Annotated in this window: 445 protein-coding genes, 6 tRNA genes and 4 pseudogenes (2 of these 455 running past the window's edge); 207 read left to right on the top strand and 248 right to left on the bottom strand. The window is 67.3% G+C overall.

Annotated features, from left to right (window positions below; all coding sequences use genetic code 11):
- The 8 genes from QFZ47_RS19115 to QFZ47_RS19080 form a co-directional block, all read left to right on the top strand.
- On the top strand, positions 1-2107 hold the 3' portion of the coding sequence (locus QFZ47_RS19115) for an NADP-dependent malic enzyme (protein WP_307657115.1). 197 nt of this gene lie to the left of the window's left edge; the window shows 2107 of its 2304 coding nt (coding positions 198-2304); the start codon falls outside the window, past its left edge; its stop codon occupies positions 2105-2107.
- Between the two features lie 220 nt (positions 2108-2327).
- Positions 2328-2942, top strand: a complete 615-nt coding sequence (locus QFZ47_RS19110; protein WP_370880593.1) for a TRAP transporter small permease — start codon at positions 2328-2330, stop codon at positions 2940-2942.
- Complete coding sequence (locus QFZ47_RS19105; protein WP_307657114.1) at positions 2943-4208, top strand: TRAP transporter large permease; 1266 nt, start codon at positions 2943-2945, stop codon at positions 4206-4208. It abuts the gene before it with no gap.
- A 44-nt stretch (positions 4209-4252) separates the two neighbouring features.
- Positions 4253-5254 carry a TRAP transporter substrate-binding protein gene (locus QFZ47_RS19100; protein WP_307657113.1) on the top strand — a complete coding sequence of 334 codons (1002 nt, stop codon included), beginning with the start codon at positions 4253-4255 and terminating at the stop codon, positions 5252-5254.
- Between the two features lie 107 nt (positions 5255-5361).
- Positions 5362-6396 carry an ABC transporter substrate-binding protein gene (locus QFZ47_RS19095; RefSeq protein ID WP_307657112.1) on the top strand — a complete coding sequence of 345 codons (1035 nt, stop codon included), beginning with the start codon at positions 5362-5364 and terminating at the stop codon, positions 6394-6396.
- Positions 6396-7253, top strand: coding sequence for an ABC transporter ATP-binding protein (locus tag QFZ47_RS19090; protein ID WP_307657111.1), 858 nt, complete (start codon positions 6396-6398; stop codon positions 7251-7253). Before QFZ47_RS19095 ends, QFZ47_RS19090 begins: the two co-directional genes overlap by 1 nt.
- Before the next feature lie 12 nt (positions 7254-7265).
- On the top strand, positions 7266-8036 hold the full coding sequence (locus QFZ47_RS19085; protein WP_307657110.1) for an ABC transporter permease: 771 nt from the start codon (positions 7266-7268) through the stop codon (positions 8034-8036).
- 10 nt (positions 8037-8046) lie between these two features.
- A complete protein-coding gene (locus tag QFZ47_RS19080; protein WP_307657109.1) occupies positions 8047-8523 on the top strand; it encodes a nucleoside deaminase in 477 nt (158 codons plus the stop codon).
- Here the strand turns inward: QFZ47_RS19080 and QFZ47_RS19075 are convergent.
- From QFZ47_RS19075 to QFZ47_RS19060, 4 genes are all read right to left on the bottom strand, one after another.
- Positions 8520-8744, bottom strand: coding sequence for an oxidoreductase-like domain-containing protein (locus tag QFZ47_RS19075; RefSeq protein ID WP_307657108.1), 225 nt, complete (start codon positions 8742-8744; stop codon positions 8520-8522). The two genes, QFZ47_RS19080 and QFZ47_RS19075, sit on opposite strands and share 4 nt — an antisense overlap.
- 42 nt (positions 8745-8786) lie before the next feature.
- Entirely contained in the window at positions 8787-9683 is an 897-nt protein-coding gene (gene lpxO, locus QFZ47_RS19070) for a lipid A hydroxylase LpxO (protein ID WP_307657107.1), read from the bottom strand.
- Between the two features lie 105 nt (positions 9684-9788).
- A complete protein-coding gene (locus tag QFZ47_RS19065; RefSeq protein ID WP_307657106.1) occupies positions 9789-10187 on the bottom strand; it encodes an OsmC family protein in 399 nt (132 codons plus the stop codon).
- Between the two features lie 55 nt (positions 10188-10242).
- A complete protein-coding gene (locus tag QFZ47_RS19060; protein WP_307657105.1) occupies positions 10243-10710 on the bottom strand; it encodes an Lrp/AsnC ligand binding domain-containing protein in 468 nt (155 codons plus the stop codon).
- Between the two features lie 128 nt (positions 10711-10838).
- On the opposite strand from QFZ47_RS19060, the gene QFZ47_RS19055 reads away from it, so the two are divergent.
- Positions 10839-12140 (top strand): D-amino acid dehydrogenase, encoded by a 1302-nt coding sequence (locus QFZ47_RS19055; protein WP_307657104.1) that lies wholly within the window; start codon positions 10839-10841, stop codon positions 12138-12140.
- Between the two features lie 17 nt (positions 12141-12157).
- Here the strand turns inward: QFZ47_RS19055 and QFZ47_RS19050 are convergent, their stop codons facing one another.
- Positions 12158-13240, bottom strand: a complete 1083-nt coding sequence (locus tag QFZ47_RS19050; RefSeq protein ID WP_307657103.1) for an aromatic ring-hydroxylating dioxygenase subunit alpha — start codon at positions 13238-13240, stop codon at positions 12158-12160.
- Positions 13241-13536: 296 nt separating this feature from the next.
- Here QFZ47_RS19050 and QFZ47_RS19045 point away from each other — a divergent pair, with 296 nt between their 5' ends.
- The 3 genes from QFZ47_RS19045 (at position 13537) to QFZ47_RS19035 (ending at position 16050) form a co-directional block, all read left to right on the top strand.
- A complete protein-coding gene (locus QFZ47_RS19045) occupies positions 13537-14565 on the top strand; it encodes an ABC transporter substrate-binding protein (RefSeq protein WP_307657102.1) in 1029 nt (342 codons plus the stop codon).
- Entirely contained in the window at positions 14562-15086 is a 525-nt protein-coding gene (locus QFZ47_RS19040) for a nucleoside deaminase (RefSeq protein ID WP_307657101.1), read from the top strand. The genes QFZ47_RS19045 and QFZ47_RS19040 overlap by 4 nt, the downstream gene beginning before the upstream one ends.
- 133 nt (positions 15087-15219) lie before the next feature.
- Positions 15220-16050: an urease accessory protein UreD gene (locus tag QFZ47_RS19035; RefSeq protein WP_307657100.1), complete on the top strand. Its 831-nt coding sequence runs from the start codon at positions 15220-15222 to the stop codon at positions 16048-16050.
- Positions 16051-16059: 9 nt separating this feature from the next.
- Here QFZ47_RS19035 and QFZ47_RS19030 read toward each other — a convergent pair whose 3' ends face one another.
- Positions 16060-16947, bottom strand: coding sequence for a LysR family transcriptional regulator (locus tag QFZ47_RS19030; RefSeq protein WP_307657099.1), 888 nt, complete (start codon positions 16945-16947; stop codon positions 16060-16062).
- 43 nt (positions 16948-16990) lie between these two features.
- Between QFZ47_RS19030 and QFZ47_RS19025 the strand changes: the two genes are divergently transcribed.
- A complete protein-coding gene (locus QFZ47_RS19025; RefSeq protein ID WP_307657098.1) occupies positions 16991-17944 on the top strand; it encodes an NAD(P)-dependent oxidoreductase in 954 nt (317 codons plus the stop codon).
- A gap of 2 nt (positions 17945-17946) precedes the next feature.
- Complete coding sequence (locus QFZ47_RS19020; protein ID WP_307658971.1) at positions 17947-18876, top strand: DMT family transporter; 930 nt, start codon at positions 17947-17949, stop codon at positions 18874-18876.
- A 17-nt stretch (positions 18877-18893) separates the two neighbouring features.
- Here QFZ47_RS19020 and QFZ47_RS19015 read toward each other — a convergent pair whose 3' ends face one another.
- Positions 18894-19766 (bottom strand): LysR substrate-binding domain-containing protein, encoded by an 873-nt coding sequence (locus tag QFZ47_RS19015; protein ID WP_307657097.1) that lies wholly within the window; start codon positions 19764-19766, stop codon positions 18894-18896.
- Positions 19767-19874: 108 nt separating this feature from the next.
- Here QFZ47_RS19015 and QFZ47_RS19010 point away from each other — a divergent pair, with 108 nt between their 5' ends.
- From QFZ47_RS19010 to metC, 4 genes are all read left to right on the top strand, one after another.
- Positions 19875-20465, top strand: a complete 591-nt coding sequence (locus QFZ47_RS19010) for a mercaptosuccinate dioxygenase (RefSeq protein ID WP_307657096.1) — start codon at positions 19875-19877, stop codon at positions 20463-20465.
- An 86-nt stretch (positions 20466-20551) separates the two neighbouring features.
- Positions 20552-22138, top strand: coding sequence for a rhodanese-like domain-containing protein (locus tag QFZ47_RS19005; RefSeq protein WP_307657095.1), 1587 nt, complete (start codon positions 20552-20554; stop codon positions 22136-22138).
- Positions 22139-22198: 60 nt separating this feature from the next.
- Positions 22199-23209 carry a Bug family tripartite tricarboxylate transporter substrate binding protein gene (locus QFZ47_RS19000; RefSeq protein ID WP_307657094.1) on the top strand — a complete coding sequence of 337 codons (1011 nt, stop codon included), beginning with the start codon at positions 22199-22201 and terminating at the stop codon, positions 23207-23209.
- A gap of 35 nt (positions 23210-23244) precedes the next feature.
- Positions 23245-24447: a cystathionine beta-lyase gene (metC, locus tag QFZ47_RS18995; RefSeq protein WP_307657093.1), complete on the top strand. Its 1203-nt coding sequence runs from the start codon at positions 23245-23247 to the stop codon at positions 24445-24447.
- A gap of 16 nt (positions 24448-24463) precedes the next feature.
- Here the strand turns inward: metC and QFZ47_RS18990 are convergent, their stop codons facing one another.
- The 9 genes from QFZ47_RS18990 to QFZ47_RS18950 all read right to left on the bottom strand — a co-directional run bounded on the left by QFZ47_RS18990 (position 24464) and on the right by QFZ47_RS18950 (position 32593).
- Complete coding sequence (locus QFZ47_RS18990; RefSeq protein ID WP_307657092.1) at positions 24464-25300, bottom strand: alpha/beta hydrolase; 837 nt, start codon at positions 25298-25300, stop codon at positions 24464-24466.
- 14 nt (positions 25301-25314) lie between these two features.
- Positions 25315-25647 carry a DUF1161 domain-containing protein gene (locus QFZ47_RS18985; protein ID WP_307657091.1) on the bottom strand — a complete coding sequence of 111 codons (333 nt, stop codon included), beginning with the start codon at positions 25645-25647 and terminating at the stop codon, positions 25315-25317.
- A gap of 50 nt (positions 25648-25697) precedes the next feature.
- Positions 25698-26186, bottom strand: coding sequence for a sel1 repeat family protein (locus tag QFZ47_RS18980; RefSeq protein ID WP_307657090.1), 489 nt, complete (start codon positions 26184-26186; stop codon positions 25698-25700).
- Positions 26187-26305: 119 nt separating this feature from the next.
- Positions 26306-28465, bottom strand: a complete 2160-nt coding sequence (locus tag QFZ47_RS18975) for a TonB-dependent receptor (RefSeq protein ID WP_307657089.1) — start codon at positions 28463-28465, stop codon at positions 26306-26308.
- A 226-nt stretch (positions 28466-28691) separates the two neighbouring features.
- Positions 28692-28898 (bottom strand): YbdD/YjiX family protein, encoded by a 207-nt coding sequence (locus tag QFZ47_RS18970; RefSeq protein ID WP_307657088.1) that lies wholly within the window; start codon positions 28896-28898, stop codon positions 28692-28694.
- A gap of 10 nt (positions 28899-28908) precedes the next feature.
- The gene (locus tag QFZ47_RS18965) at positions 28909-30975 is read right to left on the bottom strand and encodes a carbon starvation CstA family protein (RefSeq protein ID WP_307657087.1); all 2067 of its coding nucleotides are present in this window, start codon (positions 30973-30975) and stop codon (positions 28909-28911) included.
- Positions 30976-31102: 127 nt separating this feature from the next.
- Positions 31103-31510: a hypothetical protein gene (locus QFZ47_RS18960; protein WP_307657086.1), complete on the bottom strand. Its 408-nt coding sequence runs from the start codon at positions 31508-31510 to the stop codon at positions 31103-31105.
- 132 nt (positions 31511-31642) lie between these two features.
- Positions 31643-32161 carry a C40 family peptidase gene (locus tag QFZ47_RS18955; RefSeq protein WP_307657085.1) on the bottom strand — a complete coding sequence of 173 codons (519 nt, stop codon included), beginning with the start codon at positions 32159-32161 and terminating at the stop codon, positions 31643-31645.
- Positions 32162-32170: 9 nt separating this feature from the next.
- A complete protein-coding gene (locus QFZ47_RS18950; RefSeq protein ID WP_307657084.1) occupies positions 32171-32593 on the bottom strand; it encodes a DUF1801 domain-containing protein in 423 nt (140 codons plus the stop codon).
- A gap of 26 nt (positions 32594-32619) precedes the next feature.
- Here QFZ47_RS18950 and QFZ47_RS18945 point away from each other — a divergent pair, with 26 nt between their 5' ends.
- From QFZ47_RS18945 to QFZ47_RS18935, 3 genes are read left to right on the top strand one after another with little or no spacing between them, the layout of a single operon-like run.
- The gene (locus QFZ47_RS18945; protein WP_307657083.1) at positions 32620-33180 is read left to right on the top strand and encodes a hypothetical protein; all 561 of its coding nucleotides are present in this window, start codon (positions 32620-32622) and stop codon (positions 33178-33180) included.
- A complete protein-coding gene (locus QFZ47_RS18940; protein ID WP_307657082.1) occupies positions 33177-34370 on the top strand; it encodes a PrsW family intramembrane metalloprotease in 1194 nt (397 codons plus the stop codon). Before QFZ47_RS18945 ends, QFZ47_RS18940 begins: the two co-directional genes overlap by 4 nt.
- A gap of 45 nt (positions 34371-34415) precedes the next feature.
- A complete protein-coding gene (locus QFZ47_RS18935) occupies positions 34416-35204 on the top strand; it encodes an extensin-like domain-containing protein (protein ID WP_307657081.1) in 789 nt (262 codons plus the stop codon).
- Positions 35205-35256: 52 nt separating this feature from the next.
- On the opposite strand, the gene QFZ47_RS18930 is transcribed toward QFZ47_RS18935, so the two are convergent.
- Both QFZ47_RS18930 and QFZ47_RS18925 read right to left on the bottom strand, forming a co-directional pair.
- Positions 35257-35652: a hypothetical protein gene (locus QFZ47_RS18930; RefSeq protein WP_307657080.1), complete on the bottom strand. Its 396-nt coding sequence runs from the start codon at positions 35650-35652 to the stop codon at positions 35257-35259.
- Positions 35652-36203 carry a type VI secretion system amidase effector protein Tae4 gene (locus QFZ47_RS18925; protein ID WP_307657079.1) on the bottom strand — a complete coding sequence of 184 codons (552 nt, stop codon included), beginning with the start codon at positions 36201-36203 and terminating at the stop codon, positions 35652-35654. Before QFZ47_RS18925 ends, QFZ47_RS18930 begins: the two co-directional genes overlap by 1 nt.
- A gap of 351 nt (positions 36204-36554) precedes the next feature.
- On the opposite strand from QFZ47_RS18925, the gene QFZ47_RS18920 reads away from it, so the two are divergent.
- Entirely contained in the window at positions 36555-38114 is a 1560-nt protein-coding gene (locus QFZ47_RS18920; RefSeq protein WP_307657078.1) for a serine hydrolase domain-containing protein, read from the top strand.
- A 2-nt stretch (positions 38115-38116) separates the two neighbouring features.
- On the opposite strand, the gene QFZ47_RS18915 is transcribed toward QFZ47_RS18920, so the two are convergent.
- The 3 genes from QFZ47_RS18915 to QFZ47_RS18905 all read right to left on the bottom strand — a co-directional run bounded on the left by QFZ47_RS18915 (position 38117) and on the right by QFZ47_RS18905 (position 40810).
- Positions 38117-38737 (bottom strand): DUF938 domain-containing protein, encoded by a 621-nt coding sequence (locus QFZ47_RS18915; protein WP_307657077.1) that lies wholly within the window; start codon positions 38735-38737, stop codon positions 38117-38119.
- 61 nt (positions 38738-38798) lie between these two features.
- The gene (locus QFZ47_RS18910; RefSeq protein ID WP_307657076.1) at positions 38799-39443 is read right to left on the bottom strand and encodes a response regulator transcription factor; all 645 of its coding nucleotides are present in this window, start codon (positions 39441-39443) and stop codon (positions 38799-38801) included.
- A complete protein-coding gene (locus QFZ47_RS18905; protein WP_307657075.1) occupies positions 39440-40810 on the bottom strand; it encodes a cache domain-containing protein in 1371 nt (456 codons plus the stop codon). The genes QFZ47_RS18910 and QFZ47_RS18905 overlap by 4 nt, the downstream gene beginning before the upstream one ends.
- A gap of 84 nt (positions 40811-40894) precedes the next feature.
- On the opposite strand from QFZ47_RS18905, the gene QFZ47_RS18900 reads away from it, so the two are divergent.
- Positions 40895-41317, top strand: coding sequence for a hypothetical protein (locus QFZ47_RS18900; RefSeq protein ID WP_307657074.1), 423 nt, complete (start codon positions 40895-40897; stop codon positions 41315-41317).
- A 25-nt stretch (positions 41318-41342) separates the two neighbouring features.
- On the opposite strand, the gene QFZ47_RS18895 is transcribed toward QFZ47_RS18900, so the two are convergent.
- The 8 genes from QFZ47_RS18895 to QFZ47_RS18860 all read right to left on the bottom strand — a co-directional run bounded on the left by QFZ47_RS18895 (position 41343) and on the right by QFZ47_RS18860 (position 50314).
- Entirely contained in the window at positions 41343-42281 is a 939-nt protein-coding gene (locus tag QFZ47_RS18895; protein WP_307657073.1) for a VTT domain-containing protein, read from the bottom strand.
- 40 nt (positions 42282-42321) lie between these two features.
- Positions 42322-43332, bottom strand: coding sequence for an aldo/keto reductase (locus QFZ47_RS18890; RefSeq protein WP_307657072.1), 1011 nt, complete (start codon positions 43330-43332; stop codon positions 42322-42324).
- 68 nt (positions 43333-43400) lie between these two features.
- A complete protein-coding gene (locus QFZ47_RS18885) occupies positions 43401-44942 on the bottom strand; it encodes an alkaline phosphatase D family protein (RefSeq protein WP_307657071.1) in 1542 nt (513 codons plus the stop codon).
- Complete coding sequence (locus QFZ47_RS18880) at positions 44939-45718, bottom strand: glycerophosphodiester phosphodiesterase family protein (protein WP_307657070.1); 780 nt, start codon at positions 45716-45718, stop codon at positions 44939-44941. The genes QFZ47_RS18885 and QFZ47_RS18880 overlap by 4 nt, the downstream gene beginning before the upstream one ends.
- A 10-nt stretch (positions 45719-45728) precedes the next feature.
- The gene (locus tag QFZ47_RS18875) at positions 45729-46649 is read right to left on the bottom strand and encodes an ABC transporter permease subunit (protein WP_307657069.1); all 921 of its coding nucleotides are present in this window, start codon (positions 46647-46649) and stop codon (positions 45729-45731) included.
- Between the two features lie 24 nt (positions 46650-46673).
- Positions 46674-47585 (bottom strand): ABC transporter permease subunit, encoded by a 912-nt coding sequence (locus QFZ47_RS18870; RefSeq protein WP_307657068.1) that lies wholly within the window; start codon positions 47583-47585, stop codon positions 46674-46676.
- A 22-nt stretch (positions 47586-47607) separates the two neighbouring features.
- Complete coding sequence (locus QFZ47_RS18865; RefSeq protein WP_307657067.1) at positions 47608-48936, bottom strand: extracellular solute-binding protein; 1329 nt, start codon at positions 48934-48936, stop codon at positions 47608-47610.
- A gap of 25 nt (positions 48937-48961) precedes the next feature.
- Positions 48962-50314, bottom strand: a complete 1353-nt coding sequence (locus QFZ47_RS18860) for a sn-glycerol-1-phosphate dehydrogenase (RefSeq protein ID WP_307657066.1) — start codon at positions 50312-50314, stop codon at positions 48962-48964.
- Positions 50315-50453: 139 nt separating this feature from the next.
- On the opposite strand from QFZ47_RS18860, the gene QFZ47_RS18855 reads away from it, so the two are divergent.
- Positions 50454-51416, top strand: a complete 963-nt coding sequence (locus QFZ47_RS18855; RefSeq protein ID WP_307657065.1) for a sugar-binding transcriptional regulator — start codon at positions 50454-50456, stop codon at positions 51414-51416.
- Between the two features lie 11 nt (positions 51417-51427).
- Here the strand turns inward: QFZ47_RS18855 and QFZ47_RS18850 are convergent, their stop codons facing one another.
- From QFZ47_RS18850 to urtA, 6 genes are all read right to left on the bottom strand, one after another.
- Positions 51428-52687 carry an MFS transporter gene (locus tag QFZ47_RS18850; protein WP_307657064.1) on the bottom strand — a complete coding sequence of 420 codons (1260 nt, stop codon included), beginning with the start codon at positions 52685-52687 and terminating at the stop codon, positions 51428-51430.
- A 129-nt stretch (positions 52688-52816) separates the two neighbouring features.
- Positions 52817-53509 carry an urea ABC transporter ATP-binding subunit UrtE gene (urtE, locus tag QFZ47_RS18845; protein WP_307657063.1) on the bottom strand — a complete coding sequence of 231 codons (693 nt, stop codon included), beginning with the start codon at positions 53507-53509 and terminating at the stop codon, positions 52817-52819.
- Positions 53510-53836: 327 nt separating this feature from the next.
- Positions 53837-54715 carry an urea ABC transporter ATP-binding protein UrtD gene (gene urtD / locus QFZ47_RS18840; RefSeq protein ID WP_307657062.1) on the bottom strand — a complete coding sequence of 293 codons (879 nt, stop codon included), beginning with the start codon at positions 54713-54715 and terminating at the stop codon, positions 53837-53839.
- Complete coding sequence (gene urtC, locus QFZ47_RS18835; RefSeq protein ID WP_307657061.1) at positions 54712-55935, bottom strand: urea ABC transporter permease subunit UrtC; 1224 nt, start codon at positions 55933-55935, stop codon at positions 54712-54714. The genes urtD and urtC overlap by 4 nt, the downstream gene beginning before the upstream one ends.
- Positions 55932-57479 carry an urea ABC transporter permease subunit UrtB gene (gene urtB, locus QFZ47_RS18830; RefSeq protein WP_307657060.1) on the bottom strand — a complete coding sequence of 516 codons (1548 nt, stop codon included), beginning with the start codon at positions 57477-57479 and terminating at the stop codon, positions 55932-55934. Before urtB ends, urtC begins: the two co-directional genes overlap by 4 nt.
- A 183-nt stretch (positions 57480-57662) precedes the next feature.
- On the bottom strand, positions 57663-58931 hold the full coding sequence (gene urtA / locus QFZ47_RS18825; protein WP_307657059.1) for an urea ABC transporter substrate-binding protein: 1269 nt from the start codon (positions 58929-58931) through the stop codon (positions 57663-57665).
- A 245-nt stretch (positions 58932-59176) separates the two neighbouring features.
- On the opposite strand from urtA, the gene QFZ47_RS18820 reads away from it, so the two are divergent.
- Complete coding sequence (locus tag QFZ47_RS18820; RefSeq protein ID WP_307657058.1) at positions 59177-59806, top strand: nucleotidyltransferase domain-containing protein; 630 nt, start codon at positions 59177-59179, stop codon at positions 59804-59806.
- Entirely contained in the window at positions 59790-60209 is a 420-nt protein-coding gene (locus tag QFZ47_RS18815) for a hypothetical protein (RefSeq protein WP_307658970.1), read from the top strand. Before QFZ47_RS18820 ends, QFZ47_RS18815 begins: the two co-directional genes overlap by 17 nt.
- On the opposite strand, the gene QFZ47_RS18810 is transcribed toward QFZ47_RS18815, so the two are convergent.
- Positions 60201-61670 (bottom strand): MFS transporter, encoded by a 1470-nt coding sequence (locus QFZ47_RS18810; RefSeq protein WP_307657057.1) that lies wholly within the window; start codon positions 61668-61670, stop codon positions 60201-60203. The genes QFZ47_RS18815 and QFZ47_RS18810 overlap by 9 nt on opposite strands.
- A 63-nt stretch (positions 61671-61733) precedes the next feature.
- On the bottom strand, positions 61734-62120 hold the full coding sequence (locus QFZ47_RS18805) for a hypothetical protein (protein WP_307657056.1): 387 nt from the start codon (positions 62118-62120) through the stop codon (positions 61734-61736).
- A 127-nt stretch (positions 62121-62247) separates the two neighbouring features.
- On the opposite strand from QFZ47_RS18805, the gene QFZ47_RS18800 reads away from it, so the two are divergent.
- Entirely contained in the window at positions 62248-63174 is a 927-nt protein-coding gene (locus tag QFZ47_RS18800; RefSeq protein ID WP_307657055.1) for an AraC family transcriptional regulator, read from the top strand.
- Here the strand turns inward: QFZ47_RS18800 and QFZ47_RS18795 are convergent.
- On the bottom strand, positions 63171-64238 hold the full coding sequence (locus QFZ47_RS18795; protein WP_307657054.1) for an extracellular catalytic domain type 1 short-chain-length polyhydroxyalkanoate depolymerase: 1068 nt from the start codon (positions 64236-64238) through the stop codon (positions 63171-63173). The genes QFZ47_RS18800 and QFZ47_RS18795 overlap by 4 nt on opposite strands.
- A 41-nt stretch (positions 64239-64279) precedes the next feature.
- On the bottom strand, positions 64280-65197 hold the full coding sequence (gene ppk2, locus QFZ47_RS18790; RefSeq protein ID WP_370880642.1) for a polyphosphate kinase 2: 918 nt from the start codon (positions 65195-65197) through the stop codon (positions 64280-64282).
- A gap of 152 nt (positions 65198-65349) precedes the next feature.
- Here ppk2 and QFZ47_RS18785 point away from each other — a divergent pair, with 152 nt between their 5' ends.
- The 7 genes from QFZ47_RS18785 (at position 65350) to QFZ47_RS18755 (ending at position 71704) form a co-directional block, all read left to right on the top strand.
- Positions 65350-66387 (top strand): transporter, encoded by a 1038-nt coding sequence (locus QFZ47_RS18785; protein ID WP_307657052.1) that lies wholly within the window; start codon positions 65350-65352, stop codon positions 66385-66387.
- 97 nt (positions 66388-66484) lie between these two features.
- Positions 66485-67342, top strand: a complete 858-nt coding sequence (locus QFZ47_RS18780) for a 3',5'-nucleoside bisphosphate phosphatase (RefSeq protein WP_307657051.1) — start codon at positions 66485-66487, stop codon at positions 67340-67342.
- Positions 67339-68316, top strand: coding sequence for a DMT family transporter (locus QFZ47_RS18775; RefSeq protein ID WP_307657050.1), 978 nt, complete (start codon positions 67339-67341; stop codon positions 68314-68316). Before QFZ47_RS18780 ends, QFZ47_RS18775 begins: the two co-directional genes overlap by 4 nt.
- A gap of 15 nt (positions 68317-68331) precedes the next feature.
- On the top strand, positions 68332-68967 hold the full coding sequence (locus QFZ47_RS18770) for an L-threonylcarbamoyladenylate synthase (protein ID WP_021008697.1): 636 nt from the start codon (positions 68332-68334) through the stop codon (positions 68965-68967).
- A 43-nt stretch (positions 68968-69010) separates the two neighbouring features.
- Positions 69011-69682: a site-2 protease family protein gene (locus tag QFZ47_RS18765; protein WP_307657049.1), complete on the top strand. Its 672-nt coding sequence runs from the start codon at positions 69011-69013 to the stop codon at positions 69680-69682.
- A 15-nt stretch (positions 69683-69697) separates the two neighbouring features.
- Entirely contained in the window at positions 69698-71029 is a 1332-nt protein-coding gene (locus tag QFZ47_RS18760) for a tryptophan--tRNA ligase (protein ID WP_307657048.1), read from the top strand.
- 72 nt (positions 71030-71101) lie between these two features.
- Complete coding sequence (locus tag QFZ47_RS18755; RefSeq protein WP_215247930.1) at positions 71102-71704, top strand: response regulator transcription factor; 603 nt, start codon at positions 71102-71104, stop codon at positions 71702-71704.
- Between the two features lie 238 nt (positions 71705-71942).
- Here the strand turns inward: QFZ47_RS18755 and shkS are convergent, their stop codons facing one another.
- The 3 genes from shkS to serS form a co-directional block, all read right to left on the bottom strand.
- Positions 71943-73358: a surface-behavior sensor histidine kinase ShkS gene (shkS, locus tag QFZ47_RS18750; RefSeq protein ID WP_307657046.1), complete on the bottom strand. Its 1416-nt coding sequence runs from the start codon at positions 73356-73358 to the stop codon at positions 71943-71945.
- Positions 73359-73588: 230 nt separating this feature from the next.
- Positions 73589-73678: transfer RNA gene (locus QFZ47_RS18745), tRNA-Ser, on the bottom strand.
- 59 nt (positions 73679-73737) lie between these two features.
- A complete protein-coding gene (gene serS, locus QFZ47_RS18740) occupies positions 73738-75069 on the bottom strand; it encodes a serine--tRNA ligase (RefSeq protein WP_307657045.1) in 1332 nt (443 codons plus the stop codon).
- A gap of 61 nt (positions 75070-75130) precedes the next feature.
- On the opposite strand from serS, the gene QFZ47_RS18735 reads away from it, so the two are divergent.
- Positions 75131-75532 (top strand): VOC family protein, encoded by a 402-nt coding sequence (locus QFZ47_RS18735; RefSeq protein WP_307657044.1) that lies wholly within the window; start codon positions 75131-75133, stop codon positions 75530-75532.
- Between the two features lie 16 nt (positions 75533-75548).
- Here QFZ47_RS18735 and QFZ47_RS18730 read toward each other — a convergent pair whose 3' ends face one another.
- From QFZ47_RS18730 to QFZ47_RS18720, 3 genes are all read right to left on the bottom strand, one after another.
- Entirely contained in the window at positions 75549-76511 is a 963-nt protein-coding gene (locus QFZ47_RS18730; protein ID WP_307657043.1) for a threonine/serine dehydratase, read from the bottom strand.
- Entirely contained in the window at positions 76508-77476 is a 969-nt protein-coding gene (gene ispH, locus QFZ47_RS18725) for a 4-hydroxy-3-methylbut-2-enyl diphosphate reductase (RefSeq protein ID WP_307657042.1), read from the bottom strand. The genes QFZ47_RS18730 and ispH overlap by 4 nt, the downstream gene beginning before the upstream one ends.
- An 82-nt stretch (positions 77477-77558) precedes the next feature.
- Positions 77559-78002 carry an FKBP-type peptidyl-prolyl cis-trans isomerase gene (locus tag QFZ47_RS18720; protein WP_307657041.1) on the bottom strand — a complete coding sequence of 148 codons (444 nt, stop codon included), beginning with the start codon at positions 78000-78002 and terminating at the stop codon, positions 77559-77561.
- A gap of 109 nt (positions 78003-78111) precedes the next feature.
- On the opposite strand from QFZ47_RS18720, the gene radC reads away from it, so the two are divergent.
- Complete coding sequence (gene radC / locus QFZ47_RS18715; protein ID WP_047786458.1) at positions 78112-78789, top strand: RadC family protein; 678 nt, start codon at positions 78112-78114, stop codon at positions 78787-78789.
- Entirely contained in the window at positions 78789-79445 is a 657-nt protein-coding gene (locus tag QFZ47_RS18710; protein WP_307657040.1) for a Smr/MutS family protein, read from the top strand. Before radC ends, QFZ47_RS18710 begins: the two co-directional genes overlap by 1 nt.
- A 13-nt stretch (positions 79446-79458) precedes the next feature.
- Here the strand turns inward: QFZ47_RS18710 and QFZ47_RS18705 are convergent, their stop codons facing one another.
- From QFZ47_RS18705 to fabV, 3 genes are read right to left on the bottom strand one after another with little or no spacing between them, the layout of a single operon-like run.
- Positions 79459-80682, bottom strand: a complete 1224-nt coding sequence (locus QFZ47_RS18705) for an NAD(P)/FAD-dependent oxidoreductase (protein ID WP_307657039.1) — start codon at positions 80680-80682, stop codon at positions 79459-79461.
- Between the two features lie 35 nt (positions 80683-80717).
- Positions 80718-81137 carry a group II truncated hemoglobin gene (locus QFZ47_RS18700; protein ID WP_307657038.1) on the bottom strand — a complete coding sequence of 140 codons (420 nt, stop codon included), beginning with the start codon at positions 81135-81137 and terminating at the stop codon, positions 80718-80720.
- Positions 81138-81163: 26 nt separating this feature from the next.
- On the bottom strand, positions 81164-82360 hold the full coding sequence (gene fabV / locus QFZ47_RS18695) for an enoyl-ACP reductase FabV (RefSeq protein ID WP_307657037.1): 1197 nt from the start codon (positions 82358-82360) through the stop codon (positions 81164-81166).
- A gap of 188 nt (positions 82361-82548) precedes the next feature.
- On the opposite strand from fabV, the gene QFZ47_RS18690 reads away from it, so the two are divergent.
- The 5 genes from QFZ47_RS18690 (at position 82549) to QFZ47_RS18670 (ending at position 86728) form a co-directional block, all read left to right on the top strand.
- Positions 82549-83376 (top strand): ABC transporter substrate-binding protein, encoded by an 828-nt coding sequence (locus tag QFZ47_RS18690; protein WP_307657036.1) that lies wholly within the window; start codon positions 82549-82551, stop codon positions 83374-83376.
- Between the two features lie 159 nt (positions 83377-83535).
- Positions 83536-84231 (top strand): amino acid ABC transporter permease, encoded by a 696-nt coding sequence (locus tag QFZ47_RS18685; protein ID WP_307657035.1) that lies wholly within the window; start codon positions 83536-83538, stop codon positions 84229-84231.
- 13 nt (positions 84232-84244) lie between these two features.
- Positions 84245-84967: an amino acid ABC transporter permease gene (locus QFZ47_RS18680; protein WP_307657034.1), complete on the top strand. Its 723-nt coding sequence runs from the start codon at positions 84245-84247 to the stop codon at positions 84965-84967.
- Complete coding sequence (locus tag QFZ47_RS18675; RefSeq protein WP_307657033.1) at positions 84964-85707, top strand: amino acid ABC transporter ATP-binding protein; 744 nt, start codon at positions 84964-84966, stop codon at positions 85705-85707. The genes QFZ47_RS18680 and QFZ47_RS18675 overlap by 4 nt, the downstream gene beginning before the upstream one ends.
- 1 nt (position 85708) lies before the next feature.
- Positions 85709-86728 (top strand): isopenicillin N synthase family dioxygenase, encoded by a 1020-nt coding sequence (locus QFZ47_RS18670; protein ID WP_307657032.1) that lies wholly within the window; start codon positions 85709-85711, stop codon positions 86726-86728.
- Between the two features lie 7 nt (positions 86729-86735).
- Here QFZ47_RS18670 and QFZ47_RS18665 read toward each other — a convergent pair whose 3' ends face one another.
- Positions 86736-87410: an HAD family hydrolase gene (locus QFZ47_RS18665; protein ID WP_307657031.1), complete on the bottom strand. Its 675-nt coding sequence runs from the start codon at positions 87408-87410 to the stop codon at positions 86736-86738.
- Between the two features lie 74 nt (positions 87411-87484).
- Between QFZ47_RS18665 and QFZ47_RS18660 the strand changes: the two genes are divergently transcribed.
- Positions 87485-88135 carry a hypothetical protein gene (locus tag QFZ47_RS18660; RefSeq protein WP_307657030.1) on the top strand — a complete coding sequence of 217 codons (651 nt, stop codon included), beginning with the start codon at positions 87485-87487 and terminating at the stop codon, positions 88133-88135.
- A 6-nt stretch (positions 88136-88141) separates the two neighbouring features.
- On the opposite strand, the gene QFZ47_RS18655 is transcribed toward QFZ47_RS18660, so the two are convergent.
- Complete coding sequence (locus QFZ47_RS18655; RefSeq protein ID WP_307657029.1) at positions 88142-89482, bottom strand: MFS transporter; 1341 nt, start codon at positions 89480-89482, stop codon at positions 88142-88144.
- Positions 89483-89659: 177 nt separating this feature from the next.
- Between QFZ47_RS18655 and cyoA the strand changes: the two genes are divergently transcribed.
- Genes cyoA through trhA form a run of 8 tightly spaced genes read left to right on the top strand, consistent with a single transcriptional unit; the run spans position 89660 to position 97191 of the window.
- The gene (gene cyoA, locus QFZ47_RS18650) at positions 89660-90691 is read left to right on the top strand and encodes a ubiquinol oxidase subunit II (RefSeq protein ID WP_307657028.1); all 1032 of its coding nucleotides are present in this window, start codon (positions 89660-89662) and stop codon (positions 90689-90691) included.
- A complete protein-coding gene (gene cyoB, locus QFZ47_RS18645) occupies positions 90688-92700 on the top strand; it encodes a cytochrome o ubiquinol oxidase subunit I (RefSeq protein ID WP_370880592.1) in 2013 nt (670 codons plus the stop codon). The genes cyoA and cyoB overlap by 4 nt, the downstream gene beginning before the upstream one ends.
- Positions 92693-93358: a cytochrome o ubiquinol oxidase subunit III gene (cyoC, locus tag QFZ47_RS18640; RefSeq protein WP_307657026.1), complete on the top strand. Its 666-nt coding sequence runs from the start codon at positions 92693-92695 to the stop codon at positions 93356-93358. The genes cyoB and cyoC overlap by 8 nt, the downstream gene beginning before the upstream one ends.
- Positions 93355-93759, top strand: a complete 405-nt coding sequence (gene cyoD, locus QFZ47_RS18635; RefSeq protein ID WP_307657025.1) for a cytochrome o ubiquinol oxidase subunit IV — start codon at positions 93355-93357, stop codon at positions 93757-93759. The genes cyoC and cyoD overlap by 4 nt, the downstream gene beginning before the upstream one ends.
- A complete protein-coding gene (locus QFZ47_RS18630; RefSeq protein ID WP_307657024.1) occupies positions 93756-94613 on the top strand; it encodes an SURF1 family protein in 858 nt (285 codons plus the stop codon). Before cyoD ends, QFZ47_RS18630 begins: the two co-directional genes overlap by 4 nt.
- On the top strand, positions 94597-96000 hold the full coding sequence (locus QFZ47_RS18625; RefSeq protein WP_307657023.1) for an ATP-binding protein: 1404 nt from the start codon (positions 94597-94599) through the stop codon (positions 95998-96000). The genes QFZ47_RS18630 and QFZ47_RS18625 overlap by 17 nt, the downstream gene beginning before the upstream one ends.
- Positions 95978-96526, top strand: coding sequence for a response regulator transcription factor (locus tag QFZ47_RS18620; RefSeq protein WP_307657022.1), 549 nt, complete (start codon positions 95978-95980; stop codon positions 96524-96526). Before QFZ47_RS18625 ends, QFZ47_RS18620 begins: the two co-directional genes overlap by 23 nt.
- 2 nt (positions 96527-96528) lie before the next feature.
- A complete protein-coding gene (trhA, locus tag QFZ47_RS18615; RefSeq protein WP_307657021.1) occupies positions 96529-97191 on the top strand; it encodes a PAQR family membrane homeostasis protein TrhA in 663 nt (220 codons plus the stop codon).
- 329 nt (positions 97192-97520) lie between these two features.
- On the opposite strand, the gene QFZ47_RS18610 is transcribed toward trhA, so the two are convergent.
- Together QFZ47_RS18610 and QFZ47_RS18605 are read right to left on the bottom strand one after the other, a co-directional pair.
- Entirely contained in the window at positions 97521-97745 is a 225-nt protein-coding gene (locus QFZ47_RS18610) for a SlyX family protein (protein WP_307657020.1), read from the bottom strand.
- A 66-nt stretch (positions 97746-97811) separates the two neighbouring features.
- Positions 97812-99274 (bottom strand): annotated as a pseudogene (locus QFZ47_RS18605) (MFS transporter).
- A gap of 169 nt (positions 99275-99443) precedes the next feature.
- Between QFZ47_RS18605 and QFZ47_RS18600 the strand changes: the two are divergent.
- Positions 99444-100340, top strand: a complete 897-nt coding sequence (locus QFZ47_RS18600) for a LysR family transcriptional regulator (RefSeq protein ID WP_307657019.1) — start codon at positions 99444-99446, stop codon at positions 100338-100340.
- Between the two features lie 58 nt (positions 100341-100398).
- Here the strand turns inward: QFZ47_RS18600 and QFZ47_RS18595 are convergent, their stop codons facing one another.
- From QFZ47_RS18595 to apbC, 20 genes are all read right to left on the bottom strand, one after another.
- Positions 100399-102915 carry an ABC transporter permease gene (locus tag QFZ47_RS18595; protein WP_307657018.1) on the bottom strand — a complete coding sequence of 839 codons (2517 nt, stop codon included), beginning with the start codon at positions 102913-102915 and terminating at the stop codon, positions 100399-100401.
- A gap of 65 nt (positions 102916-102980) precedes the next feature.
- Positions 102981-103853 carry a formate dehydrogenase accessory sulfurtransferase FdhD gene (locus QFZ47_RS18590; protein ID WP_307657017.1) on the bottom strand — a complete coding sequence of 291 codons (873 nt, stop codon included), beginning with the start codon at positions 103851-103853 and terminating at the stop codon, positions 102981-102983.
- Positions 103850-104263: a hypothetical protein gene (locus QFZ47_RS18585; RefSeq protein ID WP_307657016.1), complete on the bottom strand. Its 414-nt coding sequence runs from the start codon at positions 104261-104263 to the stop codon at positions 103850-103852. The genes QFZ47_RS18590 and QFZ47_RS18585 overlap by 4 nt, the downstream gene beginning before the upstream one ends.
- Positions 104260-105474 (bottom strand): formate dehydrogenase subunit gamma, encoded by a 1215-nt coding sequence (locus QFZ47_RS18580; protein ID WP_307657015.1) that lies wholly within the window; start codon positions 105472-105474, stop codon positions 104260-104262. Before QFZ47_RS18580 ends, QFZ47_RS18585 begins: the two co-directional genes overlap by 4 nt.
- A gap of 11 nt (positions 105475-105485) precedes the next feature.
- On the bottom strand, positions 105486-105743 hold the full coding sequence (locus QFZ47_RS18575; RefSeq protein ID WP_307657014.1) for a hypothetical protein: 258 nt from the start codon (positions 105741-105743) through the stop codon (positions 105486-105488).
- Positions 105740-106363, bottom strand: coding sequence for a formate dehydrogenase FDH3 subunit beta (gene fdh3B, locus QFZ47_RS18570; RefSeq protein ID WP_093015025.1), 624 nt, complete (start codon positions 106361-106363; stop codon positions 105740-105742). The genes QFZ47_RS18575 and fdh3B overlap by 4 nt, the downstream gene beginning before the upstream one ends.
- 9 nt (positions 106364-106372) lie before the next feature.
- Positions 106373-109363: a formate dehydrogenase subunit alpha gene (locus tag QFZ47_RS18565; protein WP_307657013.1), complete on the bottom strand. Its 2991-nt coding sequence runs from the start codon at positions 109361-109363 to the stop codon at positions 106373-106375.
- Between the two features lie 15 nt (positions 109364-109378).
- The gene (locus QFZ47_RS18560) at positions 109379-109609 is read right to left on the bottom strand and encodes a formate dehydrogenase (protein WP_307657012.1); all 231 of its coding nucleotides are present in this window, start codon (positions 109607-109609) and stop codon (positions 109379-109381) included.
- Between the two features lie 113 nt (positions 109610-109722).
- On the bottom strand, positions 109723-110340 hold the full coding sequence (locus QFZ47_RS18555) for a TorD/DmsD family molecular chaperone (protein WP_307657011.1): 618 nt from the start codon (positions 110338-110340) through the stop codon (positions 109723-109725).
- Positions 110337-112475 (bottom strand): 4Fe-4S dicluster domain-containing protein, encoded by a 2139-nt coding sequence (locus tag QFZ47_RS18550; protein ID WP_307657010.1) that lies wholly within the window; start codon positions 112473-112475, stop codon positions 110337-110339. Before QFZ47_RS18550 ends, QFZ47_RS18555 begins: the two co-directional genes overlap by 4 nt.
- The gene (locus QFZ47_RS18545) at positions 112399-113055 is read right to left on the bottom strand and encodes a DUF3306 domain-containing protein (RefSeq protein ID WP_307657009.1); all 657 of its coding nucleotides are present in this window, start codon (positions 113053-113055) and stop codon (positions 112399-112401) included. The genes QFZ47_RS18550 and QFZ47_RS18545 overlap by 77 nt, the downstream gene beginning before the upstream one ends.
- Positions 113048-113593: a DUF3305 domain-containing protein gene (locus QFZ47_RS18540; protein ID WP_307657008.1), complete on the bottom strand. Its 546-nt coding sequence runs from the start codon at positions 113591-113593 to the stop codon at positions 113048-113050. Before QFZ47_RS18540 ends, QFZ47_RS18545 begins: the two co-directional genes overlap by 8 nt.
- A gap of 43 nt (positions 113594-113636) precedes the next feature.
- Positions 113637-114422, bottom strand: a complete 786-nt coding sequence (locus QFZ47_RS18535; RefSeq protein WP_307657007.1) for an ABC transporter ATP-binding protein — start codon at positions 114420-114422, stop codon at positions 113637-113639.
- On the bottom strand, positions 114419-115168 hold the full coding sequence (gene modA / locus QFZ47_RS18530; protein ID WP_307657006.1) for a molybdate ABC transporter substrate-binding protein: 750 nt from the start codon (positions 115166-115168) through the stop codon (positions 114419-114421). Before modA ends, QFZ47_RS18535 begins: the two co-directional genes overlap by 4 nt.
- 29 nt (positions 115169-115197) lie before the next feature.
- The gene (modB, locus tag QFZ47_RS18525; protein WP_307657005.1) at positions 115198-115881 is read right to left on the bottom strand and encodes a molybdate ABC transporter permease subunit; all 684 of its coding nucleotides are present in this window, start codon (positions 115879-115881) and stop codon (positions 115198-115200) included.
- Between the two features lie 111 nt (positions 115882-115992).
- The gene (locus tag QFZ47_RS18520; RefSeq protein WP_021008748.1) at positions 115993-116340 is read right to left on the bottom strand and encodes a winged helix-turn-helix domain-containing protein; all 348 of its coding nucleotides are present in this window, start codon (positions 116338-116340) and stop codon (positions 115993-115995) included.
- 83 nt (positions 116341-116423) lie between these two features.
- Positions 116424-119297, bottom strand: coding sequence for a formate dehydrogenase subunit alpha (fdhF, locus tag QFZ47_RS18515; RefSeq protein ID WP_307657004.1), 2874 nt, complete (start codon positions 119295-119297; stop codon positions 116424-116426).
- 61 nt (positions 119298-119358) lie between these two features.
- Positions 119359-121104 carry an NAD(P)H-dependent oxidoreductase subunit E gene (locus QFZ47_RS18510; RefSeq protein WP_307658969.1) on the bottom strand — a complete coding sequence of 582 codons (1746 nt, stop codon included), beginning with the start codon at positions 121102-121104 and terminating at the stop codon, positions 119359-119361.
- Positions 121105-121362: 258 nt separating this feature from the next.
- Entirely contained in the window at positions 121363-122307 is a 945-nt protein-coding gene (locus QFZ47_RS18505; protein ID WP_307657003.1) for a LysR substrate-binding domain-containing protein, read from the bottom strand.
- 14 nt (positions 122308-122321) lie between these two features.
- A complete protein-coding gene (gene apbC, locus QFZ47_RS18500; RefSeq protein ID WP_307657002.1) occupies positions 122322-123413 on the bottom strand; it encodes an iron-sulfur cluster carrier protein ApbC in 1092 nt (363 codons plus the stop codon).
- 102 nt (positions 123414-123515) lie between these two features.
- Here apbC and QFZ47_RS18495 point away from each other — a divergent pair, with 102 nt between their 5' ends.
- Positions 123516-124709 carry a patatin-like phospholipase family protein gene (locus tag QFZ47_RS18495; protein WP_307657001.1) on the top strand — a complete coding sequence of 398 codons (1194 nt, stop codon included), beginning with the start codon at positions 123516-123518 and terminating at the stop codon, positions 124707-124709.
- 32 nt (positions 124710-124741) lie between these two features.
- Here QFZ47_RS18495 and QFZ47_RS18490 read toward each other — a convergent pair whose 3' ends face one another.
- The 4 genes from QFZ47_RS18490 to QFZ47_RS18475 all read right to left on the bottom strand — a co-directional run bounded on the left by QFZ47_RS18490 (position 124742) and on the right by QFZ47_RS18475 (position 127622).
- Positions 124742-125053, bottom strand: coding sequence for a hypothetical protein (locus QFZ47_RS18490; protein WP_307657000.1), 312 nt, complete (start codon positions 125051-125053; stop codon positions 124742-124744).
- Between the two features lie 62 nt (positions 125054-125115).
- Positions 125116-125805, bottom strand: coding sequence for a YceH family protein (locus tag QFZ47_RS18485; protein ID WP_307656999.1), 690 nt, complete (start codon positions 125803-125805; stop codon positions 125116-125118).
- Positions 125806-125848: 43 nt separating this feature from the next.
- The gene (locus QFZ47_RS18480; RefSeq protein WP_307656998.1) at positions 125849-126562 is read right to left on the bottom strand and encodes a phosphodiester glycosidase family protein; all 714 of its coding nucleotides are present in this window, start codon (positions 126560-126562) and stop codon (positions 125849-125851) included.
- A 28-nt stretch (positions 126563-126590) separates the two neighbouring features.
- Positions 126591-127622 (bottom strand): isocitrate/isopropylmalate dehydrogenase family protein, encoded by a 1032-nt coding sequence (locus QFZ47_RS18475; protein WP_307656997.1) that lies wholly within the window; start codon positions 127620-127622, stop codon positions 126591-126593.
- Positions 127623-127879: 257 nt separating this feature from the next.
- On the opposite strand from QFZ47_RS18475, the gene metG reads away from it, so the two are divergent.
- The gene (gene metG, locus QFZ47_RS18470; protein ID WP_307656996.1) at positions 127880-129976 is read left to right on the top strand and encodes a methionine--tRNA ligase; all 2097 of its coding nucleotides are present in this window, start codon (positions 127880-127882) and stop codon (positions 129974-129976) included.
- Positions 129977-130042: 66 nt separating this feature from the next.
- Here the strand turns inward: metG and QFZ47_RS18465 are convergent, their stop codons facing one another.
- Entirely contained in the window at positions 130043-130369 is a 327-nt protein-coding gene (locus tag QFZ47_RS18465) for a type II toxin-antitoxin system RelE/ParE family toxin (RefSeq protein WP_307656995.1), read from the bottom strand.
- Positions 130366-130635 carry a ribbon-helix-helix domain-containing protein gene (locus tag QFZ47_RS18460; RefSeq protein ID WP_307656994.1) on the bottom strand — a complete coding sequence of 90 codons (270 nt, stop codon included), beginning with the start codon at positions 130633-130635 and terminating at the stop codon, positions 130366-130368. The genes QFZ47_RS18465 and QFZ47_RS18460 overlap by 4 nt, the downstream gene beginning before the upstream one ends.
- 130 nt (positions 130636-130765) lie before the next feature.
- Here QFZ47_RS18460 and QFZ47_RS18455 point away from each other — a divergent pair, with 130 nt between their 5' ends.
- The 3 genes from QFZ47_RS18455 (at position 130766) to QFZ47_RS18445 (ending at position 133553) form a co-directional block, all read left to right on the top strand.
- Positions 130766-131521 (top strand): enoyl-CoA hydratase/isomerase family protein, encoded by a 756-nt coding sequence (locus QFZ47_RS18455; protein WP_307656993.1) that lies wholly within the window; start codon positions 130766-130768, stop codon positions 131519-131521.
- A gap of 25 nt (positions 131522-131546) precedes the next feature.
- Positions 131547-131771 carry a hypothetical protein gene (locus tag QFZ47_RS18450; RefSeq protein WP_307656992.1) on the top strand — a complete coding sequence of 75 codons (225 nt, stop codon included), beginning with the start codon at positions 131547-131549 and terminating at the stop codon, positions 131769-131771.
- Positions 131772-131876: 105 nt separating this feature from the next.
- Positions 131877-133553: a SulP family inorganic anion transporter gene (locus QFZ47_RS18445; protein ID WP_307656991.1), complete on the top strand. Its 1677-nt coding sequence runs from the start codon at positions 131877-131879 to the stop codon at positions 133551-133553.
- Positions 133554-133817: 264 nt separating this feature from the next.
- Here QFZ47_RS18445 and QFZ47_RS18440 read toward each other — a convergent pair whose 3' ends face one another.
- Positions 133818-134324 (bottom strand): outer membrane protein assembly factor BamE, encoded by a 507-nt coding sequence (locus QFZ47_RS18440; protein WP_307656990.1) that lies wholly within the window; start codon positions 134322-134324, stop codon positions 133818-133820.
- A 39-nt stretch (positions 134325-134363) separates the two neighbouring features.
- On the opposite strand from QFZ47_RS18440, the gene QFZ47_RS18435 reads away from it, so the two are divergent.
- From QFZ47_RS18435 to QFZ47_RS18405, 7 genes are all read left to right on the top strand, one after another.
- Positions 134364-134570: a DUF3460 family protein gene (locus tag QFZ47_RS18435; protein ID WP_307656989.1), complete on the top strand. Its 207-nt coding sequence runs from the start codon at positions 134364-134366 to the stop codon at positions 134568-134570.
- A gap of 70 nt (positions 134571-134640) precedes the next feature.
- Positions 134641-135477 (top strand): segregation and condensation protein A, encoded by an 837-nt coding sequence (locus tag QFZ47_RS18430; RefSeq protein ID WP_307656988.1) that lies wholly within the window; start codon positions 134641-134643, stop codon positions 135475-135477.
- A 27-nt stretch (positions 135478-135504) separates the two neighbouring features.
- Positions 135505-137076: an L-aspartate oxidase gene (nadB, locus tag QFZ47_RS18425; RefSeq protein ID WP_307656987.1), complete on the top strand. Its 1572-nt coding sequence runs from the start codon at positions 135505-135507 to the stop codon at positions 137074-137076.
- Positions 137077-137150: 74 nt separating this feature from the next.
- Positions 137151-138044: a 3-methyl-2-oxobutanoate hydroxymethyltransferase gene (panB, locus tag QFZ47_RS18420; protein ID WP_307656986.1), complete on the top strand. Its 894-nt coding sequence runs from the start codon at positions 137151-137153 to the stop codon at positions 138042-138044.
- Between the two features lie 15 nt (positions 138045-138059).
- Positions 138060-138899, top strand: a complete 840-nt coding sequence (panC, locus tag QFZ47_RS18415; protein ID WP_307656985.1) for a pantoate--beta-alanine ligase — start codon at positions 138060-138062, stop codon at positions 138897-138899.
- Complete coding sequence (gene queE / locus QFZ47_RS18410) at positions 138896-139534, top strand: 7-carboxy-7-deazaguanine synthase (RefSeq protein WP_307656984.1); 639 nt, start codon at positions 138896-138898, stop codon at positions 139532-139534. Before panC ends, queE begins: the two co-directional genes overlap by 4 nt.
- A 10-nt stretch (positions 139535-139544) precedes the next feature.
- Positions 139545-139907, top strand: a complete 363-nt coding sequence (locus tag QFZ47_RS18405; RefSeq protein ID WP_307656983.1) for a 6-carboxytetrahydropterin synthase — start codon at positions 139545-139547, stop codon at positions 139905-139907.
- A 124-nt stretch (positions 139908-140031) separates the two neighbouring features.
- Here QFZ47_RS18405 and nadA read toward each other — a convergent pair whose 3' ends face one another.
- From nadA to QFZ47_RS18375, 6 genes are all read right to left on the bottom strand, one after another.
- Positions 140032-141150, bottom strand: coding sequence for a quinolinate synthase NadA (nadA, locus tag QFZ47_RS18400; protein ID WP_307656982.1), 1119 nt, complete (start codon positions 141148-141150; stop codon positions 140032-140034).
- A 7-nt stretch (positions 141151-141157) separates the two neighbouring features.
- The gene (gene nadC / locus QFZ47_RS18395) at positions 141158-142036 is read right to left on the bottom strand and encodes a carboxylating nicotinate-nucleotide diphosphorylase (protein WP_307656981.1); all 879 of its coding nucleotides are present in this window, start codon (positions 142034-142036) and stop codon (positions 141158-141160) included.
- Between the two features lie 32 nt (positions 142037-142068).
- Positions 142069-143079, bottom strand: a complete 1011-nt coding sequence (locus QFZ47_RS18390; protein WP_307656980.1) for an NAD(P)H-dependent glycerol-3-phosphate dehydrogenase — start codon at positions 143077-143079, stop codon at positions 142069-142071.
- A 24-nt stretch (positions 143080-143103) separates the two neighbouring features.
- Positions 143104-143568 carry a protein-export chaperone SecB gene (secB, locus tag QFZ47_RS18385; RefSeq protein ID WP_015866874.1) on the bottom strand — a complete coding sequence of 155 codons (465 nt, stop codon included), beginning with the start codon at positions 143566-143568 and terminating at the stop codon, positions 143104-143106.
- 128 nt (positions 143569-143696) lie between these two features.
- On the bottom strand, positions 143697-143957 hold the full coding sequence (gene grxC / locus QFZ47_RS18380; protein ID WP_307656979.1) for a glutaredoxin 3: 261 nt from the start codon (positions 143955-143957) through the stop codon (positions 143697-143699).
- Positions 143958-143977: 20 nt separating this feature from the next.
- Positions 143978-144361: a rhodanese-like domain-containing protein gene (locus tag QFZ47_RS18375; protein ID WP_370880641.1), complete on the bottom strand. Its 384-nt coding sequence runs from the start codon at positions 144359-144361 to the stop codon at positions 143978-143980.
- Positions 144362-144467: 106 nt separating this feature from the next.
- Here QFZ47_RS18375 and gpmA point away from each other — a divergent pair, with 106 nt between their 5' ends.
- The 3 genes from gpmA (at position 144468) to QFZ47_RS18360 (ending at position 147563) form a co-directional block, all read left to right on the top strand.
- On the top strand, positions 144468-145211 hold the full coding sequence (gene gpmA / locus QFZ47_RS18370; protein ID WP_307656978.1) for a 2,3-diphosphoglycerate-dependent phosphoglycerate mutase: 744 nt from the start codon (positions 144468-144470) through the stop codon (positions 145209-145211).
- A 110-nt stretch (positions 145212-145321) separates the two neighbouring features.
- On the top strand, positions 145322-146764 hold the full coding sequence (locus QFZ47_RS18365) for a S41 family peptidase (protein ID WP_307658967.1): 1443 nt from the start codon (positions 145322-145324) through the stop codon (positions 146762-146764).
- A 40-nt stretch (positions 146765-146804) separates the two neighbouring features.
- Complete coding sequence (locus tag QFZ47_RS18360) at positions 146805-147563, top strand: HesA/MoeB/ThiF family protein (protein WP_307656977.1); 759 nt, start codon at positions 146805-146807, stop codon at positions 147561-147563.
- A gap of 15 nt (positions 147564-147578) precedes the next feature.
- Here the strand turns inward: QFZ47_RS18360 and QFZ47_RS18355 are convergent, their stop codons facing one another.
- The gene (locus tag QFZ47_RS18355; protein WP_307656976.1) at positions 147579-149588 is read right to left on the bottom strand and encodes an AsmA family protein; all 2010 of its coding nucleotides are present in this window, start codon (positions 149586-149588) and stop codon (positions 147579-147581) included.
- Positions 149589-149822: 234 nt separating this feature from the next.
- Between QFZ47_RS18355 and QFZ47_RS18350 the strand changes: the two genes are divergently transcribed.
- Positions 149823-150236 carry a response regulator gene (locus QFZ47_RS18350; RefSeq protein ID WP_015866881.1) on the top strand — a complete coding sequence of 138 codons (414 nt, stop codon included), beginning with the start codon at positions 149823-149825 and terminating at the stop codon, positions 150234-150236.
- 52 nt (positions 150237-150288) lie between these two features.
- On the opposite strand, the gene QFZ47_RS18345 is transcribed toward QFZ47_RS18350, so the two are convergent.
- Positions 150289-150921 carry a response regulator gene (locus QFZ47_RS18345; protein ID WP_007837167.1) on the bottom strand — a complete coding sequence of 211 codons (633 nt, stop codon included), beginning with the start codon at positions 150919-150921 and terminating at the stop codon, positions 150289-150291.
- A 107-nt stretch (positions 150922-151028) separates the two neighbouring features.
- Between QFZ47_RS18345 and QFZ47_RS18340 the strand changes: the two genes are divergently transcribed.
- From QFZ47_RS18340 to QFZ47_RS18315, 6 genes are all read left to right on the top strand, one after another.
- A complete protein-coding gene (locus QFZ47_RS18340; protein WP_370880591.1) occupies positions 151029-152372 on the top strand; it encodes a CHASE3 domain-containing protein in 1344 nt (447 codons plus the stop codon).
- A 192-nt stretch (positions 152373-152564) separates the two neighbouring features.
- A complete protein-coding gene (locus QFZ47_RS18335; RefSeq protein WP_015866884.1) occupies positions 152565-152729 on the top strand; it encodes a DUF1328 domain-containing protein in 165 nt (54 codons plus the stop codon).
- Between the two features lie 153 nt (positions 152730-152882).
- A complete protein-coding gene (locus tag QFZ47_RS18330; protein ID WP_307656975.1) occupies positions 152883-153158 on the top strand; it encodes a hypothetical protein in 276 nt (91 codons plus the stop codon).
- Positions 153159-153205: 47 nt separating this feature from the next.
- Entirely contained in the window at positions 153206-153589 is a 384-nt protein-coding gene (locus tag QFZ47_RS18325; RefSeq protein WP_307656974.1) for a phage holin family protein, read from the top strand.
- Positions 153576-154067 carry a hypothetical protein gene (locus QFZ47_RS18320; protein WP_307656973.1) on the top strand — a complete coding sequence of 164 codons (492 nt, stop codon included), beginning with the start codon at positions 153576-153578 and terminating at the stop codon, positions 154065-154067. Before QFZ47_RS18325 ends, QFZ47_RS18320 begins: the two co-directional genes overlap by 14 nt.
- Positions 154064-154624, top strand: coding sequence for a ferritin-like domain-containing protein (locus QFZ47_RS18315; protein WP_307656972.1), 561 nt, complete (start codon positions 154064-154066; stop codon positions 154622-154624). The genes QFZ47_RS18320 and QFZ47_RS18315 overlap by 4 nt, the downstream gene beginning before the upstream one ends.
- Positions 154625-154717: 93 nt before the next feature.
- Here QFZ47_RS18315 and QFZ47_RS18310 read toward each other — a convergent pair whose 3' ends face one another.
- The 19 genes from QFZ47_RS18310 to serA form a co-directional block, all read right to left on the bottom strand.
- Positions 154718-155218: a BON domain-containing protein gene (locus QFZ47_RS18310; RefSeq protein WP_307656971.1), complete on the bottom strand. Its 501-nt coding sequence runs from the start codon at positions 155216-155218 to the stop codon at positions 154718-154720.
- Positions 155219-155349: 131 nt separating this feature from the next.
- The gene (locus tag QFZ47_RS18305) at positions 155350-156186 is read right to left on the bottom strand and encodes a DUF429 domain-containing protein (protein WP_307656970.1); all 837 of its coding nucleotides are present in this window, start codon (positions 156184-156186) and stop codon (positions 155350-155352) included.
- Between the two features lie 2 nt (positions 156187-156188).
- Positions 156189-157070, bottom strand: a complete 882-nt coding sequence (locus QFZ47_RS18300; RefSeq protein ID WP_307656969.1) for a DMT family transporter — start codon at positions 157068-157070, stop codon at positions 156189-156191.
- 17 nt (positions 157071-157087) lie between these two features.
- Entirely contained in the window at positions 157088-157510 is a 423-nt protein-coding gene (locus tag QFZ47_RS18295; protein WP_307656968.1) for a BLUF domain-containing protein, read from the bottom strand.
- Between the two features lie 2 nt (positions 157511-157512).
- Positions 157513-158244, bottom strand: a complete 732-nt coding sequence (gene folE, locus QFZ47_RS18290) for a GTP cyclohydrolase I (protein ID WP_021008797.1) — start codon at positions 158242-158244, stop codon at positions 157513-157515.
- A 64-nt stretch (positions 158245-158308) separates the two neighbouring features.
- The gene (locus QFZ47_RS18285) at positions 158309-159061 is read right to left on the bottom strand and encodes an endonuclease/exonuclease/phosphatase family protein (protein WP_307656967.1); all 753 of its coding nucleotides are present in this window, start codon (positions 159059-159061) and stop codon (positions 158309-158311) included.
- On the bottom strand, positions 159058-159531 hold the full coding sequence (nudB, locus tag QFZ47_RS18280; protein WP_307656966.1) for a dihydroneopterin triphosphate diphosphatase: 474 nt from the start codon (positions 159529-159531) through the stop codon (positions 159058-159060). Before nudB ends, QFZ47_RS18285 begins: the two co-directional genes overlap by 4 nt.
- Before the next feature lie 6 nt (positions 159532-159537).
- A complete protein-coding gene (gene aspS / locus QFZ47_RS18275; protein WP_307656965.1) occupies positions 159538-161343 on the bottom strand; it encodes an aspartate--tRNA ligase in 1806 nt (601 codons plus the stop codon).
- 31 nt (positions 161344-161374) lie between these two features.
- Entirely contained in the window at positions 161375-161995 is a 621-nt protein-coding gene (locus QFZ47_RS18270) for a DUF502 domain-containing protein (protein ID WP_307656964.1), read from the bottom strand.
- Positions 161996-162006: 11 nt separating this feature from the next.
- Positions 162007-162351, bottom strand: a complete 345-nt coding sequence (locus QFZ47_RS18265; RefSeq protein ID WP_307656963.1) for an FmdB family zinc ribbon protein — start codon at positions 162349-162351, stop codon at positions 162007-162009.
- A 186-nt stretch (positions 162352-162537) separates the two neighbouring features.
- On the bottom strand, positions 162538-163977 hold the full coding sequence (locus QFZ47_RS18260) for a high affinity choline transporter 1 (RefSeq protein ID WP_307656962.1): 1440 nt from the start codon (positions 163975-163977) through the stop codon (positions 162538-162540).
- A gap of 12 nt (positions 163978-163989) precedes the next feature.
- Entirely contained in the window at positions 163990-165555 is a 1566-nt protein-coding gene (gene ubiB / locus QFZ47_RS18255) for a ubiquinone biosynthesis regulatory protein kinase UbiB (RefSeq protein ID WP_307656961.1), read from the bottom strand.
- Complete coding sequence (locus QFZ47_RS18250; protein WP_307656960.1) at positions 165552-166124, bottom strand: ubiquinone biosynthesis accessory factor UbiJ; 573 nt, start codon at positions 166122-166124, stop codon at positions 165552-165554. The genes ubiB and QFZ47_RS18250 overlap by 4 nt, the downstream gene beginning before the upstream one ends.
- A gap of 49 nt (positions 166125-166173) precedes the next feature.
- Complete coding sequence (locus QFZ47_RS18245; RefSeq protein WP_307656959.1) at positions 166174-167202, bottom strand: Tim44 domain-containing protein; 1029 nt, start codon at positions 167200-167202, stop codon at positions 166174-166176.
- A gap of 34 nt (positions 167203-167236) precedes the next feature.
- Entirely contained in the window at positions 167237-167968 is a 732-nt protein-coding gene (ubiE, locus tag QFZ47_RS18240) for a bifunctional demethylmenaquinone methyltransferase/2-methoxy-6-polyprenyl-1,4-benzoquinol methylase UbiE (protein WP_307656958.1), read from the bottom strand.
- A gap of 155 nt (positions 167969-168123) precedes the next feature.
- The gene (locus QFZ47_RS18235; protein WP_021008808.1) at positions 168124-168537 is read right to left on the bottom strand and encodes a gamma-butyrobetaine hydroxylase family protein; all 414 of its coding nucleotides are present in this window, start codon (positions 168535-168537) and stop codon (positions 168124-168126) included.
- A complete protein-coding gene (locus QFZ47_RS18230; protein ID WP_307656957.1) occupies positions 168537-168974 on the bottom strand; it encodes an HIT family protein in 438 nt (145 codons plus the stop codon). Before QFZ47_RS18230 ends, QFZ47_RS18235 begins: the two co-directional genes overlap by 1 nt.
- Positions 168971-172861: a DUF3683 domain-containing protein gene (locus tag QFZ47_RS18225; RefSeq protein WP_307656956.1), complete on the bottom strand. Its 3891-nt coding sequence runs from the start codon at positions 172859-172861 to the stop codon at positions 168971-168973. Before QFZ47_RS18225 ends, QFZ47_RS18230 begins: the two co-directional genes overlap by 4 nt.
- A 376-nt stretch (positions 172862-173237) precedes the next feature.
- The gene (serA, locus tag QFZ47_RS18220) at positions 173238-174470 is read right to left on the bottom strand and encodes a phosphoglycerate dehydrogenase (RefSeq protein ID WP_307656955.1); all 1233 of its coding nucleotides are present in this window, start codon (positions 174468-174470) and stop codon (positions 173238-173240) included.
- A 227-nt stretch (positions 174471-174697) separates the two neighbouring features.
- Between serA and ugpB the strand changes: the two genes are divergently transcribed.
- From ugpB to QFZ47_RS18165, 11 genes are all read left to right on the top strand, one after another.
- Complete coding sequence (gene ugpB, locus QFZ47_RS18215; RefSeq protein ID WP_307656954.1) at positions 174698-176008, top strand: sn-glycerol-3-phosphate ABC transporter substrate-binding protein UgpB; 1311 nt, start codon at positions 174698-174700, stop codon at positions 176006-176008.
- Between the two features lie 99 nt (positions 176009-176107).
- Positions 176108-176989 carry a sn-glycerol-3-phosphate ABC transporter permease UgpA gene (gene ugpA / locus QFZ47_RS18210; protein ID WP_307656953.1) on the top strand — a complete coding sequence of 294 codons (882 nt, stop codon included), beginning with the start codon at positions 176108-176110 and terminating at the stop codon, positions 176987-176989.
- Positions 176990-177022: 33 nt separating this feature from the next.
- Positions 177023-177874 carry a sn-glycerol-3-phosphate ABC transporter permease UgpE gene (gene ugpE, locus QFZ47_RS18205; protein WP_307656952.1) on the top strand — a complete coding sequence of 284 codons (852 nt, stop codon included), beginning with the start codon at positions 177023-177025 and terminating at the stop codon, positions 177872-177874.
- A gap of 3 nt (positions 177875-177877) precedes the next feature.
- Positions 177878-178885: a sn-glycerol-3-phosphate import ATP-binding protein UgpC gene (locus QFZ47_RS18200; RefSeq protein ID WP_307656951.1), complete on the top strand. Its 1008-nt coding sequence runs from the start codon at positions 177878-177880 to the stop codon at positions 178883-178885.
- A gap of 3 nt (positions 178886-178888) precedes the next feature.
- Positions 178889-179635: a glycerophosphodiester phosphodiesterase gene (gene ugpQ, locus QFZ47_RS18195; RefSeq protein WP_307656950.1), complete on the top strand. Its 747-nt coding sequence runs from the start codon at positions 178889-178891 to the stop codon at positions 179633-179635.
- 70 nt (positions 179636-179705) lie between these two features.
- Positions 179706-182153: a DUF3772 domain-containing protein gene (locus QFZ47_RS18190; protein WP_370880590.1), complete on the top strand. Its 2448-nt coding sequence runs from the start codon at positions 179706-179708 to the stop codon at positions 182151-182153.
- Between the two features lie 125 nt (positions 182154-182278).
- On the top strand, positions 182279-183424 hold the full coding sequence (flhB, locus tag QFZ47_RS18185) for a flagellar biosynthesis protein FlhB (RefSeq protein ID WP_307656948.1): 1146 nt from the start codon (positions 182279-182281) through the stop codon (positions 183422-183424).
- On the top strand, positions 183421-185514 hold the full coding sequence (gene flhA, locus QFZ47_RS18180) for a flagellar biosynthesis protein FlhA (protein WP_307656947.1): 2094 nt from the start codon (positions 183421-183423) through the stop codon (positions 185512-185514). Before flhB ends, flhA begins: the two co-directional genes overlap by 4 nt.
- On the top strand, positions 185511-187832 hold the full coding sequence (gene flhF, locus QFZ47_RS18175) for a flagellar biosynthesis GTPase FlhF (RefSeq protein ID WP_307656946.1): 2322 nt from the start codon (positions 185511-185513) through the stop codon (positions 187830-187832). Before flhA ends, flhF begins: the two co-directional genes overlap by 4 nt.
- Positions 187829-188728: a MinD/ParA family ATP-binding protein gene (locus tag QFZ47_RS18170; RefSeq protein ID WP_307656945.1), complete on the top strand. Its 900-nt coding sequence runs from the start codon at positions 187829-187831 to the stop codon at positions 188726-188728. Before flhF ends, QFZ47_RS18170 begins: the two co-directional genes overlap by 4 nt.
- Positions 188703-189437 carry an RNA polymerase sigma factor FliA gene (locus tag QFZ47_RS18165; protein WP_307656944.1) on the top strand — a complete coding sequence of 245 codons (735 nt, stop codon included), beginning with the start codon at positions 188703-188705 and terminating at the stop codon, positions 189435-189437. The genes QFZ47_RS18170 and QFZ47_RS18165 overlap by 26 nt, the downstream gene beginning before the upstream one ends.
- Before the next feature lie 471 nt (positions 189438-189908).
- Here QFZ47_RS18165 and QFZ47_RS18160 read toward each other — a convergent pair whose 3' ends face one another.
- The 24 genes from QFZ47_RS18160 to fliE form a co-directional block, all read right to left on the bottom strand.
- Positions 189909-190361: a VOC family protein gene (locus QFZ47_RS18160; protein ID WP_307656943.1), complete on the bottom strand. Its 453-nt coding sequence runs from the start codon at positions 190359-190361 to the stop codon at positions 189909-189911.
- A 164-nt stretch (positions 190362-190525) separates the two neighbouring features.
- On the bottom strand, positions 190526-191185 hold the full coding sequence (locus QFZ47_RS18155) for a glutathione S-transferase family protein (protein ID WP_307656942.1): 660 nt from the start codon (positions 191183-191185) through the stop codon (positions 190526-190528).
- Positions 191186-191217: 32 nt separating this feature from the next.
- Complete coding sequence (locus QFZ47_RS18150; RefSeq protein WP_307656941.1) at positions 191218-191691, bottom strand: GFA family protein; 474 nt, start codon at positions 191689-191691, stop codon at positions 191218-191220.
- A gap of 91 nt (positions 191692-191782) precedes the next feature.
- The gene (locus QFZ47_RS18145; RefSeq protein ID WP_307656940.1) at positions 191783-192175 is read right to left on the bottom strand and encodes a hypothetical protein; all 393 of its coding nucleotides are present in this window, start codon (positions 192173-192175) and stop codon (positions 191783-191785) included.
- Positions 192172-192462 (bottom strand): type II toxin-antitoxin system Phd/YefM family antitoxin, encoded by a 291-nt coding sequence (locus QFZ47_RS18140; RefSeq protein ID WP_307656939.1) that lies wholly within the window; start codon positions 192460-192462, stop codon positions 192172-192174. The genes QFZ47_RS18145 and QFZ47_RS18140 overlap by 4 nt, the downstream gene beginning before the upstream one ends.
- A 67-nt stretch (positions 192463-192529) precedes the next feature.
- The gene (cheZ, locus tag QFZ47_RS18135; protein WP_307656938.1) at positions 192530-193186 is read right to left on the bottom strand and encodes a protein phosphatase CheZ; all 657 of its coding nucleotides are present in this window, start codon (positions 193184-193186) and stop codon (positions 192530-192532) included.
- Position 193187: 1 nt separating this feature from the next.
- A complete protein-coding gene (gene cheY / locus QFZ47_RS18130) occupies positions 193188-193583 on the bottom strand; it encodes a chemotaxis response regulator CheY (protein ID WP_307658965.1) in 396 nt (131 codons plus the stop codon).
- Positions 193584-193613: 30 nt separating this feature from the next.
- A complete protein-coding gene (locus QFZ47_RS18125) occupies positions 193614-194696 on the bottom strand; it encodes a protein-glutamate methylesterase/protein-glutamine glutaminase (RefSeq protein ID WP_307656937.1) in 1083 nt (360 codons plus the stop codon).
- The gene (cheD, locus tag QFZ47_RS18120) at positions 194693-195346 is read right to left on the bottom strand and encodes a chemoreceptor glutamine deamidase CheD (protein WP_307656936.1); all 654 of its coding nucleotides are present in this window, start codon (positions 195344-195346) and stop codon (positions 194693-194695) included. Before cheD ends, QFZ47_RS18125 begins: the two co-directional genes overlap by 4 nt.
- 61 nt (positions 195347-195407) lie before the next feature.
- Positions 195408-196229, bottom strand: coding sequence for a CheR family methyltransferase (locus QFZ47_RS18115; RefSeq protein ID WP_307656935.1), 822 nt, complete (start codon positions 196227-196229; stop codon positions 195408-195410).
- A gap of 13 nt (positions 196230-196242) precedes the next feature.
- Entirely contained in the window at positions 196243-197556 is a 1314-nt protein-coding gene (locus QFZ47_RS18110; protein ID WP_307656934.1) for an EAL and HDOD domain-containing protein, read from the bottom strand.
- Between the two features lie 27 nt (positions 197557-197583).
- Entirely contained in the window at positions 197584-199611 is a 2028-nt protein-coding gene (gene cheA / locus QFZ47_RS18105) for a chemotaxis protein CheA (protein WP_307656933.1), read from the bottom strand.
- A 42-nt stretch (positions 199612-199653) separates the two neighbouring features.
- Entirely contained in the window at positions 199654-200598 is a 945-nt protein-coding gene (gene motB, locus QFZ47_RS18100; RefSeq protein ID WP_307656932.1) for a flagellar motor protein MotB, read from the bottom strand.
- Between the two features lie 18 nt (positions 200599-200616).
- A complete protein-coding gene (gene motA, locus QFZ47_RS18095) occupies positions 200617-201477 on the bottom strand; it encodes a flagellar motor stator protein MotA (protein WP_307656931.1) in 861 nt (286 codons plus the stop codon).
- Between the two features lie 63 nt (positions 201478-201540).
- The gene (gene flhC, locus QFZ47_RS18090) at positions 201541-202146 is read right to left on the bottom strand and encodes a flagellar transcriptional regulator FlhC (RefSeq protein WP_307656930.1); all 606 of its coding nucleotides are present in this window, start codon (positions 202144-202146) and stop codon (positions 201541-201543) included.
- Positions 202143-202481, bottom strand: coding sequence for a flagellar transcriptional regulator FlhD (gene flhD, locus QFZ47_RS18085; protein WP_307656929.1), 339 nt, complete (start codon positions 202479-202481; stop codon positions 202143-202145). The genes flhC and flhD overlap by 4 nt, the downstream gene beginning before the upstream one ends.
- A gap of 200 nt (positions 202482-202681) precedes the next feature.
- Entirely contained in the window at positions 202682-202978 is a 297-nt protein-coding gene (locus QFZ47_RS18080; RefSeq protein ID WP_307656928.1) for an EscU/YscU/HrcU family type III secretion system export apparatus switch protein, read from the bottom strand.
- Positions 202975-204198 (bottom strand): flagellar hook-length control protein FliK, encoded by a 1224-nt coding sequence (fliK, locus tag QFZ47_RS18075; RefSeq protein WP_307656927.1) that lies wholly within the window; start codon positions 204196-204198, stop codon positions 202975-202977. Before fliK ends, QFZ47_RS18080 begins: the two co-directional genes overlap by 4 nt.
- Positions 204199-204222: 24 nt before the next feature.
- On the bottom strand, positions 204223-204552 hold the full coding sequence (locus QFZ47_RS18070; protein ID WP_307656926.1) for a flagellar protein FliT: 330 nt from the start codon (positions 204550-204552) through the stop codon (positions 204223-204225).
- A 28-nt stretch (positions 204553-204580) separates the two neighbouring features.
- The gene (fliS, locus tag QFZ47_RS18065; RefSeq protein ID WP_307656925.1) at positions 204581-205003 is read right to left on the bottom strand and encodes a flagellar export chaperone FliS; all 423 of its coding nucleotides are present in this window, start codon (positions 205001-205003) and stop codon (positions 204581-204583) included.
- Positions 205004-205025: 22 nt separating this feature from the next.
- Positions 205026-206474 (bottom strand): flagellar filament capping protein FliD, encoded by a 1449-nt coding sequence (gene fliD, locus QFZ47_RS18060; protein ID WP_307656924.1) that lies wholly within the window; start codon positions 206472-206474, stop codon positions 205026-205028.
- Positions 206475-206516: 42 nt separating this feature from the next.
- The gene (locus tag QFZ47_RS18055) at positions 206517-206864 is read right to left on the bottom strand and encodes a flagellar protein FlaG (protein ID WP_307656923.1); all 348 of its coding nucleotides are present in this window, start codon (positions 206862-206864) and stop codon (positions 206517-206519) included.
- A gap of 124 nt (positions 206865-206988) precedes the next feature.
- Entirely contained in the window at positions 206989-208227 is a 1239-nt protein-coding gene (locus QFZ47_RS18050; protein WP_307656922.1) for a FliC/FljB family flagellin, read from the bottom strand.
- A 166-nt stretch (positions 208228-208393) separates the two neighbouring features.
- The gene (gene fliE, locus QFZ47_RS18045) at positions 208394-208711 is read right to left on the bottom strand and encodes a flagellar hook-basal body complex protein FliE (RefSeq protein WP_047787620.1); all 318 of its coding nucleotides are present in this window, start codon (positions 208709-208711) and stop codon (positions 208394-208396) included.
- 293 nt (positions 208712-209004) lie between these two features.
- On the opposite strand from fliE, the gene fliF reads away from it, so the two are divergent.
- From fliF to fliR, 13 genes are all read left to right on the top strand, one after another.
- Positions 209005-210687 carry a flagellar basal-body MS-ring/collar protein FliF gene (fliF, locus tag QFZ47_RS18040; RefSeq protein WP_307656921.1) on the top strand — a complete coding sequence of 561 codons (1683 nt, stop codon included), beginning with the start codon at positions 209005-209007 and terminating at the stop codon, positions 210685-210687.
- Entirely contained in the window at positions 210684-211679 is a 996-nt protein-coding gene (gene fliG, locus QFZ47_RS18035) for a flagellar motor switch protein FliG (RefSeq protein WP_307656920.1), read from the top strand. Before fliF ends, fliG begins: the two co-directional genes overlap by 4 nt.
- Positions 211666-212376 (top strand): flagellar assembly protein FliH, encoded by a 711-nt coding sequence (gene fliH, locus QFZ47_RS18030; protein WP_307656919.1) that lies wholly within the window; start codon positions 211666-211668, stop codon positions 212374-212376. Before fliG ends, fliH begins: the two co-directional genes overlap by 14 nt.
- Positions 212377-212380: 4 nt before the next feature.
- Positions 212381-213817: a flagellar protein export ATPase FliI gene (fliI, locus tag QFZ47_RS18025; protein ID WP_307656918.1), complete on the top strand. Its 1437-nt coding sequence runs from the start codon at positions 212381-212383 to the stop codon at positions 213815-213817.
- 26 nt (positions 213818-213843) lie between these two features.
- Complete coding sequence (gene fliJ / locus QFZ47_RS18020; protein WP_307656917.1) at positions 213844-214299, top strand: flagellar export protein FliJ; 456 nt, start codon at positions 213844-213846, stop codon at positions 214297-214299.
- A 16-nt stretch (positions 214300-214315) separates the two neighbouring features.
- A complete protein-coding gene (locus QFZ47_RS18015; RefSeq protein ID WP_307656916.1) occupies positions 214316-215686 on the top strand; it encodes a flagellar hook-length control protein FliK in 1371 nt (456 codons plus the stop codon).
- Positions 215687-215793: 107 nt separating this feature from the next.
- Positions 215794-216291 (top strand): flagellar basal body-associated protein FliL, encoded by a 498-nt coding sequence (gene fliL, locus QFZ47_RS18010; protein ID WP_307656915.1) that lies wholly within the window; start codon positions 215794-215796, stop codon positions 216289-216291.
- 21 nt (positions 216292-216312) lie between these two features.
- Positions 216313-217320 (top strand): flagellar motor switch protein FliM, encoded by a 1008-nt coding sequence (gene fliM, locus QFZ47_RS18005; protein ID WP_307656914.1) that lies wholly within the window; start codon positions 216313-216315, stop codon positions 217318-217320.
- Positions 217313-217768 carry a flagellar motor switch protein FliN gene (gene fliN, locus QFZ47_RS18000; protein WP_307656913.1) on the top strand — a complete coding sequence of 152 codons (456 nt, stop codon included), beginning with the start codon at positions 217313-217315 and terminating at the stop codon, positions 217766-217768. The genes fliM and fliN overlap by 8 nt, the downstream gene beginning before the upstream one ends.
- Positions 217765-218253, top strand: coding sequence for a flagellar biosynthetic protein FliO (gene fliO, locus QFZ47_RS17995; RefSeq protein WP_307656912.1), 489 nt, complete (start codon positions 217765-217767; stop codon positions 218251-218253). The genes fliN and fliO overlap by 4 nt, the downstream gene beginning before the upstream one ends.
- Positions 218250-219011 carry a flagellar type III secretion system pore protein FliP gene (gene fliP, locus QFZ47_RS17990; RefSeq protein WP_370880589.1) on the top strand — a complete coding sequence of 254 codons (762 nt, stop codon included), beginning with the start codon at positions 218250-218252 and terminating at the stop codon, positions 219009-219011. Before fliO ends, fliP begins: the two co-directional genes overlap by 4 nt.
- Before the next feature lie 9 nt (positions 219012-219020).
- On the top strand, positions 219021-219290 hold the full coding sequence (gene fliQ, locus QFZ47_RS17985; protein ID WP_015866953.1) for a flagellar biosynthesis protein FliQ: 270 nt from the start codon (positions 219021-219023) through the stop codon (positions 219288-219290).
- 398 nt (positions 219291-219688) lie between these two features.
- A complete protein-coding gene (fliR, locus tag QFZ47_RS17980) occupies positions 219689-220483 on the top strand; it encodes a flagellar biosynthetic protein FliR (protein ID WP_307658963.1) in 795 nt (264 codons plus the stop codon).
- A gap of 9 nt (positions 220484-220492) precedes the next feature.
- Here fliR and flgL read toward each other — a convergent pair whose 3' ends face one another.
- The 19 genes from flgL to flgB form a co-directional block, all read right to left on the bottom strand.
- Positions 220493-221704 carry a flagellar hook-associated protein FlgL gene (gene flgL, locus QFZ47_RS17975; RefSeq protein ID WP_307656911.1) on the bottom strand — a complete coding sequence of 404 codons (1212 nt, stop codon included), beginning with the start codon at positions 221702-221704 and terminating at the stop codon, positions 220493-220495.
- A 36-nt stretch (positions 221705-221740) separates the two neighbouring features.
- Complete coding sequence (gene flgK, locus QFZ47_RS17970; protein ID WP_307656910.1) at positions 221741-223699, bottom strand: flagellar hook-associated protein FlgK; 1959 nt, start codon at positions 223697-223699, stop codon at positions 221741-221743.
- A 123-nt stretch (positions 223700-223822) separates the two neighbouring features.
- On the bottom strand, positions 223823-225373 hold the full coding sequence (locus QFZ47_RS17965) for a methyl-accepting chemotaxis protein (protein WP_307656909.1): 1551 nt from the start codon (positions 225371-225373) through the stop codon (positions 223823-223825).
- 54 nt (positions 225374-225427) lie between these two features.
- The gene (locus QFZ47_RS17960; RefSeq protein WP_307656908.1) at positions 225428-227470 is read right to left on the bottom strand and encodes a methyl-accepting chemotaxis protein; all 2043 of its coding nucleotides are present in this window, start codon (positions 227468-227470) and stop codon (positions 225428-225430) included.
- Between the two features lie 18 nt (positions 227471-227488).
- Positions 227489-229210: a methyl-accepting chemotaxis protein gene (locus tag QFZ47_RS17955; RefSeq protein ID WP_307656907.1), complete on the bottom strand. Its 1722-nt coding sequence runs from the start codon at positions 229208-229210 to the stop codon at positions 227489-227491.
- A 21-nt stretch (positions 229211-229231) separates the two neighbouring features.
- Positions 229232-230962: a methyl-accepting chemotaxis protein gene (locus QFZ47_RS17950; protein WP_307658962.1), complete on the bottom strand. Its 1731-nt coding sequence runs from the start codon at positions 230960-230962 to the stop codon at positions 229232-229234.
- A gap of 104 nt (positions 230963-231066) precedes the next feature.
- Positions 231067-231582: a chemotaxis protein CheW gene (locus QFZ47_RS17945; RefSeq protein WP_307656906.1), complete on the bottom strand. Its 516-nt coding sequence runs from the start codon at positions 231580-231582 to the stop codon at positions 231067-231069.
- 21 nt (positions 231583-231603) lie between these two features.
- Positions 231604-233325, bottom strand: a complete 1722-nt coding sequence (locus QFZ47_RS17940; RefSeq protein WP_307656905.1) for a methyl-accepting chemotaxis protein — start codon at positions 233323-233325, stop codon at positions 231604-231606.
- Positions 233326-233411: 86 nt separating this feature from the next.
- Positions 233412-235121 (bottom strand): methyl-accepting chemotaxis protein, encoded by a 1710-nt coding sequence (locus tag QFZ47_RS17935; RefSeq protein WP_307656904.1) that lies wholly within the window; start codon positions 235119-235121, stop codon positions 233412-233414.
- Positions 235122-235145: 24 nt separating this feature from the next.
- Positions 235146-235652 carry a chemotaxis protein CheW gene (locus QFZ47_RS17930; protein WP_370880588.1) on the bottom strand — a complete coding sequence of 169 codons (507 nt, stop codon included), beginning with the start codon at positions 235650-235652 and terminating at the stop codon, positions 235146-235148.
- 13 nt (positions 235653-235665) lie between these two features.
- Entirely contained in the window at positions 235666-236637 is a 972-nt protein-coding gene (gene flgJ / locus QFZ47_RS17925) for a flagellar assembly peptidoglycan hydrolase FlgJ (RefSeq protein WP_307656901.1), read from the bottom strand.
- Positions 236638-236645: 8 nt separating this feature from the next.
- A complete protein-coding gene (locus QFZ47_RS17920; RefSeq protein ID WP_307656900.1) occupies positions 236646-237761 on the bottom strand; it encodes a flagellar basal body P-ring protein FlgI in 1116 nt (371 codons plus the stop codon).
- Between the two features lie 4 nt (positions 237762-237765).
- Positions 237766-238476 carry a flagellar basal body L-ring protein FlgH gene (locus QFZ47_RS17915; protein WP_370880587.1) on the bottom strand — a complete coding sequence of 237 codons (711 nt, stop codon included), beginning with the start codon at positions 238474-238476 and terminating at the stop codon, positions 237766-237768.
- Positions 238473-239255, bottom strand: a complete 783-nt coding sequence (flgG, locus tag QFZ47_RS17910; protein WP_307656898.1) for a flagellar basal-body rod protein FlgG — start codon at positions 239253-239255, stop codon at positions 238473-238475. Before flgG ends, QFZ47_RS17915 begins: the two co-directional genes overlap by 4 nt.
- A gap of 37 nt (positions 239256-239292) precedes the next feature.
- Positions 239293-240039, bottom strand: coding sequence for a flagellar basal body rod protein FlgF (locus tag QFZ47_RS17905; RefSeq protein WP_307656897.1), 747 nt, complete (start codon positions 240037-240039; stop codon positions 239293-239295).
- Positions 240040-240046: 7 nt separating this feature from the next.
- On the bottom strand, positions 240047-241261 hold the full coding sequence (gene flgE, locus QFZ47_RS17900) for a flagellar hook protein FlgE (protein WP_307656896.1): 1215 nt from the start codon (positions 241259-241261) through the stop codon (positions 240047-240049).
- 89 nt (positions 241262-241350) lie between these two features.
- The gene (locus tag QFZ47_RS17895) at positions 241351-242037 is read right to left on the bottom strand and encodes a flagellar hook assembly protein FlgD (protein WP_307656895.1); all 687 of its coding nucleotides are present in this window, start codon (positions 242035-242037) and stop codon (positions 241351-241353) included.
- A gap of 23 nt (positions 242038-242060) precedes the next feature.
- Positions 242061-242477 carry a flagellar basal body rod protein FlgC gene (gene flgC / locus QFZ47_RS17890; protein WP_215249619.1) on the bottom strand — a complete coding sequence of 139 codons (417 nt, stop codon included), beginning with the start codon at positions 242475-242477 and terminating at the stop codon, positions 242061-242063.
- A 13-nt stretch (positions 242478-242490) separates the two neighbouring features.
- Positions 242491-242898, bottom strand: coding sequence for a flagellar basal body rod protein FlgB (gene flgB / locus QFZ47_RS17885; protein WP_307656894.1), 408 nt, complete (start codon positions 242896-242898; stop codon positions 242491-242493).
- Between the two features lie 163 nt (positions 242899-243061).
- On the opposite strand from flgB, the gene flgA reads away from it, so the two are divergent.
- From flgA to QFZ47_RS17870, 3 genes are all read left to right on the top strand, one after another.
- Entirely contained in the window at positions 243062-243778 is a 717-nt protein-coding gene (gene flgA / locus QFZ47_RS17880) for a flagellar basal body P-ring formation chaperone FlgA (protein WP_307656893.1), read from the top strand.
- Between the two features lie 82 nt (positions 243779-243860).
- Positions 243861-244157, top strand: a complete 297-nt coding sequence (flgM, locus tag QFZ47_RS17875; RefSeq protein ID WP_307656892.1) for a flagellar biosynthesis anti-sigma factor FlgM — start codon at positions 243861-243863, stop codon at positions 244155-244157.
- A gap of 5 nt (positions 244158-244162) precedes the next feature.
- A complete protein-coding gene (locus QFZ47_RS17870; RefSeq protein WP_307656891.1) occupies positions 244163-244612 on the top strand; it encodes a flagella synthesis protein FlgN in 450 nt (149 codons plus the stop codon).
- Between the two features lie 16 nt (positions 244613-244628).
- Here QFZ47_RS17870 and QFZ47_RS17865 read toward each other — a convergent pair whose 3' ends face one another.
- The gene (locus tag QFZ47_RS17865) at positions 244629-245396 is read right to left on the bottom strand and encodes a Crp/Fnr family transcriptional regulator (RefSeq protein WP_307656890.1); all 768 of its coding nucleotides are present in this window, start codon (positions 245394-245396) and stop codon (positions 244629-244631) included.
- 161 nt (positions 245397-245557) lie between these two features.
- Positions 245558-245833, bottom strand: a complete 276-nt coding sequence (locus tag QFZ47_RS17860) for a hypothetical protein (RefSeq protein WP_307656889.1) — start codon at positions 245831-245833, stop codon at positions 245558-245560.
- Positions 245834-245961: 128 nt separating this feature from the next.
- On the opposite strand from QFZ47_RS17860, the gene hemA reads away from it, so the two are divergent.
- The 6 genes from hemA to paeA all read left to right on the top strand — a co-directional run bounded on the left by hemA (position 245962) and on the right by paeA (position 251502).
- On the top strand, positions 245962-247233 hold the full coding sequence (gene hemA / locus QFZ47_RS17855) for a glutamyl-tRNA reductase (RefSeq protein WP_307656888.1): 1272 nt from the start codon (positions 245962-245964) through the stop codon (positions 247231-247233).
- 101 nt (positions 247234-247334) lie between these two features.
- The gene (gene prfA / locus QFZ47_RS17850) at positions 247335-248423 is read left to right on the top strand and encodes a peptide chain release factor 1 (protein WP_307656887.1); all 1089 of its coding nucleotides are present in this window, start codon (positions 247335-247337) and stop codon (positions 248421-248423) included.
- A gap of 2 nt (positions 248424-248425) precedes the next feature.
- A complete protein-coding gene (gene prmC, locus QFZ47_RS17845) occupies positions 248426-249274 on the top strand; it encodes a peptide chain release factor N(5)-glutamine methyltransferase (RefSeq protein ID WP_307656886.1) in 849 nt (282 codons plus the stop codon).
- 29 nt (positions 249275-249303) lie between these two features.
- A complete protein-coding gene (gene grxD, locus QFZ47_RS17840; protein ID WP_307656885.1) occupies positions 249304-249633 on the top strand; it encodes a Grx4 family monothiol glutaredoxin in 330 nt (109 codons plus the stop codon).
- Between the two features lie 14 nt (positions 249634-249647).
- A complete protein-coding gene (locus QFZ47_RS17835; protein WP_307656884.1) occupies positions 249648-250148 on the top strand; it encodes a cupin domain-containing protein in 501 nt (166 codons plus the stop codon).
- A 70-nt stretch (positions 250149-250218) separates the two neighbouring features.
- Positions 250219-251502 (top strand): polyamine export protein PaeA, encoded by a 1284-nt coding sequence (gene paeA / locus QFZ47_RS17830; RefSeq protein WP_307656883.1) that lies wholly within the window; start codon positions 250219-250221, stop codon positions 251500-251502.
- Positions 251503-251720: 218 nt separating this feature from the next.
- Here the strand turns inward: paeA and QFZ47_RS17825 are convergent, their stop codons facing one another.
- The gene (locus tag QFZ47_RS17825; protein WP_307656882.1) at positions 251721-252395 is read right to left on the bottom strand and encodes a lytic transglycosylase domain-containing protein; all 675 of its coding nucleotides are present in this window, start codon (positions 252393-252395) and stop codon (positions 251721-251723) included.
- Positions 252392-254137 carry a proline--tRNA ligase gene (locus QFZ47_RS17820; RefSeq protein ID WP_307656881.1) on the bottom strand — a complete coding sequence of 582 codons (1746 nt, stop codon included), beginning with the start codon at positions 254135-254137 and terminating at the stop codon, positions 252392-252394. Before QFZ47_RS17820 ends, QFZ47_RS17825 begins: the two co-directional genes overlap by 4 nt.
- 145 nt (positions 254138-254282) lie before the next feature.
- Between QFZ47_RS17820 and QFZ47_RS17815 the strand changes: the two genes are divergently transcribed.
- Entirely contained in the window at positions 254283-254951 is a 669-nt protein-coding gene (locus QFZ47_RS17815) for an RNA pyrophosphohydrolase (protein ID WP_307658961.1), read from the top strand.
- Positions 254952-254964: 13 nt separating this feature from the next.
- A complete protein-coding gene (locus QFZ47_RS17810; RefSeq protein WP_307656880.1) occupies positions 254965-255498 on the top strand; it encodes a CNP1-like family protein in 534 nt (177 codons plus the stop codon).
- Between the two features lie 61 nt (positions 255499-255559).
- Here QFZ47_RS17810 and proB read toward each other — a convergent pair whose 3' ends face one another.
- The 4 genes from proB to rplU form a co-directional block, all read right to left on the bottom strand.
- Complete coding sequence (gene proB, locus QFZ47_RS17805; RefSeq protein WP_307656879.1) at positions 255560-256699, bottom strand: glutamate 5-kinase; 1140 nt, start codon at positions 256697-256699, stop codon at positions 255560-255562.
- A 43-nt stretch (positions 256700-256742) separates the two neighbouring features.
- Entirely contained in the window at positions 256743-257822 is a 1080-nt protein-coding gene (gene cgtA, locus QFZ47_RS17800) for an Obg family GTPase CgtA (protein ID WP_307656878.1), read from the bottom strand.
- A 70-nt stretch (positions 257823-257892) separates the two neighbouring features.
- On the bottom strand, positions 257893-258153 hold the full coding sequence (gene rpmA / locus QFZ47_RS17795) for a 50S ribosomal protein L27 (RefSeq protein WP_307656877.1): 261 nt from the start codon (positions 258151-258153) through the stop codon (positions 257893-257895).
- Positions 258154-258165: 12 nt separating this feature from the next.
- Entirely contained in the window at positions 258166-258477 is a 312-nt protein-coding gene (gene rplU / locus QFZ47_RS17790) for a 50S ribosomal protein L21 (protein ID WP_015866992.1), read from the bottom strand.
- Between the two features lie 190 nt (positions 258478-258667).
- On the opposite strand from rplU, the gene QFZ47_RS17785 reads away from it, so the two are divergent.
- From QFZ47_RS17785 to QFZ47_RS17740, 10 genes are all read left to right on the top strand, one after another.
- The gene (locus tag QFZ47_RS17785; protein WP_307656876.1) at positions 258668-259660 is read left to right on the top strand and encodes a polyprenyl synthetase family protein; all 993 of its coding nucleotides are present in this window, start codon (positions 258668-258670) and stop codon (positions 259658-259660) included.
- Positions 259661-259710: 50 nt separating this feature from the next.
- A tRNA-Pro gene (locus QFZ47_RS17780) sits at positions 259711-259787 on the top strand.
- Positions 259788-259900: 113 nt separating this feature from the next.
- Positions 259901-261634, top strand: coding sequence for a type IV-A pilus assembly ATPase PilB (gene pilB, locus QFZ47_RS17775; protein ID WP_307656875.1), 1734 nt, complete (start codon positions 259901-259903; stop codon positions 261632-261634).
- Between the two features lie 26 nt (positions 261635-261660).
- Positions 261661-262890 (top strand): type II secretion system F family protein, encoded by a 1230-nt coding sequence (locus tag QFZ47_RS17770; RefSeq protein WP_307656874.1) that lies wholly within the window; start codon positions 261661-261663, stop codon positions 262888-262890.
- Positions 262890-263855, top strand: coding sequence for a prepilin peptidase (locus QFZ47_RS17765; protein WP_307656873.1), 966 nt, complete (start codon positions 262890-262892; stop codon positions 263853-263855). The genes QFZ47_RS17770 and QFZ47_RS17765 overlap by 1 nt, the downstream gene beginning before the upstream one ends.
- A gap of 10 nt (positions 263856-263865) precedes the next feature.
- Positions 263866-264471: a dephospho-CoA kinase gene (gene coaE / locus QFZ47_RS17760; protein WP_307656872.1), complete on the top strand. Its 606-nt coding sequence runs from the start codon at positions 263866-263868 to the stop codon at positions 264469-264471.
- A gap of 78 nt (positions 264472-264549) precedes the next feature.
- The gene (locus QFZ47_RS17755) at positions 264550-266043 is read left to right on the top strand and encodes an MBOAT family O-acyltransferase (RefSeq protein ID WP_307656871.1); all 1494 of its coding nucleotides are present in this window, start codon (positions 264550-264552) and stop codon (positions 266041-266043) included.
- A 6-nt stretch (positions 266044-266049) separates the two neighbouring features.
- The gene (locus tag QFZ47_RS17750; RefSeq protein ID WP_307656870.1) at positions 266050-267069 is read left to right on the top strand and encodes an alginate O-acetyltransferase AlgX-related protein; all 1020 of its coding nucleotides are present in this window, start codon (positions 266050-266052) and stop codon (positions 267067-267069) included.
- Positions 267070-267105: 36 nt separating this feature from the next.
- A complete protein-coding gene (zapD, locus tag QFZ47_RS17745) occupies positions 267106-267861 on the top strand; it encodes a cell division protein ZapD (RefSeq protein WP_307656869.1) in 756 nt (251 codons plus the stop codon).
- Positions 267862-267872: 11 nt separating this feature from the next.
- On the top strand, positions 267873-268091 hold the full coding sequence (locus QFZ47_RS17740; RefSeq protein WP_307656868.1) for a DNA gyrase inhibitor YacG: 219 nt from the start codon (positions 267873-267875) through the stop codon (positions 268089-268091).
- A gap of 17 nt (positions 268092-268108) precedes the next feature.
- Here the strand turns inward: QFZ47_RS17740 and QFZ47_RS17735 are convergent, their stop codons facing one another.
- The 5 genes from QFZ47_RS17735 to secA all read right to left on the bottom strand — a co-directional run bounded on the left by QFZ47_RS17735 (position 268109) and on the right by secA (position 275495).
- Positions 268109-270061, bottom strand: a complete 1953-nt coding sequence (locus QFZ47_RS17735) for an acyltransferase family protein (protein WP_307656867.1) — start codon at positions 270059-270061, stop codon at positions 268109-268111.
- Between the two features lie 61 nt (positions 270062-270122).
- On the bottom strand, positions 270123-270575 hold the full coding sequence (locus tag QFZ47_RS17730) for a (deoxy)nucleoside triphosphate pyrophosphohydrolase (RefSeq protein WP_307656866.1): 453 nt from the start codon (positions 270573-270575) through the stop codon (positions 270123-270125).
- Complete coding sequence (locus QFZ47_RS17725) at positions 270572-271447, bottom strand: ATP-binding protein (protein ID WP_307656865.1); 876 nt, start codon at positions 271445-271447, stop codon at positions 270572-270574. Before QFZ47_RS17725 ends, QFZ47_RS17730 begins: the two co-directional genes overlap by 4 nt.
- Positions 271444-272673, bottom strand: a complete 1230-nt coding sequence (argJ, locus tag QFZ47_RS17720) for a bifunctional glutamate N-acetyltransferase/amino-acid acetyltransferase ArgJ (RefSeq protein WP_307656864.1) — start codon at positions 272671-272673, stop codon at positions 271444-271446. Before argJ ends, QFZ47_RS17725 begins: the two co-directional genes overlap by 4 nt.
- A 29-nt stretch (positions 272674-272702) precedes the next feature.
- Positions 272703-275495 carry a preprotein translocase subunit SecA gene (gene secA / locus QFZ47_RS17715; protein ID WP_307656863.1) on the bottom strand — a complete coding sequence of 931 codons (2793 nt, stop codon included), beginning with the start codon at positions 275493-275495 and terminating at the stop codon, positions 272703-272705.
- Positions 275496-275689: 194 nt separating this feature from the next.
- On the opposite strand from secA, the gene QFZ47_RS17710 reads away from it, so the two are divergent.
- Complete coding sequence (locus QFZ47_RS17710) at positions 275690-275998, top strand: hypothetical protein (RefSeq protein WP_307656862.1); 309 nt, start codon at positions 275690-275692, stop codon at positions 275996-275998.
- 51 nt (positions 275999-276049) lie between these two features.
- Here QFZ47_RS17710 and QFZ47_RS17705 read toward each other — a convergent pair whose 3' ends face one another.
- Together QFZ47_RS17705 and QFZ47_RS17700 are read right to left on the bottom strand one after the other, a co-directional pair.
- Positions 276050-277033, bottom strand: a complete 984-nt coding sequence (locus QFZ47_RS17705; RefSeq protein ID WP_307656861.1) for a Bug family tripartite tricarboxylate transporter substrate binding protein — start codon at positions 277031-277033, stop codon at positions 276050-276052.
- A gap of 31 nt (positions 277034-277064) precedes the next feature.
- On the bottom strand, positions 277065-278276 hold the full coding sequence (locus QFZ47_RS17700; protein WP_370880586.1) for a pyridoxal-phosphate dependent enzyme: 1212 nt from the start codon (positions 278274-278276) through the stop codon (positions 277065-277067).
- Between the two features lie 99 nt (positions 278277-278375).
- Between QFZ47_RS17700 and QFZ47_RS17695 the strand changes: the two genes are divergently transcribed.
- Complete coding sequence (locus QFZ47_RS17695; RefSeq protein ID WP_307656859.1) at positions 278376-279299, top strand: LysR substrate-binding domain-containing protein; 924 nt, start codon at positions 278376-278378, stop codon at positions 279297-279299.
- 15 nt (positions 279300-279314) lie between these two features.
- On the opposite strand, the gene QFZ47_RS17690 is transcribed toward QFZ47_RS17695, so the two are convergent.
- The 3 genes from QFZ47_RS17690 to QFZ47_RS17680 all read right to left on the bottom strand — a co-directional run bounded on the left by QFZ47_RS17690 (position 279315) and on the right by QFZ47_RS17680 (position 284831).
- Positions 279315-279965, bottom strand: coding sequence for a PA4824 family protein (locus QFZ47_RS17690; protein WP_307656858.1), 651 nt, complete (start codon positions 279963-279965; stop codon positions 279315-279317).
- Positions 279966-280100: 135 nt separating this feature from the next.
- Positions 280101-281189 (bottom strand): response regulator transcription factor, encoded by a 1089-nt coding sequence (locus QFZ47_RS17685; RefSeq protein ID WP_307656857.1) that lies wholly within the window; start codon positions 281187-281189, stop codon positions 280101-280103.
- A 12-nt stretch (positions 281190-281201) separates the two neighbouring features.
- Positions 281202-284831, bottom strand: a complete 3630-nt coding sequence (locus tag QFZ47_RS17680; protein ID WP_307656856.1) for a hybrid sensor histidine kinase/response regulator — start codon at positions 284829-284831, stop codon at positions 281202-281204.
- A 105-nt stretch (positions 284832-284936) separates the two neighbouring features.
- Between QFZ47_RS17680 and QFZ47_RS17675 the strand changes: the two genes are divergently transcribed.
- The 9 genes from QFZ47_RS17675 to QFZ47_RS17635 all read left to right on the top strand — a co-directional run bounded on the left by QFZ47_RS17675 (position 284937) and on the right by QFZ47_RS17635 (position 293149).
- Complete coding sequence (locus QFZ47_RS17675; RefSeq protein ID WP_018906796.1) at positions 284937-285239, top strand: urease subunit gamma; 303 nt, start codon at positions 284937-284939, stop codon at positions 285237-285239.
- A 33-nt stretch (positions 285240-285272) separates the two neighbouring features.
- Positions 285273-285878 carry a HupE/UreJ family protein gene (locus QFZ47_RS17670; protein WP_307656855.1) on the top strand — a complete coding sequence of 202 codons (606 nt, stop codon included), beginning with the start codon at positions 285273-285275 and terminating at the stop codon, positions 285876-285878.
- A gap of 14 nt (positions 285879-285892) precedes the next feature.
- Positions 285893-286201, top strand: a complete 309-nt coding sequence (locus QFZ47_RS17665) for an urease subunit beta (RefSeq protein ID WP_307656854.1) — start codon at positions 285893-285895, stop codon at positions 286199-286201.
- Between the two features lie 3 nt (positions 286202-286204).
- Positions 286205-287947, top strand: coding sequence for an urease subunit alpha (ureC, locus tag QFZ47_RS17660; RefSeq protein ID WP_307656853.1), 1743 nt, complete (start codon positions 286205-286207; stop codon positions 287945-287947).
- A 113-nt stretch (positions 287948-288060) separates the two neighbouring features.
- Entirely contained in the window at positions 288061-288654 is a 594-nt protein-coding gene (gene ureE, locus QFZ47_RS17655) for an urease accessory protein UreE (protein ID WP_307656852.1), read from the top strand.
- Positions 288655-288896: 242 nt separating this feature from the next.
- Entirely contained in the window at positions 288897-289568 is a 672-nt protein-coding gene (locus QFZ47_RS17650) for an urease accessory protein UreF (protein ID WP_307656851.1), read from the top strand.
- Between the two features lie 18 nt (positions 289569-289586).
- Positions 289587-290237, top strand: a complete 651-nt coding sequence (gene ureG / locus QFZ47_RS17645; protein ID WP_307656850.1) for an urease accessory protein UreG — start codon at positions 289587-289589, stop codon at positions 290235-290237.
- 269 nt (positions 290238-290506) lie between these two features.
- The gene (locus QFZ47_RS17640; RefSeq protein WP_307656849.1) at positions 290507-290953 is read left to right on the top strand and encodes a universal stress protein; all 447 of its coding nucleotides are present in this window, start codon (positions 290507-290509) and stop codon (positions 290951-290953) included.
- Positions 290954-291142: 189 nt separating this feature from the next.
- Entirely contained in the window at positions 291143-293149 is a 2007-nt protein-coding gene (locus QFZ47_RS17635; protein WP_307656848.1) for an AsmA family protein, read from the top strand.
- A 70-nt stretch (positions 293150-293219) separates the two neighbouring features.
- On the opposite strand, the gene QFZ47_RS17630 is transcribed toward QFZ47_RS17635, so the two are convergent.
- On the bottom strand, positions 293220-293627 hold the full coding sequence (locus QFZ47_RS17630; protein WP_307656846.1) for a hypothetical protein: 408 nt from the start codon (positions 293625-293627) through the stop codon (positions 293220-293222).
- Positions 293628-294096: 469 nt separating this feature from the next.
- Here QFZ47_RS17630 and QFZ47_RS17625 point away from each other — a divergent pair, with 469 nt between their 5' ends.
- On the top strand, positions 294097-294378 hold the full coding sequence (locus QFZ47_RS17625) for an HU family DNA-binding protein (protein WP_015867040.1): 282 nt from the start codon (positions 294097-294099) through the stop codon (positions 294376-294378).
- A gap of 16 nt (positions 294379-294394) precedes the next feature.
- Here QFZ47_RS17625 and QFZ47_RS17620 read toward each other — a convergent pair whose 3' ends face one another.
- The 14 genes from QFZ47_RS17620 to QFZ47_RS17555 form a co-directional block, all read right to left on the bottom strand.
- Positions 294395-297802 (bottom strand): efflux transporter outer membrane subunit, encoded by a 3408-nt coding sequence (locus QFZ47_RS17620; RefSeq protein WP_307656845.1) that lies wholly within the window; start codon positions 297800-297802, stop codon positions 294395-294397.
- Positions 297790-299136 (bottom strand): hypothetical protein, encoded by a 1347-nt coding sequence (locus tag QFZ47_RS17615; protein WP_307656844.1) that lies wholly within the window; start codon positions 299134-299136, stop codon positions 297790-297792. The genes QFZ47_RS17620 and QFZ47_RS17615 overlap by 13 nt, the downstream gene beginning before the upstream one ends.
- Positions 299137-299179: 43 nt before the next feature.
- Positions 299180-300418 (bottom strand): HlyD family secretion protein, encoded by a 1239-nt coding sequence (locus QFZ47_RS17610; protein ID WP_307656843.1) that lies wholly within the window; start codon positions 300416-300418, stop codon positions 299180-299182.
- A 514-nt stretch (positions 300419-300932) separates the two neighbouring features.
- Entirely contained in the window at positions 300933-301874 is a 942-nt protein-coding gene (locus QFZ47_RS17605) for a class I SAM-dependent methyltransferase (RefSeq protein ID WP_307656842.1), read from the bottom strand.
- A 137-nt stretch (positions 301875-302011) separates the two neighbouring features.
- Entirely contained in the window at positions 302012-302770 is a 759-nt protein-coding gene (locus QFZ47_RS17600) for an enoyl-CoA hydratase (RefSeq protein WP_307656841.1), read from the bottom strand.
- The gene (locus QFZ47_RS17595) at positions 302767-303948 is read right to left on the bottom strand and encodes a CaiB/BaiF CoA transferase family protein (RefSeq protein WP_307656840.1); all 1182 of its coding nucleotides are present in this window, start codon (positions 303946-303948) and stop codon (positions 302767-302769) included. The genes QFZ47_RS17600 and QFZ47_RS17595 overlap by 4 nt, the downstream gene beginning before the upstream one ends.
- Before the next feature lies 1 nt (position 303949).
- A complete protein-coding gene (locus tag QFZ47_RS17590; protein ID WP_307658960.1) occupies positions 303950-304927 on the bottom strand; it encodes a Bug family tripartite tricarboxylate transporter substrate binding protein in 978 nt (325 codons plus the stop codon).
- Positions 304928-305059: 132 nt separating this feature from the next.
- Positions 305060-305953: a LysR family transcriptional regulator gene (locus tag QFZ47_RS17585; protein ID WP_307656839.1), complete on the bottom strand. Its 894-nt coding sequence runs from the start codon at positions 305951-305953 to the stop codon at positions 305060-305062.
- Between the two features lie 392 nt (positions 305954-306345).
- Positions 306346-306430: transfer RNA gene (locus tag QFZ47_RS17580), tRNA-Ser, on the bottom strand.
- Positions 306431-306462: 32 nt separating this feature from the next.
- On the bottom strand, positions 306463-307722 hold the full coding sequence (gene hemW / locus QFZ47_RS17575; RefSeq protein WP_307656838.1) for a radical SAM family heme chaperone HemW: 1260 nt from the start codon (positions 307720-307722) through the stop codon (positions 306463-306465).
- Positions 307723-307725: 3 nt separating this feature from the next.
- On the bottom strand, positions 307726-308325 hold the full coding sequence (locus QFZ47_RS17570) for a non-canonical purine NTP pyrophosphatase (RefSeq protein ID WP_307656837.1): 600 nt from the start codon (positions 308323-308325) through the stop codon (positions 307726-307728).
- 21 nt (positions 308326-308346) lie between these two features.
- A complete protein-coding gene (rph, locus tag QFZ47_RS17565; RefSeq protein ID WP_307656836.1) occupies positions 308347-309078 on the bottom strand; it encodes a ribonuclease PH in 732 nt (243 codons plus the stop codon).
- 61 nt (positions 309079-309139) lie between these two features.
- Positions 309140-310054, bottom strand: a complete 915-nt coding sequence (locus QFZ47_RS17560) for a PP2C family protein-serine/threonine phosphatase (RefSeq protein ID WP_215249241.1) — start codon at positions 310052-310054, stop codon at positions 309140-309142.
- Positions 310051-311058, bottom strand: a complete 1008-nt coding sequence (locus tag QFZ47_RS17555; RefSeq protein ID WP_307656835.1) for a serine/threonine protein kinase — start codon at positions 311056-311058, stop codon at positions 310051-310053. Before QFZ47_RS17555 ends, QFZ47_RS17560 begins: the two co-directional genes overlap by 4 nt.
- Before the next feature lie 91 nt (positions 311059-311149).
- On the opposite strand from QFZ47_RS17555, the gene QFZ47_RS17550 reads away from it, so the two are divergent.
- The 4 genes from QFZ47_RS17550 to QFZ47_RS17535 all read left to right on the top strand — a co-directional run bounded on the left by QFZ47_RS17550 (position 311150) and on the right by QFZ47_RS17535 (position 315284).
- On the top strand, positions 311150-312064 hold the full coding sequence (locus QFZ47_RS17550) for a YicC/YloC family endoribonuclease (protein WP_307656834.1): 915 nt from the start codon (positions 311150-311152) through the stop codon (positions 312062-312064).
- A gap of 8 nt (positions 312065-312072) precedes the next feature.
- Positions 312073-312693, top strand: coding sequence for a guanylate kinase (gene gmk / locus QFZ47_RS17545; RefSeq protein WP_307656833.1), 621 nt, complete (start codon positions 312073-312075; stop codon positions 312691-312693).
- A gap of 31 nt (positions 312694-312724) precedes the next feature.
- Positions 312725-312928 carry a DNA-directed RNA polymerase subunit omega gene (gene rpoZ, locus QFZ47_RS17540; RefSeq protein ID WP_021009011.1) on the top strand — a complete coding sequence of 68 codons (204 nt, stop codon included), beginning with the start codon at positions 312725-312727 and terminating at the stop codon, positions 312926-312928.
- Between the two features lie 100 nt (positions 312929-313028).
- Positions 313029-315284: a RelA/SpoT family protein gene (locus tag QFZ47_RS17535; RefSeq protein ID WP_307656832.1), complete on the top strand. Its 2256-nt coding sequence runs from the start codon at positions 313029-313031 to the stop codon at positions 315282-315284.
- A 16-nt stretch (positions 315285-315300) separates the two neighbouring features.
- Here QFZ47_RS17535 and greB read toward each other — a convergent pair whose 3' ends face one another.
- From greB to hrcA, 5 genes are all read right to left on the bottom strand, one after another.
- Complete coding sequence (gene greB, locus QFZ47_RS17530) at positions 315301-315879, bottom strand: transcription elongation factor GreB (protein ID WP_307656831.1); 579 nt, start codon at positions 315877-315879, stop codon at positions 315301-315303.
- A gap of 51 nt (positions 315880-315930) precedes the next feature.
- Entirely contained in the window at positions 315931-316377 is a 447-nt protein-coding gene (locus QFZ47_RS17525; RefSeq protein WP_307656830.1) for a hypothetical protein, read from the bottom strand.
- Between the two features lie 186 nt (positions 316378-316563).
- Positions 316564-316640: transfer RNA gene (locus QFZ47_RS17520), tRNA-Arg, on the bottom strand.
- A 64-nt stretch (positions 316641-316704) separates the two neighbouring features.
- Positions 316705-316781, bottom strand: a tRNA-Ile gene (locus tag QFZ47_RS17515).
- A 33-nt stretch (positions 316782-316814) separates the two neighbouring features.
- Positions 316815-317822 carry a heat-inducible transcriptional repressor HrcA gene (gene hrcA / locus QFZ47_RS17510; protein WP_307656829.1) on the bottom strand — a complete coding sequence of 336 codons (1008 nt, stop codon included), beginning with the start codon at positions 317820-317822 and terminating at the stop codon, positions 316815-316817.
- Between the two features lie 28 nt (positions 317823-317850).
- On the opposite strand from hrcA, the gene QFZ47_RS17505 reads away from it, so the two are divergent.
- Genes QFZ47_RS17505 through rapZ form a run of 3 tightly spaced genes read left to right on the top strand, consistent with a single transcriptional unit; the run spans position 317851 to position 321321 of the window.
- Entirely contained in the window at positions 317851-318762 is a 912-nt protein-coding gene (locus QFZ47_RS17505; protein ID WP_307656828.1) for an NAD kinase, read from the top strand.
- A 1-nt stretch (position 318763) separates the two neighbouring features.
- Positions 318764-320443 carry a DNA repair protein RecN gene (gene recN, locus QFZ47_RS17500; RefSeq protein ID WP_307656827.1) on the top strand — a complete coding sequence of 560 codons (1680 nt, stop codon included), beginning with the start codon at positions 318764-318766 and terminating at the stop codon, positions 320441-320443.
- Positions 320443-321321 (top strand): RNase adapter RapZ, encoded by an 879-nt coding sequence (rapZ, locus tag QFZ47_RS17495; protein WP_307656826.1) that lies wholly within the window; start codon positions 320443-320445, stop codon positions 321319-321321. The genes recN and rapZ overlap by 1 nt, the downstream gene beginning before the upstream one ends.
- A gap of 18 nt (positions 321322-321339) precedes the next feature.
- Here rapZ and mutY read toward each other — a convergent pair whose 3' ends face one another.
- The 3 genes from mutY to mutM all read right to left on the bottom strand — a co-directional run bounded on the left by mutY (position 321340) and on the right by mutM (position 325275).
- The gene (gene mutY, locus QFZ47_RS17490; RefSeq protein ID WP_307656825.1) at positions 321340-322401 is read right to left on the bottom strand and encodes an A/G-specific adenine glycosylase; all 1062 of its coding nucleotides are present in this window, start codon (positions 322399-322401) and stop codon (positions 321340-321342) included.
- 7 nt (positions 322402-322408) lie between these two features.
- The gene (locus QFZ47_RS17485) at positions 322409-324373 is read right to left on the bottom strand and encodes a dynamin family protein (protein WP_307656824.1); all 1965 of its coding nucleotides are present in this window, start codon (positions 324371-324373) and stop codon (positions 322409-322411) included.
- 89 nt (positions 324374-324462) lie between these two features.
- A complete protein-coding gene (gene mutM / locus QFZ47_RS17480; protein ID WP_307656823.1) occupies positions 324463-325275 on the bottom strand; it encodes a bifunctional DNA-formamidopyrimidine glycosylase/DNA-(apurinic or apyrimidinic site) lyase in 813 nt (270 codons plus the stop codon).
- Positions 325276-325346: 71 nt separating this feature from the next.
- Here mutM and QFZ47_RS17475 point away from each other — a divergent pair, with 71 nt between their 5' ends.
- From QFZ47_RS17475 to QFZ47_RS17440, 8 genes are all read left to right on the top strand, one after another.
- The gene (locus QFZ47_RS17475) at positions 325347-327194 is read left to right on the top strand and encodes a tetratricopeptide repeat protein (RefSeq protein WP_307656822.1); all 1848 of its coding nucleotides are present in this window, start codon (positions 325347-325349) and stop codon (positions 327192-327194) included.
- A gap of 2 nt (positions 327195-327196) precedes the next feature.
- Positions 327197-327715 carry a lipoprotein insertase outer membrane protein LolB gene (locus QFZ47_RS17470; RefSeq protein WP_307658959.1) on the top strand — a complete coding sequence of 173 codons (519 nt, stop codon included), beginning with the start codon at positions 327197-327199 and terminating at the stop codon, positions 327713-327715.
- A complete protein-coding gene (gene ispE, locus QFZ47_RS17465; RefSeq protein WP_307656821.1) occupies positions 327712-328602 on the top strand; it encodes a 4-(cytidine 5'-diphospho)-2-C-methyl-D-erythritol kinase in 891 nt (296 codons plus the stop codon). Before QFZ47_RS17470 ends, ispE begins: the two co-directional genes overlap by 4 nt.
- Before the next feature lie 66 nt (positions 328603-328668).
- A tRNA-Gln gene (locus tag QFZ47_RS17460) sits at positions 328669-328745 on the top strand.
- A 139-nt stretch (positions 328746-328884) separates the two neighbouring features.
- Positions 328885-329856, top strand: coding sequence for a ribose-phosphate pyrophosphokinase (locus QFZ47_RS17455; protein WP_145740342.1), 972 nt, complete (start codon positions 328885-328887; stop codon positions 329854-329856).
- 97 nt (positions 329857-329953) lie between these two features.
- Positions 329954-330628, top strand: a complete 675-nt coding sequence (locus QFZ47_RS17450; protein WP_307656820.1) for a 50S ribosomal protein L25/general stress protein Ctc — start codon at positions 329954-329956, stop codon at positions 330626-330628.
- Positions 330629-330704: 76 nt separating this feature from the next.
- The gene (gene pth, locus QFZ47_RS17445; protein WP_307656819.1) at positions 330705-331337 is read left to right on the top strand and encodes an aminoacyl-tRNA hydrolase; all 633 of its coding nucleotides are present in this window, start codon (positions 330705-330707) and stop codon (positions 331335-331337) included.
- A gap of 101 nt (positions 331338-331438) precedes the next feature.
- Positions 331439-331888, top strand: a complete 450-nt coding sequence (locus tag QFZ47_RS17440; RefSeq protein WP_307658958.1) for a hypothetical protein — start codon at positions 331439-331441, stop codon at positions 331886-331888.
- On the opposite strand, the gene QFZ47_RS17435 is transcribed toward QFZ47_RS17440, so the two are convergent.
- Complete coding sequence (locus QFZ47_RS17435; RefSeq protein WP_307656818.1) at positions 331874-332170, bottom strand: YfhL family 4Fe-4S dicluster ferredoxin; 297 nt, start codon at positions 332168-332170, stop codon at positions 331874-331876. The genes QFZ47_RS17440 and QFZ47_RS17435 overlap by 15 nt on opposite strands.
- Positions 332171-332233: 63 nt before the next feature.
- On the opposite strand from QFZ47_RS17435, the gene QFZ47_RS17430 reads away from it, so the two are divergent.
- The 7 genes from QFZ47_RS17430 to QFZ47_RS17400 all read left to right on the top strand — a co-directional run bounded on the left by QFZ47_RS17430 (position 332234) and on the right by QFZ47_RS17400 (position 340607).
- Entirely contained in the window at positions 332234-333184 is a 951-nt protein-coding gene (locus tag QFZ47_RS17430) for an ABC transporter permease (protein ID WP_307656817.1), read from the top strand.
- Positions 333181-334056: an ABC transporter permease gene (locus QFZ47_RS17425; protein WP_307656816.1), complete on the top strand. Its 876-nt coding sequence runs from the start codon at positions 333181-333183 to the stop codon at positions 334054-334056. Before QFZ47_RS17430 ends, QFZ47_RS17425 begins: the two co-directional genes overlap by 4 nt.
- Positions 334057-334061: 5 nt before the next feature.
- Entirely contained in the window at positions 334062-335051 is a 990-nt protein-coding gene (locus tag QFZ47_RS17420) for an ABC transporter ATP-binding protein (RefSeq protein ID WP_307656815.1), read from the top strand.
- Complete coding sequence (locus QFZ47_RS17415; RefSeq protein ID WP_307656814.1) at positions 335048-335878, top strand: ATP-binding cassette domain-containing protein; 831 nt, start codon at positions 335048-335050, stop codon at positions 335876-335878. Before QFZ47_RS17420 ends, QFZ47_RS17415 begins: the two co-directional genes overlap by 4 nt.
- 133 nt (positions 335879-336011) lie before the next feature.
- Positions 336012-337505: an ABC transporter substrate-binding protein gene (locus QFZ47_RS17410; protein ID WP_307656813.1), complete on the top strand. Its 1494-nt coding sequence runs from the start codon at positions 336012-336014 to the stop codon at positions 337503-337505.
- 202 nt (positions 337506-337707) lie between these two features.
- Positions 337708-339195, top strand: a complete 1488-nt coding sequence (locus QFZ47_RS17405; RefSeq protein WP_307656812.1) for an ABC transporter substrate-binding protein — start codon at positions 337708-337710, stop codon at positions 339193-339195.
- Positions 339192-340607 carry an amidase gene (locus QFZ47_RS17400; RefSeq protein ID WP_307656811.1) on the top strand — a complete coding sequence of 472 codons (1416 nt, stop codon included), beginning with the start codon at positions 339192-339194 and terminating at the stop codon, positions 340605-340607. Before QFZ47_RS17405 ends, QFZ47_RS17400 begins: the two co-directional genes overlap by 4 nt.
- 320 nt (positions 340608-340927) lie before the next feature.
- Here the strand turns inward: QFZ47_RS17400 and QFZ47_RS17395 are convergent, their stop codons facing one another.
- Positions 340928-341557: a YitT family protein gene (locus QFZ47_RS17395; protein ID WP_307656810.1), complete on the bottom strand. Its 630-nt coding sequence runs from the start codon at positions 341555-341557 to the stop codon at positions 340928-340930.
- Positions 341558-341594: 37 nt separating this feature from the next.
- Positions 341595-342464: a LysR family transcriptional regulator gene (locus QFZ47_RS17390; protein WP_307656809.1), complete on the bottom strand. Its 870-nt coding sequence runs from the start codon at positions 342462-342464 to the stop codon at positions 341595-341597.
- A 114-nt stretch (positions 342465-342578) separates the two neighbouring features.
- Here QFZ47_RS17390 and QFZ47_RS17385 point away from each other — a divergent pair, with 114 nt between their 5' ends.
- Together QFZ47_RS17385 and QFZ47_RS17380 are read left to right on the top strand one after the other, a co-directional pair.
- Complete coding sequence (locus QFZ47_RS17385) at positions 342579-342977, top strand: tautomerase family protein (RefSeq protein WP_307656808.1); 399 nt, start codon at positions 342579-342581, stop codon at positions 342975-342977.
- A 30-nt stretch (positions 342978-343007) separates the two neighbouring features.
- Positions 343008-344387, top strand: coding sequence for a tetratricopeptide repeat protein (locus tag QFZ47_RS17380; protein ID WP_307656807.1), 1380 nt, complete (start codon positions 343008-343010; stop codon positions 344385-344387).
- Positions 344388-344417: 30 nt separating this feature from the next.
- On the opposite strand, the gene QFZ47_RS17375 is transcribed toward QFZ47_RS17380, so the two are convergent.
- Positions 344418-345110, bottom strand: coding sequence for a histidine phosphatase family protein (locus QFZ47_RS17375; RefSeq protein WP_307656806.1), 693 nt, complete (start codon positions 345108-345110; stop codon positions 344418-344420).
- 127 nt (positions 345111-345237) lie between these two features.
- On the opposite strand from QFZ47_RS17375, the gene QFZ47_RS17370 reads away from it, so the two are divergent.
- Entirely contained in the window at positions 345238-345939 is a 702-nt protein-coding gene (locus QFZ47_RS17370; RefSeq protein ID WP_307656805.1) for an alpha/beta fold hydrolase, read from the top strand.
- Here QFZ47_RS17370 and pcp read toward each other — a convergent pair.
- The 7 genes from pcp to QFZ47_RS17335 form a co-directional block, all read right to left on the bottom strand.
- Positions 345927-346586, bottom strand: a complete 660-nt coding sequence (gene pcp, locus QFZ47_RS17365; RefSeq protein ID WP_307656804.1) for a pyroglutamyl-peptidase I — start codon at positions 346584-346586, stop codon at positions 345927-345929. The two genes, QFZ47_RS17370 and pcp, sit on opposite strands and share 13 nt — an antisense overlap.
- Positions 346587-346603: 17 nt before the next feature.
- The gene (pxpA, locus tag QFZ47_RS17360) at positions 346604-347344 is read right to left on the bottom strand and encodes a 5-oxoprolinase subunit PxpA (RefSeq protein WP_307656803.1); all 741 of its coding nucleotides are present in this window, start codon (positions 347342-347344) and stop codon (positions 346604-346606) included.
- 70 nt (positions 347345-347414) lie between these two features.
- Positions 347415-348413, bottom strand: coding sequence for a 5-oxoprolinase subunit C family protein (locus QFZ47_RS17355; protein ID WP_307656802.1), 999 nt, complete (start codon positions 348411-348413; stop codon positions 347415-347417).
- A complete protein-coding gene (gene pxpB, locus QFZ47_RS17350) occupies positions 348410-349057 on the bottom strand; it encodes a 5-oxoprolinase subunit PxpB (protein ID WP_307658957.1) in 648 nt (215 codons plus the stop codon). Before pxpB ends, QFZ47_RS17355 begins: the two co-directional genes overlap by 4 nt.
- Before the next feature lie 10 nt (positions 349058-349067).
- On the bottom strand, positions 349068-349571 hold the full coding sequence (gene coaD / locus QFZ47_RS17345) for a pantetheine-phosphate adenylyltransferase (RefSeq protein ID WP_015867138.1): 504 nt from the start codon (positions 349569-349571) through the stop codon (positions 349068-349070).
- A gap of 42 nt (positions 349572-349613) precedes the next feature.
- A complete protein-coding gene (locus tag QFZ47_RS17340) occupies positions 349614-350282 on the bottom strand; it encodes an RsmD family RNA methyltransferase (RefSeq protein WP_307656801.1) in 669 nt (222 codons plus the stop codon).
- A gap of 30 nt (positions 350283-350312) precedes the next feature.
- The gene (locus QFZ47_RS17335) at positions 350313-350948 is read right to left on the bottom strand and encodes a LysE/ArgO family amino acid transporter (RefSeq protein ID WP_307656800.1); all 636 of its coding nucleotides are present in this window, start codon (positions 350946-350948) and stop codon (positions 350313-350315) included.
- Between the two features lie 82 nt (positions 350949-351030).
- On the opposite strand from QFZ47_RS17335, the gene QFZ47_RS17330 reads away from it, so the two are divergent.
- On the top strand, positions 351031-351948 hold the full coding sequence (locus tag QFZ47_RS17330; protein WP_307656799.1) for a LysR family transcriptional regulator ArgP: 918 nt from the start codon (positions 351031-351033) through the stop codon (positions 351946-351948).
- 12 nt (positions 351949-351960) lie between these two features.
- Here QFZ47_RS17330 and QFZ47_RS17325 read toward each other — a convergent pair whose 3' ends face one another.
- Both QFZ47_RS17325 and QFZ47_RS17320 read right to left on the bottom strand, forming a co-directional pair.
- Positions 351961-353307, bottom strand: coding sequence for a M16 family metallopeptidase (locus QFZ47_RS17325; RefSeq protein WP_307656798.1), 1347 nt, complete (start codon positions 353305-353307; stop codon positions 351961-351963).
- A gap of 13 nt (positions 353308-353320) precedes the next feature.
- A complete protein-coding gene (locus QFZ47_RS17320) occupies positions 353321-354787 on the bottom strand; it encodes a M16 family metallopeptidase (protein ID WP_307656797.1) in 1467 nt (488 codons plus the stop codon).
- A 29-nt stretch (positions 354788-354816) separates the two neighbouring features.
- Here QFZ47_RS17320 and ftsY point away from each other — a divergent pair, with 29 nt between their 5' ends.
- Positions 354817-356091, top strand: coding sequence for a signal recognition particle-docking protein FtsY (gene ftsY / locus QFZ47_RS17315; protein ID WP_307656796.1), 1275 nt, complete (start codon positions 354817-354819; stop codon positions 356089-356091).
- A gap of 37 nt (positions 356092-356128) precedes the next feature.
- Here the strand turns inward: ftsY and QFZ47_RS17310 are convergent, their stop codons facing one another.
- The 3 genes from QFZ47_RS17310 to QFZ47_RS17300 form a co-directional block, all read right to left on the bottom strand.
- Positions 356129-357160, bottom strand: a complete 1032-nt coding sequence (locus QFZ47_RS17310) for a hypothetical protein (protein ID WP_307656795.1) — start codon at positions 357158-357160, stop codon at positions 356129-356131.
- Between the two features lie 81 nt (positions 357161-357241).
- Complete coding sequence (locus tag QFZ47_RS17305; RefSeq protein WP_307658956.1) at positions 357242-359017, bottom strand: ATP-binding response regulator; 1776 nt, start codon at positions 359015-359017, stop codon at positions 357242-357244.
- 11 nt (positions 359018-359028) lie between these two features.
- The gene (locus QFZ47_RS17300) at positions 359029-359742 is read right to left on the bottom strand and encodes a response regulator transcription factor (RefSeq protein WP_307656794.1); all 714 of its coding nucleotides are present in this window, start codon (positions 359740-359742) and stop codon (positions 359029-359031) included.
- Positions 359743-359916: 174 nt separating this feature from the next.
- Here QFZ47_RS17300 and QFZ47_RS17295 point away from each other — a divergent pair, with 174 nt between their 5' ends.
- Both QFZ47_RS17295 and rpoH read left to right on the top strand, forming a co-directional pair.
- Positions 359917-360381, top strand: coding sequence for an Mpo1 family 2-hydroxy fatty acid dioxygenase (locus QFZ47_RS17295; RefSeq protein ID WP_307656793.1), 465 nt, complete (start codon positions 359917-359919; stop codon positions 360379-360381).
- Between the two features lie 146 nt (positions 360382-360527).
- Positions 360528-361469, top strand: coding sequence for an RNA polymerase sigma factor RpoH (gene rpoH / locus QFZ47_RS17290; RefSeq protein ID WP_307656792.1), 942 nt, complete (start codon positions 360528-360530; stop codon positions 361467-361469).
- Between the two features lie 44 nt (positions 361470-361513).
- Here rpoH and QFZ47_RS17285 read toward each other — a convergent pair whose 3' ends face one another.
- The 6 genes from QFZ47_RS17285 to QFZ47_RS17260 are packed head-to-tail and all read right to left on the bottom strand — an operon-like array spanning position 361514 to position 366605.
- Entirely contained in the window at positions 361514-362353 is an 840-nt protein-coding gene (locus tag QFZ47_RS17285) for a DNA alkylation repair protein (protein WP_307656791.1), read from the bottom strand.
- A gap of 8 nt (positions 362354-362361) precedes the next feature.
- Entirely contained in the window at positions 362362-362979 is a 618-nt protein-coding gene (locus tag QFZ47_RS17280) for an SCO family protein (RefSeq protein WP_307656790.1), read from the bottom strand.
- A 28-nt stretch (positions 362980-363007) separates the two neighbouring features.
- Positions 363008-363913 carry a heme o synthase gene (gene cyoE / locus QFZ47_RS17275; protein ID WP_307656789.1) on the bottom strand — a complete coding sequence of 302 codons (906 nt, stop codon included), beginning with the start codon at positions 363911-363913 and terminating at the stop codon, positions 363008-363010.
- Positions 363910-365121 (bottom strand): COX15/CtaA family protein, encoded by a 1212-nt coding sequence (locus QFZ47_RS17270; RefSeq protein ID WP_307656788.1) that lies wholly within the window; start codon positions 365119-365121, stop codon positions 363910-363912. Before QFZ47_RS17270 ends, cyoE begins: the two co-directional genes overlap by 4 nt.
- A gap of 7 nt (positions 365122-365128) precedes the next feature.
- Positions 365129-365812 (bottom strand): redox-active disulfide-containing membrane protein, encoded by a 684-nt coding sequence (locus QFZ47_RS17265; protein ID WP_307656787.1) that lies wholly within the window; start codon positions 365810-365812, stop codon positions 365129-365131.
- Positions 365796-366605 carry an SURF1 family protein gene (locus QFZ47_RS17260; RefSeq protein ID WP_307656786.1) on the bottom strand — a complete coding sequence of 270 codons (810 nt, stop codon included), beginning with the start codon at positions 366603-366605 and terminating at the stop codon, positions 365796-365798. Before QFZ47_RS17260 ends, QFZ47_RS17265 begins: the two co-directional genes overlap by 17 nt.
- 36 nt (positions 366606-366641) lie before the next feature.
- Between QFZ47_RS17260 and QFZ47_RS17255 the strand changes: the two genes are divergently transcribed.
- The gene (locus QFZ47_RS17255) at positions 366642-366863 is read left to right on the top strand and encodes a twin transmembrane helix small protein (protein ID WP_015867156.1); all 222 of its coding nucleotides are present in this window, start codon (positions 366642-366644) and stop codon (positions 366861-366863) included.
- Between the two features lie 74 nt (positions 366864-366937).
- Here the strand turns inward: QFZ47_RS17255 and QFZ47_RS17250 are convergent, their stop codons facing one another.
- The 8 genes from QFZ47_RS17250 to QFZ47_RS17215 form a co-directional block, all read right to left on the bottom strand.
- Positions 366938-367819, bottom strand: a complete 882-nt coding sequence (locus QFZ47_RS17250; protein WP_307656785.1) for a cytochrome c oxidase subunit 3 — start codon at positions 367817-367819, stop codon at positions 366938-366940.
- A 61-nt stretch (positions 367820-367880) separates the two neighbouring features.
- A complete protein-coding gene (locus QFZ47_RS17245) occupies positions 367881-368090 on the bottom strand; it encodes a DUF2970 domain-containing protein (RefSeq protein WP_307656784.1) in 210 nt (69 codons plus the stop codon).
- Positions 368087-368713, bottom strand: coding sequence for a cytochrome c oxidase assembly protein (locus tag QFZ47_RS17240; RefSeq protein WP_307656783.1), 627 nt, complete (start codon positions 368711-368713; stop codon positions 368087-368089). The genes QFZ47_RS17245 and QFZ47_RS17240 overlap by 4 nt, the downstream gene beginning before the upstream one ends.
- 25 nt (positions 368714-368738) lie before the next feature.
- Positions 368739-368864 (bottom strand): cytochrome oxidase small assembly protein, encoded by a 126-nt coding sequence (locus QFZ47_RS17235; protein ID WP_370880585.1) that lies wholly within the window; start codon positions 368862-368864, stop codon positions 368739-368741.
- A gap of 23 nt (positions 368865-368887) precedes the next feature.
- Positions 368888-370519: a cytochrome c oxidase subunit I gene (gene ctaD / locus QFZ47_RS17230; RefSeq protein WP_307656782.1), complete on the bottom strand. Its 1632-nt coding sequence runs from the start codon at positions 370517-370519 to the stop codon at positions 368888-368890.
- Between the two features lie 46 nt (positions 370520-370565).
- A complete protein-coding gene (gene coxB, locus QFZ47_RS17225) occupies positions 370566-371744 on the bottom strand; it encodes a cytochrome c oxidase subunit II (protein WP_307656781.1) in 1179 nt (392 codons plus the stop codon).
- Between the two features lie 60 nt (positions 371745-371804).
- Positions 371805-372281 (bottom strand): DUF2244 domain-containing protein, encoded by a 477-nt coding sequence (locus QFZ47_RS17220; RefSeq protein ID WP_307658954.1) that lies wholly within the window; start codon positions 372279-372281, stop codon positions 371805-371807.
- Positions 372282-372449: 168 nt separating this feature from the next.
- Positions 372450-373364 carry a class I SAM-dependent methyltransferase gene (locus tag QFZ47_RS17215; RefSeq protein ID WP_307656780.1) on the bottom strand — a complete coding sequence of 305 codons (915 nt, stop codon included), beginning with the start codon at positions 373362-373364 and terminating at the stop codon, positions 372450-372452.
- A 23-nt stretch (positions 373365-373387) separates the two neighbouring features.
- Between QFZ47_RS17215 and QFZ47_RS17210 the strand changes: the two genes are divergently transcribed.
- Positions 373388-374104, top strand: coding sequence for a ComF family protein (locus tag QFZ47_RS17210; protein WP_307656779.1), 717 nt, complete (start codon positions 373388-373390; stop codon positions 374102-374104).
- Positions 374105-374126: 22 nt separating this feature from the next.
- Positions 374127-374588 carry a tRNA (uridine(34)/cytosine(34)/5-carboxymethylaminomethyluridine(34)-2'-O)-methyltransferase TrmL gene (gene trmL, locus QFZ47_RS17205; protein ID WP_307656778.1) on the top strand — a complete coding sequence of 154 codons (462 nt, stop codon included), beginning with the start codon at positions 374127-374129 and terminating at the stop codon, positions 374586-374588.
- A 7-nt stretch (positions 374589-374595) separates the two neighbouring features.
- Here the strand turns inward: trmL and QFZ47_RS17200 are convergent, their stop codons facing one another.
- Together QFZ47_RS17200 and QFZ47_RS17195 are read right to left on the bottom strand one after the other, a co-directional pair.
- A complete protein-coding gene (locus tag QFZ47_RS17200) occupies positions 374596-375066 on the bottom strand; it encodes a MaoC family dehydratase (RefSeq protein WP_307656777.1) in 471 nt (156 codons plus the stop codon).
- A gap of 52 nt (positions 375067-375118) precedes the next feature.
- The gene (locus QFZ47_RS17195) at positions 375119-375739 is read right to left on the bottom strand and encodes a nucleotide-binding protein (RefSeq protein WP_307656776.1); all 621 of its coding nucleotides are present in this window, start codon (positions 375737-375739) and stop codon (positions 375119-375121) included.
- A gap of 92 nt (positions 375740-375831) precedes the next feature.
- Between QFZ47_RS17195 and kefF the strand changes: the two genes are divergently transcribed.
- On the top strand, positions 375832-376527 hold the full coding sequence (kefF, locus tag QFZ47_RS17190; protein ID WP_307656775.1) for a glutathione-regulated potassium-efflux system oxidoreductase KefF: 696 nt from the start codon (positions 375832-375834) through the stop codon (positions 376525-376527).
- A 2-nt stretch (positions 376528-376529) separates the two neighbouring features.
- Complete coding sequence (gene kefC / locus QFZ47_RS17185; RefSeq protein ID WP_307656774.1) at positions 376530-378395, top strand: glutathione-regulated potassium-efflux system protein KefC; 1866 nt, start codon at positions 376530-376532, stop codon at positions 378393-378395.
- Here the strand turns inward: kefC and QFZ47_RS17180 are convergent, their stop codons facing one another.
- The gene (locus QFZ47_RS17180) at positions 378396-379262 is read right to left on the bottom strand and encodes an amidohydrolase family protein (RefSeq protein WP_307656773.1); all 867 of its coding nucleotides are present in this window, start codon (positions 379260-379262) and stop codon (positions 378396-378398) included.
- A 104-nt stretch (positions 379263-379366) separates the two neighbouring features.
- Between QFZ47_RS17180 and QFZ47_RS17175 the strand changes: the two genes are divergently transcribed.
- From QFZ47_RS17175 to QFZ47_RS17150, 6 genes are read left to right on the top strand one after another with little or no spacing between them, the layout of a single operon-like run.
- Entirely contained in the window at positions 379367-380140 is a 774-nt protein-coding gene (locus QFZ47_RS17175) for a crotonase/enoyl-CoA hydratase family protein (protein WP_307656772.1), read from the top strand.
- A complete protein-coding gene (locus QFZ47_RS17170) occupies positions 380137-381990 on the top strand; it encodes a feruloyl-CoA synthase (RefSeq protein WP_307656771.1) in 1854 nt (617 codons plus the stop codon). The genes QFZ47_RS17175 and QFZ47_RS17170 overlap by 4 nt, the downstream gene beginning before the upstream one ends.
- Before the next feature lie 22 nt (positions 381991-382012).
- Entirely contained in the window at positions 382013-382798 is a 786-nt protein-coding gene (locus tag QFZ47_RS17165) for an SDR family NAD(P)-dependent oxidoreductase (RefSeq protein WP_307656770.1), read from the top strand.
- Positions 382799-382843: 45 nt separating this feature from the next.
- A complete protein-coding gene (locus QFZ47_RS17160) occupies positions 382844-383833 on the top strand; it encodes a Bug family tripartite tricarboxylate transporter substrate binding protein (RefSeq protein WP_307656769.1) in 990 nt (329 codons plus the stop codon).
- Positions 383834-383840: 7 nt separating this feature from the next.
- Complete coding sequence (locus QFZ47_RS17155) at positions 383841-385604, top strand: acyl-CoA dehydrogenase family protein (protein WP_307656768.1); 1764 nt, start codon at positions 383841-383843, stop codon at positions 385602-385604.
- A gap of 38 nt (positions 385605-385642) precedes the next feature.
- Complete coding sequence (locus QFZ47_RS17150) at positions 385643-386134, top strand: MarR family winged helix-turn-helix transcriptional regulator (protein WP_307656767.1); 492 nt, start codon at positions 385643-385645, stop codon at positions 386132-386134.
- 6 nt (positions 386135-386140) lie between these two features.
- On the opposite strand, the gene QFZ47_RS17145 is transcribed toward QFZ47_RS17150, so the two are convergent.
- Positions 386141-386803 (bottom strand): TetR/AcrR family transcriptional regulator, encoded by a 663-nt coding sequence (locus QFZ47_RS17145; RefSeq protein ID WP_307656766.1) that lies wholly within the window; start codon positions 386801-386803, stop codon positions 386141-386143.
- 128 nt (positions 386804-386931) lie between these two features.
- Between QFZ47_RS17145 and QFZ47_RS17140 the strand changes: the two genes are divergently transcribed.
- From QFZ47_RS17140 to QFZ47_RS17130, 3 genes are all read left to right on the top strand, one after another.
- Positions 386932-387369 (top strand): VOC family protein, encoded by a 438-nt coding sequence (locus tag QFZ47_RS17140; RefSeq protein ID WP_307656765.1) that lies wholly within the window; start codon positions 386932-386934, stop codon positions 387367-387369.
- Between the two features lie 97 nt (positions 387370-387466).
- Complete coding sequence (locus QFZ47_RS17135; protein WP_307656764.1) at positions 387467-388960, top strand: DHA2 family efflux MFS transporter permease subunit; 1494 nt, start codon at positions 387467-387469, stop codon at positions 388958-388960.
- Between the two features lie 64 nt (positions 388961-389024).
- Positions 389025-389384 carry a DUF1428 domain-containing protein gene (locus tag QFZ47_RS17130; RefSeq protein ID WP_307656763.1) on the top strand — a complete coding sequence of 120 codons (360 nt, stop codon included), beginning with the start codon at positions 389025-389027 and terminating at the stop codon, positions 389382-389384.
- 8 nt (positions 389385-389392) lie between these two features.
- Here QFZ47_RS17130 and QFZ47_RS17125 read toward each other — a convergent pair whose 3' ends face one another.
- Positions 389393-390151, bottom strand: a complete 759-nt coding sequence (locus QFZ47_RS17125; protein ID WP_307656762.1) for a sulfite exporter TauE/SafE family protein — start codon at positions 390149-390151, stop codon at positions 389393-389395.
- A gap of 235 nt (positions 390152-390386) precedes the next feature.
- Between QFZ47_RS17125 and QFZ47_RS17120 the strand changes: the two genes are divergently transcribed.
- The gene (locus QFZ47_RS17120) at positions 390387-390863 is read left to right on the top strand and encodes a DoxX family protein (protein WP_307656761.1); all 477 of its coding nucleotides are present in this window, start codon (positions 390387-390389) and stop codon (positions 390861-390863) included.
- Positions 390864-390875: 12 nt separating this feature from the next.
- On the opposite strand, the gene QFZ47_RS17115 is transcribed toward QFZ47_RS17120, so the two are convergent.
- The 3 genes from QFZ47_RS17115 to QFZ47_RS17105 form a co-directional block, all read right to left on the bottom strand.
- Positions 390876-391619, bottom strand: a complete 744-nt coding sequence (locus QFZ47_RS17115) for a Crp/Fnr family transcriptional regulator (RefSeq protein WP_307656760.1) — start codon at positions 391617-391619, stop codon at positions 390876-390878.
- Positions 391620-391737: 118 nt separating this feature from the next.
- A complete protein-coding gene (locus QFZ47_RS17110) occupies positions 391738-391998 on the bottom strand; it encodes a hypothetical protein (protein WP_307656759.1) in 261 nt (86 codons plus the stop codon).
- A 174-nt stretch (positions 391999-392172) separates the two neighbouring features.
- Complete coding sequence (locus QFZ47_RS17105) at positions 392173-392325, bottom strand: hypothetical protein (protein ID WP_307656758.1); 153 nt, start codon at positions 392323-392325, stop codon at positions 392173-392175.
- A gap of 254 nt (positions 392326-392579) precedes the next feature.
- Here QFZ47_RS17105 and QFZ47_RS17100 point away from each other — a divergent pair.
- The 5 genes and pseudogenes from QFZ47_RS17100 to QFZ47_RS17080 form a co-directional block, all read left to right on the top strand.
- Positions 392580-393449 (top strand): annotated as a pseudogene (locus tag QFZ47_RS17100) (adenylate/guanylate cyclase domain-containing protein); the annotation flags it as partial.
- A gap of 97 nt (positions 393450-393546) precedes the next feature.
- Positions 393547-393885 carry a VOC family protein gene (locus QFZ47_RS17095; protein WP_307656757.1) on the top strand — a complete coding sequence of 113 codons (339 nt, stop codon included), beginning with the start codon at positions 393547-393549 and terminating at the stop codon, positions 393883-393885.
- A 23-nt stretch (positions 393886-393908) separates the two neighbouring features.
- Positions 393909-394745 (top strand): alpha/beta hydrolase, encoded by an 837-nt coding sequence (locus QFZ47_RS17090; protein WP_307656756.1) that lies wholly within the window; start codon positions 393909-393911, stop codon positions 394743-394745.
- Complete coding sequence (lhpI, locus tag QFZ47_RS17085; protein WP_307656755.1) at positions 394742-395689, top strand: bifunctional Delta(1)-pyrroline-2-carboxylate/Delta(1)-piperideine-2-carboxylate reductase; 948 nt, start codon at positions 394742-394744, stop codon at positions 395687-395689. Before QFZ47_RS17090 ends, lhpI begins: the two co-directional genes overlap by 4 nt.
- A 141-nt stretch (positions 395690-395830) precedes the next feature.
- Complete coding sequence (locus QFZ47_RS17080; RefSeq protein WP_307656754.1) at positions 395831-396082, top strand: hypothetical protein; 252 nt, start codon at positions 395831-395833, stop codon at positions 396080-396082.
- Between the two features lie 46 nt (positions 396083-396128).
- Here QFZ47_RS17080 and QFZ47_RS17075 read toward each other — a convergent pair whose 3' ends face one another.
- From QFZ47_RS17075 to QFZ47_RS17065, 3 genes are read right to left on the bottom strand one after another with little or no spacing between them, the layout of a single operon-like run.
- A complete protein-coding gene (locus QFZ47_RS17075; protein WP_307656753.1) occupies positions 396129-397919 on the bottom strand; it encodes a cytochrome c biogenesis protein DipZ in 1791 nt (596 codons plus the stop codon).
- Positions 397920-397940: 21 nt separating this feature from the next.
- The gene (locus QFZ47_RS17070) at positions 397941-399317 is read right to left on the bottom strand and encodes an ATP-binding protein (protein WP_307656752.1); all 1377 of its coding nucleotides are present in this window, start codon (positions 399315-399317) and stop codon (positions 397941-397943) included.
- A gap of 47 nt (positions 399318-399364) precedes the next feature.
- The gene (locus tag QFZ47_RS17065) at positions 399365-399784 is read right to left on the bottom strand and encodes an organic hydroperoxide resistance protein (protein WP_307656751.1); all 420 of its coding nucleotides are present in this window, start codon (positions 399782-399784) and stop codon (positions 399365-399367) included.
- A gap of 199 nt (positions 399785-399983) precedes the next feature.
- On the opposite strand from QFZ47_RS17065, the gene QFZ47_RS17060 reads away from it, so the two are divergent.
- A complete protein-coding gene (locus tag QFZ47_RS17060) occupies positions 399984-400724 on the top strand; it encodes a response regulator (RefSeq protein WP_307656750.1) in 741 nt (246 codons plus the stop codon).
- An 87-nt stretch (positions 400725-400811) separates the two neighbouring features.
- On the opposite strand, the gene QFZ47_RS17055 is transcribed toward QFZ47_RS17060, so the two are convergent.
- Positions 400812-401384 carry a thioredoxin family protein gene (locus QFZ47_RS17055; protein WP_307656749.1) on the bottom strand — a complete coding sequence of 191 codons (573 nt, stop codon included), beginning with the start codon at positions 401382-401384 and terminating at the stop codon, positions 400812-400814.
- Between the two features lie 202 nt (positions 401385-401586).
- On the opposite strand from QFZ47_RS17055, the gene QFZ47_RS17050 reads away from it, so the two are divergent.
- Positions 401587-401838, top strand: a complete 252-nt coding sequence (locus QFZ47_RS17050) for a hypothetical protein (protein ID WP_307656748.1) — start codon at positions 401587-401589, stop codon at positions 401836-401838.
- Here the strand turns inward: QFZ47_RS17050 and soxR are convergent.
- Genes soxR through QFZ47_RS17025 form a run of 5 tightly spaced genes read right to left on the bottom strand, consistent with a single transcriptional unit; the run spans position 401819 to position 405925 of the window.
- Positions 401819-402301, bottom strand: a complete 483-nt coding sequence (gene soxR / locus QFZ47_RS17045; RefSeq protein ID WP_307656747.1) for a redox-sensitive transcriptional activator SoxR — start codon at positions 402299-402301, stop codon at positions 401819-401821. The genes QFZ47_RS17050 and soxR overlap by 20 nt on opposite strands.
- Before the next feature lie 57 nt (positions 402302-402358).
- A complete protein-coding gene (locus tag QFZ47_RS17040) occupies positions 402359-403336 on the bottom strand; it encodes a Bug family tripartite tricarboxylate transporter substrate binding protein (protein ID WP_307656746.1) in 978 nt (325 codons plus the stop codon).
- Positions 403336-404541 carry a 3-oxoadipyl-CoA thiolase gene (gene pcaF, locus QFZ47_RS17035; RefSeq protein WP_307656745.1) on the bottom strand — a complete coding sequence of 402 codons (1206 nt, stop codon included), beginning with the start codon at positions 404539-404541 and terminating at the stop codon, positions 403336-403338. Before pcaF ends, QFZ47_RS17040 begins: the two co-directional genes overlap by 1 nt.
- A 32-nt stretch (positions 404542-404573) precedes the next feature.
- Positions 404574-405227: a 3-oxoacid CoA-transferase subunit B gene (locus QFZ47_RS17030; RefSeq protein WP_307656744.1), complete on the bottom strand. Its 654-nt coding sequence runs from the start codon at positions 405225-405227 to the stop codon at positions 404574-404576.
- The gene (locus tag QFZ47_RS17025) at positions 405224-405925 is read right to left on the bottom strand and encodes a 3-oxoacid CoA-transferase subunit A (protein WP_307656743.1); all 702 of its coding nucleotides are present in this window, start codon (positions 405923-405925) and stop codon (positions 405224-405226) included. The genes QFZ47_RS17030 and QFZ47_RS17025 overlap by 4 nt, the downstream gene beginning before the upstream one ends.
- Positions 405926-406082: 157 nt before the next feature.
- Here QFZ47_RS17025 and QFZ47_RS17020 point away from each other — a divergent pair, with 157 nt between their 5' ends.
- Entirely contained in the window at positions 406083-406868 is a 786-nt protein-coding gene (locus tag QFZ47_RS17020; protein ID WP_307656742.1) for an IclR family transcriptional regulator domain-containing protein, read from the top strand.
- A gap of 100 nt (positions 406869-406968) precedes the next feature.
- Here QFZ47_RS17020 and QFZ47_RS17015 read toward each other — a convergent pair whose 3' ends face one another.
- Both QFZ47_RS17015 and QFZ47_RS17010 read right to left on the bottom strand, forming a co-directional pair.
- Positions 406969-407985: a Bug family tripartite tricarboxylate transporter substrate binding protein gene (locus tag QFZ47_RS17015; RefSeq protein WP_307656741.1), complete on the bottom strand. Its 1017-nt coding sequence runs from the start codon at positions 407983-407985 to the stop codon at positions 406969-406971.
- A gap of 138 nt (positions 407986-408123) precedes the next feature.
- Positions 408124-408846, bottom strand: coding sequence for a response regulator transcription factor (locus tag QFZ47_RS17010; protein ID WP_307656740.1), 723 nt, complete (start codon positions 408844-408846; stop codon positions 408124-408126).
- 361 nt (positions 408847-409207) lie between these two features.
- On the opposite strand from QFZ47_RS17010, the gene QFZ47_RS17005 reads away from it, so the two are divergent.
- The 16 genes and pseudogenes from QFZ47_RS17005 (at position 409208) to QFZ47_RS16930 (ending at position 425837) form a co-directional block, all read left to right on the top strand.
- Complete coding sequence (locus QFZ47_RS17005; RefSeq protein WP_307656739.1) at positions 409208-410389, top strand: tetratricopeptide repeat protein; 1182 nt, start codon at positions 409208-409210, stop codon at positions 410387-410389.
- Positions 410389-411799: pseudogene (locus QFZ47_RS17000) on the top strand (L,D-transpeptidase family protein). The gene QFZ47_RS17005 and the pseudogene QFZ47_RS17000 overlap by 1 nt, the downstream one beginning before the upstream one ends.
- A gap of 419 nt (positions 411800-412218) precedes the next feature.
- Entirely contained in the window at positions 412219-412407 is a 189-nt protein-coding gene (locus QFZ47_RS16995) for a Flp family type IVb pilin (RefSeq protein ID WP_307656737.1), read from the top strand.
- 16 nt (positions 412408-412423) lie between these two features.
- Entirely contained in the window at positions 412424-412924 is a 501-nt protein-coding gene (locus QFZ47_RS16990) for an A24 family peptidase (protein WP_307656736.1), read from the top strand.
- 65 nt (positions 412925-412989) lie between these two features.
- Positions 412990-413979, top strand: a complete 990-nt coding sequence (gene cpaB / locus QFZ47_RS16985) for a Flp pilus assembly protein CpaB (RefSeq protein WP_307656735.1) — start codon at positions 412990-412992, stop codon at positions 413977-413979.
- A 49-nt stretch (positions 413980-414028) separates the two neighbouring features.
- On the top strand, positions 414029-415396 hold the full coding sequence (locus tag QFZ47_RS16980) for a type II and III secretion system protein family protein (protein ID WP_307656734.1): 1368 nt from the start codon (positions 414029-414031) through the stop codon (positions 415394-415396).
- Positions 415397-415431: 35 nt separating this feature from the next.
- Complete coding sequence (locus QFZ47_RS16975) at positions 415432-416715, top strand: CpaE/TadZ family protein (RefSeq protein ID WP_307656733.1); 1284 nt, start codon at positions 415432-415434, stop codon at positions 416713-416715.
- Positions 416716-416726: 11 nt separating this feature from the next.
- Complete coding sequence (locus tag QFZ47_RS16970) at positions 416727-418043, top strand: TadA family conjugal transfer-associated ATPase (protein WP_307656732.1); 1317 nt, start codon at positions 416727-416729, stop codon at positions 418041-418043.
- On the top strand, positions 418036-419016 hold the full coding sequence (locus QFZ47_RS16965; RefSeq protein WP_307656731.1) for a type II secretion system F family protein: 981 nt from the start codon (positions 418036-418038) through the stop codon (positions 419014-419016). Before QFZ47_RS16970 ends, QFZ47_RS16965 begins: the two co-directional genes overlap by 8 nt.
- Entirely contained in the window at positions 419013-419978 is a 966-nt protein-coding gene (locus tag QFZ47_RS16960; protein WP_307656730.1) for a type II secretion system F family protein, read from the top strand. Before QFZ47_RS16965 ends, QFZ47_RS16960 begins: the two co-directional genes overlap by 4 nt.
- Positions 419975-420910, top strand: a complete 936-nt coding sequence (locus QFZ47_RS16955; protein WP_307656729.1) for a tetratricopeptide repeat protein — start codon at positions 419975-419977, stop codon at positions 420908-420910. The genes QFZ47_RS16960 and QFZ47_RS16955 overlap by 4 nt, the downstream gene beginning before the upstream one ends.
- On the top strand, positions 420907-421380 hold the full coding sequence (locus tag QFZ47_RS16950) for a DUF3613 domain-containing protein (RefSeq protein WP_307656728.1): 474 nt from the start codon (positions 420907-420909) through the stop codon (positions 421378-421380). The genes QFZ47_RS16955 and QFZ47_RS16950 overlap by 4 nt, the downstream gene beginning before the upstream one ends.
- 36 nt (positions 421381-421416) lie before the next feature.
- A complete protein-coding gene (locus QFZ47_RS16945) occupies positions 421417-421902 on the top strand; it encodes a TadE/TadG family type IV pilus assembly protein (protein ID WP_307656727.1) in 486 nt (161 codons plus the stop codon).
- Positions 421903-421931: 29 nt separating this feature from the next.
- Complete coding sequence (locus QFZ47_RS16940; RefSeq protein ID WP_307656726.1) at positions 421932-422393, top strand: TadE family protein; 462 nt, start codon at positions 421932-421934, stop codon at positions 422391-422393.
- A gap of 54 nt (positions 422394-422447) precedes the next feature.
- Positions 422448-424388 (top strand): TadG family pilus assembly protein, encoded by a 1941-nt coding sequence (locus tag QFZ47_RS16935; protein ID WP_307656725.1) that lies wholly within the window; start codon positions 422448-422450, stop codon positions 424386-424388.
- Between the two features lie 18 nt (positions 424389-424406).
- Positions 424407-425837, top strand: coding sequence for a sigma 54-interacting transcriptional regulator (locus QFZ47_RS16930; protein WP_307656724.1), 1431 nt, complete (start codon positions 424407-424409; stop codon positions 425835-425837).
- Between the two features lie 18 nt (positions 425838-425855).
- On the opposite strand, the gene QFZ47_RS16925 is transcribed toward QFZ47_RS16930, so the two are convergent.
- The 7 genes from QFZ47_RS16925 to QFZ47_RS16895 form a co-directional block, all read right to left on the bottom strand.
- Positions 425856-427409 (bottom strand): TolC family protein, encoded by a 1554-nt coding sequence (locus QFZ47_RS16925; protein WP_307656723.1) that lies wholly within the window; start codon positions 427407-427409, stop codon positions 425856-425858.
- Entirely contained in the window at positions 427406-428710 is a 1305-nt protein-coding gene (locus tag QFZ47_RS16920) for an HlyD family type I secretion periplasmic adaptor subunit (protein WP_307656722.1), read from the bottom strand. The genes QFZ47_RS16925 and QFZ47_RS16920 overlap by 4 nt, the downstream gene beginning before the upstream one ends.
- 50 nt (positions 428711-428760) lie before the next feature.
- The gene (locus QFZ47_RS16915; protein WP_307656721.1) at positions 428761-430605 is read right to left on the bottom strand and encodes a peptidase domain-containing ABC transporter; all 1845 of its coding nucleotides are present in this window, start codon (positions 430603-430605) and stop codon (positions 428761-428763) included.
- A gap of 80 nt (positions 430606-430685) precedes the next feature.
- Positions 430686-430880 carry a hypothetical protein gene (locus QFZ47_RS16910; protein WP_307656720.1) on the bottom strand — a complete coding sequence of 65 codons (195 nt, stop codon included), beginning with the start codon at positions 430878-430880 and terminating at the stop codon, positions 430686-430688.
- Entirely contained in the window at positions 430877-433948 is a 3072-nt protein-coding gene (locus QFZ47_RS16905) for a glutamate ligase domain-containing protein (RefSeq protein WP_307656719.1), read from the bottom strand. The genes QFZ47_RS16910 and QFZ47_RS16905 overlap by 4 nt, the downstream gene beginning before the upstream one ends.
- Positions 433949-434026: 78 nt before the next feature.
- On the bottom strand, positions 434027-434527 hold the full coding sequence (gene pal / locus QFZ47_RS16900) for a peptidoglycan-associated lipoprotein Pal (protein WP_307656718.1): 501 nt from the start codon (positions 434525-434527) through the stop codon (positions 434027-434029).
- Positions 434528-434607: 80 nt separating this feature from the next.
- Positions 434608-437784, bottom strand: a complete 3177-nt coding sequence (locus QFZ47_RS16895; RefSeq protein ID WP_307656717.1) for a hypothetical protein — start codon at positions 437782-437784, stop codon at positions 434608-434610.
- Positions 437785-438071: 287 nt separating this feature from the next.
- On the opposite strand from QFZ47_RS16895, the gene QFZ47_RS16890 reads away from it, so the two are divergent.
- Positions 438072-438503: a DUF1841 family protein gene (locus tag QFZ47_RS16890; protein ID WP_307656716.1), complete on the top strand. Its 432-nt coding sequence runs from the start codon at positions 438072-438074 to the stop codon at positions 438501-438503.
- Positions 438504-438608: 105 nt separating this feature from the next.
- Here QFZ47_RS16890 and QFZ47_RS16885 read toward each other — a convergent pair whose 3' ends face one another.
- The gene (locus tag QFZ47_RS16885) at positions 438609-439607 is read right to left on the bottom strand and encodes a LysR substrate-binding domain-containing protein (protein WP_307656715.1); all 999 of its coding nucleotides are present in this window, start codon (positions 439605-439607) and stop codon (positions 438609-438611) included.
- 109 nt (positions 439608-439716) lie between these two features.
- On the opposite strand from QFZ47_RS16885, the gene pcaH reads away from it, so the two are divergent.
- Together pcaH and pcaG are read left to right on the top strand one after the other, a co-directional pair.
- Complete coding sequence (gene pcaH / locus QFZ47_RS16880; protein ID WP_307656714.1) at positions 439717-440442, top strand: protocatechuate 3,4-dioxygenase subunit beta; 726 nt, start codon at positions 439717-439719, stop codon at positions 440440-440442.
- Between the two features lie 20 nt (positions 440443-440462).
- Complete coding sequence (gene pcaG / locus QFZ47_RS16875; RefSeq protein WP_307656713.1) at positions 440463-441071, top strand: protocatechuate 3,4-dioxygenase subunit alpha; 609 nt, start codon at positions 440463-440465, stop codon at positions 441069-441071.
- Positions 441072-441146: 75 nt separating this feature from the next.
- On the opposite strand, the gene QFZ47_RS16870 is transcribed toward pcaG, so the two are convergent.
- The gene (locus tag QFZ47_RS16870) at positions 441147-441839 is read right to left on the bottom strand and encodes a c-type cytochrome (protein ID WP_307656712.1); all 693 of its coding nucleotides are present in this window, start codon (positions 441837-441839) and stop codon (positions 441147-441149) included.
- 162 nt (positions 441840-442001) lie between these two features.
- Here QFZ47_RS16870 and QFZ47_RS16865 point away from each other — a divergent pair, with 162 nt between their 5' ends.
- The 5 genes and pseudogenes from QFZ47_RS16865 to QFZ47_RS16845 all read left to right on the top strand — a co-directional run.
- The gene (locus tag QFZ47_RS16865; RefSeq protein WP_307656711.1) at positions 442002-442856 is read left to right on the top strand and encodes an AAA family ATPase; all 855 of its coding nucleotides are present in this window, start codon (positions 442002-442004) and stop codon (positions 442854-442856) included.
- Positions 442853-443104, top strand: coding sequence for a hypothetical protein (locus QFZ47_RS16860; RefSeq protein ID WP_307656710.1), 252 nt, complete (start codon positions 442853-442855; stop codon positions 443102-443104). Before QFZ47_RS16865 ends, QFZ47_RS16860 begins: the two co-directional genes overlap by 4 nt.
- A 24-nt stretch (positions 443105-443128) precedes the next feature.
- Positions 443129-443725: a GNAT family N-acetyltransferase gene (locus QFZ47_RS16855; protein ID WP_307656708.1), complete on the top strand. Its 597-nt coding sequence runs from the start codon at positions 443129-443131 to the stop codon at positions 443723-443725.
- Between the two features lie 24 nt (positions 443726-443749).
- Positions 443750-444937, top strand: a complete 1188-nt coding sequence (locus tag QFZ47_RS16850) for a vWA domain-containing protein (protein WP_124960216.1) — start codon at positions 443750-443752, stop codon at positions 444935-444937.
- A gap of 73 nt (positions 444938-445010) precedes the next feature.
- A pseudogene (locus QFZ47_RS16845) lies at positions 445011-445434 on the top strand (autotransporter assembly complex protein TamA) (it continues 1509 nt past the right edge of the window).

Raw genomic sequence — 445434 nt, 5'->3', positions numbered from 1 at the left:
ATTCACCGCGCGCGGCAACCTGGTGGGCGTGGTCACCAACGGCACCGCGGTGCTGGGCCTGGGCAATATCGGCCCGCTGGCCGCCAAGCCGGTGATGGAAGGCAAGGGCTGCCTGTTCAAGAAATTTGCCGGCATCGACGTGTTCGACATCGAACTGGCCGAAAACGACCCCGACAAGCTGGTCGACATCATCGCGGCGCTGGAGCCCACGCTGGGCGGCATCAACCTCGAGGACATCAAGGCGCCCGAGTGCTTCTACATCGAGAAGAAGCTGCGCGAACGCATGAACATCCCGGTGTTCCATGACGACCAGCACGGCACGGCCATCATCTCGGCCGCGGCGCTCATCAACGGGCTCGAGCTGGTCGGCAAGAAGATCGAAGAGGTGAAGATCGCCGTCTCCGGCGCCGGCGCGGCCGCCATTGCCTGCCTCGACGTGATGGTGGGCCTGGGCGCCAAGCCCGCCAACATCCACGCCTGCGATTCCAAGGGCCTGATCTACATGGGCCGCGCGGGCGGCTTCGACGAATCCAAGGCACGCTACGCCCAGAAAGACACCGGCGCCCGCACCCTGGCCGACGTGGTGAAGGACGCCGATGTGTTCCTCGGCTGCTCGGCCCCCGGCGTGATGAGCGCCGACATGGTGAAGACCATGGCCGGCCAGCCGATCATCCTGGCGCTGGCCAACCCCGAGCCCGAGATCCGGCCCGAACTCGCCAAGGCGGTGCGGCCCGACTGCATCATCGCCACCGGCCGCTCGGACTACCCGAACCAGGTCAACAACGTGCTGTGCTTCCCGTACATCTTCCGCGGGGCGCTCGACTGCGGCGCCAGCAAGATCACGGAAGAAATGAAGCTGGCCTGCGTGCGCGAGATCGCCGAACTCACCAAGGCCGACATCAGCGAAGAGGTGGCCACGGCCTATGCCGGGCAGGAGCTGTCCTTCGGGCCCGACTACATCATTCCCAAGCCCTTCGACTCGCGGCTCATCCTGCGCATTGCGCCGGCCGTGGCCAAGGCGGCCGCCGCCTCCGGCGTGGCCGCGCGCCCGATCGAGGACATGGATGCCTACCGCCAGCACCTGACGCGCTTCGTCTACCAGACCAGCATGTTCATGCGGCCGGTGTTCAGCGCCGCCAAGATCGCCGCGTCCAAGCGCGTGGCCTACGCCGAGGGCGAGGACGAACGCGTGCTGCGCGCCGCCCAATGGGCCATCGACGAAGGCCTGGCCCAGCCCATCCTGGTGGGGCGCCCGGCCGTGATCGAGGCGCGCATCCAGAAGGCCGGCCTGCACATCCGCGCAGGCACCGACTTCGAGATCGTCAATCCCGAGGACGATCCGCGCTTTCGCACCTACTGGGAGAGCTTCCACAAGATCATGGGCCGCCGCGGCGTCACGCCCGAGGCTGCCAAGACCATGGTGCGCCGCTCCAACACCACCATCGCCGCGCTGATGATGCACCTGGGCGATGCCGACGCGATGATCTGCGGCCTGGTCGGGCGCTTCGACGTGCACCTGGAGCACATCCGCAACCTGATCGGCCTGAAGCGCGGCGCGCCGGGCTTCGCGACGCTGAACGCGCTCACGCTCGAAAAGCGCACGGTGTTCATCACCGACACCAACGTGAACGAAGACCCGAGCGCCGAGATGCTGGCGAACATTGCGCTGATGGCGGCCGAAGAGGTGCGCCGCTTCGGGCTGCCGCCGAAAGTGGCCTTTCTCTCGCACTCGAACTACGGCACCTCCAGCCGCGGCTCGGCGCGCAAGATGCGGCTCGCGCGCGACCTGTTCGCACAGATGGCGCCCGACATCGAATGCGACGGCGAGATGCACGGCGACGCGGCGCTGTCGGAAGAGGTGCGCCGCACCGCGCTGCCCGAAAGCACGCTTACCGGCGAGGCCAACCTGCTGGTGTGCCCCAACCTCGACTCGGCCCACATCCTCTACAACGTGCTGAAGATGACGGGCGCCAACGGCATCACGGTCGGCCCGATCCTTTTGGGAGCCGCGGGCTCGGCGCATGTGCTCACGCCGTCGTCGACCGTGCGGCGCGTGGTCAACATGACGGCGCTGGCGGTGGCGAATGCGACGACCGCGCTGAAGTAGGCCGCGCCCGCTTTCTCCTCTGAACCGTCGCCCCGCTGCAGCACGCAGCGGGGCGTTTTTCATTGCTGGCCGGCCGGTGCGCGCACCGTTTTCGCCCGCCCATCATCTTTTCGGCTGGCATGCAATCTGCTAATACCCTGATCGGATATTTTAAATATCTTATTAATATATTTACCGATTCATCGCCCCAGCTCTTCGTCAACCCTCTTCGATTTCTTACATGGAAGATCACGCCTTGGAACGCGGGGGCTTGTCCCGCCGGATGCTCGATGCGTCCGACTTCGTGCTGCGCTGCGAGCGCCGCCTGCTCTCGGGCCTGATGGGCCTGCTCATCGCGCTGGTGCTGCTGAACGTGGTCACGCGCTATGGCGGCTTTCCGCTCTACTGGGTCGACGAGGCTTCCGTCTACTGCGTGGTGTGGCTCACCTTCATCGGTGCCTCGGCCATGACACGGCTGCGGCTGGACTTTGCAGTGACGTTGCTCACCGACAAGCTCGGCGAGAAGGCCGCTCGCGTTGCCAAGGCCAGCGCCTCGGGCGGCGTGCTGCTGCTGGGCCTCGCGCTGCTGGCGATGTGCTGGCTCTACATGGACCCGGTGGGCATCGTGCGCTACGGTTTCGATGCCAAGGAGTACGCGGCCGAATCCTTCAACTTTCTCTACACCGAACGCACGCAGACGCTGAACTGGCCAACCTGGGCGATCCAGCTCATCCTGCCGGTCTTCTCGCTCACCCTCAGCCTGCATGCGCTGTCGAACCTCATCGAAGACCTCGGCCTGCAGCCCAGGCGCACGCACACCGAGTTCCATGTCACCAACGCAGACGCGGTGAACTGAATGCTGACCTCCCTTTTCTTCCTCGCGATCATGCTGGTGGGCGTGCCAATCGGCGCCTGCCTGTGCCTCTCGGGCATCGTCTATATCCTCAACTCGGGCGACACGGTGCTGTTCCAGTCGTTCCCGGTGCAGATGTTCGGCGGCGTCGACAGCTACAGCCTGATCGCGATTCCGCTGTTCATCCTGATCGGCGAGATCATGAATGGCGGCGGCATCACGAAGCGGCTGGTCGACCTGGCGCTGGCCTTCATCGGCTCGGTGAAGGGCGGCCTCGCCTACGTGAACATCCTGGCCAACATGCTGGTGTCGTCGATCATCGGCTCGGCCACCGCGCAGGTGGCGATCATGAGCCAGATCATGGTGCCCGAGATGGAGAAGCAGGGCTACGACAAGACCTTTGCGGCCGGCATCACGGTGTATGGCGGCATGCTGGGGCCGATCATTCCGCCTTCGGTGATGTTCGTGGTGTACAGCGTGCTCGCGCAGGTGGCGGTGGGCGACATGCTCATTGCGGGCATCATTCCGGGCGTGATCCTCACGGTGCTGTTCTTCATCGTGATCGCGTGCATGGGTTTCTTCTACAACTATCCGCGCACCGAGAAGCGCACCCTCCGGCAGCGCCTGCACACGGTGCTCACGGCCTGCCCGACGCTGCTGATTCCCATCGTGATCGTCGGCTCGATCCTCGGCGGCTTTGCCAACCCGACCGAGGCCGCCGCCGTGGGCGCGGTGGCCGCGGTGCTGGTGGGGCGCTACGTCACCAAGGAATTCCGCTTTGCGACGATTCCGCAGATCCTGCTGAAGTCGGCGATCTACTCGGCCGTGGTGCTGTTCCTGGTGGCCGCGGCTGCCGTGTTCTCGTGGCTGCTGATCTACGGCAAGGTGCCGCAGGCCACGGCCGCCTGGATCCAGACCGTGGCCAAGGACCCGATCGCGTTCCTGCTGCTGGTGAACCTGATCCTGCTGGTGATCGGCACCGTGATCGACGGCATTCCGGGGCTGATCATGACGGTGCCGATCCTGCTGCCCATTGCCACCGAGATCTATGGCATCGACCCGCGCCACTTCGGCGTGGTGGTGGTGATCAACCTCGTGCTCGGGCTGATGACGCCGCCCGTGGGGCTGAGCTTCTTCGTGGCCTCCGCCGTGACCGGCGCCAAGCCCGGAAAGATGTTCATCGTCACCCTGCCGTTCTTCCTGATCTGCTGCGCCGCGCTGGTGCTGCTGTCGCTGTTCCCGAGCCTGTCGCTCGCCTTGCTCAAGTAGACCGGGCAGGCGCCCCTTTTCCCTTCACTCAACCGGAGCCTCGCATGTCCCTCTCCCGCCGCCAATTCGTCGTCCAGGCTGCAGCCGGCACCGCCGCCGCGTCGTCCGCCCTCTTCGGCACCGTGTCGCACGCGGCGGCTGCCAAGGAATTCCGCCTCGGCCTCATCACGCCGGCCGGCCACTCGTGGAACCGTGCGGCGGTGAGCTTCGGCGAAGCGCTCAAGAAGGCCACCGACGGCCGCCTGAGCGCCACGGTGTTCCATTCGGGCCAGTTGGGCAACGAGTCGGCCATGATGCAGCAGCTGCAGTCCGGCGCGCTCGACATGGGCTGGATCCAGGCCGCCGAACTCGGCTCGCGCGTGGCGAGCGTGGCGGCCATCAACGCGCCCTACCTCGTGCGCTCGACCACCAACGTGGCCTCGCTGGTGCGCACACCCGCGGCGCTCAAGCTGCTCGACGTGCTGCCGCGCGAGACCGGCACCATCGGCCTCGGCTGGGGCATCACCGGCATGCGCGTGGTGTTCGCGACCAAGCCCATTTCCACGCCCACCGACCTCAAGGGCATGAAGCTGCGCATCAACCCCACGCCGGTGTACCGCGACTTCTATCAACTGCTGGGTGCCGCACCCACGCCGATCCCCACCCCGGGTGTGTTCGACGCCATGGCCAACGGCCAGGTCGACGGGCTCGAAGCGGACATCGAGTTCTCATGGAACCAGCGCTTCGACCGCGTGGCCAAGACAATGCTGCCGATGAACGCGCTCTTCATGCCCTTTGCGCCGCTGGTGTCGGGCCGCATCTGGCAGACGCTCGACGGCAAGGACAAGGCGCTCATCACCGACCTGGTCAAGCAGTCGCTGGACGCGCAGATCCGGGACATCGTGACCACCGAGCTCGGCCTGATCGACAAGTTCAAGGCCAGCGGCATCGCCATCAAGAACGACGCCGGCTACAACCCCGCGCCGATCATCGCGGAGTTCGACAAGATCTGGCTGCCCAAGGCGCCGCAGATCGCGGAGCTGCGCAAGATCGGCGCGGCGCTCTGAGCCCACGGGCATTGCACCGCTCCGGTTCTGCGGAAGGGTTCGCACCAATCGCGTGCGGGCACCGTTTTTGCTTGAATGCAGAAGCATTCACCTACAACGGATCCCGCATGAACAAGCGCCAACTGCTCCAGTCCTTTCTCGCGGCCTCGGCCCTCTGCTTCGGCCTGTCCCCGGCCCTTGCGCAGAGCACGACGCCGATCAAGTTCCAGCTCGACTGGCGCTTCGAAGGACCGGCCGCGCTGTTCCTGCACCCGGCCGCCAAGGGCTACTTCAAGGCCGCGGGCCTGGACGTGACCATCGACGCGGGCAACGGCTCGGGCGGCACCGTCACGCGCGTGGCCTCGGGCGCCTACGAGATGGGCTTTGCCGACCTTGCCGCGCTGATGGAATTCCACGCCAACAACCCCGACAGCCCGAACAAGCCGGTGGCGGTGATGATGGTCTACAACAACACGCCGGCCTCGGTCATGGCGCTCAAGAAGAGCGGCATCGCCAAGCCGGCCGACCTGGCCGGCAAGAAGCTCGGCGCGCCGGTGTTCGACGCGGGCCGCCGCGCGTTCCCGATCTTCGCCAAGGCCAACAACATCGGCGCGGTCAACTGGACCGCCATGGACCCGACGCTGCGCGAAACCATGCTGATCCGCGGCGACATCGACGCCATCACCGGCTTCACCTTCACCTCGCTGCTGAACCTGGAGGCGCGCGGCGCCAAGGCGGCCGACATCGTCGTGCTGCCCTACCCCGACTACGGCGTGAAGCTCTACGGCAACGTGATCATCGCCTCGCCCAAGCTCATCAAGGAGAACCCGGAAGCGGTGAAGAAATTCCTCTCGGCCTTTGCCAAGGGCGCGAAGGAGGTCATCGCCAACCCGGCCGTGGCCATCGAATCGGTCAAGGCGCGCGACGGCATCATCGACAGCAAGCTCGAAACCCGCCGCCTGCAGCTGGCCATCGACACCGTGATCAACAGCCCCGACGCGCGCGCCGAAGGCTTCGGCACGGTCAACGCGGGCCGCATGTCGCTGATGGCCTCGCAGGTGTCGGACGCGTTCAACACCAAGACCCGCGTGAGCCCCGACGCCGTGTGGACCGCCGCGCTGCTGCCGCCCGCGGCCGAACTCAATGGCGTTCTGCGCAAGTGATGGCGGAGGCACCAGGCGCGGCCGCTGCTCCTTTCGTCGACTTCCAGGACGTCTGGCTCGCCTACAACGAAGAGCTGCTGCGCGAGAACCACTTCGCGGTCGAAGCCATCGACCTGAAGGTCAAGCGCGGGGAGTTCATCGCCATCGTCGGGCCCTCGGGCTGCGGCAAGTCGACCTTCATGAAGCTCGCCACGGGGCTCAAGATGCCGTCGATGGGCAAGATCCGCATCGACGGTGCGCCCGTGACCGGGCCGCTCAAGATCTCGGGCATGGCCTTTCAAGCGCCTTCATTGCTGCCGTGGCGCACCACGGTCGACAACGTGCTGCTGCCGCTGGAAATCGTCGAGCCCTACCGCTCGAACTTCAAAGCGAAGCGCAAGGAGTACGCCGAGCGCGCGCGCAAGCTGCTGCAGAAGGTCGGGCTTGCGGGCTACGAAGACAAGTTTCCGTGGCAGCTCTCGGGTGGCATGCAGCAGCGAGCGAGCATTTGCCGCGCGCTCATCCACGAGCCCAAGATGCTGCTGCTCGACGAGCCCTTCGGCGCGCTCGATGCCTTCACGCGCGAGGAGCTCTGGTGCATCCTGCGCGACCTCTGGACCGAGCAGCAGTTCAACGTCATCCTGGTGACGCACGACCTGCGCGAATCGGTGTTCCTGGCCGACACGGTGTACGTGATGAGCAAGAGCCCGGGCCGTTTCGTGGTCAAGCGCGAGATCGAGCTGCCGCGCCCGCGCGAACTCGAGATCACCTACACCAAGGAGTTCACCGACATCGTGCTGGAACTGCGCGGGCACATCGGCGCCATCCGCAACACGGGCATCGGCGCGGCACAAGCAGCCGCTGCCGTGTCTCACTGAGGACCGGGCGCCATGAAGAACACCAAGCAAATCGAACGCTGGTCGCCCTGGCTGCTGCTCGTGGCCGTGCTCCTGCTGTGGCAGGTGATCTGCGCGGGCTTCGGCGTGTCGGACTTCATCTTTCCGAGCCCGCTGCGCATCTGGACGCAGTTCTGGGAGTTCAAGGAAATCATCGCGGGCCACGCCTGGCGCACCTTCTGGGTCACGATGGCGGGTTTCGGCCTGGCCATTGTGGTGGGGGTGCTGATGGGCTTCGTGATCGGGAGCTCGCGCATCGCATATGCGGCGATCTATCCGCTCATGACGGCCTTCAATGCGCTGCCCAAGGCGGCCTTCGTGCCAATCCTCGTGGTGTGGTTCGGCATCGGCGCGGGGCCGGCAATCCTCACGGCTTTTTTGATCAGCTTCTTCCCGATCATGGTCAACATCGCCACCGGCCTTGCCACGCTGGAGCCCGAGCTCGAGGACGTGCTGCGCGTGCTCGGCGCAAAGCGCTGGGACGTGCTCATGAAGATCGGCCTGCCGCGCTCCATGCCCTATTTCTTCGGCTCGCTCAAGGTGGCGATCACGCTGGCCTTCGTCGGCACCACGGTGAGCGAGATGACGGCTGCCAACGAAGGCATCGGCTACCTGCTCATTTCGGCCGGCTCGGCCATGCAGATGGGCCTGGCCTTCGCAGGCCTGATGGTGGTCGGGGCGATGGCCATGCTGATGTACGAACTCTTCAGCGTGATCGAGAAGCACACGACCGGCTGGGCGCACCGCGGATCACAAAACCAATGAGGCGCGGCGCATGACACGCGACCAGATCATTCGCGCGCTGCGGCGCGCCGACGAGGTCGCGCGCCGCGCCATGGCGATGGGCCGCCATCCCTTCGGCGCCGTGCTCGTCGCGCCCGACGGCGAAACCATCCTGGCCGAGCAGGGCAACATCGACACGGTGAACCACGCCGAAGCCACGCTGGCACGCCATGCCGCGCAGAACTGGCCGGCCGACTACCTGTGGCAGTGCACGCTGGTGACCACCTTCGAGCCCTGTGCGATGTGCGCGGGAACGAGCTACTGGGCGAACATCGGCCGCATCGTCTACGGCGCCGAAGAAAGCGCCCTGCTCGCGCTCACGGGCGACCACCCCGAGAACCCCACGCTGAGCCTGCCCTGCCGTGAAGTGTTCGCGCGCGGACAGAAGAATGTCGAGGTGATCGGCCCCGTGCCCGAGATGGCGGAAGAAATGATCGCCACCCATCGCGGCTTCTGGGAATCGCGCTAGTCCAGCAGCAGCGCGGCCTCGTCGCGCCAGTAGGCCACGGCGGCCAGCCAGCCTTCCCACACGCAGCCATTGCAGCCGCGTCCGCAGCAGGTGGTGGGCTCGGGCGGCGGCATGCGCAAGGCGAGCCGCTGCGCAGCGGCTTCTGACTGAACGGCCGCGATCAGCGCCTGGGCACTGGCAAGGTCGACCGGAACGGGCAAGTCTTTGTCTGCGAAGGACATAGGCTGGCAGCGGTGGCCAGGCACCGCGCGGCAGGCTTGCGCCTACCAGAAGATCCAGAGTGCAAGGCCGCCGAAGATCGACCACTTCACAAGGTAGTACGCCCGCTTGTCCCAGGCCTTGAGCCGCTTGCCGATCACGCGGATCTGGTAGATGTACTTGAACGCGCGGTTGATGCCGCCCGTCTTGTCGCCGGCCTCGTTGGGCGAGCTGGCCGCGGCGAGCAGGTTCTTCGCGAACCAGCGGTTCACGGCGCTGGCCCAGCGGTACTTCAGCGGACGCTCGATGTCGCAGAAAAGGATCACGCGGTCGTGGTCGGTCGTGTTCTCGGCGTAGTGGATGTAGGTTTCGTCGAACACCACGGCCTCGCCGTCGCGCCAGTGGTAGCGCTGGCCGTCCACGTCGATGTAGCAGCCCTCCACGCCGGGCGTCCACAGGCCCAGGTGGTAGCGCAGCGAACCCGCGAACGGGTCGCGGTGGCGCACCAGGCGGCTGCCCGGCGGCAGCTCGGCGAACATGGCCGCCTTGATGGTGCCGATGCCCCTGAGCAGCTCGGTGGTGCGCGGGCACAGGATGGCGGCCGAGGGATGGGCCTCGTCATACCACTTCAGGTAGAAGCGCTTCCAGCCGCTCTTGAAGAAGGAGTTGAAGCCCACGTCGTTGAACTGGCTCGAGGCCTTGATGCTGCCGCCGTTGCGCATGGCAAGCGCCTCTTCGCGGATGACCTGCCAGTTCTCTTCCAGCACGCGCATCTCGGGAAACTGCGCGGGCGACAGGTATGGCGTGCTCGGCACCTTCGAGAAGATGTACATGAAGGCGTTCAACGGCGCCAGGAAGGTCGAGTGGTCAGACAGCTGTCTGAAGAAACGATGCCGGACCTGGCCGCGGAAGTGAACGTAGAGCGCGCTGAGCGCGAAGATGGCAAGAATGACCCACTTCATTGTTGAAAGTGTCCTGTAGACGGCGCGGGGGGGGAGCCGGGTAGTGTAGTTCGTCGCCCCAAATTGGACCTGACCAGGCCATTTGGCCGCTTCCCCGGGGCGGTTTCAGGCCCAGCCGGTCTCGATCTCGGTCTTCACCTCGGTCATCAGCCGGTGCACCGGGCACTTGCCGGCCACGCGCAGCAGTTCGTCGCGCTGCGCCTCGGTCAGCTCGCCGGTCACGCGCAGGCTTGACTTCAGCCGGTAGACGCCCTTGCGCTCCTCGCTGTCGTCGCGGTCGACGATCACCTCGATGTCTTCCACCGGCATGCCCTTGCGGCGCGCGTAGATCAGCACCGTGAGCGCCTTGCAGGCGGCCAGCGACGCGTCGTACAGGTCATGGGGTTCCGGCCCCGCATCGCTGCCGCCGCCGGCCGGCGAGGCATCGATGGGAATCTCGTGGTTGCGGATCTTGAGAATGTGGCGCGTGCCCGTGATGCCGTCGCGCCGGACCGTGATGCTCATGCCGATGTCCTTGAGGGGTGTGAATGCCGGGCGCGATGGTAGCCGGCAACCCTGCTCAGCGGTCGACCGCGAGCATCAGCGTTTCCTTGATCTCCTCCATCACCACGTAGCTGTGCGATTCCGCCGCCACGGGCAGCTTCTTGAGGATGTCGCCCAAGAGGTGCCGGTACTCGCTCATGCCGCTCAGGCGCGCCTTCACCAGGTAATCAAAGCTGCCCGAAACAAGATGGCATTCGAGCACCTCAGGCATGTGCAGCAACTCCTTGCGCACCTTGTCGAACACCTCGCCCGACTTGGCCGAGAGCTTGATCTCCACGAACACCAGCAGCGTCTTGCCCAGCGCCTCGGGCGACACATGCGCGTGGTAGCCGCTGATGACGCCGTCGCGCTCCATGCGCTTCACGCGCTCGGCGCAAGGGGACGCCGACAGGCCGATGCGCTCCGCAAGCTCGGTCATGGAAATGCGGCCCTGGCGCTGCAGCAGGTCGAGGATCTTGCGGTCGATGCGGTCGAGTTCGGACATTTCACTTCGCACGGGACATGAAGCGTTTCTTTACAGTGGATTTCACTGAGAAACAAACAAAAACAATGGAATTCACTGCATTGTGCGCTTTAGATTTCGTGTATCCACCTTCATTCGCGTAAATACCCATGAAAGTCATCGTTCTCGGCGGCGGCGTGATCGGCACCACCACGGCCTACTACCTCGCGCGCTCCGGCGCCGACGTGACGCTGCTCGACCGGCAGGCCGGCCCTGCCGAGGAAACCAGCTTCGGCAATGCCGGCCAGGTGTCGCCGGGCTATTCGACGCCATGGGCCGCGCCCGGCATTCCGCTGAAGGCCATCAAGTGGATGTTCCAGAAGCACGCGCCGCTGTCGATCCGCCCCGACGGCACGCTGTTCCAGCTGCGCTGGATGGCGGCCATGCTGCGCAACTGCTCGCCCGAGCGCTACGCGGTCAACAAGGAACGCATGATGCGCGTGGCCGAATACAGCCGCGGCTGCCTGCAGCAGCTGCGCGCGGAAACCGGCCTGCGCTACGAGCACCGAACCGGCGGCACGCTGCAGCTGTTCCGTACGCAAGCGCAGCTCGACGCGGTGCAGCGCGACATCGCGGTGCTCGACGAATGCGGCGTGCCCTACGAACTGCTCGACCGCGATGCGCTCGCGCGCGTCGAACCCGCGCTGGCCGGCGCGCGCGACCGGCTCACGGGCGGCCTGCGCCTGCCGAACGACGAGACCGGCGACTGCCACCTGTTCACCCGCGGCCTGGCCGATATCGCACGCGGCATGGGCGTGGACTTCCGCTTCGGCCAGTCGGTCGAAGGGCTCGAGATGGCGGGCGACCGCATCACGGGCGTGCGCACCAGCGCGGGCAAGATCCTCACGGCCGACCGCTACGTGATGGCCTTCGGCAGCTATTCGCGCGCCGCCATCGCATCGCTGGGACTCGACATTCCGGTGTACCCCGTCAAGGGCTACTCGCTCACCGTGCCGCTGATCGACGAGACGCTGGCACCGCAATCGACCGTGCTCGACGAGACCTACAAGGTGGCCGTCACGCGTTTCGACAAGCGCATCCGCGTGGGCGGCATGGCCGAGCTCGGCGGCTTCGACCTGCGCTTGAACCCGCACCGCCGCGCCACGCTCGAAAAAGTGGTGAGCGACCTGTTCCCGGGCGGCGACCTGCCGCGCGCCACCTTCTGGACCGGCCTGCGCCCGATGACACCCGACAGCACGCCCATCGTCGGCGCCACGCGCTATGCGAACCTGTTCCTCAACACCGGCCACGGCACGCTCGGCTGGACCATGGCCTGCGGCTCGGGCAAGCTCATCTCCGACCTCGTGACCGGCCAGCGCCCGGAGATCCGCACCGACGGCCTGGCGATGGACCGCTACGAACAGGGCTCATCGCGCGCAGCGCGCCCGAACCCGGCAACGGCACACGCTTGATGTGAGGCAGCGGCCGCTCAGGCGGCCTTCGCGATCGGGACGACTGCGCTGTTCATGCCGCGGTAGACCTCCACCTCGCCGTGCTTCGCCAGCAGTTGCATCAGGTGCTTGCGGATCAGCATGCCGGGCCGGTCCGATTCCATCGAATACTCGACGCCGCGCCGACGCGTATCGACCAGCGCATCAGGATCGGTCGATTCGAGGATGTCCTTGTCCTCGCGCGTGACGGCCTCGTCGAAGTCGATCAGCATCTGCGCGGTGCAATCGGCCTCGGTGTCGTTGCGGAACAGCCATTGGCACAGCTGCATGCGGCCGTCGTCGATGGGCGTGAAGCAGTTGATGATGATGTGGCGCACGCCGCTCGGGTATTCGATGTCGAGCCGGCGCGAGAACGGCAGGAAGTAGGCGTTGCGCATGTGGCGCGTGGTGATCGCATCGGTCACGCCGCTGATGGCGTGGAACTTCACGGGGTTGGCGGCCTCGATCACCGTCTCGGCGTAGAAGCCCGAATCGTTTTCCACCAGTTCGTACTTGCTCGGCGTCGGGCTCGCGGCCACGCCGAAGGTGGCGCGGTGCACGAAGCTGAAGTGCGAATTGTCGAACGAGTTCTCGAGCGCGCGCATCGGGCTGGTCTGCCACTCTTCATAGAACTGGAAGATGATGCGGTAGCCCGGGTCGCCGAACTCCGGAATGTCCGGAATGTCGGCGATGGGCTCTTCGAGCGCCACCCATGCGTAGCCATAGCGCGCAGTGCAGCGGTAGGCGGTGGTGCGGTATTCCGGCGAGATCTTGCGCTCGGCCTCGTACTGCGGAATGCGGATCACCTGCCCGCTGCGGTCGTAGGTCCAGCCGTGATAGCCGCACTGGATGGCGCCCTGTGCGCAGGCCTGGCCTTCGGCATCGACGCACCAGCCCTTCGACAGCCTGGCGGTGCGGTGGCAGCAGCGGTCGCGCAGCGCGGCGGGCTGGCCATCGGCATCGATGAAGAGAACGATGTCTTCACCCAGCAGCCTGAAGGGCTTCGGGCCGTTGGCCAGTTCGGTGAGCGGCATGACGGCATGCCAGAACTTGCGGAAGACGGGTTGTAGCGTGACGAGCATGCGTGGACTCCTTCTGTTGTTGCGCGTGGGTACGAACGAACCTGAAAGAGCAATTTCCTGCCGCAAGGGCTGAACGCTTCTACTCTGCGCCATCTGCCATGCAAATTGCGCGCCCGCATTGTGGCTTGGGTCGGCCATGCATTCAAGCCCTGGCATGGCTCGTGCATCGACTCGCGCAAGAGTAGAAGCGTTCAGCAGCGCACGCACCACCCTTGTGCGCCCGCCCGGAAATTGCTCTTGAAGTGCCTTCCGCCGTGCGCGGAGGGATTCAAGACCCGAGGATTCCGAGGCCCCACATGCAACGTCGATTCTTTCTTGCGGCCAGTGCCGCCACCCTTGCTGCTCCGGCCGTCTTCGCCCAGGGCGGCGGCAAGCCGACCCCGCTCAAGTTCACGCTCGACTTCCGCATCAACGGCCAGACCGCGCCGTTCTTCCTCGCGCACAGCAAGGGCTACTACAGGGATGAAGGCCTCGACGTGGCCATCGACACCGGCGCCGGCTCGGTCGCCTCCATCACGCGCATCGCGAGCGGCGTCTACCAGATGGGGCTGGGCGACATCAGCTCGCTGGTCGAGTTCAATGCGCAGAACGCCGGCACCCCGATGGTGCAGGCCGTGTACCAGTACTACAACCGCGCGCCCTTCGTGATCATCGGCCGCAAGGACCGCGGCGTCACGGCCGACTTCAGGAGCCTCGCGGGCAAGAAGGTGGCCGCGGCGGCGGTCGAATCGACCCGCCGCGCATGGCCGATGGTGGCGCGCAAGCAGGGCATGCGCAGCGACGCCTTCCAGTGGCAGACCACCGACTTCAGCGCGCGCGACAACGTGATGGTGCGCGGCGACGTCGATGCCGCCACCTACTTTCACGACTCCGCCATTTCGCTCTTCGCGCGCATGAAGCCGGAGGAACTGTCGGTCCTCAAATATGCGGACGCGGGCGTCAACCTGTATGGCAACGCCATCCTCGCGAGCAGCAACCTGATCGCGCAGAACCCCAGGCTCGTTGCAGCCTTCCTGCGCGCCACCAACCGCGCCATCGCCGAGACCTTTGCGAACCCCGCGCCCAGCATTGCGGCCATGCGCCAGCGCGAACCCATGCTGGACGAAAGGATGGAGCTTGAACGCTGGGGTGTCACGGCGCAATATGTGGGTGCCGCCGACACGCGCGGCCATGGCCTCGGCGACATCCACAAGCTCACGCTCGAGCAGCAGGTCGACGAGGTCGCCGACGTATTCGGCCTCAAGATCAAGCCCTCGTCCGACGCCATCTTCAACACCTCGATGCTGCCATCGCGCAGCGAACGCATGATTCCCACCAAGGCATGAACTTCAGCAACAGCAACTCCATACTCCCCGAAGAAACCACGCTCGACGAACGCGACGGACGCTACCTGCGCAAGGCCATCGTCTGGTCGCATGCGGCGCGCCGCCGCGGCAACCGCCCCTTCGGATCGGTCATCGTCTCGGCCGCCGGCGAAGTGCTGGCCGAAGCCGGCAACAGCAACGCCGAGACCGGCGACTGCACCGCGCATGCGGAGGTGAACGCGCTGCGCGCACTCGCGGGGCGCGGCCTCACGCGCGAAGAGCTCGCGGGCGCAACCATCTACGCATCGGGCGAGCCCTGCGTGATGTGCGCGGGCGCGATCTTCTGGTCGAACATCGGCCGCGTGGTGTACGGCATCGACGCCGAGCGGCTGCGCGTGTTCCGCGGCGAGCGGCAGGACCAGCGCGATGTGGAACTGTCGTGCCGCGACGTGTTCCGCGCTTCTGCGCATCCGATCGAATGCATCGGGCCCGCGCTCCTCGATGAAGCGAGCGCCGCGCATGACGGCGCCTGGGGGAGCTAGGCTCTCCCCCAGTCTTCGCGCACTTCGTGTCGCTACGCCAACCCCCTTCCGGGGGCAACACCAGAGGCCCGGCAAAGCCGGTTCCTCGGTGTTCCTGGCAAAGAGACAAGTCCGGGGCGAATAGACTCGTTGGATGTCTTGGCATGCCCATCTTCATCTCGACTACCGGCAGGAAGCCGCCCGCAGCGTTGCGCGCTTTCAGCATCACGGGCCGCTGCGCATCCTGCAGAGCCTCTATCCCGAAGGAGATGCGATCTGCCATAACGTGCTGGTGCATCCGCCGGGCGGGCTGGTGGGCGGCGACACGCTGGACATCGACATCGAGGCGGCGCACGGGAGCCATGGTCTGATCACCACGCCGGGCGCTTCGCGCTTCTACCGTTCCGAAGGCGAACTGGCGCTGCAGCGCACGCGCATACGGCTTGCCAAGGGCGCGCGGCTCGAGTGGCTGCCGCTGGAGGCCATCTGCTACAGCGGATGCCGCGCAGAGAACCGGCTCACCATCGAGGCCGAGCCCGGTGCCGAGATGATCGGCTGGGACGTGACGGCCCTCGGCCTGCCGAACGCCAACCAGCCGTTCGAGCGCGGCACCTACCTGCAGCACATCGAAGTGCCGGGCGTCTGGCTGGAGCGCGGTCGCATCGATGCAGCGGACCATCGGCTGCTGCAGAGTCCGCTGGGCTTTGGCGGGCATCGCTGCATCGCATCGATCTTCTTCGTGTCGGGCACCCCGGCCACGCGGGCGCGGCGCGAGGCGCTGCTTGCGCTGGCTCGTGCGGCCATCGATGCGCACGGGCTGCAGGAGAGCGCCGGCGCAACCAGCCCGCATGCGGAGATCGTGGTGCTGCGCGTGCTCGCGCCGGTAGTCGAACCCGCGATGCAGTTGCTGCGGCAGGTGTGGCAGGCGTGGCGCGCGGAGTTGTGGCGGTTGCCGGCGAGCTTGCCGCGCATCTGGGCGACTTAGCGCCAGGCGCTACACCGCCGGTGCTCCCTGTGGCGCGCCGTAGCTTTCCAGCAGGACGGCCGACAGCGCGAGTATCTTGGTCTGAGGGGCTTCCTTGAGCCACACCAACCTTGTCTTGGCGCGGCCGAATTTCGAATTCAGCCTGTGGACGCTCAGGCGATCGCGCTCTGCGTAGCTGTCGAGCACGCTGTGCGGCACCAGCGCGATGCCCATGCCCACAGCGACACAGCCAAGAATCAGGTGGTAGGAACCGGCCTCCACGATTCGGCCGGGCGCGACGCGGCCGCGCAGGAACCAGTCCTCGAGTCTCTTGCGATGCGGGCAGCCTGGATGAAAGGCAAGGATCGTCTTCGACGGCAGGTCCTTCGGCGACGAAATGCGTGCGTGCCTGGCTTCCGCGACGATCACGAGTTCCTCGTCATAGATCTCGATGGATTCCAGCCGAGGGTCGGAGACGGGGTCTGCGATGAGCGCCGCATCCAGTTCCGAGCCGAGAACCTGTTTGATCAGGTCGAGGGGATCGCCTGAGAACAGTTCCAACGCCACCTCCGGGTAACGCTCGTGGAAGCGGCCGAGCGGCTCGGGCAGGCGGGCTGCGGCCGTGCTTTCCATCGCCCCGAGGCGCAGCACACCGGTGGGCCGATCCGACTTGATGGCGTTGGTCGCTTCCTTGGCCAGGTCGAGCATGCGGTCGGCGTAGCCGACAAGTATCTTGCCTTGGGGTGTGAGTTGCATTCGGCGCCCTTCGCGCAAGAACAACTGGACGTCCAGCTTTTCTTCCAGAACCTTGATGCGAGCCGTCACGCTCGACTGTGCTCGATGCAGGACTTCCGCCGCCCGCACCACACCGCCGGCCTGGACCACGGTCCGAAAAATCTGCAGATCCGAGAACTCCATGCATCGCCTTCCCTGAACTGTTCGTTCTGTATTTGTCGTTTCTTTGCCAGGCACATTCTCTTTAGAGTTCCTTGCAACTTCAACAAGGCAATGGTTCCTGAATCAGGAATACCAGCAGATCATCATGAAAATCGGGCTTATCGGTGTTGGCGTCATGGGAGAACCCATGGCGAAGAATCTCAGGAAGGCCGGGCACAGTGTCACGGTCTACAGCCGAACACCCGCTCGCTGCGACGTACTGCGCCCCTTGGGCATCGAGGTCGCCGACACGCCGGGCCAGGTCTTCGAGGCGTCGGAAACCGTCATCCTCATGGTGCCGAGCCATCTGGAGGTGGACCAGGTTCTGGATCGTTCCTCTCAAGGTGCGATCGCCGCGCCCGTGAAGGGCCGGACCATCGTGCTGATGGCCACCGTGGCACCGGCGTACTCGACGGCGCTTGGCACGAGCCTCGCGGCCGCGGGCGCCCGCTACATCGAAGCGCCGGTTTCGGGCTCCAGGCAACCCGCCGAGACGGCGCAGCTCGTGATCCTGGCGTCGGCCGCCGAGCAGCAGTACATCGACGACGTCCAGCCACTGTTCGACGCGATCGGAAAGAAGACCGTTCGTTGCGGTCCGGTTCCCATGGCCATGCGCATGAAGCTGGCCAATCAGCTCCTGCTGATTGCCTGCTTCGAGGCGATTTCCGAAGCGACGCACTTCGCTGCCGGCATCGGCCTCGACGTGCAGCAATTTCTCGACATGGCACAGGCCGGTCCGCTGGCCAACGACGTGCTGCGCTCGAAAGCCGCCAAGCTCGTGTCGAATGACTTTGCCCAGCAGGCGCCGATCCGCCACGTCGCCAAGGACATCGGGCTGGTGTGCGACGAGGCAGAGCAACGCGGCGTGTGGCTTCCGATTGCCACGGCCAACCGTTCGCTGTTCGCGGAAGCCATGCGGGCCGGGCAATCGCAGGACGACGCCATCGGCATCATCAAGATCCTGCGCAGGGGCAGGTAGCCATGTCTGCAACTCCTTTCATCGCGCCAGGTGCGCCCGCCGGGCGGCACTCGTTGACCGTAGGCATGCTGTGCGGCCTTGCGGTCGCCTTGATCTGGTCGAGCTGGTCCGTGGCCACGCGGTTTGCAGTGACCACCACCCTGGGGCCGCATGACGTGACGTTCCTGCGCTTCGGTGTTTCGGCCCTGCTCCTGTGGCCCATCCTGGCTCGAAAGGGCTTCGGCATTGCACAGATCGGCATCGTGCGGCTGCTGGTGATGGTGCTGGGCGCGGGCGCGCCTTTCATGATGCTCGGCTCGGTGGGTATGCGGTTCGCGCCCGCATCGCATGTCGCCACGCTCATGATCGGAACGATGCCGATCTGGGTGGCGGTGTTGTCCGGCGTTCTGTTCGGCGAAAAGTTCACTCGCCGGCAACTCGGAGGCATGGCGGTCGTCGTCGCCGGCGTGCTGTGCATCGGCGGCTACGCCCTCCTTGCCAACCGTGCGGCCGGGGAGTGGCGAGGCGATCTGCTGTTCCTGCTTGCAGGCCTGTGCTTTGCAGGCTTCACCATCGCCCAGCGCCGCTCCGGCATCAGCCCATGGCACGCAACGGCGCTGGTGAACGTGTGCTCCGCCGTGCTGTTCGCACCGGTCTACTTCTTCTGGTTCACCCCGAACATCTTCACTGCGCCGCCGGCAGCCGTCGGGTTCCAGGTGATCGCGCAAGGCATTCTGGTCGCGATCCTCGGGATGTACTTCTACACCGAGGCCGTGCGCCGGCTCGGCGCGCCCAGGGCTGCCATTTTTGGTGCCCTCGCGCCGGCGCTTGCTGCATTGATCGGCGCGCTGTTTCTCAAGGAAATCCCCGCCTGGCTCACCATGGCGGGTATTGCCCTGGTGATGGGCGGAGTCGCACTGGTGGTGACGGGAGGGCGCGCAAGACTGAAGTAAGCGATGCGTCGAACGCTTCAGATCGGCAAGTCGGTCCGCGGCAGCCGCAGGTGCTTCTTCAAGGTTTCGAACACCTGCCGCGTGACCGGATTCACCACGTGGCTGCGCACATACAGGTAGTAGGCCAGGTCGGGCAGGCGCGGCATGCCGTCGCCCGCACCGAGCACGCGCAGGCCCGCATCGAGCTGCTCCACGCCGCGCGCCGTCACGCCCAGGCCGGCGCGCAGCGCGGCCTTGATGCCGATCAGGCTCGACGAGGTGTAGCGCGGCGTCCAGGCCACGCCCGCGGCGTCGAGCGCCTCGTGGCCGATGCGGCGGAAGATGCTGGGGCCGTCGGCCATGATCAGCGGCACCGGCTTGGCCGGGTCGTGCACGTAGCTGGCCGCGCAGAGCCACACGGTCGGCGAATTGCGCAGCACCACGCCATCGAACTGCGGGTCGGCGCGGTTCGAGATGATCATGTCGACCTCGCCGCTCTTGAGCGAGGTCATGAGGTAGGGGCTGCGGCCGATGTGGATGTCCAGCTGCAGCAGCGGCGAGGTGCGCGCCACCTCGGTCAGCAGCAGCGGCAGCATGGTCTCGGCCACATCGTGCGGCGCGCCGATGCGCAGGTTGCCTTCGAGCTCGCCCTGCCGCAGGCTGCGCAGCGCCTCGTCATTGAGCGCGAGCAGGTGGTGCGCATAGGTCAGGAGCCGCTCGCCATGTTCGGTGAGGCGTTTCTGCCGGCCTTGCCTGGCGAACAGCGGATGGCCCACCTGCTCTTCGAGCCGCTGCATCTGCTGCGTGATGGCCGACTGCGTGCGCCCCAGGTGCACCGCCGCCGCGGCAAAGCTGTGGTGGCTGACGACGGCCGCGAAGGAGCGCAGCAATTCAAGATCGAGCGTGGACATACATTAATTTTATTGATGTATTTCTTGCGCCGGGAGGATTGTCGGGCCACGCCCGCGTCACTACAGTGAATGCACACCAAGACAAGCATCCCCACTGGAGAACCCTGCATGAGCACCCTGTCCGACCAACGCCGCGAGGCGGTCGCCGCGTCCATTGCCCGCATGAAGAAAGCCATTGGCGGCGCTGAACCCACCCGCGAAAAGCTCCGTGCGGTGCTCGATGCGCTGCAAGGGCTGGCTGAGCGCACCGACTACTGGGGTGCCGCCGACTTTCCGGCGCCCGAGGCCGGCGAGCACCAATCCCGCTACCTGATTGCCGAAGACCCGGACCAGAGCTACGCGCTCTACCTCAACGTGATGCGGCCGGGCAAGAAGATCGTGCCGCACAACCACACCACCTGGGCCTGCATTGCCGCGGTGGAAGGCACCGAGCACAACCGCGTGTACGAGCGGCGCGACGACGGCTCGGTGCCCGGCGTGGGCAAGCTCGAGGAAACCGCGCTGGTGGTGGTTGCGCCCGGCAAGGGCATTGCGCTGATGCCCGAGGACATCCACTCGGTGGAGATCCAGGGCGACCAGGTCATTCGGCACCTGCACATGTACGGCCGCGCGCTCGAAACACTGAACCAGCGCACCGCGTACGACCTCGAGGCCGGCACATACCAGACGATGGGCATCGGCGTGCAGACGCGCCGCTAGGACCTCTTCCAACCTCGTCTTCTTTCATGCGGGCCGTGCCGAGCGCGGCTTCGCAGGACCGCGTTCGTTCCAACGGCTTGCTTCCCATGACCTCTTTCATCGATCCGACGACCCTCAAATCCTGGCTGCACGACGGCGGCGAGATCGCGCTGCTCGACGTGCGCGAGCATGGCCAGTACGGCGAGGCGCACCTCTTCTATGGCATTCCGCTGCCCTTCAGCCGGCTCGAACTCGATGCGCCGCGCCTCGTGCCGCGCCGCAGCGTGCGCGTGGTGGCGTATGACGGCGGCGACAGCGACGTGGCCGAGCGCGCCGCCCGCCGCCTTGCCATGCTGGACTACACCGACGTGCATGTGCTGCAGGGCGGCACCCGCGCCTGGAAGGCCGCGGGCCATGCGCTCTTCGCGGGCGTCAACCTGCCTTCGAAGACCTTCGGCGAGCTGGCCGAAGAGGCCTATCACACGCCTCGCGTGAGCGCCGACCAGCTGGCCGAGATGCTGGCGCGCAAGGAGAACGTGATAGTGCTCGACGGCCGGCCGGTGAGCGAGTTCCACAAGATGAACATCCCCACGGCCACCTGCTGCCCCAACGGCGAACTCGCCTACCGCGTGCGCCGGCTGGTGCCCGACACCACCACGCCGATCGTCGTCAATTGCGCAGGCCGCACGCGCAGCATCATCGGCGCGCAGACGCTCATCAACCTGGGCCTCCCCAACCCGGTCTATGCGCTGGAGAACGGCACGCAGGGCTGGTACCTGAACGACCACGCGCTGGAGCACGGCGGCACGCGGCGCTATGCGGACGACAGCGGCAATACCGACCTGCGCCCGGCCGCCAAGGCGCTGGCCGAGCGCTTCGGCGTGCCCACGGTGAATGCGCAGACCGTTCAGCAGTGGGCCGGCGATGCCAGCCGCAGCCTGTTTCTCTGCGACGTGCGCACGCCCGAGGAATTCGCGGTCCGCACATTGCCCGGCGCACAGCACACGCCCGGCGGGCAGTTGATGCAGGCCGGCGACCAGTACTTCGGCGTGCGCGGCGCGCGGCTCGTGCTGTTCGACAACGATGGCGTGCGCGCGCCCACCACTGCGCACTGGCTGCGGCAGATGGGCCACGATGCGAGCGTGCTCGAAGGCGGGCTCGCGAGCGGGCTGTCGCTCGCGCCCGCCGCTGCGCCGTCCGCACCCGCGCTGGCCGGCATCGATGCGCAGGCCCTCGCGGCGCGCATCGAGCGCAACGAAGTGGCGCTGGTCGACCTGCGCCCGAGCATGCAGTTCCGCGCCGGCCACATTCCAGAGGCGCGCTGGTCGATACGCCCGCGCCTGGCCGACGACGTGAAGAACGAAACGCGCCAGCTCGTGCTGGTGGCCGACGACGCTTCGCTCGCGGCCTGGACCGCGGCGTCCGAACTGGCCGGACTCTCGCCCGCGCCGCTGCTGCTCGAAGGCGGCATGGCCGCATGGCGCGGCGCCGGCCTGCCGGCGCAGGCCACGCCCGCCCTGCCCGCCGATGCGGACTGCATCGACTACCTGTTCTTCGTGCACGACCGCCATGACGGCAACAAGGAAGCGGCGCGCCGCTACCTCGCCTGGGAGACCGGCCTGGTCGCGCAGCTCGACGCGCAGGAGCGCTCGGCCTTCAGGCTGCCCGCCGCTTCCGCCGCGCGGCACCCGTAGTTCGGCTTTCTCTTTTTTCGTTCGTTCGTCGTTGTCAGTTCCTATTCCAGGAGTTCCGTCATGTCGTCTGCCTTTCGCATTCCGAGCCTTGCCCGCCTTTCCATCGCTGCCGCATGGCTGGCGGCCATGGCCCTGCAGCCTGCCTCGGCCCAGCCGCTGCCGGCGCGCAACGGTTTTCCTTCGCAGTCGGTGAAGTTCGTCTCGCCCTTTCCACCGGGCGGCGGCAACGACGCCACGGCCCGGCTGGTGACCACGCGGCTGCCGGAAATCATGGGCCAGGCCGCGGTGGTGGACAACCGTGGCGGCGCGGGCGGCAACATCGGCGCCAGGTCGGTGGCCGAGGCCAAGCCTGACGGCTACACGGTGCTCACATCGCAGGTGTCGATCATGGCGGTGAACCCTTCGCTCTACTCGGCGCCCGGCTTCGATCCGATCAAGAACTTCGTGCCGATCACGCAGATCAACGCGGCGCCGCTCGCGCTGGTGGTGGAAGCCAATTCGCCCTACAAGACCTTTGCCGACCTGGCCACGCGCGCCAAGGCCAGCCCCGGCAAGCTCACCTATGCCACGCCGGGCAACGGCACGCTCTCGCATCTGGTCGGCGTGGTGCTGCAAAAGGACAGCGGCGTGGACATGACGCACGTGCCCTACAAGGGCGCCGGCCCCGCGCTCACCGACCTGCTCGGCGGGCAGGTCGACGTGCTCGTGACTTCGACCTCCTCGGTCGCGGGCATGGTGCAGAACGGCAAGCTGCGCGTGCTGGCCGTCACCAGCCCGCGCCGCATCGGCGTGTTCGCCAAGGTGCCCACGCTCGAGGAGCTGGGCTACGCCAATGCCCGCTTCGAAGACTGGTACGGCTTCTTCGCGCCGGCCGGCACGCCGCCCGAGCGCGTGGCCTACCTGAACGAAGCCATCGTGCGGACGCTGCGCCTGCCCGAAGTGACCAAGCTCGTGAACGATGGCGGCAGCGAAGTGGTGGCCAACACGCCCGAAGCCTTTGCGGCGCAGCTGCGCCAGGACATCGAGCGCTGGTCGCGCATCGTCAAGCTTTCGGGCGCGAAGGCGGATTGACGCACCATAGAGGCCCGCGCTCGCTGGAACACACCATGTCCGATTCGTCCAAAGACACCGCAGGCCATTCCCTCGACACCCGGCTCGCCCACACCGGCAAGGCGCCGGCCTACTTCGGCGGCTCGCCTGTCAACACGCCGCTGGTGCGCGCGAGCACCGTGCTGTTCGACAGCGTGGCCGCCATGCGCGAGACGCGCGCGCGGCGCGGCGAAGAGCGCGCCTTCAGCTACGGTGCACGCGGCACGCCCACCACCTTCGCGCTCGAAGACGCGGTGAGCGAACTCGAAGGCACCCACCGCACGCGCCTCTTTCCCACCGGCCTTGCCGCCATCGGCATGGTGCTGCTGTCGTACCTGAAGCCCGGCGACCACGTGCTGATGTCGGACAGCGTGTACGAGCCGGCGCGCAAGCTGGTGCATTCCTTCCTCGATCCCTACGGCATCCGCTGCACCTTCTTTGCCGCGGACGGCAGTGGCGTGGAGCAACTGTTCGAGCCGAACACGCGGCTCGTGTATGCCGAGTGCCCCGGTTCGCTGGTCTATGAGATGTGCGACCTGCCCCGTCTGGCCGAACTGGCCCATGCGCGCGGCGCGCTCGTTGCCGCGGACAACACCTGGGGTTCGGGCGTTCAATACCGGCCGCTCGCGCTGGGCGCCGACATCTCGCTGATGGCCGCCACCAAGTACCTCTCGGGCCACTCGGATGTGATGATGGGCACCGTTGCCACCACGCGCGAAGCCTGGCAGCCGCTCAACGAACGCTGCGACGCCTTCGGCATGACGGTGAGCCCCGACGATGCGTGGCTGGTGCTGCGCGGCATGCGCACGCTGTCGGCGCGGCTGCAGATGCACGAGCGGCATGCAATGGAGGTGGCGCACTGGCTGGAGGCACAGCCCGAAGTGGCGGCCGTGTTCTGCCCCGCGCTGCCGCAGCATCCGGGCCACGAACTCTGGCTGCGCGACTGCCGCGGCACCAACGGTCTCGTCTCGTTCGAGCTGCAGCCGGTCATCGAGAACGCCGCGGTCGAGCGCTTCGTCGATGCACTGTCGCTGTTCGGCCGAGGCTCGTCATGGGGCGGCTATGAAAGCTTGGTGGCCTGGGCCGACATGCGCGCGGCCCGCAGCGTGACCGACTGGAACCAGCGCGGCGCGGTCATCCGGCTGCACGTGGGGCTCGAGGCGCCTTCGGATCTGCTGCACGATCTCGGGTGCGGGTTTGCCGCCCTGGCTGCCGGCTGAAGGCGTATCCAGGGGCTCAGGCTGCGACCGGTTCAGGAAGGATGGCCGTCAACGCAAAATCGACCAGATAGAGCCACGTCGCCTCGATCCCCATGATGCTCTGGTGGTCCGAGCCGGACACGGTCTGCACGCTCACGGGCGTCGGCCAGGCCGCGATGAGCTTTTGCGAGCGTTCGGGCAGCACCACGTCATCGCGCTCGGCCAGCAGCACCTGGGTCTTGGCGGCCACCTCCTTGCAGTGCGTGAGCGAGTCGAACCGGTGCCGCAGCAGCAGTGCCAGCGGCACCAGCGGAAAGCGCTTCTTTGCCACTTCGAGCATTGAGTCGTAGGGCGTGACCAGCTGGAGGCTGGCGAAGTCCTGCTGCGCCACCAGCTGGATGGCCACGCCCGTGCCCAGGCTGCGGCCGACCACATGCAGGCGCGCCTGCGGAAAGGCCTTGCGCAGGTGATTGGCAAACTGGATCGCGTCCGCCACGGAGGCGATCTCGGAGGGATGGCCCTGCGAATCGGCCATGCCCCGGTAGTTGACCGCGGCAAATCCGAAGCCCTCCGGCAGCCAGTGCAGCGCCTGCGCGGTGGCGCGAACGTCCTCGCCCCGGCCGGCAAAATAGATGAACAGGTCCTGCAGCGCGTCTTCGCCCTGCGGGTGATAGACATAGCCGCGCACCATGCCGCCCGGAACAGTGTGGGAGTAGGTGGAGAAGTCGTCGGACAGATGGACGACCGGAAGCTTTCTGGCGTTGAACAGGATGTGTCCCTGCCGCGCGGCCAGGAGCGTCCAGTACGCTGCAATGCCGCCAATGGCCGCGGCCGAGGCCGAGAGTGCAATGCGAAAGGCTTTGGATGATGACAAGGCTTGGCTCCTGCCTACTTCTTGCAATCGCCGCCGACGGACACCGTGCCGTCCTTGCACTCCGTCAATATCTCTTCGTCGGCCGGGCCTGCGCTCGGGCGCGCCGGGGCGGCGTCGGCCGGGGGCCCGCCTTCGCGCTGGTAGACGATTTTCTTGCTGCCGAGATCGCAGCTGCCCACCACCTGTCCTTGGGCCTCTGCATTGGCATCGACGGTGGTGACAGTGAAACGTGTCACGCCGGACGCGGCGATCTTTGCTTCGATCTGGGTGCGCAGGGCTTCGCAGTTCTCGGCGCCGTGGGCGGCGCCCGCAAAAGCTAGCGCCATGGAAATCAACCAGGGTTTCATGATGAGTCGGCCTCGCAGCGGAGGGTTTGGCAAACGAAGAGTCTAGCCCCTCATCGCCCGAGGAAGCATCCTCGCGCACGCTGCGGTAACCAGGCGTCACGGCCGCCGGAATGCGGGCTCAGTCGCAGGCGTTCCTGCCGGCCGGAGATTGACGCAGCCTGTTGAGGAAAGTGAGCTGGACCCTGGCCGTATCGCTGCCCTGCGACGCGGCGCGAAGCATCCACCGGCGGGCCTCGCAGCGGTCGGCCTCGACTGCGGAGCCATAGAGCGTCGACCCGGCCCAGCAGCACCATGCCCAGCATCTCCTGCGCCGCGGCGCTGTCTTCGGCAGCGGCTTGCCGAAGCTGCTCGAGCATCGAGGGGTAGTCGCGGGCGGTCTGTGCTTCCAGCGCCAACTGAAAGCGCTGCTCGGCATGCAGGACAACGCTCTCGTCCGGCGGCTGCGCCGCGCAGAGCGCCGCCATCAGGCACAGCGCGCCCGCCAAGCCGATGCGCCAGCGCAGCGACCAGCTTGCGATCTGATTCAATTCGGATGCCATCGATGTTCTCCACCATTGCGTTGCGTGGAGGCCATCGTGGCAGCAAGCGCCGGCCGCAAGAAGCCGGAATTCGCGCAGGCAGGCTCAGCCGGCGCCTGAGCCTTCTGGCCCGGCCGTGCTCAGAACTTCGCGGTCAGCGCCACCTGCAGTTCGCGTCCCGGCCCGGGCATGATCAGGTTGTCGACGCTGCCGTGCGCGGACACGTAGTACTTCCGGCCCGTGATGTTCTTCAGGTTGACCGAGAGTTCGTAGCGCGCGGTCCTGTAGCTCGCGGCCAGGTCGGCCGTGACATACGAAGGCAGCGTCACCAGGTTGCTGAGCGAGGCATAGCGGGCGGCCACGTAGTTCACGCCGCCGCCCGCGCTCAGGCCATGGCCCAGGTCCTTCATGAGCCACACGAAGGCCGAGTGCCGCGGCGTGAGCGGCGCCACCTTGCCCTGCACCGGCATCGCGGCGCCGACCGGCAACTGCAGCGAACTCACGGTGGCCAGCGACTTGACCATGCGGCCGTCCAGGTAGGCATAGCCCGCGCTGACCTCCCAGCGCCCCGGCAGCTTGCCGGCCAGCGCCAGCTCCATGCCGTTGGTGCGCTGCGTGCCCACGTTGATCTGCCGCGCCGGGTTGGCCGGGTCGGTGTTCTTGATGCCCGAGCGCTCCAGATTGAAGGCCGCCGCCGTGAGGTTGAGCGCGCCGTCCAGGAAGTCGAGCTTGGCGCCGATCTCCTTGTTGACGGTGATCTCGGGATCGTTGGCGGCGTTGTTGGCCGACAGCGCGAAGGTCTCGCCCGAAGGCTGGAACGAGCGGCTGTACGACACGTAGTAAGACTGTGCTTCGGTCGGCTGCCAGACCAAGCCCGCGCGCGGGCTGAACTTGCGGTCGGTGCGCGAGATCGACGCCAGCGTGCGCTCGAAGGAGGTCTCCTGGCGGAAGTCGTCGTAGCGTCCACCGACGAGCGCCTTCCATTGCGGCGCCAGCGTGATCTGGTCCTGCGCATAGAGCGCGGCCGTCTTGAAGGTGGTGTTGCTCGGAATCGCGCCGCTGGCCAGGTAGCTTGCGAGCGGAATGGGCGGCGGCGCGGAGACCGGGTTCAGGATGCTCACGCGCTCGAAGCCGGTAGCGGAAGACACGGAGTACAGGCGCTTGTCCTGCTTGCCCAGCTCGGCGCCGACCAGCCATTCCTGCCTGAAGCCGCCAAGTTCGTTGCGCCATGTCAGGTCGGTCTGGTTGAACCAGCCGCTCTCGTCGCGGTCGACGAAGCCGCGGGTGCGGCCCACGGTCATGCGCACGGGGTCGGTGGTGCCGCTGGGCAGGGTGTTGAAGCGGTCGAGCTTGTAGCTGTAGTAGCGCGTGGTGTTGCGCAGGCTCAGCGTGTCGCTGAAGCGGTGGTTGAGCGTGGCGGTGAAGGACTGCACGCGCGTGGTGGTGGTGTCGTCGCGCTTCGCGAAAGCCGAGCCGTAGTAGGTGCCGATGGGCACGTTCACCGGGCGGCCGTTGAGCGCCGGAACGCCGAAGTCGGTCAGGCGCTGGTCGTAGGCGTTGGTGTACTGCAGCAGCAGGTCGGTCTGCGGGCTGAACTTCATGGCCAGCGAGGGCGCGACGCTGTAGCGGTCGATGAACTGCTGGTCGCGATAGCTGCCTGATTTTTCGCGCGCCACGTTGAGGCGGAAAGCCATGTTCTCGCCAATGGGCTGGTTGAGATCGGCCGTGAGCCGCTTGAAGTCGTGAGTGCCCAGGCCGAGCGAAACCTCGCCGAAGGGGCGTTCGAAGATCGGCTTCTTCGTCACGCGGTTGACCAGCCCGCCCGACGACCCGCGGCCGTACAGCACGGCGGCGGGGCCCTTGAGCACCTCGATGCGCTCCGTGTCCGACAGGTCGCGGAAGTAGAGCGCGTCGTCGCGCACGCCGTCCACGAACCAGTCGGCGATGGCGGTGAATCCGCGGATCACCACCTGGTCGCGCTGGCCATCGCCGGCGTTGAAGGAAACGCCGGGCGCATTGCGCAGCGCGTCCTGCATGGAGGTTGCGCCCTGGTCGCGCAGCAGCTGCGCGGGCAACACGTTGACCGCCTGGGGAACGTCGCGCAGCGGCGCGCTGCCCTTGGTGGCCGTGCTGCCGACCGACGGGGCGTAGCCGGGCTCCTGCTCGGAGGTGACGGTGATCTCCTGGAGCGTGCTGGCGGAGGTCTGGGCCTGGGCCCCGCAATGCAGCGCGGCAAGGGTGGCGAGGAAGAGCGGCGTGCGGCGAAGGCGAAGACGCGCGGCATGCGGGCGAACGGACATGGAGAATTTCCTCAGGCGATTTTTTTGAATCGCGAAGCGCCATGCAACTGCTCCATCGATCGGATGGAGAAACCGCATGCGCCCTGCCTGGAGAAAGTCTGGGTTGGGTGCCTTTGCCCGGTTCACGCCGGCGCGTGGCCGGGTTCCTGCAACAAAAGTTCGCTTCGCGCGAACCGCGGAATTGTAAACAAAGCCGCGTGGTTTGCGCGCGGCGCCGCTGTCCTCTTCAGCAGCAGCGCCCCTTGCCCCCGCCGTAGCGCGCCTCGAGCCGCTCGCGAAAGAAGGCCTCGTAGCTCATCGGCGGCTGGTCTGGATGCGTGGCCGCCATGTGAGTCAGGTAGGCGTCGTAGTCGGGCAGCCCGACCATGAGCCGCAGCGACTGCTTGAGCGAGCGGGCGAAGTAGCGCCCGGCTTCCGGCAATGCGAGAGCCATGGCGCCCTGCTCAGCGGGCCGCCGAGGTGGCGAGCGGTTCGAACGGCGTCTCCTGCGCGGTCGGGCGATGGGCCGCGCGCGCCGCGAGGCAGGCCTTGATGCTGTAGACCAGCACGCTCAGCACCACGAACATGAAGAGCGCGCACAGCGCGGCGTCGAGCCGGTCGTTGAAGATGATGCGCGACATGGCTTCGGGCGTCTTGGCCGGCGCCACCAGCACGCCGTTGGCCAGGCCTTCGGTGTAGCGGGCCGCATGCGAGAGGAAGCCGATCTTCGGATCGGGCGAGAAGATCTTCTGCCAGCCGGCCGTGAGCGTGCACGCCAAAAGCCATGCGGCCGGCGCAATGGCCACCCAGGCATAGCGCTCGCGCTTCATGCGGAACAGCACCACCACGCCCAGCAGCAGCGCCACTGCGGCCAGCATCTGGTTGGAGATGCCGAAGAGCGGCCACAGCGTGTTGATGCCGCCCAGCGGATCGACCACGCCCTGGTACAGGAAGTAGCCCCAGGCCGCCACGCACAGCGCCGTGGCAAACAGGTTGGCCGGCAGCGAATCGGTGCGCTTGAGCGCGGGCACGAAGCTGCCCAGCAGGTCCTGCAGCATGAAGCGGCCCGCACGGGTGCCGGCGTCCACGGCCGTCAGGATGAAGAGCGCCTCGAACAGGATCGCGAAGTGGTACCAGAAGGCCATCATGGCCTGCCCGCCGATCACCTGGTGGAGGATGTGGGCCATGCCCACGGCCAGCGTCGGCGCACCGCCCGCGCGGCCGAGGATGGTGCTTTCGCCCACGTCCTTTGCAGTCTGCACCAGCATCTCCGGCGTGACCACGAAGCCCCAGCTCGAGATGGTCTGCGCCGCCTGTTGTGCGGTGCTGCCCACCAGCGCGGCCGGGCTGTTCATTGCAAAGTAGATGCCGGGCTCGATGCACGACGCCGCCACCAGCGCCATCACCGCCACGAAGGATTCGGCCAGCATGCCGCCATAGCCGATGAAGCGCGCATGGCGCTCGTTGTCGAGCATCTTGGGCGTGGTGCCCGAGGAGATCAGCGCATGGAAGCCCGACACCGCGCCGCAGGCGATGGTGATGAACAGGAACGGGAACATGCTGCCCGCCCACACCGGCCCGCCGCCCTGCGCAAACTGCGTGAGCGCAGGCATCTGCAGCGTCGGCATGACGAACACGATACCGATGGCCAGCGCGATGATGGTGCCGATCTTCAGGAAGGTCGACAGGTAGTCGCGCGGCGCCAGCAGCAGCCACACCGGCAGGCTCGCGGCCACGAAGCCGTAGCCCACCAGCATCCAGGTGAGCGCCTTGCCGTCGAAGGTGAAGAGCGGCGCCCATGCGGGGTTCTGGCTCACGGCCTGGCCGCCGAAGATGGCGAGCATCAACAGCACGAAGCCGATCAGCGACACCTCGCCGATGCGCCCCGGCCGGATGAAGCGCAGGTACACGCCCATGAACAGTGCCACCGGAATGGTGGCCGCCACCGTGAAGGTTCCCCACGGCGATTCGGCCAGCGCCTTCACCACGATCAGCGCCAGCACCGCGAGGATGATGATCATGATCATGAAGGTGCCGAACAGCGCGATCATGCCGGGCACCGTGCCCATCTCCTGCTTGACGAGGTCGCCGAGCGAGCGGCCGTCGCGCCGGGTGGAGATGAACAGGATGATGAAGTCCTGCACCGCACCCGCGAACACCACGCCCGCCAGCACCCACAGCAGCCCGGGCAGGTAGCCCATCTGCGCGGCGAGCACCGGGCCCACCAGCGGGCCGGCGCCCGCAATGGCCGCGAAGTGATGGCCGAACAGCACGTTCTTGTCGGTTGGCACGTAGTCCAGGCCGTCGTTGTGGCGGTGCGCCGGCGTCTTGCGGTTGCCGTCGAGCCCCAGCACCTTCTCGGCGATGAACAGGCTGTAGTAGCGGTAGGCGATCAGGTAGGTGCAGATCGCGGCGGTCACCACCCAGAGGGCGTTGACGCTTTCACCGCGCGCAAGGGCCACGGTGCCGAGCGCGAATGCGCCGACCACGGCCACGACGAGCCACACCAGATGGCGGCGGATGCTGTGCATGGGAATGTCTCCTGGGAATGAACCCGGGAGTTTTGCCGCAGGGGCGCGCGGGCGCATCCGTCGGACCGCGCGGCCCGCGTGCGTGGCTTTGCGTAATGGAAAACCCTGCCAGGGTCTGTTGGCAGGCCTATCGCACCGTCGACATCACCGTCGCGCGGCAGCGGGGCTGGTCGCGCGGTGCCAGCAGGTTGCAGTTGTCCAGCGCGCGCTGCTGCATGTCGCTGAGCCTCGGCTGTTCGCCCGGGGGCGGGCCGTCCCACTGGCGATAGGCCGGCGGCGGAGGCGGTTGTTCGGCCCAGCGCTCGCGGCGTTCGTATTCGCGCCGCTGCTCGCGTTCGTAGGCGCGCTGCTCGCGGCGGTCATAGCGTTGCTCGCGGTCGCGCTGGATGCGCCACATGCAGGTGTTGAAGTCGACGCCGGAGCGGCCGCTGGCGCAGTAGCGGCGGTCGTTCTCGTACGAGTCGGGATCACGCTGCGCAAGGGCCGGAAGCGTGGTGGCAAGGCCCAGAATGGCCAGGACGATGAGTTTTTTCATGGGGACCTCTCCGAGGTTCGGTGACACCGGCACAGCATGCCACACCGATCAGACCGCCCCAAGGCAGGCATCCCTGTAGACCAATGACTACGCTGATCCGTTGAGTTGGATTGAGTGGCGCTTTTCAAGCGCCTAAAGGCGACGCGCCTGCATCGGCTGGCGCGACCAGTAGATGCCGTCCAGCCGGTCGAGCCGCACCTCGCCGCCCGTCGATGGCGCATGCACGAACTGCCCCGCTCCCACATAGATGCCCGCATGCGACGGCGTCGACGCGCCGAAGAGCACCAGGTCGCCCGAGCGGAGCTCGGACGTGGGCACCGGGCGGCCGAAGCCGGCCATGCGCACCACCGTGCGCGGCGTGGCCTGGCCCGCGCTGTTCCTGTAAACGTAGCCGATGAGTCCGCTGCAATCGAAGCCGCCCTCGGGCGTGTTGCCGCCATAGCGGTACGGCGTGCCGACGAGGCCCAGCGCGTGGATGGCGACGTTGCTCGACTGCTCGGCCGTCAGCACGGGAGGCCCGTAGGCGGTCACGGGCTGCGGTGCCCGCGGGCCCGCGCAGCCCAGCACCAGCAGGCAGGCGCCGATCGGTAGCAGCCGAAGAAGCAGCAGCGGCATGCGGGGACGTGGCGTGGGCGCGGATGCGTCGGGCATGTGGTTGCGTCAGGACTTGGCCGTCTTCTTCGCAGCCTTCGGCTTGCCGGCACCGTTGAGCGCCACCGCCTGGCGCACGAGCGCCTTGAAGGCAGCCTCGTCGACGGCTCCGCCTTCGTGGATGTCGATCGCGCGGCGCATGTTGCCGTCGAGGCTCGCGTTGAAGAGACGGGCCGGATCCGGCAGGGACGCGCCCTTGGCGAAGGTGAGCTTCACCTTGTCCTTGTAGGACTCGCCGGTGCAGATGATGCCGCCGTGCGACCAGACCGGCGTGCCCATCCACTTCCACTCCTCGACGACGTCCGGATCGGCCTGCTGGATGAGCTTGCGCATCCGGCCCAGCGTTTCGCCGCGCCAGCCGCCGAGCTCGGCAATTCTTTTCGAGATGAGCTCCGATGCCGGCTGGTCGTGGCTCGCGTCCGACTTTTTCATGTTTTTCAGTATGGCACGATCAACGCATGCCCGAGCCATCCCGCCGCATACCGTACCGCACCTGGCCAGGCGCGCTCGCGGTGCTCCTTGCCATTGCCGCCTACGTGGGCGGCCTGACGTTCTGGGACAGCCGCACGCCCGGCAGCCGGCCGCTGGCCGCGGGGGAAACGGTGGCCGTCGGCCATGCCAGGTTCGTTCCCGCCAGCGGATGGGAGATGGACGTGTCGCGCTCCCGCGCCGGCCAGTCGTTGATGCTGTTCAAGGGCGGCCACAAGTTCCTGGTGACCACGCGTGCATGGGCGGGCGGACCCGACGGTCCGCTGATGCGGCAGCAAAGGCTCATGGAGCGCGGCCAGCGCCTGAGCATCGATGGCGACGTGTCCGACTTCGTCACCTCGTGGGGCCTGCAGGGCAAGACCTTTGCGTACTACGGATCGAAGCTGGCCGGCCGCTTCTGGCAGGTGGTCGACCTCCAGCGCCGATCGCTCGTGCAGATCGATTGCTACGGCGCCAGCGAGGGCCTGAACGAAGCGATGGCCGATGCCCGGCGCATGCTGGAATCGATGGACCTGGAGGCACCGCAGTGACACCGCCCGCCTTCGAAGGCCAGCAAGACCGCGGCGACTGGCCGATCGGCACCGATTCGTTCTTCCAGCCGCAGCGCGCGGCCTTCTGGCTGCTGGCGGCGCTGATCGTCAACGGCCTGTTCTACACCGCCGGCATGTTCTCGACGGGGTTCCGCGTGGTCCCCGTCACGGCCCTGCTGGGCATTCTGGTGTGGTGCATCTACACGCTGGTTTTTCTTCTGGTCTTTCGCGCGCTGGACCTGCTCGAGCAGCACCCGCCGGAAGCTTTCGTGCTGGCCTTTGCGTGGGGCGGGCTCGGGGCCGTCTACTTCGCCGCGCCCGCGAACATCGCGATTCAAAGCCTGTGCGCCAAGCTGGTGTCACCGGATTTCGTGGCGCTCTGGGGGCCGGCCATCGCGGGCCCGATCACCGAGGAGTTCCTGAAGATTGCCGGCGTCATCCTGCTGGTGCTGGTGGCGCGCAACCAGTTCCAGACTTATCTGTCGGTGCTGATCGTCGGTGCCATGGCGGGACTGGGTTTTCAGGTGGTCGAGAACCTGACCTACACCGTCAACGCCTCCATGCACTTTCCGCTCGAGAACCAGGTGTCTCCGGTGCTCATCAACCTGCTGACGCGCGGGCTGCTGAGCGGGCTGTGGAGCCACGCGGCCTACACGACGATCGCGTCCTTCGGCGTCGCCTGGTTCCTGCTGCATCCGGAGCGCCCGATGGCGGCGAGGATCGCCTGCGCCGTGCTGTGCTTCGCGCTCGCGTGGGCGATGCATTTCATCTGGAACTCGCCGTGGCTCGAAGACCTCTTCGACGGCGGCTACGGCGACATGGCGGTGCTGCTCGCCGTCAAGGGCATTCCCGCGATGGTTGCGGCCGGCCTCTTCTGGCGGGTTGCCGCGCGCGAGAACGGCGCCTACCTGCATGCGCTGGCGGCCTACTTCGTGCCCGAGCGCGAGCTGATCCGCGACGACGAGTGGATCCGCCTGGGCGCGCCTTTGCTGCGCTACAGGATTCGCCGGGAGATGGGCTGGACCTTCGGCCTGCGGGCAAGGCGCCTGAAGACGCAGCTGCAGCGCGAGCAGCTTCGCCTGATCCGCAAGGCAATGACTTATGGACGCGGAGCGCAGACACTGCGGCACGAAGTGGCGATAAGGCGCGTGCGGGCCGAGCTGGATCCGCTCATCGCAACGCGGCCCTGAAGAAGATCTCAGACATGGCGCCCTGTCTGGCATTGCATCGAGGCCATGGCATTGGATCCTTCTGAGCATCCGGTGAAGCCCACGCCGTCGCGCCGCAAGCGCTGGCTGCTCGGCACTGCCGCGGTGTGCGCCACGCTCGCCGTGGGTGCGTGGGCCGTGGCGACCGGCACCGTCGAGATTCCCGAGCGCTTCAACCCGTGGGCGCCGCTCGACGTCGCGGCGCCGCCCGATTGGCTGACCGGCTTCAAGCTCTCGCGGGCCCGCCGCGAACCGGCGCGCTGCCTTGCGGCGCTGGCGCAAACCGGCATGCAGTACGACCTGCTGCCCGACCGCGTCACCGGCCCGGGTTGCGGTTTCGAGAACGCCGTCAGGCTGCGCTCGGCCGGCGTGCGCCTGGGCACCGCGCCTTCGCTGAGCTGCCCGATGGCGCTGTCCTTCTTCATGTGGGAGCGGCACGCGCTGCAGCCGGCCGCCAGGCAGCGCTTTGGCCAGCCGGTAGCGGCCATCGAGCACCTCGGCAGCTATGCCTGCCGCAACGTGAACCGTGGCGAAGGCGCCGTGCCGGGCGCTTCGCGCAGCCGGCACGCAACGGCCGATGCGCTGGACGTCGCCGGCCTGACGCTGGCCGACGGCCGCCGCATCACGGTGCTGCAAGCCTGGCCCCGCGACGGTGCCGCCGGCGCTGCGGACCCGGACGATCCGGCGGCGTTGCTGCTGCGCGATGCGCACCGTGGCGCCTGCCGTTTCTTCAATGGGGTGCTGGGCCCCGACTACAACGCCGCGCACAGCGACCACTTCCACTTGGAGACCGGCGGGTACGAGATGTGCCGCTAGCTGGCACACCAAGGATGCGGCGCCAATGCGCCAGCATCTTGAAGCGTGGGCACTACGCAGTGGTTTCGCTCTTCTTGCGTGCCACCAACGCTGCGAGACCTGCACTGACGATGGTCCAGGCTCCAATTCCAACAGCCATCGCGTTCTCGGGCTTCATCGGTAATTGAATCGGAACGATGCCGAAGACAACGCTGGCGGCTGCAATGGCAGCAAGCATTCCAAGCGCCCGACGTGGACTCGTCGCGGCGACGCCGCCGACCCAACCACCCAACGCGGCAGAGGCCGCACCGCCCATGAGGACATACACGCGCAGCATCCGAGCGGCTTCATCCTCGCCGTGATGCCCAATCCCTGTACCTGGAAACGCGAGTGAAAAGAGGATTGGCAGGCCCAGAAACAAAGCGACGCCGAGCAAAGCCCCGCACAGAGTGAAGATCGGACGCTTCATCAGCTGATCGGCCAGAAGACAACTCGACGTGACGCGTGCAGATCAGAGTAGAGGTATCCGTTGCCGCTCCACGGTGATCGAAAGGTATCAATGCCGAGGGAGAAGCGAAGGAACGTCGTCCACGATGGTGACAGTCGATTCCGATCCCACAGATCGATGTGATCTCCAGTGGGAAGCTTGGCCTCAGCGGTGCGCAACCAGTAGTCCTCGAAATAGATGATGCCCGTACGACCAGAAAGACTCTTGTCGAAGCTGTTTCCCTGATGTGTTTCCGCATCTGGACAGCCAGCGAATGGACGATGCATCAGCCAGTTGGCCAACTCGGTCGCGCGCAGCACCATTCCGTTTCCGGAAGGCCCAAATTCGCAACGTGGTCCAGGAAATGTCTTGAAACTGACACCAGACTTTTCCAAAGCAATGCCGACCCGTATTGCGCATTGATCGTCATACGCCTTCTTTCCCGTGCGAGGGTTCACGCAAGGGTCATCACTCGGGTAGTTCTTCCATATCGCTTCGAACGATATCGGCTTTGCCATTTCGGGAAGTGGCATCTGTTTTTTCCTTCCTGTGCTTATCTATGCTTATCTAGCTTGGTCCAGCGAACTGACCATCGACTACCGTGAGTCCGCCGCATCTTATCGACTCAAGCTCATGCTGCCAGCCACCCAAAAGGCTACGTCCACACAGACTGTCTCCTCTGACCGTGAACTATTGCTGCGTTCTGCAGGCAAACACGATGCCGGGACTCTTCGACCATCGAATCGAAGGGTGAGAACCTTGGAGCTACATCGCGTGCGCCTCACCTGAAAGCGCTAGGCGCCCCCACGGGATTCACCCACAATCCCGCCGGTGTCGAAGGTTGCGTACCGCAGTCGACCATCGCGACGACCCAAGGACCGCCAATGAAGCACTCGATCCGCCGTTCCCTCACCACAACTGCCGCGGCCCTGGGCCTGGCAACTGCATTGGCCTCCTGCGGTGGCGGCGGGGGTGGAGGTGGCGGAGGGGTCGGCATTGGCGCTCCGTTGCCGCCCACCACGGCGCAGTTGCCGGAACGCGAGGCGCTCATTGCCCGCGCGCGGGCCCTCGAGCTCAACACGCCCTACGTGCCGCCGCCCGGCAACGTGCTGGAGCACCACACCTCCGGCTATGCCAAGACGATGTGCTCGGCAGTGTTCATCACCGGCATCGACCCCGACGTTGCCGCTGAAAGCCTCGGCTACTTCGTGGGCCCCTATGACCAGCGAAAGAACGTCGGCAAGCCCGTGGTCGACCGCGTGAAGAAAGAGGTTCGCATCTCGATTCCCAACGGCCCGACGCTGGTGGCGCGCCACTTCGGTTCGCAGGGCTGCGTCACATTGCCGGCCGGCCGGGACGATGTTCTCTTCACGCCCGTCGAAGCCAGGAGCACGCTGCCCGACCCCGCGACCCAACCGTGGCCGATGGGCGACGTGCTGCCGGGCGATCCGCCGCCAGCCGAAGTCGACATGGCCAAGGTGAACCAGGCCGTCGATGCCGCGTTCGGCGTGCCGGAGGCCTACACATCTGCCTTCGTGGTCACGCACAAGGGCCGCATCGTCGCCGAGCGCTACATGAACGGCATCGGCGCGGCGACGCCGCTCGAATCATGGTCGATGGGCAAGAGCGTCGTGGCCACGATGATGGGGGTGCTCATCAAGCAGGGCGTGTACAAGCTCGACCAGCCAGCGCCCATTCCCGAGTGGCAAGGCACCGGCGATGCGCGGCAGCAGATCAGGATCTCCGACATCCTGCAGATGTCGAGCGGCCTGCGCATCAAGGCGCCGGACGATCCGGACTTCGACCCCAACGGCACCTACCCCGATCACGTCTACTACTACACGGGCCGCATCAACGCCTTCAACTACGCCGCCACCCGGCCGCAGCAATGGCCGCCCGGCGCGGTGGGCCGCTACCGCAACACCGATCCGGTGCTGGCCAACTACCTGGTGCGGCTCGCGGTGGAAAAGCGCGGCGAGGAGTACCTCTCGTTTCCGCAGCGCGCGCTCTTCGACAAGATCGGCATCCGCTCGATGGTGATCGAGACCGACCCCTACGGCAACTTTCTCACCCAGGGCTACGACTTCATGTCGGCGCGCGACTGGGCGCGCCTGGGCAATCTCTATCTGCAGGACGGCATGTGGAATGGCGAGCGCATTCTTCCCGAGGGCTTCGTCAAATTCGTGAGCAGCGTGGCACCGGCCTGGGCCGCGGACAAGCGCCCGATCTACGGCGGCTTCTTCTGGATCAACGGAATGAGCTCGCTGGCGATGCCGGCGTCGGCCTACTACATGCTCGGCGCCGGCGGCCAGTTCGTGCTGGTGATTCCGTCGCATGATCTCATCGTGGTGCGGATCGGGCATTCCAAAGGAGAACGGTTCGCGGCCTCGACGCTGAACCAGGCGCTGGTGCTGCTGACGACTGCGGTGCCCCGCGTGCGCTGACCTCAGCGGCCGAAGACCAGCAGCAGGTTGTTCGCGGGCATCGCATGCCGCTCGCGCAACACAAGCCCTGAGTGGCTTGCCTCGGCCACCACATCCTCCAGGCGGCGTATGCCCCATGCTGGATTGCGGGCGCGCAGGTCTTCGTCGAACGCCAGGTTGCTCGGCGCCGCTGCGGCTTCTTCTTCGAAGTAGGGCCCGTAGGTGATCAGCAATCCGTCGGCAAGCAGATGCCGCGCGGCTCCCTGCATCAGCGCGGCGCATGCGGCCCAGGGCGCGATGTGCAGCATGTTGGCGCAGTAGATCGCATCGAACTTTTCTTCCGCAGCGAACGCCGGTCCCTGCGACGGCCATCGAGGCGACATCACGTCGAGCAGCAGCGGCGCACAAAGATTGGGGAGTGCGGCTTCTGCGACTCGGCCTGCAAGCGCCGGGAGCATGCGTGCATCGGCGTCGGTCGGCTGCCAGATCCATTGGGGCATTGCTGCGGCGAACCACGCGGCATGCTGGCCGGTGCCGGATGCGATCTCCAGCGCGGTGCCGCCTTCGCCGAGGATGCGGGTCAATGCCTCGAGAATGGGCTGCTTGTTGCGCTCGGCGGCGGGGCTGTGGGGAAGGTCGGACATGCGAACAGGGTCTGGATGATTGTGATGGGTTGGGACAAGAGCTTTGGCAAGGCAGTGCAACTCAGCCCTGCCCGAACTCCCGCGCATGCTCCACCGCATACTTGATGAGTTCCGCCTGCCCTTCGATGCCCAGCCGCCTTTTGATGCTCTGCCGGTGCGCCTCCACCGTGCGCACGCTCAGGCCCAGGTCGCGCGCAATCTGCTTGCTCGATTCGCCGCGGCCCAGCGCGGTAAGGATCTCGCTTTCGCGCGGCGTGAGCAGCGGCCTGGGCGCCTGGTTGCGGAACAGCTTCTTCGAGACGGCCGGGCTCAGGAAGGTGCCGCCACCTGACACGGCCTCTATGGCTGCGACGATCTCGGCCGCGGGCGCGTCCTTCAGCACATAGCCGCGCGCGCCCACCTGCAGGGCCTTCTGCACGTATTCGGGGTTGTCGTACATGCTGAGCATCACCACGTGCGGCGCGGGCTGATGGCGCTGCAGCACCAGCGCGGCCAGGTCGATGCCGTTCATGTCCTTCATGCCGACGTCCATCAGCAGCAGATCGGGCTTGAGCGACTCGATGAGCGCCAGCGCCTCGGCTGCGCTGCCCGCTTCGCCGACGATCTCCAGGTTGGGCATGGCGCCCAGCCGCGCGCGCAGGCCATCGCGCACCAGCGGATGGTCGTCGACGAGAAAGAGGCGGATCGGGGCGGCGTCTTTCTTCATGCCGGTTCAGGCCTCGCGCTGCGCGCCGGCACTTCGGCCACGATGGTTGTTCCGCCTTCACCGGACTGCACGTTCAGCCGTCCGCCGATCGACTCCATGCGCTCGCGCATGTTGCGCAGGCCGATGCCGCGCCGTGCATCGAGCTGCATCGCCTCCACGTCGAAGCCGGTGCCGTCGTCGCCGATCGCAAGCCGCACGCCTTCCTCGTCGGAGAAGCCCAGCGCGATGTGCACGCGGTGCGCCTGGGCATGCTTGCGCACGTTGGTGAGCGCCTCCTGCGTGACACGGAAAAGCGCGGTCTTGGCCTCCTGCGAGAGTTCGAAGGCCTCGCCCTCGATCATGATCGACGCATCGATGGCGCCCTCTTCGGCGAATTCGTCGCCCAGGCGTTCGAGCGCGGCAGGCAGGCCGAGCGTGTCGAGCAGGGCCGGCCGCAGGCGATGTGAGATGCGGCGCACCTCGACGAGCGAATCATTGAGCCTTTGCAGCGCCTTGCTCAATGCGGGCGGCGCGGGCTGGCGCTCGCGGTCCAGCGCGTCCACCGCGGATTCGATCAGCAGCTTGGCCGACACCAGCGTCTGGCTGGTGCCGTCGTGCAACTCGCGCGCGAGGTGGCCGCGCTCTTCTTCCTGCGACTGCACCACGCGCCGCGCCAGCAGCCGCAGCTTGGCCTCGGCCGTGCGGTGCTCGCTGAGGTTGAGCAGCAGCCCGGTGGCGCTCACCACGGCCAGGCACAGCGCTGCAATGCCGGCAATCCAGAGCAGCGTGGTGGTGACGTTGGCGCTCATCTGGCGGTCGAGCGCCTGCATGGTGGTTTCGATGTCGTCCAGGTACAGGCCGGTGCCGACCATCCAGTTCCAGCGCGGCAGCGCCGTCACGTAGCCGAGCTTGGGCGCCATCTGCTCGCTGGAGGGCTTGCGCCATTCGTATTCGACGTAGCCGCCGCCCGCACGCGCGCCCGCGATCAGGTCCTGGATGGTGAAGCGCCCGCGGGAGTCGCGCATGTCCCAGAGGTTCTGGCCCACGAGCTCGGGCTGGCGCGAATGCATGAGCGAGCGGCCCTGCATGTCGTAGACGAAGAAGTAGCCGTCGTCGCCGTAGTCGAGCGCAGCCAGTCGGCGCAGGGCTTCGCTGCGGGTTTCCTCGTCGTCCCGGCCCGCGTCGTACAGCGGCCGCACGATGCTCACGGCAAGGTCCACATAGCTGCGCAGTTCGCTGCGCCGCTGGTCCATGTGGCTTTTTTCGATGAGTGCACGCTCGCGCTGCGCCAGGTCATGCTCCTGGTGGCGCACGGCCAGGGCCACCAGCACCAGCGCAACCAGCAGCGGTGCAACGGCCAATGCGACGATCTTGGTGCGGAGGTTCATCGGGGGGCAAGACTACCACCGGGCGGGGCCGCGAACCTTAAGATCGCGAGGGCACCGGGGACGCAACACACGGGAGCAGATCGCATGCAGAACCGCAGGGTGGCCGTACTGGCCTTTCTTGCCCTGGTTGGCACCGGCACGGCCATCGCCGGCGCACCCTTCACGGCAGTGTTCAGCGGCACGGGGCGCGCATGTTCGGGCGGGCTGTACGTTCGAACGCAGACCATCGAATGGAATTCGAGCTTCAGCATCTGCAAGCCCACCCGCTACAGCGTGCTGGAGAAAGACCTTGCCGCGGACCATGGCCGCATCACCTTTCGCCTCGATGCCCGCAGCCGGCAGTGTCGCTACGAGGTGATCGAGGCGGAGCAGATCAGCACCTATGGCTGGAGCGTGCAGGGCTACCAGTCGCTCGAGGCTTACCAGAAGCGCGCCCTGCCCGGCTGGCGCCATTCGCCTCGCGATGAACGAATGGTCTTGTCCTGCCCGATGGTCCGGCTGGACTGATCGTCAGGTCCGTCGTCAAACGGCCTCAGTGCAGGCTGGTCGGCCGGCCCGAGGCCACCCAGGCGTCGAGCCCGCCCGTCAGCGGCAGCGCGCGCCGCGCACCGCGCGCCAGCAGCACCCGCGCGGCCAGGGCGGCCGACACCTCGTTGGGGCAGTTGCAATAGAGGACCACGTCGCGCCCGCCGACGAGCGGCAGTTCCGGATGCCGCTGCTGCAGCGCCTTGAGCGTGTACGCCAGCGCCCCGGGAATGCGGCGCGGATCGACCTGCACGCCGGCCTCCCCGCGCACGTCGATCACCAGCGGCGGCGCCTCGCTCGCGAGCAGTTCGTGCAGTTCGTCCACGCTGATGCGCGGCATGCCGGTGAGCCGCATGAAGGCACGCCGACGCCAGTAGCGCACCGCCAGCAGCACGGCCAGCACCACCACCAGCGCCAGGGTGGCGATACCGCCGGCCTGGGCCAGCATGGCCAACACCTCCTGGATCTGGTCGCGAAAGGCCCAGCCCAGCCCGAGGAAGACGCCGGTCCAGACCAGCGCGGCACCAATGTCGAAGCCGATGAAGCGCCACACCGACATGCCCAGCGCACCGGCCATCGGCGGCGCAACCACCGACACGCCCGGCACGAACTTGGCGGCCACCAGAGAGAGGCCGCCCCATCGGCCGATGAGCGACTCGCCGCGCCGCACGCATGAATCGGGCGACAGCGAGATGCGGCACAGAAGGCGCATGAAGCGGTAGCCGAAGCGGCGCCCGGCATAGAACCAGGCGCCGTCGCCGAGCACGTTGGCCAGCACCGCCGCCACCACCACGCCCGCCACCGAGACATTGCCGGCCGCCAGCAGCGCACCCGACACCACCAGCACCGCGGCCGCGGGCACCGGCAGTCCGAGGCGCGCGGCAAAGCTCGCCGCGAAGACGATCGCGATCGCGTTCTGCACCAGCAGCGACATCAGCTGAGCCATGGCGGCCGCGCGAGTTTTGGGGGGTTCACTCCTTGGCTGCCTACCTGGGCGCGTCGCCCTTGCGGTATTCGGCCGTCAGCTCGTCGAGCTTCTGCTTCAGCGCCGGGTCCAGCTTGTAGTCGGCCGCGGCCAGCGTGGCGTCGAGCTGCTCGGGCCGGCTGGCGCCGAGCAGCGGCGCGGTGATGCGCGGATTGGCCATGACCCAGGCCACCGCCAGCGTGGCCAGCGGTACGCCGGCTTCGTCGGCCAGCTTGTGCAGCTGCGTCACGGTGTTGAAGCTGCGCTCGTTCCAGTAGCGGTCCTGGTACATGCCGCCGGCCGTGCCGAGCGTGAAGCGGGTGTTCTGCTCGGGCGTGGCGCCGGGCTTGTACTTGCCGGTCAAGAGGCCGCCGGCCAGCGGGTTGTAGGGAATCACGCCCAGGCCTTCTTCGCCCGTGAGCGGCAGCAGCTCGCGTTCGATTTCGCGGAACAGCAGGCTGTAGCGCGGCTGCACCGACACAAAGCGCGTGAGCTTGTGCAGCTCGGCCTTGCCGAGCGCGCGGGCCAGCCGGTAGGCCAGGAAGTTGGACACGCCGATGTAGCGCGCGCGGCCCGACTTGACGATGACGTCGAGCGCCTCCAGGCTCTCTTCGAGCGGCGTCTCGCGGTCGTCGCTGTGCAGCTGGTACAGGTCGACATGGTCAGTCTGCAGCCGCTTCAAGGAGGCATCGATGGCATCGAGCAGGTGCTTGCGCGAGGCGCCCTGGTCCCAGCTGTTGGGGCCGACCTTGCCGACGGCCTTGGTGGCGACCACGAAGCGGCGGCGGCCCGCGGGGCCTTGCTTCTGCAGCCAGCGGCCGATGATTTCCTCGGTGCGGCCGGTGGTTTCGACAGTGCCACCGAGCGGGTACACGTCGGCGGTATCGAGAAAGTTGATGCCGCCCTCGGCGGCCTTGTCGAGGATGCGGTGCGACACGGCCTCGTCGGTCTGCAGGCCGAAGGTCATGGTGCCGAGCGCAAGGCGCGAGACGGTGAGGCCGGTGCGGCCGAGTCGGGTGGTCGGAATGCTCATGGGGGTGTCGCTCCGGACGATGGAAAGGCGACGGCCATCATAGTCACGACGGCGCAAGGCTGCAGCGCTCAGGTGCTTTCAAGATGCACGCCGGGCGCGCCGCGCTCCACCGCAAAGCGCGCCATCGGCGCGACGGCGGCGTCTGCGGCCTTTTCGTCGTCCACGGCGCGGAACTCGACCGTGCAGCCGCGCGCGTCGAGCGCCATGTGCGCATAGCCGCGCTTGTCGCCGCGGCCGTAGCGCAGGTGGTCGTTCTTGGCGAGCATGTGGGCCACGTTGGCGGCGCTGGGGCCTTCGGAGGTGATGGCGCCGCCGACGAACTCGGTCGCCACCGCCGGGCCTTGCGGCTCGCGTCGCAGGTCGGCGGCCCAGAAGGCATGCACGTCGCCGCTGATGACCAGCGCGTCGCCGCCGCGCGCCTTGTTCGCGGCCAGGCCGTCGAGCAGGCGCGCGCGCGAGGCGGCATAGCCGTCCCAGCCGTCCATCCAGTAGCCGTGCTCGGGGCCACGCTTGCGGTCGGCCTCGGCCAGCAGCGTGGGCTGGGCGATCACGGTCCACCGGGCCGGTGGCGCGGCCAGTTCGTTCGCGAGCCAGGCCTCCTGCTTCGCGCCGAGGAAGCTGCGCTCCGGCGCCAACCGGTCGGCGCAGTCGGCCAAGGGCGAGGCGCTGCGGCCCGCAAGGCAGGCGTGGTGCGAGCGGTACTGCCGCCCATCGAGCAGGAACACGTCGAGCATGCGGCCGAAGCGATGGCGGCCGTAGATGGTGGCCGCGGCACCGGTCGGCCGCATGCTGGCGGGCACGGGCATGTGCTCGTACCACGCCTGGTAGGCCGCGGCGCGGATCGCAAGGAACTGCGCGGGATCGATGCTGCGCGGCGAGACGTCGTCGGTGTAGTCGTTGGCCACCTCGTGGTCGTCCCAGGTCACGAGCCAGGGGAACGCGGCGTGCGCGGCCTGCAGGTGCGGGTCGGTCTTGTAGAGCGCATAGCGGTCGCGGAACTCGCCGAGCTGCGTGGGGATGCCGCCCTGGTGGTGGCGCACATGGCGCGAGCCCCAGGAGCTTTCGTAGATGTAGTCGCCCAGGTGCACGACGAAGTCGAAAGGCTGCATGGCCATGTCGCGGTAGGCCGCGTAGTAGCCCTGCTCGTACTGCTGGCACGACGCGAAGGCAAAGCGCAGCGGCTGCGTCGCGGCATCGGTTTCGGCCGGCGCGGTGCGGGTGCGGCCGGCAGGGCTGCGCGCGCCATCGGCCGTGAAGCGGTACCAGTACGGCCGGCCGGGTGCGAGGCCCTGCACCTCGACGTGCACCGAATGCGCGAGCGCCGCAACGGCCGTTGCCCTGCCCTTTGCCGCGATGCGTGCAAAGCCCTCGTCATGTGCCACTTCCCACTGCACGTCGACCGAGGCCTCGCCCATGCCGCCGCCCTGCAGCGGATCGGGCGCCAGCCGGGTCCACAGCACCATGCCGTCGGGCCTGGGGCTGCCGGATGCCACGCCCAGCGTGAACGGAAACTCGCGCGAGGCCTGCTGTGCGTGAAGCCGGAGGAACGGCTGGCCCAGCGATGCGGCGGCCACTCCGCCGAGCAGCAGGCGGCGGCGCGAGACCTTCATGTCCTTGCGCGCGCGGCCAGCGCCAGGTCGGGTCGGTCGGTGGTGATCTGGCGCATGGGCATGGTGAGCCATTGTGCAATTTCATCGGGCTCGTTGATCACCCAGGCACCCAGCCGTTCGCTGCCGAGCGCGGCCAGGCACTGCGGCCAGGTGGCGGCCAGCAATTTTTTCTCGACCGCGACGATGCAGCCCGGCAGCGCCGCGTAGCGCGCCAGCGCCCGCGTGATGCCGCCGAGCATTTCAGCCGAGCGATGGTCGAGCGAAGCCAGCACGCGCCCGCGCGGCCAATGCGCGAGCACCTGCGCCAGCACCTCGGGCACGAAGCAGGTCAGGATGCTGCGCTCGGCCACGCCCGCATCGTGCAGCGCCTGCACCGTGCGCGCGATGGCGCCGGGCGGCAGTTCGCCGGCGGCGTCGGACTTGATCTCGACATGCAGTTCCATGCGGGTGGGCGCGAAGAGCTTCAGCACTTCGGCCAGCGAGGGTACGCATTCGTCGGTTTCATCGCCACGCTGTTGCTCCTGCACCCCCTGCCCCCTGCGCAGGCGCATGGCCAGCACCTCGGCCGCGTCATGGTCGCGCACCGGGCCCGCGCCTTCGGTGGTGCGGTCGAGCAGCGGATCGTGGATGACCACGGCCTTGCCGTCGCGCGTTTCCTGCACGTCGAACTCGACCGCGTCGGCGCCCAGCGCGATCAGGCGGCGAAAGCCGCTCATGCTGTTCTCCGGCCAGAGGTTCCGCGCGCCGCGGTGTCCCACGATGATCATTGCTGCCATGTCCTTTGCCTTATTTGCTGCTGTCCATCAGCCCCTTGACGAACGAACGCTGCAGCGCCACCACCACGACGATGGGCGGCAGCATCGTGAGGAGCGCGGCGCTCATCGCCACGTTCCAGGCCGGCTGCGAATCGGCGCGCGGTATCAGGTGCTTGAGGCCGATCACCGCGGTGGCCATGTCCTTGTCGGTGGTGAAGAGCAGCGGCCAGAGATACTGGTTCCAGCCGTACAGAAAGAGAATGATTGCCAGCGCCGCGATGTTGGAGCGCGACAGCGGCAAAAGGATCGACCAGAAGAACTGCATCGGCGAAGCGCCGTCGAGCCGGGACGCCTCGCACAGCTCGTCGGGCACGGTGAGGAAGAACTGGCGGAACAGGAAAGTGGCCGAAGCCGAGGCAATCAGCGGCAAGATCAGGCCCGGGTAGGTGTCGACCATGTTCCATTGCAGCTGGATGTCGACCGTGTGGCCGGTGACGGCATTCCACGCCGACGAAAGGTGCAGCGCCTCCACCACCCACTGCAGCGGCAGCGCCGCATTCGCCACCGATTCGTAGGTGGGCGAAATGCGCACCTCGATCGGCAGCATCAGCGACACGAAGATGAGCCAGAACGCCGTCATGCGAAAGCGGAAGCGGAAGTAGGTGATGGCAAAGGCCGACAGCAGAGACACCGCGATCTTGCCCACGGTGATGCCCGCCGCCACGACAAACGAATTGAAGAACAGCCGGCCGAAGTTGGCCTGCGTCCACGCGGTGCGCAGGTTCTGCACGAACTGGTCGCCGGGCAGCCACGGCAGCGGCACCTGCTGCACTTCTGCAATGGTGAGCGAGCCCGCGACGAAGGCCAGGTAGAGCGGCACGCAGACGAAGGCCACGCCCACCAGCAAAATGGCGTGGCAGATGCCGTCGAGAACGGGAGCGCGTTCAACCATGCGATGAATCCTTTGCGCCGTGCGTCATACGTCGTAGCTCACGCGCCGCTCCACATAGCGGAACTGCAGCAGCGTCATCAAGAGCGCGAAGATCATCAGGATGACCGATTGCGCCGCCGACGAGCCGAGGTCGAGGTTGATGAAGCCGTCGACATACACCTTGAACACCAGCACGTTGGTCGCACCGGCCGGTCCGCCCTGCGTGACCGCATCGACGATGGCAAAGATCTCGAAGAAGCCGTAGACGAAGTTCATCACGGCCAAGAAGAACATCGTGGGCATGAGCAGCGGCAGCCCGATGGTGAAGAAGCGCCGAAGCGGCCCTGCGCCGTCGACCGCTGCCGCTTCGAGCAATGAAGAAGGCACGGCCAGCAGGCCGGCAAGCAGAAATATGTAGTCGTAGCACACGTGCTTCCACGAAGCGGCCAGGATGACCAGGATCATCGCGTCCGAGCCCACGCGGTTCGGGTCCCACGCGAGGCCGATCGCATGCAGCACCTGTGCGAGCGGGCCGACCGCCGGGTTGAAGAGAAAGGCCCAGAGGATGCCCGCGATGACCGGTGCAATGGCATAGGGCAGCAGGATGATCGCCTTGTAGATGCCGCGGCCGCGAATCACCCGGTCGCTCGCAAAGGCCAGCACCAGCGCCACCGCAATGGTCAGCAGGTTCTGCAGGAGGGTGAACACCACCGTGACCTGCACCGACTCGTGGTACGTGGCGCTTTGCAGCAGCTGCGCGAAGTTGTCGAAGCCGACGAAGTGCACCGTGTTGCCGAACGGATCGGACAGGAAGAAAGCCTGCCCGAGCGCGCGGAACGACGGAATGAAAAAGAAGAACAGCAGGATCGCGAGCTGCGGCAACAAGAGCAGCACGGGCAGGCGCACGTCCTTGAAGTGCGCGCGCTTCAGGCCCGCTTCGATTGCCGCTGCTGCCATGGATGCTGCCTCGCGCCGCGCTTCAGTAGCGGCCCTTGTTGAGCTTCTCGTACTGCCGCAGGATCTCGTTGCCGCGCTTGACGGCATCGTCCATGGCCACCTGTGGCGTCTTCTTGCCGGCCACCACGTTCTGGAACTCGTCGCGCTGCGCCATCATGGTCTGCGTGAAGTTGCCGAAGTGAAAGCCCGTGGAGTTGGCCGTGGGCGTGCCGCGCGTGAGCTGCAGGATCGCGATCTCGCGCGTTGCATGGTCCTTGTAGTAGCCCTGCGACTTGGCCAGCTGGTAGGCCTTGTTGGTCAGCGGCACATAGCCCGTGGCCTTGACCCACCAGAACTGCGTCTCGGGCTTGGCGAGGTAGTCGAGGAAGGCGGCCACGGCCTCGTACTCGGCGGGCTTCTGGCCCTTCATGACCCACAGCGACGCGCCGCCGATGGTGCTGTTCCTGGGCTGCTTGCCATCCTCCCACGGCAGGTAGGTGGCGCTCCAGTCGATCTTGGACTCCCGTTCGATGCCGCTGTGCGCGGCGGTCGAGGCAAAGTAGGTGGAGCACTTGCCCGATGTGAAGAGCTGCTCGGGGCTCAGGCCCTGGCCGGCGATCTGCATCACGTCGTCGTCGATCCATTTCTTGATGCGTGCGACCTGCGAGACGACCGATGTCTTGTTGTAGACGAACTCGGTGTCCAGCCCCTGGTAGCCGTTGGCCTTGGTGGCATAGGGCAGGTCGTTGATGGCGCTGTAGTTCTCGAGCAGGCTCCAGTGGTAGTCGCCCGCGAGCACCGAGCCGCAGGCCGAGATGCCCTTCTGCTTGATGGCGTAGAGCTGCTTCTCCAGCTCCTGCCAGGTCTCGGCGGGCTTGGCGAAGCCGGCCTTCTCGAAGTGCGCCTTGTTGTACCAGAGGATGGGCGAAGACGAGTTGAAGGGCATGGTCATCAGCTTGCCCTTGTAGCTATAGAAGCCGGCCACGGGCTTCACGAAATCGGCCCAGTCGACCTTGTAGCCGCGCTGGTCGAGCAGGTCCTGCACCGGCATCGTCGCGTCCGACAGCAGCATGGTCATGAAGCCGCGCTCGTAGATCTGCACGAGCGCCGGCGCACGCTTGGCGCGGTAGGCGGCGATGGTGCCGTTGATGACCTCGTCGTAGTTGCCCTTGTAGACGGCCGACACGGCGTACTTCTGCTGCGAGGCGTTGAAGTTCTTCACGAGTTCATCGACCCGCTCGCCGAGTGCGCCGCCCATGGCATGCCACCACTGGATCTGCACGGGCTCGGCCGCGGCCGGCGCGGCACCGGCCAGCCAGAGCGCGGAGGAAAAGGCCAGCGTGGCCAGGGCGTTGCGTCGGTTGAAGTTCATCGCTGTCTCCTGTGGATCGTTGGGGTCAGGCAGCCCAGAAGCCGCCGGGGCTGAAGAGATCGCTGATCGCGGCATCGAGCCAGCCGATGTCGTCGAGCAGGTCGAGCAATGTGTAGCGCCGCCGGATGAGGCGTGCGCGGCGGTAGTCGGCGGCGAGGCGCGCGCCCGCGATGCCGAGGTCGCGCGGGTGCGCGGCGGCGCCGAGGGTGCGCAGGCGCTGCTGCATGTCGTTGGCGCCGATGAGCTGGCTGGCAAGTTGGCCGCGCAGCACGGGCCAGACGCCTGCGAAGCCCTCGATGCGCGCGCGGCGGCCGCCAGCCGCGCGCTTGGCCGTCATCTCGCCGCGTGCGGCGGTGCGGAATTCTTCGCGGTCGAATGCGGCGTCGATCTCGCGCGAGAGTGCGGCGTCGTCGTAGCCATCCTCTGCCTGCCCGGCGGCCGATGCGAGCGCGGTGTCGGGCCGGGCCAGCAGCCATTCGTACAGCGCCAGCATGGCGACGCAGCCAACGCCCACGCAGGCGCCGTGCGCGGCGGGCTCGCCGCCGGCCTGCAGGTTCTCCATCTCCCACAGGTGGGAGAACTGGTGGTCGCTGCCGCTGGCCGGGCGCGAGTTGCCGTGGGCCTGCATGGCGAAGCCGCTGACCAGGAGGCCGGCCATCAGGTCGCCCATGGCTTCAGGCTCGCGCGCGGCGAGCCGGCCGGGTGCGCCGAGCCATCCGCGCAGGTGCGCCTGCACCATGTCGAAGGGCCGGCGGCTCAAGGGCTCGATGCCGAGCGCATCGGCCAGCAGCCAGTCGGCACCGGCCACGGTCTTGCCGGCAAGATCGCCGTAGCCCCAGGCCGTCATGCGCGCGGGCGCCGCGCCGAGCACGTCGAGGTCGGCCAGCACTGCCACGGGCGGCGGGCAGGCCAGCGTGCGCTTGAAGCCGTCTTCGTCGAGCAGCGCCGCGCCGGAGGCGGCGTAGCCGTCCATCGAGGCCGCGGTGGCGAAACAGACATACGGCTTGCCAGCGAGCATTGCCGCATGCTTGACGAGGTCGTTGACAACACCGGAACCCACGGCCAACGGCACCAGGTCGTGCACGGCGAGCTTGCGCGCGATGGTGGCCGAGGCCGCCACGCGCGGCTTGAGCCGGGGGCGCGCGGGCAGCATCAGGGGCGGCGCAAGCGCGATGCCCTGCGCCTCCAGCAGCGCCTGCGCCGCCTGGCCCGCGATGTCCCACGTGGTGTCGTCGGCCACGATCATCCAGCGCGCACCGGGCGCCGCGCGCCGCAGGACGCCGGGCAGCGCATGCGCCGCGGCACGCTCGACAACCACCTCTTTCGTGACCTCGGCGTCGCGCAATGCGGCTTTCAGCAAGGATGTGTTGTCGCTCATGTCTCCAGGGGATCAGGGCGCCGATAGGGCTGCAATGAACAAGTGTATATTCTGAAATTCATTTGTTTCAAGCCGGTGACTACCCGAGGTTTTGGGCGGCGCGGGCAGAATCCGGGGATAACAACAGCGGAGCGTTCGGATGGCTGACGAAGATCAGGTGGCGGTGCGCGTGGCCTGGCTCTACTACATGGAGGGGCTCACGCAGGACGGCATCGCCACGAGGCTCGGCCTCACGCGGCTGCGCGTGAACCGCCTGCTGGGCGAGGCGCGCGAAAGCGGGCTCGTCAGCATCAAGATCAACTCGCGGCACGAGAGCTGCCTGCGGCTCGAGGAAGAGCTGCGCGAGGCGTGCGGCCTGCGCGAGGCGGTGATCATCCCCACGCCCGAGAGCCCCGATCTCATTCCGGTGCTGCTGGGCCGCACGGCCGGCGAATACCTGTCGAAGCATCTCGAGACGCACCGCGTGCGCGGCCTCGGCGTGGGCTGGGGCGCCACGCTGCGCGAAGCGATCCGCCACGTCGCGCCGGGGCAGTGGCCCAACCTGCACGTGAACTCCATGATGGGCGGCTTGACGCGCGGCCTGGAGATCAACACCTTCGAAACGGCCAGCGCACTGGCCGCGCGGCTGGGCGCGCAATGCAGCTACCTGGCGGCGCCCCTGTACGCGGGCAGCGCCAGGTCGCGCGACACCATCGTTTCACAAGATGTCTTCAAGGAAGCGTTCGGCCAGATCGCGGCCAACGACGTCGCGCTGCTGAGCGTGGGCGACCTGAGCACGCGCTCGCTGCTGGTGCGCTACGGCCTGCCCAAGGATGTGCCCGTGGCCGGGCTGCGGCAGGCCAAGGCGGTGGGCGACATCATCGGCCAGTTCCTCGACCGCCACGGCAAGCCGGTGAAGCATGCGCTGAACCTGCGCGTAGTCGCGCCCTCGCTCGAAGAGCTGGCGCGCATTCCCACGGTGATCGTCGCCTCGGGCGGCGAGAACAAGGCGCCGATCATTGCAGCGGTGCTGCGCGCAAAGCTGCTGTCGGTGCTGATCTGCGACGAGCAGACCGCGCGCACGGCGCTCAAGCTCTATCGGGCGCTGGCCGCGCAAGCCTGAAGAAGGCCCGGCTAGCCGGCGGAGCCCTCGCAGGCCACATTGTTCGGCCGGGCGCTCGCCCGTGCACTCATCAGCGCCCAGGCGAACACGCCCACGCCTGCCAGCGCGAGCAGCGCACCCACCCACCCGGTCGAGGTCCAGCCCAGCCCGGCCGCAATGGCCACGCCGCCGAGCCAGGCGCCCAGCGCATTGGCCATGTTGAAGGCGGAATGGTTGAGCGCGGCAGCGAGCGTCTGCGCGTCGCCGGCCACGTCCATCAGGCGGATCTGCAGCGCCGGGCCGATGGCCACGGTGGTGCCGATGAGAAACACGTTGATCGCCGCGGTGACCACGTGATGCGCGGCGAACGAGAACATCGCGAGCACCAATGCCGCATACACCAGCAGGCCGCCGATGGTGCGCATCAGCGACTTGTCGGCCAGGCGCGAGCCGACGAGGTTGCCGGTGACCATGCCGAGGCCGAACAGCGCAAGCACGAAGGGCACGCCACCCAGCGGCAGGCCGGCCACTTCGATGAGCGTGGGCTTGATGTAGCTGAACACCGAGAACATGCCGCCGAATCCGATGGCGCCGATGCCGAGCGTGAACCACACCTGCTTGCGCCTGAGCGCGCCGAGCTCGCGCCAGGGACTGGCACCCGCGGGGGCGGCCAGGTCGGGGATGTCGCGCCGCAGCAGCGCCACGGCCACCAGCGCGATGAGTCCGACGAACACGAACGCCGCGCGCCAGCCGAACAGCTGGCCGAGCCATGCCGCGATCGGCACGCCGACCAGCGTGGCGCCGGTGAGCCCCAGCATCACGAGGCCCACGGCGCGCGCGCGGCGCCCGGGCGGCGCGAGCGTGGCCGCCACGAGCGCGGCAACGCCGAAGTAGGTGCCGTGCGGCAGCCCGGTCGCAAAGCGCAGCAGGTTAAGCGACATGTAGCCCGGCGCCATCGCGCTGGCGAAGTTGCCGGCGGCAAACACGGCCATGAGGGCGATCAGCAAAGCGCGTCGGCGCCAGCCTGCGGCGAGCACTGCGAGCACGGGCGCGCCGATGACCACGCCGAGCGCATAGGCGCTGATGACGTGGCCGGCTTGCGGAATGCTGACGGCGATGTCGCTCGCGACCTCGGGCAGCAGCCCCATGATCACGAATTCGCCGGTGCCGATGGCAAAGCCGCCGACGCCGAGCGCGAGCACGGCGCGCAGGAAGTTGACGGGCGCGGCAGCGGGAGATGAAACGGAAATGTCGGTGTCCGCGCTGTCCAGTGCGGGTGGGGAGGCGTTCAAGGCCAGGCTCCTGGGAGGGTGCCCGGCGGCGACGGGCAGGAGCCAATTTTAGGGTAAACCCTGAATTTCTGCCGATACGGCGATGCTGCGGGGCTGATACCGGCATGCCGGCGGGTGACCGGCCGGCTGTCAGATCGCGACGAGCTGGCGCACGCCCTGGGCTTCCATGTCCTTGCCGAGGCCGCGCGCAATGACCTCGCCGCGCTCCATCACGAGGTAGTCGTCGGCCAGTTCCTGGGCGAAGTCGTAGTACTGCTCGCACAGCACGATGGCCATGTCGCCGCGGTCGGCCAGCATGCGGATGACGCGGCCGATGTCCTTGATGATGCTGGGCTGGATGCCTTCTGTCGGCTCGTCGAGGATCAGCAGCTTGGGCTTGGGCGCCAGCACGCGCGCGATCGCAAGCTGCTGCTGCTGCCCGCCGGAGAGATCGCCGCCTCTTCGGTTGATCATCTGCTTGAGCACGGGGAACAGGTCGAACAATTCCGACGGGATGGGCGTGCTGCCGCTCTTGTAGGCGAGGCCCATGCGCAGGTTTTCTTCCACGGTGAGCCTGGCGAAGATTTCGCGGCCTTGAGGGACGAAGCCGATGCCTGCCCTTGCCCTTTCATAAGGGGTGGCCTTGTGGATCGGCTTGCCTTCGAGCTCGATGCTGCCGCTCCTGATGGGGACCAGGCCCATCAGCGACTTGAGCAATGTCGTCTTGCCTACGCCGTTGCGGCCCAGCAATACCGTGACCTTGCCGAGTTTCGCCTCGAAGCTCAGGTCGCGGAGGATGTGGGAGCCGCCGTAGTACTGGTGGATGTTCTTGACTGTCAGCATTTTTTGGACGCCTTCCTTTGTCTTTAGTGGAAGCGCCCGGTATGCGGCACGGCGCGGTCGGCCCCACTGTGCCGGCCCTTCGGGCTGCCCTGCGGTGCTCGCGTTTCGCGGGGTCTCGCAGAACTCGCTTCGCTCAAACAGCTGCGAGCCCTGATCCGCAAAACGCTGCGCTCCTCGGCGGCACAGAGGGGCCGTCCACACCGCGCCGCATGCCGGGCGCTGGTTGTGGTTTTGATGCCGCCTGCCCTCACCCCGGCCCTCTCCCGGAGGGAGAGGGAGGGAGTCAAGGGCACAGCCTCCATCGCCGTACCCCGAAGAACGACAACATCAACGCCCAAGGTAAACCTCGATCACACGCTCGTCAGCTTGCACTTCGTCGAGCGTGCCTTGTGCCAACACAGACCCGTCGCACAAGACAGTGACGATCTCGGAAATGGTGCGGATGAAGCTCATGTCGTGCTCCACCACCATCAGCGAGTGCTTGCCCTTGAGCGTAAGGAACAACTCGGCGGTGCGCGCTGTTTCCTCGTCGGTCATGCCGGCCACGGGCTCGTCGAGCAGCAGCAGCTTCGGGTCCTGCATCAGCAGCATGCCGATCTCGAGCCACTGCTTCTGGCCATGGCTCAGGTTGCCGGCCAGGCGCGACACGCTGTCGGCCAGGTGAATGGTCTGCAGCACTTCGGCGAGCCGGTCGCTCTGCGCCGAGTCGAGCCTGAACAGCATCGAGGCGCGAACGCCCTTGTTGGTCTTGAGCGCGAGTTCAAGGTTCTCGAACACGGTGAGATGCTCGAACACCGTCGGCTTCTGGAACTTGCGGCCGATGCCCAGCTGGGCGATGTCGGCCTCGCGATGGCGCAGCAGGTCGATGGTGCTGCCGAAGAACACCGTGCCCTCGTCGGGCCGCGTCTTGCCGGTGATGATGTCCATCATCGTCGTCTTGCCCGCGCCGTTCGGGCCGATGATGCAGCGCAGCTCACCCGGCGCAATGTCGAGCGAGAGCTTGTTGATGGCCTTGAAGCCGTCGAAGCTCACGCTCACGTCTTCGAGGTAGAGGATGCGGCCGTGCGTCACGTCCACCTCGCCCGGCGTGGCGATGCGGCCGAAGTCCGCGGCGCGGCCGCCCGACTCGGTGCTGCTGCTCACATAGGGAACGCCGTGGGCGCGCGCCGCGCGCTCCGCGCCAGCTTCCATCAGGTCGGGCGTCATGCGCGCGCTCCCTTCGCTTCGGCCACCAGCGGCGCGTGCAGCGCCTCCGGCTCCACGCCTTGCGCGGCGGCCATGGCACGCTGTGCTTCTGCACGGCCGGCGCTCACGCCGGCCGGCGCCTTCTCCCTCGAGAGCCACTTGCGCACCAGGCCCACGATGCCGTTCGGCAGGAACAGCGTGACAGCAATGAACAAGGCCCCCAGGAAGTACAGCCAGTACTCGGGGTAGGCCACCGTGAGCCAGCTCTTCGCGCCGTTGACGATGAAGGCGCCGATGATCGGACCGATCAGCGTGGCGCGCCCGCCCACCGCAGCCCAGATCGCAATCTCGATGGAATTGGCCGCGCTCATCTCGCCCGGGTTGATGATGCCCACCTGCGGCACGTACAGCGCACCGGCCACGCCGCACATCACAGCCGAGATGACCCAGATCGTGAGCTTGTACGGCAGCGGGTTGTAGCCCGAGAACATCACGCGCGTTTCGGCGTCGCGGATGGCCTGCAGCACGCGGCCGAACTTGCTGCCGATGAGCCACCTGGCAAACAGGAAGAAGCCCAGCAGCGTGAGGCCGGTGAGCGCGAACAGCGTCATGCGCATTTCCTGCGTGGCGATCGGAATACCCAGGATGCGCTTGAAATCGGTGAAGCCGTTGTTGCCGCCGAAGCCGGTCTCGTTGCGGAAGAACAGCAGCATGGCCGCGAAGGTCATGGCCTGCGTGATGATCGAGAAATACACGCCCTTGATGCGCGAGCGGAAGGCGAAGAAGCCGAACACGAAGGCAATCAGGCCCGGCACCGCGACGATCAGCACCAGCGTCGCAATGAAGCTGTCGCTGAAGGTCCAGTGCCAGGGCAGCGTCTTCCAGTCGAGGAACACCATGAAGTCCGGCAGGTCGCTCTTGTAGTTGCCGTCGCGGCCGATCTGGCGCATCAGGTACATGCCCATCATGTAGCCGCCGAGCGCGAAGAAGAGGCCATGGCCCAGCGAGAGGATGCCGGTGTAGCCCCAGATCAGGTCCATGGCCAGCGCGCAGATCGCGTAGCACATGATCTTGCCGACCAGCGCCACCGCGTAGTCGCTCATGTGCAGCGGGCTGCCGGCCGGCACCACGATGTTGAGCACCGGCGCCACCGCGCACACCACGATCAGCGCGACGAAGAAGGCTGTCCAGCCCTTGCCGCTCAGCAGCGGACCTTTGGTTGGCAACACAACCTTGCTCATGCCTCTGCGCTCCGGCCCTTCATGGCAAAGATGCCCTGAGGCCGCTTCTGGATGAAGATGATGATGAAAACCAGCACCGCGATCTTCGCGAGCACCGCGCCCGCCCAGCCTTCGATGAACTTGTTGAGAATGCCCAGCCCCATGGCCGCATACACGGTGCCCGCGAGCTGGCCCACGCCGCCCATCACCACCACCATGAAGCTGTCGACGATGTAGCTCTGGCCGAGGTCGGGGCCCACGTTGCCGATCTGGCTCAGCGCGCAGCCCGCGAGGCCCGCGATGCCGGAGCCGAGCGCGAAGGCGTAGGTGTCGACGCGCGCCGTGTTCACGCCCATGCACGAAGCAATCGGGCGGTTCTGCGTGACGCCGCGCACGAACAGGCCAAGGCGCGTGCGGCCGATCAGCCAGCCCATCGCGAGCAGCACGAGCACCGCGAAGATGACGATGCAGATGCGGTTCCACGGCAGCGTGACGTTGCTCAGCATGGTGAAGCCGCCGCTCATCCAGCCGGGGTTTTCCACGCCGACGTTCTGCGCGCCGAACAGCGAGCGCACGAGCTGCTGCAGCATCAGGCTGATGCCCCAGGTGGCCAGCAGCGTTTCGAGCGGCCGGCCGTAGAGGAAGCGGATCACGCCGCGCTCGAGCACCGCGCCCACCAGCGCGGAACTCAAAAACGCCACCGGAATCGCCGCCACCAGGTACCAGCCGAACGCCGCCTCGGGCATGTAGCGCTGGAAGATGCCCTGCATCACGTAGGTGGCGTAGGCGCCGATCATCATCAGCTCGCCGTGCGCCATGTTGATGACGCCCATCAGCCCGTAGGTGATGGCCAGGCCCAACGCGGCCAGCAGCAGCACCGAGCCCAGGCTGATGCCGCTGAACACCGCGTTGATGCGGTCGCCCCACACCAGCGAGCCGTCGATGCTGGCAATGGAGGCGACGATGGCCGCCTTGACGTCGGCCTCGGTCTCGTCGGCCAGGCGCTGGTTGAGCAGCAGCTTGGTGTCGGGGCTGCTGTTGGCGCCAAGCTCCTTGGCGGCGGCAAGGCGCTTGGCCTTGTCGGCGCTGGTGAGCATGCTGGCGGCGCGCACCAGCTGGAGCTGCGCCTTGATGCCCGGGTTGGTCTCGGCGGCCAGCGCCTTCTCGACCATTGGAACGCGCGATTCGTCGGGCTCCTTGAAGAGCGCCTGCGCGGCTTCGGCGCGCACCGCGTCGTCCTTGCTCGTGAGCTTGAGCGCGGCCTGCGCGGCATCGAGCGCGCCGCGCATGAGGTTGTTGTTGACCACGTCCTCGGCCGTGTCGGGCACCTTCAGCTCGGCGCCGGTCACGGGGTCGTAGCCCTTGTCATTCTTCATCACGAAGACCTTGTCTTCGGTGTACTTGACCGCGTCTTCGGACATGGCCTGGATGAAGGCGGCGGTCTTCTCGTCGGCCGTGAGCACGGCCTGGTTGAGCGCGGTGATGCGGGATTCGGATTCGCCGGAGGCGATGGCGCGGGCTTCGTCGGCGGTCAGCGCGTGGACGGCCGTTGCCATGAACAGCATGGCGGCGAGTGCACAGTGAAGGGATCGTCGAAGCATCTTGAGAATGGAAGTTGGTAAGGCTCCCTCCCCTTCCGGGGGAGGGTTGGGGTGGGGGCACGCGGCGCCCGTTCAGGCGCAGTGACCAGTTCGACCGCCGCTTGCCCCCACCCCTGCCCTCCCCCGAAAGGGGAGGGAGAAACACGCTTACAGCGACTTGCCAGCCGGCTGATCCGGCTTCTTGTCGTTGCCTTCGATGTACGGACTCCAAGGCTTGGCCTTCACCGGGCCCGGCGTCTTCCACACCACGCCGAACTGGCCGTCGGCCTTGATCTCGCCGATGAACACGCTCTTGTGCAGGTGATGGTTCTTCTCGTCCATCTTCGAGACGATGCCCGAGGGAGCCGTGAAGGTCTGGCCGGCCATCGCTGCGATCACCTTGTCGGTGTCGGTGCTCTTGGCCTTCTCGACCGCCTGCTTCCACATGTGGATGCCGATCCAGGTGGCTTCCATCGGATCGTTGGTGAGCGGCTTGTCCTTGTGGCCGGCGATGTTCTTGGCCTTGGCGTAGTCGCTCCACTGCTTGATGAACGCCGTGTTGGTCGGGTTCTTGATCGACATGAAGTAGTTCCATGCAGCGAGGTGGCCGACCAGCGGCTTGGTGTCCACGCCGCGCAGTTCTTCCTCGCCCACCGAGAAGGCCACCACCGGCACGTCCTTGGCCTTGAGGCCGGCGTTGCCGAGTTCCTTGTAGAACGGCACGTTGGAGTCGCCGTTGATGGTCGACACCACTGCGGTCTTGCCGCCGGCCGAGAACTTCTTGATGTCGGCGACGATGGTCTGGTAGTCGCTGTGGCCGAAGGGGGTGTACTTCTCGTCGATGTCGGTGTCCTTCACGCCCTTGCTCTTGAGGTAGGCGCGCAGGATCTTGTTGGTGGTGCGGGGGTACACGTAGTCGGTGCCCAGCAGCACCCAGCGCTTGGCACCGCCGCCTTCCTTGCTCATCAGGTAGTCGACCGCTGGAATGGCTTGCTGGTTGGGCGCAGCGCCCGTGTAAAACACGTTCTTGCTGAGTTCTTCGCCTTCGTACTGCACCGGATAGAACAGCAGGCCGTTCATTTCCTCGACCACCGGCAGCACCGACTTGCGCGACACCGAGGTCCAGCAGCCGAAGATCACCGACACCTTGTCCTGGCCGAGCAGCTGCTTGGTTTTTTCAGCGAACAGCGGCCAGTTGGAAGCCGGGTCGACCACCACGGGCTCGAGCTGCTTGCCCAGCACGCCGCCCTTCTTGTTGATGTCGTCGATGGCCATCAGCACCGTGTCTTTCAACACGGTTTCCGAGATGGCCATCGTGCCCGACAGCGAGTGCAGCACGCCGACCTTGATGGTGTCGGCGGCAAAGGCCGGCGCAGCGGAGATGCTGGCCAGGGCGACAGCGGCGGTGAGCGCCTTGAGGGTGAAACGACGTTGCATGTGGACTCCTGCTCCGGGGTGGTTGAAACCTGGTCGCCGGGGACGGGCCGGACGATGGAGGGGAGTCTGCGGATTCGCCCGCCCGCGAGAAATACGCCGGGTGGCGTACACGGAGGTACTCAGGGCGGCCGGCCGGGATTGCAGCGAACCGCGTACTTTCTTGCGTTCATGGCCGTTTTGCTTCTTGCCACTTCGGCCAGATCGGCTTGCATCAAAAGCCCATTTTGGGTTTTATAATACCCAAAATGGGTAAGTCCACACCTTCACCAGGAACGCACGTCGAAAAGCCCGCCAGCCTGGGGGATGCCCTTTTCACGACCACTCAACAGCGCGTGCTCGGTTACCTCTTCGGCCAACCGGACCGCAGTTTCTTTTCAAGCGAATTGATCAAGCTTACCGGCGCGGGGTCCGGCGCCGTGCAACGTGAACTCAAGCAACTGACCGACAGCGGCCTGCTCGTCACCTCGCGCGTCGGCAATCAGAAGCACTACCAGGCGAATGCTGCGGCCCCGATCTACGATGAATTGAGCGGCATCGTTCGCAAGACCTTCGGACTTGCGGGCCCGCTGCGCGACGCGTTGGAACCCTTTGCGGAAAAGATCGAGGCAGCCTTCGTGTTCGGCTCGGTCGCCAAAAAAAGCGACACCGCAGCGAGCGACATCGATCTGCTTCTGATCAGTGAAGAACTTGCGTATTCGGATCTTTTTCTTGCGCTCGACGCAGCCTCTGCGCGCCTTGGCCGTACAGTGAATCCGACCATGTTCACAAGAAAAGAACTGATGCGAAAACGCAAGGAAGGCGAGTCTTTCGTGAGCCGCGTCCTGGAGCAACCCAAGCTTTGGATCATCGGTGACGCGGATGCCCTCGCCACTTGAAAACCTCTGCGGCCCTACGAAGCCACTCTCCGCCGAACCGCCGGACGCCCGCGAATTCGCGGGGTTGATGCGTTCCGGCCTGGCCCGGCTGGAAGATGCGCAGGTGGCCCGGCTGTCGCTCGAAAGCCGGTTCGATCTGGTCTACAACGCAGCACACGCGATGTGCCTCGCGGCGCTTCGCTGGCACGGCTATCGATCGAGCAATCGCTTCATCGTCTTTCAGGTACTGCCGCATACATTGGGACTGGGGCCTGAGGTGTGGCGCGTGTTGGCCAAAGGCCATGAGATACGGAATCTTGGCGAATACGAAGGCGACATGAATGTCGATGAACGCATCGTCCGTGATTTGATCGCCGCATCCAAGCATGTAGCCTCGAAGCTCTCCGCACTCCCGTCACTCTGAACCTTCACCTGATGCTGCCTCGCCCCTTCGATGCAGTACGGCCACAGTCAGTGCAGAGATGGTCAAGTAAGCCAGGGCCGCGCCGAATGCCCCCGCATAAGCCGGCGCCTCCGACAAACTGCCCAGCCGCCCGTAGAACAGGATACCGATCAGCGCCACCCCCAGCGCGTTGCCCGCCTGCTGCACCATCGACAGCACGCCCGAGGCCACGCCTGCATGCTGCGCAGGCAGCCCGGCCAGCACGGTCGACACCAGCGGTGCCATCACCATGCCGAGGCCGGCGCCCTGCAGGGCCAGCAGCGGCACCATCCACGCCACCACATGCGCATGGCCCGGCCACCCCGCAACGTTGACAAGCTGCAGCGCATGCCCCGCGGCCAGCACGAGGGCGCCGAGCGCAATGGGCGGCCTGCCGCCGAAGCGGCGTGCAAGCCGCGCCCCGGCCATTGAGGTGGCGAAGAAGCCGATGGCCAGCGCGGTGAAGACCAGGCCCGAGCCGAGCGGATCCAGCGCAAGGCCCTGCTGCAGATAAAGCGCAAGCACGAAGTAGAACGAGGCATTGCCGATGTAGAAGGCCAACGTGGTGAAAAGCCCCGTGACGAAGCGGCTGTTGGCCAGCAACGCCGGCGCCACCAGCGGCGCGCCGCCGCGTGCCGCGAGCCTTTGCTGCTGGCGCGCGAACACGGCCCACAACGGCACTGCGGCCGCAAGGCACAGCCAGCTCCACAGCGGCCAGCCCTGCTCGCGGCCCTCGACCAGCGGCAGCACCACGGCCACGGAGCTGGCCGCCACCAGCAGCATGCCGGCCAGGTCGAGCCGGCTGTTGCCGCTGTTGTTCGCCAGCGGGGGAATCACGCGCGGCGCAAGCACCAGCGCCAGCAGGCCGATCGGCAGGTTGATCAGGAAGCAACTGCGCCAGCCGAGTCCGGCCAGGTCGGCATGGATCAGCAACCCGCCCACCAGCTGGCCAAGCGTGGCGCCCAGGCCCAGCGTGAGCCCGTAGGCCGCAAAGGCGCGCGCACGGCTGTCGCCGGTGTAGGCCAGGCCGATCATCGCCAGCACCTGCGGCTGCAGCAGCGCACCGGCCAGGCCCTGCAGCACGCGGGCTGCCACCAGCAGCTCGGCATTGGGCGCCAGGCCGCAGGCAGCGGACGCCAGCGTGAACAGCAGCAGGCCCAGCATGAACATGCGGCGCCGGCCGAACATGTCGCCGAGCCGCCCGCCGGTCACCAGCCCCGCGGCCGTGGCCAGGCCGTAGCCCGCCACCACCATCTGCAAGGTGCCGGCGGAGGCGTGCAGCTCGCGCTGCATCGAGGGCAGCGCCACGTTGACGATGAAGAAGTCCAGCACCACCAGGAAGGTGCCGCTGAGCATGACCCAGAGGCCGAGAGTGCCGGCGCCGCGGCTGGCGGCGGAACCGAGCGGGGCTGCCGGAGCAGCGATGTTGGATGACTGCGACATGATGGCTTCGAGTGTTGGGTTGGGGCGGCGCCACGGCAATGACCTCGGAGGTCATCGCCGGGCTCAGGCAGCGGGCGTCGGCAGGATGAACTGGTAGTCCACCGCGATGCGGCCGTCCTCGGCGAGCAGGAGAAACTCCAGGCCGAGCGCGGCGATGGGCCCGCCGGCGGCCGGAACCATGTGCCAATGGAACATCACCGTGCCGTGCAGGAACTGCGCATCGCCCGCGGCCACAAAACGAAAGCCGCCGCCCTGCACGTTCTTTTCATGCGAGCCGATGACGCGCTGCTCCAAGGCCTCGTAGCCCTTCACCTGCAGGGTGCGCACGTAGTGCTCGCCTTCGGGCACCCACAGCCGGGCGATGGCGGCCCGGCGCGCTGCGGCGTCCGTCTCGTTCCAGGCGGCGACGTAGCGATCGGCGAGTTCGGCAAAAGAGATGCTGGTGGTCATGATGGGGAGTCCTTGCTGGCTTCGCGAAGCGGAAGCGCGAAACCGCAGTTTCCGGCATCAAGGGTGGACAGTGAATGCCCGTAAAGCCGACAATCTTGTCCATTCGTCCACCGCCACAGGAGCTTCCATGGACCCACTCGATGACGTGTTCGCCGCCATGCGCGTACGCAGCGCGCTCTATGCGCGGCTCGAGGCGCGCGCGCCGTGGGGCGTGAGCCTGGCTGGCGGAGAGAGCGCCCGCTTCGGCTTGGTGGTGCGCGGCAGCTGCCTGCTCGAAGTGCCGGGCGTGGCGCAGCCTGTGGCCCTGGCCGCGGGCGACTGCTATGTGCTGGCGCATGGCACGCCCTATGTGTTGCGCGACCATCCGGACACGCCCACGGTCAGTTGTGCCTCGGTGGTGCGCGACCGCATCGGCGGCGTGGTCGAACTGGGCGGCACCGGCACCGCGGCCTCGGTGATCTGCGGCTGGTTCCATTTCGACCAGCGCGCGGCCCGGCCGCTGCTCGACCTGCTGCCGGTGCTGCTGCACGTGAAGATGGAAGAGGCGCGCGCCATCGCGCTGCAGGGCACGCTGCAGCTGCTGGCGATGGAAACGGGTGAGCCGGGCCTGGGCTCGGGCCTGCTCGTGAGCCGGCTGGCCGACATCGTGTTCGTGCAGGCGGTGCGCGCGCACGCCGCCACGCAAGGCCAGGCGCAGGCGGGCTGGCTGGGCGCGCTGGCCGACACGCGCATCGGCGCCGCGCTGCGCGCCATGCACAAGGACATGGCACGCGACTGGACGGTGGAGACGCTGGCCTCGGCCGCCAGCCTGTCGCGCTCGGCATTCGCGCAGCGCTTCCGCGAAAAGGTGGGGCAGGCGCCGCTCGACTACCTGACGCACTGGCGCATGTTCAGGGCCGGCAACATGCTCGGCCAGGGCCATGCGGCCGTCGGCGCGATTGCAGGCGCGGTGGGCTACGAATCGGAAGCCGCCTTCAGCAAGGCCTTCAAGCGCCGGATGGGCATGGCACCGGGCGCATGGCGTGCCGCGGCGCGCAGCGGCGCTGCCGCCTAGGCGTTCGCTGGAAGGCCCGCCTTGGTGCTGGCCGCGCGCCTGAACTGCGCCGCCGCAAAGGCCCAGACCATGCGCGTGGCATCGGGCCCGGCCGGGTCGCTGAAAAGCGTAGCGGCAGTGCCGCCGCTCCAGGCATGCCCGAGTCCTGCGATCTCGCACAGCACGACCAGCGTGCGGCCCTTGCGCCGGAACTCGGTCAGCCGCATGGCGTGCCGCTTGCCGCGCTGAAGCGTGCGCGCGGGCCCCGGCTTGGCGCCCACGGCCGTGGCCCACACGGCCGCGCTGCTGATGGCATTGCTCGGTGCCACCACGGCATCGGCTTCGCCATGGATCACCAGCATCGGCGGCAAGCTCGCGAACACGGCGGCTGCGCCCATGGCCTTGCCGACCGCGGTGGTCGGCATCGGCGGCGTGTGCTGCCCGCGCATCGCGCCCAGGGCCGTGGCCGAGGATTTCGCGGCGCCCGGCGCCACCCCCGAATGCATGACCACGGCGCGAAAGCGCGCCGGATAGCGCGTGGCCAGCAGCGCCGCCATGCTGGCCCCGGCCGACAGGCCCGCCAGCGCGATGCGTTCACGATCCACGGGATAGAGCATCGAGGCCTGGTCGATGGCCGCCATCAAGGTGGCGGCCTCGGCGTCGGCCTTGCCGGATCGCCGCTCATACCAGTTCCAGCAGCCTTGGGGATGGGCCAGCCTGTCCTGCTCCAGGTAGAGCACCAGGAAGCGCTGGCGCACGGCAAGCGCGTTCATGCGCGTGCTGGCCGCAAAGTCGCGCCCGGTCTGGCCGCAGCCGTGCAGCATGACCATGAGCGGCAGTTTCTCGCCGGGCGCCAGCTTGAGATCGGCCGGGCGGAACAGGTGATAGCCGCGCGCGCCGCCGGGGCCCAGCGCCATGCCGCCGAGCCAGTCGCCCTTGCCCGGCGGCGGCTTGAGCCGCTTGGCGGTTGCGCGCTGCATCCGGCCCGTCACGCGCTTGCTGTTGCCGAGCGTGATCTTGGTAAGGGCCTTCAGGTTGCGCTCATACGCGCGGGCGAACAGGGAAGCGGTGGAACGGCGGGCCATGGCGCAGTGTGACGCAAAGCACCGGCGGTCCAAAAAAGGCCCTAGTAGATCTCCGGCACGACCATGCTGGCCGGCACCGGCTGGCGCAGATAGTCGGCATGGCGTTCGCGCGCGGGCAGTTCCACCGGCGGATGCGGCACCTCCTGGTAGGGCAGCTGGCCCAGCAGGTGGCTGATGCAGTTCAGGCGCGCCTTCTTCTTGTCGACCGCCTGCACCACCCACCATGGCGCCTCCGCAATGTGGGTGCGCTCCAGCATGATTTCCTTCGCCTTGGTGTATTCCTCCCAGCGGCGGCGGCTTTCGAGATCCATGGGGCTGAGCTTCCACTGCTTGAGCGGATCGTGGATGCGGCCGAGAAAGCGCATGTGCTGCTCGTCGTCGGTGATGGAGAACCAGTACTTGATGAGCTTGATGCCCGAGCGCACCAGCATCTTCTCGAACTCCGGCACGGTGCGAAAGAATTCCTCGTACTCGTCGTCGGTGCAGAAGCCCATCACGCGCTCCACGCCGGCGCGGTTGTACCAGCTGCGGTCGAACAGCACCATCTCGCCGGCGGCCGGCAGGTGCGCGGCATAGCGCTGGAAGTACCACTGCGTGCGTTCGCGGTCGTTGGGCGCGGGCAGCGCGGCCACGCGGGCCACGCGCGGATTCAGGCGCTGGGTGATGCGCTTGATGACGCCGCCCTTGCCCGCCGCGTCGCGGCCCTCGAAAAGAATGACCACCTTCTGCTTGCTGTGCTGCACCCAGTCCTGCAGCTTCACGAGCTCGCCCTGCAGCCGGAACAGTTCCTTGAAGTAGGCCTGGCGTGCGGCCTTGTCGCCCGAATGCGCGGCGGGGTCGAGGCCGTCGATGTTGCGGTCTTCGATCTCCAGCTCGAGCTCCTCGTCATAGCTGTCGATCAAGTCGCGGGCGATGCGTTGCATCAGGTCTTCGTGGTCTGGAAGTGCGCTCGTCAGCATCATGGGAGGAAAAGAGGAACGGAGTGGAACGAAGCATGCTGCCCGCCGCACATGACCGTTGCGTGACGGCCTGCGGGTTGCCGACACGAAGTTGTCACATAGGGCGAACACCATCCGGGGCACACCCCTCCGTTTTCCTGATTCAACGCACCTTGCCGGCACTCCACGACCTGGCCGCCAATTCATACGGCGGCGACGAAGCCGGACTGATCTGCGGCTATCTCTTCGACGCCATGGCGCCCGAGCCCGTGCGGGCGATCGGCTCGGCGCAGGCTGCGGCATGGCTCGGTGAACAGGGCAGCAACGCAATCTCGAGCAGTGCCTACGCGTGGTTGCACTTCAACCTGAGCCACGCCCAGGCGGAACGCTGGCTGCTGCGCCATGCAGGGCTCTCCGACACCTTCTACGAAACGCTGCACGAGGGCCTGCCCTCCACGCGCATCGAGCGCGCCGACGATTCGCTGATCGCGGTCATCAACGACGTGCACTTCGAGTTCAGCTTCGAGCCGTCGGACATCTCCACGCTCTGGATCAGCGTGGGGCCGCGCCTCGTGGTCACGGCGCGCACCAAGCCGCTGCGCTCGGTCGACGCGCTGCGAACGGCGGTCAAGGCCGGCGACGCGCCCCGCTCGAGCACCGAGTTGCTCGAACACCTGCTGCGCGCGCAGGCCGACGTGCTGGTGAAGATCGTGCGCGGCGTCACTTCGCGCATCGACCGCATCGAGGACGAGCTTCTGGCCGGCCGGCTCGACCACAAGCGCGCCCGGCTCGGCGTGCTGCGCCGGCTGCTGGTGCGGCTGCAGCGCCTGCTGGCGCCCGAACCCGCCGCCCTCTTCCGCCTGCTGCAGGGGCCGCCGGCCTGGATGGTGGAGCCCGACGCGCAGGAACTGCGCGGCGGGGCCGAGGAGTTCTCGGTGGTGCTGCGCGACATGCAGGCGCTGCAGGAGCGCATCAAGCTGCTGCAAGAGGAAATTGCCGCCAACGTGAACGAGGACAACAACCGCAGCCTGTTCGTGCTGACGGTGGTGACCGTGCTCGCGCTGCCGATCAACATCCTGGCGGGCCTGTTCGGCATGAACGTGGGCGGCATTCCGCTGGCCGAGGACAGGCACGGGTTCTGGATCGTGGTGGCGATCGTCGCGAGCTTCACCGCGGTGGCCGCGTGGGCGGCTTTTCGCAAGAAGCGCTGAGCCGCATCGGCCGTCGCAGTAATGCTATTTATTTAATAGCATCCACAATAGCATCCATGCGCCCGCATCGATGTTCCAGACCCCATAGAATGCAAATGTGTCCTCCATCCTCAATGCCGATCTGCACTGCCATTCCGTGGTTTCCGACGGCACATTGACGCCCGAAGAATTGGCCGCGCGCGCCGCCGCCAACGGGGTCGAACTCTGGGCGCTCACCGACCATGACGAGGTCGGCGGCCAGCACCGCGCGGCCGCCGCGGCGCGCGCCAACGGCATCCGCTATCTCACCGGCACCGAAATCTCGGTGACCTTCGCCAACGAAACCGTGCACATCGTCGGCCTGGGCTTCGACCCCGACGATGCCGCGATGACGCAGGGCCTCTACGACACGCGCGGTGGCCGCGGCAAGCGCGCGCAGGAAATGTCCGAGGGGCTGGCCAAGGTCGGCATCCAGGGCGCGTATGAAGGCGCGCTCAAGTTCGTCGGCAACCCCGAACTGATCTCGCGCACCCACTTCGCGCGCTTCCTGGTCGAGCAGGGCCACTGCCGCGACACCTCCGAGGTGTTCCGCAAGTACCTGACCGAAGGCAAGCCCGGCTACGTGCCGCACCGCTGGGCCTCGCTCAAGGATGCAGTGCACTGGATCACGGCCGCCAAGGGCATGGCGGTCATCGCGCATCCGGGGCGCTACAAGTTCACCGCGAACGAGGAATATGCGCTGTTCCTCGAATTCAAGGCGCATGGCGGGCAGGCGATCGAGGTCGTCACCGGCAGCCACACGACAGCCGAATACGTCGAGTACGCCGACAAGGCGCTCGAGTTCGATTTCGCCGCCTCGCGCGGCAGCGATTTCCACAGCCCTGACGAAAGCCATTGCGATCTCGGCAAGCTGCCACCGTTGCCCGGTGCGCTCACGCCGGTGTGGGAACTGCTCAGCCACCGCATCCAGCAGTGAGCCAGAGCCCCGGGTCCGGCAGCGACGGCGCTGCATCGGCGGCACTGGCGAGTGCCCGCGCCGCGGCGCGTCAGACGCGCGACCTCGAATCCGAACGCATCCTCTCGGGCATCGGCATGGTGCTGGTGGCGGTGGCCTGCTTTGCCACGCTCGACACCGCCACCAAGACCTCCACCGCCGCCGTGCCCATTCTCATGGGCGTGTGGTTCCGCTATGCCTTCCAGGCCGTGGCCACCACCGCGGTGCTGCTGCCGCGGCACGGCACTGCCCTGCTGCGCACGCAGCACCCGCGCTACCAGCTGCTGCGCGGCGCATTGCTGCTGGTGTCGAGCACGCTGGCCTTCCTGAGCCTGCGCTACATGCCGCTGGCCGAGTTCACGTCCATCGTGCTCATTGCGCCGCTCGTCATCACCCTGCTTGCAGCCACCACGCTCAAGGAGCAGGTCTCCGTGCTGCGCTGGGTGCTGGTGGCCGGCGGCTTCGCCGGCACGCTGGTCATCCTGCGGCCGGGCGGCGATGCGTTCAGCTGGGCCGTGCTGCTGCCGATCGGGCTGGTGCTGACCAACGCGTGGTTCCAGGTGCTCACGAGCAGGCTCGCGCAGACCGAGAATCCGCTCACGATGCATTTCTATACCGGCTGGGTGGGCGCGCTGATCGCCTCGCTGGCGCTGCCCTTCGCGTGGACGGCCCTGCCCTCGTGGCACTGGTGGGCCTTGCTGTGCCTCATGGGATTCATGGGCACGGTGGGACACTTCATTCTCATCCTGGCCTACCAGCGCGCACCGGCATCCACGCTCACCCCGTACCTCTATGCGCAGATCGCCTTTGCGATGCTCGGCGGCTGGCTTGTCTTTTCGCACGTACCCGACCGCTTTTCGCTCATCGGCATGGCAATGATCGCGGTCTGCGGCGCGGCCGGCGCCTGGCTCACGGTGCGCGAGCGGCGCGTGCCGATCGAGCCGGCCGAATCCTGATCAGGAGTCTTTTTCATGGCCCAGTATTTCGAAGTCCATCCCGAGAACCCGCAGCAGCGCCTGCTGAAGCAGGCCGCCGCGCTGCTGCAGCGCGGAGAGATCGTGGCTGTGCCCACCGACTCGAGCTACGCATTGGCCTGCCACCTCGACGACAAGGACGCGGTCGACCAGCTGCGCCGCATCCGCCAGGTCGACGAGAAGCACCATCTCACGCTGCTGTGCCGCGACCTCAGCGAGCTGGCCAACTACGCGCGCGTCGACAACAAGCAGTACCGGCTGCTGAAGGCCGCCACGCCGGGGCCCTACACCTTCCTGCTCGAGGCCACCAAGGAAGTGCCGCGGCGCGTGAGCCATCCGCAGCGCAAGACCATCGGCCTGCGCGTGCCCGACCACAAGGTGCTGCTCGAACTGCTGATGCTGCACGGCGCGCCGCTCCTGGCCACCACCTTGATCGCGCCCGGCGAAACCGAAGCGCTGAACGATGCGCAGACCATCCGCGAGCGTTTCGAAAAGCAGATCGGCGCCGTCATCGACGCCGGCGCCTGCCCTTCGCAACCCACCACCGTGGTGGACCTCACGCCCATGGGCACGGGCGACGATCCGGTGGTGGTGCGGCAGGGCCGCGGCGCGCTGGCGGTGCTTGGCCTCTGACGAGCGGCACCGCGACTTTCACTCCGTCTGACACAATCGCCCAGTGGATATTTCCAACCTGATACAGACCGTACTTATTTACGCTTTGCCCGTGGTCTTCGCGATCACGGTGCACGAGGCGGCGCACGGCTATGTGGCGCGCCATTTCGGCGACAACACCGCCGAGGTCATGGGCCGCGTCACGCTCAATCCGTTCAAGCACATCGACCCCATCGGGACCATCCTGATGCCGCTGATGCTGTACTTCGCAACCGGCGGGGCCTTTTTGTTCGGCTATGCCAAGCCGGTGCCGGTGAACTTCGGGCGGCTGCGCCATCCGAAGCGCGACATGATCTGGGTGGCTCTGGCAGGCCCTGCGTCCAACTTCGTGCAGGCCATTGTCTGGGCGCTGGTGCTCGTGGGGCTCGTCGCGGCCGGCATCGATGAAACCTTTTTCATCAAGATGGCGCAGGGCGGCGTGCTGGTCAACCTCGTGATGTGGGCCTTCAATCTCTTTCCGCTGCCTCCGCTCGACGGCGGCCGCGTGCTCGCAGGCCTGCTTCCCAACGGAGCCGCGCAGAATTTCCTGGCGCGCATCGAGCCTTTCGGTTTCTTCATCGTGATGGGCCTGGTGCTCGCGGGCATCGTCAGCACCTTCTGGCTGCGTCCGCTGATGGACGTCGGCTACACGGCCATCAACCTGCTCATCTCACCGCTCACGGCTTTGCTGCGTTAAGTTCTTCCTCCTCCCATGGCTTCGTCTTCTTCCGCTCCCCTGCGCGTCTTGACCGGCATCACGCCGTCGGGCACGCCGCACCTCGGCAACTACGTCGGCTCGATCCGCCATTCGGTTCGGCAGAGCGTCGCGCCGGGCGTCGAGAGCTTTTTCTTCCTGGCCGACTACCACGCGCTCATCAAGGTGCAGGAGCCGGCGCTGATCCAGCGCTCCACGCTCGAGATCGCCGCCAGCTGGCTGGCCTGCGGGCTCGACCCCGAGCGCGTCACCTTCTACCGCCAGTCCGACATCGTCGAGATTCCCGAGCTGACGTGGTTCCTCACCTGCGTGACCGGCAAGGGCGTGCTCAACCGCGCCCATGCCTACAAGGCACAGCTCGACAAGAACATCGCCAAGGGCGAAGACCCTGATGCCGACGTGACGGCGGGCCTTTTCATGTACCCGGTGCTGATGGGCGCCGACATCCTGTTGTTCAACGCGCACAAGGTGCCCGTGGGGCGCGACCAGGTGCAGCACATCGAAATGGCGCGCGACATGGCGCAGCGCTTCAACCACCAGTACGGCGAGCACTTCACGCTGCCCGAAGCCGAGATCGACGATGCCGTCGCCACCCTGCCCGGCCTCGACGGCCGCAAGATGAGCAAGAGCTACGGCAACACGATTGCGATGTTCGCGCCGCGCGCGCAGCTGCAAAAGCAGATCGCCAGCATCGTGACCGACTCGCGCGCGCCCGGCGAACCCAAGGACACCGAAGGCTCGGCGCTGTTCCAGATCTACCAGGCCTTTGCGACCGGCGAGGAAACCGAGGCGCTGCGCAAGGCCTATGCCGAAGGCATCGGCTGGGGCGACGCGAAGCAGATGCTGTTCGAGCGCATCGACCACGAAGTGGCGCCGCTGCGCGCGCGCTACGAAGCGCTGATGAACGACCCGGCCGAGATCGAGCGCATCCTGCTCGTCGGCGCCGAAAAGGCCCGCAAGCTCGCGCGCCCCTTCATGGCCGAGCTGCGCCACGCGGTGGGGCTGCGCAATCTTGCGGCAGGGCGCGACAAGGGCGGTGCGCGCAAGGCGGCCAAGGTCGCCAAGCCAAGCTTCAAGCAATACCGCGAGCGCGACGGGCTGTTCTATTTCAAGCTGCTCGACGCGCACGGCGCCGCCTTGCTGCAGAGCCGCGGATTCGCTTCGCCGCAGGAAGCCGGCCGCGCCATCGCCGCCCTGCAGCAGCAGCGCGGCGCGGCACTGGCCGCGCTTGCCGAACAGCTCGAGCCGGCCGGCCCGGAAGAATTGCGCGCCGCGAAAGAGGCGCTGGAATCACTGGCGGAAACAACAACCTCTACCAATGGAAGTTGATCCGGCAATATCCATCGGCTTACCCGCCGAGGACAGAGAAGAGAAGACGGTGCGATCACTAAGGAAGAAAACATGAGCATTTATGTCATCGACGACCACCCCCTGATGCGCGACGCGATCGTGATGGTGTTGCGGCGTCTGCGACCGGCCGAAAACATCGTCGAGCTCGAGCGCCTCGACAAGCTCGCGAGTTCGGTTCAGCAGCGCGGCGCGCCAACGCTTTTCTGCCTTGACCTGAAGCTGCCCGACACCAATGGCGTCTCGGGCGTGGTCGCTGTCAAGCAGGTCTATCCCAACGTGCCGATCGCCGTCTATTCGGCGGCACCGGCCGGGGACATGGAAGACGCCTGCATCGAGGCCGGCGCCGACACCTACATCGAGAAATCGGCCAGCTCGGCCGAACTGGCCGCTGCGCTGCGCGGCCTGCTCATGGCAGGTTCGGAAGAGGCGGACGAGCCGGCGCTGGCCAGCAACAGCAAGCTGTCGAAGCGCCAGACGCAGCTGATCGCCATGCTCGACAAGGGCATGAGCAACCGCGACATCGCCACCGACCTGGAGATCAGCGAACACACGGTGAAGGTGCACCTGTGGCGCCTGTTCCGCCGCCTGGGCGTGAAGAGCCGCACGCAGGCGCTGCACTACGCGCGCACCAACGGGCTGCTTTCCGGTAACTGAGCCCACCCCCGAAGCGGCTCACTTCGTGTAGCCGCCTCCCCCTCAAGGGGGCAACACCAGTGGCCCGGCAAAGCCGGTTCCACGGTGGCACTTGGCTCACCCCCAGTCTTCGCGCACTTCGTGTCGCTACGCCAACCCCCTACCGGGGGCAACACCAGCGGCCCGGCAAAGCCGGTTCCGCGGTGTTCCTGGAAGAATTGAACCGCGCCTTGTGCGCGGTTTTTTTTTGGCCGCTGGCTTAGCCGCCGGAGGCGCTGACGCGGGCTTGGGCCACGGCTTCATCGGCATCGTGCAGGGCGACGCGGAACACGCTGCCGCTGCCCAGGCGGGAGCGCACGCTGACGGGATGGCCCAGCACATGCGAGAGCCGGGCGACGATGGCCAGGCCCAGGCCGAAGCCGTCGGAGGTGCCGGCGTGGTCGGCCACCTTGTAGAACTCCAGGAACACGTCGCGCAGGTGCTCGGGCGCGATGCCGATGCCGGTGTCCCACACCTCCACGCGCAGGCCGTCGCGGCTTTGCCGCGAGGCCAGCAGCACGCCGCCGTCGGTGGTGTACTTGATTGCGTTGGCAAGCAGGTTGCCGATCATGCGGCGCACGCGGATCGGGTCGGTCAGGAAGCTGCCTTCGGTTACGTGCACGCGAAAATCGAGGCCCCGACTTTCGGCCACCGGGCGGTATTGCAGTTCGAGGTCATGCAGCAGTTCGGCCACGTCCACGCGCTCGATGTGCAGCCGCACCTGGCCCGAATCGATGCGCGCCAGGTCGAACATCGAATCGAACAGCGCATTCACCGCATGCGTGGCGCGAACGATCTTGGGTGCAAGCTCCAGCACCAGTTCCGGTTCGTTGCGCAGCCAGTCGGCATACAGCGACAGGGCCAGCACAGGCTGGCGCATGTCGTGCGCGGCACTCGCGAGAAAGCGGTTCTTCATGGCCACGGCCGCCACCGCGGCTTGGCGCTGCTGCGTGAGCGACTTGATCAGGATGTGGTTGTGGAACAGCAGCTCGAGGCTGTTGCGCGCCGTCTCGTGGATGTGGCGGCCGGCGCGCAGCAGCAGGAACCAGTGCAGGATCGGCAGGATCGGCATCAGGAAGCCGTACTGGAAATGAGGCTCCGCGATGTTGATGCTCACGAGCCGGATCAGGACCGCCCCGAGCATCGTGATGAACAGCGTGTTGACGTAGCGCTTGAGCAGTGGCGGATGCAGCGCCAGCCCGTTGAGCGGAACGGTTCCGACGCCGGCCACGATGAGCCAGCTCATGAACTGGTTGACCTGCGGCGTGCGCTCGAAGAACAGCAGGATCGACAGGCCCCAGACGACCGCACTGGTGCTCCAGACGAAGCCGTAGCGCTCGGTGAACTGCTGCTGCGCCGCCGCGCTCCTGCCGGCATAGCGCACCGCATAGACCCTGGCGCCCCAGGCGCGGCAGGCCGTGGCAATGAGGCCCGCGGCGAGCCAGGTCAGCAGTTCCCACCGGGGCACATAGCTCCAGTTCAGGCCGACCATCGCCGGCATCAGTGCCGCAGAGACCAGGTAAGACCCGCGCGCCGAGCGCATCAGGCTGCGGATCAGCTCGCCGCGCACCCAGGATTCAGCTTCGTCGGCCGAAGCCGGGACCGGTGTCACGCTCGCGATCGACGGATTGGCCATGTGGCGCGGAGCCTTTTGTTCATTCGACTACGGAAAAATCCCGGCATGCGGGGGCATGGGGACGTGCGATCTTAACGGGCCGATACAGTTGCTTCGAAGCTCGGCACGGCACTCGTCTGCAGTGGCCGGGAAAACGCAAGAAGCACGGAAACGAAAGGCCCCGGTTTCGCGCCTACCGACGGCCGGGCCGTGGAAGAGGCAAAAAAATAGCCCCTTTGCGGGGCCATTCTTGGAGGAGAGGGAGGGATTCGAACCCTCGGTACTATCGCTAGTACGCCTGATTTCGAGTCAGGTACATTCGACCACTCTGCCACCTCTCCGGTGCTGTCGAGCCTGCGATTATAGCAGACAAAAACGAGGCTTCTGAAGCCCAGGCCGCTCAACCGCGCAGCAGTTCCAGCCCGCCGAGGTAGGGCCGCAGCGCGGCGGGCACGTTGATCGAGCCGTCTTCGTTCTGGTGGTTTTCCAGCACCGCGACCAGCGTGCGGCCGACCGCCAGGCCCGAGCCGTTGAGCGTATGGACGAGTTCGTTCTTGCCCTGCGCATTCTTGAACCGGGCCTGCAGGCGGCGCGCCTGGAAGGCTTCGCAGTTGGAGACCGAGCTGATTTCGCGATACGTGTTCTGCGCCGGCAGCCAGACTTCGAGGTCGTAGGTCTTGGTGGCGCCAAAGCCCATGTCGCCGGTGCACAGCAGCACCACGCGGTACGGGAGCTCCAGCGCCTGCAGCACGGCTTCGGCATGGCCGGTCATCTGTTCGAGCGCGTCGTAGCTCGTGTCGGGATGGACGATCTGCACCATCTCGACCTTGTCGAACTGGTGCTGGCGGATCATGCCGCGCGTGTCGCGGCCGGCGCTGCCGGCTTCCGAGCGGAAGCACGGCGTGTGGGCCGTGAGCTTGATCGGCAGTTGCGCCTCGGCCACCACCTCGTCGCGCACGAAGTTGGTCAGCGGCACTTCGCTGGTCGGGATCAGGTAGAGCGCCGAATGGTCGGGCGCGGGCTCGCCGTCCTGGCCGCCCTTCTTGGCGGCGAACAGGTCGCCCTCGAACTTGGGCAGCTGGCCGGTGCCGCTGAGCGTGGCGGCGTTGACGATGTAGGGCACGTAGCACTCGGCGTAGCCGTGCTTTTCGGTCTGGGTGTCGAGCATGAACTGCGCGAGCGCGCGGTGCAGCCGGGCAATCGGCCCCTTCATGACGGTGAAGCGCGAGCCTGCGAGCTTGGCGCCCATCTCGAAATCGAGCCCCAGCGGCGCGCCCAGGTCGACGTGGTCCTTGGCGGCAAAGGGCAGCGGCGCGGCGTCCGCGCCGGCGCCGCCCTGCGGGCTCCATCGGCGCATTTCGACGTTGCCGGCTTCGTCCTCGCCGACCGGCACGCTGGCGTGCGGCAGGTTGGGCACGGCCAGCAGCAGCGCCTGAAGTTCGGGCTGGATTTCTTCGAGGCGTTTGGACTGCGATTCCTGCTCGGCCTTCAGCGCGTTGACTTCGGCCATCAGCGCATCGACCGATTCGCCCTTGGCCTTGAGCGGGCCGATCTGCTTGTTCAGCGTGTTGCGCCGGGCCTGGATCTCCTCGGTGCGAGTTTGCAGCGTCTTGCGTTCGGCCTCGAGCGCCGTGAACGCCGACACGTCGAGGTAGGGCTGGTTCTTCTTGCGTTTTTCGAGGCCGGCCACAGCGGAGGCCAGGTCTTTGCGGAGCAGGGTGATGTCAAGCATAGGGGGATTTTAGGTGGGCGTAGCATCTCGCTCCCCACACTTCCATCGAAGGGAAAAAGCGATGCAAGCCTATCTGACTTTCAACGGCAACGCGGCCGAGGCACTGACCTTCTACGCCAAGGCGCTGGGCGGCAAGGTCGTCTTCAGCATGAGCTTTGGCGAAAGCCCCATGGGCGCCGAAACGCCCGCCGCGTACAAGGACAAGATCATGCACGCCGCGCTGGAAGCCCGCGGCCACAAGCTGATGGCCTCCGACACGCCGCCCGGCATGCCGTTCGAGGGCTATAAGGGCTTCTCGCTCTCGGTGCAGGGCAACAGCGTGGACGAAGGAAAGAAGCTCTTCGACGCGCTGGCCGAGGGCGGCGAGGTCACGATGCCGTACGGCCCGCAGTTCTGGGCCGCCGGCTTCGGCATGCTGAAGGACAAGTTCGGCGTGCCGTGGATGGTCAATTGCGAGAAATAAGGCGGCCGCCTCGCCCTCAGGCCACAGTGGCCGGATCGACATTCGCGCCGCAGACGATCAGGCAGACCTTCTCGCCTTCGCGCGGCACGTAGGCGCCGGTCTGCAATGCCGCCAGCGGCAGCGCGGCGGCCGGCTCGACGGCGAGCTTCATTTCCTTCCACAGCCACTGCTGCGCTGTGCGGATGGATTCGTCGGACAGCAGCAGCGCGTCCTGCACGTATTTCTGGGTGATGTCCCAGGAAATGGCGCCGATGCGGCGCGCGCCGAGCGAATCGGCGGCAATGCCGCCCACAGCTACATCGACCGGCTCGCCGGCTTCGCGGGCGCGGTACAGCGTGGGGGCCTTTTCCGGCTCGAGCGCCACCACGCGGGCGCGCTTCTCGAACCAGCCGGCGAGCCCGCCGATCAGCCCGCCGCCGCCCACGCTCACAAGCACGGAATCGGGCAGGCCGCCCTGCGCCTCGATCTCCTGGCCGAGCGTGCCCGCACCGGCCACGACTTCGGGCTGGTCGTAGGCATGGGTCAGCAGCGCGCCGGTTTCCTTCTGCCGCGCAAGGCAGGCCGCCAGCGCATCGGGATAAAGCTCGCCGACCACCACCACTTCGGCGCCGAGCGCCCTCAGGCGGGCGCGCTTGGCTTCGGGCGAGACGCCGGGCAGGAACACCTGGCAGCGCACGCCCAGCGCCTTGGCCGCCGCTGCGGTGGCAATGCCCGCGTTGCCGCCCGAGGCCACGATCACGCCGCTTTCGGGAATGTCGTTGGCCAGCAGGCGGTTCATCATGCCGCGCGCCTTGAAGCTGCCGCTCACCTGCATGTGCTCGAGCTTGAGCCACACCTCCGCGCCCGGCGCCGCCAGGCCGAAGGCGGAGGCCGGCAGCTTCCAGAGCGAGGTCTGGCGCAGGAAGCCGCCGGCGCGTTCGCGCAGCCTGCGGGAGGCGCTCTCTGTTTCGGAGCGCCAGTGGGTGTTTTCGTTGTTCAAGAGATGTGTCCCGGAGGAGGAATGTCGTCGAGCTTGAGGCCCTTGGGGAGCGGAAACTTGATGGTTTCCTCGATGCCGTCCATCTTGCGGACCGACACGGCGCCCAGCGCCCTCACGCGGTCGATCACTTCGCGCACCAGGATCTCGGGGGCGGAGGCGCCGGCCGTGAGGCCGACCCGGCCCTTGCCCTCGAACCATTCAGGCTTGAGCTCGTCGGCCGAATCGACCATGTAGCTTTCGGTGCCCAGCCGCTCTGCCAGTTCGCGCAGCCGGTTGCTGTTGGAGCTGGTGGGGCTGCCGACCACGATCACAAGGTCGACCTGCGGGCTCATGATCTTCACCGCGTCCTGGCGGTTCTGCGTGGCATAGCAGATGTCCTGCTGCTTGGGCTCGCGCACCTTCGGAAAGCGCGCGCGCACGGCTGCCGCGATCTCGGCCGCGTCGTCCACGCTGAGCGTGGTCTGCGTGACCACGGCAAGCTTCTCGGTCTGCGCGGGCGACACCTTTGCGACGTCTCCCACGTCCTCCACCAGGTGGATGCCGCTCGAGAGCTGGCCCATGGTGCCTTCGACCTCGGGATGCCCCTTGTGGCCGATCATGATGAACTCGTAGCCTTCCTTGGCGAGCTTGGCGACCTCGACGTGCACCTTGGTCACCAGCGGGCAGGTGGCATCGAAGACGTCGAAGCCGCGGTCGCGCGCCTCCTGCTGCACCGCCTTGCTCACGCCATGCGCGCTGAACACCAGCGTGGCACCGGGCGGCACGTCGGACAGTTCCTCGATGAAGATCGCGCCCTTGGCCTTGAGCTCGTTGACCACGTAGGTGTTGTGCACGATCTCGTGGCGCACGTAGATCGGCGCGCCGAACTTGGCGATGGCGCGCTCGACGATCTCGATCGCGCGGTCCACGCCGGCGCAGAAGCCGCGCGGCTCGGCGAGGATGACTTCCTCGATGTTCGGGTTCATCGTGCCTCCTGCCGGACCGTCCCAAGGGAGGCACGCGCCCCCTCGGGGGGCGGCGATACGCGAAGCGATGAGCGTGGGGGCGTCATAGCACCCCGATCAACCGGACCTCGAAGGTCACGGGCTGCCCGGCCAGCGGATGGTTGAAGTCGAAGCGCACCGCGGTCTCGTTCGATTCGATCACCGCGCCCGCGTAGCTGCCCGTGCCGTCGGGCGTGGGGAACTGCACCACGTCGCCGGCCGCGTATTGCTCGTCGGGGTCGCCCATCTGCGCGAGCAGCTTCCTGGCCACCCATTGCTGCATCTCGGGATTGCGCTCGCCGAAGGCCTCGCCGGCGGGCAGCTCGAAGGTGGCATGGGTGCCCTCTTCCAGGCCCATGAGCCGCTGCTCCATGGCGGGCGAGAGCTCGCCGGTGCCCAGCGACAGGGTCGCGGGCTTGTCGGCGAAAGTGTTGATGATGTCGCCCGCCGGACCGGCCAACCGGTAATGCAGGGTCAGGAACGAGCCGGAAGTCACAACGTGGGACATGGGTGCAGCGGAGGTAGGCAAAGACAAGGTGGGTGTCCCGATAAACTGGACTGCATTTTAAGGAGCCGGGGCTTCCACCCGCTCTTTCAAGGTTTCACCCAGGTTTTCGATGGCATTCAAGGATCTCCCCGCCCACGCCCGCCCGCGCGAAAAGCTCATCGCGCGGGGCGCCGCCGCACTGGCCGACGCCGAGTTGCTGGCGCTGCTGCTGCGCACGGGCGTGGCGGGAAAAAACGTGCTCCAACTGGCCCAGGAGCTCCTCGACCATTTCGGGGGCCTTTCGGGCCTGCTGCAGACCGGCGCCGAGGATCTGAAGGTGATCAAGGGCATGGGCGGCGATGCCAAGCGCGCCGAGCTCATTGCCGTGCTCGAGCTGGCGCGCCGCGCCATGGCCGAGCGCCTGAAGGAGCGCACGGTGTTCGACTCGCCCGGGACGGTCAAGCAGTACCTGCAGCTGCACATCGGATCGCGCCCCTACGAAGTGTTCGCGGTGCTGTTTCTCGATGCGCAGCACCGGCTGATCGTGCTCGAAGAGCTGTTTCGCGGAACGCTCACCCAGACCAGCGTCTACCCGCGCGAAGTGGTCACGCGTGCGCTGCACCACCAGGCCGCGGCCGTGGTGCTGTCGCACAACCATCCGAGCGGCAGCATCGAACCTTCGCGGGCCGACGAGTCACTCACCCAGACGCTCAGGGCCGCGCTTTCGCTGATCGACGTGCGCGTGCTCGACCATGTGATCGTCAGCGCCGGCCAGAGCTTTTCGATGGCCGAGAAAGGACTGCTCTGATGGCCTCCCGCAACCCGCCCATCAAGAACCTGGCCGATCTGAAGCAGGTGCAGCGCACGCTGGCCGAGACCCGCGAGCGTGAAGCGGCGGCGGCAGCCGCCAAGGCCGTGGCGGAGCGCAGGCGCGCCGCCGAAAAAGACCTGTTCGCGCGCGCCATCGGTGCGACCGAGCCGCTGCGCCGCAAGGCTGCGGTGCCGCTCGCGCCCGAGCCGCCGGCTCCCATTCCGGTGCAGCACCAGCTCGACGAGCAGCGCGTGCTGCGCGAGTCGCTGTCCGACGAGTTCGATGTGACCACCCTGCTCGACGTCGACGACGCCATGAGCTTTCGCCGCCCCGGCATCGGCACCGACGTGACCGCGCGGCTGCGCAAGGGCGACTGGAGCATCCAGGCGCAGGTCGACCTGCACGGCCTGCGCAGCGACGAGGCGCGCGAGGCGCTCGGCGGCTTCATCCGCACCGCCTACAAGCAGGGGCTGCGCTGCGTGCGCGTGGTGCACGGCAAGGGCCTGGGCTCGCCCGGCAAGCAGCCGGTGCTCAAGACCAAGGCGCAGCGCTGGCTGATCCAGAAGAACGAGGTGATCGCCTTCGTGCAGGCCAAGCCGGCCGAGGGCGGGGCCGGCGCACTGGTGGTTCTGCTGGCGCCGGCGCGGCGCTGACTGCGGCAGGCCGCTAGGACAAGTGGTTCTTCAGCGGTATCGAGGCATCCGCCATCGCCGCCGCATCGGGGCTGCGCCCCGCTTCGAGCAGCTTGCGGCTCATCATGTGATCGACCGGCGCATTGACCGATTCGACGCACACCAGCTGCCCGTCGACATAGTGGAACAGCGAGAACGCCTCGGGCTTGGGGCCGGCGCGGCGCACGCTGGCGAGCCCCGGGGTGCCTTCGGCCGGCATCAAGCCCACCATCTGCAGGCGCATGCTGCCCTGGTCGGACCAGAACCATGGCACCGCGTCGTGCGGGCGCGGCGCGCCGGTCAGCGTGGCCACGGCCGTGCGCGCCTGGTCGTTGGCGTTCTGCACCGATTCGAGCCGCAGCGCGCGGCCCGCGCGGCGATCGGGAAAGCGCGTGCAGTCGCCCACCGCAAGCACGTCGGCCGCGCTGGTCTGCATGTGGCCATCGACCACGATGCCGTCGGCGCACTCGATGCCCGCGGCCTGCGCCAGTGCGGTCTCCGGCACGGCGCCGATGCCGAGCAGCAGCAGGTCCACCGGCTGCTTCACGCCATCGACCTGGATCGACAGCAGCCGGTCGCCCTCGACCTCGAAGGCGCCCGTGCGCGCACCAAGCACGATGTCGATGCCCGCCGCACGATGCGTCGCAAGCACATGCGCCGATAGCTCGGGCGACACCGCGCGGCCCAGCAGCCGCGGCGCACTCTCGATCACCTGCACGCTCTTGCCGAGCGCCTTGGCGGTGGCCGCCACTTCGAGTCCGATGAAGCCGCCGCCCAGCACCGTGACCTGCTGCGCATCGGCCAGCCGCGAGCGCAGGCGATGCGCCTCGTCCGCGGCGCGCAGGCTTGCGACGTTCTCGAGCCCCGGCTTCAGGTCGGGCATCTGGCGCGCGCGCGTGCCAGTGGCCAGCACCAGCCGCTCCCACGGCAGGATCGCGCCCGAACGCAAGGTGACGGTGTGCGCCTCGCGGTCGATGGCCACGGCCGCATCGCCCAGATGCAGCGTGATGCCCGCTTCGCGGTACCAGTCGGCGGCCTTGTGCGGCTGCGTGGTCTCCTCGGCGCTCCTGAGAAAGGCCTTCGACAGCGGCGGCCGGTGGTACGGCTCGCAAGCCTCCTCGCAGACCAGGTGCACGCGTGCGCCCTGCCCGGCTTCAGCCAGCCCCGCACAAAGCTGGGCCGCGGCGTGGCCGCCGCCGATGATGACGATGGAATTCATTGAAGAGGATCTTTCGGAGTCGTTGTCTGTTCTATTTATTCGCCGCGGTTTCTCATCCAGTCTGCTGTCTGGAAGAAAGAGTCGCGCAAGCGTGCGCGCAATCCCTCGGGCACGCCGGTCTCGCCCATGGCCTGGTCCATGCAGGCCAGCCACTGGTCGCGCTCCTTGATGCCGATGCTGTGGCCGCCGATGCTCTGCGGCAGATGCCGCGCGCGCAGCATCGGGTGGCCGAAGCGGTCGGTGTAGTGCTGCGGCCCACCGAGCCAGCCGCACAGGAACCAGAAGAGGCGCTGGCGTGCGTTGTCGAGGCTCGGGCCGTGCACCGCGCGCAGCTGCGCATAGGCCGGTTCGAGCTCCATCAGGTCGTAGAAGCGATCGACCAGCGCCTGCACCTTGGGTTCGCCGCCGATCCATTCGAAGGGAGTGTCGGCGGGAGGCTTTTCGTGAATCTGCATGGCGGGAGTATCCCTCTGCGCGCCTGTCAGGCCTGCACGAGGTTCGGAATGTCCACGTCGGGATTCACGTCGGCCTCGTAGTCCACGCCGTCGACCGCAAAGCCGAAGAGGCGCAGGAACTCGCTCTTGTAGCCCGCGAAATCCGTGAGTTCGTGGAGGTTCTCGCTCGTGACCCGCGGCCAGAGCGCCATCACACGCGCCTGCACACCGGGATCGAGCTCCTTGTAGTCCGCACGCAGGCGCCCCTCCTCGTCGATATGCGGCGCGCTGCCATAGAGGCTGTCGGCATAGAGCCCGTAGACCTGCTCGATGCAGCCTTCGTGCGAGCCCTCGGCCTTCATCACCTTGAACAGCAGCGACAGGTACAGCGGCATCATCGGAATGGCCGAACTCGCCTGCGTGACGACAGCCTTCAGCACCGAGACGCGCGCGTCTCCGCCCTTGGCGGCCAGGCCGGCGCGGATGCCGAGCACCTTGTGGTCGAGGTCCTTCTTGGCGGCGCCGATGGAGCCGTTCCAGTAGATGTCGTGCGTGATCCGCTCGCCCAGGTAGGTGAAGGCGGTGGTCTTCGCGCCATCGGCCAGCACGCCGGCGGCCTGCAGCGCGTCGATCCACATCTGCCAGTCTTCGCCGCCCATCACCGCCACGGTGTCGTCGATCTCTTTCTGCGTGGCGGGCTCGAGCACGGTGTCCTTGACGACCTCGTTGTCGGTGTCGAGGCCGCGCAGGCTCACGGCCTTGCCGATGGGCTTGAGCGTCGAGTTGAAGACCTCTCCGGTCTTCGGATGCGTGCGCCGCGGCGCGGCCAGGCTGTAGACGACGAGGTCGACTTGGCCCAGGTCTTCGCGGATCGCATCGATGGCCTTCTGCTTCACGTCGTCCGAGAAGCCGTCGCCGTTGATGCTCTTGGCGTAGAGGCCCTCCTGCGCCGCCGCGCGGTGGAAGGCCGCCGAGTTGTACCAGCCGGGCGAGCCGGGCTTGCTTTCACTGCCGGGCCGCTCGAAGAAGACACCGAGCGTATCGGCGCCGCAGCCAAAGGCCGCGGTGATGCGCGCGGACAGGCCGTAGCCGGTCGATGCGCCGATGACCAGCACCTTCTTGGGTCCGCCAGCGATCTTTCCCCTCGCCTTGACGTAGCCGATCTGCTGCCTGACGTTGGCCTCGCAGCCCGCAGGGTGGGCGGTGACGCAGATGAAGCCACGCACGCGCGGTTTGATGATCATGGGGAACTCGCTGAAGATGGATGCCGCGGGGGCCGGGGGCGCAGGTTTTCGCGCCGCGAATTTAACCCAGGCCATGCCAGGGCCGATCCGGCAAGGCCATATGCATATGTCGATTGAGGATTTAATAATCGCGGGTTTTGTTGATAGGGTCCAGCCCTTCGTCTTTTTCATCCGGAGTGAGAACAACCATGCGCCACACCCTGCTCACCGCGGCCCTCGCCGCCTCCACCCTGCTGACGGGCATCGCCGCCCATGCCGATCAGCTCGCCGACATCAAGAAGAAGGGCGAACTCGTGGTCGGCGTGCTCGGCACCGACGAGCCCGCGACCTTCATCGATCCGAAGACGCGGCAGATCGTCGGCTACGAAGTCGACCTGGTGAACGCCATCGCGAAGAAGATCGGCGTGAAGCCAGTGCTCAAGCAGATCGCGGTGGCCGCGCGCATTCCCGAGCTGCAGCAGGGCCATGTGGACCTGGTGGCGGCCGGCCTCACGCACAACAAGGAACGCGAGGCGCAGATCGACTTCTCGCTGACCACTTTCGTGACGGGCCAGAAGGCCATCGTGAAGAAGGACAGCGGCATCACCGACGTGCCGCAGCTTGCCGGCAAGAAGGTGCTGACCATCCGCGGCGGCACGCAGGAGCCCAACATCCGCAAGGCCGTGCCCACGGCCGAGGTCGTGACCTTCGACACCAGCCAACAAGCCTTCCAGGCGCTGCAGCAGGGCAAGGGCGTGGGCTACGTGGACGACGAGGCTGCGCTGCTGCGCAGCTACGCCAAGCTCGGCCCGCAGAAGGCGCAGTACGTGGTGCTCAAGCAGAACCTGAGCACCGAGGCGCTGGCCATCGGCATCAAGAAGGGTGAGAGCGGCCTCAAGGCCGTGGTGGACGACACGCTGCGCGAACTCGAGAAGTCGGGCGAGGCGCAGAAGATCTTCGTGAAATGGTACGGGCCGAACACGGCTTCGGGCTTCCAGACGCGCGACTTCAAGCTCGAGAGCGACAAGATCGACTGATCCGGCGTTTCTCCTTCCCCCGCTGGGGGAAGGCCGGGATGGGGGCAAGCGGCGTTTGCACAGGCTGCGACGCATCGATCGCCGCCGTGCCCCCATCCCAACCCTCCCCCGGAAGGGGAGGGAGCCAAGCCCCCCGCGGCGGTGATACTGTCGCCCCCCATGCCCCTGTTCGACTACTCGTTGCTGCTGACCGGCAAGTACCACGACATGCTGGTCGCGGGCCTGTGGCTGTCGCTGCAGCTGCTCGCGGCCTCGCTCGTGCTGGCGCTGCCGATCGCGCTGGTGGTGGCGCTGCTGCGTCTTTCGCCGCTCGCGCCGCTGCGCTGGCTGGGCTTTGCTTACGTGGAATCGATCCGCAACATCCCGTTGCTCGCGCACATGCTGTTCTGGTACTTCGGCGCGCCAGAGCTGCTGCCCGAAGGGATCAAGCAATGGCTCTATGCGGGGCACATCGAGGCCTACAGCGCCATCATTGCGCTTTCGCTCTACACGGCCGCGTTCATGGCGGAAGACATTCGCAGCGGCATCCGCGCGATTCCGACGGTGCAGTTCGAGGCCGGCCGTGCGCTGGGCTTCGGCTTCCTGGGCACGATGCGCCGCGTGGTGCTGCCGCAGGCGCTGCGCGTGACGGTGCCGCCGCTCATCTCGCAGACGCTGAGCCTGTGGAAGAACACCTCGATCGCCACCGTGATCGGCGTGGCCGAGCTGATGTACCAGGCCGGGCAGGTCGAGAGCGCCACCTTCCGCAGCTTCGAGTCGTTCGCATTCGCGAGCGCGGCGTACCTGTCGGTGTCGCTCGCGATCACGGGGCTGGCCACCTGGTATCACCACCGCTTTCCGGTAAGAACCATCTAGAGCCGTCGACCAGATGCTGGAAATCATCAACGACTACTGGGTCTACTTCCTCATCGGGCAGTACCCGAACGGGCCGCTGGGCGGTCTCGTGCTGACGCTGCTGCTCGCCTCCTGCGGGCTGGTGCTCGCATTGCCGCTGGGCATCGTGCTTGGCCTGGCGCGCGTGAGCCCGTGGCGCTGGCTGCGCTGGCCAGTGACAGGCTTCGTCTTCGTGGTGCGCGGCCTCCCCTTGCTGATGGTGATCTTCTGGGCCTATTTCTTCCTGCCGAGCGTGACGGGCGTGAAGACCGACCAGTTCACCACCATGCTGATCGCACTCGTGGTGTTCGATGCGGCCTACCTGGCCGAGATCGTGCGCGCCGGCATCCAGGGCCTGCCGCGCGGCCAGATGGAAACCGCCCGCGCGCTGGGCCTGGACTATGGCCGCGCGATGCGCCTCGTGGTGCTGCCGCAGGCGCTGCGCAGCATGCTGCCCTCGCTGGTGAACCAGTTCGTCTCGACCATCAAGGAAACCTCGCTCGGCTACATCATCGGGCTGGCCGAGGTGTCGTTCATCGCGACGCAGATCAACACGCAGGTGTTCACCAAGCCCGCGCAGATCTACCTGATCCTGGGCCTGACCTACTTCATCCTGTGCTTCGGCCTGTCGCGCTTCGCCTACTGGCTCGAACGCCGGCTCGCGCGGCGCGGCATCTCTGTGGCCAATTCCGCTTCGGCTCCTAAGGTATCCGCATGATCGAACTGCAGAACGTCAACAAGTGGTACGGCAGCTACCAGGCATTGGTCGACATCGACGAGACCATCCGCAAGGGCGAAGTGGTCGTGGTGTGCGGCCCTTCGGGCTCGGGCAAGTCGACGCTGATCCGCACCCTGAACCGGCTGGAGCCGATCCAGTCGGGCCGCATCCTCATCGAAGGCAAGGACATCCATGCGCCGGGCACCGACGTGAACGCGTTCCGCTCGCGCATCGGCTTCGTGTTCCAGCAGTTCAACCTGTTCCCGCACCTCACGGTGCTGCAGAACTGCACGATGGCGCCAATGCAGCTGCGCGGCCTCTCGCGCAAGGAGGCCGACGAGCGCGCGATGGCCTTGCTGCAGCGCGTGGGCTTGGCCAGCAAGGCGAATGCGTGGCCGAGCGAACTGTCGGGCGGCCAGCAGCAGCGCGTAGCGATCGCGCGCGCACTCGCCATGCAGCCGCCGCTGATGCTGTTCGACGAGCCCACCAGCGCGCTCGATCCCGAGATGGTGGGCGAGGTGCTGCTGGTGATGCGCGACCTGACGCGCGACGGCATGACCATGGTCTGCGTGACGCACGAGATGGGCTTTGCGCGCGAGGTGGCCGACCGCGTGCTCTTCATGGACGAGGGCAAGGTGCTCGAACGCGCGACGCCCGACGACTTCTTCAACCGGCCGCGGCATCCGCGTGCGCAGCAGTTTCTTTCGGACATCCGCTCGCCGTTCGCGCGCGACGTGTGACATGCTCCTCACGACCATGACCGACACGCAGAAGCTTCCCGTGATCGACGTCGCGGCGCTCGTGGCCGGCGCGCCCGGGCGCGACGATGTGGCCGCGCAGATCGGCGCCGCCTGCCGCGCGCACGGCTTCTTCTATGTCACCAGTCACGGCGTCGACGCGGCGCTGGTGCAGCGGCTCGAAGATCTGAGCCGTCGATTCTTCGAACTGCCCACAGAGACAAAGATGCAATGGCGCATGGCCCTGGGCGGGCGCGCCTGGCGCGGCTACTTTCCGCTCGGCGGCGAACTCACCTCGGGCCGGCCCGACTGGAAGGAAGGCCTTTACCTTGGCACCGAGCTGCCCGCGTCGCATCCGCGGGTGCAGGCGAAGACGCCGGTGCACGGTCCGAACCTGTTTCCCGACCTGCCGGGTTTTCGCGAAACCATCCTCGACTACATGGCCGCCGTCACGCAGCTGGGCCACCGGTTGATGGAAGGCATTGCGCTGAGCCTCGGCCTGCCGGCGGCGTATTTTGCCGAGCGCTACACGGCCGACCCGCTGATCCTGTTCCGGCTCTTCAACTACCCCTCGCAGCCCGTGCCCGAAGGGCTCGACGTGCAATGGGGCGTGGGCGAGCACACCGACTACGGCCTGCTCACCATCCTGCACCAGGACGACGTGGGCGGCCTCGCCGTGCACACGCCCGGTGGCTGGATCGACGCGCCGCCGATTCCGGGCTCCTTCGTCTGCAACATCGGCGACATGCTCGACCGCATGACCGGGGGGCTCTACAAGTCGACACCGCACCGCGTGAAGCGCAACACCTCGGGGCGCGACCGGCTCTCGTTCCCGCTATTCTTCGATCCGGACTTCGAAGCGCGCGTGCAGCCCATCGAGGGCCTGGCGGGTGCCCAGGCGCGCGACGACAGCGCCGAGCGCTGGGACCGCGCCAACGTGCACGCCTTCAACGGCCGCTACGGCGACTACCTGCTCGCCAAGGTGTCGAAGGTGTTTCCGCAGCTGCGCGACGAAGTGCTCTGAACCCGAACTACGCGAGCGGCACGGGAAACCAGCGCGGCACATGCGCCATGGCATCGTGCAGCGAATCGAGCACATGCAGCGCCTGCTCGACGATCGCGGTGGGCGGGTGCTTGAGATCGGGAACGATCACCACCCGCAGGCCCGCCGCCAGCGCAGCCTTGGCGCCGTTCTCGCTGTCCTCGAAGGCCACGCATTCCGCCGGATCGACGCCGAGGCGCGAGGCCGCAAGCAGGTAGAGCGCCGGATCGGGCTTGGCGCGCGCCACCTCGTCGCCGCCCGCAAAGGCCTCGAAATGATGGAGCACGTCGAGGCTGCCGAGGCAGGCCTGGATCTGCCCGCTGGTCGACGACGACGCCACGGCACAGCGCGTTCCGCGCTGCCGCAGCGCGCCCAGGAATTCGGCCGCGCCGGGCTTGATGGGAAACAGCGGAAGGCCGTCCGCGCGCTGCAGCTGCAGCCGCTTGCGGACGTGCGCGATGGCGTGCCGATAGGCCTCGGGCCCGCCGAGCAGCGTGCCCAGAATCACCTCGGACTCTGCAGTAGCCAGGCCCACTACCTGCAGGTAGTGGCTCTGTGAAAGCTCGATGTCGAGCGTTCGGGCCGCTTCGATCCAGGCGGCCATGATGGGCCGTTCCGAATCGATGAGCAGCCCGTCCATGTCGAAGATGGCGGCGGCGAACATGAGGCAATCCTAAGCCAGCGTGATCGAAGCGGCCCTGCGGTGACAATCGATGGCTCCCGAAATCTGACGCACTGATGCCACTCGAACACTACCTGCTCCTGTCCCTCGCGGACCATCAGCCGACGACATCGGCATCGGAGCCGCACGGCGGATCGCATGCCCGCGATGTGCGCTGCCTGAATTCCGCCGGCCGATGGGCGGTGCGCGGCACCGCCCGTTCGCCCCTTCTTGTCTGGCATCCCGCGCAGGCACCGGTGGCCCAGGCAGCCGCCGAGCGGGCGTCCGAGGCCCGCGGCCGGCCGGTCGGGCTTCTGTCGCGCGCAGACTCCACCTGGGTGGAAGGGCGCGAGATTCAAGTGTTCACCGACGCTCTCGAACCGGCGCTTCACGGGCACGCAGCACAAAGCGAAGGCAAGACCCGCCGCTTGCGCACCGAGGCCGAAAAGCTCGCAGCGTTTTGTGTTGTTGTCCGTGCGGCGTCGAGCGCAGCGGACCATGCGTCGTTTGCGGAGGTCAGCCGGGCAGCATCGAAGGCGCTGAGCGCCAGGTTCGGCGGCGGCTCGATCACGTCGGCCTTTGCCTGGCTGGCCGGACGTGCGGGGCAGGAGGCACTGGAAAGCGTTATTTCGGCCGAGATCGAGTTGCCCGGCCCGCTGTCGATTCACCAGGTCATCGAGGCGGTCGAGCTGGCGCAAAAGGCGGAACGCCTCCGCGGAGAAGGCTGAGACCCTTCAGTCGCGCACCAGCGCCCGGTTGAGCCCCAGCGCCGCCAGCGTGCCGACCGCACCGGACAGCAGATAGACGCTCACATAGGCCAGCCCGAAATTCGCCGACAGCCCCAGCGCCACCAGCGGTGCGAAGGCGGCGCCGATGAGCCACGCCAGGTCGGCCGTGAGCGCGGCGCCGGTGTAGCGGTACTTGGGTTCGAAGTTCGAGGTCACCGCGCCGGCCGCCTGGCCGTATGACAGGCCCAGCAGCACGAAGCCCAGCAGAATGAAGATGTCCTGCCCGACGCGGCCGCCGTCGAGCAGCGTGGGCGCGAAGCCGCTGAACACCGCGATCATCGCGGCCAGGCCGCCCAGCGTGAAGCGGCGACCCACCCGGTCGGCAATCAGGCCCGAGGCCACGATGCCGCCGGCGCAAAGCACCGCGCCGATCATCTGCACCACCAGGAACTCGGTGATCGATTGGTCGGAGTACAGCGTGATCCACGACAGCGGGAACACCGTGATCAGGTGGAACAGCGCATAGCTGGCCAGCGCGGCGAACGCGCCGATCAGCAGGTTGGCGCCCTGCGAGCGGGTCAGCTCGACCACGCTGGTGGGCTGCAGCTCGCGCTCTTCGAGCAGGCGGGAATACTCTTCGGTCGCCACCAGCCGCAGCCGCGCGAACAGCGCCACCACATTGATCGCGAAGGCCACGTAGAAGGTGTAGCGCCAGCCCCAGTCGAGGAAGTCCTTGATCGGCAGGTTGGCGTAAAGGTAGGCGAACAGCGCACTCGCCACGAAGAAGCCGAGCGGCGCGCCCAGCTGGCCCAGCATGGCGTACCAGCCGCGGCGGTTCTGCGGCGCATTGAGCGCCAGCAGCGACGGCAGGCCGTCCCACGAGCCGCCGAGCGCCAGGCCCTGGGCAAAGCGGAACACCGACAGCAGCACGATCGATGTGAATCCGATGCTCGCGTAGCCCGGCAGGAAGGCAATGCCCGCGGTGGAGGTTCCCAGCACGAACAGCGCAATCGTGAGCTTGGCTTCTCGCCCGAACCGTCGCTGGATGGCCATTGAAATGACAGTTCCGAACGGCCGCGCAATGAACGCGAACGAAAAAACCACGAAGGCGTAGAGGGTTCCTTCGAGGCGCGCCTCGAATGGAAAGAACACCGCCGGAAACACCAGCACCGAGGCAATGCCGTAGACGAAGAAGTCGAAATATTCCGACGCCCGGCCAATGATCACGCCAACGGCGATCTCGCCCGGTGCGATGTGTGAATGCTCGTCGCCCTGCCGGGCGTCGCTTCCGGACGTGTTCGGCACAGGCTGTGCGCCTTGCGGACTGATGCTGGACGTCGTCGTCATTGCGTTTTTTAATTCGGGTGTCACCGACAGTGACAAAGGTAGACCATTGAACAGAGGTTCCAAGCGTCTCACCGAATGAGGATTCCCGCCATAGGACAAAACGTCCAATAGGCGGCGGAGGCCTTTGGTCGTAGATTGTGGAGTCTTTGCGCAGCCCACGCACTTCTTTCTTTCGGCATGCCCACCCTCAAATCTCTTCGCCGATGGCCCCTGTTGCTTCCGCTTGCCTTGCTGGCAGGCTGCAACACGGTGCTCATGAACCCTTCCGGCGACATCGCCAATCAGCAGGGACGCCTCATCGTCGTCTCCACCGTGCTGATGCTGATCATCATCATTCCGGTGATCGCGCTGACCGTCTTCTTCGCGTGGCGCTATCGCCAGTCGAACAAGGAGGCCGACTACAGCCCCGACTGGGACCACTCCACCCAGCTCGAACTCGCGATCTGGGCCGCGCCGCTCTTGATCATCATCGCGCTCGGCGCCATCACCTGGATCAGCACCCACACGCTCGATCCGTACCGCCCGCTGAGCCGGCTCGACGCCGAGCGCGCGATCCCGGCCGAGGCCAAGCCGCTGGTGGTTGAAGTGGTGGCGCTCGACTGGAAATGGCTCTTCATCTACCCCGAGCAGGGCATTGCCACGGTGAACGAAATGGCCGCGCCGGTCGACCGGCCGATCACTTTCAAGATCACGGCCACCTCGGTGATGAACTCCTTCTTCATTCCCGCGCTGGCCGGCCAGATCTACGCCATGCCGGGCATGGAAACCAAGCTGCACGCGGTCATCAACAAGCCGGGCGAGTTCGAGGGCTTCTCGGCCAACTACAGCGGCGCGGGCTTCTCGGGCATGCGCTTCAAGTTCCATGGCCTGAGCGGTGACGGCTTCGAAGAGTGGGTGAAAAAGGCCAAGGCCGGCCAGAACGGCGAGCTCACCCGCGAAACCTACCTGAAGCTCGAAGCGCCGAGCGAGCGCGACCCGGTGCGCCACTACGCCGCCGTGGCCCCCGACCTGTACGACGCCATCCTCAACCGTTGCGTCGACCGCAACAAGATGTGCATGAAGCAAATGATGGCCATTGACGCCGAGGGCGGCCTGGGCAAGCCCGGCGCCTTCAACGTCGCCACCAAGCCAGCCTGGCAGCCCGACAACATCAACATCAATTCGCCGGCCCGCAAGTACGTCACGGCGATGTGCACCACCGAAGAATGACGATGCCCGAGAACCTTGACCTGACGAAGCTCGTCTTCGGCCGCCTCACCTGGGAGGCGATTCCGCTCCACGAGCCGATCCTGCTCGCAACCTTTGCGGCGGTGGTGCTGGGCGGCGTTGCCGTCCTGGGCGCGCTCACCTACTTCAGGTTGTGGGGCATGCTGTGGCGCGACTGGATCACCAGCATCGACCACAAGAAGATCGGCATCATGTACATCATGCTGGGCCTGGTGATGCTGCTGCGCGGCTTTGCCGACGCCATCATGATGCGTGCCCAGCAGGCCGTCGCCTTCGGCGACAACATGGGCTACCTGCCGCCGCACCACTACGACCAGATCTTCACCGCCCACGGCGTGATCATGATCTTCTTCGTGGCCATGCCGCTGGTCACGGGCCTGATGAACTTCGTGGTGCCGCTGCAGATCGGCGCGCGCGACGTGGCCTTTCCGTTCCTGAACAACTTCAGCTTCTGGATGACCACCTTCGGCGCCGGGCTGGTGATGGCGTCGCTGTTCGTCGGCGAATTCGCCAAGACCGGCTGGCTGGCCTACCCGCCGCTGTCGGGCATTCTCTTCAGCCCCGACGTGGGGGTCGACTACTACATCTGGTCATTGCAGATCGCGGGGGTCGGAACCCTGCTCTCGGGCGTCAACCTGCTGGCCACCATCGTGAAGATGCGCGCGCCCGGCATGACGATGATGAAGATGCCGGTGTTCACCTGGACCTCGCTGTGCACCAACGTGCTGATCGTGGCCGCCTTCCCGGTGCTCACGGCCGTGCTCGCGCTGCTGTCGCTCGACCGCTACGTCGGCACCAACTTCTTCACGAACGACCTCGGCGGCAACGCCATGATGTACGTGAACCTGATCTGGATCTGGGGCCATCCCGAGGTGTACATCCTGATCCTGCCGGCCTTCGGCATCTTCTCCGAGGTGGTCTCCACCTTCAGCGGCAAGCGCCTCTTCGGCTACGCCTCGATGGTGTACGCCACGGTGGTGATCACGATCCTGTCGTACCTCGTGTGGCTGCACCACTTCTTCACCATGGGCTCCGGCGCCAGCGTGAATTCGTTCTTCGGCATCACGACGATGATCATCTCGATCCCCACGGGCGCGAAGATCTTCAACTGGCTCTTCACCATGTACCGGGGCCGCATCCGCTTCGAGCTGCCCATGATGTGGACCATCGGCTTCATGATCACCTTCGTGATCGGCGGCATGACGGGCGTGCTGCTCGCGGTGCCTCCGGCCGACTTCGTGCTGCACAACAGCCTGTTCCTGATCGCCCACTTCCACAACGTGATCATCGGCGGCGTGCTGTTCGGCATGCTGGCGGGCATCACCTACTGGTTCCCGAAGGCCTTCGGCTACAAGCTCGATCCGTTCTGGGGCAAGTGCTCGTTCTGGTTCTGGCTGGTGGGCTTCTGGGTCGCGTTCATGCCGCTGTACGTGCTGGGCCTGATGGGCGTCACGCGCCGCATGAGCCACTTCCAGGACACGTCACTGCAGATCTGGTTCCAGGTCGCCGCCTTCGGGGCCGTGCTGATCGCGCTGGGCATCGCCTCGTTCCTGATCCAGCTGGTGGTGAGCTACATCCGCCGCGATTCGCTGCGCGACACCACCGGCGACCCGTGGAACGGCCGCACGCTCGAATGGTCGACCTCATCGCCGCCGCCGGCCTACAACTTCGCGTTCACGCCGCGCATCCACGACAACGACGCCTGGACCGACATGAAGAAGCGCGGCTACGAGCGCCCGCTCGATGGCTTCACGCCCATCCACATGCCCAAGAACACCGCCGCCGGCTTCATCATCGCGGCACTGGCTGCGATCTGCGGCTTCGCGCTGATCTGGCACATGTGGCTGGTGGCGGGCGTGGGCTTCGTCTCCATGCTGGCGGCCGTGATCATCCATACCTTCAACTACAAGCGCGACTATCACATTCCCGCGGAAGAAGTCGTTCGCACCGAAGACGCCCGCACGCGACTCCTGGCAGCAGCCCATGTCTGATACCACCGCCCTCCAAACCCCCGCGGGCGTGCACGCCCACAGCGATCAGACGGGCAAGCCGCCCGTGTTCGAACTGTTCCACGTCGGCAACGACCACCATCCCGAAAACGGCACGCTGCTGGGCTTCTGGCTCTACCTGATGAGCGACTGCCTGGTCTTCGCCTGCCTGTTCGCGGTGTATGGCGTGCTGGGCCGCAGCTACGCGGCCGGCCCTTCGGGCGCCGACCTGTTCGACCTGCCGCTGGTGGCGGTCAACACCTCGCTGCTGCTGTTCTCGTCGATCACCTATGGCTTCGCCGTGCTCGAGATGCAGAAGAAGCGCATGGGCGGCACGCTGGCCTGGCTGGTCGTCACCGGCCTGCTGGGCGCGGGCTTCATCGGCCTCGAACTCTACGAGTTCGCGCATCTGATCCACGAAGGCGCGGGTCCGCAGCGCAGCGCCTTCCTGTCGTCGTTCTTCGCGCTGGTGGGCACTCACGGCCTGCACGTGACCTTCGGCATCGTCTGGCTCATCGTGCTGATGATCCAGCTGCCCAAGCACGGCTTCACCGCCGCCAACCGCCGCCGCCTGATGTGCCTGTCGATGTTCTGGCACTTCCTGGACGTGGTGTGGATCGGCGTCTTCACTTTTGTCTACCTGATGGGATCGATGGCATGAGCAACGCCCACACCGACACCGCCGCGCACGGTCATGGCGCCCACGACGACCATCACGACGACGGCCCCGTCAGCCACAGCACCTTCAAGGGCTACATGACCGGCTTCGTGCTGGCCGTGATCCTGACCGCGATTCCGTTCTGGCTCGTGATGGGCAAGGTGCTCGCCAGCACGCACACCACCTCGCTCGTCATCCTCGGCTTTGCCGCGGTGCAGATCGTGGTCCACATGATCTACTTCCTGCACATGGACGCCAAGTCCGAGAGCGGATGGAACATGCTGGCGCTGATCTTCACGATCGTGCTCGTCGTGATCACGCTGGCCGGCTCGCTCTGGGTCATGTACCACATGAACACCAACATGATGCCGATGTCGGTGCACGACATGAAGAACATGCCTTGACGCTCCCGCCGCCAGACCCCAGCGCCCACCACGCCCCGGCCAGCCGCCAGCGCAGCGCGGCGGCCCGGGTGGCTCTGGCGGTCTGTGCGGCCCTGGCCTTTGCCGGCTTCTTCGCGCTCGGCACCTGGCAGGTCGAGCGCAGGGCCTGGAAGCTCGATCTCGTCGCCCGCGTCGAACAGCGGGTGCATGCCCCGGCCACCGATGCTCCGGGGCGCGATCGCTGGCCGCGCGTGAACGCGGTCGACGACGAATACCGGCATCTGCGCATTACCGGTACCTTCCTCCACGACAAGGAGACCCTGGTGCAGGCCAGCACGCGGCTCGGCGCCGGCTTCTGGGTGCTGACGCCGCTGCAGGCTGCGGACGGCACCGTCGTGCTGGTCAACCGGGGCTTCGTGCCGCCCGAAGCGCGCGACCGCGCCACCCGCGCGGCCACCGAGCCCACGGGCGAAACCGCGGTGACCGGCCTGCTGCGCATCACCGAGCCCAAGGGCGGCTTCCTGCGCAACAACGAGCCGGCCGGCGAACGCTGGTTCTCGCGCGACGTGCAGGCCATTGCCGCGGCGCGGGGGCTGGACAATGTGGCACCGTACTTCGTCGATGCCGAGGCGCTCCCCTCTTCTTCATCCGCCGCGGCGCCTGCCTGGCCGGCCGCCGGTCTCACGGTCATTGCCTTTCCCAACAGCCACCTGGTCTACGCGATCACCTGGTACGGCCTCGCGCTGATGGTCCTGGGCGCGGCCTGGTACGCCTGGCGCGACGGGCGCAGGCGCGCCCGCGCTGCCGACGGCGGCAGCGGCGAAAATACCGCCCATGCCGACGCCACCTCCCGCCCCGATGCCCGCCGCGACTGAGCCTCTCGCGGTGGCAGGCGAACTGCACCCGCCGCGCGCGGGCGTCGCGAGCCTGGACAACGCCACCGGCCACAAGAACATGCAGCAGCTGATCCAGCTGCGCTGGTTCGCGGTGGTCGGGCAGGTCGCGACCATCCTGCTCGTGCACTACGGCTTCGGCATCCGGCTGCCGCTGGACCACATGCTGCAGGTGCTGACCTGCCTCGCGCTCTTCAACGGGGTGAGCCTGCTGCGCTCGCGCAGCCCGCGCCGCGTGACCAACGGCGAGCTCTTTCTCGCGCTGCTGGTCGACGTGGCCACGCTCACCGCCCAGCTCTACCTGAGCGGCGGCGCCACCAACCCCTTCGTGTTCCTGTACCTGCTGCAGGTCATCCTGGGCGCGGTGCTGCTCAAGGCCTGGTCGACCTGGACCATCGTGGTCGTCACCAGCGTCTGCTTTGCGGGGCTGGCGCTTTTCTCGCGCCCGCTCGCGCTGCCGCTCGACCACGACCGCGGCCTGTGGAGCCCCTACGTGCAGGGCATGCTGATCTGCTTTGCGCTCAACGCGGCGCTGCTGGTGGTGTTCATCACGCGCATCAGCCGCAACCTGCGCGCACGCGATGCACGGCTGGCCGACCTGCGCCAGCGCGCGTCGGAAGAGGAGCACATCGTGCGCATGGGCCTGCTCGCCTCGGGTGCCGCGCATGAGCTGGGCACGCCGCTGGCCACCTTGGCCGTGATCCTCGGCGACTGGCGCCGGCTGCCGCATTTCAGCTCCGACCCCGAGCTGCTGACCGAGGTGGCCGAGATGGAGCTGCAGATCCAGCGCTGCAAGAGCATCGTGAGCGGCATCCTGCTGTCGGCCGGCGAGGCGCGCGGCGAGTCGTCGGAAGAAACCACCGTGAGCACCTTCCTCGACGAGCTGGTCGAGGAATGGCGCACCACGCGTCCGGTGGAAGATTTCGACTACCAGAACCGCTTTGGCCAGGACCTGCCCATGGTCTCCGACTCGGCCCTGAAGCAGATGATCTGCAACGTGCTCGACAATGCCCTGGAAGCCTCGCCGCATTGGCTGCGCTTCGAAGTGGCGCACGATGCGGATGCGCTGACCCTCACGGTCACCGATGCGGGCCCAGGCTTCCTGCCGGCCATCCTGAAGGAGTTCGGCAAGCCCTACCAGTCGAGCAAGGGGCGCCCGGGCGGCGGGCTCGGGCTGTTCCTGGTGGTCAACGTGGCGCGCACGCTGGGCGGCCGGGTGGCGGTGCACAACCGGCCCGAGGGCGGTGCCATCGTGGCCATCACGCTGCCGCTTGCGGCCGTCGTGCTAGAAGAAGAAGAAGACGAAGAGACCGAAGTCATCGACACTGCCATCGAAACGGAAGCCCATGACCGAAACCGCCGAAGCTGAACGCCAGTTGCTGATCGTCGAGGACGACGCGGCCTTCGCGCGCACGCTCGGCAAGTCGTTCGAGCGCCGCGGCTATGCGGTCACGCAGGCGAGCAATGCCGAAGAGGTCGAAACGCTGCTGCAGGCCCAGTCGCCCGGCTATGCGGTGGTCGACCTGAAGCTCAACGGCGAGGCCTCGGGCCTGGCCTGCGTGCAGATGCTGCACCGGCACAACCCGAAGATGCTGATCGTGGTGCTCACGGGCTTTGCCAGCATTGCCACGGCCGTGGAGGCCATCAAGCTCGGTGCCTGCCACTACCTGGCCAAGCCCTCGAACACCGACGACATCGAGGCCGCCTTCGGCCGCGCCGCCGGCACCACCGAGGTCGAGCTGACCAACCGCTCGACCTCGATCAAGACGCTCGAATGGGAGCGCATCCACGAGATGCTGGCGGAGACCGGCTTCAACATTTCCGAGACCGCGCGGCGACTGGGCATGCACCGGCGCACGTTGGCGCGCAAGCTCGGCAAGCAGCAGGTGAAATAAACATGAACCTCGACAAGCCGGCGTCCGCGGTCCGCAGCCAGACCACGATGGAAGAGATCTTCAATGCGCTGAGCCATGGCCTCGGCCTGCTGCTGGCCATTGCCTCGCTGCCCATCCTGATCTACAGCGCCTCGCAGCGGGGCCAGGCCGCGAGCGTGGTCGGCGCCTCGCTCTTTGCGGGCACGGCCATCGTGCTGTACCTGATCTCCACGCTGTACCACGCGCTGCCGATGGGCCGGGCCAAGGCCTGGTTCAACCGGCTCGACCACGCGGCCATTTATCTCTTCATCGCGGGCAGCTACATGCCCTTCCTGTTCGGCGTGCTGCGCGGGCCGTGGGGCTGGACGCTGTTCGGCTGCATCTGCGCCGCGGCGGCGCTGGGCGTGGGCGCCAAGCTGTTCAACCGGCTGCGGCATCCGCTGTGGTCGACCGGGCTCTATGTGGCGATGGGCTGGATGGCGTTGATGGCGGCGGTGCCGCTGTACGAACGCATGTCACCGGCGGGCCTGGGCTGGCTCGTGGCCGGCGGGCTGTTCTACACCGCAGGTGCGGTGGTCTTCCTGTTCGACAACAAGGTGCGCTTTGCGCATTCGGTGTGGCACCTGTTCGTGCTGGCGGGCAGCACCTGCCACTTCTTTGCGGTGCTCTGGCATTCGCACGGCTGAATCTTGTTGGAGTGAACTGAACGGCGCTCTCGTTCTTGGCGCTGTTGTTCGGGGCGCTGTTGTTCAGGGCGCGTGCACAGGACACCGGGTACTCCCCTCCGCGAATGTCCTCCGGCCTGCGGCCTCCCCCTTGATTTCGCTGCGGGGAGCACCCGATGCCCTGTGCACCTGGGCACACTCGTGGTGTACCGCCGATCAACGACCGCTCTGCATAACGATCCCGCTGATGGGGTGCCTTGCGCAGCGAAATCAAGGGGGAGGCCGCAGGCCGGAGGACATTCGCGGAGCAAGGTACCCCGTCGGCGGGAGCGCGCCCTGGAACAAGGCTCTCAATAATGCGGCGGCAGATCGTCGCGCAAGTTGCGCGCCGCCCCATCCTGCCCCGCGTTCTGGCTCTGCTGCTTGAGCTGCGTGACCTGCAGGATCAGGCTGTCGATCTGCTGCTGTTGGCGGTAGATCGTCATGTTGAGTTGTTCCAGCAGGTCTTCGGCATAGCTCGACTTGATCTCGAGTTCGGTCAGGCGCTCTGCGAGCTCGTTCGGTGGATAGTCCATGCCGCTATTGGACAGGAAGATCCACCATGTTTTTGTGACGCCCCGCTCCGCGCCTGACCCTGCCGTTCAACAGGCCGACGACTCCAAAGCCACCGCGCCCGCTTCAGCGTGCGTCTCCCCGCGCAGGAACACGAACACCACCAGCGCCGTCAGCACAGTGACGCCGGCCAGCACGCACAGCAGCGTGCCAAAGGCCGCGCCGTAGGCCTGCAACAGCGCCGCGCGGTCCACGCCCGGCGACAGTGCAAGGGCCTGCGACAGGTCGCCCGTCGTCACCCGCTGCGCCGCCTGCTGCGATGTCGCGGCGGGATGCGCCGGCAAGCGGCCGAGTTGCCATGCGACCAGCGCCGTGAGCCCGGCGCCGACCAGCGCGAGCGCAATGCCCTCGCCCGCCACCCGCACCGTGTTGAAAATGCCCGACGCCATGCCCGCGCGCTCGCGCGGCACCACGCTCACCGCGAGCCCGTCCATCAGGCCCCAGGGCAATCCGATGCCCGCACCGATCAGCAGCAGCGGCCACACGATGACGTGCAGCGGCGTGCCCGGCGCGCAGCGGCTGAGCCAGAACAGCCCCGCCGCGCACACCAGCAGGCCCACGGCCGAGATCGCGCCTGCCGAGAACCGGTGCGCGAGCGAGGCCGCGAGCGTCGGCACCACGAGGATCGGCCCCGAGAGCGCGAACATGAAGCTGCCCGCCTCCAGCGCGCTGCGCCCCTCCAGCCCGATGAAGCGGATCGGCAACAGAACCAGCAGCACCACGAAGCCATAGGCCGGCGCTGCGGCCAGCAACTGCACGCCCACGAAGCGCGGAAAGCGGAACAGCGAGAGATCGAGCATCGGATGCACCACGCGCCGCTCGATGGCGATAAAAGCCGCGCCCGTCAGCACGGCGCCCGCCAGCGCGGCGATCACCCACGGGCTGCCCCAGCCGCTGCCGGGCGCCTGCAGCACGCCGAGCGTCAGCAGGCTCAGCGCGCCGGTGAACGTGACCGTGCCCGGCATGTCCAGCCCCATCGCGTCCGGGTTGCGCGACTCGCGCATGCTCGGCGCCGCAATGCACAGCGCAGCGAGGCTGATCGCGCCGGGGGTCAGCATCACCGACTGCCAGCCGAAGGATTCGGCGAGCCAGCCCGAGAGAATGGCGCCGCACGACAGCCCCACGCCGAACGAAGTACCGATCAGGCTGAACGCCCGCGTGCGCGCCGCGCCGTCGAACACCTGCGCCAGCGCCGCCGTGCCCGCCGCGAAGGCGGCGGCCGACCCCAGCCCCTGCAACGCACGTGCGAGATCGAAGGCAACGATGCCGGGCGCGAGCGTCAGCAGCGAACTGCTGAGCGCAACCACCGCCAGCCCCAGCAGAAAGACACGCTTGCGGCCATAGGCGTCGGCCAGGGCGCCCGCCGCCATCAGCGTGGCGCCGAAGCTCAGCATGAAGGCGTTGGTCACCCAGTTGAGTTGCACCGGGCTGCCGCCCAGCGCATCGCGGATCGCGGGCAGCACACCGCCGGGCCGGTGAAGCTCAGCGGCATGCCCAGCGCCGCCAGGCAGACAGCGGCCAGCAGCCAGTTCTTGTGGGAAGACGAAGTCATCGAAGGCTTTCACGCAGAAGGAGAACGAAGGCATAGAAGATAGAAAGGAATCAATGGAATGAGAATGGCACCTTTGATCCTCACACTCCCAACCCCAGGTTGCCAATCCATGGACAGCTTCAGTGGACTCGAATCCTTCGTGCGGGCCGCCGACCTGCTGAGCTTTGCCAAGGCCGGCCGGCTGCTGGGCATCTCGGCTTCGGCCGTGGGCAAGAACGTTGCACGGCTCGAGCAGCAGCTGGGCCTGCGGCTTTTCCATCGCACCACGCGGCATGTGCGGCTGACCGAGGAAGGCGCGATGTTCCACGAGCGCTGCCGCCGCATCCTCGACGAGCTCGACGATGCGCGCGCGATGATGCAGGACGCCGCGGCGGCCCCGCGCGGCCGCCTGCGCGTGAGCCTGCCGACCATCGGCTACCGCTTCCTGCTGCCGATGCTGCCGGCCTTCAAGGCGCGCTATCCCGAGATCGAACTCGACCTCGACTTCAACGACCGGCTGGTCGACGTGATCGCCGAAGGCGTGGACGTGGCGATCCGCAGCGGTGAGCTGATCGACTCGCAGCTCGTGGCGCGCCGGCTCGGTCCGTTCTGTTTCGTGCTCGTCGCATCTCCGGGCTATCTTGCGCGCCACGGCGTGCCGCAAATGCCGGCCGACCTCGCCCAGCACAGCTGCCTGCGCTACAAGTTCGTGACCGGCGGGAAGATCGAGGAGTGGGACCTGCCGGGCTTGCCCGCGCAGCTGCCGCCCGGCCTGCTCTGCAACAACATGGAAGCCATGCTCGGCGCGGCGGTGGCCGGCCTCGGCGTGGCCTATATGCCAGACTTTCTCGCGCGCGATTCGCTCTGCCGCGGCGAACTGCAGCGCGTGCTCGAAACGCACCTGGTGCGCCAGGGGCAGTTCTCGGCGCTGTGGCCGTCGAGCCGGCAGCTGTCGCCGAAGGTGCGGGCTTTCGTGGACTTCGCGAGCGAGCACATGTTCAGGGAAGACTTGCCGCCGGCTCGCTGATCACGCCAGCCGGCGCCCCGACGCTCTCCGCCCTGCCCGCCCTTGCCGGAAGAAAAATCTATTCCGCCGCGCGCCGCAGCGTCTCGACCACCGGCCTGCGCAGCACGTCACGCAAGCCCCACCAGCCTGCGGCCAGCGCCAGCACCGCGCCCGCGAGCGCACCGGCGATCGGCACCAGGGGCGACGCCGTCCAGGTGAAGTCGAACACGTAGCGCGCGAGGCCCCAGCCGATGGCCGACGCCACGATGCTCGCGAGGAAGCCCGCCAGCAGGCCCACGCCCGCGAGCTCGGCCCGCTGCACCTGGCGCAGCAGGCTGGCCCGTGCGCCCACCGCGCGCATCACCGCGAACTCGCGCGCGCGCTCCTCGCGCGTGGCGGTGACCGCGGCGAACAGCACCACCAGCCCCGCCGCGAGCGTGAAGCCGAACAGGAACTCGACCGCACGGATCACCTGGTCGAGCACGCGCTGCACCTGGTTGATGGTGGCGCTCATGTCGACGTTGGTCACGTTGGGGTAGCTGCGCACCAGCGCGTTGTCGAAGCCCCGCGTCTCGGGCGCGCGGAAGGCGCCCATGTAGGTCACCGGCACGTCGGGCAACGCGGCCACGGTGTACATCACGAAGAAGTTCGCATGCATCGAGCCCCAGTCGACCTTGCGCAGCGATGTGATGCGCGCATCGTTCTGCATGCCGCCGATGTCGAAGCGCAGCACATCGCCGAGCTTGAGGCCGAGCGTTTCGGCCAGGCCTTCTTCCACGCTCACTTCGCCCGGCGCATCGGGCTTCCACGCCCCCGCCACGATGCTGTTGTGTGCCGGCGCCGCCACGCTGTTGCTGAGGTTGAACTCGCGGTCCACCAGGCGCTTGGCGCGGTCTTCAACGTAGTCGTCGGGCGACACCGGCTTGTCGTTGACGGCCACCAGGCGGCCGCGGATCATCGGATACCAGTCGAACTTGTTCACGCCGGCATCGCGCAGCGATTTCTGGAACGCCGTGCTCTGGTCGGGCATGACGTTGATCACGAAGCGGTTCGGCGCATCGGGCGGCGTGGCCTTGCGCCAGCTCGCGACCAGGTCGGTGCGCAGCAGCACCAGCAGCACCAGCGCGAGCAGGCCGACGGCCAGCGCGCTGACCTGCACCACTGCGTAGGCCGGCCGCGCCGAGATCTGGCGCGTGGCCAGCACCAGCCAGCGCGGCGCGGTGGTTTCATTGACGCTGCGGCGCAGCACCTTCACCGCGAGCCAGCTCAGGAGAGCAAACACGGCCACAGCGCCCGCGAAGCCGCCCACCGCGATCAGGCCCAGCTTCAGGTCGCTGCTGGCCGCGATCAGCAAGGCCGCGAAGCCCGCCACGCCAATGCCCAGCACCGCGAGCGACGCGGGCTTGAGCCCGCCGACGTCGCGCCGGATCACCCGCAGCGGCGGCACCCTGGCCAGCTGCAGCACCGGCGGCAGGCCGAAGGCGAACAGCAGCGTGAGCCCCATGCCCAGGCCGAAGGCCACGGGCCACAGGGTGGCCGCGGGCAGCGCCGCTTCCACCAGCCCCGCGAGCAGCACCACGAACACGTAATGCACGCCGAAGCCGATCGCCACGCCGAGGCTGCTGGCCACGAGGCCGACGACGGCAAATTCGAACGAGTAGGCCAGCGCGATGGTGCGCTGGCTCTGGCCGAGCACGCGCAGCATGGCGCAGTCGTCGAGATGGCTGGCCGCGAAGCCGCGCGCGGCCAGTGCCACCGCCACGGCCGACAGCAGCGCCGCGAGCAGCGCGACCAGGCTCAGGAATTTCTCGGCGCGGTCCAGCGTCTGGCGCATTTCGGGGCGCCCGCCCTCGAAGGAGTCGAGCCGCACGCCGCGCAGCTCGCCCTTCTTGATCGCGGCCTCGGCCCAGTCGGAAAAGCGCTTGACGGCCGCGTTCTCGCCCGCCACGGCATAGCGGTAGCCGACACGGCTCGCAGGCTGCACGAGGCCGGTGCGCGGCACATCGGCCTGGTTGAGCATCACGCGCGGCGCAAAACTCATGAAGCCCGCGCCCCGGTCGGGTTCGAGCGTGATCACGCGGCCGATGCGAAGGCCGGTGTCGCCAAGAAGAAGCGTGTCCCCCGCCTTGAGCGCCAGCGAGTCGAGCAGCGAGGCATCGACCCAGACCTCGCCCGCCGGCGGAATGTCGCGCGTGAGGGTGCCGGGAACATCGGGGGCGCTCGCAGTCTGCAGATTGCCGCGCAACGGATAGCCCGCGGCCACGGCCTTCAGGGCCACCAGCTTGCTGGCGCCGCCCTGGGCATCGCTGGCCCGTGCCATGGTCGGAAAGCCGTAGGTGCCGGAGCCCTGAAGCCCGAAGGCGCGGGCCTGCGCGACGAAGGCTTCGGGCGTGGGGTTGTCGCTCACGACCACCGCGTCGCCGCCGAGCAGTTGCCGCGCATCGCGCTGCAGGCCTCCCTTCAGCCGATCGGCAAAGAAGCCGACCGCCGTGAGCGCGGCCACGGCCAGCACCACGGCAACGATCAAGAGGCGCAGTTCGCCGGCACGCAGATCGCGCCAGAGGGTGCGCCAGCCAAGGCGGAAAGAGGCATTCATGGGCGAGACGATAGCCGACGCGGGTGCGCCAGCGCCTTTTCAGGGGCTTAGCGCCGGCAGGGTGACTATGCCGGGCTGCGGCGCGCGAGTTCCGGCTGCAGCACCAGCCGCTCCACGCCCGCGTAGCAGACGAAGTGCCGGTTGGTCGCGCGGCCGATCGCGCACAGGCCCACGCGCGTTGCCACCTCGTGGCCCATCTGCGTGATGCCGCTGCGCGAGACCACGATGGGCACGCCCATCTGTGCCGACTTGATCACCATTTCGCTCGTGAGCCGGCCGGTGGTGTAGAACACGCGGTCGCCTGCCAGCGCATCCGGCGGCTGCATGGCGCACCAGCCCGCGATGGTGTCTATGGCGTTGTGGCGGCCCACATCCTCCACGAAGCAATGCATCGTGACCTCCGTGCCGCCGGGCTCGAGCGTGAACAGCGCGCAGCCGTGCACCGACCCGGCCGACTTGTAGGTGCTCTCCTGGAGCCGGATCGCGTTGACCAGCGCATAGAGCTGCGCCTGCGTCATGCGCGTGGGCGGCAGCTCGAGGCTGTCGATGTCGGCCATCAGGTCGCCGAACACGCTGCCCTGGCCGCAGCCGGTGGTCACCACTTTTTTTGCGGTGCGCTCCTCGATGCGGTCGATGCCCGCGTGCGTCTTGACCGCGGCGGCACCGACCTCCCAATCGACCGTGACCGATTCGACGTCGCTGGCCGCTTCGATCAGGCGCTGGTTCAGCAGGTAGCCCAGCACCAGCAGCTCCGGCTGGGCGCCGAGCGTCATCAGCGTGACGAGTTCGCGCCGGTCCACATACACCGTGAGATCGCGCTCGGCGGGAATGGAAACGGTCCCGCGCGCGCCATGCTCATCGACCACCTCGACCTCGCGCGTCAGCGCGGCGCGGGCCTGGGTGAGACGTGGGAGCGGCAACGACAGCGGCGTCGTCACTGCGCCTTCGGCGTGGGATTGGTGGTGGCGGCAGGCTGCGTGGTGCTCGGAGGCGATGCGGCCGTGGTGGCCGGCGAATGCGCACCCGAAGCCTCGATCGGCTTGGCCTCCGCTGGCGGCGTGAAAGCGAAGGGGCCGGGATCGGCGCAGGGCGGCGTGGCGGGCGCGGCCGGCACCGGCTTGCCGGCCGCCGTGGCGCTCGCGCGGTACTTGGCCGCGACGCGGTCCTGCGCCTGGCACAGCTTGAAGGCATCGACCTTGCCGCTCCAGGCGGTCTTGGCAGCGGTCTCGGCGGCCTTGGCCTTGGCCTCGGGGGTGGCGGGCGGCGGTGGCAGCTTGGCCCATGCCGCGGGCGCGGCCAGCGCGAGCACCAGCAGCGATGCGGAAATGAGATTCAACGGCAGCTTCATGAGGGCGTTCCTTCGGCGGGTCTCACGGGCCGCGCGGCGGGTGCGGCCGAATCGGCGGGCACCGTGCGCTGCGCAGGGATCTTGCCCGCGGCGATGTCGTCGTACCAGAGTTCGTGGTGCTCCCTGGCCCAGGTCTCGTCGACGTAGCCGGTGCGCATGGCCTTGAGGGCGCCCGTCATGCCGAGCGTGCCGATGTAGATGTGGCCCATGATCATCGCCATCATCAGCAAGGTTGCGATGCCGTGGACCATGTGCGCCACCTGCATCTCGCCGCGCGTGTAGACGAAGCCCGGCAGCAGCTTGTCCAGGAAGAGCCCCGAGCCGATGACGAACAGGCCGAGAAACAGCACGCCGCCCCAGAAGACCAGCTTCTCGCCCGCATTGAAGCGGTGCGACGGCACTTCCTTGCCGCCGAAGAGGCCGCCGAAGCGCGCGAGCCATTGGAGGTCGCTGGCACGCGGAAGGTTGTCGCGGATGAAGGTGAAGACCATGAACACCGTCGTCACCACGAACAGCGGCCCGACAAAGTTGTGGACGTTCTTGAGCGCGTAGGCAATCCAGCCGAAGAGCGCAGCACCCATCCACGGCATCAGGAAGAACTTGCCGAAAGCCATCACGATGCCGGAGAGCGCAAGGGTGACGAAGGCGGTGGCATTCGACCAGTGCGTTGCCCGCTCGAAGGGCGTGAAGCGTTCGATCTTGCGGCCGGTTTCCTGGCCATGCAGGCGAATGGGGCCGCGCGTGAAATAGAAGATGGCCAGTGCCAGCAGCACGACGAACAGCAGCGCGGCGCCGTAGGGAATGATCCAGTCGTTGCGCACCTGGCGCCAGGCCTCGCCGGCATTGGTGAAGCGCGATCCCGGGTACTGCACGAACGGCTGGATCAGGTTGCCGGCCTCGGGCGCCTCGCTTTTCGGCAGGCTGCTGTAGCCGGTCACGCCCTGCCCCACCTGGCGCCACATCGGCGCGTTGTTGCCGGGCTGCACCTTCATGCGCTCGCCATTGGTCTGGTTCGCGTAGTTGGGGTCGGCGCTGGCTTCGGGCTTGACCTCGAAGATGTTCTGGCCGCGGATGCCGCCCGCGGCGGGCTCCGGCGCGGCCGTGGCTGCGGGAGGTGCAGCTGTCGTTCCAGGGGCGGCCGGCGGCTGCGCCTGCGCGAAGGCCGAGCCCAGCGCGGCACAAAGAACCAGAGCGGTCAGCACTTGCTTCATGGGCGCTCCGTTCAGTTCTCTTTGTTGTATTCGTTCTGCCCGTTCTGCGCGCGGGTCTTGAGCTGCTGCTGCCAGGCGGTCTTGTCACCGACCTTCCAGCCGGGCGCGGTGAACACCGTGCCGGCGTTCTCCTTCGTGCCCGTGCCGCTCCAGGGCACGGCGTCGTGCTTGACGCCCTGCGCATTGGTCTGCGGCTTCTCGCCGCAGGCCGCGAGGCACGTTGCGACCAGCGCAACGCCCGCGAAGACGAGGCCCTGGCGGCGCTTCACTTCTGCACTCCACCGGCCGGCGGCGTGCCCGCCTGCTGCGAGCCGTAGGCGGTGCCCCAGCCCCAGACTTCGGCGCCCTTGCCGCGCTGGACCACGCGGGTGCGGAAGATGTCGGCCACCACGTCGCCGTCGCCGGCCAAGAGCGCCTTGGTCGAGCACATCTCGGCGCAGGCCGGAAGCTTGCCTTCGGCGAGCCGGTTGCGGCCGTACTTCTCGAACTCGGCTTCGGAGCCGTTGGCCTCGGGGCCGCCGGCGCAGAAAGTGCACTTGTCCATCTTGCCGCGCACGCCGAAGGTGCCTTGCGACGGAAACTGCGGCGCGCCGAAGGGGCAGGCGTACGAGCAGTAGCCGCAGCCGATGCACACGTCCTTGTCGTGCAGCACCACGCCTTCTTCGGTGCGGTAGAAGCACTGCACCGGGCACACGGCCATGCAGGGCGCGTCGGAACAGTGCATGCAGGCCACCGAGATCGACTTCTCGCCCGGCACCCCGTCGTTCAGCGTGACCACGCGGCGGCGGTTCACGCCCCAGGGCACTTCGTTCTCGTTCTTGCAGGCCGTGACGCAGCCGTTGCACTCGATGCAACGCTCGGCGTCACAGACAAATTTCATTCGTGCCATTGCTTTACCTTATGCCTTTTCCACGTTGCAGACCGTGGTCTTGGTTTCCTGCATCATGGTCACGCTGTCGTAACCGTAGGTGGTGCCGGTGTTGATGGCCTCGCCGCGCACCACGGGGGCCGCGCCTGCCGGGTAGTAGCCGAGCATGTCGACGCCCTGCCAATGGCCCGAGAAGTGGAACGGCATGAACACCGTGTCGGGCCCCACGCGCTCGGTCACCAGGGCCTGCACGTTGAGCTTGGCGCCGGTGGGCGTGTGCACCCAGGCGCGCTCGCCGTTGCGAATGCCCTTCTCGGCCGCCACCTTGGGGTTGATCTCGATGAACATCTCCTGCTGCAGCTCGGCGAGCCAGGGGTTCGAGCGGGTTTCCTCGCCGCCGCCCTCGTATTCGACCAGCCGGCCCGAGGTCATCACGTACGGGAATTTCTCGTGCACCTTGTCGGCGATGTTCTTCTGCTGCACGCTCTTGTAGAGCGTGGGCAGGCGCCAGAACGCCATCTTGTCATCGTGCGTCGGGTACTTGGCCATCAGGTCGGGCCGGTTGCCGTAGAGCGGCTCGCGGTGCTGCGGGATCGCGTCGGGGAAGTTCCAGACCACCGCGCGCGCCTTGGCATTGCCGAAGGGGTGGCAGCCGTGGTTCTTCATGAACACGCGGATCATGCCGCCCGAGCTGTCGGTCTTCCAGTTCTTGCCCTCGGCCTTCGGCTTCTCGGCCTCGGTGAGCTCGTCCCACCAGCCCAGCTTCTTGAGCAGCACGTGGTCGAGTTCGGGGTAGCCGGTAGTGATGTCGGCGCCGAGCGAATGCGAGCCGTCTTCCGCCAGCAGGTTCTTGCCGTCGCGCTCCACGCCGAAGTTCGCGCGGAAATTGCCGCCGCCTTCCATCACGTGCTTGGACGTGTCGTACAGGTTGGGCGAGCCCGGGTGCTTGAGCTCGGGCGTGCCGTAGCAGGGCCACGGCAGGCCGAAGTAGTCGCCCGTGATGTCGTAGCCGTTGACCTTGTCCTTCACGCCGGCCTTCGCCTTGAGCGTGCGCACGTCGAAGGCGTCCATGTTGCGCATGTGCGCCTGCAGCCGCTCGGGGCTCTGGCCGGTGTAGCCGACGGCCCAGCAGGTCTTGTTGATCTCGCGCAGGATGTCGTCGGGCAGGGGCTCGTCCATGCCCTTGACCTTCTGCATCTTGTAGTTCTTGCTGAGTTCCTTGCCGAAGCCCAGGCGGTCGGCGAACTGCTGCATGATCATGTGGTCGCTGCGGCTCTCCCACAGCGGATCGATCACCTTCTCGCGCCATTGGAGCGAGCGGTTCGACGCCGTGACGGAGCCGCTGGTCTCGAACTGCGTGCACGCGGGCAGCAGGTAGACGGCGCGGTTCTTGTTGAGATCGTCGGGGTTGCCGGGCATGGCCGCCATGGCAGCGGTGGCCGAAGGATAGGGATCGACCACCACGAGCAGGTCGAGCTTGTCCATGGCGCGCTTCATCTCGAGGCCGCGCGTCTGCGAGTTGGGCGCATGGCCCCAATAGAACACGCCGCGCAGGTTCGAGTCCTGGTCGATCAGCTCGTTCTTCTCGAGCACGCCGTCGATCCAGCGCGACACGGTGATGCCGGGCTTGCTCATCATCGCGGGCGACGCGAAGCGGCCCTTGATCCACTCGAAGTCGACGCCCCAGGTGGCGGCGAAGTGCTTCCAGGAACCTTCGACCAGGCCGTAGTAGCCGGGCAGCGAATCGGGGTTCGGGCCCACGTCGGTGGCGCCCTGCACGTTGTCATGGCCGCGGAAGATGTTGGTGCCGCCGCCCGACTTGCCCACGTTGCCGAGCGCGAGCTGCAGGATGCACGAGGCCCGCACGATCGCGTTGCCGATGGTGTGCTGCGTCTGGCCCATGCACCACACGACGGTGCCGGGGCGGTTCTCGTTGAGCCAGGTCGCCACCTTGAGCACCTGCGCCTCTTTCACGCCGCAGGCCTCCTCGACCTTGTCGGGCGTCCACTTGGCCAGCACTTCTTCGCGCACCTTGTCCATGCCGAAGACGCGATCGTTGATGTACTGCTTGTCTTCCCAGCCGTTCTTGAAGATGTGGTGCAGGATGCCGAAGAGAAAGGCGATGTCGGAGCCCGAGCGGATGCGCACGTATTCGTCGGCCTTGGCCGCGGTGCGCGTGAAGCGCGGATCGACTACGATCATCTTGCAGCCATGCTCCTTGGCGTGGAGCATGTGCAGCATGCTGACCGGATGGGCCTCCGCGGCGTTGGAGCCGATGTACATCGCCACCTTGGCGCCGCGCATGTCGTTGTACGAATTGGTCATGGCGCCGTAGCCCCATGTGTTCGCCACGCCCGCGACCGTGGTCGAGTGGCAGATGCGCGCCTGGTGGTCGCAGTTGTTGCTGCCCCAGAAGCTCACGAACTTGCGCAGCAGGTAGGACTGCTCGTTGCTGTGCTTGGACGAGCCGATCCAGTAGACCGAATCGGGTCCGCTGGCCTGGCGCAGTTCCTTGAGCTTGGCGGTGATCTCGTTGAGCGCGGTGTCCCAGCTGATGCGCTCGTATTTGCCGTTGACCAGCTTCATCGGATAGCGCAGCCGGTATTCGCCATGGCCGTGCTCGCGCAGCGCGGCGCCCTTGGCGCAATGCGCGCCCAGGTTGATCGGCGAATCGAACACCGGCTCCTGGCGCACCCAGACGCCGTTTTCGACGACCGCATCGGAGGCGCAGCCGACCGAGCAGTGGGAGCACACAGTGCGCTTGATCTCGACCTTGCCGGCGCCCACCGCGGCGGGCCGTGCGTCGCCGGCCGCCTCGGCCTTGCGCATCAGCGTGAGCTGGCCCGCGGCCAGGCCCACGCCCACGCCGAGCCCGGAGCGCCGCAGGAAGGCGCGCCGGTCCATGGTGGGCAGCGCGCCCGAAAGGCCGCGCCGCAGGCTGTGAATGAAGGGGGAGGACGACTCGCGCTCCCCTGGCCGCGAGACATGGTTCGCGGGGGCTGTTTTCTTGGTCAGCAACATCTTGGACCTTCCGCTTCAGGCCGAAGCGGTCTTGTAATAGCGCTTGACGTGTTCGCTCAGCGAGTAGCCGCCGCCTTTTTCAGGCGCGGGCTTCGCCGCGGGCGCAACGGCCTCGACGGCCGCTGGGGCCGGGGCGACCTTGGGAAGCACCGAAACCGCGGCAACCGCTGCACCGGCGCTGGCGGCACCTAGAAAGAAACCTCGACGCGAGGCCGGCTTGGTGCCGGCCGCTTGGCTGTCCTGCATGTGATCTCCAGGAGTGGCTGGGGGCAAATCAGATGTGAGCTGATCTTCGTACATCTGGATACTAGTCTAGACCCTTGGTTCCGACAATCGAGCTTTCCCTGTGAAAAGGTCAATCAGCCGAGCATGTCGAAGCCTTGGACCTCGATTTCGGCGAAAGCGCAAGTAAAACCGGCCAGCGACGCATAGAAATGCGCCTTCGGGTGCTGCGCCACCGCATTGCAGAGCGCCGGCAGCCACGGCTGCAGGTGGGTGGCGAAAAAAGCCTGCTGCTGCGCGAGGTTGGCCACGGCCGCGTCGTCGCCGGCAATAAGGTAGCGCATGACCTCGAACAGGCAGGCGACATGGTCTTCGCTCTCGGACACGGCCTCGCCGCGCGCGAGCCCCAGCCGCGCCAGGTCGGTGCGCAACTGCGCGAGCGGCTTGTCGTTGAGGAAGCCGCTCAGGTAGTGCGAGCCGAACAGGTAGATCTCGGGCTTGCCCATGCCGCCGAAGAGCGCGTCGTACTCGGCATGCACGGCGGCCGCGTCGGTGCCGCGCGCCGCGCCAACCAGCTGCCGCCAGGGCTCCTCGAGGAACGCACCGGCCGCGGGCGCCTCGGTCGGCGCCACGCTGAAGGCACCGAGCAGGTCGGCATCGGGCGCCGCGTACCAGAGGCGCGCGAGCAGGCCGTAGACCTCGGCGCGCGCAATTTCCTCGTCGAGGGCCGAGGTCGTCACCGGAAACTGGCTCATAGCTGCGTGATCTTCATTTCGTTCTGCGCGCTGTACAGGTCGATCACCCGGCAGTCGCTGCACATCTTCAGGCGCTCGAGCGCCTCTCCCTGGAACATGGCGTGGCCCGCGAGCTTGCCGAGCATCGCCTCGATGGCCTTCTGCGTTCCGAAGGGCTTGCTGCAGCGGATGCAGGCCCAGGGCTTGGCCTCGTTGAGCACCACGGGCTGCTTGCGCTCGGGCGCGGCCAGGAGCCGCGGCACGAGCGCGATCGCGTTCTCGGGGCAAGTGGTTTCGCACAGCCCGCACTGCACGCAGTTCTTCTCGATGAAGCGCAGCTGCGGCGCGTTCTGGTTGTCTTGCAAGGCGCTGGCGGGGCAGGCGCTGACGCAGGCCAGGCACAGCGTGCAGCTGTCTTTGTTCACCGTGACCGCGCCGAAGGGGGAACCGGCGGGCAGTGGAATTGCAAGGGGTGGGACAGCATCGTTCGATGGCGCCGAAAGCGCGGGCGCCTGCGCCATCAGGTGGTCGAGCGTCATCTCGAGCGTGCCGCGCTTCTCGGCGCCCACGGCAAAGCGCGCCGCGGTGGCGGGCACGCGCTGGCGCGTGGCGCGCAGGCCGGCCAGGGCCGCATCGAGCGCGGCCGGCGAGCCGGCCTCGATCAGGTGGAAATGCGTGCCGGTGTAGCCCAGGCCCGCGAGCAGCGCCTGCGCGACGGCCATCTGCTCCTTCAGCGCATCGAGGTACTGCGGCGCCTCCTCGCCGGTGGACAGCACGGCCACCTGCGAGGCACCGAAGGCCACGGCGCTGAGCCACAGGTCGATGCCGGTGCTCGCGACATGCATCAGCGCCACCGGCAGCACATGCGCGGGCACGCCGCCAAGGCCGTCGGGCTTGCCGCGCCCCAGCTGGGCCGCGCGGCCGAGTTGTTCGACAAGCGCCTGCCCGCCTTCTTCGTTGTGCAGCAGCACCGTGGCGTCGCGGCCGCCGGCGCCAAGATAGGTGGCCAGCAGCGTGCGCAGCTTGCGGCCCTGGTCGGGCGTGCGCGGATAGGTGTAGCCCAGCGCGCCGGTCGGGCACACGGTGGTGCAGGCGCCGCAGCCCACGCAGAGCTGCGGATTGACGACGATGCGCTGGCGCTCCTTGTCGCTCGAGATGGCATGCGCCGAGCAGACCTCGACGCAGGCGTTGCAGCCCACCACCTCGTTGCGGCTGTGGGCGCAGAGCTTCTGCTTGTAGTCGAAGAATTTCGGCTTCTCGAACTCGCCCACCAGCTCGCGCAGGCGCAGCAGGGTCGAAAGACCTTCGGCATGCGCGAGCCCGCCCGCCAGGTGGAAATAGCCTTGCGGCGGCGCATGCCAGTCGATCAGCGCGTTCGCGCCGAGGTCGAGCACCAGGTCGAACCCGGCATCGAGCGTTTCGGGCGCCCGGCCAAAGTGGATGGCGCCGGCCACGCTGCAGGCCTTTTCGCAGTCGCGGTGCGAAGTGCACTTGGCCAGGTCGATCTGGTAGTCGAGCCCGATCGCCTGCTCGGGGCAGGCGCCGAGGCAGGCGTTGCAGCGCGTGCACAGGTCGAGGTCGATGGGGTTGTCGCGCGTCCACCGCAGCGAGAAGGCGCCGAGCCATCCCGTGAGCGATGCGATGCGTCCCGCCATCACGGGCCAGCGCCGTTCCTGCGCGCCGCCGGTGGCGCCCGGGCCGGTGGAAAAAATCGAGACCTGCAGCGAATCGGCCACCAGCGCCGCGGCCTTCTCGGCCTGGTCGAGCGGGCCGACGATCAGCAGCCGGCCCTGGCTCGCGTAGCTCACCGTCGAGACCGGATCAGGCTCGGGCAGATGGGCCACGGCCAGCAGCGCGGCGATCTTGGGGCTGGCGCTCTTGGCGTCGCGGCTCCAGCCGCCGGTTTCGCGGATGTTCACGAAGCGGATCGGCGAGGTCGCGCCTTCGGTCTGTTCGGCCAGCTCGGTGAACAGCCGGCGCTCCTGCGTGCAGGCCACCACCACGTCGTCGCCCGAGCGGATGGCGCGCTGGAAAGCCGGTGCCTCGCGGCGGCACAGGGTGGAGTGAAGGGGCAGCGACTCAGCCAGCGCCGCGCCGAGCGTCTTCGGCTCGAGCGGCATCGTCTGGTTGCAGTCGCAGATCAGCGTGGTGGTCATCGGTCTTCTGGCTTGCTGGTTGCGCATTTGCAACCTGCTGGCTGGGGAGGAATTCCTCCGGAGGCTCGGACTGTGCCACGTCCGGCGGTGCGGCGCCGTGCGGGGTTTCCGCGGGGGCGGCGGGTTCCTGCTGTTGCGCCTCGGCTTCTTCCTCGTGCTCGAACAGCCTGAGGAACTTGGCGCTGGCCATCTGGCGCAGCACGCTGTCGGGGATGGGCGTCGATTTGGAATAGTCGTCGACGTAGGTGTCCAAGCCGTCCATCACATTGAACTGCGGGTCGGCAAAGAGCTTTCTGAACGCGGTGTTTTTCACCTCGGGCGCAACGTTCCTGGCCATGAAGGGCCGGAAGTCGGACTCGGGCGTGAGCGCTTCTGCTTCAGCGAGCGTGGGTGGGGGTATTTCCCCTTGCCCTTCGGCGGGAAGGCCGGCCGCGGGGCTCGGCGCCGCGGACAGCGGCGTTGCGGTTTCGATGCGCGCACCGCCCGCCTCTGCCATCTCTTGCACGGCGGGAGCAGGCGGCACCTCTTCGCGCGCTTCCTTCTTGCGCCGCGACCAGCGGTCGAAGAAATTCTCAGACATCGCCCGCTCCGCGCCCGCGCTTCTTCTCGGTCGACACGCTGGCCGCATTGCCGAAGCGGTCGACCAGCGGACGGAAACTCTCGGGCCGCTTGCGGCGCTTGGGCTCGATCACGTAGTGCACCTGCACGAAACCGCGCATCCACTCGATCACCTCGTCGGGCGCAGGCACCTGCTCCACCGTTTCCTGCGCATCGAGCCAGCGGCCGGCCTCGTTGTAGCTGAGGCTCACCACCACTGGCCGCGCGATCGGCTCGCCGGCGACGGTGGGTTCTTCCTCCATGCGCCACAGCACGAACCAGCAGGGCGCGGGCGTGGTGGCGTTCAGGTGGTAGCCCTCCACGTCGTCGCGGAACAGCTCGGTCTTGAAACCCGGATGCAGCCAGCGCTGCGCGCCCTCGTTCGCTTCGAGCAGGCGCGGCTCGGTGCCGAAACCGGGCTGGTCGGGGCCGACGCTTTCGAGAATCCAGCGCCAGGATTGCCAACGGCTGTCGACGCGCTCGCGGCGCATCACGACGGCAACATCGATGGAAGGATTCATGCGGCGATCGTAGCGCTGCCGGATGCCGCTTTCGCGCCGAGGGTCATCCTGCGTCCTGCAGCAGCAGGGCGCGCAGCTTGCGGTGCAGCGGCGTGGCCTCGGCAGCCGGCACGCCGCCCGCCTCGCGCAGCGCGAAATCGCGGCTCTGCGCGTTGTGCAGGTCGATCTCGCGCACCACCTGGCCGTGGTTGTAGACGAAGGCCACGTCGGCCAGCGCCAGCACGTCCTCGATGTCGTGCGTGATCATCAGCACCGGAATGCCCCATTGGCGGCGCACCTGCGCGAGTTCCTGGCGCAATTCGCTGCGCAGCATGGGGTTGAGCGCGGCAAAGGGTTCGTCGAGCAGCAGCACCTGCGGCTGGCAGGCCAGCGCGCGCGCCAGCGCCACGCGCTGCTGCTGGCCGCCAGAGAGCTTCTGCGGCCGGCTGTCGGCCAGCGCCGCCAGGCCGAAGCCTTCGAGCAGCGACTGCACCATCCCGGCCTCGCGCGGCGGCAGCCGGCGCCGGTGCCAGGCGGTCAGGCCGAAGGCCACGTTCTCGCGCACCGACAGGTGCGGAAACAGCGCGTAGTTCTGGAACAGGTAGCCGATGCGCCGCGCCGGCGCGGGCACGTCGATGCCGCGGGCGGAATCGTAGAGCGTGCGGCCGTCGAGCCGCACATGGCCCGCGGAAGGATGCAGCAGCCCCGCGATGGCCTGCAAGGTGAGCGTCTTGCCCGCACCCGAGGGGCCGTAGAGCGCGGCAAACGGCACGTCGGTCGCGAATCGCGCCGCCAGGTCGAAGCGGCGGGTGCCGTCGGTGACCGTGAGCTTCAGGTCGACGTCGATCATGGCTTGCCGAAACCGTGGCGCGCGAGCATCTCGCGCGCGGCATCGCTGGAAAGAAAGGCCACGAAATCGCCGGCCAGCGCCTTCTGCCGGCTTTCGGCGACCACCGCGATCGGGTAGCTCACCGGCATGGTGGTCGTTGGCGCGAAGGCGACCCGGACCTTCTCGCTCATCACGGCCGCATCGGTGCGGTAGACGAAACCGGCCTCGACCTCGCCGCGGGCCACGTAGTCCAGCACCTGGCGCACGCTGTCGGCCTGCACGAACTTGGGCTCGAGCACGGTCCAGAGCCCTACCCCTTCCAGCACTTGCCGCGTGTAGCGGCCGACCGGCACGGTGGCGGTCTTGCCGACGGCGATTTTCCGGACGCCCGCGCCGGCAAGGTCCTGCAGCGACTTGATGCCGACCGCATCCTTGGCCGGTTCGATCAGCACCAGGGCATTGCTCGCGAAGTTCCGGCGCGTGGCCGCATCGACGAGCTTCTGCTCGGCGGCGCGGCCCATCGTCTCCTGGTCGGCGCTCGCGAACACGTCGACCGGCGCGCCCTGCGCGATCTGCTGCAGCAGCACGCCCGACGCCGCGAAATTGAAGCGCACCGTGGCGCCCGGCTTCGCGGCCTCGAATTTCGGGCCGAGCTCCTTGAACGCGTCCGTCAGGCTGGCGGCCGCGGACACCGTGATCTGCTGCGCCGCTGCGACCAGCGGCAGCGCCACGGCCAGGACAAGGGACAGGAGACGGAACGGACGCATGCTGGTTTTTCAGATTGGGGGTGAGGCGGTCAGCGCAGCGAGAAAAACCGGTTCGACAGCACCAGCACGGTGACCGACAACAGCGAGGTCACCACCACCAGCAGCAGCGCCAGATCGTCGTGGCCGGCCTGCACCGCGTCGTAGATGGCCATCGACAGGGTCTGGGTCTGCTGCGGAATGGAGCCCGCCACCATCAGCGAGGCGCCGAACTCGCCCATGGCGCGCGCGAACGCGAGCAGCGTGCCTGCCAGGATGCCGGGCCAGGCCAGCGGCAGCGTGACGCGCAAAAAAACCGAGAACGGCGACTGGCGCAGCGTGCTGGCGGCGGCTTCGAGCGAGCGGTCGACCCCCGCGAAGGCGGCGCTGGCCGACTTCAGCACCAGCGGCAGCGCCACCACGGCAGACGCGACGACGGCGCCATGCCAGCTGAAGATGATGGAGTAGTCGAAATGCTCGCGCAGCCAGCTGCCGAGCGGACTGTGGCGCCCCGCCGCCACCAGTATGGCGTAGCCGATGACCGTGGGCGGCAGCACCAGCGGCAGCATGAACACCGCCTCGAGCACCGTGTGGCCCGGAAAACGCTTGCGCGCGAACACCCAGCCCAGCGCCACGCCGGCGATGAGCGCCAGCAGGGTCGCGACCGCGGCCACCTTGAGCGACAGCACCAGCGGGAACCAGTCGGCCGAGGCGAGGAGGGAGTTCGTCGTATTCATGAAGATACAACGCAATTGTTGCACGAACGGACACTCCCCCTGAAAGGGCGTCCGTGGCGGGTGCGGGAGGATGGCGCCGATATCCCTTCGGATACAGCGCGGGAAAAAGGATCAGGGCGCCAGCAGGCGCGTCAGTGCGCGCACGTCGGCCGCCGTGGCCAGGCGCGCGGCGTTCTCGATGGCGCGGTAGTGCTTGACGATTTCCTCGCCCACCGGCGTGAGCGCGGTGCCGCCGCCGCGCGAGCCGCCGGCCGCGGTGTTCACGGCCGGGGAACTCAGGGCGTGGTTCATTTCATCGATCAGCATCCAGGCGCGCCGGTACGACATGCCCAGCTGGCGCGCCGCGGCCGAGATCGAGCCGGTTTCCGCCACCGCCTCCAGCACGGCGATCTTGCCGGGGCCGATGGCGATGCTGTCGTCCCTGTAGATGCGCAGGCGGAACTGGACTCTGGTTTTCATGCCGGTGGTGATGCGAGGGAGCGGTGCGGGAGCTTGGTGCCAAGGTTAAACCATGGCCCCCGCCCTCGCCGCCCTGCCCGCCCTCAGTCCACCGCCGCGGGCACGCCCGACCCGGTGCCGTAGCCGGCCGCCGCCATCGGCTGGCCGCCGCGCGCAATGCGCACCGCGCAGTACTTGAACTCCGGAATCTTGCCGAGCGGATCGAGCGCGGCATTGGTCATCAGGTTGGCCGCCGCCTCGTAGTACGCGAAGGGGACGAACACCGCGCCGCTGGGCGTGCCGTCGTCGCGCCGCACGTGGATGGCCACCTCGCCGCGCCGCGACTGCACGGTGATCACGTCGCCGGCCTCGAGCCCCAGCTTCTGCAGGTCGGACTGGTTCATCGAAGCGGTGGCCATCGGCTCCAGCGCATCGAGCACGGAGGCGCGGCGCGTCATGCTGCCGGTGTGCCAGTGCTCGAGCTGGCGGCCGGTGATGAGCACGAAGGGGTACTCGGCATCGGGCCGCTCGTCGGCCGGAATGATGTCGGCGGGCACCAGCTTCACGCGCCCGTCGGCGGTCGGGAAGTCGTCGATGAACACGGTCGGCTGGCCCGGGTCGTCCTCGCTCAGGCAGGGGTAGGTCACGCTCGAATCGCGCTGCAGCCGCTCCCAGCTGATGCCGCTGATCACCGCATGCATGGCCTGGCGCATTTCCTCGTAGACCGCGGCCACGCCCGATTCCTCGCCCTCGTAGTTCCACTGCAGGCCCATGCCGCTGGCGATCTGCTGGATGATCCAGAGATCGGGCCGCGCATCGCCCGGCGGGTTGAGCGCGCGCTTGCCGAGCTGCACCATGCGGTCGGTGTTGCTCACCGTGCCGGTCTTCTCGGGCCAGGCGCTCGCGGGCAGCACCACGTCGGCGAGCCACGCGGTCTCGGTCATGAAGATGTCCTGCACCACCAGGTGCTCCAGGCTCGCGAGCGCATGGCGCGCATGGTTCAGGTCGGGGTCGCTCATGGCCGGGTTCTCGCCCATGATGTACATGCCGCGCACCTTGTGCGGATCGCTGTCGGGCGCGAGCGCCTTGTGCATGATCTCGACCACGGTGTAGCCCGGCGTCGCGTCGAGCGGCGTGCCCCAGAAGTTCTCGAACCAGGCATGCACCGCCGGATTGTCGACGCGCTGGTAGTTGGGAAACATCATCGGGATCAGGCCCGCGTCGCTCGCGCCCTGCACGTTGTTCTGTCCGCGCAGCGGATGCAGGCCCGAGCCGGGCTTGCCGATCTGCCCCGTAACCGTGGCCAGCGCAATGAGGCAGCGCGCGTTGTCGGTGCCGTGCACGTGCTGGCTGATGCCCATGCCCCAGAGGATCATCGCGCCCTTGGCGCTGGCAAAGGCGCGCGCCACTTCGCGCAGCGTTTCCGCCGGCACGCCGCAGATGGGCGCCATCGCCTCGGGGCTGTAGCCCTTGACGTTCTCGCGCAGCGCGTCGTAGTTGCTGGCGCGCGTGCGCACGAACTCCTGGTCGACCAGGCCTTCGTCGATCACGGCGTGGATCAGCGCGTTGAGCATGGCGACGTCGGTGTCGGCCTTGAACTGCAGCGTGCGCCAGGCATGGCGGCTGATGTCGGTGCGGCGCGGGTCGGCCAGCACGATCTTGGCGCCGCGCTGGGCGGCGTTCTTCATCCAGGTGGCGGCCACCGGATGGTTGGCCGTGGGGTTGGAGCCGATGACGAAGATCAGCCCCGCATGCTCCACGTCGTTGACCTGGTTGCTCACTGCGCCCGAGCCCACGCCTTCGAGCAGCGCCGCCACGCTGGAGGCGTGGCACAGCCGCGTGCAGTGGTCGATGTTGTTGCTGCCGAAGCCCGTGCGCACGAGCTTCTGGAACAGGTAGGCCTCTTCGTTGCTGCCCTTGGCCGAGCCGAAGCCCGCGAGCGACTTGGCGCCGTAGGTGTCGCGCAGCTGCGAGAGCTTGCCGCTGGTGAGCGCCAGCGCTTCTTCCCAGGTGGCTTCGCGGAAATACTCGCTCCAGTCGCCAGGCCGCGGCGCATCGCCGAAGTCCTTCGGCATGCCGGGCTTGCGGATCAGCGGCTTGGTCAGGCGCTGCGGGTGGTGCGCGTAGTCGAAGCCGAAGCGGCCCTTCACGCACAGGCGGTTGTGGTTGGCCGGACCGTCGCGGCCGTCGACGCTGACGATCTTTTCGTCCTTCACGTTGTAGGTCACGAGGCAGCCCACGCCGCAGAACGGGCAGACCGAATCGACCTTGCGGTCGACCTGCTGCGAGCCCATGTGGCTCTTGGGCATCAGCGCGCCGGTCGGGCAGGCCTGCACGCATTCGCCGCAGGCCACGCAGGTGCTGTCGCCCATCGGGTCGTCGAGGTCGAACACGATCTTGCTGTCGCCACCGCGCATGGCGTAGCCGATGACATCGTTGACCTGCTCTTCGCGGCAGGCGCGCACGCAGCGGTTGCACTGGATGCAGGCGTCGAGGTTGACGGCCATCGCGGGGTGCGAGATGTCGGCCTTCGGCTGCTCGCGGCGCAGCGCCTTGAGTTCGGGCCGCACCGCGATGTCGAGCTTCTTCGCCCAGGCGCTGAGTTCGCCGTGCTGCTGGGTCGCGTCGTCGCCGATCCATTTGTAGCCGTTGTCGGGCATGTCGGACAGCAGCATCTCGACCACCATCTTCTGGCTCTTGAGGGCGCGCTCGCTGGTGGCCTGCACCTCCATGCCGGCCGTCACGTTGCGGCAGCAGCTGGGTGCCAGCGTGCGCTCGCCCTTCACCTCGACCACGCAGGCGCGGCAGTTGCCGTCGGGGCGGTAGCCGTCCTTGAAGCACAGGTGGGGAATGTCGACGCCGTGGCGCTCGGCAGCCTTGAAGATGGTCTCGCCGTCGAAGGCCTGGATGGGCTGGCCGTCGAGCGTGAATTCGATGGTTTGCGGCATCAGCTCCGCAAGTTTCGTGGGAGCGTTCATTGGAATACCTTCGTGCTTCGCACTGCGGTGCGAGCTTGCTTGGGGCGGCCCGGCGCGGCGCTCATGCCACCTCCTCGGGGAAGTATTGCTGGATGCAGCGAATCGGGTTGGGGGCCGCCTGGCCGAGCCCGCAGATGGAGGCGTCGCCCATGACCTGCGCGAGGTCTTCGAGCGTGGCGTTGTCCCACACGGGCGCGTGCATCAGCGCCGCGGCCTTGGCGGTACCGACGCGGCACGGCGTGCACTGGCCGCAGCTCTCGTGCTCGAAGAAGCGCATCACGTTGAGCGCGGCGTCGCGCGCGCGGTCGTGCTGGCTCAGCACCATCACGGCGGCCGAGCCGATGAAGCAGCCGTAGGGCTGCAGCGTGTCGAAGTCGAGCGGGATGTCGTTCATGCGCGCCGGCAGGATGCCGCCCGACGCGCCGCCGGGCAGGTAGGCATAGAGCGAGTGGCCGTCGAGCATGCCGCCGCAGTATTCGCCGATGAGTTCCTGCACCGTGATGCCCGCGGGCGCGAGCTTGACGCCCGGGTGCTTCACGCGGCCGCTCACGCTGAAGCTGCGCAGGCCCTTGCGGCCGTGGCGGCCGAAGCCGCTGAACCAGGCGGCGCCCTTCTCGACGATGTCGCGCACCCAGTAGAGGGTTTCGAAGTTGTGCTCCAGCGTCGGGCGGCCGAACAGGCCCACTTGCGCGATGTACGGCGGGCGCATGCGTGGCTCGCCGCGCTTGCCCTCGATGCTTTCGATCATGGCCGACTCTTCGCCGCAGATGTAGGCGCCCGCGCCGCGCCGCAGCTCGATGCGCGGCAGCGCGCAGGGCGGATCGGCCTGCAGCCGGGCCAGCTCGGTTTCGAGCAGCGCGCGGCAGTCGTGGTATTCGTCGCGCAGGTAGATGTAGCACTGCTCGATGCCGACGATCTGCGCCGCCACCAGCAGGCCTTCGAGAAAGCGGTGCGGATCGCGCTCAAGATACGTGCGGTCCTTGAAGGTGCCGGGCTCGCCCTCGTCGATGTTCACGGCCATGAGCCGGGGCGCGGGCTGGTCGCGCACGATGCGCCACTTGCGCCCGGCCGGAAAGCCCGCGCCGCCCAGGCCGCGCAGGCCCGAGTCTTCCATGGTCTTGATGATGGCCTCGGCGTCCTGCTCGCCGTTGACGAGCGCGGCGGCGAGCGCATAGCCGCCGTGCGCGCGGTAGGTGGCGTAGTCGGTGAAGGCCGGCATGCGCTCGACCGCGCCGGGCAGCGGCGAGATGCTTTTCTGCGCGAACGCGGCAGCGTCGAAATAGGCGACCGAAGCTTCGTCCGGCACGGATTTCAGGGCTTGCAGCACCTTGTCTTCCGTCGCAAGCGGCACGGCCTGCTGGTCGACCACCACCGCGGGCGCCTGCTCGCAGCGGCCGACGCAGGGCGCGGCGATCACGCGCACATCGCTGCCTTCGGCGCCGAGCAGCGCAGGCAGCCGCGCCAGCAGATCCTTGGCGCCCGCCAGTTCGCAGGCCAGGCCGTCGCACACGCGCACGGTCAGGCCCGGGACGGCCTCGTCGCCGCGCACCACCTCGAAGTGGTGATAGAAGGTCGCGACCTCGTAGACCTCGGCCATCGGGATGTTCATTTCGCGCGCCAGTGCCACCAGGTGGCGGTCGTGCAAGCAGCGGAAGGCGTCGTTGAGCTTGTGCAGGTGCTCGATGAGCAGGTCGCGCCGGTGGCCCTCGGCCGGACGCGCACCGATCAGCGTGCGCACTTCGACGAGCGCCGCCTCCTCAGGCTGGCGGCCCTTGAGCTTGCTCTTGCGGCGGATGCGCTCGCGCATCTCGTCGGCGGTGGCGAGCGGCACGATGGTGTGCGTTGGAGTCGCCGTGGTTGTCTCGCGGGTCGTGGCTGGGTGGTTGTTCACTGCCTGGGCCTTTTTTTCGATGTCTCGGAAATGCCCCCATCAATGCTTGAAGGCTGACCGAGTGTGTGGGGCCGCCCCGGGCGCGTCAAATTCGATCGGCGCATCGATCGATTCAATAACTAAATGGCCGGCACGGGGTCGAAACACGGGCCGATGGCCCGCTTCGCCGGCCGGTTATTCGCCGAGCGCGCCGCTGTGCAGCCGCACCTGCTCGCGCCACGCCGGCGTTTGCAGGAACACCAGCGCGGCATCGAGCGCGCGCGAGGGGCGCACGCCGGTCTGGGTCATGAAGCCCAGCGGGGTCTTGACCTCGGGCCCCACCAGCGGCAGCGCCTCCAGCTCGCGGTAGCTGCGCACGGCCGCGACCATCGACCCCGGCAGCACGCTGCTGACGGTGCCCGCGAGCACGGCCAATGCAAGGGTAAGTACCGAGTTGGTTTCGATGGCCGGCTCCAGCGCGATGCCGGCGTCGCGCAGCGCCTGGTCGATGATGGAGCGGTTGTGCATGTCGGGCGTGAGCAGGCACAGCGGCAGCTTGCCGGCCTCAGCCCACGACACCGGCCGGCCGATGCGCAGCCGGTCGGCCGATGGCTTGGCCGCGCGCCGCAGCAGAAAGTAGTGCTCCACGCTCTGCGGCCATGCCGTGAGCTTGATGCCCGGCAAATGCATGCGCTCGGTGTAGCCGAGCGCCAGGTCGACCGAGAGGCTTTCGAGCCCCGTTTCCAGGTCTTGCGAGCTCATCGACAGCACCGCCGGCACGATGCCCGGGTGCAGCTCGTGCAGCATCGCGGCAAAGCGCGACAGCATCGGAATGGCGGTGGGCACCGCCGCCATGCGCAGCCGCCCGCGCGGATGGCCTTCTTCGCTGCGCAGCTCCTGCTGCAGCACCTCGTTGTCGCGCAGCATGCGCTGCGCCGTGGCCAGCACCCGTTCGCCTTCGTGCGTGAGGCCCACGTACGCGCGCGCCCGCTTGACGATGACCACGCCGAACTCGCTTTCGAGCGAGCGCAGCGCATTCGACAGCGCCGGCTGCGTGATGTGGCAGGCCTGCGCCGCGCGTCCGAAATGCTTGTGCTCGCTGAGCGCAACGAGATAGCGCATCGACGCGAGAAGATTCACGGGCGCGCCGCCGATCAGGTGTTCTTGCTGATCGAAATTGTGGGGAACTTCGCCGAGAAGTCCTTGGCCTTCTCGGCAATACCCACGGCCACTTGCCGCGCAACGGCCTTGTAGATGCCGGCCACTTCGCCATCGGGGTCGGCCACCACGGTCGGCTTGCCGCTGTCGGCCTGCAGGCGGATGTTGATGTCCAGCGGCAGCGCGCCCAGGTACTCCATCTGGTACTGCTCGGCCATCTTCTTGCCGCCTTCGGAGCCGAAGATGTGCTCCACGTGGCCGCAGTTGGAGCAGATGTGCACCGCCATGTTTTCCACGATGCCCAGGATCGGCACGCCGACCTTCTCGAACATCTTGATGCCCTTCTTGGCATCGAGCAGCGCGATGTCCTGCGGCGTGGTGACGATCACCGCGCCGGTCATCGGCACCCGCTGGCTGAGCGTGAGCTGGATGTCGCCGGTGCCGGGCGGCATGTCGACGATCAGGTAGTCGAGGTCTTTCCAGTTGGTCTGGCGCAGCAGCTGCTCCAGCGCCTGGGTGGCCATGGGGCCGCGCCAGATCATGGCTTCGTCCTGGTCGACCAGGAAGCCGATCGACATGACCTGCACGCCGTGGTTTTCGAGCGGCTCCATGGTTTTGCCGTCCTCGCTCTCGGGCCGGCCCTCGATGCCCAGCATCATCGGCTGGCTCGGGCCGTAGATGTCGGCGTCCAGCAGCCCGACGGCCGCGCCTTCGGACGCCAGCGCCAGCGCCAGGTTGGCCGCCGTGGTGCTCTTGCCCACGCCGCCCTTGCCCGAGGCCACCGCGATGATGTTCTTGACGTTGGGCATCAGCTGCACGCCGCGCTGCACCGCATGGCTGATGACCTTGGTCGTGATGTTGACCGAGACGTTGCTCACGCCCGGCGCCGTCTTTGCGGCCGCCACCAGCGCCTTGCGCATGGCCGCGTGCTGGCTCTTGGCCGGATAGCCGAGCTCGAGGTCGAAGGACACGTCGCCCTCCGATATCTGCAGGTTCTTGAGCGACCGGGTCGCCACGAAATTCTTGCCGGTGTTGGGATCTGCGACGGCCTTGAGCGCGTCCATGATCCCTTCTGGGGTGAGTGCCATTGATCTAACTCCTGAATGGCGGGTAGTCTAGTGGGTCTCATGGCTCGCCCCCGGGTGCGCACGCTTCGCCTTTCCCCCACCGGGGACAACAACACCCATCCAATGCCAGAGACGCCCCCCGCCACCGGTCTCCTGCTTACCGGCGGCGGCGCCCGGGCCGCCTACCAGGTCGGCGTGCTGGAGGCCATTGCCGAGATCCGGCGCGTGGCGGGCTTTGGCGGCCAGCGCAATCCCTTCGAAGTGATCACGGGCACCTCGGCCGGCGCCATCAACGCGGCCGCGCTGGCCTGCGGCGCCGACGACTTCGAAGGGGCCGTCGAGCGCATCGCGCAGGTCTGGCGCGATTTTCACGCCGGGCAGGTCTACCGCGCCGATTCACTCTCGGTCATCGGCAGCGGCACGCGCTGGCGCATGCTGCTCGGGCTCGGGCGCTTTGCCGCCAACTGGATGCGCATCAAGCCGCGCTCGCTGCTCGACAACGCGCCGCTGGCCGACCTGCTGGCGCGGATGGTGCCGCTCGAGCGCCTGCCGCAGCTCATGCAGGAAGGCCATCTGCAGGCGCTGGCCGTGACCGCATCGAGCTACAGCTCGGGCGAGCACGTCACCTTCTTCGAGGCCGCGGTGCCAATGGAGCCCTGGGTGCGCTCGCAGCGGCTGTCGGTGCGCGACCGCATCAGCCATGCGCACCTGCTGGCCTCGTCGGCCATTCCCTTCGTGTTTCCGGCCACGGCGCTGCCGATGCAGGGGCACACCGAGTATTTCGGCGACGGCTCGATGCGCCAGTCGGCGCCGATTGCGGCGGCGATCCACCTCGGCGCCCGGCGCATCCTGGTGATCGGCGCGGGCCGCATGCACGAACCGCGCGAGGCCGACGCGCCCAACACCTACAGCGGCTACCCCACCATGGCGCAGATCGCGGGCCATGCGCTGTCGAGCATCTTTCTCGACGCGCTGGCGGTGGACATCGAGCGCCTGCGGCGCATCAACCACACGCTCGGCCTCATTCCGGAGGAAGCGCGCAGGTCGAGCTCGCTGCGTCCACTCGACCTGCTGGTGATCGCGCCGTCGGAGCGTCTCGACGTGATCGCGGCACGCCACGTCGACGCGCTGCCCGGCGCGGTGCGCCATCTGCTGGGCGGCTCCAAGGTTGCAGCCGACGTGAAGGGCGGCGCGCTCGCGAGCTACCTGCTGTTCGAGGCCGGCTACACGCGCGAGTTGATGGCGCTCGGGCGGGCCGACACGATGCGCCAGCAGGGCGAGGTGCTGCGGTTCTTCGGGTGGGATGCGGTTGTTTGAAGCAGATCAGCGCGCACTGCTGCCGTCTGCGGCTAATTGAGTCCGAAGAGCACGAAGATACCCGCAAGAAACCAGTTCGCCGTCTTCGCATGGGCCACACTTTCCTTCGAGATCGGCACCAGCTTCGCGCGCTTCCACGCCCGCAGATTGCAGGCAATGGCAAGCACCAGCCCGCTGAAGAAAAGCAAAAAGGAATGCAGGCCGAGCGCACCGATCAGCGACGCCACGACAATCACCACACCCGTCGCCCAGATGCCGTTCGAAGTGCTTGCCAGTACATGGCTGAGGCCGCCGCAGGCTTCGCAGGTGGCAGGGGCGCCGCGGCTCGACCAGCGCTTGGCCATCTCGCCGACACCCGGCTTGCGGCAGCTCGGACACGTGTGCTTCATGACAAATGGATCGTCCGCTAACCCGCTTCGGAAATCCCGAGCTCCGAACACACCCGCCCCACCAGCGCCTTCAGTGATGCGAGTTCGGCCTCGAGCCGTGCCACATTGGCCTTGAGCGCGGCCACCTCGCCGAGCGACGCGTCGTGCGATGCATACGCACCATCGGCCGACCCGCCGCCCGCCCCGGCAAGCTCTTCCGCCGGCGCGCCGCTCAAAAGATGGGCCCAGCGGCTTTCGCGCGCGCCCGGCAGGCGCGCGAGCTTGGCTACCAGCGCGCCGGCCGGGCGCTCGGCGAGTTCGTCGAGAAAGCCCTCGACCGAAGAGATGTCGGCGAAGTTGTGCATGCGGTCGCAGGCAATGCGCAGCTCGCCCGCCGTTTGCGGGCCGCGCAGCATCAGCACCGTGAGCAGGATGACCGACTGCGACGGAATGCGCAGCACCCGGTCGATGTTGTGCTCGTAGCGAAACGCCCGGCCACCGCTGGTTTCGGCCAGCAGGCTGTAGCCCTTGAGGCTGTCGATGGCGGCCTGCACCTGGGCTTCGCTCAGTTCGAGCACCGGGTTGCGGCTGGTCTTCTGGTTGCAGCCGGAGACCAGCGAATTGAGCGTCAGCGGATAGCTGTCGGGCACGGTGCGCTGCTTCTCGGCCAGCACGCCGAGCACGCGGGTTTCGACGAGCGAAAGAATGGGAAGGGCTTGGGTGGTCATGACTCGAAGATCGTGGATGGAAACGCGGTGGCCAGAGGCCGGTTCACGGCACCGCCACGCCGAGTATCGGGCCCAGCTCCCTGGTGAAGTCGCTGCGCCGCAGCGCGAGCGAATGCAGTGCCGACACGGTGCCGTCGAGATAGAGCGCGTCGCGGACATGCAGCACGTCGCGAAAGTAGAGCGCGAATTCGTAAAAGTTCACCGGCTGCTCGCTGATCACGAAGATCGCCGTGTGGCCCGATACGCCCACGCCGTTGCGGATCTTCCGTGAGTCCGAGTCCGGAATGAAAGCGGGATGCACCACGCCGCGGCGCAGCAGCAGCGGCCCCGACTGCGTAGCGAGCCGAACGCCGTTGGACAGCGCCGGATACTCCGACGACTCCACCACGCGCGGCCTCCCCGCGCGAGACACCAGGAACACGCCGTTGGGCTTGAGGAAGAAGTTGCCCGCGTCCGTCGACAGGTTGAGCGGCGAAACTTCGCGCCCCTCCTGCACCAGCAGGCCCACCGGGGAAAAGTCGGCGTGGTACATGCCGGCATTCATCGCGAACACAAGCTGCCGGTTGCGTGCGGCGAGCCAGGCTTCGAGGCGGTCGAGGCGCTTGAACTCGACGCCCGCGTCGTCGCGCAGGAACAGCTCGAGCCGTTCCTTGCGCAGGTCGAACTTCACCACCGTGTAGCGCGGGCCGGCGGCTGCGGATGCCAGGCTGGCCGCGCCGGCCACGCACAAGGCCAGCAGGAGCAGCAGCTTTCTCATGGAACCCCGCAGCCGCGGCGCACCTGCCTCAGCCGTTCTGGATGCGGCTGACCAGCGCCTTGGTGAAGGCCGCCGTGCCGGCGCTGCCGCCCAGGTCGCCGGTGCGCACCTTGTCGATGTTGAGCGTGTCGTCGATGGCCTTGCGCAGGCGCGTGGCCATCTCGGGCAGCCTGACGTGCTCGAGCATCAGCGCGGCGGCCAGCAGCAGTGCCGTGGGGTTGGCGATGCCCTTGCCGGCGATGTCGGGCGCCGAGCCGTGCACGGCCTCGAATATCGCCGCATCGGCGCCGATATTGGCGCCGGGCGCCATGCCCAGGCCGCCCACCAGCCCGGCCACCAGGTCGGACAGGATGTCGCCGAACAGGTTGGTCGTCACCAGCATGTCGAACTGCCACGGATTGAGCACCAGCTTCATCGCGCAGGCGTCCACGATGATGGTGTCGAGTTCGAACTTGCCCTTGTACTTTTCTTCGTAGAGCCGCAGGCCCGTCTCGAGGAACAGGCCGGTCAGCACCTTCATGATGTTGGCCTTGTGCACCAGCGTGACCTTTTTGCGGCCGGCGGCAATGGCGGTCTCGAAAGCGTATTCGAGCAGGCGCAGGCACCCCTGGCGCGTATTGATGCCGGTGGCCATGCCGACGGCGTGCGGGTCGCCGTCGATGCGCACATAGTGCTCGTGGCCGATGTACAGGCCCTCGAGGTTCTCGCGCACGACCATCAGGTCGATCTTGTCGAAGCGGCCGCCCGGGATGATGGTGCGCGCGGGGCGCAAGTTGGCGTAGAGCTGGAACTCCTCGCGCAGCCGCACGTTCGACGAGCGGTAGCCGCCGCCCGAGGGCGTCTCGAGCGGGCCCTTGAGGGCCAGGCGGGTGCGGCGGATGCTCTCCAGCGTGGCCTGCGGCAGCGGATCGCCCGAGGCCTGGACGCCGCCGAGGCCGGCAATCTGGCGGTCCCACTCGAAGGGCGCCTTCAGCGCGTCGAGCGCGGCCAGGGTGGCGTCGACGATCTCGGGGCCGATGCCATCGCCGGGAATCAGGGTTGCGGGAATGGGGGTGGTCATCGGAAACTCGCTTTCTGTATATCCATCTTGTATATCTCTTCGCCATATCAGGAGAGAGCGTCGGCGAAACGCGCGGCATGGAGCATACGTCGCGCCGGAGACACCCCGGCGCCTTTCGGGTCACTGGGTCCGCCCGGCGCGGCAAAACCGCCGATGCAGGCGCCAGGATCAACGGCGTTCGGCATGGTGCGATGCTGCCACCTAAAATGCCCGGTTCCCGCAAGTTCGTTCGCCACTCCCCGAAAGCGCCCTCCCCGATGTCCGCCCCGCGCAAGCTCTTCGTCACCACCGCCCTGCCGTATGCCAACGGCAAGTTCCATATCGGCCACATGATGGAATACATCCAGGCCGACATCTGGGTGCGGAACCAGCGAATGAATGGCGCCGAGGTCAACTTCGTCTGCGCCGACGACGCGCACGGCGCGGCCATCACCATCGCGGCCGACAAGGCCGGCGTAACGCCGCAGGCCTTCGTGGCCGAGATCGCCGCGGGCCGCAAGCCCTACCTCGACGGCTACTACATCTCGTTCGACAACTGGCACTCGACCGACGCGCCCGAAAACCACCAGCTCGCGCAGGACATCTACCGCGACCTGCGCGCCAACGGCCTGATCGAAACCAAGAGCGTCGAGCAGTTCTACGACCCGGCCAAGGGCATGTTCCTGGCCGACCGCTTCATCAAGGGCGAATGCCCCAACTGCCATTCGAAGGACCAGTACGGCGACAACTGCGAAGTGTGCGGCGCCGTCTATGCGCCCACCGAGCTGATCAACCCCTACTCGGCGCTGTCGGGCGCCAAGCCCGAGCTGCGCAGCTCCGACCACTTCTTCTTCAAGCTCTCGGACCCGCGCTGCGAGGCCTACCTGAAGGAATGGACTGCGGCGCCCGGCCACGTTCAATCCGAGGTGCAGAACAAGATCCGCGAGTGGCTCTACAAGGACGACGAAGGCAAGGGCGGCCTCGGCGACTGGGACATCAGCCGGGACGCGCCCTACTTCGGCATCGAGATTCCCGATGCGCCGGGCAAGTACTTCTACGTGTGGCTCGACGCGCCCGTGGGCTACCTGGCCTCGCTCAAGAACCTGCTCGACAAGCGCTGCATCGAACTGGGCGGCGACGGCATCTCGTACACCGAGTACATGGCCGACCCGGACCTGGAGCAGGTGCACTTCATCGGCAAGGACATCATCACCTTCCACACGCTGTTCTGGCCCGCGATGCTGCACTTCAGCGGCCGCAAGGCGCCCGATGCGGTGTACGTGCACGGCCACCTCACGGTCAGCGGCGAGAAGATGAGCAAGAGCCGCGGCACCGGCATCGACCCGCTCAAGTACCTGTCGATCGGCCTGGACCCCGAGTGGCTGCGCTACTACATCGCGGCCAAGCTCAACGGCCGCAACGAGGACATCGACTTCAACCCCGAGGACTTCGTCGCGCGCGTCAACAGCGACCTCGTGGGCAAGTACATCAACATTGCAAGCCGCGCGGCGGGCTTCATCGGCAAGCGCTTCGGCGGCCAGCTGGGCGAAGTGTCGGCCGATGGCGACGCACTGCTGTTCGCGCTGCGCGACGCCGCGCCGCAGCTGCATTCGCTCTACGACGGCCGCGACTACGCCCGCGCGCTGCGCGAAGTGATGGCGCTGGCCGACAAGGTGAACGAGTACGTCGACCAGAACAAGCCCTGGGAGCTGGCCAAGAAGGAAGGCCAGGAGCCGCGGCTGCACGACGTGTGCACGGTATGCATCGAGGCCTTCCGCCTGCTCACGCTGTACCTGAAGCCGGTGCTGCCGGCGCTGGCCGCCAATGTCGAAGCCTTCCTCAGGATCGAGCCGCTCACGTGGGCCGACGCCGCGCAGTCGCTGCCGGCGGGCCATGCCATCGGCGAATACAAGCACCTGATGCAGCGGGCCGACGCCAAGACGGTCGACAAGCTGTTCGATGCGCCCGAGCCGGCATCGGCCGCCGCTGCGGAAACGGCGACCGATGCCTTGCCGGGCGGCGAGGCCATTGCGCCCGCCATCACCATCGACGACTTCGCGAAGATCGACCTGCGCATCGCCAAGATCGTGGCCTGCGAGAAGGTCGAGGGCTCGACCAAGCTGCTGCGCCTGACGCTCGACGCGGGCGAAGGCAAGACCCGCAACGTGTTCAGCGGCATCGCCTCGGCCTACCAGCCCGAGCAGCTCGTGGGCAAGCTCACCGTGCTGGTCGCCAACCTGGCGCCACGCAAGATGAAGTTCGGCATCAGCGAAGGCATGGTGCTGGCCGCGAGCCATGGCGACGAAAAGGCCCACCCCGGCATCCACGTGCTCGAGCCCTGGCCGGGCGCGACGCCGGGCATGCGGGTGCGCTGAAGCTGAAGCAGCAGGAGAAAGAAACTCGGCCGGGACTGAACAAGAGCAGGAAATGCCTCCAACAGCTCAATGCTCCAAGTCGTCCTTGCCGTCGTCCTCCAGGGTGGTTTCGTAGTCTTGGCCGCCGTAGAACACGCCGATGATCAATACCTGCTCCGCATCGACAGCAAAGGCGATCACGGCGCGTTTCTTGTAATTGGTGATGCGCAGGCCGGGCCGGACGTCATCGCGCATCGTGCCCCGGTGAGGAAAGGTGCACAGGCTCTCGCAGTAGCTCACGATAGCCTCGGTGTACCGCGCTGCAATGTCGGGTGAGGCCGCAGCGGCGATGTAGCGGTACAGAGCTGCAAGCTGTTCCTCGGCCTCGGGAGCGAAAACGACGCGATAGTTCATCGCGCCTTGGCATGTTCGGCGGCGAGGCGGGCGCGTATCTGGTCGACAGTGGCAGCGCGGGACGGATCGGCTTTCAGTGCATCGTAGGCTGGGCCTACCTGGCGGTGCAGCCAGCTTTCGACGGCGCGATCTCGCGCCAGAAGAGCGCGCAGGCCGTCCCGGATGACTTCGCTTTCGGTGGCGTACTCGCCAGTGCGCACCTTCGCCTTCACCACGTCGGCCATTTCGTTGGGCAGGGTGATGCTCAGTTGCTGCGTCGTTCGCATGATGAACCTCCAGTCTTGGCAATAGGATTGAATCCTATCAAAATGAAAAAACCTTGTGCACGTCCGAACTGACCTGCTGAACCGCGGTTTCTCGAATATCTTCCCCGACAGGCCTTCATTTGGTACATCAATGCTTCCTACCCTCCAGATCGACGGCCACGTCGCCTATCTCACGCTGCGCCGTCCGCAGGCCGCCAACAAGCTGACGCCGGAGGACCTGCCCGCGCTCGTTCGCCATGTGGAGACGGTGAACGGCTCGTCCGGCGTGCTGGTGCTGGTCCTTCGCTCGGAGGGAAAGTACTTCTGCAGTGGCTACGACATCTCGGAGGTTGCCGCCAGCAGCCAGACCGAGGGCCGCAGCTTCGGCGAGATGGTCGATGCGCTGGAAAGCTGCCGCGCCGTCACGATCGCGGCAGTACACGGCGGCGTCTTCGGCGGCGCTACGGACCTGGTGCTGGCCTGCGACTTCCGCGTGGGCGTGCGGTCCGCCGAGATGTTCATGCCCGCGGCCCGGCTCGGGCTGCACTACTACCAGAGCGGCATGGAGCGCTATGTCTCGCGCCTCGGGCTGGACACGGCCAAGCGGCTCTTCCTGACCGCCGAGAAGCTCGACGGGCCGGCCATGCGCGAATGCGGATTCCTCACGCACCTGGTGGACGATGCAGCGGCGCTCGATGCGGAGGTGCTGCGCCTGCGCACCACACTGGCCGGCATGGCGCCGCTCGCGCTTCTGGGCATGAAGAAGCACCTGAACCAGATCGCGCGCGGCACGGCCGATGCCGCCTCGATCCAGCGCGAGGTGCAGCGCACCGTCGCATCCGAAGACCTGGCCGAGGGCGGCCGCGCATGGCGCGAGAAGCGCCCGCCGGTCTTCAAGGGCCGCTGAGCGCGGCCGGGTGCAAAATCCGCGCATGCAAAGCCATCGCTCCCGCTTCCGACCTTTCGTTCTCGCAGCGCTCGGCCTCGCGGGTGCCCTGCTGCTGGGCGGCTGTGCCGTGGTCAGCGTGGCCGGCACTGTGGTGAGCGTGGGCGCCGGCGCGGTCGGCCTCGCGGCCGATGCGGCCATCGGCACCGCGCGCATCACCGGCAAGGCCGTGGGCGCGGCCGCCGACGCGGTGATTCCCGACAGCGACTGAGCCAGCGGCGCCCGGCGGGCGCGCCTTGTGGGCCGTGGCACAGGCGGTGAAACAGACCTGCAAGCCTTCCTGCGCACGCAGCGCCCGGGTCACAATGGGCGCCACATGCAGTCACCGCTGAACATCACCCGCTTTCGCCCGCGCCTTCTGGACGCCATGGCGAGCTACAGCCGGGAGCGCTTCTTCAAGGACCTGGGGGCCGGCGCCACGGTGGGCATCGTGGCGCTGCCGCTGGCCATGGCCTTTGCCATCGCCTCCGGGCTCAAGCCGGAGGCCGGCATCTGGACGGCGATCATCGCGGGCTTCCTGATCTCGCTGCTGGGCGGCTCGGCGGTGCAGATCGGCGGGCCGGCCGGCGCGTTCATCGTGATCGTCTACGGCATCGTCGAGCGCTATGGCGTGGCGAACCTGCTGATTTCCACCGCCTGCGCCGGCGTGCTGCTGTTCGCGGCGGGGCTGTTCGGGCTCGGCCGGCTGGTGCGCTTCGTGCCGCTGTCGATCGTGGTCGGGTTCACCAATGGTATTGCGGTGCTCATTCTTCTGTCGCAGCTCAAGGACCTGCTCGGGCTGACGGTCGCCAAGATGCCGGCGGACGTGTTCTCGCAGCTGCATGCCATGGCGCTGCAGATCGGCACCTTCAACCCCTATGCCTTCGCGCTGGGGCTGGCATGCCTGGCCGGCCTGGTGATCTGGCCGCTGCTGCTGAGCGATGAATCGAAGCTGGGCCTCGCGGTGCAGCGCCTGGCGGGGCGCGTTGCGCGCACGCGCGCGGTGCAGGCGGGTGCGCGCATGCCCGGGCCCATCGTCGCGCTGGTCACGCTCACGCTGGTGTCGTGGGGCTTCAATCTGCCGGTGGAAACCATCGGCACGCGCTTCGGCGGGATTCCCGAAGGCCTGCCGGGCTTTGCGCTGCCCGACTTTTCATGGGAAACGGTCAAGCAGCTGGTCACGCCAACGCTCACCATCGCGCTGCTGGGCGCGATCGAGTCGCTGCTGTGCGCGCGCGTGTCCGACCAGCTCAGCGGCCAGCCGCGCCACGACCCGAACCAGGAGCTGATGGCACAGGGCATCGCCAATGTGGTGACGCCCTTCTTCGGCGGCATGCCGGCCACCGGCACCATCGCGCGCACCGTGACCAACATCCGCTCGGGCGGCAGTTCGCCCATCGCGGGCATCGTGCATGCGCTCACGGTGATGGTGGTGGTGCTGCTGGCGGCCCCGCTCGCGCGCCACGTGCCGCTTGCGGTGCTCGCGGGCATCCTGATCTTCGTGGGCCTGAACATGGGCGAATGGCGCGAGTTCACGCCGGGGCAGCTGCGGCACTTCAGCCGCCACTACCGGCTGCTGATGCTCGGCACCTTCTTCCTCACGGTCGTGTTCGACCTGACGGTGGCGGTGCAGGCAGGCATCGTGCTGGCGTGCGCGCTCTTCATCCGGCGCATGAGCGAGCTTTTCAGCGTCGAACTGGTCACGATGCAGCCGCCGGTGCTCACCTACCGGCTCTACGGCGCGCTGTTCTTCGGGGCGGCGGCCAAGCTGGACGAGGCCGTCAACGCGGCCGAGAGCGCGCCGCGCGGCATGACGGTGGTGCTCGACGCCACGCACCTCATCTACCTGGACGCAACGGGCGTCGACGCGCTGCGGCAGCTGCACCGCGCGGTGCTGGCACGCGGCGGGCTGCTGCGCCTGGAATCGCTGCAACCGCAACCGCTCGAGGTGATCGTGCGGTCGGGGTTTGCCGATGAGCTGACAAGCGGCCAGCCGGGCGCCGTGGAAGCTTAGGGCCTGTTCACACTACTAACGAAGATCGCGTTGTTCGGCAAAGGGGCTGGCTGCAAGGCGCCCGTGCGCAGCAAGGCTTGCGCCTTGCAAGCGCGGGCAACGCCGCAGACGGCCCCTTTGCCGAACAACCCGAAGGGAAGGCATGCCAAAGCGGCCAACTCCGCGTTGCACTCCTTGCGTGTGCCGACGCACACGCGACGTCGTGCGCCTTGATTTGTCCGCTTTGGCATGCCTTCGCGACTCCGTTAGTAGTGTGAACAGGCCCTAGTTCGCCTCGGCGCCCCGGTCGGGCGAAGACCCGCTGCGCACCACGCGCTGGTCGTCGTTCAGCGTGGCGGTGAACACCATCGGCGAATTCGGCGGCTGGACCCAGCGCCACTCCCATTCGGTCTCGCGCTTGAGCGCATAGGGCGTGAGCTTGGCGGGCTTGCCAAGCAGCTTGCGCAGGTCTTCCATCATCATCCCGGGCTGCACCCTGGCGAAGTTCTCGGGCGTGAGCACTTGGCGCAGCGCGCTCATCTTGCCGTCGGCGCCGATGGTGATCATGTAGTTCTTCTGGCCCTGCGGCTGGCGGTTGTATTCGAAGATGCGGCCGCCGCCCGGGGCGTCCCAGATGTTCTCGGGCTCGCCGAATTTCGTGCGCACATCGGCTTGCGTTGCCACGCCTTCTTCCAGTTCGGCGATGCGCTGGTTGTCGCAGCCCGAAAGCCCGACAACCCCCGCCAACAACGCCGTTGCCACGCCGATCCGCCACCGTTGCCGCTGCTTCATTCCATCCCCGGTAAAATTCGCGCCACAAAGGTCCAGTCTATGTCCATCTTCAGCCGCCCCCACTACACCTCCGAGATCACCAATTTCATCGAGGAGATGAAAGAAAAGAAGCCGACGCTGGAAGCCGAACAGCGTGCCGGCCGCGCCCTGCTCTGGGACAAGCACCTCGACCGCAGCCTGCTCGAGGAGTACAGCGAGGCCAACGTACCGCAGCAACCGTACGTCTACCAGACCCAAGTCAAGTAATGGTGCCAAGCCGGCATCCATCGTTCGCTCTCGTCGCGCCTGCAGCTATTGAAATGATAGCAAGCACCCGATGAAGGGCAACGAGGACAACGACACGCTCGTGGCCGGCATGCCCGAAGTGGTCGACCAGGTCGCGCTCGCCAGGCTCTATGGCGAGCCGTTGTTCGCGATGCCGAAGGACCTGTACATCCCGCCGGAGGCACTGCAGGTCTTTCTGGAGGCCTTCGAGGGCCCGCTGGACCTGCTGCTCTACCTGATCCGCAAGCAGAACTTCAACATCCTCGACATCCCGATGGCGGGGCTCACGCGGCAGTACCTGAGCTACGTCGACGAGATCCGCCAGACAAACCTCGAACTCGCGGCCGAGTATTTGCTGATGGCCGCGATGCTGATCGAGATCAAGTCGCGCATGCTGCTGCCGCCCAAGAAGGTGGCTGACGGCGAAGAGGCCGAAGACCCGCGCGCCGAGCTCGTGCGCCGCCTGATGGAGTACGAGCAGACCAAGCTGCAGGCCGCCGCCATCAGCGCGCTGCCGACCTACGGGCGCGACTTCTGGAAGGGGCAGGTCTACATCGAGCAGTCGCTCAAGCCGCGCTTTCCCGACGTGAACGTGATCGAGCTGCGCGACGCGTGGGCCGACATCATGAAGCGCGCCAAGCTCGTGCAGCACCACAAGATTTCGCGCGAAGAGCTCAACGTGCGCGAGCACATGAGCATCGTGCTGCGCCACCTGCAGGGGCAGCGCTTCGTCGAGTTCGAGAAGCTGTTCGACGTGTCGCGCGGCGCACCGGTGCTGATCGTCACCTTCATCGCGATGCTCGAACTGGCGAAGGAAACGCTGATCGACATCACACAGGCCGAAGCTTTCGCGCCGATCTACGTGCGGCTGGCCTACTCGCCGGCCTGACCCGCTCCCCAGCTCGAGAATTCCGCCGTGCACGACTTCGACGTCCTCATCGTCGGCAGCGGCCTCGCCGGCCTCTCCGCCGCGCTGCACCTGGCGCCCACGCACCGCGTGGCCGTGCTGACCAAGCGCGCCTTGAACGAGGGCTCCAGCGCCTGGGCGCAGGGCGGGATCGCCGCGGTGCTGGCCGCGGGCGACAGCTTCGACGCCCATGTCCAGGACACGCTGATTGCCGGCGCCGGCCTCTGCGACCCCGAGGCCACGCGCTTCGTCGTCGAGGGCGCGCCGCAGGCCATCGGCTGGCTGTGCGAACTCGGCGTGCCGTTCTCGGAGGAAGGCGATGGCCTGCACCTCACGCGCGAAGGCGGCCACAGCCAGCGCCGCATCGTGCACGTGACCGACGCCACCGGCGCGGCCGTGCAGCAGACGCTGATCGAGCGCGTGCGCCGCACACCCAGCATCACGCTCTTCGAGCACCACACGCTGGTCGACCTGGTCACCGGCACCAGGCTCGGCCTGGGCGACCCGGCCTGCGTGGGCCTCTATGCGCTGGACGACGAAACCGATGAAGTGCTGGCCTTCCGCGCGCCGCACACCATCCTGGCCACCGGCGGCGCGGGCAAGGTGTACCTCTACACCACCAACCCCGACACCGCCACCGGCGACGGCATTGCCGCCGCGTGGCGCGCGGGCTGCCGGGTGTCGAACATGGAATTCATCCAGTTCCACCCGACCTGCCTGTTCCATCCGCATGCCAAGTCGTTCCTGATCAGCGAGGCGGTGCGCGGCGAAGGCGGCTTGCTCAAGTTGCCGGATGGAACGCGCTTCATGCCCCGGCACGACGAGCGCGCCGAACTCGCGCCGCGCGACGTGGTGGCGCGCGCCATCGACTTCGAGATGAAGAAGCACGGGCTGGATTGCGTGTACCTGGACATCTCGCACCAGCCGGCGGCGTTTCTCCAGGAACACTTCCCCAACATCCTGGCGCGCTGCGCGGAGCTGGGCATCGACATCACGCGCGAGCCGATTCCCGTGGTGCCGGCCGCGCACTACACCTGCGGCGGCGTGCTGAGCGACCTTGCCGGGCGCACCGACGTGCCCGGCCTCTATGCCATCGGCGAAACGGCCTGCACCGGCCTGCATGGCGCCAACCGCCTCGCGAGCAATTCGCTGGTCGAGTGCATGGTGTTCGCGCGCGCCGCAGCCGCTGACATCGCCGCGGCACCGGCGCGCGAGCGCGCCGTGCTGCCGGCCTGGGACGACAGCCGCGTCACCGATGCGGACGAAGCCGTGGTCATCTCCCACAACTGGGACGAGCTGCGCCGCTTCATGTGGGACTACGTCGGCATCGTGCGCACCAACAAGCGCCTGGAGCGCGCGAGCCACCGCATCGCGCTGCTGCAGGCCGAGATCCAGGAGTTCTACGCGAACTTCCACGTCACGCGCGACCTGCTCGAACTGCGCAACCTGGTGCAGGTGGCCGAGCTGATCGTGCGCTCCGCACAGGCCCGCCACGAAAGCCGTGGCCTGCATTTCAGCCGCGACTATCCTTCGCTCGCCGAGCCGGCCGCACCCACGGTGCTGGTGCCGCCGGCGGGCTGACGCCCACCCGTTTCGCTTCTTTTTCTTCACTCAAGGATGCCCGGCCACCGACGCCCGCAGGGAGAAACCCAACCATGTCGAACACCATGACCCCACAGCCAGAATCCGCACCAGCCTCGCCCTACGGCACGCTGCCGCCCGCTTCGACGCCCGCCTCGCGCAAGCCCGTGAGCCTGCCGCGGCTGGCCGACATGCACGCGCGCGGCGAGAAGATCACCATGCTCACCGCCTACGACGCCACCTTCGCGGCCATGGCCGATGCGGCCGGCATCGATTGCCTTTTGGTCGGCGATTCGCTCGGCATGGTCTGCCAGGGCCTCGGCAGCACAGTGGGCGTGAGCCTGGACGCCATGCGCTACCACACCGACAGCGTCTCGCGCGGCCTGCGCCGCGTGCAGGGCACGGCCTGGCTGATTGCCGACCTGCCCTTCGGCAGCTACCAGGAATCGCGCGAGCAGGCATTGCGCAGCGCCACGGTGCTGATGCAGGCCGGCGCGCACATGGTCAAGCTCGAGGGCGGCGGCTGGACCACCGAGACGGTGCGCTTCCTGGTCGAGCGCGGCATTCCGGTGTGCGCGCACCTGGGTCTGACGCCGCAGACCGTGCATGCGCTCGGCGGCTACCGCGTGCAGGGCAAGGGCGATGCCGGCGCGCTCCTCAAGCAGCAGGCGCATGCGCTGCAGGACGCGGGCGCCACCATGCTGGTGCTCGAGATGGTGCCGGCCGCGCTGGCCGCAGAGCTCACGGCCGAGCTGGCGCACTGCGCCACCATCGGCATCGGTGCCGGCAAGGGCACCGCCGGCCAGGTGCTGGTGTTGCACGACATGCTGGGCATCAACCTCGGAAAGATGCCGAAGTTCGTGCGCAACTTCATGGCCGATGCTTCGAGCATCGGCGAGGCGCTCCAAGCCTATGTGCGCGCCGTGAAGGACGGCAGCTTCCCCGACGATCAACTCCACGCCTGGTAACAAGGAACCGAGACCATGTACATCGCACACACCATCGCCGAGCTGCGCGACCATCTGGCCGCCTTCAAGCGCCCCGCCTTCGTCCCCACCATGGGCAACCTGCACGACGGCCACCTGGCGCTCGTGAAGCAGGCCAAGCCGCTGGGCGATGTCACGGTGGCGAGCATCTTCGTGAACCGCCTGCAGTTTTTGCCGCACGAGGATTTCGACACCTACCCGCGCACCTGGGACAGCGATTGCGAGAAGCTGCGCACGGCCGGCTGCGACGTGCTCTTTGCGCCCGACGAAAAGGCGCTCTACCCCGAGCCGCAGACCTGCAAGGTGCACCCGGATCCGGCGCTCGCCGACATCCTCGAAGGCCACTTCCGTCCGGGTTTCTTCGTCGGTGTGTGCACGGTGGTGATGAAGCTCTTCCAGTGCGTGCAGCCGCGCGTGGCGGTGTTCGGCAAGAAGGACTACCAGCAGCTCATGATGATCCGCCACGTGGTGCGGCAGTTCGCGCTGCCGATCGAGATCGTGGGCGGCGAGACTTTCCGCGCGGAGGACGGGCTCGCGCTCTCGTCGCGCAACGGCTACCTGAGCGAGGCCGAGCGGACCGAAGCCGTGCAGCTCTCCAAGGCGCTGAAGGCGATGGCCGAGGCCGTGCGCGCGGGCGAACGCGATTTGGCCGCGATCGAAGCGCGGGCAATGCAGGCGCTGGCGCAGCGCGGCTGGCAACCGGACTATCTTGTGCTGCGGCGCCGCTCCGATCTGCAGGCGCCCTCGGCTGGCGAGCCGCTCGTGGCGCTGGCCGCGGCGCGGCTGGGCGGCACGCGGCTGATCGACAACCTCGAAATCGACGCAATGCCCTCATGACCTACAGCGTCAAGGAAATCTTCTACACCCTGCAGGGCGAAGGCGGCCAAGCCGGCATGCCGGCCGTGTTCTGCCGCTTCGCGGGCTGCAACCTGTGGAGCGGCCGCGAGGAAGATCGCGCCACGGCCGTCTGCCGCTTCTGCGACACCGATTTCGTGGGCACCGACGGCACGCTGGGCGGCAAGTTCAAGAACGCCGGGCTGCTGGCCGACACCATCGCCGCGCAATGGCCGGCCGGCGATGCCGAGCACCGGCTGGTGGTGCTGACCGGCGGCGAGCCGCTGCTGCAGGTGGACGCCGCACTGGTCGACGCGCTGCACGCGCGGCGCTTCCGCATCGCGGTCGAGAGCAACGGCACCGTGCTGGCACCCGAAGGCATCGACTGGCTCTGCATCAGCCCCAAGGCCGGCGCGCCCTGGGTGCAGCAGCGCGGGCAGGAACTCAAGCTGGTGTGGCCGCAGGGCGGGTTCGACCTCGACGCAATGGCACGCACGGGCGAGTTCACGCACCGCTTCCTGCAGCCCATGGACGGGCCCGACCGCATCGCCAATACCGAGCTGTGCATTGCCGAATGCATGCGCCATCCCGCGTGGCGCCTCAGCGTGCAGACCCACAAGATCACCGGCATCAGGTAGACGAACCGTCATGCGATTCACCATCAGCCAACGCTTTTTCTTCGACGCCGCGCACACGCTCAAGCGCGAGATCGAAGCCGTAGGCAGCCGCCGCATCCACGGCCATACCTACCACGCCGAAGTCTGGCTCGCGGGCCAGCGCGATCCCGTCACAGGCATGGTCGTCGACCTGGGATTGCTGCGCCGCCGGCTCGACGAGGTACGCGAGCAGCTCGACCACCATTTGCTCGACGACGTGGCAGGGCTGCATCCGCCGACGCTCGAGAACCTCTGCCTGTTCATCGCGGACGCGCTGCCCGAATTCCGGCCCATGCTCGCGCGGGTGCGGGTGTGGCGCGAGGCGCTGGGGGACAGCTGTACCTTGGAGTTCTGAATCTTGCTCCCTCTCCCCTTGGGGAGAGGGTTGGGGTGAGGGTGAGCGGCAATGAAGGCCGCGCGATATGGTGAGTCCGCTGCCCTCACCCTGGCCCTCTCCCGGAGGGAGAGGGGACAAGATCTCAGGCCGCGCCGATGCCGGCAACCAGGCTGCCGGGCGCCTGCCCGTTCTTCAGCCCGGCCGTGAACGCCAGCATCCGGTCGATCGGCACCCGCGCACGCAGCCCCAGCGCCGGATCGATGTGGACTTCGCCCGCGCCGGTTTCCAGCGCATTCGCCAGTTCCACCAGCCCGTTCATCGCCATCCACGGGCAATGCGCGCAGCTCTTGCAGGTGCCGCCGTTGCCGGCCGTGGGGGCCTCGATGAAGGTCTTGCCGGGGTTCAGCGTGCGCAGCTTGTGCAGCATGCCGGTGTCGGTGGCCACGATGAATTCGCTCGCATCCATGCGCTGCGCCGCATTCAGGATGGCGGAGGTCGAGCCGACTGCATCCGCCAGCGCAATCACGTCGGCCGGCGACTCCGGATGCACCAGCACCTTCGCCTTCGGATGCTCTTTCATGAGCAGTTCGAGCTCCAGCGACTTGAACTCGTCGTGCACGATGCAGGCGCCGTTCCAGCTCACCATGTCGGCACCGGTCTGGCGCTGGATGTAGTCGCCCAGGTGGCGGTCCGGCGCCCAGAGGATCTTGCGGCCCTGCGCGTGCAGCGCACTCACCACGTCGAGTGCGCAACTGGAAGTGACGAGCCAGTCGGCACGCGCCTTCACGGCCGCGCTGGTGTTGGCGTAGACCACCACGGTGCGGTCGGGATGCCGGTCGCAGAAGGCGCTGAACTCATATACCGGGCAGCCCAGGTCGAGCGAGCAGTTCGCATCGAGATCGGGCATCAGCACGCGTTTCTCGGGCGAGAGGATCTTGGCGGTCTCGCCCATGAAGCGCACGCCCGACACCACCAGCGTCTGCGCGGCATGCTCGCGGCCGAAGCGCGCCATCTCGAGCGAATCGCTCACGATGCCACCGGTTTCCTCGGCCAGGTCCTGCAGGTCGGGGTGCACGTAGAAGTGCGACACCATCACGGCATTGCGCTCCTGCAGCAGACGGCGGATGCGTTCCTTCAGCGCAACGCGCTGATCCGGCGCAGGCTCGGCGGGCACGCGCGCCCAGGCGTGGCGCGTGTCGCAGACGGCGCCCGCCCTGGCGGCGGGTTGCTCGTAGTCGACATCGATGACCGGGGACGGCATGGTGGGCTCAGCTTTCCTGGAAACGCATGGAGTAGTCGATCGCCTTGACGTCCTTCGTCAACGCTCCGATGGAAATCCGGTCGACACCGGTTTCGGCCAAGGCGCGCAGGCCTTCCAGCGTGACGCCGCCCGATATTTCCAGGATCGCCTTGCCGCCTTCGCCGGCCGCGTCGTTGACGCGCACCGCCTCGCGCAGCGTGGGCAGGTCCATGTTGTCGAGCAGCACCATGCACGCGCCCGCCTCCAGCGCCTCCTGCAGCTGCGCAAGCGTTTCGACTTCGACCTCGACGAAGGCCGCGCGCTGCGCCACCGGTGCCACGGCACGCAGCGCCGCGGCCACGCCGCCGGCCGCGGCGATGTGGTTTTCCTTGATGAGCACCGCGTCGTAGAGGCCGATGCGGTGGTTCACGCCGCCGCCCGTGCGCACCGCGTACTTCTGCGCGAGGCGCAGGCCCGGCAGGGTCTTGCGGGTGTCGACGATGCGCGCGCGCGTGCCCTTGACGGCATCGGCATACAGGGCCGTCTTGGTGGCCACCGCGCTCAGCAGCTGCAGGAAATTGAGCGCGGTGCGCTCGGCCGTCAGCAGCGCGCGCGCCGTGCCCTCGATCTCGAGCACGGTCTGGTCGGCCGCGCAGCGCTCGCCCTCGCCGCACAGCCAGCGGGTGCGGGCCTGCGGATCGAGCTGCCGCACGGTGGCCTCGACCCAGGGCGCGCCGCAGAGCACGGCCGACTCGCGCGCCAGCACACGGGCGTGGGCGCGGCGGCCGGGGTCGACCAGCGAGGCGGTCAGGTCGCCATCGGCCACGTCTTCCTGCAGGGCACGGGCGGCGTCGGCCTGGGCCAGCGCGGCCACGGCCGGCGCCGAAAAATCAAAGCGAAGGCTCATGGCTGTCTTGTCTCTTCAGTCTTGTGGGGATCCTACGGTCGAACCGACTCGGGCACCGGATCGCGGCCGGTCAGCGAGGCGACGGCCTCCTGCGGGCTCAGCCGGCCGTCGAGCAGCGCGACCACGCCTTCGGCGATGGGCATTTCCACGCCCAGGCCGCGCGCGCGCTGCACCACGGTGCGTGCGCAATAGACACCTTCGGCGACATGGCCCAGCGAAGCCACGGCCTGCGCCAGCGTTCGGCCCTGCGCCAGCAGCAGGCCCACCTTGCGGTTGCGGGAAAGGTCGCCGGTGGCCGTCAGCACCAGGTCGCCCAGGCCGGAAAGGCCCATGAAGGTCTCGGCACGCGCACCGAGCGCCAGTCCGAAGCGCGTCATTTCGGCCAGGCCCCGCGTGATGAGCGCCGCACGCGCATTGAGCCCCAGCGCCAGGCCGTCGCACAGCCCGGTGGCAATGGCCAGCACGTTCTTGACGGCGCCGCCGACTTCCACGCCCACGATGTCGTCGTTGGCGTAGACGCGCAGGGCCGGCCCGTGGAATGCCTCGACCAGCGCGTCGCGCACCGCGGCGTGCGGGCTCGCGGCCACCAGCGCCGTCGGGCGGCCTTCGGCGACTTCCTGCGCAAAGCTAGGACCGCTGAGAACACCCGCCATCAGCTCAGGCGCGACCTGTCCCCAGATTTCGTGGGCCAGCAGGCCATACGAAGCGGGAGAAGCATCGAGCGCCGGTTCGACCCCCTTGCACAGCCATGCCACCGGCGCGGTCGTGCCGCGCAAGGCGATGAGCTGCTGGCGCAGGGCGGCCATGGGCGTGGCCACGATGACGAGTTCGGCGCCCGCCTGCGCCTGGCGCAGGTCGCCGGCGCGCACCGTGAGTGCCGGCGGCAGCGCCAGGCCGGGCAGATAGCGGACGTTTTCGCGCGCCTTGGAGATCGCATCCGCCTGGGCCGCATCGCGCGCCCAGAGCGTGACCTCGTGGCGGCCCGCCGCGTTGACAGCCAGCGCCGTGCCCCAGGCACCGGCGCCATGAACGCAGATCTTCATCGGCGTTGCGGCGCTGTGCCGGGTTTACTGCGTGACGATCGGCGAGGGCTGGCCGGCGGCCTGCGCCTGCTGCTGCTCGTACATCGCCTGGAAGTTGATTTCCGCCAGGTGCACGGGCGGGAAGCCGCCGCGCTGGATCACGTCGGCCACGTTGCCGCGCAGGTACGGATAGACGATCTGCGGGCAGGCGATGCCGAGGATCGGGCCCATCTGGTCTTCGGGCAGGTTGCGGATCTCGAAGATGCCGGCCTGCTTGGCTTCGACCAGGAACACGGTCTTGTCCTGGATCTTGGTCTGCACGGTGGCCGACACGGTGATCTCGAAGATGCCTTCAGCCACCGGCTGGGCGTCCACGCCAAGCTGGATGTCGACCGTGGGCTGCTCCTGCTCGAGCAGGATGGCGGGCGAATTGGGCTGTTCGAGCGACAGGTCCTTGAGGTAGACGCGCTGGATCTGAAAAACGGGATCTTGGGCTTGCTGGTCGGCCATGGCTGAACTTTCGAGGATCAAAACAATGCCCGCCGGGGAGAGGTTCCCGCAGCGGGCTGCAGATGAATGAGGAGGCGATTATCGCCCCGCGGCCGGACCACTTCCGTGACGCCCGGCTGCTTTGTGCATCAGGCGGCTTGCAGCAGGGGCATCAGGCCGCCGCGGCTGTCCAGCGCCACCAGGTCGTCGCAGCCGCCCACATGGGTGTCGCCGATGAAGATCTGCGGCACCGTGCGGCGCTGGGTGATCTCCATCATGGTGCTGCGGGCCACGGGATCGCTGTCGATGCGAATTTCCTCGATCTCCTCGACTCCCTTGGACTTGAGGATCTGCTTGGCGCGAACGCAGTACGGGCAGAAGGCGGTGGTGTACATCTTGACGGCTTGCATACGCTCTACCTTGGGAAGACTTAAGCTTTTTCAACCGGCAGGTTAGCGTCTTTCCAGGCCTTGAGGCCGCCGGAAACGGCTTGGGCCTGCTCGTAGCCGAGTTTCTTGGCCATGGCGACGGCACGCTGGGCGCGCGCGCCGGTGGCGCACACCAGCAGAAGCGGCACGCTCTTGTTCTTGACCGCACCGGTCAGCTTTTCTTCCAACTGGTTCAGGGGAACGTTCTTGGCGCCGATCATGTGGCCGGTGGCGAACTCTTCGGGTTCGCGCACGTCGACCAGCACCGCGCGTTCGCGGTTGATGAGCTGCACCGCCCCCTGGGCCGTGAGCGTGCCGCCGCCGGCGCCGCGCACGAGCGGCCAGGCCAGCATGCCACCCGAGCTGAGTGCGATCAGGATCAGCATCCAGTTCGCGGTGACGAATTCGATCAATTTCACGGGGGGTTCCTTGGATGGCAAACCCGGGATTTTAGAATGCTGGTTTTCCCAAGCGCTCCCAAAGGCCTCCCACATGCACAAACTGGTACTGATCCGCCATGGCGAATCGACCTGGAACCTCGAAAACCGCTTCACCGGATGGACCGACGTCGACCTGACCGAAACCGGCGTGGAGCAGGCCAAGCAGGCCGGCCGGCTGCTCAAGGCCGAAGGCTACGACTTCGATGTGGCCTACACCAGCGTGCTCAAGCGCGCCACCCGCACGCTCTGGCACACCCTGGACGAACTCGACCGCACCTGGCTGCCGGTGGTGCATTCGTGGCGCCTGAACGAGCGCCACTACGGCGGCCTGCAGGGGCTCAACAAGGCCGAAACCGCCAAGAAGTACGGTGACGAGCAGGTGCTGGTCTGGCGCCGCAGCTACAGCACCCCGCCACCGCCGCTGGAAGCCGACGACCCGCGCAGCGAACGCAGCGACGTGCGCTACGCAAAACTCTCGCCCGAGCAGATTCCGCTGACCGAATGCCTGAAGGACACGGTGGCGCGCGTGCTGCCGTTCTGGAACGAATCGATGGCGCCGGCCATCCGCGCCGGGCGCCGCCTGGTGGTGGCGGCGCACGGCAACTCGATCCGGGCGCTGGTCAAGTACCTCGACGGCATTTCCGACGACGCCATCGTCGGCCTGAACATTCCGAACGGCATTCCGCTGGTCTACGAGCTCGACGACGAGCTCAAGCCGCTGCGGCACTACTACCTCGGCGACGCCGCGGCCGCCGAAAAGGCCGCCGCAGCGGTGGCCTCGCAGGGCAAGGGCTGAATAAGAAGAAAGAAAGCCCCTCGGCGGAGCTCCCCCGTGGAACCCCGGCAGGCAATTTGCTTCCAAGCTGTGTATATTGGCTGGACAGCCGACAAGGACAATCACTCATGATGGGCCAGAAATTGAAGATTACCGGCTGGGTCGCCGCCGGCGCCGTTGCCGGCGTCCTGACCACCGTCTCGTTGCAGACGGTCGCACGCGGCTCGCTCGCGCCGCTCCCGCTGGAGGAATTGCAGCAGCTCGCCGCTGTGTTCGGCATGGTCAAGAGCGACTATGTCGAGCCGGTCGACGAGAAAAAGCTCATTTCCGATGCCATTTCGGGGATGGTGGCCGGGCTCGATCCGCATTCCCAGTACTTCGACAAGAAGTCCTTCAAGGAATTCAGGGAAGGCACCACCGGCCGCTTCGTCGGTGTGGGTATCGAGATTTCCCAGGAAGACGGCCTCATCAAGGTGGTGTCGCCGATCGAGGGCTCGCCGGCCTTCCGCGCGGGCCTCAAGCCCAACGACCTGATCACCAAGATCGACGACACGGCCGTGCGCGGCCTGTCGCTCAACGAGGCCGTCAAGCGCATGCGCGGCGAGGCCAACACCAAGGTGCTGCTGACCATCTTCCGCAAGGACGAAAGCCGCACCTTCCCGGTCACGATCACGCGCGAGGAAATCCGTACCCAGTCGGTGCGCGGCAAGGTCATGGAGCCGGGCTACGGCTGGATCCGGCTGTCGCAGTTCCAGGAACGCACGGTCGACGATTTCGTGAAGAAGGTCGAGGACATCTACAAGGAAGAGCCCAACCTCAAGGGCCTGGTGCTCGACCTGCGCAACGACCCGGGCGGCCTGCTCGATGCGGCCGTCGCCATTTCGGCGGCCTTCCTGCCCGAGAACGTCACTGTGGTGTCGACCGACGGCCAATTGGCCGAGAGCAAATCCGTCTACAAGGCGGCGCCCGAGTTCTATCAGCGCCGCTCCGGCAGCGATCCGCTGCGCAACCTGCCCGCGGCCCTCAAGAACGTGCCGCTGGTGGTGCTGGTGAACGAAGGCTCGGCCTCGGCCAGCGAAATCGTGGCCGGCGCGCTGCAGGACCACAAGCGCGCCACCGTCATGGGCAGCCAGACCTTCGGCAAGGGCTCGGTGCAGACGGTGCGCCCGCTCGGACCGGACACGGGCCTCAAGATCACCACGGCGCGCTACTACACGCCAAGCGGCACTTCGATCCAGGCCAAGGGCATCGTGCCCAACGTGCTGATCGACGAAAGCGCCGAGGGCAGCCCCTTCGCCGCCCTGCGCATGCGCGAGGCCGATCTCGAAAAGCACCTGGCCAGCGGCCAAGGCCCCGAAGCCAAGGACCCGGAACGCGAAAAGGCCCGCGACGAAGCCCGCAAGCGCCTCGAGGAAGAAGCCAAGAAGCCGCCGCAGGACCGCAAGGTGCCTGAATTCGGCACCGACAAGGACTTTCCGCTGGTGCAGGCGCTCAACCGCCTCAAGGGCCAGCCGGTGCTGGTCAGCAAGACGCAGGTCATTGTCGAGAACAAGGACGAGAAGAAGGAAAACTGAAGCCGCGCCGCTACCAAGGTAGGACGGGGCCGAGGCGCGCATGGACGATCATGACCTGCTGCGCTATTCGCGCCACATTCTTCTCGAGGAGTTCGGCATCGACGGGCAGGCGCGCGTCGGTGCCGGCCGCGTGCTGATCATCGGCGCAGGCGGCCTGGGCTCTCCGGTGGCGCTGTATCTCGCGGCCGCCGGCGTCGGGCACATCGCGCTGGTGGACGACGACGAGGTCGATCTCACCAACCTGCAGCGCCAGGTCGCCCATACCAACGCCCGCGTGGGCCGGCTCAAGGTCGAATCGGCCGCCGAGGCCATGCGCGACATCAACCCTGACATCGCCATCGAGACGCACGCCCTCCGCGCCGACGAGGCGCTGCTCTCGCGCCTGGTCGCGCAAGCGGATGTGGTGGTCGACTGCTGCGACAACTTTGCCACCCGCCACGCGGTCAACCGCGCCTGCGTGGCGCATGGCAAGCCGCTGGTGGCGGGCGCCGCCATCCGCTTCGACGGCCAGTTGAGCGTGTACGACACGCGCGACGAAGCCTCGCCCTGCTATGCCTGCATCTTTCCGCCCGACGCGGCCTTCGAGGAAACGCTCTGCGCGGTGCTCGGCGTGTTCGGCCCGGTGGTCGGCACCATCGGCACGCTGCAGGCCAGCGAAGCGCTGAAGCTGCTCGCCGGCATCGGACCGTCGCTGGCGGGAAAACTCCTGATGTTCGACGGGCGGCGCACCGCATTCGATACGCTGCAGATTGCGCGCGATCCGCACTGCAGCGTCTGCGCGCAGCGCACGCGCGCCTGAGCGGGCGCCTGCGGCTCAGCGCGCCCTCGCGCCCTTGGCCTTGGCGGCGCCAGCGGCCGCCGGACCGGCGCTGGGCTTGTTGGCCTGCCCCAGCACGCTCTTGCAATCGGAGTCCTCGCCCGGACCGCTTTCGACGGTCGCGGCCAGTGCCAGGAGCGGATTGACGGCACCCAGCGCCAGCGCGGCCAGGCCACGCTGGGCCAGCGGAACCACCTTCAGGCCGCCTCTCGGTGCGCCGAAGGTGCCGCTCACCACCAGCGGCGTGCGGACCGACAAAATGCTCTTGCTCTTGGGCTCCGGGTAGACCACGAAGTCGAGGCCCTCGGTGGCCAGGTTGGCCTGCCCGGTGGCGGTGAACACGGCATTGGTCGTGTCCAGCATCAGCGTGCGACCCGTCATCAGCCCCTTGTTCACGTCGAACGCCAGCGCCGCGCAGCGCAGTTCGACGTTGCGGTCGCCGCGCAGCAGGAACTTGATGATGTCGCCGCCCACCAGTGTCGCGAACACAGGCAGCAGGTTGCCGAACTGGCCGCGCCCCGCCATGACCGCCACGTCGCCCGACGCGCCCCCGAGCCAGTTGGCCACGGTGCTGCCCGGGCCCGACAGGTTGATGCGCCCGTCCAGCCGCCCCACGCTATTGCCCGTGGTTTCGAGCTTGGGGAAAACTCGCGCCAGCTGCATCGCGCGCACGTCGAGCGAGGCCCGGATGTCTGCCGGATTCTTCGAGGCATCGATGCGGATCGCGCCGCTCATCCTCCCGCCGGCCATGCCGAGGTCGAGGGGATCGAGCGTCAGCACGCCGTCGGCCAGCTTGACCTGCACGCTGCCGCGATCGAGCGGGATGTCGCGTACGTTCCGGATGCGGTCCGCCGTGTACTTCACATCGGCGTTCATCGCATGCACGCGCTCGAAGTCGAGAGGGGCCGCGGGCAGCACCTTGCCGCCGGGGCGCCTGGCCTGGGTGATGGTCGGCGGCGGCGCCACGCCTTCCACCGCCCGGGCCGAGCGTTCGGTGGGCCGCAGGCCGATCAGCGGGCCCAGGTCATCCATGTCCATCAGCCGGGAGCGCAACTCGCCCGCGAGGTGCGGCACCTGGCCGGCCTTGTCGAAACGCATGTCGCCGGCAATGTCGGAAAGGCCGAGCCGGCCCTTGAGTCCCGCCACCTCCCACAGCTTGCCGCGCTTGCGCAGATCGCCGCTCAGGGCATAGGGCGAGGTCTCCGGCAGTGCGATGCCCAGCAACGGGAACAGGGCGCCCAGCGTCTGGCCCTTGAGATCGAACTTCGCCTCGATGCCGTCGAGGTCAGCCAAGTCGGTCACCGTGCCAGTGGCCTTCAGCCGCGTGTGGCCGGCCGCGCCATCGATCTCCATCGGGAACGGCGGCTGGCCGGCCGCCTTGAGCTGCAGCACGTTGCCGGTGCGGCCCTCGGCCGTCAGCGGCTGGCCCTTGTAGCGGCCCTTGATGCGATAGCTCAGGGGCAGTGTGCCGCGGCTGGTGTCATAGCTCACGTCCGCATGCAGGTCGACCCCCAGGTGCATGGCCAGGAAATCGACCGCGCCGCCGTCGATCTCCATCAGGCCGATGACGGGCACGGTACCGGGATCGGAGGTGTCCTTGCCAAGCGCCCACGTGCGGCGCCCGTCCGGCTCCATCTGCAGGCCCAGGGTGGGCGACGAAAGCGCGAGCCGCGGAATCACGACCCTCTGCGTGATGAGGGGCCACAGCCGGATGTCGAATTCGGCGCGCTCGGCCTTGACCAGGTAGGGATCGCGGGCCCACGGCGGATTGGCAAATTCGATGCCGTCGGCCTTGACGGTGGCTCCGCGCAGGCCGATGCCCACATCGAGCCGGCGCGTGATCTCGAACTTGCGCCCGGTCTTCTCGCTGACGTAACGATTGACGGGCCCGCGCAAGGTATCCCACGGAAAGAACACCAGCAGCACCGCCAGTGCGGCAAGCAGCAGCACGAAAGCCGCAAGCAGCTTGAGCCAGAGCGGCCGGTTGCGAAGGACGTTCGGTGCCATGCCACTGGATATATCCGCCGCGTCGCATCGCGGGTCGGCAATGGACCGCAAAAACCGTGAGGCGTTGCCTACGGAACGGCCTCGCCAGCACCTTCGTCGGAACCCGCCTACAACACCCTTCCTCCGAACCTTGCATGATGCTCGTCGGCGGCGCCTCAAATTTCCGGTGTGCAGGCATTCGCCAGCAGGGGGCGTCGAAGGCACCTGCCAATGTCAGAGGAAGCGCGGTTCGGCATGGAGACAAGATTGCAGACCTACATCGTCGAAGACAACCTCACGATCCGTGAAAACCTCATTGGCACCCTGGAAGAACTTACCTGCACGACGGTGGTCGGCTTTGCCGAAACCGAAGCCCATGCGAGGCAGTGGCTGCACGATCACAGCGAGGAGTGGGACCTGGCGGTGGTCGATCTCTTCCTCAAGCAAGGCAGCGGCCTGGGCGTGCTCCAGGCCTGCACTTCGCGCAGGGCGAACCAGAAAGTGGTGGTGCTCAGCAACTATGCAACGCCCGACATCCGGCGGCGATGCGCCGAGTTCGGGGTGGATGCGGTGTTCGACAAGTCGAACGAGATCGACGCCCTGGTCGATTTCTGCATCCTGGAGGCGGTGGCTCACCGCCCCACCAGCGGCACCGGCGGCACCGGCTGAAGAACAGGCCGCACCCGGGCGCGTCTTCTCCAGCGGCGGCCGGTTGCTGCCGTCAATCGATCAGCTTGTTCTTCAGTGCGTAGTACGTGAGGTCGCTGTTGGAGGACAGGTTCATCTTCTCCATCAGGCGCGTGCGGTAGGTGCTGACGGTCTTCACCGACAGCGACAGCGTCTTGGCGATGTCGCCAGCGGTCTCGCCCTTGGCAAGCTTCAGGAACACCTGGAATTCTCTTTCCGACAGCTGCTCGTGCGGTGCCGCGTCGTCCTTGCGGTCGAGTTGGCGCGCCAGCAATTCCGCGACGGCCGGCGTGATGTAGCGGCGGCCCAGAGAGATGGTGCGGATCGCGTTGACGATCTCGATCGGATCGCACTCCTTGTTGAGGTAGCCGCTCGCGCCCTGGCGGATGAGATTCATCGCGTAGTGCTCTTCAGGGTAGCCGCTCAGGATGAGGATGCCCACGTCCGGCGCCTTGGCGCGGATCATGGCGAGCGCGTCGATGCCGCTCTGCCCCGGCATGGAAAGGTCCATCACCAGCACGTCGAGTTCCGTGGTGCGCACGAGCTCGATGGCCTCGCGTCCGCTGGCGGCTTCGCCGGCCACGCGCAAATCCACGTGTTCCGAGAAGAACTGCCTCAGGCCCGATCGCACGATGGCGTGGTCGTCCACAATTCCAATTTTGATCATCTGTTACTTTCTTCGTTGTGTCGCGTCCGTGGAAGCCGCGGCATGCCGGTCCCCTACTTGTTGTCAATTATTCACGAACTTGTGTTGAAAGCACCTTCGAAAGTTTCATGCATTGGTTAGCCCTTCCAAAAATGGCCGTGAGCCTGCTGCTCGCGGCGCTGGCCGCGCTGGCCCTCGTTGGAATCAACGAGGCCGGATACCGCCAGTCGAGCCGCGCCCTGGCAGACATCGACGCGGCGCTGAAGGTGCGCGGTACGCTCAACCAGATCCTGCAGAACATGCTCGACGCCGAAACCGGCCAGCGAGGCTACCTCCTGACCGGCGAAGCCAGCTACCGGCAACCCTACGACACGGCGGTCAGGCAGGTCGACGGCCATCTTGCGGCGTTGGGCCAACTGTACGCCGAACGCCCGGTCGAGCGCACGCGGCTGGCGGAGCTTTCGAAGCATGTGCTGCGCAAGATCGCCGAAATGGACATGAGCGTGCGGCTGCGGCAGGACGGCAAGGAGGAGGCCTGGAAATTCGTCATCACGACGGACGTGGGGCGCGAGGAAATGGATTCCATTCGCAAGACCGCCGGCGAATTGGCGGACATCAGCAACGAAACCCTGCACCAAAGCCAGATCCAGGTGATGAAGTCGCTGCGGCTGGCGCGCATCGGTACCGCCATTGTGGCGCTTGCCGCGTTCCTTGCCTTCTTCCTGTACCTGCGGCAGGCGCATGCGCTGCGCTCCATCGGAGAGCGCCAGCAGGAAACACTGCAGCGCGAACGCAACGCGCTCGAAGACGAAGTGCGCGAACGCACCGCATCGCTGGCCGAACTGGCCACCCACCTGCAGGATGTGCGCGAAACCGAGCGCGGCTATCTCGCGCGGGAGCTGCATGACGAGCTCGGCTCGCTGCTGACCGCCGCCAAGCTCGACGTGGCCCGCCTCAAGTCGAGGCTGCTGGAAGCGCCCGACGCCACCCAGCGGCTGCAGCACCTGACCGAGCTGCTCAACAGCGGCATCGCGCTCAAGCGCCGCATCATCGAAGACCTGCGGCCGTCGTCGCTGTCGAACCTCGGGCTGGTCGCATCGCTCGAGATTCTCGGGCGCGAGTTCGCCGAGCGCTCGGGCATCCAGATCCAGATGGCGCTCGAACCGGTGGCCATGGACGAGTCGCGCCAGCTCACGATCTACCGCATGGTGCAGGAGAGCCTGACCAACATCGGCAAGTACGCCGAGGCCAGCGAAGCGACGATCGTCCTGAAGAACTACGAGAACCACGCGGTCGTGGAAGTGGCCGACAACGGAAAGGGCTTCGACCCCCAGCGCATCCGTCCGTTGACGCATGGCCTCGCGGGCATGCGCCACCGGGTCGAGGCGGCCCGCGGCAAGCTCACGATCACGTCGACGCCGGGCCGGGGAACTCGCGTGAGCGCCATGCTGCCCAGCGCGAAGCCCCACTGACCTCTTGCCGGCACCCCCTTCGGTATTTCTGCACGGATCGGCGCGCAAGGAACTCGGCCATCTCCTACGCTCCCCGCGCCCAGCCGCTGACAGCTCCTCGCGGGGGGCCCCACTTAAGGTTGGCGACGTGCCGTTCATTTCGTCTTGAACGAGCAATTTCAAAACAACGAGCGAAGCCTCGAAGGAGTCCACATGTTGTATTACGCAGTGGTGTTTCTGGTCATCGCGCTGATTGCCGCCGTGTTCGGTTTCGGCGGCATTGCAGCCAGCGCGGTAGGGATCGCCAAGATCCTTTTCGTGATCTTCGCCGTGCTTGCCATCGCCAGTTTCCTGGCCGGCTTGCTACGACGCAAGTAGCGTAGGTACGATCCACAGGCTCCCGCAATTCACCTCCCCGGAAAGGAAAATTCATGAACACGACCAAGACTCCCTCGCAAGTTGCCGACGAGGCCCGCCAGACCGCCAACGATGCGGTTGAAACGACCCGGGCCTATGCACAGAACGCGGTGAATGCGGCTGGCGAGAAGGTCCGCGAATTGCGCCGCGACGCGGAACCCCGCGGTCGAACAACTGGCGGCACGCGTACAGCAGGCGGTGCAGCGCGGCCTCGATGCGGCCTCGACCACGAGCGCACGTGCACAGCGCCGGCTGGAACAGGCGGCCGACGTCACCGGACGCTACATCTCCGACCAGCCCGTGCGCTCGGTGCTGATTGCAGCCGCGGCCGGCGCCGCAATCACGGCCCTCATCGTGCTGGCCAGCCGCAACCGCCGGGACGACTATTGATCTGATCCGCTGAAGACACGCACGCAGTTCCACCGGTTCCGCGCACCATGCTTCATCCGATTTTTTCCACGGTGCTCGGGCATCCGGAACTCATCGCCGACCACGCCGCCAACTACGCGGCACTGGTAAGACAGGAGGCCTCGGAAGCGGGGCGCGGCATCGTTGCCCGCATCGTGGCCGGCGTGCTGGCGGCGGCCAGTGCCATGCTGGCCCTGGGGCTCATCGGCGTGGCCGTGCTCATGGGCGTGCTCCATGGCAGCTTCCACTGGGTGCTGGTGGCCGTGCCCGGCGTTGCCCTGGCGGTCGCCGGAATCTGCGCCTGGATGGCGGCGCGGCCGTTCCCGGGCTATGGATTCGACGATTTGCGCGCCCAGGTCGATGCCGACCTGAGGGCATTGCACGAGGCAGGAGCTCGCCATGAACACAGATGAGCGCAGTTTCCTGACGCCGCAGGAGCGGCTTGCCATCTCGCGCCGTGCACTCGTCAGGCAACTGAACGGCGAAGACGAGCCCGAGAGCAGCGGCAACCGCGGCAGTCGCAGCGCAGCGCAGGAACATCCGGCAGGAATGCACGCCGGCGGTGAAGCGGCAGACCGGGAATCTTCCATGCGCGGCCGCAATCAGTGGGCATCGATGGCGCGCAGCATGACCGAGCGCTGGTGGCGCCGCCATCCAGCGCATGCGATGGGCCAGCTCGCCCGCCCCCTGCTCGAACACTACGCCCGCAAGGAACCGGCCAAGCTCATGGCGCTGGCAGCGGCCACGGGGGCGGTGATCGTGCTGACCAAGCCGTGGCGCCTGCTTTCCTTCACGGCGGTGCTGGCGGCTGTGCTCAAGACATCCGACGTGGCTGACGTCGTCAACACGTTGATGCGGAAAAACACCAGCCCACGAAAGGACTCTCCATGAATGCCAATGCTTCCACCGCCACGGGCGCGACAAAACATCAGCGCCTGGTGCTCGACGAACAAGCCATCGGCGCTGCCGCCAGGAGCCTCGACGAAGGCGCGGTCACGCCAAGCTACGGCCCCTGGCGCGACGATGTCCTCAAGCTGCTGAACGACGCGCTGGCCACCGAACTGGTCTGCGTGCTGCGCTACAAGCGCCACTATTTCACCGCCAACGGCGTGTCGTCGCCGAAGATCGCCGAAGAATTCCTGGTGCACGCCAACCAGGAGTCGGCCCATGCCGACCGCATCGCGGAACGCATCGTGCAACTGGGCGGAGAACCGGACTTTGCGCCGACGCACCTGCTCGATCGCAGCCATGCGAGCTACGACGAGTCCACCGAGCTGCAGGCCATGGTGCGCGCCAATCTCGTGGCCGAGCGCATCGCCGTGGAAACGTATCGGCAGATGATCGCGCTGATCGGCGACAAGGACCCGACCACCCGGCGCATGCTGGAAGACATTCTTTCCGACGAGGAAGAGCACGCGGACGAACTCAAGGATTGGCTCGGCCACTGAGCGGTATCGGGGCCTGTGCGCGGCCGGTCACCCAGCAAAAAGCCCGGGCGGACCGGGCTTTTTCTTTTTCTCGAGGGAGAACGAAGGAAGCGGTCAGCCCCTGACCTCGAGCTGGTTGTTCACCGAGGTCACGCCCTGCACGCCCTTGGCGATTTCCTCGGCACGTGCCTTGGCAGCGGCTGTGGGTGCGGGCCCCTTGAGGCTCACGACGCCGCCCTTAGTGTCGACGTCGATCTTGATCGCGCTCAGGTCCGGGTCCTTCGCCAGGCCCGCGGACACCGATGCGGTGATCGCGGCATCGTCCACCGTGGCGCTCACGGCCGCACCGGCGTTCTTTGCGGCGTCCTTCACCTCGGCGGCGGTGCCGGAGGCGTCGATCTTCGCCTTCGCGTCCTTGAGGGCCTCCGCGGTCTTGGCGGCCGCCGTGTCGGCCGCCTTCCCGGTCTTTTCGATGGCGCTGTCGAGCTTCTCGCCCGCCGTGCGGTTGCCTGCGTTGTCGCACGCGGCGAGGGTCAGCGCGGCGCCGGCCAGCAGCACGGCGAACCATGCGCGCGAAGACGGCATGGCGATGATTGTTTGACGAATATTGTTCATTTGGAATCCTCCGGTCGCTCGCAGGGAGCAGGAAAAGGCGTGGCCCGACAGGGACCACCACGTTTCACTCTAGCTTTAGGACCGCGCAGGCAGGGATGGCCGGCGGCGCGAAACCCTGTAGGACGGAAGGGTCAAGCCGTGACGATCCAGCCTTCGAGCGGATCGAACTGCTCCGGCAAGCCGTAGCCCGGGCCGGGTGTGGAAGCGCGCTGCGCGCTCCAGGCGGCCTGCACGAGGCAGAGCACCGCGTCGATGTGGTCGCCGCGGGCGTCGCCCAGCAGCTCGACGCGCTGGGCGCCACTGAGGGCCAGCCGCAAGCCGAGCCGCGTGGTGCCCGCTTCCAGCGCCGCAAGCAGGTCGGTCCGTGCCGCCAGCCGCTCGGGTGTCTGCTTCGCGGACTCGTCACTCTTGTAGCTGCGGCGCCCGATCAGCTCGCGCGCCAGCAGCCCCGGATAGGCCTCCAGCGCAACGCGGCTGCCGTTGCTGCCGATGTGCAGCCCCGGTAGGCTCGCGCCCGCGTCCAGCAGCGGCGGCACGCCCGCATGAAGCATGAAGGCCACGGGCGGGTTGACCCATTTCATCGACGTGCTGGACCCGGCAGGCCCGTCGGTCGCCCGATGCGCGAACTTCCCGCCGACCGGGCGGGCGGCACAGAAGGCCGCGAAGGTGGCGCGGATCTCGGCGCGGCTCAGGTCCGCATAGTGCGTCATGAGCGCATTCCACTCCCTGGGCCATTGCAGATGCTCCACCAGTTCGCGCGGAAGCCCGAACGGAAAGTCGAAGCCGCCGATCCACGCGGGTTCGCTGCGCAGCCATTCGGCCCAGGCATCGAGCGCCGTGAAGCGCAGCAGATCCCCCAGCACCAGCTCGCCCGCATCGCCGATGTGGCCACCGGCCACGACGATCGGCTTTCGCGCCGTGGGTGCGCAAGAGAAATCGCAGCCGAAGAGCAGCGCCGGGTTCTTCATCCTCACCCCAGCGCGAGCGCCACCACGCCGGCCGCGATGAAGGCGGCGCCCAGCAGCCGCAGCAGGCGGTCGCCCTCGCGCAGCAGGTGGCCACCGATCAGCGCGGCGAACAGCATCGAGACCTCGCGCGCCGGCGCGACGTGGGAAATGGGCGCCTGCTGCACCGCATAGAGCACGAGCACGTAGGAAACCGGGCTGATCGCCGCCACCAGCAACGCGTACTTCCACTGCGCGCGCCACATCCGCGCGGTGGCGGCGCGGTCGTGCAGCGCCGCAGGCAGCAGCAGGCCCACGCGCACGAAGTTGCTGAAGTAGTCGAGCAGGATCGGCGACATCGCCAGGAACTTCACCGCATAGCTGTCGGCCACCGTGTAGGCCGCGATGAAGGCGCCGGTCAGCACGCCGTAGCGGATGCCCTTGTGCACCCGCGCGCGCTGGACGGGGTCATGCTTTTTGCGCCAGAGGCCCGGACCGCCCGCCACCAGGAACACGCCGAGCACCACGCCCGCGATGCCCGCCACGCCCATCAGGCTGATGCGCTCGCCCAGGAACAGGATCGCGACCAGCGACGACAGCAGCGGACCCGAGCCGCGCGCCAGCGGATAGACCACCGTGAGATCGGACTTGCGGTAGCCGCGCAGCAGGATGACGTAGTAGAAGACGTGCAGCACGCCGCTCAGCGCGATGAAGCCCCACTCCCGCAGGCCCCAGTCCGGCACCACGCGCCAGCCCAGCGTGATGCCCACCGGCGCCCAGACGACGGCCATGAAAACGCCGCTCTGAAACGCGAAGCGCGCATCGCCGTTCGCCTTCTTGGCGGCGATGTTCCAGCTGGCATGAATGATCCCGGCCAGCAGGATCAGCGCGAAGGCGGAGAGTGGCACCCCGGAAGAAACGGGGCTTAGTGGCGCCCGACGATGGCGGCGGTGGCCATCAATTCTTCGAGCAGCGCGAGCGAGACCTTGCCCGACACCGCGTACGGATTGAGCTCGGGCTTTTCCGAATACTTGAGCAGGGTCGAGGCATTGAGCTTGGAGAGGTTGACCTGCCCCATGGTCCAGCCGCCGAAGCGGCGCTCGGAAATTTCTTCGTAGTGCAGCAGCACCACGTCCTTGTGGCGGGCATCGCGCTGGATGTGGCCGTAGAGCTCGCTGATGGCCATGCGTCCGCCTTCGATGGCCTGCAGGAAGGTGCCCGCACCGTAGCAAAGAATGCCGGTGATGCCGCAGGCCGTGTTGTGCGTGCGCGATTGCGCGAGGATGGCCTCGACGGCCTCGGGGCTGGTGTCGACGGCGCGGCTGGCGTAGAGAAGGCGGACCAGCATGTTCAGCTCCTTCGTGGCAGCAGGGAAAGGAATTCGCGGCGCAGGCTCGGGTCCTTCAGGAACACGCCGCGCATGACGGAGTTGATCATCTTGCTGTCCATTTCCTTCACGCCGCGCCAGGCCATGCAGAAATGCTCGGCTTCCATCACGAGCGCCAGGCCGTCGGGCTGCGTCTTTTCCTGGATCAGGTCGGCCAGCTGCACCACCGCCTCTTCCTGGATCTGCGGACGGCCCATCACCCATTCGGCAAGGCGTGCGTACTTCGACAGGCCGATGACGTTGGTGTGCTCGTTGGGCATGATGCCGATCCACAGCTTGCCGATGATCGGGCAGAAGTGGTGCGAGCAGGCGCTGCGCACGGTGATCGGGCCGACGATCATCAGCTCGTTCAGGTGCTCGGCGTTGGGGAATTCGGTGAGCGAAGGCGGCGCCACGTAGCGGCCCTTGAACACTTCGTTCAGGTACATCTTGGCCACGCGGCGCGCGGTGTTGCCGGTGTTGTGATCGTTCTCGAGGTCGATCACCAGGCTTTCGAGCACGCCCTTCATCTTGACCTCGACCTCGTCGAGCAGCGACTCGAGTTCGCCGGGTTCGATGAACTCGGCGATGTTGTCGTTGGCGTTGAAGCGCTTGCGCGCGGCGGTCAGGCGCTCGCGGATCTTCACCGAGACGGGCGTGCCCTCATCGTCGTTGTTGCCATCAGGGCGCGGTTCCACGTCGGTTTTCCTCAGCATCCGCGCATGGTATCAGCGAACGCATTTTGCCAGCGCCCGGCGGGGAACACCGCGCAAGCGCAATTCATGCCAGCGCAAAATCGGCCACCAGCGGCAGGTGGTCGGACATGCGTGCCCAGATGGGCCCGCGCGGCACCGAACAGGCCACCGGTTCGAGCTCGCGCCCATAGACGAAATCGAGCTGCGCCACCGGCAGGCGCGACGGGTAGGTGAGGGTTCGCGGCCCGCGCAGGTCGCTGGCGTCGCGCAGGCCCATGGCGTTCATGGCGTAGCGCATGCGCGCGCCCCAGTCGTTGAAGTCGCCGGCCACGACCACCGCCTCGCCGGCCGGCACCTCGAGGTCGATGAACTCTCGCAGCCTGGCAACCTGGCGCACGCGGCTGCCCTTGATGAGCCCCAGGTGGACCACGATGGCATGCACCGGGCGGCCCTCCACTTCGATCACCACATGCAGCAGGCCGCGCTGCTCGAAGCGGTGATCGGAAATGTCCTGGTGGCCGGTGCGGATCACCGGCCAGCGGGTCAAGAGCGCATTGCCGTGCTCGCCGTGGCGCGTGATGGCATTGGTTTCGTAGACGGCGGTGTAGCCCTCGGGCGCAAGGAAGTCGGCCTGCGGAAGCTCGGGCCAGCGCTCGAAACGCAGCGCGGCCTGCCGGTTCATCTTGCGCACTTCCTGCAGGCAGACGATGTCGGCGTCGAGCTGCTCGATGGCATGGCCCAGGTTGTGGATCTCCAGGCGCCGGGCCAGCCCGATGCCCTGCACACCCTTGTGGATGTTGTAGGTGGCCACCCGGAGGTTGTATGCCGGCAGGTTCATCGCACAAATTCTGGCAGCAACAGAATGGCTTCGGCGTTGGACGGGGAAAAGCACGCTTCGGCCGCCACGCGGTAGGGCAGCCACTTCCAGTGGGTGTGCTCGCGGGGCGCCAGCGTGGGCACCAGGCGCTCGGGCACGCACAGGCCGAACAGGTGCTCGGTGTTGTGCGTCACGCCGGGCGCATAGCGCGAGCGCCAGCGCGGATAGATTTCGTAGACGTTGCGCAGCTGCCAGTCGACCAGCCGCGATGCGAGCGGGCTGCCCTCGCCGCACTGGATGCCGGTTTCCTCGGCCACCTCGCGCGCCGCGGTGAGCGCCAATGGCTCGTCGGCCGCGTCCTTGCTGCCGGTGACCGATTGCCAGAACTCGTCGGCATCGGCGCGGCGGATCAGCAGCACCTCGAGCGCCGGCGTGTGGATGACGACCAGCACCGACTCCGGAATCTTCCAGGGCCGGGCGCTGGCGGTCATGGGCGTTCAGGCGGGTTGCTGTGTGTTGCGCAGCCGGATGTGCAGTTCGCGCAGCTGCTTCTCGTCGACCGGGCTCGGCGCCTGCGTGAGCAGGTCTTGCGCGCGCTGGGTCTTGGGGAAGGCGATCACGTCGCGGATCGACTCGGCGCCGGTCATCAGCATGACCAGGCGGTCCAGGCCGATGGCGATGCCGCCGTGCGGCGGTGCGCCGTACTGCAGCGCGTCGAGCAAAAAGCCGAACTTGAGCTGCGCGTCCTCGGCACTGATCTTGAGCGCGCGGAACACCTTGCTCTGCACTTCCTCGCGGTGGATACGCACCGAACCGCCGCCCATTTCGATGCCGTTGAGCACCATGTCGTAGGCCTTGGCAATGCACTTCTCGGGCGCGGTGTCCATGAGGTCTTCATGGCCGTCCTTGGGCGCGGTGAACGGATGGTGCACGGCGCTCCAGCGCTGGCCTTCCTCGTCGAATTCGAACATCGGGAAGTCGACCACCCACAGCGGCGCCCAGCGGTCGTCGAACAGGCCCGCCTTCTTGCCGAAGGCGCTGTGGCCGATCTTCACGCGCAGCGCGCCGATCGCGTCGTTGACGACCTTTTCCTTGTCGGCGCCGAAGAACAGGATGTCGCCGTTGCGAGCGCCCGTGCGGGCGATGATCTCGGCCAGCGAGGCATCGTCGAGGTTCTTGACGATCGGGCTTTGCAGGCCCTCGCGGCCAGCCGCGGCGTCGTTGACCTTGATGTAGGCCAGGCCCTTGGCGCCGTAGATCTTGACGAACTCCTGGTAGGCGTCGATCTCGCCGCGCGAGAGCCCGCCCTCGGCGCCACCGCCCGGCACGCGCAGCGCAACCACACGGCCGCCCTGCATGGTGGCGGCGTTCGAGAACACCTTGAATTCGACGCGCTTCATGAGCTCGGTGAGCTCGGTGAATTCGAGCTTCACGCGCAGGTCGGGCTTGTCCGAGCCGTACTTGAACATCGCGTCGCCATACGTCATGGTCGGGAACACCGGCAGCTCGATGCCCGCGGCGTTGCGGAACACGGTGCGGATCATGCCCTCGAACATCTCGCGGATTTCTTCTTCGGGGAGGAACGAGGTTTCGATGTCGATCTGCGTGAACTCGGGCTGGCGGTCGGCGCGCAGGTCTTCGTCGCGGAAGCACTTCACGATCTGGTAATAGCGGTCGTAGCCGGCCACCATCAGGAGCTGCTTGAAGAGCTGGGGCGACTGCGGCAGCGCGAAGAAGCTGCCGTCGTGCACGCGGCTGGGCACGAGGTAGTCGCGCGCGCCTTCGGGCGTGGACTTGCCGAGCATCGGGGTCTCGATGTCGATGAAGCCGTTGGCGTCGAGGAACTTGCGCGTTTCCATCGTCACCTTGTAGCGCAGCATCATGTTGCGCTGCATGGCCGGGCGGCGCAGGTCGAGCACGCGGTGCGTGAGGCGGGTGGTTTCCGACAGGTTGTCGTCGTCCAGCAGGAACGGCGGGGTGACCGAGGGGTTGAGCACCTTGAGCTCATGGCACAGCACTTCGATCTTGCCGCTCTTGAGCTGGTCGTTGGTGGTGCCTTCGGGGCGGGCGCGCACCAGGCCGGTGATCTGCACGCAGAACTCGTTGCGCAGGTTTTCGGCCACGGCAAAGGTGGAGGCGCGATCGGGGTCGCACACCACCTGCACGTAGCCTTCGCGGTCGCGCACGTCGACGAAGATCACGCCGCCATGGTCGCGGCGGCGGTTGACCCAGCCGCACAGGGTGACGGTTTGGCCCATCAGGGCATCGGTCACAAGACCGCAATAGTGAGTACGCATGGCCATATCTTGAATTCCGGCGCCGCGAAGGCGCGTTTTACTTGTTCGCGATGGACGAAGGGCCGCCGGGAACGACCACCCCCATCGAGACGATGTACTTGAGCGCTTCGTCCACGCTCATCTTGAGTTCGATGCAGTCGCTGCGCTTGAGCATCACGAAATAGCCGCCCGTGGGATTGGGCGTGGTCGGCACGTAGACGCTGAGGTAGTCGCCGCCGCCCAGGTGCTCGACCACGTCGCCGCCGGGCATGCCGGTCACGAAGGCGATGGTCCAGACGCCTTCACGCGGCCACTGCACCAGCACGGCCGTGCGGAAGGCGTTGCCGTTCTCGGAGAACAGCGTGTCGGACACCTGCTTGACGCTGGAGTAGATCGAGCGCACGACCGGAATGCGCCGCACCACGGCGTCGCCCCATCCGAGCAGGCGCTTGCCCACGAAATTGCTTGCAATGGCGCCCACGCCCAGCAGGATGGCCAGCGTGAGCAGCACGCCGAGCCCGCGCACGTTGTTGTCGTACAGCCATTTCTGCCAGACCGAAGGCAGCACCCAGAGCGTCTGGTCCAGCGTGTCGATGATCCATTTCAGCACCGCCAGGGTGATGAACAGCGGAACGATCACCAGCAAGCCGGAGAACAGCCATTTGCGCAGGGCGAGCATGGGAGGTGTTCTCAGGCGCTCTTGGCGGCAGGGACAGGCGCTGGGGCTGGCGCCGGAGCGGGGCTGGGGGCCGCAGCGGCGCTGGAAGCGTCCGCGGGCTTGGCGGACGGCGCGGCGGCGGCGTCGCCGTTGGCTGCCGGGGCCGCCGTGGCAGGCTCGGCCTTCTTGCCGCTGCCCTCGCGGAAATCGGTCACGTACCAGCCGGAACCCTTGAGCTGGAACCCGGCGGCGGTGACTTGCTTCTCGAATGCACTCGCGCCGCAGGCCGGACACACCGAGAGCGGTGCATCGGACATTTTCTGCAGGGCGTCCTTGGCAAAGCCGCAGGCGCTGCACTTGTAGGCGTAGATGGGCATTGGAATTGAGGTGAAAAGCGGCGCAAGAACGAAACACGGGCCGCTAGCAAAGCCTTCGATTATAAGGGCCCCCCGCGCGCCTGAGCCCGCATGGCCAGGCCAGTGCACCCGCGGAACCGGCTCCGCCTGGCCGCCGGGTACGCCCCCCAGTGGGGGGAGGCGCCGAAGGCGCTTCGGGGGGCGTTTCTAGGCCGCCAGCAGCCGGTGCGGCGTGCGGGTGTTGGCCACCCACTGCGGCGCCAGCGATCCGGCGACCATGCCCGCGAAAGAGGCGAGCACGCCGGCCAGCTGGGCCGGAAACTCGCTGCCCCAAGGCATGGCCAGGAACAGCAGCCAGACACCGATGCCCAGCAAAATGGAGGCGACGGCACCCTGCGTGGTGGCGCGGCGCCAGTACAGCCCGCACACCAGCGGCACGAAGGCGCCGACCAGCGGCACCTGGTAGGCGCCAGACACCAGTTCGTAGATGGGCGTGCCCTGCATGCGGATGGCATAGGCCAGCACGGCCGCGCTGAAGACCAGCACGGTGATGCGCATGGTCATGAGGTTCTGGCGGTCGGTGCCCGCGGGCCGGAACTGGCGCCAGATGTTCTCGGTGAAAGTGACGCTCGGCGCCAGCAGGGTGGCCGACGCGGTCGACTTGATGGCCGACAGCAGCGCACCGAAGAACAGCACCTGCATCACGAAGGGCATCTTCTCGAGCACCAGCATCGGCAGCACCTTCTGCGGATCTTCCTTCAGCAGCGTGGAGGTCTGCTCCGGCATGATGAGGAGCGCGCTCGCCACCAGGAACATGGGCACGAAGGCGAACAGGATGTACGCCACCCCGCCGATCACCGGGCCGCGTGTGGCGGCCTTGGCGCTGTTGGCCGACATGACGCGCTGGAACACGTCCTGCTGCGGAATGGAGCCCAGCATCATCGTGATGGCCGCGGCAAAGAAGAACACCATGTCGTGCCAGCGGGGCTCGGGCCAGAACTTGAAGAGTTCCTTGCTGAGCGCGAAGGCCACCACCTTGTCGGCACCGCCGGCCATGTTGCCGGCGAACACGGCGATGATGGCCAGTCCCGAGACCAGGATGATCATCTGGATGAAGTCGGTCACGGCCACCGACCACATGCCGCCGAACAGCGTGTAGGCCAGGATCGAGACCACCCCGATCACCATGCCCACCGGGATGGAAATGGTGCCGGCGGAGAGCACATTGAACACCAGCCCCAGCGCCGTGACCTGCGCCGACACCCAGCCCAGGTAGCTCAGCATGATGATGAGCGAGCAGGCCACCTCGACGCCGCGGCCGTAGCGCTCGCGGTAGTAGTCGCTGATGGTCAGGAGCGTCATGCGATAGAGCTTGCCCGCGAAGAACAGGCCCACCAGGATCAGGCAGGTGCCGGCGCCGAACGGGTCTTCGATCACGCCGTGCAGGCCGCCTTCGATGAACTTGGCCGGAATGCCAAGCACCGTTTCGGACCCGAACCAGGTCGCGAAGGTGGTCGTCACGATCATGTAGAGCGGCAGGTGCCGCCCGGCAATGGCGAAGTCGGTGGTGTTTTTCACCCGCTTGGCGGCGTAGAGGCCGATCGCGATGGTGACCAGCAGATAAACGACAACCAGCGTCAGCAGCACGGGGAGACTCCTCTAGAACAATTTCACGCGCACCAGCAATTGCATGGCGAGCAACCCCAATACAAATCCTATGCCACCGTAGATGATGGTCTGCAACAGCCTGTTGGTGCGCTTTTGCGCGGCCAGCAGTTCCAGCAACTCGCGGCGGTGGTCGGCGGGCCGATTTTCAAGGAAATCGTGCAGCAGGCGCGGCAATTGGGGCAACAATTTTGCGTAGCGCGGGGCTTCGGCCTTGAGCTGCTGGAACAGCTTCTTCGGCCCGATCTGGTCGACCATCCACTTCTCGAGGAAGGGCTTGGCGGTGTGCCAGAGGTCGAGTTCCGGATCGAGCTGGCGGCCCAGCCCCTCGATGTTGAGCAGCGTCTTCTGCAGCAGCACCAGCTGCGGCTGGATCTCGACATGGAAGCGGCGCGAGGTCTGGAACAGCCGCATCAGCACCATGCCGAGCGAGATTTCCCTCAGCGGCCGGTCGAAGTACGGCTCGCAGACGGTGCGGATGGCGCCCTCCAGCTCGTCGATGCGCGTGCCTTCGGGCACCCAGCCGCTCTCCAGGTGCAGCTCGGCCACGCGCTTGTAGTCGCGCCGGAAGAAGGCCACGAAGTTCTGCGCCAGGTACTCCTTGTCGGACTCGGTCAGCGTGCCGATGATCCCGAAGTCGAGCGAGATGTAGCGCCCGAAGGTCTCCGGCGCGAGGCTCACCTGGATGTTGCCCGGGTGCATGTCGGCATGGAAGAAGCCGTCGCGGAACACCTGGGTGAAGAAGATCGTGACGCCGTCGCGCGCCAGCTTGGGAATGTCGACGCCGGCCGCGCGCAGGCGGTCGAGCTGGGCAATGGGCACGCCGTTCATGCGCTCCATCACGATCACCTCGGGGTGGCAGAAGTCCCAGAACATCTCGGGAATCAGCACCAGGTCGAGCGAGGCCATGTTGCGGCGCAGCTGGGCGGCGTTGGCCGCCTCGCGCACCAGGTCGAGCTCGTCGTGCAGGTACTTGTCGAACTCGCCGACCACCTCGCGCGGCTTCAGGCGCTTGCCGTCGGGCGAGAGCTTCTCGACCCAGCCGGCCATCATGGCCATGAGCGCCAGGTCTTTCTCGATCACGCCGCGCATGCTGGGGCGCAGCACCTTCACCGCGACCTCGCGCACATCGCGCTCGTCGGTTCGGATGGTTGCAAAGTGGACCTGGGCGATCGACGCGCTGGCGATCGGCGTCTCGTCGAACTGCACGAACACGTCGCCCACCGGGCGGCGGAAGGCGCGCTCGATGGTCGCAATGGCCACCGCCGAGGGGAACGGCGGCACGCGGTCCTGCAGGAAGGCGAGCTCGTCGGCAATGTCGGGCGGCAACAGGTCGCGCCGGGTCGACAGCACCTGGCCGAACTTGACGAAGATCGGGCCCAGGCGTTCGAGCGCCTCGCGCAGGCGCTGGCCGCGCGGTGCGTCGAGGTTGCGGCCGATGGAAACGACGCGCGCCACCACGCGCAGCCAGGGTTTCTGGAAGCTCGTGAGCACGAGCTCGTCCAGGCCGTAGCGCAGCGCGACCCAGACGATGACTAGTCCGCGGTAGAAGCGCCTCATTCGGCCGTGCTCGCCGAGCCAGCCGCCGTGCCGCCGGCCTGCTCGGGCTTGCGGCCGCCGACGAACTGGCGCAGTGCCTCCACGACCCGGCGCGCGCCATTGGAAACGGTGTGCGCCGGCACATCGCCGATCAGGCGGGCGAGATCGTCCTCGACGTCCCAACGCACATGGTCGACCAGCCAGTTGACCTCGGCCGCGAGCTGCACGTCGCCGATGATCTGCACCGAAGGCTTGCCGCCGCGCAGCGTGGCGCGCGCCAGCTCGAAGGGGGATGCGTCCGTGACGGTGAGCGTGAGCTCGGGCACCGAGCCAGCGGGCGCGAGATCGAGCAGGCCGGCCGGCGTGGCCACCAGTTCCATCGTCACGAAGCGCCACTGAAAGCGCACCACCCGCCCCTGCTGCCTGAGCAGCCGCTGCTGGGCCTCGGGCTCCTGCTGCAGCACATGATTCAGGAACAGCACCGCACGATGCTGGATCTCGTGCACCGCCCAGGCGGGCGGCTGCAGACGCTCGCCGATGCGATTGAACAGATCGTCGAGAAAAGAAAATGGGGACGATGGTGTAGCCATGTCCCCATTATCGGTTCTGCAGGCGGCCTCCCGGCCGCCCGGAATGCGTTTACTGCAGTGCCTGCACGCCCGCCACCAGCCAGCCGCTGGTGCCGCTGGTGGGCTTGGTCATGTTCCAGACTTCGCGGAACGGGCCCGGGCCGGCGGAAGCATCTTCGCGGATCATGCCGGAGAACTCCACGCTCGCCAGGTAGGCGTCGGCCAGTTCCTCGATGCCCAGCAGCTTGGCGTCGAGCATCACGACTTCGGTCTTGTTCGAGGCGCCGCCGGTGTGGCTTGCGCGGTCGGCCAGCTGGCTGCGGATTTCCTCGACCATGCTGTCGGTCATCATGGAACGCAGCATGCTGACGTCGGCGCGGTCCCATGCGTCCTGCAGGGTCACGAAGTTGCGCTTGGCGGCGCCGAGGAAGCCGTCCACGTCGAATCCGGCCGGGATGCCCCAGGTCTGCGCGCCAGAGAGCGCGGAGCCGATCATGCTGCCGCCGGCCGCCGCGCCTGCCGCGGAAAGGCTGCTGCCATGCCGGTCGTCGGTGGGCGCGGGCGTGGTGGCGTCGAAGGCGCTTGCGTTGCGCTCCCAGGGCCGTGCCGAAGCGTCGTTGCCGACGTTGGCGGGGCTGTACTGCGCGGGGGCGCTGGCATTTGCCGGGTTGCCGGCACCTTCGAAGGCGAAACCGCCCGGGCGTGCGGCGCCCGACGATGCGGCCGAGCGCGCCTTGAACATGCGCCAGGCAAACAGGCCGGCCATCACAAGCAGGCCGATCAACAGGATGTTCGCGAAGCCGGCGCCAAGGCCCAGCGAATGGGCGAGCCAGGCCAGGCCCAGGCCGGCGGCAAGGCCACCGAGCATGGCGCCCCACGGGCGCTTCGGCGCCGCGGCGGCGGGTGCCGGCGTTGCGGGCTTGGGCGCTGCGTTGGTGGCGCTTTGTTGCGTGGGTGCGGTGGGCGATGCGGATTCGCGCTGTGTCACGTTGGACGACTGGCGGCCGACCGACTTGCCGCCGCCGATGCGGGCTGCATCGGCCTGAACGCTGACCAGGGCCAGCAAGCAAGCCAGGAACAAAGAACTCAAACTTTTCATGTCGTCTCCTCTTTTGCGCGAAGAATTCGCGTCATCAACATTTGATTCCAACATGAAGGGCAACCACGCCACCCGTCATGTTGTGATAGTCCACATGCCCGAAACCGCCCTCTTTCATGAGGGTCTTGAGTTCGTCCTGCGCGGGATGCATGCGGATGGATTCGGCCAGGTAGCGGTAGCTCGCGTCGTCGCCCGCCACCAGCTTGCCCAGGCGCGGCAGAACGTTGAACGAATACCAGTCGTAGACCTTGGCCAGCGGCTTGGCGACCTTCGAGAATTCGAGCACCAGCAGCTTGCCGCGCGGCTTGAGCACGCGGTTCATTTCCTTCAGCGCGGCGTCCTTGTGCGTCATGTTGCGCAGGCCGAAGGCGACGGTCACGACATCGAAGTGCTCGGAAGGGAACGGCAGCTTCTCGGCGTCGCACACCAGCGTGGGCAGCGCCACGCCGGCATCGAGCAGGCGGTCGCGGCCGGTGCGCAGCATGGCTTCGTTGATGTCGGTGTGCACCACCTGGCCGCTGGCGCCCACCTTCTTCGAGAAAGCCAGCGCGAGGTCGCCGGTGCCGCCCGCGATGTCGAGCACGCGCGAGCCCTCGCCCACGTTGGCCACCATCACGGTGTAGGCCTTCCAGGCGCGGTGCAGCCCCATCGACATCAGGTCGTTCATGAGGTCGTAACGCGTGGCGACGGAATCGAAGACGCCGCGGACACGTTGCGCTTTCTCGCTTTCGTCGACTTTTTCGAAGCCGAAGTGGGTGGTGCTCATGCGCCTGATATTAGGCCGGAAGCACACACCTCAAGAAGGCGACCCTGCGGAGACGGCGGGCTTTGTTGCTTTTTCTTCAAATAGCGAGCCGCGGCAAGGCGCGCCGCGCCTGCGTGCGCGGCTATTTTTTTCAGCAGCGAATGGGGTCGGGCGGGTCAGTGGCTGCTGCAGGCGGAGCCGCCCTTGTCGATCATCGGCGCATCGCGGTCGACGCCCGCGGCGGCAAGCCGGCGCTCGTACTCGGCCCAGAGCCCGGCCTGGTTGGCGCCGAGTTCGTACAGCAGGTTCCACGAGAAGATGCCGGTGTCGTGGCCGTCGCTGAAGACCGGCTGCACGGCGTAGTTGCCCACCGGCTTCAGGTCGACCAGTTCGACCTCGCGCTTGCCGGTCTGCAGCACTTCCTGCCCCGGGCCGTGGCCCTGCACCTCGGCCGACGGCGAATAGATGCGCATCAGCTCGAACGGAATGCGGAAGGTCGCGCCATCCGAGAATCCGACCTCGAGCACGCGCGACTGGCCGTGCACGGTGATCGATTGCGGCGTCGGTGCGCCGGCTTGCAAACCTGCCATCAGAAGCTCCTTGTGCCCAAGCGGGCCATCATCGCACTCTCGAGCGCGGGCAGGCGGGCGGCCACCGCGGCATCACGGACCGCATCCGTTTCGCGCTGCACCGGCGCCCAGACGGAACCCGGAAAATGCGTGTCGTCGGCAAAGCGCGCGATCACGTGCCAATGCAGGTGCGGCACCATGTTGCCGAGCGCCGCGAGGTTGATCTTGGCCGGCGCCAGATGCTCGCGCAGGCACTGCTCGACCACCGTCACGGCCTCCATGCACAGCACGCGGTCGGCCGCGTCCAGGTCTGAAAATTCCGCCGCATGCTCGCGCCAGATCACGCGGTAGAAGGCCGGGAAGCCGGCCTCTTCCGCATGGATGACGCGAAGCTTCGCGCCCTCGAACACGACGCGGCCGCCGGGGCCTTCGCAGAACGGACAGCCTTGCACCTTCATACCAATACCCGCTCGATCCCGCCATGATTGGCGGCGGCCACGTATTCCGGCATCCAGTCCTTGCCGAGGATCTTGTTGGCCATCTCGACCACGATGTAGTCGGCTTCGAGCAGGCCGTTGTTCAGGTCGTTGCCGTAGCGCGAGAGGCCCTGCAGGCAGCTCGGGCAGCTGGTGAGGATCTTCACGTTGTCCTTGGCGCCGACCTGGCCGCTCTCGCGCAGCGCAGCCTCGCCCTTCTTGAGCTCTTCTTCCTTGCGGAAGCGGATCTGCGTCGAGATGTCGGGCCGCGACACGCCCAGCGTGCCCGATTCGCCGCAGCAGCGGTCGTTCTTGAGCACGTTGTCGCCGACCAGCGCCTTCACGGTCTTCATCGGGTCCTGCAGCTTCATCGGGCTGTGGCAGGGGTCGTGGTAGAGGTAGCCGCCGCCGCCTGCCCCATTTTCCAGGTTCGCCAGCGTGATGCCCTTTTCGAGCAGGTACTCGTGGATGTCGATGATGCGGCAGCCCGGAAAGATCTTGTCGAACTGGTAGCCCTGCAGCTGGTCGTAGCAGGTGCCGCAGCTCACCACCACGGTCTTGATGTCGAGGTAGTTGAGCGTGTTGGCCACGCGGTGGAACAGCACGCGGTTGTCGGTGATCATCTTCTCGGCCTTGTCGAACTGGCCGCTGCCGCGCTGCGGATAGCCGCAGCAGAGATAACCGGGCGGCAGCACCGTCTGCACGCCCGCATGCCAGAGCATGGCCTGCGTGGCCAAGCCGACTTGCGAGAACAGCCGCTCCGATCCGCAGCCCGGAAAGTAGAACACCGCCTCGGTTTCCGACGTGGTCGTCTTCGGGTCGCGGATGATCGGCACGTAGTCGGCATCCTCGATGTCGAGCAGCGCGCGCGCGGTCTTCTTCGGCAGGTTGCCCGGCATCTTCTTGTTGATGAAGTGGATCACCTGCTCCTTGACCGGCGCCGGGCCGAGGGTGGCGGGCGGCGCGGCGGTCTGCTTCCTGGCAAGCCCGCGCAGCAGGTCGTTGGCCAGGCGCTGGGCCTTGAAGCCGATGCCCACCATGCCCGCGCGCACCGCCTTGATGGTCTGCGGGTTGGTCGCGTTGAGGAAGAACATCGCGGCCGCGTTGCCGGGGCGGAAGCTCTTCTGCCCCATCTTGCGCAGCAGGTTGCGCATGTTCATCGACACGTCGCCGAAGTCGATCTTCACCGGGCACGGCGTGAGGCACTTGTGGCACACCGTGCAGTGGTCGGCCACGTCCTCGAACTCTTCCCAGTGCTTGATGCTGATGCCGCGCCGGGTCTGTTCTTCGTAGAGGAAGGCCTCGACCAGCAGCGAGGTTGCCAGGATCTTGTTGCGCGGGCTGTACAGCAGGTTGGCGCGGGGCACGTGGGTGGCGCACACCGGCTTGCACTTGCCGCAGCGCAGGCAGTCCTTCACGCTGTCGGCAATGGCGCCGATGTCGCTCTGCTGCATGATGAGCGACTCGTGCCCCATGAGGCCGAAGCTCGGCGTGTAGGCGTTGGTCAGGTCGGCATGCGGCAGCGCGGTTGCGCCAGCGGGCGCGCGCAGCAGCTTGCCCTTGTTGAAGCGGCCTTCGGGGTCGACGCGCTGCTTGTAGTCCATGAAGGGCTTGAGCTCTTCGTCGCTCAGGAATTCGAGCTTGGTGATGCCGATGCCGTGCTCGCCCGAGATCACGCCGTCGAGGCTGCGCGCCAGCGCCATGATGCGCACCACCGCGGCATGCGCGGTCTGCAGCATGTCGTAGTTGTCGCTGTTGACGGGGATGTTGGTGTGCACGTTGCCGTCGCCCGCGTGCATGTGCAGCGCAACCCACACGCGGCCCTTGAGCACCTGCTGGTGGATGGCCGTGCACTCGGCCAGGATCGGTGCGAATTCGCCGCCCGAAAAGATTTCCTGCAGCGGCTGGCGCAGCTGGGTCTTCCAGCTCGCGCGCAGGGTGTGGTCCTGCAGCTGCGGGAACAGCGGGTCGACATCGCGCAGCCATTCGGCCCAGAGCGCACGCACGCCCTGCACCAGCGCCACGGCCTGCGCCACACGGTCTTCGAGCAGCTCGGCCGACGGGATGTCGTTGGCGTCGTCGGACTTGCCGAGCGGCAGGTTGCCGCGCGCGAAGAACGCTTCCAGCGCATCGGCGAACGCCAGCTTGTTCTGCAGAGACAGTTCGATGTTGATGCGCTCGATGCCGTCGGTGTACTCGGCCATGCGCGGCAGCGGAATCACCACGTCTTCGTTGATCTTGAAGGCGTTGGTGTGTTTGCTGATGGCGGCGGTGCGCTTGCGGTCGAGCCAGAATTTCTTGCGCGCCTCGGGGCTGATGGCGATGAAGCCTTCGCCGCTGCGCGAGTTGGCGATGCGCACCACTTCCGAGGTGACGCGCGCCACCGCATCGGCATCGTCGCCCGCGATGTCGCCGAACAGCACCATCTTCGGCAGGCCGCCGTGCTTCTTCGATTTGGTGGCGTAGCCCACGGCCTTCAGGTAGCGGTCGTCCAGGTGCTCGAGGCCCGCGAGCAGCACACCCGAGCGCTTCTGCTCGGCGAACATGAAGTCCTTGATCTCGACGATGCTGGGCACCGCGTCCTTGGCGTTGCCGAAGAACTCGAGGCACACGGTGCGCGTGTGCGCCGGCATGCGGTGCACCACCCAGCGGCAGCTGGTGATGAGGCCGTCGCAGCCCTCTTTCTGGATGCCGGGCAGGCCCGAGAGGAACTTGTCGGTCACGTCCTTGCCGAGGCCTTCCTTGCGGAAAGTGCGGCCGGGGATCTCCAGGCGCTCGGTGCGCAGTTTGGTCTTGCCGTCGGCGGCGTAGTACTGCAGCTCGAACACGGCGCTTTCGGCGTCGTGGATCTTGCCAAGGTTGTGGCCGATGCGCGTGACTTCGAGCCATTCGGCCTGCGGCGTGACCATGCGCCACGAAGCCAGGTTGTCGAGCGCCGTGCCCCAGAGAACGGCCTTCTTGCCGCCCGCGTTCATGGCGACGTTGCCGCCCACGCACGAGGCCTCGGCCGAGGTGGGGTCGACCGCGAACACGAAGCCCGCGCGCTCGGCGGCGTCGGCCACGCGCTGGGTGACGACACCCGCTTCGGTCCAGATGGTGGGCACGGGCTGGTCGAGGCCGGGCAGCGCCATGTGCTCGACCTCGGTCATGGCCTCGAGCTTCTCGGTGTTGATGACCACGCTCTTCCACGTGAGCGGAATGGCGCCGCCGGTGTAGCCGGTGCCGCCGCCGCGCGGGATGATGGTGAGCCCCAGCTCGATGCAGCCCTTGACCAGCAGCGCCATCTCGGCCTCGGTGTCGGGGCACAGCACCACGAAGGGATATTCGACGCGCCAGTCGGTGGCGTCGGTGACGTGCGAGACGCGCGAGAGGCCATCGAACTTGATGTTGTCCTTGGCCGTGAGGCGGCCCAGCACGCGCGTGGCCTTGCGGCGCAGGGCGGCCACGTCGCGAAAGGCGGTGTCGAAGGCTGCCACCGCATCGCCGACGAGCCCCGTGAGTTCGCCCACGAGCTGGTCGCGCGGCAGGTCGCTGTCGGGGGTGCGGCGTTTCTGGACTTCGGCCAGGCGGTGCCGGAGGGCGTCGACCAGCTGGCCGCGGCGGCGCGGGTTGTCGAGCAGGTCGTCGACTAGGTAGGGGTTGCGCTGGACCACCCAGATGTCGCCGAGCACTTCGTAGAGCATGCGGGCTGATCGGCCGGTGCGGCGTTCGGCCCGCAGGGTCTGGAGCAGTTCCCAGCCGCGCTCGCCCAACAGGCGGATCACGATCTCGCGATCGGAAAAGCTGGTGTAGTTATAGGGGATCTCGCGCAGTCGTACAGGCTCTGCGGCCTGCGACAACAGCGTAGTCAACGCGGTCGGAGCATTCATCGGGGGTGGCACCTCGGCCAGGCGCTGCGCGCCCATATAGCCGGGGGTGGGGATTTTAGGGCAGGGCTCGGGGTCTTGCCTTGGGCGGGTGGCGTTCCCCTATTGAGAGGCGCCCGGCAGGCGGTGCGGCGCAGTCGGCCCCACTGTGCCGGCCCTTCGGGCTCCCCTGCGGTGCTCGACTCGGACGGGGTCCCGCTCGAACTCGCTTCGCTCAGACAATCGCGGGCCCTGATCCGCCCGAGTCTGCGCTCCTCGGCGGCACAGAGGGGCCGACTGCGCCGCACCGCCTGCCGGGCGCCTGTCGTGGCGTGGATGCCGTCGGCCCTCACCCCAGCCCTCTCCCGGAGGGAGAGGGAGCAAAACCGAGACGGTCGGTTCAGAACAGCACGCGGCTGCGGATCGTCCCGTTGACCTTGGCCAGTTTCTCCAGCGCCAGGTCGGAGTACGCCGCATCGATGTCCGTCACCACGTAGCCGATCTTCTCGTTGGTCTGCAGGAACTGCGAGGAGATGTTGATGTTGTTGTCCGAGAAGATCTTGTTGATCTCCGACAGCACGCCGGGCACGTTGCGGTGGATGTGCAGCAGCCGGTGCTTGCCGGGGTGGGCTGGTAGCGCCACCTCGGGAAAATTGACCGACGAGGTCGAGGTTCCGTTGTCGCTGTACTTGACCAGCTTTTCCGCCACTTCGAGCCCGATGTTGGCCTGCGCCTCCATCGTCGAGCCGCCGATGTGGGGCGTGAGGATGACGTTGTCGAGCCCGCGCAGCGGCGACTGGAATTCGTCCTTGTTGGTGCGCGGCTCGACCGGGAACACGTCGATGGCGGCGCCCAGCAGCTTCTTCTGCTTCAGCGCCTCGGCCAGCGGCTCGATGGCGACCACCGTGCCGCGCGAGGCGTTGATCAGGATCGCGCCCGGCTTCATGGCGGCGATTTCGGCCGCGCCGATCATCCACTGCGTGGCCTGTGTCTCGGGCACGTGCAGGGTCACGATGTCGCTCTGGGCCAGCAGCTGGTGCAACTCGCGCACCTGGTGCGCATTGCCCAGCGGCAGCTTGGTCACCACGTCGTAGAAAGCCACCTTCATGCCCAGCGCCTCGGCCAGCACCGACAGCTGCGCGCCGATGGAGCCGTAGCCCACGATGCCCAGCGTCTTGCCGCGGATCTCGAATGCGTTCTCGGCCGACTTGAGCCAGCCGCCGCGGTGCGCGACGGCGCTTTTTTCAGGCACGCCGCGCAACAGCAGGATGGCCTCGGCCAGCACCAGCTCGGCCACCGAACGGGTGTTGGAATACGGCGCGTTGAACACCGCCACGCCGTGTTCGCGCGCGGACTCCAGGTCGACCTGGTTGGTGCCGATGCAGAAGCACCCCGCGGCCACCAGCTTCTGGGCGGCCGCGAAGACCTCGGCCGTCAATTGCGTGCGCGAGCGGATGCCCAGGAAGTGGACGTCGGCGATCCTGGCCTTGAGTTCGGCGTCGGGGAGCGCCCCCGGCAGCGACTCGATGTTGGTGTAGCCCGCACCGCGCAGCACCTCCACGGCCGAAGGATGGATGCCTTCGAGCAAAAGGAACTTGATCCTGCTTTTTTCGAGGGAGGTTTTGCTGCTCATGGCGTACTCGCTGAGGCCCCGGCCACGGCGACGGGCTAGGCCGAAAAAGGGGGAGGTCGATGCTAGCATGCTGCGCCGCAGCATGAAGGCGCACACCCTGTGGGAAGCCCTGCGCCAAAGGGGTTTTCCCGATTGGAACTTGGCAACAGTCCGTGCGCCAATGTGACGCGGCCGTGTCATCCACATGGCCTAGCATCCGCGCTTTCATTTTCCCATCAGGAGTCTTCATGCGATTCAAGACGCTCGCGCTGGCATCGGCGCTGGCCGCCACGCTGTTCAATGTGGCACAGGCTCAGACCGAGATCCAGTGGTGGCATTCCATGACCGCTGTCAATAACGAGTGGGTCAACGACCTGGCCAAGCAGTTCAACGAGAGCCAGAAGGAATACAAGGTCGTGCCGACCTACAAGGGCACGTACGACGAATCGATGACGGCCTCCATCGCGGCTTACCGCTCCGGCAACGCACCGCACATCCTGCAGGTGTTCGAAGTGGGCACCGCCACCATGATGGCCAGCAAGGGCGCCATCGTGCCGGTGGGCCAGGTCATGAAGGACGCGGGCGAGAAGTTCGACCCTGCCGCCTACATTCCCGCCGTGGCCGGCTACTACACCGCGCCCAACGGCCAGATGCTGAGCTTCCCGCTGAACAGCTCGACGACGGTGTTCTATGTCAACAAGGACGCCTTCAAGGCCGCGGGCATCGACACCGACAAGCTGCCCTCGACCTGGCCCGAGGTGGCAGCCGCCGCGGCAAAGCTCAAGGCGAGCGGCCACAAGTGTCCGTTCACCACCGCCTGGCAGGGCTGGACGCAGCTCGAGAGCTTCTCGGCCTGGCACAACGTCGAATTCGCGACCAAGAGCAACGGCCTGGCCGGGCTCGATGCGCGCATGAAGATCAATTCGCCGCTGCACGTGCGCCACATCGAGAACCTGGCCAACATGGCCAAGCAGGGCCTGTTCATCTACAAGGGCCGCGGCAATGTGCCGGAAGCCTCGTTCGTTTCGGGCGAGTGCGCGATGATCAACACCTCGTCCGGCTTCTACGGCAACGTCGCCAAGAACGCCAAGTTCGCCTACGCGGTCTCTCCCCTGCCCTACTACCCGGACGTGCCCGGCGCACCGCAGAACACCGTGATCGGCGGCGCCAGCCTCTGGGTCATGTCGGGCAAGAAGCCGGCCGAGTACAAGGGCGTGGCCAAGTTCTTCAGCTTCATCTCGACGCCTGAAGTGCAGTCGGCCAGCCACAAGCGCACGGGCTATCTGCCCGTGACCATGGCGTCCTACAAGCTCACCGAGGATTCGGGCTTCTACAAGCAGAACCCCGGCACCGACGTGGCCGTGACGCAGATGGTGCGCAAGGTCACCGACAAGAGCCGCGGCATCCGCCTGGGCAACTACGTGCAGATCCGCGCCATCGAGGACGAAGAACTCGAACAGGTCTGGAGCGGCAAGAAGACCGCCAAGGAAGCGCTCGATTCGATCGTGCAGCGCGGCAACGAACAGCTGGAACGCTTCCAAAAGGCTAACAAAAGCTAACGATTGACGGCCGGACCCGCCGGTCCGGCTAATATCGCCCGCCCCCCGTTCGCTCGTGCAGAAGAGCGGGCCGGGCGGGATTTTTTATGCAGAGGGTTCATGGAAAAACGCGTTTTCTTTCGCTCGGGCTGGCTGCCCTGGCTGCTGCTGACGCCGCAAATGGCGGTGATCCTCGTGTTTTTCTTCTGGCCGGCGGGGCAGGCTCTGCTGCAGTCGCTGCAGCAGCAGGACGCCTTCGGCACGTCGGTGGAGTTTGTCGGGCTCGACAACTTCCGCCAGATATTCAGCGACCCGAGCTATGTGGAGTCGTTCAAGACCACCGCCCTGTTCTCGGTGCTGGTGGCGGGCATCGGCATCACGCTGTCGCTGGCGCTCGCGGTGTTTGCCGACCGCATCACGCGCGGCGGCACCTTCTACAAGACCATGCTGATCCTGCCCTACGCGGTGGCGCCCGCCGTGGCGGCCGTGCTCTGGGTCTTCATGTTCTCGCCCTCGCTGGGCGTGGTGGCCTATGCGCTCGGCAAGATCGGCATCGACTGGAACCACCTGCTGGACTCCGGCCACGCCATGACGCTGATCGTGATGGCCTCGGTGTGGAAGCAGATCTCCTACAACTTCCTGTTCTTCCTGGCCGGCCTGCAGTCGATTCCCAAGTCGCTCATCGAGGCCGCGGCCATCGACGGCGCGCGCCCGTGGCGCCGCTTCTGGACCGTGCAGTTTCCGCTGCTCTCGCCCACCACCTTCTTCCTGCTGGTGATCAACGTGGTCTATGCCTTCTTCGACACCTTCGCGATCGTCGATGCGGCCACGCAGGGCGGGCCGGGCAAGGACACGGCCATCCTGGTCTACAAGGTGTATTACGACGGCTTCAAGGCCATGGACCTGGGCGGCTCGGCGGCGCAGTCGGTGGTGCTGATGGTGATCGTGGTGGCGCTCACCGTGATCCAGTTCCGCTACGTGGAAAAGAAGGTTCAATACTGATGAAGCAAGACAAGAATTTCGCGGGGGCGTCCCATGGTTGAGAAACGCGGCACCCACGGCGTCCTGGCCCATGTGGTGATGATCCTGGGCGTGTTCATCGTCGCCTTTCCGCTCTACCTGGCGTTCGTGGCGTCCACGCACACGGCACAGGAGATCGTGCAGGCGCCGATGCCGCTCCTGCCCGGCACCAACATGTGGGACAGCTACAAGGGCGCGCTCTTCGGGCGCGAAACCAGCGCCGGTTCCAATGCGCCCGTGGCCCACATGATGTGGGTGAGCCTGGTGTCGGCGCTGGTGATCTCCATCGGCAAGATCTCCATCTCGCTGCTGTCGGCCTTTGCCATCGTCTACTTCCGGTTCCCGTTCAAGAAGATCTGCTTCTGGGCCATCTTCGTGACGCTGATGCTGCCGGTGGAGGTGCGCATCCTGCCCACCTACAAGGTGCTGTCCGACCTGAACATGCTGAACACCTACGCGGGCCTCACGGTGCCGCTGATCGCGTCGGCCACGGCCACCTTCCTGTTCCGCCAGTTCTTCCTGACGGTGCCCGACGAGCTCACCGAGGCCTCGCGCATGGACGGCGCAAGCCCCATGCGCTTCTTCTTCGACGTGCTGCTGCCGCTGTCGAAGACATCGATTGCGGCGCTGTTCGTGATCCAGTTCATCTACGGCTGGAACCAGTACCTCTGGCCGCTGCTCGCCACCACCGGCGAGGACATGTATCCGGTGGTGGTCGGCATCAAGCGAATGATTGCCGGCGGCGACAGCCAGAACGAATGGAACGTGGTGATGGCCACCGCCATCCTCGCCATGCTGCCGCCCGCGCTGGTGGTGGTGCTGATGCAAAAGTGGTTCGTCAAGGGCCTTGTGGATACAGAGAAATAAAGAATGGCTGCACTTTCCCTACGCAATGTCATCAAGCGCTACGGCCACGGGCCGAAAGCCAACCAGGTCATCCACGGCGTGAGCGCCGAGATCGCCGACCATGAATTCATCGTGATCGTCGGGCCTTCGGGCTGCGGCAAGTCCACCCTGCTGCGCATGGTGGCAGGCCTCGAGGAAATCTCGGCCGGCGAAATCTCCATTGGCGGGCGCGTGGTGAACAACCTCGAGCCCTCCGAGCGCGACATCGCCATGGTGTTCCAGAACTACGCGCTCTATCCGCACATGAGCGTGTTCAAGAACATGGCCTACGGCCTGAAGATCGCCAAGGTGCCGGTGCCCGAGATCAAGACCCGCGTCGACAAGGCGGCCAAGATCCTCGAGCTGGGCCACCTGCTCGAGCGCAAGCCGCGCGAGCTCTCGGGCGGCCAGCGCCAGCGCGTGGCCATGGGCCGCGCCATCGTGCGCCAGCCGCAGGTGTTTTTGTTCGACGAGCCGCTGTCCAACCTCGACGCCAAGCTGCGCGCGCAGACCCGCATCGAGATCCAGAAGCTGCACCGCGAGCTCGGCATCACCTCGCTGTTCGTCACGCACGACCAGGTCGAAGCCATGACGCTGGCGCAGCGCATCATCGTGATGAACGGCGGCGTGATGGACCAGTTCGCAACGCCCGAAGAGGTCTACAACCGGCCTGCCACCACCTTCGTTGCGAGCTTCATCGGCTCGCCGCCGATGAACCTGCTGCAGCACGCGCCCGGCGTGCGGCCGGGCCAGATCCTCGGCATCCGCCCGGAGCACCTGACGCTGGACGAAAGCGGCTGGTCGGTGCAGGTCGAGTCGGTCGAGCTGCTGGGCGCCGAGCGGCTGGTGTATGGCCGCATCGGCGAGGAGCAGATCATCATGCGCACCGACGAAAGCGACCATCCGCCGGTCGCGGGCGACACGGTGAAGATCGCGGCGCGCGAAGACAAGCTGCACTGGTTCGACGCCGGCTCCGGCAAGCGGGCCGACTGAGCGATGCCGGCGTTGCAACCCTGGCCCTATCCGCGCTGGATCGCGCACCGCGGCGCCGGCAGGCTGGCGCCCGAGAACACGCTCGCGGCCTTTCGCCTCGGCGCAGCGCACGGCTACCGCATGTTCGAGTGCGACGCCAAGCTCAGCGCCGATGGCGTGGCCTTTCTGATGCACGACGCCACACTGGAGCGCACCACCAACGGCCGCGGCATCGGCGGCGCGCAGCCCTGGAGCGCGCTCGCGCAGCTCGACGCCGGCGGCTGGCATTCGCGCGCCTTCGCGGGCGAGCCGCTCGCCACGCTCGAGAACCTCGCGCGCTTCTGCCTGGCCAACGGCCACCTGCTCAACATCGAGATCAAGCCCACGCCGGGCACCGAGCGCGAAACCGGCGAAGCGGTGGCCCGGCTGGCGGCCCGGCTGTGGCGGGGCGCGGCCATTGCGCCGCTGCTCACCTCGTTCCAGGTGGAATCGCTGGCCGGAGCCAGGGCGGTGCAGCCCGAGCTGCCGCGCGGGCTCCTGCTCGATACGCTGCGGGACGGCTGGCTTGCCGCGGCCACCGGCCTGAAGTGCGCCGCGGTGGTCTGCAACCACGCGCTCTGGGACACCGCCACGGTGGCGCAGGTGCAAGGCGCGGGCATGCGCGCGCTGAGCTACACCGTGAACGACGAATGGGCCGCGCAGCGGCTCATCGACCTGGGCACCGACGGCATCATCACCGACCGGGTCGACCTGTTCAGCCCGGCCGGCTGACCGCTCCTTGCCGAGGCGGCCCGACACACGCTGTCACGCGCCGCGCCGCGGGCCGCAAATGGCGCCTTCTATGATGGCGTCCATGCGTTCGCTCCCCCGTCTGATGGCCTTTGTCCTGGCTGCCCTGCTGCTGTGCGGCGCCGCGGCGGCGCAGCCGGGCAACAGCACCACCGCGATCGCCGCTGCCGCGGCGCCGGCGCCCGAACCCACGGTGGCCGAGCTGCGCGAGCAGCTCACGAAGATCACCGCCGAAGCCGATTCCACCGAGAACACGCGCCAGCTGCTGGCGCAGATCAACGACATCGGCACGCAGGCCGACAAGTTCGTGGCCGCGCGCACCGGCGAGCTGGCCGACTTGAACGCCCGCCTCGGCGAGCTCGGCAATCCGCCGGCCGCGGGCGCCACCGAAGACCCCGACATCACGCGCCAGCGCGCCCGCCTCACGAAGGAGCGCAACGCGCTGGACGCCGACATCCGGCTGGCACGGCTGCTGTCCATCGACGTGCGGCAGCGCGGCGCCGAACTGGTGACCCAGCGCCGCGCGCTTTTCGAGGCGCAGATCACCGAACGCGCACCCTCCCCGCTCACCGGCGAGTTCTGGCGCGATCTGCAGGAGGCCTGGCCGAGCGACTTGGCGCGCCTGCGGGCCATGGCCTCCGACCTGCGCGACGGCCTGGCGCAGGCCATGCAGCAGGGGCCCCGGATGGCGGTGCTGGGGGCGCTGCTGCTGGCGGTGCTGCTCGCGGTGCTCGGCACCTGGGTGGCCGAGCATCTGCTGACGCGGATCGCCGCGCGGCTGCTGCCCGCAGGCCGGCTGCGGCGTTCGCTGCTGGTGATTGCCATCGTGGCGAGCCATGTGGTGCTGGTGGCCGCGGCGGCGCACGGCTTCGTGTGGGTGCTCGAGGAATACGCCACCTGGGAGCCGCAGGCGCGCAAGGCGATGCGTTCGATGGCGCAGGCGCTGGTGTTCATGGCCTTCGTGATCGGACTGGGCCGCGGGCTGCTGGCCACCGGCCGGCCGTCGTGGCGGCTGCCGCCGATTCCCGATGCCATGGCCAGCCGGCTGGCCGCGCTGCCGTGGCTGGTTGCGCTGGTGGCGGCGCTGGCCTGGGCGCCGGTGGAGATCAATGCGCTGGTGGAAGCGAGCTTTGCGGCCGTTGTTGCCACGCACGTGCTCACGGCGCTGGTGCTCACCGCCCTGGTCGGCGCGGTGCTCCATCGGCTGAGGCCGCTGCGCGCCGACGCGCCGGAGTCCGGCCTGCCCGAGCGGCCGATGTGGGTCGGCCTGCTGGTGGCCTGCATCGGCCTGTTGATGGTGGCCATCTGGGTGCTGGTGGCCGTGGGCTACGTGGCGCTCGCGAGCTTCCTGGCCTCGCAGCTCACCTGGAGCGGCATCGTCGCGGCCGCCTTCTACGTGCTGTTCAAGTTTGCCGACGACGTCTTCATGGCCGGCGTGTCGTCGCGCAGCAGCTTCGGCCAGCGCCTGCAGAAGAGCTTCGGCCTGGCGCCGCAGACGCTCGACCAGGCCGCCACCGTGCTCTCCGGGCTGAGCCGGGTGGCGCTGTTCTTCTACATGCTGATCGCGCTCGCGGCGCCGCTGGGCACCGGGCCGAGCGAAGTGTTCCAGCGCAGCGGCAAGTTCGGCACCGGCGTGAAGGTGGGCGAGTTCCAGCTGGTACCGGGCGCCATCCTGAGCGCCGTGGCCGTGGCGGTGGTCGGCTTCATCGTGCTCAGGGTCTTCAAGCGCTGGCTCGCGCGCAGCTACCTGCCCAGCACGCAGTTCGAGCCGGGCATGCAGAGTTCGATCATCACGCTGCTCGGCTACGTGGGCGGCATCCTGGTGATCGCGTTCTCGCTGTCGGCGCTGGGCATCGGCGTCGAGCGCATCGCGTGGGTGGCCAGCGCGCTGTCGGTGGGCATCGGCTTCGGTCTGCAGGCCATCGTGCAGAACTTCATCTCGGGCCTGATCCTCCTGGCCGAGCAGCCGGTGAAGGTGGGCGACTGGGTGGTGCTGGGCACCACCGAGGGCGACGTGCGGCGCATCAACGTGCGCGCCACGGAAATCCAGGTTGCAGACCGCTCGACGGTGATCGTGCCGAACTCCGAATTCATCACGAAGACCGTGCGCAACATGACGCTGGCCAACGCGGAAGGCCGGGTGCTGATCCGGCTGCCGATGCCGCTGACCACCAACGCGCAGCGCGTGCGCGAGCTCATCCTGGAGGCATGCCGCGCGCACGAGAGCGTGCTGGAAACGCCGGCGCCTTCGCTCACGCTCGAAGGCATCGAGGGCGGCCTGCTCATGTTCCAGGCCATTGCCTATGTGCCGAGTCCGCGCCTGGCGGGCAGCGTGCGCAGCGACCTGCTGTTCACCATCCTCGAGCGCCTGGACGCGGAGCAGCTGCCGCTGATGCCGTATGCGGCTGCACCTGCACCTGCACCTGCACCAATGCCTGCGCCCGCGCCCGCGCCGGATGCCGTGGACGGCGCCGGCCCGGCGGCCGCCACCCCAGTCTAGGCGTCGCACCGATCGTCCAAGCAGCGGGGAAATGCCCGCGCTGATCGATCAATTGTCCGGAGGCTCCCAAACGAACAATCAGCCATGAGCAGGCGTGCTGTCGCCAACGCTCGCCCGGAGCATCAATGGCTGAAGAAAGCGACCTCGAAAAAACCGAACCCGCCTCACCGCAGCGCCTCGAAAAGGCGCGCGAGGAAGGGGACGTGGCCCGGTCGCGCGAACTGGCGACCTTCGTGCTGCTGGGCACCGCCGTTGCCGGCCTGTGGCTCACCGCGGACTCGCTCGGCGCCACGCTGCGCGGCGCGCTGGCCCAGGGCCTGCACTTCGACCGCGCCACGGCGTTCGATCCTTCCCACATGCTGGCGCGCGCCGGTCTCATCGGCCAGCAGGCGCTGCTCGCGCTCGCGCCGCTGTTCGGCATGATGCTGGTCGCCGCCGTGGCGGCGCCGCTGATGCTCGGCGGCTGGCTGCTCTCGGCCAAGGCCCTCGCGCCCAAGTTCAGCAAGCTCGATCCGGTCGCCGGCGTCGGCCGCATGTTTTCCGCGCAGGCCCTGTCGGAGCTGTTCAAGGCGCTGGCCAAGTCGCTGCTGATCGGCGGCGTGGCCTGGCTGGTGATCATGGGCAACGTGGACGAGGTCTCGGCGCTGATGGCGCAGTCGGAGCGCACCGCGCTGCCGCAGATGATCGTGCTGGTGGCGCACAACTGCGCACTGATTGCCTCCGCGCTGTTCCTGGTGGCGCTGGTGGACGTTCCCTACCAGCTGTGGAGCTACCACCGCAAGCTGCGCATGTCGCGCGAAGACCTGCGCCAGGAGCACAAGGAGAGCGAAGGCGATCCGCACGTCAAGGCGCAGATCCGCCGCCAGCAGCAGCAGATGGCGCGCCGGCGGATGATGTCCGAGGTGCCGAAGGCCGACATCGTGGTGACCAACCCCACGCACTTCGCGGTGGCGCTCAAGTATGTGGACCAGGACATGCGCGCGCCGCGCGTGGTGGCCAAGGGAAGCGACCTGATGGCCGAGCGCATCCGCGAGATCGCGCGCGAGAACAAGGTTCCGATCCTGGAGGCGCCGCCGCTCACGCGCGCGCTGTTCAAGCACACCCGGCTCGGCGACGAGATCCCGGCCGGCCTCTACACCGCGGTGGCCGAGGTATTGGCCTGGGTCTACCAGCTCAAGCGCTGGCACAGCGAAGGCGGCGATGCGCCGCGCACGCCGGCCGACCTGCCGATCCCCGAATCGCTCGAATACTCGCCGAAGGCCGCCGCATGAACGCCATGGCCACCCTGACGCGCCTGCAGGCGCAGCTGTTCTCCGGCACCCAGTGGAAGGGGCTCGCGGGCCCCATCCTGATCGTGCTGATCCTGAGCATGATGGTGCTGCCGCTGCCGCCCTTCCTGCTCGACCTGCTGTTCACCTTCAACATCGCGATGTCGGTGATGGTGCTGCTGGTGAGCATGTACACCATGAAGGCGCTGGACTTCGCGGCCTTCCCAGCCGTGCTGCTGTTCTCCACGCTGCTGCGCCTGTCGCTCAACGTGGCTTCCACGCGCGTGGTGCTGATGCACGGCCACACCGGGCCGGATGCGGCGGGCAAGGTGATCGAGGCCTTCGGCCACTTCCTGGTGGGCGGCAACTTCGCGGTGGGCGTGATGGTGTTCATCATCCTGGTGCTGATCAACTTCATGGTGATCACCAAGGGCGCGGGGCGCATCGCCGAGGTCGGCGCGCGCTTCATGCTCGATGCGATGCCCGGCAAGCAGATGGCGATCGACGCCGACCTGAACGCCGGCCTGATCGGCGAGGACGTGGCGCGCAAGCGCCGCCAGGAAGTCGCGCAGGAAGCCGACTTCTACGGTTCGATGGACGGCGCCAGCAAATTCGTGCGCGGCGACGCGATTGCCGGCCTGCTGATCATGGTGATCAACATCATCGGCGGCCTGGTGGTCGGCATGCTCCAGCACGGGCTGGACTTCGGCACCGCCGGCACGACCTACACGCTGCTGGCCATCGGCGACGGCCTGGTGGCGCAGATTCCGGCGCTGGTGATCTCGACCGCCGCGGGCGTGATCGTCTCGCGCGTCACCACCGACGAAGACGTGGGCCGGCAGTTGACCGGCCAGCTGTTCTCCAATCCGCAGGTGCTGTTTCTCACGGCCGGCCTCATCGGCCTGATGGGGATGATTCCCGGCATGCCGAACCTGGCCTTCCTGCTGATCGCGGGCAGCCTGGCGTGGCTGGGCCGGCGCATGCTCAAGCGCACGCCGCAGGCCACGGCCGAGCAGGCCGCCGCGGCCCAGGCCGCAACGATGCCATCGGCCGAAGCGGCCGAGGCGACATGGGACGACGTGGCGCTGGTCGACCCGCTCGGCATGGAGGTCGGCTACCGGCTGATCCCGCTGGTGGACCAGACCCAGAACGGCGAACTGCTGGGCCGCATCAAGAGCATCCGCAAGAAGGTGGCCCAGGAGATCGGCTTCCTGGCGCCGGTGGTCCATATCCGCGACAACCTGGAGATCCCGCCCAACACCTACGTGATCAGCCTCAAGGGTGTCGAGATCGGCCGCGGCGAGGCCTTCCCCAACCAGTGGATGGCCATCAACCCCGGCCAGGTGAGCGGCACCCTGCCCGGCACGCCGACGCAGGACCCGGCGTTCCACCTGCCCGCCGTGTGGATCGACGCCAGCCTGCGCCAGGAAGCGCAGGTGCTCGGCTACACGGTGGTCGATGCATGCACGGTCATGGCCACGCACCTGAACCACCTGATCCAGACCCACGCCGCCGAGTTGCTGGGCCGCCAGGAAGTGCAGCAGCTGCTCGACCAGATCGGCAAGACCGCGCCCAAGCTCACGGAGGACCTGGTGCCCAAGATCATCTCGCTGAGCACGCTGCACAAGGTGCTGCAGAACCTGCTCGACGAAGAGGTGCCGATCCGCGACATGCGCACCATCCTCGACGTGATGGCCGAGCACGCGCCCACCGTCAAGGACGCGGCCGAGCTCACCTCGCTCACGCGCCTGGCGCTCGGCCGCGCGATCACGCAGCAGCTGTTCCCGGGCGATTCCGAACTGCAGGTGATCGGCCTGGACGGCGCGCTCGACGGCGTGCTGCAGCAGGCGCTCGCCAACAACAACGGCATCGAGCCGGGCCTGGCCAACAGCCTCATGCAGCAGACCCGCGCGGCCATCGCGCGCCAGGAGCAGCTGGGCCTGGCGCCGGTGCTGGTGGTCCAGCATTCGCTGCGCGTGCTGCTCTCGCGCTTCCTGCGCCGCAGCTTCCGCCAGCTCAAGGTTCTCTCGCATGCGGAGATTCCTGACACCCGCCACATCAAGATCACCGCCACCATCGGAGGAAGAGTTTGAACATCCCGACAGACGTCCGCACCAGCGCGCGCAAGTTCGTCGCGCCCACCAGCCGGGAAGCGCTGCGCCTGGCGCGCCAGGCGCTCGGCGACGAAGCCATCGTGCTGACCAACCGCGCGACCGCCGACGGCGTGGAGATCGTCGCCATGGTGCAGGAAGACGTGGAAGAAGTGCGTGCGAGCGCAGCCGCTGCGCCGCAGGCCTTGCCGGCGGCTGCAGCCGTTCCTGCGCCCGTTTCCGCTGCGGCTCCGCTCGCGGCAGACAGCGTGCTCGGCGAACTCCATTCGATGCGCTGCATGATCGAGGAACAGCTGGCCGGCGTGGCCTGGAACGAGAAGCAGCGGCGCGACCCGATGCGCGGCCGCCTGCTGCGCACCCTGCTCGGCGCCGGCTTCAGCGCCCGCCTCTCGAAGGCCATGCTGGAGCACCTGCCCACGGGCCAGAGCTATGCCCAGGGCATGGCCTTCGTGCGCTCGGAACTGATCCGCACGCTGCCGGTGCACGAGGACGAGGACGCACTGCTCGCGCAGGGCGGCGTCTACGCGCTGATGGGGCCCACCGGCGTCGGCAAGACCACCACCACGGCCAAGCTCGCGGCGCGCTGCGTGATGCGCTTCGGCGCCGACAAGCTGGCACTGGTCACCACCGACAGCTACCGCATCGGCGCCTACGAGCAGCTGCGCATCTACGGCCAGATCCTCAATGTGCCGGTCTACGCCGTGAAGGACGCGGCCGACCTGCACCTGGTGCTGCAGGACCTGCGCGACAAGCACATGGTGCTGATCGATACCGTGGGCATGAGCCAGCGCGACCGTGCCGTGTCCGACCAGATCGCGATGCTCTGCAGCAGCCAGCGGCCCGTGAAGCGGCTGCTGCTGCTCAACGCCACGAGCCACGGCGACACGCTCAACGAAGTGGTGCACGCCTACCGGCATGGCAGCGGCAGCGATCTCGCGGGCTGCATCTTCACCAAGGTCGACGAGGCCACGCATCCGGGCGCGCTGATCGACACCGTGATCCGCCACCGCCTGCCGGTGCACTATGTCTCGAGCGGCCAGAAGGTGCCCGAGAACCTGATGCGGGCCGACCGCGCCCAGCTGGTGGACAGCGCGTTCCAGGCCAACAGCCGCAGCGCGCTGTTCGTTCCCGGCGAAGGCGACCTGCAGGACGGGTCGGCGAATGCCGAGGCTTCCGCGGCCCATGCGGAGGCCGAACGCCAGCGGCTGCAATACCGGCAGCTGATCCGCGCCATGGCGCACGACGCGCAGGAGGTGGCCGCCGCGGCGTCGGCACTCGCGGCCGCACCGCTCGGCTTCGAGCAGGCGCGCGCGCTCTGGCGGCAGGCCGCCGACGAGGACGTCGGCCACAAGGCGGTGCTGCAGGCGCTCATGGCGCATGCCGCGAGCGAAGTCGCCGCCAGCTGCGACACCCATGTGCTGGCGCTCAGCGGCCAGGTCGGGCTCAAGTCCGACGAAGGCAGCGACGCCTACCAATGCCAGGGCAGCCTGCTCCTGTCCGACCGCGGCGGACTGCCGCTCGCGGCGCCCAACCAGTGGCTCTCCACCGCCGCGACCCGCAACGCCACCGACCCCACGCGCAAGCCGGGCGTGCGGCAGGTGCAGTGGCTGCGCCAGCAGGACTTCGGCAAGGCCGTGGTGCACATGCTGCCCCGGCTGCCCGCGGCCGAGCTCATGCTGCAGTGGCAGGTGCAGCGCCAGCAATGGATGGCGCGTGCGCCGGGCTCCACGGCGGTGAGCGACGCGCGCACCGGCGAGTACGCCACGCTGACCGGCCTGGACTTCAGTTTCGACGATCCGCGCGCCGTGGTCTTCAAGGGCCGCGCCGCGCTGCAATCGGTGGCCCAGGCCCAGGTGACACTGCGCACCGATGGCGGCCCGCCCGGCCTGCGCTGCGTGGTGACGCGCGTGACCGATGCGCGCAGCCACAAGGTCCTGGCGCAGAGTTACGCGCTCACCAACATCGGCCGCGACATCCCGCTGCAGCGGCTCGCGCAATGGCAGTGCTGGGCCGCCGAGGCCGAGCCCTGCCTGCGCCTGCTGCGCCAGGGCCTCGGCGTGCTGGGCGGGCTCGGCGAGGCGGGCGATCCGCACATGATGAAGCGCCTGCTCATTGCAGGCCAGGTGACCACCACCGTGTGGCGCCTGCTGCAGGCCGACGGCGACTGGGCTGTGCGCACCCGCGCGCTGCTGGCGCAGCTCACCGGAAGGCCGGCACGCAACGGCCGTCCGGTTTCGGGCAACGTGCTTTATGCCGGCGTGGGCAAGCTGTTCTTCCTGCTGGAGGCGCTGGACACGTGAGCAAGCTGGTGTCGGATCAAGCCGATGGGCTGCGGCGGCTGCTCGCGCAGTCGCCTTCGCGCATCATCGCGATCGCAAGCATGGGCAACCGGCCGGGCGCCACCACGGCGGCAATGAACCTGGGTGCCGCGCTGGCCCACATGGGCAAGGACGTGCTGCTGCTCGACGAACACCAGCCGGGGCCGGATTCGGCTTGCGCGGCGTGGGCCGCCGACCCGCTCGGAACGCTGGCGGACGTCGTCTCCCAGCGGCTGACCTGCGAAGGCGCCGCCGCGCGCACCGAGTGCGGCGTCCATGTGCTGCCGGCACCGCCGGGCGGCCAGCCCGACCACACCGATCCGCGCCTGCTGTGGGATGGCGACGTCATCCTGGTCGACGCGGCGCTCGACAGCGTCGGCAGCCTGTCGCCGCTGGCACGGCTGGCGGACGAACTGGTGGTGGTGCTGCAGCCCCACCCGGCCTCCATCACCGCCACCTATTCGGGCATCAAGCGGCTGCACTACGCGCATGCGCTCAGGCAGCTTCGCCTCTTGGTCAACAACGTCGCCGATCCCGAGGCGGCGCGCCAGACCATGGCCAACCTGGTCGACACCGGCAGCCGCTACCTGGCGGTCTCGATGCAGCCGGCCGGCTGGGTGCGGGCCGACCCGCACCTGCCCGATGCCAGGCGCCTCGCCCGGACCGTGGTGGAGGCCTTCCCGGCCAGCGCCGCGGCGGTGGATTTCCGCGTCATCGCCGCTGCCGTCGCGCAGTGGCCGTGGCGTCCGGCGGCGCGGCCGCAGGACGCCAGGACGGCGCACTGGCCCGAGGCGCTGGCGCCGGAGCCAGCAGCAGCAGCACAAGAGGAAGAAACGGAAGAAAGGGACGGCCGTGTACACCGCGCAGGGAACCATTGAGAAGTCCCACCTGCTGAAGCAGCACCAGCCGATGGTGCGCCGCATGGCGCTCCAGATGCTGGCCAAGCTGCCCGCCAGCGTGGAACTCGACGACCTGATCCAGGCCGGCATGATCGGCTTGCTGGATGCATCCACGCGCTACCAGGACAACCGCGGCGCGCAGTTCGAAACCTTTGCCAGCCAGCGCATCCGCGGCGCCATGCTCGACGAACTGCGCGCGAGCGACTGGGGCTCGCGCGGGCTGCGCCAGTCGGCCCGCAACGTCGAACAGGCGATCCAGGCACTGGAACACCGGCTGGGCCGGTCCGCCACCGAAGGAGAGATCGCCAGGGAACTGAAGATGGACCTGGACGACTACCAGTCGCTGCTGCAGGACATCCGGGGCTGCCAGCTGCTCTACGTGGAAGACTTTGCGCAGGATGGCGAGTCCGAAAACCCATGGCTCGATCGGCAGGCGCGCAACGACGACGGCCGGCTCGACGGCGACGACCCGCTGGCGCAACTGCTCGAAGCGGGTTTTCGCCACGAGATCGTCGATGCGATTGCCGCGCTGCCCGAGCGGGACCAGCTGCTGCTGAACCTCTACTACGAGGAAGAGCTGAACCTGCGCGAGATCGGTGCGATCCTGGAAGTGACGCAGTCGCGCGTGTGCCAGCTGCACAGCCAGGCGATCAGCCGGCTGCGCGCGAAGCTGAAGGATTCGCTCTAGGAATGCCTTCTCAGCGCGCGCAATGCCGCGCCAATGACATCAAAATCGCGACAAAATCGCCGAATTACGCTGCACAACCCCGACATTTTGCCGAGGACATCCCCGCTCCGTTCGAAAAATGCGACAGATGTCGTGCCGCCAAAGAAGCCAATAATGCGACACTGGTTGTTGGTCATGCGGTGTCAATTTCAAGGTCAGGAGCGGCGATGCCGTCGCACGGGAGGATGGTCAAGCCTCGTTCTGCACACTGCCTCGACGCGGTCGCGCTCAAGCTGTCGCTGACGAAGCCCATGCTCCAAACCTCAGCTCGATCAAGAGCCTTGGTCTCAGCATGATTTCTCCTGACAGTGCCGCGCATGTAGTGCCCGAATCGATTCACGAATGTCGCATCCTCATGGAACAGTGCGCCAGACGACACCATGTCGTGGTTGTTCCAGGGCGGTTTGAAATGCGAGGGACGCTACGGAGGGGTTATTCGCCGGGCGCGCCTCGGTCGAGCTGCTCGGCAAGCGCAACAATGATGCCCTCGGGTCCGCGGATGTAGGCCAGACGGTAGGTGTCCGCGTGCTGCATCTCTCCAATGAGCTCGGCCCCGTGGGCGCGCATGCGCGCGACGATGGCGTCGATGTCATCGACGGCAAACATGATCCGGCGGATGCCCAGCGTGTTCACCGGCGAGTCCACGGGACCCAACCTGATCGCGTCGGGCGTGTGGAACTTGTCCAGCTCAATTCCCTGTCCATCGGGAGTCCGCAACATCGCCAAAGTGGCGCGGACATCCTTGAGCCCGATCAGTTGTCCGATCAAAGGCCCTTCCACTGTCGTTTCGCCCTCGAGCCTGAGGCCCAGCTCGATGAAAAACGCCTTGGTCGCTTCAAGGTCGTCGACAACGATAAGGACGTTGTCCATGCGTTTGAGCGTCATCTCCTTCCTCTCCTCAGTTTGGAACCCAAGTTGAAGGCCATTCGATCGAAAGCCGCGGCCACCGCTCGCCGAACCGTTTCGCCGCCACCCGCTGCCGGTAGGTGGCGGCGCTTGCGCGAAGGGGGTTGTGCATAGCGCGGCCTGCGCCAGTCGGCGCGCTCGCTCTAGGACCCGCGCTGGATGGAGGGAGCGGCGTTGATGGCCAGTTGCGCGGCGAACGCCCGCTGGTAGGCCGGCCGCGCTTCGCCGCGAGCGACATAGGCGGCCAGGCTGGGAAAATCGTTCAACAGGCCGGAGGGTCGGAGCCGCAGCAGCACCGACACCATCATCAGGTCGCCCGCGCTGAAGCCGCCGTCCAGCCAGTCGGCATCGCCCAGGCGGGTGGCCAGCTGGGTCAGCCGGGCACGCACCCGGTTCTCGACGAGGGGCAGGCGCTCGTCCTTCCAGGGCTTGTCGCCTTCCGCGAACTTGACGGTGACGAGCTCGAGAATGGGAAGCTCGACCGTATTGAGCGCCGCGAACATCCACGTGATGGCGCGCGCCCTTGCGTTGGCATCGGCGGGGAACAGGCCCGGGTGGCGCTCGGCGATGTGCAGCACGATGGAGCCGGTTTCGAACAGCGCGAGGTCGCCTTCCTCGTAGGTGGGGATCTGGCCGAAGGGATGCAGCGCCAGATGCGCGGCTTCCTTCATTGCGCGGAAGGACACCAGGCGCACCCCGTAGGGCAGGCCGGCTTCCTCCAGCGCCCAGCGCACGCGCGTGTCGCGCGCCAGACCCTTGCCGCCGTCGGGCGACCGTTCAAAGGCGGTGATGGTGATGGTCATCGTGAGTGGTCAGGCATTGCCGAGGCACTACTCTACCGGGCCATGACAGGCTTTGGATATCTGGAAGGATGCTCGGGCTGCCCCTCGGCGGTCGACCTTGCCGTGGCAAAGCAATCGATCCCGGCGGGCAGCGCGACTCCTGACTGAGCCGAGCGGGTCCACAGGTTCGAAGTGATGTCCACCGCGTTGGGGTTGTCGTAGCAGCCGCGCGAGATGGCTCGGAGATCAGGCCAGCGCTCAAAGGCGAGGCCGATGGTCGTTCCGCAAGTCGGGCAAAACTCGACGTAGACCTTCTTGCCGCTCCCGTCGGATGTGTGCTCGTACCTGCGTATCTCGCCAGCGTTGAACCGGACCGCATCGACGGGGAACACGGAGTTGGCATAGAACGAGGAACCGGTCATCCGCTGGCAGAAAGTGCAGTGGCAAACAAGTGTTCGAAGCGGTGCCTGATGGATGTGGAACCTGACCGCTGCGCAGAGGCAGCCACCTTCAAGAACGAGCGACATGGTGAAAGCTCCGGGTTCGACTCTGCTGGTGTGACGCGAGGGTGCTCTGCAATGCCTGCTCTTCCTCGATGTTTCTTTGTTGCAATGTTCGTCAGCTGGATGGCTTGGGCAAGCCATAACCCAACTGGCGCTCGTGCCGCATCGAAAGCAGCACCACTTCTCGTTCGGAATGGGCGTACAGCACGACATGGCGAGCCAGAACCAGCTCGCGCAATTCGGGCTGGCCAAGTGCCCGGGCAAGCTGCCTTGCCTGCTCGGCCTGGAACTGGCCCCAGCCCGACCTGGCGTCGAGGAATCGCGCAGGTCGACCGCTTGTGGGGGCGAACGCAAGAAGCGCCCGCGCCTTGACCAATTCAGCCTGCAGTTTCTTGAAGCGCACCGACACGGAAGCGGCATCCTGTTCCTCCATGAAGCTGCGTGCAGCCTGCAGGCACAACAGAAAGTTTGGAACTGCCCGAACCCTTGCGTTGACGGGAATGCTCACGCCGACGCGACGCCGAGTGCCTGGTCGAACTCCTCGTCAGGCACGAACCGCCCCGCCAAAGCCTGCCGCAAGCCGGTGATAGCGTCTTCGGCCAGCACGAGGTTGGCGTGCTCCGCCTCCAGCGCATGGTAGTAGTCCAGCCGGCGCGCATCGACCAGTGCCACATAGCTCGCGCCGTTCTTGGTCAGCACTTTCTCCGAGCCGCTGCCCACCACGTCTTCGGCCAGTTCGGTGAGCCTGGCGCGCGCTTCGCTGATGGGAACAATGTCCGATGCCTTCAAGGCCATTTGGCAGTTTTCATTAAGGTTTGCGTTAATACCAGTCTAGCGGCCGAAACTGTTTCCTGCAATTCCCCTAGAACCCAAGGCTCTCCAGCAAATCATCCACCTGCGCCTGCCCTGTCACCGCCTCCGGATTGCCGGGCACCACCTGCGGGCCGTTCTGCAGGCTGGCGGCTTCGGCCTCGTGCCGCTTCTCAGGGTGCTTGTCGAGGTGCGAGTTGTCGATCAGCACCTGCAGCAGCTGCGTTTCCACGTCGTTGACCACTTCCATCATCTTCTTGATGACCTGGCCCGTGAGGTCCTGGAAGTCCTGCGCCATCAGGATCTCGATCAGCTGCGTGTTGATGGCGCCGGCCTTCTGCGGCACGTCGTTCAGGTAGCCGCGCGTGTCCATCACGAGCTGGCGCGCATGGTCCAGCTCGACCGGGTTCGCGAACCACTCGTCCCAGCGCCGGGTCAATCCTTTGGCATGCGTGGCAAGGTCTTCCTGCAGCGGCTGCGCAAGGTCAATGGCGTTGAGCGCACGGTGCGCCGCGCGCTCGGTCATGGAGGCGATGTAGCCCAGGCGGTCGCGCGCGTCGGGAATGGCTTGCGCGGCCTTGGCCACTTGCTTGTCGAGCCCCAGTTCGCGCAGGCCGTCGCGCAGCTGCCGGGTCAGTTGCCCGATGCGACCGAGCAGCTCTTCGGCCGTGTTCCCGTGCTCCGCGGATTCGAGCGCAGTGTGTGCCATGTCAGGCCGCCTCTTTCTGGAGCTTCTCGAAGATCTTGATGATCTTTTCCTCGAGCGTGGCGGCCGTGAAGGGCTTGACCACGTAGCCGTTGGCGCCGGCCTGCGCGGCCGCGATGATGTTCTCCTTCTTGGCCTCGGCCGTGACCATGAGCACCGGCAGCTTGGCCAGTTCGGGGTCGGCCCGGATGGTCTGCAGCATGGTGAGGCCGTCCATGTTGGGCATGTTCCAGTCGGACACCACGAAGCCGAAGTTGCCGCCGCGCAGCTTCTCGATGCCGGCCGCGCCGTCTTCCGCTTCGTCGACGTTCAGGAATTCGAGTTCCTTCAACAGGTTGCGCACGATGCGCCGCATGGTCGGGAAGTCGTCCACAACCAAAATTTTGATGCTCTTGTCAATCACGATTCTTCAACTCCAACAGTTCGTTTTTCAAACACGGTTTGCGCGTTCGCCGAAGGTGCGCAGATGCGCCAGCACGCGGCGGCCCATCTCGCCCAGCGGCGCCACGTCGTCGACGGCACCCAATGCGATGGCCTCGCGCGGCATGCCGAAGACCACGCAGCTGGCCTCGTCCTGCGCGAAGGTGTAGGCACCGGCCTGCTTCATGCGCAGCAGGCCTTCGGCGCCGTCCTTGCCCATGCCCGTGAGGATCATTCCGATCGCGTTCTTGCCGGCATGCCTGGCGGCCGAGTCGAACAGCACGTCGATCGAGGGGCGATGGCGGTTCACCGGCGGCTCCTGGTCGAGCTGCGCCACGTAGTTGGCGCCGCTTCGGGCCAGCGACAGGTGAAAGCCGCCGGGCGCGATGTAGGCGTAGCCCGGCAGCACGCGTTCGCCATGCTCGGCTTCCTTCACGGTGATGCGGCACAGGCCGTTCAGGCGCTGCGCGAACGAGCGCGTGAAGCCGGCCGGCATGTGCTGCGCGATGAGCACGCCCGGGGCGTCCGGCGGCAGCGGCAGCAGCACCTCGCGGATGGCCTCCGTTCCGCCGGTGGATGCGCCGATGATGATGAGCTTCTCGGTGCTCAGCAGCGGGCTGCGCAGCAGCGGCTCCTGCGGGTTGCCGTCCGCCGCGCCCTTGGCCGCGGCGCCGTGCCGGCCCGGCAGCAGCCGCGCCGCGGCGGCCGTGCGGATCTTGCCGGCGATCAGCTCGGTGTATTGCATCAGGCCGTCGCGCACGCCGAGCCGCGGCTTGGTGACGAAGTCGATCGCGCCCAGCTCCAGCGCGCGCAGCGCGATCTCCGAGCCGCGCTCGGTCAGCGACGACACCATGACCACCGGCATCGGCCGCAGGCGCATGAGCTTCTCGAGGAATTCGAGGCCGTCCATGCGCGGCATCTCGACGTCGAGCGTGAGCACGTCGGGGTTCGTCACCTTGATGAGGTCGCGCGCCTGCAGCGGATCGGCCGCGGTGCCCACCACCGTCATGTCGGGCTGGCTGTTGATGATCTCGGTCATCACGCTGCGGATCAGCGCCGAGTCGTCGACGCAAAGTACCTTGATTTTCTTCATGCGATCCAGCTTCCCTTGCCATATGTGGCAGACCATTTGCGCAGCAGCTCGCCTTCGTCGCGCTGCACCGCCTGGATGTCGACCGGCGCGCGCAGCTTGCGCACCACCGCCTTGCCGCTGCCCGGCAGCAGGCACACGCGGCGCGCATTCAGGCCGCGCAGGTCCTGCGCGACGATGGCGATGCGCTGCTTCTCGAGGTAGCGCAGCACGAAATCGGCGTTGCGCCCGCCGATGTTGAGCATGGTCATGTTCGCCAGCACCGCGGCGCCGCCGAAGACCTTGGCCTTGAGCCGCTCGCGCCGTGCGCCCGCGCGCAGCATCTCTGCAATGAGCACGTCCATGGCGTGCGCGCCGTAGCGCATCGCGCCGGCCTGCTCGCGCGAGCCCGCCTCGGCGTCGTCGGGCAGCATGAAATGGTTCATGCCCGCTATGCCGGCCTCCACGTCGGTGATGCAGGCGGCCACGCAGGAGCCCAGCACCGTCGTCAACAACACGCCGGCATCGGTCACGTAATACTCCGCGGGCAGCAGCTTGACCGCGGCGCAATCGAAGTCGCGGTCGAAGTAGTGGTGCGAGGCCACCGAAGCCGGCATGGCTGCGGGCAGGAAGCCCTTCTGCTGAAGAAGGTTGGTGCTCGCGCTGGTGTTCATTGGCGTACCTTCGTGCTTCGCACTGCGGTGCGAGCTTGCTTGGGGCGGCCCGGCGCTGCGCTCATGCGCGCGCCTTGCCCAGCGCGTACACCGTCTGCCCGACCGCCTTGAAGGCCTGGTTGACCAGCGTGGCGTTCTCCGAATGCCCCGCGAACAGCAGGCCGTGGGGCTTGAGCAGCGGCATGAAGCGGTCGAGCAGCTTCTTCTGCGTGGGCTTGTCGAAATAGATCATCACGTTGCGGCAGAAGATCGCGTCCACCGGTTCCTTCACGGGCCACGACGCATCGAGCAGGTTGAGCCGCGAGAACTTGACCATGGCGGCCACTTCGGGGCGCACCCGCACCTTGCCGGCGTTCGCGCCCGTGCCCTTGTTGAAGAAGCGCCGCAGGCGGTCGGTCGACATGCGGTTGACCTGCTCCATCGTGAAGACGCCGGCCGATGCCCGGGCCAGCACCGCGGTGTCGATGTCGGTGGCGATCACGCGCGCGCTGCTTGCACGCTCGCCCAGCGCCTCCATCAGCGTGATCGCGATCGAATAGGGTTCCTCGCCGGTCGATGCGGCCGCGCACCAGACGGTGAGCGGCTGCGTGCATTTGCGCGCCAGCTCCGCGAGCACCGGAAAGTGGTGCGCCTCGCGGAAGAACGACGTCAGGTTGGTGGTCAGCGAGTTGATGAACAGCTGCCACTCCTGGCCGTCGCGGCTGTCTTCCAGCAGCGCCAGGTAGGCCGAGAACTCGGGCAACACGAGCTCTCGCAGCCGGCGAGAAAGCCGGCTGTACACCATCTGGCGCTTGTGCTCGCCCAGCGCGATGCCGGCGCGGCGATGGATGAGCGTGCGAATGCGCGAGAAATCGCTGTCGGTAAAAAGGAATTCGGAGTGCATGCGCGCGTGCTCGCTAGGCGGCTTCGACCGGGGTCACGTCCTGCGACCAGGCCAGTGCCGACAGATGCGCGGCATTCACCTGGTCGGCGCTCAGGAGCAGCGCTTCCGCCAGCCGCGCCGCATCGCCGGTGTCCAGCTCGCAGGCCTCGGCCAGCGAGAGGAAGGGCCCGTACACGCCCCCGCGCGTGAGGATGGCCTGCTGCACCGAATCGGACAGCTGCACCTTGTTCAGCACCTCCTGCATCGGAATGCCCAGCAACTGGTCGATTAGCGAGAACATGCCGACCACGAACAGGTTGTCCGACTCGCCCCGCGGCAGCATGATCTCGCCCATCAGCTCGACGAAGCGGCCGCGCATGATGGCCTTCTTCATCATGAACGGCGGGCTGCCGGTGGGATTGCTGGTGGCCAGCAGCAGCGAAAGCCAGCGGAACAGCGGCGAATAGCCGAGCATCGTCACGGCGTGGTGCAGCGAATGAATCTCGACACCGGCTCCCACGGCCGGCGAGTTCATGTGGCGCAGCAGCCGGTAGGTGAGCGCGGCATCGCGCTTGAGCGCGGCCTCGATCTCGCGCAGGTCTTCGTTGCGCTGGATCATCTGCAGGAGCCGCATGATCAGCATCGATTCGGGCTGCAGCGCGCGGCTGCCGGCACTCGCCGCGGGTGGCGGCAGGCCGCAGCTCGCCTCGGCGAACACGTCGACGCGGCGTGCGGCGCAGGCCTCGAAGTCTTTCCACGAGGCCATGCGCGTGGCGATCGGCTGGATCGGCATGTGGTCCGGCTGCTCCTTGCCGCGGGCGGCCGCAACCAGCAAGGGATCGCCGGCACCCACGTCGAAATGGGTCACCAGTCCAAGCAGCTCGGGGTCTTCCGGCAGTGCCTGGGCGCGGCACAGCATGAAGCTGAACCCCTGCTCGTGCAGGAAGTGCAGTATCGGCCGCAGTTCCTCGTTCGCCAGGTCGGCGAGTTCCAGGCAGAGCACGGTGTACTCGGGCGGCAACGATTGCAGCGCGCCCAACGCCAGCGCCTCTGCATTCACCTCGAAGAACAGTTCGCTGCGCCCCAGCCGCCACGGCGTGTCCGCCGGGTTGAGGTGCTCGGTCACGCAGGCCACGAGCGCCTTGAACTGGCTGATCGCATCCGGAGCTTCCCCGGGCCCGGCCGCCGCACGCCAGGCGAGCTTGTAGCCCGCGACGCGCTTCTGCGGATCCAGCAGCAAGGTGTAGGCCACATAGCCGTCTGCATTGCGCGAAACCCCCGGGCCTTTCGACGCATCGACTGCCGGGGCTTCTTCGGCTGCGGAGCGCCGGAAAAAATCAAAACGCATTGCATCGTCTCCGTGTGGTTGTATCTGTCAGGCCGTGACCGGCTCCGCACGGGCCGCATGCGCCAGGATGGTGGCGTGCGCCGCATGCGCACGCTGGATGCGCGGCATGGCGTCGACGTCGATGATGAAAGCCACGCTGCCGTCGCCCAGGATCGTCGCGGCCGAGATGCCCGGCACCTTGCGGTAGTTGGTCTCCAGGTTCTTGACCACCACCTGGTGCTGGCCGAGCAGCTCGTCCACCAGCAGCGCGAAGCGCGTCTCGCCGGCCTGCACGATCACCAGGATGCCCTGGGTCGGATCGGTCTGCGCGCCGGCCACATCGAACACGCCGTGCAGTTCGATCAGCGGCAGGTACTCGCCGCGCACCTTGATCACGTGGCCGTCGCTGGTGATCGAATGCAGGTGCTCCGTGCGCGGCTGCAGCGACTCGATCACGTAGCTCAGCGGCAGGATGTAGGCCTCGCTGCCCACCTTGACCGACATGCCGTTCAGGATGGCCAGCGTCAGCGGCAGCACGATGCGGGTGGTGGTGCCCCAGCCCTCGCGCGAGCTGATCTCCACATGCCCGCCCATTTCCTGGATGTTGCGCTTGACCACGTCCATGCCGACACCGCGCCCGGAGATGTCGGTGACCTGCTCGGCGGTGGAGAAGCCGGGCGCGAAGATCAGCTGCCACACCTCGTCGTCGGGCATGGTGTCGGTCACGGGAAGGCCCTGCTGCATGGCCTTGGCCAGGATCTTCTGGCGGTTCAGGCCGGCGCCGTCGTCGCTGACCTCGATCACGATGTTGCCGCCATGGTGCTGCGCCGACAGCAGCAGCTGCCCTTCGGCCTCCTTGCCCTTGGCGATGCGCAGCGCCGGCGTCTCGATGCCGTGGTCCAGGCTGTTGCGCACCAGGTGCGTGAGCGGATCGATGATGCGTTCGATCAAGCCCTTGTCGAGCTCGGTCTCCTTGCCGAAGGTGTCCAGGCGCACTTCCTTGCCGAGCTTGGCGCTGACGTCGCGGATCACGCGCGGGAAGCGGCTGAAGACGTAGTCCATCGGCATCATGCGGATCGACATCACCGACTCCTGCAGGTCGCGCGCGTTGCGCTCCAGGTGGCCCAGGCCGCTCAGGAAGCGCTCGCATTCGACCGGGTCGAGCAGGGTGGCGGCCTGCGTGAGCATCGATTGCGTGATCACCAGCTCGCCCACCAGGTTGATGAGCTGGTCGACCTTCTCCACGTCCACGCGGATCGAGCTCGAATCCTTCGCGGCCGCCGCAGCGGCCGAAGCGGGCGGTGCCCTGGGCGCTGCAGCAGGCTGTGGCGCGGCAGCCGCCGGTGCCGGCGGCGCCGCGGCAACGGGCGCGGCCGCGGCAGCCGCATCGCCCGCGGGTTCGGCCGTGATCTCGATCTGCGACTCGTCGATGACGAAGCAGCACACGGCAACGATGTCGTCGGGTGCGCAGCTGGTTTCGAGCAGCACCGTCAGCTGGTCGCCGCTGCGCGTGCGCGACAGCAGCTTGCCGAGGTTGCCGAGTTCGTCGGCGAGCAGGTCGCATTCGCTGTCGGAAAGGCGCGAGAACCTGATGCGCAGCGCCCCGCCCTGCGCGGGAACCGCCGCGGCAGCAGCAACGGGCGCGGCGACGGACACGGGCGCGGGCGCGGCCGGTGCGGCCTGGGCGCCATCGCTCTCGAGCGCCAGCTGGCGAAGCACCTCGCAGATGTGCGCCACCCTCTCGGGGTCGGGTTCGTTCTCGGCCTGGTAGGCAATCAGTTGGTCTTGCAAGGCGTCCTTCGTTTCCAGGAATGAATCGATCATCGAGCGGCTCAGCTTGAGCTGGCCGTGGCGCGCGCGGTCCAGCAGGGTTTCCAGCAGATGGGTGGTATCGGTCAGCGCCACGAAGCCGAAGGTGGCCGCGCCGCCCTTGATCGAATGCGCGGCACGGAAGATGGCGTTGAGCTGCTCGCTGTCGGGCGCCTCGGCGTCCAGCTCGAGAAGCAGTTGCTCCATCTGCGCCAGAAGCTCGACGGCTTCGACAAAAAATGCCTGTGTGAATTGACTGAGATCCATCGTTGCTCCGAACCGGCGTGCATGCGTGCCGGCATCAATGTCTTAGGGGTGCGTGGGCGCCGGCGACCCTTTGACGGTCACCTTGAAGTGGTCGGCGGGCGGCAGCAGCGGCAATGGCCTGGGCACCGCGGGCCGGATGGCACCGGCGCTGGCACTGCCATTTCCGCTGTTCTCGTGTTCGATCTGCTGTTGCGTGCGGTGGTTGAGCAGGATGATGCTGATGCGCCTGTTGATCGGGTTGCGCGGATTGGTCCGGTCCAGGTGCATGCTGTCGGCCAGGCCGACCACGCGCAGCACCTTGTTTTCCGCCATGCCGCCCATCACCAGTTCGCGCCGCGAGGCATTGGCCCGGTCGGCGGACAACTCCCAGTTGCCATAGGAGCGGTCGCCGTTGGTGTAGACGAAGGCGTCGGTGTGGCCCGACAGGGTGATCTTGTTGGGCAGCTCGTTGAGCGTGGGCCCGATCTCTCGCAGGATGGCCCGCATGTGCGGCACCAGCTGCGCGCTGGCCAGGTCGAACATCGGGCGGTTTTCGTTGTCGACGATCTGCAGGCGCAGGCCCTCGGTCGTGATGTCGATCAGGATCTGCGAGCGGAACTGCCGGAACACCGGGCTGTTCTCGATGAGCTTGTCGAGCCGCTCCTTCATGCTGGCAAGGCGGTCGGCGTCGGCGTCGTCCTCGGCATCGGCGCGCTGCACCTCGCCCTCGGCCCGCGAGCTCGGGTCCATGCCGCCGCCGGGTACCACGCTGATGCTGGTGCTGCTTTTCTCGCCGCCGCTGAGCGCCACCTTCAGCGGCATGCGGAAATGCTCGGCAATGCCTTCACGCTGCTTCGGCGAGGTATTGGACAAGAGCCACATCACGAGGAAGAACGCCATCATGGCGGTCATGAAGTCGGCGTAGGCGATCTTCCAGCCGCCGCCGTGCCCGCCGCCCGCATGGGCGGCCACGCGCCTGACCACGACCCTGTGCTTTTCCGTGCTCATGACGATGCGCCGCGCCGGTCAGCGCGCCTTGACTTCCCGCACGTGGCTGTCCAGCTCGGTGAAGCTGGGCCGCTCGGTCGAGAACAGCACCTTGCGGCCGAACTCCACCGCCAGCTGCGGCGCGTAGCCGTTGAGGCTCGCGAGCAGCGTCACCTTGGTGCACTGGTACAGCTTCATGCCCTCGGACACCTTCTGGTCGATCAGCGAGGCCAGCGGCGACACGAAGCCGTAGGCCAGCAGCACGCCCAGGAAGGTGCCGACCATCGCGTGCGCGATGAGCGCGCCCATCTCCGCGGGCGGCAGGTCGGCCGAGCCCAGCGCATGCACCACGCCCATCACGGCCGCGACGATGCCCAGCGCGGGCAGCGCATCGCTCACGCGCGAGAGGCTGTGCACGGGCATCTCGGCTTCGTGCTTGATGGTCTCGATCTCGTGGTCCATCAGCGCCTCGATCTCGAATGCATCGGTATTGCCGCTGATGACCAGCCGCAGGTAGTCGCACAGGAACTCCATCACGCCGGCATCGGCCAGGATCTCGGGATAGCGGCTGAAGATCTGGCTCTGCGCCGGGTCCTCCACGTCGGACTCCAGCTTCATCATGCCTTCCTTGCGCGCCTTGGCCAGCAGCTCGTAGAGCAGCGCGAGCAGGTCCAGGTAGAGCTGCCGGTTGTGCTTGGACGAACGCAGCAGCAGCGGCAGCTCCTTGAGCGTGGCCTTGATCGTCTTGCCGTTGTTGCCGGCCAGGAAGGCGCCCAGCGCGGCGCCGCCGATCATCAACAGCTCGACCGGCTGGAACAGCACGCCGAAGTGGCCGCCCATCAGCGCATAGCCGCCGAAGACGGCGCCAATCACCACCAGATACCCAACCAAAAGGAGCACACGCTTCCCCTATTGCCCTTGAGGCGTCGATTCAAAAGCCCTGCCCGTCGGGCAAGGTCCGTGTCAGTGGAGCCCTGCGCCGCCCGGCGCCGCCTCCACGCCAAAACCCATGGCTTCGATGCCGGCCGCCGCTTCGCCGGCTGCGCCGCGCTTGGCGCCGCGCGCCTTGCCCGCGCGCGACGGCGGCCGGCAGAGCACGCATACGTAGCCGCTCTTGTGGTCGTGCGCATGCGCGACGAACTGGCCCGAACAGCGGCAGCAGGTGCTCAGCTGCAGCATGTCGCTGTCGAAAAAGCGCACCATCGTGTAGGCGCGCGTGAAATCCAGAATTGGTTCGCTGTCCTGCGCCGCAATTTGCTGCAAATAAAGCTTGTAGCTTTTAATCAATATCCAGACTTTTTCTTCGTCCGAATGAATTTTCATGAATTGATACATGTTGTAAAACATTGACGAATGGATATTCGCCAGCCACGTCATATACCAATCGGTCGAAAAAGGAAGCAATCCCTTGGGCGGAGAAACGCCCTTGATTTCCTTGTAGAGCCGGATCAGCCGCTCGCGGCTCAGGCCCACCTCGGACTCCAGGAACTGCAGGCGGGCGCCCAGCTGGATCAACTGGATTGCCAGCTGCACTTCCCGCACCTCGCCCAGGACGCTCTTGTGCGTCATGCCGGCACCGCTGCTTTTCGCGTTTGCAGGCTTCGTGCCGACATCAGGATCGACATATGCGCTTGTTGCAGCATCGTGTCCTTACCTTCGCCAACCACCGCCGACATCGAGGCATGCTCGTCGAGCCGGAAACTGCACAGCAGGAAGTTCGACGCCGCCAGCTTGAGGATCTGCGCCAGCGACATGCCGGCCAGCATGTCGGCCAGTTCGCTGCTCACGCCGAGCCGAAACATCGCCGCCACACGGTCCTGTTTGACCAGCTTCTGCGCCAGCAGCATATAGGCGAGGTTGATATCGCCGATTTCCCGGGAGATTTCGCCGTTGGCTACGCTCATCACGTTATCCGTTTCCAAAATGCACTCCGTTCAGTCATGTCTTGATCGGATTATTCACAATATTTAACACTTGTAACCTTCTGCGCGAACCAAACTGTAAACAGGGCTACAAGTACATGTAAGCTTTTGTTGCAATCGCACGACGGGGCTTCTGTCGATGTGACGGGTTCTCAAAAAAATAACCATTCAATGAAAAGGCATTAATCGGCCCGGCCTGCTGCGCGGCCCCTGTCGTTCTCGATTCCGTGGATCCACGCCATGACCTCGGCCACCGCCAGATAGAGCTGCGGCGGAATCTGCCGATCGAGGTCCACCTGCATCAGCAACCGGATCAGGTCTGGCGAGGCGTGCACGTAAACACCGTTCTCGCGCGCCTGCCGCAGGATCGATTCCGCCGTCACGCCATAGCCCTTGGCCACGACCACCGGCGCCTTCGCGGTGTCGGCATGGGACAGGGCCACTGCGCTCTGGCGCTGTGGTTGCGCGGGAGTCGTCATGCGGTGCGCTCCATGGCCGTGATCTGCAGGTCCTGCAGCCGCAGGCCCGCGGCCTCGAGACGGGGCGCCAGTTCGCCGCCGCCGCTGCGCAGCCGGACCAGCGTTGCGGCCTCGCTTGCGGCCAGGTGCGCCTGCACGAGTTCGCCCGCGAGGCTCAAGCGAAGATCGACCGCGCCCAGCTTCGGCAGCGTGAGGGACACCGTGGTGGCCCAGCGGCGCGGGGGCGTGCTGCGCCCGTCGCCCCGGTCTTCCGGCGCATCGGCGGGTTGCTCGGTCTCTTCGTGGATCGACCATGCCATCGGCACATCCGGCCACGCCTGGCCGCTCCAGCGGAACACGGCGGTGGCCAGCAGGTCGAGCTGCTGGTGCACCAGCGCGGCGGTCTGCGGATGGATCACCTCGGCCGCGGCCGGCGCTGCCGCGCGCGCCGAGCTTGCGGCGGCACCGGTTTCGCCGATGCCGTGGCCGGCCATGCGCTCCTCGCCGGTCGTCGCTGCCATGGGGCTTGCGGGAGCGATTGCGGCCTGATGAACCTGGGCGGACGACGCGCCGGTGCTCGAAGCGGCTGCGGACGGCAGTGCCTGCGCCGATGCATCGGACGGCGCAGGTGCGGGCTCGCCGGCAGCGAAGAGAGGCGCCACGGCCAGAGCCGGGACCGCGACCGGCGGCACCGCCGGAACCGGCTGCGCTTGCGGGGCACCGGGGGTGGCCGGCTGCTGCAGCGGCTGCGTGAGGCGAACCTGCGGCTCCTCGGCCAGCTGTGACAGCGTGCGCAGCCCCATGGCGAATTCAAGCAGATGCGATTCGTAGAAGAGCCCGCTGCCGCTCACCGATCGCCCCAGCGCGGCCGCGAGCACGGCGGCTGGCGGCGCTTCCTGCGGCGATGCCCACACGGGCACCGCACCGCGCACCGGCTCCGATTCGGCATCGAGGTCCGCCAGCACGGCACCGATGACGCGTGCCGCCGCCGACCAATGCGTGTCGATCGAGGGCGGCGCATCGGCGCGCGGCAGCGCAGGCGCCGCGCCGGCCGGCAGGCGCGCCTCGAGCATGGCGTGGGACGGCAGCCGGACATCGTTCTTGACCTTCTGGACTTCGGCCATCGGCCCGACCGGCATGCTGGTGCCGACTTCGGTCTGCAGCACGGCCAGGTCCGGCCGCGCCGAAGAAAGCTTCGCGGCGAGCAGCGCATCGACGGCGGGTCCGATCGGTCTGTTCATGGCCATGGGTGCAGCGTCTGGCGATCAGTACGGCAAGCCGTAGGCCTTGCCGAGGTCGCTGCGGTTCTGCAGCTGGGCCATCTTGGCCACCAGGCTCTCGAGCTGTGGCTTGACCAGTCCGCACACCTCGTCCTGGTCGGCCTGGATGCTGGCGATCAGGCCGCGCACCTGGCCGAGCTGCGCCGCATCGAGCGACACCGCGCCCACGGCCTTCAGCCGGTCGACCAGCGCCGCGCAGCGGGCTTCGAGTTCGGGCAGCCGCTCCCACTCCCTGGCACGCGCCAGCGAGGCCATGAGCGACATGGCCGAGGCGAGCTCGCCATAGCAATGGATGACTTCGTGGCGGACTGGCACGGCCTGCGCTTCCGATGTGGAGGTGGTGTCAATTGCCGGCACTGGCGCCGCCGATCTCGCGCCATGCGGATGCGATGTTTTCGAGCAGCGCCTCGGCCTCGTCGAGCGCCTTGGGCTCGTTGTGCAGGTTGGCGTAGAGCAGGCGGCGAATGACGTAGTCGTAGAGCGCCGACAGGTTGCCCACCAGTTCGGCGCCGGCGGCGCCGGCCGCCTTCGCATCGAGGCCGGCCTTCAGGCCGTTGTCGACGATGCTGACGGCCTTGGAAATTGCGTTGCCCTTGGCAGCCATCTCGCCGGTCGCCATGTGGTGGCGGGCCATGCCGATGCTGGTGACGACGCCGTCGAACAGCATGACGATCAGCTGGTGCGGCGACGCGCTCATGGTGCGCGTTTCCATGCCGACGCGCGCATACGCGCTGGCACCGGTTCTGAATGTGTGGGGGGTGTACATGGCTGCTCCGCTGGAATGACTGCTACTTGCTGCTGTTCTGCATGCTCTCGAACTGCTGCGTGAGATAGCTGCTGGTCCGGTTCATCTGGCTCATGAGCAGGTCCAGCTGGGTGAATTGCGTGCGATAGCGCTCCACCTTGGCGTCCACCCGCGTCTTCATGTCGGCGTACTGCTCGTCGAGCTGCTTGAGCGAGGCGGTCATGCCGTCGGACGCCACCTTCAGCGCGCCGCCGGTGGACGTGAGGTTGTCCACCAGCGCGCTCAGCTGCTTGCCGTAGCCGGCGGTGCTGCCGGTGGCGCTCGCAAACAGCCCGGAAACGCCGGCCAGGTTGCTCGCGAGTGCCGCCTTGAGCTTGCTCGAATCGACCGCCATCGTGCCGTCCTTCTGGAAAGCGACGCCGATTTCGGACAGCACCTTCATGTCGTTCGCACCGCCGGCCTGCGGCGTGGTGAGCGCCTGCCGGATGCGCGTCTGCAGGTTGCGCAGCGTCGAGTCGCCGACCAGCGCGGCGCCGGTCTTGGAGTCCTGGTCGTAGGTGGTCAGCGTGTTGGCCGTGGCCTGCAGGCTGTTGTAGGCCTTGACGAAGTCATTGACGGCCGACTCCACCGCGGCCGTGTCGGCCTGGGTCGACAGGTTGCTGGTGCCGGTCTTGAGCAGCGTCAGCGTGGTGCCCTGGATGGCTTCCTTGATGGTGTTGCTCGCGCTGGTCACGGCGATGCCGTTCACGGTGAGGTTGGCGTTCTGCCCCGCCACCGTCTGCCGCAGGTTCTGCGTGCCCGCAGGATCGTTGTTCAGCAGAGTCTGCAGCGCCGCATCGCCGGCCACCGAGACGCGCATGCTCGAGGTCTCGCCGGTCTGCGAAGAGGTCAGCACGAGCCGGTTGGGCGTGCCGCTGCCGTCGTTCACGATGCTGGCCGAGACACCGGCCTTGGCGGCGTTGATGGCGTCGCGGATGCCTGCGAGCGTGTTGTTGCTGCTGTCGATGGTGATTGGCACGGCCGTGCGCGTGGCGTCCTTGGTGAAGCCCGAACCGTTGTAGGTTCCGGTGGCCGCATCGAGCGTGCCGCCGGTGATGGCGCCGAAATCGATGGTGATGGTTCCGCTGCCGATGGCCGTGGTGGTGCTTGCCTGGCCCGCCGCAACCAGCGACTGCGGCTGCGCAAGCTGCGTCACCTCCACGGCATAGGTGCCGGCCGCGGCCGTGCTGCCGGCCGCCGCGGTCAGCACGTCAGCCGCGCTGCTCGCAGCTTTCACGCCCTGGAAGAGCGCGGGATCGGACAGCTTCCTGGCCGCGGCCTGCAGCGTGCCGAGCGAGCTTTGCAGCGTGCCGTAGGCCGAGAGCTTGCTCGTGTAGCTCACCTGGCGCTGCTGCAGCGCCACGAGCGGCTGGCTCTCCGCCGTCTGGAGCTGGGAGAGCAAGGTGCTCAGGTCGAGGTTGGAGCCAACGCCCAGGCTGCTGATCGATGCCATGTGGAGATTTCCTGATGTCTGTGAATGAGAAGGCGGCGTCCGTCAGGCTTGCTGGCTCACCAGCAGGCCGGGCGCCTTGCCCAGCACCTTGGCGATGCGCACCACTTCCTCGGAAGGGATCTGGCGGATGACCTCGCCGCTTTCCCGGTCGACCACCTTGACGATGAGCTTGTCGGTGTCCTCGTCCATCTCGAACTGGAGCCCGACCGAGCGGCTCTGCAGCAAGGCGTTGGCCTCCTTCACCGCCTGCGCGACCTGCACGGGCGTGGCTTCGTCCACGGCGTGCGATGGCGCGGCCACGGCCTCCGGGGCGGCCTTGCCGGCCGTGTGTTCGGAGAGTGCCTGCATCCACCACGGACCGTCTGCCGCAGGGCTTACGGGAATCGACATGATTTCCACCTTCTGGTCTTGATTGCTTTCGCTGTCGTCTGCGGCCTGGCCGGAGCCGGGCCGCAGGGAACAGCGCAGGCGGACCCGGGCTTTCGCCCGGACGCCTGCGCAATGCCTTTTCAGATCAACGCAGGAGCGACAGCACGCCTTGCGTGGTCTGGTTGGCCTGGGCCAGCACCGAGGTACCGGCTTGCTGCAGGATCTGTGCGCGCGTCATGTTCGACACTTCGGTTGCGTAGTCGGCGTCTTCGATGCGCGAGCGCGAGGACGACAGGTTGGTGATGGCGGTGCCCAGGTTGGAGATCACCGAGTCGAAACGGTTCTGCACCGCACCCAGCGAGCTGCGCAGGTCGTCGACTTGCTTGAGCGCCGCATCGATGGCTTCCAGGGGGCTGGCCGTCGTGCCGGTCTGCAGGCTGGCAACGGACACCTTCGTGGTGTCGACGGTGAAGGCGGCCGTGCCGGCGGTCGTGGTCGTGTCGGCGGAAGCCGGATCGATCGCGATGTAGCGGAACATGGCGGTGCCGTCGACCGCGCCGGTGAAGCCCTGGTTGATCAACGACGAGGTTTCGCCGGCGCCGGTGGGCGTGATCGAGACTTCGGCGAACAGGTTGCCGTTCTTGTCGGCCACGGTGTTGCCGGTGAGCGTGGCGCCGCCTGCGGCCAGGCCGAGCTTGGTCGACAGGTCGTCGGTGGTCTTCTCGGCCACGGTCGTGGTGGTGACGGCCGTGGTGGAACCATAGAGGGCCTGCAGCTGGGCAGCCGTGGGCGCATCGCCTGCGGCCGAACCGGTCACGCCGTCGAATGCGAAGGTGGCCGTCGCGGACGGGCCGGCAACGTTGAAGCCTTGCATGCCGAGCGTCTTCGCGCTGATTTCCTTCAGGTCGATGTCGATGGTTTCGCCGTCGTTGGCGCCGACCTGGACGGTCAGCGGCTTGGCCGACGACGAGAGAACCTTGACGCCGTTGAAGTCGGTCTGCTTCGACACGCGGTCGATTTCGCCGAGGCGCAGCTTGATTTCGTCCTGGATGGATTGCAGGTCGCTGCCCGAGTTGCTGCCGTTGGCGGCTTGCACCGACAGTTCACGAACGCGCTGCAGGTTGTTGTTCACTTCCTTGAGCGCGCCTTCCGTCGTCTGTGCCAGCGAGATGCCGTCGTTGGCATTGCGCGAGGCTTGCGTCAGGCCGCGGATGTTGGCGGTGAAGCGGTTGGCGATGGCCTGGCCGGCGGCGTCGTCCTTGGCGCTGTTGATGCGCAGGCCGGAAGACAGGCGCTGGATCGCCGTGTTCAACGACGATTGCGACGCGTTGAGGTTGTTCTGCGTGAGCAGGGAAAGGCTGTTGGTGTTGATGACTTGCGCCATGTTCGACTCCTGATAGACAAAGGTTGTGGACTCCGGCCCTCCGGCCGCAACGCTGGACCCGCTCCCACTGTGAGACTCAAGCCATCGTTGGTTCAGTTATCGGCAGGGCTTTTCAAACATTTAGAGTCCGGCGCAAAAAAAGATGCGCACCCCACGACCTCCGGGTTCAGGCGGGCAGGTTCATCACTTCCTGGTAGGCGGCCACCAGCCGGTTGCGCACCTGCAGGCCGGTCTGGAAGGCCACGTTGGCCTTCTGCAGGTCGACCATCACGTCGTTCAGCGCCACGCCGGGCTTGCCCATTTCGAAGTCCTCGGCCTGGCCGTAGGCCTTGGTCTGCGCGGTGCTGATGTTGTCGAGCGAGCGCCGGAGTTCGGCCGCAAAGCCTCCGGGCTGGGCCGCCTCGGCGGCGGGCTGCGCAATGCCGCTCTGGAGCGCGGTGGCCCGCATCTGCTGCAGGACGGATTCGATGGCGGTAATCGACATGGCGTGCTTTCTCTTCTCTCTGGTGAATCTGGATGCGGACAAGGAGGACCGAGGGCCCTCCCGCGTGTTTTCAGCGTAGCAGGGCAAGCCGCGGCGACATGCCCCCAACTGATGGCAAAACCCGCAGTTGTTCGACCAATCGAATATGGCCCGGCTGCTGAGAATCAACGCCGAACCCATAGCTCGCTGACGACACCACGGCCCCCCGGCATGACCCCAGAACATCGAAGCCTCCAGCCCCTCGCCAAGACTCCGCGCCGCCCTGTGCATCCGGCCGCGGCGGAGCTTGTGCAATGAGTTCGGCGGCACCTGCGGGCGCCAACCCGGCGCCCTCGCCCGCCTCGGCCTTCGCGGAGCGCATGCGCACCCAGCCGAAGCTGCCGCTGATCGTCGGCGCAGCCGCCATCGTCGCGGCCGCCGCGGCGTTCCTGCTCTGGAGCCGCGCACCCGACTACGGCGTGCTCTACACCAACGTGACGGACCGCGACGGCGGCGCCATCATCGCGTCGCTGCAGCAGATGAACGTGCCCTACAAGTTCGCCGAAGGCGGCGGCGCGATCCTGGTGGCGCGCGACAAGGTGCCCGAACTGCGCCTGAAGCTCGCGGCGCAGGGGCTGCCCAAGGGCGGCGGGGTCGGCTTCGAGCTGATGGACAACCAGAAGTTCGGCACCAGCAATTTCGCCGAACAGGTCAACTACCAGCGCGGGCTCGAAGGCGAGCTGGCGCGCTCGGTCGAATCGATAGGCTCGGTCGAGCAGGCGCGCATCCACCTGGCCCTGCCCAAGCCCTCGCTCTTCGTGCGCGACCAGAAGAAGCCTTCGGCCTCGGTGATCCTGACGCTGCACCGCGGCCGCAGCATCGACGAAGGCCAGGTCAGCGCCATCGTGCACATGGTTTCCAGCAGCGTGCCTGAACTGGATGCCAAGAGCGTGACCGTGGTCGACCAGCACGGCAACCTGCTGTCGGCTGCCAATGCCGGCGCGCGCGGCCTGGACGTGAGCCAGCTGAAGTACGCGCAGGAAATCGAGCAGGGCTACATCCGCCGCATCGAGGCGATCCTGCAGCCCATCGTGGGCGCGAGCAATGTGCGCGCGCAGGTGGCGGCCGACATCGATTTCTCCGTTGTCGAACGCACCGAGGAAAGCTACAAGCCGAACCAGGACCCGCGCGCCGCGGCCATCCGCAGCCAGCAGTCGAGCGAATCGATGCAGCAGGGCGCCACGCCGCCCGGCGGCGTGCCGGGCGCGCTGTCGAACCAGCCGCCGCAGACGCCGAGCGCGCCCATCACCGCGCCGCCGGCGGCTCCGAACGCTGCATCCGCGCAGGCGGCGGCCGCGGGCTCGGCGCCAGGCAGTTCGCGCAAGGACACGACGACCAACTACGAGCTCGACCGTTCGATCCGCCATGTGCAGCAAGGCGCGGGCGGCGTGAAGCGGCTGTCGGTGGCGGTGGTGGTGAACCACCGCGAGGCCGCCGACAGCGCCGGCAAGATGAGCCAGCGCGCGCTCACGCCGGCCGAGATCGAGCAGATCAGGAACCTGGCCAAGGAAGCGATGGGCTTCAGCCAGGAGCGCGGCGACTCGCTCAACGTGGTCAACAGCGCCTTCGCCCGCGAAAGCCGCGACGAGCAGGCCGGACCCGCGCGGCCGTTCTGGCGCGACCCCGCCAACCTCGGGCTCGCCATGACCATCGCGCAGTACCTGCTGATGGCCGGCCTTGCGCTGTTCGCCTGGTTTGCGGTGCTGCGGCCGCTGCTGCGCAGGCACCTCGCGCCGCCGGCCGCCCCCGCGGCCACCGCAGCGGCGGCCTCCGCCGCAGCCGATGGCTCGGCCGAGGATGAAGCGAACGCCTCGAGGGACAACGCACGGCTGCGCGAACTCGAGCGCCAGAAGGCCAACCTCGACTACGCGCACCAGACCGCCGACCAGGACCCGCGCCTGGTGGCCACGTTGATCAAGCATTGGATGAACTCATGAGCGATGCAGGCACCCGGAAGAGCGCAATCTTGCTGATGTCATTGGGCGAAGACCGCGCCGCTGCCACGCTGCACCACCTGCCGGCCACCGAAGTGCAGGCGCTGGGCGTCGCCATGGCCAAGCTGAGCCAGGTCTCCAAGGACGAGCTGGCGGCCGTGCTGGCCGAGTTCCGCATGGAGACCGAACAGCTGTCCGCGCTGCACCTGGGCTCGGGCAGCTACATCCGCGCCGTGCTGCGCAAGGCGCTCGGCGACGACCGCGCGAGCAACCTGCTCGAGGACATCCTGCAGCCCGACCAGCCGCATGGCGGCATCGAGCGGCTCAACGACCTGGAAGCCGGCGAGGTGGTGGAGCTCGTGCGCGACGAGCATCCGCAGATCCTCGCCACGCTGCTGGTCCACCTGGACCGCAAGAAGGCCTCCGAGGTGCTCGAAAGGCTGCCCGAGCGCCTGCGCCACGACGTGATCCTGCGCGTGGCCACCTTCGGCGGCGTGCAGCCGGCCGCGCTGGCCGAGCTGACCGACGTGCTCACCGAGATGCTCTCGGGCGAAGGCTTGAAGCGCAGCCGCCTGGGCGGCGTGCGGACCGCCGCGGAGATCGTCAACCTGATGAACAGCGCGCAGGAAGAAGAAGCGATCGCCCATGTGCGCGCCCACGACGAGGCGCTGGCCCAGCGCATCGTGGAGGAGATGTTCGTGTTCGAGAACCTGCTCGACCTGGAGGACCGCTACGTCCAGCGCCTGCTCAAGGACATCGAGTCCGAGTCGCTCATCGTCGCGCTCAAGGGCTCGGCGCCCGAGCTGCGCGAGAAGTTCCTCAAGAACATGTCGCAGCGCGCGGCCGAGACGCTGCGCGAGGACATCGAACTGCGCGGCCCGGTGCGTGTGTCGCAGGTCGAGACCGAGCAGAAGGCGATCCTGCAGGTCGTGCGCCGCCTGGCCGATGCCGGCGAGGTCGTCATCGCTGCGCCTGGAACCGATGACTTCGTCTGAGCTCTCCTCTGCCACGCGCCCCCGGCTGTCCGCCTGGCAGCGCTGGGAGATGGCTTCGCTGGACGCGGATGCGCTCGCGGCGCCCGCGGCCAGCATCGAAGCGCCCGCGCCGCCGCGCCCGGATCCCGCGGCCCTGGCCCGCCAGGCCGAGCTCGGGCGCCTGCGCCTGGAAGCACGCGCCACCGGCGAGGCCGAAGGCCGCCGCGAGGGCTGGGCGCAAGGCCATGCCGAAGGGCACGCCGAAGGACTGGCCGCCGGCCTGGCCGCGGCCAGCGCGCACGCCGAGCAGCTGCGCGCACTGGCCGCAGCGCTGCCGGCCGCACTGCGCAGCGCGGAAAGCGAACTGGCCGATGCCATCCTGGCGCTCGCGCTCGATGTTGCGCACCGGGTCATCCATCGCACCCTGCGCGTCGAGCCCGAGTGGGTGCTTGCGCTGGTGCAGGACCTGCTGCACACCGAACCCGCGCTGCAGGGCGAACCCCGCCTGCTGCTGCACCCCGAAGACGTGGCCCTGGTGAAGAACAGCCTCGGCAGCGAACTGCAGGCCGCCGGCTGGCAAGTGCGCGCCGACGACACCCTGGCCCGCGGCGGCTGCCGCGTGCGCTCCGCCAGCGGCGAGATGGACGCCACGCTCGCGACCCGCTGGAAGCGCGTGGCCAGTGCCTTCGGCCCCGATGCCGAACCCGATGGAGCCTGAAGCCATGCCAGCCGCCGCCAACACCGCTGCGCCCAACGCCATCAACCCGCACCTGCAGTCCTGGCTCGGCACGCTCGCGCAGGCGCGCAGCGACGTCGGCCTGTGCACGGCCATCGCCACCTCGGGCCGCCTGACGCGCGCCGTCGGCCTGGTGCTGGAGGCCGTGGGCCTGCAGCTGCCGGTCGGCAGCGACTGCCTGATCGAACTGCCGCCCGGCTATCCGCAGCGCCATGCCGAGGCCGAAGTGGTCGGCTTTGCCGGCGACCGCCTGTTCCTGATGCCGCAAAGCGAAGTGGCCGGCCTGCTGCCCGGTGCGCGCGTGTTCGCGCGGCCAGGCCCCGCACTGTCCGCGGGCGGCGCTTCCGGCGATGCGCACACCAAGCGCCTGCCGGTGGGCGAAGGCATGCTGGGCCGCGTGGTCGATGCCGCCGGACGGCCGCTCGACGGACTCGGTCCGCTCGAGGTCAGCCGCAGGGTGCCGCTGGCTGCGCCGCCGATCAATCCGCTCGCGCGTGCGCCGATCGATTCGGTGCTCGACGTGGGCGTGCGCGCCATCAACGCCATGCTCACGGTGGGCCGCGGCCAGCGCATGGGCCTGTTCGCGGGCTCGGGAGTGGGCAAGAGCGTGCTGCTGGGCATGATGGCGCGCTACACCAGCGCCGAGGTCATCGTGGTCGGCCTGATCGGCGAACGCGGCCGCGAGGTCAAGGACTTCATCGAGAACACGCTGGGCGAGGAAGGCCTGGCCCGCTCGGTGGTGGTGGCCGCGCCGGCCGACAACTCGCCACTGATGCGGCTGCAGGGCGCGGCCTATGCCACCTGCCTGGCCGAGTACTTTCGCGACCAGGGCCGCGACGTGCTGCTGATCATGGATTCGCTCACGCGCTATGCCATGGCGCAGCGCGAGATCGCGCTGGCCGTGGGCGAGCCGCCGGCCACCAAGGGCTATCCGCCCTCGGTGTTCGCCAAGCTGCCCGCGCTGGTGGAGCGGGCCGGCAACGGCGCGCGCGATGCCAATGGCCGCGGCGGCTCGATCACGGCCTTCTACACCGTGCTGTCCGAAGGCGACGACCAGCAGGACCCGATCGCCGATTCGGCGCGCGCCATTCTCGACGGCCACGTGGTGCTGTCGCGCACGCTGGCCGAGGCCGGCCACTATCCGGCAATCGACATCGAGGCCTCCATCAGCCGCGCGATGACGGCGCTGATCGAGCCTTCGCAGTTCGACACCGTGCGCCGCTTCAAGCAGGCGCTCTCGCGCTACCAGCGCAACCGCGACCTGATCAGTGTCGGCGCCTATGCGGCCGGCCACGATCCGCAGCTCGACCAGGCCATTGCGCTCTATCCGCGCATCGAAGCCTTCCTGCAGCAATCGATGCACGAGCGCTGCGACTACGCCGCGTCGATCGAGCGCATGGGCAGCCTCTTCGAATCCGCCTGATCCATTCCCCTTCAACAGGAGTTGCCATGCCGCACAAACTTCCGCTCGACACGCTCACCGACCTGGCCCGCACCAAGGCCGACGATGCGGCGCGGCAGCTCGGCCTGCTGCAGAACGCGCAAGTCGGCGCCCACCAGAAGCTGGAGCTGCTGCTGCAATACCGGCAGGACTACAGCGACCAGCTGCAGGTGCTGATGCAGAACGGCCTGCCCTCGGCCCAGTGGCACAACTACCGCAACTTCCTCGGCACGCTCGACGGCGCCATCAAGCAGCAGCAGGCCATCGCCGCGCAGGCGGCCAGCCGGCTCGACCATGGCCGCAGCGAATGGCAGCAGCACAAGCGGCGCCTCAATTCCTTCGACGCACTGGCCGAACGCGCGCGGCGTCAGGAGCTGGTGCTCGGCGCGCGGCGCGAGCAGCGCGACAGCGACGAACGCACGGCACGCAAGTTCTTCGACCGCGCCTCCCAACCGACACCCTGACGCATCCGCAACCGCCATGCCTTCCTCCATTGCCCCTTCCTTCAGCCCGAACGCGGCTGGCTCCGCGGCCTCTTCCGCGGCCTCCGGTGCACGCGGCCGCAACGCCGAGGAGCCCGGCGGCCGCAGCTTCGATGCGGCGCTGAGCCGCTCGCGCAACGCGGGCGCAGCGCAGGCGCCGGAAGACGCCGAATCGTCCGTGCTGGCAACCACGCACCGCCGAAAAGCCTCGCGCGCCGGCGATCGCAAGGACGAGCTTCCCGCCGAGCTGTTGCCCCTGTCCTTTTTCGCGCCCATGGTGGCGCCATCCGCTGCGGCCACCGCTGCGCTTGCCGCCGGCGCGCCCGCGGCGGCCTCGGCGCCGGACGGCATCCAGGCGCTGGTGCCGGGCGACGCGCCGGTGGACGCCCTGGCCAGGGATTCCGCGGACGCCGCGGCAGGCGAGACGGCCGTCGCTGCAGATACCGAAAGCGAAAGCTCCGCGCAGGCGAAGCCGGCACACGGCGCCCCCCAGGCCACGGCCACCGACGCCGCACAGCCGCAGCATGCAACCCGCGCCAGCGGCGCCGCTGCGCAGGCCGCCGCCGCGGCGCCGCCACCGGCCACCGCGGGCACGGGCACGACCGCAACCCCGGCCGCGGACGCAGCAGCGCCCGAAGCCGCAACCGGCACGGCCGCGGCTCCCGCAGCGGCCATCACCGAAGCACGCGGCGCATCCGCCGCCTCCCTCTCCGCCGATGACGACTCTGCAGCCGCACCGGCCACCGCCATGATCTCCGCCGACAAGACCGACCTGGCGGCCGCCGCATCCGACGCAGCGCCCGCCTCCACCAGCGTGCCGGCATCGATGCCGTTCACGCCGGCCGCAGCCGCCGCCGCGCGCACGAACGTGCCTGCGGCCTCGCCGCACACGCCCATCCTCAGCGTGGAGCCGTCCGTCGGCTCGGCCGCGTGGGGCAAGGCCATCGGCCACCAGGTGCTGCGCATGACCGCGGCGGGCTACCAGGTGGCCGAACTGAACCTGAACCCGGCCGGCCTCGGCCCGCTCAAGGTCACGCTCACCATGGGCGACAACCAGGCGCAGGCGATGTTCGCCTCGGCCCACGAAAGCGTGCGCAAGGCGCTCGAGGTGGCGCTGCCGCAATTGCGCGCCAGCCTTGCCGACCAGGGCATCAGCCTGGGCCAGGCTTCGGTCGGCGCTGAGGCGCATCCTTCGCCCGGACAGGGCGGCGGCTTCGGCCAGCAGCCCCAGCAGCAGGCATCGCCGCGGCAGGCCGACTACCCGGCGGCGGTCCGCGCGCAGGCCATTGCCACCGCCCAGCCGCCGCACGACACGCTGCCAACCGTGGCGCTTCGCAGGCCCAGTGCCGGCGTCGACACCTTCGCATGAGACGACGAACGCGGGATCTGAGGCCTTTTCCCGCGCTTGATCAGCCCTTCGCTTGCCCGGCACCTGGCAAAGAATAGTCCGAAACCGAATCGCTTCGCAGCTCTCATATGGCTACCAGTCCTCCTGTCGCACCCGCCCCCATTCCTTCTTCTTCCCCCGCGCGTTCATCGAAGCTGTGGATCGTGCTCCTGATCGTCGCGCTGGCCGGGGCGCTGGCCGCCGGCGGCTATTTCCTGATGCGCCAGCGCACGCCGTCCGGGCCCGCCGCGCCGGCCGCGCCGGTGCCGGAAAAGCCGATCTTCGTGACCCTCGAACCGCTGACCGTGAACGTGCAGTCCGAAGGCCGCGGACGCTTTCTGCACGTGGGCATGGCCCTCAAGGTGCGCGACGAACAGGCCAAGGCCCGCATCGTCGAATTCATGCCCGAGATCCGCAGCCGGGTGCTGCTGCTGCTGTCGAACCGCCCGCCCGAGTCGCTGGTGACGACCGAAGACAAGGCCCGGCTGGCCGAGGAGATCCGCGCCGAGCTGAGCCGCCCCCTGGGCGCCGGCCTGCCGCCGCAGGAGATCGCCAGCGTCTCGTTCAGTACCTTCGTGGTGCAGTAACCATTTCCGGACCGCCGATCCATGGCCTATGAACAAGTGCTCTCCCAGGACGAGGTCGACGCGCTGCTGCAGGGCGTCACCGGCGGCGCGCCCGAGCAGAGCGATGGCGGCGCCGCCGCGCGCACGGACGGCCTGCCGGTGTACGACCTGGGCGCGCCCGACCGCGTGGTGCGCAGCCGCATGCACACACTGGAGGTCATCAACGAGCGCTTTGCCCGGCACCTGCGCAGCTCGCTGCTGAACTTCATGCGCCGCAGCCCCGACATCTCGGTCGGGCCGGTGCACATCCAGCAGTACGGCGAATTCGTGCGCCACCTGCCGGTGCCGGCCAACATCAACATGCTGCACATGAAGCCGCTGCGCGGCACGGCGCTGTTCGTGTTCGATCCGAAGCTGGTGTTCCTGGTGGTCGACAACCTGTTCGGCAGCGACGGGCGCTACCACGTGCGCGTCGAGGGGCGCGACTTCACGCGCACCGAGCAGCGCATCATCAAGCGGCTGCTGAACCTCACGCTGCAGTGCTATGCCGACGCCTGGCAGCCGGTATTCCCGCTGAGCTTCGACTACGTGCGCGCCGAGATGCACGGCAAGCTCGCCAACATCGTCGCGCCCAACGAGGTGGTGATCAACACCACGCTGCAGATCGAGTTCGGCCCGGTGGGCGGCTTCCTGCACGTGTGCATTCCCTATTCGATGATCGAGCCGATCCGCGACCTGCTGTCCAACCCGGTGCAGGACGAGATCGAGGTCGACAAGCGCTGGGTGCGCCAGATGTCGCAGCAGATGCAAAGCGCCGACGTGGAGCTCAGCGCCGAGTTCGTCACGCTGCCCTCGACCATTGGCGAGGTGCTCAAGCTGCAGGCGGGCGACGTGCTGCCCATCGAGCTTCCCACATCGATCACCGCGCGCGTGGACGGCATTCCGGTGATGGAGTGCGGCTACGGCGTTTCGAACGAGCGCTATGCCCTGCGCGTGCTGCAGATGATCTCCCACCAAGACAACAGCGATCCGAAGAACGACCATGACTGACAACACCCCATCCACCAGCGATGCGGACGACTGGGCCAGCGCGCTGGCCGAGCAGACCGCCGCGTCCGCGCCCGCACCCGCGCCCGCCCCGGCGTTCGCTCCCGCACCCGCGCCTGCGGCCGCCCCTGCGGGCAGCCGCGTGTTCCAGCCGCTGCAGGCCATGGCGCCCGCCGCCGGCTCGCCCGTGGACGTGGAGCGCATCCTCGACGTGCCGGTGCAGCTGACGGCCGAGCTCGGCCGCACCCGCATCACCATCAAGAGCCTGCTGCAACTCTCGCAGGGCTCGGTGGTGGAACTCGACGGCCTGGCCGGCCAGCCGCTCGACGTGCTGATCAACGGCTACCTGATCGCGCAGGGCGAAGTGGTGGTGGTCAACGAGAAGTACGGCATCCGCCTGACCGACATCGTCACGCCCTCCGAGCGCATGCAGAAGCTCGGCCGGTCATGAGCCCCTTTGCCAGGCGGCTGCGGCAGGCCGCGGCTTCGATCGCGGCCGCGGCCTGCGGCCTTGCGGCCCAGGCGGCGCTCCCGACGGTGCCCACGCCCGCCGAGGCAGCGCCGGCAGTCGGCGCCTCCAGCCTGCTGCAGGCCGGCTTCGGCATGTTCGCGGTGCTGGGCCTGATCTTCCTGTGCGCCTGGGCGGCCCGCCGCTTCGGCCTGCAGCGCCTGGGCGGCGGCCAGTTCGTGAAGGTGGTCTCCAGCACCCTGGTCGGCCAGCGCGAGCGCGTGGTCGTGGTCGAAGTTGGCAGCACCTGGCTGGTGCTCGGCGTCACGGCCAGCCAGGTCAATGCGCTGCATTCGCTGCCGGCGCAGGCGATGCCAGTGACGCCGATGGAAAGCGGAACGCCCGACGCCCGCCTGGCCGGCGCGGCCGGCCTGTTCGCGCAGAAGCTGCGCGACTCGCTCGGCCTGGGGCAGCGGCCGAACCCATGATGCGCACCGCCCGCCAACGAAGCCTTCGCGGCGTCGTGCTGATGCTGCTCGCCCTGGCGCTGCCGGCGGTGGCGTGGACGCAGGGCCTGCCCGGCCTCACCAGCACGCCCGGCCCGGGCGGCAGCCAGACCTGGTCGCTCAGCGTGCAGACGCTGGTGATGCTGACCTCGCTCAGCTTCCTGCCGGCGCTGCTGCTGAGCATGACGAGCTTCACGCGCATCCTCATCGTGCTGGGCCTGCTGCGCACGGCCATCGGCACGCAGTCGTCGCCGCCCAACCAGATCCTGGTGGGCCTGTCGCTGTTCCTGACCTTCTTCGTGATGTCGCCGGTGTTCGACAAGGTCCACGACGAGGCCTACAAGCCCTTCTCCGAAAACAAGATCACGGCCGAGAAGGCGCTCGAGAAAGGCATTGCGCCGTTCAAGTCCTTCATGCTGAAGCAGACGCGCGAGAACGACCTGGCCCTGTTCGCCAGGCTCGCGAAGATCCCCGACATGCAGGGGCCGGAAGAAGTGCCGCTGCGCATCCTGCTGCCCTCCTTCGTGATCAGCGAGCTGAAGACCGCGTTCCAGATCGGCTTCACCATCTTCATCCCGTTCCTGATCATCGACCTGGTGGTGGCCAGCGTGCTCATGTCGATGGGCATGATGATGGTGCCACCCGCCTCCATCGCGCTGCCCTTCAAGCTGATGCTGTTCGTCATGGCCGACGGCTGGCAGCTGCTGATCGGCGCACTGGCCCAGAGCTTTTATCTTTAGAGGCGCGCAATGACACCCGAATCCGTCATGTCCCTGGGCAGCCAGGCCATCCACGTCTCGCTGCTGCTGGGCGCGCCGATGCTGCTGGTGGCGCTGGTGGTGGGCCTGGTCATCAGCATCTTCCAGGCCGCCACGCAGATCAACGAGGCCACGCTGTCCTTCATTCCCAAGCTGCTGGCGGTGTTCGCGGTGCTGGTGCTCGCCGGCCCCTGGATGCTGGCGCAGATGCTCGACTACATCCGCACGCTGTTCTCGAGCATTCCGCAGCTGGTCGCTTAGGATGAAACCGTGCTTTTCTGTTCGTCGCGGTTCGGAGCGCTGCCATTCAGGGCGCGCTCCCGCCGACGGGGTACCTTGCTCCGCGAATGTCCCCCGCCTTCGGCTCCTCCTTTATTTCGCTGCGCAAGGCACCCCATCGACGGGAGCGTTGGACAGAGCGGTCGTTGATCAGCTGTGCACCCAGAGCGTGCCCAGGTGCACAGGGCATCGGGTGCTCCCCGCAGCGAAATCAAGGAGGAGGCCGCAGGCCGGGGGACATTCGCGGAGGGGAGTACCCGGTGGCCTGTGCACGCGCCCTGAACAACGGCGCCCTGAACGACGGCACCCCGGACAACAGCGCCCTGAACAAGAGCGCCAAGAACCACAGCGCCAAGAACGGCAGCTCCGCAGAGCCTGACATGCCTTCCATCTTCTCCGTCACGTCGGCGGAGCTGACCGCCTGGCTCACGGCCTTCCTGTGGCCGTTCGTGCGCATGCTGGCGCTGGTCAGCACCGCGCCGGTGTTCGGCGAACCCGGCGTCGCGCGCCAGACCAAAGTGGGCATTGCCGCGCTGCTGGCCGTGGCCATTGCGCCGACGCTCGGGTCGATGCCCGCGGTGCCCGTGGTCTCCGCGGGCGGCGTGTGGATTCTCGTGCAGCAGGTGCTCATCGGCGGCGCCATCGGCTTCACCATGCGCATGGTGTTCGCGGCCGTGCTGGCCGCCGGCGAATACATCGGGCTGCAGATGGGCCTGTCGTTCGCGTCCTTCTTCGACCCCATGGCCGGCGGCGCCACCATGGTCGTCGCGCGGCTCATGCACATGCTGGCCATTCTTCTTTTTCTGGCGGTGGATGGCCACCTGCTGATGATTGCCGCACTGGCCGAGAGCTTTCACACGCTGCCCATCGCCGATGCGCCGCTGGCCGCGCAGGGCTGGATGCTGCTGGTGTCCGGGGGCGGCCGGATCTTCGCCAACGGACTGATGCTGGCGCTGCCGCTGGTGACCGCGCTGCTCACGCTCAACCTGGCCATGGGCATCCTGAACCGGGCCTCGCCGCAGTTCAGCATCTTTGCGGTGGGCTTTCCGCTGACGCTGCTGGCGGGCATCGGCATGCTGCAGCTGCTGATGCCGCAGCTCGGCGCCTTTCTCGAGCCGCGCTTTGCCGCGGGGCTGTCTTCGCTGCTCCAGCTGGCCCAGGCCCTGCGGCCCTGAGCCCTTGCATCACAGGTAGTTGAACAGCGCAATGCTGTGCAGCCGCGCAAAGGTCTGCTGGGTGGCCTTGAGCGAGGTTTCGCGCTGCAGGTATTCCGAGATGGCGCTGGCCGGGTCCAGGTCCACCAGCTCCGAGAGGTAAGCCTTGTCGGTCAGTCCGCGCGAGGCGCCGCTGGTGTCGAGCGCGTCGATCTCGTTCATGCGCGAACCGATCGACGACATGACCGTGAGCACGTTGTCGTGCGCATGGGTGATCTTGACGTTGAAGGTGCTCAGCGCGTTGAGCAGATCGGCCTGCGCCGCGTCGCCGCTGCCGGCCAGCGGCTGCTTGAGCGCCGCGACCAGCTCGCCGATGGCGGCGAATACGTCGGTGCCCGCATTGCGCGCCGTGGCCACCTGGAAGGTGTCGCCATCGGCGGGCGCCCCGCTCATCGTGATCTGCAGGCCGCCGAACGAGATGGCGGCGCCGGGCGCGTAGGCGCCGGATGCGGCCACCACGGGCGGCGTGTCCTGCGTGGCCACCGTGTAGTTGCCGCCGCTGAAGCTGATCGTGAAGTCCTTGCCGTAGTTGGCCGCACTCGCGTCGGTCACGCCCACGGCACCGAAAACGCCGGAGCCGGTGTTGCCGGCGCCCGCCGAGCTCACGTAGCCCGCACCGCCCTGCACCGACTGGAACACGCTGCGCCCGTCGTCCGTGGTCGACATCTGGCGCGACACGTCGATCTGCATCAGCCGCTGGCCCTGGTCGCCCATGTACTGGATGCCGCCGCCGGCCGCGGCCACGAAGGGCTGGCTGGCGCTCTTGAATCCCGCGAACAGGAACTGGCCGTTGCCGTCGTCGGCATTGGCCACGTTCACGAGCTGGTCCAGGTTGCCCTGCAGCGTGGTGGCCAGCGAGGCGCGGTCGGCATCCGACAGCGTGCCGTTGCCCGCCTGCACCGCGAGCGTCTTCATGTTCTGCATGATCGAGGTGGCCGACTTCAGCGCGGTCTCCTCCTGCGAGAGCGAGAGCATCGCGCGGCTGCGGCTGGTGGCGTACTGCGCCGACTCCGCCATCGACTGGCTCACGCCCAGCGCGCGCGCGGCGGCCACCGGATCGTCGGCGGCCGTCAGAAACTTGGTGCCCGCGGCGAGCTGCTGCTGAACGCGGAACAGCTGCTGCTGCTGCGAACCCAGCGCACTCATGCTCTGGGCGTAGAAGGATTGGGTGCTGATGCGCATCGCGACTCCGTAGGTTCTTCTTTAAGGACGGCCGGCTCAGCCGTGGATGCCGAGGATCGCGTCGAACATGGTCGATGCGGTCTGGATCACCTTGGCATTGGCCTGGTACATCTGCTGGTACATCAGCAGGTTGGCGGTTTCCTCGTCCTGGTTCACGCCCGAGATCGAATCGCGGCTTGCGCGGATCTGGCCCGTCACGCTTTCCTGGGTGGCCGAAGCCACGCGGATTTCCATGGCGCGGTTGCCCACCTCGCTCACCAGCTTGGCGAAGGCGCCGTTGAAGGTGGAGGTGCCGCCGTCCATCGCGGTCCTGCGCTGCAGCGCGCCGAGCAGCAGCGCGTTGCTGCCGTCGGACACGCCGCCCGCGTTCTTGCCGATGGTGAAGGTGTCGCCATCGGCTGGCGCTCCGCCGAGCTTGACCTCGATGCCGTCGAAGCGAATGGCAGCGCCGGCGGTGTAGGGCACGGCCGTGCCGGCCGGATAGTTGGTGGAGGTACCGTCGGCCAGCGTCACCGTGACTGCGGACGCGGCCGGAAAGCCCGACAGGGTGTTGGCCGCGGCGTCGTAGGCGAGCGTGACCGTCGCGGCCAGCGGGGCGGCCAGGTAGGCCGCATCGACGACGGCCGGGCTCAGGGCGCCGGTGCCCTTGTTGCCCACTGTCTTGCCCGTGACCAGCGGCGACGCGGCGGCCACCTTGGCCGTGTCGTGCACCAGCACGTCCATGTCGCGCGCGCCGGTGCGCGTCGGCTGCACCAGGAAGGAATCGCCGGCCTGCGCGGTGCCGCTGGCCACCGACAGGCTCACGCCGTCGAAGCTGGCGGGAAAGGTGGTGAAGTCGCCCATCGACTGTTTGTCGGACAGCCGCGTGACGCTGTACGTGAGCGTGCCCGCCACGTCCTTCACCTGCACCGAATAGTCGCTGGTCGTGAGCTGCGAGGTGTCGTCCACGCTGGCGCCCAGCACCATGTCGCCCGCGTTGCGGGCGTTGGAAAACACGCCCGGAACGGCTTGCGAGAAGAAGTCGGTGCCCAGCACGCCGTTCAGGTCGACGCCGAGCTTGTGCTGGTCGTTGAACTCGCTGCCCAGCGCCATGGCCAGGCGGCCGATGGCGTTCTGCGCGCTGGTGAGCGTTTCGGCGCGGAAGGCCAGCAGCCCGCCCAGCGATCCGCCGGTGAGCACGTTGTCCTTGAGCTCGGACACCGTGCCGGTGAGGCCGACCAGCGCCACCGCCTTGCGCGTGGGGTCCGCGGCGGACGCAACGGCCTGCAGCTTCGCGGCCCGGTCACCCAGCACCAGCGTCTGCCCGTTGCCGATGAAGACGTTGTACTGGCCGCTGTCCTGCGCCAGCACCTTCACTTCGACGATCTTGCCGAGTTCGCTCACCAGCTGGTCGCGCTGGTCCATCAGGTCGTTGGGCGGCTGGCCGCCGGCCATGGCGCCAAGCTGGCTGATCTGCTGGTTCAGGCTCGCGATCTGAGTGGCATAGGTGTTGATCTGCGCGGCGCTGCCTTCGATCTGGTCGTTGACCGAGCTGTTCAGGTCCGTGAGGTACTGGTCGGTGGAGCGGAATTTGTTGGCCATCGTCTGCGCCGCGCTGATGAGCTGCTGGCGCGCGGCCGGATCGGCCGGCGTGTTGGCCACGCCCTGCACGCTGGCGAAGAAGCTCTGCATCAACGGCGTGAGGCCCGCGGTCTTGTCGGCCAGCAGCGAGTCGATGCGGTTGATCTGCGAACCGTAGCTGGCGAGCGCCGCGCCCGCGGCTTCGGCGCCGTTGAGCTGGGCCGTGAGATAGCTGTCGTAGCTGCGCTGCACCGTGGTGACGCGCGCGCCGCTCCCGATGAACCCTGCGCCGGTCATCGTGCCGCCGTTCGAGGAGACCAGCGCGGTCTGCCGGCTGTAGCCGGCGGTGTACACATTGGCCGTGTTGTGGGCCGTGGTCATGAGCGCGGTTCGCGCGACGCTCAGGCCGGACAGGCCCGTTTGGAACATCGACATGAGGCTTTACCTGTAAAACGTTTCTTGTTGGCGCCAGGCATCGCTTGCGATGCCTGCTTCCTGTCTATCGGCAGGCGGCGCGGAAAATGAAGTGCCGGCGCGACATTTCGGCTTGTTGCACTTTCAGGCGGCGCACCGGAAGACGCTGACCGACTCCACCAGGCTGGCGGCCTGCTCCTGCATCGACTGCGCCGCGGCCGCGGCCTCTTCCACCAGCGCCGCGTTCTGCTGCGTCACCTGGTCCATCTGCGCAATCGCCTGGTTCACCTGCTCGATGCCCGTGCTCTGCTCCTGGCTGGCGGCCGTGATCTCGCCCATGATGTCGGTCACGCGCTTCACGCTGTCGACGATCTCGTCCATCGTGCGGCCCGCCTCGGCCACCTGGCGGCTGCCGGCCTCGACCTTGTCGACCGAGTCATCGATCAGGCCCTTGATTTCCTTGGCGGCTGCGCCCGAGCGCTGCGCGAGGTTTCTCACCTCGGAGGCCACCACCGCGAAGCCGCGGCCCTGCTCGCCCGCACGCGCCGCTTCGACCGCCGCATTCAACGCCAGGATGTTGGTCTGGAAGGCGATGCCGTCGATCACGCCGATGATGTCGACGATCTTTTTCGAAGAGGCATTGATCGACGCCATGGTGTCGACCACCTGCCCCACCACGCCGCCGCCCTTCACAGCCACCTCGGAGGCCGAGAGCGCGAGCTGATTGGCCTGGCGTGCGTTGTCGGCGTTCTGCTTGACCGTGGATGTGAGTTCTTCCATCGACGCCGCCGTCTGTTCGAGCGAGCTGGCCTGCTCCTCGGTGCGCGCCGACAAGTCCCGGTTGCCGGCCGCGATCTGCCCCGAAGCGGTCGCGATCGTGTCGGTGCCCTGGCGCACTTCGCCCACCACCTTGGCCAGGCTCTCGTTCATGTGCTTGAGCGCCTGCATGAGCTGGCCGGTCTCGTCGCGCGAGCCGGCCTCGATGATGGCGCTGAGGTCGCCGCCTGCCACCGTCTCGGCCACCTTGACCGCGCGGCCCAGGGGCCGCGTGACGCTGCGGGCGATCAGGAAGGCGCAGGCCGTGCCGATCAGCAGCGTGAGCGCCGTCAGCACGACGCGCAGGTTGAAGCCTCGCTCGTTGGCCTCGTCGATCGCATGGCTCATGTCGTCGATCGCCTTGCGCTCGAGGGCCAGCAGTTCGAGCACGCGGCCTTCATAGGCCTTGGCAGCCGGCTGGAAGGTGTTCTTGAAAACGGCCTCCGCTTCGCCCGGGGTGCCGCTGGCCTTCGCCTTCTGCACGGCGTCCTTGGCGGACTGGTATTTGGCCCGCAGCTCGACGATGGACTTGAAGGTCGACTTCTCGAGATCGGTCACCAGCAGGGCCTCGACCTTGGCCATGGTTTCGCCGCCCTTCTTGACGCTGTCGGAGATGACATCGGCAAAGGTGACAGGAAGCGCCTCGTCGGTGGTCCGGGCAATCATCGCGGTGCGCGCGATGGCCGAGTAGGTCAGCACGTACCAGTCGGCGATGAGCCGTTCCTTCGCGAGCGGGCTCTGCATCATCTGGCGGGTGGCCTCGGCGTTGCTTCGGGCTGTGTTCAGGGCGAACGCGGCCGAGATCAGGGTCAGGGCGAGAACCACGCCGAAGCCGAGGGCCAGGCGAGTTCCGATGCGCATATTGGAAAGGAAGTTCATCGTTGAATACCGAATGGAAGTGAAGGAGGCGCGCGAAGCGGAAAGGGCGCGGCCTCAGGCCGGCGCCACCTCGGGCGCGTGGTAATGGACAGGACTGGTTTGCCGCAAGGCGGTTGCGGCTTGGCGCGGCGGGCCGTTGAGCTTGAACACGCTCACGGCCTCGACCAGGCTCGCGGCCTGCTCCTGCATCGACTGCGCCGCGGCGGCGGCTTCTTCGACCAGCGCCGCGTTCTGCTGCGTCACCTGGTCCATCTGCGCGATCGCCTGGTTCACCTGCTCGATGCCCGTGCTCTGCTCCTGGCTCGCTGCCGTGATCTCTCCGATGATGTCGGTCACGCGTTTCACGCTGCCCACGATCTCGGCCATGGTCTTGCCGGCTTCGCCCACCAGTTGGCTGCCGGTGTTGACCTTGCCCACGGAGTCATCGATCAGGCCCTTGATTTCCTTGGCGGCTGCGCCCGAGCGCTGCGCGAGGCTTCTCACCTCGGAGGCCACCACCGCAAAGCCGCGGCCTTGTTCACCTGCACGAGCAGCTTCCACCGCCGCATTCAACGCGAGGATGTTGGTCTGGAACGCAATGCCGTCGATCACGCCGATGATGTCGACGATCTTCTTGGATGACGCATTGATCGAGGCCATGGTGTCGACCACCTGGCCCACGACATTGCCGCCCTTCACGGCCACCTCGGAAGCCGAAAGCGCGAGCTGGTTGGCTTGCCGCGCGTTGTCGGCGTTCTGCTTGACCGTGCTCGTGAGTTCTTCCATCGAGGCGGCCGTCTGTTCCAGCGAGCTGGCCTGCTCCTCGGTGCGCGAAGACAGGTCCTGGTTGCCCGCGGCGATCTCGCCCGAGGCGGTGGCGATCGCATCGGTGCCCTGGCGCACGCCGCTCACCACCTTGGCAAGGCCGCCGCGCATCGATTCGACGGCCCGCGTGATGACACCGATCTCGTCGCGGCGATCGGAAGACAGCGGCCGGGTCAGGTCGCCGTGGCCGATCGCCTGCACATGCTCGCTCAGCATGCGGAGCGGCCGCACCATGCGCCGGATGAAGACGATCAGCGCCGCGCCCAGCAGCAGCGCGGCCAGCGCAATGACGCCGCCGAGCAGGCGCATCTCGCGGTAGAGATCGGCCATCACTTCCGAGGCGGGAACTTCCGCCACCACCAGCCAGCCGGTCGCATCGCTCCTGCTCACGGAGGCATAGCGCCGTCCCGTCTGCGCCGGCAGGAGCACCGCGGGCGCATCGTCGATCCACGAGGCCTCTTCGCCCTTCAGGCGGGCGAGCCACTCTGCCGGACCTGCGCCCTGCAGGACCTCGGAGAGCTTCTTTCCGGCCGCCGACGGATGGAACACCAGCGTGGCGGCAGCCGGGTCTGCACCCGGGTTGACGATGTAGAGCCCGCCCGTGTCGAAGATCCGGCTCTGGCCCACCGCTTCGCCAAGGGAGGCCTGCTGCTGCGAGATGTCCAGGCCGATGTAGAGCACGGCGACGATCTGTCCCGCGGCATCGCGCACCGGCTCGTAGACCGTCATGAAGGGGCGTCCGAACAGGGCGACGCGGCCGACGAATTTCCTGCCCGAGCGCAGCACCGGATACGCGGCGCTCTTGCGGTCGAGCAGCGTTCCGATGGCGCGCTCGCCGTTCTCCTTCTTGACCGAGGTCGTGATGCGGCGGAAGTCTTCGCCCTGCACCACGAACACCGTGGCGTTGGCACCGGGAAAATCCCGCGCAAAGGCATCCACCTCGCTCGTGCTCGCGCCATTGATCTGCGTGCCGTTGCTGCTCACGATGCCTTGGACCGCATCTTCGACAACAAAATTGGCCGCGAACTGGCGCCGGAAGACGCCGTACGCGTTCTCCGCGGTCAACTGCATGGTGCGGTCGAAGATGTCGAGCGACTGGGCAATCGCTTCGGCCTTGGCATTGGCGTATTGCACGGCACTGCGCTGCTGCTGCGCAGAGCCGATCGCATAGAACGCCGCAAGCAGGAGCACCGTCACCAGAAGAATCGCAAAGGTGGCCCTGAGGGTGAGTGTGCGCGCCAGCGGGACGAAGGGGTGCCGTGGCTGGGACGAGTCCGGGCTGGGGGCTTTCATCAGGGTTCTCCTTCTGGTTCAGAACTCGGTCCAGTCGCCGGCGGCGCCGCCGGCCAGCGTCAGCGGCGAGGCGGAGGCCATGGCTTCCTTCTTGCGTGGCTTCGCGAGCGGCCGGGCCGGCGTTTCGGGCGTGCGCGGTGCATGCATGTCGGTGGCTGGCGCCCCGCCTTCGAGCCTGAACACGCTCACGGCCCCGACCAGGCTCGCGGCCTGCTCCTGCATCGACTGCGCCGCGGCGGCGGCTTCTTCGACCAGCGCCGCGTTCTGCTGCGTCACCTGGTCCATCTGCGCGATCGCCTGGTTCACCTGCTCGATGCCCGTGCTCTGCTCCTGGCTCGCTGCCGTGATCTCTCCGATGATGTCGGTCACGCGTTTCACGCTGCCCACGATCTCGGCCATGGTCTTGCCGGCTTCGCCCACCAGTTGGCTGCCGGTGTTGACCTTGCCCACGGAGTCATCGATCAGGCCCTTGATTTCCTTGGCGGCCGCGCCCGAGCGCTGCGCGAGGCTTCTCACCTCGGAGGCCACCACCGCGAAGCCGCGGCCCTGCTCGCCGGCTCTTGCGGCCTCGACAGCGGCGTTGAGCGCCAGGATGTTGGTCTGGAACGCGATGCCGTCGATCACGCCGATGATGTCGACGATCTTCTTGGACGACGCATTGATCGAGGCCATGGTGTCCACCACCTGGCCCACGACATTGCCGCCCTTCACGGCCACCTCGGAAGCCGAAAGCGCGAGCTGGTTGGCTTGCCGCGCGTTGTCGGCGTTCTGCTTGACCGTGCTCGTGAGTTCTTCCATCGAGGCGGCCGTCTGTTCCAGCGAGCTGGCCTGCTCCTCGGTGCGCGAAGACAGGTCCTGGTTGCCCGCGGCGATCTCGCCCGAGGCGGTGGCGATCGCGTCGCTCGACGTCTTGATCCGCACCACGACCTCGGTCAGCTGGTCCTGCATGCGCTTGATCGAGAACAGCAGGCTGCCGGCACGGGCCGAGCGGGCCTGCACGCCTTCGGTCAGGTCGCCGCTCGCGATGCGGCCGACCACATCGGCGGCGTAGCCGGGCTCGCCGCCCAGTTGCCGCGCCAGCAGCCGTGCCACCACCACGCCGAGCCCCACGCTGATGGCAATGCCGGCCAGCGCCATCAGCACCATCAGGAGCCGCGAGGTCTTGAAGGTGCGCGCGGCGTCCTCCATGCCGTCCCGTGCCTGCTGGTCGCTGTAGGCCACCATGCGCTGGAGCACTTTCTCCAGCGCGCGCGATTCCTTCAGCAACTGCTCGCTTTCCTGGGGCACGCTGCCTTCGAACTGCGAGCTGTCCAGCGACTGCCTGGCGATCAGGTCGACAAAATCGAACAGATGCTTCTTCAGCGGCGGCATCAGGCGCTGGTACTGCTCGCTGAGTTCGCGGCCCTCGGGCGTCTCTTCGAGCAGGGGCTTGACCTCGGCCACGTTCGATTCGAGCGACTTCACCGCGTTCTTCAGCTCCGTGAAGCCGGTGTTGCGCTCGCCCTTGGTTCCAGCCGACAGCAGGCCCATCTGGGCGCGGCTGGCGTCGAGCAGGTGGATGTTGGCCGCCTGCACGGCCTTGATCGCGCGCAGGTCGTGGCTGTAGAGGTTTTCAGTCGAGGCGTTGATGCGCCCCATGTGAAAGATGCCGAGCCCGCCCACCGCGGCGCCCACCGCCGCGACCACGAGAAAGCTGAGAACCAGCTTGGCGGCGACACGAAGCTCGAGGAACCATTTCATTTTTCTTTTTCCTGCGGTGCGTTAGAACTCGGTCCAGTCGCCCGGCGCGGCGGCATGGGCCGCGGCGAGCTTCGGAACGGAACGGGTGCCGGCTGCGCGCGTCCCTGCCGGCCGGGCGGGAGCCTTCAGCGCAGGCACCGCCCTGCGCGGCGGCAGCGCCGGCTGGACCCGGGCCTGCATCTGAACGAGCGCGCGGGGCGCGTTGTCGCTGTCGAGCTTGAACACGCTGACCGACGCCACCAGGCTGGCGGCCTGCTCCTGCATCGACTGCGCCGCCGCTGCCGCTTCTTCCACCAGCGCCGCGTTCTGCTGCGTCACCTGGTCCATCTGCGCAATCGCCTGGTTCACCTGCTCGATGCCCGTGCTCTGCTCCTGGCTGGCGGCCGTAATCTCGCCCATGATGTCGGTCACGCGCTTCACGCTGTCGACGATCTCGTCCATCGTGCGGCCCGCCTCGGCCACCTGGCGGCTGCCGGCCTCGACCTTGTCGACCGAGTCGTCGATCAGGCCCTTGATCTCCTTGGCCGCTGCACCTGAACGCTGGGCCAGATTGCGGACCTCGGAAGCGACGACCGCGAAGCCGCGGCCCTGCTCGCCCGCACGCGCCGCTTCGACCGCCGCATTCAAGGCCAGGATGTTGGTCTGGAAGGCGATGCCGTCGATCACGCCGATGATGTCGACGATCTTTTTCGAGGAGCTGTTGATGGAGCCCATGGTGTCCACCACCTGGCTGACCACGCCACCGCCGCGCACGGCGACTTCGGACGCCGAGAGCGCGAGCTGATTGGCTTGCCGCGCGTTGTCGGCGTTCTGCTTGACCGTGCTCGTGAGTTCTTCCATCGAGGCCGCGGTCTGCTCCAGCGAGCTGGCCTGCTCCTCGGTGCGCGAGGACAGATCCTGGTTGCCGGCCGCGATCTGGCCCGAAGCCGTCGCGATCGCATCGGTGCCCTGACGCACTTCACCCACCACCTTGGCCAGGCTGCCGTTCATGCCCTTGAGCGCATGCATCAACTGGCCGGTTTCGTCCTTCGTCGTCACTTCGATGCGGCTGGTCAGGTCACCGGCGGCAACCGCTTCGGCCACCTCGACGGCACGGCGCAGCGGATGCGTGATGCTGCGCACCAGCAGCCAGGCGAGCACCAGGCCCAGGCCCAGCGACAGCGCGCCGAAGATGACCAGCATCAGGCTGGTGCTGGCGCGCATCTGCTTGCTGCGCTCGGCCGCAGCGTCGAGCAGCGCGCGTTCCGTATCCACCATCTGCTGCACGCCCGCGAGATAGCTGCGCGACGTGGGCTCGAAGCGTTCGTTGAAGGTTCGGTTGGCGCCTTCCATGTCGCCCGCCAGCTTGGCCTTGCTGACTTCCTCGCGGGCCGCGAGGTAGGCTTTGCGCAGCTCGCCGACCTTCTCGAACACCTGCTTCTTTTCCGGCGTGTCCATCTGGTCCTCGATGAACTTCTGCAGATCGTTGGTGTCCTTGATGGAGGTGGCCGTGGCCGGCGCGAAGTAGGCGATCAGGCTCGAATCGCTGCTCTTGGCGATGGCCGCGGCACGCTGCACGCCCGCGGTGGTGTGGCGCAGCCAGTCGGAGCCGGCGCGTTCGGTCTTGATGTTCTTCTCGACCATCGTGTTGATTTCCTCGCCGAGCTGCCGCAGCTTCAGCACGGCAAGCACGCTGCTCGTGAGAGACAGGGCGAGGATGACGCCGATCACGACGGCCAGCCGCTTGCCTATGGAAATATTGCTCAGAAACATGCTCATGACTCCGGAAGATCAGGAAAGGGCAAGCACGCAACACGCGCACTTGCCGCAGGAAAGGGTTGCGCGGGCCGGTCGATTTCTCCGGGGCCGCGGTGGCATCAGGCAGCGATCTTTTCGACCAGGCCCATCTCGTCGCTGGACATCAGCCGGTCGATGTCCACCAGGATCAGCATCCGCTCGTCCAGCGTGCCCAGCCCGATCAGGTAGTCGGTGTCCAGCACCGAGCCCATCTCCGGCGCCGGCTTGATCTGCTCCGCGCTCAAGGTGATCACGTCCGACACGCTGTCCACCACCATGCCCACCACGCGCCCTGCGATGTTCAGCACGATCACCACTGTGAACTGGTCGTAGCTCGGCGTGCCCAGCTTGAACTTGATGCGCATATCGATGATCGGCACGATGATTCCGCGCAGGTTCACCACGCCCTTGATGTATTCCGGCGCGTTCGCAATGCGCGTCACCGCGTCGTAGCCGCGCAGCTCCTGCACCTTCTGGATGTCGATGCCGTACTCCTCCTGGCCCAGCGTGAAGGAAAGGAATTCCAGTGGCCGGCCCGGACGTGAAGGGGCGGCGTTGCGGGTGTCGGTGGCTTGTTGGGATGGGGTTGTGCTCATCGGGAAATCTGTTGCTGTTGGCTAGAACTCGGGCCACCCGCCACCGGCTGCACCGGCCATGGCCAGCTGCGGGGATGCGGGTGCTTCTTGGGTCTTCTTGCCCGGCGCGAGGCGTCGGGATTTCGGGGCGGCGGAAGCGCGCGGTGAATTCGCCAGTGCCATTGCAGGGGCGCTGCCGCCTTCGATCTTGAACACGCTGACCGACTCCACCAGGCTGGCGGCCTGCTCCTGCATCGACTGCGCCGCGGCTGCTGCCTCTTCGACCAGCGCCGCGTTCTGCTGCGTCACCTGGTCCATCTGCGCAATCGCCTGGTTCACCTGCTCGATGCCGGTGCTCTGCTCCTGGCTGGCTGCCGTGATCTCGCCCATGATGTCGGTCACGCGTTTCACGCTGTCGACGATCTCGTCCATCGTGCGGCCCGCTTCGGCCACCTGGCGGCTGCCGGCTTCGACCTTGTCGACCGAGTCGTCGATCAGGCCCTTGATCTCCTTGGCCGCTGCACCTGAACGCTGGGCCAGATTGCGGACCTCGGAAGCGACGACCGCGAAGCCGCGGCCCTGCTCACCCGCACGCGCGGCTTCGACCGCTGCATTCAAGGCCAAGATGTTGGTCTGGAACGCGATGCCATCGATCACGCCGATGATGTCGACGATCTTCTTGGACGACGCGTTGATCGACGCCATGGTGTCGACCACCTGCCCCACCACGCCGCCGCCCTTCACAGCCACCTCGGAGGCCGAGAGCGCGAGCTGATTGGCCTGGCGTGCGTTGTCGGCGTTCTGCTTCACGGTGCTCGTGAGTTCTTCCATCGAGGCTGCCGTCTGTTCCAGAGAGCTGGCCTGCTCCTCGGTGCGCGCCGACAAGTCCCGGTTGCCGGCCGCGATCTGCCCCGAAGCGGTCGCGATCGTGTCGGTGCCCTGGCGCACTTCGCCCACCACCTTGGCCAGGCTGGCGCGCATGGCCTGGACCGCATGCAGCAGGCTCGCCTGGTCGCCGCGCTTCAGGTCGATCCGGACCGCCAGGTCGCCCTCGGCGATGCGGCGCGCGATGCCGGCCGTGACCGCGGGTTCGCCGCCGAGCTGCTTCAGCAGGCCGCGCGAGATCGCCCAGCCGATCGCGAAGAGTGCCGCGGCCAGCACCAGCGCGCTGATCGACAGGCCGATGACCCGGCCCATGATCGTTGCCTGCACCGTGTCCACGTAGACGCCCGAGCCGATGATCCAGCCCCAGGGCTCGAACCCCTTCACGTAGGAGATCTTGGGCACCGGCTTGTCGCTGCCCGGCTTGGCCCAGAGGTAGGGAACGAAACCTGCACCGTGGGCCTTGACGGTGTCGACGAACGCGACGAACAGCCGCTTGCCGGTGGCATCCTTGTTGGAGGAAAGATCCTTGTTCTCGAGTGCCGGGCTGATCGGGTGCATCAGCATGCGCGGCTGCATGTCGTTGATCCAGAAATACTCGCTGCCGCTGTAGCGCAGGCCGCGGATCGCCTGCATCGCCTGCTCCTTCGCCTGCGGCTCGGTCAGCGTGCCCGCGGCCGCGAGCGCGTGGTAATGAACCAGCAGGCCATGCGCGCTTTCCACCACCTGGCGCACGCTGGCCTGCCGCTCGTCCAGGATGAGCTTGCGCTCCGAAATCAGGAAAAGAGCCGTCAAGGCCGCCACGCCCACAATGGCGCTGGCCGTGAGCAACCCGAGCTTCTGGCCGATGCTCAGGACGCGGGGATTCAAACGGTTGGACATGGTCTCTTCCTTGGGTGGAGGTCTTTTGTGCGGTGCTCTATCGACAGGTTTATCGGCATCCGCGCGCAAGACTTGAGGCCCTCAGCTCAAAATTCCGTCCAATCGCCACTCGCCGTGGCGGCCGCGGCCAGTTGCGGGGCCGCGGCGGCCTCGCTCTTTCTGGCTGGCGCCGGCCGCAAGGCCTTCGAAATAGCCTGGGAAGGCCGCAGTGCCGCCGGAGTGGTGAATGCAAGTTCAGAACGAAGGGCCTGCGTTCCGGGCTCCAGCCTGAACACGCTGACGGCCCCGACCAGGCTCGCGGCCTGCTCCTGCATCGACTGCGCCGCGGCTGCCGCCTCTTCCACCAGCGCCGCGTTCTGCTGCGTCACCTGGTCCATCTGCGCGATCGCCTGGTTCACCTGCTCGATGCCCGTGCTTTGCTCCTGGCTCGCCGCGGTGATCTCCCCGATGATGTCGGTCACGCGCTTCACGCTGCCCACGATCTCGGCCATGGTCTTGCCGGCTTCGCCCACCAGTTGGCTGCCGGTGTTGACCTTGCCCACGGAGTCGTCGATCAGGCCCTTGATTTCCTTGGCCGCCGCGGCCGAGCGTTGCGCGAGGCTGCGCACTTCGGAAGCGACGACCGCGAAGCCGCGGCCTTGTTCGCCGGCACGCGCGGCTTCCACCGCTGCATTCAGCGCCAGGATGTTGGTCTGGAACGCGATGCCGTCGATCACGCCGATGATGTCGACGATCTTCTTGGACGACGCATTGATCGAGGCCATGGTGTCCACCACCTGGCCCACGACATTGCCGCCCTTCACAGCCACCTCGGAAGCCGAGAGCGCGAGCTGGTTGGCTTGCCGCGCGTTGTCGGCGTTCTGCTTGACCGTGCTCGTGAGTTCTTCCATCGAGGCTGCCGTCTGCTCGAGCGAGCTGGCCTGCTCCTCGGTGCGCGAAGACAGGTCCTGGTTGCCCGCGGCAATCTGGCCCGAGGCGGTGGCGATCGCGTCGGTGCCCTGGCGCACGCCGCTCACCACGGTGGCCAGGCTCGCATTCATGTTCTTCAATGCCAGCATCAGCTGGCCTGTCTCGTCGCGGGACGACGATTCGATGCGGCTGGTGAGATCGCCGTCCGCCACGGTCCGAGCCACACGCACGGCCTCGTTCAGCGGGCGCGTGATGCTGCGGGTCAGGAGCCATGCCAGCACGGCGCCGAGCAGCAGCGCGGCCACGGCCAGCACGATCACGTTCATGCGGCCCGCACGGTTCAGGCTGTCCACGGCGTCGGCGGCCTTGTCGATCCGCTCGGCCTGGTGCGTCAGCATGCCGCGGATGCTCGCGTCGTAGACCTCGAGCATCGGCACCAGCTTGTCGTTGGTGAGCCGGGCCGCCTCGTCCTGCTTGCCTTCGGCCTTGAGCTTGAGGATGGAATTGCGCAAGCCCACGTACTGGGTGCGCTTGTCCTTGATGTCGGCGCTGATCGCCTGCTCCTCGGGCGAATCCAGCATCGCTTCGAGCTTCGCCTGGGTCTCGGAAATTGCCGCGCTGGTCTTGCTCATCTGCTTCTGCAGGTACTCCTGGACTTCCGCGTCGTTGCTCTTGACCAGTGCAAAGGTGCGCACGCTGTTGCTGCTGGTGTTGAGCAGCCAGTTGGCGGCCAGGCGCTCCTTCACGAGCGAGCGCTGCACCATCTCCTGCACCGCGTCGCCCACGCCCTGCAGGCGAAACACACCGATGCCCGCGATGCACGCCATGAGCGCGAGCACCAGCGCAAAGCCGATGCCCAGGCGGGTGCCGATCTTCAGGTTTTTCATGCCGATTGCTCCATGCGTGCCATGTCAGACGACCTTCTCGATCAGGCCCATCTCGTCGCTGGACATCAGCCGGTCGATGTCCACCAGGATCAGCATCCGCTCGTCCAGCGTGCCCAGACCGATCAGGTAGTCGGTGTCCAGCACCGAGCCCATCTCCGGCGCCGGCTTGATCTGCTCCGCGCTCAAGGTGATCACGTCCGACACGCTGTCCACCACCATGCCCACCACGCGCCCTGCGATGTTCAGCACGATCACCACCGTGAACTGGTCGTAGCTCGGCGTGCCCAGCTTGAACTTGATGCGCATGTCGATGATCGGGACGATGATTCCGCGCAGGTTCACCACGCCCTTGATGTATTCCGGCGCGTTCGCAATGCGCGTCACCGCGTCGTAGCCGCGCAGCTCCTGCACCTTCTGGATGTCGATGCCGTACTCCTCCTGGCCCAGCGTGAAGGTCACGACCTCCAGCCGGCTCGAGGTAGCAGGCGCTGCGGCGCCGCGATGTGGTGGGGGGGTCATGATCTCTGCCATATAAATTCCTTCTTCAGCTGAACTTCTGCATGATGCGAACGAGCTTCTGCCCGTACTGCGGATCGGTGGCATAGCCGGCCTTCTGCAGGCCGTGCGCGGCTTCGGCCGGCGTGTCGGCCGCCAGCACGTTGGCGTAGCGCGGATTGCGCGTGATGAACCGGGCGTAGTCGGTAAAGGCCTCGTCGTAGGAGCCATAGGCCCTGAACTTCGCACGCACGCGCTGCGCTTCGCCGTCCACGTATTCGGTGGTGGTGGTTTCCACCACCGGCCCCTTCCAGCCGCGGTCGGCCTTGATGCCGAACAGGTTGAAGCTCTGGGCGCCGTCGTCGGCGCGGATCTCGCGCTTGCCCCAGCCCGATTCGAGCGCGGCCTGCGCGAGGATCAGCGGCGCGGGCACGCCGCTGGCCTCGCTCGCCACCTGCGCGGAGCCGCCCATGCGCTGCACGAAGCCGTCGACGCTGCCCTGCAGCGATGCCACGGCGCCCGCGGCGGAGCGGTCGCTGTTGCGCTGGTAGATGCCCAGGTCCACCGATGCAGCCGACGGCCTTGCCGGTATGGATGGCGACGGCGACGAGCCGAGCGGAATGCCCGACTGCGGCGTGAGCGCGATGCCCGCGCGCGGCGCGAGCGGCATGCCTTCGCTGCCGCTGCCGTCGCTTTCGCCCGAGGGCGCGGCGCGGCCGAGCTGCGCGAGCATTGCCTCGGCCAGGCCCACGCCGCGCCCCGAGAGGTTCTGCGCGAGCTGCTGGTCGAGCATCGACATGTAGACCTTCTCGTCGCGGTTCTCGAACAGCCCGCTCGACGGCGTGGCCTCGCGCATGCTCTTGAGCACCATGTTCATGAATAGCGCCTCGAACTGGCGCGACACCTGCTTCAGGCCCTCTTCGGGCGAAGTGCGCACGGTGTGCCGCAAGGCATCGACGCTCTGCACGTCGAGTACAAGGCGCTGGTCCAGCGCGCCGCTTCTGGTTTCGGTGATGGCCATGCCGGTGCTCAGATGATTTCGAGCTCGGCGCGCAGCGCGCCGGCGGATTTCATGGCCTGCAGGATGGAGACCAGGTCCTGCGGATTGGCGCCCAGGCTGTTCAGGCCCTTGATCACGTCGGCCAGCGAAGCACCGCCGCGCACCATCTGCAAGGCGCCGCCGCCCTGGTTGATGGAGATCTGGGAGGTCTGCCCGACCACGGTCTGTCCGCCGGAAAATGCGTTGGGCTGGCTCACCACGGGCTCGGTGTTGATGACCACCGACAGATTGCCGTGCGCCACCGCGCAGTCGTTCACGCGCACCGCCTGGTTCATGACCACGGAGCCGGTGCGCGCATTGACGACCACGCGCGCGACCGCCTGCGTCGGCGTGACTTCGAGGCTTTCGAGCCGCGCGAGAAAGCCCACCCGCTCCTGCGGCGCGGGCGCCCGCACCTGGATCACGCGGGCGTCGAGCGCCTGCGCGGTGCCCGGGCCGAACTGCCGGTTGATGGCGTCGGCCGCCTGCTGCACCGTGCCGAAATCGGATCGGTTGAGTTCGAGCGTGAAGCTGCTCTCGCCGCCCACCGGCGCCTCGACGCCGCGCTCCACCAGCGCGCCGGCCGGAATGCGGCCCGAGCTGAGCTGGTTGATCTGGGCCTTGCTGCCGCCGGCCGACGCGCCCGCACCGCCGACCACCATGTTGCCCTGTGCGATCGCATAGACCTGGCCGTCCACACCCTTGAGCGGTGTCATCAGCAGCGTGCCGCCGCGCAGGCTCTTGGCGTTGCCCATCGAGGACACCGTCACGTCGATGTTCTGGCCGGGCCGCGCGAACGAAGGCAGCGTGGCCGTGACCATCACCGCCGCCACGTTCTTGAGCTGCATGTTCACGCCCTGCGGAATCGTGATGCCCAGCTGCTGCAGCATGTTGTTGAGGCTCTGCGTGGTGAACGGCGTCTGCATCGTCTGGTCGCCCGTGCCGTCGAGCCCGACCATGAGGCCATAGCCGATCAGCGGGTTGTCGCGCACGCCCTGGATGCTCGCCAGTTCTTTCAGCCGTTCCGCATGAACGGGTGAGTGCAGGGCCACGGCGCACAGCGCCAGCAGGCCGGTCCGACGCGCGGTATTCCAGATATTTTTCATGGTGCTAGAACGGCATGACATTCAAGAAGATGCGCTGCATCCAGCCCATGTGCTGCGCCTCGTCGATGTAGCCCTTGGCCGTGTATTCGATGCGCGCATCGGCCACCAGCGTCGAGGGCACGGTGTTGCTGCCCGAGACCGTGCGCGGGTTCACCACGCCCGAGAACCGGATGTATTCGGTGCCCTGGTTGATGCCCATCTGCTTCTCGCCGCTCACCAGCAGGTTGCCGTTGCGCATCACGTCCACCACCGTGACCGTGATCACGCCGTTGAAGGTGTTGTTGGCGTTGGCGCCGCCCTTGGCGTCGAGCTTGTTGCCGCCCGACAGCTTGGCGTCCTGCCCGTCGAGCAGCGAGCCCAGCAGCTTCGGAATGCCGGCGAAGTCGGCAGCCATGCTGCCCGTGCGGCTCGCGGACGCACCCGAGTTCTTGCTCGCATTGACCCGCTCGCTGATGACGATGGTCAGGATGTCGCCCACGTTGCGCGGCCGGCGGTCCTCGAACAGCGCGCTGCCGCCGGGCCCGTCCTGGAAGATCGCGCCGTTCGCGCGCCGCGGCATCGAAGCCATGTTCTCCGCCCGCGCCGTCATCGGCTGATGCACCAGCGGCTCCCGCGGAACCTGCGCGCAGCCCGAAGCGAGCAAGGCAACCAGCGGCACCAGCACAAGTCCTGGTCCCCTTCCAGCACGAAGTGCGCGAAGACTGGGGGAGGTCATAGCTGCGCTAAGCGCTGCAGCATCTGGTCCGAGGTCTGGACCGCCTTGCTGTTGATCTCGTAGGCGCGCTGCGTGGCGATCATGTTGACCAGTTCCTCCACCACGTTGACGTTCGATGCCTCCACATAGCCCTGGCTCAGGATGCCCGCACCGTCGACGCCGGGGTTCACCTGGTTCGGCGCACCGGAGGCATCGGTTTCCGCATACAGGTTCTCGCCCTTGCTCTGCAGGCCGGCGGGATTCAGGAAGGTGGCCAGCTGCAGTTGCCCGACCTGCACCGTGTTGGTCTGCCCGGCCTGCGTGATCGACACGATGCCGTCGCGGCCGACGGTCAGGCTGGTCGCATTCGCGGGCAGCGTGATGGCCGGCTGCACCGGGAAGCCGCTGGCCGTGACGAGCTGGCCTTCGCGGTCGGTCTGGAACGAGCCGTCTCGCGTGTACGAGGTGGTGCCGTCGGGCATCAGCACCTGGAAGAAGCCGCCGCCGTTGATGGCCACGTCCGTCGGCTTGTCGGTCTTGGTCAGGTTGCCCTGCGAGTGGATGCGCTCGGTCGCGACCACGTGCACGCCGGTGCCCACCTGCAGGCCCGAAGGCAGGCGGGTCTGGTCCGAGGTCTGGCCGCCGACCTGGCGCAGGTTCTGGTACATCAGGTCCTCGAACACGGCGCGGCTTCGCTTGAAGCCCGTGGTGCCGACGTTGGCGAGGTTGTTCGACACCACGTCGAGTTGGGTCTGCTGGGCATCGAGGCCGGTCTTGGCGATGTAGAGCGAGCGCATCATGGCGAAAATTCCTTGGAGAGTTGTATGGGGCGCGGGCTCAGCCGTACGCCAGCAGCTTGTTGGCCGACTGCGCGTTCTCGTCCGCGCTGCGCATCGACTTCATCTGCATCTCGAAGCTGCGGGCGTTGGCGATCATGGCCACCATGGCCTCGACGCCGTTGACGTTGCTGCCCTCGACCGCGCCGGTGGTCACGGTCACGGCCGCATCGGCCTCGGCGGGCGCGAGGCCTTCGCGCATGCGAAAGAGTCCGTCGGCGCCGCGCACCAGGTCGGCCACGGGCGGGTTGACCAGCTTCAGGCGGCCCACCTCGGCAATGCCGATGGCCGGGTCGCCGGCGCCGCGCGCGGTGACCAGGCCGTTGGCGGCGATCGCGACGGTGGAGCCCGGCGGCACCACCAGCGCGCCGGCATCGCCGGCCACGGGCAGCGAGCCCATGGTCGTGAGCTGGCCTTCGGCGTTCACCTGCAGGTTGCCCACGCGGGTGTAGGCCTCACCGCCATCGGGCGTCTGTACCGTGAGCCAGCCATCGCCGTGCACCGCGACATCGAGCGCACGACCGGTTTCCATGAGCGGACCGTGGCTGAAGTCGGCACCGGGCGTGGTGGCGACCACATAGGCGCGCGTCGGCGCTTGGGCGCCGCCGGTCACCGGCACCGCGCGAAAGCTGTTGATCTGCGCGCGGAACCCGGGCGTGGAGGCGTTCGCCATGTTGTTGGCGACGGAGGCCTGCTGCTCCATGGCCTGCTTGGCGCCGCTCATCGCGACATACAGCATGCGGTCCATGGGCGGCTCAGCGGATGTTGATCAGGGTCTGGACGACCTGATCCTGGGTCTTCACCGTCTGCGCATTGGCCTGGTAGCTGCGCTGCGCGACGATCAGGTTGACCAGCTCGGAGGTCAGGTCGACGTTCGATGCCTCCAGCGCGCCGGAGGCGAGCGAGCCCTGCTTGGTGCCCGCGCCCGGCGTGCCGGTGAGCGGCTGGCCCGACGCCAGCGTTTCGGCCCAGACGTTCTCGCCCATCGGCTCCAGCCCGTTCGGGTTGGCGAAGGAGGTCAGCACCACCTGGCCCATCAGCGTGGTCTGTTCGTTGGAGAACTTGCCGGTGATGGTGCCGTCGGGGTTGATCGAGAACGAGGTCAGCGTGCCGGAGGTGTAGCCGTCCTGCTTGAGCGTCTTGATCTCGTTGACGTTGCCGAACTGCGTGGTGCCCGAGAGGTCCACCGTGGCATTGAGCGCCGCCGAGCCGTTGGCGAAGTTCATCGCCGGCAAGGTCAGCGAGCCACCGGCAGGCGTGAGCAGGTTGCCGTTGGTGTCGAAGGTCAACGACGAGATCGCTGCACCGCCGTTGAGCGCGGTGCCGTCGGCCGCGCCGTACACGTCCCAGGCGTTGGCGCCCGTCTTCACGAAGAAGACGCCGAGCTCGTGCGGATTGCCGAGCGAATCGAAGATCGGCCCGAGCGCGTTGGAATAGTTGAAGGTGTCCGAATCGGTCGCAGAGAACGGTGTCTTGGTGGGCGCCGTGCTGCGCGCGTCCAGGTTGAAGGTGGTGTCGATGGCGGTGGTGGCCTTCGGATTCATGGCCGTGGTCTGGACCTGCAGCGGGCCCGGCGTGCCGCCGTCGAGGCCGCCCGTCGCGGAAACGCCGTAGCCCGTCAGGCGCAGGCCCGCAGCGTTGACGATGAAGCCGTCCTTGTCGCGCGTGAACTGGCCATTGCGCGAATACATCACCTCGCCGCTCGGGCTGCTGAGGCGAAAGAAGCCATCGCCGTTGAGGATCGCCACGTCCAGCGGCCGGCTGCTGGTCTGCACCGAGCCCTGCGTGAAGTTCTGCACGATGCCCGACACCGCAACGCCCAGGCCGACGCGGGAACCCGCATACACGTCCTGGAACGTTGCCGCACCCGACTTGAAGCCGACCGTGCCGGAGTTCGCGATGTTGTTGCCGATGACGTCCAGGTTGGCGGCGGCTGCGGACAGCCCGCTGATGCCTTGGGAAAAGCCCATGATCGAATCCTTGTTTCAGTGCAATGAAGAAGAAGCGGCCCGCGGCGCGCGGGCCACTGCCGATGAGGAAGACAACACGCGTCAGGTGCTCAGAGGAACATGCGCACGTCGGCCAGGCCGATGCTCTTGCCCGACATCAGTTCGAGCGTGACGCCGCTGGCGCCCTGCTTGACGGCAGCCACCTGCGAGAAGACGAGCGAGGTCGCCTCTACGGGGGTGCCGTTGTTGGTGGCGGAGACGGTGAAGCTGTAGGCGCCCGGCGCGGCTGCAGTGCCGTCGTCGGCCTTGCCGTCCCAGTTGACGGCGTTGACGCCTTCGGTCATCGAACCGAGCGAAAGCGTGCGCACCGTGTGGCCCGCGGCATCGACGATCTTCACCTCGACGGTGCCGGCGGTGGCCGGCAGCTGCACGGCAAAGGGCACGGCCGCCGGCTCTTCGCCGGTCTTGGGCTCCGAGGTGCTCAAGGCGTTGCCCGGCGACAGCACGTTGTAGCCGATCAGCGATGCCGCCTGCAGCACCTGGTTGGCACCGGTCTGGCTCACCAGTCCGCTGAGCGCGGTGTTGAGCTTCTCGATGCCGCTCACGGTGCTCATCTGCGCGAGCTGCGACGTGAGCTCGGCGTTCTCCATCGGATTGAGCGGATCCTGGTTGTTGAGCTGCGTCACCAGCAGCTTGAGAAAGCGCTGCTCGCTGTCCGCCTGCGAGACGTTGCTGCCGCTCGATGCGGCGGAGGCCGCGTTGAGCCCGGAGATGGACGAGGTGTCGGTAATGGCCATGGTTCTTGTTGCTTGTGTTGGAGTTACTGGCCGATGCTCAGCGTCTTGACCATCAGGGTCTTGGCGGTGTTGAGCACCTCGACGTTGGCCTGGTAGCTGCGCGAGGCGGAAATCATGTTGGTCATCTCCTCGACCACGTTGACGTTGGGCATGGCGACGTAGCCCTTGGCGTCGGCATGCGGGCTCTTCGGGTCGAAGACCATCTTCAGCGGCGAGGGGTCTTCGATGACGCCCGCGACCTTCACGCCGCCGATGTCCTGCTGGCCCGAGGCGGCCACTTCGAAGACCACCTGCTTGGCGCGGTAGGGCTTGCCGTCGGGGCCGGCCACGCTCTCGGCGTTGGCGAGGTTGCTCGCCGTCACGTTCATGCGCTGCGACTGCGCGGCCATGGCGGAGCCCGCCACGCTGAAGATGTTCATGGATGCGCCGGGGTGGGGCATGCGCGGCTCCTTCTTATTGCGCCGCGGAGAGCAGCGACTTGATCTTGGCGCTGACCACCGAGAGGTTGGCCTCGTAGCGCAGCGCGTTGTCGGCGAAGTTGATGCGCTCGGCATCCATCTCCACCGTGTTGCCGTCGATGCTCGACTGGTTCGGCACGCGGTACAGCAGGTCGCGCTCGGGCATCGACGAGGGCGCGTCGGCCTGGATGTGGCGGGGCGACGTGGCGGCCATCTGCACCGATTGCGGCGCGCGGCCCTGCTCGACGGCCTGCGTCAGGCGGCTCGCGAAATCGAAGTCGCGCGCCTTGTAGTTGGGCGTGTCGGCGTGGGCGATGTTGGCCGCCAGCACTTCCTGGCGCTGCGCCCGAAGGTTCAGTGCTTCGCGGTTGAAGCGAAGCGCCGCATCCAGCTTGTCGATCATGTGTTTCCATCTTTCGAGGCGTCGCGTCCCTTGCGGGGCATGGCGACAGATGGAAAGCGAGTCTATGCATGCACTGCGTTCGCAATGGCCCGAACAAAGGGGCATTTGGCGTGCACTTCGAATCTTCGGATCGGGTGCGCCTTCCTAGAATTGCCGGGCACCCATGATGGAAAAAAACCCTTGTCGCCCGCGCCGCCTGACGCTCGTGCTGCCTGCCCTGGCGGCCGGGCTGGCCGCGGCAATGTCCGTGGCCGCGGCACCGCTCGCGGGCGATGCGCGCGCCGCGGTCGACAGGTTGCTGCAGGCCCAGACCGCGGGACTGCCCGGTAAGGTCAGCATCCGCGTCGAGGCCCCGGCATCGGGCCCGCTGCCCGCGTGCGATGCGCTCGAACCGTTCCTGCCTCGCGGCGCCGCGGCGTGGGGTCGGGTGTCGATCGGCCTGCGCTGCCATTCGGAGCTGAAGCCCTGGACCCGCTTCGTGCTGGCCCACGTGGCGGTCGAGGGGCGCTACTTCGTGGCTGTGCGCAATATCGATACCGGCCAGGCTTTGGCCGCAGGCGACTTCATCGCCCGTGACGGCGATCTCACGGCGCTGCCGCGTTCGGTCGTGACCGACGAAGCCGAACTGCGGGGCGTCGTGGCCGCCAACCGCATTGCGTCCGGCGCGCCGCTCAGGCGCGAACTGATGCGCGGCGTGGCCGTGATCCAGCAGGGCCAGGCCATCAAGGTGTTTGCCGAAGGACCGGGCTACGTCATCAGCACCGAAGCGCGGGCAATGGCCAGCGCCGCTGCGGGCGCCACCGTGCGGGCCAAGACCGTGGACGGCCGCATGGTCAGCGGCGTGGCCGGCGAGGAAGGGCAGATCCGCCTGCCGCAGTAGCCGCATTCGCAGGGCGATGCACACTGCCCTAAAGTTCTGGCCCGAACTGCCGATACATCAGGCAGCCCTTTGAGGAACCATCTTGAAAATCGATCCATTCGCCCCTTCGGCCACACCGCTCCCCCGAACGAACAAGGGCGCGTCGTCCTCGCCCGCCAGCGGCAGCGATGCCGTCCAGGGCGGCAGGAGCGCGGTGCAGCTCTCGTCGGCGCAGGTGCATTCGCTGCCCGAGGCGCCCAATTCCGACTTCGATGCGGCGCGCGTTGCCTCGATCCGCGAGGACATCCGGGCCGGGCGCTACGAAATCCACCCCGACCGGATCGCCCGCGGCCTGCTCGCCAGCGTGCGCGAACTGCTCTACGAAAACGGAAAGCTCTGAACGCCATGCTGGTTCATCTGTTGGCCGAGAAAACCTGTGTCGAGGAATTCCTGTCGGTGCTGGAGCAGGAAGCGCAGGCCATGAAGAACGGCCTCTTCGCCGACCTGCCCTCGCTCACCGGGCGCAAGGCCGGCCTGCTGGACCGCATGGCGGCACTCGACCAGGCGCGCGAATCGGCCCAGGTGGCACGGGGTTTCGAGCCCGGACGCGCGGGTGCCAATGCCGCCGCCGCGGCGGACGGCGAGGCCTCGCTTGCCGCCTGGACGGCGCTGGTCGAGCTTGCACAGCAGGCCAAGGCCTGCAACCGCCGCAATGGGTCGATGGTGTACAGCCAGCTCGACTTCACGCAGAACGCGCTGCACTACCTGCAGGCCAGCGCGCAGCCCTTCTACGGGCCGGACGGCATCCGCAAGGCCGCCAGCGCTGCGGGAACGCGGCTGGCGGTGGGTTACTAGAAGAAAGCCGGACGCTTCACTTGCGGGACTTGCCCGACTTGGGCGACGCCTCGAACAGTTCCGAGAAGAACGACGGATTCACCTCGCCGGAGTCCGCGGCGGGAGGGTTCGGCTCGCTCGAGGAAAGTTCCTGGAAATCCGACGACGCGAAGTGCGGCGGAACGTACACCCCGTGCTCGTCCCTCCTGACCAGGCCCCGGCGTTCCAGGTCCCGCATGGTCTTGTTGACCTGCATCCTGGAAAGCCCTGAATACGAGGCGATGACCGACTGGGTGATGCGCTTGTCGTAGCCGCCGTCGGTGCCCGGGGCCAGGACCGTGAGTTCGTGCAGGATGCGGCTGATGAGCCGCTCGGACGAGGCCGATGAAATCTGCCGTATCTGCCTGCGCAGCACCGTGGTGCGCTTCATCACCACGTCGAGCAGGCCCATCGTCACGGCCGGGTAGCGGTCGCACAAAGACCGGAACTCCACCGTGGGCACCAGATACAGGGAGGTGGGCAATGCCGCAACCAGTGTCGCGCCGGCCTGGTAGCGCTCCTCGATCAGGGCGGAGTTCAGGAAGAAGTCGTCCTGCCGGATGAAATCGGTGGTGACGTCGCCGCTGTCCTCGCTCCCCTGCACCACCACCCGCAGCAGGCCGGTGGCCACGCAGTAGATGCGGTCGGACCACTCGTCCGCACCCAGCACGACTTCGTTGCGCCGGTAGGACCGCAGTTCGATGCGCTGGACAAAAGCTGCGCGCTCATCCGGGGGAACGCTGGCAATAAGAGGATGCAAATACATCTTGTACCGTCCATGGGCTGCCTGGCCGCATATTGGCTCAAAGCGGCTGCCTGCAACTCTTTCCGCTCTCTAAATGTGAATATTTACCAGATGAGATTCATATGTTAACTGCTAGTAACATCTGGACACGTAACATCATCGCATGACTTGGCGGAATCCATCTACTTGCGCCAGCCGCCAGACGCCAGCCATTGGCTTGTACCGCATGCGATCACAAGCGCCGCGTAGGTGGCCATCGCGCCGTCGCGGCCCCAAAAGACCACGCCGCCCAGCAGCACCAGCGCTCCCACGCCCGAATTGATCGCGCCTTGGACCCACCATGCAGGCGCGCCGGCCTTTCGCCGGAAGACCCGGCCCATGAGCGCGCACAGGAAGCCGACGGTCAGCGCCGGCGCCACGAAGTTCAGCAGGTGATTGAGAAGATCCAGCAGGGACATGGGTAGGAATGGGTATGAGGCCGCCGGACAAAGGCAAGGGCGCTCGCGGCGCCCTTGTGTTCTCGAGTTGCTTGCGGCCAAGCCCCTCGGCAGCCGCATGAATCCTGCTGATTTTATAATCAGTGGATATGTCAGTCTGGACCCTCGGGTTGAACCACACGACCGCGCCGCTCGATCTGCGCGGTCGTTTCGCGTTCGCGCTCGATCAGCTGGCTCCCACGCTGCAGAGCCTGCGCAGCTCATTCGCCACCGGACGCCATCCGCAGGTCGAAGCCGCGATCATCTCGACCTGCAACCGCACCGAAATCTACTGCGCCGCCGAGCATGCAGCGCTCGACCACACGGTCGGCTGGCTGGCCGAGAGCGGCGGCGTCGCGCCGGCGCTGCTGCGCTCGCATGCCTATGCGCTGCAGGACGACGAGGCGGCGCGCCACGTCTTCCGCGTGGCCAGCGGGCTCGATTCCATGGTGCTCGGCGAAGCCCAGATCCTCGGCCAGATGAAGGACGCCGTGCGCGCGGCCGAAACCGCCGGCGCGCTCGGCAGCACGCTCAACCAGCTGTTCCAGCGCTCGTTCGCGGTGGCGAAAGAGGTGCGCACCGCCACCGAGATCGGCGCGCATTCCATCAGCATGGCGGCGGCGGCCGTGCGGCTGGCCGGCCAGCTCTTCGAGGATCTGCACCAGACGCGCGTGCTGTTCGTCGGCGCGGGCGAAATGATCGACCTGGCCGCCACGCATTTCGCGGCCAGGGACCCGAAGTCCATCGCCATTGCCAACCGCACGCTCGAACGCGGCGAAAAGCTGGCCTCGCGCTTCGGCGGCGAGGCCATGCGGCTGGCCGATCTGCCGAACCGGTTGGCCGAGTTCGACATCGTGGTGAGCTGCACCGCCAGCACGCTGCCAATCATCGGGCTGGGCGCTGTCGAACGCGCGCTCAAGGCCCGCAAGCACCGCCCGATGTTCATGGTCGACCTGGCCGTGCCGCGCGACATCGAGCCCGAAGTGAAGGCGCTCGAAGACATCTATCTCTATACCGTCGACGACCTCGCCCAGGTGGTCCAGCAGGGCCAGGCCAACCGCCAGGCCGCCGTGGCGCAGGCCGAAGTCATCATCGACGCCGGCGTGCAGAGCTTCATGCACTGGCTGGGCCAGCGCGGCTCGGTGCCGCTGATCCAGCAGCTCAATGCCCAGGCCGACGAATGGCGCGCCACCGAAATGGCACGCGCGCGCAAGCTGCTGGCCAGGGGCGAGCCGGTCGATGCGGTGCTCGAAGCGATGTCGCGCGGGCTCACGCAAAAGATGATGCACGGCGCCATGGCCGAACTGCATGCGGGCGACGCCGCATCGCGCGAGCAGACCGCGCAGGCCATCTCGCGCCTCTTTCTGCGCAAAGAGCGTTAGCGACGCTCGCCAGCGGACCGGCCCCGCCGGCCGCGCTCCCGCATGCGCCCTGCCGCGGCACCGCGGCGCCCTTTCCCCATTTTTCCGAGCTCCTTTCCGCCGTGAAGACCTTTCTGCGCCACCAACTCGAACGCTACGTCCAGCGCCTGGGCGAACTCGACTTCCTGCTTTCGCGCGAAGACATCATGGGCGACATGGCGCAGTACCGCACCATCTCGCGCGAGCATGCCGAGATCACGCAGATCGCCGGCCGCTACGAGCGCTACAAGCAGCGCGAAGCCGACATCGCCGGCGCGGCGGAGATGCTCGACGACCCCGACATGGCCGAGATGGCGCGGGAAGAAATCGCGGGCGCAGAAGCCGAACTCGTGCAGCTCGAGGAAGAGCTGCAGCGCCTGCTGCTGCCGAAGGACCCCGACGACGCGCGCAATGCATTTCTCGAAATCCGTGCCGGCACGGGCGGCGACGAATCGGCGCTGTTCGCGGGCGACCTGCTGCGCATGTACACGCGCTATTGCGAGCGCGCCGGCTGGCGCTGCGAAGTGGTGAGCGAAAGCGAGAGCGAGCTCGGCGGCTACAAGGAAGTGGTGCTTCGCATCGTGGGCACCGACGTGTTCGGCCACCTGCGCTTCGAATCCGGCGGTCACCGCGTGCAGCGCGTGCCAGCCACCGAAACCCAGGGCCGCATCCACACCAGCGCCTGCACGGTGGCCGTGCTGGCCGAGCCCGACGAGACGGTGGCGGTGCAGATCAACCCGGCCGACCTGCGCATCGACACCTACCGCGCCAGCGGCGCGGGCGGCCAGCACATCAACAAGACCGATTCGGCCGTGCGCATCACGCACATTCCAACGGGCATCGTCGCCGAGTGCCAGGACGACCGCAGCCAGCACCGCAACAAGGCCAAGGCGCTGCAGGTGCTGTCGGCCCGCATTCAGGAAAAGGAGCGCAGCGAGCGCGCCGCCAAGGATGCCGCCATGCGCAAGGGCCTGATCGGCAGCGGCGACCGCTCCGACCGCATCCGCACCTACAACTTTCCGCAGGGCCGGCTCACCGACCACCGCATCAACCTCACGCTCTACAAGCTGCTGGCCATCATGGAAGGCGACCTCGGCGACGTGCTGGACGCGCTGCGCGCCGCGCGCGAGGCCGAGCAGCTGGCCGAGCTGGAATCGAGCCTGCCGGCATGACCATGGCAGCGACCACCACGCCATCCACCGTGGCCCAGGCGCTGGCCGCGGCCGTGGCACTGGGTATCGACCGGCTCGATGCGCAATTGCTGCTGCTGCATGCGCTGGGCCGCGCGCCGAACGACCGCGCATGGCTGCTGGCGCACGACACCGACGCCATTTCCGATGCGGCATGGTCCGCGCTCGCGGCGCAACTGTCGCGCCGGCTGGCGGGCGAGCCGGTGGCCTACCTGCTCGGCGAGAAGGAATTCCACGGCCTCGGCCTGCGCGTGGACGCACGGGTGCTGGTGCCGCGCCCGGACACCGAAACGCTGGTCGACTGGGCGCTGCAATGCCTCGAAGGCCGTGATGCCCCGCGCGTGCTCGACCTGGGCACCGGCAGCGGCGCCATCGCGCTGGCGCTGCAGCATGCGCGCCCCGATGCAGAGGTCGACGCGGTCGATGCCAGTGCCGATGCGCTGGCCGTCGCAGAGGCCAACGCACAGCGCCTGGGCCTGCCGGTGCGTTTCCGCCAGGCCCATTGGCTGGACGGCGCCGCCAGCGGCTACGCGGTCATCGCCAGCAATCCGCCCTACATCGCGGCCGACGACCCGCACCTGCCCGCGCTGCGGCACGAGCCCCTGGCCGCGCTGGTGGCCGGGCCCGACGGGCTGGTCGACATCCGCCAGATCGTGCAGCAGGCCCCGGACCATCTTTCCGATGGCGGCTGGCTGCTGCTCGAACATGGCCACGACCAGGCCATGGCCGTGCGCCAGCTGCTCGAGGCGCGCGGTTTCGCCCAAGTCCAAAGCCGCAACGACCTTGCCGGCATCCAGCGCTGCTCCGGCGGGATCTGGCGCACGGTGAAATAATCCCCTCAGTCCACTTTTCAGGAGTCCCCATGTCCGACGCCCAGCAACGCATCGACGATCTCGTCAAGTCCAACGACCTCGTTCTCTTCATGAAGGGGAATGCGAGCTTTCCGATGTGCGGCTTCTCCGGCCGCGCCATCCAGATCCTCAAGGCGGTCGGCGTCGACACCAAGACGCTCAAGACCGTCAACGTGCTCGAAGACGACGGCATCCGCCAGGGCATCAAGGAATACAGCAACTGGCCCACCATTCCCCAGCTCTACGTGAAGGGCGAATTCGTCGGCGGCTCGGACATCATGATGGAGATGTACGAGTCGGGCGAGCTGCAGCAAGTGCTGGGCGGCAGCAGCGCCGCCTGATTTCCGCGCCCGCCATGAGCCACGACCACGGCCATGACCACGAGGGCAAGGCCGCGCCGGCCTGGAAGCACGACGGCGTACGCGTGATCGCGGCCAACCAGCTCGACGCCAACACCGCCCAGACCCCCGGCATGAACCGAGCCGCGGCCATCAATTTCGCGCGCGTCGGTGCGCAGAAGCTCTGGGCCGGCACCGTCACCATCCATGCCGACGCCAAGACCGGTGCCCACCACCACGGGCACCTCGAATCGGTGATCTATGTGGTGCGCGGCCGAGCCCGCATGCGCTGGGGCGAGAAGCTCGAGTTCACGGCCGAGGCCGGCCCGGGCGACTTCATCTATGTGCCGCCCTACGTGCCGCACCAGGAAATCAACGCCAGCGCCACCGAGACGCTCGAATGCGTGCTGTGCCGCAGCGACGGCGAGGCCGTGGCCGTGAACCTCGACATCGAACCGGTGGAAAAACCCGAATCGGTACTTTGGGTCGACCCCACGCACCCGCACGGCGGGGTCTAGGCTCTCCCCCAGGCTGCGCGCACTTCGTGCTGCCGAGTCATGGCACCATGGTGCACTTCGCCGTGCCACCATGACTCTCACCCAAAGCCTGCTCATCATCGTTCTGCTGATCGCGATGAGCGCGTTCTTCTCCCTCGCCGAAATCACGCTGGCCGCCTCGCGCCGCCTGCGCCTGCGCCAGATGGCCGACGAGGGCGACTCACGCGCGGAGAAGGTGCTGCGGGTCCAGGAGCAGCCGGGCCACTACTTCACCGTGGTGCAGATCGGCCTCAACGCGGTGGCGATCCTCGGCGGCGTGGTGGGAGAGGGCTCGCTCAGCCCCTACTTCGCGCGCTTCTTCGAGAACTGGATGAGCGTGGAAGCCTCGGCGAACGTGGCCTTCCTGTGCTCGTTCGTGATCGTCATCGCGGTGTTCCTGGTGTTTGCCGACCTGTTCCCCAAGCGCCTGGGCATGAGCGACCCGGAGCGCATCGCGGTGCGCATGGTCGGGCCGATGCTGGTGCTGATCACCACCTTCAAGCCGCTGGTGTGGTTCTTCACGCGCTCCACCGACATGCTCTTCAAGCTGCTGGGCATGCCGCTGGTGCGCGACGACAAGATCACCTCGGCCGACATCCTGGCCATGACCGAAGCCGGCGCGCGCGCGGGCGTGCTCGCGGTGCGCGAGCAGCAGGTGATCGCCAACGTGTTCGAACTCGACACGCGGCTGGTCAGCAGCGTGATGACGGTGCGCGACAACATCGCCTGGTTCCTGCACGACGACCCGGAGTCGGTGCTGCGGGCGCGCATCGTGGCCGAGCCTTTTTCGGCCTATCCGGTGTGCGATGGCGACATCGACCATGTGCTCGGCTATGTCGACGCCAAGGAGATGTTCCAGCGCGTGCTGAGCGGCCAACCGCTGGCGATCGACCAGGGCCTGACGCTGCACAAGGCGCTGGTCATTCCCGACCGGCTCTCGCTCACCGAGGTGCTCGAGCAGTTCCAGCAGGCGCGCGAAGACTTCGCGATCATCGTCAACGAATACAGCATGGTGGTGGGCGTGATCACGCTCAACGACGTGATGAGCACGGTGATGGGCGACCTCGTCTCCACGCCCGACGAGGAGCAGATCGTGAAGCGCGACGAGAACTCGTGGCTGATCGACGGCGTCACGCCCATCCAGGACGTGCAGCGCGCACTGCACATCGAAGAAATGCCGCATCCGGACGACTACGAAACGCTGGCGGGCTTCCTGATGGTAATGCTGCGGCGGGTGCCCAAGCGCACCGACAGCGTGAGCTGGGGCGGCTACACCTTCGAGGTGATGGACGTCGACAGCTACCGTATCGACCAGGTGATGGTGACAAGGACCTAGCCCGAAAGACTTGGCTCGCCCCCAGTCTGCGCGGACTTCGTGTCGCTTCGCCTTCCCCCTACCGGGGGCAATACCAGCGGCCCGGCAAAGCCGGTTCCGCGGTATCACTTGACTCGCCCCCAGTCTGCGCGCACTTCGTGTCGCTTCGCCTTCCCCCTACCGGGGGCAATACCAGCGGCCCGGCAAAGCCGGTTCCGCGGTATTCCTGAAACAGATATTCAGGCTGCCGAGCGGTCCCGCTCGCGTTCTCGCGCCTTGTCGTCGTAGGCCCACAGCCGCTGGTTCGCGAACACGGCGTTCGGGTACGGCGACTTGCCGCGGCTGCCGTTGTAGCGGCCGAGGGTCATGTACAGGTCGCCGTTCTCGCGGTCGAGGTAGTGGCGCAGGATCACGCAGCCGAAGCGCAGGTTGGTCTGCATGTGAAAGAGCTTGGCCGGGTCGCTGTCGCCGATCACGCGGGTCCAGAACGGCATGACCTGCATGTAGCCGCGGGCGCCGGCGCTGGACACCGCGAACTTGCGGAAGTTGCTCTCGACCTGGACCAGTCCGAGCATCAGGCTCACGTCGAGCCCCGAGCGCTTGGCTTCGTACCAGACGGTCTGCAGGAACTCCTTGCGCGTGGGCCAGTCGGCGATCTTCTTCTTGAGGCGTTCGCTCATCTCGCCGAGCCAGCGCAGGTAGCTCAGGCGGGCTTCGGTGTTCGGGAACTCGGGCACCGGCGGTGCCTTGTTGTGCACGGCCGAACTCAGCGCGGTGCGCACAGAGTCGATCAGCGGCTCCTCGATCTGCGCGCCGGCCCGAGCGGCCCGCGGCAGCGACAGCGTGGCCAGGGCGCCCGCAGTCACGGCGACGCCCAGGCACCGGCGCCGCGAAAGGCCGCCCTCCAGGCTCATTTCGCGAGCTTGCCGGTGATGAACTCGGTGATGCCGGCCGCAGGCACCTTGGTGGCCGCCGTGTCGCGGCGGTGCTGGTATTCGAGCTGGCCTTCCTTCAGGCCGCGGTCGGAAATGACCACGCGGTGCGGCACGCCGATCAGCTCCCAGTCGGCGAACATCGCGCCCGGGCGCTCGCCGCGGTCGTCCAGCAGCACGTCGACGCCGGCCGCGAGCAGCTGCTCGTAGAGCGCTTCGGCGACCACCTTGACCTCGGGGCTGCGGTCCATGCCGATCGGGCAGACCACCACCGTGAACGGTGCCAGGGCGTCGGGCCAGATGATGCCGCGCTCGTCGTGGTTCTGCTCGATCGCGGCGGCGGGCAGGCGCGTGATGCCGATGCCGTAGCAGCCCATTTCGAGGAACTGCGGCTTGCCGCTTTCGTCGAGGTAGGTGGCGTTCATGTCCTTGCTGTACTTGGTGCCGAGCACGAACACGTGGCCCACCTCGATGCCGCGCTCGATGGCGAGCACGCCCTTGCCGTCGGGCGAGGCGTCGCCCGCCACCACGTTGCGCAGGTCGGCCACCAGCTCGGGCTCGGGCAGGTCGCGGCCCCAGTTGACGCCGGTCATGTGGAAGTCGATCTCGTTGGCGCCGGTGATCCAGTCGGCCAGCACCGCCGCTTCGCGGTCGGCCACGAGCTTGACCGGCTTCTTCAGGTTCAGCGGGCCGAGGTAGCCGGGCTTGCAGCCGAAGTGTTCGTCGATTTCGGCCAGTGTTGCAAAGCGGAAGCCCTGGTCCAGGCCCGGCACCTTGCCGACCTTGATCTCGTTCATGTCGTGGTCGCCGCGCAAGAGCAGCAGCCAGACCTGCGAGCCCTTCGGGTTGCCGGCCTCGTCGACGATGTCGGTGGCCAGCACCAGCGACTTGACCGTGGTCGACAGCGGCACGCCGAGCAGTTCGGCCACATCGGCGCACGTGGCCTTGCCGGGGGTCGGGGTCTTTTCGAGCGCCTTGGCCGCCGCGGGGCGCGGGCCGGCCGGCGCGAGCGCCTCGGCCTTCTCCATGTTGGCCGCGTAGTCGCTGCCGGGGCAGTAGACGATGGCGTCTTCGCCGGTGGCCGCAATCACCTGGAACTCTTCGCTCAGGTCGCCGCCGATGGCGCCGCTGTCGGCCGCCACGGCGCGGTAGCGCAGGCCGAAGCGGTCGAAGATGCGGCGGTAGGCGTCGGCCATGACCTGGTAGCTGGCCTTGGCTGCGCCCAGGTCGCGGTCGAAGCTGTAGGCGTCCTTCATGATGAACTCACGCCCGCGCATCAGGCCGAAGCGCGGACGGCGCTCGTCGCGGAACTTGGTCTGGATCTGGTAGAAATTCTTCGGCAGCTGCTTGTAGCTGCGGATTTCCTGGCGCGCGATGTCGGTCACCACCTCTTCGCTGGTGGGCTGGACCACGAAGTCGCGGTCATGGCGATCCTTGATGCGCAGCAGCTCGGGGCCCATCTTGTCGAAGCGGCCGGTCTCCTGCCAGAACTCGGCCGGCTGCACCACGGGCATCGCGAGCTCGACGGCGCCGGCGCGGTTCATTTCCTCGCGCACGATCGCCTCGACCTTGCGGATCACGCGCAGCCCCATCGGCATGTAGGTGTAGATGCCCGTGCCGAGCTTCTTGATCATGCCCGCGCGCATCATGAGCCGATGGCTCGCGACCTCGGCGTCGGCGGGCGCTTCCTTGAGGGTGGAGACAAAAAATCGGGAAGCTTTCATCGGGATCGCGCTGGTGGATTCAAAGTCGTAGGGAAGACGGATGCCGGCAGGGAGACCTCCGGGAACCCGCGGGCCTCGAACTGGCCGCTTGCCGTGTGCAACCCGGCATGCATAATCGACTCAGTTCAAAAATTGGGGTTTGATTATGCTCGACCGGGACGGCTTCAGGCCCAACGTCGGCATCATCCTGCTCAACCAGAGAAACCAGGTTTTCTGGGGCAAACGCATACGCACGCATTCCTGGCAGTTTCCGCAAGGCGGCATAGACCGCGGCGAAAGTCCCGAGCAAGCCATGTTCCGGGAACTGCACGAGGAAGTCGGGCTCCATCCGGAGCACGTGCGCATCGTGGCCCGTACCCGTGACTGGTTGCGCTACGAGGTGCCGGATCGGTTCATCCGCCGTGACGCACGGGGCCACTACAAGGGCCAGAAGCAAATCTGGTATTTACTGCAATTGATCGGTCACGACTGGGATCTGAACCTGCGCGCGACCGACCACCCCGAATTCGACGCCTGGCGATGGCACGACTACTGGGTGCCGCTCGATGTGGTCGTCGAATTCAAACGCGGCGTCTACGAGATGGCACTGACCGAGCTTGCTCGCTACCTGCCGCGGCAGGATTTCCGCAACCGCTTCCTGCGCAGCAATGTGCGCGCCCGAGAGTTCGAGCGCCACACGCCCGACGGCGGCGCGCCCGCGGGGCTGGACCTGCCGCCCGGCGGCAGTTTCGACCCGCATCCCGACATTAATTCCGCGAGCGATGAACCTTCTCCTCCCCACAACAAAGCGCCCTTCTTTCCGTCGCAGCACTGAGAGCGCGCTGCTCGTGGTATGCCTGGCCCTGCTTGCCGGATGCGCATCGGGCACACACGACACGGACAATCCCGACTGGGCGCAGGCCGGCATGCCGCCGCCGCCCAAGCGCTACGAGACGGACGCCGAATGGAAGGAAAGCGAAGCCCCGCCGCCGCCAGCCTTCGACGTCAAGCGCCTCGAGCCGATCGCGATGCCGCCCTACATGTCGCTGAAGTTCGGCGTCGATCCGGCCACCATCACGATCACCGGCGACGGCGTGGTGCGCTACGTGGTGGTCGCGACCAGCCGCAGTGGCGGGGACGCGGCGCTGAACGCTTTCTACGAAGGCGTGCGCTGCTCGACCGACGAGGTGAAGAGCTACGCGCGATACAACAACGGCGCCTGGAGCAAGGTCGAACGGCCCGAGTGGAAGAGCTTCCGCGACCTGAACTCGAGCTATGCCAGGCAGCTGGCGCAACAGGGCCTGTGCCGCGGCCATGCGCCCCGCGTCTCGGTCAAGGACATGGTCACGAACATGCGAGACCCGGCACGCCAGCTGCAATAAGGCAGGGCGGCAGACGATCGAACGGGGCCTTGAAGGGCCCCGTTTCCATTCCAACCCGGCCTCAGCTGCGCATCAGCACCATGTTGTCGCGGTGGACCATTTCCGGCTCCGCCACGTAGCCCAGCAAGCGCTCGAATTCCGACGAGGGCTTGCGGCACAGCAGCCGGGCCTCGACGCTCGAATAATTGGCCAGACCGCGGGCGAGTTCGACCCCGTCGGCATCGCGCACGGCGATCACGTCGCCGCGCGAAAACTCTCCCGAGACACCCGTCATGCCGATCGGCAGCAGGCTCTTGCCCTCGGCACGCACCTTGGCCGCCGCACCCGCATCGACGGTGACCGCACCGCGCAGTTGCAGGTGGTCCGCCATCCAGCGCTTGCGCGCCTGGTGCTTGGCCGTCTGCGCCACCAGCAGCGTGCCAATGGATTCGCCGCGCGTCAGGCGCAGCAAAGCGTCGGTCTCGCGCCCCCAGGCGATCACGGTGGAGGCGCCCGAGCCGGCCGCGCGCTTGGCCGCGAGGATCTTGGTGATCATGCCGCCGCGGCCGAGGCTGGAGCCCGCCCCGCCCGCCATGGCTTCGAGCGCCGGATCGCCGGCCGCCGCCTCGTGCACGAATTTCGCGTCCGGATCCTTGCGCGGGTCGGCCGTGTAGAGGCCTTTCTGGTCCGTGAGGATGACCAGTGCGTCGGCTTCGACCAGGTTGGCCACCAGCGCGCCCAGCGTGTCGTTGTCGCCGAACTTGATCTCGTCGTTGACGACGGTGTCGTTCTCGTTGATGACCGGCACCACGCCCAGCCTGAGCAGCGTGACGAGGGTCGAGCGCGCGTTGAGATAACGCTCGCGGTCGGCCAGGTCGGCATGGGTGAGCAGCACCTGGGCACTGCCGATCTGGTTCTCGCGCAGCTTGGTCTCGTACATCTGGGCCAGGCCCATCTGCCCGACGGCCGCGGCGGCCTGGAGTTCGTGCACCTCGTGCGGCCGCGTGCGCCAGCCCAGGCGCTTCATGCCTTCGGCGATGGCGCCGCTGGACACCATGACCACCTCGCGCCCGTCGCGCACCAGCACCGCCAGTTGCCGGCACCATTCGCCGATGGCAGCCTCGTCGAGGCCGCGCCCCTCGTTGGTCACGAGGCTGGAGCCCACCTTGACGACGATACGGCGGGCATCCCGCAAGGCAGTGGATCCGGAGTTCGAGGTCATGGAAGGGTGCGACGGTCGTGAATGCTGCGTGGGGAGTCGGGATTCAGGAGGATGGATCGGGCGGCAGCTCGACAAAGCGCGGATCGACCTCGACCGGCACCTGCTCCGCCGCATGCTGCGCCTTGACCTGCTGGTACACCGCCTGCACCAGGTGCTCGCAGCCTTCGCGCGTGAGCGCGGAGATTTCGAACACCGGGCCCTTGAAGCGCAGGCGCTTGACGAAATCCTTCACGAGCGCAGCGCGCTCGTCCGCGGGCACCATGTCGAGCTTGTTCAGCACCAGCCAGCGCGGCTTTTCGTAGAGCGCGGCGTCGTACTTCTTCAGTTCGCCGACGATGGCCTTTGCTTGGGCAACCGGATCGACGGCGTCGTCGAACGGCGCCATGTCGATCACATGCAGCAGCAGCCGCGTGCGCTGCAGGTGGCGCAGGAAGAGGTGGCCGAGGCCCGCGCCTTCGGATGCGCCCTCGATCAGGCCCGGCAGGTCGGCCACCACGAAGCTCTGCTCCGGGCCGACGCGCACGACACCGAGGTTCGGGTGCAGCGTGGTGAAGGGATAGTCGGCGATGCGCGGCCGCGCGTTCGAGATGGCGCTGATCAAGGTCGACTTGCCCGCATTCGGCATACCCAGCAGGCCGACATCGGCCAGCACCTTGAGTTCGAGCTTGAGGCTCTTCTTCTCGCCGGGCCAGCCCGGGGTCTTCTGGCGCGGGGCACGGTTGATGGCGCTCTTGAAGCGCATGTTGCCGAAGCCGCCGTCGCCACCCTTGGCAATGGTGACGACCTCGCCTTCCGTCAGCATCTCGTACAGCACTTCACCGGTCTCGGCGTCGCTGATGATGGTGCCGACGGGCATCTTGAGCAGGATGTCGTCACCCGCGGCGCCGAACATGTCGGAGCCCATGCCGTGCTCGCCGCGCCTGGCCTCGTGGCGGCGCGAGTAGCGGAAGTCGACCAGGGTGTTGAGATTGGAATCGGCCACCGCGTAGACGTGGCCGCCGCGGCCGCCGTCGCCGCCATTGGGGCCGCCGAATTCCTTGTATTTTTCATGACGGAACGACACGCAGCCGTTGCCGCCATCGCCTGCGGCGATGTCGATGAAGGCTTCGTCGACGAACTTCATGGGGTATCCAGTGTACAAATGAAGAAGCCCCGACCAAGCGGGGCTTCGAGCTGATCGAAGTGACTTGCGCTTATGCCGCGGGAGTCACGTTGACCAGGTGCTTGTTCAGCGCGCCCTTCACACCGAACGACACATGGCCGTCAACCAGTGCAAACAGCGTGTGGTCCTTGCCCACGCCGACGTTCACGCCGGGGTGGAACCGAGTGCCGCGCTGGCGCACGATGATCGAGCCTGCGCTGATCAGTTCGCCGCCGAAGGCCTTCACACCGAGCATCTTGGGCTTGGAATCGCGCCCGTTTCGCGTTGAGCCGCCGCCTTTTTTCTGTGCCATGGAATCTGCTCCTTAGCCAGCGATCGCGCCGATTTGCAGTTCGGTGAACTGCTGGCGATGGCCTTGACGTTTCTGATAGTGCTTGCGACGGCGCATCTTGAAGATGCCGACCTTGTCGTGCTTGCCGTGCGACAGTACCGTGACTGTCACCGTTGCGCCGGACACCAGGGGCGTACCGATCTTGATTTCACTGCCGTTGCCGACTGCGAGAACCTGATCGATCACGATTTCCTGGCCTACATCCGCAGCAATCTGTTCTACTTTAATTTTTTCGCCGGAAGCAACGCGATACTGCTTGCCGCCGGTTTTTATGACCGCGTACATGTGAACCTCTTGGGGAATATGAGCTCCACGGCGAATTCCGCAGAGCCCTAGATTCTAGCACGGTTTGCACGCGCTAACATGGTTTGAGCCGAAGGGCCGCCGGGCCGGTGTGCGCTCCTCCCTATAATCTGCGCCTTCCGGCCTCGTGCCGCTGTCACTTTCGCATTCAGACGCGCCGCGCGCAAACGCCTTGCCAGTTCACGCCGCCGATACCTCCCCCACCGCCACCGTGCTGGATTTGATCGCCGGCGACATGGTCGAAGTCGACCGTGTGATCGCGCAGCGCCTCGACACGGGCGTGCCCCTGGTCAGCCAGGTGTCGAAGTACATCATCTCCGCGGGCGGCAAACGCCTGCGCCCGGCGCTCCTGCTTCTCATGTCGGGCGCCCTCGGCTACACGGGCGAGCAGCGCTTCAACCTGGCGGCGGTGGTGGAGTTCATCCACACGGCCACCCTGCTGCACGACGACGTGGTCGACGAATCGACACTGCGGCGCGGGCGCCCGACGGCCAACGAATCGTTCGGCAATCCGGCCAGCGTGCTGGTCGGCGACTTCCTTTATTCGCGCGCCTTCCAGATGATGTTGGATGCAAACAACATGCGCATCATGCAAATTCTGGCCGAGGCGACCAACGTGATCGCAGAAGGCGAAGTGCTCCAGCTGATGAACATGCATGACGCGACGCTGGACGAATCCGCCTACCTGCGCGTGATCCGCTCCAAGACCGCCAAGCTTTTCGAAGCCAGCACACGGCTCGCCGCCGTGCTGGCAGGCGCCACGCCTGAAGTCGAGGAAGCCTGCGCCACCTACGGCCAGGCGCTGGGCACGGCGTTCCAGGTGATCGACGACGTGCTCGACTACGCGGGCGACGCGCACGAAACCGGAAAGAACGTGGGCGACGACCTGCGCGAGGGCAAGACCACGCTGCCGCTGATCTTCGCCATGCGGCGTGGCAGTCCCGCCCAGGCCACGCTGGTGCGCGCGGCCATCGAGGCCGGCGACACCGCCCAGCTCGGCAAGATCGTCGAAATCGTCCACGCCACCGGCGCCCTGGAAGCCTCGCGCGCCGCCGCGGCCGACGAGGCAAAGCGCGCGATTCACGCACTGCGCGACTTTCCGTCCAATTCGCATGCCGACGGTTTGCTACAATTGGCGGCTCAGTTGCTTGAGCGACGTGCCTGAACACCTCACAAGAGTTGGCAAGGACGAATTCTCTTTTTTTTGCAACCAATCGGGGTGTAGCTTAGCCTGGTAGAGCGCTACGTTCGGGACGTAGAGGCCGGAGGTTCGAATCCTCTCACCCCGACCAGCCTTTGGCTGGCACAAATAATGCCCGTGCCTGTTGCTGCGTAGCGATTTACAGGGACGGGTCGTTCAGCGATGATCGTGAAGCACTTTTTCACATCTCTTGCAATTCGCTGAATGGCTGCTGCCGAACTTCCTGCTAAAGAAAACACGCAAATTGCCCTCCCGGGCCTTGCGCGCGCCCTGGTTTCGGCCGGCAAGCTGCCGGCCAAGGCTGCGGAAGACATCTATCAGAAGTCGCTCAACGGCCGGACCAGCTTCATTGCCGAACTGACCGGCAGCGGCGCCGTCTCGGCCGCCGACCTGGCCCACACGCTTTCCACCGCCTTTGGCGCCCCGCTGCTGGACCTGGACGCCATCGACCACCAGCGCCTGCCCAAGGACCTGCTCGACCCGAAGCTGTGCAACGCCTACCGCATCGTGGTTCTCAGCAAGCGCAACAACCGTCTCATTGTTGCAACAGCCGACCCGTCGGACCAGCAGGCCGTGGAAAAGATCAAGTTCGCCTCCCAGATGGGCGTGGACTGGGTCATTGCCGAATACGACAAGCTCTCGCGCATGATCGAAGCCGCCGCGGTCACCGCGGCGGAATCCATCAACAGCATCGTCGGCGCCGAGTTCGAGTTCGACGACGTCACGGCCGACACCTCGGGCGACGCCAACGAACAGGCGGTTGCCGAGGTCGAGGACGCACCGGTCGTGCGCTTCCTGCACAAGATGCTGCTCGACGGCGTCAGCATGCGGGCCTCGGACATCCACTTCGAGCCCTACGAGCACAACTACCGCGTGCGCTTTCGCATCGACGGCGAACTGCGCGAGATCGCGAGCCCGCCCACGCTCATCAAGGACAAGCTGGCCTCGCGGATCAAGGTCATTTCACGGCTCGACATTTCCGAGAAACGCGTGCCGCAGGACGGCCGCATGAAGCTCAAGATCGGGCCCGACCGCGTCATCGACTTCCGCGTCAGCACGCTGCCCACGCTGTTCGGCGAGAAGATCGTGATCCGTATTCTCGATCCGAGCAGCGCGCGCCTGGGCATCGACGCCCTGGGCTATGACGCCGACGAAAAAGAGCGCCTGCTGCGTGCGATCGGCCGTCCCTATGGCATGGTGCTGGTGACGGGCCCCACCGGTTCGGGCAAGACGGTTTCGCTCTACACCTGCCTGAACCTGCTGAACCAGCCCGGCGTCAACATCGCCACGGCGGAAGATCCTTCCGAAATCAACCTGCCCGGCGTGAACCAGGTGAACGTCAACGAGCGCGCCGGACTCACCTTCGCCGCGGCGCTGCGCGCCTTCCTGCGGCAGGATCCCGACATCATCATGGTCGGCGAAATCCGCGACCTCGAAACCGCCGACATCTCGATCAAGGCCGCGCAAACGGGCCACCTGGTGCTCTCGACGCTGCACACCAACGACGCACCGACCACGCTCACGCGCATGCGCAACATGGGCATTGCGCCGTTCAACATTGCCTCCAGCGTCATCCTGATCACGGCCCAGCGGCTCGCGCGGCGCCTCTGCCACGTATGCCGCGCACCGGCCGACATGCCGCGCCAGGCGCTGCTGGACGCGGGCTTCAAGGAAGAGCAGTTGGACGGTACCTGGAAGCCCTATCGGCCGGTCGGCTGCGCAGCGTGCAGCAACGGCTACAAGGGCCGGGTCGGCATCTACCAGGTGATGCCGATTTCGGAGGCCATCCAGGCCATCATCCTGCGCGACGGCAGCGCCCTGGATATCGCGCGCCAGTCGGAGGCCGAGGGCGTGCGCTCGCTGCGGCAGTCGGGGCTGCGCAAAGTCATGCAAGGACTCACCTCACTCGAAGAAGTGGTGGCGGTCACCAACGAATAACGAACACACCGCAAATCGGAGATCGAATGGCAACAGTGGCATCCACCCGCACCTCGAACACGCTCAAGGAATTTGTCTACGAGTGGGAAGGCAAGGACCGCAACGGCAAGCTGGTGCGCGGCGAGCTTCGGGCCGCCGGCGAGAACCAGGTGCAGGCCGCCCTGCGGCGACAGGGCGTTCTTGCATCCAAGATCAAGAAGCGCCGCATGCGCTCGGGCAAGTCCATCAAGCCCAAGGACATCGCGATCTTCACGCGCCAGCTGGCAACCATGATGAAGGCCGGCGTCCCGCTGCTGCAGTCGTTCGACATCGTGGGCCGCGGCAATGCCAATCCGAGCGTTGCAAGGTTGCTCAACGACATCCGCAGCGATGTGGAGACCGGAACCTCGCTTTCGGCGGCCTTCCGCAAGTTTCCGAAGTATTTCGACCACCTCTACTGCAACCTGGTGGAAGCCGGCGAAGCGGCCGGTATCCTGGAAGATCTGCTGGACCGCCTGGCCACCTACATGGAGAAGACCGAGGCGATCAAGTCCAAGATCAAGTCGGCGCTGATGTATCCCACATCGGTGGTGGTGGTCGCGTTCGTGGTGGTGGCCATCATCATGATCTTCGTGATTCCGGCCTTCAAGCAGGTGTTCAGCTCCTTCGGCGCCGACCTGCCCGCACCCACGCTGTTCGTGATGGCGATGAGCGAATTCTTCGTCTCCTACTGGTGGCTGATCTTCAGCGTGATCGGCGGCGGCACCTACTTTTTCCTGCAGGCCTGGAAACGCAACGAGCGTGTGCAGCGGGTCATGGACCGCGCGCTGCTGCGCGTGCCGATCTTCGGCACGCTGATCGAGAAATCGTGCGTGGCCCGCTGGACCCGCACCCTTGCCACCATGTTCGCGGCCGGCGTTCCGCTGGTCGAGGCGCTCGACTCGGTGGGCGGCGCTTCAGGCAACACCGTCTACGGCGACGCCACGGCCAAGATCCAGCAGGAAGTCTCGACCGGCACCAGCCTCACGACGGCCATGACCAACGTCAACCTGTTCCCCTCGATGGTGATCCAGATGACGGCCATCGGCGAGGAGTCCGGCTCCATCGACCACATGCTGGGCAAGGCCGCCGACTTCTACGAGTCCGAGGTGGACGACATGGTGGCCGGCCTCTCGAGCCTGATGGAACCCATCATCATCGTGTTCCTCGGCGTGATCATCGGCGGCATCGTGGTCTCGATGTACCTGCCCATCTTCAAGTTGGGCCAGGTCGTTTGATGCTGGTGTCGCAGGAGTTCGACGCCGCTTTCGCCGGCGTCCTGGGGTTGCTGGTCGGCAGTTTTCTGAACGTGGTGATCTACCGCACCCCGGCCATGATGTACCGGGGCTGGCTGGCCGATGCCGTGGCCAACCTGATGTCGTCCAAGGACGTTCCGTCGCTCTGGTCGCTCGTGTTCGGGCCGAAGGCGCAGCACCCGGCCGGGCTCGAAGCCGCGGCGGACCAGGCGGCCCTGGCCATCGAGGCGCTGCCGCCGTTCGACCTCGCCCGGCCGGCCTCGCGCTGCGGCGCCTGCGGCCACGCGATCCGCTGGTACCAGAACATTCCGGTGCTGAGCTACCTGCTGCTGCGGGGCCGCTGCGCCGCCTGCAAGACGCCCATCAGCCCGCGCTATCCGCTGGTCGAACTGGTAACTGGCGCGCTCTTCGCGCTCTGCGCCTACCGCTTCGGCCTCACGCCCACCGGCGCGCTCTGGGCGGCGTTCGCGGCGCTCCTGGTCTGCCAGTTCCTGATCGATTTCGACACCCAGTTCCTGCCCGACGCGCTCAACTATCCATTGCTCTGGCTCGGGCTCGTCGGTGCGGCCATGGGCTGGACCGGCACCGCGCTGAACTCGGCGGTCTGGGGCGCCGTGTTCGGCTACCTGAGCCTGTGGCTTGTGTACCATGGCTATCGCCTGGCCACGGGCAAGGAGGGCATGGGATATGGCGACTTCAAACTGCTGGCGGCACTCGGCGCATGGCTGGGGGCCGACTACCTCATTGCCATCATCCTCGTTTCATCGCTGGTGGGCGCCGTGATCGGCCTCACGCTGCGCTTTGTCGGGAAGCTGGCGCACAAGGACATTCCCATGGCCTTCGGTCCCTTCCTTGCCGGTGCCGGCCTGGTCTGCCTGGTGGCGGGCCCGGAGCTCGTGCGGCAATGGATTCCCTTCGCCTTTCCGCTCGGCGCATTCGGCCGCTGAGGAGCGCGTGATGCGGCGCATCGGCCTGACGGGCGGCATCGGAAGCGGCAAGAGCACGGTCGCCGCCCTGCTGGTCGCCGAAGGCGCCGTGCTGGTCGACACCGATGCCATTGCGCGCCGCATTGCGCAGCCTTCGGGCATCGCGATGCCGGCCCTCGAGGCCGCCTTCGGCCGCACCGTCATCGCCGCGGATGGCGGGCTGGACCGCGCGGCGATGCGGCAGCTCGTGTTCGCCGACAGCAGCGCCAAGAAGCGCCTCGAATCGATCCTGCATCCGCTGATCGGCGCCGAGACGGAGCGCATGGCCTCGGCCGCCGGGCCCGGGGCGGTGGTGGTTTTCGACGTGCCCCTCCTGGTCGAATCCGGCCGCTGGCGAGCCATGGTCGACCGGGTGCTGGTGGTCGATGCCACAGAGGCAACGCAGCTGCAGCGCGTGGTGGCGCGCTCGGGCTGGACGCCCGAGGCCGTGCGGGCGGTGATCGCCCAGCAGGCGCCCCGCGGGCTGCGCAGGGCTGCGGCAGACGCCGTCATTTTCAACGAGTCGCTCTTGCTGGAGGAACTCGGTGCAGAGGTCCGGAGTCTCTGGAAGCGGTGGGTTCCGCCCGGCACGCGATAATCCGAGACTGGCCGCCAGAGCGGCCGCACAACGACCAAGACAAAAAAGGCGCTCGCCGGAGTGCCCTTCCCTCCTGCGATGCTTTTCAATTCGTATCCCTTCATTTTTGTCTTCTTCCCGCTGGTGCTGATCGGGTTCTTCCTGATCGGCAAGCGCAACGCCCGATCCGCCGCAGGCTTTCTTGCCCTGGCCTCGCTGTTCTTCTACGGCTGGTGGAGCGTCAAGGCGCTGCCGCTGCTGGTGGCATCCATCTGCATCAACTACTGGTTCGGGCTGCGCCTGTCGCCCGCGCCGGACCGGGACGACCGCAAGCGCAAATCGCTGCTGGTGCTGGCGCTGGTGGTCAACCTGGGCGTGCTCGCGGTCTTCAAGTACGCCAACTTCTTCGTCTCGAACGTGAACGACGGGCTGGCCGCGGCGGGCCTCTCGCAGATTCCGCTGCTGCACATCGTGCTGCCGATCGGCATCTCGTTCTATACCTTCACCCAGATCGCCTTCCTGGTCGACTGCTGGCAGGGCAAGGTGCATGAGCGCAGCTTCATCCACTACGTGCTGTTCGTCACCTACTTTCCGCACCTGATCGCGGGCCCGGTGCTGCACCACGCGCAGATGATGCCGCAGTTCGCCAATGCGGCCACCTACCGGCTCGACCCCAACAAGGTGGCGCTCGGCATTGCGATCTTCACCTTCGGCCTGGCCAAGAAGCTCTTGATCGCCGACCCGGTGGGCCAATACGCCGACATGATGTTCAACGGCGTGCACAAGGGCATCGAGCCCACGCTCTACACCGCGTGGTTCGGCGCGCTCGCCTACACGCTGCAGATCTATTTCGACTTCTCGGGCTACTCGGACATGGCGGTCGGCCTGTCGCTGTGCCTGGGCGTGCAGCTTCCGCTCAACTTTCGCTCGCCCTACAAGTCGACCAACATCATCGAGTTCTGGCGGCGCTGGCACATCTCGCTGTCGAACTTCCTGCGCGACTACCTCTACGTGCCGCTGGGCGGCAACCGCAAGGGGCCGGCCCGGCGCTACCTGAACCTGTTCCTCACGATGCTGCTCGGCGGCCTCTGGCACGGGGCCGCCTGGACCTTCGTGATCTGGGGCGCGCTGCACGGCGTGTTCCTGATGATCAACCACCTCTGGAACGCCAAGGTGCGGCGCAACATTCCGGCCGGTCCGGTCGCACGCGTGCTGGGCTGGTTCCTGACCTTCCTGTGCGTGGTGCTGGCCTGGATCGTGTTCCGCGCCGACGGCCTGCACACGGCCATGGCCATCTACAAGGGCATGCTCGGCCTGCATGGCGCACCGCCTTCCGCGTTCAGCGAACTCGGGCCGGTTCCGTTCCGCAAGCCCGAGTTCTTCCAGACCATGCTCGCGGGCATCGTCATCTGCCTGGCACTGCCTCCGACGATCACGCTCGAGCGCTGGATTCCCCACCCGAAGGCGGTGGCCGGCCAGCCCGTCATGGCCTGGTGCTCCGCGGCCGTGCTGGCGATCGGCACCTTCGCGCTCTTCGCCTGGTGCGTCTCGAAGCTGGGCAACTACAGCCCGTTCCTTTACTTCCAATTCTGATTCGACATGACGACGCCCGCGAAAGTCTGGCTGCGGTTCTTCCTGATCGGCTACATCGTCCTGATGGTGCTGTGGATCGTTTCGCTCACCAGCCCCGTGCCTTACGGCGACCTCACGCGGATCGGCCGCCTGTCCGAGCGCGAATTCGGCTGGACCGCCCCGCCGCCCAAGGTGGACCCCGCCTACCTGAAGGGCACGCCGGTCGACCAGGCCGACGTGCTGGTCATCGGCGACAGTTTCTCGATGACCTTCCGCTGGCAGTCGGTCCTCGTCAAGGCCGGCTACCGCGTCTCGACCACCTACTGGGGCCAGTACGAGAACGCGCTCTGCGGCGACTTCGACCAATGGATCGAGCGCACCGGGTTCAAGGGCAAGCTGATCATCATCGAGAGCGTGGAACGCCTGCTCGGCGACCGCACCAAGGACAGCATGAAGTGCCAGAAGATGATCCGGCCCTTCGACGCCATGGACCATCCGCTGATCACGCCGGACGAGACCGTGCCGAACCCCGCGTCCAACTGGAACGTGCAGTTCATGACGGGCATCACGACCTACTACAACACCTGGAAAGCGAAAAAGTCTGCAACAGACATCTACTTCGACTGGAACACCTGGGTGCGCCCGGTGCCCGATGGTTGCAAGCTCTTCTCCCACCGCTCGTGCGACAAGATGCCCTTTTTCGCTGAAGATGACGACAATGGGCCGCTGACCCCTGCGCATTTGGAATGGATGAAGAATTTCACAAAGGCGCACAGCAAGCTTCCTATCATGTGGATGGTGATTCCCAACAAGACCACCGTGTACCTGAAGCCCGACTACTCGAAGGATTTCGAGGCCGGGTTCCGCACGTCCGGGCTGCCGGGACCGGATCTCTACGCATTCGCGCGCGAGAAACGCACGCAGATTCGCGACTTCTATTTTTCGAACGACACCCACATGTCCATGCACGGCCAACTCGAGCTCGGCGAGCGCATGCTCGCGGCCGTGCGCGAGGTGGTGCCGACGCCTCCATCGAAATCGCCCTGACGCTATGATTTGGCGACAGGAAAGCTATAGAACCGCGTGATCCTCTACGAGTACCCCTTCAACGAGCGCATCCGCACCTACCTGCGGCTGGAGCACCTGTTTCGCCGGCTCGGGGAGCTGGTGCCCGCGGAGTCCGCGCTCTCGCACCACTACGCGCTGGTCACGATCTTCGAGATCATGGACGTTGCCGCGCGCGCCGACCTCAAGGCCGACGTGATGCGCGATCTCGACAAGCACAAGAACGTCTTCAACAGCTACCGGGGCAATCCGGCCATTGCCGAGGCCGTGCTCGACCAGGTGGTGGGCCAGCTGGAACGCAATTTCGCCACGCTCAATGCCGTCGCCGGCAAGGCCGGCCAGTCGCTGACGGAAAACGAATGGCTCATGAGCATTCGCAGCCGCGCGGGCATTCCTGGCGGCACCTGCGAATTCGACCTGCCCGCTTACTACGCATGGCAGCATCGCAGCGCGGCCAGCCGCCGCGCCGACCTCGAACGCTGGTCGGCCACGCTTTCGCCGCTGGCCGAATCCATCTACCTGCTGCTCAAGCTGCTGCGCGATGCCGATGTGCCGTACAAGGTCATGGCCACCGGCGGGCAGTTCCAGCAGAACCTGCCGCAGGGGCGCAGCTTCCAGCTGCTGCGCCTGCGCATCGATCCGCAGCTGGGGCTGATTCCCGAAATCAGCGGCAACCGGCTCATGGTGTCGGTACGGATGATGCGGCACGAAGCCGACGACCGCCTGCATCCGAGCACCGACGACGTCGCATTCGAACTCACCCTCTGCGCTTGAGCCGCTGGGCAATGAACGACGCGAACAAGAACAAGATCGGCGAGCGGATCGTCCGCTGCCCCGCATGCGGTGGCGACAGCGTCTATGCCGAGCGCAACCCCTTCCGCCCGTTCTGCAGCGCGCGGTGCAAGGGCGTCGACTTCGGCGCCTGGGCCAGCGAGGAGTTCCGGATGCCGGCCGAAGCACCGGCCGACGACGAGCCTTTCGGCGATCCGAAGAAAGTGCAGTAGCGTTCCATCCGGCGCTGCTACGGCGCCAGAAGGATGCGGTCGAGATAGTCCGCGTATTGGCGGACGTAGGCCGGGCGCAGATGCTCCCGGTCCTTGTAGACCGGTGCGTCGTCGGGCGTTGCCCGCAGGCACTGTCCATCGGTGCAAAGCCTCGCCATCACATCGATGGGCTCCGCACCGCTCGCCCGCGCCAGGGCTTTCAGCTGCTCGTTGAGCCGCGCCTGTTCCGGCGGCAGGGGCGCCGTGGGCGTGCTGTGCAGCGCCACCATCCGGCCCATGCGGCTGCCTTCGATGAGCCGGCGCGGTTCGAACTCGGGGCCGCTCGCGTTGTCCAGCAGCAGGTAGACCTTCTTCTTTTGCCGCACCAGTTCGGCCAGCAGCTTCTCGAGCGAGGCCAGCGAGCGGCCGAGGCCGTCGCCGCCGTTGTTCACGAGATAGGCCGCATCACCTTCGCGAAAGTAGAACGGCAGCGGGAAATTGCCCGTGAAATAGCAGTTCCAGCAGGCCCCGACCACCACGGTATCGATCCGCGGATCGAGCGCCAACGCCAGCATCTCGCTGCGCGCCTGCTCGCAACCCGGGTTGCCTTCGGCGACCATGCCGGGCACCGGCGGGCAGGCGCCATAGGTCGAGAAATAGGTCGTTGCCATGCGCGCGGGCGCGCTGCCTGCGAGCGCCATGGCACGGGGTGCGTATTGCTGGATGTGGCTGTCGCCGATCAGCAAGACCGTGCGCGGCCCGCTGCCCACGCGCTTGACCGGGTAGGCGCCGAGCTTCTGCTGCTCGAATCCGGCGTAGTAGTTGTCGTCCACGGTGGCGTCAGTCACCTTGCGCAGCAGGTCGCTGCCGTTTCGCGGCGGCATGCCGCCCAGCGCGAGCAGGCCGGCGACCGCAATCGCCACGCTGACGCCCCCGAGCGCACGCAGCATGCCGGCGTGCGCTCGCGCCCGCGTGAAGCGCTCGACGAAGCGATAGGTGAGCCAGGCCAGAACCACGCTCGCCAGCAACAGAGCCGCGCGAATCCACGCCGCCGGCTCGCCCTCTTCCACGATGCGCGCATACACCAGCAAAGGCCAATGCCACAGATAGAGCGGGTAGCTGATGAGGCCGATCCACACCATCGGGCGGCTCGCGAGCAGGTGCCTGTTGAGCACGCCCGCCGGTCCGGCCGCGATGCAGCTCGCCGCGCCCAGCGTGGGCAGCAGCGCCCACCAACCCGGAAACGCCTTGTCGCTGCGGGTCATCACGAGCCCGAGCACGATCAGCCCCACGCCCAGGCACGACTGCAGGTGGCTGCGCCAGGCCGGTGCCGGCGTCTGCTTGTTGGCGGACTGCAGGCGCATGCAGGCCAGGATCCCGCCCACCATCAGTTCCCAGAAGCGCGAAGCGGGCGAGTAGAAAGCCGCGGTGCGATAGGGATGGATGGTCAGCACGTTGACCAGGAACGACGCCGCCGCGAGCACCCACAGCAGCCGAAGGACCGGCCAGCGCCGGCGCCAGGCGAACGCCAGCAGCATGGGCCAGAAGATGTAGAACTGCTCCTCGATGCCCAGCGACCAGAGGTGCAGCAGCGGCTTGGCCTCCGCGGCGGTGTCGAAATAGCCGGCCTCGCCCCAGAAGATGAAGTTGGCGACGAAGGCCGCGCCGCCGGCCGCCTGCTTGCCGAGCTCCGTGAACTCCCTGGGCAGCAGCGCATACCAGCCGAAGGCGAGCGTGGCCGCGAGCACCAGCGTCAGCGCCGGAAAGATCCGCCGGATGCGCCGCGCGTAGAAATCGCGGTAGCTGAAGTCGCCCGCCGCGTGGCTCTGCATGAGGATGGTCGTGATCAGGAAACCCGAGATCACGAAGAAGATGTCGACCCCGATGAAGCCCCCCGGCAATGCATCGGGAAACGCATGGAAGGCCAGCACCGAGGCCACCGCCACGGCACGCAGGCCGTCGATGTCGGGGCGGTACTTGGGATGCATCATGCCGTGCCTCGGGCCCGCGGCGTTCGCTGGACGCGCCCGCGCATCCGCGCCGCCCTGTCCATCAGGCCAGTGTCGAAACCGCCAGCGCCGCCGAGGCGGGCAGGCCGCGCTCCTGGGTCAGCCATTCGAGCACCGGCAGCGCGCCCGGCAGCACCGGCGCCACGTCCAGCGGCAGTTGCTGCCAGCGCATGGCCTGGCCTTCGCGCATTTCGAACTCGCCGCTCCAGGCCGTGACCTTGCACCAGTGCAGCCGCACCAGCGCGTGCGGATAGTCGTGCTCGGTGATCTTCCAGGCGTTGGCGCCCGCGATGGTGATGCCGAGTTCTTCGTGCAGCTCGCGGCGCAGTGCCTGCTCCACCGTCTCGCCGGCCTCGATCTTGCCGCCCGGGAATTCCCAGAAGCCCGCATAGGCCTTGCCCTCGGGGCGGGTCGACAGCAGCAGCGCGCCGTCGGCCGGCCGGATCAGCACGCCGACGGCCACCTCGGTGTGCTTGCGGCCCGGCTGTGCGCTCATGCCGTGGCCCGCCCCGCGTAGTCGCGCGCGAACTGGTAGGCCACGCGGCCGCTGCGCGAACCACGCTCGAGCGCCCAGACCAGCGCCTCGGGCCGCGCTGCCTCGATGGCGGCCTTGTCGACGCCGAACGACGACAGCCATTGCGCGACGATCGCGAGGTATTCGTTCTGGCTGAACGGATAGAAGCTCACCCACAGGCCGAAGCGCTCCGACAGCGAGATCTTTTCCTCGATCACCTCGCCGGGATGGACTTCGCCGTCCTCGGTGTGGGTGTAGCTGAGGTTGTCCTTCATGTATTCAGGCAGCAGGTGGCGCCGGTTGCTGGTCGCGTAGATCAGCACGTTGGGCGTCGATGCGGCAATCGATCCGTCGAGGATCGACTTGAGCGCCTTGTAGCCGGGCTCGCCCTCGTCAAAGCTCAGGTCGTCGCTGAACACGATGAACTTCTCGGGCCGCTGCGACACCACCTCGACGATGTCGGGCAGGTCGGTGAGTTCGGCCTTGTCGACCTCGATCAGGCGCAGTCCCTGCGGCGCGTAGGCCTGCAGGCAGGCGCGAATCAGCGACGACTTGCCCGTGCCGCGCGCGCCGGTCAGCAGCACGTTGTTGGCCGGCTTGCCTTCGACGAACTGGCGCGTGTTGCGCTCGATCTTTTCCTTCTGGATGTCGATTTCCTTCAGCGAATCGAGTGCCATCGCAGCCACGTGCTTGACGGGCTCGAGCACGCCGTGGCCCGAACTGCGGCGCCGATAGCGCCAGGCGATCGACGCGTTCCAGTCGGCCGGTGCAGCCAGCGGCTGCGGCAGGATCGATTCGATGCGGCCGATCAGCTGTTCGGCGCGCTCGATCAGCTTCTGGAACTGTTCATTCATGACCGGTAGTCGGCGTTGATGGTCACGTACTCGTGGCTGAAGTCGCAGGTCCACACCGTCTCGCTGGCCTTGCCGCGGCCCAGGCCGATGCGCACCGTGATCTCGCTCTGCTTCATCACGCGCTGGCCGTCTTCCTCGCGGTACGACGGGTTGCGCCCGCCCTTGACGGCCACGTGCACGTCGTCGAGGAACAGGTCGATGCCGGTCTGGTCGAGATCTTCGATGCCCGCGTAGCCCACGGCCGCGAGGATGCGGCCCAAGTTGGGGTCGCTGGCATAGAACGCCGTCTTGACCAGCGGCGAATGCGCCACGGCATAAGCCACCTGCCTGCACTCGGCGGCATCGCGCCCGCCTTCGACCTGGATGGTGATGAACTTGGTGGAGCCTTCGCCGTCGCGCACGATTGCCTGCGCCAGTTGGCGCGCGACGTTCTGCATGGCTTCGACCAGGGCCTGGCCTTCGGGCGAATCGAGCGAGGTGATGGTGGCGTGCGCCGCCTTCTGCGTGGCAATGACCACGAAGGAGTCGTTGGTCGAGGTATCGCCGTCGATGGTCACGCGATTGAACGAGGCATCGGCGAGCCGCTTGGCCAGCGGCTGGATCAGCGCCGGGTCGATCTTTGCGTCGGTGGCCATGAAGCCCAGCATGGTCGCCATGTTCGGGCGGATCATGCCGGCGCCCTTGCTGATGCCGGTGATGGTGACGGTGGCGCCGCCAATTTGAACCCGCTGGCTGAACGCCTTGGGGATCGTGTCGGTGGTCATGATGCCTTCGGCCGCACGCGCCCAGTGGTTCTCCGAAGCATCGGCCAGCGCGGCCGGCAGGCCGGCCTCGATGCGGTCCACGGGCAGCGGCTCCATGATCACGCCGGTGGAAAACGGCAGGATCTGCTCGGGCGCGATCTCCAGCTGGCGCGCGAGTGCGATGCAGGTGGAGCGCGTGCGCATCAGGCCGTCTTCGCCCGTGCCGGCATTGGCGTTGCCGGTATTGATGACCATGGCGCGAATGCCGTAGTTGGCCACCAGATGGTCGCGGCAGACCTGCACCGGCGCCGCGCAGAAGCGGTTCTGGGTGAACACGCCGCCGACCGCCGAGCCTTCGTCGATCAGCACCACCGTCAGGTCCTTGCGGTTGGCCTTGCGCACACCCGCTTCGGCCACGCCGATGCGGACGCCGGGCACCGCGAACAAGGCGGCAGGATCAGGGGCGGACAGGTTCACGGGCATGGCGGTTTCTCTTCTCCGGAGTTTCTGGGTCAGCTGAGCTTGCCGTGGCAATGCTTGTATTTCTTGCCGCTGCCGCAGGGGCACGGGTCGTTGCGGCCGACGCGGGCAAAGGCCGCGGCTTCGGCGCCGAGCGTGCCGAGCCCCAGCCCCGCGGCCGCGATGCGGCGCTGGTTTTCTTCGTCCAGGCGCACCTCGACCTCGCCGGTTTCGGTGGGCGCGCTGTAGGTGATGTTCGAGAGGTTCTCGCCGCGGCTCTCGAGCGCATCCGCCGCTTCTTCGAACTGCTCGCCCGACTGCACGCGCACCGTCATGAGCTGGCGCGTGACTTCGTTCTTGACCGAGTCGAGCAGCTGGCCGAAGAGCTCGAAGGCCTCGCGCTTGTATTCCTGCTTGGGCTGCTTCTGCGCATAGCCGCGCAGGTGAATGCCCTGGCGCAGGTAGTCGAGCGAGGCCAGGTGCTCGCGCCAGTGGGTGTCGATGCTCTGCAGCAGCACCATGCGCTCGAACTGCGTGAAGTTCTCCTGGCCGATCAGCGCCACCTTGGCATCGAAGCTGTCGTTGGCGGTCTTGACCACCTTCTCGACGATGTCTTCGTCGCTCACGGCCTCGGCCGCTTCGATGTCCTTCTTCAGGGGCATGTCGATGCCCCACTCGTTGGCGAGGCTCTTTTCGAGGCCGTCGAGGTCCCACTGCTCCTCGACCGATTCGGCCGGCACGTACTGCCGCACGACATCGGTGAAGCAGCCTTCGCGCAGCGCCGCGATCTGCGCCGTGAGGTCGCCCGCGTCGAGGATGTCGTTGCGCTGCTGGTAGATCACCTTGCGCTGGTCGTTCGAAACGTCGTCGTATTCGAGCAGCTGCTTGCGGATGTCGAAGTTGCGTGCCTCGACCTTGCGCTGCGCGCTCTCGATGCTGCGCGTGACGATGCCGGCCTCGATGGCTTCGCCGTCGGGCATCTTGAGGCGGTCCATGATCGCCTTCACGCGGTCGCCCGCGAAGATGCGCATCAGCGGATCGTCCAGGCTCAGGTAGAAGCGCGAGGAGCCCGGGTCGCCCTGGCGGCCCGAGCGGCCGCGCAGCTGGTTGTCGATGCGGCGCGACTCATGGCGCTCGGTTGCGATGATGCGCAGGCCGCCGAGCGACTTGACGAATTCATGGTCCTTGGTCCATTCGGCGCGCACATGCGCGATGTCGGCCTCCTTGGTGGCGTCGTCGCGGCCTTCGTCGTTCTCGATGGCCTCGACCATCTTCTCGATGTTGCCGCCCAGCACGATGTCGGTACCGCGGCCGGCCATGTTGGTCGCGATGGTGATCATCTTCGTGCGGCCGGCCTGCGCCACGATGTCGGCTTCGCGCGCATGCTGCTTGGCGTTGAGCACCTGGTGCGGCAGGTCCGCCTGGGTGAGCAGGCCGTCGATGATTTCGGAGTTCTCGATCGACGAGGTGCCCACCAGCACCGGCTGGCCGCGCTCGTAGCATTCGCGGATGTCCTGGATGGCCGCCTCGTACTTCTCGCGCGTGGTCTTGTAGACGCGGTCGAGCTGGTCGTCGCGCCTGCTGATGCGGTTCGGCGGAATGATGACCGTCTCGAGGCCATAGATTTCCTGGAACTCGTAGGCTTCGGTGTCGGCCGTGCCGGTCATGCCGGCCAGCTTGCCGTAGAGGCGGAAGTAGTTCTGGAAGGTGATGGAGGCCAGCGTCTGGTTCTCGGCCTGGATCTGCACGCCTTCCTTGGCTTCCACGGCCTGGTGCAGGCCATCGCTCCAGCGCCGGCCCGTCATGAGGCGGCCGGTGAATTCGTCGACGATGACCACTTCGCCCTGCTGCACCACGTAGTGCTGATCGCGGTGGTACAGGTGCCGTGCGCGCAGCGCGGCGTTCAGGTGGTGCATCAGCGTGATGTTGGCCGGGTCGTAGAGCGACGCGCCTTCGGGCAGCAGCTTGAATTCGCCCAGCAGCTGCTCGGCCTTCTCGTGGCCGTCTTCAGTCAGGAACACCTGGTGGGTTTTTTCGTCGACCGTGAAGTCGCCCGGCACCGTGACGCCTTCACCCGTGCGCGGATCGGCCTCGCCTTCCTGCTTGGTTAGCAGCGGCACCACCCTGTTGATGGCCAGGTAAAGGTCGGTGTGGTCTTCGGCCTGGCCGCTGATGATCAGCGGCGTGCGGGCCTCGTCGATCAGGATGGAGTCCACCTCGTCGACGATGGCGTAGTTCAGGCTGCGCTGAACCCGGTCGCCGGGCTCGTACACCATGTTGTCGCGCAGGTAGTCGAAGCCGTACTCGTTGTTGGTGCCGTAGGTGATGTCGCTGGCGTAGGCCTGCTGCTTTTCCTCGCGCGGCATCTGCGGCAGGTTGATGCCCACCGTGAGGCCAAGGAAGTTGTACAGGCGCCCCATCCACTGGGCGTCGCGGTTGGCGAGGTAGTCGTTCACGGTGACCACGTGCACGCCCTGGCCCGACAGCGCATTCAGGTACACCGGCAGCGTGGCGGTCAGGGTCTTGCCCTCGCCGGTGCGCATTTCGGCGATCTTTCCGTTGTGAAGCGCCATGCCGCCGAGCAGCTGCACGTCGAAGTGGCGCATCTTCATGACGCGCTTGGAGCCTTCGCGCACGGTGGCAAAGGCTTCCGGCAGCAGGTCGTCGAGGGTTTCGCCCTTGGCGATGCGGTCCTTGAACTCCTGAGTCTTGGCACGCAGCCCGTCGTCGGTGAGCTTCTCGAATTCGGGTTCGAGCGCATTGATGCGCTCCACCGTCTTGCGATACTGCTTGAGGAGCCGGTCGTTGCGACTGCCGAAAATCTGGGTCAGGAAGTTGGTTGCCATTGGCGTGGAGATGGGCGGGCACCTGACACGACAGGCACTGCGACCGGATTCCCTAAGATATGGTGAAAGCAGTTGGGCGCACCTTCTTCGAATGCAAGCTCCGAAGAAGGCAAGCGGCTCCAGACCGGATCTGCCGGCGCAAGCGTCGGCAAACCGGGCATTTTAGCTGTCTTGTTCCACCCTCCGGATTACCCATGAATCGCCGCTCCGTCCCCCCCTTCACGTTGCAGCAGGCCGCCGAAGGTTCGCCCACCCTGGCGAGCCTGATCGCCCGCGCGCGCGACGCGAGCGAGCGGCTGCGGGCGGTCGAGGGACTGATCCCGCCGCCCATGCGCCCGGCCGTGCAGGCCGGCCCGGCCGAAGGGGACGTGTGGTGCCTGCTGGTCAACGGCAGCGCCGCGGCCGCCAAGCTGCGGCAGCTGTCGCCGATGCTGGTCACCCGGCTGCGCAACAAGGGCTGGGACGTGAACACGATCCGGATCAAGGTGCAATCCGGGCGCTGAACAAAAGAAAAACGGCCGGCCGCGCAAACGGCCCGCCCATCGGCTCCCGACCTATTGCGGCTGAAGCCCGATGTCGTGCGCCACCTTCTGCCAGCGCTCGGCTTCGGCGCGCATGAAAGCCCGCAGCTCGCCCGTGGTGGACCCCTGCAGCTGCACGCCGAGCACGGCCATGCGCTCCTTCACCGACGGATGGTCCAGCGCCGCGATGGCTTCGCGCCGCAGCCGCTCGGTCACCTCCAGCGGCGTGGTGGCGGGCGCCACCATGGCCCACCACTGGTCGATCTCCAGACCTTTGAGCCCGCTCTCCGCGAGGCCAGGCACTTCCTTGAGCCCCGGAATGTTCACGCGCTGCGCGCTCGTCACCAGCAGCGGGCGGATCCGGTTGGCGCCCAGCAGGCTGGAACCGCTGGCCAGCGTGGCGAAGTGCCCGGCCACCGTGCCCGCCGCCACGTCGGTGAGCGCCGGCGCCGAGCCGCGATAGGGAACCATGTTGAACCTGATCTTCGTGCGGCTCGCCAGCAGTTCGGCCGCCAGGTGGCTCACCGTGCCGGCGCCGCTATGCGCAATGGCCGGCGGCATCGGACGGGCGGCCGCCGTCCTGATGAAGGTCTTGAAATCCCGGCTGTCGTCGTCCATGCCCGCAAAGAAGACGAGGGGCGAGGTGCCGATCATCGTCACCGGCGTGAAGTCGCGCAGCAGGTCGTAGGGCAAGCGCGTGGTCACCGCGGGCGCAATGGCGTGCGGCAGCTCGACGATGGCCAGTGTGTAGCCGTCGGGCGCGGCCTTGGCCGCTGCCTCGGTGCCTATCTGGCCGGCCGCGCCGGGCCGGTTGTCGACGATCACCGAGTTGCCGATCGTCTGGCTCATGCGCTGCGCCATGGCGCGCGCAATGGCGTCGGTGCTCCCGCCGGCGGCCCACGGCACGATCAGCTTGATGGGTTTGTCGGGAAAGGCCGCCCAGGCGCGCTGCGCCGTGGTGGTGAACAGGGCGGCTGAACCGGCAGCCAGGAAGGCGCGGCGTTGCATTGCTTGCATGGTTTCGGTTCCTTCTGGATGGCTCGGAAGTTCAGGCGGCCGGGTCGGGCCAGCTCGGGTCGCGTGAGGCGTTGGCCGTGAGCATCAGCACCACGTGGGCATCGCCGGCAATGGCGTTGCCCTCGCGCAGCTGGCGCAGGGCGTCCAGTCCGGCCGCCGCGCACAGTTCGGCGCTCACGCCGGCCGCCGTGAGCGTTCGCCGGGCCGCGCGGGCCTGGTCGTCGCCCACCACCACCGCGCCACCGCCCGAGGCGACTGCGGCTTGCCACTGCAGGAAGGTCACGGTGGACCCGGCGGTGGAAAACTGCGCGGTGTGGCCGGGGTACATGCCGTCGAGCGCGCCGCCGGCCAGCACGCGCGAGAGGCGCGCAAAAGGTTCGACCAGCCAGAGCCGCGGCAGGCGCGAGATGCGCCCGGCGGCCAGCAGGTCGCGAAAGCCCGCGTAGATGCCCCAGGCCAGATCGCCGCGCGCCGTGGGAATCACCACGTGATCGGGCAGGCCGCCCTCGGCCAGGCACTCCAGGGCAATGGGCTTGTAGCCCTCGATCGCCAGCGGCGCGCTTCCCAATGCTGGCAGGCGGTAATTGGTCAGCGCGAAATAACCCGGATGTTGTGAGCGCTCACGCACGAAAGCCCAGCGGCCGGCGTTGTCGGAAAAGATGTGGCGCCGAGCGCCAAGGGCATCGAGCTGCCGCGCATAGGCGGCCGGCAGGCCTTCGTAGGTTGCCACTTCGCAGCGCAGGCCCGCGGCCCACGCATAGTGCGCCGCCGAGATCGCGGCATTGCCCGAAGAGGCCAGCACCAGCGTGTGGGCACCGAAATCCAGCGCCTGGGCCACGCCCACCGCGGTCATGCGGTCCTTGTGGGAGCCGGTAGGGTTGCCCGATTCGTCCTTGAGCGCGAGGCGCGCCACGCCGAACGCGCGGGCAAGCTCCGGGATGTCAAGCAGAGGCGTGCCGCCCTCGCCCAGCGTGAAGCCCGGCGCGTAGGGCATGGGCAGGGGGCTGCCGCCACCCGGCAGGTAGCTCGCGTGCAGCCCGACGTGGATGCCCAAGCCGCGGCAGGCAGGGCAGCCGTCGTTCGCCAGCGTGAGCGGATAGGGAGCCTCGCAGCGCAGGCACCGAAAGCCTTGCAATCGGGGATTTTTCGCCGGGCGCGGCGGACGGGTCCGCGCGGTGCCTGGCGGATCGGCGGACGGCTCGGAAGCCGAGGCGAGCTTGAAGCGGAGTACGGGCGCAGGCATGTTCAGGCGGTCCTGGGTGGAGAGGTCGTGCCCAAATCTTAGGCGTCTGCAAATAAAATCATCTAGCTTGAAATACTCAAGCGATAAATAAACTTATCGATGCGCTTCACCGAAATAGAGACGTTCCGGGCCCTGATGCGCGCCGGCTCCACGCGCAAGGCCGCGGCCCTGCTGCATGTGACGCAGCCCGCCATCAGCCAGTCGCTCAAGCGGCTCGAGGCGCAGGCCGGCATGCTCCTGTTCCAGCGCACCGGAGGGCGGCTGGTGCCCACGCCCGAGGCGCACGCGCTGTGGACCGAGGTCGAGCGCGTCTTCATCGGCATGGAGGCCATCGAGCACCGCATGCGCAGCCTGCGCGACTTCGGCACCAACCAGCTCGAGCTCAGTTGCTATCCGGCCTTCGGCCTCGGCTTCATGCCCCGTGCGCTGGAGCGCCTGAAGGCGCACCGGGGCGACAACAGTCCGTGGCCGCAGGTGTCGCTGCAGGTGCTCAGCTCCAAGGATGTGCGCGACCGCGTGGCAAAGGGCGTCTCCGACTTCGGCCTGATGGCCGACGAACTGCCGCTCGAAGGCATCGATCACTCGACCTTCGCGCGCTTTCCCGGCGTGGTCGTGATGCCGCAAGGCCATGCGCTGGCGCGCTTCAAGCGCGTCGAGCCGGAGCAGCTCGCGCAGGTGCCCTTCCTGGCCCTGAACCCCGAAGACCCTTCGCACCGCGGGCTCGAAACCGCACTGGCCGAACGCGGCGCGGCGCTTCGGGTGATGGTGCAGACGCCCTATGCGGCCAGCGTGTGCGAGATGGCCGTGCGCGGCCTGGGCGTGGGGCTGGTCAACCCGATCACCGCGCTCGACTACGCGGAACGCGGCCTCGTGGTGCGCCGGCTCTCGGTCGACGTGTTCTTTTCCTGCGTGCTGGCCCTGCCCGCGGGCAAGGTGCTGTCCACCACCGCGCGCGACTTTCTCTCGCTCATGCGACGGCAACTGGCGGAAGACGAGAAGCGCATCCAGCGCTACCTGCGCTGAGGCCGCACCGGCGTCCTACTTCCAGCCGAACTCGTGGTTCAGCCCCACGACGAAGCCGCGCACGCGCTGCGGTCCCGTCCTGGAGGCGCTGACATCCACGCTGACCAGCGGCGTGAGGGCGAAGCGCCCGCCGATGCGCGAGGTCCAGACCCCCGACGCGCGGCTGCGCTCGGCGATCAGCGAAACCTTGTCGTCGAGCGCCCACTCCACCGCCAGCCCGCCGCGCGGTGTGCGGGCGCCCGTGCCGGTGGCCCAGTCGGCGCCGAGGTTGGCGTGAATCTGCAGGCTGTCCGCCGGGCGCCACGTGACCGGCAGCACGAACTGGCCGCCCGCACGGCCGCCACGCGTCAGGTCGAACATGGCACCGAGCGACAGCGCCGCACTCAGCGGCGCATCGGCCGCTGGTCCGAAGAAGTTCCACTTGAGTTGCGGGCCCGCAGTGACCGTGTGCACGCGCTGAACTGAAAGTCGGTCGATGTTCAGCCCCAGCTCGACCGGCCCGACGCGGCAGGACGGACCGATGTGCAGCCCGGTCACCGGTTCGGGGCCGGTGCGGCCCCACCAGGCTTCGTACTGGCATTGGCCAGGATCGAGCATGCCGGCGTCATCGATGTCGAAATGGCCTGCGGCCCGGGCACCGGCACTCGCCAGAATGCAGGCAGCCACGGGCAGCCAGGCAGGTTGCGGCCATCGAATTGTTGTTCTGAGTTTGTTCTTTTTCATCGCCGGCATCCCGAAAGACACGGCATTCTAGGGATGGCGAAAGTCGCCGCGGTGGCGCGGCGACTGCCCGGCAGATTTTTAGATCTCGAACTGCGGCTGCAGCTCGCGGATGCGCTTGATGGCCACCCCCGCGGCGGCCGTGCGCGTCTCGACCCCGAGCTTCACGTACACCCGCTCCAGGTGCTTCTTGGCGGTGGCGGGGCTGCTGCCCAGGATTTCGCCGATGTCCTTGTTGGTCTTGCCCTTGACCACCCAGTAGAGCACCTCGGCCTCGCGCGCCGTGAGCTTCAGGCTCAGGCTCATGGCCTCGATCACGGCGGTGTCCGACACCTCGCGCATGACGATCATCCATTCGTCGCCGTCGTCGTCCTGCCCGGTCTGCCGATGCAGCCGCAGGCTGAGGCTGCTCGTGGTTGGCGTGGCCCCCACGCTCGGCACTGCGTGTCCTCGCTGCCCCCCGAGGGGGCCGCTCGCGCCTTGGGGCGGCCCGGCGGCGCCTAGCACGATGGAAAGCACCGGCGGTTCGATGCCTCGGTGCCTGGCATCGGGCGCATGGTGCCGCAGCCACTCGAGCACCACGGGCGGTGTTTCGGGTGCGCGGGTGTCGCAGTAGCGCTGCAGCAGCTCGCGCGCGAGCGCGGTCTGCCAGATCAGCTTGCCCTCGGGCAGGCGCACCGTGATGCTCGCGTAGCCGAAGGCATCGAGCGCATTGCGGGCCTGGCCGGCCTGCCGCGCGTCCTGCCGCGCGCGGCGGGCGCCCTGCAGGTGCACGTTCATGCGGGCCAGCACTTCCTTGGGCTTGATCGGCTTGGTGACGTAGTCGACACCGCCCGCTTCGAGTGCGGCCACCAGGTGCTCGGTTTCGGTGAGGCCGGTCATGAACACGATCGGGATGTGCGCCGTCGCGGCATCGGCCTTGAGCCGGCGCGCCACCTCAAAGCCGTCGATGCCCGGCATCATCGCGTCGAGCAGCACGATGTCGGGACGCGCCTGCGCGGCCCGCTGCAGCGCCTGTTCGCCGTTGGTGGCAATGAGCACGGTGTAGCCCGACTCGTCGAGCGCATCGTGCAGCACCGCGAGGTTGTCGGGCACGTCGTCGACGATCAGCACGAGGTCGCTGTTGGCGCCCTGTTCGCGCAGTGTTCTTGCAAGCGGTGTAGTTTCCATGGGACTTGTTCTTCAGGCCGCGCTGACCGCGGCGGCAAGCGCCCGGCTCATGGCCTCGAACTGGAACTGCCGCGCGAGCACGCGCTGCGCCTCGGTCCATGCCAGGCATTCGGGCTGTTCGGCATCGATCGCGTCGAGCTGGTTCATGATGCCGCGAAAGTAGCCCAGGCTCACCGCTTCGTCGAGTGCGCGCAGCCTCGAAAGCGACGGTGCATGCATGGCGCGCGGCGCCGCAGCAGGAGCCGGCCTGGCGGCGGTGTCCGTCCATCGCAGGCCGAGGCGGCGCTCGAGCCAGTCGAGCAGTTCCGTGTGGCGCACCGGCTTGACGAAGAAATCTTCGGGCGCAATGCCCACGTCGTTCTCCAGGCCCTTGTCGAAGGCATTGGCCGAGACGATGGCCACGCTGGCATCGGCCAGCCCGAGCTTGCGCGCGCGGCGGATCGTCTCCCAGCCGTCGATGCCGGGCATCGCAAGGTCGACGAACATGGCATCGGGCCGGTAGCCGGCCGCGATGAGGTCGAGCGCGTCGTGGCCGCTGGCGGCGCTGCGCAGCTCGAAGCCGAGCGGCGCCAGCACATGGCCGAGCAGCTCGCGGTCGGCCTCCTCGTTGTCAACCACCAGCAGCCGCCGGCGCGGGCCTTCGTAGCCGCGCCGCGCACGCTGCACCCGCGCCGGCCGGCCCGAGCCGCCGGCCGCATCGTGCACGCGCGGCAGGAAGAGCCGCACGCAGAACAGCGACCCTTCCCCCGGCGTGCTGCGCACCTTCATCTCGCCGCCCATCAGGTCGGTCAGCATCTTGGCGATGGTGAGGCCCAGGCCCGCGCCGGGAGTCGATGCCGCGGCCGCGTCGCCGCGCGCAAAGGGCTCGAAGATGCGCTCGATGTCTTCGGCCGTCATGCCGGGGCCGGTGTCCTCGATCTCGACCGAGGCGAATTCGCGCGCGTACGACAGCCGCAGCGTCACCTCGCCCGCGGCCGTGAACTTGATGGCATTGCCCAGCAGGTTGATGAGGATCTGGCACACCCGCTTCTCGTCGGCGCGCACCACCTCGGGCAAGCTGCCCGTGGTCTCGAAGCGGAACCGAAGGCCCTTCTCGGCCGCCTGCAGCTCGAACATGTCGGCCAGCTCGCGCAGGGTGTCGGCAAAGCGCATGGGCCTGGCATGCAGCGTGAGCTTGCCGGCCTCGATGTGGGCAATGGCCAGCGTGCCCTCGATGAGCGACAGCAGATGCTCGCCGCCGCGCTTGATCACCGCCACCGCCTGCTGGCGGTGCGGTGGCACGGACTGGTCCTCGCCCATCAGCTGCGCATAGCCCAGGATGCTGTTGAGCGGCGTGCGCAACTCATGGCTGATGGCGCTGATGTAGCGGCTCTTGGCCTGGTTGGCCTGGTCGGCGGCGCGCCGCGCCTGCTCGGCCGCGAGCTTGGCCTGCTCGGCGACTTCGCGCGCTTCTTCTGCCGTCTGCTTGGCCGACTGCAATGCGCGGTCGGTGGCGCGGTGCAGCTCGATCTCGCGCATCAGCAGATGGGTCTGGCGGTTCGATTCCTCCTGCGCGACTCTCCGGCTCTGGTGCGCCAGCACCAGCCACCAGGCCACCACGCCCGCAATCACCAGCAGTGCCATGTACGCCTTGAGAAAGCCCGAGCGCAACGCCGACTGCTGCACGCCGGCCAGCGCTTCGGCCAGCTCGGACTGCGAGGCCAGCTGCAGCGCGCCTTCGCCCAATGCGCGCAGCTCCTGCTGGTAGAGCACGCCGAACACCACCGCCAGCACCGGCACGATGATCAGCATCAGCAGCAGGAAGTGCCCGAGCCCGGTGTCGAGATAGCGCCAGCTGAAGCGCGGCAGCAGCCAGCGCAGCACCGACGACCATTGCGCCGAAAGGCTCGCATGCGGCTTGCACAGGTCGCCGCAGCGCGCGTCGAGCGTGCAGCACAGCGAGCAGATCGCGCCCTGGTAGGCCGGGCAATGGGCCATGTCGGGGCCTTCGTACTCGCGCTCGCAGATCACGCAGTGCTGCACCTTGAGGCGCTGGTAGTTGCCTTCCGCGCCGCCCTCGTCCACGGCGTGCTCGACCCGTGCCCAGCGCACCGCACGCGGGCCCGCGGCCGGTGCGAAGGCGATCGCGCCATTGGCCACCGAACCCCGCGCCAGGTAGTACTTGCCGCCCGTGGCCCAGGCCAGCAGCGGCGACACCACCAGCGCCGTGCCCAGTGCGATGAGCGCCGAGAAAGCCTGCGCCAGCGGTCCGAAAACACCCAGGTGGGCGGTGATCGACAGCACCGAGGCGAGCGCCATCGCGCCGACGCCCACCGGGTTGATGTCCCACAGGTGGGCCCGCTTGAACTCGATGCCCGGCGGCGACAGGCCCAGCGGCTTGTTGATGACCAGGTCGGCCACCACCGCCATCATCCAGGCGATGGCGATGTTGGCGAACAGACCGAGCACGTCGCCGAGCGCCTCGAACACGTTCATCTCCATCAGCATGAAGGCGATGAGCGCGTTGAACACCACCCACACCACGCGCCCCGGATGGCTGTGCGCCACGCGCGAGAAGAAATTGCTCCAGGCCAGCGAGCCCGCATAGGCGTTGGTCACGTTGATCTTGAGCTGCGAGATCACCACGAACAGCGCGGTCGCGGCCACGGCCCAGCCGTAGTTCGGAAACACGTACTCGTAGGCCGCGAGGTACATCTGGTTGGGATCGACCGCGCGCTCGACCGGCACCATGTGCGTGATCGCCAGGTAGGCCAGCAGCGCGCCGCCCAGCATCTTGAGCACGCCCAGCACCACCCACCCCGGCCCGCCGGCCAGCACGCCGGCCCACCAGCGCCGGGCGCCCGCGGCGGTGCGCGCGGGCATGAAGCGCAGGTAGTCGGCCTGCTCCCCCATCTGGGTGATCAATGCGATGCCGACCGTCAGCGCCGCGCCAAACAGGTGCAGGTCGAAGCCCTTGGTGCCCGCCTTCACACCGTTGTAGTGCACGATGCCCGCGAACGCACCAGGATCGCGCACCAGCACGAAGGCAAAAGGCACCACCAGCATCACCAGCCACAGCGGCTGCGTCCACAGCTGCAGCCGGCTGATGGCCGACACGCCGTGCGTGACCAGCGGAATCACCACCAGCGCGCACACCAGGTAGCCCCAGACCGGCGGCACGCCGAGCGCGAGTTCGAGCGCGTAGGCCATCACCGCCGCCTCGAGCGCGAAGAAGATGAAGGTGAACGACGCGTAGATCAGCGAGGTGAGCGTGGAGCCGATGTAGCCGAAGCCCGCGCCGCGCGTGAGCAGGTCCATGTCGACGCCGTAGCGCGCGGCGTACACGCTGATCGGCACGCCCGCCAAAAAGATGATGAGCCCCGTCGCCACGATGGCCCAGAACGCGTTGGCAAAGCCGTACTGCACCAGCAGCGTGGCGCCCACCGCCTCCAGCACCAGGAAGGAAGCCGCGCCGAAAGCCGTGTTGGCCACGCGCCATTCGGACCACTTGCGAAAGCGCTGCGGGGTGTAGCGCAGCGCGTAGTCCTCGAGCGTTTCGCTCGCCACCCAGCTGTTGTAGTCGCGCCGCACCTTGACGATGCGCTGGGGCGCGTCGTCGGGGCTGGTGGAAGTCTCGGCGGGGTTCACACCGTTTCGGTGCATCTTTCGTGCCATCCATACGTCTTTTGGCGAACACCGGCACGACTGTTGCAAAGACGAAGCCTGCCCAATAATGGCCGACCTCCACGCCACCCGAAGCCGCCTCCCATGGAACTGACCCCGCGCGAAAAAGACAAGCTGCTGATCTTCACCGCAGCACTGCTGGCCGAGCGCCGCAAGGCGCGCGGGCTGAAGCTCAACTACCCCGAAGCCGTCGCGCTGATCTCCGCCGCCGTGATGGAAGGCGCGCGCGACGGCAAGAGCGTCGCGGCGCTGATGAGCGAGGGCCGCTCGGTGCTCACCCGCGCCGACGTGATGGACGGCATCGCCGAGATGATCCCGGACATCCAGGTGGAAGCCACCTTTCCCGACGGCACCAAGCTGGTCACCGTCCACCAACCCATCGTCTGAGCCTTCCTCCGGAGCAAGAAAGAAAGACCTGCCATGCGCCACAACGCTTCCAAGCCCCTCGCCCTTCTTGCCATGCTGTTGCTGCCGCTCGCGGCCAGCGCCCACACCGGCGCCGACGGCGGCCTGCACCACGGCTTCGCCACCGGCTTCCTGCACCCGCTGACCGGCGCCGACCATCTCGCGGCCATGGTCGCGGTCGGCCTCTGGAGCGCGCTGGCCGCGCGCCGCGCCTGGCCCGATCTGCTGTGGGCGCCGCTGGCCTTCGCGGGCATGCTGCTCGTGGGCGCGCTGATGGGTCTGGCGGGCGTGCAGCTGCCGGCCGTCGAGCCGATGATCGCAGCCTCGCTGCTGGTGCTGGGCCTGCTGGTGGCCACGCGCATCCACCTGCCGGCCGCAGCAGCCGCGGCGGTAGTCGGCGTGTTCGCCGTCTTCCACGGCGTGGCGCACGGCCACGAACTCGCGGACGGGCAGGGCGCGGCGTTGACGCTGGCCGGCATGGTCGGCGCCACCGTGCTGCTGCACCTGGCGGGCATCGCGCTCGGCTGGGCGCTGCGCCATGCCAACGCCTGGCTGCCGCGCGCGGCGGGCGCTGCCGTGGTGGCGCTGGGCGCCACGCTGCTTTCTCAGGCCCTCGTCTGAAAGGCGCGGCCACCATGATTCCCGGCGAACTCATCATCGACGACGAGGGCGAGCACACGCTCAACCCGGGCCGCCGCACGCTCACGCTGGTGGTGCAGAACACCGCCGACCGGCCGATCCAGGTCGGTTCGCACTATCACTTCGCCGAAACCAACGGCGCCCTCGGCTTCGACCGCGAGGCCGCGCGCGGCATGCGGCTGAACATCGCCTCGGGCGCCGCGGTGCGCTTCGAACCGGGCCAGCAACGCACGGTCGAGCTCGTCGACTTTTCGGGCGATCGCGTCGTCTACGGCTTTCGCGGCCTCGTTCAAGGAAAGCTCTAAAACATGGCCACCATCGGGCGACGCGCCTATGCAGAGATCTTCGGCCCCACCGTGGGCGACCGCGTGCGGCTCGCCGACACCGACCTTCTGATCGAGGTCGAGGCCGACTACACGCTGCGCGCCGGCGGCTACGGCGAGGAAGTGAAATTCGGCGGCGGCAAGACGATTCGCGACGGCATGGCGCAGTCGCAGCGCACCCGCGACGGCAAGGGCAGCGGCCCGACGGCCGGTGGCGCCGTCGACACCGTGCTGACCAACGCGCTGATCCTCGACCACTGGGGCATCGTGAAGGCCGACATCGGCCTGAAGGACGGGCGCATCGCCGCCATCGGCAAGGCCGGCAACCCCGACGTGCAGCCGGGCGTGGACATCGTCATCGGCCCGGGCACCGAGATCATCAGCTGCGAGGGCAACATCGTCACGGCCGGCGGCATCGACAGCCACATCCACTTCATCTGCCCACAGCAGATCGAGGAAGCGCTCGCCTCCGGCATCACCACCATGCTGGGCGGCGGCACCGGCCCCGCCACCGGTACCTTCGCGACCACCGCCACGCCCGGCCCCTGGCACATCGAACGCATGCTGCAGGCGGCCGATGCGTTTCCGATGAACCTGGGCTTCCTGGGCAAGGGCAACGCGAGCCTGCCCGACGCGCTGCACGAGCAGATCGAAGCCGGCGTGATCGGACTCAAGCTGCACGAAGACTGGGGCACCACGCCCTCGGCCATCAGCAACTGCCTGGACGTGGCCGACGCCACCGACACGCAGGTGGCGATCCACAGCGACACGCTCAACGAATCGGGCTTTGTCGAGAACACCATCGCGGCCGTGGGCGGCCGCGCGATCTGCGCCTTCCATACCGAAGGCGCGGGCGGCGGCCATGCGCCCGACATCCTGCGGGTGGTGGGCGAGGAGAACTTCCTGCCCTCCTCCACCAACCCCACCATGCCCTACACCGTGAACACGCTCGACGAACATGTCGACATGCTCATGGTGTGCCATCACCTGGACGCCGGCATTGCCGAGGACCTGGCCTTTGCCGAGTCGCGCATCCGCAAGGAAACCATTGCCGCCGAGGACGTGCTGCACGACCTGGGCGCGATCAGCATGTTCAGCTCCGACAGCCAGGCCATGGGCCGCGTCGGCGAAGTGGTGCTGCGCTGCTGGCAGACGGCGCACAAGATGAAGCTGCAGCGCGGCAAGCTTCCCGAAGACAACGAGCGCAACGACAACTTCCGCGCCAGGCGCTATGTGGCCAAGTACACGATCAACCCCGCCATCTCGCACGGCATTGCGCACGAGGTGGGTTCGATCGAGGTCGGCAAGTGGGCCGACATCGTGATCTGGAAGCCCGCCTTCTTCGGCGTGAAGCCCTTCACCCTCATCAAGGGCGGCACCATCGCCATGGCCGCCATGGGCGACCCCAATGCATCGATCCCCACGCCGCAGCCGGTGCACTACCGGCCGATGTTCGGCAGCTACGGCGGCTCGCTGGCCAGGAGTTCGCTGACCTTCGTCTCGCAGGCCGGGCTGGCCGCGGGCATCAAGGAGCGCTACGGCTTGGCAAAGCACCTCAGTGCCGTGAAGAACATCCGCAACGTGCGCAAGAAGGACCTGATCCACAACGGCTACACGCCGAAGATGGAGATCGATGCGCAAACCTATGCGGTGCGCGCCGACGGACATCTGCTGACCTGCGATCCGGCGGTGCAGCTGCCGCTGACGCAACGGTATTTTCTGTTCTGACGCGAAGCCTGCAGGGCCTTGGAGCGCCCCTCGGGCACCCCCTTGACAGGCTGCGTATCCTCACAGGTATTCATCCTGTCGTTTCACGCCTCCTGGGGCGTCCCGTTCGCACCATGCTCACCGCCAACAAACTCATGCCCCAAGGCCGCGGCCTTGCGCCCGTGCTGCTCAAGCGCGCCGCCACAGTCGAACTCGACTGGGACGTGCGCCAGAAGAGCCGCTTCGACGCCACCGATTCGCAGGGCCGCCAGATCGGCGTGTTCCTGCCGCGCGGCACTGCCGTGCGCGGCGGCGACGTGCTGGTGGCCGAGGACGGCTCGCTGGTCCGCGTCATTGCGGCGCCGCAGCCGGTGCTGCGCATCACGCACTGCACGGCCCACGGCACGCCGTTCGACCTGACGCGCGCGGCCTATCACCTGGGCAACCGGCATGTGCCGATCGAGCTCAAGCCCGACCACCTGAAGATCGAGCCCGACCATGTGCTGGCCGACATGCTGCGCTCGATGCACCTGATCGTCGTCGCGGCCGAGGAAGCCTTCGAGCCCGAGGGCGGCGCCTATGGGTCGCACGAGCAGCATTCGCATGACGGGGGCCACGATCATGCGCACGACCATGGCAGCAGTAAAGGCCCGAAGCCGCTCGTGCTCGCGCCGGAACTGCTCGACGGGCATGACCATTCGGACGGTCATCATGGTCACTCGCACTGAAATGAGATCCTGCTTTTTGTTTCGTCGCGTTGTGCGTCGTTCAGAGCAGTCGTTGACCGGCCAGCACAAGAGCAGCGCCTATGGTGCACAGGGCATCGGGTGCTCCCCGCAGCGAAATCAAGGAGGAGGCCGCAGGCCGGGGGACATTCGCGGAGGGGAGTATCCGGTGGCCTGTGCACGCGCCCCGGACAAGAGCGTTCACCACACGCACCCCACAGCACGATGCGCAGCAAAGAGCTGACATGCCCGACGCCAACAGCCTCCTGCAGCTCATCTGGCTCGCCTCCCCCGCCCTGCCCGTGGGCGGCTTCTCGTACTCCGAAGGCGTCGAGGCGGCGGTCGAATGGGCCGGCATCGATTCGGAGGCCAAGGCCATCGAGTGGCTCTCCGACCAGTTGCACCTGAGCTTCGCACGCGGCGACCTCGCTGTCTTCGCGCAGGCTGTTGCAGCCTGGCGCGCCACCGACATGCCGCGCGTCCGCCAACTCAACGGCTGGGTCATGGCCACGCGCGAATCGGCCGAATTCTTCCTGCAGACCGAGCAGATGGGCCGCTCCTTCGTCGAGTGGCTCAAGCTGCACCACGCCGACACTGCCGAGGTCTTCGTCGACCTGCCTGCGAGCTATCCCATCGCATTCGCCTTCGCGGCCAGCCGCACCGGCGCCACGATGCACGACGGCTGCCTGGCCTTCGCCTTCGGCTGGGCCGAGAACATGGTGGCCGCGGCCGTCAAGGCCGTGCCGCTCGGCCAGAGCGCGGGCCAGCGCATCCTGGCGCGGCTGGCCAACGAGATTCCCGCCGCCGTCGAGCGCGCAATGCACCTCGGCGACGACGAGCGCCAGGCCTTTGCGCCCCTTCTGGCCGTGCTGTCGGCACGCCATGAAACACAATACTCGCGCCTCTTTCGAAGCTGACCGAACCGGACAACCCCCATGACCTCCGCCCTGCACCACATTCCCCACCGCACCAAGAAACTGCCGCCGCTGCGCGTGGGCATCGGCGGCCCGGTCGGCTCGGGCAAGACCACGCTGCTCGAGATGCTCTGCAAGGCCATGCGCGACAAGTACGACCTTGTCGCCATCACCAACGACATCTACACCAAGGAAGACCAGCGCCTGCTCACCGTGTCCGGCGCCCTGCCCGCCGAACGCATCATGGGCGTGGAGACCGGCGGCTGCCCACACACCGCCATCCGCGAAGACGCTTCGATCAACCTCGAGGCCATCGACCGCATGCTCGAGGACTTTCCCGATGCCGACGTGGTGTTCGTCGAATCGGGCGGCGACAACCTCGCGGCCACCTTCAGCCCCGAGCTGTCGGACCTGACGATCTATGTGATCGACGTGGCGGCCGGCGAGAAGATTCCGCGCAAGGGCGGGCCCGGCATCACCAAGAGCGACCTGTTCATCATCAACAAGACCGATCTCGCGCCCTACGTTGGCGCGAACCTCGACGTGATGGAGCAGGACACGCAGCGCATGCGCCGGCAGCGGCCCTACGTGATGACGAACCTCAAGACCCACGTCGGCGTGGCCGAGGTGGTGGCGTTCATCGAAAAGCGCGGCATGCTGGCCGCAGACTGAGGCGCCACGCCCTCGGAGTTCGCTGCCGTCGCGGACTTGCCGCGCCTGGCAGGCGGCATCCGCAGTGCTCAGCCTTGGTCATCAGCCCGCCGCTGGCATCGGCTGCCCAGGCAGCGGCAGGCGCCGGGGCAGGGCTGAGCCGCATCGGCGCTCTTCCCATGGGCTGCGATTAGGCGCCGCAGCCCAGCTTCTTTCCTTGTAGGGCCGATATCCGAGGACTAGACTGGTTTGCGAAGGCACCCGCAGTGCCGGGGGCCAAGGAGTCGGCCATGTACAAGCGCATCCTCGTCGCCACCGATGGCTCTTCGCTCTCCGAACAGGCGGTTGCCACCGCCATCGACTTGGCCTTGCTGGCGGGCGCCGAGCTGGTGAGCGTCAACGTCGCGCACTTCCAGCCCTATGGCTATTTCGAAGGTTCGATGGTGCTGAACCAGCGCGAAATCGAAGCCTCGCAGGAACAGGCAGAACACGCCGCCCAGCGCCTGGTCGATGCCGTCAGGACTGCTGCAGTCGCCAAGGGCGTGCGCAGTGCGCAAGCCATCGTCATGAAGTCGAACCAGGTGGCAGAAGCCATCATCGCGACCGCCAAGAACCAGGAGTGCGACCTGATCGTGATGGCCTCGCACGGCCGGCGCAGCCTTGCGCGGCTGCTGATGGGCAGCGAGACGCTGCATGTTCTGACCCACTCGCACATTCCGGTGCTGGTGCTGCGGTAGAAGCCTGATTGAACCGCGTTTGAAGTGCAATAGTTCACGATCGGGCGCCGGCATCGGCCGCCCCTCGTGAACGCGCCGCTCCCAGGGCGAATCACTCTCTTGCTGCCATTCGCATCTCGCGCAGAGCTGCGGAAGGTACAGTGCCTGGCAATGGCTGCATTGCGCACGGGCCGTCTCAAGGGAGTGAAAATGAAATCATCGATGTTTCCCCGCGCCGTGGGCTGGGGCCTGCTTCTGCTGTCGGTCCTGGTGGCGCTGTGCATCGCGGTTGCCTTGAGCTTCGACTGGAACCGCGCACGGCCATGGATCAACCAGCGCGTGAGCGAAGCGACGGGCCGCCCGTTCGCGATCCGCGGCGACCTGGTCCTGCAGTGGAACAGCCCCGAAGCCGAAACAGGTTGGCGCCGCTGGGTGCCATGGCCGAGGCTGAGCGCGCAGGACATCACGCTGGGCAATGCCGACTGGGGCAAGACCGGCCCGCACCTGGCCGAGATCAGGCAGCTGACTTTCTCGCTGAACCCACTGCCCCTGCTCAACCACACGATCCGCATTCCCACGCTCGAACTCGCCGGCCCCGTTCTTTCTCTCGAACGCACCGCCGACGGCAAGAACAACTGGACGCTGGCCGCCGGCGGTGCGGAGCCTTCGAGCTGGAAGCTCGACCTGCAGCGGCTGGTGCTGAGCCATGGCACGGTGAAGCTCGCCGATGCGACGGAAAAGCTCGATCTCAAGGTCGACATCGACAGCCTGCCCAAGGAAAGCGCCGAGGGCTATGGCATCGGCTGGAAGCTCAGCGGCACTTTCCGCAAGACACCGCTGCAAGGAAGCGGCAAGGCCGGCGCCGTGCTCTCGCTGCGGCAGGACACGAAGCCCTACCCGCTGCAGGCCGGTGTGCAGATCGGTGCCACGCGCATCGACATCGCCGGCACGCTGACCAAGCCCGACGCGCTGGCGGCACTGGACCTGCGGCTCAAGCTTTCGGGCGCCAGCATGGCGCACCTGTACCCGATCACCGGCATCACGCTGCCCAACACGCCCCCGTTCAGCACCGAAGGCCATCTGATCGGCAAGCTCGACAAGGCCGGCGGGCGCTGGCTGTACGAAGACTTCAAGGGCCGCGTGGGTGCCAGCGACATTGCGGGCACGCTGGAATACATCTCGCAGCAGCCGCGGCCGCTGCTGCGCGGGCAGGTGCAATCCAACCAGCTGCGCCTGGAAGACCTGGCGCCGCTGATCGGCGCCGATTCGAACACCAGCAAGGCCAGGCGGGGAGCCGCTGCCGTTCAGCCGGCGGGCAAGGTGCTGCCGGTGGAGAAATTCGACACGGCAAGCTGGGGCAGCATCGACGCGGACGTGAAGTTTGCCGGCCGCAAGATATTCCATGCGAAGGACCTGCCCATCGACAGCCTGGTGGCGGATCTTCACCTGAAGGACAGCGTGCTCTCGCTCACGCCATTGAGCTTTGGCGTGGCGGGCGGCACGCTGGCCGCCACGGTCAGGCTCGACGGCCGGCAGGACCCGATCCGCGCCAACCTGCAGCTCTCGGCCCGCCGACTGAAGATCAAGGAACTCTTTCCGACGCTCGACACCATGCGGGCCAGCCTGGGCGAAGTCGGCGGCGACGCTGCGCTGTCCGCCTCCGGCAACTCCGTCGCGGCCCTGCTGGGCACTTCGAACGGCGAGGTGAAGGCACTGGTGAGCAAGGGCACGATCAGCAAGTTCCTGCTCGAGGCCATGGGGCTGAACATCGGCAGCGTGGTGGCGACCCAGCTGTTCGGCGACAGGCAGGTCCAGCTGAACTGCCTTGCGAGCGACTTCAAGGTGACGCAGGGCGTCATGCAGACGCGCTCCTTCGTTCTGGACACGGACGAATCGGTCGTCAACGTGAGCGGGCTCATCGATCTTTCCAAAGAACAGCTCGCGCTGGAGATCCAGCCGAGGAACAAGGCGCTGCGCGTTCTTTCGCTGCGTTCGCCGCTGTACGTCAAGGGCACGTTCAAGAACCCCGACGTCGGGGTCGACAAGGGCGCCGTGGCGCTCAAGCTGGGTTCGGCGATTGCGCTGGGCGCGGTGGCTCCCGCTGCCGCGCTGCTGCCGCTCTTGAACATGGGCTCGCAGGAGTTCGCGGAATGCGCGCCGCTGGAGGCTGCCGCCCGCCAGAAGCCGCAGGCTGGCAAGCAGCCAAAGGCACGCTAGCAGCGCGGCAGGCCTGCCCGCAAGGGGCTTTCTATTTCACGCGTCCGGGCTCAGATCTCCGAGGAACGGACTAAGCATGGAATCCCTCGCCGTGAAAGACGGCGCGCAATTCGGCATCGCTCGCCGGGGAAAGAATCACCTGCGAACGCGATGCGCCGATAGCCGAACGCGAAAGCGCTTCTCGCGCGTGGGCCAGTTCGGTCGAATGCGCCATGAAGAACACGCGGACGCGCTGGCCGAGCGCCTCCCACACGTCGGAGATGAGGGCCATGTCGGATGCGGCGTCCGCGTGCAGCCCCAAAAGAATGGCGCCGAAGTGCCGCCCTTCGCGCACGGCGTCGATCAGCCCATGAAGATGCTCGAAGGAGGCATGGTCGAAGCCGATGGCTTTCAGCGAACTGCCCGTGCAGAGGCGCTGCAGGGCGTCCGAGTCCACGAGCGCGATCCGGTTCTGGCGGAGCTTGTAGACGGGAGTCATGAGGCAGCGCGCCTGCCGGCTGCTTGCGGCGAGTGGCTCAGCAATTGCCCTTTTTGGCTTGGCCGGGAGGGCAGAAACCGCCCTTCCCCGCGCCTGGGCCCGGCCCCGGGTCCACCACGGGGTACACGCAAGCGCTCAGGAGCAAGGACATTGCAAACGAGAGGATCACGGTGGCGGCGTTTTTTTTCATGGGGGCTCCTTGGCGAAATCAATAGAGCACAAGATATGTGAATTACTAACATTTAGACAGGAAATGCTTCACTATCGGCTTCGGTTTACGTGAGAAACGGTAACCAAGCCGCAGTTCTGCCCAGTACTTCACGAATGCGCGAAGCGGACATCCGTCACAGGTCCGCAGATTTAGAAGCACTTAAACAGGCCGGCCGGGAATCCGGCCGCCGCATTCGGTCAAACTCGGGTACGACCACCCGTGGTTTTCACAACCGTTCTATCGAAAGGAATTCCTGTTTTGAACAAGACCGAACTCATCGCCGCCATCGCAGAAGACACCAACCTCAGCAAGGCCGACGCCGGCCGCGCCTTCGACTCGGCGCTCGAACAACTCTCGCGCGCCCTGGTCCGTGGGGAAACCGTCCAGCTGATCGGCTTTGGCACCTTCAGCGTCGCGGACCGTGCCGAGCGCACCGGCCGCAATCCGTCGACCGGCGAGCAGATCACGATCAAGGCGAGCAAGAGCGCGAAATTCGCGGCAGGAAAGGCATTGAAGGACGCCATCAACCAGGTGGGCTGATCCCCGGGGGGGCGGCTCAGGCCCGCGCGCCCTGCCATCCGCCCCCAAGGGCCTTGTAGAGATTGACCATGTTCACGGCCTCCTTGAGCTGCAGCTCGATCAGCTGCTGCTGCTCGGCGTAGAGCTCGCGCTGGGCGTCCTGGCTCGCGAAGTAGTCTTCCAGACCGCTTCGAAAGCGGGTGCGCGCAATGTTCGCCACCTTCTCCAGCGCCTGCACGCGGGCCTGCTGCGCCTCCAGCTGCGGGCGCAGGTGGTCGTCGGCGATCAGCGCGTTGGCGGTTTCGCGGAACGCCATTTGCGCCGTGTATTCGTAGGAGGCCATGGCCGCCGCAAGCCGCTCCTCGTTGGCCGTGATGTTGGCCGAGCGGCGCCCCCAGTCGAACAGCGGCAGCGACACGCCCAGCACGCCGGCCCAGCTGCTGTTGCCACCGCTCAACAGCGTCGACAGCTCCCGGCTGACACCGCCCGCGAGCGCCGTGAGCGAAATGGTCGGCAGCATCGCGGCCTTGGCCGCGCCCACGCCCGAATTGGCGGCTTCGACGCGGGAATAGGCCGCCAGCAGATCGGGGCGGCGCTGCAGCAGGCTGGACGGCAGCCCCGCCGCCGCCTGTGCCGTGGAGCGTTGCGGCCAGGGCCGGGCGCTGCCCGTGTCGGGCGGCACCGGCTGGCCGACGAGCACGTTCAGCCATTGCAGGTCCTGGGCGACGCGCATGCGGAATTCCTCCTGCTTCACGCGGGCGTTCTGCAGCAGCGACTGCGCGCGGTAGACGTCCAGCTGTGCCGCGCCGCCCACCGCCTTGGCGCGTCCGATCATGTCGGCATTGGCGGCCAGGCCGGACTCGTTGGCATTGGCCAGCGCGAGCAAGGCGCGGTCGGCGCGCAGCGTGAGGTAGGCATTCGTCACCTCTCCCACCAGGTTCATGTGCGCAGCCGCAAAGTCCTTGTTGCCGGCCTCGGCCAGCGAGCCGGCTTGCTGGGTCGCGCTCTGCTGGCGGCCGAAGAAGTCGAGCTCGTACGACGTGACGCCGGCCTGGATGTCGAAGCTGTTCGAAACCCGGCCGTCGGATGGCACGTTGCCGAGCGGGCTGAGCGATCCTTGCGTGGTGGTCTGCGCCCGCTGGGCATGGCCCGACACGCCGATCTGCGGGAACAGCGAGGCGCGGCTGCCGGCATACACGGCGCGGGCTTCGCGGGCACGCGCGGCATAGGCGCGCAGGTCGCGGTTCTGCGCGAGGGCGGTCGTGATCAGCCCGCGCAGTTCGTCGTCCTGCACAAAGCTGCGCCAGTCGACGGGTTCCGCGTTCGGCGCCATGGTGCCGGCCGGCCATTGCGAAGGCACCGTGAGGTCGGGCTGCTTGAGCGGCGGCGTGAGGTTGCATCCGCTCACCACCAGCACCACGCAGGTTGCCAGCACCAGCAGCAGCAGCCGCAGGGCGAGGCGCACGAAGCCCGCCCCGGGAGACCCGAAACCCGCGCTCGCCAGCAAGGCCGAGGCGGCTTTCCATGGCCGCACCTGAACCGCGACGTGGCTCGGCGGCACGTTGAACACGTGGCCCACCAATTGCTCGCGCTGGGCCTCGGTGCCGGCGAAGCGAAGCTCGGCGCCCGCGGAGCTTCTGCCGGCAAGGCGGGCCGGGAGCCATCCCACCGGATCGACGTAGACCTCCAGCGGCTGTCCCACGCGCAGGCGTTTCAGCGGGGCCTTGGCTTCCAGCAGGGCGCCGTCGGCCGCAATGTTGACGAAGCGCGCCTCGCCCTCGCCTGCCGCGGTGCGCACCCGGGTGCGCGCGCGCCAGGGAAAGCGTTCCTCCTGCTCCGGCCGCGGCAGGTCGACGCAGGCGATGAGCGCGGCCAGGCAGAGGATGAGCGCAATGCCGGTCCACACCAGATTGAGCTGGTCGCCGGGCGTGAGCGCTTCGCCGCTCAGCGCGACCGACGCGCCGCCGCACTGCAGCGCCACAAGCAGCCCACCGAACATCGCGACCAGCTTCCAGTGCACCACGGTCTTGGTGCGGTCCAGCCCCTTGGCCGTGACCTTGAAGGGCCGCCCGAACGGCCGCAGCAAGGCGCTGGCCAGCGTGCTGGTGACGGCCATGGCGGCCACCAGCTGGCTCACCTCGCTGAACACGGGCAGGCAGCGCCGCTGGCTGATCCAGTAGCTGTAGGCCCAGAACATCATGAGCGGCGGCAGCCCGAAGGAAGCAAAAGCCTGCGGCGTGGCATGGAACACCGAGACCCCGGCATACCAGTAGAGCGCGGGCGCCAGCATGATCATGGCCATGAACGGCTTGCCGAGCCAGTGCAGCAGCCCGTGCAGGAAGTGCATCCGCGCCGAGAAGCTGAAGCCGCGGCCGCGCAGCGGGCCGTCGGGCAGCAGCGCGAGCTGCACCGTTCCCAGGCACCAGCGGCTGCGCTGGTTGATGTAGTCGATGATGCTCTCGGCCGACAGGCCGTTGGACAGCCGCTCGCCGAGCCAGCGCGTGATGTGGCCGTGCCGCAGCAGCAGGTAGGTGGTGTGGATGTCTTCGCACACGCTGCCCACCGGAAAGCCGCCCGCGGCGGTGATCAGGTCGCGCCGCACGATGAAGGAGGTGCCCACGCAGAAGGCCGAGTCGGCCGCATCCTTGGCGGGCTGCAGCACGTCGAAGAACACGCGCTGCTCGTCCACCCAGCTGTCGGTGGCGCGCAGGTTGTGCTGGATGGGGTCGGCGTTGTAATAGAACTGCGGCGTCTGCACCAGCCCGACCTTGCGGTCCGCGAACAGGCCCAGCATGCGGTAGACGATCTGCCGCTGCGGCGCGAAGTCGGCATCGAGCACCAGGATGTAGGGCGCATTGGTCACGCCCGCCGACAGCCGCAGGCCGTTGTTGAGGTTGCCGGCCTTGGCATGGCTGTTGTCGGGCCGGCGCGCGTAGTGCACGCCCTTGCGCTCGCAATACTCGCGCAGCCAGTCGCGCCGGGTGTCGTCGAGCACCCATACCTTCAGGTTCGGATAGTCGATGGCCTGTGCGGCGATGATGGTCTTTTCGAGGATCGCCAGCTCTTCGTTGTACGTGCAGATGAAGACGTCCACCGCCGGCACCTGCGCGCCGCGGCGCCGCAGCTCCGCTTCGCCGCGGTCGGCCAGATGGTGGTTGTCGCGCCGCCGCACCAGCATGTGGATGGACATCAGCGTGTAGACGATGGCCGTCAGCTCGAAGCACAGGAACACCCAGGCGAACAGCGTCTCGAAGCCGAGGTCCGAAGGCGGCATGGTGGCAACCGCGCGCCAGACGGCATAGCGCATCAGCAGCAGCGCGGTCAGCGCGCCGAACAGCACGCGGTGGGACGTGCGGTCGACCCGCCCCCACGTCATCAGGAGGAGTGCCAGGCCCGCAACAAGGGCGTTGAGCTGGAACTCCGGAGTGGCGATCAGGTGGGACATGGCGGTGTGGCTCCTGTTGCGGCGGTCTTGCCGGTGAAGGGGTTGAACCCCGTGGCGGCCAGCGCGATCCAGGCGGTCGCGCCCAAGTGTGGCCAGCGGTAGTAGAAGAAATCGGCCCCGGACGAGTCCGGGCCGATGGCCAGCCCGGTCGAAATGCGGGCACTGGGGGTGGCGTAGTACAGGCCGTTGCCGGCGCGCTGCGAGGCCAGCAGCTGCCACAGGGCCTCGGGTGCCGCGCCCTTGCGCGCCACCAGCGTGGCGGCGGCCTGGGCGCTGCCCTCGGTCCAAATGCCGTCGGGGCTGCGCGAGAAGCCGTAGCCTTCGCCGAAGCGATGGTGCTTCTCCACCCAGTCGAGCCCGCGCATCCAGGGGCAGGAACCCTCGGGCGCCGCCAGCAGCGGCCACAGCTGTGCATCCAGGCCGGAGCCATCCGTTGCGATGGTGGCGCCGTCTTCCTTGGTGCCGATGTTGAAGCGCTGCTCCGATGCGTTCCACATGCGGCCGACGAAGTCGAGCGCGGTGCGCGCCTGCTGGCGCTCGGCCTCGGCCTGTGTGCCGGTGCCCTTCGCCGCCCAGGCGGCCGCCATCGCGATGTCGATGTTGTGCTCGGTAGATTTCCAGGTCTGGGCACGCTGCGCGTTGTCCCAGCCGTACCAGCCGCCGTTGTAGCCGTCGGGCGCGTTGCGCGCGCGCGTGCGCTGCTCGATCCAGCCGAGCAGTCGGCGCGCGCCCGCCAGATAGGCGGGCGACGGCTCGGCCTCGTTCAGGTTCAGCAGCAGCAAGGCGGCCCAGGCCACGTTGCCGGTGGCCGTGCTCACCTGGTAGGCGTCGGCGATCCACTGGTTCTTCGTCGCATCCCAGCGCCCCGGCAATGCGGCCTTTTCCTCCGTCATCGGGCCGGCGCGGTAGGCGTTGCGCACGCGCCCGTCGGCCGCGTTCGGGTCGCGCTCCATCGCGCGCACCACCGCGTCGCCGATGCGCCGGGCCGAGGCCGCGTCGCCACAGGCCAGCAGCGCGATGCCGGCCAGCGCGTTGTCATAGGTGAAGGAGGCGCCCGCCAGCGCGGGTTCCAGCGGCGTACCTTGCTTCGGGTCGGCGAGGCGGTAGCTGGTGAGAAACAGCGGTCCGGAAGCCACGCCCTTCTGGTCCTCCGCAACCGCCCGCCGCAGCCCTTCGCAGCTTTGCCGTGCAAGCGCTTGCTGCGTGGCGCTGCCGGCCTGCGGGCCGGGTTGCCGGCCGGACGGCTGGGCGAAGGCCCCCGACATCGGCAAGGCCGAGGCCGCCAGTGCGGCAACGCAGGACACCAGGGTCCGGGAAAAGGGGAAGACCGACATGGCTCTGTTCCGATGCGGGTGGGTGGTGCATTTGCGCCTGCGCTCAGGACCTGAGGCTGGCCGACACCACCTTGCCGGGCGCGCACATGTTGCTGCCACCATCCGGCGGAGCCTCCTGCGGTTCCTTGCCTTCGATGCGGGCCACGGCATAGATGGAACCCTGCTCGGCATACGGGAACGGCACGCTGTAGGTGCTCTGCAGCGCGTCCGAGGCCACCGGCAGCAATTGCTCCACGCGCGCCGGCACCGGCTTGGCGGATTCGGCGAGCTTGACGTCGAGCACGGAGCCGATGCCCAGCCGCTTGGCCACCCGCGCAGGAAACACCGCCACCACGCCGAGCCGGCTGCAATCGGTCACGCGCACCAGCGAGGCACCCGCCGTGACATACGCGCCTTCGGGTGCGAGCACGGAATGAACCTGCCCCGCCTGCGAGGCCTTGATTTCGTAGAAGGACAGCTTTTCCACCCGGCGGCGTTCCTCGTCCTCGAGATCCCTGACCTCCTTGAGCTGCTTGAAGATGGCGGTGGCGTCCTGCTGGGCGCGGCCGACGCTGTTGCGCAGCGCCTCGCGGCGGCTTGCGAGCGTCTGGAACAGGTTGCTGCCCCCGGTGCCCACGAAGGCTCCCTGCCCGGCACTCGCCACCGTCTGGGCCTGCCCGGCAAAGGACTGTTCCGCCACCGCGGCATTGGCACGCGCCGTGTTCAGCTGCGCCACAGCGGCGTTCATCACCTGCTCGCTGATCGCGCCCTGCTCCAGCAGCGCCTGATTGGTCTTGACCTTGTTTTCCTGCTCTTCCACCATGCTGTGCGCCACATCGCGCTGGCGCCGCGCGATCTGCCAGGCCTCCCAGGCCTGCGCCAGGGAAGCCTCGCGATGAACGCCGGCCTCCTGCCCGACAGACCTCATTTCCTGGTTGTCGGACTTGTACTGGTTGCCCAGCTGGGCCAACTGGCTCTGCAGCGCCAGGTGCTGCGACCTCAGGGTGGTGAGGATTTCCTGGCTCACGGTCGGGTTGCGCACCGTGGCCACGATGGTGCCCGGCTCCACCTTGTCGCGCGCATGCACCACCATCTGCGACACCACCCCGTTGATCGGCGAGGTGATCAGCGCCACCGGCGCCTGCAAGACGGCGCGGGTGGCCTGCGAAGACAACAGCGGCTGCACCAGGGTTGCGACCATCAGCCACAGCACGAAGGCCAGCAGCGCATAGGCCGCCAGCTTGGGGACGAAGGCGCCCGACTGCCGGCGCCGACAACCCGCGCCAGGAACACGGCCGCCCATGGCACCAGCGATGCGCCGCTGGCACTGAGAAAAGAGAACCGAACTCGGTTTTGACACACGCATAGCCACCTCTCATGAGAACCACGTCGCGCCGCAGCGAACGGCACGACATCCAGATTGAAGGACCCGCCCGCAACGACGGACGCCGAGCCACGAACTCTGCGTCCGCATGTTGCGGTGCAATATGAAGGTACGTCGAAACCCGGATCTGGACTGCTTCGGAGCGAAACAAGATGTGCCGAATTCACATCTCAGCAACACCGAGGTCGGGATAAAGTCCTACATTGGTGTCGGATTGCGCGCAATTGACCACAAAAGGCTGCATTGGGCATGCAGAGGGGCGCGAGAGCCGGGTTTCCCCTTGGGAGGCCGGGGCGCAGGGTGCCGCCAACCCGGCATGGCGGGCACCTCGGCATTTGAACGCGAAGCCGCGGGAATGTCGCGGTGGGGAAGATTCAGTAACGATACTGATCGTGTCCCGGCACGGTCCAGCCCGGTTTGCCGGGCGCCGGCATCAGACTGGCGTTCGCTGCTGCGACGCTGCAGGCGCAGTGGATACGGGATCGCCGCGACGCCTTGCCACGCACATCAGCGACAGCGCGCTCGTCGGCGATGAAGGCCGCCGGCCGGACAGCATGTTGCCCAGCCGGTATTTCCATTGCGCCGGCCCCACCACCCCGCGCAGCGCATCGGCACCGATCTGGTGGTTGTGCGGGTAGACGCGGACCTCGAAACCCAGCGGCTCCAGCGTGGCGTGGAAGAATTCCTTCGTGACCCCATCGCCCGGCTGGTGATGGACTTCGGTCCGGAGCCCCCAGGACTGCTGGCTGCCGGTCTTGTGGAAGCCGTGCCCGATCGCCCGATAGACCCACAGCCGCGCATCCCACATCAGCTTGGCAAGGCCCTTGTAGTCCCACGCGGTGAGCTGCGGATCGTGGTCGGTGACCAGGAGGCCATGAGGCTTCACCAGCCGTGCCCCTTCGCGCAGCACCGCGGCCATGTCGTCGCAATGGTGCAGCGACGCATTGATGGCAACGATGTCCGCCACCTGCGAGCGGAAAGGCGTGTAGGCCGCATCGGCCAGCACCGCCGTATAGCCCAGCTTGGCCGCCAGTTCGAGCGAGCCGGGGGCCACATCCACGCCGATCAGGAGCCGCGGCTTTCCACCCAGGGTGGCAAAGATGTTGCCCGGCCCGCAGCCCAGATCGATGACCACCTTGTCCGTCCAGTCGCCCGCGGCCGCCAGCCACCGGCTCTTGAAATGCGCATCGCGGTGGCAGAAATCCAGGTATTCCTGGGCCCACTGCGCATTGCCGAAATAAGTGGCATTGGCCGTAATGGCATCGGTCCGGCATTGAAGCCCGGATTCGAAGTAAGTTCCAGAACGCTTCAAGCTCGCATCTGGCAATAAGATGTCTCCGATCATTTTGAATCCTTCAAAAATCTGGCGCGACATTGAGACAAGTTATGCCTAAGAATTACATGGCTTTCGCTTTCATAGTTAATATTTTTAATACGCTTACACGCTGCGTTATTTAAAAACTGCCCTATTGGCTACCTCATTTGGGCGATATCAGACATTCGATATTTCCGTCATCGGCCAATGAAAGCGGCCACTCGGTCGCGAAACGCCTGGCTGCCATACACCTCCTCGATCAGGTCATCGTCGTCCAGCCGCTGCTCGACGACGATGCGGCGGATGCTCTCCTTGACGGCCTTGTGCGTGACCGGCGACAGCGCCATGAGCCGCTCTGCCAGCGCATGGGCAGCGGCATCCAGTTCGCCCGGGGCGCAGGCGGCATGCACATAGCCGCAGGCCAGCGCTTCCTGTGCCGTCAGGTAGTCGGCAAGCAGCAGCATCCGCTTGACGCGCGGCACGCCCAGGGCGGCCTGCAGCCGTGCGATATTGCGCGACGACAAGGTGTTGGACAGCGTCCTGGCAATCGGCGCGCCAAAGCGCGATGCGTCGCTGCAGACCCGGAAATCGCAGGCCGTCGCCAGGGCAAGTCCGCCGCCGACGGCCCAGCCGTCGACCACGGCCACAGTGGGTACCGCAATGCGCTCGACCGCATCGATGACGCGCTCCACGAAAGCCTCGTAGGCAATGCCGTCGCTGCCTTCGCGGAAGTCCTTGAAATGGGTGATGTCCGTGCCCGAGATGAACGACTTGCCGCCCGCCCCCCTGAACAGCAGGCTGCGCACCGCGCAATTGCGCGCACACGCGCCGATGTGGTCCAGCAGCGTCTCGTACATCTCCCGCGTCATCGCGTTGTGGCGTTCGGGGCGATGGATCACGATCTCGGCCACGCCCGACGCATGGACGCCGAGCTGCACGCATTCGGCAAAGTTCATAGGGCCACCGCCGCGCCGGCTCGCGCGTTGATTTCGGCCATGATCTCCTCGTTGTGTTCGCCCAGCAGCGGCGGGTGCCGGCGCACCTGCTGCGGCGTACCCAGCAGCTTGACGGGAAAGCCGATGTTCTTGACCTTGCCCTCGATCGGATGGTCGATCTCCATGCACATGCGGCGGTGGGTGCCATGCTCGCCTTCGAAGGCCTCCGGATACGACAGGATGGGCCCGGCCGGGATGCCGGCGGCCAGCATGGCGTCGATCCAGTCGGCGCTGTCCCGCTGGCCGAACTCCGCTTCCAGCGCCTCGATCAGCGCCTCGCGGTTCTTCAGGCGCAGCGACACGCTGGCGTAGTCCGCGTGCAGGGCGAGGTCCGGCCGCTGCAGCAGTTCGCACAGCCGGGTCCAGAGCTTCTGGTTGGTCGCGCCCATCACGAAGTAGCCGTCGCGCGCCTTCACGGCCTGGTAGGGCGCGCTCATCTTGTTGCTGGTGCCCAGCGGGGTCGGCCGCACGCCCGTGCCCCAGTACTCGGACATGTCCCAGACCGAGAAGGCCATGGCCGCGTCGAACAGCGACGCGTCGATGTGCTGGCCCACGCCGGACTTCTGCGCGCCGATGTAGGCCGCGAGCAGCGCGTAGGTGGCAAACAGTGCGCAGCCGATGTCGGCCACCGGCACGCCGGCCTTGACCGGCTTCTCGCCGGGGTAGCCGGTCACGCTCATCACGCCGGACATGGCCTGCGCCATCAGGTCGAAGCCCGGCCGCTCGGCCCAGGGGCCGCTCTGGCCGAAGCCGGAGATGCTGACGTACACGATCTTCGGATGGATCTTCCTGATCGACTCGTAGTCGATGCCCAGGCGCTGCACCGCGCCGGGCCGGTAGTTCTCGACGATCACGTCGGCGGTCTGGGCCAGCTTGTAGAAGGATGCGCGGTCCTCCTCGCTCTTGAGGTCCAGCGTCAGCGAGCGCTTGTTGCGGTTCATGTTCAGGAAGCCCATGCTGTCCGGCCCCTTCATCTTGAAGCCCATGGCGCCGCGGGTCTGGTCGCCGCTCGGCGGCTCGACCTTGATCACGTCGGCCCCGAGGTCGGCCAGCAGCATGCAGGCGAACGGGCCCGCCATGACCTGGCTCACGTCCAAAACCCGGATGCCCTGCAGCGGCAGTTGTCGTGCGTGGTTCATTTCAGCCCTCCTCGGTGACCTTGGCGGTGCGCACCACGTCGCCCCATTTCCTGAACTCGGCAGCCATGAAGGCCGCGAACTTGTCGACGGAGCCGCCGCCGTCCTCCACGCCATAGCCATCGAAGCGCGTGACCACATCCGGCAGCGCCAGCACCTTGTTGATGTCGGCATTGATCTGCAGGGCCAGATCCCTGGACATGTCCTTGGGGCCGACCACGCCATACCAGCTGGAGACGTCGAAGCCCTTGAAGCCCTGCTCGTCCATGGTCGGCAGTTCCGGGAAGCCCTTGGCCCGCTGCAGGCGCGTCTGGACGATGCCCGTCATCCGCCTGGCCTTGACCTGGGCCGTGGCTGCCGTCATGGTGTCGAAGCTGTAGTCGATCTGCCCGCCGATCAGGTCCGTCTGCATCGGGCCCGACCCCTTGTAGGGCACGTGGATGCTCTTGACGTCGGCGGCCATGTTGAACATCGCGGCCGCCAGGTGCTGCACCGATCCCGTGCCGGACGAGCCGAAGCTGATCTTCCCGGGGCTCTTCCTGCACTGCTCGACCACCTCCTTGATCGAGCCGACAGAATTCTTCGCGCTGGTCACCAGGATGTGCGGCGTGGCACCGACCATGGCGACGGGCGCGAAGTCCTTCAGCGGGTCGTAGCTGATGCCCTTGAAGATGTGCGGCGAGATGGCATGCGTGTTGACGTGCGCCATCAGCAGGTTCACGCCCTCGGTGAACCGGGTCCGCGCAAAGAAGTCCGCCGCCAATGCGCCGGTGGCGCCCGGCTTGTTCTCGACCACCACCGAGCGGCCCCACAGCTCCGAGAGCTTCTGCCCCACGATGCGGGCGAACACGTCGGTGCCGCCGCCGGGCGCCCAGCCCACGTAGATCTTGACGATGCCCTTGGGCAGCTCGGTGGCCCCCACGGCCCAAGGCGCGGCCAGCGCGGTGATAGCGCTGGCCGCAATGAAGTCTCGGCGTCTCATCATGTCGTGCGTCCTCTGTCTCTGTCGTAGTAGTGCCGCTACTCTCACGTAGCGCAGAGGACGTCGCAAGAACGTGGAATGCATGCCTGGCTTCGTGATCCGCGAAGCCGCAGCCGCAGGAACGCTGCTTTTCTAGGTGCTGGCGCCGATCAGCTGGGCCACCACGTTGCGCAGCGTCTGCTCCTGCGCATGGCCTTCGACGCACGACAGCACATAGGCGCGCTGGTGCCAGTCGCCCTGGATCTCGGCCGAGCCCAGGTCGTCCTCGGGGTGGAAGCTGCGCAGCACTTCCGGCGGCATCAGGCCCACGCCCAGGCCGTGGCGCACCAGCGCCAGCATGGTGTCGAAACCGCTGGTCGAGAAGTTGTTCGGGAACGATCTGCCCCGGCTGCGGTAGGCCCCCTCCAAGGCGGACAGGATCGCCGAGCCCTTGCCGAGGCTCACGACCGGCAGGTCCAGAAAATCGTCGATGCCCACCGGCCCCTCTGCCGCAAACCGGAAATGCCGGCGGCTGTACACGAGCACCAGCCTGTCCTGCCGGTAGTCGAACTTCGGCAGGTCCAGGAAGCCGCTCTTCTTCTCGTAGATGCCGACGTCGATCACCTTGTCGCGCAGCAACTGCTGCACGATCTTGCTGTTTTCCTCCAGGATCTTCAGCGTGATCTGCGGGTAGGCGTCACGCAGCCGGGCGATGTCCTTCGCAAGGAACTGGATGATGGCCGCCTTCGGCGCGCCGATGAGAATGCGCCCATCCTGGCCGTGGCTCAGCACCTGGGCATCGCCCTCGAGCCGGCCGATGAGGCTATCGATCTGGCGGATGTGCGCCATCAGCCGGCTGCCGGCCTCGGTGATCAAGACGCCGTGGGGCACCCGCTTGAACAGCTTGGCGCCCAGTTGCGCCTCCAGGTCGCTCACGCGCTTGGACGCGGCAGCCACAGCCAGGTTCAGCCTGTCGGCGGCCCGGGAGATGCTGCCTTCCTCGGCGATGCACAGGACCAGTTGGACGGTGGTGGAGTCGAGCTTCATGGGGGTTGGGGTCAGGGCGCGGCGGGGTATGCCGGGCATTGTGATGAATGAAGCCGACAGCGGTTGAGGCTCAACGCTCGCGTGGCGCGGTTAGTTATGACCGATATGTACTACCAAATGTGTACAACTTTGCGCCATACCGCCCTCCGAACCACCCATCACAGAGGGCGAGTTCTCCACCATTGCGGTGGATAAGACGGTGGAAAAGCCTGTGCGCATCGACGGGAAAGCGTTGCCACGCCTGCGTTGCGACACGGAGCCTTTAAAAGCGGCACCGCATCCCGAGACGTCGAGACGCCGCTGGTAGTCGGAAATCGCCAATGGCTAAAAGTACCCAGCGTCTTCCGAACGCATGGATCATTGACCGGTCGCTGCGAGGGGAGCCCAGCCGGCGGAGAGTGTGAGATTCGAACTCACGGACGATTGCTCGTCGGCAGTTTTCAAGACTGCTGGTTTAAACCACTCACCCAACTCTCCGGAACCGCTGATTTTATGCCGATGCCGGCCCCTCAATCCTCGGGCAGGAAGAGCGACTGCAGGTCGCTCAGAAAATCCAGCCCGCGCTCGGTGGGCCACACGCGATGCAGGTCGCGCGCGACGAGGCCCTTGCGTTCGGCCTCCTCCAGCCCTTTCTGGATGCTGGTCATGGCCAGACCGGTGCGCTCGCTGAACTGGGGCAGCGTGAAGCCTTCCTTCAGGCGCAGTGCATTGAGCATGAACTCGAACGGCAGGTCGGCCAGCGCCACTTCATCGCTTTGCGCCACGGCGGCGCCGGCGCGGGCGTTGTTCATGTACAGGCGCGGTTCGCGAAACCGCACTTGGCGCACGATACGGTGCGCGAAGCTCAGCTTGCTGTGCGCGCCGGCGCCAATGCCCAGGTAGTCGCCGAACTGCCAGTAGTTGAGATTGTGGGCGCAGGCATGGCCGCTGCGCGCATAGGCCGAAACCTCGTAGCGCGACATGCCGCTGGCGGCGGTTCGCTCGGTGATGCGGTCGAGCATGGCGTAGGCCAGGTCGTCTTCGGGCAAGGCCGGCGGAAACTTGGCGAACCAGGTGTTGGGCTCGATGGTCAGGTGATACACCGAGATGTGCGGCGGCGCGAGCGCCAGCGCCTGGGTCAGGTCGGCGTCCAGCCCCTCGAGCGTCTGGCCCGGCAGCGCATACATCAGGTCGAGGTTGAAGGTGTCGAATGCGCTCGCGGCTTCTTCCACGGCCGCAATGGCCTGGGCGCGGTCGTGCACGCGGCCCAGCGCCTTCAGGTGCTCGTCGTTGAAACTCTGTACGCCCACCGAAAGCCGCGTGACGCCCGCGCTGCGATAGGCCCGGAAGCGGTTGCGTTCGAAGGTGCCGGGGTTGGCTTCGAGCGAGATCTCGCATTCGGGCGCCAGCTTGAGGCGGGCGCGCACGTCGCCGAGCAGGCGGTCGATGGCCTGGGGCGAAAAAAGGCTCGGCGTTCCGCCGCCGATGAAGATGGTGTGGACGGTGCGGCCCCAGATGAGCGGCAGCGCGGCGTCCAGGTCGGCAATGAGCGCGTCGAGATACGCCGCCTCGGGAATGCCTTCGGCCTCGGCCTCGCTGGTGGCGCGCCACTCATGCGAGTTGAAGTCGCAGTAAGGGCACTTGCGCAGGCACCAGGGCAGATGGATGTAGAGCGACAACGGCGGCAGCGCCGCCAGTTGCAGCGGGCCGGGCCGCATCCAGTGCAGCACATCGTTGGCCTGCGGCGCGCCGGTGGGCTGCGCGGGCTGGATGGGAACGACGGAGGCCATCGATCAGAACCAGCGTTCGCGCATCAGCGCCAGCATGGCCTTGGCCGCCTGGCCCCGGTGGCTGTTGGCGTTCTTCACCTCGGGCGGCAGCTGGGCAAAGGTCTTGCCGAAGCTGGGCAGGTACATGACGGGATCGAAGCCGAAGCCGTTGTCGCCGAGGGGCTCGCGCGTGATTTCTCCCACCACGCGGCCGACTGCGATGAGGGGCTCGGGGTCGTCGTGCCCGCGCAGCGCGACCAGCGTGCTGACGAGCGCGGCGCGCCGGTTGACCACGCCGTCGAGCTGCTCGAGCAGGGCCTTGACGTTGTTGGCGTCGCCCTTGGCATAGCCGAACTGCGTGGCATAGAACGCGGTGTCGACGCCCGGCAGGCCGCCAAAGGCGTCGACGCAAAGTCCTGCGTCATCGGCCATGGCCGGCAGGCCGGTTGCGGCGCTGGCATGGCGCGCCTTGGCCAGCGCGTTTTCGACGAAGGTGCGAAACGGCTCTTCGGCCTCGCCCACGCCCAAGGCCGACTGCGGCACGAGCGTCACGGCCAGCTCCGCAAACAGTAGCTGGAGCTCGGCAAGCTTGCCGGCGTTGTTGGAGGCCAGGACCAGTTTCATCGCCATCAATCGATCAATCAATTACTTCGAAACAAGGGACTGCTGCTGCAGCACGATCAGTTCGCCGATGCCCTTTTCGGCCAGGCCGAGCAGGAGATTCATCTCCTCGCGGGAGAACGCCGCGCCCTCGGCGGTGCCCTGCACCTCGACGAAGTGGCCGGCGCCGGTCATCACGACGTTCATGTCGGTATCGCAGGCCGAATCTTCGGTGTATTCCAGGTCGAGCAGCGGGGTGCCGCCGACGATGCCTACCGAAATGGCCGCCACGTGGCCCCTGATGGGCGAAGCAGCCAGCGTGCCGGCGGCGAGCAGCTTGTTGACGGCGTCCTGCGCGGCGACGAATGCGCCCGTGATGGCCGCGGTGCGGGTGCCGCCATCGGCCTGCAGCACGTCGCAATCGAGATGAATGGTGCGTTCGCCCAGCGCGGCCAGGTCGAACACGGCGCGCATCGAGCGGCCGATGAGGCGCTGGATTTCCTGCGTGCGGCCGCTCTGCTTGCCGCGGGCGGCCTCTCGGTCGCTGCGGGTGTGGGTGGCGCGCGGCAGCATGCCGTATTCGGCCGTGACCCAGCCTTCGCCGCTGCCGCGCTTGTGCGGCGGCACGCGCTCTTCGACCGAGGCGGTGCACAGCACGCGCGTCTGGCCGAATTCGATGAGCACCGAGCCCTCGGCGTGGATGGTGAAGCCGCGGGTGATGCGCACCGGGCGCAGCTGGTCGGCGGCACGGCCGCCGCTTCGTGTGAAAGCAGTCATTTTTCTAGAGGTATGTGGAACAAAAGCGGAGGTAAAGCCGCAAGCCGAAGCAGCCCGGGTATCAGATTTTCTTGGCAGCAGAGCGGCGAATGGCTTCGTTGATTTCGGCAATCGAGCGCTCGATCGCGTCTTCGTCGAGTTCATCGAGGGCATCGAGCTCGCCGTCCGAAGGCATGCCGGCCTGGATGGTGGAGGCAAAGACGCCGTCGTCGATGGTCTCGGTGGAAACGCCGCGGTCTTCGCCCGCCGCGTCGGGCATCTCCCATTCGAGGGCGATGAGCGTCACGTTGTCGCTGTGCGCGCCGCCCTTGCGAAGCGCCATTTCGGCCAGGTCGGGTGCCGCATCGGACACCGGCTTGTCGGAAGACAGCGTGTGCACGATGACGGCGTCGTCGAGCACGCCCCAGACACCGTCGGAGCACAGCATGATGCGGTCGCCGCGCTGCAGCTGCAGCGGGGCCGAAATATCGAACAGCGGCGTGGTCGGCGAGCCCAGGCAGGTGAGCAGCAGGTTGCGGTTGACCGGCATGTCGGCGCCATGCGGACGCGGGCGCTCGGCATGCGAATGGTCGCGCGTGCGGGTCAGCAGGCGGCCGTCGCGCACCACGTAGAGGCGCGAGTCGCCGCAATGCATCCAGGTGGCCGTGGTGCCCTGGAGCAGGGCCGCGACGACGGTGGTGCGCGGCGTATCGAGCATGGCCTTGTGGCTTGCGTACCGCATGATCTGCTGGTGCGCCGCCATGGCCGATTCGGCCAGGAAGGCCTTGGCGTCCTTGACGGTGGGTCGGGCTTCGCGCTGGTAGAGGGCCGCAATGGTCTGCAATGCCAGCTGGGCCGCAACCTCGCCCTCGGGATGGCCGCCCATGCCGTCGGCCAGCACAAAAAGGCCCGATTCCCGCGTGTAGCAGTAGCCCATGCGGTCTTCGTTCTTGAGACGGCCGCCCTTGCGGCTGACCTGGAATACGGAGAATTTCATGCCGGGCGCGTGGTAGGTGCCGCCGCCCTGGGCAGGGCCTTCTTGTCGAAGGAGCGGATGTTGTCGAATGAAAGCCGCACCTTTTCGCCGACGGTGAGCTTGGTGTAGCGCCGCTCGCCTTCGCGGCTGAGTTCCTTTTGCAGCGCAAAAACCGACTGCGGGCGCGAAAGCGGATCGAGCGACATGCACCATTCGACCACTTCGATGAGGTTATCGGAGTACACGCCGCGCAGGCGCGACAGCGACAGGCTGAGCCGGTCTTTCTCGATGCGGCGCGGGGCGTCGTTGGGCGGATAGCCCTGCATGCAGGCGTAGATGCAGGCGCCGATGGCGTAGATGTCGGTCCACGGGCCCATCGACGAGTCGCGCCGGTACATCTCGGGCGCGGCAAAGCCGGGCGTGTACATCGGACGGATGAAGATGCCTTCCTTGCTGAGCACTTCGCGCGCGGCGCCGAAGTCGATCAGCACCGCGCGGTCCTCGTCGGTGACGAAGATGTTGGCGGGCTTGATGTCCAGGTGCAGCATCTTGTACTGGTGCACGATGCGCAGGCCGCGCAGGATTTCATCGAAAAGCGACCGGATGGTCGATTCGCGGAAGACTTTCGGCCGTTTCAGGTCGCGCGCGGTCACCACGAAATCCTGCAGGGTGGCACCCTCCAGGTAGTTCATGACCATGTAGACGGTTTCGTTCTCGCGAAAGAAGTTGAGAACGCTGACCACCGAGGCATGCGAAATCTGCGCGAGCGAGCGCCCTTCCTCGAAAAAGCTCTTGAGGCCGAGCCGGTAGAGGGAAAGCTTTTCGGGCGCAACTTCGGGCGTCAGTTCACCCGGCCCGCGCGTTGCGAGCGAAGATGGCAGGTATTCCTTGATGGCAACCTGCTGTCCGCCGGGGTCTATGGCGAGGTAGACAACGCCAAAACCGCCTGCGGAAAGCCGGCGAACGATGCGGTAACCGCCAATGACCGTATCGGGCAGCAGGGGCGAAGGCTTGACCTTTGACATAATCCGGGAGTTTCGCCCGAAGGCGATGGTGCGGCAAGCGAACGCCATGCCGACGCCTCGGTGCCTGCAAGCAAAACCACAGTGAGGCGCAATGCCAGTTTACAGCATGACCGGCTATGCCAGTGGCCAGAACGGCCCCGTCGGCAGCCACTCCGAAGCCGAAGCACGGCCTGCCGCCGCGGGCCGGCTCGGGGTCGAAATCCGCTCGGTCAACAGCCGCTTCCTCGATCTCACCTTCAAGTTGCCGGAGGAGCTGCGCCAGCATGAAACCGCGCTGCGCGAGCTGCTCACGGGCAAACTCAAGCGCGGCAAGGTCGAGGTGCGGGCCGCTATCGAGAACACCGCCCAGGCGGGCGTTGTCGAGCCCTCCGTCAAGCTGCTGCAGCGGCTCAACGGCGTGCAGGACGGCATCAAGGCCTGGCTGCCCGGCGCCCGCGAACTGAGCGTGGCCGACGTGCTGCGCCTGGCCGGCGGCGACGGCGCCGCCCGTGGCGACTGGGGTAGCGACCTGCTCGAAGTGGCCGGCAAGGCCCTGGATGCGCTGATGTCGGCCCGCCAGCGCGAAGGCGCGCGGCTCGCCAAGATGCTGGAGGCCCATCTGGCCCAGCTGCGCACCCTGGTCGAACAGGCCGGACCGCTGATTCCGCAGCTGGTCGAGCAGCAGCGGGCGCGTTTCCTGGAGCGCTGGCAGGAAGCCATGGGCCTGACCGGCGGCACCTTGCCCGAGGCGGCCCAGGACCGGGCGCTGACCGAGGCAACCGCCTTCGCGATCCGCATCGACGTGGCGGAAGAGCTCACGCGCCTGAATTCGCACCTCGACGAGATCGAGCGGCTGCTCAAGAAGGGCGGCGAAATCGGCAAGCGGCTGGACTTCCTGATCCAGGAGCTGCATCGCGAGGCCAATACACTGGGCTCCAAGTCTGCGGCGCTGGACCTCACGCGCATCGGCGTGGACATGAAGGTGCTGATCGAGCAGATGCGCGAACAGGTACAGAACATCGAATGAGCGAGCGAATGGACTATCCAGGCAACATCTTCGTCGTGGCGGCGCCCAGCGGCGCCGGCAAATCGAGCCTGGTCAAGGCGCTCATGGAACTGGACACGGCCGTCCAGCCCTCGGTTTCCCACACCACCAGGCCACCCCGCGGGCAGGAAAAGCACGGCCGGGAGTACTTCTTTACCTCGCCGTCCGAATTCGACGCCATGGTTGCGGCGGACGGCTTTGTGGAGTGGGCCCATGTGCACGGACACCGGTACGGCACTTCCAAGAAAGCCATCGAGGAGCGGGTGGCCCAGGGCGCCGACGTCATTCTCGAAATCGACTTCCAGGGCGCCATCCAGATCCGCAAGACCTTTGCCAACGCAGTCATGATCTTCATCCTGCCGCCCAGTTGGGAAGAGCTGCGCTCCCGGCTGGAGCGGCGCGGCGAAGACAGCGCCGCCGTTATCGAGCTGCGCCTCAAGAATGCGGCCGAAGAAATGGCCCGGGCGGGAGAATTCGATTTCGTTATAATCAACGAGTTATTTGAGCGCGCGCTTTTCGATCTCAAGGCGATCGTCCACGCTCAGCGGCTTCGGTATTCTGCACAGCGCCGCGCACGTGCCGACACATTCGCCGCCCTGAACATCCCCTGATTTCCTGCTCACTGACCGAAAGATTCCCATCATGGCCCGCATCACCGTCGAAGATTGCCTGCTTCAGATCCCCAACCGCTTCCAGCTGGTTCTGGCCGCCACCTACCGTGCGCGCATGCTGAGCCAGGGTCATGCGCCCAAGATCGAAAGCAAGAACAAGCCTGCCGTCACCGCCCTGCGCGAAATCGCCGAAGGCAAGATCGGCATTGAAATGCTCAAGAAGGTGCCGGGCTGATCTTTGCTCTGACGCAGCCCTGCAACGAAAAAGCACCGCAAAGCGGTGCTTTTTTTACGTCTGGACGCGTCCCTACAGCGGTCACGCTAAAGTGGTAGCCATGAGCGCGGTTGCCAAACATCAGTCCCATGCCCCCACGGGCACGCCCAAGCCGAGTCCGGCGGCGCTGAATGCGGCTGCCGCAAGCTTTGCCGCGCTGACCGCCAGGCTCGACTACCTGAGCCCCGAAGACACCGAGCTGGTCCGCCGTGCCTACCGCTTCGCCGACGAAGCCCACCTGGGCCAGCTGCGCAACAGCGGCGAGCCGTACATTACCCACCCGATCGCCGTAGCGGCGCAATGCGCCGAATGGAAGCTCGATGCCCAGGCGCTGATGGCCGCCCTGCTGCACGATGCCATCGAGGATTGCGGGGTCACCAAGCCCGAACTGATCGAGCGCTTCGGCGCGCCGGTGGCCGAGCTGGTCGACGGGCTCACCAAGCTGGACAAGCTGCAGTTCAATACCCGCGAGGAAAACCAGGCCGAATCGTTCCGCAAGATGCTGCTGGCCATGGCGCGCGACGTGCGCGTCATTCTCGTCAAGCTGGCCGACCGCACGCACAACATGCGCACGCTCGACGATGCGCCGCGCGAAAAATGGGCCCGGATCTCGCGCGAAACGCTCGAAATCTATGCGCCCATCGCGCACCGGCTGGGCCTGAATCAGACGTACCGCGAACTGCAGGAACTGTCGTTCCGCCATCTGAAACCCTGGCGCTACGCGACCCTGTCCAAGGCCGTGGCCCGGGCGCGGGGACGCCGCCGCGATCTGATCCAGAAGGTGCAGCGCGAGGTCGAGACGGCTTTTGCCAACGCCAACATGACGCTGCGCATTGCGGGGCGCGAGAAAACGCTCTATTCGATCTACCGCAAGATGGAAGAAAAGCACCTGAGCTTTGCCCAGGTGACCGACATCTACGGCTTTCGCCTGATCGTGCCGAACGTGATTGCCTGCTACACCGGCCTGGGCATCCTGCACCAGATGTACAAGCCGCTGCCGGGCAAGTTCAAGGACCACATCGCCATCGCCAAGCTCAACGGCTACCAGTCGCTGCACACCACCCTAGTGGGGCCGGCCGGCGTGAACGTGGAATTCCAGCTGCGCACCGAAGCCATGCACGTGGTGGCCGAATCGGGCGTGGCGGCGCACTGGCTCTACAAGGCCGCCGAGCCGAACGCGGCCAGCAACGACCGGCTCGGCACCAAGTGGCTGCAGTCGCTGCTCGACATCCAGGACGAGACCCGCGACGCCGCCGAGTTCTGGGACCACGTCAAGGTCGACCTGTTTCCCGATGCGGTTTACGTCTTCACGCCGAAGAGCCAGATCCTGGCGCTGCCGCGCGGCGCCACGGTGGTCGACTTCGCCTACGCCATCCACAGCAACATCGGCGACCACACCTCGGCAGCACGCATCAATGGCGACCAGGTGCCGCTGCGCACAGAGCTCAAGAACGGAGACGTGGTCGAGGTCATTACCGCGCCGGTGTCCACGCCCAACCCCGCGTGGCTCGGCTTCGTGCGAACCGGCCGGGCACGCTCCAAGATCCGCCACTACCTGAAGACGCTGGCGCACGCCGAATCCGAAGGCCTGGGTGAGAAACTGCTGGCCCAGGCACTGCGTGCCGAAGGCCTCAGCAAGTTGCCGGCCGAAGACGCCGAACACCAGGTGCTGTGGGAAAAACTGCTGCGCTTCACGGGCAACCGCACCCGCGCGGAGCTGCTCACCGACATCGGCCTGGGCAAGCGGATCGCCAGCATCGTGGCAAAGCGGCTGGTGGCCATGCTGTCCGAACTGGGCGAGCGGCCCGATGCACTGCTGCTGAGCCGCGAGCGCTTCATCTCGCACGAGACCATTTCCCAGGGCGCCGTCACGCTGGATGGCAGCGAGAACTCGTCGGTCCGCTTTGCGCTGTGCTGCCGGCCGATTCCGGGCGACGAAATCGTCGGCTACCTCGGGCATGGCGAAGGCCTGGTCGTGCATACCGAGTCCTGCGGCGTGGGCCAGCGGCTTCGCCACAAGGACAGCGAGCGCTTTTTCGCGGTCGAATGGGCGGACGAGCCAACCCGTACCTTCGAAACCGGTGTGGTCATTACCGTGCGAAACGACAAGGGCGTGCTGGCGCGGGTGGCCGCGACCCTGGCAGACGCCGAAGCCGACATCACGCACGTCGAAATGGCCGACGAAACGCCGCAGGATTCGACCGACCTGCGCTTCGTGATTGCCGTGCGCGACCGAAGCCATCTCGACAGCGTGCTGCGCGCCGCACGGCGCACGGCCTCGGTGCTGACCGCCGCGAGAACGGTTCCTGCGCCCTGACCGGAGCGCCGGAAAACTACCGGGCCGGCCTCGAACCCGGCGCCGGATAGCTCACGGACAACAGCTCGACCTCATGCACCCCGCCCGGCGTCACGAGTTTCACCACGTCGCCTTCGCGTGACTTGAGCAGCGCGCGGGCAATCGGAGAAATCCAGCTGACCTGCGATTGGGCACTGTCCGCCTCGTCGATGCCCAGGATCGTCACGCTGCGCTCGTCGCCGGTCTCGTCGACATAGCGCACCGTCGCGCCAAAGAAAACCTGGTCGCTGCCGTGATGGACCGAGGGATCGGTCACTTCGGCAATTTCGAGCCGCTTGGTGAGAAAACGGATGCGCCGATCGATCTCCCGCAGCCGCTTCTTGCCGTAGAGATAGTCGCCATTTTCGGAGCGGTCGCCATTCTTGGCGGCCCAATGCACGGCTTCGACGACCTTCGGGCGCTCTTCATCCATCAGTTGAAGCAATTCGTCGCGCAGCCGCGCATAGCCGGCCGGCGTGATGTAGTTCTTGCTGCCGCTCGGCAGCGCGGGGGCCGTGCTTTCGCCGCCGTCGTCGTCGCTGTCGGTATCGGTTTCCTTGGTGAATGCTTTGCTCAAGGCAGAACCCCTGAATTTAGAAAGGCTCGCAATTCCAGTTTTCCATTTTCTTCAACCCATGTCGGAGCGCTTGCAGTCGAAGACCACGCCTTGCTCGACGGCTCTCACGGCAGGCACCTTGTTCACGAAGGCGACATCGGCACTGATCAGGCGCCACTCAGCCGCCTTGAACAACTTGAAAAGACTCGTGACTTCGGCGCCTGCTGCCGGAATGGAATTGAAGACATAGACGGGCTCTCCGGACTGGCTGTCTTCCATGCTCACCAGATCCGCTCGCAGCTTGCCCATGGTTTCCGTGTCCTTCGTCCTGGAGCGCACGACGTCCATGTTGACGGTGCGGGAGTGCTCATCGATCGCAATCCTGCGGACCCGGTTGAAAGGCGCTGCCGCCCCGTTGCTTGCGGCCGGGACGCAGGTGATGGTCCCTGCCGATACAGAGCCTGCTGCCAGCGACAGCAGGAGGAACTGGAATGCAAACTGCTTTGGCCGAATACCCATGGTCGCTGTGCCGTTTGATGATGACCAGCCGGACTCTAGCGCCAAAGCGCCCGGGCCCGTCTTGCGCAAGCCACAAGCCGCCATTGAGACCACGGAGAACAAGAAGCCGCCGCGGCAGGCAGTTTTGGCCCGCCCCCAAAAGAAAATGGCCTAGAAGGGATAAACCTTCTAGGCCATTCAAGAGAGTGGTGCGGCTGGCAGGAATTGAACCCACGACCCCTTGGTTCGTAGCCAAGTACTCTATCCAACTGAGCTACAGCCGCACAGCTATCGATTATAGCATCCATTTCTGGCCCCTGGCGAACCAAGCTTGGAAATGAATGCAAGTGGTAGGCCGTGATGGGCTTGAACCATCGACCAACGGATTATGAGTCCGCTGCTCTAACCAGCTGAGCTAACGGCCCACGAGAGGCCACGATTCTATTCGCGGTGCTCGCCTATTTGCGGTGGCTCAGCGCATTGCTGACCAGCCGCGAGGTGATATCCACGATCTGGATCATGCGCTCGTAAGGCATGCGGGTGGGCCCGATGACGCCCAGCGTGCCCACCACCTGCCCGTCGACTTCGTAGTTGGCGCTGACGATGGAGAGTTCCTCGAACGGCACCACCTGGCTTTCGCCGCCGATGAAGATGCGCACGCCCTCGGCCTTGCTCGACACGTCGAGCAGCCGCATCAGCTGCGCCTTCTGCTCGAAAAGCTCGAAGGCCCGGCGCAGCTGGCCCATGTCGCTCGAGAAATCGGTGACAGAAAGCAGGTTGCGCTCGCCGGAAATCACGACGTCGTCTTCCTGTGCCTCGGTGAGCACCTCGGAACTGACCTTGACCGCCGCCTGCATCAGCGCGGCAATCTCGCCGCGCAGTTTTTCGACTTCGGACTGCAGGCGGTCGCGCACCTGCTCGATGGTCAGGCCCGCGTAGTGGGCATTGATGTAGTTCGACGCTTCCACCAGCTGGGACTGCGTGTAATCGGCCTCCGGAAAGATCACCCGGTTCTGCACGTCGCCGTCGGGCGAGACGATGATCACCAGCAGCCGCCGGTCCGAGAGCCGCAGGAACTCGATCTGCTTGAAGACCGAGGCCCGCCGCGGCGCCATGACCACGCCGACGAACTGCGACAGGTTGGACAGCAGGTTGGCTGCGTTGGCAATCACCTTCTGCGGCTGGTCGGGCGCGAGGCTCGGCGTGCTCATCTGCTCGCGCTGCGCCGTGAGCATGGTGTCGACGAACAGCCGGTAGCCGCGCGCGGTGGGAATGCGTCCGGCCGAGGTGTGCGGGCTGGCGATCAGCCCCAGTCCCTCGAGGTCGGACATGACGTTGCGGATGGTCGCGGGAGACAGGTCCAACCCCGGGGCGCGCGACAAAGTCCGCGACCCGACCGGCTGGCCTTCGGCGATATAGCGCTCTACCAGCGTCTTGAGGAGCAACTTGGCACGGTCGTCCAGCATTGCAAGATTTTAGTGTTGTAATTTGTAGATGACCTCCCGCTTTCGTCACGTCGCGCTGATCGGCAAATACCAGGCTTCAGGCGCCCGGGCGCAGGCCGATGCCCGCGACGGCGTGATGGAAGACATCGGCGCCTTCCTGGAATCGCAAGGCTGCGAGGTGTTCGTCGAAGAATCGGCTTCCGAGGAAGCCGATGCGGACGCCAGCGTCGGCGGCCGCTACGAACCGCTGAGCGTCGAGGAAATCGGACAGCGCTGCGATCTCGGCCTGGTGGTGGGAGGCGACGGAACCATGCTGGGCATCGGACGGCAGCTCGCGTGCTACGGGATTCCACTGATCGGCATCAACCGCGGCCGGCTCGGCTTCATCACCGACATTCCGCTGGACAACTACCAGGCCACGCTGATCCCGATGCTGGCCGGCGAATACGAAGAAGACCACCGCAGCCTCATGCATGCGCAGGTCATGCGCGACGGCGCCTCGGTTTTCGATGCGCTGGCAATGAACGACGTGGTGGTCAACCGCGGCGCCACCTCGGGCATGGTCGAGCTGCGCGTTTCGGTCGGCCGGCACTTCGTGGCCAACCAGCGCGCCGACGGCCTGATCATCGCGTCGCCTACCGGTTCGACGGCCTATGCGCTCTCGGCCGGCGGGCCGCTGCTGCATCCTGCGGTGCCGGGCTGGGTGCTGGTGCCCATTGCGCCGCACACGCTGTCGAACCGCCCCGTGCTGCTGCCCGACGCCGACGAGATCGTGATCGAACTGGTGGCCGGGCGCGACGCCAGCGCCAATTTCGACATGCAGTCGTTGGCCTCGCTCGCGATCGGCGATCGCGTGGTGGTGCGCCGCTCCGACTTCCGCGTGCGCTTTCTGCATCCGCGCGGTTGGAGCTACTTCGACACGCTGCGCAAGAAACTTCACTGGAACGAAGGGGGCTCCTGACATGGCGCTGCGACGCATTGCATTGCGCGACTTCGTGATCGTGCGATCACTCGAACTCGACCTGTCGGCAGGCTTCACGGTATTGACCGGCGAGACCGGCGCGGGCAAGTCGATATTGATCGATGCGCTTCAACTGGCACTCGGCAACCGAGCCGACGCGGGCGCGGTGCGCGAAGGCGCCGAACGGCTCGACGTCAGCGCCGAATTCGATGCCGACCCGGCACTCGCGGCCTGGCTCGACGAGGGCGGATTCGAAAACGGCGACGCCCTGCTGCTGCGCCGCACCGTCGACCTGCAGGGCCGCAGCCGCGGCTGGATCAACGGCAGTCCGGCCACTGCCACCCAGCTGCGCGAGCTCGGCGACCGTTTGCTCGACATCCATGGCCAGCATGCATGGCAAAGCCTGACGCGCCCCGAGGCCGTGCGGGGCCTGCTCGACGCCTATGCCGGCGTGCGCACCGATGCGCTGGACGCCGCCTGGCAGAGCTGGCGCCAGGCACTTTCCGCGCTCGACCACGCGCGCTCGGCGCAAGACTCGCTGCTGCGCGAGCGCGAGCGGCTGCAATGGCAGATCGCCGAAGTCATGAAGCTGGCACCGGCCGAAGGCGAGTGGGAAGAGCTGTCCACCCATCACGCCCGCGTCTCCAATGCGCAGGCGCTGATCGACGCGGCGCAGGGCGCAAGCCAGGCGCTCGAAGACGACGACAACGGCGCGCTCGCAGCCCTGTCGCGCGCCGTCACGCTGCTGCAGAACTGCGAGCACATCGAGCCCGAATTCCGCGCCCTCGGCGAAGTGCTGGCCTCCAGCGTCGCCCAGGCTTCCGATGCCGCCCACACGCTGCATGGCTACCTGCGCAACGCCGAGGCCGATCCGCAGCGCCTGGCCGAACTCGACGAGCGCATGGGGCTGTGGATGTCGCTCGCGCGCCGCTACAAGCGCACGCCGGACGACCTGCCGGCCCTTTTGGCCGGCTGGCAGGCCGAGCTGCAGGCGCTCGACGCGCAGAGCGATCTCGCAGGCCTGGAGCGCGCCGAGCAAGGCGCGCAACAGGCCTACATGAAGGAAGCCAAGGCGCTCGCCAAATCCCGCAAGCAGGCGGCACCGCGCCTGGCCGAGGCGGTCACCCAGGCGATGCAGGGGCTTGGCATGCAGGGCGGACGCTTCGAGGTCGAGCTGCAGCCGCTGGCGCAGCCGGGCCGCGCCGGGCTCGAAGACATTGCCTTTCTCGTGAGCGGCCATCCCGGAAGCACGCCGCGCCCCATCGGCAAGGTGGCTTCGGGCGGCGAGCTCTCGCGCATCGCGCTTGCTATTGCGGTCACGACGAGCCAGCTGGGTGCCGCGCAGACGCTGATCTTCGACGAGGTCGATGCCGGCGTCGGCGGGGCCGTGGCCGACACCGTGGGGCGCCTCATGAAGCAACTCGGGCGCGATCGCCAGGTGCTGGCGGTCACTCATCTGCCGCAGGTCGCCGCCTGCGCCGATCACCACCTGGTGGTGGCCAAGCGCCAGACGGCGGCCATTGGCCAGGAAGGCCCGCGCACCGAAAGCGGCGTCTCGCGGCTCGACGACGACACCCGCGCCCGCGAAATCGCCCGCATGCTCGGCGGCGAGAAGCTTTCGCAGACCTCGCTGGCGCATGCCCGCGAAATGCTGGGCCACAAGACTTCGGCGGCGCTGTGATGGACCTCGACCTGGTGCTCATCACCGGTATGTCGGGCTCGGGCAAGTCGGTGGCGCTGCATGCGCTGGAAGACGCCGGCTACTACTGCGTGGACAACCTGCCGCCCGAACTGCTGACGGCTTTCATCGCGCTGCAGCACGAGCAGCAGGCCACGCGCGTGGCCATTGCGATGGACGTGCGCAGCGGCGTGTCGCTGCCGATCGTTCCGCAGCAGCTCGAGGCCTTGCGGCAGGACGGCGTTTCGCTGCGCTCGCTGTTCCTCGAGGCGACCACCGACGCGCTGCTGCGGCGCTATTCGGAAACCCGCCGGCGCCATCCGCTGTCGCGCCAGGAGGGACGCAACGATGTGCCCGAACAGGAGCGCGTGCTGGTGCAGGCCATCGAGCTCGAGCGCGAGCTGCTGGCCGACCTGCGCGATGGCGCCGACGTGATCGACACCAGCCTCATACGGCCGGCCCAGCTGCAGAGCTACATCAAGGCGCTGATCTCCGCGCCGCAGAGCAGCGCATTGACGCTGGTCTTCGAATCCTTCGCCTTCAAGCGCGGCGTGCCGCTGGACGCCGACTACGTGTTCGACGTGCGCATGCTGCCCAATCCGCACTACGTGCCCACGCTGCGGCCGCTCACGGGCCGCGATGCGCCGGTGGTCGAATGGCTGCGCGGGCACGACGACGTCGCGCGCATGTACGACGACATCGAGCAGTTTCTCTCGCGCTGGCTCGATGCGCTGGCACGTGACCATCGCAGCTACGTGACGGTGGCCATCGGCTGCACGGGCGGCCAGCACCGCTCGGTGTTCCTGGTCGAGCAGCTCGCGCGCGCGTTCGGAACCCGCTGGGTCGCCCTCAAGCGCCACCGCGAACTCGACGCGGGCTGAGCCCGCACCCCCGCCAAGCTAAGCCGCGCCGCTCTCCAGCAGCTTGCGCATCGGCGCCGGCAGCCCCAGTCGGCCCCACTCCTGCGCATCCACCCAGCGCGCGGCATCGCCTTGCGGCTGGCTGCCGTTCAGCAGCACCGGGTGAAGGTGCAGGTCCTTGTGGGTCAGCACATGCACGAAGGGCGGCAGATCCCGGGTGTCGGCCAGCGCCGCCGATGGCAGCGCGGCCAGCAGCTCTTCGCGGCTCTCGAACACGGGCAGGCAATAGAGCCCGGCCCAGATGCCTTTTGCCGGCCGCTTCTCCAGCCAGACGCGGCCCTGCGTGTCGCGCGCGAGCAGCGCCCAGAGCGACTGGGCGCTGCGCTTGAGCTTGCGGGTCTTGACGGGATAGCGTTCCGGCTGGCCCTCGCGCAGGCCCACGCAGGTCTTGTCCAGCGGACAGATCATGCAGCTCGGCTTGCGCGGCAGGCAGACTGTGGCGCCCAGGTCCATGACCCCTTGCGTGTAGCTCGCGATGGCCTCTTTCTGCTCGGCCGGCGGCAGCAGCTGCGTGGCCCGGTCCCACAGCGCGCGCTCCTGTGCCGATGAAGACATGTCGCCACCAAAGCCGAGCACGCGCGTCAGCACGCGCTTGACGTTGCCGTCGAGAATCGCGACCCGCTCTCCGAAGCAGAAGGCCGCGATCGCCGCGGAGGTGGAACGGCCGATGCCAGGCAAGGTCTCGAGCTCGGCCGCCGTGCGCGGAAACTCGCCGCCGAAGCGCGCCACCACTTCCTGGGCACAGCGGTGCATGTTGCGTGCGCGGCTGTAGTAGCCCAGGCCGCTCCAGAGTCCGAAGACCTCGTCCTCGGTGCCGTCGGCCAGCGCCCGTACGGTCGGAAAGCGCTCGAGAAAACGCGCGAAGTATCCGAGCACGGTCGAAACCTGGGTTTGCTGGAGCATGACCTCCGACAGCCACACGCGATAGGGATCCTGCGTGTTCTGCCACGGCAGCTCGCTGCGTCCGTGGCTGCGCTGCCAGGCCACGATGCGCCCGGCAAAATCGGCCGGCGCCTGCGGCTGCACGGCTGCAGCCGGCACCGGACGATCAGGCCGCCGCACGCAGTTCGCCGACGGCGGCAGCGGCTGCCGGCCTTCCCTGTTGCGCAATGGCCGAGGTGAATTCATGGAGCCGAAGGTGCAACTCGGCCAGGCTGCTCTCTTGCTGGGCAAGTTCGAGCAGTCGTTCGTCGAGGTTGCCTGCCGCATTCTGGATGCGCTCGATCGCCTCGATGCGCTTGCTGAAATTGCGGCGGCGCTCCTTCAGCTGCGCGTCGATCTGCGCGCTCGCGCCCTTGCTCCAGCGCTCGACTTCGGTCATGGCCGCTTCGTTGACCAGCCGCAGGCGGCTCGCGAGCGCGCGCACCAGCTTGTCGCAGAAGTCCGCCTGCGCCAGCTTCAGCAGATTGCCGACGCCCAGGTAGTGGATGTGGCTGCGCTCGATCTGGCTGAGCTCCTGCTCGAAGCTCGTCAGGTCGGGCTCGGCGGGCGCCTGCAGGGTGAAGCCCTGCTCCGCGTTGAGCTGGCGGAACGTGGCGTGCAGCATCGACTGGATCTCGGCCGTCGTCGCCTGCACTTCGCGCAGGTTGTTGCGCAGCGAGTCGAAGGTTTCGCCGTACACCTTGCGCACGTTGAACTTGACGCCCGGGCGCTTGAGCGCAGCCGAAAGCCGCACCATGTCTTCCTTCAGCGCGGTGCGGCCGAGCACGGCGTACACCTCGCGCAGCAGCTTGCCCTGCACGGAACGCAGCGCGAGGATGCGCGTGTTGCTGCCCTCGAACTCGGTCTGCTCCTGGTCGATGCGCGATCGCATGTGGCGAATGACCGACACGTTCTTGCCGCGCAAGCCCTGCAGCTCGAGCGCCTGCTCCGACAGGTCGCGCTGGCGCACTTTCAGAATGCGCTCGGCCTCGGTCCGCAATGCCACCATGCCGGCATCCACCGCGAGCCGCAGCATGGTTTCGCGCTTGCCGAGCACGCCTTCCGCGAGCAGTGCCTCGAAAGCCGGCAGGCGGCTGGCGCCGAGCAGCCGCGCATCATGCTGGATCTTTGCCTGCAGGCCCTTCTGCGCCGAAACCGGCAGCACCTGCACCAGCGGAACCTCCAGGAACTTGGCCGCGACCTCGCGCTGGCGCTCGATCTGAAGCTCGATCTGCGCGGGCGTGCTCAGCGAGTCCCACATGGTGTCGATCTTGTTGAGCACCACGAAGCGCGTGTCGCTGCCTTCGCTTTCGGTGACCAGGTGCTCGCGCCAGATGGACAGGTCGGACCGCGTCACGCCGGTTTCTGCGCCCAGGATGAAGACCACGGCATGCGCCTGCGGGATCAGGCTCACCGTGAGCTCGGGCTCGGCGCCGATGGCGTTCAGGCCCGGGGTATCGAGGATCACCAGCCCCTGCTCCAGCAGCGGATGCGGCATGTTCAGGATGGCATGGCGCCAGCGCGGAATCTCGACCCGGCCTTCGGCGTCCTGCACCGGGTTATCGTCCGGCGTCTCTTCGTTCCAGAAGCCCAGCGCATGCGCCTCGTCCTTGCTGACCCAGCGCACCTCGGCGACCTTGCTCATGGCCTGGGCCAACTGGTCGGCATCGTCCACATCGATGGCAATGTCGGTCCAGTGCGCGGCCTTCTCGCGCCAATGCGTGAGCGAATGGGGTTCCAGCCGGGTTTCGATCGGCAGCAGCCGCAGCTTCGGCGCCACCGCGGCGTCGTAGCCCAGCTCGGTCGGGCACATCGTCGTGCGTCCGGCGCTGGCCGGCATGATGCGACGCCCGTAGGCTGCAAAGAAGATCGCGTTGATGAGCTCCGACTTGCCGCGCGAGAACTCCGCCACGAAGGCCACCATGACCTTGCTGGTGCGAATCTGCAGCTCGAGCCCGCGCAGGCGCTCGGCCACCGCCTGGTCGAGCAGCTCGTTCTCGGTCAGCCAGCGGGACAGCCACTGGAGGCGGTGCGCGAAATTGCTTCGCCAGGCACCGTGCTGATCGAGTTGTTGATTGAAAGAGCGGCTCAAGGGGGATATGTAAGAAATAACTTACAAATATAGCATTGCAAACTGGGAAGCAACCGATTGCAGGATATTCGAACGCGGGGACTCGGACACTATTTTTGACAGTTCGGGCAATAGTAAGTGGAACGCTGCCCCTGGCGCAGTTGCCGGATCGGCGTTGCGCAGACCCGACAGGGCTCGCCGGCCCGGCCGTAGACCGTTGCTTCGAGCTGGAAATAGCCGTTCTGCCCGTCCACGTTGGAAAAGTCGCGCAGCGTGCTGCCGCCCTTCTCGACCGCCCTTGCCAGGATTTCGCGCACGGCCGCATGAAGCCTGGCCGCCCTCGGCCGGCTGATGCGAGCGGCCGAAAGCGTCGGCCGGATGCCCGCCTGGAACAGCGCCTCCGACGCATAGATGTTTCCAACACCCACCACCACGTCGCCCGCGAGCAGCACCTGCTTTACCGCGGCCCGGCGCTTGCGAAGGCCGGCGTGGAACGCGTCCAGGTCGAAGGCGTCACCCAGCGGCTCCATGCCCAGGCCGCCGAGCAGCTTGATGGCCCACGGCGCGGCCTCGTCCTCCACGTAGACCACGGCGCCGAAGCGGCGCGGATCGTTCAGCCGCAGCGTGCCGAGTTCGGTCACGAGATCGAAGTGATCGTGAACGCCCGGCGGGGGAAGCGCCGCATCGAAGCGCAGGCTGCCTGACATGCCCAGGTGCAGCAGCAAGAGGCCGCGGTCCAGGTCGATCAGCAGGTACTTTCCGCGCCGCCGCACTTGCAGCACGCGGCGTCCGACCAGCGCCTCGGGCACCACCATCAATGCCCAGCGCAAGGGTTTGCCGATGCGGACCGCGGCTATGCGGGCACCGGCAATGCGTTCGGCAAAACCGCGCCGCGTCACTTCGACTTCAGGAAGCTCAGGCATGAAATAAAAACTCCGGGCTGCGACGAAGCCCCACGCGGTGCTCGCTCAAAAGCTTGGATTATTATGGTTCGATGATTCCATCGCTCCGCCGACACCGCCTTGCGGCGGCCGCGTCTCTCGTGTTGCTGGCTTGTGCCGCTCAGGCGCAAACCTCCGATCCCGCCGCGCCCAAGAGCCCGGCACCCATCATCGAACGGCCAGCACCGTCCCGTCCGGGCACCAAGCCGGCGCCGGCCGCCGCCGCAGCCGCCGCGAAGCCGGCCAGCGACCCCGACGCCCAGCCCTCTGCACTGACGGCCGAGCTGTTCTACGAAATTCTGATGGGCGAGATGACCGCGCGCTCCGGCGACCCCGGATCGGGCTACGCGCTGGTGCTCGACGCGGCCCGCCGCCTGCGCGACGGCAAGCTGTTCCAGCGCGCGGTCGAGATCGCGCTGCAGTCGCGCTCCGGCGACGCGGCGCTCGCGGCCTCCCGCGCATGGCAGGAGACGCTGCCCAACTCGCGCGATGCACGGCGCATCGAACTCCAGATACTGATTGCGCTCAACCGCATCGGCGAAACTGTCGAGCCGCTGCGCGCCGAAATCGCGGCCACGCCGCAGATCGAAAAGCCGATGCTGATGGCGGTGATCGCGCGCAACTACTCGCGCGCCTCCGACAAGAAGCAGGCCGCTTCGGTGGTCGAGCAGGCGCTGTCCGATGAGCTCAAGAGCCCGGCCACCGGGGCGCTGGCCTGGGCCACCATCGGCCGCATGCGCCTGAATGCCGGCGACACCTCCGGCGCCCTTGACGCCGCCTTCAAGGGCCAGCAGATGGATCCCGCCTCCGACGCTCCGGCCGCTCTGGCGCTCGAAATGATCGACCCCGGCCAGCCGCTCGCGGAGCCGATCGTCACGCGCTACCTGGCCAGCAATCCCAAGGCGCCGCCCGACCTGCGCATCGCCTACGCTCGGGTGCTGGTCGAAAACCGCCGCTACGCGGATTCCGCCGCGCAGTTGCAGGCGCTCACCGCCGCGCGACCCGAACTGGCCGAGCCCTGGCTGCTGCTGGGCAGCCTGCAGGCGCAGGCCCGGCAGGACGCGGCGGCTGAAACCTCTCTCAAGCGCTACATCGACCTGTCGGCCAACCAGAAAGACCCGGACGACCGCCAGCGCGGCACCACACAGGCCTACCTCGTTCTCTCGCAGCTGGCGGAGCGCCGCAAGGACTTCACGGCCGCGGAGCGCTGGCTCGCACGCGTGGACAGCACCGACGACCTCGTCGTTGCGCAGACGCGCCGCGCGGGCCTCCTGGCGCGCCAGGGCAAGCTGCCGCAGGCGCGCGAACTCGTGCGCGGCCTGCCCGAGCGCAGCGCCGAGGACAAGAAGCAGAAATTCCTGGCCGAAGTGCAGCTGCTGCGCGACGCCAGGCAGTACCAGGCGGCCTACGACATGCTGGCGCAGGCTTCCGCCGCAGCCCCGACCGACAGCGACCTGGTCTACGACCAGGCCATGGTGGCCGAAAAGCTCAACCGCCTCGACGAAATGGAGCGGCTGCTGCGCAGGCTGATCGAGCTCAAGCCCGAGAACCAGAACGCGTACAACGCGCTCGGCTACTCCTTCGCAGATCGCAAGATCCGCCTCGACGAGGCGCGCACGCTGATCCAGAAAGCCGTGCAGCTGGCGCCCGAAGACCCCTTCATCGCGGACAGCCTCGGCTGGGTGGAATTCCGGCTGGGCAACACGACCGAGGCCATCCGCATCCTCGAGGCGGCCTACAAGACCCGGCCCGATCCGGAAATCGGCGCGCATTTCGGTGAAGTGCTCTGGGCAACCGGCCAGAAGGACCGCGCGGTCACGATCTGGAAGGAAGCCCTTCTGAGCGACGCCGAGAACGAGACCCTGCAGGAAACGCTCAAGCGCCTGCGGGTCAGGCCGTGAACATGCACGCCCCCGGGCCTGTCGGCGCCAGCCGCCGCGCCCTGCTGGTCGCGGGTGGGGTTGCGCTTCTCTCGATCGCAGGCTGCGCCCAATTGGCGGGCGGCTCTTCCGCCTCAAGAAGCGCCGACAGCTGGAGCGGCCGCATGTCGCTGCGCATCGACAGCCAGCCGGTGCAGACCTTCTCCGCGCTGTTCGAATTGCGCGGTTCTCCCGAAGCGGGCGAACTCTCGCTCACGAGCCCGATCGGCAGCACCTTGGCTCAATTGCACTGGTCGCCCGGCGAGGCCCTGCTCAAGAATGGCAGTGAAATCCGGCGCTTCGATTCGGTCGATGCATTGATCGAAGCCGCCACCGGTGCGGCCATACCGGTCGGCGCGCTCTTCGGCTGGCTCGCGGGCCGCAACGAGCGCGTGCCCGGCTGGCGCCCCGACCTGGCGCAGGTCGCGAACGGCCGCCTGCAGGCCACCCGCGAAAATCCCGGCCCCACGGCGGACCTGCGCATCGTCTTCGAGCGGTCATGAAGGCGATCTACGACCTTCCCGCACCGGCCAAGCTCAACCTCTTCCTGCACATCACCGGCCGGCGCGAAGACGGCTACCACCTGCTGCAGTCGGTCTTCATGCTGATCGACTGGTCCGACACGCTCCATGTCGAACTGCGCAGCGACGGCCAGCTCAGCCGCGAAGACCTGACGACCGAACTGCCGCCCGACGATCTCGTGCTGCGTGCGGCGCGGGCGCTCCAGGCGCATGCAGCGCCCGGCCAGGGCGCCCACATCGGCATTGCCAAGCAGGTGCCGGCGCAGGCCGGCATGGGCGGAGGCTCTTCGGATGCCGCCACATGCCTGCTGGCGCTGAACCGCCTGTGGAAGCTGAACCTGCCGCTGTCGCGCCTGGCCGAGATCGGCGTGAAACTGGGTGCCGACGTGCCGTTCTTCCTGGGCGGGCGCAATGCCTGGGTCGAGGGAATCGGCGAAAAAATCAGGCCCGTGAACATCCCGCCCGCACGGTTTGTGGTGGCCAAGCCACCCCAGGGACTCGATACAAAGCTAATTTTTTCTGCGCCCGACCTTCAACGCGCTACTCCTGTTGCTATAATCTCGGGCTTTGCTGCAGATAGCGAACAGCTTGAAGCTCCAAACCTCGAAAGCAGCGCTTTCAAGGTTTTCGACTTCGGCCACAACGACCTGCAGCCGGTTGCCCAGCGGCTTTGTCCCGCGGTCACCGACGCCATCGAATGGCTCGGCGCCCAAGGATTGAAAGCCCGGATGACCGGCTCCGGAAGTTCGGTTTTCGCAAAAATGCCGCAAGGGCCGCAAAAAGCGGAACTGGCCGAAGCCCCCGCGGGCTGGCAGGTTCGCCAATGCAGCAACCTGGCCGTTCATCCACTTTGGGGATGGGCGACCTGAAGATGATCGGATCGTTATGGGTCCGATGCGACATATCGGTTTGTGGCGAAAGCCATCGACCCGTGTAGGGGAGTCGCCAAGCTGGTTAAGGCACTGGATTTTGATTCCAGCATGCAAAGGTTCGAATCCTTTCTCCCCTGCCAAATATTCAAACTGCGGCCCAACGGCCGCAGTGCTTCTTTTGCAGCCTGCCCGCTGCAATAATCGGTGGCCCATGGGCCACCACGAATCAAACTCTTTGGCGGCTTCCTAAAAGCCATTTCGCACTGCCGGGACGCGCTCATGCAGGCTAATCACCCTGATTTCATGGTTTTCACCGGCAATGCCAATCCTGGCCTGGCCGCAGAAATCGCGCAGAACCTCGGTACCTCGCTGGGTGCCGCGCGCGTTGGACGCTTCTCCGACGGCGAAGTCACCGTCGAGATCAACCAGAACGTCCGGGCGCGCGACGTGTTCGTGGTGCAGTCGACCTGCGCTCCGACCAACGAAAACCTGATGGAACTGCTCATCATGGTCGACGCGCTCAAGCGCGCCTCGGCCGAGCGGATCAGCGCGGTGATTCCCTACTACGGCTATGCCCGCCAGGACCGCCGCCCGCGTTCGAGCCGCGTGCCGATTTCGGCCAAGGTGGTGGCCAACCTGCTGGAAACCGTGGGCGTCGAGCGCGTGCTCACGATGGACCTTCACGCCGACCAGATCCAGGGCTTCTTCGACATTCCGGTCGACAACATCTATGCGTCGCCGGTGCTGCTGGGCGACCTGCGCCAGAAGAACTACGAAGACCTGATCGTGGTCTCGCCCGACGTCGGCGGCGTGGTGCGCGCCCGCGCGCTGGCCAAGCAGCTCAATTGCGACCTCGCCATCATCGACAAGCGCCGCCCGAAGGCCAACGTGAGCGAGGTCATGAACGTGATCGGCGAAATCGATGGCCGCAACTGCGTGATCATGGACGACATGATCGACACCGCAGGCACGCTGGTGAAGGCGGCCGAAGTGCTCAAGGAGCGCGGTGCGAAAAGCGTCTACGCCTATTGCACGCACCCGATCTTCTCGGGCCCGGCCATCGAGCGCATCACCCACTCCGCGCTCGACGAAGTGGTCGTGACCAACACCATTCCCCTTTCCGACAGCGCCCTGGCGTGCGGAAAGGTTCGCCAGCTCTCCGTGGCACCGCTGATCGCCGAGACGATCCAGCGCATTGCCAAGGGCGAGTCGGTGATGAGTTTGTTCTCGGACCAGGACAACCTGTTCTGATCCGGGCAAAAAGCGGGCGCCACCTTCCTTTTTCTGGAATGGCGTCCTTGTTGAACCGGAGTCGCACTGGTCGCGGTGGGCTCTTACAGGAGTTGATATGAAATTCGTCGCTTTTGAGCGCGCCAAGCAGGGCACGGGTGCGAGCCGCCGTCTCCGCACCTCGGGCAAGACGCCCGGTATCGTCTACGGTGGTGAAGGCCAGCCCCAGCTGATCGAGCTCGATCACAACGCGCTGTGGCACGCCCTCAAGAAGGAAGCCTTCCACTCGTCGATCCTCGAAATGGAAATCGCCGGCGCCGCCAGCAAGGTGCTGCTGCGCGACGTGCAATACCACCCGTTCCGCCAGCTGGTGCAGCACATCGACTTCCAGCGCGTCGACGCCAAGACCCGCCTGCACATGAAGGTGCCGCTTCACTACAAGGGTGAAGAAGAGTCCGATGCCGTCAAGCTCGACCACAACCTGGTGACCCACGTCATGACCGAACTCGAAGTCAGCTGCCTGCCGGCCGACCTCCCCGAGTTCATCGAAGTGGACCTCTCGAGCCTCAAGAAGAACGCCACGCTGCACGTGAGCGACATCCAGCTGCCCAAGGGCGTGAAGTTCGTGAGCCACGGCAAGCTGAACCCGGTCATCGTGTCGGCCGTGCCGCCGCTGGTCGCCGAAGAACCGGCACCTGCCGCTGAAGGCGCGGCACCTGCCGAAGGCGCAGCAGCACCCGCTGCCAACGGCAAGCCGGCTGCCAAGACGGCAAAGCCCGCCGCGAAAAAGTAATTCTTTTTCCCGCGCATTGCAGAAGGCCCGCCACGAGCGGGCCTTCTGCTTTTTGGGCGGCGAGATAATTCCCCACATGATCAAGCTGTTTGTCGGCCTCGGGAACCCGGGCCCTGAATATGAAGCCACCCGGCACAACGCCGGCTTCTGGTGGATCGACGCCCTGGCGCGCGACTGGAAGCTCAACCTCGTGCCCGAGCGCAGCTATCACGGCCTTGCGGCGCGCGCGAACATCAACGGGCAAAGCGTCTGGCTGCTGGAGCCGCAGACCTTCATGAACCTGTCGGGCAAATCGGTGGGCGCGCTGGCCCACTTCTTCAAGATTGCGCCCGAGGAAATCCTGGTGGTGCACGACGAGCTCGACGTGGTGCCCGGCCAGGCCAAGCTCAAGTTCGGCGGCAGCCATGCCGGCCACAACGGCCTGCGCGACATCCATGCGCAGCTGGGCACCGGCGACTACTGGCGCCTGCGCCTGGGCATCGGGCACCCCGGCGTGAAGTCGGAGGTCATCAATTGGGTGCTCAAAAAGCCGCTGAAGGAGCAGCGCGAAGCCATCGAGGACGCCATCGTGCGCACGCTGCATGCGGCGCCCGCGCTGGTGGCGGGCGAGATGGAAAAGGCCACCTTGATCATTCACACGAGCAAACCGCCCCGGCCCAAACCGCCGCGGCGGGAGCCCGGCGACGGAGGCACGCCCGCCACCGCCTAGTCAGCCGGCAACGAGAGTGCGGGAGAGAAAAGAAGGGGAGAGAAAAAGAAATGAAAAAAAGAAAAACCAGGGCCGGGAGAACAGGAGCCGCCTTGTTTTTGGTGGCCTGCGGCACTTTCTGGATGCCCGCGGCGGCGCAAGGAAGGTTCGAGACCTACCGCTGCGGCAACACCTACACCGACCGGCCATGCGAAGGCGGAAGGCAGTTGGCGGTGGACGACGCGCGCACCGAGTCGGACCGCCGCGCGGCGGATGCGGCCACGCGCAGGGCCGAGGCACGCGCCGACCAGCTCGAGCGCATTCGCCTGTCGCAGGAAAAGGAGGCCTACGAGCGCAGCCGGCGGTCGGCGCAAGACGCGAGGCAAGCCGCCATCGCCGAACGCCGGCTCGCGTCTACCGAGCAGCTGGCGCGGGCACGCGCCCAGAAACTCGGCTCCGAACCCCGCAGGTCGAGCCCGCGTTTCAGCGGCGCGGCCATCGACAAACCCGCTTCCGCGGGAGGAGGCAGCAGCAGCAGAAAGAAGAAGCGAAACGATTCAAGCGCCGGCTGAGGGCGCCTGCGGCTGCGCGGCCTGGGCCTTTGCCTTGGCTGCGGCGAGCCGCTCGAACTTCTGCCACAGCGTCTCGCGGCTTTCGACGTGTTCCGGATGGATCGGGATGCACGCCACCGGGCACACCTGCACGCACTGCGGTTCGTCGAAGTGGCCGACGCATTCGGTGCACTTGTGCGGATCGATCTCGTAGAACTCCGCGCCCATGTAGATCGCATCGTTCGGGCACTCGGGCTCGCAGACATCGCAGTTGATGCATTCGTCGGTGATGATGAGGGCCATACCCCGATTATCGCGAACAAGGCACGGTTGTTGCACGAGTCGGGTTATGCTGCGCCCCGCCCCATGAGCCTGTTCATTCTCAAGCGCCTCGCCACGCTGATCGCAACGCTGATCGGCGCCTCGGTCATCGTTTTCCTCGTCCTCGAGATCCTGCCCGGCAATGCCGCGCAGATGCTCATGGGGCCCGACGCCGCGCCCGAGGCGGTGGCCGCCCTGGCCGCCAAGCTCGGCCTCGACCAGCCGGCCTGGACGCGCTACTGGCACTGGATCGCGGGCCTCCTGACCGGCAACCTGGGCGACAGCTACGCCTACAGCTCGCCGGTGCTCGACCTCATCCTGGAACGGCTCGCGCTCACCGTGCCGCTGGCGCTGCTCGCGATGGCCTTCACCACGGTGCTCGCGCTGCTGGTGGGCGTGACCGCCGCTGCGCGCCACAACAAGCTCGGCGACGTGGGCCTGATGGGGCTCACGCAGGTGGGCATCGCCATTCCCAATTTCTGGTTCGCGATCCTGCTGATCCTGGTGTTCTCGGTCCAGCTGCAGTGGTTCTCGGCCGGCGGCTTCGAGGGCTGGGGCGAAGGCATCTTCGCGGGCCTCAAGTCGCTGCTGCTGCCGGCTCTGTCGCTGGCGGTGGTGCAGGCCGCGATCCTCGCGCGCATCACGCGCTCGGCCGTGCTCGAGGTGATGCGCGAAGACTTCGTGCGCACCGCGCGCGCCAAGGGCGTTTCGCAGCGCGCGGTGCTCTGGACCCATGTGCTGCGCAACGCGATGATCCCGGTGGTCACCGTCATGGGCATGCAGTTTTCCGAGCTGCTGGCCGGCACCATCGTGGTGGAGAACGTGTTCTACCTGCCGGGCCTGGGCCGGCTGATCTTCCAGGCCATCAGCAACCGCGACCTGATCGTGGTGCGCAACTGCGTGATGCTGCTCGCGGCCCTGGTGGTCATCGTGAACTTCGTGGTCGACATGCTCTATGCCGTGATCGACCCGCGCATCAAGGCGAGCGACATATGAACGCGATCGCGGTTCCGAGCGCAGCGGCGCTCAAGGTGCCCGGGTTCTGGCGCCGCGCCCTCAGGCACCGCAGTTTCATGCTCGGCGGCGTGCTGACGCTGCTCCTGCTGCTGGCCGCCGCCGTCTCGCTGGTGTGGACGCCCTGGTCGCCCTACGAGATGGACATGGCCAGCAAGCTCAAGCCGCCCTCGGGCGCGCACTGGCTGGGCACCGACACCTTCGGACGCGACGTGGCCTCGCTGCTGCTGGTGGGGGCGCGCGCGTCCATCCTGGTGGGCGTGATCGCGGTGGGCATCGGCCTTGTCGTGGGCACCGCGCTGGGCCTGCTCGCGGCGGCGCGGCGCGGCTGGGTCGAGGAAGCGATCATGCGGCTCACCGATTTCTCGCTCGCGTTTCCGGCCATCCTGTCGGCCATCATGATGACGGCGGTGTTCGGCGCCGGCATCGTCAACGCGATCATCGCCATCGGCATCTACAACATTCCGACCTTCGCACGCATCACGCGCGCCTCGGCCAACGCCATCTGGTCGCGCGAATACGTGGCGGCCGCACGCGCCTGCGGCAAGGGCAGCTTCGCCATCACGATGCAGCATGTGCTGCCCAACATCTCGGCCGTGCTGATCGTGCAGATCACGATCCGCTTCGCAATTGCCATCCTGGCCGAGGCCGCCCTCTCCTATCTGGGCCTGGGCACGCAGCCGCCGCAGCCCTCGTGGGGCCGCATGCTCAGCGAGGCGCAGACCATGATGTTCCAGTCGCCGCTGCTCGCGGTGTTCCCCGGCATGGCCATTGCGATGGCGGTGCTGGGCTTGAACCTGCTCGGCGACGGGCTGCGCGACCTGCTCGACCCGCGCCTTGCGCGCGCCCGCTAAGCGATATGCCACTGCTCGAAGTCAAAGACCTGCACGTCGAACTGCAAACGCAGCGCGGCCCCGCCGAGGCCGTGCGCGGAATCGGCTTCACGCTGGAGCGCGGCGAAACGCTGGGCATTGTGGGCGAGTCGGGTTGCGGCAAGTCGATCACGGTGATGTCGCTCATGGGCCTCCTGCCGTCGACCGCCAAGGTCACGGGCAGCATCCGCTTCGACGGCACCGAGCTCGTGGGGCGCGACGAAAAGGCCATGTGCCAGATCCGCGGCAACCGCATCGGCATGATTTTCCAGGAGCCGATGACGGCGCTGAACCCGGTGCACACCATTGCGCGCCAGGTCGGCGAGCCGCTGCGGCTGCACCGCGGGCTCACGGGCGCCGAAGCGCGCAAGGAAGTGCTGGCGCTGCTCGATCGCGTGGGCATTCCCGATGCGGCTTCGCGGCTCGATGCCTATCCGCACCAGTTCTCGGGCGGGCAGCGCCAGCGCATAGGCATCGCGATGGCGCTGGCTTGCGGCCCCGACCTGCTGATTGCCGACGAGCCCACCACCGCGCTCGACGTCACCATCCAGAAGCAGATCCTCGAACTCATCCAGGGCTTGGTCGCGGAGCGCGGCATGGCGCTGATCCTGATCTCGCACGACCTTGGCGTGATCGCGCAGACCGTTTCGAAGATGCTGGTGATGTACGGCGGCAGCGTGGTCGAGAGCGGCCCGACCGATACGGTGTTTGCCGAACGCGCGCATCCCTACACGCAGGGCCTGTTCGCGGCGCGGCCGGCGCTCGGCGCGCCGCGCGGCGTTCGCCTGGCCACCATCCAGGGCAGCGTGCCCGAGCTGGTCGACCTGCCGCCGGGCTGCCCTTTTGCGGGCCGCTGCAAGTACACGGTCGATGCCTGCCATGCGACCCGGCCGCCGCCCACGATCCTGCGGCACGAGCACGCGGTGCGCTGCATCCGGCTCGAGGAAATTGCCGCGGAAGGCGCCCTCGCATCATGACCCCATCCACCAACACCCCGCCCTTGCTCGAGGTGACGGATCTTGTGCGCCACTACGCGCTGCCGCGCGAGAAGCTCTTCGGGCCGCCGCCGCTCGTGAAGGCGCTCAACGGCGTGAGCTTCAGCGTCGCGGCCGGCCGAAGCCTGGGCATCGTCGGCGAATCGGGCTCGGGCAAGTCGACCATCGCACGCCTGGTGATGGCGCTCGACACGCCCACCTCGGGCAGCGTGCGCATGCTGGGCCGCGACCTGCACCGGCTGCCCAGGGGCGAGCTGCGCGCAGCACGGCGCGACTTCCAGATGGTGTTCCAGGATCCCTACGGCTCGCTGGATCCGCGCCAGACCGTCGCGCGCATCGTGGCCGAGCCGCTCGAAGCGCTGGCCGAAACAAGCCGCGCGATTCAGCGCGAGCGGGCCTCCGAGGCCCTGGCCGCCGTGGGCCTGCGCACCACCGACATGGACAAGTATCCGCACGAATTCTCGGGCGGCCAGCGCCAGCGCATCGCGATTGCGCGCGCGCTCATCACGCGCCCGAAGCTCATCGTGGCCGACGAGCCGGTGAGCGCGCTCGATGTGTCGGTGCAGGCGCAGGTGCTCAACCTCATGCAAGACCTGCAGCAGCAGTTCGGCGTGAGCTACCTGCTAATCAGCCACGACCTCGCGGTGGTGAATCACCTGTGCGACGAGGTCTGCGTGGTGTGGAAGGGCAAGATCGTCGAACAGGGCCCGCCCGGCGAGCTCTTTCGCAATGCGCAGCATCCCTACACGCGCACGCTGCTCGACGCGGTGCCGCGCACGCCCGCCGGCGGCACGCTCTTGGCGGCCTGAGTCCTCGTCGGGCGGCGGCCTGACATCGAAGCTTCGCGGACCGGTTCTAGGATGAGTGGGTCATAAGCATCTGGTTGCGCGGCCACCCTCCCTCGCGCAAGATGCCTGCCCCCTGTTCCGAGGACACCGCTTCATGTTCAAACGACGCACCCTGCTCGCCACCGGCGCCGCAGCCCTGGCTCCTTTCGCGCTGTCGACGACCGCATTCGCGCAGAGAAAGAAGGACGCGCTGGTGCTGGCGCTCACGCTGGAGCCCACTGGGCTCGATCCCACGGCCAAGGCCGGTGCCGAGATTGCGGAGGTGGTGCTCTACAACGTCTTCGAAACGCTCACCAGGATCAATTCCGACGGCAGTGTTTCGCCCCTGCTGGCCGAGCGCTGGGAAATCTCGCCCGACCTCAAGACCTATACCTTCCAGCTCCGGCGCGGCGTGAAGTTCCAGAATGGCGAGCCCTTCGATGCGAACACCGTCAAGTTCTCGTTCGACCGCGCCGCCGCGGCCACCAGCACCAACAAGGACAAACGCACCTTTACCAACATCGCCACGCAGGTGGTGGACGAGCACACGGTGGTGCTGATCAGCAAGGAGATCGAGCCCGAGCTGCTCTTCCTGCTGGGCCAGGCCTCGGCCATCATGGTCGAGCCCAGGACGGCGGACACGAACGCCGTCAAGCCCGTGGGCACCGGCCCCTACCGGCTCGACAGCTGGGCCAAGGGTTCGGCCATCGTGCTCGCCAGGTGGGAGGGGTACCGCAGCGCCGACGCGGTGCAGATCCGCAAGGCGAGCTTCCGCTTCATCTCCGAGCCGGCCGCACAGACGACGGCGCTGCTCTCGGGCGACGTCGACCTGTTTCCGCACGCCTCGGTCTCGCGCAGCCTGCCGCAGTTCCAGAACGACAAGCGCTTCCAGGTGCTGTTCAACGCCTCGCGCGGCAAGACCATCCTGGCCATCAACAACAGGCGCAAGCCGCTCGACGACGTGCGCGTGCGCCGCGCCATCGCCGCGGCCATCGACCGCAAGGCGGTGATCGAAGCCGCGGCGGACGGCCGCGGCGTGGCCATCGGCAGCCACTACGTGCCGGGCGCGCCGGGCTACGTCGACACCACGGGCATCAACCCCTACAACGTCGAGAAGGCGAAGCAGCTGCTGGCCGAGGCAGGCGTGAAGACACCGCTCGAACTCGAGCTGGTGCTGCCGCCCCCGCCCTATGCGCGGCAGGGCGGCGAGCTCATTGCCGCGCAGCTGGCCAAGGTGGGAATCGTCGCCCGGATCCAGAACGTCGAATGGGCCCAGTGGATCAGCGGCACCTACGGCAACAGGAACTACGACCTCTCGCTGATCCTGCACGTGGAACCCTTCGACCTCGTGAACTACACCAAGCCCGAGTACTACTGGGGCTACCAGTCGGCCAGGTTCAACGAGGTGTTCGACAAGGCGCGCAACAGCGCGCGCACCGCCGACCGGCTGCGCTACCTGGGCGACGCGCAGCGGCTGCTGGCCGAGGACGCGGCCAATGTCTTCCTGTACCAGCCGCAGTTCATCACGGTGGCGGCGCGCGGCCTGCGCGGGCTCTGGAAGGACACGCCGATCTTCGTCAACGACATTGCCGCCCTCTCCTGGAGCTGAGCCCGGCATCCGGGAACGTCCCGAGGAAAAAGCGCTTGCGCGGCCGGGCGCCGAAGCCTGCGCTGCGAGAGAATGGCCCGCTGCCGCGCGTGGCATCTTTCGTGCTGCGTGTTCTTCCTTCGTGCCGCCGCGCCTCCATTCGGGGCGCGCCGCGCATGGGAAGCAGCCATTCGCACCATCGTTTTTCCGGAGATCACAACGTATGTTGAACCGTCGCACCCTCCTTGCCACCGCCGGCGCCACCGTGGCGCTGGCCTCTCCCATCGCCGGCATGGCCCAGGGGCGCAAGGACGCCATCGTGATCGGCATGGCGCTCGAGCCGCCGGGCCTGGATCCGACCGCGGGCGCTGCGGCCGCCATCGCGGAGGTGGTGCACTACAACATCCTCGAGACGCTCACCAAGATCAATGCCGACGGCAGCGTCACGCCGCTTCTGGCCGAGAGCTGGGAAGTCTCGCCCGACCTGAAGACCTACACCTTCAAGCTGCGGCGCGGCGTCAAGTACCAGAACGGCGAGCCCTTCAACGCCAACACCGTGAAGTTCGCCTTCGACCGCGCCGGCAGCGAGAAGAGCACCAACAAGGACAAGCGCACCTTCGCGAACCTGAGCACGCAGGTGGTCGACGACTACACGGTGGTGGTCATCAACAAGGAAATCGATCCCGACCTGCCCTTCGTGCTGGGCCAGGCCACGGCCGTGATCGTCGAGCCCAAGAGCGCCGACAGCAACGCCACCAAGCCGGTCGGCACCGGCCCCTACAAGCTCGACAGCTGGGCCAAGGGCTCGTCGCTCACGCTGAGCAAGTGGGAGGGCTTCCGCAGCCCGGCCACGGCCAGGATCAACAAGGTGACCTTCCGCTTCATTTCCGACACGGCCGCGCAGGCCGCCGCGCTGATGGCGGGCGACGTCGACGTGTTCACGCGCATCGGCACGCGCGTGGTGCCGCAGTTCAAGATGAACCCGCAGTTCCAGGTGATCCTGGCCGGCTCGCGCGCCAAGACCATTCTCTCGATCAACAATAAAAAGAAGCCGCTCGACGACGTGCGCGTGCGCCGCGCGATTCTTGCAGCCATCGACCGCAAGGCCGTGATCGAAGGCGCGGCCGACGGCTTCGGCGTGCCGATCGGCAGCCACTACGTGCCGGGCGCCGCGGGCTATGTCGACACCACGGGCGTCAACCCCTTCGACATCGAGAAAGCCAAGAAGCTGATGGCCGAGGCCGGCGTGAAGACGCCGCTCGAACTCACCATGACGCTGCCGCCGCCGCCCTACGCGCGCCAGGGCGGCGAGGTGATCGTGGCGCAGTTGGCCAAGATCGGCATCACGGTCAAGGTGCAGAACGTGGAGTGGGCGCAGTGGCTCAGCGGCACCTACGGCAACAAGGACTACGATCTGTCGATCGTTTCGCACGTCGAGCCTTTCGACCTCGGCAACTACGCCAAGCCCGACTACTACTGGGGCTACCAGTCGAAGGCCTTCAACACGCTGTTCGACAAGATCAAGGCCACGGCCAACCCCGCCGAGCGCAACAAGCTGCTCGGCGAGGCGCAGAAGATGCTGGCCGCCGATGCGGCCAACGGCTTCCTCTACCAGCCGCAGTTCCCCACCATCGCGAAGAAGAACGTGAAGGGCCTCTGGAAGGAAAACCCGATCTTCGTGAACGACCTCTCGGCGCTGTCATGGGGATGAGTGCCGACGTGTCATCCTCCTCATTGAACGAGCTTTCCGCCCAGGAACTCTCCGCCGCCTACCGCGACCGGCGCCTGTCGCCAGTCGAGGTCACGCAGGCCGTCATCGCGCACATCGAGCGCTGGGAGCCGAAGCTGCAGGCCACCTGGCTCTTCAGGCCCGAAGCCGCGCTCGAACAGGCACGCGCTTCGGAAGCACGCTGGCAGCGCGGCGACGCGCTCGGTCCGCTCGACGGCGTGCCGGCCACCATCAAGGAAAACATCGCCACCCGCGGCGATCCGATGCCGGCCGGCACGGCCGCCGTCGACCTGAAGCCCGCGGCCGCCGATGCACCGCCCGCCGCGCGCCTGAAGGAAGCCGGGGCGGTGATCGTGAGCAAAACCACCATGCCGGACTACGGCATGCTGTCTTCGGGACTCTCGAGCTTTCACACGCTGGCGCGCAACCCCTGGGACCTGAGCAGGACCCCCGGGGGCTCGAGCGCCGGTGCCGGTGCGGCGGCCGCCGCGGGCTACGGCCCGCTGCACATCGGCACCGACATCGGCGGGTCGCTGCGGCTGCCCGCGAGCTGGTGCGGCATCTTCACGCTCAAGCCGAGCCTGGGCCGCATTCCGATCGATCCGCCGTACATGGGCCGCGCGGCCGGCCCCATGACGCGCAGCGTCGGCGATGCGGCGCTGATGATGCAGGTGCTCGCCAAGCCCGATGCCCACGACAGCATGAGCCTGCCGCCACAGGACATAGCCTGGGAGAGCTTCGACGTATCGCCCGATCATTTGCGGGGGCTGCGCATCGGCCTGCTGCTCGACGCGGGCTGCGGCCTTGCGGTCGAGCCCGAGATCCAGGCGGCGGTCGAGCATGCGGCGCGCCTGTTCGAAAAGGCCGGTGCAATTGTCGAACCCATGCAGCCATTCATGTCGCAGGCCATGCTCGACGGCATGGACCATCTGTGGCGCATGCGCTCGCTGGTGGACATGAAGGCCCTGCGCCCCGACCAGCGCGCCAAGGTGCTGCCCTACATCCGCGAATGGGCCGAGAGCGCGGCCGAGTTCAGCGGCGAGCACGTGTTCCGCGGCTTCAGCCAGTTCCATGCCACGCGCGTGGCCACGGTGCAGGCCTGCGCGCGCTTCGACTATGTGATCTCGCCGGTGTCGCCGAACATGCCCGCGGCGGCCGAGGCGCCCTCGCCCACCAACGATCCATTGCGGCCGCTGGAGCACATCGGCTTCACGGTGCCGTTCAACATGTCGGAGCAGCCGGCGTCTTCGGTGAACTGCGGGTACTCGGCGAGCGGATTGCCGATCGGGCTGCAGATCGCCGGGCACCGGTTCGACGACCTCGGCGTGCTGCGCGTGTCGCGTGCGTTCGAGCAGATCCGGGAGCCGCAGCGGCCTTGGCCTGTGGCGCCTTGAAAACTTGTTTTTTTGGGCGCTGCTGTTCGGGGCGCGCTCCCCCCGATGGGGTACCTTGCTCCGCGAATGTCCCCCGCCCTTCGGGCTCCTCCTTGATTTCGCTGCGCAAGGCACCCCATCGACGGGAGCGTTATGCGCAGTGGTCGTTGATCAGCCGTTCACCAGCAGCGTGCCCAGGTGCACAGGGCACCGGGTGCTCCCCGCAGCGAAATCAAGGAGGAGGCCGCAGGCCGGGGGACATTCGCGGAGGGGAGTACCCGGTGTCCTGTGCACGCGCCCTGAACAAAACAGCGCTTGAACAAACCAGCACTTGAACAAACTCAAGTAGCAGCGTAACGCCCAGGCTTGTGGTTGATCCACAGAAAAAGCCCCATCACCACCGCAGCCAGCACCGACCACCCCACGCGCTGCGGCGGGATCACCAACAACGCGAGCAGCACCACCGTGCAGTCGATGCCGATCTGCACCTTGCCAGCGGGCCAGCCGCGCTTTTCCTGCAGGTACAGCGTCAGCACGGTCGCGCCGCCCAGGCTCGCGCGATGGCGCGCAAGAAACAGGCAGCCCGTACCCAGCAGCAGGCCGCCGAGCACCGCCGCGAAGGCCGGGTGCAGCGAATCGATCGAGATGTAGCGCGGCGCCCAATCGGTCATCACCGAGAGCAGCGCAATGGCAGAGAAGGTCTTGACCGTGAAGGCCCGGCCCATGTGGCGCCAGGCGAACCAGTAGAACGGCAGGTTCACCAGGAAGAACAGCTTTCCGAAGCTCATGCCCGTGGCGTAGTGCAAGAGAAATGCGATACCGGCCGTGCCGCCCGTGAGCAGCCCCGCCTGGCCGAACAGCATCATGGCGATGGCGACGAACAGCGTGCCCGAAAAGATGGCCTGCGCGTCGTCGAAGCGGGAGTGGCGCAGCAGTTCGGGCCGCGTGGTGGGTTGTTGTGGCGCATCCATGGCAGGCTTGACGCAAATCCCGCGCCACCTGGCGGCATCAGACCAGGTGGGTTGCCAGCATCTCCCGGGCCCGCGTCACGAACTCCGTCTCCCCCCGGCGCCCGGGCAGGAACTGGAACGCCACCCGCGGGAGCGCCGGCAGCCCGTGCGGCGGTGCCACGCGGCCCACGCCGTCGCATATCGCGGATTCGTTCAGGCAAGCCACGCCGAGCCCCGCGGCCAATGCCGACTGCAATCCCGCCACGCCCGATGCCACGTGCGCCAGCACGTAGGGCACCCGCCGACGCCGCAGCAGCGCGACCGTGTACTGATGCAGCGAGCAGGTGTCCGGCAGCGCCAGCAGCCGCACCGGTTCGCCGCGCGCGAGCCGCATGCCGGTGGCGCCAAGCCACACCAGCGATTCGCGCCGTATCACCGGGGCTTTGGCGCCCTGCTCCGGCGATGGCGTTGTGCCCGCGATGCTCATCGCCAGCCCCACGTCGAAATCGCCTTGCGCATAGGCGGCCCGCAGCGCATCGCTCTTGAGGATGCTCACATGCAGCCGCACCTGCGGATAGCTCTCGCCCAGGCGCCCGAGCAGCCGCGTGAGATCGCCGGGCCGGAAGTAATCGGTGACGGCGAGCCGCAGTTCGCCCTGCAGCGTCTCGCCATGCAGATCGCGGAACGCCTCGTCGCTGAGCGCGAGGATGCGGCGCGCATAGGCCAGGAGCCGCGTGCCGGCCTCAGTCGGCGCCACGCCGGCCTTGCTGCGTGTGAGCAGCGACTGCCCTGCCCGCTGCTCCAGCTTGCGTATCTGCTCGCTGACCGACGACTGCGACAGGAACACGCGCGGCGCGGCGGCCGTGAGGCTGCCTGCATCGATCACGGCCGCCAGGGTGCGAAGCTGTTCGAGGTCGAAGGTCTGCATGGCCCATCCATCCGGTTATCCGATGGATTCCATCATATCTTCCCGCTTTTCCGATGGCTATCGAAATCCCACAATGGCCCCATCGTTCATTCATTTCCTCACCAGGAGCCCGCCATGCCCCACATCGTCGTCCACCTCTCCGGCCAACCCGATGCCGCCCTCACCCGCAAGACTGTCGATACCGTCGCGGAGCTGACCCAGAGCGTGCTCGGCAAGCAGCTGCCGGTGATCGCCATCACGGTGCAGTACATCGCCGCCGACGCCTGGTTCATCGGCGGGCAGTCGCTGGCCTCGCTCGGCAAGTCGGCCTTCCACCTCGACATCAGCGTCACCGACGAGACCAACACCAAGGCCGAGAAGGCGCGCTACCTGCGCGAGGTGCATGCGGCCATGGCCAGGATCCGGCCCGACCTGCATGAGGTGTCCTACATCCATGTGATCGATGCGCGCGCCGCGGCCTACGGCTATGGCGGAAAGACCCAGGAGCACCGCCACCAGCAGGCCGGGGTTTGAAGCGGCGCCGGGGCATGGCACCATGCCACCATGTCCTCCGGAAAATCGCATGCGCCTGCCGACCGGCTCGGCAACGCCCTCACCCTCGATGACGCCACCAGCCTGCCGCTGGTCGACGACTTCGTCATGGGTTTCGTCTCGACCGAGGCGCGCGCCGTCAACCTGCTCGCGCTGGCCGAGAGCGACGCGAGCCCGATGGTGCAGGCGTACTGCGCCGCGCTGCATCTGTTCGCCGAGTCGCGCGAGGCGGCCGCCAACGCGCGGCCGTTCCTGGAAAAAGCCCGCGCCGGCGCCGCGCGTGCCACGCCGCGCGAGCAGCGCTTCATCGCGGCCGTCGAGGCCTGGGCCGCGGGGGACATCGCCCGCGCCATTGCGCTGCATGCCGAGCAGGCGCGCGAACATCCACGCGACCTGGTCTCGGTCAAGCTCGGCCAGTACCACTGCTTCAACACCGGCGACTGCCCGGGCATGCTGCGGCTCGCGCTCGCGGTGCTGCCCGCCGCGGCCGACGTGGCCTATGTGCATGGCATGGCGGCCTTCGGCTACGAGCAGTGCCACCTGATGCGCGAGGCCGAGGCGAGCGCGCGCTGCGCGATTGCCATGTGCCGCAAGGAGCCGTGGGCGCACCATGCGCTGGCGCACGTGATGCTCACCGAAGGCCGGCTCGCCGAAGGCCTTGCGTTCATGGAAAGCGTGAGCGACACCTGGACCGGGCTCAATTCCTTCATGGTCACGCACAACTGGTGGCACGTGGCGCTGTTCCTGATCGACCTGGGCCGCGACGCCGAAGCGCTCGCGGTGTATGACCGGCACGCCTGGGGCGTGGTCAAGGACTACTCGCAGGACCAGATTGGCGCGGTGTCGCTGCTCGCGCGGCTCGAGCTCGCGGGCATCGACGTCGGTGCGCGCTGGAGCGACGTGGCGGACCACCTGCGGCAGCGCCAGGCCGACCACGTGCTGCCTTTTCTCGACCTGCAATACCTTTACGGTCTCGCGCGCGCCGGCCGGCCCGAAGCCGAGGTGCTGCTGCGCAACATCGAGGCTTTCGCGCCCAACGCGCCACCCGCCACGCGCGCAGCCTGGCAACGCGTCTGCGTGCCCGCCGCGCACGGCCTCGTCGCGCATGCGCGCGGCGATTTCGCGGCCGCCGTCGAAGGCCTGGGCGCGGCCTTGCCACGCATGATCGAGATCGGCGGCAGCCATGCGCAGCGCGATCTGTTCGAGCAGTTGTACGTCGATGCGCTGGTGCGCGCCGGCACCGATTCCACGCTCGCCGCGGCGCAGGGCGTGCTGCAACAGCAGCTCAACAGCCAGCCCGAATCGCTGCGCCTGCGCCGGCAGGCGGCAGCCGTCTATGCGCGGCTCGGGCTCGGACAGCTCGCCGGGGGCGTGCCGACGCGGATGCCCTGAGCGAAGCGACCGCGGCCATGGCCCGGCTCGTCAGCTCTTCTGGAGATGCCGCCGCTGGTCGTAGATCGGCTGCGGCGGCAGGTCGGCCAGATGCCGCGTGTCGGCCCAGTCGACAATTTCGATGGCATCGGGCGTGGCCGGGTCGGCAATGCGGATGCGGTTGAAGCCCGCGTTGGGAATGTCGCTCTGGCGCGGCCCGCTGAGGCTGAGCCCGCGCGCGGTGCGCCACACCATGTCGAGCACGCCGCCGTGCGTGACGACCACCAGGCGCTGCCCCCGGTGCGCAGCCGCCAGGGCGCCGATGGCCGCGACGATGCGCGTGTGGAATTCGCGCGGCGTCTCGCCTTCGGGCATGGCGTGGTCTTCGCGGAACTCCAGCCATTGCTCCCAGGCGCGCGGATGCAGCGTCTGGATCTCGTCGGCGCGCATGCCTTCGACAATGCCGAAATACTGCTCGCGCAAGCCCGCCGATGTGACCACCGGCAGCGACAGCTGAAGCGAAGCCGGCGCGGCGGTCTGCTGCGCGCGCATGAGGTCGCTGCTGATGATGTGCTGCGCGGTTTCGCTCGCCAGCCGCAGGCCGAGGCGGCGCGCCTGCTCGTGGCCGATGTCGTTGAGCGGCACATCGGCATGCCCCTGGAATCGCAGTTCGCGGTTCCAGGCGGTTTCGCCGTGGCGGATCAGGATGAGTTCGGTCGCGGAGTCGGGTGGAGGCGTGGGCATGGAACGCCCATTCTCCACTGCGTGCGTGGCGCTCAGGACCTCGATGGCAGCATCTGTTGCACGGCCGCCACCTGCAGCTCGAACAGCGTCGCGCTCGCCCGCGCCGACGATGGCGCAAAATCCCGCCATGCCCCACCTTGTCCTGCTGCCCGGCCTTGCCTGCGACGAGCGCATCTGGGAGGCCCAGCTTCCCGCGCTGGCGCCTCTGCTCGAAACGCGCGTGACCGATGCCCACATGCGGCACGACACCATCGAAGCCATGGCCGCGGCCGTGCTGCGCGAGAACCCCGGCCCGCTCGTGCTGTGCGGCGCGTCGATGGGCGGCATGGTCGCGATGGAAGCCGCGCGGCAGGCGCCCGAACGCATCGCGGGGCTCGCGCTCTTGGGCACCAACGCCCGGCCCGAGGCGCCCGAGATGTACGAACTGCGCGAAAGCGCGATCGAATTGTTCGAGCGGGGCGAACTGCGCGACGTGATCGAGCCGAACGTCGTGTTCGCCTTTCATCCGACGCAGGCCGCCGATGAGGCGCTGGTGCAGCGCTATGTCGAGATCGTGCTGGATGCCGGCACGCAGCAGCTCGTCAGCCAGAACCGTGCGGTGATGCGGCGCCCCGATGCGCGCACCCACCTGCCCTCGCTGCGCGCGCCGGTGCTGCTGGTGTGCGGCGATACCGACCGGCTGACACCGCCCGACTGCACGCGCGAGATCGCGGCGCTGGTGCCGCATGCCGAAGTGGTGTGGGTGGCGCAATGCGGCCACATGCTCACGATGGAGAAGCCCGCTTCCGTGAACGCGGCGCTGCTCGCCTGGCTCGCTCAGTGGAGCTGACCGCCGGTTTCGGCCACGTCTTTTTCAACAGCCAGCGCGGTTGCAACCGAGATGCGCAGCGCCTCGACCAAGGTCGCCAGCGGCATGCTCGGCGCGCCGGGAAATCGCGCCGCCTGTTCGGGCAGGTAGGGAATATGGATGAAGCCGCCGCGCAGCCCCGGCACCGGATGCGTGGCCATGTGGTGCATCAGGCCGTAGAAGATGTGGTTGCAGACAAAAGTGCCTGCCGTGTTCGAGACCGCCGCCGGAATGCCGGCCGCACGCAGGTCGCGCACCATGGCCTTGATCGGCAGCGTCGAGAAATACGCAGCGGGCGCGCCGGGCACCACGGGCACGTCGATCGGTTGCCGGCCCGCGTTGTCGGCCATGCGGCCGTCGTCGATGTTGATGGCCACGCGCTCGGGCGTGATCTCGGCGCGGCCGCCGGCCTGTCCGATGCACAGCACCAACTGGGGCCGCAGTTCGTCCATCGCACTCGCCAGCGCCTCGATGGCCTGGCCGAACACGCAGGGCATCCGGCGCGCGTGCACGGTGGCGCGGCCGCACGTCCAGCCGTCGAGCGCGCGCACGGCCTCCCATGAGGGATTGAGGGCTTCGCGGTCGAAAGGATCGAATCCGGTCAGCAGGACATTCGTTCGCTGCGCCACGGCTTGAACAAAGTCGCTCAGGCCATCGCGCGAACCGCGATGCCCTCTTGCTGCAGGCGGTCGCGGATGCGGCGCGCAAAAGCCAGTGCGTGGGCACCGTCGCCATGCAGGCACACGGTCTGGGCATTGAGCGGCACGATGCTGCCGTCGATGGCCGTCACCCTGCGGTCGCGCACCAGCGAGAGCGTCTGGGCCAGCGACTGCTCTTCGTCCTCGATCAGCGCGCCGGGCTGGCTGCGCGGCACCAGGCTGCCGTCGGGCATGTAGCCGCGGTCGGCAAAAACCTCCTCGACGGGCGTGAGGCCGGCGCGGCGCGCGGCGTCGATCATGCCGCTGCCCGCGAGGCCGAAGAACCGGAGCGAGGGGTCGAAGCGCCGCACCGCTTCGCAGAGCGCGTCGGCGAGTTCGGGCTCCTTCACGGCCTGGTTGTAGAGCTGGCCGTGCGCCTTCACGTGCGAGAGCTGGCCGCCTTCGGCCTTGGCAATCGCGGCCAGCGCGCCGACCTGGTAGAGCACATTGGCCACGATCTCGTCGGGCGGCAGGTGCATGGTGCTGCGGCCGAAGTTCTCGCGGTCGGGAAAGCTCGGATGGGCGCCGATGGCCACGCCGTGCTCGATGGCCCAGCGCACGCATTGCCGCATGGTCTTGGCGTCGCCCGCATGCCAGCCGCACGCGATATTGGCCGAACTCACGAGGCCGAGCAGCGCTTCGTCGCTGCCGGCGCCTTCGCCGAGGTCGGCATTCAGGTCGATTTGCATTGGGTGGGTTCCTTCTTCAAGACAGCCGGCACATCGGAGCCCAGCCTGCGCGCATGGCTGCTCGCACAGTCTATGCCGGTCTCGTCCAACCCGCTGCCGCAAGCCCTTGCGCCACCTGCGCAAGATAGCGCTGCTGTTCGGCCCACGCCTCGAGCGCCGCGGCCATGTCGACCTGCACCAGCCGCAACCGGCCGTCCAGCGGCGCCTGTGCGAGCTTCCACAGGTCGGCGCGAATCACCACGCCGATGCGCGGATAGCCGCCGGTGGTCTGCGCGTCGCCCATCAGGATGATCGGCTGGCCCGAGGGCGGCACCTGAATCGTGCCGGGGATGACGCCCGACGAGAGCATGTCGGCTGTGCGCCGGCGCTTGAGCTCGGCGCCCGCGAGCCGGCTTCCCATGCGGTTGCTCTGCGCGGTGATGCGCCAGCGCTCGCTCCAGAGCAGCGACTGCGAAGCCACGGTGAACTGGTCGAACTCGGGGCCGGGCAACACGCGCAGCGCGATGGCCGAATCGCCTTCCTCGGGGCCCCAGTCTGGACCGCGCAGGCCGAACGGGCGCCGCGCGAGCTGGGTGGCACCGAGCGCCGCGGCGCCGAGCGGGAGCCGGTCGCCCTTGCGCAGCGCGCGCCCCTCGTGGCCGCCGAAGCCGGCCTTCAGGTCGGTGCTGCGCGAGCCGAGCACCGGCGGCACGTCGATGCCGCCCGCCACCGCGAGCCAGCTGCGCAACCCGGCTTTTTTCACGCCAGCTGCGTTGGCGCCCGCGAGCTTGAGCGTCTGGCCCGCCGCCACCGGGATGCTCCAGCAAGGCCAGATGGGCGTGCCGTCGAGCCGGGCGCCGAAGCCGTCGCCCGCCAGCGCGATGCGCGTGTCGGTCTCGAAGCGGATCTCGCAACCGCCCATGGTGAGCTCGAGGCCGGCCGCGCCGTCGGCATTGCCGACCAGCCGGTTCGCCAGCGTAAGCGCCAGCACGTCGAGCGCGCCGCCGGGACAGATGCCGAACTGGCGATGCCCGTGCCGCCCCAGGTCCTGCACCGAGGCCAGCATGCCGGGCTTCTGCACGAGCATCATGTCTGCACGCTTTCGACGACGAAGCGCACGCGGTCGCCCGGGCGCAGCAGGGTGGGCGGCTCGGCCGCCGGATCGAAGAGTTCGAGCGAGGTGCGGCCGATCAGCTGCCAGCCGCCCGGCGACACCAGCGGATAGATGCCGGTCTGCTCGCCGCCGATGCCGACCGATCGCGCGGGCACCGCCGCGCGCGGCTCGGCGCGGCGCGGCGTGGCGAGCTCGGGCGGCAGTCCGCCCATGAAGGCGAAGCCGGGCAGGAAGCCCAGCAGGTAGACCACGTACTCGGCCGCGCTGTGGCGCCGCACCACTTCGGCCGGCGTGAGCCCGGTGTGCGCCGCGACATCGGCAAGATCGGGGCCGTGCTCGCCGCCATACGCCACCGGAATCTCCACCCTGCGGCCTTCGACCGTGGCGGCCCGCAGCCGCGGCCAGGCTTCGTTCACGCGCGCCATCAGCACATCGATGCCGATGGCGATCGGATCGAAGGTCAGCGTGAGGTTGTTCATGCCCGGCAGCACCTCGCCCACGCCGGCCCACCGCTGCACCTCGGCGCCCAGCGCCCAGATCTGCTGCTGATGCGCCAGCGTGGCGGGCGGCGGCAGCTCGCAAAGCAACGCCGCATCGCCCAGCGGATGCAGGCGCGGCAAGGGAAATCGGCTACTCACGACCCAGGCTGCGCACCTTGGCTGCCAATTGCTTCTCCACATCGGGCGAAACGAACTTGTGGACCTCGCCGCCGAGCATGGCGATCTCGCGCACGAAGGTGCTCGAGATGAACTGGTACTTGTCGCTGGGCGTGAGGAACACGGTTTCGACATCGGGCATCAGCGAGCGGTTCATGCCCGCGAGCTGGAACTCGTAATCGAAGTCGGTCACGGCGCGCAGGCCGCGCACCATCGCCTTGCCGCCGCGCGCCACCACGAAGTCGCGCAGCAGGCCCGAGAAGCTCTCGACCGTGACCTGGTCGCTGTAGGGCTTCACGGCCTCGCGCGCCATCTCGATGCGCTCCTGCAGGCTGAACAGCGCCTTCTTGTGGTGGCCCGCCGCCACCGCGACGATGACCTTGGAGAAAAGCTGGGTTGCACGCCGCACCACGTCCTCGTGGCCGAGGGTGATGGGATCGAAAGTGCCGGGATAAACCGCGATCACGTTGCTGGCCATGGTGCTTCTTCCTCATGCAGCCGGTGCGGCTTGTCCGGCGGATTATGCAGTCCCGTTTGCGGCCTGCCGCAGCAAGTGAGCGTGCACCGCCCCTGCCTTGAGGTAACGAAAACCTACAAGGCTGAGCGCGGCAAGCTCTTCGTCGTTCCAGCGGCGCGGCGCCTCCAGGTAAACGGAGCCCCCGGCTTTCAGGGCGCGCGCGGCGGCGCGCAGCGCGGGTTCGTAGAGCGCGATGCTCTCGAAAGGCGGATCGAGAAACACGACATCCAGGCTGCCGGCGGGGGCGCGCTCGAGCGCGGTGAGCCCGTTGCCGCGCTCGATGCGAACGGCTTCGGCGGAAAGCTTCGTCTTCGCGGCCTGCAGCTGGGCCACCAGCGCGGCGTCCTGCTCGCAGAGCAGCACGCTCGCCGCGCCGCGCGATGCGGCCTCGAGGCCGAGCGCGCCGGTGCCCGCGAATGCATCGACACAATGCCAGCCCGGCAGCTCGCCGCCACCGACTCCCGCGATGCTCGCGAGCCAGTTGAACAGCGTTTCCCGCACACGGTCGGGCGTGGGGCGAAGGCCCGGCTTGTCGGCCACGGAAAGGCGGCTGCGCTTCCACAGGCCGCCGATGATGCGCACCTCGTGCGGCAGCGATTTCGATCTTGGTGACGGCGACGGCGACGGCGTCGAGGAGGAGCGCCTGGCGGCTGCGGCTTTCTTCTGGGGCATGCGGCAAGCTTAACGCCGCCGGCCGGGACCTCAGGCGCCGAGGAAAGCCCGCCGTGCCAGCAGCGCGGCAAGCACCAGCATCGTGCCGCCGATCAGCGCGTCGAGCATCTGCCAGGCACGCGGGCGCGCGAACACCGGCGCCAGCCAGCGCGCGCCGAAGCCCAGCGCCGAGAACCACAGCGCGCTCGCGAGCGCCGAGCCCGCGACGAACCAGGCCTTGAGCGAGCCGCCGTACTGGGCGCCGGTGCCGCCCACGAGCAGCACGGTGTCGAGATAGACATGCGGATTCAGCAAGGTGAAGCCCGCCGCCTGCGCCAGCACCGCGGTGCGCGAAAGCGACGCGCCCTGGGCCTTTGCGTGCAGCGCGCCGGGCTGCCGCGAACGCCACAGTGCCCGCAGCCCGTAGGCGCCGAGGAACAGCGCCCCAAGCCCTGCCAGCGCGGTGGCGAAGGCCGGCCGCCCTTCCAGCGCCTGTGCCATTCCGGCCACGCCCGCACAGATCAGGACCGCGTCGCTCGCCGCGCAGAACAGCACCACGGCGCTCACATGCTCGCGCCGCAGGCCCTGCCGCAGCACATAGGCGTTCTGTGCGCCGATGGCAACGATGAGCACCAGGCTCATCAAGAGCCCGTTGGCGAATGCGGCAGTGATTTGTTCGATGACCATGGCGCCAGCTTGCCGCCCCGTCCTAATTAACTCAAACTAAACTTCCTAAGCCACATTCAGTTTTTCTAATTCACACGAAACCATGCTCGACTACGCCGCCCTGAATGCACTGGCCGCCGTGGTGCGCGAAGGCACCTTCGAGCGCGCGGCCCGCGCACTCAACGTCACGCCATCGGCCGTCTCGCAGCGCGTGAAGCTGCTCGAGGAGCGCACGGGTGGCGCGCTGCTGGTGCGCGGCCAGCCTTGCGTGGCGACTGAAGCCGGGCAGCAGCTCTGCCGGCACATCGAGCGCGTGGGCATGCTGGAACACGAGTTGCGCGACGCGCTTCCCGCGCTCGGCATGGGCGGCAGGAGCGGTGAAATGGCCGAGCGCGTCACGGTGCGGGTGGCGGTGAACGCCGACAGCCTGGCCACCTGGTTCATGGCGGCCGCCGCGGCGTTCTCGAAGCAGGAAGAATCCGCCCTGCTCGACCTGACCGTGGACGACCAGGACCACACCGCCGAGCGCCTGCGCAGCGGCGCGGTGCTGGCGGCCGTCACCGCGCTGGCGCAGCCGGTGGCCGGCTGCAACAGCGAGGCGCTAGGCAGCATGCACTACGTGGCCGCCGCAAGTCCGGAATTCGTCGAGCGGTATTTCGCCAGGGGCGTGGGCGCGCGCACCTTGGCCCATGCGCCAAGCCTGGTGTTCGACCGCAAGGACCGGCTGCAGGCGCGCTGGGTGCGGCGCATCTGCCATCGCAGCATCGAGACGCCGCGGCACTGGCTGCCCTCGGCCCAGGGTTTCGTCGAAGCGGCGCGCGCCGGCATGGGCTGGGGCATGCTTCCGGCCAGCATGGCGGCCGACGCGATGCGCACGGGCGCCTTGGTGGAACTGGTGCCCGGCTCGGTGCTGCAGGTGCCGCTCTACTGGCAGCAGGCGCGCGCCGCGCCGCAACTGCTCGAACGCCTCAAGGCGGCGGTGCGCACGGCCGCCGCAAGCGGCACGCACGCGCTGCGCTGAACACGCTGCCTGCTACTTGCCGCCCACTACCACCGTCACCATGCGATCGGGCTGCAGCTTGCGCGCGAAGGCGGCCCGGACGTCGGCCGCCGTGACCGCGTTCATGCGCGCGGTCCAGGTGTCGAGATAGTCGAGCGGCAGGTCGTGCCAGGCGATGTTGGCCACGTTGCCGATGAGCTTGCGGTTGCTGTCCAGCAGCAGCGGGAAGCCGCCGATCAGGTTGTCCTTGGCAGCCTTGAGTTCGCTGGCGGTCGGGCCTTCGGCCACGAATTTTGCGACGACGTCGCGCGAGACCTTCACGGCTTCTTCAGCCTGGTCGGGACGCGTCTGAAAGCCGACGCGGAACGCACCGGCGTCCAGCCCCGGCGCAAAGCCGCTGTAGACGCTGTAGGCCAGGCCGCGCTTCTCGCGCACTTCGTTGGTCAGCCGCGAGACGAAGCCGCCGCCGCCCAGCACGTAGTTGCCGAGCGTGAGCGCGAAATGGTCGGGGTCCTTGCGCGGATAGCCGGGCTGGCCGATCAGCACGTGGGCCTGGGCCGACGCGAACGGAATGCGCTCGTCCTTGGGCGCGCCGAGCGCGGCCACCGGTGCGATCGCCGGGAGCGGCGTGCACGCCTCGGGTCCGGGCAGCCGCGACAGCAGCGCCGTGGCCATGGCTTCGGCCTCGGCGCGGGTCACGGCACCCACGATGCTGAGCTTGGCGCGACACGGCACGATCAGCTGCTGGTAGCGCTGCCGCATGGCGGCGGTGTCGATGCGCGCGAGCGTGGCTTCGGTGACTTCCTGCCCGTAGGGATGGCTGCCGTAGACGCTGTGCGCGAAGGCGCGGCCCGCGATGGTCGCCGGCTTGGTGTTGGCTTCCTTCAGCGACGCATTGATGCGTTCGCGCTCGCGCTGCCAGACATCGTCCGGAAAGGCCGGCTCGCCGATCTCGCGCGAGGCCAGCGCCACCACCTTGGCCAGCAGCGCCGGATCGGACAGCGTGCGCAGCGAGTAGCTGGCGCGGTCGGTGCCGGCGCTGGCGTTGAATTCGGCGCCCAGGTCGGCCCAGGCCTCGCCGAGCGCGTTCTCGTCGAGCGCCGGCTCGCCGTTCCTGCCGGCGCGCACGCCCTTCTCGACCATGGTCGCGCTCGCGCTGGCCAGGCCGGCCTGGGCTGCCGGGTCGCGCCGGCTGCCGGCGTCGAAATCGATCTGCACATCGACGATGGGCAGCGCCTGGGTCGACACCAGGTAGATCTTGGCGCCGCTCGCGAGCGTCCAGTGCTCGATCGGCAGCGCGGCTTGCGCGGCGTTCAGGCCTGCGAAGGCAGTGGCGGCCGCGAACAGCGCGGAGCGCAGGATTTTTGTCATTGTTGTCATGGGTTCCGGGCCTTCAGCGCAGTTCACCTTCGGGGGCGGCAAAACCGCGGCCGCGGGGCCTGGCTTCGAGCGGCAGGGGGCGCAGGGTGGCCACGGTAAGCTGGTCGTCGCCGAAGTATTTGGCGGCCACCGCCTGCACCTGGGCCGGCGTGACGGCCTGCAGCTTCGCGATGATCCGTTCGCTGGTATCCAGCGGCAGCCCCTGCACCCAGTTGCTGCCGAGCTCGCGGGCCTGCGCCATCACGGAATCGCGCTTGTAGGTCTGGCTGGCCACCCATTGCGTCTTGACGCGCGCGAGTTCGGCGTCGCTCACGCCCTCCTTCGCAACGCGCGCCACCTGGGCGCGCAGCGCGGCCTCGACCGCTTCGGCGCTCTTGCCGTGTGCCGGCACGCCCACCAGCGTGAACAGCTGCGGCCCGCGGCCGGCCAGGCCCGAGTAGGCACCGGCCGAATCGGCCACGCGGTCGGGCCCCTGGGTCAGGGCGCGGTCGAGCCGCGCGCCCGTGTAGCCGTCGAGCACGGCCGACAGCACTTCGAGCGCCCACACGTCGCTGTCCGCGGCTTCGAGGTTCTCCAGCTGCGGAATGCGGAACGCGAGCGACACGTAGGCCTGCTCGGCCGGCGCCTTGAACTCGATGCGGCGGATGCCGCGCTGCGCGGGCTCGGTGCGCGGCTTGCGCGCGGGCACGGCGCGCGCGGGAATGCGGCCGTAGTACTTCTCGGCCAGCGCACGCACCTGGGCCACGTCGACATCGCCGGCCACCACCAGGGCGGCATTGGCCGGCACGTACCAGCGGCGGAAGAAGGCGCGCGCGTCGTCGGGCGTCATCGCGTCGAGATCGCTCATCCAGCCGACCACGGGGCGGTGGTAGGGCGAGGCCGTGAACACGGCCGCGTTCTGCTGTTCGCCGAGCAATGCGCGCGGCTGGTCGTCGGTGCGCAGGCGCCGTTCTTCCTTGACCACCTCGATCTCGCGCTTGAACTCGTCGTCGGACCACTGGTTGTTGGCGAAGCGGTCCGATTCGAGCTTCATGACCTGCTCCAGGCTGGCCACGGGAATCTGCTGGTAGTAGCCGGTGTAGTCGCGCGTGGTGAAGGCGTTTTCCTGGCCGCCCAGCGCCGCCACGCGGCGCGAGAACTCGCCGGGCTTGATGTCCTTGGTGCCCTTGAACATCATGTGCTCGAGCACGTGGGCCACGCCCGAAGTGCCGTCGACCTCGTCGACCGAGCCCACGCGAACCCAGACCATCTGCACCGCGGTGGGCGCACGCCTGTCGGGCTGCACCAGCAGCGTCATGCCGTTGGCCAGGGTGAATTGCTGGGGAGTGGACGCCGCAGCGGCAGCGTCGGCTGGAGCGGCGGTGGATGGAGCGGCGGAAACCGGTGTGGGCTGGGCCTGCGCAGGCATGGCCCACAGCGCGGAAAGCGCCACTGCCAGCACCGCACCGGACGCAGCACGGCGTGGCGAGGGGTGTTTCATAGAATGGGTCCGATTGTAAAAAGCTCCTGATGTTCAGTTTCTTCAAGAAAAAACCGCCTGCCGAATCACCGGCCGCGCCGGCGCCCCCCCCGGCCGCCGAGCCGGCACCGGCCCCCGAGCCTGCGCCGGCACGCTCGGTGTTCTCTCCGTCGAGCTGGTTCGGCTCGAAGCCTGCCGCGGAGGAAGCGGCGCCCCCGCCTGCAGCGCCAGCCACAGCGCCCGCGGTAGCGCCTCCGCCGCCGCCGCCGCCGGCAGTTGCGCCACCGGCCGCCCCCGCTGCGCCGAACGCCACACCGACACCGACACCGACACCAGCACCAGCACCAGCGCCTGCATCACCCCTCGCACCCGCCGACCTGGCCGAGCCCCTGCCCGCCCTCATCACCGATGCGGCCATGGCAGCCGAGCGCAAGGGCTGGTTCGACAAGCTCAAGACCGGCCTGCGCAAGACTGGCACCGGCATCCAGGCGGTGTTCGTCAATGCCCAGATCGACGACGCGCTGTACGAGGAGCTCGAATCGGCCCTGCTGATGGCCGATACCGGCGTCAAGGCCACCGAGTTCCTGCTCGACGACCTGCGCGGCCGCGTCAAGCGCCAGATGGCGACCGATGCGGCGCAAGTGAAGCGGCTGCTGGCCGACGCCATCACCGACCTGCTCCAGCCGCTGGAAAAGCCGCTGGTGATCGGTCAGTTCACACCGACGGTGATCATGGTGGCGGGCGTGAACGGCGCCGGCAAGACCACCTCCATCGGCAAGCTCACCAAGCACTTGGCCAACGAGGGTGCCTCGGTGCTGCTGGCGGCAGCCGACACCTTCCGCGCGGCTGCGCGCGAGCAGCTGCTGGTCTGGGCCGACCGCAACACGGTCGAGATCGTGAGCCAGGAAGGCGGGGATCCATCGGCAGTGAGTTTCGACGCGGTCACGGCCGGCAAGGCGCGCGGCAAGGACGTGGTGCTGGTCGACACCGCCGGCCGGCTGCCGACGCAGTTGCACCTGATGGACGAGCTCAAGAAGATCAAGCGCGTCGTCACCAAGGCCGACGCCACCGCGCCGCACGAGGTGCTGCTGGTGATCGACGGCAACACCGGGCAGAACGCCCTGGCGCAGGTCCGGGCCTTCGACGAGACGCTGGGCCTCACCGGCCTGGTGGTGACCAAGCTCGACGGCACGGCCAAGGGCGGCGTGCTCTGCGCCATTGCGCGCGAGCGGCCGATCCCGGTCTACTTCATCGGCGTGGGCGAGAAGCTGGAAGACCTCGAAACCTTCAACGCGCGCGAGTTCGCGCTGGCGCTGCTGGGCTGACGCGCCAGCAGCGCAACCCGCTGCCGCTCAAAGGCGCTCAAAGGCCGAAGAGCGAACGGGTATCGCAGAGAAAGCCGGTGCAGTTGGCGGGCCGGATGTAGAGCGTCCTGACCTGGCCGCTCGGCAGGCCGTATTCGCCCACCAGCGCGTTGCCCTTGGCACCTTCGGCATTCGCCTGCGCAATGTAGTCCGCGCTGTTGCCGGCGGGCTGCAGGTTCAGGTAGCTGAAGGTGGCCGATTGCGAAAGGTCTTTCTCGTAGAGCAGCCTCGTGCCGTCCGAGAAGCCGTAGCCGGTCTTGAACCGGAAGCCCCGCGCGCCCTGGGCCTCGAGCTGTGCCAGGAAGTCGGCATCGCTGCCGGGCTCGCCCAGCGCTTCATAGCCGTAGGTGGCGTTGCCTTGCGCGTCCTTCTGATAGACCAGCACCGTGGTCCCGCCCACCATGTAGCCGCCGCCGACACTGTAGTAGCCGTTGCCGCCCTGGGCGTTGACCTGCGACAGATAGCCGGCGCTGTCGGCCGGCGAGGCCAGCACGGCATAGGTGTAGGTCGATGCGGATTTGTTGTCCTTGCGGTAGAGCGTCCGGACCTGGCCGCCCACCGCGTACGGCCCGCCCCATTTGAAGCCCCTGGCGCCCTGGGCGTTGAGCTGGTCCTGGAGTTCCGCCGCGGAACTGGCGACCGGTAGCAGCTCGAAGGCATAGGCGGTCTCGGCATCCTTCACGTAAGCCTCGACCACCTCCACGCTGGTCAGGCTGGTGGTGAAGGCCAGGCCGCTGAAGAAGCGAAACGACCTTGCGCCTTGCGCATTGAGCTGATCGAGAAATGCCGCAGCATCGGCGACCGGCGGCAGGGCCTCGTACAGGAAGGTACGCGTGGCCGGCGCCGGCGCCGGCGCCGGAGCTGGGGCCGGAGCGGGCGCGGGTGCTGGCGATGGTGCAGGAGCTGGCGCGGGCGCGGGCGCCGGTGCCGGTGCCACCGGCAAGCCGGCGAAGCCGCCGCCACCATTTCCACCGCCGCCGCAGGCAGCCAAAGTTGCGGCGAGCGCCGAAATCCAGAGTCTTGCTTGCATGAGAATCTCCCCCCGAGAAACGTTGATGTGTGCGACCGTGCAACGGTAAAGCCCGGCGGGTTGGCCCGCCAGTGCCGAAAGTCACTGTGCGCCGGAGGGCGCGAGTTCGGCCAGGGTCTGGAACAGCTTGCCGGCGTCCACCGGCTTGAACAGCACGGCGACGCCGGATGCACGGACCCGCTTCAGGCGTTCCGGCGCTGTTTCGCCGGTGACCAGCAACAACGGCATGCCGGAGCCGAAGCGTTGGCGCAGGCGCAGGCCGGTATCGAGTCCGTCAGTGCCGTTGGCCAGTCGGTAGTCGCAGATCAGCAGATCGAAGGGCTGGGCCCGGCCCTGCGCCTGTGCCATGGCCTCTTCGGCCTGCGCTTCGTCGGCCACCGCCTGCACCTCGATCGACCAGGAGCGAAGCAGTTGGCCCATGGCCTCCCGGATTTCCGCTTCGTCGTCGACCAGCAGCACGCGGCCGGGCAGCGCCTGTGCCGCTGCATCGCGGCGCCGATGTGCTTCCACACCCTGGAGGATCGGGCCGGCCGGCGGTGCGCCCACCCGCGGCCCGGCCGCAGGCAGCACCACGCGAAAGCAGGTTCCCCGGCCCGGGCGCGAATGCACCTGCATCGGATGGTCCAGCAGCCGCGACAGGCGCTGCACGATCGACAGGCCGATACCCAGGCCCTGCGAGCGGTCCCGGCCGAGATTGCCGACCTGGTAGAACTCCTCGAAGATGCGCCCCAGCTGCTCGGGGGCGATGCCGATGCCGGTGTCGCGCACCTCGATCCAGACGGCATCTGCACGCGCCCGGGCCGTCACGGTCACGCCGCCGCTCGCCGTGTACTTGAGTGCGTTGTCGATCAGGTTGGAAAGCAGGCGATGCAACAGCTGCGGATCGCTGTGCACCCACAGCCCGCTCGCGCGCACGCGCAACTGCAGTTCCTTCTGCTCGGCGCGTGCCGAGAACATGTGGTTGAGCGGCAGGAACAAGCCGTCGAGCTGCACCGCCTGAAGCTCGGGCAAGACCACCCCCGCATCCAGCTTCGAGACGTCGAGCATGGTGTCCAGCGACGTGCCCAGCGCATTCACGGCGCGCATCAGGCGCTCGGCATTGACTCCTTCCGGACGGCCGCGCAGCTCGTTCTCGAGCGCGGCGCCGAACAGCGCGATGGCGTGCAGCGGCTGCCGCAGGTCATGGCTGGCGCTGGCCAGGAAGCGGGTCTTTTCCTGGCTGGCCCGTTCGGTGGCGGCGATCTGTTCCTCCAGCCGCACGGCCAGGGCCTCCTTCTCGAAGCGCAGGATCAGCGAATCGGCCAGCAGCCTGTGCTCCTGAACGCCGACGCGCAGCATGAGGAAAAGGTAGATCGCGGCAAAGGCCGCGAGGAAGAGATGGATGGAGTCGCGCTGCCAGGCCAGGGCAATGATCAGCCCGCCCATCATGGGCAGCGTGTGGCCGAACAGCGCCGCCTTCAGCGGCCGCAGCGACTGCACGGCACGGGCGCAGTTGCCCATCATCACCACCATCAGCGCGGCGGTGACCGGCAGGTTGCCCGCGGGCACGAAGATCCACGGCGCCAAGGCATCGGCAAACCCGAGCAGGGTCACGATGCGGGTGATCTTGCGCGCCCACCAGGCGCTGTCGGCCGCCCGAACCGAGGGATTCCAGCGCGGCGTGAAGTACATGCCCAGGTACAGCGTCAGATGCAGCACGACGAAGGGCAGCACCATCGGGTCGCCCAGTTGCAGGTACATGAACGCGCCGAGCACCAGCACGAAGACGACGCGGGCCAGGAAGGTCGCGTTGTAGTTGAAATAGACCGACGCCACGTGCTCGCGCAGCACCTGCTGGCTCAGCGGCGCGTCGGCCATGCGCAGCGGGCTCAACGCAGGCTGCTGATCAGCTGCGCACGCGAACGCACGCCGAACAGCAGCAGGATGGTCGATACGTGGTTCTTCACCGTGCCCTCGCTCAGGTTCGCGAGCTGGGCGATTTCCTTGTTCGCCTTGCCTTCGAGCACCCACTGCATCACCTGCATCTGGCGCGGCGTGAGTTCCTGCCAGGCGCTGGCCTGGGCGGATTCAGCCCAGCTGCCGAGCGCCTTCGGCACCGTGGCGAGAGGGGAGATTCCGGATGCGCCGGGCTCGAGCAGGCCGCAGGCGCGGATGAATCCCACCACCTCCTTCAGGTCCGCCGACTTGGGAAGAAAGGCGCTCGCGCCCAACGCCACCGCCCCCTGCGCCAGCGACGTGCTGCCGGTGCCCGAAAGCACCACGATGCGGGCGGACGGATGGCGCAGGCGGAATTCCGCGAGGCCGCTCAGGCCGTGGGTGTCGGGCAGCGCCAGGTCCAGCAGCACCAGGCGGATCGACTCGCGGTGCTTTTCGTAGAGCGCCAGCGCCTCGGCCGCGCTGCCGGCCTCGAAGACCTCGATGCTCGCGCCCGAAGAAGCGGTCTGCGCCTGAACCAGCGCACGCACCCCGAGCCGCAGCAGATCGTGGTCGTCCACCACCAGGATCGCGCCCGGCGGGTGCGCCGGGATACCGCCGCCCAGAAGCGGCGGCGGCGGATGGGAGGAAGATTCGAGCGAGGCCACGCGGTCGATCTTAGCGATGCCCCCCGCGCGCAACAGTGCCCAAAGTCATGGTGCGGCCACCGGATTCGGGAAGCGCTTGCTACCGTTTGCATAGCACTTGCCATCCGCTGCGGGCGGGAGCACCATGCGCTACCCCGCCGCACCGAACGGAACGGCGCTTCTGGAGACAGGAACATGATGCACACCGCCGATGCTCCGCTGGCTGCGGGCGGACGCAAGGTCGACAGGCTGCTGGCCCACTACGGCGAAAGCCACCGCCATCCCACCAACGAGCTGATCCACTTCGCCGCGATTCCGGCCATCATGCTGAGCATCGTCGGCCTGCTGTTTGTGCTGCATCCGTGGGTGGCTTACATCTTCGTGGCGGCGAGCCTGGTCTACTACGCCACGCTCCGCTCCCCTGCCTTCCTCGTCGCCATGCTGGCCGGCACGGCCCTGGTGCTGGCGCTGGTTCACGCCATGGGCAGCCTTGTACTGCCGGTTTCCGCCGCCATCTTCGTGGTGGCATGGATCTTCCAGTTCATCGGCCACAAGATCGAAGGCAGGAAACCTTCTTTCTTCGAAGACATCCAATACCTCTGGGTGGGGCCCCTGTTCGTACTCTCCAAGCTGTTTTTGCGCCTCGGTATCCGCTGGTAAGCCTCGGGTCGGACGGCGCCGCAGGCCGGATCGCCGCCCGGCTGACAGCTTTGGCTATCGGTGCGATAGAAACTTAGGGGGAACCCTTAGCTTAGCACTCCCTCTAATCGAGTGCTAACATGCCCTCTACAAAGGAGTTTCCCCTGATGACCACGCTGTCTGGAGCCTCTGCCAACCAGCTCGCTGTCGCCAATCCATGGTCGATGGTGCCGCCGCTGGGTAACCTGGATGCTTATATTTCGGCCGCCAATCGCCTGCCGATGCTCACGCTCGAAGAAGAGCAGGGCTTCGCACGCCGTTTGCGCGACCACAACGACCTCGAAGCGGCCGGTGCGCTGATCCTCTCGCACCTGCGCCTCGTGGTGTCCATTTCGCGCCAATACCTGGGCTACGGGCTGCCGCACGGCGACCTGATCCAGGAAGGCAACGTCGGCCTCATGAAGGCCGTGAAGCGCTTCGACCCCGACCAGGGCGTGCGGCTCGTGAGCTACGCCATGCACTGGATCAAGGCCGAGATCCACGAGTACATCCTGAAGAACTGGCGCATGGTCAAGGTCGCGACGACCAAGGCCCAGCGCAAGCTGTTCTTCAACCTGCGCTCGATGAAGCAGAGCTTCAAGGCCGACTCGGCCGCAGCCGACAACGGCACGCACCGCGAGACGCTGAGCCCCGACGAGGTGTCGCAGATGGCGGCCCGGCTCAACGTCAAGCCCGAGGAAGTGCTCGAGATGGAAACCCGCCTGTCGGGCGGCGACGTGCTGCTCGACCCGGGTCCGTCGGACGACGGCGATGAAGCCTTCGGCCCGATCGCCTACCTGGCCGATGCCACGCAGGAGCCGACCGCGCTGCTCGAGTCGCAGCAGCGCGACCGGCTCTCGAGCGACGGCATCGCCACCGCCCTCGAAGCGCTGGACGACCGCAGCCGCCGCATCGTGGAAGAGCGCTGGCTCAAGGTCAACGACGACGGTTCGGGCGGCATGACGCTGCATGATCTGGCGGCGGTGTACGGCGTGAGCGCCGAGCGCATTCGCCAGATCGAAGTCGCGGCCATGAAGAAGATGAAGAAGGCGCTGGCCGATTACGCCTGAGCCCCCGCTTCTCCAGAACAAGCCCGGCCGCGTGCCGGGCTTTTTCATGCCTGTTTGGCCAGCGTCCGCAGCGCCCGCCTGGCGATATAGCGGGTGGCCGGCGTGTCCGATTCGGCCACCCAGCGCGCGCAGAGCCGGTCGACCCATTCGGGCTGCGTCTTGCTCGCGTCGTTGAGCCAGTTGGCCACCGAGTTCTGCACATAGCGGCTGGTGTCGGCCCGCAGCGGCTCGATGAGCGGCAAGGCGCGCCAGGGTTCTGCCTTGAGTGCATCGATCTGCGTGCACCAGACGCCGCGCGGACGTGTGAGTTCGCTGGCAAAACGGCGGATGTTCGGATCGGCGTCGGCCGTCCATGGCTGCAGCAGCGCGAGCGACTCGTCGAGCGAGGCGATGACCGCGTCGCGCACCGCCATCCAGGCGATTTCCCGTACGCCGAAGTGCGGATCGGCGGCAAAGCGCCGCGCCGCCTCCAGCTGCGCCGCCAGCGGCAGGCCCGAGAGCGTGACCCATTGCGCGGCCCAGCAGCGCGCCACGTCGCTGGCGTGCGTGGCCAGCCGGTGGGCGACGGCATCGCGCTCGGCATGCAGCGCCGCCAGGTCGTAGAGCGCCCGCGCAATGTGGCCGTGCCGCTGCATCGGCTTGAACGCGCCGAGCATGGCGATGGTGTCGGCCAGCCGCTCGCTCGCCGGATCGAGGCCGATGTGGTCCGCCACGGCGCGCGCGAGCCGCGGCAGCTCGAGTGCGAGGAATTCATTGAGGTTGACGGTTTCGAGCAACCCGTCGTTGAGCGCGTGCAGCACCTCGGGCGGAATGAGCGCGATGCGGAAGGCGCCCCTGCGCGCCTTCAGGTGGTCGATGGAGGCCAGGGCAACGGCGGCGTCCATGGGGCCGGTCAGGATTTGAGCAGCGCCTTCACGTCCGACACCATCGGCGCCACGCCGGCGCCATAGCGCGCGTAGAGCCGCAGCCGGCCGTCGGTGTCGTAGACAAAGCTCGCGGCCGAATGGTCCATCGAATAGCTCGTGGGGGTCTTGCCCTCGACCTTCTTGTAGTAGACCTTGAAGTCCTTGGCGACCGTGGCGAGCTGGTCGGCCGTGGGAATCAGCGCGACGAAAGTCGGATCGAACGCACCCATGTAGGCCTTGAGCACTTCGGGCGTGTCGCGCGCCGGGTCGACCGTGACGAACAGCACCTGCAGCTTGTCGCCGTCGCTGCCCAGCTGCTGCTTGACCTGCGCCATCTCGGTCATGGTGGTGGGGCAGACGTCGGGGCACTGCGCGTAGCCGAAGAACAGCACGACCACCCTGCCCTTGAAGTCGGCCAAGGTGCGGACCTTGCCGTCGGCATCCTTCAGCGAGAAGTCGCGGGCATAGTCAGCGCCCGTGATGTCGACCGCATTGAAGCTCGGCTTGGGCTCGCTGCAGGCCGAAAGCCCCAGGCCCAGGGTGGCGGCGATGCCGGCCCATCCCGCACCGCCGGCAATCAGTTTCAGGGCGTTTCGCTTGTTCATGGGCTCGGGCATTCGATCAGTCAATCAATCAGCGGAGGTAGTGGTCGACGAGCAATGCCGCGAACAGCACGCTCAGGTGAATCAGCGAAAACCGGAAGGTCTTGCGCGCCAGCATGTCGGAGTAGTTGCGCCAGAGTGCGAAGGCATAGCCCGTGAAGCCGATGCTCACGCCCACCGCCACCGCCAGGTAGAGCCAGCCGCTCATGCCGTAGATGAAAGGCATCAGGCAGGCCGCGAACAAGATGAAGGTGTAGAGCAGCACCTGCAGCCGCGTGAACTCGTTGCCGTGCGTGACGGGCAGCATCGGCAGCCCAGCCTTGCGGTAGTCCTCGACGCGGTAGAGCGCCAGCGCCCAGAAGTGCGGCGGCGTCCACAGGAAGATGATCAGGAACAGGATCATTGCCTCGGGGCCCACGTCGCCGGTCATCGCGGCCCAGCCCAGTACCGGCGGCATGGCGCCCGAGGCGCCGCCGATCACGATGTTCTGCGGCGTCAGCGGCTTGAGGATCACGGTGTAGATCACCGCGTAGCCGACGAAGGTGGCAAAGGTCAGCCACATGGTGAGCGGATTCACCTCGAACCACAGCAGCGCCGAGCCGGCCGCGCACAGCAGCGCGGAGAACGCCAGCGCCTGCAGGTCGCTGAGCTGCCCGCGCGCCGTGGGGCGCCAGGCGGTGCGCTTCATCTTGGCGTCGATGCCCTTCTCGACCAGGCAGTTGAACGCCGCCGCCGCACCCGCCACCAGCCAGATGCCGATGCAGGCCAGCACGCCGCGCTGCACCTCGGCCCACGAGGGCAGCCCGGGCACGGCCAGCACCATGCCGATGAAGGCGCAGAAAACGATCAGCTGCACCACGCGCGGCTTGGTCAGCGCATAGAACTGGCGCAGCACGTTGGCGGTGCTTGTGTGCTGCACGGAAATCGGCGTGCTCACGCGGTGGCCTCCCTCTGGTTGTTGTGTGCGGCGCCAAGCGCCGTGTCTCTGTCGCATGCGACTGTAGCGGCAGCCCTGCGGCGGCTCTCGCACAGCGCCCATGTCAGCACCACGGCCAGCGCCGCGGCGCCCCCCGTGTGCAGGACCGCGGCAGCCAGCGGCCAGCCGAGCAGCACGTTGCCCAGGCCGGTGGCCAGCTGCAGCAGGGCCAGCCCCGTCAGCCAGCGCGCCTGCGGCCGCAGCGGCTCGATGCGGTGCAGCTGCCAGGCGAGCACGCCCAGCGCGGCGAAGACGGCATACGCCATCAGCCGATGCGCGTAATGAATGGCGGTGAGCGCGGAAAAATCGAGCGGCGCGCCATGGCCGGTCACGCCCAGGTGGCGCCAGATCTCGAAGCCTTGCGCAAAATTCATCGGCGGCCACCAGCTGCCCTGGCAGGTCGGGAATTGGGTGCAGGCCAGCACCGCATAGTTGGTGCTGACCCAGCCGCCGAGCGCGATCTGCAGCAGCAGCAGTGCCGAAGTGGCGATCAATCCGTTGCGCAATGCGGGCGGTACGACCGTGGGCAGGCGGTCCGCGGCGGCCTGCCGATAGCGCACCGCCTGGATGCACAGCAGCACCAGCAGTACCACGGCGCCCAGCAGGTGCAGCGTGACAATGGCGGGAAAGAGCTTCCAGGTCACCGTAAGGGCCCCGAACGCGCCCTGCAGGCAGACCCAGGCCAGCGTCAGCACGGGCCACCAGGCGCTGAGCGTGGCGTGCTCGCCGTCCGCCGGCGGCGCGCGGCGCTGGCGCCGCCGCACGATCCAGGTGGCGCCCGCCAGCGCGAGGATGAGCACGCCCACGCCGGTGGCCAGGTAGCGGTGCACCATCTCGACCCAGGCCTTGCCGTGCGTGACCGGACCGGTCGGCTGGGCCGACTGCGCCATGGCGATCTCGTGGCGCGCGCCCACCGGGCTCGCGTTGCCGTAGCAGCCCGGCCAATCGGGGCAGCCCAGGCCCGAATCGGTGAGCCGGGTGAAGGCGCCGAACAATGTGAGGTCGAAGGTGAGGAACAGCGTCAGCACGGTGAGCGCGTGCAGCCGGCGCGCCGGCCCGGCACCCGCGTTGCGGCGCCACACCCACACCAGCGGGCCGAGCGCGATCAGCACGCCGGCCGCCATGAGCCAGGCGATGGGGGTGAGGTCGTACAGGGCGCTCGTGTCCATGGAGAGATCAGCGGCCCGGCTCGTCCCAGGACGCGGAGGCGCGCAGCAGGCGGTCGAGGTCGCGCTTGGCGCGGCCGGCGCCCGCGGCGTCCATGCGGGCCGGAAAACGCATCATCCAGTTGCCCATCGGGTCGACCACGTACAGGTGCTCGGCCAGCCCATGGCCCGGGACCGGCGCGAGCCATTTGGCGATTTGCTCGGCCGGCACGCGCAGCACGGTGGCGCCGCGAAGGCCGTTGTCCAGCCGCGCCGGAACGGGCGCCGCATCGCTCACGAGCCAGACGCGGTCGAGCCGGTCTTTCTCGCGGCCCAGGCTTTCGCGCAATTGGCGCTGCAGGTAGAGCTGCTGCTCGCAGAGCGCGTCGCAGGCCGCATCGGCCACCGCCACCAGCAGCCACTGGCCCTTGAGCGTGGCAGAGTCGACCGGCGCACCGTTGCGGTCCGTCGCGGTGAATGCCGGCAGGGTGCGCTGCGGATCGATGAGCTCGCCGTAGACGCTGCGCCCCTCGGGCCGGATCACGTAGTAGGTGAAGTAGGACGCGACGACCGGCGCGGCGCACATCAGCATCACGGCGATCATCTTCCAGCGTCCGACCACCGTGCGGCGGCCCTCGGCGCCATCGAGCGCCTGGTTGGGCGACGGCATCGAATGCACCGTCAGGCCCAGTGGTTCGTCAGAGGCTGCGTTCATCGCGTGCGCGGCGTCTCGAGCGGCGGTAGGGGGAAATGATTTGGAACCAGACATAGAGGATGACCACGAGAGCCGAAAGCCCGAACCACTGGAATGCATAGCCGTAGTGCTTCTCCAGACCCAGAGCGGGGGCCGGCCAGTCGCGCTGCAACCCCTCGGAAGCGGGGCCGACCTGCTGCAGCGACACATCGGTTCGCAGCGGCAGCTTGGTTTCGTCGCGGAACGCTTCCAGGTCGAGATTCTGCCGGATGGGCGAAGACCCCGCGGATTCCGGTGCCGAGGCCGCCGCAGCCGGCTTGCCGAGTTCGAACAAATGGCCCGGCGGTGGCTCGATCAGGCCCGTGACTTCGACAATGCCGGCCGGCGTCTCGACCGCGCCCAGCTGGGTGCGGTCGTTGAAATTGCGCTGCACCCAGCCGCGCTGCACCATCACGGCCTGGTCGCTGCCTTCCAGGGCGAACGGCGTCAGCACATAGAAGCCAGGCACGCCGTGCATCTGCCGGTTGTCCAGGTAAACCGTTTGCGGCGTCAGCCAGAGGCCGCGCAGCCGCACGGGCCGGTGCAGCGCGCCGGCCGGCGCTTCGAGCGCAAGAAATTCGGCCTGGGCCAGCGGCGGCTTCTGCTTCTGGGCCTCGATCTCGGCCTGCAGCGCCTCCTTCTGCGCCGCGCGCGAGAGCTGCCAGCGGCCCAGCGACACCGTGGCGGCCATGGTCAGCACGGCGGCCAGCGTGACCAGCAGGAAGCGGCCCCGTCTTGGTCTCGCCCTGGCGGGGTGAAGGGGTTGCGGCATCACTGGAGTGGATGAGGCGTGCGGCCGATAATTGGGGTCATGAAATACTTCGTCGCCCTGGTTTTCGTGGGCATCTTCGCGAGCCTGGCCTTCGCGCTCTTCTACATGCTGAAAGACGGGCGCAACGGACGCGCCAAGAGCGGCGGCATGGCGCGCGCGCTGACCTTTCGGATCGGCCTCTCGGTGTTTTTGTTCCTCTGCATGCTGCTGGCCTGGAAGTTCGGCTACATCCAGCCCACCGGGCTCCCGCTCGGCAAGTAGATGGTGCTCGTTCCACGAGAACCATGAAAAAGGCGCCTTTCGGCGCCTTTTTGTCTGCATGCCGCGGGGTTCGCTCAAAGCCAATACACCAGCGTGTAGAGGCCGAGCCACACCACGTCGACGAAGTGCCAGTACCAGGCCGCGCCTTCGAAGCCGAAATGGCGCTCCGGCGTGAAGTGGCCCTTCTGCAGGCGCAGCGTGATGAACAGCAGCATCAGCATGCCGATGAACACGTGCAGGCCGTGGAAGCCGGTCAGCATGAAGAAGGTCGAGCCGTAGGCACCGGAGCTGAGCTTGAGGTTCAGCTCGGTGTACAGATGGTGGTACTCGTAGCCCTGCACGCCCAGGAAGAGCACGCCGAGCAGCACGGTGAGCCACATGAAGCGGATGGTCTGTGCACGATGGCCGGCGCGCAGCGCGTGGTGGGCAATGGTGAGCGTGACGCCCGAGCTCAGCAGCAGCGCGGTGTTGATCGTGGGCAGCCAGAACGGGCCGACGGTCTGGAAGGGCTCGACGATGTCGGCCGGCGAACCGGTGACGCCGGCGGCAATGCTGGGCCAGACGGCCTTGAAGTCGGGCCAGAGCAGCGCGTTGTCGAGGCTGCCGAGCGCCGGCAGCGAATGGGTGCGGGTCCACCACAGCGCGGTGAAGAAGGCGCCGAAGAACATCACTTCGGAGAAGATGAACCAGCTCATGCTCCAGCGGAACGAGAGGTCGACCTTGTGGCCGTAGCGGCCGCTTTCGCTCTCGCCGATGGCGGTGCGGAACCACACGAACAGCGTGGCGAGCCATCCGAGCATGCCGACCAGCAGGGACCAGGCGCCCCACTGGTGGCCGTTGATCCATTGGCCCGCGCCAAGGATCACGAAGAAGAGGCCGGTCGCGGCCATGACCGGGTAGGCGGACGGCCCGGGCACAAAGTAGTAGGGCGTGGCGCCGTGGGTGGTTGAACTCATATCAGCTCCTGGCTTTCTTTCTTCTCTCGATTCGATGGGTTCTGGGTGTCGTGGACCATGCTCAGGGCGCAACCACGTAGCGCACCAGCAGCACCAGGCCGACGATGAAAACGATGACCGCGGCAAAGGCCACCGCGATGATGTGCAGCGGGTTCAGCTTGGCCAGGTCGTCCTGGTAGGCGCTTTTCTTGCGCACCCCGAAGAACGACCAGCCCACAGCCTTCACCGTGTCCCACAGCGTGGCCTTGGGCGGCGTGTTCGGAGCGGTCACGAGCGGGGCTCATGGGCAGCATTCGAAACAGCGGCCACCGGGGCCGCGGGCGTCTTGCCGCCGACTTCGAAGAAGGTGTAGGACAGCGTGATGGTCTTCACGTCCTTGGAGATCTTCGGGTCGATCACGAAGGCGACGGGCCACTGCTTCTTCTCGCCCGGATCGAGCGTGTACTGGTTGAAGCAGAAGCATTCGAGCTTGTTGAAATACGGCGCGGCCTGCTGCGGCGCATAGCTCGGAATGGCCTGCGCCGCCATGCGGCGGTTCTGCACGTTCTGGAATTCGTAGACCACGGTGTTGAGCTGGCCGGGATGCACCTGCATCGTCCGCTCCGCGGGCTTGAAGTCCCAGAGACCGCCGCGCACGTTGGAGTCGAATTCGACCGTGATGGTGCGCGTGGTGTCGACCTGCGTGTTGTCTGGCACGCGCACGTTCCTGCCGCCGCTCGCGCCACCCGGCACCTCGAGCTCGCTGAGCGCGAGGATGTTGATGCCGGTCATTTCGCAGATGGCGCGGTAGAGCGGCACCAGCGCATAGCCGAAAGCGAACATGCCGCAGGCCACGACCGCCAGCTTGCCGACCATGCGGACATTGGCGCGCTTGATGCGTTGACCGAGGCTCATGATGCGGACGGCTCCGTTGGCTGCTTCAGCGTCCGCTGAGCCAGATCATGCGGACCAGGAATCCGAGAAAGAACAGCACGGCGATGGAGGCCAGCGTGAGCCCCATGCGTCGGTTGTTCCTTTTTTGTTCGGGCGTGGTCATGGTGGGCATGCGGGCCGGCGGCCGAGAACCGGTCAGCCGATCACCTTGGTGGCGGTCGCATCGAGCTTGGGCGGGTTCTCGAAGGTGTGGAAGGGCGCCGGCGACGGCACTTCCCACTCGAGGCCTTCAGCGGCTTCCCAGGGCTTTTGCGGCGCCTTCTCGCCCTTGCCGAGCATGGTCGGCAGCACGATGAAGAAGAAGAAGTAAACCTGGGCAAGACCGAAGGCGAAGGCGCCGACCGATGCCAGCGCGTTGAAGTCGGCGAACTGCATCGGGTAGTCGGCATAGCGGCGCGGCATGCCCGCCAGGCCCAGGAAGTGCATCGGGAAGAAGGTGACGTTGAACGAGATCAGCGACCACCAGAAGTGGATCTTGCCGCGCGTTTCGTTGTACATCACGCCGGTCCACTTGGGCGCCCAGTAGTAGTAGCCAGCGAACATCGCATAGAGCGAGCCGGCCACCAGCACGTAGTGGAAGTGGGCCACCACGTAGTAGGTGTCCTGCAGCTGGATGTCGATCGGGGCAATGGCCAGGATCAGGCCGGTGAAGCCGCCCATCGTGAACACGAAGATGAAGCCCACGGCGAACAGCATCGGGGTCTCGAAGGTCATCGAGCCCTGCCACATGGTGGCGATCCAGTTGAAGATCTTCACGGCCGTGGGCACCGCGATCAGCATGGTCGCGTACATGAAGAAGAGCTGGCCCGTGACCGGCATGCCGGTCGTGAACATGTGGTGCGCCCAGACGATGAACGACAGGATCGCGATCGACGAGGTGGCGTACACCATGGAGGCGTAGCCGAACAGCCGCTTGCGCGAGAACGCCGGCACGATCTGGCTGATGATGCCGAAGGCCGGCAAGATCATGATGTAGACCTCGGGGTGGCCGAAGAACCAGAAGATGTGCTGGTACATCACCGGGTCGCCGCCGCCGGCGGGGTTGAAGAAGCTGGTGCCGAAGTGGCGGTCGGTCAGCGTCATGGTGATGGCGCCCGCGAGCACGGGCATCACGGCGATCAGCAGGTAGGCGGTGATGAGCCAGGTCCAGCAGAACATCGGCATCTTCATGAGCGTCATGCCGGGTGCGCGCATGTTCAGGATGGTGACGATGATGTTGATCGAGCCCATGATCGACGAGGCGCCCATGATGTGCATCGCGAAGATGCCGGCGTCCATCGAGGGGCCCATCTGCAGCGTGAGCGGCGCATAGAGCGTCCAGCCCGCAGCGGGTGCGCCGCCGGGCATGAAGAACGAGCCCACGAGCATCAGCGCGGCGGGGATCAGCAGCCAGAAGCTGAAGTTGTTCATGCGCGCGAACGCCATGTCGGACGCGCCGATCTGCAGCGGGATCATCCAGTTCGCGAAGCCCACGAAGGCCGGCATGATGGCGCCGAACACCATGATCAGGCCGTGCATGGTGGTGAACTGGTTGAACAGTTCCGGGTTCACCAGCTGCAGCCCGGGCTGGAACAGCTCGGCGCGGATCAAGAGCGCGAGCACGCCGCCCACCATCAGCATGGTGAAGCTGAACAGCAGGTAGAGCGTGCCGATGTCCTTGTGGTTGGTGGCGAACACCCAGCGGCGCCAGCCGGTGGGCGCTGCGTGGTGCTCGTCGTGTGCGTGGCCGTCGTGGGCGTGACCGTGGGGGTCGAGGACTGCACTCATTTCGTTGTTCCTTGCAATTTCTTCGTCGCGGGGCGCTGGGGCACGGTCACTTGCCGCGCAGGGCCAGAACTTCGGCCGGCTGCACCAGCTGGCCCGTCTTGTTCGACCAGCTGTTCTTGGTGTAGGTGGCGACCGCTGCGAGATCGGTGTCGCTCAGCTGTTTCCAGGAGGGCATCGCGCCATTGTTCTGGCCGTTGAGCAGCACCATCAGCTGCACCTTGTGGTCGGCGTCGACCACCTTGGGGCTGGCGTCGAGCGGCTTGATCGGGCCGGCGCCCTTGCCGTTGGCCTGGTGGCAGGCCGCGCAGTTGGCGGCATAGACCTTCTCGCCGCGCGTCAGCATCTCGGGCAGGGCCCAGACCTTGCCCGGATCGTCGAGCTTGGCCGCGGCTTCCTTGCGCTTGCCATCGACCCACGCCGTGTAGTCGGCGGCCGAGACCACCTTCACGTGGATCGGCATGTAGGCGTGTTCCTTGCCGCAGAGCTCCTGGCACTGGCCGTAGTAGTCGCCCACGGTTTCGGCGCGGAACCAGGTGTCGCGCACGAAGCCGGGAACCGCGTCCTGCTTGATGCCGAGCTGCGGCACGGCAAACGCGTGGATCACGTCGTTGGCGGTGGTGATGATGCGGACCTTCTTCTGGACCGGCACCACCAGCGGGTTGTCGACCTTGAAGAGGTAGTCGTCTGGCATGACGCCCTTGGCGCCGGCGTCGGACATGGCGCGCTGCGAACTGTCGAGCGTGGAGATGAAGGCCAGGCCCTCGCCTTCGCCGTTCAGGTAGTCGTAGCCCCACTTCCACTGGTAGCCGGTGGTCTTGATGGTGAGGTCGGCGTTGGTGGTGTCCTTCTGGGCCACCAGCACCTTGGTGGCGGGCAGCGCCATCACGATCACGATGATGAAGGGCACGATGGTCCAGATGACCTCGACCACCACCGATTCATGGAAGTTGGCCGCCTTGTGGCCGACCGACTTGCGGTGCTTCCATATCGAATAGAACATGACCGCGAACACGGCAACGAAGATGACCGTGCACAGGATCATCATCACCGTGTGCAGGAAGTGCTGTTCCTGCGCAATCTTGGTGACGCCCAGCGGGAGATTCAGCTGGCGCACCGAAGGGCCGCCGGGCAGATCGTTGACTGCGTGCGCCGCGCCGCTGAAAGCCGCGCCGGCCGCCAGCAACAGATTCGCCGGCCTGTACTTGTTGCGCCAAATGCTCTTCATCGTGTTCACGTTTCTTCAATTTTTTTCAACAAACCCAACCGTGCAGCGCCGCGCGAGCCCTCAGGCGCCACGCAACGCCATGCGAATCTCGCGCGCCAATGCGGCTCGCAACTCCGGGCGTACATAGCGCCCCACCCTGACCGATCGACCCTGACCCGAGACCTCGATCAGCGAACGATCGCCGGCCTGCGGTTCGATCCGCACCTGGTGCGGCAGAAATTCCGTGCGCTCGTAGTCTCCACCGTTCTCGAGCTCCACCACCAGCCGGCCGCCCTGCAGCGCAATCCGTTCTCCATCGGTTGCGTGCCGTGCGTACAGCATGAACGCGAAACCCACCGCGGCCAGTTCGAGCCAGGCAAAAGGCAGGACCAGCGGCGCACCGAGCATCCAGAAGACCGCGCCGATACCGAGCGATACCACGCACAGCGACGCGTAGAGCCAGCCCAGCTGGCTCGGCGTCACCGAGCAGTTCCGCTTCAGGAACCATTGGATGTTCTGGCCTGAAACGGTGGCAAAACGAAACACGGAATTCGACACGGGCGAGTTCAGCAAATCGGTGCGTCGACGGCTGCCCAACCCCTTGTCTCCACAGGATCGGACAGACCTCGTTCGCGGAACACTACCCGCGAGTTTCACGCAACGGCGGATTGTAGCGGGTAGACACAGACGCCCGGTCGCGGGTGCGCAGCTGGCGGCCCGCGCCCATCAGGCGCCGGGCCGGCCGCGCTGCAGCATCGAGCGCATCTCGCGCAGCGACACCGCGCTCTCGGCCGAAAGCGCCACGCGCGGCGCCGGCTTGAAGGCATGGCCGTAGATGACCTCGAAGGTCAGCGCGATGCGCCCGCCGCCCTCTTGCGCCGGCGCCAGCTCGGGCAACGCATGCTTGAGCGCCTGGTGCCATGCCTTGCCGCGAAGCGCCGGGAAGCGCGCCGGATGCAGGTTGCGCCCGAGCGTGCGCAGCTCGGCCAGCGCCGCCTCGGGCGTGGCCCAGGTAAGCACGATGCGTTCCATGTCCATCACCGGTTCGGCGAAGCCGGCATGCACCAGCATGTCGCCCCAATCGTGCATGTCGGTGTATTCGTGGCCCGCGGCCGGCCAGCCCAGCCGCGCATGCAGCGCCCGCAGCTCGCGGACCGTGTCGGGGCCCAGGCACGAAAACATCAGGAAGCCGTCGGTCGCCACCAGCCGGTGCCAGCGCGCGATGAGCGCCTCGGGATCGGCCGCCATGTGCAGTGACATGTTGGCCCAGAGCAGGTCCACGCCATCTTCCGGCGGCGCATCGAAGCGCGCCTTGCCGCCCTGCCAGCGCCGCGCGCTCCACCAGGGCGCGGCCAGCGCCTGGCCGGCCGCGGCGGCCAGGTTCGCTTCGGGTTCGATCACGAAGCAGGCGGCTTCGCGATAGCGCCTGGCCACCAGTTCGTGCGCCTCGAGGCCGCCGCGCAGCGGCGCCCAGTCGGCCCAGGTGCGCGGCTGCGCCTTGATCCATTGCAGCCGGTCTTCCATGCGGCGGCCGATTTCCTCGTGCAGCCAGGGCGAGCCGGAGCCAGGCGCGAGCCGGCTCCAGCGCGCGGCCGCCGTGGGATCGATGGTCGGCGGTCTTCTTGCGGGGTCGGTGGCCATGGGGCCGTGAGTATATTGAGCCCATGTTCAGCCGTTGGGCCGATCGGCCTTTGACCTCTCTTCTCGCACGGCTGCCCAGCCAGTGCGAGGTGTGCCGCGCATGGCCGTCCCGCCGCATCTGCGATGCCTGCGTGACGCGCTTCGCGCCGCCGGCCGCGCGCTGCGGCAGCTGCGCCCTGCCGGTGCCCGAGGGCGTGGCCCGGTGCAGCGAATGCATGCGCGATGCGCCGCCGCTCGATGCCTGCTTCGCAGCTTGCACCTATGCGTGGCCGTGGCCCGACTGCATTGCCCAGTTCAAGTTTCACGGCGAGGCCGGCTGGGCCGGGCCGCTCGCCACGCTGATGCGCAGCGTGCCTTGGGTGGAGCCGGCGCTGGAGCAGTGCGACCGGGTGCTGCCCATGCCGATGGCGCCGGCCCGGCTGCGCGAGCGCGGCTTCAACCAGGCGCTCGAACTGGCGCGCCGGCTCGCGCCCGGCAAGACCGACGCGACGCTGCTGCTGCGCACCCGCGAAACACCGGCGCAGAGCGGCCTCGCGCGCGCCGAGCGCCTTCGCAACCTGCGCGGCGCCTTCGCGGTGGAGCCCTTGCGCGCCCACCAGCTGCAGGGCCGGCGCGTGGTGCTGGTCGACGATGTGATGACCAGCGGCGCCTCGCTGTTCTCGGCTGCCGCGGCGCTGCGGCTGGCCGGCGCGGTGCATGTCGCGGCCATCGTGTTCGCGCGCACCGATCCGCCGCATTGACGAGCACCGCGACAATCGGCGCATGTTCCATATCGTCCTGGTCCAGCCCGAAATCCCGCCGAACACGGGCAACGTGATCCGCCTTGCCGCCAACACCGGGTGCACGCTGCACCTGGTCGAGCCGCTGGGTTTCTCGATGGACGACCGCCTGCTGCGCCGCGCCGGGCTCGACTATCACGAATATGCCGAGGTCAAGCGCCATGCAAGCTGGCAGGCGCTGCTCGATACCGAGCGTCCGGCCGCCGAGCGCATGTTCGCGCTCACCACGCGCGGTACGCGCGCCGTGCACGACGTGCGCTTTCAACCGGGAGACTGGCTGGTGTTCGGCTCGGAAACCAGCGGGCTGCCGCCCGCGGTGCGCGAGAGCTTTGCCGAGCCGCAGCGCCTTCGGCTGCCGATGCGCGAAGGACAGCGCAGCCTGAACCTTTCGAACGCGGTGGCGGTGACCGTCTTCGAGGCCTGGCGGCAGAACGGGTTCGGCTGATCAGGCCTCAGCGGTAGCGGCGCACCACCGACTCGGCCACGCAGGCCGGCTTGGCCGCGCCTTCGAGCTCGATGGTGGCTTCCCAGGTCATCTGGATGCCGTCGTCGGCGATCGGCTCCGCCGTGAGCAGCTTCATGCGCGACCGCAGCCGCTTGCCCACCGGCACCGGCGACATGAAGCGCACCCGGTTCAGGCCGTAGTTCACGCCCATGCGCGATTCGACCACCTCGAGCGCCGTCTCGAAGAAGCGCGGCAGCAGCGACAGCGTCAGGAAGCCATGGGCGATCGGGCCGCCGAAGGGCCCGGCCTTGGCGCGCTCGATGTCGACATGGATCCACTGGTGGTCGCCCGTGGCCTCGGCGAACTGGTTCACCTGCTCCTGCGTGATGGTGATCCAGTCGCTCACGGCAACTTCCTGGCCGACGCAGGCCGCAAGATCCTGAAGCGTCTGGAATGTCTTTTTGGTCATGCGGGGCATTCTGGCGCCAAGGCCGGCGGCACCGCTGTCGGACTTGCGACAGCCGTGATCCTCAGGCTTCCAGCCATTCGCAGATCGGCTGCCACTGCGCCAGGTCGCGCTGCACCCGCCCGGGTGCAATGTCGAACAGCGTGAGCCCGCGCGCCGCGAGCTGCACGTAGTTCTGCGTGTCGCGCAGTTCGCCCAGCACCGGCACGCCGAGGCTGGCAATGAACTCGTGCAGCCGGTCGGCCGCCAGGGTGCGGGCGTTCACGCGCATGCCCACGAGGCTGATCCTCGTCTTTTCGGCGCGGCGCTGTTCCATCAGCCGGTCGAGGAAATCGCGCGTGGCGTAGATGTCGAAGATGCTCGGCTGCAGCGGCACGATCACCCGGTCGGCCAGCGCCAGCACCTCCTTGAAGCGCCAGCCGTGCAGCCCGGCCGGCGTGTCGAGCACCGCATGCGTGGTGCCGCGCGGCGGCCGCACCAAGGCGCTGTCGCCGGCGGCTTCCCAGGTGGCGATGGGCCGCGCCTGCGGCGGACGCAGGCCGAGCCAGAGGCGCGAGGACTGCTGGCGGTCCACGTCGCCGAGCATCACCGCGCGGCCGCGGCTCGCAAAGTAGCCCGCGATGTTCGTCGCGATCGTCGACTTGCCCACGCCACCCTTGGGATTGGCGACCAGAACCACCGGCATGGCATCTCCTCCAGAGTTGGAAACCTCCGCATCGTAGCGACACGAGGTGCGCGCAGCCTTGGGAAGCGCCCAACCTGCGCTATGTTCGCAGCATGACGACAACAACATCGGCCGCCGACGACATCGGCGGCATCTACGTGCTCGCGGCCCATCCGCACTGGCGCGACTCGCGCGTGAACCGGCGCATGCTGGCCGCCGCGCGCGGCGTGCCGGGGGTCGATGTCAACGACCTCTACGGCAGCTATCCCGACTTCGCGATCGACGTCGAGGCCGAGCACGCCCGGCTCGCCAAGGCCAGCCTGGTGGTGCTGCTGCATCCGATCCAGTGGTATTCGATGCCGGCGCTGCAAAAACTCTGGCTCGACGACGTGCTCGGCTACGGATGGGCCTACGGCCCCGGCGGCACGGCCTTGCAGGGCAAGGACTGCTGGCTGGTCGCCACCACGGGCAGCCCCGAGCCCAGCTACCACCCCCAGGGCTACCACCGCCATTTCTTCGACGCCTTCCTGCCGCCCTACGAGCAGACTGCGGCGCTCTGCGGCATGCGCTTCCTGCCGCCGCTGGTCTTGCACGGCGCACGCAGCGCCGCCGAGGACGAGGTGGCGGCGCACGTCGACGTGTTCGCCCAGCGGCTGGGCAGCTACCCCCAATGGCCCGAGCTCGAGGAACTCGATGCCTGCGTGGCCTGCCCCATCCCCGCAACCGACCGCCCGCCCGAATCCGATGACATGGACGAGGTGGCGTTCGCCGCCAACGAAGAAAAGAACAACGAAGAGGGCATGGCCTGAGCATGGAACACGCACCCGCCTGGCTGACCAGCAGCCTGATCTACCTGGGCGCCGCCGTGCTGGTGGTGCCGCTTTCCAGGGCCCTGGGCCTGGGCTCGATCATCGGCTACCTCGTGGCCGGCATCGCCATCGGCCCGTGGGGGCTGGGGCTCGTCTCCAGCGTGGAGGACGTGCTGCATTTCGCCGAGTTCGGCGTGGTGCTGATGCTGTTCCTCGTGGGGCTCGAACTCGAACCCAAGCGCCTGTGGAACCTGCGCCGGCCGATTTTCGGCTGGGGCGCGGCGCAGGTGCTGAGCTGTGCCGCGGTGCTGTTTGCCGTGGGCTGGGCCGTGGGTGCCGAATGGCGCGTGGCGCTGGTGGCGGCGCTCGGCCTTGCGCTCTCGTCCACGGCCATTGCGCTGCAGGTGTTCGGCGAACGCAACCTGCTCCGGACGCCGAGCGGCCAGGCGGGCTTCTCCATCCTGCTGTTCCAGGACGTGGCGGCCATCCCGATCCTCGCGCTGCTGCCGCTGCTGGCAGGCGCCACGGCAGCCGAACAGTCGCTCAGCGGGCTGGACCGTGCACTGGAAGCGCTGAAGATCGTCGGCGTGATCGCCGGCATCATCCTTGGCGGCCGGCTTGCCCTGCGCCCCCTGCTGCGCTGGATCGCGCGCAGCGACACGCCCGAGATCTTCACCGCCGCCGCGCTGCTGCTGGTGGTGGCCATCGCGGCGCTGATGCAGTTCGTGGGCCTGTCGATGGCGCTGGGCGCCTTCCTTGCCGGCGTGCTGCTGGCGGAAAGCGAATACCGGCGCGAACTCGAAACCGACATCGAGCCCTTCAAGGGCCTGCTGCTGGGCCTGTTCTTCATTGCCGTGGGCATGTCGATCAACTTCGGCGTGCTGATTGCGAGCCCGGTGCTGATGGCGCTGCTGGTGGTCGGCTTCATGGCCATCAAGCTGGCCGTGATCTACGCGCTGGCCAAGGCGATGGGCCTGGCCTACCAGGAGCGGCCGGTGTTCACGCTGCTGCTGGCGCAGGGCGGCGAGTTCGCGTTCGTGGTGTTCCAGGCCGCGGGGCCCGATGTGCTGCCGCCCGAAATCACCTCGCTCCTGATCGGCGCGGTGGCGCTGTCGATGCTGCTGTCGCCGCTCTTGCTGGTGCTGCTCGACAAGTTCGTGCTGCCGCGCTACAGCCGCAGCAACGGCCCGCAGCTGGAAGAAATTTCCGAGCAGCAGGACGCCAAGGTGCTGATCTGCGGCTTCGGCCGCTACGGCCAGATCGTCGGGCGCATGCTGATGTCGCAAGGCCTGCGCGTGACGGTGCTCGACCATGACGCCGACACCGTCGAAGGCCTGCGCCAGTTCGGCTTTCGCGTGTTCTATGGCGACGCCACGCGGCTCGACCTGCTGCGCACCGCGGGCGCCGGCACGGCCAAGGCCATCGTGGTGGCGGTGGACGACATCGAGCAGTCGCTCGAGATCGTCGACCTCGTGAAGGAGCACTTTCCGAAGGCCCGCATCATCGCGCGTGCCCGCAACGTGAACCACCTCTTCCAGCTGCGCGACCGCGGCGTGACGGATGTGGAGCGCGAGGTGTTCGAGTCGTCGCTGCGCAGCGCCCGCTCGACGCTCGAGGCGCTGGGCTGGCCGGCGCACGAGGCGCGCGAGTCGGCCATGCGCTTTCGCCGCCGGAACCTGAAGCTCAGCGACGAGATGTACCCGCACTACAAGGACCGCGCCAAGCTGATCGCGGCCAACAAGGCGGGCCGCCAGCAGTTCGAGGAACAGATGGCGCGCGAACGCGAAGAGCGGCAGCGCCGCTCGGGCCGCGACTGGGAGCGGATCGGGGAAGAAGAGGAAACGAAGAAGGAAGAAGCCGACGGGTAGTCAGCCCTCCAGCTTCAGCAGCCGGACCGCATTGCCCTTCAGGATGCCCGGCATCACCTCGGGCTTGAAGCCCGCGGTCTCGAAGTCCTTCATCCAGCGGTCGGGCGTGATCAGCGGGTAGTCGCTGCCGAACAGGATGCGGTCCTTCAGCAGCGTGTTGGCGTACTGCACCAGCTGCTTCGGAAAATACTTGGGACTCCAGCCCGACAGGTCGATCCAGACGTTGGGTTTGTGGGTGGCCACGCTCAATGCCTCGTCCTGCCACGGGAAGCTGGGGTGCGCCATCACGATCTGCATGTCGGGAAAGTCGATGGCCACGTCGTCCAGGTGCATCGGATTGCTGTATTCCAGCCTGAGGCCGCCGCCGCAGCGCATGCCCGAGCCGATGCCGCTGTGGCCGGTGTGAAAGATGGCCGGCAGCTTGTGCTCGGCGATCACCTCGTACAGCGGCCAGGCCATCTTGTCGTAGGGGTGGAAGGCCTGCACCGTCGGGTGGAACTTGAAGCCCTTCACGCCGTGCTCCTCGATGAGCCGGCGCGCCTCTCGGGCGCCCATCTTGCCCTTGTGCGGATCGATGCTCGCGAAGGCGATCATCATGTCGCTGTTCTTCTGCGCGGCCTCGGCGATTTCTTCGTTCGGAATGCGGCGGCGGCCCATGTTCGATTCGGCGTCGACCATGAACATGACAAGGCCGATCTTGCGTTCGCGGTAATACGCCACGCTCTCGGCAATGGTGGGCCGGCCGCTGGAGCCGAAGTACTTGTCGGCGGCGCGGTCGTATTCCTCGCCATAGTTGTCGAACGGGTTCCAGCAGCTCACTTCGGCGTGGGTGTGGATGTCGATCGCGATCAGGTTCTGGTGGTCCATGTGGTTGTCTCCAGTACGGGTAAGTCCCTAGGAATCGGGGGGTTCAGGTGCCTTGAATTGATTATTTATCATAACCATAATCCAACTCACACACGAATGCAATCATGACCAATCCCGACCTCCAACTCGACATCCGCGGCGACGTCGCCATCGTCCGCCTGACGCGCGGCGCCAAGCGCAATGCGCTCTCGGACAGCCTGATCCTCGCGTTGCGCAACACCTTCGAGGCCCTGCCGGCCACCGTGCGCGCCGCGGTGCTCGATGGCGAAGGCCCGCATTTCTGCGCCGGCCTCGACCTGAGCGAGCTGAAGGAGCGCGACGCGGGCCAGGGCATGCAGCACTCGCGCCTGTGGCACGGCGCGCTCGACCTGATCCAGCACGGCCCGGTGCCGGTGATCGCCGCGCTGCACGGCGCGGTGGTGGGCGGCGGCCTGGAGCTGGCGAGCGCCTGCCACATCCGCGTGGCCGACCGCAGCACCTTCTATGCGCTGCCCGAAGGCTCGCGCGGCATCTTCGTGGGCGGCGGCGGCTCGGTGCGCATTCCCAAGCTGATCGGCGTGGCCCGCATGACCGACATGATGATGACCGGCCGCGTCTACAACGCCGAGGACGGCGAGCGCGCCAACTTCGCGCAGTACCTGGTCGATGAAGGCACGGCCTTCGACAAGGCTTTCGAGCTTGCCAAGCGCGTGGCCACCAATGCGCCGCTGACCAACTACGCGCTGATGCACGCGCTGCCGCGCATCGCCGAGCAGTCGGCCGACCATGGCTTCTTCACCGAGGCGCTGATGTCCGGCATCGTGCAGGCCGCGCCCGAAGCCAAGGAGCGCGTGCGCGATTTCCTCGAAGGCCGCGGCGCCAAGGTGAGCAAGGGATGACCACCGTTCGATACCGTCCGCTGGCCTTCGGCGTCACCCGCGCCGTGCTGCGCGAAGGCGCACCGGGCGCGCAATACCTGAAGGCCGAAACGCGGCTCGCGCCGTATCGCGACCGCATGACCGACCGCCTCGCGCACTGGGCCGAACAGGCGCCCGAGCGCACCTTCATCGCCCGCCGCGAACGGCTGGCCGACGGCAGCACCGGCGACTGGCAGCGCGTGAGCTACGCCCAGGCGCTGCAGAAGGCGCGCAGCATCGGCCAGGCCCTGCTCGACCGCGGGCTGAACGCGGAGCGCCCGGTCGCGATCCTGAGCGAAAACGGTATCGAACACGCGCTGCTGGCGCTGGGCTGCCTCTATGCCGGCGTGCCCTATTGCCCGGTGTCGCCGCCCTATTCGATCGTGAGCCAGGACTTCGAGAAGCTGCGCCATGTGCTGGACACGCTCACGCCGGGCCTGGTGTTCGCGGCCGATGCCGCACGCTATGGCCGCGCCATCGCAGCCGCAGTGCCTGCCGAAACCGAAGTCGTGCTTGCCGAGGGCAGGCTCGAAGGCCGCGCGGCCACCTCGTTCGATGCGCTGGCTGCCACGCCGGCCACGCCCGCCATCGACGCCGCGATGCGCGCCACCGGCCCCGACACCATCACCAAGTTCCTCTTCACCTCGGGCTCCACCAAGATGCCCAAGGCGGTGATCAACACGCACCGCATGTGGTGCGCCAACCAGCAGCAGCTGCGCCAGTCGATTCCCGCACTGGGCGAGGAGCCGCCGGTGCTGGTCGACTGGCTGCCGTGGAACCACACCTTCGGCGGCAACCACAACGTGGGCATCGTGCTGGACAACGGCGGCACGCTCTACATCGACGACGGCAAGCCCACGCCCGGCGGCATGGCCGAGACGCTGCGCAACCTGCGCGAGATCGCGCCCACCATCTACTTCAACGTGCCGACCGGCTTCGAGGCCATTGCGCACGCCATGGAAACCGATGCGGTGCTGCGCCGCAACCTGCTGTCGCGCGTGAAGATGTTCTTCTACTCGGGCGCCGCGCTCTCGCAGCCCGTGTGGGACAGCCTGCACCGCACGCAGGAGTCCGAAGTCGGCGAGCGCATCGTCATGGGCACGGGCCTGGGCATGACCGAATCGGGGCCCTTCGCGCTCTACGTCACCGGCCCCGAGGTGAAGTCGGGCGACGTGGGCCTGCCCGCGGCCGGCATCGAGCTCAAGCTGATCGAGGTCGACGGCAAGACCGAGGTGCGCTACCGCGGCCCCAACATCACGCCCGGCTACTGGCGCGCGCCCGAGGCCACCGCCGAGGCCTTCGACGAAGAGGGCTTCTTCTCGACCGGCGACGCGGTGAAGTGGATCGACGAGCAGAACATCCACCGCGGCCTGCGCTTCGACGGCCGCATCGCCGAGGACTTCAAGCTCGCCACCGGCACCTTCGTGAGCGTGGGGCCGCTGCGCGCCAAGATCATCGCGGCCGGTGCGCCCTACGTGCAGGACGCGGTGCTGACCGGCATCAACCTGAAGGAAGTCGGCGCGCTGGTCTTCCCTACGCAGAAGGTGCGGCAGCTGGCCGGCCTGCCCGAAGGCGCATCGATGCAGCAGGTGCTCGAAAGCGCGCCGGTGCAGGCGCACTTCCAGCAAGTGGCCAACGAGCTGGCGGCCATGGGCACCGGCAGCGCCAACCGCATCGCGCGGCTCTACCTGATGGCCGAGCCGCCTTCCATCGACAAGGGCGAGGTGACGGACAAGGGCTCCATCAACCAGCGCGCCGTACTCAAGCACCGCGCCGGGATCGTCGAGGCGCTGCATGCCGACACCCTGCCCTTCACCCTGAAGCCCCGCTGAACCCATCCAGGAGACACACACCATGAAGATCGAAGGACAAGCCGCACTCGTGACCGGCGGCGCATCGGGCCTCGGCGAGGCCACGGCGCGCGAACTGGCACGCCTGGGCGCCAAGGTGGCGGTGCTCGACCGCAATGCCGCGCTCGCAGAGAAGGTGGCTGCCGAGATCGGCGAAGAATTTGGCGTCGGCTGCGCCGTGGCTTGCGTCTGCGACATCACCGACACAGAGAGCGTCAATGCCGCGCTCGACAAGGCCGCCGCCGCGCATGGCGCCGCGCGCATCCTCATGAACGTGGCCGGCATCGGCAGCGCCAAGCGCATCGTCGGCAAGGACGGCAACCCGGCGCCGCTCGAAGACTTCGTGCGCGTGGTCAACATCAACCTGGTCGGCGGCTACAACATGGCGCGCCTGTTCGCGGCGCGCTGCGCGAAGCTCGAGGCGCTCGACAACGGCGAAAAAGGCGTGATGCTCTTCACCGCATCCGTCGCCGCCTTCGACGGCCAGGTCGGCCAGCAGGCCTACAGCGCCTCCAAGGGCGGCCTCGTCGGCATGACGCTGCCGATGGCGCGCGACCTTGCGCAGCATGCGATCCGCGTCTGCACCGTGGCGCCGGGCCTGTTTGCCACGCCGCTCCTGATGGAGCTGCCCGAAGCCGTGCAGCAGTCGCTGGCCGCATCGATCCCGTTCCCGCCGCGCCTGGGCAAGCCTTCGGAATTTGCCGAGCTGGCTTGCCACATCGTGACCAACGGGCACCTGAACGGCGAAGTGATCCGCCTCGACGGCGCCCTGCGCATGGCGCCGCGCTGATTTTCAGCCCCAGCAAACAGCCCCAGAAAACAAGGAGACAACACCATGACCAACAGACGCCAATTCGTGCAGGCACTCGGCGGCGCAGCCGCGCTCGGCGCCCTGCATCCGCTTGCCGCACTCGCCCAGGCCGTGCAGCAGGCCAAGATCTACTACGGCTTTCCGGCCGGCAGCGCGGGCGACAGCGTGGCGCGCCGGGTGGCCGAGAAGCTGGGCGACACGCCCTATTCGAAGATCAACGCGGTGGTCGAGAACAAGCCCGGCGCGGGCGGGCGCATTGCGCTCGACACGCTCAAGGGCTCGCCGGCCGACGGCTCGGTGCTGTGCCTCGCGCAGGCCTCGGCGCTGTCGACCTACCCGCACATCTACACCAAGCTGAGCTACGGCCTCGCGGACTTCGCACCGGTTTCCATCGGCGCCGTGATGACGCACGGCTTGGCCGTCGGGCCGATGGTGCCGGCCAGCGTGAAGACGCTGAAGGACTACATTGCCTGGGCCAAGGCCAACGCCGGGCAGGCCAGCTACGGCTCGCCGGGCGCTGGCTCCACGCCGCACTTCCTGGGCGCGCTGCTGGGCCTGAACACCGGCACCGACCTGCGCCATGTGCCCTACCGCGGCTCCCTGCCGGCCATCAACGACGTGGTGGGCGGGCAGATCGCCTCGAGCATGACGCCCGTGGGCGACTACCTGCCCTTCGCCAAGGCCGGCAAGCTGCGCGTGCTCGCCACCTCGGGCGCGCAGCGTGCCGCCTACCTGCCCGACGTGCCCACCTTCACCGAGCAGGGCTTCCCGGAAATCGTGGCCGACGAATGGTTCGGCTTCTTCGCCCCGGCCAAGACGCCCGCCGCCGTCATTGCCACGGCGAGCACCGCGATCCAGGCCGCGCTCAAGGACAAGGCCGTGGCCGATGGCCTGCTGTCGGTCGGCCTGGTCGCCCACGGCTCCTCGCCCGAGGACATGAAGAAATCGCTCCAGTCCGAATACGAGCGCTGGGGTCCGCTGGTCAAGAAGATCGGCTTCACCGCCGAGTCCTGATACACCCATGGATTACCGGCCCCGCCCCGAAGACAGCCGCTTCATTCTGAACGCGGTGCTCGGCGCACCTTCGAAGCTGCATGCCTTGGCGCCCTTCGCCGAGGTCGACGAAGCGCTGCAGCAGCAGGTGCTCGATGAAGCGGCGCGCTTCGTGGCCGAGGCGGTGGCGCCGTCGAACCGCGACGGCGACGAGATCGGCTGCCGCTTCGCCAACGGCGAGGTCGCCACGCCACCCGGGTTTCGCGAGGCCTACCAGGCCTTCGTCGATGGCGGCTGGCCCGGCCTGTCGGCCGCGGCGGAGGATGGCGGCCAAGGGCTGCCGGCCGTGCTCGAAGCCATCCTCTACGAATGGCTGAGCGCGGCGAACCACGGCTTCACGATGGCGCCCGGCCTGCTGCACGGCGCCTATGCCTCCCTCAAGCACCACGGCAGCGACGAACTGAAGACCCGCTACCTGCAGAAGATCGCCACCGGCGAATGGCTCGCCACCATGTGCCTGACCGAAGCCCATGCGGGCAGCGACCTGGGCCAGGTGCGCACGCGCGCCGTGCCGCAGGCCGACGGCAGCCTGCGCGTGAGCGGCGGCAAGATCTTCATCTCGGGCGGCGAGCACGACCTGACGCCCAACATCGTGCACCTGGTGCTGTGCCGCATGCCCGATGCGCCCGCCGGCCCCAAGGGCTTGTCGCTGGTGGTCGTGCCCAAAGTGCTGCCCGACGGCACGCGCAACGCGGTGCACTGCGAGCGCATCGAAGAGAAGATGGGCCTGCACGGCAGCCCCACCTGCACGATGCGTTTCGACGAAGCCACGGGCTGGCTGGTCGGCGAGCCGGGCCGCGGCCTGGCCGCGATGTTCGTGATGATGAATTCGGCGCGCCTGCATGTGGCGCTGCAGGGCATCGGCCTGCTCGACGCCGCCTGGCAGAAGGCCGATGCCTATGCGGCCGAGCGCCGCCAGATGCGCGCGCCCGGCGCCGTGCCGGCAAGCCGGGGCGGCGAAGCAGCCGACCTGATCGCCGAGCATCCCGCCATCCGCCGCATTCTCGACACGCAGCGCGCCTGGATCGACGGCGCGCGCACCCTCGCCTACCGCAGCGCGCTGATGCTCGACGTGGCCGCGCACGACGCCGATCCCAAGGCGCGCGAGCGCGCGCAGCGCTGGTGCTCGCTGGTCACGCCCGTGCTCAAGGCCGCCTGCACGCACCAGGCCTTCCATGGCGCGAGCGAATGCCTGCAGGTGTTCGGCGGTCACGGCTACGTGCGCGAATGGGGCATCGAGCAGATCGTGCGCGACGCGCGCGTGACCATGATCTACGAGGGCACCAACGAGATCCAGGCCATCGACCTGCTGGTGCGCAAGGTGCTGCCCGACGGTGGCGCCGCCATGTCGGGCGTGCTGATCGAACTGCGCGACGCGCTCGATGCCTCGCGCGAGGCCGATGCCGACGCGCAGCGCCGGCTCGCGCAGCTGCGTTACCTGGGCACCACCATCGCGATGGCCGCGCATGCCAACCCCGTGCTGCCGTACGAAGTGGCCGACGACTACCTGCGCGCAGTGATGCTCGCGATGATGGCCTGGGCCTGGGCGCGCATCGACGCGGCGTCAGCGGCTTCCTCGGGCGCGGAGCGCGCCGCCAGGGCCGGCCCGGCCGCGGCGTTCCGGCGCTGGGTGCTGCCCGAGTTCGACATGCGGCTGGGCATCGTCAAGCGCGCCTGCGAAGGCCTCGCGATGTCGCACGCCGCCGCGGAACCGCCGGCATCGGCAAACTAGCGACACCCTGCGCAGCCAAGCGCGGTTACGCTCGGGGCATGCCTCGTCCGTCCAAGAAAATTTCCGCAAAAGCAGAGCCGGCCGCCGCGCCGACCGGCAAGCCGGACCGGCTCGACGCCCGCGTGCTGGAGGCCCTGGTCGGCTACAACGCGCGCCGCGCCTGGCTGATCGTGAGCGGCGTGTTCGCCGAGCGCATGGCGCCGTACGGCCTCAAGCAGATCGACTTCTCGGTGCTCTCGCTGCTGGCGCACAACCCGGGCGCCACCTCGCGCCAGCTCTGCAACACGCTCGACATCCTGCCGCCCAACCTGGTGAGCCTGGTCGCCACGCTGGACAGCCGCGGGCTCATCGAACGCAAGCCGCATCCGCACGACGGCCGCGCGGTGGGGCTGCACCTTACCGAAGCCGGCGAACATCTTGTCCGCGAGGCCGAGCAGACCGTGACGCAGCTCGAGGCCGACGCCAGCGCCCGGCTCACTGCGCGCGAGCGCGAAACACTGATCCGGCTGCTGCAGAAGATCTATCTGTAGCCTCGGCTAGAGCCCCCGCTCCACCATATCGATCAAGCGCTGCCCCAGCGCATGGCTGGATTGCGCGTCCATGCCCTTGAGCGGTCCTTCGATGATCAAGAGCGCGAGCCCGTGCACCGCCGACCAGGCCAGGTATTCGGCGTTCGGGCGGCGCGCAGGGTCGAGCGCACCCGCCTCCACCAGCCGGTCGATCGCGGCGCTCAGCAGCTGGAACGGGTCCATGCCGCTCGCGCCCGCGCGCGCCGGCCCCACCTCGCCCTGGGCGTCTTCGGAAGACACCACGAATGCCGTGCGGAACAGGCCCGGCTCGGCCTGGGCAAAGCGCAGATAGGCAGTACCGATGGCCCGCACCCGCGCCCGCGCAAAGTCGACCGGCGGCTGCTCGCGGGGCAGCACCGCCAGTTCCTTTTCCATGGCAATGGCGGCGGCCGACAGCGCCTCCGCGCGCACCGCCAGCAGCAGCTCCCGCCGGCTCGCGAAATGCCGGTAGGCCGCGTTGGGCACCACGCCCGCGCGCCGCGTCACCTCGCGCAGCGCCACCGCCTCGGGGCCGCCGTCGCGCGCCAGCTCGATGCCGGCATCGAGCAGCGCGCGGCGCAGGTCGCCGTGGCGGTAGGTGCTGCGGGCCGCGGGCGAAACGGGGGCTGGCGGGACGATGCGGGGGCTCAATCGGAAATCTCCATGTGGACAGTGTCCATTATGTCTGCTATTCTTTGTGGACGGTGTACACAACTTAGTTATTCCGTATGCGCGCAGGGCTCTGCGCACCCTTTCATCCTCAGTCCAAAGGAAACGCCATGAAAGTCCAGTCCTATCTGTCCTTCGAAGGCCGCTGCGACGAAGCGCTCGCGTTCTACAAGAAGGCGCTCGGCGCCGAAGTCGTGCAGCTCATGCGCTACAGCGAGGCGCCGGAAATGCCGCCCTCGTCCGATGCCGACGCCAGCTGCGGCGGCGCCGTGCCGGCGGCCGACAAGGTGATGCACGCGGTGGTGCGCATCGGCGAGACCGAGCTGATGGCCTCCGACGGCCGGTGCTCGGGCCAGCCGGAGTTCAAGGGCATCATGCTCGCCCTCACGGCCTCCACCGACGCCCAGGCGCGCCAGTGGTTCGATGCGCTGGCCGACGGCGGCCAGGTGATGCAGCCGCTGACGCCGACCTTCTTCAGCTCCAGCTTCGGCATGCTCGCGGACCGCTTCGGCGTGGGCTGGCTGCTGGTGGTGGCGCCCGCCGCCTGAAGAGGGCCCTCGCCAATTCCGGGGACGGCCGCCGCCCGGGCCAGAATCCGGCCTGGCCGCCGTCCGTCTCATTCGCAACTTGAAGGAATCGCTCTTCATGACCGACACACTCGACAACAACCGGAAGCGCTGGCTCGCATTGATGGTGCTGTGCCTCGGCGTGCTGATGATCGTGCTCGACACCACGATCGTGAACGTGGCGCTGCCGTCGATCCGCACCGACCTCGGCTTCACCGAGACTTCGCTGGTCTGGGTGGTGAATGCCTACATGCTGACCTTCGGTGGCTTCCTGCTGCTGGGCGGACGGCTGGGCGACCTGTACGGCCACCGCAGGCTTTTCCTGATCGGCCTCGTGCTGTTCACACTGGCCTCGCTGGCCTGCGGCGTCGCCAACTCGCAGGCCCTGCTGGTCGCGGCGCGCGCGGTGCAGGGGCTGGGCGGCGCGGTGGTCTCGGCGGTGGCGCTCTCGCTGATCATGAACATCTTCACCGAGCCGGCCGACCGCGCCAAGGCGATGGGCGTCTACGGCTTCGTCTGCGCGGGCGGCGGCAGCATCGGCGTGCTGCTGGGCGGGCTGCTCACGAGCACGCTGAGCTGGCACTGGATCTTTCTGGTGAACCTGCCGATCGGCGTGGCGGTGTATGCGCTGTGCATCGCGCTGCTGCCCTCGGCGCGCGGCCACGCCCATGGCGAGAAGCTCGACGTGGCCGGCGCCGTGGCGGTGACGCTGTCGCTGATGCTCGCGGTGTATGCCATCGTCAACGGCAACGAGGCCGGGTGGCAGTCGGCGCAGACGCTCGGCCTGCTGGGCGCCGCGGTGGTCCTGATGGCGCTCTTCATCGCCATCGAGGCGAGGGTTCAGCATCCGCTGATGCCTCTCGCGCTGTTCCGGCTGCGCAGCGTTTCGGTGTCCAACGTGGTGGGCGTGCTGTGGGCGGCGGCCATGTTCGCGTGGTTCTTCATTTCCGCGCTCTACATGCAGCTGGTGCTGGGCTACACGCCGATGCAGATCGGCCTGGCGTTCCTGCCCGCCAACCTGATCATGGCGCTGTTCTCGCTGGGCATCTCGGCCCGGCTGGTGATGCGCTTCGGCATCCGCAGGCCGCTGTCCGTGGGGCTCTGGCTCGCGGCCATCGGGCTTGCGCTGTTCGCGCGGGCGCCGGTGAACGGCAGCTTCCTGGTCGACGTGCTGCCCGGCATGCTGCTGCTCGGCCTGGGCGCGGGCATGGCGCTGAACCCGCTGCTGCTCGCGGCCATGAGCGAGGTGAGCCCTACCGAATCAGGCCTGGCCTCGGGCGTGGTCAACACGGCCTTCATGATGGGCGGCGCGCTCGGGCTGGCGGTGCTGGCCAGCGCCGCGGTCGCGCGCACCGTGTCGATGGAAGCGGCCGGCGCAAAGCTGGCGCTCGCGCTCACCGGCGGCTACAACCTCGCGTTCCTCATCGGCGCGGTGTTCGCGGCCGTGGCGGGGCTGCTCGGGGCCGTGCTGCTGCGCACCGCATCGCCGGGGTCCGCCCAGAACAACGAAGACAACACCAGCAAGGGGTCCGCGGCATCCGCAGGCACGGCCAACCGTGCGGCGGCATCCTGAGGGTCCGCCCGCCGGGCGGCCCCTTTTTCTTTCCTTTCTTCCGTTTATCCCAAGGAGACTCCCGATGGCTCGCTATGTCGATGGCTTCATCGTTCCCATTCCCTCGAACAACGTCGAGGCCTACCGCAAGCTGGCGCGCAAAGCCGGCAAGATCTGGATGGAATACGGCGCGCTGGAATACGTGGAGTGCGTGGCCGACGACGTGAAGCCCGGCAAGCTCACGTCCTTTCCACAGAGCGTGAAGCAGAAGGCCGACGAAACGGTGGCGTTCTCGTGGATCGTCTACAAGTCGCGCAAGCACCGCGACACGGTCAACGCCAAGGTGATGGCCGATCCGCGCATTGCCGCGATGGACCCCAAGACCATGCCCTTCGATGCGAAGCGGATGATCTTCGGCGGGTTCAAGAGCATCGTGGAGTTTTAAGCTCGCCTTCAGGCCAGGAAGCCGTCATAGACGAGCTTGAGGCCGGTGAGCAGCATGCCCAGGTACACGAAGCGATAGAACCATGTCGCATCGATGCGCCGGGCAATGCGAATGCCGACCCACACGCCGAGCGGCGCGAGCGGCATCAGCGCCGCCGAAGTGGCCAGCGTGCGCAGGTCGATCAGGCCGAGCCATGCGTAGGGAATCCACTTGCTCAGGTTCACCACGAAGAAGAAGTACGCCATGGTGGCGGTGAACACCACCGGCTTGAGCCGCAGCGGAATCACGTAGGCATTGATCGGCGGCCCGCCGGCATGCGCAATGAAGCTCGTGAACCCCGAGACCGCGGTGAGCGCCGCGCCCACCGCGCGCGAGGGCAGCGGATCGTCGGGCTTGGGCGGAAACGCCAGCCGCTGCGCAAGGAACAGCAGCGTGAACACGCCGACGATGCCCGCCACGGTGTGGGCCGAGAGTGTTCGGAAAAGCAGCGTGCCGATCACCGTGCCGAGCAGCCCGAAGGGAATCAGGAACTTGAGCAGCGCGCGGTCGAAGTCGTTGCGGAAGGCCGCCAGGCCGAGCAGGTCCATCAGCAGCAGCAGCGGCATCAGGATGGCCGCGGCCTGCGGCACCGTCACCGCCAGCGCCATCAGCGGCACCGCCAATGAACCAAAGCCGGCGCCGAAGCCGCTCTTGCTGATGCCCAGCAGCAGCACGGCGGGAACGGCCACTGCATAGAAATGCGGATCGGTGATGAGGGGAAAGACCATGGGGAAGGAAGCGGCGCAGAAAAAAGCCCGCCGAGTCGGCTGGCGGGCCGTCCGAGCGTAGCAGGATGGCGCGGGCCCTGCAGGTGCCGCGGCACGGCACTTTTTCGGCTCTTGCGGCCATGGGCCATCTTCGGAAATTGTGCGTAAACGCACATACCGGCGCGCGGCGGCTCCGCACACTGGAACCGCAACCGCCGCACCCCGCGGCGGCCTTCCCATTTTTCAAGGATCTGCCATGAACAACCCGGCCGTAGCCGCCAACTCCGCGCATGCGCCGATCGCACCGTCGCAGGCTTCCTCCGTCTCCCCCGCCACGCTCGACGATTCCGGCAAGCTGCTGCTGCGCGTGGCGATCGGCGTGCTCGTGCTGCTGCACGGCATTTTCAAGATCTCCGCCGGCGTGGGCTTTGTGAGCGCGATGCTGGTGAAGGCCGGCCTGCCGGGCGGGCTGGCCTACCTGGTGTATGTGGGCGAGATCGTGGCGCCGCTGCTGATGATCGCCGGTTTCTGGACCCGCGCCGCCGCCGGCGTGGTCGTCATCAACATGCTCGCGGCCTTCGGCCTGGTGCACATGGCCGACCTGTTCGCGCTGACCAAGCAGGGCGGCTGGGCGCTCGAACTGCAGGGCCTGTACCTGTTCGGCGCGCTCACCGTGGTGCTGCTGGGCGCGGGCCGCTTCAGCCTCGGCGGTCTGCGCGGGCGCTGGAACTGAGCCCGGGCCGGCTCAGCCGGCGTCGTCTCTGACCTGCGAGACCATCGCCTCGAGCCGGGCGACATCGGCCACCAGCAGGGCCTTGCCGTCTTTCTGCAGCACGCCGCTGCGCACCAGCACGTTGAGTTCGCGGGTCACCTGCTCGCGGTTGGTGCTGATCTGGCTGGCCAGCGCCGCGTGCCTGGGCGCGGGCTCCAGCCGCGCCTGGTTGTGCGCCACGCCCGCGGCTCGCGCCAGGCGCAGCAGCTCGGCATGCAGCCGGTTCTGCACACCCAGCGTGCTCAGCTCGATCACGCGCTCCGAAAGCTGGCGCACCAGCGAGGCCAGCCGCTGCATCACCCGCTCGGCCACCAGCGGCTCCTCGCGCAGCAGGCCCAGGAAGGCGGCGCGGTCGAGGCTCGCAAGCACGCTTGGCAGGAGCGTGACCACGTCGGCCGAACGCGGGCCGCCGTCGATGGCGGCAATGTCGCCGAAGTGCTCGCCGGCCTCCGAATCCCTGAAGGTCACCTGCCGCCCATTGGCCGCATAGGTGGTCACGCGGACCCGGCCCGAGACCAGCATGAACACGTCGCCCTGCTGCTCGGCACGCAGCAGCAAGGGTTTGCCGGCCTCGACGCTGTGCCACAGGCATTGCTGCGCGAGCAGATCGAGCCGCTGGTCTGAAAGGCCTTCGAACAGCGCGATGCGGCGCAGCGCGAGGCTGGAACGGGGGGTGGTCGAAGTGAGAGCCATGCCGGTGGAGAGGGGCGCGCGCATTATGCTCGGGTGCCCCTTCGAAGCCCTTCATGGACAGACGCTCCCCACCCATCGCCCTGCTGCCGAAACCGCCGACGCGGCGCAACCTGCGATGGACGAGCGGGCTGGTGCTGATGGCCTATGTCACGGCGCACCTGCTGAACCATTCGTTGGGCATCGCCTCCTTCGCGGCGGCCGAGTCGGTGCTGCGCGGCGTGCAGATCTTCTGGCACAGCCTGCCGGGCACGCTGCTGCTGTATGGCGCGGCCGGCGTGCACCTGGCGCTGGCGGTGGCCGCGCTGTGGGAACGCCGCACGCTGCGCATGCCGCCGCTCGAGGGGCTGCGCGTGCTGCTGGGTTTTGCGCTGCCGCTGCTGCTGGCCACCCACCTGACGGCCATGCGCGGCGCCTATCTCGCCTATGGCATCGAGGGCTCCTATGTCCGCGTGGTCTCGGGACTGTGGAGCCTGCCGGGTGCCAGTGCGCAGTTCACGATGCTGCTCGCGGCCTGGACCCATGGCTGCCTCGGCATTCACTTCGCACTGCGGGCGCGGCCGGCCTACCGCCGCTTTTCCTATCTGCTGCTGGCCATGGCCGTGGTGCTGCCGCTCACGGCGATGATGGGTTTCGTCTCGATGGGGCGCGAGTTCCAGTGGACCGGCGTGCCGCCCGCGGTGCTGCCGACCCCGGCCCAGGGCCGGGCGCTCGACACCGCGGAGGGCCGCATCAAGCTCTTCTATGCGCTCGGCCTGGCCGCCCTGCTGGCGGCCTACGGCGCGCGCAACTGGTTCGCGCGCCGTGCGCGCGGCGCCTCGATCGCGCTGCGCCCCCCCCCCCCCCCCCCCCCCCCCCCCCCCCCCCCCCCCCCCCCCCCCCCCCCCCCCCCCCCCCCCCCCCCCCCCCCCCCCCCCCCCCCCCCCCCCCCCCCCCCCCCCCCCCCCCCCCCCCCCCCCCCCCCCCCCCCCCCCCCCCCCCCCCCCCCGCTACCCCGGCCGAACGGTGCACGTGCCGCGCGGCTGGAGCGTGCTGGAGGCGAGCCGCTCGCACGGCATCGCGCATCTCTCGGTGTGCGGAGGGCGGGCGCGCTGCTCGACCTGCCGCGTGCGCGTGCTCGGCCCCGCACAGCACACCGACCCGCCCGACCGCGACGAACAGCGAACGCTAGACCGCGTGCGCGCACCGGGCGGTGTGCGGCTGGCCTGCCAGCTGCGCCCGCGCGGCGACATCGAGGTCATCCCGCTGTTCACGCCCGCCAGCCACGGAAGGCAGCCGGCGCCCGTCAGCAGTTTCGGCCGCGAGCGCGACGTGGCCATCCTGTTCGTGGACCTGCGGCGTTGGTCGGGGTTGTCGGAAGGGCAGTGGCCCTTCGACCTGGCCTATGTGCTCGACCGCTACTTCGCCACCGTGGGCGCCGCGGTGCGCGAATGCGGCGGCGTGCCGAACCAGTTCATCGGCGACAGCGTGATGGCGATCTTCGGGCTCGACACCGACCTGCCCACCGCATGCCGGCAAGCGTTGCGCGCGACCGAGCTCATCGGCCAGCGCATGGACGCGTGGAGCGAGGGCTTCGAAGCCCAGTTCGGCCACCAGCTGGACTTCGGCATGGGCCTGCACGCCGGACGCGCGGCGGTGGGAGAAGTGGGCTACCTCGACACCACCACCTTCACCGCCATCGGCGAAGTGGTCAACACCGCGAGCCGGCTTCAGGACCATTCCAAGACGGCCGCATCGCGCCTGGTGGTCTCGGTGTATGCCGCGCAGCAGGCCGGCTTCGCGCATGCGGGGGGCCATGTCGAAATGCTGGCCGTGCGCGGCCGTTCCGAGCCGCTTGCGGTGATCTGCTCCGAGTAGCAGCCGGCAAGAGCGGTGCGCACGGGCTCGACTGGAGCCGCATCGCCGCGGGCTGAGCTATCCTGCGCCGGACTGCCGCACTCCAAGGAGGAAACCCATGCCGCTGACACTGCTCCTGCGCTGCCACGATCTGGCCCAGACCGAGCGCTTCTACGTCGATGTCCTCGGCTTCGCGGCTGTCCATTCGGCAGAGGGCACCCTGACGGTCGAGAAGCAGGGCGGCAAGCTCATCTTCACGCAGCAGGATCTCTGGAAGAGCCCGCCCGCCTGCTCCGGCACCTTCTATTTCGCGGTGGCGGACGCAGCAGCCTGTTACGCCGCCGTCAAGGACAAGGCATCCATTGCGTGGCCGCTGCAGCACATGCCGTACGGCTCCACGGAGTTCGGCGTTGTGGACTGCAACGGCTATCACCTTGCATTCCGGCAGCAGGCCTGAGCGGCCGATCCGGAAGACGCCCCATGAACTGGAAGCTGGCCTTGTTCGCCGCCCTGCCCGCCTTCCTCACCGGCTGCGTCCAGTCGATGTTCTATTACCCCGACCGCGTGCGCTACGAAACGCCCGACGCGCTCGGGCTGCGCTATGAGGCGGTGCAGTTCACCAGCGCCGATGGCACGCGCCTGGCCGGCTGGTTTCTTCCTGCCGCGGGCCGCAGCAACCCGCAGGAAGCCAAGGGCACGGTGATCCACTTCCATGGCAACGCCCAGAACATGAGCACGCACTGGCGCTTCGTGGCCTGGCTGCCGAAGCAGGACTTCAACGTGTTCGTGTTCGACTACCGCGGCTACGGCGAATCGGCCGGCAAGCCGGAGCCCAAGGGCGTGTTCGAGGATTCCAGCGCCGCGCTCGGTCACGTGCGCTCGCGCGGCGATGTCGATCCCGAGCGTCTTTTCGTCTTCGGCCAGAGCCTGGGCGGCGCCAACGCGATTGCGGTGCTGGGCTCGGGCAACCGGGCCGGCGTGAAGGCGGCGGCCATCGAATCGACCTTCTATTCGTATTCCTCGATTGCGAACGAGAAGCTCCCCGGCGCCGGGCTGCTGGTGGGCGACGGCTACGCGGCATCGAAATACGTCGCGGCCGTTGCATCCATTCCGCTGCTGCTGATCCACGGCACCGCCGACCTGATCATTCCGCATTCCCACTCGCGGCGCCTGCTGGAGGCCGCGCGCGAGCCCAAGCGCCTGCTCGAGGTGCCCGGCGCCGGCCACCTCGAGCCGATGACCGAGCGCTTCGGCAGCACCTACCAGCAGGCGCTGGTGGAATTCTTCGACGCCTCGCTGCGTCCACGCCAACCATGAAGCATTTCGACGAAACCGCCACCCGCGAGCCGCTGGCCTTTGCGCGGCTCGTGCCCGCGCTGCGCGCAGCCTTCGCGGCCGAGGCGCACGTGCCGCCGCGCCATGTGCACGCGATCGAGACCGCCGGCGCTGACAAGGGCACCGTGCTCATCATGCCGGCGTGGAGCGATGCGGGCTTTCTGGGCATCAAGACCATCAACGTCTTTCCGGGCAACAGCGCGCGCGGCCTGCCCGGCCTGCATGCGACCTATGTGCTGTACGACGCGCGCACCGGCGTGCCGCTGGCCATGATGGACGGCAACGAGCTCACCGCGCGCCGCACGGCCGCGGCGTCGGCGCTGGGCGCCTCGTTCCTGGCGCGCGCCGATGCGCGCCGCCTGCTGGTGCTGGGCACCGGCCGCATCGCGCGGCTGCTGCCCGCCGCGCATGCGAGCGTGCGGCCCATCGACGAGGTGCTCGTGTGGAACCACCGGCCCGAAGGCGCCCAGGCCCTGGCTGCGCAATGGCGCGCCGAAGGGTTCAACGCCCAGGCCGCCACGGAGCTCGAAGCGGCCGTGCGCCAAGCCGACATCGTGAGCTGCGCCACGCTGGCCACCGCGTCGCTGGTGCGCGGCGAATGGCTCGCGCCCGGCTCCCACCTGGACCTGATCGGCAGCTTCACGCCTGCGATGCGCGAGGCCGACGTGCACTGCTTCGAGGGTGCGCGCACCTTCGTCGACACCACCGAGGCACTGCAGAAGGCCGGCGAACTGCTCGACGCCATCGCGGCCGGCACGCTGCGCGCCGATGCGGTGCAAGGCACGCTGGCCGCACTCTGCCGGGGCGAACGTGCCGGCCGCACGGGCAGCGCGGAGCGCACCGTGTTCAAGGCCGTGGGCAGCGCGCTCGAAGACCTGACGGCCGCCACGCTGGTCTGGCAGCACGCCGAATCGACGCCGGCCTAAGGCTTAAGGCCTAGAAAACCGCCGCCACGGCGCAGCGAGAGCGCCATTTACCGACAGTCACATACGTCATGCAGCTGATGGCACGCCTCTTGCGCCAACGTTAACCTGATGCCCATACCCAAAGGCCAGGAGGCCCGCCCCATGCTCACCATTTTTCAGAAAGCCACGATCCTCAGCAAAGCCGGTTTCGACGTGCCCGCCTGTCCGGCCGAGGATGCCTCGGCCACCTCGACCAGCGCGGTGTCCCAGAAGATGCACGACTGGGCCAAGGCCATCGAGACGCTGTACGTCAGCTACGTGGCTGCGCGCGCGGCCAAGAGCCTGCGCGATGCCGAGGAATCGCGCCAGACCGACATGCTGCGGCGGCTTTCGCTGAGCGCCTGGGCCGCCTGACAGGCAGGCCCGGCCAATCGCTCTCCCGCCCGAGCCGCGTCAGCGCTCAACCGAAAGTGAAGGCGTAGGCTTGCGCGCCGGCGTCGAGAAACTCGATCTCGAACAGCCGTTCCCTCCCGCTCGCTGCCTGCCGCACCAGCTGATACAGCTTCTGTGCATCGATCACGCCGTGGCCTTGCGCATCGGTGTCGAAGCCATGGTCCGCGAGCGGCGGCTTTCCATCCACCAGCACCCTGAAGCGCACCGGCTTGCCATCGGCCGCCGATCCCAGCACCAAGTGCAGGTCACGCGCCTGAAAGCGGTAGGCAATGCGGCCGTTGGCGCTGTTCAGCACGGCGCGCTCGGCCTCCACCGTCCAGTCGCCGGCCAGCGCCCACTGGTTGGTGCCCAGCGCGGAGGTCGCGGGCTGATAGACCTTCGCATGGTCCCGCGCAATGCCGCCGGGCGAGGCAAAGCCGTGCGTGCGCTCGTGGCCCAGGTAGGTTTCGCCGGACAGCGGCGGCTCGGCGCCGGGCGCGGCCTGGGTACCTTGCCCCAGCGGCGCCACCAGCCCGGCGGCGATGCGGGTCTGGCCCGCCTCGGCCAGCAACTGCTGGATGACCTGCTCGGCCTTGTCGTAGCGGTTCTCGCCGAACTGGTGGTGGCGGATGCGGCCCTCGGCATCGATGAAATAGAACGCGGGCCAAGCCTGGTTGTCGAAGCCGCGCCAGATCGCGAAGTCGTTGTCCAGCGCCACCGGAAAGCCGATGCCCAGGTCCTTGACGGCCTTGCGCACGTTGGCCGGGTTCTTCTCGAACGCGAACTCGGGCGCGTGCACGCCGATCACCACCAAGCCCGCGTCCCTGTACTTCTCGGCCCATGCACGAAGGTAGGGCAGCGTGCGCAGGCAGTTGATGCACGAATAGGTCCAGAAGTCGACCAGCACCACCTTACCGCGCAGGGCCTCGGGCGCGAGCGGTGCGGAGTTGATCCATTCGGTGGCGCCGATCAAGGAGGGAAAGCGGCCTTCGACCTTGAGTTCGCGCGCGGGCGGCGGGGCCGTGCGGTTGTCCGACACGCGCACCAGGCCTGCGTCTTCCCGCAGCGCGACCGGTTCCGCCTGCGGCTTGCCTGGCTTGATCCTGTCCACCAGCGCCTGCTCCAGCGCCGACGTGGTGCCCAGGGAAAGGCGCGCGAGCAAGCCGGTGTCCAGCCCCAGCGCAATCGCGCCCACGCCCGCCAGCACGGCCGCGCCGGCGGCGCGCCGCACCCATTCGCCGGTATGCAGCGAACGCTTCATGACCGAGAACAGGCGCCCGCCGAACAGCAGCGCCGCCGCGAGCGAGGTGCACGCGCCGGCCGCATAGGCCAGCAGCAGCAGCGAGGTGCCGACGCTCGCGCCATTGAGCGCCGCGCCCGTCAGGATCAGGCCGAGGATCGGCCCCGCGCATGGCGCCCAGAGCAGGCCCGTGCCCACGCCCAGCAGCAGCGGCGAGAACACCGAGGCCGGCGCCGCGCCGCCATCGCCGCGCGGCTCGGACATGCGGATGCCCAGCGCCACCAGCGGCCGGCTCAGGCGGTCGGCCACGCTTGGGAACAGCAGCGTCGCGCCGAACAGCGCGAGCATGGCGATGGCGGCTTGGCGCCCATATTCGTTGAGCGTGACGATCCAGCCGCCGCCCACCGCCGCCAGCGTGGCCACCGCGGCAAAGGCCAGCGCCATGCCCAGCAGCATCGGCAGGCCGTGCGAGCGGAAGGGGCGGTCGGCGCGTGCGAATACGAAAGGCAGCACCGGCAGGATGCAGGGACTCAGGATGGTGAGCACCCCGCCCAGGTAGGCAATGAGGAGGATGAGCATGATGGGGGAGTCGGTGGCGAATCAGCCTTGGAGGGTGGTGCGGGCGGGCGCGGCGGCCAGCGCGAGCCGGGCCTCGAGCCCGCCTTCGGCGCGGTTCTTCAGCGTGAGCTCGGCGCCCATCGCCATGGCCAGCTGGTGCGCAATGGCCAAGCCCAGGCCGGTGCCGCCGGTGCTGCGGTTGCGCGAACTCTCGACGCGGTAGAAAGGCTTGAGCACGGCGTCGAGTTCGTCCGGCGGAATGCCGGGGCCATCGTCGAGCACGCTCAGCACCAGCCGGCCGTCTTCTTCGGCATGCACGCGCAGGCGCACCTCGCTGCCGAACTTGAGCGCGTTGTCGATCAGGTTCATCAGGATGCGGCGCAGCGCATGGGGGCGGCTCACGATCGGCGCGCCGGCCCTGCCTTCGAGCCGCACCTGCCGGCCCACGTCTTCGTAGTCGGCCACCATGCTCTCGAGCAGCGCGTCGGCATCGATGCGCAGCGGCGGCTCCGCGGCGCCGTGGAGCGTGCGCGCATAGGTCACGCCTTCGCGCACCAGCGAGTGCATGGCGTCCAGGTCCTGGCGGAATTTCTCGCGGTCGTGCGCGTCGTCCATCAGGTCGGTGCGCAGCCGCATCCGCGTGATGGGCGTCTGCAGGTCGTGCGAGATGGCCGCAAGAATTTCGACGCGCTCGGACATGTAGCCGGCGATGCGCTGCTGCATGGCGTTGAAGGCGCGCGCCGCATGCGCCACTTCGGTGGGGCCTTCTTCTGCGAGCGCGCGGCCCTTCAGGTCGGGCCCGAGCTGATCGGCCGCCGCGGAAAGCTGCGCGAGCGGCCGCGTCACCAGCCGCACCGCGTACCAGGCGCACACAGCCAGCACCAGCAGCTGGGCCGCAAGCAGCCACATCACCCAGCCCGACACCGGCATGCCCACGCGCATCGCATGAACGACCACTGAAGACCCGTCGCCCAGGCGCACCTGGATCTGCAGGCCCTCGGGCGGCGAGGCCACCTCGCCGACCTTGACGATCTCGAAAGGGCGCATCGCATCGACGATGGCCGCGGCAAACTGCCGCGACTGCAGCGAGCCGGGCTCGGAACCCTGCGCGCTGCCGCCCAGCACGAAGCGGTAGTTGCGCCGCTCCAGCCGGTCGAGCCAGCCGGCGCGCTCCGCCGCGGGCAGGCGGTCGAGGATGGCGACCGAACTCGCGATGTCGCGCTCGATGCCGATCATCATCAGCTCGCGAAGCGCCATGTTCCGCTCGTAGCGGATCGCCGCGAAGGTCAGCAGCTGCGCGATCGCCAGGCCCACCACGATGATCAGCGTCACGCGGTAGAACAGCGAAGTGGGCAGCAACCGGTGCCAGCCGCGCACAGCGCCAACCGGGTTCGCAGGAAGATTCGCGGGAGAGGACATGGACACCTTCTTCTGTATGCGGCGTGGCGATGCGCAGCGCGGCCGGCTCACACCAAATTGATCGCAACGTCGATATTGCCTCGGGTGGCCTTGGAGTAGGGGCAGGTCTGGTGCGCCGCGTCAGTCAGGGCCTGCGCCACTTCGCGGTCCAGGCCCGGCAGGCTTACGTTCAGGCGCGCCTGCAGGAAATACTCGCTCCCCGCCGTGCCCAGGTCGACTTCGGCATCGACGGCGAGGTCGGGCGGCAATGCGACCTTCATCCGGCCTGCCGCCTTGCCCATGGCGCCGATGAAGCAGGCCGACCAGCCGGCCGCGAACAGCTGCTCCGGGTTGGTGCCGCTACCGGCGCTGCCGGGCGACGAGAGCTTGATGTCCAGGCGGCCGTCGGCGCTGCGCGCCTCGCCGTCGCGGCCACCCGAAGAGGTGTGGGTCTTGCCGGTGTAGAGAACTTTTTCGATGCGGGTCATGGTGGGTTCCTTGAAGGAGTTGGGTTGCGAATGCACGGATTGTTGGGCCGCACCGCCCCTGCCCGCGCACTTTGCGTATGCCTGTGTACGGCGCCCGCTCCGCCAGATACTTGCGAATACAAACCCGCCGGCCCGGCGCGGCCAGGCGGCTACATTGCGACTGCGGGTGCTTCCCGCGCCATACCTTTCCGCCACTGCCATGACGCCAAAGACATCCGACCACATCCTCATCGTCGACGACGACCGGGAAATCCGCGAACTGCTCACCACCTACCTGGTGAAGAACGGCCTGCGCGTGGTCGCGGTGCCCACCGGCCGCCACATGCGCGCCGCACTCGAAGAGTCGGGCCCGTTCGACCTGATCATCCTCGACCTGATGCTGCCCGGCGAAGACGGCCTCACGCTCTGCCGCGACCTGCGCACCGGCAAGTACAAGGCCACGCCCATCCTGATGCTGACCGCGCGCAGCGAGGAAGCCGACCGCATCCTGGGCCTGGAGATGGGCGCTGACGACTACCTGGCCAAGCCTTTTTCCGCACGCGAGCTGCTCGCGCGCCTGCGCGCCGTGATGCGCCGCACGCGCATGCTGCCGCCGAACATGGGCGCGGTCGAACCCTCGCAGAAACTGAGCTTCGGCGAATGGCAGGTCGACACGGTGGCGCGCCACCTGATCGACGACAGCGGCACGATGGTGGCGCTGAGCGGCGCCGAATACCGGCTGCTGCGCGTGTTCCTCGACCATCCGCAGAAGGTGCTGAGCCGCGACCAGCTGCTGAGTCTCACCCAGGGCCGCGAGGCCGAGCTCTTCGAGCGCTCCATCGACCTGCTCGTGAGCCGGCTGCGCCAACGGCTGCGCGACGATGCGCGCGAGCCCCGCTATATCAAGACCGTGCGCAGCGAGGGCTACGTCCTCGCTTCGGCTGTCGAAGCGAGAGACTGACCGACGCGACGCACTGGCAGCTGGCCGGGTTGCGCACCTCGTGCGCCAGCCCGCCCGCGAGGAACAGCAGCGCGAACCAGAGCTTCTTCATTGAGCGGCCCCGCTCGCGGTGGCTGCAGGGAAAGGCTCCGCAAGAAGCGCCTGGATCTTCTTCTCCGTGGCGGCGTAGCTGCCCTCGCCGAAGTGCGAGTAGGCGATGCGCCCCTCCTTGTCGATCAGGTACACCGCGGGCCAGTACTGGTTGTCGAAGGCCTTCCAGGTACCGTAGCTGTTGTCCTGCGCCACCGCATGCCTGATCTGCAGGCGCTGGATGGCGTCCTTCACGTTCTTCGTCGATTTCTCGAACGCGAACTCCGGCGTGTGAACGCCCACCACGGTCAGGCCCTTGTCCTTGTACTTTTCATGCCACTGCTGCACGTAGGGCAGATGGTTGAGGCAGTTGATGCAGGTGTAGGTCCAGAAGTCGACCAGCACCACCTGGCCGCGCAGCTCCTGGAGCTTCAGCGGCGGCGAGTTGAGCCATGTGTCGATGTTCCGGAACTCCGGCGCCGGCCGCGCCACGCCCGCGGACGTGTGGCCGCCGAGCTGCGGCGCTGCAAGCGTCAAGGCGCCCACCGATGCGGCGATGGCCGCGCCAATGGCAATGCGGAAGAGCTTCATGGTGGTTTCCTTTGGGCGATGCGCAACGGCGCGGGTGGATGACGGGCGGATTGTTTTCCGCCCACCGGCCGCGCGGCGCGCATTGCGTATGCCTCTGTGTCGAGGCTTGAAACCGACACACTACGTTTCACGGAATGGCGGCCCACGCTTCATCGATTTTCCGCTTGACCTCAAGTTAGGTTGAGGCTGCACATTGCGCTGCATGAACCATGACCCGCAACCCTCCGGCCGCGTCGCGCAGGCGCTCCAGATCCATCGAAGCATTGCGGCATGCCATGCGTACCTCGCACGCAACGACGATGTCCATGCGCTGACTGCGGCACTGATGCTGCCTTGCTACCGCACCGAATTCGACCGGCTGTCGCTCGCGATGTCTTCGGCAGAGAAGACCGCGCTGATGTCGCTGCTCCCCGCCGATGAAGAGCCACTGACTGTCAGTCTTCCGCGCGCCTGATCATCAGGCGCCGGGCACCGGACCCTTCCGACGCCAGCTTGTCGGCCGGGTTGCGCAGGCGGCAGCGGTCGATGGACAGGCAGCCGCAGCCGATGCAGTCGTCGAGCGTGTCGCGCAGCTTCTTGAGCTGGGCCATGCGTTCGTCCAGCTCTGCGCGCCAGCCGACGGAAAGCCGCGCCCAGTCCGCGCGGCTGGGCGCGGCCGAGGTGGGAAGCGTCGCAAGGGCATCGGCGATGTCGGCCAGCGCAATGCCCACCCGCTGCGCGACGCGGATGAACGCCACGCGCCGGAGCACGTCGCGCGCATAGCGGCGGTGGTTGCTTGGCGCCCGGTGGCTCGCGATGAGCCCCTTGGATTCGTAGAAATGAAGGGTGGACACCGGCACCCCGCTGCGTTGCGCGACTTCGCCCACCGAAAGCGTGGCGAGAAAATCGTGCGGTGGTTCTGCTGGCTTGGATTTCATCGAGACCTCTGGACCTCGACTTTAGGGCCTGCTCGCACTAGGCAAGGGGTCGCGTGCTCACTCGACGGTGGCGCCGGAGGCCTTGACGATGCCGGCCCACAGGGCGCTTTCCTTCGCGATGAGGGCGGCGTATTCGGCAGGGCCGCCGAGCAGCGGCACGGCGCCTTCCACGTCGAGGCGCGACTGGAATTCAGCGCTGCCTGCCACCTGGAGCATCTGCGCCGAAAGCTCCTTCACAAAGGCATCCGGCGTGCCGCGCGGCGCGAGGATGCCGTAGGTCAGCGTGCTCTCGAAACCCGCGAGTTCGCGCAGGCCCGACTCGGCCATGGTGGGCACGTCGGGCAGCGAAGGCAGGCGCCTGGCGCCCGTGACCGCAATGGCGCGCAGCCGGCCGCCCTTGACCAGCGCGAGCGCGGGCGGAACAACGCTGAACATCATCTGCACCTGCCCGCCCGCCAGGTCGGTGAGGCCGGGGTTGGTGCCCTTGTAGGGAATGTGATTGATCCGCGTGCCGGTGCGCTGCGCGAAGAGCTCGCCGGTCAGGTGGCCGCCGGTGCCACTGCCGCTGGAAGCGTAGTCGAGCAGGCCCGGGCGGGCCCTGGCCTCGGCGACGAGCTCGGCCACGGTGCGGATCTTCGACGCGGCAGGCACCACCAGCACCAGCGCGGACGAAGCGAACATGGCCACGGGCAGCAGGTCCTTGCGCGCATCGAACTTCAGGCCCTTGTAGAGCGCCGGGTTGATCGACACGGTGCCCGTGTGGCCCAGCAGCAGCGTGCTGCCGTCGGGCGCGCTGCGCACCACCTGCTCGGCGCCGAGGTTGCCGCCCGCGCCGGGCTTGTTGTCGACGATGACGCCCTGCTTGCGCAACTCGCCCAGGCCCTTGGCCATCTGGCGCGCGAACACGTCGTTGCCGCCGCCGGCCGCAAAGGGCACGACGATGCGGATCGGCCTGGCGTCGGCTTGCTGCGCGCGCGCCGGCAGCCCTGCCGCCGCCACCAGCCCCAGCAGCAGGCCGCGTCGGGCGCGGTCCATCAGACGCGTTCCAGGATCACGGCAATGCCCTGCCCCACGCCGATGCACATGGTGCACAGCGCGTAGCGGCCGCCGCCCTTGTGCAGCTGGTTGACCGCGGTGGTGGCCAGGCGGGCGCCGCTGGCACCCAGCGGGTGGCCGAGCGCAATGGCGCCGCCGTTGATGTTGACGCGCGGGTCGTTGTCCTGGAGGCCCAGCAGGCGCAGCACGGCCAGGCCTTGCGCCGCGAAGGCTTCGTTCAGCTCGATGACGTCGATCTGGTCGATGGTGAGGCCGGTGAGCGCCAGCACCTTCTGCGTGGCGGGCGCGGGGCCGATGCCCATCACGCGCGGCGCGACGCCGGCGGTGGCCATGCCGACCACGCGGGCGCGCGGCGTGAGGCCGTGCTTTGCGGCGCTGGCCTCGTCGGCCAAGAGCAGCGCGCAGGCGCCGTCGTTCACGCCGCTGGCGTTGCCGGCCGTCACGGTGCCGTCGGGGCGCACCACGCCCTTGAGCTTGGCGAGCGATTCGAGGCTGGTTTCGCGCGGATGCTCGTCCTTGTGGACGATGACCGCGTCGCCCTTTTTCTGCGGCACGCTCACGGGCACGATCTCGGCGTCGAAGAAGCCGGACTTCTGTGAGGCCACGGCGCGCAGCTGCGAGTTGAGCGCCATCAGGTCCTGCGCCTCGCGCTCGATCTTGTAGTCGGTGGCTACGTTCTCCGCCGTCTCGGGCATGGAGTCGACGCCGTACTGCGCCTTCATGAGCTTGTTGACGAAGCGCCAGCCGATGGTGGTGTCGTACACCGCGTTGTTGCGGCTGAAGGCGCTCTCGGCCTTGGGCATGACGAAGGGCGCGCGGCTCATGCTTTCGACGCCGCCGGCGATCATCAGGCCGGCTTCGCCCGCGCGGATGGCGCGCGCCGCGGTGCCCACGGCATCGAGGCCCGAACCGCACAGGCGGTTGATGGTGGCGCCGCCCAGTTCGAGCGGCAGGCCCGCGAGCAGCGCCGACATGCGCGCGACATTGCGGTTGTCTTCGCCGGCCTGGTTGGCGCAGCCGTAGAGCACGTCGCCCACGGCCTGCCAGTCGACGTTCTGGTTGCGTTCCATCAGCGCGCGCAAGGGCACGGCGCCGAGGTCGTCGGCGCGCACGCTGCTGAGCGCACCGCCGTAGCGGCCGAAGGGGGTGCGAACGGCGTCGCAGATGAAGGCTTGGTTGGTCATGGTGCGTTGTCTCTCTGTTTGACTGAATCGGATCAGGCGGCGATCGGCAGGCCGACCAGCTTCTCGAGCTCTTCGCGGCTCAGGCCCTCGACCAGGTCGACGAGCTTCAGCCCCTCTGGCGTGCATTCGAGCGTGGCGAGGTCGGAGTACACGCGCTTGACGCAGGCGATGCCGGTCAGTGGATAGCTGCATTCCTGCACCAGCTTGCTCGCGCCCTGCTTGGTCAGCAGATCCATCATGACCCAGGTCTGCTTCGCGCCGATGGCCAGGTCCATCGCGCCGCCGACCGCGGGGATGGCGTCTTTCTCGCCGGTGTGCCAGTTGGCGAGATCGCCGTTGGCCGACACCTGGAACGCGCCGAGCACGCAGATGTCGAGATGGCCGCCGCGCATCATCGCGAAGCTGTCGCCATGATGGAAGTACGAGCCGCCCGGCAGCAGCGTGACGGGCTGCTTGCCGGCGTTGATGAGGTCGTAGTCTTCCTCGCCGGCCTCGGGCGCGGGGCCCATGCCGAGGATGCCGTTCTCGCTCTGCAGGATGACCTCGCGGCCCTTGGGCAGGTGGTTGGCCACCAGCGTGGGCTGGCCGATGCCGAGGTTGACGACGGCGCCGTCGAAGATGTCTTGCGCCACGCGGGCGGCGAGTTGGTCCTTGGTGCGGCGGGTGTAGGTAGTGCTCATGATCATGCTGCCTTCTTGAAACCGCCGGCCTGGGTGGCCACGCGTTCGATGCGCACCACCTGGTGCACGAAGATGCCCGGAGTCACGACGGCCTCGGGGTCGAGGGTGCCGAGCTCGGCGATGTCGTGCACGGTGGCAATGGTCTTCTTCGCAGCCATGGCCATCACCGGGCCGAAGTTGCGCGCGGCCTTGCGGTAGACCAGGTTGCCCCAGCGGTCGCCGCGCTCGGCCTTGATGAGCGCCACGTCGCCGTGGATCGGGTACTCGAGCACGTACTGCTTGCCGCCGATTTCGCGGGTTTCGCGATTGCCCGCCAGTTGTGTGCCGTAGCCCGTGGGGCAGAAGAAGGCGCCAATGCCGGCACCCGCCGCGCGGATGCGCTCGGCCAGGTTGCCCTGGGGCACCAGTTCGAGTTCGATCTTGCCGCTGCGGTAGAGCCCGTCGAACACCTGGCTGTCGGCCTGGCGCGGAAAGCTGCAGATGATCTTGCGCACACGGCCGGCCTTGAGCAGCGCGGCCAGTCCGGTGTCGCCGTTGCCGGCATTGTTGTTGACGACGGTGAGGTCCTTGGCGCCCTGCTCGACGAGGCCGTCGAGGAGTTCGCCGGGAATGCCGGCGGTGCCGAAACCGCCGATGAGAACCGTGGCGCCGTCAGGGATGCCTGCAAGGGCATCGGCGACCGAGCGCGCGATCTTGTTGATCATGAAGCCTGTCTCCGGGAGTGAGGAAAGAAAGAGAAATCGAACCGTGCGAACGACCTGCCCGAACCATCCGACTCAATCGACCGATTCTGCGAATCGCCAATTTGTTCGTATGAAGAACATTTGTTCGTATAATGAATTCTAAAGAGGATCGCTCCACATGGCAACCCACACCCCGCAAACAGAAACACCCGCCCCCGGCGACAGCTACGTGCAGTCGTTCGCGCGCGGGCTCCAGGTGATCCGCTCGTTCAGCGAAAGCGCGCCGCGCCAGACGCTCAGCGAAGTGGCGGCCGCCAGCGGGCTCACGCGCGCGGGCGCGCGGCGCATCCTGCTCACGCTGCAGACGCTGGGCTATGTGGTGAGCGACGGCAAGCTGTTCACGCTCACGCCGCGCATCCTCGACCTGGGCTTTGCGTATCTCTCCTCGATGCCGATCTGGAACCGCGCCGAGCCCGTGATGGAAGCGCTGGTGCAGCAGGTGCAGGAGTCCTGCTCGGCCGCGGTGCTCGACGCCACCGACATCGTCTACGTGATGCGCGTGCCGACCAAGAAGATCATGCACATCAGCCTGGGCGTGGGCTCGCGCCTGCCGGCCTACTGCACCTCGCTCGGCCGGCTGCTGCTGGCCGACCTGGACGACGAAGAGGTGCGCGCGCGGCTCGAGGCCTCGAGCATCGAGGCGCTGACGAAGCACACGGTGACCGACGTCGACGCCCTCATGGCCAAGGTGGCGCAGGCGCGCAGGCAGCAGTGGTGCCTGGTGAACCAGGAGCTCGAAGAAGGCCTGATCTCCGTGGCGGCCCCCATCGTCAACCGCCAGGGCCGCATGGTGGCCGCACTGAACATCAGCGGCCAGGCCAACCGCACCAGCGCCAAGGTGATGCAGGAGACGATCCTGCCGGCACTGGTGGATGCGGCAAAGAAAGTCTCGCTACTGCTGTAAAGAGAAAGCGGCCTCATCCAGTGCACCCGCGGAACCGGCTTTGCCGGGCCGCCGGGTGCGCCCCCAGTGGGGGAGGCGCCGAAGGCGCTTCGGGGGCGTCCTAACTCTCGGAATGGATGCCCTTCATGATGATCACGCCGCCCAGGCGGGCGGTGTCGGCGCGCATGCGCTTGGCCAGCGCGTCGGGCGTGCCGGGCTGCGCCTGCCAGCCGGTCTTCAGCAGCGCCTGGCTCACTTCGGGCGAGCTGGTCACCTCGACCAGCGCGGCATTGAGCCTCGCGATGGCGGCCGGCTTCATGCCCGCGGGCGCGGCCAGCGCGGTCCAGATCTCGAGGTCGGCGCCGCGCACGTCGGCTTCGCGGATCGTGGGCAGTTCGTTGACCAGCGGGCTGCGCTCGGGCGAGGTCACGCCAATGGCCTTGAGCTTGCCCGACTTCACATGCGGCATGGCCAGGCCGGGCGGCAGCAGCGCCAGCTGGATCTCGCCCGCCAGCAGGCCCGCAATGACCTGCGGATTGCCGGTGTAGGGCTTGTGCTGCGCGGTGATGGCTGCTCGGCTCTTGAGCAGTTCCATGCCCAGGTGGCCCACGGTGCCCACGCCCGGCGTGCCGTACTTGCCGGCGCTGCCGAGATTGCGCGTCCACAGCAGCAGGTCGGCCGCGGTCTTGCCTGCGGCATTGCCCGACACCACCAGCACCAGCGGCGCGGTGCCGATCATGCCCACTGGCGCAAAGTCTTTTTCGGGGTCGAAGCTCAGCTTGGGATTGAGCAGCCTGGCAATGGTGAGATTGCCGTTGATCAGCGCGCCGATGGTGTGGTCGTCGGTCGCCTTGGCCACCTGGTCGGCCACCAGGTTGCCGCTGGCGCCGGGCTTGTTCTCGACCGTGACCGGCTGGCGCAGGATCTTCGACAGCGGCTCGGCAATGGCACGCGCCGCGAGATCGGGCGATGCGCCGGCGGGAAATCCCACGAGGATGCGAACCGGCTTGGTCGGCCAGGCGGAGTCGCTGCCGGCAGCGGCCGCGCCGGCGCGCTGGGCCCACGAACCGGGTGCAAAAAGCGATGCGGCAACCGCTGCCGCGCCGCCTTCGAGCAAGCGGCGTTTGGTGATCTTCAAGATGGCTCCAGAAAGAATGGGAAAGAGTCCGGCAACATTGCTTACGTCGTACTTACACAACGTTACAGGATCGTGCTGCATTGCGCAAGCCGTTGACCCTGCTGCAGGCGCGGCCCCGGTGCCGACCGCACAGCAGCGTCAGTTGAAGAGGCCCTGCTGCGTCGCCTGGTGAACGGCCTGGGTCCGCGACTTGACGCAGAGCTTGCGGAAGATGTTCTTCGCGTGAAATTCGATGGTGTTGACGGAAAGAGACACGGCCTCGGCGATCTGCCGAGTGCTCCAGCCCTGGGCAATGAGGCGCAGCACTTTCAGTTCGCGCGGCGACAGCAGCGGCTTGCCCCGCGCCGGTTTCCCCATGGCGGGCAAGGGCTCGACGGCGGTCGGCGTCGGCTGCTGGGCGGAGGCGGCAAGCAGCCCAAGGATGCGGCGCGCCACGCGCGGGTCCACCGGCGCGCCGCCGCGTTCGATGGAGCGCAGCAGGAACGCGAGCTCGGCATCGTCGGCTTCGGTCAGCAGGTAGCCCACCGCACCCGCGGCAATGGCGGAGCCCACCAGGCCGGCATCGTCGGTTTCCGACATGGCGATGGCCTCGATCTGCGGACAGGTCTGGCGCACGTGGCGGATCAAGGCCGCGCCATCGCCATCCGGCCCATCCATGCCGACGAGCATGACCCTGAAGGCCCGCGCGGCCAGCAGGAAGTGGGCCTCGGCCTGCGTCGACACGACCGCCAGCTCCAGGCCCGGCGCAACGGTGGCCAGGATGCGCCGCATGCGCTCGGACACGCTCTGGCTGCTTCCCGCGATGAGGGCGCCGCCACGCATGCCGGCACCAGGGCCGCCAGCCAATATCGGACAGGACATGCGCGCTCTTCCTTTTCGGCCGGGCAAGGCGGGCCGAGATTGATCTTCGTCCTGAACACCGCATGAACGATGCCCGGTCAAGAAAGCCGGCATGGCGCCCGGCTCTTCAGTGCATGCAGCACTTCGACTTCATTGAGGAATCGTTTACGGACGCCGCTTGCAGCGCTTTGGAAGGCGCGGCCGAAGCGGCCGCCTGGGGCCCTGCGTTACCCATTTGCCGCTGCGCACGTTACGTAGCGCACCCCTCTGCCACGCAGGTTTGAAACGGCCCTTTCGAGTGCCCGCACTGTGTCTGAAGGTTACTCCCCCACTTACAATCCCTGCCGCATCATCCCTTCCCCCACACGAGGTCTTGTCCGCAATGCCCAAGAGCCCCTTGCCGCGCGCACGCTTCAGCTTTTCTCCCATCGTGCGTGCCCTGCTCCTGGCCACTGCCTGTGGCCTGGCATTGCCCGCGCTCGCCGCCGCAGAGCACGATGAAGTCGATCGGCTCATGCAGGCCGGCAAGCTCGACGAGGCCATGAGCCGCGCCGATGCGTTCCTGAAGGACAAGCCGAAGGACCCGCAAATGCGCTTCCTGAAGGGCGTGATCCAGCTCGACACCGGCAAGCGCGCCGAGGCCATTGCCGCCTTCACCCAGCTCACGCAAGACGCGCCCGAACTGCCCGAGCCGTACAACAACCTCGCCGTCATCTACGCGAGCCAGAACCAGTTCGACAAGGCACGCGGCGCGCTCGAAAGCGCGATTCGCACCAACCCGAGCTATGCCACGGCGCAAGAGAACCTCGGCGACGTGTATGCGCGGCTGGCGAGCCAGGCCTACAGCAAGGCGCTGCAGCTCGACCAGAACAACACCGCGGTGCAGCCCAAGCTGGCCGTGATCCGCACCCTGTTCACGCCAGCGCCGGCTGGCGGCAAGTCGGCCGCGATGGTGGCGGCAGCTGCGCCCGAGGCAACGCCCCGTCCGGCGCCGGCCGCGAAGGCCGCGGCGCCCACGCCCGCCCCCGCGCCCGTTGCGAAGGCACCTGCCGCTGCAGCGCCTGCACCCACGCCTGCGCCGGCACCTGCACCCGTCGTCAAGGCAGCGGCCCCCGCGGCAGCGCCGGCGCCCGCAGCACTACCGCCGTCCACGGTGGTGGCCAAGGCGCCCGAGGCTGCGGTGCCATTGGCGCCTGCGCCGGCACCGGCCGCTGCGCCCTCCTCCGCCTCGACGGCCGAAGTCGAATCGGCCGTGCGCGGATGGGCTGCCGCATGGGCCGGCCAGGACATGGACCGCTACCTTGCCGCCTACGGCTCCGAGTTCAACCCCGGCGGACAAAGCCGCAAGAGCTGGGAAGAAGAGCGCCGCGCGCGCATCGTCGGCAAGTCGAGCATCAGCGTGAACATCGAGAACCTCGTGATCAGCGTCAACGGACAGGCCGCCACCGCCAAGTTCCGCCAGATCTACCGCGCCGACAACCTCAACATCTCGAGCCGCAAGACGCTGGAGCTGCAGCGCGCCGGCAACCAGTGGCACATTCGCAAGGAAAGCGTCGGCGGGTAGTGGCAGGCATCGTCCGGCGCAGCCGGCTTCGGACTCCTGCGCTGCGGCGCAGCGCGCACATGCTTGCCGCGCTCATGACGGCATCGGCGCTGCTGCTGGCAACACCCGGCGCGGCCGCCGCATCGACCCAACCCGCGAGCGCAAACGCCGGCAGCGCCAAGGCAAAGGCGGCCCACAGCCGCCCGGCCGCCAGGGACGCAAAAGCCAGGACAAAAAAAGCTGCCGCGGCAGACGCAAGAACCGCCGCAGCCAAGGGCGCCGCCCGCAACAAGGCGGCAGCAGCTGCCATTCAACAGGCCAGCAGCGCCGAAGCCCGCCTGATCGCGGTCTATGAACTGTTCGGACGCGGCCAGGCGCGCCCCGCGCTGGCCAAGGCCCGCGACCTCGTGCGGGACTACCCCAACTTTCAGCTCGCGCAGCTCGTCTATGCCGACCTGCTCGCAACGCAGGTGCCGCCCGCGCATGCCTTTTCCGACGCCACCGGCATCGGGCGGCTGCGCAGCGATCCGGCCATGGCCGACCTGCGCGAGGAATCGCGCCGCCGCCTGCAGGCCCTGCGCGACAGGCCACCGGCCGGCACCGTGCCTTCGCAGTTCCTGGCGCTGTCCACGCGCAGCCGCTATGCCATTGCGGTCGACGCCTCGCGCTCGCGGCTCTACCTGCTCGAGAACTCCGACAAGGGGCTGCAGCTGGTGGCCGACTATTACGTTTCGGTCGGCAAATCGGGCATCGGCAAGGCCACCGAGGGCGACGCGCGCACGCCGCTGGGCGTTTACTACGTCACCAGCAGCCTCGACCCGAAGTCGCTGCGCGACTTCTATGGCGCCGGCGCGCTGCCCATCAACTACCCCAACCCCTACGACGTGCGGCGCGGCAAGACCGGCAGCGGCATCTGGCTGCACGGCACCCCGCCCCAGCAGTTCTCGCGCGCGCCGCTGGCCAGCGACGGCTGCGTCGTCATGGCCAACCCCGACCTGAAGCAGCTGCTGCGCAAGGTGCAGATCGGCGCCACCCCCGTGGTCACCGCGCCCAGCCTGCAGTGGATTCCGCGCCCTCAGGCTGAAAAAGAGGCCCAAACCTTCACCAGCGCAATTTCGGCCTGGAAAGATGCCAGGGCCACTGGCAATGAAGCGCAATTGAAGAAATTCTATTTGCCCGATTTTCAGCGCAACAGCAGCAAGAAAAACATCGACGGTTTTTCGGTGCTCCACGACGAAGTGGAATACGCCCAGGGCAAACGCGTGCAGTTCAAGGACATGTCCTTTTTGCATTGGCGCGACGGCGACGACACCATGGTCGCCACCTTTGGCGAAGTCTTCGAAGGCGAAAAAAGCGGGCGCACCAGGCGCCAGTACTGGCTGCGTCAAAGGCAGCGAGTGGAAGCTTTTTCACGAAGAAATCCTGAGCTGAGGCCTACTCGGCAGAGGGGTAGGTACCCCACAGGTGTGACTTTTTGCACAGACGCCACGCCTATCTTGGGCAATACACGTGGCGTTACAAATCCCTTGCTACGTAACACGTAACGACTTTGTTCCCGTAACAAACGCCGTTCGAATGTTCCCGAGGAACGTAACGTTGTTCACTCATTCATGGGATGCGCAGGCACTGTGTCAGAGGGAAAAATGCGTCTCAGGACTGTTACCTCTGCTCTCAAGTGTGGGTCTTCCTAGGGGACGGCGAAGGGCTGGCCGCCTTCCTGCTTAGACCGTATGGCCTAGCACAGGAAGGCCTCGAACCCACGGGTTACTGTTGTTGATACACGGAGTTACGCTGTATAACATCTGCTTGGCCAGCCTCTCTTTGTTAACACTTTTTTAAAAGGGGAAATCATGCTTCGCTCTATTACTCGTTTTCTGCGCGATGAAGAAGGTGCTACTGCAATTGAATATGGAATTATTGCGGGGTTGATTTCGGTTGTGATGATTACCGCCATTACCAGCACAGGCGGAATTGGCGACAGCCTGACGACCATTTGGGCCAGCATCAAATCTTCCCTGGCAACCGCTGCCACCCCTTGAGGCGCCAGCGCAAGCAATGACATCGACATATTTGATGTGGTTGCTCTTCATTGCCGTCTATGACTTCAGGCAACGCCGCGTCCCCAATTGGCTTGTGCTCGCAGGCGCCTTCTTGGCGTTCGTGGCACTGGCATTGGGGACAGCGCCAATTGAGCACAGCTGGACTGCCGCCCTGTTCGGCGCAGGAATTGGTTTCGGCTTCCTGCTGCTTTTCTACACTCTCGGAGTCATGGGAGCCGGCGACGTGAAGTTCGCCGGAGCGCTCGGACTGTGGGTAGGTCTTTCGGCACTGCTCCCCGTCTGGCTCATCGCCAGCCTCCTCGCCAGCCTGCATGCGGTGCTCTGGCTAATTCTTCAGCGCTGGCCCGTTTCCTCTCGGCTTTCGCTCGTACTTTTCGGCCCATCGTCGTCGGCACATGGCAACCCACAGCCGAGCCGGATTCGCTTTATTCCCTATGCGGCCTATCTCGCGCTGGCCGCCGCGGTGTGGATGGTTTGGGGCCGACAGAGTAGCTAATCGCTCCGCCGCCACGAGCTATTCATCGATAGCTCTCGAATTGCTCCTTCCCTGACCCGCCGCCCATGATCAATCTCACCAAAATCATCGCTGCCATCCTCGTGCTCCTTGCCCTCGCGCTCGGCGGCTATGCATGGATGCTCAGCCGCCAGCCCCCGCCACCGGTGGCGGTCGCCCCCTCCGCCACCGCTTCCGGCAAGGCTGTCCAGGCGCATACCTTCCCCGTGGTCGTGGCGGCCAAGCCGCTGCCCGCGGGCCAGGCGATTCCAGCCGACGCGCTTCGTATCGAACGCCTGACGATCAATCCCGTGGGGGCTTTCCAGGACACTGCGCTGCTCGCAGGGCGTGTGCCAGTGATCGACCTGGGCGAAGGCTCGCCGCTGCTCGAAGGCCAGCTCGTTTCCGGTCTGGCCCTGCGCGTCACCGAAGGCGAGCGTGCGGTCGCCATCAAGGCCGACGAGATCATGGGTGTGGGCAACAAGGTTCAACCCGGCGACTTTGTCGACGTGTTCCTGATGCTCAAGTCCGACGGCAAGGACATCGACCGCAGCCAGGCGCGCCTGCTCCTGTCGCGCAAGCGCGTGCTGGCCTACGGCAGCGCCTCGGTCGACGGCCTGCCTTCCAAGATGGACAAGAACGGCGCTGCACAGCAGCAGGCCCAGCGCGCCGAGCCGGCCCGTACCGTCGTGCTCGCGGTGCCGGTGGACGACATCAACCGGCTCACGCTTGCCGAGAACAGCGGCCGCTTGCTGCTGGCGCTGCGCAACCCCACCGACATGTCGGAACCCGATCCGAAGCTTTTTGCCGAGCTGCCCACCGCCCTGCAGCCGCCTCCGCCGAAGGCCGGCGAGCCGCGCCGCCCGCAGCTCGAAGGACTGGACCGCGCGCAGGCCGGCGTCACCACGGCAGATTTCGTGACCGGCGGCAAGCCGGGGACCTTGCGCGCCCCGGCCATCGCTGTCGTGCGGACTCCGACAGCTCGCACTGGTGAGTCTCGCGGTGGACTCAAGGTCGAAGTCATTCGCGGCGACCGCAGCGAAACCATCAATTACTGATCAGCAAACAAGTGGCACGCCCATGCACGCCACGCAGGAAACGAACACCATGACGATCGCCCTTCGCGCGAAAACAGCCGGTTCGGCACGTCCTCTGCGTCCCACGCTCGCGGTGCTGTGCTTGCTGGCATGGGTCGTTTGGCCTGGGGTGTCTGCCGCCGCAGATGCGGCAGAGGCGACATCTGCCCGCCCCGCGCTCCAACTGCGGATCGACGCCGGCACGCAGAAGGAGCTGCTGATCGGCAAAGGTATCGAGCGCATGGCCATCGCCGACGAGACGGTGGCGGGCGTCTCGCTCACCCGCCAATCGCCCAACTCGCCGGCCGCGCGCCTCATCATCACCGGCAAGGCTGCGGGCCGGACCACGCTGATGCTCTGGGAAAAGGGCCAGTCGACCGCGACGGTCTATGCGCTCGAAGTCCGTCGCCGGTCCTCCACGCTCGCCGGGTCGCTCAACAGCATGGACGCGCACCAGGAAGCGCGCGATGCAGCCATTGCCGCCGGTGGAGAAAAATCGGCGCTGATCGACCGCTCCGTCGTCAACGTACGGAGCAACACCGTGCAGGTCGAGGTCAAGATCGTCGAGTTCAACCGCAGCGTGCTCAAGCAGGCTGGCCTCAATATCTTCAGCACGCGCGCCAACTCCAACGGCTTCAGCTTCGGCGTGTTCACGCCGTCTTCGCTGCGTTCCACCACGTTCAACAGCGACGGCTCGATCACCGGTGAGTACAACAACCCGCTGGCACAAGCCTTCAGCCTGCTCTTCAATTTCGGCAAGGCCGGCCTGGGCCTGAACGTCGGCTTTCTCGAAGGCAACGGCATGGCACGCGTGCTCGCCGAGCCAACGCTGGTGGCGCTGTCGGGCCAGAGCGCGAGCTTCCTGGCCGGCGGCGAACTTCCCGTGCCCGCACCACAGGGCCTGGGCACCACGAGCATCGAATACAAGCCTTTCGGCATTGGCCTGACCCTCACGCCCACCGTGCTGTCGAACGACCGTATCGTGCTCAAGGTGGCGCCGGAGGCCAGCGACCTGGATTACACCAACTCGCTCAGCATCGGCGGTGTCGCAGTGCCCGCCATCAGCACGCGACGCGCCGACACCACGGTGGAACTCGGCGACGGCGAGAGCTTCATCATTGGCGGCCTCGTGAGCCGCACCACGACCTCCAACGCCGACAAAGTTCCGCTGCTCGGCGACATTCCGGTGCTCGGAGCCTTCTTCAAGCAGAACAAGTACCAGATGAGCGAGAAGGAACTGGTGATCCTCGTCACGCCGCACCTCGTGAAGCCCATTGCGCGTGGCACCGATCTGGCTCCGTACCTGCCGGGTGGTGCCGAGCAACGCGATGGTCCCGTGTGGCGTGCGCATCTGCTGGGGCCGGCTTCGGGCACGACGGTGCCTGGCTTTTCGCGCTGACAGAACCCAACTACGCAAAGCACTTGGCCGACGCCATGAACGCCCCACGCGACAGCCTTCCTGAAATTGGTGCAGAGACCTATCTCTTCGCATCGCCGAACAGCAGCCACATCACGTGGCTGACCGACGCGCTCGGCCGGCTGGGTGCGGTGGTGATCCTTCCGCCCGAAGCCAAAGCGATCGACGAACGCATCGCCATGCTCAGCCCTGCGGCGGTTTTTCTCGATTTCTCTGGCGACCACGCCACCGCGGCAGTCGAACTTCACCAGCGCCTCAAACGCGAGTGGCCGACGCTGCCGGTGTTGGCGGCCGGCATTTCGGCCGAGCCTGCTTCCATGCTCGCCGCACTGCGCGCCGGTGTGGACGACTTCGTGGACATGGGCGCGCCGCCAACAGACGCGATCAACACGCTGCGCAAGCTGCTCGATCGTCAAAGCAGCCTGCAAAGCCGCGTCCGCGGATGCACGCTTGCGCTGCTCGGCGCCCGTCCGGGCATCGGCGTGACCACGCTTGCGGCCAGCCTGGCGCTGATGCTCAACGATCAGCTGTCTCAAGCGGCCACGTCCTCTCATGGCCGCAACACGCGCCGCGGAGTGGCGTTGCTCGACCTCGGGCTCCCGGCGCGCGATGGTCTTTTGTATCTAGACACCCAAAGCGGCTTCAGCTTTGTCGATGGCGTGCGCAATCTGCGCCGCCTTGACCAGACGCTGCTGCATACCGCACTGGCCCACCACACGAGCGGCGTGGCCGTGCTGCCGCTGCCCGCGAGCCTCGCCCAAGTGCGCGAGATCTCTCATGCCGATTCGGTGGCGCTGATCAAGCGGCTCGGCGACTTCTACGATTTCCAGATCGCCGACCTGGGCGGTTTTTCGACCCTCGATTTCGTCGCCCAGACCGTGAAGGCCGCCCAGCGCAACTGGGTGGTGTGCGATCAGAGCATCGGTGCGATCGTCTCCACTGCCAACATGCTCAAGGAACTGCGCACGCGTGGTGTCGAGACCGATCGGCTGTCGCTCGTGGTCAACAAGTTCGACAGCCACGTTGGGCTGCCGGCCAAGGACATTGCCGAGCGGCTCGAACTGCCGCTGCACCATGTCTTGCCGGCACGCAGCACGCAACTTCTGGCAGCCGCGAGTCGCGGCGAAATGCTGGTACGCACCGCGCGCAACGACGCGTATTCGCAGGCCGTAGCCGGCCTCGCACGCGGACTGAACCAGGAATACATGTCCGAAGCAGGCCAGGCGCCGGCCAAGGAATCCAGCTGGGTGGCGCGCATGTCGCAAATTGCCGGCTTCTGGAAAAGCTCTAGTCAAGGTTGAACCGCCCCCATATGTCCAACGATCTCGAATTCGCCGACGACGACCAGGCGTTCATCAATTCCCAGCAGTTCCAGGACATCAAGAGCTGGACGCACGACCATCTGCTGAGCCGCATCGAGGAGCTGGGGGCGGAGTTCGGCCGCTGGTCGCGCGCCTCGATCCAGCAGTTTGTCGAGCTGGAGGTCGACAGCTTCGTTCGGCTGCGCCGCGTGCCGATCAACGATCGCGAGATGCAGCTCATCTCCGACGCGTTGACCAAGGAGCTTGCGGGCTTCGGCCCGTTGGAAGACCTGCTCAACGACCCTGCCGTCGAAGACATTTTGATCAACGGCTACCAGAACGTGTACGTGTCGCGCCATGGCATGCTGGAACGCGAGACCGTGCGCTTTGCCGATGCGGAGCATGTGATGCGCATCGTGCGCCGCATCCTTGCGCCGCTAGGCCGCCGGCTCGACGAATCCAACCCGATGGTCGATGCGCGCTTGCCGGATGGCGGCCGCATCAACGTGATCATCGAGCCGCTGGCCATCGACGGGCTCTCGGTTTCGATTCGAAAGTTCCGCAAGGAACCGCTCACGCCGGCCGATCTGGTGAAGCTCGGCACCTTTGACGCCGGCATGGCGCAGTTGCTGGAGATTGCCGTGCGTGCACGCTGCAATATCCTTGTGAGTGGCGGCACCAGCTCGGGCAAGACCTCGCTGCTCAATGCGCTTGCAACTTACATCCCCGCGCGCGAGCGCGTGATCACCATCGAAGACACGGCGGAACTTTCGCTGGGCACCAGCCACGTCGTTCGCCTCGAAAGCCGGCCCGGCGGATTCGATGGCACGGGGGTCGTGTCGATCCGCGACCTGCTGCGCAACAGCCTGCGCATGCGGCCCGACCGGATCATCGTGGGTGAAGTGCGCGGCGCCGAAGTGATCGAGATGATGCAGGCGATGAACACGGGCCACGAAGGTTCGATGGGCACCATCCACGCGAGCTCGCCGCGCGAATGCCTCTACCGGCTTGAAATGCTCGCGGGCTTCGCGGGTTACCAGGGCAGCGAAGTGAGCCTGCGCCGGCAGATCGCCAACGCCATCGATTTCATCGTGCAGATCGGGCGCCTTTCGAACGGCCAGCGCCGCATTCTCTCGCTGAGCGAAGTTACCGGCGTGAATGACAACGTAGTCGCGATGCAGGAGCTCTACCGCTACGAACCGATTGCCTCGCCAGACGGCGAGGAGCGCGATCGCTGGGTATCGCTGGGTATTGCGCCGCATTCGCCCAAGATCACGCGCTTCCGCCAGTCGCTGGCGCGGGCACAGCAGGGAGACAACCGTGGCTAAAGTCCTGCTGACGGTAGCTTGCATCGCGCTGTTGCTTGCAGCCGCGGGGCTGCTGCTGTGGCAATGGGCAAAGGGGCGCCAGGCACGGCAGGCGGCCGGGCGGCATCTGAACCAGCAGATCCTGGCCAGCACGGCCGCTGCGGCGTCGTTGCCAATACCTTTACGGGATCTGCCCAGCGATGGGCTCATGACTGACCCGTGGCTCGAGACCGATGCAAGTGTCGCGGCTTCTGAACCCGTTGGGCTTCTTGAAAAAGCCTTGCCCGACTGGCTGGTAGGCGTGATCGATCCGCGCATGGCCGCGCTGGGGTTTGCCGCCATCGTGGCGCTGGCTGCGCTTGCTGGTCTGTTCGGCGGCTGGATCGCGGCGTCGAGTGCGCTCGCCTTGTTGGCACTCCTCTCGGTCTTCGCGGTCTGGCTGCGACTGCAGAAGTTTCGGCGCAAGCTGGTCAGCCAGTTGCCGGCATACATCGACGCAATGGTGCGATTGATCACCATCGGCAACTCCACGCAGGCGGCGTTCCAGCTTGCGATTGCCACCACGGAGGCGCCGTTGCGCGGCCAGCTGGAACGTGCGGCATCGCTGGTGCGCGCGGGCATGGACCTGGATCGCGCGCTGCACCAGACAGCCAGCAGCGTCCGCATCGAGGAGATGTTCCTGCTGGCCTCCATCATTGGCCTGGGTGTACGTTATGGCGGACGCTCCGACCTCCTGCTGGAACGCGTAGGCAACTTCATGCGCGACCGTGAGCAAGCGGAGCATGAGTTGCTCGCAATGTCGTCGGAAACCCGGCTTTCCGCCTGGATCCTCGGGTTGTTGCCTGTGAGTGTCGGCGCCTTCTTCATCTTGACCAATCCCGGCTATTTCTTGGGAATGTGGAACGATGGGACCGGTCGGATGATGGTCCTCTCTGCCGCAGGCTTTCAATTGTTCGGTGCGGCGCTCCTCTACCGGTTGGCAAAACTGACATGACCGTCACCTCCAATCAATTGGCGATCTTCAGCCTGGCATTGTTGGCCTTGGGCCTGATGGCCGGCGCCGGTGCACTGATTGCGGCCGAGTTGCGGCGCACGCGCAGCGGAAAAGTCATCGACCGCGCCATCCAGCAGGGCGTGACGACCCCGCGCCAGTCGAAGGCTTCCGTCGATTCGACCGAAGAGCTGAACGCCTCGGCAAAGCCAGACATCGAATTACCGTTTCATTGGCTCGATTCGCGAATCGGTCGGGCACTCGTGGCGAACGAAGACCGCAACCTCATCGACCAGTGCGGCCTTCCCTCGAAGCGGGCGCAACTGGTTTTCCTTGTGGCTCGTATCTTTCTTGCATTCCTTCTTCCCTTTCTCGCCTATGTGCTGTGGAGCGCGGGCCATCCGCAGCGCACTGTAGTTAGCGTGCTCGCAGCCGCGTTCGTCATCGGCTTCATGGCACCGAAATGGACACTCGGCCGCTTTGCGGCCAAACGCCGCGAGCGGGTGAACCAGGAGCTTCCACTGTTCATCGATTTGCTGCGCCTTCTCCAAGGCGTTGGGCTGAGCCTGGACCAGAGCCTGCAGATCATGGCCAGCGACTTCTCGCATGTGCTGCGTGTGCTCGGGTACGAGCTGACCTTTGCCAACAACCAGTACAGCCGTGGTCGCAGCCGCGAGCATTCGCTGCAGCGCCTCGCAAGCCTGCACAAGAACGAGAACCTCCGCGGGCTTGTATCCCTGCTGGTACAGGTCGACAAACACGGCGGCGCCGTGCAGGAACCGTTGCGCATATTCAGCGACCGGCTCCGCGAACACCGGCGCTCCGAAATGAAGGAAAAAATCGGAAAGATCACGGTGAAGATGACCGCGGTCATGGTGACCACGCTGTTGCCAGCGCTGGTCATCATCACGGCAGGCCCGGCTTTCCTTGCGATCTTCCGCTCACTGGGAGCCGCCGCCAAATGAAAACCATCAACCTTTTCGTGAGCTCGCGCCCTGCTCGCCGCATGCTGACGTTCGTCTCGGCAGCAGCCGCGGCCCTCGTCATCACCGCCTGTGCCGGCCTCAAGGACCAGTACGCCGCCAGCGCCGATGCGCAACAACGCATGGCCGCCGAAGCGGCCGCGGACACGAAGGCGGGAGCGAGCGTAGACACCCAAGCGACCTACCTCAAACTGGTCGAGCAGATGCAGAAAGAGGACCTGTGGTTTGCATCGCTCGCGCACATCGACGCTCTTGAACAGCGTTGGGGTGTCTCGCCCGAATCCACGCGCACCCGTGCCGAGGCGCTGCGCCAGACAGGGCAGGCTGCCCCCGCCGAAGCAGCCTACAAGCGCCTGCTGGGCACGCCGCTGGCGAGTGCCGGCTACCGCGGACTGGGGCTGTTGGCAGGTACGCGCGGGAACTACGCCGAGGCGGTGCAGCTGCTTGCGCAGGCCCAGCGCCGGACACCAACCGATGCGCTGCTGCTGAGCGACCTAGGCTACGCGCAATTGCGCGCTGGCCTGATCGAAGAGGCACGATTGCCGCTGATGCAGGCCCTGCAGTTGCGCCCCGACAGCACGCAGGCACAAGCCAACCTCGCCCTCTATCTGGAAGTGACCAATCAGCGGGATCAGGCAGCTGCCCTGATGAATGCGAACCGCCTGTCCGAAGCAACACGCCTGGCCGTGCGCGAAGCGGCGCTGCAAATACGCGCACCAGGCGGACTGGCTGCACCCGTCGCCGCCGCGGCATCAACATCAACTCGCGGTGAGCCCATTGTTTCGCCCCTTGCGCTCAAACCGTCGCGATGGTCAGGCGTGGGCGGCATGAGGACTGCGATCCACACGAATCCGCCGGCGTCGAATGCCGAAGCACCCTTCTCTCCGAACTCGACCTCACGAGGTACACCATGAACCACGAATCCACCGAGCGGATCGCCTCTCTGCCCGCTCGTGCGGCCTTGACTGCCGCACTTCTCTTCATGGCAACGAGCGCCTTCGCACAAACGACAGCGACCAAATCAGACAACGCAAAGCCCATTGCGACGTCAGTGACCGCGCCGACAGGCCGGGTCACAGCAACAGCGGCTCCCGCTGGTCAGGCCGTACAGAATCAGGCAGCGCCGGAGCCTCAGGATGCGCAAATGGCCGAGGCCGAAGAATTCGACCCGCCGCCACTGTTGCTCGGCGATGCAACACAAAACCTGCTTGCCTGGCAACGCAGCGGAGAGATCGCATCGCCTGCACCTCGCCCCATCGCCGGAAGCGTAGCCAGCCGTAGCTATGAGCGCTACCTCAAGAGCTTCGAACATCCGATTCCCGAGCACCTTAGCTCGACGGTAACGAAGTCCGGTGGCGGCGGTTCTTCTTCCGGGTCTCGGTAAGCGGCGAGTCGGTCCTGCCGCGCAAAGAGAAGCACGATGGAAACACACAACCTCGCAAAGCCCGCCTGCGCCCAGCGCGGTGTGTATGCGATCGAGTTCGCATTTGTGTTCCTGATCATTTTTGCGCTGCTTTATGCCGTCATCTGCTACGGCTTCCTGCTGACGATGCGAATGAGCCTGCAGAACGCAGCGGAAGACGGTGCCCGCGCCGGTCTGCGGTACCAGAGCAATCTGGACGACAGAAAAAAGGAAGCAAAGACTGTTGCGGAACAGCGCACCGACTGGTTGCCCGCCGGCCTGAAAGCGACCCGGAATGTCGATCCAGCAGTCTGCATGGCCGGGGAAGACGACTGCTCGCAAGCAGCGCCGCCTTGCGGGCCGGCTTGGAGCAACCGGTGCCAGATGGTCGTGACGGTCGCGGTCGGCGGCATAGAAGCGCTGTTCCCCGCTTTCCCCAGCTTTGCCGTGCCCGACCGGATCGTAGGCAAGGCCAGCATGCTGCTCGATGGGAGGTCGTTGTGAGGTCCGTCCACCCGAGACTCGAACGGGCCGTGTCTCGACAGCAGCGAGGCGTCGCTGCCATCGAGTTTGCGCTCGTCTTCAGTGTTCTGTTCCTGGGTATCTATGGCCTCGTTACGTTCTGCGGTGTCCTCTACGTCCAGCAAGTCGTCTCTCGAGCGGCGGAAGACGGCGCAAGAGCCGCTCAATCTTTTCGCAGCGACACGCCTTCCGTCGACCTGCAGGCGGATGTTCGAACGGCGATCTATCGGTCGCTGGCGCTCTCGATGATTACCCCGGGTTCCGCGGGCACCGCCCCCTCCTCGAAGGAGACATGGCTGCGGACAAAGATGGCAGATACACCTCCCGAGGTGAATCTTTCACCTGGAGAGGTTGCAGTGAAAGTTTCCTACCCATACCGCGCCAATCCATTGTTGCCTCCCCTTCCTTTCACCGGGAACTGGATGCCTGATCGCCTGCTCGGCAAGGCCACGGCTGCCAGAACATCTTCCTAGGGGCGAACAATGCATCCATCCATTCGAGGGGCAGCCCGGCGACAAGGCGGGTCAGTGGTCATCAATGCGGCAATCGCGCTAAGCCTTCTGGTTATCGTGCTTATCGGCGTCGAACTCGGCTACTTGTTCTACATGAAACGCGAGCTTCAGAAGACCGCCGATCTCGCTGCGCTGGCGGGCGCACAGGCGCTCGAAGGAGATAGCTGCACGAACGCAACAGCGGCGGCAATCGCCAATGCTGCACAGAACTTTCCACCGGGCCTGGCACCCGTCGGCGCAGACAGTGTGGTCTGCGGGCACTGGGATCCTGCGTCAAGACCGACCGCACCCCACTTTGGCCCACCGGAAAGTGGACAAAGACTCAATGCAGTGCGAGTCACCATCAACAGGACTCCGGCGCTTTTGCTGGCAGGTATTCCCGGCAATCAGCCAAGGCCTATTGGCGTGGATGCCTTGGCGGCTCAAAAGCACCCGTTGGCGGCATTGAATATTCGCAGCACGCTCATCAGTGTGGACACCACCCAATCTCCTTTGCTCAATGCGGTGTTCGGCGGGCTCCTGGGGGGCAGCCTCAGCCTCGACGCGGTGGGTTGGAATGGCTTGATCAACACCGACCTCAAATTGCTGACTTTTCTCGATGAACTGGCCCTCCAACTGGGCATCGGCGCAGGAAAGTACGACCAGGTCCTGGCCACCGATGTCTCTGTGGGCACGCTGATACAGGCCATGATCAACGCGCTCCAGCGCAACGGGGCCGCGGCCCAAGTGGCCATAGACGCGCTCAACCTGGTAAAGATCGCGGCCAACGCAGCCCCCGCCCAGCCCCCGCTCAAGCTCGGCGATCTGCTTGGGGTGCAAGCCGGCACCAACGCAGCGGGGCTGGACACCAATATTCAGCTTTTTCAGTTGGTGCAAGGCGTGGTCCAGGCGGCCAATGGCAAGAACGGATTGGCCGCAGATGTGAACCTTGCAGGAATCAACGCCAGCATCAAGGTGATCGAGCCGCCACAAGTGTCCGCCATCGGCGATCCAGCGCTCGCGAAGCTCAATCCCACCGGACCGGACCAGATCTCCGTGCGAACAGCCCAGATCCGGACATTTCTTTCGATCAGTCTGCCTGCCCTGGACGGCGTGAGCAATGTGGCCAACGCCGTTCTCGCATTGGCCTCGCCTGTCACCGATTTGCTGAACAATCTCTTGAGCCTAAATCTCGTGACCGGACTCACGAACATCCTCAACTGCCTTTTGGGATGTACGCGAGATGTGACCGACATCAAAATACTTCCTCCACCGCTGAGGCTCGACATCAGTCTGGACGCGGGGGGCGGTGCATCGCGAGTGACGGATTTCGATTGCGCGACTGGTGCGAAATCACTCACGGCCCAGACGGTGACTTCTATCGCGAATTTGCGCATTGGCAGCCTGGGTGCGACGGCTGCCATCGCAAAGGCAAATGCATTTTCATCGAGCGCGGCGCCTGCGGTCAGCCCGCTGCCGATCATCGACATTGGCTCTCAATCGTGTCTACTCGGGCCACTTGGAATTGGCAAGATCAGCTGCGGTACCGCGCATCGCAAGGCCTTCTACGGCGGGGGCCTTGGACTGAAGGCCGACCTTCCCATCGGCTCCTCGACCCAGTCGCAGTTCTTCCAGGATCCACCCGAGCTGGACGAACAACCTGCGTACCTTGCTATTTCGACGCAGAACATTGTGGACAGCGTGAGCAACACTCTTTCGGGATTGAGCAATCTGCTGACCGTCATCCCACCGATGGCGCCAGTACCTGGCGGAGGCCTTCCCGGATTTCTTACGGCCTTGACCAACACACTGAGCGGAGTCATCACTGCTCTTCAAGGCGTGATCTCGGACGTACTGGGCCCATTGCTGGATCCGTTGCTGACAACTTTGCTCGGCGACGTACTCGGCGCCAATCTCGCCAAGACGGAAGTCGGCGCCCGCCTGAGCTGCTCCAAGGGCGCCGAACTCGTTTATTGACATGCGTACTTTTTCGACATGAGCTCCCCCGCCAACTTCGACGAACTCGACCTCTTTGTCTGGGAAGGCAAGGCCGACATCCTCGACCGTATCGCGCGGTGCATGGCGAGCTTCGACGTGGAGGTGATCCGGGCCGATGGCTTGCCGCCTCCGCAGCAGGACCGCGGCACGGCGCTTCGGCCTTCGGTCGCCATTCTCAGTGTCACGGTCATCGACAGCGGCGGGCTCGCGCATGCCACCGAACTGCTGCAGGGCATGCCGGTGATCTGGGTGGCCGGGGCCTCTCGGGAGCGGGACTCGCGCACTTATCCGCCCGAGTACCTGCACGTGCTGCCCTACGACTTCACCTGCGCCGAGCTGCGCACGATGGTGGCCAAGCTGGTGCGGCAGCTGCGCGCGCGCGACGTGGCGCCGCAGGCACCCGACGTGCTGGTGGCGCATTCGGATGCGATGAAATCGCTGCTGGCCGAAGTGGGTGCCTTTGCCGACTGCAACCACAGCGTGCTGGTGCGCGGCGAAACGGGTGTGGGCAAGGAGCGCATCGCGCAGCAACTGCACCTGGGGCACCAGCACTACAGCAAGGGCGCGTTCGTGGCGGTGAATTGCGGCGCGATTCCTGATGGTCTCTTCGAGTCGCTGTTCTTCGGCCACACGAAGGGCTCGTTCACCGGCGCCGTGCATGCGCACCGCGGCTATTTCGAACAGGCCACGGGCGGCACGCTGTTCCTCGACGAGATCGGCGATCTGCCGCGCTATCAGCAAGTGAAGCTGCTGCGCGTGCTGGAAGACAACGCGGTGACGCGGCTGGGTGCCACGGCGCCGATCCGGGTCGACTTTCGGCTGGTTGCGGCCACCAACCGCAACCTGCGCGAGATGGTGGCCAGCGGCGAGTTTCGCGCCGACCTGTTCTACCGGCTCGCGGTGATCGAGCTGCACGTGCCCAGCCTGGAGGAGCGCGGGGAGATCGACAAGATCGCGATCTTCAAGGCGCTGCTGGCCAATGTGCTGGGCGACGAGCTGGAGACGATCGGGGAAACGCCGCACTGGCTCAGCGATGCGGTGGCCGAAACCTACTTTCCCGGCAATGTGCGGCAGTTGCGCAACCTGGCCGAGCGGGTGGGGGTGATTGCACGGCAGCTGCACAGCTGGGACCAGAACCTGATCCAGCGCGCCATCGCGCTCACGCGCGGCACGCCGACGGCGACGGGCGCGGCGGAGCGCAACGGCCATGGCGGCGGCGCCATGAACGGCGTGGCGCTCGACAGCAATGGCGACCGCAAGGGATGGAACAGCAGCGAGCGCAACCGCATCATTGCGGCGCTGGAGATCAACGACTGGAAGCGCCAGGACACCGCGCAGCACCTGGGCATCAGCCGCAAGGTGCTGTGGGAAAAGATGCGCAAGTACCAGATCCTCGACGGCGAGCCGGGCATCCCCGAGGACGCCTGAACTCGCTTCCGGCTTAACTTAACGGTTCGCCAGCCGCGCAGTCCGGCGCAGCGGCGGGTTCGCCGCGGTTGCGGTGGCTCCGCGATCGGCCACAGGCTCGCTGGCGCAGCCTGCGTTGCTCGAGATGCACAGCGCGGTGAGCAGGCCGTCTTCGCTCAGCGCGGGGCGGTTCGGCGGGCCGAAGATGCGGTCGATCCAGCCATTGCTCGCCTCGGGGTCGATGCGCAGCTCGCCGGTGGTGCGCGCCAGGCGCAGCTCGGTGATGCGCAGGTCGAACACGGCGTCGACGTAGTCGAACAACAGGTTGTAGTAGTCGAGCTGGGCGTCGAGCACGGCGGGCAGGGTTTCGCGGCCGAACTCCATCAGGCGGCGGCGCCCGCGGAAGGCCTGGCCAGATGTGCTGACGGCTTCCATCAATTGCCGCTCGCGCTCGCGGCCCGACACGGTGCGCGCCCATGAGGCCGAGGTGAGCTCCAGCAGATTGAGCTTCACGCCTTCGAGCTTGGCCTCCTGGTTGGCGACTTCGGCCAAGGCCGACTTCAGGCGCAGCTGGCGGTCGAAGCCGTTGCCGAAGTTCCAGTTGAGCTCGAAGGCCGCGCGCGTCGGGTCCTGCGGCGACACGCCGCGCGGGTCCTTGCTCTTGACGACCACCGCATCCACCGTTGGATAGATGCTGGCCTCCTGCTGGTCGACCAGGGCCTGGGCGCGTGCCACGCGGCCCTTGGCTTCGGCGATTTCAGTGCTGCGTTCCTCGGCACGGCGCAAGGCTTCTTCCTGCGAAGCAATGCGCCACAACACAGGCGCGGCAAGCACGGGCAGCGAATCGGTATTGGGCGTGAACTTGAAGTAGGTGTTGAACTTGGCCAGCGCCTCGTCGCGCTGCGCCTGGAAGTCGGACTCGCGCGCAGCCACGCTGGCGCGGCGCGCGGCCGCCATGTTCAGGTCGTTCTCGCCGGCGGCGCCCAGCGCCACGCGGCGGGCTTCGGCCTTCGAAAGCTCGGCCACCACTTCGGTGGACTTGCGCGCGATCTGTTTCTTGAGGTCGAAGCGCTGCACCTGCAAGTAGGCGGTCAGCGCATCGAGCACCACTTTCTGCGAGGTGGTCGAGACGGCCTCGTCGTCGGCCTGGTTTGCGGCCTCGGCGGCACGCACCGCGGCACTCATGGCGCCGCCGTCGATCAGGCTCACGCGCGCCTCGGCGGTGAGCACGGTGTAGCTCTCGGTCTTGGCGTTGGCAGCGCCGCTGTTGTAGCTGCCGGATGCGGTGCCCATCTTGAAACGCGGGTAGCGGGCCTTCCTGGCGGCGTCCACGCCAAAGCTGCTGGTGTTGGCGGCGGCCTGCGCCGTCTGCACTTCAGGGTAGTCCTGCGACAGCGCAATGAGCGCCTGCTTGACGCGCTGCGCATAGCTCGCGGCGCCGATCGATGGCGCGGAAAGGCGGCGCGCCGGCACCAGCTGCGCCGGCGCTTCCTGCGCCATGGCGCCCGGAGGAAGCGCGAAGCTCGCGCACAGCACCGCGCAAAGAACACCGGGGCCCGTTCGGCGCCGGCCAGCCGAGTTGCTGCCCCTCATGGTTCGCGGAAGGCTTCGCGCCGCAGCTTGAGCACCGGACGAAGGATGTACCAGATGAACGGATCGGTACCCACCTTCAGGTCGACCTCGGACTCCATGCCGGCGGTAACGCGGTTTTCTTCGCGTCCCACGTAGGCTTGCTCGGTGCTGATCAGGATGCGGTAGTACGGCGCCGAGTTGGCAATGGCCGGGTCGCGGTCGGCATCGGCGGCCACCAGGGTGACCTTGCCTTCGACCGCACCGTAGCGCAGGTAGTCGTAGGCGGTGATCTTCACGCGCGCCGCCTGGCCGACCTCGACGAAGCCGCGGTCGTTGGGATTCAGGCGCGCCTCGATCATGATCTCGTCCTTGTCGGGCACCACTTCCATGATGGCTTCGCCGGGCTTGATGACCCAGCCCGGGCTGCCGCTGCGCAGCCCCTTGACGATGCCGTCGGAGGGCGCCTTCACCATCGTGCGGGAGCGCTGGGTTCGTGCGCGCGCCAGGTCTTCGTTCAGGCTTGCGAACTGGCGCTCCACGGCGGCCAGTTCGTCGGATGCGCGGCGCCGGAAGCGGCCTTCGGCCTCCGCCATCTTGGCCTGCGCCTCGGTGATGGCGGCGCTCGCGGAGATGGCGCCCTGGCGTGCCACGGCCAGTTCGCTTCGCACGCCTTCGACCTGCCGCCGCTTCTCGAGCACCTCGACCTGCCCGACCAGCTTTTCATTGAGCAGCTGTTCCGAGATCTCGAGTTCCTTCTGCATCAGTGCGAGGCGGTCGTTCAGGCCCTTGACCTTGGCCTGCTGCTCGAGCAGCCTGCTGCGCGCCCCCTCCAGGCCCGACACCGCGCCGGCCATCACGCCGCGCTGCTCGAGCGCGCGCGCCTCGTAGGCGCCGGCCTCGCCCTCGAGCACGCTCTCGTCGATGTCGGTGGCAAAGTTCTCGCGCTTGAGCGGCTGGCCGCGGCTCTCGGCCATGAGCCGGATGCGGGTGGCCTGGGTGGCGGCATAGCGCGCGGTGAGCTCCTCGAAATTGAGGCTGCTGCCGCCCAGGTCGATCTCCACCAGCGACTGGCCCTGCTTGACCCTGTCGCCTTCCTTGACCAGCACGTTGCTGACGATGCCGCCTTCCAGATGCTGGATCGACTTGACGCGGTCGGACGGAATCACGCGGCCCGGCGCCACCACCACGGTTTCCATGGGAAAGCCCAGGCCGACAACGGCCAGCACCGCGACCACGCCGCCAATCACCCACTGGCGGCGCCTGCCCTCGGGCGATGTGTGCACCGCGCGCTTGTGATCCTCGTCCTGAAGTATCTGCGGCAAATCTGATTTCAAGTCGCGGTCCCCAATTACTCTTCGATTCGATCGGCTGCTCAAGCCATGGAACGGTTGGCGGCGGCGGCCTGCGGCGGATGCGCCTCGGCATCGTCGTCGCCCGCGGTGGCGTCGGGGAGCGCCACCAGTGCCTTCTTCACGCCGAAGAGCTTGGGCACCATGACGGCGGCCGTACCTTGTTCGACATTGCCCTGCCCCGTCACGTGATAGACCACGCTGGCCGCCGACACGATGCGCAGCGAATGCGTGACCACCACCACGGTGCGCACCTTGGCCACCGCGAGCAGCGTGGCAAGCAGCGTGCGCTCGCTCTGGAAGTCGAGGTCGTTGCTGGGCTCGTCGAGCACCAGCACCGAGGGCTTGCGCAGGAAGCTCATGGCCAGCGCGAGCTTGCGCCGCTCGCCCACCGAAAGGCCGGTGCCGCCCTCGCCCACCACGGTGCGGTAGCCGTCGGGCATGCGCGAGATGAACTCGTGCGCGCCCGAGAGCTTGCAGGCCGCCACCACCTGCTCGTCGGTCTGGCCCGGGGCCGTGCGGCGCATGGTGTCGATCAGCGGGCCGCCGAACCAGTACACCTCCTGCGACAGATAGCTGATCCAGCGCGAGAGCTCTTCGCGGCCGAACTGGGAGAGGTCGTACTCGCCGATGCTGATGACGCCGCGCGTGGGCGTGTACAGGCCCGAGAGCAGCTTGACCAGCGTCGACTTGCCCGCGCCGTTGCGCCCGACGATCACGTGCAGCCCGCCCGGCCCGATGTCGAGGTCGACGTTCTCCAGCACCGGCCGGTGCGCGTCTTCCGTGAAGCTGAAGCTCACGTCCTTCAGCGTGACGCGGCCCAGCGGCTGCGGCAGCGTCATGCCCGTGGGCGCTTTTTCGACCGGCTCGCCAAGCACCTTCTCGAGCCGCTTGGCCGCCTCCTTGGCGGCGGCCAGCGAGCGCCAGCTCGAGACCAGGCCCGCCACCGGCTGCAGCGCCTTGAGGGCCAGCATGTTGGAGGCGACCAGGCCGCCCACCGTCATCCATTGCTCCATCACCGAGATGGCGCCCACCGTCACCACGATGACCGAGAAGACCATCATCAGCACGGTGGTGCCGTCGCGCGCGGTTTCGATCTGCCCGTTCTTGCTGAAGCTTTCGCTGAGCCAGTCGTTGTAGGTCTGGCGCCACATCTCGATGGTGGGGCCGTCGTTCGACTGCGTCTTGAGCGTTTCGCGCGCGTTGCAGATTTCCGAGGTCATGCGGTCGAGGCCGCGGCCGCGCTGCACTTCCTCGACCCGGCCGCTGCGCACCTCGTCGGCCCACCACCAGGCCAGGAAGACCATGATGGCAAGGAACAGCACCACCACCGGCAGAACCGGCAAGGCCACGATGCCGATCACGGCCAGCGCGAAGACCGCCATCGGCAGATCGAAGATCGATTGCGCCAGGCCGCCCGTGACGGTGCCGCGCACCGAGGCCACGTCGCGGAAGAACTGGTGCCACATCGAGGCCGGGCGCGCCTCGAGCGCGCGCAGCGGGCGGTTCAGCATCGAATGCAGCAGCGCACCCGATACGCCGTGGTCGATGATGGCGCCCGCATTGCGCAAGAGGCGCGAGCGCCCCGTGCGCAGCCAGAACTCGATGCACAGGAAGAACAGGATGCCGCACACCAGCGCGGCCAGCGTCGAGACGCCGCTGCGCGACAGCACGCGGTCATACACCTGGAGCAGGAAGATGGATGGCAACAGGCCGAAGAGGCTGATGGGCAGCGAACGCCAGGCCGCGCTCTTGACCAGGGGATAGGCGGCCCGGAACGCGGTGTGCAGGGCACCCGCATACGGGCTCGCACCTGGTTCTTCGGGCACCTCGGTCACCAGTTGGCTGGGCAAGAGAAACTTGATCATGGGAAAGGGCCGATCCGTCGGGCAATGACGCCTGCGCCATTATCGACTGTTACCTCGGCGTTACAACGCAAAGTCAATTCTTACGCCGACGGTTTGCTTGCCGCCGCCCGGCCCTGGTCCTGCGGCAGGCCCTCGGCCAGCGCCAGTGCAACATTGGCGCACAGCAACATGCAAAGCAGCCATGCGCAAAGCAGCTGCAGCCAGCCCAGCCACCACCGGCGCTGCGGCGCGGCCTGGCGTTGATGCGGCAGAGACGGATGCGCGTTCAGTTTCATGGCAGTGCTTTCAAAACCCGGGCCAGCCTGGACAGGCCGACACCGGCGGAACTCTTGGCCAGCACCCAGTCGCCCGGCTGCAGCAGGCCGCCCAGCGCGGTCGACAGATCGGACACATCGACGAACCAGTGCGACCTGACCTTGGTGCGGATGCGCGCATGCAGCGCCCGCATCAGCGGACCGCACAGCAGCACGCGGTCGGGCTGCGATGCCAGCAGCTCGGCTTCGAGGTCGAGGTGATGGCGCTGCGCGGCGGGGCCGAGCTCCTGCATGTCGCCGAGGATCGCCACGCGCCGCGCCGGCTCGCAGGGCGCCTGCGACAGCAGTTCGAGCGCGGCGCGCATCGAGCTCGGATTGGCGTCGTAGGTCTCGTCGATCAGCTTGAAGCTGCCGCCGCCGATGTGGATGGTGTGCAGCGCGCCGCGTCCGCCCGGCGGCTCGAAGTGCGCGAAGGGCTCGACCGCGGCGGCCAGCTTCAGGCGCATCGCCTGCAAGGCCGCCAGCGCGGCCACGGCGCTGGCGCCCATGTGGCGCCCCGGCGCATTGAGGCGAAGCTGGAACGGGTCGCCGAGCACCTGTGCCTGCACCTCGCCGTGGTCGAACGCGAGCAGCCGCACGTCGGCGTCCTTGTGCTCGCCATAGGTCACGATCTGGAGCTGGTGCGCCATGGCGGCTTCTGCGAAGGTCGCGAACTCGGGGAGGTCGCGGTTCAGGACCGCGCTGTCGCCGGGCGCCATGCCTTCGAAGATGCGGCTGTCCATGCGCGCGGCGGCCTCCGCAGGCCCGCGGTGCTTTTGCGAAGCGGCCGACAGTCCCGTCACCACGGCCAGCATCGGGCGCACCAGCTGCGTCGAGGCCAGCACCTGCGGCGAGCCCATCTCCAGGACCCAGTAGGCCGCATGCCGCGGCATGCAGGTCAGGTTCCAGGCCATGCCAGACGGCAGGCTGACGTTGCCTTCGGGCCGGCCGACCTCGCCCCAGACGGCCAGGGCGTCGGCCAGCATCGCGGCCACGGTGGCGCCGGCCGTGCCGCTGCCCAGCACGCCGCAGACGCGCCCCGTGAACTCGGTGCGCGCATGCGCGCCCAGCGCAAGCACGGCCTGCGGCACGTCGGGCACCTGGAGCACGGGAACTCGCTTGTCGAGGTGCGGTGCCGGGTCGGTGCACAGCACGGCGGCCGCCGGCTGCAGCACGCCCTTGAGCGCGACGGCGGCCAGCGGCGTTTTCGAAGGCCGCGCCTGGTGCTCGAACACCACGCGTCCCTTGCGCAGGAAGGAGCGCTGCGTCACGCCGCTGGCGCGCCAGCCGTCTTCCGGGCGCACCACCCATTCGCCACCGGTCACCCGCGCCATTTCGCCCGCTGTCCAGGCGGCGCCGTCGTCTCTCGCGCTGCCGGCGCCGGGCACGGCCGGGCGCTCCAGCAGGTAGCGGCGATAGGCCACGAAGCCCGACACATACTGCGCCACGTCGTCGATGCGCACCCGGAACGCGTGGTGCCGGATGAAGAAGGAGCCGACGATGGTGGAGGGGCGCCGGAAGTACATCGCCATCTCGGGCCAGAAGAAGCCGTTCTGCAGGTAGTGGGCGCGGTACTCCAGCGCGCGGTAGAACTTCTCGGTGTCGAGCTCGTCCAGCAGGTGCCGCATGGCGGGCGTGGCCTCGAGCCGCTGCAGCATCTGCTGGGCCGCGAGCATGAGTTCGAGCAGCGTCGGAAAGGTGGTCTTGCGGTCGAGCACGAAGTCCAGGTACCCGGCCACGTTCTGCAGGCCGAAGCGAAAGTACTTTTCCTGCGGACTCCAGCGCGTGAGTTCGTTGACGCAGCAGCTCAGCCAGTGGTCGTGCGCCTGCCAGTGCTGGCTTGCAATGAAGTGGTCGAAGGCCTTCTCGACCACGGCGAGCCATCGCGCATCGCGCGTGAGGCCATACAGGCGCATGAGGCCGTAAGCCGCCTCGCCGTCGTAGTAGATGACGCGCGAAGCCTGCTTGACGCGCAGGTCGCCGGCATGGAGCACGTGGCTGAAGCTGCCGGTGGCGGCATCCTGCAGCGACGCGATGCCCAGCGCCAGCTTCTCGAGCAGCGGCAGCCAGTCGCGCGTGTCCATCGCCTCGCAGTACTTCGCCAGGGCCAGCACGCAGGCGGCATTGCCGCCGAGCTTGATCTCTTCGCCGGTGTCGACGAGAAAAGCGACCTCGCTGCCGTCGGCGAGCGTGTAGCTGCGAATGAGCGTGTTCGCGAGATGGTCGAGCGCACGGTCGATGGCCAGGCGCAGCTTGTCATCGCGCATGAGCTCCCACGCCTCGATCATGGTGCACAGCACGCTCGCGTGGCGCATGGCGTCGTAGGTCGGAATGCGGCGGTCGAAGCACGGAAAGTAGCCGTAGACGAACAGCCCGTCGTCCTGCACCTGGCGCGCGAGATACGACGCGCCGCTGCGCACCAGGTCGAGCGCCGACTGCACAGCGAGCGCCGGCGCCTGGCGCCGGCCGGCGTCGAGCCCCGTGCCCACGAGCTTGTGCACCACGCAGTCGGCCTGGCAGAAGACGCCCACCGTCGCAAGCAGGTAGACCCGCTGGTCGCCCGGCAGCTCGAGCGTGAGCGCGCGTGCGAAGCGCGCCTGGCCATAGGCCTCGAAGTTGCGCGCATTCACCACGGCGTGCGCAATGGTCGAGTCGCCGCTCAGCATGGCGTTGGCGTTGAGCTCCTGCTCGGTGAACGCGGTCTCGAAGTCCTGGTCGAAGGCCAGGCCGAGGCGGAAGTAGTTGCGCTTGACGCCGGCGAGCTGGGCCTTGAACTGCGCCCAGTCCATCGGGCTCGCACCCTCGACCCAGTCGATGCGCAACCACGGCGAGACGATGCCGCAGTCGCGCACCCAGCGCTCCACGCCCTCGGCGCCTGCGTGCCAGGCGGTCTCGAAATCGGCCGCGCGCGCGTGCACCACGTGCGCGCGCTGCGAACCATCGCTCACCGAGAAGAAAAGCGTAAAGGCCGGATAAGGCGCCGGCAGCGCCGCACACACCGAGACCAGGCGCTCGTGGCAGGCATGGAGCTGGTCGGAGAAGGACATCATTCGGCCCCAGTCGAATGCGGGAGGCCGGTCTCACCCGGACCGGGAACTCCCATCGAAGGCATCGCGTTTCTCCGTATTTCAGCGGTAGCTGAATTCGGCTCGGCGATTGAGCTGATAGCCCTCCTCGGTAGTTTCGAGCGATGCGGGTTTTTCAATGCCCCAGCTGACGGCCTCGATGCGCTCGCCCGGCACGCCAAGCTGCGTGAGCGCGCGCTGCACGGATTCGGCCCGGCGCTGGCCCAGCGCGAGGTTGTATTCGCGGCCGCCGCGCGAGTCGGTGTGGCCCTCGATCACCACCTTGCCGGCGGGTCGGTTCCTGAGATAGCCCGCGTGCGCTTCCACCACGTTGCGGTACTGCGGCTTGACGTCGTATTTGTCGAAGTCGAAGTACACGATCTTCAGCGCGACGGGGCCGTTCTGCACCGGTGCGGGCGGGGGTGGTTCCACCTTTGCCACCGCGGCCTTGTTCGAGTAGTAGTAGGTCGCGTCTTCGCGTCCGCTCTTGGTCGCCGTCCCGCAAGCGGCAAGGCTTGCTGCGAGGGCGACGATGGTCAGTATCCGGTAGCTGCTGTTCTTCATATCAATTCCTTTCGCGGGCCAGGCCGGTGGCGGCCTGGCCCTGTTGCGTCGTTTTTCTTCTCCTCTACTGCTCTTGTTTCTTAACCCAGCAGGCCGTGCAGGATGTTCGCCACCGGGGTGAGAACGCTGCCGGTTCCGGCGGCTTGATCCACCAGGCTGGTGATGGGGGTGGCCACGTCGGTCACGATCGGCGCGGCGTCCTCCACGGTGTGCACCAGGCTGTTGTGGACGGTCTCGATCACCGGGGCAAGCGTCGGGGTTGCGCCGGCCAGGATGTCGGTCACCGGGTGGGCCACCTCGGACACGGTGGCGACCACCGGCTCCAGTGCCTCGCCGGCCGTGCTTGCCGTGTCGAGCACCGGATCCAGGATGTTGGCCACCGGGCTGCTGCCGCCCAGCACGCCGCCGAGCAGACCGTCGCTGCCGAGCAGGCTGCCGACCAGGCCGTCATCGCCAAGGAGATCGCCGCCGAGCAGGCCGCCGACGACGCCGTCTTCGCCGAGCACGCCGCCGAGCAGGTCGCCACCCAGGAGGTCGCCGCCGAGCAGGTTGCCGACGAGGCCGTCTTCACCGAGCACACCGCTCAGCAGGTCACCGCCGAGCAGGTCGCCACCCAGGAGGTCGCCACCGAGCAAGTTGCCGACGAGGCCGTCTTCACCGAGCACACCGCTCAGCAGGTCACCGCCGAGCAGGTCGCCACCCAGGAGGTCGCCACCGAGCAAGTTGCCGACGAGGCCGTCTTCACCCAGCACGCCACTCAGCAAGTCACCACCGAGCAGATCGCCACCCAGGAGGTCGCCGCCGAGCAAGTTGCCGACGAGGCCGTCTTCACCGAGCACACCGCTCAGCAGGTCACCACCGAGCAGATCGCCACCCAGGAGGTCGCCACCGAGCAGGTTGCCGACGAGGCCGTCTTCACCGAGCACGCCACTCAGCAGATCACCGCCGAGCAGGTCGCCACCCAGGAGGTCGCCACCGAGCAGGCCGCCCAGTAGACCGTCCTCACCCAGGATGCCACCCAGCAGGTCACCGCCGAGCAAGTCGCCACCCAAAAGGTCGCCACCCAACAGGTTGCCCACGAGGCCGTCTTCGCCCAACAGGCCACCCAGCAGGCCGTCTTCGCCGAGCACCCCGCCCAGCAGGCCCTCGTCGCCCAGAAGGTTGTCGACCAAGCCATCGTCGCCGAGCACGCCGCCGAGCAAGCCGTCTTCGGCCAGAAGGCTGCCGACGGCGCCGCCGCTGCCAAGCAAGCCGTCTTCGCCGAGCAGGCCGCCCAGCACGCCGTCGTCGCCAAGCACACCGCCCAGCAGGCCTTCTTCACCCAGCACGCCATCGGTCAGGCCGCCGAGCAGGCTGTCTTCACCGCCCAGCAGGCCACCCAGCGGGCTGTCTTCGAGCAGGCCGCTTACCGCGCCGTCGGCGCCCAGGAGGTTGTCCACCAGGCCGTCCTGGCCCAGCAGGCCGTCGGAGAGGCCATCGCTGCCCAGCAGGCTGGACAGCGCGCCGTCACCGCCGAGCAGGCCGCCCACCACGCCGTCGCCGCCGAGCAGGCTGCCCACGGGGCTGCCTTGGCCGAGCACGCCGCCCAGCAGGCCGTCTTCGCCCAGCACGCCGCCGAGCACGCCGCCCAGCGCGCCGTCGTCGCCCAGCAGGCCACCGACGATGCCTTCGTCGCCGATCACGTTGTCCAGCAGGCTGCCGATGGCACTGCCTTCACCGATGAGGCCGTCAAGCGCGCCGCCTTCGGCGAGCAGGCCGCCGACCAGGCCTTCTTCGCCGACGAGCCCGCCGAGGAGGCTGTCCTGGCCGAGCAGGCCTTCCACCACGTTGCCGACCACGCCGTCGTCGCCCACGAGGCCGTCGAGGGCGCCGTCCAGGCCGAGGCTGCCGGTCAGGCCGCTCACGATGCCGTCATCGCCCACCAGGTTGTCCAGCCCGTTCTGGAGGGCGTCGGTGACGTAGTCGACCTGCTTGACCAGCTGATCGACCAGTGCGCCCGTTGCGCCTTCGCCGAGCAGGCCGTCGACGATCGGGCTGGCCACGCCGCCCACGCCCCCAGCCACGGTTTCGACGAAATCGTCCGCCGGGTCGAGCTGGTTGGGATCGTTCTCCGAGAAGTCGGAGCCGAGCACCGGGGCCAGCACGTCGTCCACCACATCCGTCGCGCCGTCGACCACGCCCAGCACCGGGTCGAGCGAGTCGCCGAGACCGGCTGTGTCGCCGATCGAACCCACCAGGCCGCCGGCCGCACCGTCGCCTGGATCGAGCAGGCCGTCGTCGCCATCGGCGTCGGCATCTGCGTCTGCGTCTGCGTCTGCATCTGCATCTGCGTCTGCATCGGCATCGGCATCGGCATCGGCGTCAGCGTCTGCATCGGCGTCTGCATCGGCGTCAGCGTCAGCGTCAGCGTCAGCGTCAGCGTCTGCGTCTGCGTCTGCGTCTGCGTCTGCGTCAGCATCGGCGTCTGCGTCTGCGTCAGCATCGGCGTCGGCGTCGGCATCGGCATCGGCATCGGCATCGGCATCGGCATCGGCGTCAGCGTCAGCGTCAGCGTCAGCGTCAGCGTCAGCATCAGCATCCGCATCACCGTCGGCATCCGCATCCGCATCCGCATCGGCGTCTGCATCCGCATCGCCCTCACCGCCACCACCACCGCCGGCGAAGAACGGGATCGTTCCGCCGTCGCCACCGCCACCGCCGCCCAGCGCGGCACCGAGCGCAGCAGCACCCAGTGCGCCGAGCGCGAATTCGCCGAGCCCGATACCGCTGCCGGCAGCGAGCTTCTTGGTGACGGCCAGTGCGGCCGCATCGGCGTCGCTGTCGGGCGGGGTCACCTGCAGGTCGCCCGAGGCGACGTCCACGTTCACCTGTTCGAGGCCGCCGGGCAGCTTGGTCGAGCCGATGGTGGCGTCGGTGCCGCCGGTGAAGACGCCGGCCAGCGGCGCCTTGTTGGTGGCCGAGCCGGGGAACAGGACGTTGGCCTGTCCGCCTTCGGGAACGATCACGCGGTCGCCCGCGATCAGGGTCTGGTTGCCGTCCACCGGAATGCGGACACCCTCGCGCATCACCGCGACGCCCGGCGTAGCATTGGACAATGTGCCCACGCTCGAGGGTGCCGCGGCGGCGGCAGGCGCTGACGAGCCGATCGCTGCGGGTGCGCCGAACGGTGTGCTGTTGGCTTGGGCGATGACCACAGGAGCAACGCCACTGGCGGCGAGTCCTTCGGTCGAATGGGTCGGTGCTTGTGGTGCGTTCATGACGGCCTCTGTGACAAAAGATGCATGTACAGGGGCAACTAGCGTGCCGCGCTGCAAACTCTTTGGGGCCGCGGACCTGCCATCGACGCAAGCTATTGATTCCTATGAATATTTTTCTGAAACGCGGTGCGCATGCGAGCGCCGAAAACAGCGCTTGCAGGGCTCTTTTGGCGCTTCGTTACGTAACGATGTAACGTCCCGCTACCGGAACATCGAGCGCATTTCGAAGCAGCGGACACACCGATTTCCTCGCCTCTCCTCCCTTCTTTTTTGTTCTCCATACAGATATGTTCAATCCCTCCCAGGAAGACGTGCGCCGCTTCTTTTGCGACGTGTACGCAAAGCACCGGCAAGGCTTGCCGATGGAAGCGCTCGAGACGATTGCCGCCGGATGGATCGACGCGCATCCCGAATACCACGAGGACCTGGCCGACGCCGGCGCCGCGGTGGCGCGCGTGTACGACGGTTCGAGCGGCCGCGAGAACCCGTTCCTGCATCTGTCGATGCATCTTTCGATCAGCGAGCAATGCTCGATCGACCAGCCGCGCGGAATCCGGCAGGCCGTCGAGTTGCTGGCCGCGCGCCGCGGCTCGCTGCTCGATGCGCATCACGAAGCCATGGAGTGCCTGGGGCAGATGATGTGGGAGAGCCAGCGCGCCGGCCGCGCGCCGGATGGCGACGGCTACGTGGCCTGCGTGCAGCGCCGCGCGACTAGATAAGGCTCGCCCCCAGGCTTCGCGCACTTCGTGTCGCTACTCCTACCCCCTACCGGGGGCAACACCGGTGGCCCGGCGGAGCCGGTTCCACGGTGTTTCGCGAATGGATCAAGCCTGCGGCTTTTTTGGGGATCGGGTTGGAGGTGCGCCCTGCTGCTTCGCGCCTTCGCGCAGCAGCGCGGCCATGGCGCCGCGCAGCGCCGAGGGTTCGGCATCGCTGCGCAGCAGCAGGCCCACGGGCTCGTCGGTGCCGGCGGTTTCGATGCGCAGGCGGACCAGGCGCTGGTCGGCCAATTCGCCGCGCGCGGCGCCAAGCGGGGTGATCCAGACGGCGTCGGAAACCGCCAGCAGGCCGCGCGCCACCGCAACGTCGAGCGTCTGCAGTGCGTGGGCCGGCAGCGCCAGGCCGCGCGCCGACAGAAAGCTTTCGGTGTTGTGGCGCGGGATGGTGCCCTCGCCGTACACCACCAGCGGAAAGTCCAGCACCGCCTGCACCGACACCGCCCGCGTGGACCGCGCCGCCAGCGGATGGCCCGCGCGCACGGCAAACACCAGCGGCTCGGTGTAGAGCAGCTCGAAGCTGAGCCCGCCCATCAGCCGCGGATCGCTGATGCGGCCCAGCACCAGGTCGAGCTCGCCGGCGCGCAGCTCGTCGAGCAGCACCGGGTTGGCCGCACTCTTCACCACCAGCTGCACCGAAGGCCAGCGCTCGCGAAAGCGCGCGAGCGCGAGCGGCAGCAGCGCCGGCGCCACGCTCGGCAGCGCGCCGATGCGCAGCCGCTCGACGCGCTCGCCGGAGGCCGGCGCCACCGCCTGCGCGCTGGCGTCGATGGCCTCGAGCACGCGCAGGGCATGGGCCAGCAGCTGCTCGCCGGCCGGTGCGAGCCCCTGCACGCCGCGCCGCCCGGCATTGCCGCGTTCGACCAGGCGCGCCCCGACGATGGCCTCCAGTTCGGCCAGCGTCTTGGACACCGCCGGCTGGCTCAGCGACAGCCGCTCCGCAGCGCGCGCGAGATGGCGCTCCTGCGCCACCGCGACAAGGCAGCGCAGGTGGCGCAGCTGCACGTTGCGCACAAAGTCCTGGCGAAGATCGGCTGGAGTTTTCAATTACTGTGGGTTATGTAAAACAGACCAATCTTCAATTTACATCATCGAATGCGGCTTCTAAAGTTCGGCTTCCAGATTTCGATTCGTCCCACGACAAGGAGACAACGGCATGTTGACGAAAACCCAGGCCTCCCCCGCCATCCTCACCCCGCGCGACTGGGAGGCCCACCCCTCGTACATCTACCCCGGCTACAAGTCGACCGTGAAGCGCGGCCCGCAGAAGCCCCTGGTTCCGCTGAAAGCGTCGCTGGGCGAGCTGCAGCAGCCGGTCTACGGCCACGACAGCATCGGCGCGCTCGACCACGACCTGACGCGCAATGCGCGCAAGAACGGCGAGCCGCTGGGCGAACGCATGATCCTCACCGGCCAGGTGCTCGACGAGCGCCGCCGCCCCGTGGCCAACACGCTGGTGGAGCTCTGGCAGGCCAACGCCGCCGGCCGCTACGTGCACAAGGTCGACCAGCACGACGCACCGCTGGACCCCAACTTCCTGGGCGCGGGCCGCTGCCTGACCGACAGCGAGGGCCGCTACCGCTTCCTCACCATCAAGCCCGGCGCCTATCCCTGGGGCAACCACCCCAACGCCTGGCGACCGCAGCACATCCACTTGTCGCTGTTCGGCCAGAGCTTTGCGAGCCGCCTGGTCACGCAGATGTATTTCCCCGGCGACCCGCTGATGCAGTACGACCCCATGATCACCGGCACGCCCGAGCGCTACCGCAATCGGCTGATCGCCGACTTCAGCCTCGACATCACCGAGGAAGGCTACGCGCTGGGCTACCAGTTCGACATCGTGCTGCGCGGCGCGGACGAAACGCCATTCGAAAACCGCTGAGCAAGAAGGAGACACACACCATGTTGATGACCGCACAGGAAGCCGACTTCGGCCAGACCCCCTCCCAGACCGTGGGCCCCTACTTCGCCTATGGCCTCACCGCCACGCAGTACGGCTATGACTTCGACCAGCCCTTCGACGCCGTGGTGGCGCTGGACAACGCCTCCGGCGAGCGCATCCGCCTCGAAGGCCGCGTGATCGACGGCGACGGCAATCCCATTGGCGACGCCCTGGTCGAGATCAGCCAGCCCGACGGCCAAGGCCGCTATCCGCAGACGCCCGCCGAGGCGCGCGAGATCGGCTTTCGCGCCTTCGGCCGCGCCGGCACGGGCACCGATGCGCAGAACCGCTTCGTGTTCCACACCGTGAAGCCGGGTGCCGAAACGCCGGGCGAAGCCCCGCACATCAATGCGATCGTGCTGATGCGCGGCCTGCTGCTGCATGCCTTCACGCGCGTGTATTTCAGCGACGAGGCCGAAGCCAACGCCAAGGACGCCGTGCTGGCCAGCGTGCCGGCCGAGCGCCGCCACACGCTGATTGCCGAGCGCGTGGAGCAAGGCGGCGCGGTGAGCTACCGCTTCGACATCCGCATGCAGGGCCCCGAGGAGACGGTGTTCTTCGACGTCTGACGAAACCCGGTCCCGCAAACAAGAAAGCCCGCGATGCGGGCTTTCTTCATGGGGCCGGTCGGCCGCGGCGTCTGCTTATTGCGCGGCGCGGTGGATGCGCGACTCCGGCACCGTCTTGAGGTCGCCGGGCAGCGAGCTGATGTAGCTGGCGAGCGTTTTCAGTTCGGCGTTGGTGAACTTCTTGGGCTCGACCTGCTGCGCCATCACCGCATTCGAACGGCCCAGGTGCAGGTTGTTCTTGACGCGGTACGACTTGAGCGCCACGAACAGGTAGTCGGCATGCTGGCCGGCCAGCTTGGGCACCGTGCCATCGTTGGGCGTGTTGAAGTTGGCGCCGTGGCACTTGGTGCAGCTGTTGTCCTTGTCGCGCGAGACCAGGGCCAGCACGTTCTCGGGCATGGGCTTGGCGAGCGCGGCCGGGGGTGCGTCGCCTTCCTTCAGGCCCAGCTGGCTGTAGTAGGCGGCCAGGTCGGCGATGTCCTGCTCCTTCAGGGTGTCGGCAATCGCGCGCATGGTGGGGTGCTTGCGGTCGCCGCCCTCGTAGGCGGTGAGGGCCGAGGTGATGTAGCTGGCGCTCTGGCCGGCAATCATCGGCACCTTGTGGATCTCCGGGAAGCTGGCCTGGTAGCCGACGATGCCGTGGCAGCCCACGCACATGGCGACCTTCTTGGCGCCCTCCTGGGCATTGCCCGTGACTTGCTGGGCTTGCGCCGAGACCGTCACGCAAGCGACAGCGAAGGCAAACATCGTGGTCAACAACTTGTTCATTTTGCGCGCACAATCTCGTGGAGATACAGTTTTTCGAATCAACATTCGATTATATGCAAGGGTCCCCCGGGAACCCCTTCAAGCCGCCCAAGTGGCTGCGCGAAGCGAATCGAGTGTGTTCTTTTCTCCACCCCGCTTTCTCCACCTTGCTCGCGTTCACTCATGAAATTCAAGGGCTCAGACAACTACGTTGCCACTCAGGACCTGATGCTGGCCGTCAACGCCGCCATCACGCTCAAGCGCCCGCTGCTCGTCAAGGGCGAGCCCGGCACGGGCAAGACGATGCTGGCGGAGGAAGTGGCGCAATCGCTCGGCCTGCCGCTGCTGCAATGGCACATCAAGTCGACCACCAAGGCGCAGCAGGGCCTCTATGAGTACGACGCCGTGAGCCGCCTGCGCGACTCGCAGCTCAAGGACGTGGACGGCGGCGAGCGCGTCAAGGACATCCAGAACTACATCGTCAAGGGCGTGCTCTGGCAGGCCTTCACGGCCGACCAGCCGGTGGCGCTGCTCATCGACGAGATCGACAAGGCCGACATCGAATTCCCGAACGACCTGCTGCGCGAGATCGACCGCATGGAGTTCTACTGCTACGAAACGCGCGAACTCGTCCGCGCCAGGCACCGGCCGGTGGTGTTCATCACCTCCAACAACGAGAAGGAACTGCCCGATGCCTTCCTGCGCCGCTGCTTCTTCCACTACATCAAGTTCCCCGATGCCGAAACGATGAAGAGCATCGTGGCGGTGCACTTCCCCGGCCTCAAGCAGGAGCTGCTCACGGCCGCGATGAAGACCTTCTACGACGTGCGCAACCTCCCCGGCCTCAAGAAGAAGCCTTCCACCTCCGAGCTGCTCGACTGGCTCAAGCTGCTGCTGGCCGAGGACATTCCGCTCGAAGCCCTGCAGAGCAAGGACGACAAGGTGGCCGTGCCGCCGCTGGTGGGCGCGCTGCTCAAGAACGAACAGGACGTCACACTGTTCGAGAAGCTCGTCTTCATGCAGCGCAACAACCGATGAGCCAGCCGCAAGCGCCGCATCCCGTCGGCCAGCTGCTCAAGCTGGGCGTGGCCCAGGCCGTGCTGTTCGTGGCGGGTGCGCTGCTCGGCCGCTGGATCGGGCTCCAGCTGGGGCTGGATGCCTTCGGCCCCAACGGCTGGGGCAACCGCGAGATCTTCGGCATTGTGCTGATCGGCGTGGGCGGTGGCGGCGGGGTGCAGCTGGCGCGTGCCTGGTACGACCGCAAGTACGGCAAGCCCAGAGGCTGAAAAACAATCGCTGAGGGAATTGAGATGGCGTTCGTCGAACCTGTCACGCTGAAGGCCCGCGACCTGGCCCTGGTGCCGCTGTCGCTCGGCCATGAAGAGGGCCTGCGCGCCGCCGCGGCCGACGGCGAGCTCTGGAAGCTGCGCGTCACCTCGGTGCCCGAGCCGCACGAAACCCGCGCCTACATCGAAACCGCCTTGCAGGGCCGCGAAGCCGGCCACCGCTTTGCGTTTGCCGTGACCGAGGCCGCCACCGGCACCGTGCTCGGCAGCACGAGCTTTCACGACATCCTGCCGGCCGTGAAGCGCGTGGAGATCGGCTACACCTGGTATGCCCGGCGCTGCCAGCGCACCCACGTCAACACCACCTGCAAGCTGCTCATGCTGACGCACGCCTTCGATACCCTCGGCTGCAACGTGGTGGGCTGGCGCACCGACAATTTCAACTTCGCTTCGCAGCAGGCCATCGAGCGGCTCGGCGCGAAGAAAGACGGCGTGATTCGCGGCCATGCCATGCGCCGCGACGGCACCATCCGCGACACCGTCATGTACAGCCTGCGCTCGGGCGAGTGGCCCGAGGTGAAGGCCCATCTGCTCTATCTGCTCGACAAGCCGCGAAGCTGAAGAGAAGTTCAAGGAAAGCCCGCCATGCTGATCGATTTCTTCTACACGCTGCGCTCGGCCAAGCTGCCGGTCTCGGTCAAGGAATACCTCACGCTGCTCGAGGCGCTGCAGGCCGACGTGGTGGGACCCAACTCCGACGGCGCCTTCGGCCTGGACGACTTCTACTACCTCTCGCGCACCGCGCTGGTCAAGGACGAGAAGCACTACGACAAGTTCGACCGCGCCTTTGCCGCCTACTTCAAGGGCGTGGAGATGCTGGCCGACTTCACCAAGGAAGTGCCGCTCGACTGGCTGCGCAAGACGCTGGAGCGCGAGTTCACGGCCGAGGAAAAGGCCAAGATCGAGAAGATGGGCTGGGACGAGCTCATGGAAACGCTCAAGAAGCGCTTCGAGGAGCAGAAGGAGCGCCACGAGGGCGGCAGCAAGTGGATCGGCACCGGGGGCACCTCGCCCTTCGGCCACGGCGGCTACAACCCGCAGGGCGTGCGCATCGGCGGCGCGGGCAAGAACAAGAGCGCCGTGAAGGTGTGGGACCAGCGCGCCTACAAGGACTACGACGACAGCCAGGAACTCGGCACGCGCAACATCAAGGTGGCGCTGCGCCGCCTGCGCAAGTTCGCGCGCGAGGGCCACGAGGAAGAGCTGGACCTGGACGACACCATCCACTCCACCGCGGCCAATGCGGGCTACCTCGACATCAAGATGCGGCCCGAGCGCCACAACAACGTCAAGGTGCTGCTGCTGATGGACGTGGGCGGCACCATGGACGAACACATCCAGCGCGTCGAGGAACTGTTCTCGGCCGTGAAGACCGAGTTCAAGCACCTGGAGTTCTTCTACTTCCACAACTGCGTCTACGACTTCATGTGGAAGAACAACAAGCGCCGCTTCTCCGAGAAGTTCGCGACCTGGGACATCCTGCGCAAGTACAACAAGGACTACAAGCTCATCTTCGTCGGCGATGCGACCATGAGCCCCTACGAGATCCTGCAGCCTGGCGGCAGCGTCGAGTACAACAACGAGGAGGCGGGCGCCGAGTGGATCCAGCGCCTCACGCACACCTTTCCGAAGTTCGCCTGGATCAACCCCGAGCCGCAGGGCGTGTGGCAGTACCGCCAGAGCATCGCGGTGATGCAGCAGCTCATGTCCAACCGCATGTACCCGCTCACGCTACGGGGCCTCGAAGAAGCGATGCGAATGCTTTCGAAGTAAGGCGGCGTGCGGGGGCCGGTCCTGTTTCCGGATGCTTTCCGGAGCCGGCGCGCCTTGCTGTCAAAATCCGCCCATGCTCAGGGTGGTTTCAGTCATTGCGCCGGCATGGTGGCCGGCCTTGCTTTTTTGCGGCGTCCTGCTTTTGCAGGGATGCAGCCTGCTGCCGAAAAAGGAAACCGCCGCGGACACGGCCACCCCGGCGCTGGTACGCAGCGGTGATGCGGCGGCCGACGAGGGCGGGAAGGACGGCGACAAGAGCGCACCGCGGCGCGATGCCTTCACCGTCGACGTCCGCGGGCCCGACACGGTGCGCGAATACCTCGCGCTGCACCTGGACATCCAGCGCTACCGCACGCTCGACGACCTGGGCGCCACCGAGATTTCGCGGCTCATGGTGGCGGCCGAAGGCAATGCGCGCGAACTGCTCGGCACGCTGGGCTACTTCACGCCCACGCTGACGCTGGAGCTCAACGAGACGCCGGCCAGCACCAAGGCGC

Origin of the sequence: Variovorax paradoxus, assembly GCF_030815975.1 — a bacterium.
GTDB lineage: Bacteria > Pseudomonadota > Gammaproteobacteria > Burkholderiales > Burkholderiaceae_C > Variovorax > Variovorax paradoxus_N.
This window is presented reverse-complemented; position numbering and strand designations above follow the sequence as displayed.

Bases quoted from the DNA above. Each gene is read 5' to 3' on its own strand.
- QFZ47_RS19110 (WP_370880593.1), top strand. From the start codon at position 2,328: ATGGAAGATCACGCCTTGGAACGCGGGGGCTTGTCCCGCCGGATGCTC.
- QFZ47_RS19105 (WP_307657114.1), top strand. From the start codon at position 2,943: ATGCTGACCTCCCTTTTCTTCCTCGCGATCATGCTGGTGGGCGTGCCA.
- QFZ47_RS19100 (WP_307657113.1), top strand. From the start codon at position 4,253: ATGTCCCTCTCCCGCCGCCAATTCGTCGTCCAGGCTGCAGCCGGCACC.
- QFZ47_RS19095 (WP_307657112.1), top strand. From the start codon at position 5,362: ATGAACAAGCGCCAACTGCTCCAGTCCTTTCTCGCGGCCTCGGCCCTC.
- QFZ47_RS19090 (WP_307657111.1), top strand. From the start codon at position 6,396: ATGGCGGAGGCACCAGGCGCGGCCGCTGCTCCTTTCGTCGACTTCCAG.
- QFZ47_RS19085 (WP_307657110.1), top strand. From the start codon at position 7,266: ATGAAGAACACCAAGCAAATCGAACGCTGGTCGCCCTGGCTGCTGCTC.
- QFZ47_RS19080 (WP_307657109.1), top strand. From the start codon at position 8,047: ATGACACGCGACCAGATCATTCGCGCGCTGCGGCGCGCCGACGAGGTC.
- QFZ47_RS19075 (WP_307657108.1), bottom strand. From the start codon at position 8,744: ATGTCCTTCGCAGACAAAGACTTGCCCGTTCCGGTCGACCTTGCCAGT.
- lpxO (WP_307657107.1), bottom strand. From the start codon at position 9,683: ATGAAGTGGGTCATTCTTGCCATCTTCGCGCTCAGCGCGCTCTACGTT.
- QFZ47_RS19065 (WP_307657106.1), bottom strand. From the start codon at position 10,187: ATGAGCATCACGGTCCGGCGCGACGGCATCACGGGCACGCGCCACATT.
- QFZ47_RS19060 (WP_307657105.1), bottom strand. From the start codon at position 10,710: ATGTCCGAACTCGACCGCATCGACCGCAAGATCCTCGACCTGCTGCAG.
- QFZ47_RS19055 (WP_307657104.1), top strand. From the start codon at position 10,839: ATGAAAGTCATCGTTCTCGGCGGCGGCGTGATCGGCACCACCACGGCC.
- QFZ47_RS19050 (WP_307657103.1), bottom strand. From the start codon at position 13,240: ATGCTCGTCACGCTACAACCCGTCTTCCGCAAGTTCTGGCATGCCGTC.
- QFZ47_RS19045 (WP_307657102.1), top strand. From the start codon at position 13,537: ATGCAACGTCGATTCTTTCTTGCGGCCAGTGCCGCCACCCTTGCTGCT.
- QFZ47_RS19040 (WP_307657101.1), top strand. From the start codon at position 14,562: ATGAACTTCAGCAACAGCAACTCCATACTCCCCGAAGAAACCACGCTC.
- QFZ47_RS19035 (WP_307657100.1), top strand. From the start codon at position 15,220: ATGTCTTGGCATGCCCATCTTCATCTCGACTACCGGCAGGAAGCCGCC.
- QFZ47_RS19030 (WP_307657099.1), bottom strand. From the start codon at position 16,947: ATGGAGTTCTCGGATCTGCAGATTTTTCGGACCGTGGTCCAGGCCGGC.
- QFZ47_RS19020 (WP_307658971.1), top strand. From the start codon at position 17,947: ATGTCTGCAACTCCTTTCATCGCGCCAGGTGCGCCCGCCGGGCGGCAC.
- QFZ47_RS19015 (WP_307657097.1), bottom strand. From the start codon at position 19,766: ATGTCCACGCTCGATCTTGAATTGCTGCGCTCCTTCGCGGCCGTCGTC.
- QFZ47_RS19010 (WP_307657096.1), top strand. From the start codon at position 19,875: ATGAGCACCCTGTCCGACCAACGCCGCGAGGCGGTCGCCGCGTCCATT.
- QFZ47_RS19005 (WP_307657095.1), top strand. From the start codon at position 20,552: ATGACCTCTTTCATCGATCCGACGACCCTCAAATCCTGGCTGCACGAC.
- QFZ47_RS19000 (WP_307657094.1), top strand. From the start codon at position 22,199: ATGTCGTCTGCCTTTCGCATTCCGAGCCTTGCCCGCCTTTCCATCGCT.
- metC (WP_307657093.1), top strand. From the start codon at position 23,245: ATGTCCGATTCGTCCAAAGACACCGCAGGCCATTCCCTCGACACCCGG.
- QFZ47_RS18985 (WP_307657091.1), bottom strand. From the start codon at position 25,647: ATGAAACCCTGGTTGATTTCCATGGCGCTAGCTTTTGCGGGCGCCGCC.
- QFZ47_RS18980 (WP_307657090.1), bottom strand. From the start codon at position 26,186: ATGGCATCCGAATTGAATCAGATCGCAAGCTGGTCGCTGCGCTGGCGC.
- QFZ47_RS18975 (WP_307657089.1), bottom strand. From the start codon at position 28,465: ATGTCCGTTCGCCCGCATGCCGCGCGTCTTCGCCTTCGCCGCACGCCG.
- QFZ47_RS18970 (WP_307657088.1), bottom strand. From the start codon at position 28,898: ATGGCTCTCGCATTGCCGGAAGCCGGGCGCTACTTCGCCCGCTCGCTC.
- QFZ47_RS18965 (WP_307657087.1), bottom strand. From the start codon at position 30,975: ATGCACAGCATCCGCCGCCATCTGGTGTGGCTCGTCGTGGCCGTGGTC.
- QFZ47_RS18960 (WP_307657086.1), bottom strand. From the start codon at position 31,510: ATGAAAAAACTCATCGTCCTGGCCATTCTGGGCCTTGCCACCACGCTT.
- QFZ47_RS18955 (WP_307657085.1), bottom strand. From the start codon at position 32,161: ATGCCCGACGCATCCGCGCCCACGCCACGTCCCCGCATGCCGCTGCTG.
- QFZ47_RS18950 (WP_307657084.1), bottom strand. From the start codon at position 32,593: ATGAAAAAGTCGGACGCGAGCCACGACCAGCCGGCATCGGAGCTCATC.
- QFZ47_RS18945 (WP_307657083.1), top strand. From the start codon at position 32,620: ATGCCCGAGCCATCCCGCCGCATACCGTACCGCACCTGGCCAGGCGCG.
- QFZ47_RS18935 (WP_307657081.1), top strand. From the start codon at position 34,416: ATGGCATTGGATCCTTCTGAGCATCCGGTGAAGCCCACGCCGTCGCGC.
- QFZ47_RS18930 (WP_307657080.1), bottom strand. From the start codon at position 35,652: ATGAAGCGTCCGATCTTCACTCTGTGCGGGGCTTTGCTCGGCGTCGCT.
- QFZ47_RS18925 (WP_307657079.1), bottom strand. From the start codon at position 36,203: ATGCCACTTCCCGAAATGGCAAAGCCGATATCGTTCGAAGCGATATGG.
- QFZ47_RS18920 (WP_307657078.1), top strand. From the start codon at position 36,555: ATGAAGCACTCGATCCGCCGTTCCCTCACCACAACTGCCGCGGCCCTG.
- QFZ47_RS18915 (WP_307657077.1), bottom strand. From the start codon at position 38,737: ATGTCCGACCTTCCCCACAGCCCCGCCGCCGAGCGCAACAAGCAGCCC.
- QFZ47_RS18910 (WP_307657076.1), bottom strand. From the start codon at position 39,443: ATGAAGAAAGACGCCGCCCCGATCCGCCTCTTTCTCGTCGACGACCAT.
- QFZ47_RS18905 (WP_307657075.1), bottom strand. From the start codon at position 40,810: ATGAACCTCCGCACCAAGATCGTCGCATTGGCCGTTGCACCGCTGCTG.
- QFZ47_RS18900 (WP_307657074.1), top strand. From the start codon at position 40,895: ATGCAGAACCGCAGGGTGGCCGTACTGGCCTTTCTTGCCCTGGTTGGC.
- QFZ47_RS18895 (WP_307657073.1), bottom strand. From the start codon at position 42,281: ATGGCTCAGCTGATGTCGCTGCTGGTGCAGAACGCGATCGCGATCGTC.
- QFZ47_RS18890 (WP_307657072.1), bottom strand. From the start codon at position 43,332: ATGAGCATTCCGACCACCCGACTCGGCCGCACCGGCCTCACCGTCTCG.
- QFZ47_RS18885 (WP_307657071.1), bottom strand. From the start codon at position 44,942: ATGAAGGTCTCGCGCCGCCGCCTGCTGCTCGGCGGAGTGGCCGCCGCA.
- QFZ47_RS18880 (WP_307657070.1), bottom strand. From the start codon at position 45,718: ATGGCAGCAATGATCATCGTGGGACACCGCGGCGCGCGGAACCTCTGG.
- QFZ47_RS18875 (WP_307657069.1), bottom strand. From the start codon at position 46,649: ATGGTTGAACGCGCTCCCGTTCTCGACGGCATCTGCCACGCCATTTTG.
- QFZ47_RS18870 (WP_307657068.1), bottom strand. From the start codon at position 47,585: ATGGCAGCAGCGGCAATCGAAGCGGGCCTGAAGCGCGCGCACTTCAAG.
- QFZ47_RS18865 (WP_307657067.1), bottom strand. From the start codon at position 48,936: ATGAACTTCAACCGACGCAACGCCCTGGCCACGCTGGCCTTTTCCTCC.
- QFZ47_RS18860 (WP_307657066.1), bottom strand. From the start codon at position 50,314: ATGAGCGACAACACATCCTTGCTGAAAGCCGCATTGCGCGACGCCGAG.
- QFZ47_RS18855 (WP_307657065.1), top strand. From the start codon at position 50,454: ATGGCTGACGAAGATCAGGTGGCGGTGCGCGTGGCCTGGCTCTACTAC.
- urtE (WP_307657063.1), bottom strand. From the start codon at position 53,509: ATGCTGACAGTCAAGAACATCCACCAGTACTACGGCGGCTCCCACATC.
- urtD (WP_307657062.1), bottom strand. From the start codon at position 54,715: ATGACGCCCGACCTGATGGAAGCTGGCGCGGAGCGCGCGGCGCGCGCC.
- urtC (WP_307657061.1), bottom strand. From the start codon at position 55,935: ATGAGCAAGGTTGTGTTGCCAACCAAAGGTCCGCTGCTGAGCGGCAAG.
- urtB (WP_307657060.1), bottom strand. From the start codon at position 57,479: ATGCTGTTCATGGCAACGGCCGTCCACGCGCTGACCGCCGACGAAGCC.
- urtA (WP_307657059.1), bottom strand. From the start codon at position 58,931: ATGCAACGTCGTTTCACCCTCAAGGCGCTCACCGCCGCTGTCGCCCTG.
- QFZ47_RS18820 (WP_307657058.1), top strand. From the start codon at position 59,177: ATGGGTAAGTCCACACCTTCACCAGGAACGCACGTCGAAAAGCCCGCC.
- QFZ47_RS18815 (WP_307658970.1), top strand. From the start codon at position 59,790: ATGCCCTCGCCACTTGAAAACCTCTGCGGCCCTACGAAGCCACTCTCC.
- QFZ47_RS18810 (WP_307657057.1), bottom strand. From the start codon at position 61,670: ATGTCGCAGTCATCCAACATCGCTGCTCCGGCAGCCCCGCTCGGTTCC.
- QFZ47_RS18805 (WP_307657056.1), bottom strand. From the start codon at position 62,120: ATGACCACCAGCATCTCTTTTGCCGAACTCGCCGATCGCTACGTCGCC.
- QFZ47_RS18800 (WP_307657055.1), top strand. From the start codon at position 62,248: ATGGACCCACTCGATGACGTGTTCGCCGCCATGCGCGTACGCAGCGCG.
- QFZ47_RS18795 (WP_307657054.1), bottom strand. From the start codon at position 64,238: ATGGCCCGCCGTTCCACCGCTTCCCTGTTCGCCCGCGCGTATGAGCGC.
- ppk2 (WP_370880642.1), bottom strand. From the start codon at position 65,197: ATGCTGACGAGCGCACTTCCAGACCACGAAGACCTGATGCAACGCATC.
- QFZ47_RS18770 (WP_021008697.1), top strand. From the start codon at position 68,332: ATGGCCCAGTATTTCGAAGTCCATCCCGAGAACCCGCAGCAGCGCCTG.
- QFZ47_RS18760 (WP_307657048.1), top strand. From the start codon at position 69,698: ATGGCTTCGTCTTCTTCCGCTCCCCTGCGCGTCTTGACCGGCATCACG.
- QFZ47_RS18755 (WP_215247930.1), top strand. From the start codon at position 71,102: ATGAGCATTTATGTCATCGACGACCACCCCCTGATGCGCGACGCGATC.
- shkS (WP_307657046.1), bottom strand. From the start codon at position 73,358: ATGGCCAATCCGTCGATCGCGAGCGTGACACCGGTCCCGGCTTCGGCC.
- serS (WP_307657045.1), bottom strand. From the start codon at position 75,069: ATGCTTGACATCACCCTGCTCCGCAAAGACCTGGCCTCCGCTGTGGCC.
- QFZ47_RS18735 (WP_307657044.1), top strand. From the start codon at position 75,131: ATGCAAGCCTATCTGACTTTCAACGGCAACGCGGCCGAGGCACTGACC.
- ispH (WP_307657042.1), bottom strand. From the start codon at position 77,476: ATGAACCCGAACATCGAGGAAGTCATCCTCGCCGAGCCGCGCGGCTTC.
- QFZ47_RS18720 (WP_307657041.1), bottom strand. From the start codon at position 78,002: ATGTCCCACGTTGTGACTTCCGGCTCGTTCCTGACCCTGCATTACCGG.
- radC (WP_047786458.1), top strand. From the start codon at position 78,112: ATGGCATTCAAGGATCTCCCCGCCCACGCCCGCCCGCGCGAAAAGCTC.
- QFZ47_RS18710 (WP_307657040.1), top strand. From the start codon at position 78,789: ATGGCCTCCCGCAACCCGCCCATCAAGAACCTGGCCGATCTGAAGCAG.
- QFZ47_RS18705 (WP_307657039.1), bottom strand. From the start codon at position 80,682: ATGAATTCCATCGTCATCATCGGCGGCGGCCACGCCGCGGCCCAGCTT.
- QFZ47_RS18700 (WP_307657038.1), bottom strand. From the start codon at position 81,137: ATGCAGATTCACGAAAAGCCTCCCGCCGACACTCCCTTCGAATGGATC.
- fabV (WP_307657037.1), bottom strand. From the start codon at position 82,360: ATGATCATCAAACCGCGCGTGCGTGGCTTCATCTGCGTCACCGCCCAC.
- QFZ47_RS18690 (WP_307657036.1), top strand. From the start codon at position 82,549: ATGCGCCACACCCTGCTCACCGCGGCCCTCGCCGCCTCCACCCTGCTG.
- QFZ47_RS18685 (WP_307657035.1), top strand. From the start codon at position 83,536: ATGCCCCTGTTCGACTACTCGTTGCTGCTGACCGGCAAGTACCACGAC.
- QFZ47_RS18680 (WP_307657034.1), top strand. From the start codon at position 84,245: ATGCTGGAAATCATCAACGACTACTGGGTCTACTTCCTCATCGGGCAG.
- QFZ47_RS18675 (WP_307657033.1), top strand. From the start codon at position 84,964: ATGATCGAACTGCAGAACGTCAACAAGTGGTACGGCAGCTACCAGGCA.
- QFZ47_RS18670 (WP_307657032.1), top strand. From the start codon at position 85,709: ATGCTCCTCACGACCATGACCGACACGCAGAAGCTTCCCGTGATCGAC.
- QFZ47_RS18665 (WP_307657031.1), bottom strand. From the start codon at position 87,410: ATGTTCGCCGCCGCCATCTTCGACATGGACGGGCTGCTCATCGATTCG.
- QFZ47_RS18660 (WP_307657030.1), top strand. From the start codon at position 87,485: ATGCCACTCGAACACTACCTGCTCCTGTCCCTCGCGGACCATCAGCCG.
- QFZ47_RS18655 (WP_307657029.1), bottom strand. From the start codon at position 89,482: ATGACGACGACGTCCAGCATCAGTCCGCAAGGCGCACAGCCTGTGCCG.
- cyoA (WP_307657028.1), top strand. From the start codon at position 89,660: ATGCCCACCCTCAAATCTCTTCGCCGATGGCCCCTGTTGCTTCCGCTT.
- cyoB (WP_370880592.1), top strand. From the start codon at position 90,688: ATGACGATGCCCGAGAACCTTGACCTGACGAAGCTCGTCTTCGGCCGC.
- cyoC (WP_307657026.1), top strand. From the start codon at position 92,693: ATGTCTGATACCACCGCCCTCCAAACCCCCGCGGGCGTGCACGCCCAC.
- cyoD (WP_307657025.1), top strand. From the start codon at position 93,355: ATGAGCAACGCCCACACCGACACCGCCGCGCACGGTCATGGCGCCCAC.
- QFZ47_RS18625 (WP_307657023.1), top strand. From the start codon at position 94,597: ATGCCCGCCGCGACTGAGCCTCTCGCGGTGGCAGGCGAACTGCACCCG.
- QFZ47_RS18620 (WP_307657022.1), top strand. From the start codon at position 95,978: ATGACCGAAACCGCCGAAGCTGAACGCCAGTTGCTGATCGTCGAGGAC.
- trhA (WP_307657021.1), top strand. From the start codon at position 96,529: ATGAACCTCGACAAGCCGGCGTCCGCGGTCCGCAGCCAGACCACGATG.
- QFZ47_RS18610 (WP_307657020.1), bottom strand. From the start codon at position 97,745: ATGGACTATCCACCGAACGAGCTCGCAGAGCGCCTGACCGAACTCGAG.
- QFZ47_RS18600 (WP_307657019.1), top strand. From the start codon at position 99,444: ATGGACAGCTTCAGTGGACTCGAATCCTTCGTGCGGGCCGCCGACCTG.
- QFZ47_RS18595 (WP_307657018.1), bottom strand. From the start codon at position 102,915: ATGAATGCCTCTTTCCGCCTTGGCTGGCGCACCCTCTGGCGCGATCTG.
- QFZ47_RS18585 (WP_307657016.1), bottom strand. From the start codon at position 104,263: ATGAAGCTGCCGTTGAATCTCATTTCCGCATCGCTGCTGGTGCTCGCG.
- QFZ47_RS18580 (WP_307657015.1), bottom strand. From the start codon at position 105,474: ATGAAGCAAGTGCTGACCGCTCTGGTTCTTTGTGCCGCGCTGGGCTCG.
- fdh3B (WP_093015025.1), bottom strand. From the start codon at position 106,363: ATGGCACGAATGAAATTTGTCTGTGACGCCGAGCGTTGCATCGAGTGC.
- QFZ47_RS18565 (WP_307657013.1), bottom strand. From the start codon at position 109,363: ATGTTGCTGACCAAGAAAACAGCCCCCGCGAACCATGTCTCGCGGCCA.
- QFZ47_RS18560 (WP_307657012.1), bottom strand. From the start codon at position 109,609: ATGCAGGACAGCCAAGCGGCCGGCACCAAGCCGGCCTCGCGTCGAGGT.
- QFZ47_RS18555 (WP_307657011.1), bottom strand. From the start codon at position 110,340: ATGAGCCAGTTTCCGGTGACGACCTCGGCCCTCGACGAGGAAATTGCG.
- QFZ47_RS18550 (WP_307657010.1), bottom strand. From the start codon at position 112,475: ATGACCACCACGCTGATCTGCGACTGCAACCAGACGATGCCGCTCGAG.
- QFZ47_RS18545 (WP_307657009.1), bottom strand. From the start codon at position 113,055: ATGTCTGAGAATTTCTTCGACCGCTGGTCGCGGCGCAAGAAGGAAGCG.
- QFZ47_RS18540 (WP_307657008.1), bottom strand. From the start codon at position 113,593: ATGAATCCTTCCATCGATGTTGCCGTCGTGATGCGCCGCGAGCGCGTC.
- QFZ47_RS18535 (WP_307657007.1), bottom strand. From the start codon at position 114,422: ATGATCGACGTCGACCTGAAGCTCACGGTCACCGACGGCACCCGCCGC.
- modA (WP_307657006.1), bottom strand. From the start codon at position 115,168: ATGCGTCCGTTCCGTCTCCTGTCCCTTGTCCTGGCCGTGGCGCTGCCG.
- modB (WP_307657005.1), bottom strand. From the start codon at position 115,881: ATGAATACGACGAACTCCCTCCTCGCCTCGGCCGACTGGTTCCCGCTG.
- QFZ47_RS18520 (WP_021008748.1), bottom strand. From the start codon at position 116,340: ATGAAAACCAGAGTCCAGTTCCGCCTGCGCATCTACAGGGACGACAGC.
- fdhF (WP_307657004.1), bottom strand. From the start codon at position 119,297: ATGAACGCTCCCACGAAACTTGCGGAGCTGATGCCGCAAACCATCGAA.
- QFZ47_RS18510 (WP_307658969.1), bottom strand. From the start codon at position 121,104: ATGCGCGAGCGCATCCGCCGCAAGAGCAAGCTCAAGGGCCGCCAGCCT.
- apbC (WP_307657002.1), bottom strand. From the start codon at position 123,413: ATGGCACTCACCCCAGAAGGGATCATGGACGCGCTCAAGGCCGTCGCA.
- QFZ47_RS18495 (WP_307657001.1), top strand. From the start codon at position 123,516: ATGCCAGAGACGCCCCCCGCCACCGGTCTCCTGCTTACCGGCGGCGGC.
- QFZ47_RS18490 (WP_307657000.1), bottom strand. From the start codon at position 125,053: ATGGCCAAGCGCTGGTCGAGCCGCGGCGCCCCTGCCACCTGCGAAGCC.
- QFZ47_RS18485 (WP_307656999.1), bottom strand. From the start codon at position 125,805: ATGACCACCCAAGCCCTTCCCATTCTTTCGCTCGTCGAAACCCGCGTG.
- QFZ47_RS18480 (WP_307656998.1), bottom strand. From the start codon at position 126,562: ATGAGAAAGCTGCTGCTCCTGCTGGCCTTGTGCGTGGCCGGCGCGGCC.
- QFZ47_RS18475 (WP_307656997.1), bottom strand. From the start codon at position 127,622: ATGACCACCCCCATTCCCGCAACCCTGATTCCCGGCGATGGCATCGGC.
- metG (WP_307656996.1), top strand. From the start codon at position 127,880: ATGTCCGCCCCGCGCAAGCTCTTCGTCACCACCGCCCTGCCGTATGCC.
- QFZ47_RS18465 (WP_307656995.1), bottom strand. From the start codon at position 130,369: ATGAACTATCGCGTCGTTTTCGCTCCCGAGGCCGAGGAACAGCTTGCA.
- QFZ47_RS18460 (WP_307656994.1), bottom strand. From the start codon at position 130,635: ATGCGAACGACGCAGCAACTGAGCATCACCCTGCCCAACGAAATGGCC.
- QFZ47_RS18455 (WP_307656993.1), top strand. From the start codon at position 130,766: ATGCTTCCTACCCTCCAGATCGACGGCCACGTCGCCTATCTCACGCTG.
- QFZ47_RS18450 (WP_307656992.1), top strand. From the start codon at position 131,547: ATGCAAAGCCATCGCTCCCGCTTCCGACCTTTCGTTCTCGCAGCGCTC.
- QFZ47_RS18445 (WP_307656991.1), top strand. From the start codon at position 131,877: ATGCAGTCACCGCTGAACATCACCCGCTTTCGCCCGCGCCTTCTGGAC.
- QFZ47_RS18440 (WP_307656990.1), bottom strand. From the start codon at position 134,324: ATGAAGCAGCGGCAACGGTGGCGGATCGGCGTGGCAACGGCGTTGTTG.
- QFZ47_RS18435 (WP_307656989.1), top strand. From the start codon at position 134,364: ATGTCCATCTTCAGCCGCCCCCACTACACCTCCGAGATCACCAATTTC.
- QFZ47_RS18430 (WP_307656988.1), top strand. From the start codon at position 134,641: ATGAAGGGCAACGAGGACAACGACACGCTCGTGGCCGGCATGCCCGAA.
- panB (WP_307656986.1), top strand. From the start codon at position 137,151: ATGTCGAACACCATGACCCCACAGCCAGAATCCGCACCAGCCTCGCCC.
- panC (WP_307656985.1), top strand. From the start codon at position 138,060: ATGTACATCGCACACACCATCGCCGAGCTGCGCGACCATCTGGCCGCC.
- queE (WP_307656984.1), top strand. From the start codon at position 138,896: ATGACCTACAGCGTCAAGGAAATCTTCTACACCCTGCAGGGCGAAGGC.
- QFZ47_RS18405 (WP_307656983.1), top strand. From the start codon at position 139,545: ATGCGATTCACCATCAGCCAACGCTTTTTCTTCGACGCCGCGCACACG.
- nadA (WP_307656982.1), bottom strand. From the start codon at position 141,150: ATGCCGTCCCCGGTCATCGATGTCGACTACGAGCAACCCGCCGCCAGG.
- nadC (WP_307656981.1), bottom strand. From the start codon at position 142,036: ATGAGCCTTCGCTTTGATTTTTCGGCGCCGGCCGTGGCCGCGCTGGCC.
- QFZ47_RS18390 (WP_307656980.1), bottom strand. From the start codon at position 143,079: ATGAAGATCTGCGTTCATGGCGCCGGTGCCTGGGGCACGGCGCTGGCT.
- secB (WP_015866874.1), bottom strand. From the start codon at position 143,568: ATGGCCGACCAGCAAGCCCAAGATCCCGTTTTTCAGATCCAGCGCGTC.
- grxC (WP_307656979.1), bottom strand. From the start codon at position 143,957: ATGCAAGCCGTCAAGATGTACACCACCGCCTTCTGCCCGTACTGCGTT.
- QFZ47_RS18375 (WP_370880641.1), bottom strand. From the start codon at position 144,361: ATGCTGATCCTGATCGCACTCAGCTCGGGTGGCATGCTGGCCTGGCCG.
- gpmA (WP_307656978.1), top strand. From the start codon at position 144,468: ATGCACAAACTGGTACTGATCCGCCATGGCGAATCGACCTGGAACCTC.
- QFZ47_RS18365 (WP_307658967.1), top strand. From the start codon at position 145,322: ATGGGCCAGAAATTGAAGATTACCGGCTGGGTCGCCGCCGGCGCCGTT.
- QFZ47_RS18360 (WP_307656977.1), top strand. From the start codon at position 146,805: ATGGACGATCATGACCTGCTGCGCTATTCGCGCCACATTCTTCTCGAG.
- QFZ47_RS18355 (WP_307656976.1), bottom strand. From the start codon at position 149,588: ATGGCACCGAACGTCCTTCGCAACCGGCCGCTCTGGCTCAAGCTGCTT.
- QFZ47_RS18350 (WP_015866881.1), top strand. From the start codon at position 149,823: ATGGAGACAAGATTGCAGACCTACATCGTCGAAGACAACCTCACGATC.
- QFZ47_RS18345 (WP_007837167.1), bottom strand. From the start codon at position 150,921: ATGATCAAAATTGGAATTGTGGACGACCACGCCATCGTGCGATCGGGC.
- QFZ47_RS18340 (WP_370880591.1), top strand. From the start codon at position 151,029: ATGCATTGGTTAGCCCTTCCAAAAATGGCCGTGAGCCTGCTGCTCGCG.
- QFZ47_RS18335 (WP_015866884.1), top strand. From the start codon at position 152,565: ATGTTGTATTACGCAGTGGTGTTTCTGGTCATCGCGCTGATTGCCGCC.
- QFZ47_RS18330 (WP_307656975.1), top strand. From the start codon at position 152,883: ATGCGGCTGGCGAGAAGGTCCGCGAATTGCGCCGCGACGCGGAACCCC.
- QFZ47_RS18325 (WP_307656974.1), top strand. From the start codon at position 153,206: ATGCTTCATCCGATTTTTTCCACGGTGCTCGGGCATCCGGAACTCATC.
- QFZ47_RS18320 (WP_307656973.1), top strand. From the start codon at position 153,576: ATGAACACAGATGAGCGCAGTTTCCTGACGCCGCAGGAGCGGCTTGCC.
- QFZ47_RS18315 (WP_307656972.1), top strand. From the start codon at position 154,064: ATGAATGCCAATGCTTCCACCGCCACGGGCGCGACAAAACATCAGCGC.
- QFZ47_RS18310 (WP_307656971.1), bottom strand. From the start codon at position 155,218: ATGAACAATATTCGTCAAACAATCATCGCCATGCCGTCTTCGCGCGCA.
- QFZ47_RS18305 (WP_307656970.1), bottom strand. From the start codon at position 156,186: ATGAAGAACCCGGCGCTGCTCTTCGGCTGCGATTTCTCTTGCGCACCC.
- QFZ47_RS18295 (WP_307656968.1), bottom strand. From the start codon at position 157,510: ATGCTGGTCCGCCTTCTCTACGCCAGCCGCGCCGTCGACACCAGCCCC.
- folE (WP_021008797.1), bottom strand. From the start codon at position 158,244: ATGCTGAGGAAAACCGACGTGGAACCGCGCCCTGATGGCAACAACGAC.
- QFZ47_RS18285 (WP_307656967.1), bottom strand. From the start codon at position 159,061: ATGAACCTGCCGGCATACAACCTCCGGGTGGCCACCTACAACATCCAC.
- nudB (WP_307656966.1), bottom strand. From the start codon at position 159,531: ATGACCGCCAGCGCCCGGCCCTGGAAGATTCCGGAGTCGGTGCTGGTC.
- aspS (WP_307656965.1), bottom strand. From the start codon at position 161,343: ATGGCCATGCGTACTCACTATTGCGGTCTTGTGACCGATGCCCTGATG.
- QFZ47_RS18270 (WP_307656964.1), bottom strand. From the start codon at position 161,995: ATGCTCGCCCTGCGCAAATGGCTGTTCTCCGGCTTGCTGGTGATCGTT.
- QFZ47_RS18265 (WP_307656963.1), bottom strand. From the start codon at position 162,351: ATGCCCATCTACGCCTACAAGTGCAGCGCCTGCGGCTTTGCCAAGGAC.
- ubiB (WP_307656961.1), bottom strand. From the start codon at position 165,555: ATGAGGCGCTTCTACCGCGGACTAGTCATCGTCTGGGTCGCGCTGCGC.
- QFZ47_RS18250 (WP_307656960.1), bottom strand. From the start codon at position 166,124: ATGGCTACACCATCGTCCCCATTTTCTTTTCTCGACGATCTGTTCAAT.
- QFZ47_RS18245 (WP_307656959.1), bottom strand. From the start codon at position 167,202: ATGAAAAGTTTGAGTTCTTTGTTCCTGGCTTGCTTGCTGGCCCTGGTC.
- ubiE (WP_307656958.1), bottom strand. From the start codon at position 167,968: ATGAGCACCACCCACTTCGGCTTCGAAAAAGTCGACGAAAGCGAGAAA.
- QFZ47_RS18235 (WP_021008808.1), bottom strand. From the start codon at position 168,537: ATGGCAGGTTTGCAAGCCGGCGCACCGACGCCGCAATCGATCACCGTG.
- QFZ47_RS18230 (WP_307656957.1), bottom strand. From the start codon at position 168,974: ATGAAGGTGCAAGGCTGTCCGTTCTGCGAAGGCCCCGGCGGCCGCGTC.
- QFZ47_RS18225 (WP_307656956.1), bottom strand. From the start codon at position 172,861: ATGAATGCTCCGACCGCGTTGACTACGCTGTTGTCGCAGGCCGCAGAG.
- serA (WP_307656955.1), bottom strand. From the start codon at position 174,470: ATGAGCAGCAAAACCTCCCTCGAAAAAAGCAGGATCAAGTTCCTTTTG.
- ugpB (WP_307656954.1), top strand. From the start codon at position 174,698: ATGCGATTCAAGACGCTCGCGCTGGCATCGGCGCTGGCCGCCACGCTG.
- ugpA (WP_307656953.1), top strand. From the start codon at position 176,108: ATGGAAAAACGCGTTTTCTTTCGCTCGGGCTGGCTGCCCTGGCTGCTG.
- ugpE (WP_307656952.1), top strand. From the start codon at position 177,023: ATGGTTGAGAAACGCGGCACCCACGGCGTCCTGGCCCATGTGGTGATG.
- QFZ47_RS18200 (WP_307656951.1), top strand. From the start codon at position 177,878: ATGGCTGCACTTTCCCTACGCAATGTCATCAAGCGCTACGGCCACGGG.
- ugpQ (WP_307656950.1), top strand. From the start codon at position 178,889: ATGCCGGCGTTGCAACCCTGGCCCTATCCGCGCTGGATCGCGCACCGC.
- QFZ47_RS18190 (WP_370880590.1), top strand. From the start codon at position 179,706: ATGATGGCGTCCATGCGTTCGCTCCCCCGTCTGATGGCCTTTGTCCTG.
- flhB (WP_307656948.1), top strand. From the start codon at position 182,279: ATGGCTGAAGAAAGCGACCTCGAAAAAACCGAACCCGCCTCACCGCAG.
- flhA (WP_307656947.1), top strand. From the start codon at position 183,421: ATGAACGCCATGGCCACCCTGACGCGCCTGCAGGCGCAGCTGTTCTCC.
- QFZ47_RS18160 (WP_307656943.1), bottom strand. From the start codon at position 190,361: ATGACGCTCAAACGCATGGACAACGTCCTTATCGTTGTCGACGACCTT.
- QFZ47_RS18155 (WP_307656942.1), bottom strand. From the start codon at position 191,185: ATGACCATCACCATCACCGCCTTTGAACGGTCGCCCGACGGCGGCAAG.
- QFZ47_RS18150 (WP_307656941.1), bottom strand. From the start codon at position 191,691: ATGTCGCTCGTTCTTGAAGGTGGCTGCCTCTGCGCAGCGGTCAGGTTC.
- QFZ47_RS18140 (WP_307656939.1), bottom strand. From the start codon at position 192,462: ATGGCCTTGAAGGCATCGGACATTGTTCCCATCAGCGAAGCGCGCGCC.
- cheZ (WP_307656938.1), bottom strand. From the start codon at position 193,186: ATGGCACACACTGCGCTCGAATCCGCGGAGCACGGGAACACGGCCGAA.
- QFZ47_RS18125 (WP_307656937.1), bottom strand. From the start codon at position 194,696: ATGAAGAAAATCAAGGTACTTTGCGTCGACGACTCGGCGCTGATCCGC.
- cheD (WP_307656936.1), bottom strand. From the start codon at position 195,346: ATGAACACCAGCGCGAGCACCAACCTTCTTCAGCAGAAGGGCTTCCTG.
- QFZ47_RS18115 (WP_307656935.1), bottom strand. From the start codon at position 196,229: ATGCACTCCGAATTCCTTTTTACCGACAGCGATTTCTCGCGCATTCGC.
- QFZ47_RS18110 (WP_307656934.1), bottom strand. From the start codon at position 197,556: ATGCGTTTTGATTTTTTCCGGCGCTCCGCAGCCGAAGAAGCCCCGGCA.
- cheA (WP_307656933.1), bottom strand. From the start codon at position 199,611: ATGGATCTCAGTCAATTCACACAGGCATTTTTTGTCGAAGCCGTCGAG.
- motB (WP_307656932.1), bottom strand. From the start codon at position 200,598: ATGAGCACGGAAAAGCACAGGGTCGTGGTCAGGCGCGTGGCCGCCCAT.
- flhC (WP_307656930.1), bottom strand. From the start codon at position 202,146: ATGACGCACAAGAGCGTCCTGGGCGAGGTGCGGGAAGTGCAGCTGGCA.
- flhD (WP_307656929.1), bottom strand. From the start codon at position 202,481: ATGAGCGTAGCCAACGGCGAAATCTCCCGGGAAATCGGCGATATCAAC.
- QFZ47_RS18080 (WP_307656928.1), bottom strand. From the start codon at position 202,978: ATGACGACTCCCGCGCAACCACAGCGCCAGAGCGCAGTGGCCCTGTCC.
- fliK (WP_307656927.1), bottom strand. From the start codon at position 204,198: ATGAACAGACCGATCGGACCCGCCGTCGATGCGCTGCTCGCCGCGAAG.
- fliS (WP_307656925.1), bottom strand. From the start codon at position 205,003: ATGTACACCCCCCACACATTCAGAACCGGTGCCAGCGCGTATGCGCGC.
- fliD (WP_307656924.1), bottom strand. From the start codon at position 206,474: ATGGCATCGATCAGCAGCCTGGGCGTTGGCTCCAACCTCGACCTGAGC.
- QFZ47_RS18055 (WP_307656923.1), bottom strand. From the start codon at position 206,864: ATGTCGATTCCCGTAAGCCCTGCGGCAGACGGTCCGTGGTGGATGCAG.
- QFZ47_RS18050 (WP_307656922.1), bottom strand. From the start codon at position 208,227: ATGGCGCAAGTCATCAACACCAACAGCCTTTCCCTGCTCACGCAGAAC.
- fliE (WP_047787620.1), bottom strand. From the start codon at position 208,711: ATGTCGATTACCGCCATCGAATCCGTCCTGCAGCAGATGCGGGCCACC.
- fliF (WP_307656921.1), top strand. From the start codon at position 209,005: ATGAGTTCGGCGGCACCTGCGGGCGCCAACCCGGCGCCCTCGCCCGCC.
- fliG (WP_307656920.1), top strand. From the start codon at position 210,684: ATGAGCGATGCAGGCACCCGGAAGAGCGCAATCTTGCTGATGTCATTG.
- fliH (WP_307656919.1), top strand. From the start codon at position 211,666: ATGACTTCGTCTGAGCTCTCCTCTGCCACGCGCCCCCGGCTGTCCGCC.
- fliI (WP_307656918.1), top strand. From the start codon at position 212,381: ATGCCAGCCGCCGCCAACACCGCTGCGCCCAACGCCATCAACCCGCAC.
- fliJ (WP_307656917.1), top strand. From the start codon at position 213,844: ATGCCGCACAAACTTCCGCTCGACACGCTCACCGACCTGGCCCGCACC.
- QFZ47_RS18015 (WP_307656916.1), top strand. From the start codon at position 214,316: ATGCCTTCCTCCATTGCCCCTTCCTTCAGCCCGAACGCGGCTGGCTCC.
- fliL (WP_307656915.1), top strand. From the start codon at position 215,794: ATGGCTACCAGTCCTCCTGTCGCACCCGCCCCCATTCCTTCTTCTTCC.
- fliM (WP_307656914.1), top strand. From the start codon at position 216,313: ATGGCCTATGAACAAGTGCTCTCCCAGGACGAGGTCGACGCGCTGCTG.
- fliN (WP_307656913.1), top strand. From the start codon at position 217,313: ATGACTGACAACACCCCATCCACCAGCGATGCGGACGACTGGGCCAGC.
- fliO (WP_307656912.1), top strand. From the start codon at position 217,765: ATGAGCCCCTTTGCCAGGCGGCTGCGGCAGGCCGCGGCTTCGATCGCG.
- fliP (WP_370880589.1), top strand. From the start codon at position 218,250: ATGATGCGCACCGCCCGCCAACGAAGCCTTCGCGGCGTCGTGCTGATG.
- fliQ (WP_015866953.1), top strand. From the start codon at position 219,021: ATGACACCCGAATCCGTCATGTCCCTGGGCAGCCAGGCCATCCACGTC.
- fliR (WP_307658963.1), top strand. From the start codon at position 219,689: ATGCCTTCCATCTTCTCCGTCACGTCGGCGGAGCTGACCGCCTGGCTC.
- flgL (WP_307656911.1), bottom strand. From the start codon at position 221,704: ATGCGCATCAGCACCCAATCCTTCTACGCCCAGAGCATGAGTGCGCTG.
- flgK (WP_307656910.1), bottom strand. From the start codon at position 223,699: ATGTCGATGTTCCAAACGGGCCTGTCCGGCCTGAGCGTCGCGCGAACC.
- QFZ47_RS17965 (WP_307656909.1), bottom strand. From the start codon at position 225,373: ATGAACTTCCTTTCCAATATGCGCATCGGAACTCGCCTGGCCCTCGGC.
- QFZ47_RS17960 (WP_307656908.1), bottom strand. From the start codon at position 227,470: ATGAAAGCCCCCAGCCCGGACTCGTCCCAGCCACGGCACCCCTTCGTC.
- QFZ47_RS17955 (WP_307656907.1), bottom strand. From the start codon at position 229,210: ATGAAATGGTTCCTCGAGCTTCGTGTCGCCGCCAAGCTGGTTCTCAGC.
- QFZ47_RS17950 (WP_307658962.1), bottom strand. From the start codon at position 230,962: ATGTTTCTGAGCAATATTTCCATAGGCAAGCGGCTGGCCGTCGTGATC.
- QFZ47_RS17945 (WP_307656906.1), bottom strand. From the start codon at position 231,582: ATGAGCACAACCCCATCCCAACAAGCCACCGACACCCGCAACGCCGCC.
- QFZ47_RS17940 (WP_307656905.1), bottom strand. From the start codon at position 233,325: ATGTCCAACCGTTTGAATCCCCGCGTCCTGAGCATCGGCCAGAAGCTC.
- QFZ47_RS17935 (WP_307656904.1), bottom strand. From the start codon at position 235,121: ATGAAAAACCTGAAGATCGGCACCCGCCTGGGCATCGGCTTTGCGCTG.
- QFZ47_RS17930 (WP_370880588.1), bottom strand. From the start codon at position 235,652: ATGGCAGAGATCATGACCCCCCCACCACATCGCGGCGCCGCAGCGCCT.
- flgJ (WP_307656901.1), bottom strand. From the start codon at position 236,637: ATGGCCATCACCGAAACCAGAAGCGGCGCGCTGGACCAGCGCCTTGTA.
- QFZ47_RS17920 (WP_307656900.1), bottom strand. From the start codon at position 237,761: ATGAAAAATATCTGGAATACCGCGCGTCGGACCGGCCTGCTGGCGCTG.
- QFZ47_RS17915 (WP_370880587.1), bottom strand. From the start codon at position 238,476: ATGACCTCCCCCAGTCTTCGCGCACTTCGTGCTGGAAGGGGACCAGGA.
- flgG (WP_307656898.1), bottom strand. From the start codon at position 239,255: ATGATGCGCTCGCTCTACATCGCCAAGACCGGCCTCGATGCCCAGCAG.
- QFZ47_RS17905 (WP_307656897.1), bottom strand. From the start codon at position 240,039: ATGGACCGCATGCTGTATGTCGCGATGAGCGGCGCCAAGCAGGCCATG.
- flgE (WP_307656896.1), bottom strand. From the start codon at position 241,261: ATGGGCTTTTCCCAAGGCATCAGCGGGCTGTCCGCAGCCGCCGCCAAC.
- QFZ47_RS17895 (WP_307656895.1), bottom strand. From the start codon at position 242,037: ATGGCCATTACCGACACCTCGTCCATCTCCGGGCTCAACGCGGCCTCC.
- flgC (WP_215249619.1), bottom strand. From the start codon at position 242,477: ATGCCCCACCCCGGCGCATCCATGAACATCTTCAGCGTGGCGGGCTCC.
- flgB (WP_307656894.1), bottom strand. From the start codon at position 242,898: ATGATCGACAAGCTGGATGCGGCGCTTCGCTTCAACCGCGAAGCACTG.
- flgA (WP_307656893.1), top strand. From the start codon at position 243,062: ATGATGGAAAAAAACCCTTGTCGCCCGCGCCGCCTGACGCTCGTGCTG.
- QFZ47_RS17870 (WP_307656891.1), top strand. From the start codon at position 244,163: ATGCTGGTTCATCTGTTGGCCGAGAAAACCTGTGTCGAGGAATTCCTG.
- QFZ47_RS17865 (WP_307656890.1), bottom strand. From the start codon at position 245,396: ATGTATTTGCATCCTCTTATTGCCAGCGTTCCCCCGGATGAGCGCGCA.
- QFZ47_RS17860 (WP_307656889.1), bottom strand. From the start codon at position 245,833: ATGTCCCTGCTGGATCTTCTCAATCACCTGCTGAACTTCGTGGCGCCG.
- hemA (WP_307656888.1), top strand. From the start codon at position 245,962: ATGTCAGTCTGGACCCTCGGGTTGAACCACACGACCGCGCCGCTCGAT.
- prmC (WP_307656886.1), top strand. From the start codon at position 248,426: ATGGCAGCGACCACCACGCCATCCACCGTGGCCCAGGCGCTGGCCGCG.
- grxD (WP_307656885.1), top strand. From the start codon at position 249,304: ATGTCCGACGCCCAGCAACGCATCGACGATCTCGTCAAGTCCAACGAC.
- QFZ47_RS17835 (WP_307656884.1), top strand. From the start codon at position 249,648: ATGAGCCACGACCACGGCCATGACCACGAGGGCAAGGCCGCGCCGGCC.
- paeA (WP_307656883.1), top strand. From the start codon at position 250,219: ATGACTCTCACCCAAAGCCTGCTCATCATCGTTCTGCTGATCGCGATG.
- QFZ47_RS17825 (WP_307656882.1), bottom strand. From the start codon at position 252,395: ATGAGCCTGGAGGGCGGCCTTTCGCGGCGCCGGTGCCTGGGCGTCGCC.
- QFZ47_RS17820 (WP_307656881.1), bottom strand. From the start codon at position 254,137: ATGAAAGCTTCCCGATTTTTTGTCTCCACCCTCAAGGAAGCGCCCGCC.
- QFZ47_RS17815 (WP_307658961.1), top strand. From the start codon at position 254,283: ATGCTCGACCGGGACGGCTTCAGGCCCAACGTCGGCATCATCCTGCTC.
- proB (WP_307656879.1), bottom strand. From the start codon at position 256,699: ATGACCTCGAACTCCGGATCCACTGCCTTGCGGGATGCCCGCCGTATC.
- cgtA (WP_307656878.1), bottom strand. From the start codon at position 257,822: ATGAAGTTCGTCGACGAAGCCTTCATCGACATCGCCGCAGGCGATGGC.
- rpmA (WP_307656877.1), bottom strand. From the start codon at position 258,153: ATGGCACAGAAAAAAGGCGGCGGCTCAACGCGAAACGGGCGCGATTCC.
- rplU (WP_015866992.1), bottom strand. From the start codon at position 258,477: ATGTACGCGGTCATAAAAACCGGCGGCAAGCAGTATCGCGTTGCTTCC.
- pilB (WP_307656875.1), top strand. From the start codon at position 259,901: ATGGCTGCTGCCGAACTTCCTGCTAAAGAAAACACGCAAATTGCCCTC.
- QFZ47_RS17770 (WP_307656874.1), top strand. From the start codon at position 261,661: ATGGCAACAGTGGCATCCACCCGCACCTCGAACACGCTCAAGGAATTT.
- QFZ47_RS17765 (WP_307656873.1), top strand. From the start codon at position 262,890: ATGCTGGTGTCGCAGGAGTTCGACGCCGCTTTCGCCGGCGTCCTGGGG.
- coaE (WP_307656872.1), top strand. From the start codon at position 263,866: ATGCGGCGCATCGGCCTGACGGGCGGCATCGGAAGCGGCAAGAGCACG.
- QFZ47_RS17755 (WP_307656871.1), top strand. From the start codon at position 264,550: ATGCTTTTCAATTCGTATCCCTTCATTTTTGTCTTCTTCCCGCTGGTG.
- QFZ47_RS17750 (WP_307656870.1), top strand. From the start codon at position 266,050: ATGACGACGCCCGCGAAAGTCTGGCTGCGGTTCTTCCTGATCGGCTAC.
- QFZ47_RS17740 (WP_307656868.1), top strand. From the start codon at position 267,873: ATGAACGACGCGAACAAGAACAAGATCGGCGAGCGGATCGTCCGCTGC.
- QFZ47_RS17735 (WP_307656867.1), bottom strand. From the start codon at position 270,061: ATGATGCATCCCAAGTACCGCCCCGACATCGACGGCCTGCGTGCCGTG.
- QFZ47_RS17730 (WP_307656866.1), bottom strand. From the start codon at position 270,575: ATGAGCGCACAGCCGGGCCGCAAGCACACCGAGGTGGCCGTCGGCGTG.
- QFZ47_RS17725 (WP_307656865.1), bottom strand. From the start codon at position 271,447: ATGAATGAACAGTTCCAGAAGCTGATCGAGCGCGCCGAACAGCTGATC.
- argJ (WP_307656864.1), bottom strand. From the start codon at position 272,673: ATGCCCGTGAACCTGTCCGCCCCTGATCCTGCCGCCTTGTTCGCGGTG.
- secA (WP_307656863.1), bottom strand. From the start codon at position 275,495: ATGGCAACCAACTTCCTGACCCAGATTTTCGGCAGTCGCAACGACCGG.
- QFZ47_RS17710 (WP_307656862.1), top strand. From the start codon at position 275,690: ATGAATCGCCGCTCCGTCCCCCCCTTCACGTTGCAGCAGGCCGCCGAA.
- QFZ47_RS17705 (WP_307656861.1), bottom strand. From the start codon at position 277,033: ATGCAAGCAATGCAACGCCGCGCCTTCCTGGCTGCCGGTTCAGCCGCC.
- QFZ47_RS17700 (WP_370880586.1), bottom strand. From the start codon at position 278,276: ATGCCTGCGCCCGTACTCCGCTTCAAGCTCGCCTCGGCTTCCGAGCCG.
- QFZ47_RS17695 (WP_307656859.1), top strand. From the start codon at position 278,376: ATGCGCTTCACCGAAATAGAGACGTTCCGGGCCCTGATGCGCGCCGGC.
- QFZ47_RS17685 (WP_307656857.1), bottom strand. From the start codon at position 281,189: ATGGAAACTACACCGCTTGCAAGAACACTGCGCGAACAGGGCGCCAAC.
- QFZ47_RS17680 (WP_307656856.1), bottom strand. From the start codon at position 284,831: ATGCACCGAAACGGTGTGAACCCCGCCGAGACTTCCACCAGCCCCGAC.
- QFZ47_RS17675 (WP_018906796.1), top strand. From the start codon at position 284,937: ATGGAACTGACCCCGCGCGAAAAAGACAAGCTGCTGATCTTCACCGCA.
- QFZ47_RS17670 (WP_307656855.1), top strand. From the start codon at position 285,273: ATGCGCCACAACGCTTCCAAGCCCCTCGCCCTTCTTGCCATGCTGTTG.
- QFZ47_RS17665 (WP_307656854.1), top strand. From the start codon at position 285,893: ATGATTCCCGGCGAACTCATCATCGACGACGAGGGCGAGCACACGCTC.
- ureC (WP_307656853.1), top strand. From the start codon at position 286,205: ATGGCCACCATCGGGCGACGCGCCTATGCAGAGATCTTCGGCCCCACC.
- ureE (WP_307656852.1), top strand. From the start codon at position 288,061: ATGCTCACCGCCAACAAACTCATGCCCCAAGGCCGCGGCCTTGCGCCC.
- QFZ47_RS17650 (WP_307656851.1), top strand. From the start codon at position 288,897: ATGCCCGACGCCAACAGCCTCCTGCAGCTCATCTGGCTCGCCTCCCCC.
- ureG (WP_307656850.1), top strand. From the start codon at position 289,587: ATGACCTCCGCCCTGCACCACATTCCCCACCGCACCAAGAAACTGCCG.
- QFZ47_RS17640 (WP_307656849.1), top strand. From the start codon at position 290,507: ATGTACAAGCGCATCCTCGTCGCCACCGATGGCTCTTCGCTCTCCGAA.
- QFZ47_RS17635 (WP_307656848.1), top strand. From the start codon at position 291,143: ATGAAATCATCGATGTTTCCCCGCGCCGTGGGCTGGGGCCTGCTTCTG.
- QFZ47_RS17630 (WP_307656846.1), bottom strand. From the start codon at position 293,627: ATGACTCCCGTCTACAAGCTCCGCCAGAACCGGATCGCGCTCGTGGAC.
- QFZ47_RS17620 (WP_307656845.1), bottom strand. From the start codon at position 297,802: ATGTCCCACCTGATCGCCACTCCGGAGTTCCAGCTCAACGCCCTTGTT.
- QFZ47_RS17615 (WP_307656844.1), bottom strand. From the start codon at position 299,136: ATGTCGGTCTTCCCCTTTTCCCGGACCCTGGTGTCCTGCGTTGCCGCA.
- QFZ47_RS17610 (WP_307656843.1), bottom strand. From the start codon at position 300,418: ATGGGCGGCCGTGTTCCTGGCGCGGGTTGTCGGCGCCGGCAGTCGGGC.
- QFZ47_RS17605 (WP_307656842.1), bottom strand. From the start codon at position 301,874: ATGTCGCGCCAGATTTTTGAAGGATTCAAAATGATCGGAGACATCTTA.
- QFZ47_RS17600 (WP_307656841.1), bottom strand. From the start codon at position 302,770: ATGAACTTTGCCGAATGCGTGCAGCTCGGCGTCCATGCGTCGGGCGTG.
- QFZ47_RS17595 (WP_307656840.1), bottom strand. From the start codon at position 303,948: ATGAACCACGCACGACAACTGCCGCTGCAGGGCATCCGGGTTTTGGAC.
- QFZ47_RS17590 (WP_307658960.1), bottom strand. From the start codon at position 304,927: ATGAGACGCCGAGACTTCATTGCGGCCAGCGCTATCACCGCGCTGGCC.
- QFZ47_RS17585 (WP_307656839.1), bottom strand. From the start codon at position 305,953: ATGAAGCTCGACTCCACCACCGTCCAACTGGTCCTGTGCATCGCCGAG.
- hemW (WP_307656838.1), bottom strand. From the start codon at position 307,722: ATGGCCTCCGTCGTTCCCATCCAGCCCGCGCAGCCCACCGGCGCGCCG.
- QFZ47_RS17570 (WP_307656837.1), bottom strand. From the start codon at position 308,325: ATGAAACTGGTCCTGGCCTCCAACAACGCCGGCAAGCTTGCCGAGCTC.
- rph (WP_307656836.1), bottom strand. From the start codon at position 309,078: ATGACTGCTTTCACACGAAGCGGCGGCCGTGCCGCCGACCAGCTGCGC.
- QFZ47_RS17560 (WP_215249241.1), bottom strand. From the start codon at position 310,054: ATGAAATTCTCCGTATTCCAGGTCAGCCGCAAGGGCGGCCGTCTCAAG.
- QFZ47_RS17555 (WP_307656835.1), bottom strand. From the start codon at position 311,058: ATGTCAAAGGTCAAGCCTTCGCCCCTGCTGCCCGATACGGTCATTGGC.
- QFZ47_RS17550 (WP_307656834.1), top strand. From the start codon at position 311,150: ATGCCAGTTTACAGCATGACCGGCTATGCCAGTGGCCAGAACGGCCCC.
- gmk (WP_307656833.1), top strand. From the start codon at position 312,073: ATGGACTATCCAGGCAACATCTTCGTCGTGGCGGCGCCCAGCGGCGCC.
- rpoZ (WP_021009011.1), top strand. From the start codon at position 312,725: ATGGCCCGCATCACCGTCGAAGATTGCCTGCTTCAGATCCCCAACCGC.
- QFZ47_RS17535 (WP_307656832.1), top strand. From the start codon at position 313,029: ATGAGCGCGGTTGCCAAACATCAGTCCCATGCCCCCACGGGCACGCCC.
- QFZ47_RS17525 (WP_307656830.1), bottom strand. From the start codon at position 316,377: ATGGGTATTCGGCCAAAGCAGTTTGCATTCCAGTTCCTCCTGCTGTCG.
- hrcA (WP_307656829.1), bottom strand. From the start codon at position 317,822: ATGCTGGACGACCGTGCCAAGTTGCTCCTCAAGACGCTGGTAGAGCGC.
- QFZ47_RS17505 (WP_307656828.1), top strand. From the start codon at position 317,851: ATGACCTCCCGCTTTCGTCACGTCGCGCTGATCGGCAAATACCAGGCT.
- recN (WP_307656827.1), top strand. From the start codon at position 318,764: ATGGCGCTGCGACGCATTGCATTGCGCGACTTCGTGATCGTGCGATCA.
- rapZ (WP_307656826.1), top strand. From the start codon at position 320,443: ATGGACCTCGACCTGGTGCTCATCACCGGTATGTCGGGCTCGGGCAAG.
- mutM (WP_307656823.1), bottom strand. From the start codon at position 325,275: ATGCCTGAGCTTCCTGAAGTCGAAGTGACGCGGCGCGGTTTTGCCGAA.
- QFZ47_RS17475 (WP_307656822.1), top strand. From the start codon at position 325,347: ATGATTCCATCGCTCCGCCGACACCGCCTTGCGGCGGCCGCGTCTCTC.
- QFZ47_RS17470 (WP_307658959.1), top strand. From the start codon at position 327,197: ATGCACGCCCCCGGGCCTGTCGGCGCCAGCCGCCGCGCCCTGCTGGTC.
- ispE (WP_307656821.1), top strand. From the start codon at position 327,712: ATGAAGGCGATCTACGACCTTCCCGCACCGGCCAAGCTCAACCTCTTC.
- QFZ47_RS17455 (WP_145740342.1), top strand. From the start codon at position 328,885: ATGCAGGCTAATCACCCTGATTTCATGGTTTTCACCGGCAATGCCAAT.
- QFZ47_RS17450 (WP_307656820.1), top strand. From the start codon at position 329,954: ATGAAATTCGTCGCTTTTGAGCGCGCCAAGCAGGGCACGGGTGCGAGC.
- pth (WP_307656819.1), top strand. From the start codon at position 330,705: ATGATCAAGCTGTTTGTCGGCCTCGGGAACCCGGGCCCTGAATATGAA.
- QFZ47_RS17435 (WP_307656818.1), bottom strand. From the start codon at position 332,170: ATGGCCCTCATCATCACCGACGAATGCATCAACTGCGATGTCTGCGAG.
- QFZ47_RS17430 (WP_307656817.1), top strand. From the start codon at position 332,234: ATGAGCCTGTTCATTCTCAAGCGCCTCGCCACGCTGATCGCAACGCTG.
- QFZ47_RS17425 (WP_307656816.1), top strand. From the start codon at position 333,181: ATGAACGCGATCGCGGTTCCGAGCGCAGCGGCGCTCAAGGTGCCCGGG.
- QFZ47_RS17420 (WP_307656815.1), top strand. From the start codon at position 334,062: ATGCCACTGCTCGAAGTCAAAGACCTGCACGTCGAACTGCAAACGCAG.
- QFZ47_RS17415 (WP_307656814.1), top strand. From the start codon at position 335,048: ATGACCCCATCCACCAACACCCCGCCCTTGCTCGAGGTGACGGATCTT.
- QFZ47_RS17410 (WP_307656813.1), top strand. From the start codon at position 336,012: ATGTTCAAACGACGCACCCTGCTCGCCACCGGCGCCGCAGCCCTGGCT.
- QFZ47_RS17405 (WP_307656812.1), top strand. From the start codon at position 337,708: ATGTTGAACCGTCGCACCCTCCTTGCCACCGCCGGCGCCACCGTGGCG.
- QFZ47_RS17400 (WP_307656811.1), top strand. From the start codon at position 339,192: ATGAGTGCCGACGTGTCATCCTCCTCATTGAACGAGCTTTCCGCCCAG.
- QFZ47_RS17395 (WP_307656810.1), bottom strand. From the start codon at position 341,557: ATGGATGCGCCACAACAACCCACCACGCGGCCCGAACTGCTGCGCCAC.
- QFZ47_RS17390 (WP_307656809.1), bottom strand. From the start codon at position 342,464: ATGCAGACCTTCGACCTCGAACAGCTTCGCACCCTGGCGGCCGTGATC.
- QFZ47_RS17385 (WP_307656808.1), top strand. From the start codon at position 342,579: ATGCCCCACATCGTCGTCCACCTCTCCGGCCAACCCGATGCCGCCCTC.
- QFZ47_RS17380 (WP_307656807.1), top strand. From the start codon at position 343,008: ATGTCCTCCGGAAAATCGCATGCGCCTGCCGACCGGCTCGGCAACGCC.
- QFZ47_RS17375 (WP_307656806.1), bottom strand. From the start codon at position 345,110: ATGCCCACGCCTCCACCCGACTCCGCGACCGAACTCATCCTGATCCGC.
- QFZ47_RS17370 (WP_307656805.1), top strand. From the start codon at position 345,238: ATGCCCCACCTTGTCCTGCTGCCCGGCCTTGCCTGCGACGAGCGCATC.
- pxpA (WP_307656803.1), bottom strand. From the start codon at position 347,344: ATGCAAATCGACCTGAATGCCGACCTCGGCGAAGGCGCCGGCAGCGAC.
- QFZ47_RS17355 (WP_307656802.1), bottom strand. From the start codon at position 348,413: ATGATGCTCGTGCAGAAGCCCGGCATGCTGGCCTCGGTGCAGGACCTG.
- coaD (WP_015867138.1), bottom strand. From the start codon at position 349,571: ATGGCCAGCAACGTGATCGCGGTTTATCCCGGCACTTTCGATCCCATC.
- QFZ47_RS17340 (WP_307656801.1), bottom strand. From the start codon at position 350,282: ATGCCCCAGAAGAAAGCCGCAGCCGCCAGGCGCTCCTCCTCGACGCCG.
- QFZ47_RS17335 (WP_307656800.1), bottom strand. From the start codon at position 350,948: ATGGTCATCGAACAAATCACTGCCGCATTCGCCAACGGGCTCTTGATG.
- QFZ47_RS17330 (WP_307656799.1), top strand. From the start codon at position 351,031: ATGCTCGACTACGCCGCCCTGAATGCACTGGCCGCCGTGGTGCGCGAA.
- QFZ47_RS17325 (WP_307656798.1), bottom strand. From the start codon at position 353,307: ATGACAACAATGACAAAAATCCTGCGCTCCGCGCTGTTCGCGGCCGCC.
- QFZ47_RS17320 (WP_307656797.1), bottom strand. From the start codon at position 354,787: ATGAAACACCCCTCGCCACGCCGTGCTGCGTCCGGTGCGGTGCTGGCA.
- ftsY (WP_307656796.1), top strand. From the start codon at position 354,817: ATGTTCAGTTTCTTCAAGAAAAAACCGCCTGCCGAATCACCGGCCGCG.
- QFZ47_RS17310 (WP_307656795.1), bottom strand. From the start codon at position 357,160: ATGCAAGCAAGACTCTGGATTTCGGCGCTCGCCGCAACTTTGGCTGCC.
- QFZ47_RS17305 (WP_307658956.1), bottom strand. From the start codon at position 359,017: ATGGCCGACGCGCCGCTGAGCCAGCAGGTGCTGCGCGAGCACGTGGCG.
- QFZ47_RS17295 (WP_307656793.1), top strand. From the start codon at position 359,917: ATGATGCACACCGCCGATGCTCCGCTGGCTGCGGGCGGACGCAAGGTC.
- rpoH (WP_307656792.1), top strand. From the start codon at position 360,528: ATGACCACGCTGTCTGGAGCCTCTGCCAACCAGCTCGCTGTCGCCAAT.
- QFZ47_RS17285 (WP_307656791.1), bottom strand. From the start codon at position 362,353: ATGGACGCCGCCGTTGCCCTGGCCTCCATCGACCACCTGAAGGCGCGC.
- QFZ47_RS17280 (WP_307656790.1), bottom strand. From the start codon at position 362,979: ATGAACAAGCGAAACGCCCTGAAACTGATTGCCGGCGGTGCGGGATGG.
- QFZ47_RS17270 (WP_307656788.1), bottom strand. From the start codon at position 365,121: ATGGACACGAGCGCCCTGTACGACCTCACCCCCATCGCCTGGCTCATG.
- QFZ47_RS17265 (WP_307656787.1), bottom strand. From the start codon at position 365,812: ATGAACGCAGCCTCTGACGAACCACTGGGCCTGACGGTGCATTCGATG.
- QFZ47_RS17255 (WP_015867156.1), top strand. From the start codon at position 366,642: ATGAAATACTTCGTCGCCCTGGTTTTCGTGGGCATCTTCGCGAGCCTG.
- QFZ47_RS17250 (WP_307656785.1), bottom strand. From the start codon at position 367,819: ATGAGTTCAACCACCCACGGCGCCACGCCCTACTACTTTGTGCCCGGG.
- QFZ47_RS17240 (WP_307656783.1), bottom strand. From the start codon at position 368,713: ATGAGCCTCGGTCAACGCATCAAGCGCGCCAATGTCCGCATGGTCGGC.
- QFZ47_RS17235 (WP_370880585.1), bottom strand. From the start codon at position 368,864: ATGCCCACCATGACCACGCCCGAACAAAAAAGGAACAACCGACGCATG.
- ctaD (WP_307656782.1), bottom strand. From the start codon at position 370,519: ATGAGTGCAGTCCTCGACCCCCACGGTCACGCCCACGACGGCCACGCA.
- coxB (WP_307656781.1), bottom strand. From the start codon at position 371,744: ATGAAGAGCATTTGGCGCAACAAGTACAGGCCGGCGAATCTGTTGCTG.
- QFZ47_RS17215 (WP_307656780.1), bottom strand. From the start codon at position 373,364: ATGGCCACCGACCCCGCAAGAAGACCGCCGACCATCGATCCCACGGCG.
- QFZ47_RS17210 (WP_307656779.1), top strand. From the start codon at position 373,388: ATGTTCAGCCGTTGGGCCGATCGGCCTTTGACCTCTCTTCTCGCACGG.
- trmL (WP_307656778.1), top strand. From the start codon at position 374,127: ATGTTCCATATCGTCCTGGTCCAGCCCGAAATCCCGCCGAACACGGGC.
- QFZ47_RS17200 (WP_307656777.1), bottom strand. From the start codon at position 375,066: ATGCCCCGCATGACCAAAAAGACATTCCAGACGCTTCAGGATCTTGCG.
- QFZ47_RS17195 (WP_307656776.1), bottom strand. From the start codon at position 375,739: ATGCCGGTGGTTCTGGTCGCCAATCCCAAGGGTGGCGTGGGCAAGTCG.
- kefF (WP_307656775.1), top strand. From the start codon at position 375,832: ATGACGACAACAACATCGGCCGCCGACGACATCGGCGGCATCTACGTG.
- kefC (WP_307656774.1), top strand. From the start codon at position 376,530: ATGGAACACGCACCCGCCTGGCTGACCAGCAGCCTGATCTACCTGGGC.
- QFZ47_RS17180 (WP_307656773.1), bottom strand. From the start codon at position 379,262: ATGGACCACCAGAACCTGATCGCGATCGACATCCACACCCACGCCGAA.
- QFZ47_RS17175 (WP_307656772.1), top strand. From the start codon at position 379,367: ATGACCAATCCCGACCTCCAACTCGACATCCGCGGCGACGTCGCCATC.
- QFZ47_RS17170 (WP_307656771.1), top strand. From the start codon at position 380,137: ATGACCACCGTTCGATACCGTCCGCTGGCCTTCGGCGTCACCCGCGCC.
- QFZ47_RS17165 (WP_307656770.1), top strand. From the start codon at position 382,013: ATGAAGATCGAAGGACAAGCCGCACTCGTGACCGGCGGCGCATCGGGC.
- QFZ47_RS17160 (WP_307656769.1), top strand. From the start codon at position 382,844: ATGACCAACAGACGCCAATTCGTGCAGGCACTCGGCGGCGCAGCCGCG.
- QFZ47_RS17155 (WP_307656768.1), top strand. From the start codon at position 383,841: ATGGATTACCGGCCCCGCCCCGAAGACAGCCGCTTCATTCTGAACGCG.
- QFZ47_RS17150 (WP_307656767.1), top strand. From the start codon at position 385,643: ATGCCTCGTCCGTCCAAGAAAATTTCCGCAAAAGCAGAGCCGGCCGCC.
- QFZ47_RS17140 (WP_307656765.1), top strand. From the start codon at position 386,932: ATGAAAGTCCAGTCCTATCTGTCCTTCGAAGGCCGCTGCGACGAAGCG.
- QFZ47_RS17135 (WP_307656764.1), top strand. From the start codon at position 387,467: ATGACCGACACACTCGACAACAACCGGAAGCGCTGGCTCGCATTGATG.
- QFZ47_RS17130 (WP_307656763.1), top strand. From the start codon at position 389,025: ATGGCTCGCTATGTCGATGGCTTCATCGTTCCCATTCCCTCGAACAAC.
- QFZ47_RS17125 (WP_307656762.1), bottom strand. From the start codon at position 390,151: ATGGTCTTTCCCCTCATCACCGATCCGCATTTCTATGCAGTGGCCGTT.
- QFZ47_RS17120 (WP_307656761.1), top strand. From the start codon at position 390,387: ATGAACAACCCGGCCGTAGCCGCCAACTCCGCGCATGCGCCGATCGCA.
- QFZ47_RS17115 (WP_307656760.1), bottom strand. From the start codon at position 391,619: ATGCGCGCGCCCCTCTCCACCGGCATGGCTCTCACTTCGACCACCCCC.
- QFZ47_RS17110 (WP_307656759.1), bottom strand. From the start codon at position 391,998: ATGGCCGTCAGGTGGGTGGCCAGCAGCAGCGGCAGCGCAAAACCCAGC.
- QFZ47_RS17105 (WP_307656758.1), bottom strand. From the start codon at position 392,325: ATGCGGCCCTCCGCGGTGTCGAGCGCCCGGCCCTGGGCCGGGGTCGGC.
- QFZ47_RS17095 (WP_307656757.1), top strand. From the start codon at position 393,547: ATGCCGCTGACACTGCTCCTGCGCTGCCACGATCTGGCCCAGACCGAG.
- QFZ47_RS17090 (WP_307656756.1), top strand. From the start codon at position 393,909: ATGAACTGGAAGCTGGCCTTGTTCGCCGCCCTGCCCGCCTTCCTCACC.
- lhpI (WP_307656755.1), top strand. From the start codon at position 394,742: ATGAAGCATTTCGACGAAACCGCCACCCGCGAGCCGCTGGCCTTTGCG.
- QFZ47_RS17080 (WP_307656754.1), top strand. From the start codon at position 395,831: ATGCTCACCATTTTTCAGAAAGCCACGATCCTCAGCAAAGCCGGTTTC.
- QFZ47_RS17075 (WP_307656753.1), bottom strand. From the start codon at position 397,919: ATGCTCATCCTCCTCATTGCCTACCTGGGCGGGGTGCTCACCATCCTG.
- QFZ47_RS17070 (WP_307656752.1), bottom strand. From the start codon at position 399,317: ATGTCCTCTCCCGCGAATCTTCCTGCGAACCCGGTTGGCGCTGTGCGC.
- QFZ47_RS17065 (WP_307656751.1), bottom strand. From the start codon at position 399,784: ATGACCCGCATCGAAAAAGTTCTCTACACCGGCAAGACCCACACCTCT.
- QFZ47_RS17060 (WP_307656750.1), top strand. From the start codon at position 399,984: ATGACGCCAAAGACATCCGACCACATCCTCATCGTCGACGACGACCGG.
- QFZ47_RS17055 (WP_307656749.1), bottom strand. From the start codon at position 401,384: ATGAAGCTCTTCCGCATTGCCATTGGCGCGGCCATCGCCGCATCGGTG.
- QFZ47_RS17050 (WP_307656748.1), top strand. From the start codon at position 401,587: ATGAACCATGACCCGCAACCCTCCGGCCGCGTCGCGCAGGCGCTCCAG.
- soxR (WP_307656747.1), bottom strand. From the start codon at position 402,301: ATGAAATCCAAGCCAGCAGAACCACCGCACGATTTTCTCGCCACGCTT.
- QFZ47_RS17040 (WP_307656746.1), bottom strand. From the start codon at position 403,336: ATGGACCGCGCCCGACGCGGCCTGCTGCTGGGGCTGGTGGCGGCGGCA.
- pcaF (WP_307656745.1), bottom strand. From the start codon at position 404,541: ATGACCAACCAAGCCTTCATCTGCGACGCCGTTCGCACCCCCTTCGGC.
- QFZ47_RS17030 (WP_307656744.1), bottom strand. From the start codon at position 405,227: ATGATCATGAGCACTACCTACACCCGCCGCACCAAGGACCAACTCGCC.
- QFZ47_RS17025 (WP_307656743.1), bottom strand. From the start codon at position 405,925: ATGATCAACAAGATCGCGCGCTCGGTCGCCGATGCCCTTGCAGGCATC.
- QFZ47_RS17020 (WP_307656742.1), top strand. From the start codon at position 406,083: ATGGCAACCCACACCCCGCAAACAGAAACACCCGCCCCCGGCGACAGC.
- QFZ47_RS17010 (WP_307656740.1), bottom strand. From the start codon at position 408,846: ATGTCCTGTCCGATATTGGCTGGCGGCCCTGGTGCCGGCATGCGTGGC.
- QFZ47_RS17005 (WP_307656739.1), top strand. From the start codon at position 409,208: ATGCCCAAGAGCCCCTTGCCGCGCGCACGCTTCAGCTTTTCTCCCATC.
- QFZ47_RS16995 (WP_307656737.1), top strand. From the start codon at position 412,219: ATGCTTCGCTCTATTACTCGTTTTCTGCGCGATGAAGAAGGTGCTACT.
- QFZ47_RS16990 (WP_307656736.1), top strand. From the start codon at position 412,424: ATGACATCGACATATTTGATGTGGTTGCTCTTCATTGCCGTCTATGAC.
- cpaB (WP_307656735.1), top strand. From the start codon at position 412,990: ATGATCAATCTCACCAAAATCATCGCTGCCATCCTCGTGCTCCTTGCC.
- QFZ47_RS16980 (WP_307656734.1), top strand. From the start codon at position 414,029: ATGACGATCGCCCTTCGCGCGAAAACAGCCGGTTCGGCACGTCCTCTG.
- QFZ47_RS16975 (WP_307656733.1), top strand. From the start codon at position 415,432: ATGAACGCCCCACGCGACAGCCTTCCTGAAATTGGTGCAGAGACCTAT.
- QFZ47_RS16970 (WP_307656732.1), top strand. From the start codon at position 416,727: ATGTCCAACGATCTCGAATTCGCCGACGACGACCAGGCGTTCATCAAT.
- QFZ47_RS16960 (WP_307656730.1), top strand. From the start codon at position 419,013: ATGACCGTCACCTCCAATCAATTGGCGATCTTCAGCCTGGCATTGTTG.
- QFZ47_RS16955 (WP_307656729.1), top strand. From the start codon at position 419,975: ATGAAAACCATCAACCTTTTCGTGAGCTCGCGCCCTGCTCGCCGCATG.
- QFZ47_RS16950 (WP_307656728.1), top strand. From the start codon at position 420,907: ATGAACCACGAATCCACCGAGCGGATCGCCTCTCTGCCCGCTCGTGCG.
- QFZ47_RS16945 (WP_307656727.1), top strand. From the start codon at position 421,417: ATGGAAACACACAACCTCGCAAAGCCCGCCTGCGCCCAGCGCGGTGTG.
- QFZ47_RS16930 (WP_307656724.1), top strand. From the start codon at position 424,407: ATGAGCTCCCCCGCCAACTTCGACGAACTCGACCTCTTTGTCTGGGAA.
- QFZ47_RS16925 (WP_307656723.1), bottom strand. From the start codon at position 427,409: ATGAGGGGCAGCAACTCGGCTGGCCGGCGCCGAACGGGCCCCGGTGTT.
- QFZ47_RS16915 (WP_307656721.1), bottom strand. From the start codon at position 430,605: ATGATCAAGTTTCTCTTGCCCAGCCAACTGGTGACCGAGGTGCCCGAA.
- QFZ47_RS16910 (WP_307656720.1), bottom strand. From the start codon at position 430,880: ATGAAACTGAACGCGCATCCGTCTCTGCCGCATCAACGCCAGGCCGCG.
- QFZ47_RS16905 (WP_307656719.1), bottom strand. From the start codon at position 433,948: ATGATGTCCTTCTCCGACCAGCTCCATGCCTGCCACGAGCGCCTGGTC.
- pal (WP_307656718.1), bottom strand. From the start codon at position 434,527: ATGAAGAACAGCAGCTACCGGATACTGACCATCGTCGCCCTCGCAGCA.
- QFZ47_RS16895 (WP_307656717.1), bottom strand. From the start codon at position 437,784: ATGAACGCACCACAAGCACCGACCCATTCGACCGAAGGACTCGCCGCC.
- QFZ47_RS16890 (WP_307656716.1), top strand. From the start codon at position 438,072: ATGTTCAATCCCTCCCAGGAAGACGTGCGCCGCTTCTTTTGCGACGTG.
- pcaH (WP_307656714.1), top strand. From the start codon at position 439,717: ATGTTGACGAAAACCCAGGCCTCCCCCGCCATCCTCACCCCGCGCGAC.
- pcaG (WP_307656713.1), top strand. From the start codon at position 440,463: ATGTTGATGACCGCACAGGAAGCCGACTTCGGCCAGACCCCCTCCCAG.
- QFZ47_RS16870 (WP_307656712.1), bottom strand. From the start codon at position 441,839: ATGAACAAGTTGTTGACCACGATGTTTGCCTTCGCTGTCGCTTGCGTG.
- QFZ47_RS16865 (WP_307656711.1), top strand. From the start codon at position 442,002: ATGAAATTCAAGGGCTCAGACAACTACGTTGCCACTCAGGACCTGATG.
- QFZ47_RS16860 (WP_307656710.1), top strand. From the start codon at position 442,853: ATGAGCCAGCCGCAAGCGCCGCATCCCGTCGGCCAGCTGCTCAAGCTG.
- QFZ47_RS16855 (WP_307656708.1), top strand. From the start codon at position 443,129: ATGGCGTTCGTCGAACCTGTCACGCTGAAGGCCCGCGACCTGGCCCTG.
- QFZ47_RS16850 (WP_124960216.1), top strand. From the start codon at position 443,750: ATGCTGATCGATTTCTTCTACACGCTGCGCTCGGCCAAGCTGCCGGTC.